Source organism: Aeoliella mucimassa, assembly GCF_007748035.1.
In the GTDB taxonomy this organism is placed as follows: domain Bacteria; phylum Planctomycetota; class Planctomycetia; order Pirellulales; family Lacipirellulaceae; genus Aeoliella; species Aeoliella mucimassa.
This window is the reverse complement of record NZ_CP036278.1, coordinates 922,745-1,384,117: the sequence shown is the minus strand read 5'-3', so window position 1 is coordinate 1,384,117 and position 461,373 is coordinate 922,745. Positions and strand designations below refer to the sequence as shown.

General features: G+C 58.5%; 373 protein-coding genes, 1 tRNA gene, 3 pseudogenes and 1 riboswitch (1 of these 378 running past the window's edge). Of the genes and pseudogenes, 196 read left to right on the top strand and 181 right to left on the bottom strand.

Going from position 1 to position 461,373, the window contains the following annotated elements:
- Positions 1 to 58 precede the first annotated feature (58 nt).
- The 5 genes from lpdA to Pan181_RS05625 all read left to right on the top strand — a co-directional run bounded on the left by lpdA (position 59) and on the right by Pan181_RS05625 (position 7,188).
- Positions 59 to 1,444 (top strand): dihydrolipoyl dehydrogenase, encoded by a 1,386-nt coding sequence (lpdA, locus tag Pan181_RS05645; protein ID WP_145245906.1) that lies wholly within the window; start codon positions 59 to 61, stop codon positions 1,442 to 1,444.
- Positions 1,445 to 1,743: 299 nt separating this feature from the next.
- Positions 1,744 to 2,955, top strand: a complete 1,212-nt coding sequence (locus tag Pan181_RS05640) for a multidrug effflux MFS transporter (protein ID WP_145245905.1) — start codon at positions 1,744 to 1,746, stop codon at positions 2,953 to 2,955.
- Between the two features lie 53 nt (positions 2,956 to 3,008).
- Positions 3,009 to 4,100: an NADH:flavin oxidoreductase/NADH oxidase gene (locus Pan181_RS05635; protein WP_145245904.1), complete on the top strand. Its 1,092-nt coding sequence runs from the start codon at positions 3,009 to 3,011 to the stop codon at positions 4,098 to 4,100.
- Positions 4,101 to 4,455: 355 nt separating this feature from the next.
- Positions 4,456 to 5,394, top strand: a complete 939-nt coding sequence (locus tag Pan181_RS05630; protein ID WP_197528941.1) for a DUF1559 domain-containing protein — start codon at positions 4,456 to 4,458, stop codon at positions 5,392 to 5,394.
- Positions 5,395 to 5,547: 153 nt separating this feature from the next.
- A complete protein-coding gene (locus tag Pan181_RS05625; RefSeq protein ID WP_145245902.1) occupies positions 5,548 to 7,188 on the top strand; it encodes a class I SAM-dependent methyltransferase in 1,641 nt (546 codons plus the stop codon).
- A gap of 35 nt (positions 7,189 to 7,223) precedes the next feature.
- Here Pan181_RS05625 and Pan181_RS05620 read toward each other — a convergent pair whose 3' ends face one another.
- The 5 genes from Pan181_RS05620 to Pan181_RS05600 form a co-directional block, all read right to left on the bottom strand.
- On the bottom strand, positions 7,224 to 10,046 hold the full coding sequence (locus tag Pan181_RS05620) for a hsp70 family protein (protein WP_145245901.1): 2,823 nt from the start codon (positions 10,044 to 10,046) through the stop codon (positions 7,224 to 7,226).
- 98 nt (positions 10,047 to 10,144) lie between these two features.
- Positions 10,145 to 11,497 carry a vitamin K epoxide reductase family protein gene (locus tag Pan181_RS05615; RefSeq protein ID WP_197528940.1) on the bottom strand — a complete coding sequence of 451 codons (1,353 nt, stop codon included), beginning with the start codon at positions 11,495 to 11,497 and terminating at the stop codon, positions 10,145 to 10,147.
- A gap of 79 nt (positions 11,498 to 11,576) precedes the next feature.
- On the bottom strand, positions 11,577 to 13,145 hold the full coding sequence (gene gltX / locus Pan181_RS05610) for a glutamate--tRNA ligase (RefSeq protein ID WP_145245899.1): 1,569 nt from the start codon (positions 13,143 to 13,145) through the stop codon (positions 11,577 to 11,579).
- A 150-nt stretch (positions 13,146 to 13,295) separates the two neighbouring features.
- Entirely contained in the window at positions 13,296 to 14,342 is a 1,047-nt protein-coding gene (locus Pan181_RS05605) for a bile acid:sodium symporter family protein (protein WP_231943758.1), read from the bottom strand.
- Between the two features lie 187 nt (positions 14,343 to 14,529).
- Positions 14,530 to 15,384: a DUF480 domain-containing protein gene (locus Pan181_RS05600; RefSeq protein ID WP_231943757.1), complete on the bottom strand. Its 855-nt coding sequence runs from the start codon at positions 15,382 to 15,384 to the stop codon at positions 14,530 to 14,532.
- 517 nt (positions 15,385 to 15,901) lie between these two features.
- On the opposite strand from Pan181_RS05600, the gene Pan181_RS05595 reads away from it, so the two are divergent.
- Together Pan181_RS05595 and Pan181_RS05590 are read left to right on the top strand one after the other, a co-directional pair.
- Positions 15,902 to 17,542: a PEP-CTERM sorting domain-containing protein gene (locus Pan181_RS05595; protein ID WP_145245896.1), complete on the top strand. Its 1,641-nt coding sequence runs from the start codon at positions 15,902 to 15,904 to the stop codon at positions 17,540 to 17,542.
- 173 nt (positions 17,543 to 17,715) lie between these two features.
- Positions 17,716 to 18,798, top strand: coding sequence for a DUF1559 domain-containing protein (locus tag Pan181_RS05590; protein ID WP_145245895.1), 1,083 nt, complete (start codon positions 17,716 to 17,718; stop codon positions 18,796 to 18,798).
- A gap of 132 nt (positions 18,799 to 18,930) precedes the next feature.
- Here the strand turns inward: Pan181_RS05590 and Pan181_RS05585 are convergent, their stop codons facing one another.
- From Pan181_RS05585 to Pan181_RS05545, 9 genes are all read right to left on the bottom strand, one after another.
- The gene (locus Pan181_RS05585; RefSeq protein ID WP_197528938.1) at positions 18,931 to 19,608 is read right to left on the bottom strand and encodes a helix-turn-helix domain-containing protein; all 678 of its coding nucleotides are present in this window, start codon (positions 19,606 to 19,608) and stop codon (positions 18,931 to 18,933) included.
- A gap of 426 nt (positions 19,609 to 20,034) precedes the next feature.
- Positions 20,035 to 21,252, bottom strand: a complete 1,218-nt coding sequence (locus tag Pan181_RS05580; RefSeq protein ID WP_391483990.1) for an outer membrane beta-barrel protein — start codon at positions 21,250 to 21,252, stop codon at positions 20,035 to 20,037.
- A gap of 548 nt (positions 21,253 to 21,800) precedes the next feature.
- Positions 21,801 to 22,535 carry a hypothetical protein gene (locus Pan181_RS05575; protein WP_145245892.1) on the bottom strand — a complete coding sequence of 245 codons (735 nt, stop codon included), beginning with the start codon at positions 22,533 to 22,535 and terminating at the stop codon, positions 21,801 to 21,803.
- 54 nt (positions 22,536 to 22,589) lie between these two features.
- Positions 22,590 to 23,189 (bottom strand): CvpA family protein, encoded by a 600-nt coding sequence (locus Pan181_RS05570; RefSeq protein WP_145245891.1) that lies wholly within the window; start codon positions 23,187 to 23,189, stop codon positions 22,590 to 22,592.
- A 76-nt stretch (positions 23,190 to 23,265) separates the two neighbouring features.
- Positions 23,266 to 25,062 (bottom strand): ATPase, T2SS/T4P/T4SS family, encoded by a 1,797-nt coding sequence (locus Pan181_RS05565; RefSeq protein WP_197528936.1) that lies wholly within the window; start codon positions 25,060 to 25,062, stop codon positions 23,266 to 23,268.
- A gap of 17 nt (positions 25,063 to 25,079) precedes the next feature.
- Positions 25,080 to 26,225, bottom strand: coding sequence for a type IV pilus twitching motility protein PilT (locus Pan181_RS05560; RefSeq protein WP_145245889.1), 1,146 nt, complete (start codon positions 26,223 to 26,225; stop codon positions 25,080 to 25,082).
- A gap of 252 nt (positions 26,226 to 26,477) precedes the next feature.
- Entirely contained in the window at positions 26,478 to 27,608 is a 1,131-nt protein-coding gene (locus Pan181_RS26745; RefSeq protein ID WP_145245888.1) for a PEP-CTERM sorting domain-containing protein, read from the bottom strand.
- 61 nt (positions 27,609 to 27,669) lie between these two features.
- Positions 27,670 to 28,611 carry an IS5 family transposase gene (locus tag Pan181_RS05550; RefSeq protein ID WP_145244898.1) on the bottom strand — a complete coding sequence of 314 codons (942 nt, stop codon included), beginning with the start codon at positions 28,609 to 28,611 and terminating at the stop codon, positions 27,670 to 27,672.
- A 71-nt stretch (positions 28,612 to 28,682) separates the two neighbouring features.
- Positions 28,683 to 30,989: a hypothetical protein gene (locus Pan181_RS05545; protein ID WP_197528935.1), complete on the bottom strand. Its 2,307-nt coding sequence runs from the start codon at positions 30,987 to 30,989 to the stop codon at positions 28,683 to 28,685.
- Between the two features lie 500 nt (positions 30,990 to 31,489).
- On the opposite strand from Pan181_RS05545, the gene Pan181_RS05540 reads away from it, so the two are divergent.
- Together Pan181_RS05540 and Pan181_RS05535 are read left to right on the top strand one after the other, a co-directional pair.
- Positions 31,490 to 33,223 carry a DUF7453 family protein gene (locus Pan181_RS05540; RefSeq protein ID WP_145245886.1) on the top strand — a complete coding sequence of 578 codons (1,734 nt, stop codon included), beginning with the start codon at positions 31,490 to 31,492 and terminating at the stop codon, positions 33,221 to 33,223.
- Between the two features lie 45 nt (positions 33,224 to 33,268).
- The gene (locus Pan181_RS05535) at positions 33,269 to 34,852 is read left to right on the top strand and encodes a glycoside hydrolase family 43 protein (RefSeq protein ID WP_231943754.1); all 1,584 of its coding nucleotides are present in this window, start codon (positions 33,269 to 33,271) and stop codon (positions 34,850 to 34,852) included.
- A 41-nt stretch (positions 34,853 to 34,893) separates the two neighbouring features.
- Here Pan181_RS05535 and hisF read toward each other — a convergent pair whose 3' ends face one another.
- From hisF to Pan181_RS05470, 13 genes are all read right to left on the bottom strand, one after another.
- A complete protein-coding gene (gene hisF, locus Pan181_RS05530; protein WP_145245885.1) occupies positions 34,894 to 35,670 on the bottom strand; it encodes an imidazole glycerol phosphate synthase subunit HisF in 777 nt (258 codons plus the stop codon).
- 48 nt (positions 35,671 to 35,718) lie between these two features.
- The gene (locus Pan181_RS05525) at positions 35,719 to 36,429 is read right to left on the bottom strand and encodes a DNA alkylation repair protein (protein WP_145245884.1); all 711 of its coding nucleotides are present in this window, start codon (positions 36,427 to 36,429) and stop codon (positions 35,719 to 35,721) included.
- A gap of 48 nt (positions 36,430 to 36,477) precedes the next feature.
- A complete protein-coding gene (locus tag Pan181_RS05520; protein ID WP_145245883.1) occupies positions 36,478 to 37,824 on the bottom strand; it encodes a hypothetical protein in 1,347 nt (448 codons plus the stop codon).
- A 207-nt stretch (positions 37,825 to 38,031) separates the two neighbouring features.
- Positions 38,032 to 40,023 carry an ATP-dependent DNA helicase gene (locus tag Pan181_RS05515; RefSeq protein ID WP_231943753.1) on the bottom strand — a complete coding sequence of 664 codons (1,992 nt, stop codon included), beginning with the start codon at positions 40,021 to 40,023 and terminating at the stop codon, positions 38,032 to 38,034.
- Positions 40,024 to 40,101: 78 nt separating this feature from the next.
- Positions 40,102 to 40,944, bottom strand: a complete 843-nt coding sequence (locus Pan181_RS05510; RefSeq protein WP_315861138.1) for a thiazole synthase — start codon at positions 40,942 to 40,944, stop codon at positions 40,102 to 40,104.
- Between the two features lie 42 nt (positions 40,945 to 40,986).
- Entirely contained in the window at positions 40,987 to 41,187 is a 201-nt protein-coding gene (gene thiS, locus Pan181_RS05505; protein WP_145245882.1) for a sulfur carrier protein ThiS, read from the bottom strand.
- Positions 41,188 to 41,205: 18 nt separating this feature from the next.
- Complete coding sequence (locus Pan181_RS05500) at positions 41,206 to 41,760, bottom strand: hypothetical protein (RefSeq protein ID WP_145245881.1); 555 nt, start codon at positions 41,758 to 41,760, stop codon at positions 41,206 to 41,208.
- A 146-nt stretch (positions 41,761 to 41,906) separates the two neighbouring features.
- Positions 41,907 to 42,620 (bottom strand): zinc metallopeptidase, encoded by a 714-nt coding sequence (locus Pan181_RS05495; RefSeq protein WP_145245880.1) that lies wholly within the window; start codon positions 42,618 to 42,620, stop codon positions 41,907 to 41,909.
- 69 nt (positions 42,621 to 42,689) lie between these two features.
- A complete protein-coding gene (locus tag Pan181_RS05490; protein WP_145245879.1) occupies positions 42,690 to 43,622 on the bottom strand; it encodes a hypothetical protein in 933 nt (310 codons plus the stop codon).
- 91 nt (positions 43,623 to 43,713) lie between these two features.
- Complete coding sequence (locus tag Pan181_RS05485; RefSeq protein WP_145245878.1) at positions 43,714 to 44,241, bottom strand: hypothetical protein; 528 nt, start codon at positions 44,239 to 44,241, stop codon at positions 43,714 to 43,716.
- Positions 44,242 to 44,366: 125 nt separating this feature from the next.
- A complete protein-coding gene (locus tag Pan181_RS05480) occupies positions 44,367 to 46,775 on the bottom strand; it encodes an ATP-binding protein (protein WP_145245877.1) in 2,409 nt (802 codons plus the stop codon).
- Positions 46,776 to 46,927: 152 nt separating this feature from the next.
- On the bottom strand, positions 46,928 to 47,959 hold the full coding sequence (gene waaF, locus Pan181_RS05475) for a lipopolysaccharide heptosyltransferase II (RefSeq protein ID WP_145245876.1): 1,032 nt from the start codon (positions 47,957 to 47,959) through the stop codon (positions 46,928 to 46,930).
- Positions 47,960 to 48,041: 82 nt separating this feature from the next.
- Positions 48,042 to 48,674 (bottom strand): HAD family hydrolase, encoded by a 633-nt coding sequence (locus Pan181_RS05470; protein WP_145245875.1) that lies wholly within the window; start codon positions 48,672 to 48,674, stop codon positions 48,042 to 48,044.
- A gap of 326 nt (positions 48,675 to 49,000) precedes the next feature.
- On the opposite strand from Pan181_RS05470, the gene rnc reads away from it, so the two are divergent.
- Positions 49,001 to 49,801: a ribonuclease III gene (gene rnc, locus Pan181_RS05465; protein ID WP_145245874.1), complete on the top strand. Its 801-nt coding sequence runs from the start codon at positions 49,001 to 49,003 to the stop codon at positions 49,799 to 49,801.
- On the top strand, positions 49,788 to 51,026 hold the full coding sequence (locus Pan181_RS05460) for a BaiN/RdsA family NAD(P)/FAD-dependent oxidoreductase (RefSeq protein ID WP_145245873.1): 1,239 nt from the start codon (positions 49,788 to 49,790) through the stop codon (positions 51,024 to 51,026). Before rnc ends, Pan181_RS05460 begins: the two co-directional genes overlap by 14 nt.
- Positions 51,027 to 51,029: 3 nt before the next feature.
- Here the strand turns inward: Pan181_RS05460 and Pan181_RS05455 are convergent, their stop codons facing one another.
- The 5 genes from Pan181_RS05455 to deoC all read right to left on the bottom strand — a co-directional run bounded on the left by Pan181_RS05455 (position 51,030) and on the right by deoC (position 57,259).
- Complete coding sequence (locus Pan181_RS05455) at positions 51,030 to 52,313, bottom strand: thymidine phosphorylase (RefSeq protein WP_145245872.1); 1,284 nt, start codon at positions 52,311 to 52,313, stop codon at positions 51,030 to 51,032.
- Positions 52,314 to 53,051: 738 nt separating this feature from the next.
- Positions 53,052 to 53,930: a restriction endonuclease gene (locus tag Pan181_RS05450; RefSeq protein WP_197528934.1), complete on the bottom strand. Its 879-nt coding sequence runs from the start codon at positions 53,928 to 53,930 to the stop codon at positions 53,052 to 53,054.
- Positions 53,931 to 54,335: 405 nt separating this feature from the next.
- On the bottom strand, positions 54,336 to 55,187 hold the full coding sequence (locus tag Pan181_RS05445) for a purine-nucleoside phosphorylase (RefSeq protein WP_231943752.1): 852 nt from the start codon (positions 55,185 to 55,187) through the stop codon (positions 54,336 to 54,338).
- Between the two features lie 209 nt (positions 55,188 to 55,396).
- A complete protein-coding gene (locus Pan181_RS05440) occupies positions 55,397 to 56,224 on the bottom strand; it encodes a purine-nucleoside phosphorylase (protein WP_145245869.1) in 828 nt (275 codons plus the stop codon).
- A gap of 330 nt (positions 56,225 to 56,554) precedes the next feature.
- Positions 56,555 to 57,259, bottom strand: coding sequence for a deoxyribose-phosphate aldolase (gene deoC, locus Pan181_RS05435; protein WP_197528933.1), 705 nt, complete (start codon positions 57,257 to 57,259; stop codon positions 56,555 to 56,557).
- 245 nt (positions 57,260 to 57,504) lie between these two features.
- Between deoC and Pan181_RS05430 the strand changes: the two genes are divergently transcribed.
- The 3 genes from Pan181_RS05430 to Pan181_RS05420 all read left to right on the top strand — a co-directional run bounded on the left by Pan181_RS05430 (position 57,505) and on the right by Pan181_RS05420 (position 59,999).
- Positions 57,505 to 57,951 (top strand): hypothetical protein, encoded by a 447-nt coding sequence (locus tag Pan181_RS05430; protein ID WP_145245868.1) that lies wholly within the window; start codon positions 57,505 to 57,507, stop codon positions 57,949 to 57,951.
- 105 nt (positions 57,952 to 58,056) lie between these two features.
- Positions 58,057 to 58,401, top strand: a complete 345-nt coding sequence (locus tag Pan181_RS05425) for a hypothetical protein (RefSeq protein ID WP_145245867.1) — start codon at positions 58,057 to 58,059, stop codon at positions 58,399 to 58,401.
- 371 nt (positions 58,402 to 58,772) lie between these two features.
- A complete protein-coding gene (locus tag Pan181_RS05420; protein ID WP_145245866.1) occupies positions 58,773 to 59,999 on the top strand; it encodes a hypothetical protein in 1,227 nt (408 codons plus the stop codon).
- A 149-nt stretch (positions 60,000 to 60,148) separates the two neighbouring features.
- Here Pan181_RS05420 and Pan181_RS05415 read toward each other — a convergent pair whose 3' ends face one another.
- Positions 60,149 to 60,556: an SMI1/KNR4 family protein gene (locus Pan181_RS05415; protein ID WP_145245865.1), complete on the bottom strand. Its 408-nt coding sequence runs from the start codon at positions 60,554 to 60,556 to the stop codon at positions 60,149 to 60,151.
- Positions 60,557 to 60,743: 187 nt separating this feature from the next.
- Between Pan181_RS05415 and tnpA (Pan181_RS05410) the strand changes: the two genes are divergently transcribed.
- From tnpA (Pan181_RS05410) to Pan181_RS05395, 4 genes are all read left to right on the top strand, one after another.
- A complete protein-coding gene (tnpA, locus tag Pan181_RS05410) occupies positions 60,744 to 61,196 on the top strand; it encodes an IS200/IS605 family transposase (protein ID WP_145245864.1) in 453 nt (150 codons plus the stop codon).
- A 587-nt stretch (positions 61,197 to 61,783) separates the two neighbouring features.
- On the top strand, positions 61,784 to 63,466 hold the full coding sequence (ilvD, locus tag Pan181_RS05405; protein WP_145245863.1) for a dihydroxy-acid dehydratase: 1,683 nt from the start codon (positions 61,784 to 61,786) through the stop codon (positions 63,464 to 63,466).
- An 86-nt stretch (positions 63,467 to 63,552) separates the two neighbouring features.
- On the top strand, positions 63,553 to 64,776 hold the full coding sequence (locus tag Pan181_RS05400; protein ID WP_145245862.1) for a hypothetical protein: 1,224 nt from the start codon (positions 63,553 to 63,555) through the stop codon (positions 64,774 to 64,776).
- Positions 64,777 to 64,827: 51 nt separating this feature from the next.
- Positions 64,828 to 65,751, top strand: coding sequence for a bile acid:sodium symporter family protein (locus tag Pan181_RS05395; RefSeq protein WP_145245861.1), 924 nt, complete (start codon positions 64,828 to 64,830; stop codon positions 65,749 to 65,751).
- A 78-nt stretch (positions 65,752 to 65,829) separates the two neighbouring features.
- On the opposite strand, the gene Pan181_RS05390 is transcribed toward Pan181_RS05395, so the two are convergent.
- Complete coding sequence (locus Pan181_RS05390; RefSeq protein ID WP_145245860.1) at positions 65,830 to 66,291, bottom strand: ferritin-like domain-containing protein; 462 nt, start codon at positions 66,289 to 66,291, stop codon at positions 65,830 to 65,832.
- Between the two features lie 310 nt (positions 66,292 to 66,601).
- Between Pan181_RS05390 and Pan181_RS26955 the strand changes: the two are divergent.
- From Pan181_RS26955 to Pan181_RS05380, 3 genes and pseudogenes are all read left to right on the top strand, one after another.
- Positions 66,602 to 67,090 (top strand): annotated as a pseudogene (locus tag Pan181_RS26955) (fasciclin domain-containing protein); the annotation flags it as partial.
- Positions 67,070 to 67,558, top strand: a complete 489-nt coding sequence (locus Pan181_RS26950) for a fasciclin domain-containing protein (protein WP_449188341.1) — start codon at positions 67,070 to 67,072, stop codon at positions 67,556 to 67,558. The pseudogene Pan181_RS26955 and the gene Pan181_RS26950, both read left to right, overlap by 21 nt.
- A 139-nt stretch (positions 67,559 to 67,697) precedes the next feature.
- Complete coding sequence (locus Pan181_RS05380) at positions 67,698 to 69,200, top strand: deoxyribodipyrimidine photolyase (protein ID WP_145245858.1); 1,503 nt, start codon at positions 67,698 to 67,700, stop codon at positions 69,198 to 69,200.
- Positions 69,201 to 69,257: 57 nt separating this feature from the next.
- On the opposite strand, the gene Pan181_RS05375 is transcribed toward Pan181_RS05380, so the two are convergent.
- Positions 69,258 to 70,187 (bottom strand): sigma-70 family RNA polymerase sigma factor, encoded by a 930-nt coding sequence (locus Pan181_RS05375; RefSeq protein WP_145245857.1) that lies wholly within the window; start codon positions 70,185 to 70,187, stop codon positions 69,258 to 69,260.
- Between the two features lie 278 nt (positions 70,188 to 70,465).
- Between Pan181_RS05375 and galK the strand changes: the two genes are divergently transcribed.
- Positions 70,466 to 71,650: a galactokinase gene (galK, locus tag Pan181_RS05370; protein ID WP_145245856.1), complete on the top strand. Its 1,185-nt coding sequence runs from the start codon at positions 70,466 to 70,468 to the stop codon at positions 71,648 to 71,650.
- 93 nt (positions 71,651 to 71,743) lie between these two features.
- Positions 71,744 to 73,687 carry a metallophosphoesterase gene (locus Pan181_RS05365; RefSeq protein WP_145245855.1) on the top strand — a complete coding sequence of 648 codons (1,944 nt, stop codon included), beginning with the start codon at positions 71,744 to 71,746 and terminating at the stop codon, positions 73,685 to 73,687.
- 6 nt (positions 73,688 to 73,693) lie between these two features.
- On the opposite strand, the gene Pan181_RS05360 is transcribed toward Pan181_RS05365, so the two are convergent.
- Positions 73,694 to 74,125 carry a GNAT family N-acetyltransferase gene (locus Pan181_RS05360; RefSeq protein WP_145245854.1) on the bottom strand — a complete coding sequence of 144 codons (432 nt, stop codon included), beginning with the start codon at positions 74,123 to 74,125 and terminating at the stop codon, positions 73,694 to 73,696.
- 87 nt (positions 74,126 to 74,212) lie between these two features.
- A complete protein-coding gene (pyrF, locus tag Pan181_RS05355; RefSeq protein ID WP_145245853.1) occupies positions 74,213 to 75,109 on the bottom strand; it encodes an orotidine-5'-phosphate decarboxylase in 897 nt (298 codons plus the stop codon).
- A 165-nt stretch (positions 75,110 to 75,274) separates the two neighbouring features.
- On the opposite strand from pyrF, the gene Pan181_RS05350 reads away from it, so the two are divergent.
- A complete protein-coding gene (locus Pan181_RS05350) occupies positions 75,275 to 76,378 on the top strand; it encodes a hypothetical protein (protein WP_145245852.1) in 1,104 nt (367 codons plus the stop codon).
- Positions 76,379 to 76,383: 5 nt separating this feature from the next.
- On the opposite strand, the gene Pan181_RS05345 is transcribed toward Pan181_RS05350, so the two are convergent.
- The 3 genes from Pan181_RS05345 to Pan181_RS05335 form a co-directional block, all read right to left on the bottom strand.
- Entirely contained in the window at positions 76,384 to 77,244 is an 861-nt protein-coding gene (locus tag Pan181_RS05345; RefSeq protein WP_145245851.1) for a prenyltransferase/squalene oxidase repeat-containing protein, read from the bottom strand.
- A gap of 58 nt (positions 77,245 to 77,302) precedes the next feature.
- Complete coding sequence (locus Pan181_RS05340; RefSeq protein ID WP_197528932.1) at positions 77,303 to 78,229, bottom strand: DUF1559 domain-containing protein; 927 nt, start codon at positions 78,227 to 78,229, stop codon at positions 77,303 to 77,305.
- 297 nt (positions 78,230 to 78,526) lie between these two features.
- Positions 78,527 to 84,757, bottom strand: coding sequence for an alpha-2-macroglobulin family protein (locus Pan181_RS05335; RefSeq protein WP_197528931.1), 6,231 nt, complete (start codon positions 84,755 to 84,757; stop codon positions 78,527 to 78,529).
- Between the two features lie 330 nt (positions 84,758 to 85,087).
- Between Pan181_RS05335 and Pan181_RS05330 the strand changes: the two genes are divergently transcribed.
- The 3 genes from Pan181_RS05330 (at position 85,088) to Pan181_RS05320 (ending at position 87,894) form a co-directional block, all read left to right on the top strand.
- Entirely contained in the window at positions 85,088 to 86,497 is a 1,410-nt protein-coding gene (locus Pan181_RS05330) for an undecaprenyl-phosphate glucose phosphotransferase (RefSeq protein ID WP_145245848.1), read from the top strand.
- Between the two features lie 143 nt (positions 86,498 to 86,640).
- Positions 86,641 to 87,135 carry a MarR family winged helix-turn-helix transcriptional regulator gene (locus tag Pan181_RS05325; protein WP_231943751.1) on the top strand — a complete coding sequence of 165 codons (495 nt, stop codon included), beginning with the start codon at positions 86,641 to 86,643 and terminating at the stop codon, positions 87,133 to 87,135.
- A 60-nt stretch (positions 87,136 to 87,195) separates the two neighbouring features.
- On the top strand, positions 87,196 to 87,894 hold the full coding sequence (locus Pan181_RS05320; RefSeq protein ID WP_145245847.1) for a pirin family protein: 699 nt from the start codon (positions 87,196 to 87,198) through the stop codon (positions 87,892 to 87,894).
- Between the two features lie 597 nt (positions 87,895 to 88,491).
- On the opposite strand, the gene Pan181_RS05315 is transcribed toward Pan181_RS05320, so the two are convergent.
- The 8 genes from Pan181_RS05315 to Pan181_RS25925 all read right to left on the bottom strand — a co-directional run bounded on the left by Pan181_RS05315 (position 88,492) and on the right by Pan181_RS25925 (position 100,049).
- Entirely contained in the window at positions 88,492 to 89,376 is an 885-nt protein-coding gene (locus Pan181_RS05315) for an IS3 family transposase (protein ID WP_145245846.1), read from the bottom strand.
- The gene (locus Pan181_RS05310; protein WP_145245198.1) at positions 89,373 to 89,678 is read right to left on the bottom strand and encodes a transposase; all 306 of its coding nucleotides are present in this window, start codon (positions 89,676 to 89,678) and stop codon (positions 89,373 to 89,375) included. The genes Pan181_RS05315 and Pan181_RS05310 overlap by 4 nt, the downstream gene beginning before the upstream one ends.
- 1,281 nt (positions 89,679 to 90,959) lie before the next feature.
- The gene (locus Pan181_RS05305; protein WP_145245845.1) at positions 90,960 to 92,291 is read right to left on the bottom strand and encodes a hypothetical protein; all 1,332 of its coding nucleotides are present in this window, start codon (positions 92,289 to 92,291) and stop codon (positions 90,960 to 90,962) included.
- A 72-nt stretch (positions 92,292 to 92,363) separates the two neighbouring features.
- Entirely contained in the window at positions 92,364 to 92,765 is a 402-nt protein-coding gene (locus Pan181_RS05300; protein WP_145245844.1) for a hypothetical protein, read from the bottom strand.
- 171 nt (positions 92,766 to 92,936) lie between these two features.
- Positions 92,937 to 94,976 carry an ATP-dependent helicase gene (locus tag Pan181_RS05295; RefSeq protein ID WP_145245843.1) on the bottom strand — a complete coding sequence of 680 codons (2,040 nt, stop codon included), beginning with the start codon at positions 94,974 to 94,976 and terminating at the stop codon, positions 92,937 to 92,939.
- 285 nt (positions 94,977 to 95,261) lie between these two features.
- Positions 95,262 to 95,876 (bottom strand): phosphoribosylglycinamide formyltransferase, encoded by a 615-nt coding sequence (purN, locus tag Pan181_RS05290; RefSeq protein ID WP_145245842.1) that lies wholly within the window; start codon positions 95,874 to 95,876, stop codon positions 95,262 to 95,264.
- Positions 95,877 to 95,939: 63 nt separating this feature from the next.
- Positions 95,940 to 99,620: a class I tRNA ligase family protein gene (locus tag Pan181_RS05285; protein WP_145245841.1), complete on the bottom strand. Its 3,681-nt coding sequence runs from the start codon at positions 99,618 to 99,620 to the stop codon at positions 95,940 to 95,942.
- Between the two features lie 117 nt (positions 99,621 to 99,737).
- Complete coding sequence (locus Pan181_RS25925; RefSeq protein ID WP_197528930.1) at positions 99,738 to 100,049, bottom strand: hypothetical protein; 312 nt, start codon at positions 100,047 to 100,049, stop codon at positions 99,738 to 99,740.
- A 264-nt stretch (positions 100,050 to 100,313) separates the two neighbouring features.
- On the opposite strand from Pan181_RS25925, the gene Pan181_RS05275 reads away from it, so the two are divergent.
- On the top strand, positions 100,314 to 101,048 hold the full coding sequence (locus Pan181_RS05275; protein ID WP_145245840.1) for a PIG-L family deacetylase: 735 nt from the start codon (positions 100,314 to 100,316) through the stop codon (positions 101,046 to 101,048).
- A 171-nt stretch (positions 101,049 to 101,219) separates the two neighbouring features.
- Here the strand turns inward: Pan181_RS05275 and mscL are convergent, their stop codons facing one another.
- The 6 genes from mscL to Pan181_RS05245 all read right to left on the bottom strand — a co-directional run bounded on the left by mscL (position 101,220) and on the right by Pan181_RS05245 (position 107,250).
- Positions 101,220 to 101,651 (bottom strand): large conductance mechanosensitive channel protein MscL, encoded by a 432-nt coding sequence (gene mscL / locus Pan181_RS05270; RefSeq protein ID WP_145245839.1) that lies wholly within the window; start codon positions 101,649 to 101,651, stop codon positions 101,220 to 101,222.
- A gap of 149 nt (positions 101,652 to 101,800) precedes the next feature.
- Positions 101,801 to 102,811: an RluA family pseudouridine synthase gene (locus Pan181_RS05265; protein ID WP_145245838.1), complete on the bottom strand. Its 1,011-nt coding sequence runs from the start codon at positions 102,809 to 102,811 to the stop codon at positions 101,801 to 101,803.
- A 27-nt stretch (positions 102,812 to 102,838) separates the two neighbouring features.
- The gene (locus Pan181_RS05260) at positions 102,839 to 103,702 is read right to left on the bottom strand and encodes a hypothetical protein (RefSeq protein ID WP_145245837.1); all 864 of its coding nucleotides are present in this window, start codon (positions 103,700 to 103,702) and stop codon (positions 102,839 to 102,841) included.
- Positions 103,703 to 103,866: 164 nt separating this feature from the next.
- The gene (locus Pan181_RS05255; RefSeq protein ID WP_145245836.1) at positions 103,867 to 104,820 is read right to left on the bottom strand and encodes a type II secretion system F family protein; all 954 of its coding nucleotides are present in this window, start codon (positions 104,818 to 104,820) and stop codon (positions 103,867 to 103,869) included.
- Between the two features lie 89 nt (positions 104,821 to 104,909).
- The gene (locus Pan181_RS05250) at positions 104,910 to 105,875 is read right to left on the bottom strand and encodes a type II secretion system F family protein (RefSeq protein WP_145245835.1); all 966 of its coding nucleotides are present in this window, start codon (positions 105,873 to 105,875) and stop codon (positions 104,910 to 104,912) included.
- Positions 105,876 to 105,924: 49 nt separating this feature from the next.
- Positions 105,925 to 107,250 carry a CpaF family protein gene (locus Pan181_RS05245; RefSeq protein WP_231943750.1) on the bottom strand — a complete coding sequence of 442 codons (1,326 nt, stop codon included), beginning with the start codon at positions 107,248 to 107,250 and terminating at the stop codon, positions 105,925 to 105,927.
- Between the two features lie 337 nt (positions 107,251 to 107,587).
- On the opposite strand from Pan181_RS05245, the gene Pan181_RS05240 reads away from it, so the two are divergent.
- The 4 genes from Pan181_RS05240 to Pan181_RS05225 all read left to right on the top strand — a co-directional run bounded on the left by Pan181_RS05240 (position 107,588) and on the right by Pan181_RS05225 (position 110,801).
- Positions 107,588 to 107,995: a hypothetical protein gene (locus Pan181_RS05240; RefSeq protein ID WP_145245834.1), complete on the top strand. Its 408-nt coding sequence runs from the start codon at positions 107,588 to 107,590 to the stop codon at positions 107,993 to 107,995.
- A 132-nt stretch (positions 107,996 to 108,127) separates the two neighbouring features.
- Positions 108,128 to 108,826 carry a type II secretion system protein gene (locus Pan181_RS26945; protein WP_145252015.1) on the top strand — a complete coding sequence of 233 codons (699 nt, stop codon included), beginning with the start codon at positions 108,128 to 108,130 and terminating at the stop codon, positions 108,824 to 108,826.
- 124 nt (positions 108,827 to 108,950) lie between these two features.
- Positions 108,951 to 109,667, top strand: coding sequence for a PEP-CTERM sorting domain-containing protein (locus Pan181_RS05230; protein WP_145245833.1), 717 nt, complete (start codon positions 108,951 to 108,953; stop codon positions 109,665 to 109,667).
- 87 nt (positions 109,668 to 109,754) lie between these two features.
- The gene (locus tag Pan181_RS05225) at positions 109,755 to 110,801 is read left to right on the top strand and encodes a hypothetical protein (protein ID WP_145245832.1); all 1,047 of its coding nucleotides are present in this window, start codon (positions 109,755 to 109,757) and stop codon (positions 110,799 to 110,801) included.
- On the opposite strand, the gene Pan181_RS05220 is transcribed toward Pan181_RS05225, so the two are convergent.
- From Pan181_RS05220 to Pan181_RS05200, 5 genes are all read right to left on the bottom strand, one after another.
- Positions 110,745 to 111,983 (bottom strand): nucleotide-binding protein, encoded by a 1,239-nt coding sequence (locus Pan181_RS05220; RefSeq protein ID WP_145245831.1) that lies wholly within the window; start codon positions 111,981 to 111,983, stop codon positions 110,745 to 110,747. The genes Pan181_RS05225 and Pan181_RS05220 overlap by 57 nt on opposite strands.
- Positions 111,984 to 112,171: 188 nt before the next feature.
- Entirely contained in the window at positions 112,172 to 114,049 is a 1,878-nt protein-coding gene (locus Pan181_RS05215) for a type II and III secretion system protein family protein (RefSeq protein WP_145245830.1), read from the bottom strand.
- 93 nt (positions 114,050 to 114,142) lie between these two features.
- The gene (gene cpaB, locus Pan181_RS05210; protein WP_145245829.1) at positions 114,143 to 115,219 is read right to left on the bottom strand and encodes a Flp pilus assembly protein CpaB; all 1,077 of its coding nucleotides are present in this window, start codon (positions 115,217 to 115,219) and stop codon (positions 114,143 to 114,145) included.
- 221 nt (positions 115,220 to 115,440) lie between these two features.
- The gene (locus Pan181_RS05205) at positions 115,441 to 116,016 is read right to left on the bottom strand and encodes an A24 family peptidase (RefSeq protein ID WP_145245828.1); all 576 of its coding nucleotides are present in this window, start codon (positions 116,014 to 116,016) and stop codon (positions 115,441 to 115,443) included.
- A 276-nt stretch (positions 116,017 to 116,292) separates the two neighbouring features.
- Positions 116,293 to 116,475, bottom strand: coding sequence for a Flp family type IVb pilin (locus Pan181_RS05200; RefSeq protein ID WP_145245827.1), 183 nt, complete (start codon positions 116,473 to 116,475; stop codon positions 116,293 to 116,295).
- A 220-nt stretch (positions 116,476 to 116,695) separates the two neighbouring features.
- Positions 116,696 to 116,780: riboswitch (cyclic di-GMP riboswitch) on the bottom strand.
- A 327-nt stretch (positions 116,781 to 117,107) separates the two neighbouring features.
- Here Pan181_RS05200 and Pan181_RS05195 point away from each other — a divergent pair.
- Together Pan181_RS05195 and Pan181_RS05190 are read left to right on the top strand one after the other, a co-directional pair.
- A complete protein-coding gene (locus Pan181_RS05195) occupies positions 117,108 to 117,983 on the top strand; it encodes a hypothetical protein (RefSeq protein ID WP_145245826.1) in 876 nt (291 codons plus the stop codon).
- Positions 117,984 to 118,012: 29 nt separating this feature from the next.
- Complete coding sequence (locus tag Pan181_RS05190; protein WP_145245825.1) at positions 118,013 to 119,044, top strand: DUF362 domain-containing protein; 1,032 nt, start codon at positions 118,013 to 118,015, stop codon at positions 119,042 to 119,044.
- 11 nt (positions 119,045 to 119,055) lie between these two features.
- Here Pan181_RS05190 and Pan181_RS05185 read toward each other — a convergent pair whose 3' ends face one another.
- From Pan181_RS05185 to Pan181_RS05175, 3 genes are all read right to left on the bottom strand, one after another.
- Positions 119,056 to 119,532: an STAS domain-containing protein gene (locus Pan181_RS05185; RefSeq protein ID WP_145245824.1), complete on the bottom strand. Its 477-nt coding sequence runs from the start codon at positions 119,530 to 119,532 to the stop codon at positions 119,056 to 119,058.
- A 281-nt stretch (positions 119,533 to 119,813) separates the two neighbouring features.
- A complete protein-coding gene (locus tag Pan181_RS05180; RefSeq protein ID WP_145245823.1) occupies positions 119,814 to 120,218 on the bottom strand; it encodes a hypothetical protein in 405 nt (134 codons plus the stop codon).
- 121 nt (positions 120,219 to 120,339) lie between these two features.
- Positions 120,340 to 121,815, bottom strand: coding sequence for a DUF4272 domain-containing protein (locus Pan181_RS05175; RefSeq protein ID WP_197528929.1), 1,476 nt, complete (start codon positions 121,813 to 121,815; stop codon positions 120,340 to 120,342).
- 596 nt (positions 121,816 to 122,411) lie between these two features.
- Between Pan181_RS05175 and Pan181_RS05170 the strand changes: the two genes are divergently transcribed.
- Positions 122,412 to 124,034, top strand: a complete 1,623-nt coding sequence (locus Pan181_RS05170; RefSeq protein WP_145245821.1) for a hypothetical protein — start codon at positions 122,412 to 122,414, stop codon at positions 124,032 to 124,034.
- A 6-nt stretch (positions 124,035 to 124,040) separates the two neighbouring features.
- On the opposite strand, the gene Pan181_RS05165 is transcribed toward Pan181_RS05170, so the two are convergent.
- Complete coding sequence (locus Pan181_RS05165; RefSeq protein WP_197528928.1) at positions 124,041 to 125,402, bottom strand: MFS transporter; 1,362 nt, start codon at positions 125,400 to 125,402, stop codon at positions 124,041 to 124,043.
- Positions 125,403 to 125,520: 118 nt separating this feature from the next.
- A tRNA-Ala gene (locus Pan181_RS05160) sits at positions 125,521 to 125,593 on the bottom strand.
- A 141-nt stretch (positions 125,594 to 125,734) separates the two neighbouring features.
- On the opposite strand from Pan181_RS05160, the gene Pan181_RS05155 reads away from it, so the two are divergent.
- Positions 125,735 to 126,790, top strand: a complete 1,056-nt coding sequence (locus tag Pan181_RS05155; protein WP_145245819.1) for a lysylphosphatidylglycerol synthase transmembrane domain-containing protein — start codon at positions 125,735 to 125,737, stop codon at positions 126,788 to 126,790.
- On the opposite strand, the gene Pan181_RS25920 is transcribed toward Pan181_RS05155, so the two are convergent.
- Together Pan181_RS25920 and Pan181_RS25915 are read right to left on the bottom strand one after the other, a co-directional pair.
- Positions 126,769 to 127,674 carry a right-handed parallel beta-helix repeat-containing protein gene (locus tag Pan181_RS25920; protein ID WP_197528927.1) on the bottom strand — a complete coding sequence of 302 codons (906 nt, stop codon included), beginning with the start codon at positions 127,672 to 127,674 and terminating at the stop codon, positions 126,769 to 126,771. The genes Pan181_RS05155 and Pan181_RS25920 overlap by 22 nt on opposite strands.
- Positions 127,675 to 127,701: 27 nt before the next feature.
- Entirely contained in the window at positions 127,702 to 128,886 is a 1,185-nt protein-coding gene (locus tag Pan181_RS25915; RefSeq protein WP_197528926.1) for a hypothetical protein, read from the bottom strand.
- Between the two features lie 498 nt (positions 128,887 to 129,384).
- Here Pan181_RS25915 and Pan181_RS25910 point away from each other — a divergent pair, with 498 nt between their 5' ends.
- From Pan181_RS25910 to Pan181_RS05130, 4 genes are all read left to right on the top strand, one after another.
- Entirely contained in the window at positions 129,385 to 131,541 is a 2,157-nt protein-coding gene (locus Pan181_RS25910; RefSeq protein ID WP_197528925.1) for a diguanylate cyclase, read from the top strand.
- A 32-nt stretch (positions 131,542 to 131,573) separates the two neighbouring features.
- Positions 131,574 to 131,837: a hypothetical protein gene (locus Pan181_RS05140; protein ID WP_145245816.1), complete on the top strand. Its 264-nt coding sequence runs from the start codon at positions 131,574 to 131,576 to the stop codon at positions 131,835 to 131,837.
- 224 nt (positions 131,838 to 132,061) lie between these two features.
- Positions 132,062 to 132,667: a superoxide dismutase gene (locus Pan181_RS05135; RefSeq protein ID WP_145245815.1), complete on the top strand. Its 606-nt coding sequence runs from the start codon at positions 132,062 to 132,064 to the stop codon at positions 132,665 to 132,667.
- 260 nt (positions 132,668 to 132,927) lie between these two features.
- A complete protein-coding gene (locus Pan181_RS05130) occupies positions 132,928 to 133,791 on the top strand; it encodes a hypothetical protein (RefSeq protein ID WP_145245814.1) in 864 nt (287 codons plus the stop codon).
- A gap of 232 nt (positions 133,792 to 134,023) precedes the next feature.
- Here Pan181_RS05130 and Pan181_RS05125 read toward each other — a convergent pair whose 3' ends face one another.
- From Pan181_RS05125 to Pan181_RS05110, 4 genes are all read right to left on the bottom strand, one after another.
- On the bottom strand, positions 134,024 to 134,347 hold the full coding sequence (locus Pan181_RS05125) for a DUF6793 family protein (protein ID WP_145245813.1): 324 nt from the start codon (positions 134,345 to 134,347) through the stop codon (positions 134,024 to 134,026).
- Positions 134,348 to 134,653: 306 nt separating this feature from the next.
- Positions 134,654 to 135,637, bottom strand: coding sequence for a PEP-CTERM sorting domain-containing protein (locus Pan181_RS05120; protein ID WP_145245812.1), 984 nt, complete (start codon positions 135,635 to 135,637; stop codon positions 134,654 to 134,656).
- A 242-nt stretch (positions 135,638 to 135,879) separates the two neighbouring features.
- Positions 135,880 to 136,698, bottom strand: a complete 819-nt coding sequence (locus Pan181_RS05115) for a PEP-CTERM sorting domain-containing protein (protein WP_197528924.1) — start codon at positions 136,696 to 136,698, stop codon at positions 135,880 to 135,882.
- Between the two features lie 411 nt (positions 136,699 to 137,109).
- The gene (locus tag Pan181_RS05110; RefSeq protein ID WP_145245810.1) at positions 137,110 to 138,141 is read right to left on the bottom strand and encodes a dockerin type I domain-containing protein; all 1,032 of its coding nucleotides are present in this window, start codon (positions 138,139 to 138,141) and stop codon (positions 137,110 to 137,112) included.
- A 568-nt stretch (positions 138,142 to 138,709) separates the two neighbouring features.
- On the opposite strand from Pan181_RS05110, the gene Pan181_RS05105 reads away from it, so the two are divergent.
- The 5 genes from Pan181_RS05105 (at position 138,710) to mdoH (ending at position 147,504) form a co-directional block, all read left to right on the top strand.
- Positions 138,710 to 141,463 (top strand): protein kinase domain-containing protein, encoded by a 2,754-nt coding sequence (locus tag Pan181_RS05105; RefSeq protein ID WP_145245809.1) that lies wholly within the window; start codon positions 138,710 to 138,712, stop codon positions 141,461 to 141,463.
- 134 nt (positions 141,464 to 141,597) lie between these two features.
- The gene (locus tag Pan181_RS05100; RefSeq protein ID WP_145245808.1) at positions 141,598 to 143,229 is read left to right on the top strand and encodes a FecR family protein; all 1,632 of its coding nucleotides are present in this window, start codon (positions 141,598 to 141,600) and stop codon (positions 143,227 to 143,229) included.
- A 354-nt stretch (positions 143,230 to 143,583) separates the two neighbouring features.
- Positions 143,584 to 144,828, top strand: coding sequence for a glucan biosynthesis protein (locus Pan181_RS05095; protein ID WP_145245807.1), 1,245 nt, complete (start codon positions 143,584 to 143,586; stop codon positions 144,826 to 144,828).
- A gap of 105 nt (positions 144,829 to 144,933) precedes the next feature.
- The gene (locus tag Pan181_RS05090; RefSeq protein ID WP_145245806.1) at positions 144,934 to 145,386 is read left to right on the top strand and encodes a hypothetical protein; all 453 of its coding nucleotides are present in this window, start codon (positions 144,934 to 144,936) and stop codon (positions 145,384 to 145,386) included.
- A gap of 111 nt (positions 145,387 to 145,497) precedes the next feature.
- Complete coding sequence (mdoH, locus tag Pan181_RS05085) at positions 145,498 to 147,504, top strand: glucans biosynthesis glucosyltransferase MdoH (RefSeq protein ID WP_145245805.1); 2,007 nt, start codon at positions 145,498 to 145,500, stop codon at positions 147,502 to 147,504.
- Positions 147,505 to 147,597: 93 nt separating this feature from the next.
- Here the strand turns inward: mdoH and Pan181_RS05080 are convergent, their stop codons facing one another.
- The 3 genes from Pan181_RS05080 to Pan181_RS05070 all read right to left on the bottom strand — a co-directional run bounded on the left by Pan181_RS05080 (position 147,598) and on the right by Pan181_RS05070 (position 150,310).
- Complete coding sequence (locus Pan181_RS05080; protein WP_145245804.1) at positions 147,598 to 148,089, bottom strand: DinB family protein; 492 nt, start codon at positions 148,087 to 148,089, stop codon at positions 147,598 to 147,600.
- Between the two features lie 162 nt (positions 148,090 to 148,251).
- The gene (locus tag Pan181_RS05075; RefSeq protein ID WP_145245803.1) at positions 148,252 to 149,703 is read right to left on the bottom strand and encodes an MATE family efflux transporter; all 1,452 of its coding nucleotides are present in this window, start codon (positions 149,701 to 149,703) and stop codon (positions 148,252 to 148,254) included.
- Between the two features lie 244 nt (positions 149,704 to 149,947).
- Positions 149,948 to 150,310 carry a hypothetical protein gene (locus Pan181_RS05070; protein ID WP_145245802.1) on the bottom strand — a complete coding sequence of 121 codons (363 nt, stop codon included), beginning with the start codon at positions 150,308 to 150,310 and terminating at the stop codon, positions 149,948 to 149,950.
- Between the two features lie 885 nt (positions 150,311 to 151,195).
- Here Pan181_RS05070 and pepF point away from each other — a divergent pair.
- A complete protein-coding gene (pepF, locus tag Pan181_RS05065; RefSeq protein WP_145245801.1) occupies positions 151,196 to 152,998 on the top strand; it encodes an oligoendopeptidase F in 1,803 nt (600 codons plus the stop codon).
- A 108-nt stretch (positions 152,999 to 153,106) separates the two neighbouring features.
- Here pepF and Pan181_RS05060 read toward each other — a convergent pair whose 3' ends face one another.
- The gene (locus Pan181_RS05060; RefSeq protein ID WP_145245800.1) at positions 153,107 to 153,778 is read right to left on the bottom strand and encodes an endonuclease III domain-containing protein; all 672 of its coding nucleotides are present in this window, start codon (positions 153,776 to 153,778) and stop codon (positions 153,107 to 153,109) included.
- A 204-nt stretch (positions 153,779 to 153,982) separates the two neighbouring features.
- Between Pan181_RS05060 and Pan181_RS05055 the strand changes: the two genes are divergently transcribed.
- The gene (locus Pan181_RS05055; protein ID WP_197528923.1) at positions 153,983 to 154,498 is read left to right on the top strand and encodes a DUF2617 family protein; all 516 of its coding nucleotides are present in this window, start codon (positions 153,983 to 153,985) and stop codon (positions 154,496 to 154,498) included.
- A 15-nt stretch (positions 154,499 to 154,513) separates the two neighbouring features.
- Here the strand turns inward: Pan181_RS05055 and Pan181_RS05050 are convergent, their stop codons facing one another.
- From Pan181_RS05050 to Pan181_RS05010, 9 genes are all read right to left on the bottom strand, one after another.
- Positions 154,514 to 155,299, bottom strand: coding sequence for an alpha/beta fold hydrolase (locus Pan181_RS05050; RefSeq protein ID WP_145245798.1), 786 nt, complete (start codon positions 155,297 to 155,299; stop codon positions 154,514 to 154,516).
- A gap of 69 nt (positions 155,300 to 155,368) precedes the next feature.
- Positions 155,369 to 157,297: a hypothetical protein gene (locus tag Pan181_RS05045; RefSeq protein WP_145245797.1), complete on the bottom strand. Its 1,929-nt coding sequence runs from the start codon at positions 157,295 to 157,297 to the stop codon at positions 155,369 to 155,371.
- Between the two features lie 12 nt (positions 157,298 to 157,309).
- Entirely contained in the window at positions 157,310 to 157,771 is a 462-nt protein-coding gene (locus tag Pan181_RS05040; protein ID WP_145245796.1) for a response regulator, read from the bottom strand.
- A gap of 50 nt (positions 157,772 to 157,821) precedes the next feature.
- On the bottom strand, positions 157,822 to 159,078 hold the full coding sequence (locus Pan181_RS05035) for a serine hydroxymethyltransferase (protein ID WP_145245795.1): 1,257 nt from the start codon (positions 159,076 to 159,078) through the stop codon (positions 157,822 to 157,824).
- A 174-nt stretch (positions 159,079 to 159,252) separates the two neighbouring features.
- Positions 159,253 to 160,593 (bottom strand): hypothetical protein, encoded by a 1,341-nt coding sequence (locus Pan181_RS05030; RefSeq protein WP_145245794.1) that lies wholly within the window; start codon positions 160,591 to 160,593, stop codon positions 159,253 to 159,255.
- Positions 160,594 to 160,621: 28 nt separating this feature from the next.
- Entirely contained in the window at positions 160,622 to 164,209 is a 3,588-nt protein-coding gene (locus Pan181_RS05025; protein WP_145245793.1) for a hypothetical protein, read from the bottom strand.
- 227 nt (positions 164,210 to 164,436) lie between these two features.
- Positions 164,437 to 166,707 carry a hemolysin D gene (locus tag Pan181_RS05020; protein WP_145245792.1) on the bottom strand — a complete coding sequence of 757 codons (2,271 nt, stop codon included), beginning with the start codon at positions 166,705 to 166,707 and terminating at the stop codon, positions 164,437 to 164,439.
- Positions 166,708 to 166,735: 28 nt separating this feature from the next.
- Positions 166,736 to 167,701: an efflux RND transporter periplasmic adaptor subunit gene (locus Pan181_RS05015; RefSeq protein ID WP_145245791.1), complete on the bottom strand. Its 966-nt coding sequence runs from the start codon at positions 167,699 to 167,701 to the stop codon at positions 166,736 to 166,738.
- 109 nt (positions 167,702 to 167,810) lie between these two features.
- Entirely contained in the window at positions 167,811 to 169,889 is a 2,079-nt protein-coding gene (locus Pan181_RS05010) for an efflux RND transporter periplasmic adaptor subunit (RefSeq protein ID WP_197528922.1), read from the bottom strand.
- 346 nt (positions 169,890 to 170,235) lie between these two features.
- Here Pan181_RS05010 and infA point away from each other — a divergent pair, with 346 nt between their 5' ends.
- The 3 genes from infA (at position 170,236) to lysA (ending at position 173,880) form a co-directional block, all read left to right on the top strand.
- On the top strand, positions 170,236 to 170,460 hold the full coding sequence (gene infA / locus Pan181_RS05005) for a translation initiation factor IF-1 (protein WP_145245789.1): 225 nt from the start codon (positions 170,236 to 170,238) through the stop codon (positions 170,458 to 170,460).
- Positions 170,461 to 170,752: 292 nt separating this feature from the next.
- A complete protein-coding gene (locus tag Pan181_RS05000; RefSeq protein ID WP_145245788.1) occupies positions 170,753 to 172,471 on the top strand; it encodes a hypothetical protein in 1,719 nt (572 codons plus the stop codon).
- Positions 172,472 to 172,629: 158 nt separating this feature from the next.
- Positions 172,630 to 173,880 carry a diaminopimelate decarboxylase gene (gene lysA / locus Pan181_RS04995; protein ID WP_145245787.1) on the top strand — a complete coding sequence of 417 codons (1,251 nt, stop codon included), beginning with the start codon at positions 172,630 to 172,632 and terminating at the stop codon, positions 173,878 to 173,880.
- Between the two features lie 31 nt (positions 173,881 to 173,911).
- Here the strand turns inward: lysA and Pan181_RS04990 are convergent, their stop codons facing one another.
- The gene (locus Pan181_RS04990) at positions 173,912 to 174,733 is read right to left on the bottom strand and encodes a sugar phosphate isomerase/epimerase family protein (RefSeq protein WP_145245786.1); all 822 of its coding nucleotides are present in this window, start codon (positions 174,731 to 174,733) and stop codon (positions 173,912 to 173,914) included.
- Between the two features lie 178 nt (positions 174,734 to 174,911).
- Between Pan181_RS04990 and Pan181_RS04985 the strand changes: the two genes are divergently transcribed.
- The 3 genes from Pan181_RS04985 to Pan181_RS04975 all read left to right on the top strand — a co-directional run bounded on the left by Pan181_RS04985 (position 174,912) and on the right by Pan181_RS04975 (position 179,738).
- Positions 174,912 to 176,720 carry a DNA methyltransferase gene (locus Pan181_RS04985; RefSeq protein WP_145245785.1) on the top strand — a complete coding sequence of 603 codons (1,809 nt, stop codon included), beginning with the start codon at positions 174,912 to 174,914 and terminating at the stop codon, positions 176,718 to 176,720.
- Between the two features lie 197 nt (positions 176,721 to 176,917).
- A complete protein-coding gene (locus Pan181_RS04980; RefSeq protein WP_145245784.1) occupies positions 176,918 to 177,802 on the top strand; it encodes a hypothetical protein in 885 nt (294 codons plus the stop codon).
- Between the two features lie 277 nt (positions 177,803 to 178,079).
- Positions 178,080 to 179,738 carry a DUF7453 family protein gene (locus Pan181_RS04975; RefSeq protein WP_145245783.1) on the top strand — a complete coding sequence of 553 codons (1,659 nt, stop codon included), beginning with the start codon at positions 178,080 to 178,082 and terminating at the stop codon, positions 179,736 to 179,738.
- Here the strand turns inward: Pan181_RS04975 and rlmN are convergent.
- A complete protein-coding gene (rlmN, locus tag Pan181_RS04970) occupies positions 179,722 to 180,792 on the bottom strand; it encodes a 23S rRNA (adenine(2503)-C(2))-methyltransferase RlmN (RefSeq protein WP_145245782.1) in 1,071 nt (356 codons plus the stop codon). The genes Pan181_RS04975 and rlmN overlap by 17 nt on opposite strands.
- Complete coding sequence (epmB, locus tag Pan181_RS04965; protein WP_145245780.1) at positions 180,789 to 181,805, bottom strand: EF-P beta-lysylation protein EpmB; 1,017 nt, start codon at positions 181,803 to 181,805, stop codon at positions 180,789 to 180,791. Before epmB ends, rlmN begins: the two co-directional genes overlap by 4 nt.
- A gap of 113 nt (positions 181,806 to 181,918) precedes the next feature.
- Here epmB and efp point away from each other — a divergent pair, with 113 nt between their 5' ends.
- From efp to epmA, 4 genes are all read left to right on the top strand, one after another.
- Entirely contained in the window at positions 181,919 to 182,497 is a 579-nt protein-coding gene (efp, locus tag Pan181_RS04960) for an elongation factor P (protein ID WP_145245778.1), read from the top strand.
- Between the two features lie 158 nt (positions 182,498 to 182,655).
- Positions 182,656 to 183,270: a LemA family protein gene (locus tag Pan181_RS04955; RefSeq protein ID WP_145245776.1), complete on the top strand. Its 615-nt coding sequence runs from the start codon at positions 182,656 to 182,658 to the stop codon at positions 183,268 to 183,270.
- A gap of 36 nt (positions 183,271 to 183,306) precedes the next feature.
- Complete coding sequence (locus tag Pan181_RS04950; protein ID WP_145245775.1) at positions 183,307 to 185,298, top strand: M48 family metallopeptidase; 1,992 nt, start codon at positions 183,307 to 183,309, stop codon at positions 185,296 to 185,298.
- Positions 185,295 to 186,191, top strand: coding sequence for an EF-P lysine aminoacylase EpmA (gene epmA, locus Pan181_RS04945; protein ID WP_197528921.1), 897 nt, complete (start codon positions 185,295 to 185,297; stop codon positions 186,189 to 186,191). The genes Pan181_RS04950 and epmA overlap by 4 nt, the downstream gene beginning before the upstream one ends.
- A gap of 55 nt (positions 186,192 to 186,246) precedes the next feature.
- Here the strand turns inward: epmA and Pan181_RS04940 are convergent, their stop codons facing one another.
- From Pan181_RS04940 to Pan181_RS04920, 5 genes are all read right to left on the bottom strand, one after another.
- Entirely contained in the window at positions 186,247 to 187,263 is a 1,017-nt protein-coding gene (locus Pan181_RS04940) for a BBP7 family outer membrane beta-barrel protein (protein WP_145245771.1), read from the bottom strand.
- A gap of 221 nt (positions 187,264 to 187,484) precedes the next feature.
- On the bottom strand, positions 187,485 to 188,138 hold the full coding sequence (locus Pan181_RS04935) for a trimeric intracellular cation channel family protein (RefSeq protein ID WP_145245770.1): 654 nt from the start codon (positions 188,136 to 188,138) through the stop codon (positions 187,485 to 187,487).
- A 195-nt stretch (positions 188,139 to 188,333) separates the two neighbouring features.
- Positions 188,334 to 189,809 (bottom strand): group II intron reverse transcriptase/maturase, encoded by a 1,476-nt coding sequence (gene ltrA / locus Pan181_RS04930; protein ID WP_197528920.1) that lies wholly within the window; start codon positions 189,807 to 189,809, stop codon positions 188,334 to 188,336.
- 361 nt (positions 189,810 to 190,170) lie between these two features.
- Positions 190,171 to 191,232, bottom strand: coding sequence for a linear amide C-N hydrolase (locus Pan181_RS04925; protein WP_145245769.1), 1,062 nt, complete (start codon positions 191,230 to 191,232; stop codon positions 190,171 to 190,173).
- A 511-nt stretch (positions 191,233 to 191,743) separates the two neighbouring features.
- Positions 191,744 to 192,760, bottom strand: a complete 1,017-nt coding sequence (locus tag Pan181_RS04920; protein WP_197528919.1) for an alkaline phosphatase — start codon at positions 192,758 to 192,760, stop codon at positions 191,744 to 191,746.
- A 264-nt stretch (positions 192,761 to 193,024) separates the two neighbouring features.
- Here Pan181_RS04920 and Pan181_RS04915 point away from each other — a divergent pair, with 264 nt between their 5' ends.
- The 4 genes from Pan181_RS04915 (at position 193,025) to Pan181_RS04900 (ending at position 195,365) form a co-directional block, all read left to right on the top strand.
- Positions 193,025 to 193,411 carry a VOC family protein gene (locus Pan181_RS04915; protein ID WP_145245767.1) on the top strand — a complete coding sequence of 129 codons (387 nt, stop codon included), beginning with the start codon at positions 193,025 to 193,027 and terminating at the stop codon, positions 193,409 to 193,411.
- A gap of 136 nt (positions 193,412 to 193,547) precedes the next feature.
- Positions 193,548 to 194,822 (top strand): polysaccharide pyruvyl transferase family protein, encoded by a 1,275-nt coding sequence (locus tag Pan181_RS04910; RefSeq protein ID WP_145245766.1) that lies wholly within the window; start codon positions 193,548 to 193,550, stop codon positions 194,820 to 194,822.
- 6 nt (positions 194,823 to 194,828) lie between these two features.
- Positions 194,829 to 195,026 carry a hypothetical protein gene (locus tag Pan181_RS04905; RefSeq protein ID WP_145245765.1) on the top strand — a complete coding sequence of 66 codons (198 nt, stop codon included), beginning with the start codon at positions 194,829 to 194,831 and terminating at the stop codon, positions 195,024 to 195,026.
- 33 nt (positions 195,027 to 195,059) lie between these two features.
- Positions 195,060 to 195,365: a hypothetical protein gene (locus Pan181_RS04900; RefSeq protein ID WP_145245764.1), complete on the top strand. Its 306-nt coding sequence runs from the start codon at positions 195,060 to 195,062 to the stop codon at positions 195,363 to 195,365.
- Between the two features lie 119 nt (positions 195,366 to 195,484).
- Here the strand turns inward: Pan181_RS04900 and Pan181_RS04895 are convergent, their stop codons facing one another.
- Positions 195,485 to 196,672 (bottom strand): dockerin type I repeat-containing protein, encoded by a 1,188-nt coding sequence (locus Pan181_RS04895; protein WP_145245763.1) that lies wholly within the window; start codon positions 196,670 to 196,672, stop codon positions 195,485 to 195,487.
- Positions 196,673 to 196,927: 255 nt separating this feature from the next.
- On the opposite strand from Pan181_RS04895, the gene Pan181_RS04890 reads away from it, so the two are divergent.
- The 3 genes from Pan181_RS04890 to Pan181_RS04880 all read left to right on the top strand — a co-directional run bounded on the left by Pan181_RS04890 (position 196,928) and on the right by Pan181_RS04880 (position 202,313).
- Positions 196,928 to 197,542 (top strand): RNA polymerase sigma factor, encoded by a 615-nt coding sequence (locus tag Pan181_RS04890; protein WP_197528918.1) that lies wholly within the window; start codon positions 196,928 to 196,930, stop codon positions 197,540 to 197,542.
- On the top strand, positions 197,543 to 200,641 hold the full coding sequence (locus Pan181_RS04885) for a serine/threonine-protein kinase (RefSeq protein ID WP_145245760.1): 3,099 nt from the start codon (positions 197,543 to 197,545) through the stop codon (positions 200,639 to 200,641).
- A 157-nt stretch (positions 200,642 to 200,798) separates the two neighbouring features.
- On the top strand, positions 200,799 to 202,313 hold the full coding sequence (locus tag Pan181_RS04880) for a zinc metalloprotease (RefSeq protein WP_145245758.1): 1,515 nt from the start codon (positions 200,799 to 200,801) through the stop codon (positions 202,311 to 202,313).
- A gap of 209 nt (positions 202,314 to 202,522) precedes the next feature.
- Here the strand turns inward: Pan181_RS04880 and Pan181_RS04875 are convergent, their stop codons facing one another.
- Positions 202,523 to 203,548, bottom strand: a complete 1,026-nt coding sequence (locus Pan181_RS04875; RefSeq protein ID WP_197528511.1) for an IS110 family RNA-guided transposase — start codon at positions 203,546 to 203,548, stop codon at positions 202,523 to 202,525.
- A gap of 97 nt (positions 203,549 to 203,645) precedes the next feature.
- Here Pan181_RS04875 and Pan181_RS04870 point away from each other — a divergent pair, with 97 nt between their 5' ends.
- Positions 203,646 to 204,923, top strand: coding sequence for an Ig-like domain-containing protein (locus Pan181_RS04870; protein ID WP_145245755.1), 1,278 nt, complete (start codon positions 203,646 to 203,648; stop codon positions 204,921 to 204,923).
- Here Pan181_RS04870 and Pan181_RS04865 read toward each other — a convergent pair.
- The 3 genes from Pan181_RS04865 to Pan181_RS04855 form a co-directional block, all read right to left on the bottom strand.
- Positions 204,911 to 205,558, bottom strand: coding sequence for an IS630 family transposase (locus Pan181_RS04865; RefSeq protein ID WP_145244957.1), 648 nt, complete (start codon positions 205,556 to 205,558; stop codon positions 204,911 to 204,913). The two genes, Pan181_RS04870 and Pan181_RS04865, sit on opposite strands and share 13 nt — an antisense overlap.
- The gene (locus Pan181_RS04860) at positions 205,546 to 206,010 is read right to left on the bottom strand and encodes a helix-turn-helix domain-containing protein (protein WP_145244956.1); all 465 of its coding nucleotides are present in this window, start codon (positions 206,008 to 206,010) and stop codon (positions 205,546 to 205,548) included. Before Pan181_RS04860 ends, Pan181_RS04865 begins: the two co-directional genes overlap by 13 nt.
- 361 nt (positions 206,011 to 206,371) lie before the next feature.
- Positions 206,372 to 208,396, bottom strand: coding sequence for a hypothetical protein (locus tag Pan181_RS04855; protein ID WP_145245754.1), 2,025 nt, complete (start codon positions 208,394 to 208,396; stop codon positions 206,372 to 206,374).
- An 861-nt stretch (positions 208,397 to 209,257) separates the two neighbouring features.
- On the opposite strand from Pan181_RS04855, the gene Pan181_RS04850 reads away from it, so the two are divergent.
- From Pan181_RS04850 to Pan181_RS04830, 5 genes are all read left to right on the top strand, one after another.
- Positions 209,258 to 209,875: a sigma-70 family RNA polymerase sigma factor gene (locus Pan181_RS04850; RefSeq protein ID WP_145245753.1), complete on the top strand. Its 618-nt coding sequence runs from the start codon at positions 209,258 to 209,260 to the stop codon at positions 209,873 to 209,875.
- Positions 209,865 to 211,364, top strand: coding sequence for a serine/threonine-protein kinase (locus Pan181_RS04845; protein ID WP_145245752.1), 1,500 nt, complete (start codon positions 209,865 to 209,867; stop codon positions 211,362 to 211,364). The genes Pan181_RS04850 and Pan181_RS04845 overlap by 11 nt, the downstream gene beginning before the upstream one ends.
- A gap of 148 nt (positions 211,365 to 211,512) precedes the next feature.
- Complete coding sequence (locus Pan181_RS04840) at positions 211,513 to 212,853, top strand: hypothetical protein (protein WP_145245750.1); 1,341 nt, start codon at positions 211,513 to 211,515, stop codon at positions 212,851 to 212,853.
- A 42-nt stretch (positions 212,854 to 212,895) separates the two neighbouring features.
- On the top strand, positions 212,896 to 213,936 hold the full coding sequence (locus tag Pan181_RS04835; RefSeq protein WP_145245749.1) for a PEP-CTERM sorting domain-containing protein: 1,041 nt from the start codon (positions 212,896 to 212,898) through the stop codon (positions 213,934 to 213,936).
- 380 nt (positions 213,937 to 214,316) lie between these two features.
- Entirely contained in the window at positions 214,317 to 215,072 is a 756-nt protein-coding gene (locus Pan181_RS04830; protein WP_197528917.1) for a PEP-CTERM sorting domain-containing protein, read from the top strand.
- 187 nt (positions 215,073 to 215,259) lie between these two features.
- On the opposite strand, the gene Pan181_RS04825 is transcribed toward Pan181_RS04830, so the two are convergent.
- From Pan181_RS04825 to Pan181_RS04800, 6 genes are all read right to left on the bottom strand, one after another.
- Positions 215,260 to 215,769 carry a hypothetical protein gene (locus Pan181_RS04825; RefSeq protein WP_145245748.1) on the bottom strand — a complete coding sequence of 170 codons (510 nt, stop codon included), beginning with the start codon at positions 215,767 to 215,769 and terminating at the stop codon, positions 215,260 to 215,262.
- A gap of 359 nt (positions 215,770 to 216,128) precedes the next feature.
- The gene (locus tag Pan181_RS04820; RefSeq protein ID WP_145245746.1) at positions 216,129 to 216,737 is read right to left on the bottom strand and encodes a hypothetical protein; all 609 of its coding nucleotides are present in this window, start codon (positions 216,735 to 216,737) and stop codon (positions 216,129 to 216,131) included.
- Between the two features lie 21 nt (positions 216,738 to 216,758).
- Positions 216,759 to 217,700 (bottom strand): IS5 family transposase, encoded by a 942-nt coding sequence (locus Pan181_RS04815; RefSeq protein WP_145244898.1) that lies wholly within the window; start codon positions 217,698 to 217,700, stop codon positions 216,759 to 216,761.
- A gap of 761 nt (positions 217,701 to 218,461) precedes the next feature.
- On the bottom strand, positions 218,462 to 219,751 hold the full coding sequence (locus Pan181_RS04810) for a phenylacetate--CoA ligase family protein (protein ID WP_145245745.1): 1,290 nt from the start codon (positions 219,749 to 219,751) through the stop codon (positions 218,462 to 218,464).
- A gap of 114 nt (positions 219,752 to 219,865) precedes the next feature.
- The gene (locus tag Pan181_RS04805) at positions 219,866 to 221,056 is read right to left on the bottom strand and encodes a PQQ-binding-like beta-propeller repeat protein (RefSeq protein WP_197528916.1); all 1,191 of its coding nucleotides are present in this window, start codon (positions 221,054 to 221,056) and stop codon (positions 219,866 to 219,868) included.
- 116 nt (positions 221,057 to 221,172) lie between these two features.
- Positions 221,173 to 223,014 carry a sigma 54-interacting transcriptional regulator gene (locus Pan181_RS04800; protein WP_145245743.1) on the bottom strand — a complete coding sequence of 614 codons (1,842 nt, stop codon included), beginning with the start codon at positions 223,012 to 223,014 and terminating at the stop codon, positions 221,173 to 221,175.
- Between the two features lie 246 nt (positions 223,015 to 223,260).
- Between Pan181_RS04800 and Pan181_RS04795 the strand changes: the two genes are divergently transcribed.
- A complete protein-coding gene (locus Pan181_RS04795; RefSeq protein ID WP_197528915.1) occupies positions 223,261 to 224,685 on the top strand; it encodes a BNR-4 repeat-containing protein in 1,425 nt (474 codons plus the stop codon).
- A gap of 163 nt (positions 224,686 to 224,848) precedes the next feature.
- A complete protein-coding gene (locus Pan181_RS04790; RefSeq protein WP_145245739.1) occupies positions 224,849 to 226,336 on the top strand; it encodes a S10 family peptidase in 1,488 nt (495 codons plus the stop codon).
- Positions 226,337 to 226,418: 82 nt separating this feature from the next.
- Here Pan181_RS04790 and Pan181_RS04785 read toward each other — a convergent pair whose 3' ends face one another.
- Positions 226,419 to 227,810 (bottom strand): phenylacetate--CoA ligase family protein, encoded by a 1,392-nt coding sequence (locus Pan181_RS04785; RefSeq protein ID WP_145245738.1) that lies wholly within the window; start codon positions 227,808 to 227,810, stop codon positions 226,419 to 226,421.
- Between the two features lie 149 nt (positions 227,811 to 227,959).
- Complete coding sequence (locus Pan181_RS04780) at positions 227,960 to 228,838, bottom strand: helix-turn-helix domain-containing protein (protein ID WP_145245737.1); 879 nt, start codon at positions 228,836 to 228,838, stop codon at positions 227,960 to 227,962.
- 180 nt (positions 228,839 to 229,018) lie between these two features.
- Between Pan181_RS04780 and Pan181_RS04775 the strand changes: the two genes are divergently transcribed.
- The 8 genes from Pan181_RS04775 (at position 229,019) to Pan181_RS04740 (ending at position 238,008) form a co-directional block, all read left to right on the top strand.
- Entirely contained in the window at positions 229,019 to 230,320 is a 1,302-nt protein-coding gene (locus Pan181_RS04775; RefSeq protein ID WP_145245736.1) for an L-rhamnose isomerase, read from the top strand.
- 81 nt (positions 230,321 to 230,401) lie between these two features.
- Positions 230,402 to 231,859: a purine-cytosine permease family protein gene (locus tag Pan181_RS04770; RefSeq protein WP_145245735.1), complete on the top strand. Its 1,458-nt coding sequence runs from the start codon at positions 230,402 to 230,404 to the stop codon at positions 231,857 to 231,859.
- A gap of 14 nt (positions 231,860 to 231,873) precedes the next feature.
- Entirely contained in the window at positions 231,874 to 232,071 is a 198-nt protein-coding gene (locus tag Pan181_RS04765) for a hypothetical protein (RefSeq protein ID WP_145245734.1), read from the top strand.
- Positions 232,072 to 232,121: 50 nt separating this feature from the next.
- Positions 232,122 to 233,597 carry a rhamnulokinase gene (locus Pan181_RS04760; protein ID WP_145245733.1) on the top strand — a complete coding sequence of 492 codons (1,476 nt, stop codon included), beginning with the start codon at positions 232,122 to 232,124 and terminating at the stop codon, positions 233,595 to 233,597.
- Positions 233,598 to 233,629: 32 nt separating this feature from the next.
- On the top strand, positions 233,630 to 234,412 hold the full coding sequence (locus Pan181_RS04755; protein WP_145245732.1) for a biotin--[acetyl-CoA-carboxylase] ligase: 783 nt from the start codon (positions 233,630 to 233,632) through the stop codon (positions 234,410 to 234,412).
- 136 nt (positions 234,413 to 234,548) lie between these two features.
- Entirely contained in the window at positions 234,549 to 234,875 is a 327-nt protein-coding gene (locus Pan181_RS04750; RefSeq protein WP_145245731.1) for an OadG family protein, read from the top strand.
- 49 nt (positions 234,876 to 234,924) lie between these two features.
- Positions 234,925 to 236,052 carry a sodium ion-translocating decarboxylase subunit beta gene (locus Pan181_RS04745; RefSeq protein WP_145245730.1) on the top strand — a complete coding sequence of 376 codons (1,128 nt, stop codon included), beginning with the start codon at positions 234,925 to 234,927 and terminating at the stop codon, positions 236,050 to 236,052.
- 126 nt (positions 236,053 to 236,178) lie between these two features.
- Complete coding sequence (locus Pan181_RS04740) at positions 236,179 to 238,008, top strand: biotin/lipoyl-containing protein (protein WP_197528914.1); 1,830 nt, start codon at positions 236,179 to 236,181, stop codon at positions 238,006 to 238,008.
- A gap of 28 nt (positions 238,009 to 238,036) precedes the next feature.
- Here the strand turns inward: Pan181_RS04740 and Pan181_RS04735 are convergent, their stop codons facing one another.
- Positions 238,037 to 238,540 carry a DinB family protein gene (locus Pan181_RS04735; protein ID WP_145245729.1) on the bottom strand — a complete coding sequence of 168 codons (504 nt, stop codon included), beginning with the start codon at positions 238,538 to 238,540 and terminating at the stop codon, positions 238,037 to 238,039.
- A gap of 140 nt (positions 238,541 to 238,680) precedes the next feature.
- Here Pan181_RS04735 and Pan181_RS26480 point away from each other — a divergent pair, with 140 nt between their 5' ends.
- Positions 238,681 to 239,025 (top strand): hypothetical protein, encoded by a 345-nt coding sequence (locus Pan181_RS26480; protein WP_231943748.1) that lies wholly within the window; start codon positions 238,681 to 238,683, stop codon positions 239,023 to 239,025.
- 15 nt (positions 239,026 to 239,040) lie between these two features.
- Here Pan181_RS26480 and Pan181_RS27115 read toward each other — a convergent pair whose 3' ends face one another.
- The 7 genes from Pan181_RS27115 to Pan181_RS04695 all read right to left on the bottom strand — a co-directional run bounded on the left by Pan181_RS27115 (position 239,041) and on the right by Pan181_RS04695 (position 244,916).
- Positions 239,041 to 239,295, bottom strand: a complete 255-nt coding sequence (locus Pan181_RS27115; protein ID WP_145245727.1) for a ParE family toxin-like protein — start codon at positions 239,293 to 239,295, stop codon at positions 239,041 to 239,043.
- Positions 239,295 to 239,495 (bottom strand): hypothetical protein, encoded by a 201-nt coding sequence (locus tag Pan181_RS04720; protein WP_145245726.1) that lies wholly within the window; start codon positions 239,493 to 239,495, stop codon positions 239,295 to 239,297. The genes Pan181_RS27115 and Pan181_RS04720 overlap by 1 nt, the downstream gene beginning before the upstream one ends.
- 68 nt (positions 239,496 to 239,563) lie before the next feature.
- Positions 239,564 to 240,664 carry a sugar kinase gene (locus Pan181_RS04715; RefSeq protein ID WP_145245725.1) on the bottom strand — a complete coding sequence of 367 codons (1,101 nt, stop codon included), beginning with the start codon at positions 240,662 to 240,664 and terminating at the stop codon, positions 239,564 to 239,566.
- Between the two features lie 6 nt (positions 240,665 to 240,670).
- Positions 240,671 to 241,306: a bifunctional 4-hydroxy-2-oxoglutarate aldolase/2-dehydro-3-deoxy-phosphogluconate aldolase gene (gene eda, locus Pan181_RS04710; protein ID WP_145245724.1), complete on the bottom strand. Its 636-nt coding sequence runs from the start codon at positions 241,304 to 241,306 to the stop codon at positions 240,671 to 240,673.
- Between the two features lie 45 nt (positions 241,307 to 241,351).
- Positions 241,352 to 242,716: a BNR-4 repeat-containing protein gene (locus tag Pan181_RS04705; RefSeq protein WP_145245723.1), complete on the bottom strand. Its 1,365-nt coding sequence runs from the start codon at positions 242,714 to 242,716 to the stop codon at positions 241,352 to 241,354.
- A 29-nt stretch (positions 242,717 to 242,745) separates the two neighbouring features.
- Positions 242,746 to 243,528, bottom strand: coding sequence for a 3-ketoacyl-ACP reductase (locus Pan181_RS04700; protein WP_145245722.1), 783 nt, complete (start codon positions 243,526 to 243,528; stop codon positions 242,746 to 242,748).
- Positions 243,525 to 244,916, bottom strand: a complete 1,392-nt coding sequence (locus tag Pan181_RS04695; RefSeq protein WP_145245721.1) for a glycoside hydrolase family 88 protein — start codon at positions 244,914 to 244,916, stop codon at positions 243,525 to 243,527. Before Pan181_RS04695 ends, Pan181_RS04700 begins: the two co-directional genes overlap by 4 nt.
- Positions 244,917 to 245,146: 230 nt before the next feature.
- Between Pan181_RS04695 and Pan181_RS04690 the strand changes: the two genes are divergently transcribed.
- Both Pan181_RS04690 and Pan181_RS04685 read left to right on the top strand, forming a co-directional pair.
- The gene (locus tag Pan181_RS04690) at positions 245,147 to 246,472 is read left to right on the top strand and encodes a glucuronate isomerase (RefSeq protein ID WP_145245720.1); all 1,326 of its coding nucleotides are present in this window, start codon (positions 245,147 to 245,149) and stop codon (positions 246,470 to 246,472) included.
- A gap of 93 nt (positions 246,473 to 246,565) precedes the next feature.
- Entirely contained in the window at positions 246,566 to 247,540 is a 975-nt protein-coding gene (locus tag Pan181_RS04685; protein ID WP_145245719.1) for a DUF6807 domain-containing protein, read from the top strand.
- Positions 247,541 to 247,570: 30 nt separating this feature from the next.
- Here Pan181_RS04685 and Pan181_RS04680 read toward each other — a convergent pair whose 3' ends face one another.
- Entirely contained in the window at positions 247,571 to 249,532 is a 1,962-nt protein-coding gene (locus Pan181_RS04680) for a RecQ family ATP-dependent DNA helicase (protein WP_197528912.1), read from the bottom strand.
- A gap of 307 nt (positions 249,533 to 249,839) precedes the next feature.
- Here Pan181_RS04680 and Pan181_RS04675 point away from each other — a divergent pair, with 307 nt between their 5' ends.
- Positions 249,840 to 250,094 (top strand): hypothetical protein, encoded by a 255-nt coding sequence (locus Pan181_RS04675; protein ID WP_145245717.1) that lies wholly within the window; start codon positions 249,840 to 249,842, stop codon positions 250,092 to 250,094.
- A 95-nt stretch (positions 250,095 to 250,189) separates the two neighbouring features.
- Positions 250,190 to 250,939 carry an SIR2 family NAD-dependent protein deacylase gene (locus tag Pan181_RS04670; protein WP_145245716.1) on the top strand — a complete coding sequence of 250 codons (750 nt, stop codon included), beginning with the start codon at positions 250,190 to 250,192 and terminating at the stop codon, positions 250,937 to 250,939.
- 24 nt (positions 250,940 to 250,963) lie between these two features.
- Here Pan181_RS04670 and Pan181_RS04665 read toward each other — a convergent pair whose 3' ends face one another.
- Positions 250,964 to 252,505: a sigma 54-interacting transcriptional regulator gene (locus Pan181_RS04665; RefSeq protein WP_145245715.1), complete on the bottom strand. Its 1,542-nt coding sequence runs from the start codon at positions 252,503 to 252,505 to the stop codon at positions 250,964 to 250,966.
- 222 nt (positions 252,506 to 252,727) lie between these two features.
- Here Pan181_RS04665 and Pan181_RS04660 point away from each other — a divergent pair, with 222 nt between their 5' ends.
- Positions 252,728 to 255,580, top strand: a complete 2,853-nt coding sequence (locus Pan181_RS04660; RefSeq protein WP_145245714.1) for a hypothetical protein — start codon at positions 252,728 to 252,730, stop codon at positions 255,578 to 255,580.
- A 420-nt stretch (positions 255,581 to 256,000) separates the two neighbouring features.
- Here the strand turns inward: Pan181_RS04660 and Pan181_RS04655 are convergent, their stop codons facing one another.
- The gene (locus Pan181_RS04655) at positions 256,001 to 256,324 is read right to left on the bottom strand and encodes a hypothetical protein (RefSeq protein ID WP_145245713.1); all 324 of its coding nucleotides are present in this window, start codon (positions 256,322 to 256,324) and stop codon (positions 256,001 to 256,003) included.
- A 485-nt stretch (positions 256,325 to 256,809) separates the two neighbouring features.
- On the opposite strand from Pan181_RS04655, the gene Pan181_RS04650 reads away from it, so the two are divergent.
- Positions 256,810 to 258,189, top strand: a complete 1,380-nt coding sequence (locus tag Pan181_RS04650; RefSeq protein WP_145245712.1) for an MFS transporter — start codon at positions 256,810 to 256,812, stop codon at positions 258,187 to 258,189.
- A gap of 126 nt (positions 258,190 to 258,315) precedes the next feature.
- On the opposite strand, the gene Pan181_RS04645 is transcribed toward Pan181_RS04650, so the two are convergent.
- On the bottom strand, positions 258,316 to 258,672 hold the full coding sequence (locus Pan181_RS04645) for a hypothetical protein (RefSeq protein ID WP_145245711.1): 357 nt from the start codon (positions 258,670 to 258,672) through the stop codon (positions 258,316 to 258,318).
- Positions 258,673 to 259,618: 946 nt separating this feature from the next.
- On the opposite strand from Pan181_RS04645, the gene Pan181_RS04640 reads away from it, so the two are divergent.
- Complete coding sequence (locus Pan181_RS04640; RefSeq protein WP_145245710.1) at positions 259,619 to 260,920, top strand: serine/threonine protein kinase; 1,302 nt, start codon at positions 259,619 to 259,621, stop codon at positions 260,918 to 260,920.
- Positions 260,887 to 261,744, top strand: coding sequence for a PP2C family protein-serine/threonine phosphatase (locus Pan181_RS04635; RefSeq protein WP_145245709.1), 858 nt, complete (start codon positions 260,887 to 260,889; stop codon positions 261,742 to 261,744). The genes Pan181_RS04640 and Pan181_RS04635 overlap by 34 nt, the downstream gene beginning before the upstream one ends.
- A 42-nt stretch (positions 261,745 to 261,786) precedes the next feature.
- Here Pan181_RS04635 and Pan181_RS04630 read toward each other — a convergent pair whose 3' ends face one another.
- Positions 261,787 to 263,403: an HD-GYP domain-containing protein gene (locus Pan181_RS04630; RefSeq protein WP_197528911.1), complete on the bottom strand. Its 1,617-nt coding sequence runs from the start codon at positions 263,401 to 263,403 to the stop codon at positions 261,787 to 261,789.
- A gap of 351 nt (positions 263,404 to 263,754) precedes the next feature.
- Here Pan181_RS04630 and Pan181_RS26855 point away from each other — a divergent pair, with 351 nt between their 5' ends.
- The 11 genes from Pan181_RS26855 (at position 263,755) to Pan181_RS04575 (ending at position 274,726) form a co-directional block, all read left to right on the top strand.
- Positions 263,755 to 264,168, top strand: a complete 414-nt coding sequence (locus tag Pan181_RS26855) for a type II secretion system protein (protein WP_145245707.1) — start codon at positions 263,755 to 263,757, stop codon at positions 264,166 to 264,168.
- 350 nt (positions 264,169 to 264,518) lie between these two features.
- Positions 264,519 to 264,911, top strand: coding sequence for a response regulator (locus Pan181_RS04620; RefSeq protein WP_145245706.1), 393 nt, complete (start codon positions 264,519 to 264,521; stop codon positions 264,909 to 264,911).
- A 64-nt stretch (positions 264,912 to 264,975) separates the two neighbouring features.
- The gene (locus tag Pan181_RS04615; RefSeq protein WP_197528910.1) at positions 264,976 to 266,814 is read left to right on the top strand and encodes an ATP-binding protein; all 1,839 of its coding nucleotides are present in this window, start codon (positions 264,976 to 264,978) and stop codon (positions 266,812 to 266,814) included.
- On the top strand, positions 266,811 to 267,146 hold the full coding sequence (locus Pan181_RS04610; protein WP_145245704.1) for an STAS domain-containing protein: 336 nt from the start codon (positions 266,811 to 266,813) through the stop codon (positions 267,144 to 267,146). The genes Pan181_RS04615 and Pan181_RS04610 overlap by 4 nt, the downstream gene beginning before the upstream one ends.
- Entirely contained in the window at positions 267,143 to 268,930 is a 1,788-nt protein-coding gene (locus Pan181_RS04605; protein ID WP_145245703.1) for a GspE/PulE family protein, read from the top strand. Before Pan181_RS04610 ends, Pan181_RS04605 begins: the two co-directional genes overlap by 4 nt.
- 38 nt (positions 268,931 to 268,968) lie before the next feature.
- Positions 268,969 to 270,096: a type II secretion system F family protein gene (locus Pan181_RS04600; RefSeq protein WP_145245702.1), complete on the top strand. Its 1,128-nt coding sequence runs from the start codon at positions 268,969 to 268,971 to the stop codon at positions 270,094 to 270,096.
- Between the two features lie 36 nt (positions 270,097 to 270,132).
- The gene (locus tag Pan181_RS04595; protein WP_145245701.1) at positions 270,133 to 271,209 is read left to right on the top strand and encodes a type IV pilus biogenesis protein PilM; all 1,077 of its coding nucleotides are present in this window, start codon (positions 270,133 to 270,135) and stop codon (positions 271,207 to 271,209) included.
- Entirely contained in the window at positions 271,206 to 271,766 is a 561-nt protein-coding gene (locus Pan181_RS04590; RefSeq protein ID WP_145245700.1) for a PilN domain-containing protein, read from the top strand. Before Pan181_RS04595 ends, Pan181_RS04590 begins: the two co-directional genes overlap by 4 nt.
- A gap of 28 nt (positions 271,767 to 271,794) precedes the next feature.
- Positions 271,795 to 272,382, top strand: coding sequence for a type 4a pilus biogenesis protein PilO (gene pilO / locus Pan181_RS04585; RefSeq protein WP_197528909.1), 588 nt, complete (start codon positions 271,795 to 271,797; stop codon positions 272,380 to 272,382).
- Positions 272,379 to 272,939, top strand: a complete 561-nt coding sequence (locus tag Pan181_RS04580; RefSeq protein ID WP_145245698.1) for a hypothetical protein — start codon at positions 272,379 to 272,381, stop codon at positions 272,937 to 272,939. The genes pilO and Pan181_RS04580 overlap by 4 nt, the downstream gene beginning before the upstream one ends.
- A 26-nt stretch (positions 272,940 to 272,965) precedes the next feature.
- Positions 272,966 to 274,726: a type II secretion system protein GspD gene (locus tag Pan181_RS04575; protein WP_145245697.1), complete on the top strand. Its 1,761-nt coding sequence runs from the start codon at positions 272,966 to 272,968 to the stop codon at positions 274,724 to 274,726.
- Positions 274,727 to 274,736: 10 nt separating this feature from the next.
- Here the strand turns inward: Pan181_RS04575 and Pan181_RS04570 are convergent, their stop codons facing one another.
- The 4 genes from Pan181_RS04570 to Pan181_RS25905 form a co-directional block, all read right to left on the bottom strand.
- On the bottom strand, positions 274,737 to 275,555 hold the full coding sequence (locus Pan181_RS04570) for a hypothetical protein (RefSeq protein WP_145245696.1): 819 nt from the start codon (positions 275,553 to 275,555) through the stop codon (positions 274,737 to 274,739).
- A gap of 234 nt (positions 275,556 to 275,789) precedes the next feature.
- On the bottom strand, positions 275,790 to 276,455 hold the full coding sequence (locus tag Pan181_RS04565) for a phosphoribosylanthranilate isomerase (RefSeq protein WP_145245695.1): 666 nt from the start codon (positions 276,453 to 276,455) through the stop codon (positions 275,790 to 275,792).
- 468 nt (positions 276,456 to 276,923) lie between these two features.
- A complete protein-coding gene (locus Pan181_RS04560) occupies positions 276,924 to 277,865 on the bottom strand; it encodes an IS5 family transposase (RefSeq protein ID WP_145244898.1) in 942 nt (313 codons plus the stop codon).
- 453 nt (positions 277,866 to 278,318) lie between these two features.
- Positions 278,319 to 278,465, bottom strand: coding sequence for a hypothetical protein (locus Pan181_RS25905; protein ID WP_197528908.1), 147 nt, complete (start codon positions 278,463 to 278,465; stop codon positions 278,319 to 278,321).
- Positions 278,466 to 278,677: 212 nt separating this feature from the next.
- On the opposite strand from Pan181_RS25905, the gene Pan181_RS04555 reads away from it, so the two are divergent.
- Together Pan181_RS04555 and Pan181_RS04550 are read left to right on the top strand one after the other, a co-directional pair.
- On the top strand, positions 278,678 to 282,031 hold the full coding sequence (locus Pan181_RS04555; RefSeq protein ID WP_197528907.1) for a LamG-like jellyroll fold domain-containing protein: 3,354 nt from the start codon (positions 278,678 to 278,680) through the stop codon (positions 282,029 to 282,031).
- A 111-nt stretch (positions 282,032 to 282,142) separates the two neighbouring features.
- Entirely contained in the window at positions 282,143 to 282,781 is a 639-nt protein-coding gene (locus Pan181_RS04550; protein ID WP_145245693.1) for a metal-dependent hydrolase, read from the top strand.
- 39 nt (positions 282,782 to 282,820) lie between these two features.
- Here the strand turns inward: Pan181_RS04550 and Pan181_RS04545 are convergent, their stop codons facing one another.
- A complete protein-coding gene (locus Pan181_RS04545) occupies positions 282,821 to 283,123 on the bottom strand; it encodes a hypothetical protein (protein WP_145245692.1) in 303 nt (100 codons plus the stop codon).
- 509 nt (positions 283,124 to 283,632) lie between these two features.
- A complete protein-coding gene (gene sthA, locus Pan181_RS04540) occupies positions 283,633 to 285,051 on the bottom strand; it encodes a Si-specific NAD(P)(+) transhydrogenase (RefSeq protein WP_145245691.1) in 1,419 nt (472 codons plus the stop codon).
- Positions 285,052 to 285,345: 294 nt separating this feature from the next.
- Here sthA and Pan181_RS04535 point away from each other — a divergent pair, with 294 nt between their 5' ends.
- Positions 285,346 to 285,972, top strand: a complete 627-nt coding sequence (locus tag Pan181_RS04535; RefSeq protein WP_145245690.1) for a hypothetical protein — start codon at positions 285,346 to 285,348, stop codon at positions 285,970 to 285,972.
- A 14-nt stretch (positions 285,973 to 285,986) separates the two neighbouring features.
- Here the strand turns inward: Pan181_RS04535 and Pan181_RS04530 are convergent, their stop codons facing one another.
- Together Pan181_RS04530 and Pan181_RS04525 are read right to left on the bottom strand one after the other, a co-directional pair.
- Positions 285,987 to 287,462, bottom strand: a complete 1,476-nt coding sequence (locus Pan181_RS04530; protein ID WP_145245689.1) for a DUF1501 domain-containing protein — start codon at positions 287,460 to 287,462, stop codon at positions 285,987 to 285,989.
- Between the two features lie 30 nt (positions 287,463 to 287,492).
- Positions 287,493 to 290,423, bottom strand: a complete 2,931-nt coding sequence (locus tag Pan181_RS04525) for a PSD1 and planctomycete cytochrome C domain-containing protein (protein WP_197528906.1) — start codon at positions 290,421 to 290,423, stop codon at positions 287,493 to 287,495.
- Positions 290,424 to 290,705: 282 nt separating this feature from the next.
- On the opposite strand from Pan181_RS04525, the gene Pan181_RS04520 reads away from it, so the two are divergent.
- The 6 genes from Pan181_RS04520 (at position 290,706) to Pan181_RS04495 (ending at position 299,206) form a co-directional block, all read left to right on the top strand.
- Positions 290,706 to 290,951, top strand: a complete 246-nt coding sequence (locus Pan181_RS04520) for a DUF3253 domain-containing protein (protein ID WP_145245687.1) — start codon at positions 290,706 to 290,708, stop codon at positions 290,949 to 290,951.
- A gap of 4 nt (positions 290,952 to 290,955) precedes the next feature.
- The gene (locus Pan181_RS04515; RefSeq protein ID WP_145245686.1) at positions 290,956 to 295,587 is read left to right on the top strand and encodes an Lhr family helicase; all 4,632 of its coding nucleotides are present in this window, start codon (positions 290,956 to 290,958) and stop codon (positions 295,585 to 295,587) included.
- Positions 295,588 to 295,620: 33 nt separating this feature from the next.
- Positions 295,621 to 296,469: an Fpg/Nei family DNA glycosylase gene (locus Pan181_RS04510; protein WP_145245685.1), complete on the top strand. Its 849-nt coding sequence runs from the start codon at positions 295,621 to 295,623 to the stop codon at positions 296,467 to 296,469.
- A gap of 340 nt (positions 296,470 to 296,809) precedes the next feature.
- Entirely contained in the window at positions 296,810 to 297,763 is a 954-nt protein-coding gene (locus Pan181_RS04505) for a DUF1559 domain-containing protein (RefSeq protein WP_145245684.1), read from the top strand.
- Positions 297,760 to 298,536 (top strand): polyphosphate polymerase domain-containing protein, encoded by a 777-nt coding sequence (locus Pan181_RS04500; RefSeq protein ID WP_145245683.1) that lies wholly within the window; start codon positions 297,760 to 297,762, stop codon positions 298,534 to 298,536. Before Pan181_RS04505 ends, Pan181_RS04500 begins: the two co-directional genes overlap by 4 nt.
- A 13-nt stretch (positions 298,537 to 298,549) precedes the next feature.
- Positions 298,550 to 299,206, top strand: a complete 657-nt coding sequence (locus tag Pan181_RS04495; RefSeq protein ID WP_145245682.1) for a DUF4956 domain-containing protein — start codon at positions 298,550 to 298,552, stop codon at positions 299,204 to 299,206.
- A gap of 148 nt (positions 299,207 to 299,354) precedes the next feature.
- Here the strand turns inward: Pan181_RS04495 and Pan181_RS04490 are convergent, their stop codons facing one another.
- The 10 genes from Pan181_RS04490 to Pan181_RS04445 form a co-directional block, all read right to left on the bottom strand.
- The gene (locus Pan181_RS04490; protein WP_145245681.1) at positions 299,355 to 300,062 is read right to left on the bottom strand and encodes a response regulator; all 708 of its coding nucleotides are present in this window, start codon (positions 300,060 to 300,062) and stop codon (positions 299,355 to 299,357) included.
- A gap of 6 nt (positions 300,063 to 300,068) precedes the next feature.
- Positions 300,069 to 300,752, bottom strand: coding sequence for a phosphate signaling complex protein PhoU (phoU, locus tag Pan181_RS04485; RefSeq protein WP_145245680.1), 684 nt, complete (start codon positions 300,750 to 300,752; stop codon positions 300,069 to 300,071).
- A 43-nt stretch (positions 300,753 to 300,795) separates the two neighbouring features.
- Entirely contained in the window at positions 300,796 to 301,560 is a 765-nt protein-coding gene (pstB, locus tag Pan181_RS04480; protein ID WP_145252008.1) for a phosphate ABC transporter ATP-binding protein PstB, read from the bottom strand.
- 171 nt (positions 301,561 to 301,731) lie between these two features.
- A complete protein-coding gene (gene pstA, locus Pan181_RS04475) occupies positions 301,732 to 302,622 on the bottom strand; it encodes a phosphate ABC transporter permease PstA (protein ID WP_197528905.1) in 891 nt (296 codons plus the stop codon).
- Positions 302,619 to 303,563 carry a phosphate ABC transporter permease subunit PstC gene (gene pstC / locus Pan181_RS04470; protein WP_231943747.1) on the bottom strand — a complete coding sequence of 315 codons (945 nt, stop codon included), beginning with the start codon at positions 303,561 to 303,563 and terminating at the stop codon, positions 302,619 to 302,621. The genes pstA and pstC overlap by 4 nt, the downstream gene beginning before the upstream one ends.
- Positions 303,551 to 304,558: a PstS family phosphate ABC transporter substrate-binding protein gene (locus Pan181_RS04465; RefSeq protein ID WP_145245679.1), complete on the bottom strand. Its 1,008-nt coding sequence runs from the start codon at positions 304,556 to 304,558 to the stop codon at positions 303,551 to 303,553. Before Pan181_RS04465 ends, pstC begins: the two co-directional genes overlap by 13 nt.
- 197 nt (positions 304,559 to 304,755) lie before the next feature.
- Positions 304,756 to 306,615 carry a patatin-like phospholipase family protein gene (locus Pan181_RS04460; RefSeq protein WP_145245678.1) on the bottom strand — a complete coding sequence of 620 codons (1,860 nt, stop codon included), beginning with the start codon at positions 306,613 to 306,615 and terminating at the stop codon, positions 304,756 to 304,758.
- Between the two features lie 482 nt (positions 306,616 to 307,097).
- Positions 307,098 to 307,526 (bottom strand): hypothetical protein, encoded by a 429-nt coding sequence (locus tag Pan181_RS04455; RefSeq protein ID WP_145245677.1) that lies wholly within the window; start codon positions 307,524 to 307,526, stop codon positions 307,098 to 307,100.
- Positions 307,527 to 307,675: 149 nt separating this feature from the next.
- Positions 307,676 to 308,143 (bottom strand): gamma-glutamylcyclotransferase family protein, encoded by a 468-nt coding sequence (locus Pan181_RS04450; protein WP_145245676.1) that lies wholly within the window; start codon positions 308,141 to 308,143, stop codon positions 307,676 to 307,678.
- An 83-nt stretch (positions 308,144 to 308,226) separates the two neighbouring features.
- Positions 308,227 to 310,050, bottom strand: coding sequence for an ABC transporter permease subunit (locus Pan181_RS04445; RefSeq protein ID WP_145252002.1), 1,824 nt, complete (start codon positions 310,048 to 310,050; stop codon positions 308,227 to 308,229).
- 400 nt (positions 310,051 to 310,450) lie between these two features.
- Here Pan181_RS04445 and Pan181_RS04440 point away from each other — a divergent pair, with 400 nt between their 5' ends.
- A complete protein-coding gene (locus tag Pan181_RS04440; protein ID WP_145245675.1) occupies positions 310,451 to 311,839 on the top strand; it encodes a tetratricopeptide repeat protein in 1,389 nt (462 codons plus the stop codon).
- 213 nt (positions 311,840 to 312,052) lie between these two features.
- Here the strand turns inward: Pan181_RS04440 and Pan181_RS04435 are convergent, their stop codons facing one another.
- The gene (locus tag Pan181_RS04435) at positions 312,053 to 312,523 is read right to left on the bottom strand and encodes a hypothetical protein (protein WP_145245674.1); all 471 of its coding nucleotides are present in this window, start codon (positions 312,521 to 312,523) and stop codon (positions 312,053 to 312,055) included.
- A gap of 321 nt (positions 312,524 to 312,844) precedes the next feature.
- Positions 312,845 to 314,104 (bottom strand): MFS transporter, encoded by a 1,260-nt coding sequence (locus Pan181_RS04430; protein WP_145245673.1) that lies wholly within the window; start codon positions 314,102 to 314,104, stop codon positions 312,845 to 312,847.
- Between the two features lie 340 nt (positions 314,105 to 314,444).
- On the opposite strand from Pan181_RS04430, the gene Pan181_RS04425 reads away from it, so the two are divergent.
- The 4 genes from Pan181_RS04425 to Pan181_RS04410 all read left to right on the top strand — a co-directional run bounded on the left by Pan181_RS04425 (position 314,445) and on the right by Pan181_RS04410 (position 319,429).
- On the top strand, positions 314,445 to 314,669 hold the full coding sequence (locus tag Pan181_RS04425; RefSeq protein WP_145245672.1) for an amphi-Trp domain-containing protein: 225 nt from the start codon (positions 314,445 to 314,447) through the stop codon (positions 314,667 to 314,669).
- A gap of 822 nt (positions 314,670 to 315,491) precedes the next feature.
- A complete protein-coding gene (locus Pan181_RS04420) occupies positions 315,492 to 316,745 on the top strand; it encodes a CNNM domain-containing protein (protein ID WP_145245671.1) in 1,254 nt (417 codons plus the stop codon).
- On the top strand, positions 316,742 to 317,701 hold the full coding sequence (locus Pan181_RS04415) for a CNNM domain-containing protein (RefSeq protein ID WP_145245670.1): 960 nt from the start codon (positions 316,742 to 316,744) through the stop codon (positions 317,699 to 317,701). Before Pan181_RS04420 ends, Pan181_RS04415 begins: the two co-directional genes overlap by 4 nt.
- An 87-nt stretch (positions 317,702 to 317,788) precedes the next feature.
- Positions 317,789 to 319,429 carry a cation:proton antiporter domain-containing protein gene (locus Pan181_RS04410; protein WP_145245669.1) on the top strand — a complete coding sequence of 547 codons (1,641 nt, stop codon included), beginning with the start codon at positions 317,789 to 317,791 and terminating at the stop codon, positions 319,427 to 319,429.
- Between the two features lie 23 nt (positions 319,430 to 319,452).
- On the opposite strand, the gene proB is transcribed toward Pan181_RS04410, so the two are convergent.
- The 4 genes from proB to Pan181_RS04390 all read right to left on the bottom strand — a co-directional run bounded on the left by proB (position 319,453) and on the right by Pan181_RS04390 (position 323,772).
- Positions 319,453 to 320,610: a glutamate 5-kinase gene (gene proB, locus Pan181_RS04405; RefSeq protein ID WP_145245668.1), complete on the bottom strand. Its 1,158-nt coding sequence runs from the start codon at positions 320,608 to 320,610 to the stop codon at positions 319,453 to 319,455.
- 89 nt (positions 320,611 to 320,699) lie between these two features.
- Positions 320,700 to 321,008 carry a putative quinol monooxygenase gene (locus Pan181_RS04400; protein ID WP_145245667.1) on the bottom strand — a complete coding sequence of 103 codons (309 nt, stop codon included), beginning with the start codon at positions 321,006 to 321,008 and terminating at the stop codon, positions 320,700 to 320,702.
- Positions 321,009 to 321,115: 107 nt separating this feature from the next.
- Positions 321,116 to 322,267: a trypsin-like peptidase domain-containing protein gene (locus Pan181_RS25900; RefSeq protein ID WP_197528904.1), complete on the bottom strand. Its 1,152-nt coding sequence runs from the start codon at positions 322,265 to 322,267 to the stop codon at positions 321,116 to 321,118.
- Between the two features lie 11 nt (positions 322,268 to 322,278).
- Complete coding sequence (locus tag Pan181_RS04390) at positions 322,279 to 323,772, bottom strand: trypsin-like peptidase domain-containing protein (protein ID WP_197528903.1); 1,494 nt, start codon at positions 323,770 to 323,772, stop codon at positions 322,279 to 322,281.
- A 441-nt stretch (positions 323,773 to 324,213) separates the two neighbouring features.
- On the opposite strand from Pan181_RS04390, the gene lexA reads away from it, so the two are divergent.
- On the top strand, positions 324,214 to 324,813 hold the full coding sequence (lexA, locus tag Pan181_RS04385; protein WP_197528902.1) for a transcriptional repressor LexA: 600 nt from the start codon (positions 324,214 to 324,216) through the stop codon (positions 324,811 to 324,813).
- 89 nt (positions 324,814 to 324,902) lie between these two features.
- Here lexA and Pan181_RS04380 read toward each other — a convergent pair whose 3' ends face one another.
- The 4 genes from Pan181_RS04380 to Pan181_RS04365 all read right to left on the bottom strand — a co-directional run bounded on the left by Pan181_RS04380 (position 324,903) and on the right by Pan181_RS04365 (position 330,685).
- A complete protein-coding gene (locus tag Pan181_RS04380) occupies positions 324,903 to 326,288 on the bottom strand; it encodes a sigma-54-dependent transcriptional regulator (protein ID WP_145245665.1) in 1,386 nt (461 codons plus the stop codon).
- A gap of 56 nt (positions 326,289 to 326,344) precedes the next feature.
- Complete coding sequence (locus Pan181_RS04375; RefSeq protein WP_197528901.1) at positions 326,345 to 327,967, bottom strand: sensor histidine kinase; 1,623 nt, start codon at positions 327,965 to 327,967, stop codon at positions 326,345 to 326,347.
- Between the two features lie 192 nt (positions 327,968 to 328,159).
- Positions 328,160 to 329,341 carry an LptF/LptG family permease gene (locus Pan181_RS04370; RefSeq protein ID WP_231943746.1) on the bottom strand — a complete coding sequence of 394 codons (1,182 nt, stop codon included), beginning with the start codon at positions 329,339 to 329,341 and terminating at the stop codon, positions 328,160 to 328,162.
- A 129-nt stretch (positions 329,342 to 329,470) separates the two neighbouring features.
- Positions 329,471 to 330,685: a PP2C family protein-serine/threonine phosphatase gene (locus tag Pan181_RS04365; protein ID WP_145245662.1), complete on the bottom strand. Its 1,215-nt coding sequence runs from the start codon at positions 330,683 to 330,685 to the stop codon at positions 329,471 to 329,473.
- Between the two features lie 250 nt (positions 330,686 to 330,935).
- Between Pan181_RS04365 and Pan181_RS04360 the strand changes: the two genes are divergently transcribed.
- Entirely contained in the window at positions 330,936 to 331,445 is a 510-nt protein-coding gene (locus Pan181_RS04360) for a PEGA domain-containing protein (RefSeq protein WP_197528900.1), read from the top strand.
- Positions 331,446 to 331,487: 42 nt separating this feature from the next.
- Here Pan181_RS04360 and Pan181_RS04355 read toward each other — a convergent pair whose 3' ends face one another.
- The 6 genes from Pan181_RS04355 to Pan181_RS04330 all read right to left on the bottom strand — a co-directional run bounded on the left by Pan181_RS04355 (position 331,488) and on the right by Pan181_RS04330 (position 338,540).
- The gene (locus Pan181_RS04355; protein WP_145245661.1) at positions 331,488 to 332,627 is read right to left on the bottom strand and encodes an MlaD family protein; all 1,140 of its coding nucleotides are present in this window, start codon (positions 332,625 to 332,627) and stop codon (positions 331,488 to 331,490) included.
- Positions 332,628 to 332,642: 15 nt separating this feature from the next.
- Positions 332,643 to 333,497, bottom strand: coding sequence for an ABC transporter ATP-binding protein (locus Pan181_RS04350; RefSeq protein WP_231943745.1), 855 nt, complete (start codon positions 333,495 to 333,497; stop codon positions 332,643 to 332,645).
- The gene (locus Pan181_RS04345) at positions 333,494 to 334,354 is read right to left on the bottom strand and encodes an MlaE family ABC transporter permease (RefSeq protein ID WP_145245660.1); all 861 of its coding nucleotides are present in this window, start codon (positions 334,352 to 334,354) and stop codon (positions 333,494 to 333,496) included. The genes Pan181_RS04350 and Pan181_RS04345 overlap by 4 nt, the downstream gene beginning before the upstream one ends.
- A 104-nt stretch (positions 334,355 to 334,458) precedes the next feature.
- The gene (locus Pan181_RS04340) at positions 334,459 to 335,034 is read right to left on the bottom strand and encodes a hypothetical protein (protein ID WP_145245659.1); all 576 of its coding nucleotides are present in this window, start codon (positions 335,032 to 335,034) and stop codon (positions 334,459 to 334,461) included.
- Between the two features lie 102 nt (positions 335,035 to 335,136).
- On the bottom strand, positions 335,137 to 337,722 hold the full coding sequence (locus Pan181_RS04335) for an ATP-dependent Clp protease ATP-binding subunit (RefSeq protein WP_145245658.1): 2,586 nt from the start codon (positions 337,720 to 337,722) through the stop codon (positions 335,137 to 335,139).
- A 182-nt stretch (positions 337,723 to 337,904) separates the two neighbouring features.
- Positions 337,905 to 338,540 carry a tetratricopeptide repeat protein gene (locus Pan181_RS04330; protein ID WP_197528899.1) on the bottom strand — a complete coding sequence of 212 codons (636 nt, stop codon included), beginning with the start codon at positions 338,538 to 338,540 and terminating at the stop codon, positions 337,905 to 337,907.
- Between the two features lie 320 nt (positions 338,541 to 338,860).
- On the opposite strand from Pan181_RS04330, the gene Pan181_RS04325 reads away from it, so the two are divergent.
- The 14 genes from Pan181_RS04325 (at position 338,861) to Pan181_RS04260 (ending at position 352,147) form a co-directional block, all read left to right on the top strand.
- The gene (locus Pan181_RS04325; protein WP_145245656.1) at positions 338,861 to 339,979 is read left to right on the top strand and encodes a thiamine phosphate synthase; all 1,119 of its coding nucleotides are present in this window, start codon (positions 338,861 to 338,863) and stop codon (positions 339,977 to 339,979) included.
- Positions 339,980 to 340,027: 48 nt separating this feature from the next.
- Positions 340,028 to 341,122 (top strand): mannose-1-phosphate guanylyltransferase, encoded by a 1,095-nt coding sequence (locus tag Pan181_RS04320; protein WP_145245655.1) that lies wholly within the window; start codon positions 340,028 to 340,030, stop codon positions 341,120 to 341,122.
- Positions 341,123 to 341,187: 65 nt separating this feature from the next.
- A complete protein-coding gene (locus Pan181_RS04315; RefSeq protein WP_145245654.1) occupies positions 341,188 to 342,198 on the top strand; it encodes an esterase/lipase family protein in 1,011 nt (336 codons plus the stop codon).
- A gap of 111 nt (positions 342,199 to 342,309) precedes the next feature.
- On the top strand, positions 342,310 to 342,756 hold the full coding sequence (ruvX, locus tag Pan181_RS04310) for a Holliday junction resolvase RuvX (protein WP_145245653.1): 447 nt from the start codon (positions 342,310 to 342,312) through the stop codon (positions 342,754 to 342,756).
- 23 nt (positions 342,757 to 342,779) lie between these two features.
- Positions 342,780 to 343,652: an SDR family oxidoreductase gene (locus tag Pan181_RS04305; RefSeq protein WP_145245652.1), complete on the top strand. Its 873-nt coding sequence runs from the start codon at positions 342,780 to 342,782 to the stop codon at positions 343,650 to 343,652.
- Positions 343,653 to 343,766: 114 nt separating this feature from the next.
- On the top strand, positions 343,767 to 344,552 hold the full coding sequence (locus Pan181_RS04300) for an MBL fold metallo-hydrolase (RefSeq protein WP_145245651.1): 786 nt from the start codon (positions 343,767 to 343,769) through the stop codon (positions 344,550 to 344,552).
- A 48-nt stretch (positions 344,553 to 344,600) separates the two neighbouring features.
- Entirely contained in the window at positions 344,601 to 345,374 is a 774-nt protein-coding gene (locus Pan181_RS04295) for a creatininase family protein (protein ID WP_145245650.1), read from the top strand.
- Between the two features lie 146 nt (positions 345,375 to 345,520).
- On the top strand, positions 345,521 to 346,561 hold the full coding sequence (locus Pan181_RS04290; RefSeq protein ID WP_145245649.1) for a TlpA disulfide reductase family protein: 1,041 nt from the start codon (positions 345,521 to 345,523) through the stop codon (positions 346,559 to 346,561).
- Between the two features lie 5 nt (positions 346,562 to 346,566).
- Positions 346,567 to 347,148 (top strand): HU family DNA-binding protein, encoded by a 582-nt coding sequence (locus Pan181_RS04285; protein WP_145245648.1) that lies wholly within the window; start codon positions 346,567 to 346,569, stop codon positions 347,146 to 347,148.
- Between the two features lie 193 nt (positions 347,149 to 347,341).
- Positions 347,342 to 348,409: a redoxin family protein gene (locus Pan181_RS04280; RefSeq protein ID WP_145245647.1), complete on the top strand. Its 1,068-nt coding sequence runs from the start codon at positions 347,342 to 347,344 to the stop codon at positions 348,407 to 348,409.
- A gap of 300 nt (positions 348,410 to 348,709) precedes the next feature.
- Positions 348,710 to 348,997: a calmodulin-binding protein gene (locus Pan181_RS04275; RefSeq protein ID WP_231943841.1), complete on the top strand. Its 288-nt coding sequence runs from the start codon at positions 348,710 to 348,712 to the stop codon at positions 348,995 to 348,997.
- Positions 348,998 to 349,243: 246 nt separating this feature from the next.
- Positions 349,244 to 350,326, top strand: a complete 1,083-nt coding sequence (locus Pan181_RS04270) for a helix-turn-helix domain-containing protein (RefSeq protein ID WP_145245645.1) — start codon at positions 349,244 to 349,246, stop codon at positions 350,324 to 350,326.
- A gap of 17 nt (positions 350,327 to 350,343) precedes the next feature.
- Positions 350,344 to 350,895: a hypothetical protein gene (locus Pan181_RS04265; RefSeq protein ID WP_145245644.1), complete on the top strand. Its 552-nt coding sequence runs from the start codon at positions 350,344 to 350,346 to the stop codon at positions 350,893 to 350,895.
- A 172-nt stretch (positions 350,896 to 351,067) separates the two neighbouring features.
- The gene (locus Pan181_RS04260) at positions 351,068 to 352,147 is read left to right on the top strand and encodes an Mrp/NBP35 family ATP-binding protein (protein WP_145245643.1); all 1,080 of its coding nucleotides are present in this window, start codon (positions 351,068 to 351,070) and stop codon (positions 352,145 to 352,147) included.
- Positions 352,148 to 352,362: 215 nt separating this feature from the next.
- Here the strand turns inward: Pan181_RS04260 and Pan181_RS04255 are convergent, their stop codons facing one another.
- From Pan181_RS04255 to Pan181_RS04245, 3 genes are all read right to left on the bottom strand, one after another.
- Positions 352,363 to 352,656 (bottom strand): hypothetical protein, encoded by a 294-nt coding sequence (locus tag Pan181_RS04255; protein WP_197529319.1) that lies wholly within the window; start codon positions 352,654 to 352,656, stop codon positions 352,363 to 352,365.
- 389 nt (positions 352,657 to 353,045) lie between these two features.
- Positions 353,046 to 353,378 (bottom strand): hypothetical protein, encoded by a 333-nt coding sequence (locus Pan181_RS04250; protein ID WP_145245641.1) that lies wholly within the window; start codon positions 353,376 to 353,378, stop codon positions 353,046 to 353,048.
- Positions 353,379 to 353,826: 448 nt separating this feature from the next.
- Positions 353,827 to 354,618, bottom strand: a complete 792-nt coding sequence (locus tag Pan181_RS04245; protein ID WP_145245640.1) for a site-2 protease family protein — start codon at positions 354,616 to 354,618, stop codon at positions 353,827 to 353,829.
- Between the two features lie 259 nt (positions 354,619 to 354,877).
- Here Pan181_RS04245 and Pan181_RS04240 point away from each other — a divergent pair, with 259 nt between their 5' ends.
- From Pan181_RS04240 to lpxB, 4 genes are all read left to right on the top strand, one after another.
- On the top strand, positions 354,878 to 356,290 hold the full coding sequence (locus tag Pan181_RS04240) for a UTP--glucose-1-phosphate uridylyltransferase (protein WP_145245639.1): 1,413 nt from the start codon (positions 354,878 to 354,880) through the stop codon (positions 356,288 to 356,290).
- Between the two features lie 52 nt (positions 356,291 to 356,342).
- Positions 356,343 to 356,888 carry a class IV adenylate cyclase gene (gene cyaB, locus Pan181_RS04235; RefSeq protein WP_145245638.1) on the top strand — a complete coding sequence of 182 codons (546 nt, stop codon included), beginning with the start codon at positions 356,343 to 356,345 and terminating at the stop codon, positions 356,886 to 356,888.
- 118 nt (positions 356,889 to 357,006) lie between these two features.
- Entirely contained in the window at positions 357,007 to 358,380 is a 1,374-nt protein-coding gene (locus Pan181_RS04230; protein WP_145245637.1) for an MFS transporter, read from the top strand.
- 138 nt (positions 358,381 to 358,518) lie between these two features.
- Positions 358,519 to 359,724 carry a lipid-A-disaccharide synthase gene (gene lpxB, locus Pan181_RS04225; protein ID WP_145245636.1) on the top strand — a complete coding sequence of 402 codons (1,206 nt, stop codon included), beginning with the start codon at positions 358,519 to 358,521 and terminating at the stop codon, positions 359,722 to 359,724.
- 18 nt (positions 359,725 to 359,742) lie between these two features.
- Here the strand turns inward: lpxB and Pan181_RS04220 are convergent, their stop codons facing one another.
- Positions 359,743 to 360,063: a hypothetical protein gene (locus Pan181_RS04220; protein WP_145245635.1), complete on the bottom strand. Its 321-nt coding sequence runs from the start codon at positions 360,061 to 360,063 to the stop codon at positions 359,743 to 359,745.
- A 173-nt stretch (positions 360,064 to 360,236) separates the two neighbouring features.
- Between Pan181_RS04220 and Pan181_RS04215 the strand changes: the two genes are divergently transcribed.
- The gene (locus Pan181_RS04215) at positions 360,237 to 360,518 is read left to right on the top strand and encodes an SHOCT domain-containing protein (RefSeq protein WP_145245634.1); all 282 of its coding nucleotides are present in this window, start codon (positions 360,237 to 360,239) and stop codon (positions 360,516 to 360,518) included.
- Positions 360,519 to 361,194: 676 nt separating this feature from the next.
- On the opposite strand, the gene Pan181_RS04210 is transcribed toward Pan181_RS04215, so the two are convergent.
- Entirely contained in the window at positions 361,195 to 362,187 is a 993-nt protein-coding gene (locus Pan181_RS04210; protein ID WP_145245633.1) for a hypothetical protein, read from the bottom strand.
- Between the two features lie 192 nt (positions 362,188 to 362,379).
- On the opposite strand from Pan181_RS04210, the gene Pan181_RS04205 reads away from it, so the two are divergent.
- The 14 genes from Pan181_RS04205 (at position 362,380) to Pan181_RS04140 (ending at position 376,228) form a co-directional block, all read left to right on the top strand.
- Positions 362,380 to 362,964: a hypothetical protein gene (locus Pan181_RS04205; RefSeq protein WP_145245632.1), complete on the top strand. Its 585-nt coding sequence runs from the start codon at positions 362,380 to 362,382 to the stop codon at positions 362,962 to 362,964.
- Positions 362,961 to 363,494: a hypothetical protein gene (locus tag Pan181_RS04200; protein ID WP_145245631.1), complete on the top strand. Its 534-nt coding sequence runs from the start codon at positions 362,961 to 362,963 to the stop codon at positions 363,492 to 363,494. Before Pan181_RS04205 ends, Pan181_RS04200 begins: the two co-directional genes overlap by 4 nt.
- A 179-nt stretch (positions 363,495 to 363,673) precedes the next feature.
- Positions 363,674 to 365,269 (top strand): tetratricopeptide repeat protein, encoded by a 1,596-nt coding sequence (locus Pan181_RS04195; protein WP_145245630.1) that lies wholly within the window; start codon positions 363,674 to 363,676, stop codon positions 365,267 to 365,269.
- Between the two features lie 863 nt (positions 365,270 to 366,132).
- Positions 366,133 to 367,332, top strand: a complete 1,200-nt coding sequence (metK, locus tag Pan181_RS04190; protein WP_145245629.1) for a methionine adenosyltransferase — start codon at positions 366,133 to 366,135, stop codon at positions 367,330 to 367,332.
- 256 nt (positions 367,333 to 367,588) lie between these two features.
- Positions 367,589 to 368,209 (top strand): hypothetical protein, encoded by a 621-nt coding sequence (locus tag Pan181_RS04185; RefSeq protein WP_197528897.1) that lies wholly within the window; start codon positions 367,589 to 367,591, stop codon positions 368,207 to 368,209.
- Positions 368,210 to 368,302: 93 nt separating this feature from the next.
- A complete protein-coding gene (gene ispF / locus Pan181_RS04180) occupies positions 368,303 to 368,794 on the top strand; it encodes a 2-C-methyl-D-erythritol 2,4-cyclodiphosphate synthase (protein WP_145245627.1) in 492 nt (163 codons plus the stop codon).
- Between the two features lie 124 nt (positions 368,795 to 368,918).
- Positions 368,919 to 370,670 (top strand): cysteine--tRNA ligase, encoded by a 1,752-nt coding sequence (gene cysS, locus Pan181_RS04175; protein WP_145245626.1) that lies wholly within the window; start codon positions 368,919 to 368,921, stop codon positions 370,668 to 370,670.
- Positions 370,670 to 371,191: a crossover junction endodeoxyribonuclease RuvC gene (gene ruvC, locus Pan181_RS04170; protein ID WP_145245625.1), complete on the top strand. Its 522-nt coding sequence runs from the start codon at positions 370,670 to 370,672 to the stop codon at positions 371,189 to 371,191. The genes cysS and ruvC overlap by 1 nt, the downstream gene beginning before the upstream one ends.
- A gap of 90 nt (positions 371,192 to 371,281) precedes the next feature.
- Positions 371,282 to 371,506, top strand: coding sequence for a DUF433 domain-containing protein (locus Pan181_RS04165; protein ID WP_145245624.1), 225 nt, complete (start codon positions 371,282 to 371,284; stop codon positions 371,504 to 371,506).
- 7 nt (positions 371,507 to 371,513) lie between these two features.
- Positions 371,514 to 371,900: a DUF5615 family PIN-like protein gene (locus tag Pan181_RS04160; RefSeq protein ID WP_145245623.1), complete on the top strand. Its 387-nt coding sequence runs from the start codon at positions 371,514 to 371,516 to the stop codon at positions 371,898 to 371,900.
- A gap of 41 nt (positions 371,901 to 371,941) precedes the next feature.
- Positions 371,942 to 372,565 (top strand): Holliday junction branch migration protein RuvA, encoded by a 624-nt coding sequence (ruvA, locus tag Pan181_RS04155; protein WP_145245622.1) that lies wholly within the window; start codon positions 371,942 to 371,944, stop codon positions 372,563 to 372,565.
- A 291-nt stretch (positions 372,566 to 372,856) separates the two neighbouring features.
- On the top strand, positions 372,857 to 374,284 hold the full coding sequence (locus Pan181_RS25895; protein ID WP_197528896.1) for a hypothetical protein: 1,428 nt from the start codon (positions 372,857 to 372,859) through the stop codon (positions 374,282 to 374,284).
- A gap of 22 nt (positions 374,285 to 374,306) precedes the next feature.
- Entirely contained in the window at positions 374,307 to 375,155 is an 849-nt protein-coding gene (locus Pan181_RS04145; RefSeq protein ID WP_145245621.1) for an alpha/beta hydrolase, read from the top strand.
- Between the two features lie 242 nt (positions 375,156 to 375,397).
- Complete coding sequence (locus Pan181_RS04140) at positions 375,398 to 376,228, top strand: alpha/beta hydrolase (protein ID WP_197528895.1); 831 nt, start codon at positions 375,398 to 375,400, stop codon at positions 376,226 to 376,228.
- 56 nt (positions 376,229 to 376,284) lie between these two features.
- Here Pan181_RS04140 and Pan181_RS04135 read toward each other — a convergent pair whose 3' ends face one another.
- Complete coding sequence (locus Pan181_RS04135) at positions 376,285 to 376,551, bottom strand: hypothetical protein (RefSeq protein WP_145245619.1); 267 nt, start codon at positions 376,549 to 376,551, stop codon at positions 376,285 to 376,287.
- An 84-nt stretch (positions 376,552 to 376,635) separates the two neighbouring features.
- On the opposite strand from Pan181_RS04135, the gene Pan181_RS04130 reads away from it, so the two are divergent.
- The gene (locus tag Pan181_RS04130) at positions 376,636 to 377,577 is read left to right on the top strand and encodes an IS5 family transposase (protein WP_145244898.1); all 942 of its coding nucleotides are present in this window, start codon (positions 376,636 to 376,638) and stop codon (positions 377,575 to 377,577) included.
- Here Pan181_RS04130 and Pan181_RS04125 read toward each other — a convergent pair whose 3' ends face one another.
- A complete protein-coding gene (locus tag Pan181_RS04125; protein ID WP_197528894.1) occupies positions 377,578 to 378,468 on the bottom strand; it encodes a PrsW family glutamic-type intramembrane protease in 891 nt (296 codons plus the stop codon).
- A gap of 190 nt (positions 378,469 to 378,658) precedes the next feature.
- Here Pan181_RS04125 and ruvB point away from each other — a divergent pair, with 190 nt between their 5' ends.
- The 3 genes from ruvB to Pan181_RS04110 all read left to right on the top strand — a co-directional run bounded on the left by ruvB (position 378,659) and on the right by Pan181_RS04110 (position 383,043).
- Positions 378,659 to 379,729: a Holliday junction branch migration DNA helicase RuvB gene (gene ruvB, locus Pan181_RS04120; RefSeq protein ID WP_145245617.1), complete on the top strand. Its 1,071-nt coding sequence runs from the start codon at positions 378,659 to 378,661 to the stop codon at positions 379,727 to 379,729.
- Between the two features lie 463 nt (positions 379,730 to 380,192).
- The gene (locus Pan181_RS04115) at positions 380,193 to 381,719 is read left to right on the top strand and encodes an alpha-L-fucosidase (protein WP_145245616.1); all 1,527 of its coding nucleotides are present in this window, start codon (positions 380,193 to 380,195) and stop codon (positions 381,717 to 381,719) included.
- A gap of 61 nt (positions 381,720 to 381,780) precedes the next feature.
- Positions 381,781 to 383,043 (top strand): DUF2314 domain-containing protein, encoded by a 1,263-nt coding sequence (locus Pan181_RS04110; protein ID WP_145245615.1) that lies wholly within the window; start codon positions 381,781 to 381,783, stop codon positions 383,041 to 383,043.
- A gap of 113 nt (positions 383,044 to 383,156) precedes the next feature.
- On the opposite strand, the gene Pan181_RS04105 is transcribed toward Pan181_RS04110, so the two are convergent.
- Together Pan181_RS04105 and Pan181_RS04100 are read right to left on the bottom strand one after the other, a co-directional pair.
- On the bottom strand, positions 383,157 to 383,657 hold the full coding sequence (locus tag Pan181_RS04105) for a hypothetical protein (RefSeq protein WP_145245614.1): 501 nt from the start codon (positions 383,655 to 383,657) through the stop codon (positions 383,157 to 383,159).
- A 124-nt stretch (positions 383,658 to 383,781) separates the two neighbouring features.
- Complete coding sequence (locus Pan181_RS04100) at positions 383,782 to 384,669, bottom strand: hypothetical protein (protein WP_145245613.1); 888 nt, start codon at positions 384,667 to 384,669, stop codon at positions 383,782 to 383,784.
- Between the two features lie 224 nt (positions 384,670 to 384,893).
- Between Pan181_RS04100 and Pan181_RS04095 the strand changes: the two genes are divergently transcribed.
- The 3 genes from Pan181_RS04095 (at position 384,894) to Pan181_RS04085 (ending at position 392,405) form a co-directional block, all read left to right on the top strand.
- Positions 384,894 to 385,274 carry a hypothetical protein gene (locus tag Pan181_RS04095; RefSeq protein WP_145245612.1) on the top strand — a complete coding sequence of 127 codons (381 nt, stop codon included), beginning with the start codon at positions 384,894 to 384,896 and terminating at the stop codon, positions 385,272 to 385,274.
- A 1,282-nt stretch (positions 385,275 to 386,556) separates the two neighbouring features.
- The gene (locus Pan181_RS04090) at positions 386,557 to 387,240 is read left to right on the top strand and encodes a spore germination YkwD domain-containing protein (RefSeq protein ID WP_145245611.1); all 684 of its coding nucleotides are present in this window, start codon (positions 386,557 to 386,559) and stop codon (positions 387,238 to 387,240) included.
- A gap of 344 nt (positions 387,241 to 387,584) precedes the next feature.
- Positions 387,585 to 392,405 carry a LamG-like jellyroll fold domain-containing protein gene (locus Pan181_RS04085; protein ID WP_145245610.1) on the top strand — a complete coding sequence of 1,607 codons (4,821 nt, stop codon included), beginning with the start codon at positions 387,585 to 387,587 and terminating at the stop codon, positions 392,403 to 392,405.
- Here the strand turns inward: Pan181_RS04085 and Pan181_RS04080 are convergent.
- Positions 392,350 to 392,838, bottom strand: a complete 489-nt coding sequence (locus tag Pan181_RS04080; RefSeq protein ID WP_145245609.1) for a GNAT family N-acetyltransferase — start codon at positions 392,836 to 392,838, stop codon at positions 392,350 to 392,352. The genes Pan181_RS04085 and Pan181_RS04080 overlap by 56 nt on opposite strands.
- 149 nt (positions 392,839 to 392,987) lie before the next feature.
- Between Pan181_RS04080 and rpmF the strand changes: the two genes are divergently transcribed.
- The 9 genes from rpmF to Pan181_RS04035 all read left to right on the top strand — a co-directional run bounded on the left by rpmF (position 392,988) and on the right by Pan181_RS04035 (position 402,572).
- Positions 392,988 to 393,173: a 50S ribosomal protein L32 gene (rpmF, locus tag Pan181_RS04075; protein ID WP_145245608.1), complete on the top strand. Its 186-nt coding sequence runs from the start codon at positions 392,988 to 392,990 to the stop codon at positions 393,171 to 393,173.
- 131 nt (positions 393,174 to 393,304) lie between these two features.
- Positions 393,305 to 394,216: an ACP S-malonyltransferase gene (gene fabD, locus Pan181_RS04070; protein WP_145245607.1), complete on the top strand. Its 912-nt coding sequence runs from the start codon at positions 393,305 to 393,307 to the stop codon at positions 394,214 to 394,216.
- Between the two features lie 66 nt (positions 394,217 to 394,282).
- Positions 394,283 to 395,044, top strand: a complete 762-nt coding sequence (gene fabG, locus Pan181_RS04065; RefSeq protein WP_145245606.1) for a 3-oxoacyl-[acyl-carrier-protein] reductase — start codon at positions 394,283 to 394,285, stop codon at positions 395,042 to 395,044.
- A 244-nt stretch (positions 395,045 to 395,288) separates the two neighbouring features.
- On the top strand, positions 395,289 to 395,528 hold the full coding sequence (locus Pan181_RS04060; protein ID WP_145245605.1) for an acyl carrier protein: 240 nt from the start codon (positions 395,289 to 395,291) through the stop codon (positions 395,526 to 395,528).
- 250 nt (positions 395,529 to 395,778) lie between these two features.
- Complete coding sequence (gene fabF / locus Pan181_RS04055; protein ID WP_145245604.1) at positions 395,779 to 397,017, top strand: beta-ketoacyl-ACP synthase II; 1,239 nt, start codon at positions 395,779 to 395,781, stop codon at positions 397,015 to 397,017.
- 155 nt (positions 397,018 to 397,172) lie between these two features.
- Positions 397,173 to 398,252 (top strand): PEP-CTERM sorting domain-containing protein, encoded by a 1,080-nt coding sequence (locus Pan181_RS04050; RefSeq protein ID WP_145245603.1) that lies wholly within the window; start codon positions 397,173 to 397,175, stop codon positions 398,250 to 398,252.
- 9 nt (positions 398,253 to 398,261) lie between these two features.
- On the top strand, positions 398,262 to 399,392 hold the full coding sequence (locus Pan181_RS04045) for an SGNH/GDSL hydrolase family protein (RefSeq protein WP_197528893.1): 1,131 nt from the start codon (positions 398,262 to 398,264) through the stop codon (positions 399,390 to 399,392).
- A 254-nt stretch (positions 399,393 to 399,646) separates the two neighbouring features.
- Entirely contained in the window at positions 399,647 to 400,498 is an 852-nt protein-coding gene (locus Pan181_RS04040) for a TIGR01457 family HAD-type hydrolase (protein WP_145245601.1), read from the top strand.
- 196 nt (positions 400,499 to 400,694) lie between these two features.
- Positions 400,695 to 402,572, top strand: coding sequence for an FAD-dependent oxidoreductase (locus Pan181_RS04035; protein ID WP_145245600.1), 1,878 nt, complete (start codon positions 400,695 to 400,697; stop codon positions 402,570 to 402,572).
- A gap of 55 nt (positions 402,573 to 402,627) precedes the next feature.
- On the opposite strand, the gene hypD is transcribed toward Pan181_RS04035, so the two are convergent.
- Positions 402,628 to 404,988, bottom strand: coding sequence for a trans-4-hydroxy-L-proline dehydratase (hypD, locus tag Pan181_RS04030; RefSeq protein ID WP_145245599.1), 2,361 nt, complete (start codon positions 404,986 to 404,988; stop codon positions 402,628 to 402,630).
- Between the two features lie 47 nt (positions 404,989 to 405,035).
- Complete coding sequence (locus Pan181_RS04025; RefSeq protein WP_145245598.1) at positions 405,036 to 405,947, bottom strand: glycyl-radical enzyme activating protein; 912 nt, start codon at positions 405,945 to 405,947, stop codon at positions 405,036 to 405,038.
- A 283-nt stretch (positions 405,948 to 406,230) separates the two neighbouring features.
- Between Pan181_RS04025 and Pan181_RS04020 the strand changes: the two genes are divergently transcribed.
- Complete coding sequence (locus tag Pan181_RS04020; protein WP_145245597.1) at positions 406,231 to 408,414, top strand: pentapeptide repeat-containing protein; 2,184 nt, start codon at positions 406,231 to 406,233, stop codon at positions 408,412 to 408,414.
- Here the strand turns inward: Pan181_RS04020 and Pan181_RS04015 are convergent.
- On the bottom strand, positions 408,390 to 409,274 hold the full coding sequence (locus Pan181_RS04015) for an IS3 family transposase (RefSeq protein WP_145245596.1): 885 nt from the start codon (positions 409,272 to 409,274) through the stop codon (positions 408,390 to 408,392). The genes Pan181_RS04020 and Pan181_RS04015 overlap by 25 nt on opposite strands.
- Entirely contained in the window at positions 409,271 to 409,576 is a 306-nt protein-coding gene (locus tag Pan181_RS04010) for a transposase (protein ID WP_145245198.1), read from the bottom strand. The genes Pan181_RS04015 and Pan181_RS04010 overlap by 4 nt, the downstream gene beginning before the upstream one ends.
- A 153-nt stretch (positions 409,577 to 409,729) precedes the next feature.
- On the opposite strand from Pan181_RS04010, the gene Pan181_RS04005 reads away from it, so the two are divergent.
- Both Pan181_RS04005 and Pan181_RS04000 read left to right on the top strand, forming a co-directional pair.
- Entirely contained in the window at positions 409,730 to 410,701 is a 972-nt protein-coding gene (locus tag Pan181_RS04005; RefSeq protein ID WP_197528892.1) for a pentapeptide repeat-containing protein, read from the top strand.
- Between the two features lie 82 nt (positions 410,702 to 410,783).
- Positions 410,784 to 412,739, top strand: coding sequence for a pentapeptide repeat-containing protein (locus tag Pan181_RS04000; RefSeq protein ID WP_145245594.1), 1,956 nt, complete (start codon positions 410,784 to 410,786; stop codon positions 412,737 to 412,739).
- Here Pan181_RS04000 and Pan181_RS03995 read toward each other — a convergent pair.
- The gene (locus tag Pan181_RS03995) at positions 412,705 to 413,499 is read right to left on the bottom strand and encodes an IS5 family transposase (RefSeq protein ID WP_145245101.1); all 795 of its coding nucleotides are present in this window, start codon (positions 413,497 to 413,499) and stop codon (positions 412,705 to 412,707) included. The genes Pan181_RS04000 and Pan181_RS03995 overlap by 35 nt on opposite strands.
- A 224-nt stretch (positions 413,500 to 413,723) precedes the next feature.
- Here Pan181_RS03995 and Pan181_RS03990 point away from each other — a divergent pair, with 224 nt between their 5' ends.
- Both Pan181_RS03990 and Pan181_RS03985 read left to right on the top strand, forming a co-directional pair.
- Complete coding sequence (locus Pan181_RS03990) at positions 413,724 to 414,083, top strand: PEP-CTERM sorting domain-containing protein (RefSeq protein ID WP_145245593.1); 360 nt, start codon at positions 413,724 to 413,726, stop codon at positions 414,081 to 414,083.
- 71 nt (positions 414,084 to 414,154) lie between these two features.
- Positions 414,155 to 415,192 carry a hypothetical protein gene (locus tag Pan181_RS03985; RefSeq protein ID WP_145245592.1) on the top strand — a complete coding sequence of 346 codons (1,038 nt, stop codon included), beginning with the start codon at positions 414,155 to 414,157 and terminating at the stop codon, positions 415,190 to 415,192.
- A 44-nt stretch (positions 415,193 to 415,236) separates the two neighbouring features.
- Here the strand turns inward: Pan181_RS03985 and Pan181_RS03980 are convergent, their stop codons facing one another.
- Both Pan181_RS03980 and Pan181_RS03975 read right to left on the bottom strand, forming a co-directional pair.
- Positions 415,237 to 415,950: a leucine-rich repeat domain-containing protein gene (locus Pan181_RS03980; protein ID WP_197528891.1), complete on the bottom strand. Its 714-nt coding sequence runs from the start codon at positions 415,948 to 415,950 to the stop codon at positions 415,237 to 415,239.
- Positions 415,951 to 416,210: 260 nt separating this feature from the next.
- Complete coding sequence (locus tag Pan181_RS03975; RefSeq protein ID WP_145244898.1) at positions 416,211 to 417,152, bottom strand: IS5 family transposase; 942 nt, start codon at positions 417,150 to 417,152, stop codon at positions 416,211 to 416,213.
- A gap of 646 nt (positions 417,153 to 417,798) precedes the next feature.
- On the opposite strand from Pan181_RS03975, the gene Pan181_RS03970 reads away from it, so the two are divergent.
- The 11 genes from Pan181_RS03970 to Pan181_RS03915 all read left to right on the top strand — a co-directional run bounded on the left by Pan181_RS03970 (position 417,799) and on the right by Pan181_RS03915 (position 432,411).
- On the top strand, positions 417,799 to 419,229 hold the full coding sequence (locus tag Pan181_RS03970; protein WP_145245590.1) for a hypothetical protein: 1,431 nt from the start codon (positions 417,799 to 417,801) through the stop codon (positions 419,227 to 419,229).
- Between the two features lie 125 nt (positions 419,230 to 419,354).
- Complete coding sequence (locus Pan181_RS03965; protein WP_145245589.1) at positions 419,355 to 420,677, top strand: beta-ketoacyl-[acyl-carrier-protein] synthase family protein; 1,323 nt, start codon at positions 419,355 to 419,357, stop codon at positions 420,675 to 420,677.
- Between the two features lie 94 nt (positions 420,678 to 420,771).
- Positions 420,772 to 421,671 (top strand): sialate O-acetylesterase, encoded by a 900-nt coding sequence (locus Pan181_RS03960; RefSeq protein ID WP_145245588.1) that lies wholly within the window; start codon positions 420,772 to 420,774, stop codon positions 421,669 to 421,671.
- Positions 421,672 to 421,956: 285 nt separating this feature from the next.
- Positions 421,957 to 423,357 carry a transcription termination factor NusA gene (gene nusA, locus Pan181_RS03955; protein WP_145245587.1) on the top strand — a complete coding sequence of 467 codons (1,401 nt, stop codon included), beginning with the start codon at positions 421,957 to 421,959 and terminating at the stop codon, positions 423,355 to 423,357.
- Between the two features lie 212 nt (positions 423,358 to 423,569).
- Positions 423,570 to 426,488, top strand: coding sequence for a translation initiation factor IF-2 (infB, locus tag Pan181_RS03950; protein ID WP_145245586.1), 2,919 nt, complete (start codon positions 423,570 to 423,572; stop codon positions 426,486 to 426,488).
- 71 nt (positions 426,489 to 426,559) lie between these two features.
- Positions 426,560 to 426,952 carry a 30S ribosome-binding factor RbfA gene (gene rbfA / locus Pan181_RS03945; protein ID WP_145245585.1) on the top strand — a complete coding sequence of 131 codons (393 nt, stop codon included), beginning with the start codon at positions 426,560 to 426,562 and terminating at the stop codon, positions 426,950 to 426,952.
- A gap of 121 nt (positions 426,953 to 427,073) precedes the next feature.
- Entirely contained in the window at positions 427,074 to 428,063 is a 990-nt protein-coding gene (locus Pan181_RS03940; protein ID WP_145245584.1) for a hypothetical protein, read from the top strand.
- Between the two features lie 80 nt (positions 428,064 to 428,143).
- Positions 428,144 to 428,899 carry a YebC/PmpR family DNA-binding transcriptional regulator gene (locus tag Pan181_RS03935; protein ID WP_145245583.1) on the top strand — a complete coding sequence of 252 codons (756 nt, stop codon included), beginning with the start codon at positions 428,144 to 428,146 and terminating at the stop codon, positions 428,897 to 428,899.
- A gap of 117 nt (positions 428,900 to 429,016) precedes the next feature.
- On the top strand, positions 429,017 to 429,712 hold the full coding sequence (locus tag Pan181_RS03930) for a 3-keto-disaccharide hydrolase (protein WP_145245582.1): 696 nt from the start codon (positions 429,017 to 429,019) through the stop codon (positions 429,710 to 429,712).
- A 36-nt stretch (positions 429,713 to 429,748) separates the two neighbouring features.
- Positions 429,749 to 431,194: a sulfatase family protein gene (locus tag Pan181_RS03925; RefSeq protein ID WP_145245581.1), complete on the top strand. Its 1,446-nt coding sequence runs from the start codon at positions 429,749 to 429,751 to the stop codon at positions 431,192 to 431,194.
- 509 nt (positions 431,195 to 431,703) lie between these two features.
- Positions 431,704 to 432,411: a hypothetical protein gene (locus tag Pan181_RS03915; RefSeq protein WP_145245580.1), complete on the top strand. Its 708-nt coding sequence runs from the start codon at positions 431,704 to 431,706 to the stop codon at positions 432,409 to 432,411.
- Here the strand turns inward: Pan181_RS03915 and tnpC are convergent.
- From tnpC to tnpA (Pan181_RS03900), 4 genes and pseudogenes are all read right to left on the bottom strand, one after another.
- Positions 432,307 to 434,001: an IS66 family transposase gene (tnpC, locus tag Pan181_RS03910; RefSeq protein ID WP_145245579.1), complete on the bottom strand. Its 1,695-nt coding sequence runs from the start codon at positions 433,999 to 434,001 to the stop codon at positions 432,307 to 432,309. The two genes, Pan181_RS03915 and tnpC, sit on opposite strands and share 105 nt — an antisense overlap.
- Before the next feature lie 54 nt (positions 434,002 to 434,055).
- Positions 434,056 to 434,217 (bottom strand): IS66 family insertion sequence element accessory protein TnpB, encoded by a 162-nt coding sequence (gene tnpB, locus Pan181_RS26940; protein WP_391483976.1) that lies wholly within the window; start codon positions 434,215 to 434,217, stop codon positions 434,056 to 434,058.
- A gap of 46 nt (positions 434,218 to 434,263) precedes the next feature.
- Positions 434,264 to 434,386 (bottom strand): annotated as a pseudogene (gene tnpB, locus Pan181_RS26935) (IS66 family insertion sequence element accessory protein TnpB); the annotation flags it as partial.
- Positions 434,383 to 434,718: an IS66 family insertion sequence element accessory protein TnpA gene (tnpA, locus tag Pan181_RS03900; RefSeq protein ID WP_145245578.1), complete on the bottom strand. Its 336-nt coding sequence runs from the start codon at positions 434,716 to 434,718 to the stop codon at positions 434,383 to 434,385. The gene tnpA (Pan181_RS03900) and the pseudogene tnpB (Pan181_RS26935), both read right to left, overlap by 4 nt.
- A 586-nt stretch (positions 434,719 to 435,304) precedes the next feature.
- Between tnpA (Pan181_RS03900) and Pan181_RS25890 the strand changes: the two genes are divergently transcribed.
- A complete protein-coding gene (locus Pan181_RS25890; protein ID WP_197528889.1) occupies positions 435,305 to 435,484 on the top strand; it encodes a hypothetical protein in 180 nt (59 codons plus the stop codon).
- A gap of 123 nt (positions 435,485 to 435,607) precedes the next feature.
- Here Pan181_RS25890 and Pan181_RS03890 read toward each other — a convergent pair whose 3' ends face one another.
- The 6 genes from Pan181_RS03890 to proS form a co-directional block, all read right to left on the bottom strand.
- Positions 435,608 to 437,278 carry a multiheme c-type cytochrome gene (locus tag Pan181_RS03890; RefSeq protein ID WP_145245576.1) on the bottom strand — a complete coding sequence of 557 codons (1,671 nt, stop codon included), beginning with the start codon at positions 437,276 to 437,278 and terminating at the stop codon, positions 435,608 to 435,610.
- 121 nt (positions 437,279 to 437,399) lie between these two features.
- On the bottom strand, positions 437,400 to 438,572 hold the full coding sequence (locus Pan181_RS03885) for a DUF1573 domain-containing protein (protein ID WP_145245575.1): 1,173 nt from the start codon (positions 438,570 to 438,572) through the stop codon (positions 437,400 to 437,402).
- Between the two features lie 94 nt (positions 438,573 to 438,666).
- A complete protein-coding gene (locus tag Pan181_RS03880) occupies positions 438,667 to 439,236 on the bottom strand; it encodes a DUF4416 family protein (RefSeq protein WP_145245574.1) in 570 nt (189 codons plus the stop codon).
- A 16-nt stretch (positions 439,237 to 439,252) separates the two neighbouring features.
- Positions 439,253 to 439,483, bottom strand: a complete 231-nt coding sequence (locus Pan181_RS03875) for a type II toxin-antitoxin system HicA family toxin (RefSeq protein ID WP_145245573.1) — start codon at positions 439,481 to 439,483, stop codon at positions 439,253 to 439,255.
- A gap of 132 nt (positions 439,484 to 439,615) precedes the next feature.
- Positions 439,616 to 439,843 carry a type II toxin-antitoxin system HicB family antitoxin gene (locus Pan181_RS03870; RefSeq protein ID WP_145245572.1) on the bottom strand — a complete coding sequence of 76 codons (228 nt, stop codon included), beginning with the start codon at positions 439,841 to 439,843 and terminating at the stop codon, positions 439,616 to 439,618.
- A 68-nt stretch (positions 439,844 to 439,911) separates the two neighbouring features.
- Positions 439,912 to 441,402 (bottom strand): proline--tRNA ligase, encoded by a 1,491-nt coding sequence (gene proS / locus Pan181_RS03865; protein WP_145245571.1) that lies wholly within the window; start codon positions 441,400 to 441,402, stop codon positions 439,912 to 439,914.
- 203 nt (positions 441,403 to 441,605) lie between these two features.
- On the opposite strand from proS, the gene Pan181_RS03860 reads away from it, so the two are divergent.
- From Pan181_RS03860 to gcvPB, 8 genes and pseudogenes are all read left to right on the top strand, one after another.
- Complete coding sequence (locus Pan181_RS03860) at positions 441,606 to 442,577, top strand: 3'-5' exoribonuclease YhaM family protein (RefSeq protein WP_145245570.1); 972 nt, start codon at positions 441,606 to 441,608, stop codon at positions 442,575 to 442,577.
- A gap of 91 nt (positions 442,578 to 442,668) precedes the next feature.
- A complete protein-coding gene (locus Pan181_RS03855) occupies positions 442,669 to 443,496 on the top strand; it encodes a TerC family protein (protein WP_231943744.1) in 828 nt (275 codons plus the stop codon).
- 174 nt (positions 443,497 to 443,670) lie between these two features.
- Positions 443,671 to 444,419 (top strand): annotated as a pseudogene (locus Pan181_RS03850) (IS5 family transposase).
- Positions 444,420 to 444,690: 271 nt separating this feature from the next.
- Positions 444,691 to 447,027, top strand: a complete 2,337-nt coding sequence (rnr, locus tag Pan181_RS03845; RefSeq protein WP_145245569.1) for a ribonuclease R — start codon at positions 444,691 to 444,693, stop codon at positions 447,025 to 447,027.
- A gap of 155 nt (positions 447,028 to 447,182) precedes the next feature.
- A complete protein-coding gene (gene gcvT, locus Pan181_RS03840) occupies positions 447,183 to 448,370 on the top strand; it encodes a glycine cleavage system aminomethyltransferase GcvT (RefSeq protein WP_231943743.1) in 1,188 nt (395 codons plus the stop codon).
- A gap of 234 nt (positions 448,371 to 448,604) precedes the next feature.
- Positions 448,605 to 449,003, top strand: coding sequence for a glycine cleavage system protein GcvH (gene gcvH, locus Pan181_RS03835; RefSeq protein WP_145245568.1), 399 nt, complete (start codon positions 448,605 to 448,607; stop codon positions 449,001 to 449,003).
- A 101-nt stretch (positions 449,004 to 449,104) separates the two neighbouring features.
- On the top strand, positions 449,105 to 450,490 hold the full coding sequence (gene gcvPA / locus Pan181_RS03830) for an aminomethyl-transferring glycine dehydrogenase subunit GcvPA (protein WP_145245567.1): 1,386 nt from the start codon (positions 449,105 to 449,107) through the stop codon (positions 450,488 to 450,490).
- A gap of 138 nt (positions 450,491 to 450,628) precedes the next feature.
- Positions 450,629 to 452,095 carry an aminomethyl-transferring glycine dehydrogenase subunit GcvPB gene (gcvPB, locus tag Pan181_RS03825; protein WP_145245566.1) on the top strand — a complete coding sequence of 489 codons (1,467 nt, stop codon included), beginning with the start codon at positions 450,629 to 450,631 and terminating at the stop codon, positions 452,093 to 452,095.
- Between the two features lie 163 nt (positions 452,096 to 452,258).
- On the opposite strand, the gene Pan181_RS03820 is transcribed toward gcvPB, so the two are convergent.
- A complete protein-coding gene (locus tag Pan181_RS03820; protein WP_145245565.1) occupies positions 452,259 to 452,441 on the bottom strand; it encodes a hypothetical protein in 183 nt (60 codons plus the stop codon).
- A gap of 163 nt (positions 452,442 to 452,604) precedes the next feature.
- Between Pan181_RS03820 and Pan181_RS03815 the strand changes: the two genes are divergently transcribed.
- The 4 genes from Pan181_RS03815 to Pan181_RS03800 all read left to right on the top strand — a co-directional run bounded on the left by Pan181_RS03815 (position 452,605) and on the right by Pan181_RS03800 (position 456,371).
- Positions 452,605 to 453,426: a lipoate--protein ligase family protein gene (locus tag Pan181_RS03815; protein ID WP_145245564.1), complete on the top strand. Its 822-nt coding sequence runs from the start codon at positions 452,605 to 452,607 to the stop codon at positions 453,424 to 453,426.
- A 359-nt stretch (positions 453,427 to 453,785) separates the two neighbouring features.
- A complete protein-coding gene (locus Pan181_RS03810; protein WP_145245563.1) occupies positions 453,786 to 454,493 on the top strand; it encodes an FHA domain-containing protein in 708 nt (235 codons plus the stop codon).
- 76 nt (positions 454,494 to 454,569) lie between these two features.
- A complete protein-coding gene (locus Pan181_RS03805; protein ID WP_145245562.1) occupies positions 454,570 to 454,830 on the top strand; it encodes a hypothetical protein in 261 nt (86 codons plus the stop codon).
- Positions 454,831 to 455,018: 188 nt separating this feature from the next.
- Positions 455,019 to 456,371 (top strand): hypothetical protein, encoded by a 1,353-nt coding sequence (locus Pan181_RS03800; RefSeq protein ID WP_145245561.1) that lies wholly within the window; start codon positions 455,019 to 455,021, stop codon positions 456,369 to 456,371.
- Here Pan181_RS03800 and Pan181_RS03795 read toward each other — a convergent pair.
- Positions 456,368 to 457,543 carry an alpha-L-fucosidase gene (locus Pan181_RS03795; RefSeq protein ID WP_145245560.1) on the bottom strand — a complete coding sequence of 392 codons (1,176 nt, stop codon included), beginning with the start codon at positions 457,541 to 457,543 and terminating at the stop codon, positions 456,368 to 456,370. The genes Pan181_RS03800 and Pan181_RS03795 overlap by 4 nt on opposite strands.
- 393 nt (positions 457,544 to 457,936) lie before the next feature.
- Between Pan181_RS03795 and Pan181_RS03790 the strand changes: the two genes are divergently transcribed.
- A complete protein-coding gene (locus tag Pan181_RS03790) occupies positions 457,937 to 459,310 on the top strand; it encodes a BBP7 family outer membrane beta-barrel protein (protein ID WP_197528888.1) in 1,374 nt (457 codons plus the stop codon).
- Positions 459,311 to 459,397: 87 nt separating this feature from the next.
- Here the strand turns inward: Pan181_RS03790 and Pan181_RS03785 are convergent, their stop codons facing one another.
- Positions 459,398 to 460,048, bottom strand: coding sequence for an SdrD B-like domain-containing protein (locus Pan181_RS03785; protein WP_197528887.1), 651 nt, complete (start codon positions 460,046 to 460,048; stop codon positions 459,398 to 459,400).
- Between the two features lie 627 nt (positions 460,049 to 460,675).
- Between Pan181_RS03785 and Pan181_RS03780 the strand changes: the two genes are divergently transcribed.
- Positions 460,676 to 461,373: the 5' portion of a DUF1559 family PulG-like putative transporter gene (locus Pan181_RS03780; RefSeq protein WP_145245557.1), read on the top strand. The gene runs 310 nt beyond the window's last position; the window shows 698 of its 1,008 coding nt (coding positions 1-698); it begins with the start codon at positions 460,676 to 460,678; its stop codon lies beyond the right edge, outside the window.

The following is a 461,373-nucleotide window of genomic DNA, read 5'->3' as shown; positions in this document are numbered from 1 at the left end:
AGTAGGTTCTGCACACTTGCTCACCAGATTCACTCACTTACCCACTCGCCAAAAACACATGAGCAATTTCGATTTACTAGTGATTGGGGCCGGCCCTGGTGGATACGTTGCGGCCCTTCGCGGTGCCCAACTCGGCTTGAACGTCGCGTGCGTTGAAAAAGAATCGGCCCTCGGCGGCACTTGCCTGCGGGTTGGTTGTATCCCCAGTAAAGCACTACTCGAATCGAGCGAACTGTACGAAGTCGCCCGCGAAGAGTTTGCCGCCCACGGTATCGATGCCGATGGGCTGTCGCTTGATCTCGAGAAAATGCTGTCGCGCAAAGACCGCGTGGTTACCACTCTCACCCGTGGCATTGCCGGCCTGTTCAAGAAGAACAAGATCACCCATTTTCAGGGACAAGCCCGCTTCAGTGGTCCTGGCAAGGTGGTCGTCGCTTCGGCCGATGGCGAGCAAACCGTCGAAGCCAAGCACATTATCATCGCCACAGGTAGCAAAGTAGCCAAACTGCCAGGCGTCGAGCCCGATGGCCAGCGCATCGGCACCAGCACCGAAGCGTTGAACTACGACAAAGTGCCCGAGCATCTGGTGGTGATCGGCGGCGGCGTCATCGGCCTGGAACTCGGCTCGGTCTGGCGGCGTCTCGGTGCCCGCGTCACGGTGCTTGAGTATCTCGATCGCATCCTGCCAGGCATCGATGCCGAAGTAGCCGATGCCGCGTTCAAAGTGTTCAAGAAGCAGGGTCTTGAGTTCAAACTCGGTTGCCGAGTAACCGGCGCCCAAAGCAAGAAGAAGCACGCCCGCGTCGAAATCGACGGACAAGATCCCATTGAGTGCAGCCAGGTGCTGCTTTGCACGGGTCGCGTGCCGATGACCGATGGCCTGGGCCTCGACACCATTGGCATTGCGGTCGACAAGCGTGGTCGCATTCCCGTAACGGCTGGTTTCCAAACTGCCGCCGAAGGGGTTTACGCCATTGGCGACGTGATCGAAGGCCCCATGCTCGCCCATAAGGCCGAGGAAGAAGGGGTTGCCTGCGTCGAGCGGATTGCTACCGGCTATGGACACGTCGACTATAACGCGATTCCCAGCGTCGCTTACACTCATCCCGAAATTGCCTCGGTCGGCAAGACCGAAGAGCAACTCAAGGACGAAGGCATCGAGTACAAGACCGGCAAGTTCGCCTTCATGGCCAACGGCCGCGCCAAGGCTCTTAACCAGACCGAAGGCTTTGCCAAGGTGCTGGCCGATGCCAAGACCGATCGCATTCTCGGCGTTCACATCTTCGGCGCCCGCGCGGGCGATCTGATCGCCGAAGCAGCCGCGGCCATGACGTTCCACGCGAGCAGCGAGGACCTGGCTCGCACGTGCCATGCCCATCCCACGCTGTCCGAAGTGCTGAAAGAAGCTGCGATGGCAGTGACCAGCGGGGCGATTCACTCGTAATCACCGCCGGCTTCTGCGTGATTCGGCACTACTGGTGCAAAAACCTGTTCGGCCACCGATAAGCTATCGCTCGCGTGCGAATACGGCGTACCGATGGCGTAGCGCTGTCGTCATCAGATAACCGTACGCGGAGGGGCACTGCCATCGGATTCCCGTCCGCCTACAATGGTGGTATAAGCGGCTAAGGTCGCTCCCGCCTCTCTTGGGCATGCTGGCTATGCTTGGCCATGCATTGCCCTCTCTGCTGGATCTGCCGATCGATCCCCGCACTGGAACCGGTTCTGTAAGTACGTAATTCGATGCCGCAAAGTTACTACAAGTTCTTTCTCGGATTCGTGGCCGCCGTGGCCCCGTTAGCCACCGACATGTACTTGCCTGCCATCCCTCAACTGGCAGAGATGTGGGGAGTCAATGTCTCGCTGGTGAATCTCTCGCTCGTGCTTTGGTTTGTCGCATACAGCTTTACCCTTTTGGTGTGGGGCAGCTTGTCCGATCGCTTTGGGCGACGCCCCATCCTGCTAATCGGGCTCGCGTTGTTTGCTGCGTCGTCGGTGTTTTGCGCGATGTCGCAGAACGTCTGGCAGTTGATTGCTACCCGCATCCTACAAGGTATCGCCGGCGCGGGTGGGGCCTCGATGGTGATGGCAATCGCCCGCGATCGCTTCGAGGGCAAAGACCGTCAGCAGGTGCTCGCCTGGATCGGAGTGATCCTGGGACTCGCCCCGATGATTGCCCCTTCGATCGGCGCGGCGATCATGCAGTATGGCAATTGGCGAATGATCTTCTACGCGCAGGGGCTGGCGGCTGCTTTGATGCTGGCTGTGTCGCTAATGCTTTATCAGGAAACGGCCATCACGCTCTACAAGGCGGGCGTGTTCGGTATGGCCGCTCGTTACGGACGGTTGATGGGCAACGCCAACTACGTACTGACAAACGCATCGACGAGCATCCTCTCGGCCCCGTTGTTAGGGTTTGTGGCTTTTTCGCCACTGGCATACATTCAGCACTTCGGCATGAGTCGCCAGCAGTTCGCATTGTTGTTTGCGGTCAACGCCTTGGCCCTGGTCGTCGGATCGGCTTCGTGCGCCCATCTGATCCATCGCTTCAGCGATCACTACCTGCTCACAGTAACGCTAGTCGGCTCTTTGGTCGGTGGAATCCTAGTGCTACTGATTGGCCACATCGCGTGGATCTGGTTCCTATTATCGGCCGCAATGTTCACCTATTTCTTCGGCATGAGTCGCCCGCTGGTGAACCATCTGGTCCTCGAACAAGTAAACGACGACATCGGAGCGGCCTCGTCGGCAGTGATCTGCAGCCAGTTCCTCTGCGGTGCAGCCGGCATGGCCATTGCCACCCAGCATTGGCAATCGCCGTTCCTGGTGTTCGGTGCCCTTGCCACACTTTGCCCGCTGGCTACCCTGCTGTTGTGGCCGTGGATCCTTCGCCGCATTCGCACCCCACATACTGCAGCCGATATACTGCAGCCCGAGCCTCCCCCGGTAGGCTAACCTACGCCACAATCCGATTCCTTCCGCTTCACCCATCGTTTTGGAACCGAACTATGTCCGCGCTATTTTCTCCTTATTCGCTCAAGGATGTAACACTGCGTAATCGCATCGCGGTGCCGCCGATGTGTCAGTACAGTGCGGAGGATGGACTCACCAACAACTGGCATCGCACCCACTACGATGGCATCGGCCGCGGCGGTGCGGGGTTGGTCGTTGTGGAAGCGACGGCCGTAGCACCCGAGGGACGCATCACGCCCAACTGCTTGGGCCTCTGGAACGATGAGCAAGCCGAAGGGCTGGCTTGGATTGCCAAGGAACTGAAGACCTACGGCGCGGTGCCGGGCATTCAGATTGCCCATGCGGGGCGTAAGGCCAGCGCGAATCGCCCGTGGTCGGGAGACAATCATCTGGCCGAAGACGATCCCGAAGCCTGGCAACCCATTGCCCCGTCGGCGGTTGCCTTTGGCAAGAACCTGCCGAGGGTTCCCCAAGAAATGACCTTGGAAGACATCGAGCGCGTAAAGGCCGACTTTGTAGCCTCGGCACGTCGCGCTCTTGATGCTGGATTCGAGTGGCTCGAACTCCACTTTGCCCACGGCTATCTAGCGCAGAGTTTCTTTTCGGTGCACTCGAATCATCGCACCGATGCCTACGGCGGCGACTTCGCCGGACGTTCGCGATTCTTGCTCGAAACGTTAGCCGCAGTTCGCGAAGTCTGGCCCGAACGGTTGCCGCTGACAATTCGTTTTGGAGTGATCGAGTTCGACGGCCGTGATGAAGAAACGCTCGCCGAGTCGATTGAACTCGTCCGCGCGTTCCGCAAGGGCGGCATGGATCTGCTGAGCATGAGCATTGGTTTCTCTACTCCTGAAGCCAACATTCCCTGGGCGCCCGCGTTCCTACTCCCCTACGCCGAACGCGTCGGCCGCGAAGCCGAGGTACCAATCACTACCGCGTGGGGCATGGACGATCCTCATACCGCCAACGCGGCGATTGCCGATGGCAAGCTCGACCTGGTAATGATCGGCCGCGCCCATCTAACGAATCCCCACTGGCCATTCCAAGCAGCGAAGATACTTGAAGACGAATCCCCCTCATGGGTGCTGCCCGCTCCTTACGCGCACTGGCTCGAGCGTTATCAATAGCATTGGTCTTCCACAGCTATTGGACGGCAACACTCACCATGCTCCTCGCATCGCGTTTCTTCTAGACATCTAGCGAACGTTGTCTGCAAGTCGAAGTTGGGGGTTTGCGAACCACTCGAATGTGGAGTGCCGAAACGATCCGGATCAATCGTCCCCCGCACAGACCACACGAGTACTCACTTCTTTAGAACCCAGGTAGCCTGCACTACCTGGGTTTTTCTGTTGCGCGAGATTCCTCGCAACTCGCAACTTCCAAAAGTTGCATCCCGATTTGCGGTTCCTTAAAATATCGCCATCCTTCCGCTGCAGGCTCCTTCCTGCGGCCCCCCTCCCTCCTGTTCGAATGAGGTTCGCTATGCGAAGCAAGTATGCTGCGCGGCGTGGATTCACGCTTGTTGAGTTGTTGGTGGTCATCGCGATCATTGGCATTCTAGTTGCCCTTCTTCTACCTGCGGTACAAGCCGCGCGCGAGTCGGCGCGTCGCTCGCAATGCACGAATCAGCTCAAGCAAATCGGATTGGCGTTGCAGATGCATCACGACCAAAAGAAGGTCTTCCCTTCCGCTCGCAACGACACCAGCCCCTACGGTCAGTCGTGGGCGTTTCAATTGTTGCCGATGCTCGAAGAGCAAGCGGTGCACGATTCGTTCGTCAAAGGCGAGCGCGTTGATAGTGTCGACAATGCGGCCGCTATGCGCACGCCAATCGAAGTGTTTGCATGCCCAAGTCGTCGTCGTCCGGCAGCCGATCGCGACTTTGACAACGACGACTCGCCGACGCAAACTCCAAACGCTGGCACACGTGGCGACTACGCCGCGAATGCTGGTCACGAACTTCGCATTGGCATGGAGAACAACACCGAAAGTTCGCAACATTACAATCGTCACACGGATCTAACCAAGGCGGGGCCGATCTTCACCTACTCGAAGATCAAGATGCGTCGTATCACCGACGGCAGTTCCAACACCTTGGCAATCGGCGAGCGTCACCTTCCAGAAATCACCGAGGATGTCTCTTCAGTCGGCGAGCACTACTGGCAAGGTGATACCGCGTTTCTTGCGGGCGACAATCCTCATACCGTCATGGGTGTGCCGACGCGTGGGTTGCGCGAAGATGGTACCGAAGTGGATAATGCTGGAGTCGATGCGGCTCGCGAATCGTTCGGTGGACCACATCCTGGCATCACCATGTTTGTGTACGTGGATGGTCATGTCGATGCGATCGACAACGAGACCGATATCACCACGCTAGGCAACCTCTCGGCGATTGCCGACGGGAACATTATTGATTTTTAGCGTGTTCAACACAGGTCATCGCGTTAGAGACACAAAAGTCTTCAATGTACTTTTCTTGCTCTAACGCGATGACCATCTCTTCCCAGAGCAAAGCAGCACTGCTCAAGCGGGCACCGAATTGCAGGTAAACTTACTCACCTGTATACTGCCCGCATGCCTAAAACAGAATCTGAACTATGGAACTGGGTTGTCGAGTACAACCGTAACGCAACTCACGATCGCGGGTTGATTTCGAACTATGGCTACAACGCTATCCTCGATGTGAATCTCGTATCGGTTTGCAAGGAACTGGCCGCGAATACCGATGGGCCGGTTCGTATTCTTGATGTAGGCTGTGGTAGTGGAAAAGCACTTGCTCAACTATCGCAAAGCTTAGACCAAGCGGGCGCCGATATCGATGACTTTGAGTTCTGGGGCATGGGACTCAATCGCTATGAGCAGATGTATATTCCCGAAGAGCGGATGCTGTACGGTGGCCTGAACAGCTACGACTTCGGCGACACCAAGTTCCATCTGATTCTCTCGGTTTATGCCTTTCACTACTTCTGGCATAAGCTCGAAGCAGTCGAGCGCATCCACAACGAACTGCTAGCAGTCGGCGGCCGTGCTTACCTGCACTTCCCTGGCTATCTACTCCGCTTCGAGGAGTCGCCGGAAGACATCAAGCAGACCGAATCGGCCGGCAATGCCAAGTTTGCGAAGTTCCTGGAGGAAAGCCAGCGAGCGGGTGACATTTGCCCGATGGATTTCCACGTGGTTCCCTACTACAGCGACGACGACGATCGAGCTTTACTTGGAGAGTTTGGCCATCTACGATTCACGAAGTCCAATAACGACCTCATTCGATTTGGGGTCGGCCTGGAAGCGTTCGCTATGTTCTCCAAGGGCTTCACGATCAAAAGCATGGACAATTCCGACCGCATCTATATCGCGTCGCACTACGGCAAGAACCCGCATTACGACATGCAGGGGAACAAGCTCGACTTCCAGTTTGGCTCGCCGTACGGGTCGTGCCACCTGGTAAAAGAGGAATCGAACGGCGCCCTGGTGCACCGCCCTGCCGAAGGTTCCGATTTCGCTCCCTACCGCATTACGAGCGTCGATATCGAAGTTGGTGGGCACGGCTACGAAATCGATATGGCCGTGCATGCGATTGCCGCCGACAACGTGATTGTCATCTGCCCCGGTGCTTGCGATTCGCTAGCAGGCGAGCTATTCCCCTATCGGGCACTTGCCAGTCGTATTGCCGATGAACGACTCGGTGCAGTGGTGCGGTACAACGATCCGTACGACAACAAATGTAAATACGCTGATTTCCTGATCGAAAAACTTCGCGCGGCGATCTTGCTCATCCGCCGGGAAGCGACTCACATCTGCGGCATCGAGAATCCCAAGATCCGCCTGCTAGCTTATTCGTCGAGCGCTGGTGCTGCTGCGGCAGTCACCTCGGAATTTCCTGAGATCGACTCGTTGCTCTTGGCCGCTCCGTCGCGCGATGTACCGCTCGACCGCTTTGCCGAACACTATCGCAAGTTTACCGGCAACGTGCATGTGCTCATTGGCGACTCCGACGAAACCGTGCTGCCACAGCAAGCATTCTGGTATTACCAGGAAGCACTTTCGGCAGGCATGCGGGAGTACGTGGAGTTCCCCGGCTGCGGGCATCGTTTTTGCGGCACGGCCAATCAGGACATGCTGCTCGAAGCGCCGAACTGGGCGTTCGGGTTCCGTTCGCGGCCCGAAGGCTTCCCGCCAGCGGTGACCGAGCCGAGCGAAGCCTGGTTGTGGATGTAGCCGTGCTAGCTTCGTTCGAGGAAGCACACGGAACCCTAACGCAGGCGAAGTCCACTCGGAAGGGCTTCCCCAAACACTTGGCTTTGCTCTTCGTGATCGAGCGTTCCGCCATGACGAACCAGCTCGACCAGATGCGCGGCCGCATTGCGTTGCTCTAGCCAGTTGGCTGCCTGCTCGCGTTTCGACTGCTCCAGGTCGCGATGGCGATCACCGGTCATGCGGGCGAGTTGCATCACGACTAGCGGAGTCATCGCGTCGTCGGCCGCCAGCTCGAGCACTGCATCGAGCCACTTGCCTGCTCGCGCGGCCGATACCAGCGTGTTGAGTGGCCCATGCACCGGCACTCGCTGGCCCAGTCGGCCCACAGTCCACAGCATCGCGTGCTTTACTTTTTCGAGCTTACGCTTGGGAAGCAGGTCGACCACGATGCTACCGATTTCGGTTTTGATCGGCACCGGCAGTAACTCGAGCGAGCCGACTAATCGCCACACTTCCGGTGATTGAGCCGGATCGAACGCCGCGGTCGTGTTGCCTGCCTTGCCACCGGAGAATCGCCGAGCGAGCGCCCGAATGCCAGCCAGCAACGGTTCGGCGATGGTGAGCTGCTGCCCCGCGGTGAGCCCGCCTGCGATCCGCCGCCAGAGGATGAGCGACTCCGCCTGCGAAGCGGGAAACGCCAAGCGATTGCGAACCGTACGCCAGGTTTCAGTCACCCGCCAGTCGTCGACCGCGTAGCCATAGCCAGGGCGAAGCGAGTATCCCACTAGGTTGAGCCAACGCGATTCGTGCTGCTGCGACTGCCGACGTCCTGGTTCGACTTCCATCAATAGCTCCCACATCCGTCGCAGCACCGAAGTCGGCCACTCATGGCGCGGAGCCTCGAGCACGTCGGAGAGCTTAGGCATCAGCTTCGAAGGCTTTAGCTCGGCGGGTTTGTCGAACACCGAGGCGATCGCCGCGCGGCACGACTCCACGAGTTGTTCATCGACAATGCCCTCTCCTTCGGCGGCCGACTCATGGGCGGCCATGTCGGTTTGGGTGGTCGACCGAACGTCAAACTGCAACCGCCAGCTGGCATTGCTATCGACCGCCCGGCACGAAAGCTCGAGCGCTCCGATTTCGGTCAGGTGGGCGTGCAGGTGCACGTCGACGGTTTGCGGATCGCGTTTCCGCCCTGCATCGAGCACCGTGCGAATCGGCGGCAACGGCTTCAGCTCTGCCTGGTCGACCGGAACAATGGTGCCAGGTGGATCGACGAGACGTGTGCTGGAAACGTACAACGGGAACTCCACCGGCTCGGCCAGCGTGAGTTGAAACGTACTGGGGAGTTCAAAATCCTGACCAGCCGAGGCACTGCCCGGAGCCAGGCACACCGCCTGTGGTTTTTCGCCCGCCAGCCCAATGTAGTAGCTTCGAGCCAGGTTGGCGGTGATACCGACCCCTTCCCCGCGTCGGACCATCCCATAATAGGCAGCCCCGCGGGCGACGGCCAAGTCGAGCCGATCGTGATCGAGCACCACCGGCTGCCACTGGCTACCATCATCAAACCAGCTGCTGACCACTTCGATCAACCGCTCGCGAAGCATCGGCGAGGCAAAGAAGCCGCCGTTGAACAACACCAAATCGGGTCGGGCGGGATCGTGCTCCGTTGTCGGCTCGTCGTCGCCAGTCGTGCGGTGGGCTTCGAGGAACGCAGCCAGGTAGCGAGTGATGCCAGCGTCGGCTGCGTAGGGAAGTCCAAAGTCCTGAAAACCAGATTGCCGCCGGGTGGGTCGTTCGCCAAGCTCGGTGCGCGGCAAGAATCCATCGACGAGCAACTGCTCCACCTCGCTCCGCGTAACCTCCACTTGCAACCCACCGCCGATGAGCTTCGAGCCGGCCGCTGGCAGGTTGATGGTAAGCGACTCAGGCGGGTTGTCGCCGAGCAAAGTCTCCTTGGCCCGGCGAGCCGTGCGGACCAATACTTCCCACTGCTCAGGCGGCAGCTTGCCATCGCCGGCGAGTCGCTGCTCGACATGACGGGCGAGAGCGAGATCGAGATTGTCGCCGCCGAGAATCAGGTGCTCGCCAACAGCGACGCGATGGAACTCCACGTCGCCGGAGTCTTCGCGGCCCCGTACACGGATTAGCGTGAAGTCGGAGGTTCCTCCACCAACGTCGCACACCAGGATCTTCTGTCCCGCGGTAACGAGTTGTTGCCACGACTCGGCATGGCGATCCACCCAGGCGTAAAACGCCGCCTGAGGTTCTTCGATCAACAACACCCGCGGCAACTCCGCCCGCTTCGCCGCGGCAACGGTTAGTTCGCGGGCGACTTCGTCGAACGAAGCCGGCAGCGTGACCACCACGTCTTGCTCGGCGAGTGGAAACTTGGGGAACGCTTGCTGCCATGCTTCACGCAGGTGAGCGAGGTACCGCGAGGTCACATCCACCGGCGACAATCGCTCGACGTCCGCGTCGCCTTGCCATGGCAACAGCTCGCTCGTGCGATCTACGCCGGCATGGCACAACCAGCTTTTGGCCGAGGCAATTAGCCGCCCCGGCTTGGCGGTCCCTTCATCGCGGGCGAGCACCCCGACCGCCCAGTTCGCGGAATCGGACTCCACCCACGGCACCTGCAGCCCGCCAGCTTCCACCTCGGCAGCGGTACCCTGATAGTGAAACGATGGAAGCGTATCGCGCGAAGCGACTTCGAACGGGGCGACCAACTGAGGCACTGCCAATGTGCGGACTTGCCAAGGCTGCTCGTGCGTATCGACGTACGCCATCGCAGAGTTCGTTGTGCCCAGGTCGATGCCCACCACGTAGCGGCTAGGGCGTTGCTGATCGTCCTGATCGTGGGAAGTCGGCTGATCCATAACTCTAAAAGGTCGCTTGCTAACGTTGAATGTTTGTCTTGTCGAGCCGATGCCCTGCAGCGATGGTGGCTCGGTTTGATCGAATAGGAAGCAACCGACTACGGAACGTCAGTCGCCTGCGGTGTTACGTCGAGTTTCTGCTCGAACAGCTTAAATACCTGCTCGTCGCTCTCGCCGACGCCGCGCACCGCTGAATCGGGAAACACCACGATGGGCAGGTGTGTTTCAATCTTGCTCCATTGGTCGCATTGCCAACTGATTTGCTTGAGCACCGATTGCTTCAGATCGTTGTCGAGCGACACGCGATCGCCAACCAAACGAAAAGCCTCTTTCCTGGCGTTGGCCATCGTGGGCGGGGCTACGCCCTCCATCAACCAGTTGTGATACTCCTCGAACTTCTCAGGGGCTAGGTGCCAGACACTGTACGACAGGCGGGCGTACTCGCATGAATCGCGATGCCCTTTAAACCCGGGTGCCAGGTGACTGTTACAAGCACTTTCCAGCGGAGTGAACCACAGCACGATCGCCAGATCGTCGCCATATCGCTCGCGGGCGGCGAGCAAGCGAGGATGCAGTCGTCGGCAATGCTTGCAGTTGTAATCGAGCATCTCGATCAGCACCTGCGGAGCCTCGGGATCTCCCAGCATCGGATACTCATAGAGATCGATCGGCCGCTCCAAGGCTGTAAACGCCTTGAGGCGACTTGGTTTGGCACTGTTAGTAACAGGAGTCTCTTCCTCGGGTTCACTGGGGCCGTTGTCCATGAAGTCGGGCGCTTCGGTCGTTGGTGTTTCCTCGTTGTCGGTTGTGCTTGCGGAGTTGCTTGTCAGTGCGATCTCTTCGAGCGGAGCGTTCAGCTCCGTTGCGGTCAGCCATTGCCCAACCGCCAACATGCCGACTCCCAGCAATCCTAAAGCAATGCTACCGAACCATGCCATTAGATTCGTCGAGCGACTATCCATCATGGCGGGAATGGCTGCTCCGCTATCGACTAGCGACTGCGGCAACCGCTGTGCTCGGCGGGCGACGACGATCAGCACTGCAGTGAGCAGTACCATCAATACTCCTCCGCTATGCACCATCAGGCAGTAGCGACACCAACTCTCAATCACAAACGTCTGCAAACTCACGAACCAGGCAGCCGCGCCGAACGCCAAGGTGACCAAGGCCACCAGCACCTGCATCGGCATGCCCAGCGGGTCGCGGGCGGCGAACCACACCACTACGGCAATGGTTAGGTAGAGCAGTGCGCCAGGTAGTGCGACGGGAATGCCAAGCCATCGCGACCAGGCGGTAGCCAGTACGCTATCGCAGTCGAAGGTCGCACTGCCATCGCATCCGGCGATCACTCCACCGGTTAGCGACTCGAAGGCCAAATACGCAGCCACACCGGCGGCAGCCAACGCTACCAGCGTCATGATCGCAGCAAGTATTTTTGTCGGCGTATTCACCGCGGATACCACTTTCGAAGCGAGGAAACCAGGTCCTCCATTGTAGCATGCCAGCAGGCGCCGCGGTTCCACCGTTCGACTAATCTGCCAGCCGCTGAAGCGTATGATCGATTCGGGCCAAAACTCGCTCGCGGCCGAGAATCGCCAGGGTTTCGAACATCCCGAAGCCAACCCCCTTGCCCGTGACCGCGACCCGCAAGGCGTGGATGATTTGGCCGATCTTGATGCCCTTGGCCTCGACAAACGCGTGCAGAGCCTTGTCGAGACTTTCTGCATCAAAAGGCTCTACAGCGGCCAGATCGGTGCGAAACGCCTGCAGCAACTCCGCTGCATCATCGGGTTTCACGAGCCGTTTTTCGTACGCCTTCTCGTCGTAGACCAGTTGATCGTCAGCGGTGAAGAAGTCGTCGAAATCCAGGATATCGCCAAACACCGTCAAACGATCGCTGGCTGCGTCGACGATCTGCCCCACGTAGTCGGCCATGTCGCACGGCGCCGGTTCGGCGACCAGCTTGGCTTGCTGCAGGAAATCGATGCACCGCGAAACCTTCTGCTTCTTCGGCAACGCGTTCATCGCCCGCTGCTGGAACGCCAGCAGCTTCTGGGCATCGAAGCTCGCTGGTGCGCGATTCACGCGTTCGAGCGAGAAGTGCTGAATCATCTCTTCGCGGGTGAACTCTTCGGTCGAATCGTCGAGCGACCAGCCGAGCAGCACCAGATAATTGAGAATCGCATCGGGCAGGAAGCCGACCTGCTCGTAGAAATCAACAATCACGGGATTGAAGGTCTCGGCGGCGGTCTCCAGTCCTAAGCGTTCGGCGATCTTCTGCCCGTGCGCGTTGAGCGCGGCGAAGTCGCGATTCTTCAGGTACTTGTCGAGCTTCCGCTTGCTCAGTTTGTTCTTACTACCAGGCTCGGCGACAAACGGCACGTGGGCGAACGCAGGAACCTCGTAGCCCAACTGCTGGGCGATGAACACCTGGCGCGGAGTGTTCGACAGGTGCTCTTCAGCGCGAATCACGTGCGAGATGTTGAAGTCATGCTCGTCGACCACGGTTGCCAGGTGGTACAAGCACGAACCATCCGCGCGCTGAATCACGTGGTCTTGCTCGCGGCCCCAATCGAAGCTCACTTTGCCACGGACCAGGTCGTTGATTTCCAAGGTACCCTCGGTCGGCATCTTCAACCGCACGACTCCCGCGCGACCTTCGGCGGCATACTTGGCCGCTTGCTCGTCGGTCTCGGCCATCCAGGTTCGACTGTATCGCACCGAGGTGCCAGCCTTCTCGGCGGCTTCGCGCTCGGCGGCCAACTCGTCCGGCGTGGCGAAGTCGCGATACGCTGCGCCGACCTCCAGCAGTTTCTCGACCGCCGCTTTGTAACGCTCCGCCCGCTGCGATTGGAAGTACGGCGCGTAAGGACCGTCGACTCCTGGTCCTTCATCCCAGTCGAGTCCCAACCAACGGAATCCATGCAGAATGGGCTCCAGCGCTTCCTCCACGTTGCGCATCTGATCGGTATCGTCGATTCGCAGCAGGTATTCTCCCTCCCGACCTTTGGCAAACAGCCAGTTAAACAAGGCGGTACGCACTCCACCGATGTGCAAGTAGCCGGTGGGACTAGGAGCAAAACGTGTTCGAACGGACATGGCAACTCTACGGATTCGACCAGGCTTCTGGGCCTGGCGCTATGTGGAATTCAATGAAACGGGCAAAGTACCGCATTCTACTCCATGCCAGTCGGCCGGCGTAGGCTGGGTAAACTCGCCAGTTGACGATGCCGAACGGGCGGCCAGTGGCTATTCCGACTCGGGCGGCTGGGCCAATTCCTTCTCGACCCGGGCCATCGACCGGCGATGTAACGCACCGGCAAACAGGTGCTGCACCAGCGTGGTGGTGAACACCGGCAGCAACAGGATCTCATGTCCTTCGAGCACCCGACTGGCCAAGGCAACCGCCAGGCCGGTGTTCTTCATGGTCAGAGCGTAGTTGAGCGCGGTGGTCGTTCCGCTCGGCACGCGGAAGGCTTCGCCGAGTAGCTGCGAAGCTCCCAGGCCAACCAGGCACTGCCCGCTCGCGAGAGCAACGCAGAACACCAGCCAGCCGATGCGGAAGTCGTCGGCCATCTTAGGCAAAGCACACGCAGCGTTGATGTAGTTGAGCACCAGCAGGGTAATCGCACTGGTGAGCAACACCTCGGGGCGATGCTTCGCCACGCGTTCGCGACCGACGATCCATCGAGTCACGATGCCTGCCGCGGTTGGTAGCAGCACCCAGACCACAAAGTGCAACCCCGTAAAGCTAGCAGTCAGCGCCTTGAGCGCGTCGGCTTCTCCCTCGGAGAAGGAGAGCCCCATCAGTTTTAACACCAGCGGAATCATCCAAGGGCAGGCGACGATCGATAGCACGACCATCGCGAGCGCCCAGGGCAACTCGCCTCGCGACTGCTGAGTCCAGGCAGCCGCCGAGTTGGCGACCGGCATCGCGGCCACCAGCACAAATCCCATCAGCAGCTTGGTTGCCATGCCGGCGTCGATCACCAGCGGCATGACCCACCACACGAGCATTACCACTAGCGCCGGCACCAGCCAGACTGCGGCCAGGATCAACACCACCAGTAGCGGGCGTCGACCCACGAGCGGTAACCGCCGAACCTCCACCCCCAACGCGGCGAGGAACAGCAGCACTGCTACCATCAGCTGCGAAACGTTCGGGCGGGCGAGTTCGGGCCACGAAGTCGGCAGCTTGAGATCATGAATCCACTGCCCTGGCGCGGGAACCAGTAGCGCAACCGCGTAGCAAACCACCAGCAACAGCGGCAGGCGGTGCCGAATGGCTTGACTCACTCGCTGAAGAATCCGCTCCACCATTCCAGAAGGCCAGTTCACTGCTGCAGACACAAAAGGTGCCGGCAGCTCAGGGTTGCTCCGGCCTACAACTAGCAGTTTAGCAGCCAGCTAGCTTTGCCCGCCACCTTGGTTTCGAACTATAAAACACGATACTTTTTGGCACCACCCTCCTTACTCCTATCCGTTAAACGCCAAGCTGACGCTGTAAGTCGGCCAATTGCTGCTGCAAATCGGCAATGCTCTGCTCGGCTTCGTCCTGGAACGCCGCCAGCGTGCTCCGCAGGTGAGCGACTTCTTCGCGGAGTCCGGCCAACTCGGCAGCCGCCGAAGGCCCGCCTGCCACTGCCGTGGGTGGCGAAGTCGCTACAACCGGTGGTTTATCCGCTGCGGGATTCGACGACGTCGTCGCTGGCGACGACAGACTCGCCGCATCCGATCCGGAACTCGCCGCCGGCGGCGTGACCGAAGGGGCCGAGTCGCTTGTGTCGCCAGGCATCGCTACGCCATGCTCGCGGCGCACCTTATCCATCTCGCGCGGCTGATACAGGTTGTGCGTGACCACTGCCCCTCGCCCGGGAGGTGTGAGATACACGACCAGCGACTTCGACAGCAAACTCTCCAGCAGCGGGCCCAACTCGGCCATGCCTTTGATCGGCTCCATGCGAGCCGCGCGACCACGGAGTTCGCCGATGGTTTGCGCGCCGCGGAGCAACAGTTCGCCCATGATAGCCAGCTCGACTTTGCTCACGCCGAGCCAGTCGTAGGCCAAGTGCCGGTACTTTTCGACTCGACCATCGCCTTGGATGATCGATACCGCTCCCTTGGTACGAAGCGAGTCGATCGCGTCCTCCACATGGTCTTCCTCCAAAGTCATTTGCGGAAACCGGTTCCTCTTTTGATTCGAACCGGTCACCAAGCCTTTGAGGGTGAGTGGGTACGCGTCGGGCGTGGTTTTGGCTTTCTCGATCAGTACGCCGAGTACGCGCCGTTCGTTGGCTTCGAGTTGAGTCCACTTGGGGGAAGAATCTTCTGCATCCATGGTTATAGGCATCCTGAAAAGTGGGAGTTAAGCAACTTGCGTGCCAGCTTTCAAGCGTAAGGGGATTATCGCAACGAGACAAGCGCCCCTGCACCCACGATCGGGGGGGAGTAGTCGCCGGTTTTCCTCTTGCATGAGGGGCTTTCGACGCTCCAAATAGCCCAAGGTTTCTCTTCTGTCGACAGTGGTGAGCGGCCATGATGATGCACTCCTTTTCGTCTTCGCCTGGGGAACTCACAGCTATTCAGCTTCCGGCTTGGCAAGCGACAACTCCATAAACTTTTTAAGACGAATCGCGAACGGTTGGGGGGTTGGCTAACAAGTCTCGGTGTGATCCTTACTTTTTTGAATGGTTGACTCTTCGTAGAAAAGATTCAAATTCTTCCCTCTAGGTCCAATTAATAGATTGCGACCCGGTTTAGTATTTTTGCATAATCTCTTCATTACCTCTTCATCATTGTAGGGTAACTTACCGTCCTTCAAGCTTGGTTCTATTTTCTAACTGGAGAACTTCATCATGAAGACTCACTGTTTGGTTGTTGTGTTGGCAACCTGCTGCTCGATGGTCACTCTTACCCCCCAGTTTGCTACTGCGCAAACCTCGTGGGTTGGGACCACTGGTGATTTTACTGTAAGTTCGAACTGGTCGAGCGGCGTCCCCGATTCGGGCACCGTTGCCTCGATCAGCAACGGCGGCACCGCTCAACTCACCGTTGATGACGTTGTGGATCTGAACAACCTCATCATTGCCGAAGGCTCCGGCAGTAGCGGTACGCTCATCATCGATGGATCTGACGTTCAACCTCGTCAGATCGAAATCGGTAAATTGGGCACCGGCACCATTACGATCGAAGATGGTTATCTCGACAACAACTTCTCGGGCCAGAGCATTTTCGTCGGTGGGCACGACAACTCCGGTGGAGCATCTGGTCTTGGCACCTATAACGTCAACGGTGGTGCAACTCGCTCCGGCGACGACTTTCAGCTCGGTCGCAACGGTACCGGTACGTTGAATTTCACTGGTGGTAACATGGAAGGCGTCTACACGGTCATCGGTAAGTTTGGCACCGGCATCTGGAATCAATCGGGGGGCGTCTACGACCAACGTGGCGGCGACTTCGAAATCGGCGACGGTGGCAAACCCAATAGCGATCGCGATATTTCCGGCGACCGGATGGGCATCATGAACTTCACCGGCGGCGTCGTGCAAGTCAGCAACGCTTTTGCCATGGGCAACCGTATTGGCGGCTCGCAAATCAACATCAGCGGCGGTGGCCTCGCCATCACCGGCGACGGCACCAACGAAACCGGCGACGCTCGCGGCAACAACCTGTATGTCGGCCGCGGCATGGACTGGGGCAGTGTTGCCGATGCCAGCTCGGTGTCCGGCAGCCATGAACTCCGCATCACCGGCGGCGATGCGGTAATTGCGGTTGGCTTGGATCTGCTGTTCGATCCCAATGACATTTTCCAATCGGCAACTCTGATCACCGAGATCACCGGTACCGAGCACACCCCGATCCTCGTGGGCCGCAATGCCGATATCGGCAACGGTCAACTGCAAGTCGAACTCAATGGCTACTCCCCAGTATCTGGCGATAGCTGGACCTTGATTCAAGCCGGTGCGGATCTGACCGACGCCGTGGCCGCCATCGACGAAATGGTAACCGCCGAAGGGGATCTCGACCTGACTTTCGATGGGGTGATCGATTCGAACGACGTGCTCGAACACAACATCAATGCCTCCTCGGGTTCGATTATCGGGCAGTTCGAAGCAACCGATTTTTCGCTCGCTCCGTTGACCGCTGGTTTGAGTTGGGAAATCGACTACGCGACGAACAACGCAGTGACGTTGTCGGTAGTGGGTGAAGCGATCGACTTGTCGGGCGACTACAACAACGATGGCTTCGTGGACCTGGCCGACTACACGGTATGGCGCGACAACCTGGGCGCGACGATCTCGCTGCCCAACGAAGGTTCTGGAGTTACTCCAGGTGAAGTCACCATGGACGACTACACGGTCTGGAAACAGAACTTCGGCACCTCGCTCGGCGGCGGATCGCTTTCGACCAGCACGGTGCCCGAACCGAGCACGATTGTATTGACACTTCTGGGATTGGTTGGTGCGGGTACGATCGCCCGTCGTTGCAACGGCTAACGTTCGCCTACTCATTACACCTTACCTTTTCCAACATGAACGCGGCTACCTTGGGCAGCAAGTAGCCGCGTTCTACTTTATTGCTCGCTCTAAACCCAAAGCACCTTCGACCAGACACCTACGAAACCTCTTCTCACGCTTCACCTTGCCGGATATGTAAAGGATGTTGTCCTATGTTACGGTTTCGATACGAAGTGTCCCCAACACGGGCCTTCACGCTGGTTGAATTGCTGGTAGTCATTGCCATTATCGGTATTCTGGTCGCCTTATTGCTGCCTGCGGTGCAAGCGGCTCGAGAGTCGGCGCGTCGCACACAGTGCGTCAACCAGCTCAAACAGATGGGATTGGCTCTCCATAATCACTTAGATAGTCGCAAAGTATTCCCCACTGGCGGAAACGTTCCTCATCCCGACATCGAAGACTACAGTAATAATGGCACGATCAACGGCCCTGATAAACAGGGACTAGGTTGGGCTTTTCAGCTTCTTCCCTATTTGGAACAGGGAGCGATTCACGAGCTTGGAAGTACCTCGCAGATTTCGCAAACTCCTGTGGGTCTCTTTAACTGTCCTACCCGCCGAGGGGTCACTCGCCACCCCTCTTCGCAGCGATACTTGAGCGACTATGCAGCGGCCACTCCCGGCGACTATCCACTAGTCGACGGAGCGGTCGGCAGCTTCTGCCATCAAGGAGAGTTTTGGGGGAGTCAGTCATGTGGCGACTATTCCTGCATCTGGGATGTCGAAAAAGGCTGGGAATTCCAGGGAGTCATTGTGCGTACGAGTTGGACAGTCCCCAGCGAGGGGGGGGCTCGCGGTGCTTCAGCGAGACCTTCCTACAATCCTGGCAACACCCGTCCCACTCGACCGGCGAAGATCACCGACGGCTTGAGTCACACGTTGGTCATTGCCGAAAAACGACTGCTCAGCGACGAATACCTGGGAGGTGCATGGCACGACGATCGCGGATGGTCCGATGGCTGGGACCCCGACAACATTCGCTCCACGATGTTCCCCGTAGGTCCTGATGTCTTGGCCAGTGCGGTAGAGAGTTTCCAAGTGACTGCTACTTTCCACGGCTACGAACGCAAACTCGACTCACGGGAGTACGGCTTTTGCTTTGGATCTGCCCATCCAGGTGGCTTTAACGCGCTATTCTCCGATGGCTCGGTGCATGGCCTGGCCTACGATGTCGACCAAGACCTGTTCAATCGTTTCGGGCATCGAACCGACGGCCAGATTACCGAGATTGATTAGTTGCACCGAGGCTCTCAACCTTCCGCGATCGGGGGGAGGAAGCGGGAACCCCCTCTTAGCGAATAGCGAACTCTCGGAGGTTCTAATGCCCCCAGAATCGGCAAATCGATTCGTGGGGGCTTTATTCTTGGTTTACCCCGGCCGCGATTCTCGCTGCGAACCTTGATTTACTGGCACTTTTTCAAGTTGCCGCGAATCGCCCGCCTGGCGTTTCGCCCCAGGCTGCTCGAGAGTGGGGGCAAAACGCTCCCGACTCTCGCGTTCGGCGAATCGCTGTTCGAGGAACGCGATCGATTGCTCGAGGTCCGGCTGGATTGGAGCCGACTCGCCAGGATTCTCCTCCACAAGCTGCCGAGGTTGCTGGAAATCGACTCGCCCGGTCTTCGCGCAATTGAATAACAGCGAGATCTGCTGCTTCACGATCGGTCCCTGGTACGGTCCGAGCATCGCCGAATCGACGATCCGCTGCACCTCGCGGGCCATGCCATCGAGGTCGTCGTCGCTCATTGCGCGCTTGTCGACCACGTGCTGCCGGGCCGCTTCGCGACGTTCCCGGCGTTCCAGCATCCAGGCGGCCGCCCGCCAGTGCGTGGCCGCTGCCCGCCGCATCAGTTCGAGCGGCGTCAAGTCGGCCGCCATCTCCGCCCGCCGCACCCGGCGATCAAACTCCGGGTCGGCCTGCCGCTCGCGATAGATGGTCTTGCGATCGCAACCGACGTAGCGGGCGACCTTCCGCAAGCTCATGCCGGCGGTGATGAGCGCGCAGATTTCCCGCTGTTTCACTTCGTCTAACACATGTTTTCTAGCCACACAAACACTCCTCTCTAACAGGCAACTAACTATACATTTGTATCTCTCCCGTTTATAGCAGATGAAGTGGCCATTTCCCAATGAAAACTGTGCGAAAAAACAACCCATTTCGCCATCGCTTGCAGAAAGCAGCTCGACACACCGAGCCGTCGAAAGCGGAAGAAGGTCAGCCATAGAGAGCCGGACAGAGCCTCCATTCCCCCACGAAGGCAAACGACACGGAGTGTCGTGCTACGATCCTCTGAACCGGCCCAATAGCCGGCAACGTAACAACGTCCTGCGACCAATCCTTGCGCGCACAAAAAAACCGAGACTCCCCTTTCGAGGAGCCCCGGCTTTGTGGGGTTCATGTTGTGATCGGTTGCCGGCTTTGATGCTAAGTCCTGTGGGCTGTATCTCCGTCAGGACAACCGATGACGATTAACCTTAGTAGGTCAGGATCGCGTCGATACCGAACACGGTTTGGTTGAAGTCAGGCAGAGTAGCATCGGCTGGCAACCAGTTGTGACGCACTTCGGGGCGAATCACTACGTTGGCGTGCGGCTTGTAGTTCAGGCCGTAGGTGATACCGTACTGGCTGGTGCTGTTGTCAGCGGCCACGATTCCGTCGCTCTTCCACCATTCAACACGAGCACCAGCAGCCAGGCAATCGCTCATGGTGTAGAACAGGTATTGGTTGATACCAACCTGGGCACCAAAAGCACCACCAGCGGCGGTGTCGTCGTAACCAACCAAGTCGCTCTGGAACACGTAGTTCAGCTTGTCGCTGAGCGTGCAGTCCAGCACGATGCTGTGGCTGTAACCACTTTCACCAGCGGTGCGAGCACCGAAGTTGCCAGCGGTGGCAATGTAGGTCAAAGCAACATCGTCGGTCAGGCTGGTCGAGAAACCACCCAAGAAGCTGCTACCACCGTTCGATTGATCGAAACCAGTGTCCCAACCAAGGGTCCAACCAGCGTACACGTCGACACCGTCGATGCCGCTGTAGGTAGCCAACGCACCGGTGTGGGTGAACGGCTCGCTGTTGAACATGGTGTAAGCGTGGCTGTAGAAGAAGTTGTCCGGAGCGGTAACTACTTCGTAACCAACCAGCGTGAAGAAGTGACCAGCGATGATATTCCAATCGCCGAAGGCAACTTCACCGTACAGCTGAGGCATGGCCCAACCGTACACACCGTGATCGAGCGAGGCATCCCAAGAGCCTTGATTGGCATTGGCAGCACCGGGGTTGCCGAAGGCTTGGGTCTTCTGAGCGTCGGTACCGTACATCAGGTCGAACCGGAAACCCCAGTCCATACCGCAGCAAGGAGCTTCAGCAAGCTTCTCGGCATAGAACCATTGTTGGTGCAGATTCACTGCATCAGGCACATCGTTGAAGGCAAAGAGGTCGCCATAAGCGGACGACATGCGAGTCGAATCGCTGTGGTAACCAAGTTGGGTCCAACCACCGAAAGTGACGGCGCTGCAACCGCATGGATCAATGCAATCCATCAGGGTCCAGGGATCACCCAAGCAACAAGGGCCACACAGGTTAAGCCCGCACGAATCGCCACATCCACATGCATCGCTGCAACCAAGATCATCGCATCCAGTGCCAGGGTCTGCACAGCCGCATGCGGGCTCGCCGCAGTTGTAGCTTGTCAGATCATAGTTGAATGCCGTTTGGACTGCCGACTGCCCCAGCGCTGGGCCAGCGCTGATGGCGATCAAGGCACAGCCCATCGTCCATCTTACAATGTTCACTTTTAAGACTCCTTCTTCGGGGACTGTCGCTGCACATACATGTGCCGCGGAACGGGGGGAGTATTTGACGACGAACTACGCCGCTGGCGGGTCGAAGTTCGCGCTAACGACAAAACCGCCTCGCTGAACATATCGACGTCTGCTACCACCTACATGCAAATCTGCCGGGGCAACTTAGGCAAGAATCTCAAACTTCCCCCCCCAGATTGGTAAGCTGTAACGCTTGGCGAAAAGCTCAGGCGCAGCGAGGGGCAAACATTACTGGACACACAGGTCCGAATAAGCCGGAAGCCTAAGAGTTCGCGCCTCGAACTCCCCCCAAGCGAAGGGGTCGCAATGCCTGAAACGGCTAAGAAAAATGTAGCAGCCAGCGACCACCGAGTTCGATTCGGCCCCTCCGCCTGGTCGATGGTATCCCTGCGATGGCAGGCAGCTTGCCGGTAGCAGCGTTACTCGCTGCTCATCGCCTGCTCGTTCACAAACCAGGCGCCGCCGCTCAGGTCGCTGATGGTCTGTCGACGAAGTTGCAGGCCGAACACCACTGGCGGTTCCCCGCCAGGACGCACGAGTTTGAACTCCTGGAGCACCAGATACCGCCCTGACGACTCCCGCAGCCCGGCCTTAAAATCGCCTGGCACCACTTTCGAGCCCTCCGGCGCGGTGCTTAAAAGCTCGACCACGTCGTTGGTTTTGAACTCCTCCAAGGCCTTCACGGCGTTCTCGTTTTCGGCGTAGAACTTGGCCAGCGAATCGTCGAACGGACGGCGGGCCGTCGGTGGGTTCTTGAGTTCCGCGGCCGTGATCAGCTCGCCATCCATCACTAACTGGCACCAGTCGAGGCCCCATTCGGCCGCTTCGCGAGCCAGGATGCTTCTGACGACCCAGCCGTTGACCAGCACGCCAGCGCCGACAGTGAGCGACATGGCCAAGCCGGTCAAAGCAGCGGTACGCCCGACGAGCTGCCCGTCGGAATGGGCGATTTTGTAGAGCGCGAAGAGCGAGAAAATCACCCCAATCAAGGGGAGCACCACCAAACTGGGAGTCGCAACCGCGGCCAGCGAAGCCACGCCGAGCACCGCCGCCAACACGGCGAGGCCAGATACCGATCGGTACTCGGCAACCGCCTGCACATCGTCCGACAGGTAATTCTCGGGAACCGGTGACTCCGTGGTGGTTTCGCTCATCGTTTCGCGGTGATCCTATTTCGCGTAATCGTTAGATACGAGCGTCAACGGCGACTAACGTTTCACCCGCAAGCTTTCTTGCTTCTCAAGGCCTGCACGTTGCTTGCTGAAGTCGTTCACGTAATCGCTCAGGGAAAACCCTTTTCCAGCACCCAGATTGTCCTTGTTTAGTGCGGTTTGAGCAATGCTCAACCAGGCAAGATCAGGGTTGGTGATCGCCGAATCGCCATTCTGGTGCACCAAAGCACCGCCGAAACACTCCCGTTCGAACGGGGCTGCGTGCAGCGTAGCGGCCACCAGGCACATCATCAACCAACCAGCAACCGCCGAAGTCAGCGGTCCGCCGACCGTGTCGATCGGATTCTTGAATCGCATCCGCGTTTTCGACAGCAACTGCGAAGCCACCCGGTGCATCAGGATGAACGCCAGCACGTAGATGGCCCAAATGAACAGGAAATCGAGCACAAACGTGTACTCGCCCATCCCCTTGTCGGCGGCTAGCTTGGCCAGCGGCTCGTAGGTGCCAAAGGCAATCAACCCGCTCAACAAGATGTTGATGATCGAAAGCGTGTTGCTCCACAGCCCTTTGTCGATGCACATCGCAAAAGTAGCGAAGAAGATCGTAGCGAGGATGGCGTAGTAAAGGTAAATCATGGGACGATTTCAGGAGTCGAGGATATGCGGTTAGCGACGACTGGCGTCGGTGTTGTTCTTCAGCAGAGGGTCGGAGCTAGGCTCCCTTGAGAATGCGTTGCGCCTCGGGAATGCTTGTGACCCCTTTGGCGACCAGCAAAATGGCTTCTTCCTGGAAGGTACGCATGCCCGCCATACGTGCGGCTTTTCGCAACAGGTCGAGCTTCGGCTGCTTGATCAGCACTTCGCGAACCTTATCGTTCACGATCAACAGTTCGAACAAGCCGGTCCGTCCCACGTAGCCGACGTTGCCGCAGACCTCGCAAGGCTTCTCCAGTTCCTCCGGCTTCGGCGGACGATAAAGATTTTGCACCTTTCCGGGAGGAATGCCGAGCTTCTTCAGCATGTCGGGCGTTGGTTCGTAGCCGACTTTGCAGCTTTCGCAGAGTTTGCGGATCAGCCGAGTGCACAACACGGCCGTCACGGTTTGGGCGAACTCCTTGTGCGGCACCTTCTTCTGCAGCACCCGCAGCAGAGCCTCTGGGGCTTCGAGCGCCTGAGCGGTGGTGATCAGCAGGTGGTTCTCTTCCACTTCGCCGAACAGGATCTTGGCCGACTCGGCATCCACCAAATCGCGAACGATGTACACGTTGGGATACGTGCGAATAAGTGGTGGAAGGATGCTGGCCGGCGTCTCTCCTTGCTTGGCGTCGTACGTGTGTACGGCCACGTTTTCCATGTCGCGGGCGGGATTATGCACCTCGTCGATGGTTACAAAGTCTCGCATCAGCCGGTCGGTTTCGAGGATCGAAACATCGGTGAGCGTCGTGAGCCCCCCTTCAGGCGGGGCGGCAATAACGAGCAGGCCTTCGTCCATGGCCATCAGCTCGGACCATTGCTCTTTGATCTTCTCTCGCATGCCGAGATCGTCGTAGGTAACCAACTTAACTTGGCTGCCACCGCGTAGTTCGAGCAGCACCCGTTCGCCAGTTTTGGTCCCCTGACTCACGATCGGGCAGATGTACTGAATGCCCTCAAACTTGGCGGCAAACTGGCCTTCTTGCTTCTTGCGACGCTCGGTGATGTCGAGATTCGCCAGCTGCTTCATCACGGCCAGCATCACGTCGCCGGAGTCGCGTTCGCGGGCTTCGCCACCGTGCCAGACACCGTCGATCAGGTACTTGACCGATACGCCGCCTTGGCCGTAGTCGAGCACCATGCGTTCGCTTCGGCGGGTCGCCAAGTCGGCCACCAATTCCTTCACCAGCAAATATCCAGGCGACTGGCGGGCGTAGATCAGGTTGCCTTTGTTAGTGCTCTCGTCGCCGCCAAAGGCCGACAGCTCGACCGGGGCACCCTTTTCGTAGTCGGGCACCTGTTCGCCGATGCGAAGCATATGGCGGAACCAGTCGCTCGTGAACACCTTCTGGTGCTGCTCAACCGACTTGTTATAGGTCACCGTGTAAGCAATAAACGGGCCGAAATAGGCCAGCGTCAGCAGCGAAATGCCCACCACGTAGAAGGGCACGATCACCATCACCAGCATGGCGATCGGGAACGGGAAGTAGAAGATCGGATTCCATTTACCGTAGCCCAGATCGTAGATCTGCGAGCTGCGGTTTACCCAGTCGCCGGTTAAGGTCCAGAGCATGACCAACAGGATCACGGGAATGATCTTGAGCCAATGGAGCGTACCGCTGCCGCGTTTGGCGTCGACCTCGACGCCGGTCCAAATGGTCGGTGCGGCTGGCTCCTCCGCAGCGTCGTCGATGGCCGAGCCACCCTCCTGCTCCTCGCCGGCGGGGGCTTCTTCCGCGCCCGCGTCGTCTTGGGCCCATACAACTTGCGAAGGTGCGCCCACTGCCAGGACCAAGGCCAGTGCACAAAGCGCCATATAAAACAATCGGTGCATCACAGAATTCCGCCTTGCGCTACGTCGATACCCTTGAGTGCCATCTTCAATGCTTCGCGGTTCGGGGCCACTTCCATGGCCACGGTGCGGTCAATCAATTGGTCGTCTACCAGTTTTTTGAGACTTTGCGTAAAGTCTTGCATGCCATCTTCCGCCCCGATGCGAATCGCGTCGGGCAGCTTGTCGTCGTCTTCGTCCAGCACCAACTTTTTCACGGTCGGCGAGAACGTCATGATTTCTACCGTGGGCACCCGGCCGACGCCGGGCTTGATGCTCTTGAGCAGTTTCTGAGCGATGATGCCCCGCATGTTAAAGGCAATCGCACTCCGCAACGCCGCGTGCATGTCCTGCGGGAACAAGTCGAGAATACGGCCGATCGTCGAAGCCGCACTCGAAGCGTGGATGGTTCCGAACACCAAGTGACCCGTTTCCGCCGCGTGAATCGCGGTCATGAACGTTTCTCTGTCACGCATTTCGCCCACTAGCATCACGTCGGGATCTTCCCGCACCGCGTGCTTCATGCCGACTTCGAAGTCGACCACGTCCAAACCAATTTCGCGTTGGTTGATCAGGCACTTCTCTTCGGAGAACACGAATTCGATCGGATCCTCCAGCGTGAGAATATGCTTGCGGTACCGGCGGTTAATCCAGTTCAGCATCGAGGCAATCGTGGTACTCTTGCCCGAACCGGTAACGCCCGCCAGCAGTACCATGCCTTGATCGAACGTGCACAGGCTCTCGATCGACGGCGGCAGGTTCAGCCCCTCGAAGTCGGGAATCCAGCTACTAACCCGCCGAGCGACCATGCCCATATGCCCGAGCTGTTGCAGCAGGTTCACACGGAATCGCCAGACGGTGCCATCGACTTCGCAAGTGTGGGCAAAGTCGGCCCCGCCGTCGCGTTCGAAGATCTTGCGATTCCGCTCGTTCATGAGCGGGTAACACAACTGCACCATCTGCTCATCGGTGATGGGGTCGCCCTTCATCGGGCGGAGCGAGCCGTCGACACGGACCATCGCCGGCTTGCCCACCTTAAGGTGCAAGTCGCTCGCTTCCAGTTTCACGCAAGCGCGGAACAGCTTGTCGACCTCCAAAGTAGGTCGCACATGCATGAGACTCGACTTGACGTCGTCATGCTCAGCCATAGAAAGATGTCCTGTCTCTGTTGGTCCCGGAAATGCAGCCCTGCCACGGTTCAGCTGGCACGGCAGTTGGCCAAACCTCTAGTTTACACAGAACAGAAGGCCGAGTGCACACCCCTGAGCCGAAGAAAATGGGGCCGTTTGGCCGGTTCCGGGGGATCGTACAGCCCGTCGGCCCACCGCAGTGGAAGCCGAATCGTGCCATCGTGGTACTTTTTGGCGTTTCCGCCCTGCTGGAGAGCGATTGCAGCCGATCTAGCAGCCCCCGCGCCGCCACGCTCGGGCCCCCAACAACAGGGCGACAGCCGCCAGCACCGCGGTGCTTGGCTCGGGAACCGCAGCCGGCGGAATCTCTCCCGCGTCGCCCGTGGCGAAGTTAGCTTTCCACACTTGGTAGTCCCCGACGTCGACCCCCGCGAGGCCATCCCCGGCAAACCCAATGGCCGTCTCGTCCTCCGCCCCCAAGTGATCCCGCCACACAGTGTAGTCGGCTAGGTCGACCAGGCCATCGCCATTAAAGTCGCCAGCCACGGGCATCGTGCCAACCGTGAGCACGGTGTAGCCAGCTAGGTCACCGGTGGTGAGATACTCGAGTGTGTAATCATCGCCAGCAACCGCGTCGGTGATCGGTGCCCAGTCGCCAAGTTCGAAGGACCAGTAGCGAATAGCGTCGGTGCCTTCGACCAGATCGAGGAAGTCGGCCATGGAATCGCCGGCCTCGCCAAAGAGGGCGAGTTGGCCGCCGGTGGAGAGGTTGAGAAATCCCCGGGGAGTTGCATACTCGAAAAAACTCAACTCTCCCTCGACTTGGACAAGTCCACCACGGGTAATCGCAAGGGCTCCATAGCGAATCTCAACATCGCGAGAACTAATCCACGTAGAGCCTTCCCCGTCGACAAGTACCTCTGATGTAGTATCCCATCGCATGCCAATAAGCCCATCGGTGTTCGTAACCACCGCTCCGTCAGTAACCCTAAGCAACCCATCACCCCTTCTACCGACATAAATTGGACCTACCGCCCAACTTGAGCCTTTACCAGAAACCACCACCTGCCCCGAAGAGCCAAGCTCGTATCCGATATAGCCGAATAAGGAAGTATTCACGGTGCTCCCTCTGGTAATGCTCAAGTGTCCGCTTCCGGTCCCCCCGATATACAGACATTCAGAAGTCGACCAATTGGAACCGCTGCCGTCAATTTCGACCTTGGAGACCGACAACGAGGATTTGCCAATGTAACCGTCTGCACTTAGTACCGATGCCCCATTCGTAACCAGAAGCGAACCTGAGCCAAATTCACCAATAAACAGATCTCCCTCGCAGGTCCAATTTGAATCGGGACCATCGACATAAACACTTCCAACTGCTCCGCCTTGTTTACCTATCATCCCATTCACATTTTCTACGATGGCTCCTGACGTAATCGACAAGTCTCCGTGGCCTTGTTGACTAACTCCACTCGAACTGTGGAAGCCCGAGTTGGGTGAATTGATTGATGATTTTACAGCGCAAGCGGGCTTCCGTTTGTTGGTTTTCGAATACTCGGTTTTTGAGATGGCTCCCAAAGCTTTGTTTCACTCGGTACATGGTCGTTTCCGCCAAGCTTCTACGATGATAGCCCACTTCCTCTTTCCAACTCCTACGCCCCTTGCGTCGAATCTGACGAATTGCCTCGTCCCGGGGCAAAGGCTCCTCCGCAGAGTTGCCATGTTGTTTGATCTTGGCGTTGTGCTGCGGCGGAATCACCGGCTCAATGCCTTCGGATTCCAGCCCTTCATAAACCTTCCACTTGTCGTAACTACCGTCGCCGTGAAACTTTTTTACGGGCTGCTCCACCTGCTCCAGCATTTCGGGAACCGCATCGGCATCGTGGCAACTGTTCTCGGTCAAAATCTCCGCCACAATCTCGCGGGTGTCAGGATTCACCGACAAATGCAGCTTCCGCCATGTCCGCCGCTTCGACTTGCCATGCGTCCGCATCTTCCATTCGCCCTCGCCAAACACTTTCATGCCGGTGCTATCCACCACGATATCGATGTCGCCCCTCTTGTTAGCGATATCGAGCGAAACATTCAGCTTGCTGGCTCGCTTGGCGAGCGAAGAATAATTGGGAATCGCTGCCTCGACGCCCAACATCGCCACCAGCGAGCGGCCGAATCCCTCAGTCTGCCGATAGGGAAGTTTCAGCAGTTCGCGAATCGTCAGCAAGCACTCGATCGCCGTATCGCTGAAGACAAAAGGGCGACCGACTTTTGTCTGGTCGTTAGGATGTTCCCAGTTCTCCAACGCCTCGTCGCTAAACCAAATAGTGATGTTTCCACGCTCGATGAGCGACTTGTTATACTCCTTCCAGTTCGTGACTTTGTAGGTTCGTTTTTCTTTCGTAGCCATGTTCGATCTCCGTAAAAAAGGTACGTGGTTCCATTCCACGTTAGTTTTTACGGAGGTTTGTGACTAATTGTTCAACAAGGCCAGTCTCCGTCACCATATTTCCCGATGTAAAGATCCTTCGAGATAGACCATGTCGACCCCACTCCATCGACGCAAGCTTCTCCAATTGCACCTTCGTGGTAGCCTAAATAACCGGTCGTTGATGAGATTTGAATGCCGTCTGAAATTGACAGCATGCCTGTTCCTGAATGCCCAGCCCCCAAGGCACCTGAACCATTGATATCAAGATTAATAGTAATACTATTTCCAGGTGAGTGATCCAGGGTGAGAGTTTGTACGATTCCATGCGTCGCATCGAACGCTAGATCAACATCACTTACCAAGCCGTGGGTCTCTATTGTTCCTACGCCAGTAAGTTTCTCGATCGAGGCAATTAATCCACCCGTCGAGAGCGTTCCTCCGTCGAAGTGAATTTCCCCTGAAGCACCTTCTTCGAAAGCAACAAATGTTTCATGATTGACGGTTACCAAAGCTCCATCTGAGATAGAGAGAAACCCAGTGCCCCAATGCCCCACGTATAGATTTCCAAGATTCGTCCAAGTCGAATCGTGGCCAGCAATGCTGACAGAATTCGCGGCATCAGTACTATAACCGATGTTACCCGAGAAATTACGAACATATCCACCATCGGCAATAGTTAAAGTGCCGTTTCCAAATCCACCAACATAAAGTGTACTGAGGTTGTCCCAAGTCGAACCTGCGCCTTCAACAACCACCTCCCCCGTAGACCCCGATTCGTAGCCGATACCCGATATTGAATTACTTTCAAGAGATCCGCCATCAGAAATTATTAGTGTCCCAGTGCCGCTGTTTCCGACGTACAGAAACCCCTCATTGAGCCAGGTTGATGCCGCGCCGACAATACTGACTCGGCCCACCGATCCAGTGCTATTGCCGATGTAGGTCGAGTCACTGCTAATTTTAGCGCCGTTGCCGACTGCGAGTTCGCCATGCCCGTCTAGGCCTACGAATAAGTCACTTCGGTCTATCCATGTCGATTCGGCTCCATCGACTCGCACTGTTCCCGTCGCCCCCGCACGGTAACCGATACGAGTGGTACCACTCACAATTTCTCCACCATTTGTGATAGACAAATCGCCGGAGCCAAACGTTCCGACGGTCAAATTACCTGTAGTCCAGGTCGAACCAACACCATCAACAGTGGCAATCCCCGTTGCCTTCTGGTGGTACCCGAGCGATCCAGAATTCGAGGCAACCTGCACTCCATCGGCAATGCTCATTGTCGCCATGCCTCGGTTTCCCACGCCCAAAATTGCCGAACCATCGACCTCAAGATCGATAGTTATGTCTTGCCCTGGAAGTGTTTGCAGAAGAAATGACTTCTTCATCCCGTGGGATGAATCGAATTGGAGATTGAAATCGCTGACCAGTCCGTTTGTGTAGATTGCGCCTTGACCGGTCAACTCTTCCGAAGAAGCTAACAAGCCGTGGGTGATGAGCGTACCATTCGCAAAGCGAATTTCCCCCTGCACATCGGACGAAGAAGCTACTGAAGTTAGTCCAGCCACATTTACAGTCGCATCGTTCAGAATTGAAAGCGTTGCATCACCAGCCACCCCCACGGACAGGGAACCACTGATCGTCATTGACGACGTTGCGCCATCAATGGTGGCTTGGCCACTGGAATTAGCATGCGATGCTAATCTCATCGAACCACTACTCAAGGTTCCTCCGCTGGTTACGAATAGGGATCCGCTACCACCATAAGTTCCAATATCCAGGCGACCGGAGGAAGCATTGGCGATTAGGGAAGCATCATCGGCAATCGTCAGAGTTCCCGCCCCACGATCTCCGACCGTCAGCCATCCACGATTCGACCAAAGGGTACCAGCCCCCTTGAGTTCGACTACCCCAGCTTCCTCTGGCCCCCCACTTATGTAACCGGATAAGCAGCTTATATATCCCGCGTTGGTAACGGAAAGTATGCCGTCGACATAGAGTGCGTTGTTGATCCAAGCTGAACCGGGGCCTTCTATGTTTGCTTGACCATGCTCAAGCAAGTAACCATTCATGCTCTGAACTTGCCCACCACTGTTGACCGATAAAACACTTTCGCCTTGAATACCTACCTCAAGAATAGTATTCGTAAGTGTTGAACCGGCCCCTGAAACAGTGACCTGCCCCGTCGAGCCTGCATAGACACCGAGCTCTACTCTCCCAAAACTCACGCTGCCACTATCCGTGATGGAAAGAGAACCGTCGCCGTATCTACCAATCTGAAAACGACCACTGCCGCTCCAGCTTGTGCCGACGCCATCCACCGTCGCTTGGCCAGAAGAGCCAGACTGGTATCCCATGTAGACATTCCAGGTTAAGAGATCACTATCTCCGTCTAGAGACAACGTGCCATCATCTCCGTCGCCGAGATAAGCGGTCGTGCTACTCGTCCAAGTCGTCGGATCGCTCGGGTCCACGTCCCCGCTCCACGTGATCTCTCCCCGGCCAACAGTCGGCAGACACAACAGGACAACCAGCGCAATCGTGGCGTGGCGTGGCATGAGAAGCACCCCCTGAGACGTTTCGATACGGCCGCGTGAATGGAATAGGAACCCGCTACGAGTATAACCGAAACCGGGGAGAGATCGAGCTTGACCAGGGTGACCAGGGAAGGCTGAAGTAATAAGGGAGCATAGACAAGTGATGGGGGCAAATCGTTGCGACGCCCTGTCACACCGGCATATGGACGGGGGATGCCGCCGATGGCCTCCCTTTCATTGGCTGGATTTGCGGATTGCCTGTATCATGTTTGGTACACTCGCGACGCTCGACAGGCTTCTAGAACACGGGGAGAACAGCGATGACAGCTTGCTGGCGGTGGTTGATTGGTGGTTTGCTGGCGATCGTTCCGCAGGTCTCGTGGGCCGAGTTCGAGGTGGCCGCGTTGGCGGGCGATGCCTCGCCGGATGGTAACGGGTCGCTCGCCCTGTTTGCCGCGCCGGCGTTGAACGATCTGGGGCAGGTGTCGTTTCTCAGTCAGCTTTCGGGCACCAACGCAGGCTCGTCCGACGACATCGGTTTCTTCCGCCGCGACAGCGGAGGGCTGGTGAACATCCTGCGCACTGGCGATACCTACCTGGGCGAAACGGTCATCGGCTTTCAGCCGACCATCGCGAGTCTCGACAACCATAGCTTTGTGTCGGGCGTAACCGGGGTGACGCAAGGGGCCGGATTCCTGCTGCATGGCTTTCGTGGCAACGGTTCGACGATTGCTCCGCACGTGCCGCTCTACAGCGCGAGCCCCACCGGCAATAACAGCCTCTTCCGACTGACCGCGACCGGCTACAACTACGATGGCGACCTCATCTACTCCGCGATATACGATGGCACCAACGCCGAGCAGGGACTCTACCGCCAGCTCCGCGGCCAGAACACGACGACGCTCGCTTTGCAAGGCGACACCGCTCCGCGTGGCGGCACCTTTGGCAGGCTTGGATTCGGCTCGACTCAAAACAGGGTCGGCGACGTCGCTACGTTTGCCACCGTGGAGCAAGGTAGCTCGACCGATATCGAATCGCTGCTCCGCGTCGTCGGTTCGAACCTCGAAGAGCTAGTGCGACAAGAGGACGTTGCCAACGACGGATCGACCACCATCGAGTCGCTGCTCGGCCCGGCCACGTTTATTGGCAATTCGCAGAACGTGGCCTTCGTGGCCGAGTACTCGCAGCCAGGCGTGCTCCGCGACGGGGTATTCCTGGCCGGCGACAACGGCATCGAACTCATCGCACCCGGGCTGCTGCCTGGTAGTCCCACGGCCGCTGATGAGATTCGGGTGTTCGGCATCAGCGACGACGATACGGTTGGATTCACTACCGAGTTTATCGGGGGGGGACTCGATGCGCTGTCGGGCGTCTACACCGCCGATGTCGATGAACTTACACTCGTCGCACTCGAAGACACGCTCGTACCGCGCGGGGGGAGATACTTCCGCCGATTCTTCGACAACTCGGCGACGATCAACGAATCGGGCGATTTAGTGTTCATGGCCGAACTCTCGAACACTCGCAATGGCTCGGTCAGTGGACGGGGGCTGTATCACTACTCCGAGAGCACCGGGCTGAGCACCATCGTCGAAACCGGCGACGACCTGGCCGGCGAAGAAGTCACCGGGCTCGAGTTCTCGGGCACGCCGCTGGTGAGCCCTACGCAGTTTCCCGACGCTACGCTTGCGGGACTCAACAACCTGGGGCAGGTCGCGTTTCTGTTCGTGTTGGACTCCGGTAGCGCGGAGGGCATCGCCATCTGGACGCCCGATGCCCTGCCTGGTGACTTCAATGGCGATGGACTCGTGAACTTGGCCGACTACACCGTGTGGCGCGACCACCTCGGCGCGGCCGACGAGTCGGCGATCAACAATGCTGGCGACGGACTGGCGGGGGTCGACTTCGGCGACTACGACCTGTGGAAAGCCAACTTTGGGGTCGGCACGTCGACCGGAATCGCCGCCGCCAGCGTGCCGGAGCCGTGCACGCTGCATCTGATGCTGCTGGTCGGCTTGTCGATTGTGTTCACGCGCTGGGCAGTGTACCGTTAATAGTAGTGGACGCGAATTTCCCTCCCCTTCTCTCTCGATCTTATTATGCTTGGCACCTCGAAGCTTCTCGCTGCGTCGTTTACTGTTCTCTTGCTTGCGAGCATGGCCGCTGGCCCGCGCGTCGACGCCCAGACAGCACGTAACCCGATCATCCACGCCGATGTGCCGGACATTTCGATCATGCGTGTCGACGACACGTACTACATGAGCAGCACTACGATGCACATGAGCCCGGGGCTGCCTATCATGAAGTCGAAAGACCTCGTCAACTGGAGCCTCGCAAGTTACGCGTACGATGTGCTCGACGATGTCGACGAGCTGAACCTGAACAACGGCAAGCATAGCTACGGGCGGGGTTCGTGGGCGAGCAGCTTGCGGTATCACGACGGAGTGTTCTACGCGTCGACGTTTTCGAACACCACCGGCAAGACCTACATTTATTCCACTCGCGACGTAGATCACGGGCCGTGGCAGAAGCGGAGCTTCCGCCCGATGTTGCACGACCACACGTTGTTCTTCGACGACGATGGCAAGGCTTACATGCTGTACGGTGCCGGCGAGATCAAAATCGTGGAACTCAAGGACGACCTGACCGGCCTCCAGCCCGACGGGGTGAATCAGGTGGTGATTCGCAACGCTAGCGCGCCGGCCGGCGACAACATCATGCTGCGGGCCGAAGGGAGCCAACTGTTCAAGGTGAACGACAAGTACTACTTGTTCCACATCACCTGGCCCCGCGGCGGCATGCGTACCGTGGTGGTACACCGCGCCGACAAGATCACTGGCCCGTACGAGGGACGACTCGCTTTGCAAGACAAGGGAGTCGCCCAAGGGGGACTGATCGACACCCCCGATGGCGACTGGTACGCCTACCTGTTTCAGGATCATGGCTCGGTCGGGCGCATTCCCTACCTGGTTCCGGTCACCTGGCAAGATGGTTGGCCAGTGATCGGAAACGATGGCAAAGTGCCGATGGAGCTACCGCTGCCAGCGAGCGAAGGGCTGATTCCTGGCATTGTCGACTCCGATGAGTTCACCGCGAGCGAATCAGCGAAGCTATCACCGGTGTGGCAATGGAACCACAATCCTGATGACTCCAACTGGTCGCTAACGGCTCGCCCAGGCTACCTGCGAACCACTACCAGCCGCGTGGACGAGAGCGTGCTCTCCGCCCGCAATACGTTGACCCAACGCACCATTGGCCCCGAGTGCACCGGCGAGATTGCCCTCGACGTATCGGGGCTGAAGCCGGGAGATATGGCGGGGCTGATCCTGCTTCAGAGCAACTACGGACTCGTGGGTGTCGAAGCCACCGACCACGGCAAGCAACTGGTGATGATCAACGCCGAAACGAGCAAGCCGGAAGTCGTAGAGCAAGTGCCGCTCGAGCAGTCGCGAGTTTACCTGCGAGCCGAGTGCGACTTCCGCCAGCAGGCCGACCTCGCCCGATTCTTCTACAGCCTCGACGGCGACACCTGGCACCCCATCGGCAACCAACTACACATGACCTACACGCTCACCCACTTCATGGGCTATCGGTTCGGGCTGTTTAATGTCGCAACCGAAGAGCCAGGCGGGCAGGCTGATTTCGATTACTTCCGAATCAGCAACTCCAGAAACTCCCCCTAAGCGATCAACGCGGGAAAGCCCTCGCGTGGAGCCATTTGCACTTACACCAGCATGCGAACCGGAATGCCTCGTTCGGCCATCACTTGCTTGGTTTCTTCGATGGTGTACTCGCCGAAGTGAAAGATGCTCGCAGCCAGTGCTGCGTCGGCTTTGCCTTCGAGAATGGCGTCGGCCAGGTGCTCGGGCTTGCCGGCACCTCCGCTGGCGACCACCGGAATGGTAACCGCTTCGCTCACCGCGCGGGTGATCTCGAGATCATAGCCATCTTTGGTGCCATCGCAGTCCATGCTGGTCAGCACGATCTCGCCGGCGCCGAGTTCCTCGACCCGCTGCGCCCACTCCACGGCTTCGAGACCAGTCGGCAAGCGACCGCCGTTGATGTGTACTTCCCACCGCTCACGGCCATCCTCGCCGACGATGCGTTTGGGGTCGATGTTCACCACAGTCGCACAGCTACCAAACCAGCGAGAGACCTCGCTAACCAGCTCCGGCGTTTTGACCGCAGCCGAGTTGATGCTCACCTTCTCGGCCCCGGCGGTAATCAACGCCTTGGCGTCGGCCAGCGTGCGGATGCCACCGCCGACCGTGAATGGCATGAACACCCGCTCCGCGGTACGACGCACCATGTCGAGAGTGATCGCCCGCGCTTCGTGGCTGGCAGTGATGTCGAGAAACACCAACTCGTCGGCCCCTTCGGCTTCGTACCGGGCGGCCACTTCCACCGGATCACCAGCGTCGCGAAGGTTCACGAAGTTCGTGCCTTTCACGACTCGGCCTTGGTTCACATCGAGACACGGTATCACACGGGCAGCAAGCATAGGAAAATCGAGACTCTGGATGTGGAAACGAAGGCGACAACAGGCAATCTAACAACGAGCCGACTTGCGTTTCTTGCCGACCCGGTCCATTGATTCTACCTTGGCAATCGCCTCGGTAGCCAGCGGTACCTTGCAGCTGGTGTCGCCCATGTCGACTTCGACCTTCCCCAGGCGTTTTGCCGCCGCTTTGGCCGATTTCAGCAGCGGTTTGACGTAGCACCCCACGCAAATCACGAAATTATTCATCGCGTATCGCACCCCGTTGGGAGCGGTATCGATTTGCTCGACAACCGTATCGACTCGCTCGGTCACCTCGCTGAGATCAAGCTGATCATCTGGCAACGTAGCCAGCAGCAGCGCGTAGGTGGTCCAACCGGTTGCTGCTATCAACGGCTGCTTCGACTTCATCCACTTCAACGCAAGCGACCGCCCGTGAGGGCTCTCGGCCGCCACCGGTGCTACAGCATATTCGCCGATCATGCCCCAACCAGCAGCCTTCACCCAGGAGTCTAGCTGCTTTTTGGTCATTTGCGGTGGTTCGACCACCATGCCAGCCAGGTACATGGCGTCGGAGTTACCCGTTTCGTACAACTCGATCGCCAGCGAATGATTGCCTTTGATCTGCTTGGCAATCTTCTTTAGCTGACCGATTTGCACTCCGAAGCAATCGATGTTGCAACCATGGCGGGCGTAGGTGCGACGCGTTTGCTCGGCACCAGCCGCTTGCAAGGCCGACATCACTTCGGTCGTGGTATTCATGGCTGCCAGAATGTTGGTGGGAAGGACAGTACGTCGCTCCCTCGCATTCTAGCGTCGCGATGCGGCGGGTTGCAGTCCTTCGAAATCGCCAAACGACTTGTAGATCTTCGCGAACGGAGGCTTGAGTCCCTTGGCCGCCTTGAGGATCGACTTGGCGTCGTCGCGAGCCAACGCCCGGTTGAGCTTCGTTATCGCAGCCCGCTCTTGAGCAATCTTCGTGTCGAGCGCTTCGATGGCCTCGGTGTCGAGCCCAAACAGCTCTGCATCGAAATCGGTTTGCTCGACAACCGCCCACGAGTCGGAGGCAGCAAGAGCCATCTGCTTTAGCTCCACTTTATAGTGGGCATCGACATCGGCTGCCTTCATTGACATAGCGGGCTTCACGATCTCTTCCATGATTTCGTGGTAGTGGTTGAGGGCATCGATCGCGTAGTCGACACCAAGCTGTTCCCGGCGCTGTGTCGTAAGGTCGCGAATCGGCTCGAGCGCTTCGTGCGCTTGCTTTGGCTCGCCGGAAGCAACGAGTTCGGCCGCCCGTTCAATGGCTTGTAGCACAGGGTCTTCACTCACGACGGGAGCATTGAGCGTCGTGCGAACCCGTCCGATCAGGTCGGGGTAAGCTTGCAACAAGCGTTCGATCGCTTTGGCCGCTGGTTTGGCTTTTTCCTCATTGGTGAGCGCAAGTGCGGGAATGTACAAGCGATCGAAATCAAGCGATGCCGACAGTAGTTCCTGTTTCTGCTCGGGAGTAAGCGTCGATGGCGTGGCCAATTCGATGGCGACCCCTTCGGCCGGTACGGAATGATTGAGTGGAGCCTCGGCAAAACCGCGGGAGACAAACAGGCTAACCACTGCTGCGTGGGCCTGAATGAGTTGGGCAACGCGGGCATCGTCGGAGGTTTCGACCACTCGCACTCCATGCTCTGTGTCTTCGTGCTCCATGCTGATTTTGGAGGTCACACCAAAGATGGCAGCAAACAGCGGGTCGCGCATGCGAATCGGGCGATTATCGGAAACACGCGAGTACATGGCAGCTACGTGCTCTTGGATCTTAGCGGCTACATCGGGATCGTCGGACTCGGTCAATGTTTCGACACCGTTGTCGAGCAAGGTTACCTTGCGACGAATCTTGTCGTGATGCTCGAGCAGGTAGTGAAACGTATCGCGATCGGTCACAAAGCTGGAATCGCCTGCGCCCTCACCTTGCCCCGCGCCCGGGCCGTGACCGGCCCCCATGCCGCGGCCCATTCCCATACCACCACCAGGGCCCATACCACCGCCAGGACCACCTGCCCCACGCCCTCCGCGAAAACCACGCCCAGGTTGGGCATCGGCTGCGGCGATCAAAACGAACAGCAAGGCGAAAGACAAAACGAACAGACGTGAAAAGCGCATGAGTGAACCCCTGAGAGAAGAGAATGGAATCGTTTGTCACTCGATCGCTGGCTGGCTAGCACGTCAGTATACGATGAAAGCGACGCACGATGCCATCTGCATCAACGCGGTGCATAGCAATTTGCGGTTTATTGACGCATTCTCTCAACGAATTGGCCAATCGATTGTGCGGCATCGCACACAAACTCGAAAACATCCACTTGCGAATTACGCCCGCTCGATTTTGCACTCGGGCAAACTCTCGATGAACTGTCGCCCGTACGGTTTAGTCGCGAGTCGAGGATCGAGACACACGACTTTGCCAGTGTCGTTCTTCGTGCGAATCAGTCGACCAAAACCTTGCTTGAACTTGATGATCGCTTCGGGCAACTGATAGTCGCGAAATGGGTTGCCGCCGGAGATGCGAATCGCTTCGAGCCGGGCTTCGAGCAGGGGACGATCGGGCACCGCAAACGGCAGTTTGGCAATCATCACCAACTGCAATGCATCGCCTGGCACGTCGACACCTTGCCAGAAACTATCGGTGCCGAGCAGCACACTCCGGGGATTCTGCTTAAACTGCTCGACCAAATGGCTCCGTGGAGTACCATCGGCCTGCGACAGCAGTCGCAAGTTCTGCGAAGCGAGCCACTTGGTGAGCCCCGCGGCCGCTTTTCGCATGGAGTCGTAGCTGGTGAACAGCACGAACGCGCGACCATCGTACTCGGCAATGTAACGCTTCATCGCTTCCAACGACTGACGATCGAAGTCGTCACGCTTCGCCACAGGGTCGGGCATGCTGGGCATCGTGACCAACGTCGCCTGCTTGGCGTAGTCGAACGGGCTGCCGAGCCGTAGCGACTCGCACTGTGTGAGTCCCACGCGCGACTGAAAGAACTCGAAGCCATCCTTCTGGCGCCCCGCGGCCAATGTCGCGCTGGTCAGCACCACGCTATCGACCTGATCGAACAATTGCTCGCGCAGCGCACTACCGACTTCGAGCGGAGCCGCTGTGAGCGTCACCCTCGCATTCCCGCGACGCGTTTGATAGGCGTCCATCCAATACACGGTGTCGGGCGCGGTTTGCAGACGCCAGGCTTCGAGCTCGCCAGCGAGTGACAAGAGCCGATCGTGGGCCGACGTGAAATCGTGCCGGTCCGATTCGTCCTCCATGCGACTGCCAGCGTTCTTTACCTGGCGAGCCAGGGTGAGTAGCTCTTCGGCCAACCGCCCAGAAGCCAGATTCGGCGTGGTCACGCGGCCGTTCTTTGGCCCCTCGCTCACGGACCAGTGCCAGAGATCGCTGAACAGGTCGTCGGACTCCAGATGGCATCGCTCCACCTGGCGAGCAATGTTGGTGAAGCCATGATGCAGCAGCAACCCTTTTTGGGTGCGATCGTTATACAGCTTGTTCAGCGTGTACTCGATTTGCGAATTCGAAACCCGCAGCCCCAGATGATCGCCGGCCACGGCCTCGGCGGTATGAGCCTCGTCGATAATCAGCGTGTTGTAGTCGGGTAGGATGCTCACTCCATGCTGGCGAAGGGCCAAGTCGCTAAACAACAACGCGTGGTTCACCACCAGCACCTGGGCATGCTGCACCCGGCGGCGAGCCTTGTAGTAAAAGCACTTCTTGTAAGTCGCGCACCGACGACCTAAACAGTTGCCGCTGTCGCTAGCAACCTCTTGCCAGACACTCGGCAGCGGCTTGGCCGAAAGATCGGCCAACGAGCCATCGTTAGTCTCCCCCGCCCAGTGGTCGATGTCGCGGAGCTGGCTGAATTCGTCGTCCTGATTGAAAAGGCTATTCGCCCGCTTGCGCGCGGCCGCCAGCCGCCGGAAGCTCAAGTAGTTGCTCCGACCTTTGACGAGCACTGAGGAGAAATCACGCGGAATCACGCTGTTAAGCAGCGGAAGATCCTTCGCGATCAACTGCTCCTGCAGACTGATCGTATGGGTCGACACTACGACGCGGGGCGAACTTTCTTCCTGCGAATCGCTCGCAGGACGCTCGGCCGTAGCAGCCAAAATCGCTGGCACCAGGTAAGCAAAGCTTTTGCCGACCCCGGTGCCGGCTTCGACCACCAAATGGTGTTTGCCAGCAATCGCCTTGGCCACGGCCTCGGCCATGGCAAGCTGCTGCGGGCGGTCTTCGTACTGCTGCAGTCGCTTGGCGATGCGACCTTCGGGACCCAGGATGTCTGCGGTGGTAAGCTCCATCCCACTAGGGTAGCGTGTGAGAGGGATTCCAGACTAGGAGGCCTTCTACTCGGGCAACGGCTACACCATGGTCGCCGACTACGACTTCTTCAGACTGATCACCCCTTCGGTGGGGCTCGAAGCGGTTGCGTACAAACGCTTGGGAATGCGGCCCGACAGGTAGCTTTGCCGCCCCGCGATGCAAGCATGGCGCATCGCGTCGGCCATGGTCACGGGATCCTGGGCGTGGGCAATCGCGGTGTTGAGCAGCACCCCGTCGACACCGAGTTCCATGGCTGCGGCCACGTCGCTGGCGGCTCCCACTCCGGCATCGACAATCACCGGATAGTCGGGATCGTTCTCTTTGAGATACTCCAGGCAAATCCGAATGTTGTTGGGATTCAGGATACCTTGCCCCGAGCCGATCGGGCTGCCGGCCGGCATCACACTCGCTGCCCCCGCGTTCTTCAGCCGGCGGGCGACCACCGGGTCGTCGCTGGTGTAGCAGAGCACTTCGAAGCCGTCGGCTACCAACTGCTCGGTTGCTTTCACGGTTTCCACGGGATCGGGCAGCAGGGTCCGCGTGTCGGAGAGCACCTCGAGCTTCACCCAGCTTGCGCCTGGGTTCTCCAGGCCGAGCAGGATCTCGCGTCCCAAGCGAGCCACTCGCACAGCATCCTCGGCGCTAAAACACCCGGCCGTGTTCGGCAGCAACGTGTAACGCGAGGTGTCGATGGCGTCGAGCAGGTTGCGTCCCTCGGCGTCGATCAGCCGCTCGCGTCGCACAGCCACGGTAATGCAATCGGTGCCAGAGCGTTCGAGGGCTTCGCCCATCAGCTCATAGGTCGAGTACTTGCCGGTGCCGACGATCAGGCGACTATTCAGGGAATGCGAACCAACTTTCAGCGGCTCGACAGAAGCGGTATCGATGGTAGCGTTCAAGGGAGGAAGGGTGGGTTAAAGGGGAAGAAAATCAAACCGAAATCAACCGCCGCCGACCAGGGTGACAATCTCCACCTGGTCGCCGTCGGTCAGTTCGTGGGCAGCGTGCTCGGTGCGCGGTACCAGCTCGCAATTGACTTCAACAGCCACGTGCTTGGCATTCACTTCGAGCTCGGCCAGTAGCTCCGCAATGGTCGGCAGCTTCGAAACAACGCGAGGCTCGCCGTTAACTTGTAGTTGCATGGAAAGGACTACCTAGGATCACTGGTCGCGAATCGCAGTGGTACGGAATTGCTGCACGTCGAGCACCTGGAACGCACCGGCCTGAGGCTTGCCGGCGGCTTGCATCGAGGAGTTCCAAGGCATGATGTACGCACCAACCTGGCCACTCGTGGCATCGGCAATGTACACGATGCTGCTGGCAGGTTGGAAACCAGCCCGTCCGCGTGGCATGTTCGCCAAGCCGGTTACCATCAGGTACTTGGCATTCCGACCAGCGGTGGGGAAGTCCTGCGAGATGTTGTAAGTGAAGCGAGCGTTAAACTTGCCGGTCTTGGGATTCACGACTGCACCGACCAGGTCGCCGGTCAGGTAGTCGAGAAAGTACAAGCCTTCGACTTCGTTGTCGACCAAACCGGTCGCGATCGAGAAGCTCTCGTACCCTTCGGTCGCAGTAGCGTGTAGCGGCACTTGCGGCCACAGGCCTTGGATGTTCAACCCAAGCACGGCGCCCAGCATGATGCCGAAGCCGAGTCCAGAAAGCAGGAAAGTGGTTCTACCGCGGTGAAATTGGGAGCTTTGGCGTGCCTCGGTCATCTGCGTACTCCTTTGGACAAGGTGTGATTACCGCCCCATGCGACGGTCCGACTATTAATCGTACCGCGGCTGGCGATTATTCGCCACTGGTGCGAGCCGTTGCCAAAAAACGGAGTTGAGGGCCCTCGGAACGTCAGCCCAACAGGCTATTCGTCGCGGCCACCACCAAAACGGATCAGCAGGTACACGAGCGTCAGCACCGCCTGGGCGGTGGCGGCCACGTAGGTGAGGGCGGCCGAATTGAGCACGCCGTTGATGTAGTGCATCTCCTCCCGGCTGACGATCTGGTGCTCGACCAACTGCCGTTTTGCCCGGGCGCTGGCATCGAATTCCACCGGCAGATTGATCAACTGAAACACCACCACCGCGGCGAACATCACCATACCGGCAATGCACAGCAGGCTGCCAAGGCCCCCGCCGGAGGTCGACAGCTGCGAGAGCACGAGCCCGGCCATCAAGGTAAGCATGCCGAAACTTCCGCCAAATTGTCCCGCTGGTACGGCCAGATTCCGGATTACCAACGGCGCGTAATGTCGGGCATCCTGGATGGCGTGCCCCGCTTCGTGGGCGGCAATGCCCACCGCGGCCATCGACGGCTGATCGTAAACCCCTTGGCTCAGTCGCAAAACTTTGTGCGAAGGATCGTAGTGATCGGTCATCTGACCGGCAATCGGTTCAATTGGCACGTCGTGCAGCCCGGCCGAGTCGAGGATGAGCCGCGCGGCCCCCTTGCCCGACAACCGCGCACGCACCCGCGACGCCTTTTGATAATTCGACTGCACACGAGCCTGGGCCCAGAACGCCAGCAACATGGCCGGCGCGAGCATCAATAGATAGAGTGGGTCGAAGGGAAGAAACATAGTGGGTAACCTTCTTGGTCAGCAAATGTGGTCCGCCGCAATCAGAGACGGCTACCTCACTATACGCAGCTACTCCGATTCGGGTTCCGGTTTGTTATTGGGCAGTTCGGCAGCCGGTTCCGCTTCGGCAGAAGGTTCCGATTCAGCGGGTTCTACCGAGATGGTTTCGGGCGCGTTCGCAGGTTCAGCTGCGGCCGGCGACTCCGTTGGTACCGGCTCCACTTCGTCCGGTGGCGACGCACCCTGCGGTTTGTCTTCGCCGCTGGGACTCGCATCTTGGCTGGCTGGAGAATTTTCTGCAGAAGGTTGGTTTTCCGCAGCTGGTTGAGCGGGCTTGGCTGCTTCGTCAGGTTTCGCTGCAGGCTTTGCCGCGGCCTTATTCTTCTCTTGCTCCTGGCGTTCCTTCTCGCGTTCCTTCTCCGAGTCCTTAATGGCCTGCATCGCTTCGCGAACATCCTCCTGGGCCTGGAACTGAGCGGTCAGCATGTTGAACATACGAATGAATGGCACCGTGTACTTGCCTTGGATCGGTAGCGCGTGCTTGCCATCAGTAAGGATGAAGTTCTTCGACACTACCACATCGGCCGCCATCATCGGCCCTACCACCTTGCCTGAGTCGATAGTCGACTTTTGGGGATCGGCCAGGTTATAGGTCCGCAGTCGGTGGGCGAGCAGTTCGTTGGTGCGAGTATCTTCCGTCACCACTTGCTTGGCTTGCACCGCGTTGGTCGCCCGCATGTTGGTGGTCTGCACGTTCTTCGTCTGTACGAGATTCGACTGCACTTTATCGACATGAATCATGTTGCCGACGCTGTTGGGCAGTTCGGGAAACTGCTCGGCACCGAGTACCAATAGAGGGCGATTGTTTTGCTCGTCGTAGACATACAACCCCTGGCACTCGATCCGTTGGCTCTTGGTGGTTTTGATCAGCTTGTCCCGCAGCGACGCACCGAGAGCCAGGAACAACAGCGGGTATACGATCCAACGTTCGCGTTCAGTCATCTGCGCAGCCGGGGTCAGAGGTTAAAGGCTTCGAATCCAAGGCACCGGCCATCGTCGCCATCGTGCCTGTTTGCTCCCGATGGCCGCGGACCTATTGCTTCTTCTCGAAATATAGGCGACCAAACTTGGGATCGGAGTTTTTTTCTACCAGCGTGAAACCAGGTTTCTCGCCATCTTGCTGAAAATCGACGATAAATCGCCGCTTCTCGCCCGCCTTTTTCGTCGCGGTTTGGTCGTCGGCTTCCGACGCTTCGCTGGCGTCGAGCGTGATTTCGATCTCCGCCCCGTCGGGCGGCAGCAGCGTGAGCACTCGCCAGTGCCCTTCGCGGGGCTCGCTGTTGTCGCCGAGCGACATATGCACGGTCTTGTCGCCTTTGAACTGCAGCCGGATTGTAACCTCATGACCTTCCAGGTCGGTCTGCTCCAGCTTGTTCGTCGCATCCTGCACCGGCATTCCATTGCCGGTGGCCTTTTCGGAGTCCTGCGACTCCTGACGCTTGGCCACGCGTTCAGCCGCCGCGGCGGCCGTATCGGGTTGCCCCACCCACTCGCCAACCAGACGATCCCGAATCGACTCCTGACACCCACTCATCGAGGCCAGCACAACCAGACAAAACAATAGGGAGATCCGACGATTCACAGCAGCACCAAACTTGCGGGGGAGGACTTTCAGCGGGCACGAGCCCCTATTCTAGTTACCCTCGCAGCGGGCGCACAGTGAACCGCAGCAACGGCTCGTTCGCCCTAGTACAGCGGCTGCGAAAGCCCCTTTTCGTCGACCGCGTAGGGGAGCCAGGCCAGCGTGACCCCGGCGACGTCGATGTCGCTCTTGCGGGGCGATACCGCTATCGGCTCGAGCACCAGCCGCTGCGGATCGAACTCTTCTCGAAGCTGCTCGATGGTCTCGTCCCGTTCCCGCTGGCACTCTTCGAGGGCTGCGACGGCCTGATCGAGCTTCAACTTCGCCCGCTGGGCCTGCCCTCGTTCGGTGGCTGCTCGCCGGGCGGCCGAGGCACTCGACGACCGCCGGCGGGTGGTCTTGCCCCCCGAAATGACCGCCAGCACCATGTCGATGATAGTCCACACGAAGCTTCCAACTCGAGCCCAAAACTGGGTGTTCTGCTCGTCGTAGTAGGCCTTCGCCCGCTCGACTCGATCGCTGGCGGTATCGATCTTCTTTTTGTAACGAGCTTCGACCTCGTCGATTTCGCGATCGCGGGCCTCGCGGGCTTTCACCACCAGTCGCTGGCGGAAGTCCCCCTCGCTCTCGCCGACTTCGGAGTAGAGGTCCAACTGCTTGGCTTCCCACTTCTCGAGCTTCTCGGTGCGATAGAGATGATCCTCCAGGTCGTCAGCCAGCTTCTTATACGACTTGGCTTGCAGCAATTCGGTTGGAAGTTCGTCGAACCCCGCTTCGGCTTCCGGTGCTTCCAGCAGTTGGTACGGCTGCTCCAGCACCTCCGCCTGTTGCCATGCGCCGGAAGCCAAAGGGCTGCTAACAGCCACCATCGCCTGACGATCGAGCCAGCGATCGACCTCGTGCGTCTTGCTTACGAAGTGCACTCGCGTGTCGGCGACCAACCCGGCGCGGTATTCCAATCGCTGGCCTTCAGGCAACACTCCCTTGGTAGCGACAAAGCGTTCGATTACGTCGCCTGGCACCACCGGGCGGGTGGGCTTGGGTGCGCCGGACTCGGCGGAGGGTGCCGACGTAGCTTGCGACTGTGATGTGAACTTCTCTCGCACCGGGTCCATCAACGTCTTGATCGCCCCGCGGGTCAACGGCCCGCCTAGGTAGCTCATCGCCCAGCGCGTATGAAACACCTTCGGCGCTTCTTCGTGCACGTTATTCATCAGGAACACGCGACTACCGAGCGCAGCCAGTGTGACTTCCATCGCCCGCTTGTTGAACTTCGCCCCCGCCTGGGCCGAAGCCCCTTCGAGCCCTTCGATCACGCGGGCTTTGTCGCGTTCGGTTTGCAGTCGGCCGAGAAACCAAGTGCCGCAGTTCGACAGGCCTTTGTAGTCGAGATCCACCGGGTTCTGCGTCGCCAGCACGCACCCCAAGCCAAACGCCCGGGCTTGCTTGAGCAGGGTGAGCATCGGCCGCTTACTGGGTGGCTCGCCGACCGGCGGAAAGTAGCCAAACACTTCGTCCATGTACAACAGTGCCCGTAAGCTGCTGGTGCCAGGCTGGGTGCGCATCCAGGCCAGGAGTTCGTTCAGCAGAATGGTCACGAAGAACATTCGCTCGCTGTCGTTCAGATGAGCGATCGATAGGATCGAAAGCCGCGGCTTGCCCTCGGCGCTATACAGCAAGTCTTTGATCGAGAGCGGTGCCCCCTGCATCCACCCCGCAAAGCTCGGCGACGCCAGCAGGTTGTTGAGCTTCATCGCCAAGTCGGTACGATCGGCCGCGGAGTAGAAGGTTTCGAGATCCATGATGCCCACCTTGTCGAACGGCGGCTTCTGGATGCTACGAATCAGTTCGGCGACACTCAGGTCGCGACCTTCCTGCCAGGCAGTGTTCAAGATATTGGATAAGAAGATGTGCTCGCGACTCTGCACCGGATCGGCCTGAATTCCCAAGAGGGCAAGCACCCCGCTGGCGGCCGATTGAATACGTTCGCGCATCTCGTCGACATCGTCGAGCAACTCCTTCGGCGGAGCCGCGAACGACTTGAGCACCGTGATCGGGATTCCTGCGGTCGAACCTGGCGTGTAGATCACTCGCTCGACTGAATCGCAATAGTTCTGAATCCGCTGCGGCCCCTCGCCCCACTGCTCGAGCCCGCTCTTCCATAGCTCGGCAGTTGCCTCGGCGTACTCGTCGGGAGTCTTGCCTTTGCGGGCTGCTTCGCTCTCGTCGATCCAAGGCCGAAAGTCGCTCGGCGCGAGTTTGGGAAACGCGAGCAGCAAGTTGCCCAGGTCGCCTTTGGGATCGATCGCAATGGCTGGCACTCCGTCGAGCGCGGCCTCTTCGAGCAGCGACAAACACAAACCGGTTTTACCGCTGCCGGTCATTCCGACGCAGACCGCGTGGGTGGTCAGGTCCTTGCTACGATACAGCAGCGGCGCGGCCGACGTTTCGCCGGTGGCCAAATCGTGTTCGCGGCCAAGATAGAAGGAACCCAGTTTCTCGAAGTCGGACATGGCGAAGCGGCAAGCAGCGAGGGCGGTGTTCGGAGTTCGGGCGACGTGCGCCTCAGAATAGCCGAAATCCGCCAAGATCGACAGTCACGCCGGAATCGAAACGCTGGCTGAAATCAAGCCACGTTGAGTCCAGTCGACGACCGATGGCTCGATCAGGCTGCCGAGGTTTGCGTGCGTCGCAGGGCTTCGTCGATGGTCGCGTAGACGTGGTCGACCGACAAATCCCGCATGCAGGCGTGATGCCCCAGCGGGCAAGTGCGAGCCATGCAGGGCTGGCAATCGAGATTCAGCGTCAGCGCGGTTTCGTTGGGATCGTGCGTCTCGGTATGCTCCGGCGACGTGGGGCCGAACAGTGAAATCACCGGCCGACCAAACGCCAGGCCGAAGAACCGCGGACCGCTATCGGTCGTCAACAACAACCGCGCCCGGCGGATGCAAGCCTTGGTCAGGCCGAGTGGCACATCGAAATCGGCCAGGCTCACCACCCGACGATCGCCCGCCAGTTTGACGATGGTGCGGGCGATGTCGCGTTCCTGCGGCCCGCAATTGACCAGCACATGCAGATTCTGTTCGTGGGCTAGTCGCTGAGCCACCGCGGCAAAGTGCTCAGCGGGCCAATGCTTGGCAGCCCCGTAAGCGCCACCCGAGTTCATCACGACCACGCGATTGTTCACCGGCAAATCGAGCACTCGCCATACCGAGTCGGCGGCGGCTTCGTCTTCGACGGTGGTCGCCAACTCAAGCTGCGGCATCTCGATACCACTTCCCGCAGCGTAGGCAACGCGCAGGTAGGAATCGATGGTCGGGCTGTGATCCTCAGCCACGCGTTTGTTAATTAGTAGTCGTCGCAGGTTGCGAGCGGTACCGATGCGAGTGCCGGCGCCGCTTCGCCAGGCCATCCACCCGGTGCGCAGCGAGTTGGTAAGCAGCACGGCCACGTCGGGCCGGGCGGCACGCAGGCGAGCAATGGCCGTCCGACCGGCATACTCGCCTTGCTTGACATCGGGCTTGTACAGGATCTGCTCATCGAGCCACGGGGTGCCAGCTAGCACCTCGGCCACGTATGGACGCATAACGCCGATCAGCTCCCCTTCGTCACCTAGCATCTTGCGCAAGGCACGAATAGCCGGCGTGGCCATTACCACATCACCAATCCAGTTGGGCAGAAATAATGCGATCCGCATGAGGCACCTCGATACCTAAGATTTCAGGGAGTGGCGGATCGTAGCTGGCCACCCCACTCAAAGCAACAGCAGACAAGGAGTGCTAGCATGGCACTTCGATTCCCCGCGCGGCCAAGTCGAACAATAGCTGCTCGTGCCCGATGTACTGCACCGCGTCGAGGCCAGCCGCCAGCGCTCCTTCGACATTCACGAGCTTGTCGTCCACGAAGAACACTTCGCTAGCAGGCACCCCCGCCTGCTCGATGGCCACGTCGTAGATGCGTCGATCGGGTTTCATGCTCTGGGCGTCGAAGCTGGTCACGTACTCAGCGAACTGATCGTTGAGCACGGCAAATCGACCATCCAAAAGAAACCGCCAGTGGATAGCGTTGGTATTCGACAGGATGCCCAACCGATGCCCAGCCGCTTTCAACTGGGGAATTAAAGCAAAGCTCTCGGCAATCGGTTCGAACATGTCGGAAGCGGCGACCTCGAACGCTGCCCGATCGGGCGCAATGCTGAACTCGCGACATACGATTTCGAAAAACTCGTCGTCCGAAAACTCGCCGGCCTCGAACCGCCATTGCAGACCATCCTGCTCGCGTTCGCCGGCCATCAGCGCGGCAAGCTGGTCGTGGTCGGCCCCCGTAAGGTCGGCGACCTGGCGAATCGCCCGCTCGTTGTTGAACTTCAGCAGTACGTTACCCAGATCGAAGTAGAGAAACGAAGTAGTCATAAAGTCCTTATCGTTTTAGCGGCCAAAATGCCGAGGTTGGCTGGTTTCGAAACCGAGGATCCAGTCTACCCGCTCCTCGGCAACTCCGCAGGCGGCATCGCCGCCCGGTTTGCGGTACTACGAATACGCCTTTCGGAGCTAGAAATCTCGGATACGCCTAGAGAGTTGACCCGGCCCCCCGCCCGGTTTATTCTGCTATCTATCAAAGATGTGCTCCTCAATTACTCTTTGTTCGGAGTGACAGTCACGTGGCTGAGTTCCTTTCCCCATGCTCGGGGACGGGGCGACAGCTACGCGACCGCCGCTCCGGCGGGTGAACAAACTGAATGTCTGAGCTTAACGCCTCGCACGAGGTGCAGGTTGACTTCGAAGCGTGCCAAGCGCGCATCGGGTATTATTTCAAGAATCTCTCCTTGCTGGAGTCGGCCCTCACGCATGCTTCGGGGGCCGAAAACCGCTTGGCTTCGAACGAGCGGATGGAGTTCCTTGGCGACGCGATTCTCGGCTCGGTTGTTTGCCAACGCTTGTTTTTAGACTTTCCCGAGCACCTCGAAGGCGAGCTCACCCGACTCAAGTCGATCGTGGTCAGTCGCAAAACGTGTGCGAAGGTCAGCACCGCCATGGCGCTCGACCAGTTCTTGATCCTCGGCAAAGGCATGACTACCCACCCCGAGGTGCCTTCCAGCGTGCTGGCTGCGGTGTTCGAAGCCTTGGTAGCTGCCATCTTTCTCGACGGCGGCGGCGAAGCAGCGAAGGAGTTTATCGAACGCTGTATGGTGCCCGAGATCGAACTCGCCGAGTCGGGCGAGATGGGACGCAACTACAAGTCGCAGCTGCAACAACTCGCCCAGCGCGAGCATGGCGTTACGCCGAACTACCGCCTGGTCGACGAAAAAGGCCCCGACCACAGCAAGTGCTTCCAGGTCGCTGCCGAGATCGGCGACCAGCGATTCTCCCCCGCATGGGGAAAGAGCAAAAAGGAATCGGAACAGCGAGCCGCGGCCAACGCCATCTACGGGCTCCGCGGCGAAGACGCCCCCTACGGCGACGAGTTCCTGGAAGACGAGTACCAAGACGGCGAACCTGTTCCGAACGACATGACTGCAGGCGCCGATGACACCCCGTAACGACTCGGCCGACGTCGTCATCGTCGGAGCCGGCGCTGCCGGACTCATGGCAGCCGCGCGGGCTGCCAACCGCGGACGACGAGTCGTGCTGCTCGAAAAGAACAACAAGCCGGGCGCCAAGATTCTGATGTCGGGCGGCACCCGCTGCAATCTCACGCACGCCACCGATCGTAGAACGCTGGCCGATGCGTTTCCGCGCGAGCAAGCCCGCTTCCTCCGCAGCCCGCTGGCCGCACTGGGTCCCGAGGAACTGGTGGAGTACTTCCACGCAGCCGGCTTGTCGACCAAAGTCGCGGAAACCGGCAAAGTGTTTCCCACCAGCGACCGGGCTCTCGACGTGCAACTCACCTTGCTCAAACTGCTCAAGGAAAGCGGAGCCCAGCTCGCTCTTGGCGAAGCGGTGTCGACCATCGAGCGAACCGACCAACACTTTACCGTGGCGACCTCGAAACGCACGCTGCAAACTCCTCAAGTCATACTCGCTACCGGTGGTCAGTCGTACCCCGGCTGCGGTACTACCGGCGATGGTTACGTGTGGGCCAAGCACCTGGGGCACTCGATCGTGCCCCCCCGCCCTGCCCTGGTACCGCTCAAAACCAGCGAAGACTGGTTGCACGAACTCTCGGGCCTGACGATGCCGGATGTCACGGTCTCGGCTTTTGAGACGAACCAGCCCAAACCGCTCGCTCGCGATCGTGGCTCGCTGCTGTTCACCCACTTCGGCCTCTCCGGCCCAGCCGCGATGAACGTCAGCCGGGCGATCACTGCGACACCGAAAAACCACCTTCCGCGGGTAGAACTCGACTTGCTGCCCGACGTGACCGAAGAGCAACTCGTGCAAGAACTCAAGCAACTCTCCGGCAAGCGAGTGGTCCGCGGCTACCTGGCCGAACGACTCCCCACGCGACTGGCCGACGCACTGCTGCAAGTCGCTCAAGTACCGCTCGATCGCCAGGCGGCCGAGTTTGGCAAGAAGGAGCGGGCAGCCATCGTGCGATCGATCAAGCACCTGTCGTTGGCTACGCATGGCACGCTCGGTTTTGTGAAAGCCGAAGTCACCGCTGGCGGCGTCGCCCTCGACGAGGTTGACTCGAGAGACATGCAAAGCAAATGTTGCGAGGGACTCTACCTGATCGGCGAAGTGCTCGACATCGATGGCCCTATCGGGGGGTACAACTTCCAGGCCGCGTTCAGCACCGGCTGGCTCGCCGGCGAGCGGGTTTAGCGCTCACTCCACCCGCTCCACGATTAGCGGGGGAACACTCGTCGGCGACTCCGAGACTTCTATCGCCGAGCGCAGCATCTGCTTCGCCAGGTCGGCCGCATCGGGCGCGGCCAGCACGTTGGCCAGCGGTTGATCCACTTGTACCTGATCGCCCAAACGCACGAGCATTTCAACGCCGACCGACAGGTCGAGCACATCCTCTTTGCGACGTCGACCGCCGCCGAGTTCGATAATCGCCCGGCCGATTTCCTGCGTATCGATTCGCGTCACGTAGCCTGCGGTGCCCGCCAGCAACGGTTGCGCGGGAGCCACTGGGCGAACCGCGTCGAGGTCGCCCCCTTGCGCCCGCACCATCTCGGCAAACTTCTCCATGGCCAACCCATCGTCGATGGTCGCTTGCAACGCCGTGGTGGCGGACGCCAGATCGTTCGCCTGCCCGGTCATCACCAGCAGCTCGGCCCCCAGGGCCAGCGTGACTTCCACTAAATCGTCAGGCCCGCGACCTTCGAGCAACGCCAGCGACTCGTCGACTTCTACCGCGTTGCCCGCGAGTCGGCCAAGCGGCTGGTTCATGTCGGTGATCACCGCGACCGTCGGCACTCCCATCCGCTTGCCGGTGTCGACCATCGAGCGGGCGAGCTTCTGAGCGTCGTCGAGTGTTTTCATGAACGCCCCGCTGCCATGCTTCACGTCAAGCACCAACGCGTCGAGTCCTTCGGCCAGTTTCTTGCTCATGATGCTAGCCGTGATCAGCGGAATCGACTCGATGGTCGCGGTCACGTCTCGCAGCGCGTACAGCATGCGATCGGCAGGCACCAACTCCTTGGTCGCCCCGTTGATGACGCAGCCGACCTGATCGACCACGCGTCGCATCTCGTCGAGCGGCAAATTGGTTTGGAACCCCGGAATCGATTCGAGCTTGTCGAGCGTTCCGCCGGTCGCCCCGAGGCCTCGCCCCGAGATCATCGGCACCCGCAACCCGCAGCAAGCGAGCATCGCCGCGAGCGGTAACGACACCTTGTCGCCGATGCCGCCGGTCGAGTGCTTATCGACCTCTGGCTTGTCGGAACCCGGCCACTCGAGCGTCACGCCGGAGTGCAACATGTGCTCGGTAATCGACGCGGTCTCGGCGATCGACATCCCGCGACAACAAACTGCCATGGTGAATGCCGACATCTGATAGTCGGCCACCTCGCCGGCCACGTACCCCCGCACCAGGTCGGCAATCTCGCCATCGGTAAGCTCACCGCCGTCACGCTTCTTGGCAATCAGAAAAGTAGGATTCATCGTTGTGAGGGGTCAGGGTTGAGGGTTGAGGGGCTGGGGGCTGGGGGCTGGGGAAAAGAAGATGTTTGTTTAGCCCGAAGCCGAAGGCGATGGTTAGCGGGTTTGGTGAGTAAGTGAGTGGTAGGATGGGTAAAGCGAGTCTCCATTTATCCCTCTCCCCCTTGCGGGGAGAGGTTAGGAGAGGGGGTATTAGAGAAAAACAGCGGAAGTCCTTCCCTCGTCCGTACTTTCCCAATATTCCCACCTGGGAAAAAACGGATGGCCATAAGCTACTACGAAACAACAACTTACACGATCCGATAGTTTCCCATTGGGAAAAAACGCATCGAGTGGGAATCTATTTTCGCTCCACAGCCATGCTGTAAATCGTTTCGTAACAACAGTTTATAATCAAGAGCCCCAGGCCTTTCTCAAAAATAGATTCCCACCGGTGGGAAAATTAAAACGGACTGCCAGCACCCCCGGCCGGCGACTCCCTCTCAGCGACTCGCCGCATGGCCTTCGGTGCGTACTTCTCATCCGCGCAGCAACGAACCTCCCGCTACGACCACAAAAAGTCGCAGCCGGCATGCTGCAATCGGTTTTCAAACTGCTTTCATACGCAACCCCATTAAATGAACTATTGAACACCACCTATTAGAGCATGTGGATGGCGGATTGCAAGCGTTATTTTTGGCCACCTGGTTGAGCACAAGAATAAGAAGTAGTGCGAAAATCGGACAATAGCGACTGCCAAAGTTAGCCATCATCTTCATTAAAGAAATCTTGAGAAATATCGGACAACTCGTATCGCTTGGACCGTGTTACACCTACTCCATGATCGATCATTAAGGCAGTAAGCTGATTTCCATCAACCAACACAACCGTTTTCCCTTCAATACGATCAATATACTCGATGGCTTCTTTGCTATAGCACCCCGTAGTGAGTACCACCCCTTTGCGAGAGCGGTGATAGTCCATACTGCCAACGAACGCCTGAATGACCTGTCGGCCTACCGTTCCTTCCCAGCGTTTGGCTTGAACGACAACCTTGTCGAGTCCTAACTTGTCCTCATAGATAATGCCATCGATGCCACCATCAGACGACCTCGGGGTTGTCAGACCTCTGCCAGTTGCACCACCATACCCCATCTCTCGCAGCAATGTGATAACGACCTTTTCAAAGAAGAATGGGTCCGTATTCTTAAGCGTATCCAATAACTCGCCCTGAATTTCATGGCGGTGCTTCTTGTAGGCTGCTTCGATGATCTCCTCAGGAGTGCCCAACTCCCCATCCTCCTGACTAATCGAATCATTTGGCTTAGCATGAGCAAATTCACGGAATGATTCGTATTGTTCCAGTAGCTTCTGATCAATGGATTCGGGGTTTGTAGCCAACAAGCGACTTCCTGCATCAGTAATTCTAATATGCCCCCGCTTAACTGACTCCAATAACCCAGCTTTCTTCAGGTAGGTGCGTGCCCAAGCAATTCGATTGACGACAACACGCTGCTGGCCACTTGGAAGAACCTCAGAGCGTTCTTCATCAGTTAAGTTGAACTGATCTGCCAAGCGATCGTAGAAATCCCGCAACTGATGAACTTCTCCATCTGCAAGTCCATGCAGCATCGGCAACATAAACTGATCGTATCTGGGAATTGACATTCTAGCCCCAGTGAACGGGGACTCTTTTCTGCTAAATAGCTGTCAGTGAAAAGACGATGCAAAGTTCACTCGACATATACTGGCAAGGAACAGACAGTGTAGTTAATACCACTCTGGTATTATTCACCGAATCAGGCAACTATTGCAACTATGCGTGGATAAGATAGAAATGACTCGTTGCGGTCTCGGCCGTGCGGCGGCGAGTGGCTAAGGTTCTTACTCGACCGCTATCGACTGGCAAACTCGAACCCAGGGCGGCACTTTGACTCGTGGAACTCGTCGGCGTTTGCCCTGGGCTAAGTTGTTTCGCCCCTGCGGGGCTGGGGATGGGCTAGGTCGCTAGAAGCTCCTTCAGCATGAAATGGTAAAGCGTTTACGCTACCCTTCACTTACCACGCTGCTCAGCACTCCTTCGACGATGGCCATTAGCTTATCACTCGCCGACGCGGCCGCGGCGACGACTTGCTCGCCGGTAGTTTCGCCGAGTTGGTCGGGGCTGCAGGCGTTGGTGACTGTCGAGAGCCCCAGCACTCGCATGCCGAGTTGCACGGCGACGATTACTTCGGGCACGGTGCTCATGCCGACCACGTCGCCCCCGAGGCGGCGGACCATGCGGTACTCGCCGCGGGTTTCGTAGGTCGGGCCGAGCATGCCGACGTACACTCCGCGATGGCAGAGGAAACCTTGCTCGCGTGCGACCTGCTGCGCCCGGTCGGCCAGCTGTTGGTCGTAAGGCTGGCACATGTCGGGCCAGCGGGGGCCTAACTGGGGATCGTTCGCGCCGACCAGCGGGTTGCGGAACATCAGATTCAGGTGGTCGTCGATCACCATCACGTCGCCCACCTGGTAGCTGGGATCGAGTCCGCCGGCCGCGTTCGACACCACCAGCAACTCGGCCCCGAGCGTTTGCATCACCCGCACCGGTAGCGCCACCAATTCGGGAGGGTGTCCTTCGTACATATGGAACCGCCCCTGCATGGCAATCACCGGCAAGCCAGCCAGAGTGCCGCACACCAGGCGGCCCGCGTGTCCGATCGCCGTGGACTTTGGCAAGTGCGGCAACTCGGTGTACTCAATCACCGTGGGCTCGGCGATACGATCCGCCAATCCGCCGAGCCCCGACCCCAAAATAACGCCCACCTTCGGTACCGCCGACCACCGCTGCTGAACAGCCTGGGCGACTTCGGTAACTTGAGCAGCGGTGATGGTCATATTTTCTTTCCCAGGCAACGTTTCGGCTCGTGAAGAACTCCCCCGCCCGCCGCATCAGGCATGTTTCTTACCCCCCTCTCCTAACCTCTCCCCGCAAGGGGGAGAGGGATGGAACGAGGAGGTTCCCTGATTCTTTGGACAAACAATCCTTACGGACAATCACGTCCCTACAGACAAACAATCCCAAAGGACAATCACATCCAAAGATTAAATCATTCAGCGCGCGGTTACTTCGACAGGTGAGCCAGCACCCCTTCGAACAGCGCCCGCAGTTTGGGTTCGGCCTTGCCAGCGGTGGCGATGATCTCTTCGACGTCGGCTGGTTCCAACGCGTCGGGCAGGCACATATCGGTCACCACGGCGACACCGAACACGCGGAGCCCGCAATGCACGGCCACGATCACTTCAGGCACGGTGCTCATGCCGACCACGTCGGCGCCGATCATCCGCAGGAACCGATACTCCGCACGGGTTTCCAGGCAGGGACCAGTCACCGCGACCGACACTCCCTTGTGGGCAACGAAGTTCTCGCGGCGGGCGACTTCCATGGCCACGTCCATAAGTTCCGCATCGTACGGCGCACTCATGTCGGGGAAGCGGGGACCAAGGCGGTCGTCGTTCACGCCGACCAGCGGGTTATCGCCCATCAGGTTGATGTGGTCGTCGAGCACCACCACGTCGGCCGGCTTGTAGTACGGGTTCATGCCGCCGACGGCCTGCGACACGCAAAGCGTATCGGCACCCAAAGCCTTGAACACGCGAACCGGCAACGTGATTTGCTTGAGCGGATAACCTTCGTACTGATGGAACCGACCTTCCATCGCGACGACCGGCAGCCCGTTGAGCTTGCCACACACCAAGCGGCCGCGATGGCTCGTCGCGGTGGAAACCGGGAAGTGAGGGATGTCGCCATACTCGATGGAAGCCTCGACCTCGATCTTGTCGGCCAAAGTCCCCAGCCCGGTACCAAGAATGATGCCCGCCTTGGGAGTCTCTTGCCATTGGCTACGAATGGTGGCCACGGCTTCTTCGATTTTGTCGTACAAGTCAAGCATGCGTCGTTCTCAATGGGTTGGTTAGAAGGTGTGTGGAGCGACTCAAGAAGAACTTTCTCCACTCATCCCTCTCCCCCTTGCGGGGAGAGGTTAGGAGAGGGGTCTATAAACAATGGGAAAGTTCTTTTTGAGTCGCTCTGTATTATGTGGGCACGAGGGCCCGTATCCGATTTGCCGCTGTAGCCGCCCTTGTGGCGACAGCACCGCTTCGAGGAGCGACTTGGAAAGAACTTTCTCTACTCATCCCTCTCCCCCTTGCGGGGAGAGGCTAGGAGAGGGGGTATTAAATAATGGCAGTTCTTTCCAAGTCGTTCCTCGTCTGTCGGTCGTTTAGTAATCGGAACTCGGGGGAGCCCCTTCGGCGAGGGCCAACGTGCTGCTGGTGCCGAGCCTCGTAGCGCCGAGCTCCACGAACCGCTGAGCGTCGGCAAACGAACGCACCCCGCCCGATGCTTTTACCTGCACCGCGTCGGACGTGTGTTTGCGCATCAGCACGATGTCGTGATCGGTCGCGCCGGTGCTCACCAACTGGCCCGCTTCGTTCTTCACGTAGCCAAAGCCAGTGGAGGTCTTCACGAAGGCCGCGCCGGCCGCTTCGCTGATCTCGCACAAGCGAATCTTCTGCTCGTCGCTGGCAAGCAGCCCGGTTTCGAAGATGACCTTGGTGATCGCCCCATTGTCGTTGGCCGCTTTCACGACCTCGCGAATGTCTTCGGCCACGTAGTCCCACCCGCCGCTGAACACCTTGCCGAGGTTCACCACCATGTCGACCTCGCGGGCGCCGAGCTTGCAGGCTTCCATGGTTTCGGTCGCCTTGGTGAGGGTGCTGGTTCCACCATGCGGGAAACCAATCACGGTGCTCACCAGCACCTTGGAATTCATCAGCGCCAAGCGTGCGACTGGCACCTGCGACGGCTTCACGCAAATGCTGGCCACGCCGACCCGGTCGCACAACGCACACGCTTCGCGGACGTCGTCGTCGGTCTGCTGCGGCTGCAACACGGCATGATCAATCATGGCGAGAATAGAATTCACGGCAACCTCGCAGGGCTCGAGAAACAGGACAAACCCGGATTATACCGCGAGTGCCGCGGAGGCTGTAGTGGTAGAGAATGTGCGGTCGCGGAGCGGGCGGAGACAGCGTCTGGTGCATCAGCCCTGAGACGACTTGCTCCCCGCTCCTCCAGCCCCCTATGCTGTACCCAGCCGCTTGTGCTTTCGACAACGACTAAGTGGGGCTACCGGTGAAGTTTAAGTTCAGCCTTCGGTTCTTATTGATCATGATGCTTGTCGTCTCGGCCTGCATTCCTGTTGCCGTCCATTACTATCGCTACTACGACTATCCTCAATACTTCATCACCCAACTGGGAGAGTACCAGTTCCTCGATGATTCTCGAGTACTGGAGCTTTACGAAGAGGATGGCTACATCAACTATCGCTTCAAAACAGGCGGGAAGAGTAGGGGCACATCAAAGGCAAGTATCCCCAAAGGTTCCCCGTGGTTTGCCTTCGTCGAAACTCGAAATAGGGTATGGATATATGATGGCGTCGATGATCTCGTCCTATTGTCCAACAGCGAGAAACAAAGGGGCACCTATTCAATCAAAGTTTGCGGCGACTGGTTAATTCAGCAGATCCCGCCCGAAGTAACATCTCGCCTACCCAATCTGCTGGACAATTCCAAGAGTTCTGAAACCAACAATGTGGACGCTGCATCTGGCGAGTAGCATGAATTCGGCTGGTGAATCCTCACGCAGAGACGGCAGAGGGTTTCTCTTGAGGTTTGGCCAACAGACCATCAACCGCACAGCGGCGGTAGTGCGTCGCCACGAATGTCAGTCCTGAATCTAAATCAAGACTTCGACCTGGAGTTCGAGTCGATCGACGAAGCCATCGAGGCTGTGGTCACCGAAGTCGACGCGGGCGCGATGCTCGCCATGCTTACTGCACTCGAAGCAGAACCAGACCATGTAGTCGAAGAAGTCATGGACGACGACGCGGTCGGCCTTGAGGATCCCTGGACGCATCGTGAGCTGCTGGCAAACTCAAGTCGCTGGCCATCGAGCGACTCTCGGCACACGATGACAAGGACGGATCCGACGTTGCACGACTCTCGGAATGAGAGGTCGCTTCCCCCAAAAACCATCTGCAACCAATTGCAGCATCTCGCCCCCTAAATCTCCGGGTGTCATTGCCAGCAGCCCTCTGCTGCCAAAAGGAACGATCTGTTTTGGCACGTTTTCTCGGTAAATCCTGCGTATCGCAATAGAGAGCCCTCCCCCCCGCTATGGCCGCTATAGGGGGGTCCGGGACATCTAGCTAAAAATACCCAAAAGGCTAGCTACAAACTGTGCTACCGAGTAGAATCCTCGAGGCTCGCATGGCGTTGCGATGAACATCTGGTCGGTCCAGACGATCTTGGGCTGCCGACTATTGGGGGTGTGCTGCGTTTGAAGACGTTCAGCACGCAGGGGGATGCGACCCCCTCGTCCTTTGGGGACGACACTCGACCTATGCGATTTTCTATTTCTTCAGGGAGACACTTTTGATGCTACGTAAATGCGTGTTTTCGCTGGGCTTGGTGCTAGCCCATTGCACCCTGCAGGGTGTTGCCTTGGCAACCATTCCGTTCGTGCCAGTGGTGCCCCCTTACGACGGCCAGATCGCTGGACCCAGCGTGTTGCTGCCTAGCCAAGTGGCAGGCAAAGAGTATTCGCACGACAGCGATTATTCGGCGTTTGGTGTCGGTGGCATTATCGATCCCGAGCAAGTGATCAAGTGGGACGGCTCCGGCGGAACCGAAGACGGCCGCGACTACAGCGGCTCGCGCCCGACCTACACGTCGGACGACCAGGTCGACGCCCTAGCGAATACCGGCGACGTCCTGTTGACCAGCATGACCTACGACTATGCCCATATGGTGTTTTCGGTCGATCGCGACATCAACGTGTACGACGGAGCGACCGGCGGCTACTCACCATGGCAGTTGCCATCGGCAGGCCCCATCGCCGTATCGATCGGCAACGTTGGTGGTGCTGGAGAACTGTGGATTGAGCGGGCGGGCTTTTACTCGGCTCCGGCTACCTTCGAACTCTGGGCTTCGCAGGAACAGATCAACGGCATGCCATTGCCTAACGACATCGATGGTGTCGAAACCGGCGGCGACGACAACAAGGACTACACCGGCGCGGTGGTCTACTCGCTATCGGCCGACTACCAGAGCGGCGACATCGGCACCGACGCGGTAAGCGTGTGGAACGAATCGGGAACCCCCTACCTGTACCAGGCTACGATTGCCGCTGCGGTACAGCAACTGCTGGGTCCGATTCCGACCTCGGCCATCCTGCCCAGCCAGAACGTCGGCGGCATCGATGCCATTAATGTCGACGCCATGATGACCCGCGATGCGAACGGCAACGATCTCTTCGACGCCGAGGCTGGCAAGTCGGATGTTTTCGTCTTCAGCATTCAACAGATCCTCGACCCGGCCGATGCCGATGGGTTCTACGCAACAGGCTCGGAACTGTTTCTGCTCGAAGCCAGTCCCAGCTCGATTAACGTGTCGTACCTGCCCCACGGCGGCCACGAATGGAGTCACGACTGGACACTCGATTCGCTGGTGATCAGCGAAAACGACACCGGTGGCGGGTACGGCGTGATCGACATCAACGCCCTCGAAGCCATCGGCTCCCAAGAGGTGCCCGAGCCCTCGACCTGGTGCCTCGGCGCGTTGGCCATGGCCGTCACCCTGGTAGCCGGCCACCGGCTACGCTAGGGCGATCACCACGAAGACTCGGCCTCGCCGACAAAGAGTATCTGTTACCACTCGCAGCCTAGCAACGTCTGGGCTGCGAGTTTTTTATTGGCACCGCCTCATGGCTTATGGGGAGGGTACACGCACACAATACTCAGCACGAGCTCCGCTCACTCTCCTCGTCGCAAATCGGCGAAGTCGTCGGCGATGAGTTGTGGTTCGTCTGATTCACCGTTCCAGAGGTAAACCGAGTGTTGCAACGTGTCGGGGTGGTCCGCCATCGGCATCAGCACCAGCAGGTCTCCGCCGCCGTTGTGGCCGATCACGACCGCGTTAGGAGGAAAGCCATACCGACTTTCTCGCGTCGACTTGGTTTCGCGATCGATACTACTGCAAGTGCGGCGGAGTCGTTTGCGATCGCTCGCGTCGAGAAACGAGTACAAGTAGAACACATCCCACTCGGTCTCCACGCTCCCCCCGTTTCGTTTTACCATCGCGGAAACAAACGACGCCGGAAAACGCACGCCGAGCCTCGCCTCGGTTTCGGTAACCCACTGAATGTCGACTGGAAACGCCATGATGGGTCAATTTTACGACAGGGAAGTCTGCTGAGCCAGAGAGCAAGGGGCCGTCGCCGCTCCGCGGCTTATGTCTGAAGCCGCGGAGCGGCGGCAGGGCGTAGCCTGGTGGCGCGAGCCCCAGGAACACCCCGCGTTCACCACCTGCTACAATAGGAGTCTCATTCGACTCTTCAGGAGTATCACCATGGCAAGCACCTTTACCTGCCTCGACTATCACGTCGTTTTCAGCACCAAGTATCGCAAGCCAACGATTCGTGAAGAGCTGAGGGAAAAGCTTTATCGATACGTGGGCGGGATCGTGCGGGCCGAGAATGGATGCCTTCGCGAAGTCGGTGGCATGCCCGACCACATTCATCTACTCCTGGCGCTCCCTCCAACGATCGCCGTTTCGGACGCCATTCGAATGGTCAAAACCAATTCATCGAAGTGGGTGAACGAGCGAGGGGACCAACCGACGAGGTTCCAGTGGCAAACCGGGTATGGTGCCTTTAGTGTCAGTGCTTCGCAACGCGAGGTTGTCCGGCATTACATCCGCAATCAGGAAGAACATCATCGAAAACGAGACTTCAACGAGGAGTTTCTCGAAATGCTCGAACGGCACCACATCGACTACGACCCCAAATATGTGTTCGAGTGACAACTCGTTGGGAGGATCTCTGTTTTTGGTTCTCTTGGTTTCTTGGGTCTTGCGACCCAAGCTACGCGCCGTCGCCGCTCCGCGGCTGCACAACCCTAGCCGCGGAGCGGCGGCAGCGCGTAGCCTGGTGGCGCGAACCCCAGGCCTCCCATCAACATCCCCTCAACGGCATCCCCCGTCGGCCCGCAACGCTCCTCCCCAAGACCCTCCGACCTCCTCAGTTTTTCCTAGTAATTGGCCACTTGGTTTGATCTAATACGTGATTCCCATCGGCGCGGGTGCGTCGGCTGGGGGTGGTACCTACCACCTGCTGAGGGGCGTTTTGCCCCCAGGGGTGGGGCGAAATCGAGTGAGAATTATGACGCTAACGAACAAAACACCCTTTGAAACACTGTACTTTTCGGCAAATCGCCGAACTGCGTTTTGCCCCCACGAATCGATTTCCCGGTATTGGGGGCATAACGCCCAATTCAGCCCAACGCGAACCAAAGGTAGAATGAGCGGTCGTGAATAACATCCGCGCTGTCGGCGGTCCGCTTTCGGCCATCAGCAACTTCCCACACCCAACTCCAAACTCCTCTCCTATCATGCTCAACAAATACTCCAGCAAAATTACGCAGCCCAAAAGCCAAGGTGCCAGCCAGGCCATGTTGTACGGCACCGGCATGACCGACGACGACATGCAGCGGGCCCAGGTCGGCATCGCCAGCATGTGGTACGACGGCAACACCTGCAACATGCACCTGCTGGACCTCGCGACCAAGGTAAAGGAAGGCGTGGCCAAGGCCGACATGGTCGGCATGCGATTCAACACCATCGGCGTCTCCGACGGCATCTCGATGGGCACCGACGGCATGAGCTACTCGCTGCAGTCGCGCGACCTGATTGCCGACAGCATCGAAACCGTGATGGCCGCCCAGTGGTACGACGGACTGATCGCGCTGCCAGGCTGCGACAAGAACATGCCAGGCTGCTTGATGGCGATGGGCCGGCTGAATCGCCCTTCGATCATGGTATACGGCGGCACCATCAAACCAGGCTTTACCAAGTTCGGCGGCGAGGAGCAGAAACGCGACATCGTCTCCGCGTTCCAATGCTACGGAGAGTTCATTGCCAGCTCGATTAGCGAAGACGAGCGGAAAGAGATCGTCCGCAAAAGCTGCCCCGGCGCCGGCGCGTGCGGCGGCATGTACACGGCCAACACCATGGCCAGCGCGATCGAGGCCCTCGGCATGAGCCTGCCTTACTCGTCGAGCATCCCAGCGGTGTCTTCCGACAAGCGGAAGGAGTGCATCGAAGCCGGCGCGGCGATGCGTCTGCTGCTCGAGAAGGACCTCAAGCCTCGCGACATCATGACCCGCGCGGCGTTCGACAACGCGATGAACCTGATTATCGCTGTCGGTGGATCGACCAACGCGGTGCTGCATCTGCTGGCGATGGCTCGGGCGGTCGACGTGAAGCTGACGATCGACGACTTCCAAGCCGCGAGCGATCGCGTGCCGCTGCTGGCCGACCTGAAACCGTCGGGCCGGTTCGTTCAGGAAGAGCTGCACGAAGTCGGCGGAACCCCGGCCGTGATGAAGCTGCTGCTGGAGCACGACCTGATCGACGGAAGCTGCATGACAGTCACCGGCAAAACCGTGGCCGAAAACCTGGCCGACCTGCCGGGCCTCAAGGAAGGTCAGCAAGTGATCGCCCCGTTCGACAAGCCGCTCAAGGCGACCGGTCACCTCCGCATCATGCGGGGCAACTTCTGCCCCGACGGCGCGGTGGCCAAGATCACCGGCAAAGAAGGGCTGCTGTTCTCCGGCACGGCCAACTGCTTCGACAGCGAAGAAGACATGCTGCACGCGTTGGAAGAGAAGAAGATCAACAAAGGCGACGTGGTGATCATTCGCTACGAAGGTCCGCAGGGTGGTCCCGGCATGCCCGAAATGCTGACGCCGACCAGTGCGATCATGGGTGCGGGACTCGGCAAGGACGTCGCGCTGATGACCGACGGCCGGTTTAGCGGCGGCTCGCACGGATTCATCGTCGGCCACGTAACGCCCGAAGCCCAGGTCGGCGGCCCGATCGCGCTGGTGCAGAACGGCGACACGATCACGATCGACGCCGAAGCGAACACGATCATGGTCGATGTCTCCGACGACGAGATGGCGAAGCGCAAAGCCGCCTGGAAGGCCCCCGAATACAAAGCCACCCGCGGCACGCTTTACAAGTACATCAAGAACGTGAAGAGCGCAAGCGAAGGTTGTGTGACGGATGAATAGGTAAACGATTTGCTTGAAACCGACCAAGGGATTGCCAGGGTAACTAGATGTAGCGAACTACTTTCTCACCCCATGGGAGAATCGCCATGCGCTGCTACGCTTCATTTCTGGCTGTATTGTTCACGGTTTCGTTCGCATCCATCATCTCGGCGGCCACCACCGCGGAGCAGGTAGAACCTTACCTCGTCGAGGGTCGCATCGCCGAGGGAGTAGAGCACTTTGCGAAGCTAGCGACACCCGATAATCCAGAAGCACAGTATGCTTTGGGCGTGCTGCAAACGCTCAGCGCGGTCGAAGGACTCACGCAGGACTTGTTCCGCTACGGCCTGAAGACCGATAGCCCCGACTTGCCGTTCGTGCGACTGCCGGTGCCGAAGAATGAGCACCCGGAGAAACTCACGTACGCGAAGTCGCGACAAGTACTGCAGGACTTTGTGAACGACCTGGAAACGGCCCAAACCACCCTCGAAGGCATCGAGGCCGACGAGGTGAAACTCAAGCTGCCGGTCGGTTTGATTCGGCTCGACATCAATGGCGACGGAATCGCCAGCGAAGAGGAGACCTTTTGGAAGGTGTTTGTCGCGGTCGGCGGCGGTGGTCGCCGGCAGCAACTCGAGGCCGACCAGCAGCGGTACGAGATTGGGTTCGATAAGGCCGACGTCCACTGGCTGATTGGCTACACCCACCTGCTACAAGCGATGAGTGAAGTCTGGTTGGCCTACGATACCGAGGAATTCTACACGGTCACCGCGTCGACGTTCTTCGCCGGTGCGGATGCTCCCCCGTTCGAACTTGGCACTGGCAACAACGGCGGCTTTAACGTCGATCGGATCGCCGACGCCATCCTCGCGATTCACTTGATGAAGTTCCAGGTCGTCGAGCCCGAGCGAACGCAAGCCGCCCTTAAGCACCTGCAACAGACCATTACCGAGAGCCGCAAGGTGTGGGATGCGATCGCCAAGGAAACCGACGACGATCGCGAGTGGATCCCCGGCCCCGAGCAAACCAGTATCACTCCTTTGCGCGTGAATCGAGAGCAAGTGGAGGGCTGGAAGATGTTTCTCGACGAAGCCGAGTCCGTGCTGGCAGGCGAGAAGCTACTGCCGCACTGGCGAGTCGCCAAGGGTCATGGCATCAACCTGAAGCGAGTGCTGAACGAACCTCGCGAGTTCGACGCGGTGATGTGGATGCACGGCGCAGCCGCCCTGCCCTACCTGGAGGAAGGAGACTGCGTGACTCAACGGACCGCCAGTACGTTGCAGCGGATGTTCAACGGCAACTTCTTCTCGTTCGCAGTGTGGTTCAACTAACGCGGAGACTACTGCACGTCGTCCCTTTCCTAACTCCCATGCCCATCGCCCATGCAGCTCTTTCTCGATTTCTATCGTGAGAACGCGCGGCTGTTTTACAACACGCAGCTGGTGCTGGCGATGTTTGGCATGGGAGCAACCAGCTCGGTAGCGCAGTTTCGCAGTGTGTTTCGCCGCCCGTGGGACATCGCGCTGGTACTGTTCCTGCAGTACTTGCTAATGCCGAGCGTCGCGGTCGCACTGGCTTGGATCACGCAGCTACCCCCGCCGATGACCGTGGGGCTGGTGCTGCTGGCTTCGCTACCGAGCGGCAGCCTGTCGAACATCCTCACGTTCCTCGGCCGCGGCAACGTTGCGCTGTCGATCACCACTACGTGTGCTTCGACAGCGATCTGTTTGCTGGCAACGCCGATCGTGCTCGACGCCTTTACGATCGGGCACCTGCCGGAAGGCTTCCACATGCCGTGGGATCAGATCTTACTAAGCATCGTACTACTACTCGTGCTGCCGCTGGTCGTAGGCATGGTAATTGGTTCGCTCAAACACTCCTGGCGGCGCCCCCTCAGCAAGCTGGCAGTGTGGGGGAGCATGATCGCGGTGGGGGGCGTGTGGGTCGGCGCCATCGGGGGTGGGCAGATTGAGATCCTGCATTACGGCTGGCAGGCTCCCGCGCTCATCGTGGTGTTCATCGTGCTCAGCATGCTAGTCACCAACGAGGGGATGCTCGCGATGGGCTACCAGAAAGACGAGTCGTTCACGCTCAGCATTGAGGTCTCGATGCGTAATGGAAATCTCGGTATCGCGCTGCTCACCCCTTTGTTTGGTGAGCTCACTCGCGAGAACGACTTCCATCAAGGCGGCTTGTACTCGTGCCTGTTCGGCGGCGGAGCAATGATGGTGTTTGGACTCATCGCGGTCGGCCGGCGGCATCTTCGCTTTGCCTTACAACGCCGAGCCAAGCAGGCAATTGAATGAGCGCATAACAAAAGCCGGACTGGCAGGCAGTCCGGCTTTTTGAAGCGGTGCGTGAGAGAGTGTGTGGACAACTCGACGTTACGCAGCCGCTTTGGTGTATTCTTTTAAGAATCCTTTAAACAGAATGAGGTGTTCTTCTTCGTCAGCAAGCAAACGAATGCAAAGATCCTGAGTCACATAGTCCTCGCCATCGGTCGCCTTGATCACCTTCTTGTAGTGATCGCAAGCCGACTGCTCCGCGTCGATCACCGCCTTGATCACTGCGACAACATCGGTCGCATCTTCGGGCGGTTGTATCTGGCTATCGACTTTCACGCTCTTCGAACCTGGCACGCTTCCACCAAGTTGCTTGATACGATTGCCCAGCAGCGTCGCGTGGCCAAGCTCTTCGGTAATGTCGGCGGCCAGCGCTTTCTTGATTTCTTCCGCACGAACCCCATCGAGATTAATGCTGTTCGCCAAGTAGTTCATCACCGTTTCAAGTTCCATGCTATAAGCCTTCGTGAGCAGGCTAATCACTTCGTCGTTGGTAGCGGCCATGGGGAGTCGTCCTTTCTTTTGTTTGCCACCTGTAGGTTCGATTGTTCTCTAACACACTGTAGGATTCCGCCCGCTTTTGACCATGCATTTGATGCTTGTTTCAAGGAGTCGAAAAGTAAAAAACAAACTGCCGAAATTTGTGTTGCCGCTCACCACGCCAGCGCGTATAGAACCTTCAGCCTTCGGCAATGAGCAACGCCGGACGCATCGCTTTGCTATCTGGCCAGATAAGCACAACGCATGCATTCGCATGTGTCGCAAGGACGTGTCTCGTATCTTGAAACACCGACCCCAGACAGGAGTCATTCCCATGTTGAGTAGAAAGTTTGTAGCGCCGCTGGCAGCTGCCCTGGCGCTAACGTTGAGTACCGCAACCACTTCGTCGGCAGCCGATATTGTCGATACCGCCGTGCAATCGGGTAAATTCAATACCCTCGTTGCAGCAGTGAAAGCAGCCGACTTGGTTGATACACTAAAGGGCGAGGGACCGTTCACGGTTTTCGCTCCCACCGACGAAGCATTTGCAGCCCTTCCCGAGGGCACCGTGGAAACCTTGCTGAAACCAGAAAACAAGGATCAGCTGCGAGCAATTCTCCTGTATCACGTTGCCGCTGGCAGTGTGGATAGTAAGCAGGTTACCAAAGTAACTGGTGTGACCACCGCCAACGGTCAACGTGCTGACATCGCGGTCAAAGATGACAAAGTAATGGTCGACAATGCAACCGTGGTAAAGGCCGACATCGGATGTGACAACGGTGTGATCCACGTGATCGACAAAGTGATTCTTCCCGAGAGTAAGACGCTTCCTGAAGTTGCCGAGAAAGCGGAAGCTTTCTCGACACTGCTCGCTGCCGCAAAGGCAGCCGGCCTGGTCGACACGCTCGCTGGCGACAAGGAACTGACCGTATTCGCTCCGACCGACGAAGCGTTCGAAGCCCTGCCTGAGGGTACCGTCGAAACGCTACTGAAACCAGAGAACAAGGAGAAACTGGTTCAGGTTCTCGCTTACCACGTGGTGGCGGGACGTGTCTACAGCACCGACGCGGTAGAGGCTGGCACGGCCAAAACGCTGCAAGGGTCGACGATTTCGATCAAGACCGAAGGCGACGAAGCGATGGTCAACAACGCCAAACTGTTGAAGACCGACATCGATGCCTCGAACGGCGTGATCCACGTGATCGATAAGGTGCTGCTGCCCCCCACCGAGGAAACCTCGTCGACCACTCCCGCTAGTGGTCACGTGAAGTCGGTGGTTTGCAACGGATAAGTAAATCACTTGCTTAAGAGCTAGTGCATCCGAAGGCCGGCCTGTTGCTTTTGCAACAGGTCGGCTTTGTTTTGTGCGTTCGACTACTTTTCGCTACAGTATGGTGCCTTGCTTCGAACCTTCCTCACCCCTGCTAATCATGCCAGCTGACTCCGAACCTACGAACTTCGAATCGTCCACTCCCAAGTTGCGGATCCGCGCGGCCAACGACAAACCGATCAACCACGATGGCGACTTCGTGTTGTACTGGATGATCGCCTATCGCCGGACCGAGTGGAATTTTGCCCTCGAGCGAGCAGCCGCCTGGGCGGCAGAGTTGGGCAAGCCGCTGGTGGTGCTCGAAGCCTTGCGGTGCGACTACAAATGGGCCAGCGACCGACTGCATGCATTCGTCATTCAAGGTATGGCCGATAACCAGCAGTCGCTCGCCAAGAAGTCGCGTGCTGCGAGTTACTACCCTTACCTCGAGCGCCAGCCAGGCAATGGCTCGGGTTTGCTCGAGGCCCTGAGCGACCAGGCCTGTCTGGTAGTGACCGACGACTTCCCTTGCTTCTTCTTGCCTCGTATGGTTCGCGTGGCCGCCCGCAAGGTATCGACCACCATGGAGGTGATCGATTCCAACGGTCTGCTCCCCATGCGTGCGGCCGACAAAGTCTACTTGCGGGCGTACGACCTGCGGCGATTCCTACAGAAGGCACTGCCCGACCACCTCTCGGAACTCCCGAGCCCCGACCCGCTGGCCGACTACAAGATCCCTACGCTTGAGAAGCTCCCTGCGAAAATCACCAAGCAGTGGCCGGTTGCGGAGGTCGAAGCGATTGCCGACGACCTGTCGAAGCTTGAAGCGTTTCCCATCGATCATCAAGTAGGCGTTGTCGAAAGCTTACCCGGCGGCGCGGTAGCGGCTCAGAAAAGGCTACGCGACTTCCTGAAGCACAAGCTCGATCGCTATGGCGAAGAACGCAACGAGCCGCAAAAAGAAGTGAGCAGCGGGTTCTCGCCGTACCTGCACTTTGGGCATTTGTCGGTGCATCAAGTGTTCGCCGAGTTGGTGGAGCAGTTGAAATGGACTCCCAACAAGCTTGCGAAGAAGGCCAATGGCAGCCGCTCGGGCTGGTGGGGCATGGAAGAGACTTACGAGTCGTTTCTCGACGAGCTCGTCACCTGGCGCGAACTGGGATTCAATATGTGTTCGCGACAGGAGGACTATACCCACTACGAGTCGCTGCCCGACTGGGCGAAGGAAACGCTCGGCGAGCATGCCTCGGACGACCGGGAGTTCACTTACACACTCGAAGAGTTTGAGCAGGCGAACACTCACGACGAGCTATGGAACGCTGCCCAGAATCAATTGGTCCGCGAGGGGTACATTCACAACTATCTCCGCATGCTTTGGGGAAAGAAGATCCTGGAGTGGACCGAGTCGCCGCAAGATGCGTTGGCCGTGATGATCGAGCTGAACAATAAGTACGCCCTCGATGGGCGCAACCCAAACAGTTATAGCGGTATCTTCTGGGTACTTGGGCGGTACGATCGGGCGTGGGGTCCCGAGCGGCCGATCTTCGGCAAGATTCGCTACATGAGTAGCGACAACACCGCTCGCAAAGTGAAAGTGAAACAGTACATCGAAAAGTACCAATAAAAAAAGACCCGATATAAAATCGGGTCTTGAAAGGTTATTTGTTATTTCATTTGGCGATTAGCAAAAGCCAGCCAACACATTTGCGTCGTCTTGTTCACGAAGTTTATCCAACGCCCGATTGGCGAGTTGTCGGGCACGTTCTTTCGAAATACCCATCCGCTTACCAAGGTGGCTAAATGAAATCTTGCTATCTTCGTCAAACCCAAAGCGAGCACGAATAATTTGCTTTTCACGATCGTCAAGCACTTCCATCATCTGCGAAAGCAACTCGCTGAGCGACTTCCAACGATCGACCGCTTTGCCAGGATGCTCAAAATCTTCCTCAACGACCGACTCAAGCACATCGCCCGGCGTGGGAGCGAAGCGTTGCGAGTCGCGGCGGCTATTCATTACCAAGCGGTTCAGATCACGTCGCACCGCGCAGGTAGCATAAGTACTAAAGCGATACCCACGATCGCAATCAAACTTCTCAACCGCACGAATCAGGGAGGCGATGCCGCGGCTCAACAGATCGTCGAACGGATTCCGCGGATCGGCGTACTTGCGAGCGATCGACATGACCAGTCGCGTGTTTGCTTGAATCAAATAGTTTCGCAAGCGATCCGCCCGCTCCAGGTACTCTTCGGCTTCTTCCACCTTACCGCGTGCTGGTCGCGAGGGATGAAGTGTGCCCAGAACAGCGGCTGCATGATACTTACAATAGTTCATGCGAAAGAAGACCTGCTGCTCCATTTCAGCCGTGAGTAGCGGTGTAGCGCACATCCGTCGCAGGTGCGGCGGAAGCCCTTCGCCCCCTTTGGCGTGAGTGGTTTCGTGGCCGAGCTCAATGGCCGCCAGTTGTTCGTCTTCCGGCGTTGCTTCGGCGTCGGCAAAACGTTCACTGGCAATGAAGCTGATATTCAGATCGGCCAGCGATTCGGCGCGTTGCCGCAGCTCGTTGTTTCGGCTCTTATTTGCGGTCGATTTTGTCCTGCCCTTAGTCGTCATTCTTTTCTCTCCGTGTCGTCGCACACACCTAAAAACGTTCAAATCGTCCACACACGAAATCCTATGCCTAGGAGGCAGGGGCTGCAAGTACAAAAACGTCCAAATCGTCCAAACATCCAGAATTCGCCCAAAACCGCACTTCGGCGCAATTTGGCCCTGCGGCTCCAGATTCGGCCGCTAGTGAATGAAGCAAATAAGGGTTAGATTCGAGGGTTTGGACCCCCTTTTTCGGCGTCAATTAAAGAGCCGTTGCTCCCTTTTTCCCGACGAGACTTATCATGTTGCCGGCCGTTCCCCTCGAACAGATGATTGCCACCGTCAAACAGCAATACAGCGACCGCTACCAGCAGCCCCCCACGTGGGTGGTCTCCGCTCCTGGCCGAGTGAACCTGATTGGTGAGCACACCGATTACAACGACGGCTTTGTGATGCCGATGGCCATCGAACGCTACGTGGTGATTGCTGCCGGCCCGGCCGAAGGCACTGGCAACACGCTGCGAGTTTCGAGCGACGCGATGGAAGGCGAGATCACGATCGACGTCGATCAGCCAGTGCCGGATGATCTGCCGCAGTGGGGCATCTACGTCCGCGGCGTGCTGGTCGAGATGCTCGAAGCAGGCTTTCCCTGTGGAGCACTCCAGGCGACGATTCACGCCAACGTTCCGCTGGGTGGTGGACTCTCCAGCAGCGCGGCACTCGAAGTCGCTACCGCCACCATGGTGGAAGCAGCGGTTGGCAAGTCGCTTGGCGGTCCCGAAGTGGCCAAGCTGTGCCAACGTGCTGAGAACATTCATGTCGGCATGCCTTGCGGCATCATGGACCAATTCAGCTCGGCCGTTTGCGAGGCCGATCACTTGATGCAACTCGATTGTCGGTCGCTGGCTACCAAGCAGGTGCCATTTACGAATCCTGACATCACGGTGCTGATCATCAACACCAACGTGAAACGCGAGTTGGCTTCGAGCGCTTATCCGATTCGCCGCGGTCAGTGTGAAACAGCCGCCAAGCAACTCGGCGTGAAGGCTCTGCGTGATGCAACGATGCCGATGCTCGACAAGATGGCTGCGCAGATCGAAGAAGTGGTTTACCGCCGGGCGCGACACGTGATCACTGAAAACCGCCGGGTGGAAGACATGGCCACCGCGTTGGAGACCAACAACTGGGCGCTGGCCGGCGAGTTGATGTACGCCAGCCACGACTCGCTGCGCGACGACTACGAGGTTAGCTGCGACGAGTTAAACCTGCTGGTCGACACCGCTCATCAAATTGGCACCAACGGCGGGGTAATTGGTTCGCGACTCACCGGCGCCGGCTTCGGTGGTTGCACCGTGACGCTCGTGGAGACTGAAGCGGTGGAAGACGTTGCCAAGCGTCTGAAGCAAACCTACCAGACCACGCTGAACATCGAACCAACGCTGTTCACCACCCGCCCGGGCAAAGGGGCCCACATCGCCGAGGGTTAACCGAGCGCGAGGTCTTAACAGAATCTTCCCATATGGTGGAGCCCGATCGGTTACAATCGGGCTCCTTCCTTAACCATACTTTGGAGATTCCTCATGCCCCGATCCCTCCTGCTTTCATCCCTCCTGGCACTTGGCTGTCTACTTGGCAGCACGACCGTGGTAATGGCTCACGAAGGTCATGACCACGAGCATGAAGCCGAAGCGAACGAAACCTCGACCAGCGCAGTTGCCCTGCCAACTGGCGTGGTGCTGCCCGAAATCGAAGGCCCCCGCCCTTGGTCGGACAAGCCTGTACTGAACGACCCGCAACGTTTTCAGATTGCTATCATGACCGACCGCACTGGCGGTCACCGCCCTGGCATCTGGATGGACGCAGTGCGGAAGCTCAACATGATGCGTCCCGAGTTTGTGCTTTCGGTGGGCGACCTGATTGAAGGCTATACCGAAGATCGCGACGAAGTCGAGAAGCAATGGACCGAATTCCTGGGCTTCATCGATCAGATGGATATGCGGTTCTTCTTTGTCGCTGGCAACCACGACGTAACGAACCCCACCATGCAAAAGATCTGGCGCGAGCATTTTGGCCGCTCGTGGTACTCGTTCGATTACAAGAACGTGCACTTTGTTTGCTTGTGCAGCGAAGATCCCGTGAATCGCATCGGCGACGAGCAACTAGAATGGTTGCAGAACGACCTGAACGAACATGCCGACGCCCGCTGGACCTTAGTGTTTTTGCACAAGCCTCTGTGGACCTACGCCGAGCGTCAACTGGCTGCTGACAACCAAGACAAAACAAACTGGAAGCGCGTGGAAGGCATGCTGGTCGACCGCCCGCATACCGTGTTCTCGGGACACATCCACCATTACGTCCAATATAAGCGGAACAACCAAGAGTACTTCGCCCTGGCGACCACCGGTGGTGGCTCGGCATTGCGTGGTAACGAGTACGGCGAGTTCGATCAGGTCACTTGGCTCACCATGGAACCCGATGGCCCGCACGTGGCCAACTTGCGTCTCGATGGCATCCTGCGTCCCGACGTGGTGACCGAAGAGAGCATCGCCCGGTTCAATGGTTTCCTGGCGAACACCGGTGTCGAGGTGGCTCCCATCTTGATCGAAGGCAACGAGAGCGATGCCTTCTCGACCGGCGAGATCGTGCTGCGGGTGCGGAACGATTTCGACGAGCCGATCGTGATGAAGGGCAAGATCGAAGGCCTGCCGCTTAAGGGTCTAACGGTCGATCCTTGGGAAATGGAAATCGAAGCAGCTGCAGGTGAGTCGGTCGAGCAGCACATTCATGTCGAGTTCACCAAGGCCATCGAGTTCGAAGCCCTGGCCCGTACCGTGCTGACCGCCACGCTCAAAAGCACTGGCGACGATCCTCTGTCGTCGGAACTCGTGGTGCCGGTCGTGATCGATCGCCGATTCACGCTGCCGGAGCTGGCCGAAATGCCAGAACTCGACGGCGTGATCGAAGAATGGCCGAGCGAACGGACCAACGAAATGGCTGATAAGCCACTGGTGCTCGGCAATCAGACCGGTTGGAAAGGCCCTGGCGACGCAACCGCCAAGTTCTTCGCCCGCCAGGTTGGCGACCGCGTATACGTGGCAGCCAAGGTGGTGGACGATCGACTGCAGCCCGGCGATGAGGTCGAGCTGCTCATCGATCCTCGCGGGGTGGATGTGCGCAGCAGTGATCCCCGCTATGCCCGCACTGGTCTGTCGATCACCGCGACCGCTCCTGTGGATGGCGAAGAGACCAAGGTCAAAGCGGTACGTCTACGGAATGGTCGCACTTACCCCGGCACGCAAGCGGCCGCGAAGGTGACCGACGACGGTTACGACGTCGAGTTCTCGATTCCTCTGCGGCTCGTCAAAGAGGTGCAAGGTAAGAACTGGCACAGCCTGCAAGGCACCTTGGTGCTGCACGATGTCGACGAGCCGAACGAGAAAGCCGCAGAGGTGGTTTGGCGCGGTACGCAGCGCGTCCGCCAGGTGAACACCGGCTTCGGTCACTTTGTTCCCGAGGCCAACTAGTTCGCCTTAACTCAGTTGCTTTTGCATCGTGATGTGGGCAATGCCTACTTCCACGAATTCGTCCCCACAGCGGTGGTAGCCGAGTTTTTCATAGAACTCGGCGACCACCGCGCGGGCGGCGAGCTCGATACTACTGATCCCCCGCCCGACGAGCTGTTGCTCGACCGTTGTCAGCAGCAACCGCCCGCAACCCGACTTTTGCTGCGATGCATCGATCGCCATCTGGCGCAGCTTGACGTGTGTTGGGCTCTTGGGAAGGGCAATCACGCAGCCGACCAACTGCTGGCCGTTGAACAGGCCGTAGTGCCATTGATCGTGCTCTTCGTCGAGCGGATCGTCGTACACGCACAGTCCGAGCGGAATCCGCAATACCTGGTTCCGCAGCTCTAACTCGGCCTGGTACTCGGGCGACTGGTAGGCGATTTCGCGAACTTCCATCGGTGGTCTTCCCCGTTTGCGCAGTCTGCCTGCAATTTGGTAAACGAATTGAATCCTCCGCCCTAACGTTCGCTGCTGACGATTTCGTTAGCGAATCGTAGCGACCGAAGACAAGTCGTCGATTGCTTTTCGCGTGGCCGCTTCGACCGCTTGCTGCCAGTCGAGGTTGGCGAACTCGTCGCGGGCGTGGGCGAAGATGATGGCTCGCGAGCTGTTGACGATGGCCCCCAGACCATTGGCATCGAACGCCGGAGCAACGTCGGCCGCGGTGCCGCCTTGGCTTCCATAGCCAGGCACCAAGAACCAGGTGTGCGGCATCAGGGCACGCAGCTCGCCCAGTTGCTCGGGATAGGTCGCACCGACCACCGCCCCGGTGACTCCATAGCCACACGCACCGGCCGAGTCGGCCGCCAGACGCTCGACGAGTCCCCCCACGTGCTGGTAGATGGTCGATCCGTCGGCGGTGAGGTCTTGCAGCATCTTGCCGCCGGGGTTGGAGGTTTTCACCAGCACGAACAACCCTGCCGCGCGGTCGCTGGCGACCTGCACAAACGGTTCGAGGCTGTCGTCGCCCAGGTAGGGACTCACGGTCAAAGCATCGCCGCGCCAGGCCGACGACTCGCCGAGCCAACCATCGGCATAGCCTTCGGCGGTGGAGCCAATGTCGTTGCGTTTGCCATCCATCACCAGCAGAACGCCGAGCTTGCGGGCGTGGTCGATCACTTCGGCCAGCGCCTGCATGCCTTGCCAGCCGAGCTGCTCAAAGAAAGCGACCTGAGGCTTCACGGCCGGCACCAGGGGAGCAACAACATCGAGAATGCCGATGCTAAAGTCGCGATAAGCGGCCGCCTTTTCGGCCAGCGAATCGCCCACTGACTTCAAAGTCTCAGGCAGCGAACTCCACCGCGGATCGAGCCCCACCACCAACGGCGTTTTCTTGGTACGAACTTGGTCGGTCAGGCGATCGAAAAACGGTTGCGTCATGGTTCCCAATACCTAATACGTTGGCGAGGTGTGGTGGATGTGTGTCGTGGACCTCGAGGTCCGGTTGGCTCACAGCGAGTTTGACCAGGCAAACAGCCAAGGGTTAGACTAACGGCTTCGGCCCTGTTTCTGAAGGGCTCCAACGCTAACCGCTCGCCTGCTTCGATGAACGCCCTCTCTCGCTTTGGTTTTGCTCTCGTTTTATCGCTGATTCTGGCCTCCTCCGTCCTGGCCCAAGAGACCACGACCACCTGGCGGGCGGAGGTGCTGCTCGCGGCCGACTTCGAAATGGGCAGCGTGAGCATCGGCGACCTCGATCCCGCACTGCCGGGCAACGAGGTGGTAGTCGCCACACAATCTGGCGAAGCATGGATGCTCGCCCTTCAGTTCGATCGCTGGGTTTCGCAGCGGATCGCCAAGAGCACGGGTGAGATACTGATGGGCGCGATCGGCGACGCCGATCCGACCCACCCTGGCAACGAGTTTGTCGGCGTCGGCATGGTCCACGGTCCTGAGTCGCTCGAAGGCCCAGGCCAGGCAACCATGGCCTGGAAGCAAGGCGACGACTGGCACAGCCGTGTAATCTACACCGACGATCGCATGCTGCACGGAGTCGGCATCGGCGACGTCGACAAAGCTCCCGGCACCGAAGTAATCGTCACCGGCTTTTCGCACCGAGTTCAGGTGCTAAAGCATCGCGAGACCGAGTTCGCGGGCGAAGTGGTTTACGTGGCCAACGATCGGATGAAAGTGGTGCTGCCTGCCGAAGTGCTGGCCGAACACTCAGGCCTCGAGCTACTCACGACCGGCTCCGACGGCTGTCCTCAGGTGCTCTGGCAAGGGGAGCTTGGCTGGTGCCATCAAACGATCATGGCCGACCCATGGGGGCAAAGCCGCATCACGTCGGGGCCGGCTGGCATCGTCATCGGCGGCGATGGCGGCAAAGTGACGCTTGCCACTCGCAAAAACGACGGCTGGCAAACCGAAGTGGTTGGCCGCGACACCGCCAAAATCCGCGGAGTCGTGCTCAGCGATCTCGATCCGGCCGTCGATGGTCCCGAAATTTACAGTTGCGGTTACTCGGGACGGGTGCTGCAGTTCACGCAGACCAGCGAAGGGTACTGGCAGTCGCGCGTCATCCACTCCGGCGATCAAACCTTGCATCACCTGCTCGTCGGCGAGTTCGATGCCCGCCACGAAGGCCCTGAGTTGGTGACTTGCGGGCATGGTGGCAAACTGATCGCCCTCTATCCCGAGCCGTCTCGCTAGGCGAGTTACTTTCCGCCATCGAGCCAGTAAGTGATAATCGCCGAGTAATAGGTGCCATGTAGCGACGAGACTTCGTCGGGCGTGCGGCCGTAGCCGCCGTCGTTGTTCTTGCAGCTCGCAATGAACGCCCGCAGCTTGTCGGCATCTCTTGGCTGGGCATCCAAGCGACGATAGAGCCGCACCACGCGGTAGCATGATTCGAGGTCCGAGGGGCCTGGCTCGTCGGAGCCCCAACCGCCATCGGTGCGGCGACCGGAGTCGAGAATCTCGAGGATTCGCTCCTTGTCCACTTCGCGTCCGAGTCGCATCTCGGCCACCCCGTACAGCGCGGTAGAGCGAGCCACACCGGGCCCTTCGCCAAACGAGCCATCGTCGTTGCGAGCCTTGTCGATTACCGCGAGCCACTTGTCGATGTTCGGCACCGTGTACTCCAGTTCGTCGAGCGACGAGGCGACCATGCGAATCTGCTCGAAACCTTCGGTATGCTCGTTCATGAAAGCCATGCCGCGTTCCACGTACTTGTCGTTCGGTAGCTTCAGTTCGCCTAGAATCATGAGCCCGACCGAAGTGCTAATGGGATCGGCCTCGGCTTCGGGATTCGCGGCAAATCCTCCGACGTCTTCGCGATAGCACGCATTGAGAAACTCGATCACCCCCTCGCGATCGGCTGGCTTGCCCCCTAGCAGGCGGAGGCCTCGCAATCCGGTGCGGGTGGTGCGTAGCGTTGGCTTGGGCTCTTCACCTTCAGGCGTTGGAAACGAGATGAACCCGCCGCACTCGGTTTGCTTTTGCTGCAGGAACTCGATGGCCGCTGGTTTGTCGGGCAGCGAGGCAATGATGGCAAGCAAAACGAAAACATACCGCATGGTTCGACTCCCTGGATCTAAGCGCGAGTGGTTCTATCTTTGAGTGATTCGGTTGGTGCTAGTGCAAATCGCTGTCGGCGATGATCTCGCTGCCTGCTTTCGTCACCAGCCCGGCAAATACATCGCGGTCGAGCGTATCGGTGACCATTTGCACCGAGCCATCGCACAGCAGGATGTGTGCCCCCCCGGGATGAAAGGCGTAGAGCCCCCAGTTGTTATTGCAGTTCACCGTGCAGGGCCCGCCGGGCGTTCGGCCGTCGGCCGAGAAGGTTTTGTAGATCGTAGAATTGTACGACGCCCAAGGCCCCCACCAGTTGGCCCACTTCAGCCCGTCGTTAGTCGGTTGCTGCTCGCCGAGAATCCAATGATCGGGCCGGCCGGCGAACTCGCCGACGAGCAGTGTGTGCGACAGCCCGTCGGTGATCTTACGCAGCGGCTGGATTTGATTGTCGCGGAGCGCTGCCGAGTGAGCGGTGTCGGCCGCGGCGGCCCGCTGGGCCTCGGGCCACCAGTAAGCGTCGACGCTGTTCGGCACAAAGTAGTCGCCTGCTGCGCCGCGGGCGCCGGTTTCGGTGCCATCTTGGTCGATGATGTCCACGTAGCGACTCGGCGGCGCGGTCGGGCACACAAACACAGGCAGCGGCACTTGGATGTAGGGCTGGTTGTCGGGAGCGTAGAAGTCCTGCTCGGTGTCGTATTGCTCGCCAAGCGGTTGCTGCTCCATGTACGCCAGTAAGTAGGGGCCCCACCCTTGGTGTGGGCTGGGGCGATGCCTTCGTGGAGGGAAGCCTCCATGGGCTCCCTCGTAGTTGTGGAAAGCGAGGCCCTGCTGCTTCAGGCTATTCATGCAGTGCGACCGCCGAGCACTCTCGCGGGCCGCCTGCACCGCGGGAAGCAACAGCGCGACGAGCACCCCGATGATTGCGATCACCACCAACAATTCTACCAGCGTAAATGCCGCTGGCCGATTCTCTCGGCGCACCACGACGCCCCCCTTCTGTATTCCTGCGATCACCAAGCCAATCACACATTGGCGAAGCCACTAGCGTAATTTTACGAGATGCACCACTACCAACTCAACCGGCAACGTGGCCCATCGCAGCCTTTCATACCCATCGGTGGATCCAGAAACGACTGCTGTCGAATCCTCCGACACTACTGACGAGCAAAGCAACACCAAGTCACGGAGAACCGAAACTAAAATCGCCCTACTGCAATCACTTGCAGCAGGGCGATGGATGAATTCACTTACTTTGATTACCACAAGCAAGGGACAAAGGGGCTACGGCTTGTCGTTCACCCTTACCTTGATCTCGTTCGAGTTGGCCTTTAGCTCCGGTGCGTACATGGCCGAGGCCTTGGTCGGCAGGGCTGAGAACACGCCGGGCGTTTCGGCCCGCATGCGATAGCTCACGCTGTGGGTGCCACGCATCAAGCGTTGCACGAACAGGCTGATACGATCATCGCGAAGCTCCATGTAGGCTCCCAGTTCGTTGCCGTTGTAGCCGCTACGGACTTCCATCGGTTCGAAACCGGCCGCTTTCAGGTCTTCGAGCAAGATGTACTCGTAGTCGTTCTTGCTTTCGACGGTCAGCTCGATCTCGACCAGATCGCCGCTAGTGACTTCGCCGAGATTCGGAATCTCGGTCCGCTCGTACTTCTCGACCTTCTGCGAGACCACTTGCCCTCGCCCGCCCGACACGTTGGCTTTCGCGTCGACCGGAGTCAGCTTGTAGTACTTGCGGTCGACCTTCAGCTCGAGCCCGGCCGCCTGGATGTCGTCTTCGAGCGAGAAGAGCGACAAGTAGGCGTTGTAGTACAAACGACCTTCGCCAGTTTTGCGAATCTCGAGTGTATGCCGACCCGCTTCGAGGTCGTTGCCTTCGATTACAAACTTGTTGTCGAACGTGAACAGCACCGCGGGGGTGATCTCCACGGTCTTTTGACGCTGACCATTGAGCCAAACCTCAACGGTCATCTCGCCCTGCCCTTCGCCGGTGGCCTTCAGGTAGTTGGCCATCGCTTCGACCACCAGTGAAGTATCGCGGGTGCTATTCCAATAGGTCGCGTGCTTGCGATTATTCAGCAGGTACTTCACCAACCGAGGAGCCACGTCGCTCTTCGGATCCGTAGCGACCAGCAGCTTCAAGTAGTAAGCTTGGGCTTCGTACTCGCTGCCATACCAGTGCCACCAGTACCCGCCAGGCAGGTCGAGCCAGGCGGTTTGATTTTCGTCGTCGTGCTTCACGTACTGCGTGAGGTTACGAATCACCATGTCGCGCAGTTTGCTGACGCCTGCGTGCTCCATGTCGACTTCGTACTGCAAAGCCAGTCCGAACATCGCCTGACTGTAAACGGCCAGCTTCGTGCGGTGTTCGTACAACTCCGAACGCATCTTGGTCATCTGCTCGGCCGATACCTGAGCCGCGTTCTTACGCTGTGCGTCGGTTAGCACGAAGTAAACCAGGGCATCGAGATTGTCGGGCTGGTGCTTGTAAGGCTTATCCTTATCTCGAGGGTTGCCTTCGTCGTCGCAGTTGGCGAGCTTCTCGAGCTCGTTCTGTTGATACTGCACCAACCAGGCCAGCCCGCGTTCGAGCACGCCAGGCACCAGGGCGACGTCGTTCTCTTGAGCGACGAGCAGCCCCCGCACGACAGTCGCGGAAGTGTGAGCCGAGCTGTGCTCGCCGTACCCGGAGAACCATCCCCAGCCACCGTCGGAGAGTTGCATCTCGGTCAGGCGGTTCACGCCGGCTTTCACCACTTTGTCGAGCTCTGCCTGATCAAACACCGGATTGGCTTCGTAGCGTTTCCAGCCCGCCGCTCGCTCGCTGGCATCCCCCAGCTCTTGCGGATTCAGGTTGGTTTGCTTGTCGCGAATCGCCTTGAGATCGACCCCCATCTCCCGCAACGTTTTCTGCGTGAGCACGGCGGGCAGGAAGCGGTTGAGTGTTTGCTCGGTGCAACCGTAGGGATAGTCGATCAGGTAAGGCAACGCGTCGACCATCGCGCCGGCCAACGTTGGCGAGAACTGCACCTCCAGGCGAGTGTCGGCCACTCGGCGATCGCTCGGCACCACGATTTCGAACTGCTGCACCGCTTCGTCGCTGGCCAGTACTCCGCTGTGAGGAATGAGCTTTTCGATGCCATGCACCTTGATCGGCACTTCCAACTGCATGGCGTCCGACTCCTCGTCGGTGAGGGCGATGGCCCGAATCACGGCCACCCCATCCTTCTTGGCTTTGAGTCGCCAGTCGACGCGTTGTTCGCCGCCGGCGGGCACCTCGATCAGCATCTCCAAGTTGCGAGGCATCTCGAAGTAGTCGCCATCGACCTCCAGACGCACGGTCGCCTGCTTGTCCGTCGCCAGGTAGTTGTGCACGTTGGCCGACAGAATCACTTCGTCGCGTTCCACCAGGAACCTGGGAGTTTGTAGTCGCACCAGCAGGTTCTTGCGAGTGACGGCCGTTGCGGCCCCGTCGCCGACGCGGGCCCCGTGGGCCAGGCTCCAGACGCCGAACTTCCAGTTCGTGAGATTCTCGGGCATCGGAAAGGTTACTTCCGCTAGCCCGGCCGAGTCGGTCTCGACCGACGCAGCCCAGTAAGCGGTATCAGCAAACTGCTTGCGGACGGTTGGTTCGACGATTGCCGCAGCGGAGGATTGCCGCTGCGCTACTTCGAGAGAACCTGAAGCTGGTTCGGCGGCTGCAGGGGCCTCCATCAGCATGTCCATTTCGGCCACCTCGCCACCTCGCGCCATCGGAGCGGCGGCACTCATTGGTACCCCCGCAACAGCGCTACGAGTTTTTAGGCCAAACGAATACGGTGCTACCTCATCGGCTACCAATGCTAAACTTTGATCGTCGATCAAATTGCCATACATCCCTAACGAGGCCATCCCCTTTTGACCGGGTGGCACCAGGTTGTACGAGTAACGATCGAGGTTGTGTTCGGTCTGCGGACGATGGTTCCGTTTCCATCCCCAGAACACCTTGCGAATGTCGCCGACGTTCGAGCCGCCCGAGATGTAGTCGAGCGCCTGATCGTAAACCGTGAGCACGGTGTCGCCGACCACGGGATTGCCCTCTTCGTCGGTCAAGCGAATCTTAACCTTAGCCTCTTGCCCTGGCTGGTAAGCGGAGGAGGAGGGAGCCACCTCGACGTTGACCACACGCTCCGCAGGAGGAACCACGACTTGCTTGACAACCGTGTGCACCTTGCCATTGGAAATGGTCACCGCTTCGACAAAGAAGTTTGGCATGTCGGCCACGGCGATATCGATCGGCACCGTGTTGCTCTTACCTTTGAGGCGAACAACTTGTGGGGCCGAGTACACTCCGTTTTCGGGACGCACGTAAAGCAACACCAGGCTGTTGATGCGATTCGTGTTGATCTGCAACTGCAGCTTCTCACCGGGGGCGTAGTGACGCTTGTCGGGTACCAACTCCAGATCGGCAAAGCGGAAGTCGCTGCCATCGAAGCCGTCGCCGACGATCGTAAACAGATAACCACCCTGCATGGTCTTCTCGCCGGTAGTCACCTCGTAACTCAGCCGATACTGACCAGCATCGGAAGCCTTAATCTGCAGCTCCGCAGTGCCTTGTCCATTAGTATCGACCTCCCAACTGCGAACCTCGGTCTCGGTCGGCTTGCCTTCGGCGTCGTACGCGATGGAGAGCAGCCGAAGCTTGCCTTTGCCCTCGACCGGCGTGCCATCGGGCTGGCGGGCTTGGAACCGTGCGGTCACGGTATCGCCGGTGTGGTAGTAGCCACGATCGGTCCAGGCAAACACCTCGAACGGCTTGCGGGCGACGAGCACCGAACCGCTGCCGGTGATGGTGCGACGCGACTGGTCGACCACTTCGGCTTCGATGCGATAGTCGTGATCCTGATCGGGGTGCAACTCCTTCGCCAGCGCCGAATCGATGGTGATCTTCAGCTTGCCCTCTTCGTCGAGCGGGGCCTCGCCCTCAGCAACCACTTCCGGCGGCTGGGGACGATTCCATCCCCACCAGGGCGCCGGCATTCGGCAGCCCCATTCGTTCCATCCGGGATACCACTCGTAGTCGTAGCCAAACCACCAGTAGCCGCGGCCATACAGCCAGTCCCACCGCCCCACGGGGAACCACTGTGTGTCGCGCGACGTGCGGGTGACTTTGTACTTTACGGTCCCTTCGCGAACAGGCTCGCCGAAGTAATACTTCGCCGCGATGGTCGCCTCGAACGTATCGCCGAGCGCGAGGGGTTCGCTGGGAGCGTCGACCGTTACTTCGAACTCCGGTTTCTTGTACTCTTCGACTCGGAAGGTGCCGCCGCCGTAGTTGACGAGTTGGAAACGGTATTGCCCGAGCGTCGCGCCGGTTTCCAGTTCGAACTCACCAGCGATGCCACCGAATGCGTTGGCCGTGACTTGCTTGTTAACCACGCGCTCGCCGCGGGGGTTGTGCATTTCCAACTGGAACGATTTGTGAGCGAACTCACTTTGCATAGGGGCTTCGTAGTTCGAGCGGCCGACCCAGATTTTGAACTTCACCGTCTGACCAGGGCGGTAGACCGGGCGATCGGTTACCGCGAACGCGTTCACGCGATCGTACTGCGATTGATTCCTCTGGTTCACCCAAATCCGATCAAAGCCCAAATACGCCATGCGACCGCTGGGAGTCGTGGCAATCACCAGCCATTGATAGCGACTCGCTTGCGGATCGCTGTCGATCGGCACCATCGCCAGGCCGTTGGCATCGGTGAACTCGGCCGATTGCTTGATATCAATCTGGGTCTCGTTCGGCTTCGGGCGGTTCAATCGGTAGCCAAACAGCTCGATGTTGGCTTTCTCGATCGGTTGCCCATTGTTCGCGTCGGCAACAAAGTACTGGGTCTCGGTTGCCAGCTTTTTACTGACAATCGCTGTATCGGCCACCCACATCACCATCTTCGAGATGTTTCCGTCGGCCACCTTCGCGGTAATCAGGTAAGCTCCTGCTTTGTTGAGCGGAGCAGTTACCGACTCGCGACTATCGAAGTGGTTCTCGCGGGCCTTGAGTTCCAGCTTCCATTGGGCGACTTGCTCGCCGAGGTACTTCTGCTGGTTCTCGTGCACTAACCGGTTGCCGATGTTATCGATCTGCACCTTCTGCCAGTCGAGTTCCCGCGGCTTGCTCTTCAAGTAGGCTTTCACATCGTCGAGCAACTCGCGAACCTTAATCGCATGGGCGGTGAATTCCACCTGCGTGGCGTTGCGATGGCGAAACTCGAACTTCGAGGCCGCTTCCGAAGCCTGCAACTGCGTTGGTTCAAACTGTCCCCAAGGCTTCTTGATCTGGTCGATCTGCTCCTGCACCCACTGACGGTTGTGGTCCTGCGGGGCCATTTCGAGTGCCAACTCCCAATTCACCGCTGCTTTGGGATACTGACGTCGATCAGCATACAAACCTGCGAGTCGGATAGCCGCTTCGTAAACGTGAGGCTTCGGATCTTGTTCTTTCGGCGACCCAATGAGTATTGCCTGCTGATAGAGCTTGATGAAGTTATGTTCGTCCGGCAGGGTGAATCGCTGCACGCCAGTAGCGAGTCGGGCGAGGGTTTCGGTGTCTTCGAGCGTGTGCAGCGAGTAGACGCTTTGCTCGCCACTGGCCTCGGCGCGGGCGATCAGCGGTTGCAACATACCGCCGAGCGTTTGCACGCCGAACTGGCTACGGAGAAAGTCGCCACGGATCGTTAGCTCGTCCCACTTCGTGTTCGCGTCGAACTTCACCATGCGATACAGGGCCCACCGCCAACGCTCGCCATCGCTGGTGGCCGCGTCCCAGCTTTCGGGCAGGTTGTGGAACACCGGGGTGTTGTCTTCGTTGACGGGTGCCCCCTGGTTGCCGCCGTAGTAGCCCCAACCTTCTTCGTAGTCGGGCAGCGTCTCCAGGTCGGTCAGCATCTGCAGTCGCCAGCCAGCGTTGCCACCGTTGCCTTGCAGCAGGGTCTCGGCCAACTGCCGGGCGGTGCGGGCTTTGTCTTCGCTGGTGGCCCGCTCGTCGGCCCCGACGAGTTCCAAGGCTTTGAGTTGCAGTTGCAATGCCCGCACCTGATCGCGAAGGGTCGCGTGCATCACCTTACCGCCGCCGCGATGGTGTCCGCGCTGGAACTCGCCCGAGATCAGGTAACCGTAGTGCTCCACGCTGCGGAACTGGTTCGCCGCCGACGCTAGCACTCGCCAGTCGTCGGGATGGGCGTCGAGGGTCGACTCGATCAACGCGTCGAACTCACTCATTTGATTCAGTCGCTGCAAGCACTGCACTGCAGTGGGCAGTTCGGTATTGAGCTGAGTGCCAGGCACGTCGGACGAGGCAAGTCGCTCGCGAAACGCCGCGAGGGCTTCCTTGAAGTTTCCGTCCTGAACCATTTTGTTCGCCTGTTGTTGGGTCGGCACGCCGGTGATGGCCTCGGCCGCCAGCACCACGGTAGTGGCCACCGTGAGCACCAGAAGCGAGGTAAACAGGGTTTTGCGGGAGCGTAGCGTAGTCATCTGCATATGGAGAGCTAGAGGGAAAGTAACGGAGGGTCCAAGCTGGCCGGCCAGCGACGAGTCCACGCTCCTCGGCTCTTCATGGAGAAGATCAGGAGGGGTGTCTGCTGCAACCGCCAACATACGCCACTTGGACGAGATTGCGAAAGTGGAAGTTCCCTACAAAACAAGGAAGAATTCCAATGTCGTCTTCTCGAAACAACGTGTTGCAAAATGTCCACAAGGGGGTCAACAAAACCAAAAGATTTCGCCAAAAAAAGGCTCGGCACGGCGATTGCTTTCTACTCTGGTGTCTTGCTCTGGAACTTCCCCTGTTAAAGCCAATTGCCCATGTCTCCAGTTTCTCGTGGTATTGCCGAATACGCCTCGCCGATGAACAGCTTGCATCGCCTGATCGATGGAATCCTGATCGCGATCTGCATGTTCTCGGCACTCGACTTTACCCCTGGAATGACGGTCAACGAGTGGCTGGCCCTGTCGGCTGCGGCCATTCTCGTCCATCAAACCGTCTCCGAGCTGAGCGGTTTATACCGTAGCTGGCGGGGAGCCAGCCTGCGACGCGAGTTGAGCTGCATTCTGCTCACTTGGGCCTACGCGGTGCCGGTGCTGTTGGGCCTCGGTATGCTCACCAACTTCAACGCCCACCTGCACTACCACACCAAGCTCTACTGGGTGCTGGCTACCCCGCTGGCCATGCTGGCCGGGCGGGTGCTGCTTCGTAAGCTGCAGCAATTCCTCCGCTCCCGCGGCTTCAACACCAAAACCGTGGCCATCGTCGGCATCAACGAGCTCGGCATCCAGCTCGCCCGCAACCTGCAATACTCGCCCGGGCTGGGCCTTCGCGTGGCCGGCTTCTTCGACGATCGCCCCCGCAGCCGCACCGCTGAGCTGCCAGAGGAGCTAGGCCCGCACGCGGGATCTCTCAGCGAGCTGGTAACCGCCGCCAAACGTGGCTCGGTCGACATCGTCTACATTACCTTCCCCATGCGAGCCGAAAAACGGATTCAGCAGGTGCTGGCCGCTCTGGGCGATACAACCGCCAGCGTGTACATCGTGCCCGACTTCTTCGTCTTCAACCTGCTGCACGCCCGCTGGACGAACATCAATGGCTTGCCGGCCGTGAGCGTGTTCGAAAACCCGCTGTATGGTGTCGATGGGCTGCTCAAACGGATGAGCGACCTGGTACTCGGCTCGGCCATCCTGGCAGTAGCGGCACTTCCGATGATGCTGATCGCCGCCGCGGTGAAGCTCACCAGCCGAGGCCCGGTGTTCTTCCGTCAGAAGCGTTACGGCATCAACGGTCAGGAGATTCGCGTCTGGAAGTTCCGCAGCATGACCTGCTGCGATAATGGCGACGCCGTGCGGCAGGCGACCAAGAACGACAAACGCGTGACCCGCGTCGGGGCGGTGCTTCGCCGCACGTCGCTCGATGAGTTGCCTCAGCTATTCAATGTGCTCGAAGGTACCATGTCGCTGGTCGGCCCGCGTCCTCATGCCTCGGCCCATAACGAGCAGTACCGCCCGCTGATCGATGGCTACATGCTCCGCCATAAAGTAAAGCCGGGCATCACCGGCCTGGCTCAGGTGATGGGCTTCCGGGGCGAAACCGAGACGCTCGACAAGATGGAGGGTCGCATTCGTTTCGATCATCAGTACATCCGCGATTGGTCGCTGTGGATGGACATGAAGATTCTGTTCCGCACGTTTGCGGTGGTGCTGAAACAGGATGGGGCTTATTGATCCCCAGGTGGTGACACAAAGTCACGACCATGGTTGTTTCTCATCATAATGGTAAACAACAGCCAGCCGACCGGGGGTGAACCGCTGCTCACACTTGACGCAGGAATAGTTCACACATAAAGTTTTTTGTTCAGCCATCGATTTTGGGGGTCAAACGCATGGCAAAATTGCAAAGCGAACTTAAGAAGAAAAGTGGATTTCAGTCGCCTGCGCAGGAAGCAACTTTAAACATCCTCCGCACCAGCGATCGGCTCCAGAACCGTTTTGGCAAGTTTGTCCGTGAATACGGTTTGACCTCGTCGCAGTACAACGTGCTGCGCATCCTGCGAGGCGAAGGCCAGCCATTACCGTCGCTGGAAATCGCCGACCGGATGATTCAGGTGGTTCCCGCCATTACCGGATTAATCGACCGACTCGAAAAACAGCAACTCGTTTCGCGCCAGCGAAGCAGCGAAGATCGGCGAATAATCCATGTGTCCATCACCCCCCGTGGACTGCAGTTACTCAAGAAGATGGACAAGCCACTACTGGAACTGCATCAAAAACTATTGGGACACCTTCCCAAATCGGAACTTACTCAGATTACCCGCCTGATGGAAAAAGTGCGTGCCAGCCAAGAGTTAACAGGCTCTGCTTGATGGTTCTCGCCAACTAGCCACTCTCCATCGATAGACAACGAAGCAGACGACGAGCCCAACATGCTCACCATTCGCAGAGCCCATGATCGTGGCCACGCCAATCATGGCTGGCTCGAGACCTACCACACGTTTTCGTTCGCCAATTACTTCGACCCCGACCACGTAGGCTTCCGATCGCTGCGAGTGATTAACGAAGACCGCGTTGCTCCCGGCGAAGGCTTTGGCACCCACGCTCACTACGATATCGAAATCGTTACCTACGTCCTCGGCGGTGCGTTGGAGCACAAAGACTCGATGGGCAACACCCAAGTGCTGCACGCCGGCGAGTTCCAACGCATCACCGCTGGCAGCGGCATCACCCACAGCGAGTACAACCCCAGCGGCGACCAGCCGGTGCACTTCTACCAAATCTGGTTGCACCCACGGGCGAAGAATCTCACGCCGGTTTACGAGCAAAAAGGCTTTGCCAGCGACGCCCGACAAAACCGCTTGCAGTTGGTCGCCTCGGCCGACGGTCGCGACAACAGCCTGCTGGTGAACCAGGACGCAAACATCTACCTGGTCGACCTGCAACCAGCCAAGTCGTGTCATCACACGCTGCCAACTGGCCGCTACGCCTGGCTCCAAGTGCTCGCAGGCCAAGTCACCCTGAATGGCGAAACACTCGGCACCAGCGACGGCGCGTCGGTCACCGACGAATCCGAACTGACGATCACCGCCAGCCAAGACGCGAAGCTGATGCTGTTCGACCTGGCGTGACTCGATTGCTTTCGAGCACAAACAAACGGCAGTGAGCCGAATGCAGATCACTTGTGGGATTTCTTGCTCCCCATGAAAATCTATTCGAGCGGGCCAAGCACCCCCGGCCCCACACTCTAGGAACCACTATTCCGGCTCCCGCCACTGTCCGAAAGTCTTGGGCTATCGCAACGTTCGATTCAACTTAGTCGATTGACTACAATGCTATGGCTAAGCGAGGGATAGCTTGTGAATACTGCGATAACCCAACACTTTTAGAGAGCAGCGGTGGCCACATTCTGTTACGCCGCTACTGCCGGGGCGTATTCGACTTCGAACTTCTCGGGGGGGCTTGTACCGAGTACGATCTATGGGTTTATGGATCACTCACTACAGGCCACGGAAAATCTAATCACTTCCACTTTATTGAGTTTTGATTAAACCACCTTCTAGGCTGTTAAAATTGCACCACCATTCACCAAATAAGTATAGGTTTTCACTGCGATACTTCGTTCTCGCATGTATGGTTTTAGGCTGCACGATTGGCCTCGTAGGCAAGTATGCTATGCGTAGTGCGATAGCCCAAGACTTTCGGACAGCGGCGGGAGCCATATTCTGTTACGCCGCTACGGTCGGGGCGTTATCGGTTTCGAATGCTTCAGGGGGGGTGTAACCCAGCGACGGGTGGAGTCGCTGGCGATTGTAGAACATGTCAATGTACTTGAATACGCTCAGGCGTGCTGACTCAAGGTCGGCGTACTCATAGTGCTTCGTCCACTCATGTTTCAGACTCCAGAAGAACCTCTCGGCAACCGCGTTGTCGTAGCAGTTGCCCCGGCGGCTCATCGAACACTCGATGCCAAGTGTCTGCAAGGTCCGTTGATAGCTCTCACTCGTGTACTGACAACCGCGATCACTGTGATGCAGCAGTTCGCCAGTACGTGGTTGTCGTGACTCGATGGCTTGACGTAACGCATCGCTCACCAGCGGGGTGGCCAGCGAATGACTCATCGACCAACCTACCACCTTGCGGCTAAACAGATCAACGACGACCGCCACGTACACCCAACCAGCCAGCGTCGGCAAGTACGTGATGTCGGTCACCCATTTCTGGTTCGGACGCTCCGCATCGAAGTCCCGATCCAAGACGTTCGGCGCTTGCTGTTTGGACGGATCCGCCTTGGTCGTCGTCGGCGTGAACCGCTTACGGACTCGGCTTTTCAGGCCCATTTCTTTCATCGCAGAAGCCACCGTGTTACGACAGGCCGTCTCCAACTCCTCGTGTTGCTGGAGTTCGTGAGCGATCTTCTGGGGACCATAGATCGTGTCGCTTGCCTCGAAGACCTGCCGTACGGACTCGTGAATCTTGGCCGTCCGCTCGGAGCGTTTACTTCGCGGACGGTCGACCGAGTCGTAGTAGCCCGATCGACTGACCTGAAGGAGCTGGCACATCAGGGCCACCGGAAAGGAGTCGCGGTGCTCGCTAATCCAGGCGTACTTCATGTCGACTCCTTCGCAAAGTACGCCGTGGCTTTTTTTAGGATTTCTCGTTCCAGTTCGGTCCGCTTGAGTTGTTTGCGGAGCCGAGCGATCTCGGCTCGCATCTCCTCGACCGTGGCGTCGTCACCGCACGGCTCCGGCGGGGGAGCCAATTTGGCGTGCCAGGCCCGCAGCGTGGCATCGCATACCCCCACCGCCTCGCAGGCTGCCTTGAACGAATAACCTTCCTCAACTACCAGTCGCACCGCGTCTCGCTTGAACTCATCGCTATACGTCGGCCGCTGCCGCTTCGCTTGCTCGTCCATATTTCGGACCTCCTATGGGAACCATTATTCCGGCTCCCGCCACTGTCCGAAAGTCTTGGGTTATCGCAACATTTCGCAATTGGCAGGTCTGAGGCATTTGGAAGAGATCAGCATCCAGGACAGTCTTGTGACTGATGAAGTGATGGAATGCTTTTCTGCGTTCCCCTCTATTCGGGTTATCGACCTCCGAGCGACTCATGTGTCCGTTGATAGCATCGAACAATTTCGGAAGAGTAATCCAAGCGTCATTGTCGCGAAATATGACTGATCGGCCAATTTTGTGGGCCAAGTGGCGCCGGAGTTGCAAAGCTGGGGCGTCCGCTTTTTGTGTGCCACTGCTGGCTTGCCGCCGACAGCCTTTCCGGATCGGTTGGCAGTAGCAACGGCTCGATGATGATCCGCCACGTTACCCAATCACCAGCAGTGTGTGGGATGTTTAATGTGGGACGTGTGAAACGGCTTCGTTCTAGCCACGGACGCACACCGATTCTCACGGATGGGCTAACCGCATGGCCTCTTGGGCTTCGCCCACCGACAACTGGGCGTGGTGCGTTTTTCGGAGTGGCCATGCGTGGTGCGCCCAGCTGTCGGTGCTAGCCAAAATCTCCGCGGGCTCGGCATCTCTCTGCGTGAGAATTCTTGTAGTGGCTCTAGGTTCACATCTCTAGCCATCGCCTTCGGCTACGGGCTAAACGATTTTTCTTATATCACCACTTTTCGCTAGGAATCGGCCACCCACAGTGTTCTAATGGACAGGTGACTGAGGCTGTCGGCTTTTAGCTATCGGCTGTTGGCTTTTTTAGTGAAAGGAGGTTTGCGAGATGTGATGCTTGTTTGAATGGCAGACTCATAGCGACGCGCAGGCGAATGGTTGCCGGCGTGGGCGTTCGCTGCTGCGCGTGGTGGTATAGTGGTTGGTGGGGCTGCGTCGCTGGAAGCTCCCTCAAGATGACATTCCGCAATCCGAAATCCGCAATCCAAACTCGCCTTCCAAAATAGTTTCCCATGGGTGGGAATCTATTTTGGGCTCATTCCGTCGAGGTGTTGATGCAACTTGTTATCTATCAACGACTTGCGATTGATCCCCACTGCGATAATAGATTCCCACTCGATGCGTTTTGGGAAATGGGAATCTATTCGAGTGCGAAAACCACTGGTTTTGCAGAGTGCGTGGAGATTCAATTTTCCCATTGATGGGTAAATTGGGAATCTATTCGCAAGCATCGATCGCTAGCAGCGGAGCGTGGAGAGTCGCTGGAGATTCAGCCGGCCCGCTCGCAGCTATTTGGCTTCGACGTAGCGGAACTTGAACTCCGGCAGTTCGATGCCACCGACCGTGGCTTTGCCGATTTTAAGCGACATGCCGCGGCCGTCTTCCAGCTGCTCGTACTCGTACTCCGAACCGTCGAACGGGCTGGTCAGCGGCTTGTTGCCCAGGCGTGCCTGGATCGCATCAGCACTGGCAGGAAAACCATCGTCGGTTTTCAGAGCGCTGGCAGCCAACACTTGTCGCAGCATGTCGAGCTCCGCCTGGTGCAAAGCGAACAGCGAGGCCACGCGGGCCGGGTTCAGAGCGCTGAGCCGTTCGGTCTCGGGCAGTTTGTCCGCGTACTTCGCGTACACTTCGGCTCCGCACTTGATGGAGTGCGGCGGATCGAGCGTCAGGCAAATGGCCGACTCGCGAGCTAGCTCCGCATAAGTGGTACGGAGATTATCCATGTAACTTTTGAAAGCGTCGACCGTGGCAAACGTACTTTCGGGCACACCCCGTTTCACTGCAGCAGCGATAGCGGCCTGGCGAAGTTCCTCGGAACCAGCGGCCGGCACTTCGGCGCCGAGGGCTTCGAGAATCATCTCGGCCCATGGCCCGTCGGGGTAAGCACTTTCCATGGCAGCGAGTCGAGCCTTGGAGATGCCGGCCTCGAAGCCCATGGTGCGAGCCGGATTCACCATGTCGTTGGCCATGGCATCGAGAATGTGCGAAACGTCGTCAACCAACGCCGTGTCGGGGCAGCGGACCGCCCACTGGCTGATCGCAAAGTACATGTTTTCGAGGATTTCGACACCGGCCATGGCTTCGGCCAGCGTGGTTTGGTGAGTCATTTGTCGTCCCATCCGCAGACCAGCCAGATAAGTTTCGGCGGCCAGTTTCCACTCGCCAGCGGATTGCTGCTGCAAGCCTTGCAGGGCAACCAGGCGGCCGATTTGCTTCATGCCTTCGGCGTGTGGCAACTGCGACGAGAGCACGTACTGACGCATGTCGAGACCGAAGTCGGCTTCGAGCTGCTCCGCACCGACCAATGCCGAACGAATCGCCTGGCGCGACGCAATCAGCAACTCGCTGAGCTTGGCCAGATCTTCGTCGGTCGACTTGGGATTGATGGTCTGCCAGATCGGCTGCTCGAGCAACGCCCGCTGTTCGGGATCGACCATACCGAGGTACAGCACCGCCCGTTGGTAGTGCAGCGCCGCGTTGGTCGCCGCCCGCGGGGTGGGGAGTTCGATCGACTGGGCGCGGCTCACGGTTCCAGCAGCCAGGAGCATCGCCAGGCAGGCGAAACCAAGCAGAGAGTATCGACCGCTACGAAGCTGAACGCGAGAAAGGAATGACATAACCTCAACCCTGCTGACCTGGTGATGAATGAATTGGCCGAAATGAAAACCCGACTTACGAGCACGCAACCATTAGTAACCGTACATCCCGTAACCGTCCCACAGGCCTTTGGCGACCTCGATCTGGGCCGCCTGACGCGACGTCACAAGTGGGCCCGGAACCTTGACGCTCGAGAACGGCTTCGGCTGTGGGCGACTCGCGACGGGGTTGCCGACGCCGGAGCCAAAGTAATTGTGCGTAGTTCCGATCGGCATGCCGGTCGGCGGCACGGTGCTGCGGGCGTAGGGGTTGCCGCTGAATCCGTTGAAGGTTTGAGCCGACCTCGGCAAGCTGGTCGGAGCCTTCGGCACCGTTGGCTTGGCGTAAGGATAAGCTCCACCGTAGTACTGAGCCGATGCGAGCCCCAGGCAAACCAGCGGACCCAACACCAAAAGCGACCACTTGAGAATCTGACTACGAGAGGTGCGAACCATGGAATTCCGCCAATAAGGGGTGACTGTTACCCGCGAGAAATCAGTACATCTTGGGTAAACCAACCTAGATCGCGGTCGGTAGACTGTCAAGTTTTTTGGCCGTCGCACGATCGTGCCGAGCCCGCATGGTGCAGGGATGCCCGCACGCCCGCAACGATCGGAAAAACAGGCCTAACCCCGGCGAGCTCGGGCGCCGCGACCGCTGCGTTTGGTCGGCCCCTTAGGCGACTCGGCGGCCTGCTTGCGCTTCACGAAGTTCTCGGCCTGCCCGGTCATTTCGAACAAGAATCGGCTCGGAATGGTCTCGCGGGGCTTGCCCCACTTGCGCCGGGTGAGGGCCATGGTCATGGTCAGCTCATCCTGGGCACGGGTCACGCCGACGTAGGCCAGGCGTCGCTCCTCGGCGATTTGTGTCTCGCCTCCTTCGAGCGATCGCTTGTGCGGCAAAATCCCTTCTTCCATACCAACCAAATACACGAAAGGAAACTCCAGGCCTTTTGCACTATGCAGTGTCATCAAGGCGATCGCGTTTTGCGAGAGCTGCTTCTCTTTGTCGCGACTCTCATCCTGATTGCCGACTAGCAGGTCGTCGAGGAACGTGAGGATGCGCTTGCGAGTGTCTTTCTTCCGCGACTTCTTCTTCGTGTCGTAGTTGGCCGCAGCGTTGGTGATTTCCTCAACAACCGCCCACCGCGAATCACGATCGTTGGGATCCTCGTACAAGCGGGCGATCTCGGCCTGGTAGTTGGTGTCGTCGACAATCCGCGTCAGCAAATCGGCAACACTCATGCGTTCGGCCATCTCATGCCAGCTTTCAACCATCCCGCGCAGCTTCAACACCCCTTCGAGGGCCGCTTTGCTCAACCCGGTGACGCCCGTCGGATTCTCGATCATCCCCCAAATTGGCAAGCCTCGGGCGGCTGCTTCGGACACGAGCGACTTGCGCGCGGCGTCGCCCAGCCCGCGCGGTGGAGTATTCAGCACGCGAAGCACAGCGGGGTCGTCGGTCGGATCGGCCACCAGCTTCAGGAACGCCAGGATGTCGCGAACTTCGCGACGGTCGAAGAAGCTCATGCCGCCGATCAGCACGTACGGCAGCTTGGCCGCCCGCAGTTCGGTTTCGAACGCCCGCGGTTGCTCATTGGTGCGAAACAAAATGGCAAAGTCCTTCGCCCCGCGGCCCATGCCCATCAGCCGGCGGATGTCCTGTACCACCTGCAAGGCTTCCTCTTGCTCGTCTTTGAACTGCAAAATGCGGGGCTTAGGGCCTTCGTGGCGGGCCGCGCGGAGCACCTTGTCGTGACGCTCCGAGTTAAACGCTATCAGCGTGTTCGCGAGGTCGATGATCGAACCACTCGAGCGGTAGTTGTCCTCGAGTCGCACCACCTTGGCTTCGGGCCAGTCTTTGGCGAATCGCAAAATGTGCGACACCTCGGCACCGCGCCAACCGTAAATCGATTGGTCATCGTCCCCCACCACGCACAGGTTGCGGTGCCCGGACGCCAGCCCGCGGACGATCTCGTACTGGCTATGGTTGGTATCCTGGTACTCGTCGATGAGCACGTGGTCGAACCGGTTTGCTTCCTGATGTCGCACCTCGGGGAACTTGGTAAACAGCTCCTCGGTCAGCAGCAGCAGATCGTCGAAGTCCATCACTCCGCGATCCTTGAGCGTTTTCTGATAGCGTCGATACGCGGCCGCGGCCAAGTGCTCGCGGTCGGTCTCGCCGAGCCCCATCGCCTGGCGGGGCGAGATCGAGCCCATCTTCCAGCGACCGATGTACCCGAGCAAGTCGCTGGGCTTCAAACTATCGGCCGGCGCGCGAATCTCGCGAAGCGCACTACGGGCGACACTCTCTTGCTCGCCGCGGTCGCAAATGGAGAAGAGTTCGGGATACCCCAATTGCGGAGCATGGCGTCGCAGGATCTTCACGCACAGCGCGTGGAACGTCGAAATCTCGGGCTGCGGGCTATCGGCTTTGCGACGGCTTTTCGGCAACAGCGAGGCGGCCCGCTCCTGCATTTCGCCGGCCGCTTTGCGGGTGAACGTGACCGCGAGAATCCGCTCGGGCTTGATGCGGTTGCGGATGAGATTCGCGATGCGGTAGGTCACCACCCGTGTCTTACCGGTTCCCGCCCCGGCGAGCACCAGCATCGGCCCGCTCAAAGTGTTTACCGCTTCGCGTTGTGGGGGATTCAGTCCGTCAGCCATCGCAATCTGTCGTCCGTGGGTAAGTCAAAGCGAACTGAGCATGATACCCGCGCGAAGGCAAAATCGAAAGCGGCGAGAATTCAGCGGATCGCGGCCGGTTGTGCGAATCTCGTTCCAAATCCCCCAGCGAGAATTGCAGTCACTCCCGCTCGGCGGCAACCAATAATCGCACTCCGCAAGCGATCGCAGAGCGACCGCGAAATCTGCTTTCACCGCATGCACAGAAACAAAAAGACGAGCCAAACGTCATCGACCCAACGCCTGCTGCATCGTCGTGCAAGCTTGCTATCGTTTACCAATCGATACAATCCGACCGTTGAGTTTCACGCGGCCCGCTTCCAGCAGGTTCAGCACGTGAGGGTAGGCTTCCTTCTCGGCTTCGAACACGCGGGCGGCGAGCGTATGGGGGTCGTCTCCCTCGATCACCGGCACCGGCAGTTGCCAGATGATCGGCCCGGCGTCGTACTCATTATCGACAAAGTGCACGGTCACACCGGTTACCTTGCAGCCGTACTTGAGTACGGCCTCGTGCACGCGGTCGCCATACATGCCTTGGCCGCAGAACGCAGGAATCAGCGACGGGTGAATGTTGACCACGCGATTCATAAAGTCGTCGGGCACGGGGGCCAGCTTCAGGAAGCCGGCCATCACCACCATGTCGACCCCCGCTTCGCGACAGAGCGAGAAGATGGCCTCGCCGTACGCGTCGTGCGATGGATAGTCTTTGCGCTCCAGCACTACCGAAGCGATGCCAGCCGCCTTCGCATGGTCGAGCCCGCCCGCGGTGGGACAGCTCGAAATCACCAACTCGGTCTCCACCGACAACGACCCTTCGGCCGCCAGATCAATAAAGTTTTTGAGCGTCCGCCCGGAACCAGAAATGAGTACAGCAATTTTCATAGATGTAAGGTGCAGGTGATGCACCAATTAATTGTTTTATGCGAAGGGCGAATCGGTGGCACGTTACTTCACGCGAACATACACTTTGACCACCGCGTTGCCGATGGTCAGCTCTACTGGCTCCACCCCCGCGATCGGGCCCAGCGCTGCCGAAACGGCCAACGTCTCGCCTGCGATGTAGTCGCCGAACTGCTCGACTGCGGCCACCACGGTCGGATCGTCCGACTCGATGCCAACTTCGATGCGGTCGGTAAACTCGCACCCGGTTTCCTTGCGGGTGTCTTGGATCACACGCACCAGATCGCGGGCGGTACCTTCGGCAATCAGCTCGGGCGTGAGTTCGGTGGCCAGCACTACCACGGCCCCTTTGTCGTTCGCGGCCGCGTAGCCTTCTTTGGCCGTGATGCGCACCTGCACCTCTTCGGGCAGCAACTCCAGTTGCTCTCCTTCCACGGTGATGTTCACCAGTCCGTTGTCACGGAAGTTCTCGAGCAGTTCGGTCGCGCTCTCCAGGTTCAGGGCTTCCTTTACCTTTGGCAACAGCTTGCCGAACTTCTTGCCGAGCAACCGGTAGTTCGGCAGCACTTCGTGCTCCACGTACTTATCGGGCTCGTCGGAGAACTCCACCGCTTTCACGTTGATCTCATCGGCAATCACGCTCGCGTTTTCTTCGAGCCAAGCCTGGTGAGTGTTCTTGGCCAGAATCACTTCCACTTTCGAAAGCGGCTGGCGGACCTTCAAGTTTTCGACTTCTCGCGCACGGCGGCCGAGCGACGAGATCAGCCGCACCAGGGCCATTCGCTCCGACAGTTGCTCGTCGACCAAGGCGGGATGGGCCTCGGGGTAGTCGCACAGGTGCACCGACTCGAGCGCGCCGTCAAACACGCCGGTCAGGTTGCGCCACATCGCATCGGCCAGGAACGGCACGAACGGGGCGATCATCTTGGTGGTCGACACCAGGCACTCGTACAACGTCCAATAAGCGTCGAGCTTGTCGACCGCTCGCTTGTCCTTGGCCCAGAAACGATCGCGGCTGCGACGCACGTACCAGTTCGACAGCGCGTCGACAAACTCGTTGATCGCTCCGCACGCCCCAAAGTTGTCGTACGCGTCCATCCGCTCAGTGACCAAGGCAATGGTGCGATGCAATTCGCTGATGATCCAGCGATCGATCTGATCGCGGTCGAACACCGGACGATAGCTCTTGGCCTGCGCGAAATGGGCTTCCAGTCCAATTGCTCCCTCCCCCTCGCGGGGAGGGTCAGGGAGGGGGGCGCCGACCTCTTGCCCGGGGTCCCACTCGTCGATGTTCGCGTAGATCACCATGAAGCTGTAGCAGTTCCACAGCCGCAGCAGGAACTCGGGGATGCTGTCTTTGATCGACTGCTCGCTGTAGCGGATCGAGGTCCATGGCGGCTGATTGGCAAACAGGTACCAACGCAGCGCGTCGGCTCCGTAGCGGTCGAAGATTTCGTTCGGCTCGCGGTAGTTCCGCTTGCTTTTGCTCATCTTGCCGACCGCGTGCTTGTAACCCTTATTGCCACAAGCGGCCTTGGCTTCTTCCTCATTGAGGAAGAGCTTCTTCGAATCCTTCTTGTCCTCGTACCACTCGCTGAGCATCAGGCCGAGCACGATGCAGTTCTTGAAGGGATGAGGAGGCGATTGCGGATTGGGAATTTCGGATTGCGGAATGTCGTTGTTGTCATTCTTTCCAAACAGCATTGTGCTGATGGCCAGCTGCGAGTAGAACCAGCCGCGCGTCTGGTCGAGGGCCTCGCTGATGAAGTCGGCAGGGAACTGCTCATGGAAACGAGCCGCGACCGCGTCCTTTGCTCCCTCCCCCTCGCGGGGAGGGCCGGGGAGGGGGGACTCAGCCCCTGGCTGCTCTCCTTTGTATCCCCACTGGGCAAATGGCATCGCGCCCGAGTCGTACCAGCAGTCGATCACCTCGGTCACCCGGCGCATCCGTGCCCCGTCGGCAAACGGCGAGTCGTACGTCACCTCGTCGATATAGGGTTTGTGCACCCGCAGGTCGTCGGGCAGCTCTGGGTTGGCCGCCTTGGCCTTGTCCCACACTTCGGTGCCCGCCACACCCGGCTTGGCGAGCAGCTCGTCGTAGCCGCCGATGGCTTGTTGCTGGCCAGTCTGCTCGCACTGCCAGATCGGCAATGGCGTGCCCCAGTAGCGTTCGCGCGACAAGGCCCAGTCGACGTTCGACTCAAGGAACTTGCCCATCCGGCCATCCTTGATGTGCTCGGGAAGCCAGTTGATTTGCTGGTTGTTCTCGAGCATCGCGTCTTTGAACTGCGTGGTCTTGATGAACCAGCTTTCGCGGGGGTACTGGATAAGCGGATCGTCCTCGGCCCGCCAGCAGAAGGGATAATCGTGCAAGTACTGCTCCTGATGAAACAGCAGCCCGCGTTCTTTAAGGTCGCGAATGATGTCCTTATCGCAGTCCTTCACCCAGCGACCACGTACAAACTCAGGCGCTTCGTCGGTGAACTTGCCGTCGGGGCCGACGCAGTTGATGAGGGGAACTGCATCTGGATCAGTAAACCACTGGCTCTCCCTTTGGCGCACACCGTAATCATCTTCACCAAAAGCAGGGGCGATATGGACAATTCCAGTACCGCTATCCGTTGTTACAAAGTCAGCATCAACGACATGCCATCCAATGTGACGTGTTGGATGATCTTCCAAATACTGTTTTACTTTCGTGTCTTTTTCTTCGTCACGTTTTTTGAGATCACCAAAGAAAGTAGAGAACAAATTGCGAACATGAGTTTCACAAACCTCAACTGTCTTCTCACCTCTTTGGGAGTAAAAGCAGTCAAAAGGTGGGACATACCGCAAGCCAACAAGACTGCTTCCCGAAAAGGCCTCACCAACTTGCTTTAAATCTGACTTTGACTTAGCAGCCAATTGTTCGACTAGATCTACAGCAACAATCAGTCTCTCAGAGGTTTCATCATTCTCTACAACACAATAAGCAGTATCGCGTCCCACGGCCGCGAAGTGGTTGCTCGGCAACGTCCAGGGCGTAGTGGTCCAGACAAGCAAAGACACGCCATCCGAAAGCCCAAGTTTCTTAGCCTTCTCGTCGATAACGATCGGCATCTTCACAAACACACTCGGGTCAGCCACCTCACGGTAGCCCTGGCCGACTTCGCCGCTCGAGAGCGCGGTGCCCCCTTGGGCCCACCACCACACGATCTTATGGCCTTGATACAACAGCCCACGATCGAACAGGTTCTTGAGGCTCCACCACACGCTTTCGACGTAGCTCTGGTGGTAAGTGACGTAGGCCTTTTCCAGATCGACCCAGAAGCCGAGCCGCTCGGTCATGCGTTCCCACTCTTGCATGTACCGCCAGACGCTCTTCTGGCAGAGCTGGATGAAAGGCTCGACACCGTATGCTTCGATCTCTTCCTTCGAGTGGATACCGAGTTGCTTGCAGACCTCGACCTCGACCGGCAAGCCATGCGTGTCCCATCCCGCCTTGCGCTCGCAGCGATAACCCCGCATGGTTTTGTAGCGGGGGAACAGGTCCTTGATCGCCCGGGTGAGGCAGTGCCCAGGGTGGGGCATGCCGTTGGCGGTCGGAGGACCTTCGAAGAACACAAACGGCTCGGCCCCCTCGCGCTTGGCGAGCGACTTATGGTAGATGCCCGCCGACTTCCAGAACGCACCGACTTGTTCTTCGAGCTTGGGAAAACTAACGGAACCTTCGACGGGGGTGAACATTTAAGATTTCGGATTGCGGATTGCGGATGGATTTTTCGCTTGCGCGAACATTTACAGCCAATCGTGATCGTGCGAACTCGCCCAGCGGCGTTGCGACTGGATATTCCGCACTCCCACTCAGTCGTCGAAGTCTTCGTCGTCGTTGAATTTGTCGCCATCTTCCTTGTCGTCGTCGCTATCTTCGTCGTCGTAGGTTTCTTCTTCGAACTCTTCTTCGTCTGGCTCGAACTCGTCGGCAAACTCATCTTCGATGGTCTCATCGTCCCACTCTTCTTCAAAGTCGTCGTCGAACTCATCGTCGAAGTCGTCGTCGTCAAAGTCGTCGAACGGGTCCGATGCTACCTCGTACGACGGCGCAGCAGGGGCAGCAGGTTCGCTGATCCAGGTTACGGGAACTTCAATCAGCTGTTCGGGGGAGTCGATTAGCATGGGCCTGGCTGTCGGGGGTTTGGATAGGTGTGTGGGTGGGTAGGTGAGTCAGTGAGCGGGCAAAAGCCCAGGTGTCCTCTCACTGACTCACCTAATCACCCAATCACGTGTAACTTGTGAAAACGTCGGCAATTCGGTAGGGTTTCGTTACGCAGAAACAGCGATTTTCGTTGTCGGTGCTGCGTTCTGTCAACCGCGGAACACCTTCGTACGCCCCCCTGACACACGGCCCCCCTCGCGGTCCGGCCTTGGAAAGCCAAATGCATGACAAATGACGCCGATCTTTCGATTGAACCGCTCGATGTGATCGCCGTGGGGGCCCACCCCGACGACGTCGAAATTGGCTGCGGAGGCACCGTTGCCAGGCTCGTGGAGCAGGGATACCGGGTGGGGATCGTCGATTTGACCGACGGCGAGCCGACGCCGGCCTCGCCCGGCCCTGAGGTTCGTGCAGCCGAGGCGGCCGAAGCAGCCCGTTTGCTGGGTGTGCATCACCGCACGACGCTCGATTTGACCAATCGCATGCTGTTCGACAACTGGGACTCACGTTTGGCACTGGCCAAGGAGTTTCGCCGCTGGCGGCCGCGGATGGTGCTGGCACTCGGCGACCGCACCCCGATGGCATCGCCCGACCACTGGCAGGCGGTGCAGATAACCGAAGCGGCCGTATTTTACTCGCGGCTGACAAAATGGGACGAGCGATTCGACCACCTGCCGCCGCACAAGATCGACTCGCTGGTGTTCTACTCGCTGAACTTTTACTCGCTCGAGCCCCCGCCGCAGGGGAACTCGTTTGTGATGGACATCAGCTCGACCTACGAGAAGAAAATCGCCTCGATCCGGGCGTACGCCACGCAGTTCCCGCCGGAGAAGCAGCACATCTTCGCCCGGCTCGACGCGATGGCCCACTATTTCGGCGAAGCCGCCGGCTTCGAACGAGGCGAACGCCTGGCCAGCCCCCGGGCGGTGGGGGTACGGGATTTGATGGGCTTGGTGTAGCCCAGCAAGCTCTTTCCCTCGCTCCGCTAACCTGGTTCCCACGCTCTGCGTGGGAACCCAAGTGCCCGCCGCTCCACGGCGACAGAGTAGCTTAAAACTTGATTTTGCTAAGGAGTGACCGCAGAGCGGTCGGGTAGGCATTCCCACGCGGAGCGTGGGAACGAGGAGAGGCTACTCCTTCTTCAGCGCGTCGCGGATTTCGCGGAGGAGCAGGATGTCTTCGGGCGGGGCTGGTTTTTCGGCTTCGGGCTTGTTGACGAACTCTTCCTGGATGCGATTCATCAGCTTGACCACCAGGAAGATCGAGATCGCAATGATCAAGAAATCGATAGTCGTTTGTACGAACGCACCCCACGCAATGTAGGGCCCACCTGCTTCGCGGGCGGCGGCCAGGCTGGCGGGCTTTTCGACTTCGGGGTCGAGCCATAGGAACTGGCTTCCCAGGCTCCCTTTGCCAGTAAACGAACCGACTACCGGCATGAGGATGTCGCCCACGAACGAGGCGACGATCTTCCCAAACGCCCCGCCCATGATGATGCCGACCGCCATATCGACCACGTTGCCGCGCATGGCAAACTTCTGAAACTCTTGAATCAAGCCCATCCGACACCTCCTTTGATGCATGACGCCTGAATAGTAAGCAGAGAGCCATCGTACCGTGAGCCGGCGATTGCACAAGCAGTTGCGGAGCAGTAATGCCCGCAGAGCAGTCGGGCTGGCGTTCCCACGCGGAGCGTAGGAACGAGGTTGGGCTAGACCGCCCGCAGGCAGTCCAGCACTTGCTGCAGGTCGGCGGGTAGCGGGGCTTCGAAGGTCAACCGCTCGCCGGTTTCTGGATGGTTGATCGTCAGCCGGTGAGCGTGGAGGGCTTGGCGTTCGAGGATCACAGTGTCCGACGGATATTTTCCCTCACGACGTTCATTGTACGCCGCCATCTTGGGAAGTAATTCACCACGGTTAGCGCGGAGCGACCCACCGTACAGTTTGTCACAAAGAATCGGCAGGCCGATGCTGGTCAGGTGGACGCGGATCTGATGAGTGCGGCCAGTTTTCGGGAGTACCTTAAGCAGACTGAAACGCTCAAATCGCTCGACCACCTGGAACGTGGTGAGGGCTGCTTTGGCGTCGGGATGGCCTTCGCGAATGGCCTTGGCTTCGCGAAGCTTGGGGTGCGGGCCGATGGGGCGGTCGATCACATCGGCATCGCGGTCAGGCACGCCGCGGACGATGGCAGCGTACTCTTTTTCGGTAGTACGATCCTTGAACTGGGCAGCGAGTCGCTCGTGCGCCCGATCGTTGCGGGCGACGACGATCACGCCCGACGTGTCGCGGTCCAAGCGGTGCACGATTCCCGGCCGCTGGGGTCCGCCGGTGGTGCTGAGCTGACCAAAGCGATGGGCCACCGCGGAAGCGAGCGTGCCATTCCAGTGACCTTTGGCCGGATGGACGATCATGCCGGCCGGTTTGTTGACGACGATCATCCAGTCGTCTTCGTAGAGAATGTCGAGCGGAATGTCTTCGGGCTCAGGACCGGGCCGCGCGGTTTCGATACCCTCGATGCGAATGGTCCAGCCCGCTTCCAAGCGGAGGGCGCGTTTGACCTCCTCGCCTGGGATGAGCACCTGACCGGCGTCGATCGCTCGCTGAATCGCTGAGCGACTGTAGTCGGGTAATTGCTTCGCCAGATAGGCATCGAGCCGCTGGCCGACGGCGTCGTCGGCCACGGAGATTTCCAATGGCCAATTCTCAGCGCATTCAGCCATAGGAGTGGTTGCCTGAAGAAACCCGAATTACTCTTCGGTCGGCGTTTCGGTGTCGGCGGCAGGCTCTGCGGCCGAATCGTCGGGGGCTTCATCGGTCGAAGCTTCGTCGGCCGACTCTTCCGTAGCTGCTTCGTCCTCGGTCTTGGGGGCTTCGAGGGCGAGCGACTGCGCGTCTTCCATGGCTTCGTCAAATTCACCAAAGCCACCGCTACCCATTCCGGGCAAGCCGAGGGCATCGGGAGCAAAGCCAGGGCGGCTAAAGCCACTGCCGGCGTTCGGACGGTTGCGGGCACCTTCGGCTTCGGCCAACCAGGCAGCATACTTGGCAGCACCTAGTTCGCCGAGATCTTTCGCCCGAGCGTCAGCCAGTTCGCTAAACGGTCCGGTTACTTTTTCGTACTCAGCAATTGCCTCGTCGATCTTGCACTGGCAATCGAGCGTACGAGCCTTGCCGAATTGAGCACGCTGCTTGAGCACGCTGTCTTTGGCACTTTCGGCCAAATCGGAATAAGTATCTAGGGCCGATTGGAGAGCGCTCTCAGCGTTCTTCTTGTCGCTCAGAAACAAGTGCGAGCCTTCGGCCAACTTGGCGTCGGCCCAGGCGATCTTGGCCAGGTCGCCAACCGGCTTGTCGGCGTAGGTCTCAGCGACCGATAGCACTTTTTCTTCGTCGACGCGTCCCGGCAAGGTCGCCCCGACATAGGAGTTCCAGGTATCTCGCTGCTTGGCGTGCATGCTGTTCGAGCTAAGCCGCACCAGCGCCCAGATGGCGACGATGGCTAGCACGCCATATATAATGTGCGACGCGTAAGGAGCCAGCTTATCGTTGATCTGTTCGAGAAGCTTGGCCAGCGAATTGGTTTCGAGTTCGTGACGTTCTTCGGATTTCATACGACGCCTGAGAGTCGAATAAGGGAATGCTCGTGCAACATCTACAGAAGCGTAAGTGTAGATGTTTCAACGGTTTAACGTCAACCCATGGTTGCCCCTGGCCAGACCGATCGAAAACCGGCTGGTTCCAGGCACTCGCGGCATTCGTGCGAGGCTGCTAGCGGCTATTGCGCGCCTTGCATGGCGGGGAACATCTCGTTGATCATGGTGATGGCCGCGGGGCCCACCAGCACGACGAAGATCGCGGGGAAAATGAAGATCACGAGCGGAAAAATGAGCTTCACCGCAGTTTTCGCTGCCTTTTCTTCCGCCATCTGCTGGCGGCGGGTCCGCATCGAGTCGCTCTGCACCCGCAGTGCCTGGGCGACGCTCGAGCCGAACTTGTCGGCCTGAATAAGAATGGCAGCCAGGGCCTTTAGGTCGTCGACCCCGGTCCGCTGTCCTAGTTCGTGCAACACGCTGTTTCGCGCGGCCCCCATCTGCAGTTGCAGATTTGCCAAGCGGAACTCTTCGCTCAGCACCGCGTAGCTCTTCTGCATCTCTTCGGAGACCTTCCGCATCGCCTGGTCGAGGCCGAGACCGGCTTCCACGCAGACCACCATCAAGTCGAGGGCGTCAGGCAGGCCATAGAAGATACAGTCCTGACGACTCTTCTTCCGCAGCCAAACGACCACGTCGGGCAGGAACATCATGATGCCCGAGATAGCCACGGTGTACATCATCGCGGTGAGCGTGAACCCTTTGAGGTACAGCATCGACCCACCGCTGGCAAAGAAACCAAGCACCAGGCAGAGGAATTTCATGCCTAGGAAGATCGACACCGCGTTCTCGCTGCGATAGCCCGCGTGCTGCAACCGCAACTTGAGCTTGCTGGCTTCCTCGGCGGTTTTCGGTTTGAGCGGAGCCGACAACTTGGGCGAGGCTGCTTCGATCAGGCGGGTCATCGAGTCGGATTTCGGCGCGTTCGTACGTCCCTTCGAGCGGGTATCGCTGAATTCGTCGAGTCGTTCCTCGGCGCGCGACTTTCCGCCGCCCCCCAGGAATTCCATCAAAGCCCATACCGCGGCGGCCACACATCCGAATATCGCGAGTTGAGTTAAGAGCGTGTTGCTAATCATGGCACAGGGCCTTGGGGCTAGGGACCAATGGCAGAAGCGTTCGTCGGCAGCAAGCAGTCAGGCAGACTTTGTCGGGAGCTTCTGAATCCTCACACTTTGATATTCACAATTTTTTGAATCACGATGGCACCTAACAACTGCATCACCAAACCACCTACCAGCATTTTTTTGCCAAGGTCGTCGGTGAACAGCAACATCAGGTAGTCGGGGTTCATGCGGTACACGGTGACAAACAGCGCTGGTGGAAGCGCGAGCAGCACGATACCGCTCAAGCGCCCTTCGCCCGTGAGTGCTTGCACCTGCCCCCAAATCTTGAATCGTTCGCGGATGAGATGGCCGATCTTGTCGAGAATCTCCGCCAGGTCACCACCCGTCTGTCGCTGCAGAATCACCGCGGTTGCAAAGAACTTAAGATCGAGGTTCGGAATGCGATCGGTAAGGCTGTTGAGGGCTTCTTCCAAAGGCATACCAAGGTTCTGCTCTTCGAACGTACGATTAAACTCCGTCGAGATCGGCGCCGACATTTCCTGGCCCACCAGGTTGAAACCAGCGGCCAGACTATGACCAGCCCGAAGGGCCCGCGAAATGAGTTCGAGTGCTTCAGGCAGTTGGGCGGCAAACTTATTGAGCCGCCGTTTGCGTTTCATGATGAGCCACAGGAAGGGCAAGGTGACCAGCATTACCGACACGATTGGGGCAAACTTCATCGGCATGCCCGCGAGCGTCGGCAGCACAAACCCCAGTACGCCGGCCCCGCCAACGATACTTAGGAATTTGCTGACGGTCATATTGACGTCGGCTTGTTCGAACAGCAGATTCAGGTTCATGTACCTGGAAACGATTCGTTCGAAGGCCCCTTCGGCCCCATCGCGTCCGGCGTTGAAGATTTCGCTAGAGAGCGAGACCTCCTTGGGATCGTCTTTCGCACCGATGGTGAGCGCGCTAAGCCGCTGGGCTACTTCGTCTTCGCGATCACCGGTTCGGACCGCGGCGACTCCCGCCACGAGAGCAGCCACGCCGGCGAACACACACAGATAGATAATCCAGGCAGCCATGTCAGTTTCGCTTATTCAAAGAAAAAAGTCGTACTCGGAGTCGTCTTATTTAGTCGGCCATCATGACCCGCTCGCGGAACGTACTGGCTGGCAACCGCACGCCGGCCGATTCGAGGCGGTCCATGAAGCTCGGGCGGATACCGGTCGACACGAAGTGGCCCACGCAGCGGCCATTCTCGTCGACACCATCCTGCACGAACTTGAAGATGTCCTGCATCACGATCGTGTCTTGTTCCATGCCGAGGATTTCGGTGATATGAGTCACCTTACGCGGGCCACCCTGCAAGCGGTTGGCCTGCACAATCAAGTCGACCGCGCTGGCAATCTGCTGACGCATGGCTTTGATCGGCATCTCGAAGCCGGCCATCATGATCATGGTTTCCAGACGAGCGATCGCGTCGCGCGGGGTATTCGCATGGCACGTGGTGAGCGACCCTTCGTGACCCGTGTTCATTGCCTGGAGCATGTCGAGCGTTTCGCCACCACGACATTCGCCGATGATGATTCGGTCGGGACGCATACGCAGGGAGTTTTTCACCAGGTCGGTCGCACTGATGCGGCCTTTGCCTTCGATGTTTGGCGGGCGGGTTTCGAGTCGCACGACGTGGTCTTGCTGCAGCTGAAGTTCCGCGGCGTCTTCGATCGTTACAATACGGTCGTCGTTCGAGATGAAGCTCGACAGCGTATTGAGCAACGTTGTTTTACCCGAACCAGTACCACCCGAGATGATGATGTTCAGCTTCGCCTTCATCGCTCCTTCGAGCAGCATCACCATTTCGGGCGTCATGCTCTTGTAGTTCAGTAGGTCTTCCAGCTTGAGCGGGTTCGAACCGAAGCGACGAATCGTCACGCTGGCACCATCGAGCGCGAGCGGTGGAATAATCGCATTCACACGCGAACCATCCGGCAAGCGGGCGTCGACCATCGGGCAGACCTCGTCCACCCGGCGACCGACGCGGGAAACGATACGGTCGATGATCTGCAGCAAGTGTTTGTTGTCGCGGAACACCACGTTGGTCTTCACCAACTTGCCGCTCTTTTCCACGTAAATGTTCTTAGGACCATTCACCATGATTTCGCTGATGGATGGGTCTTTGAGCAACAGTTCCATCGGCCCCAGACCAAAGGTCTCGTCGAGCACCTCTTCCACCAGACGATCGCGTTCGTTGCGATTGAGAAAGGTGTCTTCGGTATCGCACAAATGCTCGACAACCAGGCGAATTTCACGTCGAAGCACGTCGCCTTCCAACTCGCCGACACGCGACAAGTCGAGTTTGTCGACCAGCTTGGTATGGATACGCCGTTTGATGTTCTCGAACTCGGCCTCACGGTCTTGTTGCGACAACATGGACGATCCACCGGCGGCAGTACTCATGGCTCTATCAAATCTTGTATGCGGGGTTTATCTCAGGGACCAATAACCGCCCGTCCACACAGACATCGGGTGCCTGTGTGTGGAGGTTTCTGCCAAAGCGTAGCTTAAAAGCAGCACCCAGGAGTCTGGATTGTGGAGAAAAGCGAATGCGGCCTGATCGTGAGATTTACCGAAGCTTAAAGGCTCATAATCGGGCTTTTCGCAGCCAGCTGGCAGGGCTGCAGAGGTTAGCCGTAAAACTCCGGCCCCAACCTAGTCGACGTTGACACCCATCGCTTCGTTGGATAGTGTTGTAAGTTGCAGTACTGCTACATTCCGCACTCTCCGCACGGTCATCATGCCCCGGAATCGCCGCATCCTTAGCCTTGCTTTCGCACTGGCCTACAGCTTGATTGCTGTGGCTGGTTACGGGCTGCATGCGCTGGTGCCTTGCGACGATCCGACCTGCGGTCAGGCCGAAACCTCTTGCGACTGCTTCTTCTGTGGCCTGGCCCATGAGGAAGACACGGTAGACCTCGACCTGCCTGGCGGGCAGATCGGTACTCCCAAGCACGGGGCACATCAGCCCGGTCAGTGTGCGGTTTGTTGCACTCTGGCGAAAATCAAAGTCGGCCAAACAGGGCTCGACGCAGCTATTCTCACGTCGGCCGTCTCTTTCGGCCCTCAACCAGTAGCGATGGAAGCGGCTCCCACCGCCCAGTTGCTGGTGTACGCCCCGCGTGGGCCCCCTGCCCTGCAGGCCTAGGTTTGTCGAACGTTTGTGTGCGCAATCGCTGCGCGCATCCTCTGAACTTACGTCCTGCTTCACCCGCTTGCATTCCGCCTGCGGCTACCGCATGGTCAGGAATCGCGTCGGGCAATATTGGTGGTATCTATCATGCGTCGCAATGCGTTTACGCTCGTAGAGCTATTGGTGGTGATCGCCATCATCGGCGTGCTCGTGGCATTGCTCCTGCCGGCCATTCAGGCGGCGCGGGCTGCTGCACTTCGTTCGCAATGTGCGAACAACATGCGCCAGGTTGGTTTGGCGATGCACCAGTTTGCCAATGTCCACAAGGGCCGTTTTCCCGGCCTGTGGCATGAGTCGGACAAAAGCAAGTCGTGGATCTTCACCCTCGCTCCTTACATGGAAGACGTGGATGAAATCCGGCTTTGCCCAGAGGACATCAAACGCGTCGAGCGGAGCAGCGGTGCCGAAACCAGCTACGTGATGAATGGTTACCTGCGCCGCCCGACGAAAACCGAGAAACTCGTACACCCTGAAGAGGTCGAGTACTTCGTATCCGACTTATTCGATCTGCCGGAAACTCATAACACGATCGTGCTGTTCGAAGCGGCCGACACCTCGGCGGTGGAGATTCAGTTCGATCATGTGCATAGTCCGGAATGGTACGAGGAAGACAAACCGACAGGCCGAGACCGGCTCGCCGCCATTGAGCACGAAGTAGCCATCGGTCGTCACTCCGACACGGTGGCCAACTATCTCTATGCCGATGGCCATGTGCAAGCGATTGCCGCAGCGCAAATCGCCGAGTGGGCCGAGGAAAGCTTCCACTTCGCTCGCCCACCCAAGTAAAGCACTGCTCTCGCAGAACGTTTCGCTTCGCTAGTCAACGAGCATTCTCTCGTTGCCATAGGAGCATGCGTGTGCAGTTTCCAATATTTTCCATTTCAAGACCACATCTACTGAGTTCGAACTAATGAAACTTTCTACCTTACTGTTTGCCGTTGCTGTTTGCTTGCCCATGAGTTCGTTGCTGGCTCAGCACGACCACGGACACGAGCACCTGCACCTATATGCTGGCCGGCCTACATCTGATGGTCAGACCATCTTGGCTGGCTCCGATTTTGATAACGAAATACACTTGGAAGCTCACATTTTCGAGGGAGATCTCGAAGAGGTCACGCTTAGCAGCGGAAGCTACTATACCGCAACCGAGCCTGGCTACCTGACGCCAACCGCCACAAATGGAAACCCTTGGCCGCTGCTCGAAGGCGAAGGCATCACTATGAATAATGTCGCATACACGCTCGAGGGCGTTACCTCCGACCTGTTCTACTGGGATGGCACCGGCGAGGTAAGCTTCTCCGATAGCCCCGCCGTGTTAGCGATTACTCAAAACACCGGACTGGCCGACGCCGATGGCTACTTGCATGGTCATCCGATCTTCGATATCGACGATCCCGCTACCACCGAATTGCCAGCAGCGGGCATCTACATGGCTCCGTTCAACCTGGAGTTGGATGGTCTGGAAGCATCTGAAACCGGCCTACTGCTGTTCGTCACCGGTGAAGATTTTGAAGAGGGAGTAGAGTTGGCAGAGGAATACCTTCATAGCCAAATGGTTCCCGAGCCGGCTAGCCTCGCACTGGTTGGTCTGGCCCTCTGCGGCCTGGCCGTGGTCGCTCGTCGCTAGTTTGCGTTGCGCCGCGGTCGCCTGCGAGGGCGACCGCGGTGCTCCTTATTTCCACTTCCTCACAACTACTTGATAGAACCAAAAATCATGAGGCCTTCAACCTTCATTTTCACTCGGGCTTGGTTACTGCTGTGCTTGCTCACAGTCGCCAGTGCTTCGACCGCGGCGACACATCTCGACATGATGGTTCAGCAGGAGGATGGCAAACTCGTTACCGGTTTAGCAGAACTCTCAGAAGGTGCATACAGCATCGGCGCTCAGGTCTATTCAGGAAGCCTCCTGTCGAGCAATCGTGCGTCAGATCCAGGCTACTTTTCGCTAGCCGAGGGTAATCCCAACCTTCCGGCCGAGGCCTTACCTGCCGACAGCGATTTGTACTGGGACTTTTTGCCAATGTCGGTTGGAGCAACAGTCTCGAACCTGTTCTACTGGGATGGCCTCGACGACAATCTTGATGGCCTGTCGATCGACGACGTCGAGTTCGATCGCCCCGACAACGAACAGTTCTATATGGTCAGTAATGGCTTCTTTGCTGCTGACGCCAGCGACCAGATGGTGCCTGGAGGAGTGATCGACACCACGGCTTTCGACGGTTCGATTCACAAGCACCCCGCTTACATCCTCGATACCAGCGACGCATCGACTCCCGACACCGGCATCTACATGATTTCGATGCAGGTCCGTATGGATGGCCTTGAAACCAGCGAGCCCTACTTTCTGCTGATGCGCACCTCGACCCTCGGCGACGATACGCTCGAAGTGGCCACCGATTGGGTTGAGGGCAATCTCGAGATGCTCACCGGTGGGCCCACCCTCCCTGGCGACTACAACGGCGACGGGCTCGTCGACCTCGGCGACTACACCGTGTGGCGTGATTCGCTCGGTTCCACCACTGATCTGGCGGCCAATGGCGATAACACCGGCACGAGCCAGGGCATTATCGACGTCGCCGACTACGAGATCTGGAAAGTGAACTTTGGGACATCGCTGAATCCCATCGCAGCCGTAGAAACGGCCGTGGTGCCTGAGCCTGGCAGCGGAAGCCAACTGCTGATCGCAGTGCTTGTGGGTTCGGTACTATTCGGTAGCCGTGTCGCTGGTTTTCGACGATCGGCCGCTCGACCACAGTCCTAGCCAGCCCGATTTTTTGGTGGCCGATTCGGTTTCGCTCATGGCTGCTTCTTCGCCGCTCAACGCGGCGGCAAGCTGTCCGATCGACTGGGTGATCACCGCCTTGGGGGCCTGTTCGATCAACGGGACACCATTGTTGCGGACTTCGACCATCACTCGATAGTCGTTGGGCACTTGCCAGTAGATGTCGTGGCCAAGCGTTTCCTGAGCCTTGCGAATGCTGATCTGTCCAGCATCGTGCCCTACGCGATTCACCACCACTCGCAGCTTGTCCTTCAAGCCTTCGACCTCGCCAAAGGCCATCATCAACCGCACCACGTTTCGCAAACAAGGCAAATCGAGCTGCGTAACCATCAGCACGTCGGTTGCCATTTGCATGGCAAACAAATCGAGCTTGGTAAAGGCCTTCGACGTATCGATAATCAGATGCGTAAAGGTAGCCTTCAGCAAACCAAACATCCGCTGGAGGTCGTCGGTCGAAATATGCTGACCATCTTCCAGCGCAACCGGACGAGGCAATAAGTAGAGCCCTGAACTGTGCTTGGTAAGCGAACGCTTGAGCAGCGTAAAGTCGAGCCGCGATACGTTCTGAGCCACATCGCTCAGCGTGTATTCGGGAATCGTGTCGAGAAACACATCGGCGTCGCCGACCGCGAGGTCGAGATCGACCAGCACAACACTATTCTGAGGATTGCCCGCTAGCGCGCATCCCAGATTCACTGCGATGCTCGTCGCTCCAACCCCACCAGTGGCGCCGCACACCGCGATGACTTTACAGCCTCCGCGTGAGCCACCAGCCTGGGCACCAAACTTGTTCCGCGCCACGCGACTGACCGCAGCGGCCAGTTCCTCGGGCTTGATCGGCTGAGTGAGAAACTCCTTAGCCCCCGCCCGCATAGTTCGCAGAATCAGGCTGCCATCGGTGGAACTGCTGGAAACCAACAGGGCCAACTCGGGCTTTTGCTGAGTAAGATTCTCAACAAGCTGTACTGCGGCCTCGGGATTGTCGTCGAGGTTGATAATACCGACATCGGGGTCGGTTTGCTTGACGACATCGGGGAAGAACGCGTAACGCGAACACTCCGCTTCGAGCCACACGGTATCCAAGCCAAGTAGCGTCGACTTCACCGCATCGCGTGAAGCGTCGTCAGGGTCGACAATGGCAATGCGAAGTACGTGGCTCATAAGAGGCGAACTGTTGGTCGGGCTGCGTCGTAGTAGCGATCGATTATTCTAATACACCGGCTGGGATGTGCCTATTCTCCACACCCTTCGACAGAAAGGTAGCTTACGGAGTGCAATCAGGCAGCATCGGAATCGCGATGAAGTTGCCAAAATACGACATTCTTCCTCGCGATTCCCATCCTGAACCACTATTCAGTATCGTAACCGACCGGACCTATTAAACCGCCTTCAATGGAATAATCGGACCGCGAAGGACTCGGCACGCTCGGCGGAGCCGATTGTGTGGGAACCCGGCGGAAATTAGCCGTGCGTGGATTGGCGTACGCTCCGCTCGCGACCGCTTGCGACGACCGCGAAGCCGATTGGTTTGCCGCACCCAGGTCGGGCATGTGCAATTCGCCGTGTACCGGAGCACTGGTGGGAGCATTGTCATACTGGATCGCGGGGCTGCCGGCCGGAGTCGGAACCGGTTGTTCGTAAGGCATGCCCTGCTGCAGCGGTACCATCTGCTCGCCAGGTCCCATCATCGGGTACGAGCCTTGCGATGGGTAGCCACCCTGGCAGCCCTCTTGCCCGCAACCACCGCAGTCGAGACCGCAGGGACCGTAGGCATTCGGTACTTCAATCTGACCTTCGCAGTACAGCTGATGATTGCTAGGCGACATCGTCACTTCGCCAGGACCACAAGGGGGCACTTCGTGCGGATCCATCGCGTCGACAAACTCAGGAGTCACGAGAATCAGCAGTTCGATTTCGTTTACTTCATCCTTGGTTCCGCGGAACGGAACACCGATGCCAGGGATATCGGCCAGGATCGGAATACCGGTTTTGATCGATTCGGTTTGACGCTGAATCAAGCCAGCCAGGGCAAAGGTCTGCCCCGCCCGCATTTCGACCGCTGTATCGGCCTGTCGAACGCGGAAGCCGGGAATCTGGTTATCGTTCAGGGTCACGCTAATCGACGAGTCGGGCGAGCTGACACGTGGGCGAACTTCCAGGCGGATGTTGCCGTTGCCTAGCACGATCGGCAGGAAGTCGACCTGCGTACCAAACGGTTTGTATTCGATGCTGCTGGTCCCCAGGCTCTGAGGCACCAGAATCGGCACTTCACCACCTTCGAGAAACTGAGCAGGGCGACCGCTTACCGATACCAAGTTAGGCTCGGCAAGAATCTTTGCGACGTTGTGTTGCTGCAAGGCGTCGAGGAAGCCAAAGAAGCTGGTGCTGCCGCTGACGATGCCGAACTCGACGGTCGAACCACCACCAGTGGTACCCGCACGAATACCGGTTGCCGAGAGCAGACCGTTAGGACGCGAACCGACGAAGCCACCACCTTCGGTAGTGAGGGCCCAGTCGACACCGAGCTGACGCAGTTTGGTGCGAGAGATTTCGTACATCTTCACCTTGAGCACCACCTGCTGCACGCCGCCCACTTCGAGGCTGTTGATCACCTTGGGAGCGTAGTCTTCCGCCAGCCGCATCATGGGGCCAACGTGGTCGGGGCTATCGACAAAACCGGTGAGCATCAGGCTCTGGCTGTATTTGCGAACCGACACCGACGAGTTCGGGAACGTGACCTTCAAGGCATGTTCCAGCTCACGTACGTCGCCATAGATTACGACGTCGATGGTGTGCACCTTGTCGTTCTCGTCCCACAGGTTGATCTGCGTGACGCCCGGCTTCTTGGCCGAGATCGACAGTTGCTTGGCCGACAGTGGAGTGACCGCAACCAGCTCAGGATTATTGACCTGAGCCTTGGGGATGTTCAAATCCAGCGTAAGAATACGACTGGAGTTGGTGGTCATCTCGAGCCGCTCGCTTTCGCGGCTGATATGCCGAATGATGTTTGGCGTCGAGAACTCGGCCGCAGTACTTGCGCCCGTCTGCGCCATCGCGGGGTGCGTGGCCCAAGCCATCAGCGCGACGGCAAGCGCGGCACCAAACCATGTTCGTGTCGAACGACCGATAACCGGCTGATTCTGATCGTACATCCCTGTACTTCCTTTGTTATCCGCCGCCCGCAGGCGACGCGAGCCGTTGCTGCCGATCAAGACAGTCTGGCTCACCCCCCGTTCACACCCTCGCTACCGGCTACCGTTTCCCTGATAGTCGGCCACGAGCGTGGGTAATCACACTGATCACCTTCCACTAAGTCGCTATTAGAAGTCGATCGGAAAATCGGCCCCGAACTCTTCTTCTAATTCTCGCAAGGCCTCATTGTCATCCTGGATTTCCGATTTTTTCTGAGTCGTAGGATTCGGCATCACAGGAAACTGAGGTGATATATCGGCAGAACGACCAGTCGCACCCGAGTCGCGAATCGGTTTACCCGAAACAGGATCGAAAGCAACCACACGTACCTGCTCTGCTTCGAGGATGGTCATCTCAAACGGAGGACGTTCCTCGGCAGCTTTCTTGACTTGAGCAAACAGTCCGCCTAGGAAACCAGCAGCTTCCGTGGCTTGCGAAGGGCTTGGCCCTTGCTCCATCTCGCGGGTGTTGTGGCTATCGCTACGCTGCCCCAACAACTCGGCGACATCTTGCTCGATTTCTTCGGTAATGGCTTCGTCGTTCGGGCTACGCGGAATCAGATTGAGCTCGCCAATCTGCTCGGCCAAAGCGACTTTGTTCGCCTGGCTCGGTGTGAGCAACAGCGACACGGTTTTCGCAATATTGCGGCCTTCGCCATCGTCTTCAGATGCGCGAACCACGGTTTGGTCGACCGCGTAGATGCGAATGTTCTGCAGAATGATCCGCGTACGGGCAGTGGCAAAGCCTTGGCCCGGGTTACGATTGATGAACAACTGAATGTCGACTCGGTCGCCAGGGCTCAACAGACCAGCCGCGCTCTTCTGAGCATCGACCGAGATCGTTTTCAGACGCATTCCAGGAGGAATGCCGCTGATCGGATCGTTTACTTCGCCTTGGGCTAGCAGTTTGGCCTCGAGGATGGGCTCGCCTTGGATAATGTTCGCCTTGGGGCGACGATTTTCCAGTTCCTCGAGCGTGCGAATCGCACCTTGAGGCACCTTATCCTTGGGCCATTCCTGCAACGTGACCATCGACTCGTCGATGGGATCGTTCAGATTAATGTTGACCGTGGCTACGTAAATCGATTCGGTCTCGTAGCTGACCACGGGTTCATTACGGCTCTCCATCACTTGGCTAATGCCAATGGATGCAACGAGGCCACAGCCAAGCGCGAGCGCGAGCAGTACTAATGATTTTGGTCGCATAGGACCCCCCTAGGTCGTTTCGCGAAGCAGAGCTCGACGGGTTTCGACTCGTGCTTCACCAGGTTCAAAACTGGCAACAATGACCACCACTGGCGCGCGGGCGCTGCGTGGGAACCTTGTCGCTTTCTTCGGCAGGATCGAATCATCTGATCCAACAAAATGTCTCGGGTTACGTGCTAGCATGGATTCGCCGCAGGTTTTCGCACCGCTGTCGCGGATGCTTAAACCAACAAGCCAGCCCAGCTGAAGTAAATGATGGTGCCAATGGCGATTGGAATACCGTAAGGCAGGAGCTTCATCGATGGCTTCCGCTCAGCGGCGATTTCCGAAAGCTTCTCCGGATCGCGGATCATCATGATCTCGTTCCAGATGAACCAAAATTGTTTGTGATGCTTTTCCCAGCTACCCGACAGCAGCACCATGGCCACGGCCAGGATGCCACCCACAACCGCAGCAACGGCGAACGAGTACAGGGTTACTTCTACCCACATCCAGGCGCCGATGCCGGCCATCATCTTCACGTCGCCGGCGCCCATGCCACCGATGGCATAAGCTGGCAACAGAGTAAGCAGACCAACGACGGTGCCGAGCAGGCTGTAGGACAGGCCTTCCCAACCAGGGTAGGCGCTGAGTGTGTAGCTGTAGACCCAGCCGAGAATGATCATCGGGTAGGTCATGGCATTCGGCACGCGTAGCTGCAAGCCGTCGACTACGGCCATGGCAATAATCGTGACAGTTACCAGCCAAACGTGCCAGTTAGTTACAAGGGCGTCTTGCCAAACAGCTAGGTCGAACATGGTTGTATGTCCCGCGAGTATCGTGTGAATCTTCGGAAGGCGGCCCCACCTTCGGCCCGCACGAGGAAACATAGCTCACGATTTTGTCGCTGGTCAGCAAACAGGCGTCAGTTGGATGGAATTGCCAGAAAGCCCCCATCGGGGCCAATCACAATGTCCATCGGGTCGCGCTCGTCGGCTGACACAAAACAAAAAATCCCCCTCACCGAAACCTGCTCGATGAGGGGGATGCGCTATACAGATTACACTTTTAGGGTGTTCAGGTTGTAAGCTCGTTTAGCTGGCTGTGGTCAGCTGAGCCGACACCGAGTTAAAGGTGCTGGAAGCATTCGTGCCGATCGAGCGAATCGCTGTCAAGCAGACGATTACGATCAGAGCAAGCATCACCGCGTATTCAACAGCAGTGGGGCCATCTTCCGACTTGAGGAATTGTTGTACTTTCTGAGCGAACTTCTTCATAGCATCCTCCGGTTCTCGATGTCAGCAATGTGCTAACACCCTAAAAATGTCAGGAGCGGTTTAGCTCCCGGTTGACGGCCTCGGGTAACACCCACGACGCAACATGCGACGAGGTGAGCCTGAATGTGTTACTCACGGGCCAAATTACAAAACAATTGCGTACCATAAGTCGTCAATTGCTTCCTACTTTGCCGGCATCTTGCGATGACCAGCGTATTCCTTCGGCAGTCTGGCTACCACGCTTCCTAAGAAGTGGGTCCTGGACTTTGCGTCCCAGCCTTACGACTGGTTTGCCTTTGTCGAGAATGATGACGCAACAGGCTCTCGATAGCGTTAACCGATTCGCAGTACGAATCGAATGCACACGAAATAGTAGTAAGTAGATGAGTCCTTCACGATAAGTTCCGCTGTCCGGCGTGAGCGGCTTTGACTGCCTGCTCGCTCGCTGAACACTTGAAACCTATGTCACTTTCGCCAGGAGTCAAACAAACGGAGCAAAGTTTTTGAAAACTGTGTTATTTCCCGGGAAACGCTCAAGTTCTTTCCTCCGCCATTTCTGAGATCACGCAGTGAACCATAACGTACGTTTGCCTAGAACATCCCGAATTCCTTTGTGACTTCGCGTGGTAAACATGAATAGCATCGCTGCCAAACTCGAAAAGCTCGTCCCCGGGGGATATATGCCCGGCAGTGCTCCCATGACCGAGCCAACTGCTTGGGGAGCCTTGGCCTTACATACTGCGGGTCGGCAGCAAGCGGCGGCTCAGGCGGCGGCCTGGCTGTGCGACGCCCAGCACTACAACGGTATGGTGCCAGCCACGGCCGATGGCGATGCTCCCGGCTGGACCACCAGTCTGGCGACTCTCGCCTGGCGGGAGATCAACGCAGAACTCTACTCCGAACAGCTCGACCGTGGCATTCACTGGCTGCTCGAGTCAAAAGGCAAGCCGAATCCCCAAAGCGAACACGTGGGGCACGACACCACGCTCGTCGGCTGGAGTTGGGCGGCTAACACCCACTCGTGGCTCGAACCAACTGCGTTTGCCACCATGGCGCTCGTTGCGGCTGGCGAGAACCAGCACCCCCGCACTCGCGAAGCGGTGCGGCTGATGGTTGATCGCCTGCTTCCCGGCGGCGGGGCCAACTACGGCAACACACGCATTCTCGATCAAACGCTGCTCCCGCATCTGCAGCCGAGTAGCATCGTGATGTGGGCGCTGGCCGCGCAAGGCTCCGACGATCCGCGCGTCGAGCGCACCCTCGAGTACATCGAACACGAACTCCACCGCCCGACCGGCTGTGCGTCGATGGCGTATGCCATTATCGCCCTTACCGCTTGGAACCGTCGCCCAGCGGATGCCGACAAGCGGATACTCGATGCCTATAACCGGCTCGGCACGCAAGACAACTGCTACAAGCTATCGCTACTGCTGCTGGCATCCAACGAACAACCGTTGTTCGCCGCGCAGTCGCTGGCCGCTCGCGCAACGTCGGCTGGCATCGCCTGAACTTCACCTCGCGGGACTTACGATCGCTCATGAGTGAATCTTCCGAACACGCTTCGCCACACAAGTTCGACCGCCGTACGCTGCTTACCGCTGGTATTGCTGGGGCGGCCGCGCTCGCCGGCGGGCCTGCGCTCTATCACTGGGCGAATCCTCGCGGGCAGGTGTTTGTCGCCCGCAATCAGCGCTACGATGGCTCGCTGGTGCAGACCATTCAGGATGGCATCCTCGCAACCGGCATGCAGCCGAAAGCCTTATTCGGCAAACGGGTGCTGCTGAAGCCGAATCTGGTGGAACCACAACGCGACCGCCCGCAGATGACCACTCACCCAGCGATGATCGTCGCTGCGGCCGAAGTGTTTCGTCGCTGGGGAGCTAGCGTCTCGGTGGGCGAAGCTCCTGGGCACGTTCGCGATACCGAAGTCGCGCTCATCGAGTCGGGCGTCGGCGAGGCCTTGCTCGACGGCGGGGTCGATTTCGCCGATCTCAACTATCAGCAGTCGGCCTGGCGCCCGAATCGAGGCCGCCGGAGCAAGCTCCGCGGTTTCTGGCTGCCGGAGAGTGTCGCCGAAGCTGATCTCGTGGTGTCGATGCCGAAAATGAAAACCCATCACTGGGTTGGTGTCACCTGCAGCATGAAGAACTTTTACGGAGTGCTGCCAGGCATCAAATATGGCTGGCCGAAGAACGTGTTGCACCACAATGGCATTCCCGAAACGGTTGCCGACATCAATGCGTCGGTGCCGAAGTCGATGGCCATCGTCGATGGCATCGAATGCATGGAGGGCGACGGGCCGATTCTCGGTACCGCCAAGCAGATGGGCCTGGTGCTCATCGGCCCGCGACTCGCATCGGTCGACGCCACGGCCGCGCGCATCATGGGTCTCGACCCGCAGAAGATTACCTACCTGCAGCTAGCCACCCGCAACATGGGCCCGCTCGACGACAGCATGATCGACCAACGTGGCGAAAACTGGCAAGAGCTGGTCAGCCCGTTCCAGGTGCTCGATAAGCCTCACCTGCAACGGTTGCGGATCGATCGCGTCGGCCCCGAAGTCAGCTAGAGCGATTTGCCCTAGCCATCGAGTTCGATCGAAAGCCGCTGCACCACTTTTTCGAAGGCCTGGCTTTCGGCCCCGCCCTGCTCGGCCAGGCACTCATGGCACACCAGTACGTGCCGCCCGAGTGCTTTCACGTCGAGCTGATCGGGTTCGATCTCCATCCACTCGCCGATGGTCGAAGGGCACTCGTCGTCGAAGTCGAAATACTTGTTGAGCGCCGACAAGCTGAAGAGTTTGATCTGCTGCGAGCTGTCGGCCACGATCGAGAACCTTTGGGCGTGCTGTTCGGCGAGCTTGCGCACACCGACTAAACAACCGAGGAATGTGCTGTCGAGGTAATCGCACGACGCCATATCGCACACCAGCGGACCACGCTGCAAGGCAAGTTCGGCCGCCGCGCGAAACGCGGGACTCTCGTGCATGGTGCCCCGCCCGCTCACTCGAATCACGACTCCACCAGGCATATTGCCCAGGAACATTTGCGTTTGCATCTCGCTTTCCTCCCGCCAGTAAAGTTTGAGATAAGCTTCAGCTTCCGAGTGATTGTAGCGGGCGATCTACGCCAGGCCAAAAACCAACTGACGAAAAGCCGGAGGTTCGCTGCATGTCGCGACGATTGGCAGGATCGCAGCTGTTAGTTAACGAACCACGGCGAACAAACAGTCATCGGCTGCCTGTTTAGAGCGTTCGCAAAGCAACAAATCCGACTGCTGGTTTGTGAGCCGAGACGCGCTATCACCCACTGCGTAAGAATAGGGAGAGGCAACGAGCACTAGTTCGGTTGGTCGCCTTCTAACTCGGCCAACCGTCGGCGAAGTTCTTCGTTCTCACTTGCCAGCTCGGCTTCGCGATTGTTAGAGGTATCTAGTTCCTCGCGTTCGGCATAGCTCACGATGCGATCTTCGGTGAAGTAGACACCAGAGAACATCGAGGTCTTTACCACCGCATTGTGGATATTTCCATCCCGGTCGCGATATCGAACACGATAGATGCGATCGTTTTTCTCACCGAACCAACCGGTGCCAAATGGCTCCCAATTCGAACTAAGCAGCTTTCCCCCTTGGCGATGAATATAGCCCCTCACTCGATCGCCATCCATCGAGCCCGCAAACAAGCGAGCCCCCACAGCAATCGAAACAAAGAAGACAAACACCACTACGATTGCCACACCATCCATTGCAACTACCTCGTTACAGGAACGAAACTTCGTTCGATGCAAATCATTGATTACCGGCTAGCTATTCGTCGCTGCATCGCGAATCTTGCCCTTTGCTGCTCGATTCATTGCCCGCCGTGACTCAAGTGTCGGTCGGGGTTGAGTCCCAGTCGTTATCGGTGGAGTAACCACACAGCCAGTTCAATGCGAAGTGCCGCTCCATGGTAATCGAGCGGACCACGGCCCACTCTTCGGCATCGAGCGACTGGTACGACTTGCCCATGGCGGCAAAGTCGTCGTCGATCACTTGCTTCAGCTCGCCCGCTTCGTGCAGGCGATGGGCCGACATCCGCACCACGTCGGCATAGGAGTTCACGCCGATGCTGGTGAGCGCCTCGTTCGCGGGGAACGCTTCGCCCGACTCCTGCATCTGACGCGTGCGACTCCGCCAGTGCCAGCTCTCGGCAAGTTGCCGCATCCGTTCTAGCTCTTCCGGCGGGCGGAGCGTTGCGGTCGCGAGGAACTCGTCGGTCGCTTCCTGCGGGAACTCTTTGAGCAAGTCGTGCGAGGCCCTCGTATCAAACTCCGGCAACGTATCGAGCTTGCCTAGCGCCCACAACAACACGGCCGCCGACTCGACGCGCCAGGTCATGTCGATTTGCTGCCGCTCGGTGAGGCTCGCCATGGTGGTGGTGATGAGCTCTCGCTCGCGCAAGGAGAGCTTCGACCATACGCCCATTTCGCGGAGCACGTGCCACAGCTGATTGCGAAGCTCGACCCCTTTCGCGTTGAACTCGGCGATGTCGTAGGCCGACCACTCCTCCATCCAACTCTCCAGCATCTGTCGCGGGGGCGAAGTCACTGCGTGCACGATGCAGTACTTGAGCACCACGTAGCGCTCGGCCGCTTCCCGCGGTGTCGGCCATACCTGGGGAGTGTCGTCGTCCGCGGGTGGTTCGGGCTGGGGAGGAGCCGCGAGTTTGGTGCATTCGATTTCGGCTTGGGCATCGGCTCGGCGCTTGATGTAACAATTGCCCGAGACCAAGGCCAGCCAGTTTTCGCCTTCGAACACTTCGGTATCGATCACGCCAAAGCTGTCGGGGAACTCCATCTTGGTGCCATCGGTCGGATGCGGCACGCCAGGCACCTCTGCGATCTCTTTAGGAAAGGTTGTGCTCAGCGTGTCGACCATCGCTGCGTAGATGGCAAACTGCGAGAACCGATCGGCGCACGGATACTGACGCTTGCCGAGCACGAAGAACACCGGCGGATCGTCCGGCCCCAACTCGGCAACCGGAATCACCCACTTGGCCTCGACCATGCCGCCGAACATCGGTTCGCTTCGCAGCACCAGCTTGCCCTCTTCCACACGCAAGTTATCGATGGCCAGCGAGTAATCGGCCTCGCACCACAGGTGTTCGATCCGGCCAAACCGCTCGTGCCATTCTACGACCGCCGCTGGCAGGTTGAGTTCGAGCCGCGTTTCCACTTCGTCGACCAGCGAGCCGCACGACACCGGAGTGCCATCGTGCCCATGCCAAAACGCGGCGAACCGGGCGAGCCGCGCCCAGCACTCGTCGCGATTGGTCGGAATCTCGGTGAAGAGCGGGCGATACACGGCAGGTCCTTTGTGAAGATTTCGTGAACAGCGAAGCCCCCGCACAACTCGTCGAGCGGGTGGTTCCTCCTCCCCTATTTTGCCGCGATTCAGGAGCGCGGGTAACCCACGGTTTAAGGACTGGCACTTTTCTACTAGCCGGCTTAATTTCGCCCTGCAATTCATCCACTTTTTCGTATCAATTGGCCACCTAACGTGATAGGATGTACAGCGACAATAAAGCAAACGACATCCACCCTGCCCTGGCCATCCAGGCCTCCAGAATAAAGCCCCCAGGGGGCAAAACGAAAATGGACTTACGACGAACACGATTGACTCAAGTGCTTGAAGCACAACAGGTTACCACTCGTGGAATCGACGTAAGAAAAGCCCCCACCAATCGATTTTCGCACAATTGGGGGCACAATTCACCGCCGGCAGATCTCCCCAAGTCGACTGCTGAGGTGGGGGGCGAATCGCATGACGAGCGCACGGGATTTGGTGGGAATCGGACGATTCGCTTTACCAGCGATGCCAGAAATGGCAACCTGGAGGATATACTTAAGGATCAGGCGTTTTCGTGCACAATGAAGAAGTGCTGCATCAGGGGATTTTCTATGAGCGTGTATCGAGCTTTCTCACTACTCTCGCTGGCGACGCTATCGTTGCTGACCACCGGCACCTGCCTGGCGGAGGACTACTTTCTCACCATCGGCGGCGGCACCGGCGCGACGAACAATCAGCTGTCGATCGAGCGGAACGTGATTTTCCAGCAGAACGTGCTGAGCGAGAAACGCCCCGACAACCCGACGCAGATCGTGCTGTTCTCCGATGGCGATAATCCCGCGCCGGATGTGCAAGCCCGCGATCCCGATTTCGCCGAGACCTGCCCCCCCGCGCGGCGGTTGATGGCCGAGCTACTGAGCGACGAAGACCCCGACCTGATCTATCGCACCCACCAGGTGCCGAACGTCGAGGGACCTTCGGACAAAGGGACCCTCAAGCGTCGGCTCCGCCAGTTGAGCGGCAAGCTCAAGGCCGGCGACCGGTTGATCATCTACGCGACCGGCCACGGCGGCGGAGCCGAGTCGCCGTACGACTACTATTACTACGACGAAGAGGAAGAGGGCGAAAACGAGTACAACGAATACGATACCTCGTTCTACTTCTACGACAGCGAGAACGTGACCGCCAGCGAATTCACTAGCTGGCTCGATCGGGTGCCGGCCGACGTCGAGGTGATGATGGTGATGGTGCAGTGCTACGCAGGTGGCTTTGCCCATACGATCTTCCATCAGGCCGACCAGGAGCTTGGGGTCTCGTCGCACGCCCGGTGCGGGTTCTTCGCCCAGGTGCACGACCGCGGGGCCGCTGGCTGCACGCCGAATGCGAACGAATCGGAGTACCAGGAGTACAGCAGCTACTTCTGGGGAGCCCTCGCGGGTCGCACGCGAACCGGCGAAGAGTCGATTGCTGCCGACTACAACGAGGATGGCAAGGTGTCGTTCGCCGAAGCCCACGCCTACGCGATCATCGAAAGCGAAACGCTCGACATCCCTGTGCGCACGTCCGACGCGTTCCTGCGTCACTACAGCGCACTCGGCAAGAAAGCGAGCAGCGATGACTCGGAGGACGAAGGCTCCCTCGGCACCCTGTTCGGGTTCTTGGCCAACAAACCAGCGGTCGAAAAAGACACCGAACTGCGCAAGCTCGAAGGTTCGATCGCCGAAATCGCCAAGCTGGCCCGCGCCGACCAGCGGGCGATTCTCGAGCAACTGCCCGAGAAGCTCGAACTGCCTGGCAAACCGACGGTCGAAAGTGTGCGACTGGTGCTGGCCAAGGTCGAAGCCGAGCAGGGCCTGGCGAACGTCAAACGCGGTTCGGCCTACGAGCGCTACACCAACGCCCGCATGCGGGTGTCGGAGGAACTACTCGAGACGTGGCCCGAACTCAACGCGAGCTACTCACCGCTGTCGATGGCGTTGGTCGCGGAGCGGGCGGAGGAGTTCCAGGAGAAGGTGCAAGGCCTCGCGTCGTACGAAGCGTATAGCCGGGCGAAGGAGCGTCGGGAGCAGTACGACGAAGAAGCCGAAGCCTTGGTGCATCGCGAAGCCAAGCTGCAGCGTCTGCTGCACACCTGCGAGTCGGTCGTGCTCGAAGCCAACCTGCCGAAACTCATGCCGCAGGAGATGGTGGATCGCTACGAAAAGATGGTGCTGATGGAAAACGGCTCGCTCTAATCGAGCCTACACCGCTTCGTGCGGGTCGATGTCGTCGGGCATCACTTCGCGTTTGAATCCCATCAGCACGAAGAACAACACCAGCGCGACCACGCTTACGCCGGCCGCGACCATATAGAAGCTGCGCCAGTCGTAGGGGGGAACCTCCACCCCGGCCGGCGTTAGATAACGAGCCTGCATGAACCCCGACAGCAAGCTGCCGGAAAAATGCCCCAGCCCGCTGGTGGCCATCGCCAGCATGCCCTGCGCAGCGCTCTGCGTATGCGGCGTGGCAGCGTGGTCCACGTAGATATAACCGGTAATGTAGACAAACACGTAACACACACCATGCAGCATGATGGCCGTGTAAATAAGCGCCATGCCGAGGCCTTCGGTGCTGCCGTACGCCAGACAAAGGAATCGCACAATCCAGGCAACCACGCCGATCATGAACACGCGTTTGGGTCCCCAGCGCACCAGCAGCACCGGCAACAACAACATGCACACGATCTCAACCACCTGACCAAGCGACAGCTTTGTCGCCGCGTTTTCAACTCCCTTATTGTTGAGATAGAGATTCGCAAACGTGTTATAGAACTGGGCCGAGATCGTCGCGATGAACGACACAATCAAAAACCGTACCAGTCGCGGCCGCATCGCCAGCAACGCGCGGCATCCGTGCAGCAAGGTCCGCCACGATCCGCGGCCGGCTTGCGGCATCGTCTTCGGCAACGCGAACGACAGGATGATCATCACGCCATGCACCGTGGCGCCCATCTTCATCGGCCAGGTGCTAGCGTCGACAAGCTTCGAAGGCATCCCCCAGTACCAAGGCACCAATGAGCCGACAATGACCATCGCCAGAATCCAGCCCGCGGTACCGCTAGCACGCACAATCGAGAACAACTCGCGCGAACCAGCGAGGTGTCGCAAAGTCAAACTATGCGTTAAGGTTAACGCTGGAACCGAACACTGATAGTAGCCAATGATAGCCGCGAGGAACCACCACTGATTCGTCGAACTCCACATCAACACCAACATGGCGCCGCACGCCAGGTTGAGCAGCGTGATCATGCGATCGGTCCGGAACCAACTGTCGGCCAGTGCGCCAAACAGCAACGGGGCGACCAGCGCCCCCACGGCCGAAGCAATGCCTGCCAGCCCAACGAACGACGAGCTGAACATGGCGGTGCCGGCCGGGGCAGTGTTCTCGCCGATGTAGGTGCCGACAGTCACCGACCACAACCCCAACGCAGCGTACTGCACGAACATCAACGCTCCCAACCGAAGCATCAGCGACACGCTGACCGATCGGGTAGAACCGGCAGAACTGTCACCATCGTTCGTGGTGGGTTCGACGGGCGGAGGAGGAGAGAGTGGTTCGCTCACGGGGCGGTACGGCTAGTGGCGATCGCAAACTATAGTTGGTCGACGACCCGCATGGCGTCGGCCCATAAAAAAACCCGGTCGACGCAACCTGCAATCAGGTCGGGTCGACCGGGACGAGTGGAGGATAGCGGGCTCGAACCGCTGACCTTTTGGCTGCCAGCCAAACGCTCTCCCAACTGAGCTAATCCCCCGGATGGGTGTAATTCCGCGGCCGCGATGGCCGCTTAACAGTATGTTTACGTTCTAACCTGTGATTGTCAACGCCCGGGTACGGTTGCCCTCCAAATCTGGGTGTTTTTCCTTAAAACCCGCTGAAAACCACTGATTTCGCCATGCTGAGTTCGTCCACTTCCCGCCGTTTGCGGAGTCTCGCAAAGCTACTTCTCGGGCTGGCGATCGTGGCTTACTTGCTATATCAGGCCAGCAGCGGCGAAAACTTCGACCACATTCTGCATGAACCCAAACAGTGGCCCATGCTCGTAGCGGCTTTACTATGTGTGACAGTCGCGGTGGGCATGGGGTTCGTGCGGTGGTACCTATTGGTCAAAGCGGTGGAACTGCCGTTTACGCTGGCCGACGCCATGCGGCTCGGCTCGCTGGGCTTTGCCTTGAACTTCGTCGGCCCTGGCGGAGTCGGTGGCGACCTGTTTAAAGGTGTCGTGCTCGCCAGAGAGCACGCAAAGCGCAAGACCGAGGCCGTAGCGACCGTGATTGCTGACCGCGTGCTGGGGCTTACCGGTTTGCTGGCGGTCACCGCCGCGGCAACGCTATTTACCGGAGTATTGTGGAATACCGAGGCACCCACCGTCATGCGAACCGTCGGCGGCTTTGCGGTTGCCGCGTTTGCCTCGCTGGTGGTCGTCGGCAGCTTGCTGATGGTGCATGGCCCGATCGGCAAAACCACCGCCCGACTGCTCGGCAAGCTCCCCCTGGTGGGCGGCGTGGTCGGCAGTCTGTTTGTGTCGTGCCAGGTGATCTCGCGACGGCCGATCTACCTGGTGCCGGCCTTTTTGCTGAGCATCGCGTTGCACCTGCTATTGGTGCTCGCGTTCCACTGTGTTGCGCTCGGGCTCCCGCTCGAGCACCCCTCGCTGGCAACGCACATGTGCATCGTTCCGCTAGCCGAGTCGACCAGCGTGCTCCCGATTCCCGGCGGACTCGGCACCACCGAAGCCGCCTTGAATGCACTGTACTACGGCCTGGGACTCGATGGCGATGCCGGCACGCTCGTTGCTTTTGGGCAACGGCTCGCGATGTTCACCGTCGGCATCTTTGCGATCGGCTACTACCTGACACAACGCAAGGAAGTTGCCACGGCTCTGCACGAAGCAGAAGATCAACTCGACCACGCCGAAGAGCCGCTGGCTCAAGGCGCGGATATCGGCTGACCATCCACCAGCAACTTGCGGCCCTTGGTCCGGTACGCAGGAGCGGTGGAATCGTCCACTTCACTGGCAGCCAGCTCTAATTCACCGAGGCCCTCGGTGCGGACCTGCACGCGCCCGTTGTCGTAGAAGTTGCCTTGCGACACCGACACGCGTGAGACTCCCCCTACCGACAGACCTGCTCGGCCGTTGGCTCGCAGGTCGATGTCGACCAACTCGCAATCCTGAACCAACTCATGCGCATTCACTCCATCCTGCTGAAAACCTTGCACTACCAGATTCTCGATCCGTACATGGCGAACCATGTACAGCGTGATCCCGGTCTGCAGGCCTGCGTGACGGAGTTCGTAGTCGGCGGGAATCTTTTGCTCTTCGGTGCAGAAGTAGATCTTCCCGTCGAGCAAGCCCCAAGTCTTGGGTTGCAGGTTGGCAAGCTCGTCGGTCGAGAGCAGCTCGACTCGCTGCAGCGGCAACGCTCCATCGAACAGTTGCTGATAGGTAATCCGCCGCGGTTGCATAGCAAACACGTTGCCTTGCACGTGCTTCCAGGCGCCCAGTTCATGTCCCACGGTACCATCGAGCACCGCCCCGTTGCCTTCGATCACCAAAGGCTTGTTGCGATAGCCGCTGTGGTTCGGCTTGCTCAGGCTGATCGCTTCGTGGTAGGGGACGCCGGTGTTGGCGATCACGATTCGATCGGCCTTGTCGGCCAGAATCAAAGCGGCTTCGATGGTTTTCAGTGGGCCGTTATCTATCTGGGGTTCAGCGGTAAGGCCACTGGCCGTATCGCTTCCCATCTGATTGTTCACGTACAGGGTCTTGGCCGGGGCCACCGAAGTGGCCCCCACCAAAATCATCCAGCAGCAAGTGAGCAAGGCAATTCGCATGATCCGCGTTCTCCTTTCGTCTCCGCACTAAGCAGCGCGGCGAGCAGCTTTTTCTTGACGCAGTCGTTTACGCTCGGACTTGCTGAGCTTACGCGGGGAACCACCTTCGTCGTAGTCGTCGCTATAGCCATCGCTGCCGTCGGTCCAACGACTCTCGCTAACCGCCGTTTCAGCCTTCGCCTTGGCCTGTGGACGCTTCGTTTTGCTCGACGAGCGACGCGGGGCATCTTTCTCTTCTTCCTCCACCTGGGCGAGGACCGGAGTCTCCACCTTGCGGGCCGACTTGCTGCTCGACTTCGACTTCGCCGATTCGGTCTTCTCTGCCGAGTCTTTGGCGATCTTCAATTCGGGAGTCTTCGTCAGGTGAGGCTTGGTGACGATGCCAGCCACTACGTCGTGACGCAGGAATCGCATGTAGCTCACAATTGCCGTTGCGGTCAGCAGGTAGCAACCCACCTGGGCCAGCGTACCGACGACCGAAGCCGACGAACCACCCAGCCCGGCCAGCGGGCCAATCACCGCCAGCATTCCAGCTGCAGCAGCTACCCCCAATACGGCGGTCGCCAACTTGCTCTCTTTGATATCGGAGAACACCCGGAAGGCGACCCAACCGGTGGCTACGGTGCCAATGGCCAGCCACCAACCTTGGTTGCCCGACATCAGTTGCATCCCTGTCACGTGACCAGCGGCTTGCGCAAGTACGTGATGCAGGTTGGTCGCGGCATCGATGCTCAGCAGCAGCGCCAAACCGATCGCGCTGCGCCACAAACCATGGTGTCCGCGGTAATCGTCCACTCGATGCCGACGCACCGCCAGCACCATGGCCGTAAAACCTGCTGTGGCCAACATGGCAGTGGTAGCAATCCAGCTAGCCAGCGAGGTTGGCTGGGCCGCGTCGATCAGCGAACGAATCGAATCGCCGAGCAGCGAAGAGATCGGGTTCTGGTAGACGTGCATGGCAGCCAGAGCAGCCACAGTGACAACGCTGGCGACGATTCCCCCCACCGGAGCCATCAGGTGGGAAGGAAAATGATGTTTGGCCAGCGCCCCGGCTACACTCGCTTCGGGCAGCGCGTACCGGCGACCTTCGCCGCGGGTGGGTTCACTGGTCTCGGCATTCTCGTCGGAAGTAAGAGCCGAAAGCTCTCGCGAGGCACTAAGTACTTCTTCTTGCAGGATGCGACGTCGACGTCCTTGTCGGGCACCACTCATATCGTGAGGTTCCTGAGAGGGTTGCAGTTCAGAGGGAGATGCGCGGCGGGCGAAGGGGCCAAGGCCCCGGCAAGGCGTTCGAGCGGCAACTTCCCGTTCCGCCCTTGCGATGCGCACAAGGTGACTAACGCCCGCACCATAGCACTTCGACACAATCGCTACGACATAATCAGCCAGTCTCGATGCAGTTCTCTTTGTCGCGGTTGTGTGAGCTGGGCAAACTTTAACGACCAGCGGAAAGCCGGAAGCTTGATAAAGCCCACCTGCGGGCTGCACAAACCTCCACAAACCTGCCCCTCTATCCTTTGCCTGGCGTCCACCTGTGACCTACGGTTGCGGAGAAAAACGCTTCGTTATCGTCCTGAAGCACGCTTCGTATTCCGCCCAGAGCGGCCCCATCCAGCTCTCTGGCACCTAGCTACCGAACCAAACATGATCGAGCCCACCCCGCTAAAACCGATAGCGCCAGACGAGCGGCAGGCTCAGGAGGTACCAACTGTGCCCGTGAATCACCGGGTTTCGGAAGTACTTCAGCGATTGGGGCAAGCTGCGCAAGAAGATGGGCTGATGTCGAGCGGCGAAGCTAGCAGCGAACGCCGTTTTCAACGACAACTCGTGAAATCGCGACTCGGCTCCGCGGCCGGATTATTTACCGCCCTGCGATGCAAGCATGCCTCGACCGCGAGCCACAGCTTGCGGGTCGCCCTGGTCTGCAGCGGCTGGGCCGCCTCGACCGACATGACCAGCGAGCAGCGCGAAACGCTCGAAGTAGCCGCCTTGCTACACGACATCGGAAAGATCGGCGTCCCCGACTCGATCATCATGAAACCGGGTCGACTCGAACCGGAGGAAGCCGCAGCGATGGCGGGCTGCCGCCAACTGGCGGTGGAAATGCTGACCACCACCGGTGCTCCGCAGTTCGTACTCGACACCATCCTGACCGCGGCGGCCTGGTTCGATGGCTCGAACAAGGAGCTTCCGCTAGCAGGCGACCAGATTCCTCAGGCCGCCCGTATGCTGGCGATTGTCGACGCGTTTGACTCGATGACCACCGACCACGTGTATCGCCGCGCTCGTTCGCGCGAGCGAGCCGTTGCCGAGCTGTTCGACTTTGCTGGTCGGCAATTCGATCACAAGCTGGTCAAATCGTTTGCCGAGCTGATCTCGCGCGATCAACGCGTACTGAGCGATCAGGTGGCCAGTCAATGGCTAGCGGAACTGTCGCACCTGTCGACCTCGTGGGAAACGTATCCCACCACAGCGACCACTCGCCCTGGCGACCGCCGGCAGCGAGGCACGAACACGCTGTTCGAACAGAAGCTGGTCGAGAATATGCACGACGGTGTGGTGTTCGTGAACAATCAGCAACAGATCTTCATGTGGAACACCGGTGCCGAACGGCTCACTGGCATTGCCGGTGCCGCGGTTTGCGGACGGAACTTCCAGCCTAGCTTGCTACAGATGTCGGATCAAAAAGGGAGCCTGATCGACGACGACGATTGCCCCGTTTCCAAGAGTATTGCCAGCGGCATACAAGTGCTCGAACGCGTGGGAGTACTGGGACGTAGCGGTCGCCATGTGACGATCGACTTGCACGTGATTCCCGTGTACGACGACAACCGCAAAGCTTGCGGAGCGACCATTCTGCTGCACGACGCCTCGAGCGAGACCACGCTCGAAGAACGTTGCCAGGCATTGCACGCCCAAATGATTCGCGATCCGCTCACCCAAGTGGCGAACCGCGCCGAGTTCGATCGCATGCTATCGCTGTTCGTCGAAGCTCATCAGGATACCGAGCTGACCTGCAGCCTGATCATGGCCGACATCGATCACTTCAAATACATCAACGACACATTCGGCCATCAAGCCGGTGACGAAGCGATTGTGAATTTCGCCTCGCTGCTGAAGTCGATGTGCCGCTCGGGCGACCTGGTTGCCCGCTACGGCGGCGAAGAGTTCACCGTGCTGTGCGCCGACTGCGACAACGCCACTGCGGCCTCCCGCGCCGAAGCGATGCGGAAGAAGCTCAGCGAAACGACGCACGAGAAGCTGGCAAACCACACAGTCACTGCTAGCTTCGGAGTTACTGAACTGCAACCTGGCGATACCCCCGAGTCGATGCTGCGACGCTCCGACCGAGCGTTGCTGCAGGCCAAGGACCAAGGTCGCAATCAGGTGGTGCAACTCGGCGCCGGCATGCCCGAGGAACCACCCAAGAATCGCTGGTTCACCTTCAAGCCTTGGAAAGGCAACGCCCTGATCGATACGGCCCTGGTTACCAACGTGCCGGTGGATATCGCGATCGAGAAGCTGCGTGGATTCATCTCCGACCGCAAAGCACGCATTGTGCTGGTGACCGAAGACCAGGTGAAACTCGAAGTCACCGAAACCGCTCAAGGCAAACTCGGCCCACAACGCGTGCCCTATGTGGTCGAAGTGCAGTTCAGTCAACAACGCCAGGCGAAAACGAATTCGTCCAACCTGGCCGGCGGAGAATACGCCGCGACGTTGGCCAACGTGAAAATCCGTCCCAAACGCGAACGCGACCGCCGCCGCAGCTTAGTGGCCGAACGCGCCCGGCTGCTGCTCGGCAGCTTGCGGTCTTACCTGATGGCCAAGGAACAAAACACCGAGCTCGAGCCCCAAGAGCTGTAATCGCCTAACCACCCAACTCCCCTCGCCCAGCCATGTCTACCTCCACAGCTACCAACACGCTTGCTCCCATCAAGTCGACCGGCTCGAACCCGCCGTTGCTCGACGAGGCATTCGCCATTTGGACCGACTGCGAAATCCGAGTCGATCAAGGCGAAACCAGCAAAACCGCTAGCGAATCCAACGAGGAGACCAAGCAACTGTTCAAGAGGATTCAGGAACAGATGGTCGCCATCGATGAGCAGCGCCTGCGGTTAGCCCAACTGCTGACCGACCTGAATATTCCCGCCGATTTCTAAGGCACACAGCGCGCGTCGGTTGCGTGGCCAGCAGCGAAAGTCTTCGCGTGTTTACCGCGGGGAATGCACTTTCACTCATTGTCGTTTGGTACCAGCAGCGGTATGCTGTCAGATAGAGGACGCCCCAGCGGACAGCCGTACGGGCGTCTAACTATTTGTAGCCTACCACGGGTCCGCCGAATCGTACGGATCCGACATGTTGAACGAAACCACAGGAGGCCGTCATGGCATACACCCTACCCGAACTGCCGTACGCGTTCGATGCCCTGGAACCGCATATCGATGCCAAGACGATGGAAATCCATCATGGCAAGCATCACAATGCCTACGTATCGAAGGTAAACGCCGCATTGGAATCGGCTGACGTTGCCGACATGCCGATCGAAGAGCTTTGCGGCAAGCTCGACACCCTACCCGCCGACATCCAAGGCGCGGTACGAAACAACGGCGGCGGCCACGCCAATCACTCGTTGTTCTGGACCATCATGAGCCCCAACGGCGGTGGCACCCCCACCGGCGACCTGGCGGCCGCGATCGACTCGGAACTCGGTGGTTTCGAGAAGTTCAAGGAAGCATTCGCCAACGCGGCTGCGACTCGCTTCGGTAGCGGTTGGGCCTGGCTGAGTGTGGATGGCGGCAAGCTGAAGGTCGAAAGCACCCCCAACCAGGACAATCCCTGGATGGAAGGTCGTACCCCGATCTTGGGCCTCGACGTTTGGGAACACGCCTACTATCTGAACTACCAAAATCGCCGCCCCGACTATATCGACGCCTTCTGGAATGTCGTCGACTGGGAAGCCGTTGGTAAGCTGTACGCGGCTGCCAAGTAGTGGATGCTAGCACCGACAACAATCGGTGTTGACGTCGAGAGTCGGCTATCTATAATCGCCGCGCGCCACCTAGCTGGCGTGCGGCTTTTTTTATTGGATTGTGCCGAACAGGTTAAGTCGACTGAAGCCAACCTGCCCAGTTGACCGATTTCCCCCATTGAACCACTTTCACAAGTGGCGAGTCCTGAGTAGTAGCACGAGTACAGGATGACTCGCGCCAGGATCGCACAATCGTTGGACCTATCGAAGGCATGGACGCCATGAAGACAACGAAATATACCGTACTTGCGATGGCACTGTTTACGCTTACTGCGGCAACAGGTTGCCAATCTTCCGCTTCCCGCTTTGCCTGGATGAATCCGGCAAGAATGTGGAACGGCAGTGCCGACACGGCCGTAGCCGAAGCACCTCCAGCACCCGAACTGCCCTCGGCTCAGTTTGCTGCAACCACCGAGAGCACTGCTCCTGGTGCTAGTGCACCACCATCGCCCTCGATTGCTAGCACCGTTCCGTCGGCGCCGCCTGTCGATAGCTCGGTGTTCCCCGCAACACCGCCGATGTACACACCGCCGGCTAGCAGTGCCACAGCGGCCGCTGCCCCAACAAGCACACCTTCCGTTGCTCCGCAGACGAGCCCGTACTCAGTGGCTTCGGCCACTGCACCAGCGCCTGCAGCCACCAGCGACAGCGGCTCTGCTGCTAGCTCGTTCCCGATGCTCGCCAGCGGAAATGAACTCTACAAGCAGTACGCGGAGACTACCACCCAGATTGGCAAAGAAACCACTGCGGGATTGGAAGACGCAACCAATCAGCTGATGGGGCAGATTTCGGTGCCTCCGATGCCCGAAATACCTTCTATCGATAGTTTCGGCTCGCTTAGCTCGACACCAGGTGCTGCAAACGCTTCGCAGCCTGCAGGTAGTCCAGCTGCCTCACCCGCTGCTCAAAGCAGCACGGGTGCTTCGTCTGTAGCAACCGTCGAAGTACCGGCTTCGCCGGGCGGGTACCGCCCTGGTGGAACGAGCACCTATCCCTCGACTGGTGCTGTTAATATAGCGACACGTCCTACCGGTACCGGTACGACGAATGGCAGTAGTGCCTACGGGACACCCGCTCTACGCTAGTCGATCGGCAGATACCTGAGAATCCAACAGCAAGGCCACTCCCAACATCCGTTGAGAGTGGCCTTTGTCTTTCAATCATACATCGAAGCTGGACTCTTCAGCCCCCACGCCTCGCTAAGCAGCTTGGCGTGGGTCGTAAGCCTATTGGGCGACGTGCTCGCCTTTTGTGCGACGGGCCCAGTTGGTTGGGACTTGCCGTCTGTGGCTTACGATCAAACAGTCACTTGGCTGGCTACCAACCAAGAACCATGTTGGACTCGATTACCTTGCGAGCCTGCTCCAGGTCGACGCCAGTCTCGTGCATGTAGAGACGAATGGCGTGTACCTTGTCGCCAGCAGCCTTGTTCAGGCAATCGCGGGCGGTATGGCAAATGTCGAGTTGCTCGGTAATTCCAAGCGCGCCCTTGGAAATCACCCAGGTATCACGGGGACGCTTCGTCATGCGAATTACGTTCTCCGACGGGTAAGCATCGCTAACCACGCCTGTGGCCGAGTCGGCGTCTTCCGCCCAGGTGATGATGATATGGTTGTCTGTCTCGACTTCAAATAAGGGCATAGATCCGGTCCTTTCCGAAAGCAACAGCAGCGAGCCTGCGGCACGCCAATTATGTCAAGGCACAAACTTAATCACGCAATAGGTGGGTCTGTGTCGTATGGCTGAGAGGTGGGTACCACCTAGAGAAGCAATGGGATACCCAATATTCAGTAATGTAAATCACCCCCTTAGTTAGCTGCAAGTGGCTAAACGGTCCTCTTAGGGAATAATAGCACGCAGTCAACAAAAAAACCGGGGCCGAGTAAAACTCGGCCCCGGTCGTAGTTTTTAGGTTCTTCGCTTTAGCTGCGAAGAGCATCGCTCAGCTTACTTGCGGCGGGCGAAGCCAACCAAGCCGACGAGGGCCAAACCGGCCAGAGCCACAGTGCTGGGCTCAGGAACAGTGGCGGTCAGCGGGAAGCTGAAGTCACCACCGTTGGTCGAAACAACCAAGTCACCCGTAACAACAGTGGCTGGGGGAAGGCTGTAGGCCAAAGGCAGGTCGAGGCTCAGGTCGACAGCAAGACCATCTTCCGAAGCACCAAACATACCAGCAACCGATTCGTTCTCGATAGCAACACTCAGGATTTCCAGAGTACCGCCACCGTCGTTAGTGAAGGTCACGGCATCTTCGAGCAGACCGCTGTAGTCGGAGAAAGCACCTTGCAGGCTGATGGTGCTTCCATCGGTGAGGCTAGGAACAGCAACTGGATCGACAGTGCCGCCCCAAGCCATCGCAACAGTAGGCTCTTGGGTCGCACCACCAGTGTAACCATTGGGGAACAAACCGAAAGTTGCACTAAAGTTAGCCTGAGACAGCTCAGTGGTACCAGCAACAGTGAAGGTACCCAGCAGAGCGTTAGCAGCGGTGTTAACGTCAACACCAGGATTGGCAACGTCCGACAGATCGTAAAAGACATCGGTTTCGCCAATGTCAAAGATGGCTACAGCAGTAGCGTTACCACTAACGAGCGATTGAACACCACCAGCACCAAAACGATCGGAGGAAGCACTGGAACCACTAATGGTGGGGAAGCCAGCAGTAGCGAAGGCGGGAGAAAAACCACCTAACACTTCCGGGGTAAAAGTCACATCGCTACCACCGTCGATACCGAGAGCATCTAAACCGGTTAGCTGGAAGTTGAAAGCACCGATACCTTGAGTCGTATCTGCACCATCAGTTACCTGAGCGTACAAACCATAGGAATTATTTTCGCCGGGAACGATCGTAGCGGTCACGGTAGCGGCGTTGGCAGCAGTAGCCGAGATGGCCAAGCAAGCCAAAGCCATAAAGAAAGATGTGCGAGTCATATGAAGTTACCTTAGATTCATTGAATGTTGTTGATGGAACGATGTAATCACTTCAGCTAGCCATCTGAGAGCTGCGAATAGTTCGCTGCTAGAATTGGAACATGTCAGATGACATTATACCGATCTTATCGTTAGCTACCTCCCAGGTCTTTTTCCCACATTCAAATGAGAGCGTTTATATTTATGTAGTGATGCGGGGCTGCTGACGACGAGCCAGAGCCCCGCCTTAAATTACTTACTACCTACTTGCGACGGGCAACGAAACCAATTCCGGCAATCGAAAGACCAAGCATCAGCAGGCTGGTTGGCTCAGGAACGACAGTGGTTGAAACACCCGAAATCGCACTGGCACCCAGGTTGTTAGCAACCGACACGAAGTCGGCAGTTTCAACGAAGCCATTGTCATCGGCGTCACCAACCAGTGGCGAAGCACCCGAAACACCCAGATTGTTAGCAACCGACACAAAGTCAGCAGTTTCAACGAAGCTATTCTTATCAGCGTCGCCAATCAAAACCCCACCACCAACAGAAGCTTCGAAAGCATCAATCGTGTACTCAGAACCGGCTTGAGCAATCACACCACCAGCGTAGACCGTGCTACCCGAGGTGGTGAAGGTCAATGCATCGTAAGTACCAGCAGCGGTGAAGATGGTGCTTCCCAAGGGAACGAACAGGGCATCGACGTTGCCAGTGGTGTAGAGGCCGAGATCAAAAGCCACGTCGGTGTAGCTGGCGATGCCTGCGGTAGTACCGGCAGCGTAGGGATCCATACCAGGATTGGCGTCGAGGATCGGATTGGTACCACCGGTGAAGTCAGCGGTGGGAGTACCGACCGAAACGAACTCGCCGGTCGGAACTTCGATCTGGAAGGCGGTGGCGATCGATCCGCCAGTGCCGTCTACCGTGGTGCTGAACAGCGTATCGTCCGGAGTGAACGAAAGCGTCCAGTCATAATTACCACCATTAGCAACACCAGTCAGGCTTGCGGTGGGGTCAGCGGCTGCCGTGCTCGCGAGGAACACACTTACCAAAGTTACACTAAAAAGTTTTTTCCAGGACATCAGAATCTCTCCACCCTCGTTGATTGAAAGACGATTGCGAAATTGGATCAACAGTGACTGTCTCGTCATTGGTGCTTCGGGCCGCTTGGCCACTCCTCTTCTACGGGGAACTTTCAGGTCGTTCGTGTTCGGAACACAGTCTGGTTACTTGCGGTGTGCTTAAGTAGTACCAAACCCCCGAAACATTGCCCGTAGAAGATGAGTGGTGGTCAAGCAGACATACGGACCCTAACGGGCCGAATGCCTCTCCGAACCAATAACACAACTTTTGGCGACCACCAAACGGGCAGCGAGTTCAATGGTCAACACGGCTGCATTATGTTGCGGCGTTTTAGCACTGTCAAGCAGTTTCTAAGTTGTTAAGGAAAATTAACAAAAAACAATAGGAACGAATAAGCATTTGTTTTTCCGCTAGCTGCGGCAATACCCTAAACGGCCTACTGCACACGATAAAATCAGGGCTAAAATAGCACTGGACGGCTCTGGCACCGCGGTGCCAGAGAGGTTTGAATGAAGACTACCAGGACTGCTCCCGGCGCCAAAGTTCATTTTCCAAATGTCGTAGTCACCGGCATCTACGAAGCCGCTGCCATCGACGTCGAGGCCGGATCCGACGGGAGTGACGGCGAGGCCGAGGCTTTCGCGCCACACGGTGTAGTCCCCCAGATTCACGACACCGTCGCCGTTGAAGTCGCCAGGGGGAGCTACGTAGTTGCTTCGTACAACCGTGCTGGCTTCGATGAAACCGGAACGGTCGCCGAGTACCGCTGGATCGCCGGGAACCGTGATGAACACCTGCCCGGTCGCGGCAAAACTGCTACTGGAGTAGAAAGCGGGCGTTTCGCCTTCGGCAAACACTCCCTCGGCCAGAATGGCGGCCGAGTCCCAATCGGTATCGCCCATGGGATCTCCATTACCCCAAACGGCATTGGTAAGGTCGGTGAGCGTGGTTAGCTCAGGACCAACCGACGTGGCGTCGGGATAGTCGGTCGCTTGGTTTGTGTAGTTCGGTACGCCGCCGTCGGGATCGACAATCGACCCCACTCCGTAGAACACGGTTTGCTCGGGATTAGCTGCGCCTAGCGGCACTTGCGAGAGCACCAACTGGTAATGACCAAACGTAGAGAAATACGACACATTCAAGTCGAACCCGGCTTGATCGCCACCGTTTACCCTTCCACTAGGGCCTACCAACACGGTGTTAGCAGGGTCGGAATAGTCGATCCCAGAGAGTGGAACCACCAAGCCAGCGAGGCCAAATTCATCGGCTTTTGCAGCCAATTGCCAAGTGCCGCCAGAACTGGTGTCGTAGATGTCGTTGTAGTAAACGTTCAGGCTGAGATCGATTTGATCGGCGCTGCTATTGGCAGCTACCAGCCATGTTCCGACGAAGAGAACTAGCAGAATACCGAATTGGCGATCTACGCGCGAGATGCTGTACACGAATGAACCTCAATAGGTGCGACGCTCAAGGGCGCTCTCGACGCGGATTGCCCCGAAGCGAGTTTTGCGGAGGCTCGCCTCGTCCGTCGTCTTTATGTCTTATACCGCGGCCGTCCTGCCTGAATCAATTGTTGAGAGGGCCGATACCTGCTGGCGACGATTTCTTAACGTCAGCACGGGGCAGCGGTGCACTCTGTTCCTAGCCCCCAGTTTACTCGACTACGCGAAACGCTCAAGCGTTTTTCGTAGACTTTGCGGGCAGGTTCCCCCTTAAAGTCGCCGGAATAATCGGACCTTCAGGACAATATTCGACAGATTGCCATGGGAATTTGGCTCGTCACTCGATACACTCGTGGGGCTAGGAATTCCCCGGTTTTAAGGCCATTTTAGCGGTAGTTAGCACCGCAGCTGAACTCCCGGGAACCATGACTTCCGCATTTTCTTCGTCCCTCTCCCCTTTCTGCCCGTACAGGGGAAATAGGACCGAGGAACTAAGTCGCACCTTTTTCCCGCGATCCCAGGCTGTCGCTGGATTGGCCCCTTTCCCTGACTTTCGATCGCACCGCGCGTGGCCGAATTACGGACCTTTGTATTCACCGACCTGGTGGGGTCGGTTGACCTGAAAAGCGAAATGCCCGGCGGCAGCGATGCCGAACGGGACATGGCGTTTGTTACGCAAATTCTAACGCCACATCGCGATCGTATCGAAGGTTTTGCCGTGGATTTCGGTGGGCGAGTGGTCTCCACCGCCGGCGATGGGCACTTTCTGGTGTTTGCCGACGCGGCCTCGGCGGCGCGGTGGGCGATTGAGATCATTCGCAGCCACGAAACGCACCCGCTCTGCAGTCCCAGCGGCACTCAGGCGGCGGTGCGCATCAGCATGCACCTCGGTTCACCGCAGATCGACCCGCGAGATCCCCACAATTTCATCGGCAAAGCGGTCGATTACGCAGCGCGGCTCAACGATTTCTCGGCAAGCGGCCAAATCCTGATCTCCCGGGCAGCCAGGGCGATTCTGGAGGACGCAGGGCTCAACGGGGTGAACTTCTACGATCATGGCAAACGGTCGCTCAAAGGCATCGGCGAGGTCGAAGTGCACGAAATGCTCTTCGATGGCCGCCCGCACCAAGAGACCCGCAGGACGCCGAAGCCCGAGAGGGCTCGGGAGTGGACCACCAATATGGGTACCATTGGCTACTCCAAAGTAGCTGGGCTGCTGCCCGACGGTGCGTTGCCTGAAAGTACGACTACCAAACGACTTACGCGTTTAGGCAACTACGAACTCGGCGAACTGGTCGGCGCCGGCGGCATGGGCGACGTGTTCAAAGCCAAGCATTCGCAGTTCGGTCGGTTGCGGGCGGTAAAGGTGATTAAGCCCCATTTGGTGGCCGCTGGGCAGCAAGATATTGTCAAGCGTTTTTACCAGGAAATTAAAGCGATCGGCGGGCTCGAGCATCCCAACATCGTTGTTGCCATCGATTCGTCGATGCCAGAAGACGAAACCCACTTCCTTGTGATGGAGTATGTCGACGGTACCGGAGCCGGCGACCTGGTTGAGAGATTCGGCCCCATGTCGATTGCGAACGCCTGCGAAATCGCCCGCCAGACCGCCTTGGGCCTCGAGTACATTGCCACCCGCGGCATGGTGCATCGCGATATCAAGCCGTCGAACCTCATGGTCACCACCGTGGCGAGTCCTCACCTGCTGAGCACGGGAGAGACGCCGACTCACTCCAACGAGCAGCCACTGGTGAAAATACTCGACCTTGGTCTCGCGCTATTGGTCGGCGACGATCACGAGCGGCTCACGCGCCTCGATCATCGGGCGATGGGCACCGCCATGTACATGAGCCCCGAGCAATGGCGCACCACCAGTGTCGACATCCGCTCCGACATCTACAGCCTGGGCTGCACGCTCTATCATCTGTTGTGTGGCAAACCTCCGTTTTTCGATTCGGAACTGCGTCCCGACAAGGCGCACGAAAAGGGCAAGGTGCCACCGATTCGCGGCGGTAAGGAGATTCCTCGGCCGCTGTGGAATGTGATTCGCAAAGCACTGGCCAAGGATCCGCAGGACCGCTTTCAGTCGCCTGGCGAGTTGGCCGAGGAACTGGCAAAGTACTCGGTCGACAACACGCTGGTCGCCTTGGTCAGCGAGTCGCGTCACCAGCCGGCCAACGCCCCCACGTTGCAAGGCCACGCCAGCGACACGCTGGCGGCCGACGGTACTCACTCCGATACCTTGCTGGCTGGGCGGCGGCTGGGGTCGTCGATCACTGGCTCGCCGGCCGTGACTCGGCGGTGGTTGTGGGCAGCGATCGTCGCGTTGGTGATTGCCGTGGGAGCCGGTGTTTGGCTGGCAGATTGGGTCTCGCGCATTTCGCATCGTTTCGAAGCCTCGAAGCGCGACGCAGCGGTGTTTGCTGCGGCCACCTCGGCCGATAACGTTGGTCGCGAGATCAACATCCGCTTCGACAAGTTGATCGATCTAGTCGACTCCCGCAACAAAGACCTACCAGGCGACGACTCCGGGCGGTCGTTCCAGCAATACGTAAGCTATCTCAACCAGCAGTCGCAAGATGAGTCGCTACCGCTCGATCGCTTTCAGCCGATGTGGTCTCCCCTGCGCGACTGGCTAAAGACCGAAAAGAGTCGCTTCGACCAACGGCATCCTTCCGAAAGCTGGTTCGTCATCATTCGAAACGGCACCCAAGTGGCTCGGGCGCCACACTCACAAAGCGTCGGCAATAACTATGCCTATCGCGATTACTTCCACGGCGAAGCCGGCGACAAGCCCGAGGGCGTGACGGATGTCGAACCGATCAAGGCTCCCCATCGCTCGGCAGTTTACGAAAGCACCTCAACCCAGCGGTTGAAGGTGGCGTTTAGCGTGCCGGTGTACGACAGCCCCAATCCCATCAGTACCAGTAAGGTGGCCGGGGTGTTTGCCATGAGCTTCGACCTGGGCGACTTCACCGCGCTCGAAAAAGACTTGCTCAAGGGTAAGCAAGTGCTGCTGGTTGATCTACGGCAGGACGAAATCGAGAAGGAACCCAAGCGGGGCCTCATCCTGCATCACAGCGCGAAGGACCTGGCCAACCTCAATAAAGGTGGCAAGCCCGCCCGCATCTCGCCCGAGCTACTGGCTCGCGTAAACGAGGCTCTACAGAGCGGCGAGAAGGACAAGATCATCGAAGACTACACCGACCCGCTCGGCGGCCCCAGCCATTACTGGTGTGCGGTAACAGCCGTGAATGTTCGCCGAGGCAAGGAAGAAGTGATTCCCACCGACTGGGCGGTGCTGGTTCAGGAACGCAAATAGTAGCTGCACCCGCTCGGCGGCTGACACCCAGGCACACACCTCGCCTTTTTGCATGGGAATAACCAAGCGATTAAACTCGAAAGACGTATTATCGTCTTTTCGTTTAAATAGCTCTTGCTTGGGGAGTCCCGAAGATGCTCGCGCTTCGCCCGCTTCAATGTTTGGCCGTGTTACTAATCGGGATTCTGACGACGCCGATCCTCAGGGCCCAGGACGCCGTGCCTGCAGCGGCGGAAGCCACCCTCGAGAAACCTGCGCCGGAACTTCCTACGATTGCCGAGGAGCCAAAAACGATCGACCCCGCGAAGTTCCTGCCCGAACTGCTTCGTCGCAAAGCAACGGTCGACTTCAGCGACTCGTCGCTCCGCGAAGTGGTCGAATGGCTGCGTAGCGAGCAAGGGTTCGTCGTGCTGGTCGAACAAGAAGCCCTCTCGAACGTTGGCTACCTGCCGGGCGATCCTTACAGCGATCAGCTCAACGACGAGCCGATCTACTTGCTGCTCAATCGACTCCGCAAGCACGACATGGCTTGGTTCTACGAAGACGAAATACTGCATATCACCTCTGCAGAAGTCGCCAGCGAGCATGTCACAACTCAGCCTTACAACATTCGCGAGCATCTGGATGCCGGCTACGATACCGACCCGCTGATCGACACGGTGATCTCAACCGTTGCTTCGGATTCGTGGGTCGAGAACGGAGGTCCCGTTGGAGCGATCAATCTGATCGGCGACGTGCTGTTCGTGCGGCAATGTGACAAGGAGCACCTTCAGCTTCAAGCGTTACTCGAAGCACTGCTTCACAACGGCCGCCGGACGATCATCGCCGAACCGCTGCAGCACGAAACGCTTCGCGAGAAACTCAAGCAAGAAGTCTCGGTGAAGTTCCGCGATACTCCGCTGGAAGAAGCAGTCGCGGAACTGGCCACGGAGACCGAGGCCGACATCCGCCTGGAGGCCAGCGCACTGGAGGGTTTGCGCATTCGGCTCCGTCAGCCAGTGACGATTACCATCGACAAACGCCCGCTTGCGACTGTGCTGCAAGCGATGCTACTCGATCTGAAACTTACCTACGTGATTCAAGACGGGGTGATTTGGATCACCAGTCAGGAGGAAGCGGGTCGCGTGCTGAAGACAGCCGTGTTCGATGTACGCGATTTGTGTCGCGACAATAGCGAAGCCGATGCGTTGATCGAAGCCATCATTTCGCAAACCAGCGACGTGTGGGTCGAGAACGGTCGGCAAGACGCCGACCTACGCCCTGCCCTGCCAGGCACGTTGGTCGTGTATGCAACCGAGCCCATCTTGGACGAAGTGCTCCACCTGCTGGAGACTTATCGTACCGCGCTACGTTCGTCGAAGCCCCGCGCAGAAACGCAGCCGGTCGACATGAACGAAGTGATCACTGTGTACTATCGACTCGACGCCCCGATGGCCGAAAGTCTTAACATCCATCTTCCTTTTATGGTGGCTCCCGATAGCTGGAAGCGTCAAAGCGACGACGCTCCTGGCACGATCAGTTTGATCGTTTCCAAGGCAGAAAAGGTGGCCGTAAGTAGTGGTCAATCTCCCCCCTCGCAACAGTGGGTGCCGAAGTCGGTACTGGTGATCACACAAACACGTGCAGTACACGAAGAGATTAGTGAAGTGATTCGCCGCGTCGAGCTTGGCGATAACCAAGGTGGCTTCGGCAGCAAGAGTGGAGGCATGGGTGGCGGTGGATTCGGTGGCGGTTTCTTTGCCGTGCCCGAGAATCACGTTCCGTAACACACGCAACACGCGAGTCACAAACCTCTTGCTAGCGAAGGTCGGTTATCCGACTGACCGTTTGCAGACCACATGGTTGCTGTTGAACCAGATTGGTCGATTTACAGTAAGCCAATCGGCCACCAATTTGCACGCTAGCGATTCTTCCTAAAACAAACGCTGCAGCTCCGCTGCGGGTTTTGGCGGGCGATCCGTGGCCTTGTTGGTGGATCTCTAAATTGCATGTTTTTCTATCACGAAGTTATGGCATTGGAATTGCTTTAGGCTCCATGCCAATCGTTGCGAGTTGCCGACGTGCTGTCATGCACAAGTGCAATTCGCTTTGAGTTCGTGACAGAAAATCATGGAGTTCCGATGCTTGGTTCCTTGCCAACCTTAGTGATTGCGACTGCGGTCGTTACTGCCGTAGCGACCGCGCCGGCTAACTCCGCCGAGTTCGGCATGGCCGACGTCGAGCGCATGGCCGAGAAGATGGCCGCAACCAAACATGTTCCGCCGGCTCGCGTCGGTGATGCGTTTCTCGATTTGAATTACGACACGTTTCGTCTGATCGCCCAGCGCAACGAGAACGCGATGTGGCGCGACCAGTCGCTCGACACCTGGATGGAGTTCTTCCCTGCTGGATTTCTGTATGAGTATCCAGTGAAGATCCATGTGGTCGAAGACGACCAAGTGCAAGACGTCGCGTTTGGCGATCAATGGTTCCAATTCCGCGGCGAGTCGGCTCCGCTGGCCAAGGCCGATGGAGGTGGGTTTGCCGGACTCCGGTTGCTGACCCAGTTGCCTGGCAACGAGCACAAGACGGAGTACCTGTCGTTCCTCGGTGCCAGCTACTTCCGCGGCATCGGTAGCCAGCAATGGTATGGCTCGTCGGCCCGCGGCCTGGCCGTCGACATCGGACTCGGCACGCCCGAGGAGTTCCCTCGCTTCATTGAGTTTTGGATCGAGAAGCCAGCCGCCAAGCGGCAAGACAACAGCGTGCGCATGTGGGCCCTGCTCGATAGTCCGGGCGTGGTAGGTGCTTACGAGTTCACCATTCACCCGGGCGAAGAAACGCGTTTGCAGGTCACCGCCAAGGTGTGGCAACGTCACGGTTTGCAAAAGCTGGCCCTGGCGCCGATTACCAGCATGTTCATGTGGAACGAGCAATCGCACCCCACAGGCGACACTCGTCCCGAAGTGCATGATGCCGACACCTTGGTGGTGCACCGCAACCAAGGCGATTGGGTCACCCGTCCGCTCACTCGCCCTGAGAAACCTCACGTCGAGTCGTGGAAAGTCGATCAACTGCTCGGCTTTGGTTTGTTGCAGACCGAGCGCGACTTCGACAAGTACCGCGACGAAGAAGCCCACTATCATCTGCGCCCGAACGTGTGGGTCGAACCTGGCAAAGGCGACGTATGGCGCGACGGGCGAGTGGAGCTTCTGGAGTTGGATGCCAAGCACGAAGGAGTCGACAACATCGGCGCCTACTACGTGGTGGATCCCAAGAAGCACTCGCCCGAGCAACCGATCGAGTTTGAATACGAGTTGACCTTTGGCACCAAGCTGCCCGCTGGCTTCGCTCCCCGCGAAGCAAAAGTAGCCGCTCACAAGTGAGCTACGAAAAGTCCTTCTGAATTCTACCCCCGAGTAACAGGCGATCCCTTGCTACCGCCGGCATGTCTCGGAATGCATGACCGGCCTGAGGAAGAGAGAAGAGATATGACGACGAATCAACACAATCACATGTTCGCGGTCACTTCGCAGGGTGTTGTTCCTTTCGACCCCACGGAGGCCGCGCAGTTGCAACAAGAACGCGAAGACGCCCGAGCGCTGGTGGCCGACTACGCTCGCCATCAAGGCTTGCGAGAGCCCAACCGGCTGGCGCAGTTCGCCAACGACTGCGTCCGCTATGCGGAGCATCGACTTTACAAAGAACCACACGCAAAGGCGGCTGGACTCGAAGAGCTTTCGATTCGCGAAGCGGCCAAGCGTCTGGTTGAGGGCAACCAACAACCCGTGGAGCATTCGCCGAGTCCTGCTTCGTGGGTGCCAGCTGGCTGCGAACGCGAGATGCCGGCCCAACCGCTCGGCGATCTGGTAGAGGGAGTCACTCCCAACTTCTGGCGACAAGCATTCACCCAGGTGCTCGCCTACTTGATCATCGCTCGCTAAAGCCCAGTTCCGCCGGCCACGATTGAGTCGTGGTCGGCGCTGCTGGCCCCCTCCCCCGCACTCCCCCGCACTCCCCCGCACTCCCCCGCACTCCCCCTAATAGGTCTCCCTATGTCTCGCTGGAAAATCTTGTTCGCTCGGCTCGGTCTGATTACCGTCGCGCTGCTGCTTGCTGCGGCGGTTTCGAGCGTCGTCGTCCCAGGCATGACCATCGATGGAGTTACCCTGGCCGACGTGCTTGCCGGAACCTTGTTGTTTGTGCTCACTGGTTGGCTCGCGTTTTGGTGCGGGCTAGCCTGCTTGGGCTTTGCGCTGACCGTGGCCGACCGGCTGAAATGGCGTCGGCTCCACCAAACCGACGAGTCGACCGCCGACACGCCGAACTGCATGACCGCCATCCTGATGCCGGTTTACAACGAAGATCCCGAGTTCGTGTTCGCGGGGCTTTCGGCCATGCGTGAGTCGCTGGCCGAGGCCGGGCTGACCGATCACTTCCACTTTTACGTGCTGAGCGACTCGACCGATCCCGATAAATGGATCGCCGAAGAAGCTCACCTGCAGCAACTCGAACGCAGCAGCAACTTGCCGCGTGTGTTTTATCGCCACCGCCCGAAGAATGCCTGCCGCAAGGCGGGCAACATCGCCGACTTCTGCCAGCGCTGGGGCTCAGCGTATCGCTACATGGTAGTGCTCGACGCTGACAGCCTGATGGAAGCTCGCACGCTCGACGAAATGGTCCGCCGCATGGAAGCCGATCGTCGACTCGGCATCCTGCAAACTCCACCATTGCCGCTCGGTAGCGGTTCGCTGCTGTCTCGCAGCCAACAGTTTATCGCTCGCTTGTGCGGACCGATTCTTAGCGTCGGCCTGGCCTGGGTCTCTGGCGACGGGGGCAACTACTGGGGGCACAACGCGATCATTCGCATCGATGCGTTCACACGCTACTGCGGTTTGAGCGAACTGCCAGGCAAGAAACCACTCGGCGGCGAGATCCTGAGCCACGACTTCGTCGAAGCCGCGCTGATGCGTCGGGCGGGATACAAAGTGCAACTTGCCGCCGACCTGGCTGGCAGCTACGAACAATCCCCGACCACGCTCACCACTTACACACAGCGCGACCAACGTTGGTGCCAAGGCAACTTGCAGCACACGCGGTTGATCGTGAGTAAGAACATTCCGGTCGAGAACCGCTTTCACTTCCTCACTGGAGTGATGGCCTATGGCTCGTCGCCGCTGCTGGTGATGTTCCTACTGCTCAGCCCGCTCGCCTTCCTGCACGCAGGCAGCACGTCGCCAGTCTCGGGCTGGGTGTCGGCTTCGCTGTTTGGTCTGGTACTGCTGCTGTTGTTCCTGCCGCGAATGCTATCGTACACCCTCGCAGTAACCAACAAGCGACTCCGCACCGGCTTTGGTGGCCCGATCCTTCTAGCCCTCAGCACCGTAGCCGAACTCGCTCTCTCGGTACTCATGGCTCCAATTATGATGACCTTCCACTCGCTGTTCGTCTGGTCGACGTTGCGCGATCGCTCGGTCGAGTGGAACTCGCAAGATCGCTCGTCCGACGGCCTGTCGTGGGGCGCGGCTTGGAGCACCCACTGGTGGCAAACTGCGTTGGGACTCGCAACACTCAGCTTGTCGCTTTGGTTGTCGCCGATGCTCGCGCTCTGGCTACTACCGATTACGGTTGGCCTGACGCTAGCAGTACCGCTGTCGGTACTCGTGAGCAGTCAGAAGTTCGGCGAACGCGTGAAGCGATGGGGTCTGCTGACCGTGCCGGAAGAACGCCATCGCCCAGCCATCGTGCGACGCTTCCACCGCTACCAATGCCTGGCCGAGCTGCAGCCGGCCGGCCCGCTGGAGTTTACCGACTTCCTGCGGAACGCCCGTGCGGTGACCGAACACAGGCACTTGCTCGAATCGACCGCGGCCGAACAAATCGCCCCCGCGGAAGTGGAGCGCCGCGTACGACAATGGCTCAGCTCGCCATACGATTACGAGCTGAGCCGCGAAGAGAAGTGGGCGATCTTGAGCGATCCCGACTTGCTCGAAGTCTGTCACGTCGGCGCTTGGTCGCACACCGCCCCGCGGGCCAAGCCGCTCGCGGCGGCCAGCGTGTGACCTCAACCCCATACGGAAGTGCGGGACTGGCACGGAGGCCTTTTTCCCCGCACTTCACGAGCAATTGACTGGGATGGTGACAAAAGACGCGTCTTAAATGGTCACCGGCTTGCCGAGCCGACGACGCACCGGCACGATCTGCCCTGCGTGCATCATGCAGTGCGTGCTCAATAGCACCCACATGTGCCCCTTGGTGGGGAACCGCTCGGCCATCGGTCCGGTGAGCGGCTCGTCGAGATCGGCTTCGCTCAAACCTTCGAGCGCTGCCTTTGTCGCCGCGTGCACGTTTTCGAACAGCTCTTCGTACTGCTGCTTGGTGCAGAAGTTCGCAGGGTTGTCGTCGGTTCCCTTTTCTTTGGCATGATTCTCGGCGAAGCCCGCTGGCAGCTCGGGAGCGGCTCCCTCGACCAGCGAGTTAAGCAAGTAGCACTCCGACGAAATCAGGTGCCCCAACTGCCAGGCAATGTGGTTGCACCCTTCGCCGGGGCGTTCCATGAGTTCTTCGTCGGTAAGGTCACCGATATAAGCGCCGAGTACCATGCTGCTGGTATTGAGCGTCGCGGCAATCGCCTGTTTTGCGTTCATCTGTATGTCCCTGGGGTGGTGGAGCCATCAAGCAATTTTGCTTCCAGACCCTGAACATACCACAAGGCTACCCACCTGATAACTTAGCGCAGTGCGAACCACGGTGAACTGGCTTACGCTCGCAGGCAATTTGTGGCTTAAGCAAGTTGCACACGCAGGCACTTACGTGGTGGCTGGGGCGGCTTCGATCACTCGCATCGAACGCCATTTGCCCGCCAGGAAGCGGAGCAGGAACACCACGCCCATGCACCACACCCAACTCGCCAGCAGGGCCCAGCACCCGTAGACCCCCAGCTGCCATTGCTCGACCGCCAGGTAGCTGAGTGTCGCCAACGAGGTGGCCATCACTAGGCTCGTGTACAACACGAACTGGGTGTCGCCGGCCCCTTTGATCGCACTGCTGAACACCATCAGCGCGGCATCCAGCAAGTTGTAAGCGGCCACGAATCGCAAGAGGGTTACCGATAGGCCATGCACCATGTCGCGGGTTTCGCCGGTGCGATCGCCTGCAAAGAAGCTCGCCAGAAAAACATCGGGCGCGAAAACGTACAGCAGCGAGATCACCGCCATGTAACCCATGGCAAACTGCAGCGAGGTCCAAGTGGCCCTGGCAGCCAGGTCGTCGCGGTTCTCGCCAAGGTGCTGCCCGACAAGAATACTGGTCGCCATCGCGAATCCCCACACTGGCATAAAACCGAGCGTGCTGATCGAAAACGCCATGCTAGTGGCTTCGGCTTCGATGTTCCCCAGTCGTCCAACCAGCATGATGAAGAACGTGAATCCAGCGACGTCGAGCAGCAGTTGCAATCCGCTGGGACCCCCGTAATACATCAGCCGGCGGAACAAATCTCTATCGAACCGCATGCCGAGCAGGGTGCCATAGTCTCGCTGGTGCGACGGCTGCAGCACGAGCAACAGATAGATCAAGGCCTTTACCCATAGCGAAGCGACGGTGGCCCAAGCCGCGCCGGCGATGCCAAGGGCTGGAAAACCAAGGTGCCCAAAAATCAAACACCAGTCGAGCACCAAGTTCAGCACGGCCACCGACGAGTCGACGACCATCACCACTTTGGTTTTGCCACGACCGCTGTAGAAAGCAGCCAGCGCCTGGGCGATAAGCATCGCGGGACTGCCCCAGCAGAGTACCTGGAAGTAAATCACCTCGTATTCGCGCACGAGGGGGCCATGTCCCGCCATGTCAAACAGACTAGGGGCAAATCCAATCGCGAGCAACATGGCTGGCGACACCATGAGCGCGAGCCACACCCCTTGCCAGACCGACACGCCGATGCGGTCCCAACGTTGCGCCCCAAAATACTGCGACACGAACGTGCTGGTATACATGGTGATGCCGAGCGGCAAACAGAGCGACGAGAACCACAGCGTTCCGGCAGCAAACGCGGCCGCCATGGCGTCGCCCGACTCCCATTTGAGCAACACGCGATCGACGAAGGTCATCACGGTCCACGACAAGCTCGAGACCACCAGCGGCAACGCGACGTTCAGCACCTCGCGGCCGCCAGCCGGGCGGCCCCACCAGCTAGCAGAGCGCTCTACCTCTTCGGCAATTACCGCCGAAGCCACCGGTGGCTCTATGGCATTTTCAATCGACATCACCAAGGCCACTTACGGGGGGTGTTTCCAAGCGAGAACATTGCGTCGAGCCAACTGGCTCGACGAACCGACACAGGCCCTGCTCCGAAGGTTCGCGCGGCAATGATCGGTGCCTGGAGCGGAGGGCGAACCCACCATTCTAAGCGGCAATGCCCCCCACGCCAGGGCTAGCGAATCGCTTACCAGCAGGAACTTGATGAATTCCGCAGGAAGCCCGACCCCAGTCGCACTTTGGGCTTTGCCCCTAAGCCCCCTCGGCCCCTTTGTTCTCGGCAACAAACCGCCCTTTCACTAGTGGCGATATCACGAAACCTGTAGTGGCCAGTGCGTTTAGTACACACACCGCTGCAGCGGTCATTGCAAGCCGCGCGACCCACTTCTCCACATTACCGGCAGCGCGGATTCTTTCGTACATGTCGTACCCTTTGGCTCCGGGTGTGCCAGGGTCTACGATGCTTTCGAGTACCTTCTCGTCGACCGCTTCGACAAACACAAACTCGCGGTAGGTGCTATAGCTGTCGGTATCATGAATCTCCGTGACCAAGCCCCCAAATAGAACGAACCCGACGGCCGCTAACAGATTCATCACCACAACAACCGACTTCATGGTCGCACCAGGCTACTTTCGATAGGGGACAAGGCCGCCGCAGCGGATCCGTCGCGGCAAACAGGAGTCTGTTCAGCTTATGGTCCGACTCGCCAGCTAGCAACCGCGACCTAGAGTATTCTTGGGAACTTCGCATAACGGGCCTCGAACCACCGAGAACACAGAGTTGCGGGAGGCTGCTTCTCTACGTCCTCCGTGCCCTCCGATGGTGGGTCAAAAACGTCCCATATTTCGCTTGCAATTGGCGCCCCGTTTGGTCTAATGGGTAAGTGATCGCATGTTCACACCACACAGCGACAATTGAAAACTTGCTTTTGCCGACTTACTCCGCGGATGCGATCGGACGAGCCCGATGCGTTTACGTCGTCTGCTGCGCGGTTGAGAACGACCGCCCCGCTGGCTGTTGACTGTTGGCTGCTGGCTCTTGGACCTTTAGCAATCGCTCCTTCCGGACTTCTGAATCCGCATTCCTTCCCAAAATAGATTCCCACATGGGAAAATTGAATTCTCACTTACGTCGATCCGATCGTCTGCAAGTCGCTCGCAGCCAACGAGTTACGTTGGAAGGTGTCGGCGTATCAAATGCCCCCACCGATCGTTTATTGGGGAAATGGGAATCTATTCGCAGACGCCCCCCGCAGCAGGCATTCGGAAACGGGAATGGGGAATGTTGCATGCCGAAGTGGAAACAGCGAGCAAACGCTCCAGCCGCCCTCCGCTGCGCACTTCCCCCTTCCCGGTTCCACGCACTCCCCTTCGCCTTTTTCCGAATCGCTGGTATGTTGCGGTTTTCGATGCTGAATTCCGCGACATTCTCCACTTTGCCCGAGGATGCTGACAGCGGCTCCCTCTCTCCCTATCACTCCGAACCAACGACTCCCACTCATGGCCACGAAGAAGCTTCCGCCCCGCTCAAAAGTCAAAACCGCCGATACCTGGGACCTGTCGAGCCTGTTCACCTCGGACGAAGAGTGGGAAACCGCGTTCGCCAAGTGGCAAAAGCAGATCAAGAAGTACGATTCGTTTCGCGGCACCCTCGGCGACGGCCCCGCCCAATTGGCCAAATTGCTGAAGTTCGATAGCAAGTTCGACCAACTCGGCGAGCAGATCGGCAGCTACGCGTTCCTGAAGACCGCCGAAGACGCGGCGAACAGCGACTACCAGCGGATGGTCGGCCGCTACCAGAATGCCGCCAGCCAGGCAGGTCAGGCAGCCAGCTACATCCGCCCTGAGATCCTGTCGCTGTCGGCTGCGAAGCTCAAGAAGTACCTCGCAGCGAAGGAACTGGCCCACTTCAAATTGCAGCTCGAGCGACTGGTGCGTTACAAGCCGCACACGCTGAGTGACAACGAAGAGAAGCTGCTGGCGATGCAAGCGGAGATGTCGCAAGCCGCTACCAAGGCGTTCCGTCAGCTGACCGACGCGGACATGAAGTTCGGCGAACTCGAAAACGAAAAAGGCGACACCATCGAACTGGGCCACTCGTCGCTCTCGGCGTTCCTGAACTCGCCGAAGCGGGCGGTTCGCAAGAAGGCGTTCCACCAGTACTACTCCACGTTCGTCGACCACGAAAACACCCTGGCCGCTACGCTGTCGGGCTCCATCCAGCGCGACATCTACTACGCCCAGGCGCGTAACTTCCCCAGCGCCCGCGAGGCCTCGTTGTTTAACGACAACGTGCCGGTGAGCGTGTACGACAACCTGATCGACGCGGTGCACGAAAAGCTGCCAGCGGTGTACAAGTACTTGGACATTCGTCGGCAGAAGATGAAGCTCAAGGACATTCATCATTACGACACCTACGTGCCGATTCTGAGCGAGCTGAACGTAAGCCACACTTGGGATCAGGCGGTGAAGAAGGTGGTCGAGTCGCTCGAACCGCTGGGCGACGACTACTGCAAGGTGCTGGCCGAAGGGCTAACCTCCGCCCGCTGGTGCGATCGCTACCCCAACAAGGGGAAGCGAAGCGGAGCGTTCAGCGCCGGGTGCTTTGTCGGCGATCCGTATATCTTGATGAACTACCAGCCCGACGTGCTGAACCACGTGTTCACGCTCACGCACGAAGCGGGCCACTCGATGCACAGCTACTACTCGTCGAAGCATCAATCGTTTGAGTATTACAACTACACGATTTTTGTCGCTGAAGTTGCTAGCACGTTCAACGAGGAACTGCTAGGCAAGTACCTGTTCGACCGGGCGGAAAGCGACAAAGAGAAGGCCTACCTGGTGAATCGGGCGATCGACGACATCCGCGGCACGATCATTCGCCAGACGATGTTCGCCGAGTTCGAGAAGATCACCCATGCGTTGGCCGAAGCAGGCGAGCCACTGACGCTCGATTGCCTGAAGCAAGAGTATCACAAGCTGCTCGAGCTGTACTTTGGCCCCGACTTCGTGATCGATCCCGAACTCGACCTGGAGTGCTTGCGGATTCCGCATTTCTACTCCGCGTTCTACGTCTACAAGTACGCAACCGGCATGTCGGCCGCGATCGCGCTGTCGAAGCGGGTGCTCGAAGGTGGGCAGCAGGAACTCGACGACTACCTGAACTTCCTGAAGGGTGGTTGCTCGAAGTACCCGCTCGACCTGCTGCGTGACGCGGGCGTCGACATGGAACAGCCGACTCCAGTGCAGACCGCCTTGTCGCACTTCGAAACGCTGGTCGATCAGCTCGACGAACTCTTGTAGTCGTCAACCAACATATCCCGTCCCTCGGCTGGCGAGCCATCCGCTCGCTGGCCGAGAGGGGATGATCCACTACTCGGCAGCCCAACGCGTGGGTATCTCCCGAGCGCATCAAATCTCGCACGGCCCGCTGCGCGGCAAGTAGCTGCGAAGCGGACACGACTCGCACTTTGGCTTCGCCCGGCAGTATTCGTTGCCGACGCGAACAATCAGCGCGTGGTACTCGTTATAGAGATCCACATCGGGTGCGAGTCGCCGTTCGAAGAGTTGCTGCATCGCCTCGTAGGTGGCCGGCGGCTCGATCCAATTATGTCGCAGCAGAATGCGACGCGTGTACGCATCGACCACAAACCGTGGCAACGATCCCGCGTACAACAAAATAGAATCGGCCGTTTCGGGCCCAACCCCGTTTACAGAAAGGAGTTGCTGACGAGCATCGTCGATGGAGAGTTCGAACAACCGATCGAGCGACCCGCCATGCTGGTCGACAAGAAAACGAATGACGTTTTGCAGCCGTTTGGTTTTCACCCGAAAGTAACCAGCGGGCTGCAGAAGCGTTTCGAGTTGCTCGGTCGGCGCGCGATGCAAGCGTTCGACATCGAGCAGTTCGTGCGTTTTTAAATTGGCGATCGCCCGTTCGACATTTCGCCAAGCGGTGTTCTGCACCAACACGGCGCCGACCACTACTTCGAGCGGTGATTCGCCTGGCCACCAGTGCTGCGGACCACACGCAGCGAGCATGGTTTCGTACAACTCGTCAAGGGACGGCAAACGTCGCGGCATAGCGTTCTCGAAGACAACAAAAACAGAAGGAGTCAAGAGGAAAAGTATTGAATTTATGCTGGCATTGAAAGCGCCTTTGTGACCTCGCGCAACGCAATGTATAATTAGGTTGTGCGGTGCAACTTTCGCAACGCATTGTGAGCATCCACCTACTTCGGAGTAAAGTATCCCGTGTTATCCGCCCGCCCAAAAATCGCTGACCTCGTGCTGCAATTCTATGGGCGGTCGTTGCACCCGGAGTTGTTTGAAGTGCATCGTAACCGCGTGGTACAACGCAGCGCCTACACGGCGACGCTCAACATTACGACCACCGGTCATGTAGTTTGCTGGCAGCAGCCCGAAGGCATAACGCTGAATGAAGTCGCCACGTCGGCCTTGCACGACTTGCCGCTCAAGCGGCGGTTGATGTCGTACCGGGTACGCGGCACCTACGACGACCGCATTGAGTGTGCTGGTGGGCTGGTATACGAAACCAGCGTGGACATCGAGCAAGCCGACAACGATACCCTGCGAAGCTATCAGCAAGGCCTGCAGCTAGCAGGTGAGAAAAACAGCGTGCTGCTGGCGTTCGAGTCGGGCGGTCGCGTTGGGCTGGGTGCGTTCAGCTACATCCATTTTGAGTCCCGCGCCCGATCGCTCCGCATTCAAGCGTTGCACACGTTTCCCGATGACGGGGTGATTTTAAAGAGCCAATCGTCGTTCACGCTGCCAGCCGAATAGCGACCCCGCTCGGTGCTACCGGGCGAGGAAGCTCCGTAGGGCTTCGTTCACTGCGGTGGGGTTCTCCATAGGGCTCATGTGCCCAGCCGAGGGGATCTCGACATACGTGGCGCCGGGAGTCGCGTCTGCCATTGCCTGCATTTCGTCCGGCGGGCTGATCTGGTCGTCCCGCCCACAAAGGTAGAGCGTCGGCAGGTCGAGCGTTGGTAGCAGGTCGGTGGAGTCGTCGCGATGAGCCATCCCACGCTGAGCAGCAGCGATGGTCACCGGATTGGTCGACGAAATCATTTCGGTCACTTCGTCTACCAGCGGCTGATTGCTGGCCAGCGTCTGCGGACCGAACAGCTTGCTGGTCATCAGCATCGCAACATGCGACGAGCCCCAACCTTCGACCCCTTCGGCCATGCGATATCGGATTTCGCGTGCTTGCGGCGTGTCGGCCGCAGCTTTGGTGTCGCACAGCACCATGGCCGCTAGTCGCTGGCGATACTGCTTGAAAAACTGCCAGCCGATGTAGCCCCCCATCGAGAAGCCAACCAGAGTCACCGGCTCAGCGACTTCGAGTCGATCGAGCAGCAAGGCGAGGTCGTCGGCGAACTCCGACATTTCGACGCCGGTCTTGCTACTAATCGAAGCAATGTCCGATTTACCAAAACCACGAAGATCAGGAGCAATGACCCGGTAGTCGCTGGCCAAGGCGTCGAGCTGACACCGCCACATCTGGTGATTGAGTGGAAAACCGTGGACAAACAGAACTGGAGGACCTGAACCTTGATCGTAAGTGTGCAACGTTTCGGACATGCCTTCCTCCCTGTGGCTGGCGGGCGAATCGATGGTGTAGGATGAGAGTGCCGGCCGTAGTACTAGTGACTAGCCTTGCTGGCCTGATTTGGCTTGGCGAAACTCGTCGAGCTGCCGCTTCAGAGTCCGCATGTGAGGTCGATACTCCACCGCTTGCGACTGGTACTTGATCGCGTTGTCGATGTCGCCAGCTGCGTAATAGCAACGGCCTAAGGTATCGAGCAGTCCGGCGGTGCCGTCGATCGAGCGATCCGGATCTTGCTCAATCTCCTGAGTCTCCATCTCAATGGACTTATGCGAATAACGAACAGCCTTCTGGAAATCGCCCTCCGTGTTGCTGACGAGCCAGGCCCATTCGTTGTACCAATTGCTGGTAACCGAACTGGTGCCGGAGTAGTCGTTGATCATCTGATCGAGCATGCGGAGACGTTGCTGAATGATTTCCATCACCTCGGCGCGACGTTCTGTACCGTCAGGCGCCACGCGGTACATGGCAATAATGATATCAATGTTATCGTCGTCGGCCTTCAAGGCATTCTTCAAGGCTTCCCACTCAGCATCTACGTCTCCTTGTTCGTGCAAGGCACACGCAAGATAGAACTGCTGATACGACTCCAACTTCTTCGTCGGGGGAATCAGCATGCTGCTGCCCATGCGGCTGGCGCTCTTCGCGCGATTCTCGTACGCATTCCGCAGGTTGGTGTCGTTCTGAATCGGCTCGGTGAACGAAAGCAGCACGTCGGAAGCCTCTTGATTCTGTTGCCAATCGTGCAACGAGTCGGAAAGCAAGTAGGCGGCCTGGGCGTGGGTGACACTGGCAACCGGACCTTCTTCGATCGTTTTGCGAAGCTCCCGGCGGCCCCACTCAACGTAGCCTTCGCGAAGCAAAGCGGAACCGATGATCACGCGCATCTCGGGAGCACTTTCGGTGTTATTCTCCCCTCGCAGATTCAAAGCCTGATCGGCAAGCTGCTCGGCAAGCTCGCTGTTGTCTTGCTCAGCATAGGTCTTGGCCATCAGGTACAAGCCAACTTTCGATTGCGAAAGCACCTCGCGATGGCGATCCATCAGTTGGTTGACCAAAGACTTGTTGCCCGACTCTCCCGACCACTCGACAAAGTGCTCGATTGCGGCCACCTTGCTTTCGGTGGTGTACTCCAGGTACTGCTCGACGGCCGCCAGGAAGCTCTCGGTGTCGTTGCACTCAAGTGCCACTCGGGCGTAGTTGGTGAGCAATTCGCAGAGTTGGCCGAGGTACACCTCGTCGTCCATATCGGCTGCGGCGGTCGCAACCGCCCGCTCGATTTCGGCAGGCCATTCGTTGAGTGCCGCGCGAGGGTGCTCGATCTGGCCCGCGAGCAGCCGGACCCACGTGGCGGTGCGGCGTACGCTCGATCCGATCTCGGCTCGCATCTGGTCGGCGATTTCCGAGTTGTAGTCAAGCTCGAAATCGGAAGTCGCCATCAACGCAATCGCGGCTTGTCGCGACACAGCAGGCGAGGGATCGTAGCGACAAATTCGGCACAGCGGGCTGACGGCCCACGTCTTCTTTTGTTGGGCCAAGCGATAGACCACGGCAATTCGCTCGTCCTCGTCGAGGTTCGCATAGCCAGTGAGTTCGGCCTTTACCTGCGGCACATCGTCGCGACGCGTCCAGCGAACTGTCAGCTCGCTGACCAGGTAGCGGCAACTAGCAGCGATTTCGGGGTCGGCGTTGCTGGTGGAAGCGTCGATCTGATCGAACGCCTTCATCCCGAATTCGAGCAGCTTCTGTTCGGCCTCACGACGGGTTACGTAGCGAGAGCTTCCCAACGCCTGAATCAGCTTGCCGACTTCGTCGGAGCCCTCGAACTCAGGCGGGGCCAATTCAATCGTGGCCGGTTCTGCCCCTGGCGGCAGATCGATATCGGTATCGGCAACCACGGTGTTCGCCAATAGTAGCAGTGCTACCAGGCTGGCAGCGAGCGGTCGAGCAGCAATCGTTCGATCTACCAGCATCGTTTATCCCTCTCACTTAGTGTTGGCATTGCCTGCCAATTGGCGTTTTTCCATCTCTTCAATGTATTGCCGCAGCCGTTCCACTTCGTCACTTACGGAGTACAGCCGCAGCATGTTCTCCACCCGTTTCACAAGCTCCAGCTTGTTGACCGGCTTGGAGAGGAAGTCGTCGGTTCCTGCTTCCACGGCACGTTCGATGTCGCCCAGCTCGTTCAGGGCGGTCACCATCAATACCATAATACCACGAGTCGCCGGGTCGCTCTTGAGTTTCTGGCAGACTTCAAAACCACTCATTTTCGGCATCATCACGTCGAGCAGGATCAACTGCGGCTGAAAGCTAGCCACTTTGTCGAGCGTATCCTGCCCGTCGACGGCGATTTCGATCTCGGCATCGAGGTTCGCCAGATACGCCTCCAACAGCTCGACGTTGGGCTCGTTATCATCAGCAATCAGGATGCGGCTTTTCTCAGACATACAACAGCGTGTGGGGCTAGAGGCGTGATTTACCTAACTCAATTTTATTTTTAAGCGTTCGTTTCGACCGCAGCCGCTGGCACCGGGAAGTTGGTACACAGGTCGCGAACCTGGCCACGAATCCGCTCGTGCAACGCTTCGTCTTCCGACGAGCGAAGGGCTTCGAGCATCCAGTGACCGATGGTCCGCATCTCGTCGGTGCCCATTCCCCGAGAGGTGAGGGCAGGCGTGCCGACGCGGATACCGCTGGGATCCACTGGCTTACGCTCGTCGTAGGGAATCATGTTCTTGTTGACCGTGATGCCACAACGATCCAGCACTTCTTCGGCTGTCTTGCCGCCGATGCCTAGCGGAGTGACGTCGACCAGCACCAAGTGATTGTCGGTACCGCCGCTCACCAAGTTCAGCTTGCCTTCGAGCAGCACCTCGGCCAACGCCTGGGCGTTGTCGATCACTTGCTGGCCGTACTTCTTGAACTCCGGCTGCAGGGCTTCGTGGAAGCAAACCGCTTTGCCAGCGATCACGTGCATCAGCGGACCACCTTGGGTACCGGGGAACACGCGACTGTTCAGCACCTTCGCGTAGTCCTTCTTGGCCAGGATCAAACCAGCTCGCGGACCACGCAGGGTCTTGTGGGTAGTGGTGGTGACCACGTCGGCCACAGGAACCGGACTGTTATGCAGCCCCGCGGCGACCAACCCAGCGTAGTGGGCCATGTCGACCATTAACTTGGCGTCGACCGACTTGGCAATCTCGGCAAACTTGTCGTGGGGAATCTCGCGTGGGTAGGCGCTGGCACCGGCCACGATGAGCTTAGGCTTATGCTCCTTGGCCAGGCTGGCGATCTGGTCGAAATCGAGCCGGTGATCGTCCTGTCGGACGCCGTAGCTGACGAAGTTGTAGAGCATGCCCGAGATGTTCAGCTTCATGCCGTGCGTCAGATGGCCACCGTGGGCGAGGTCGAGCCCCAGCACGGTGTCGCCCGGTTCGAGCAATGCCAAGTAAACCGCGGCATTTGCCTGCGAACCGGAGTGGGGCTGCACGTTGGCAAACTCGGCGCCAAATAGCTCTTTCGCGCGATTGCGGGCGAGATCCTCGACGATGTCGACGTATTCGCAACCGCCGTAGTACCGCCGGCCGGGATAGCCTTCGGCATATTTATTGGTCAAAACGCTGCCAGCCGCCTGCATCACGGCGGGGCTCGTATAGTTCTCGCTGGCGATCATCTCGAGCCCGTCTTGCTGACGCTCGATTTCGCTGGCAATGGCGGACCACAACTGGGGATCTTGTTCTTGTAGGAAGTTCATCGGCAGTGGACTCGTGAGAGCCCTATCTTGAGGCGTGTTGATCGGTGAGCTGTTTATTGTCGAGGGCTAAGGGCGGAGTGTCAATTAGGTGGATTCCGTCCTCTCTGTGCATTCTGACGGCGATGCAAGCAGAGTCTGCCCCCTGGGTAAGTTTTACCGGCGGCAGCGGGACCACTAGCGGGGAAGCCTCCGGATGCTAACCGTGGCATCGCCGTGATTGTCGCCCAATTCGCCGGGCGAGTCGTTTAGCCGCAGGTAGAGTACCCCCGATTGGCTAGGGGCTAGCTGGCCGCTGAGCCCCACAGGCGTGGGGGTCACGAAGGCCGAGGTCGCACTGGCCGAACCGTCGCCAATGGGGCGAGGGTCGACCACCGCCAGTAATTTGCCCAGCGGTTGCCCCGCGTGGTACGAGAGCGTGATACCGCCCGGCTCGCAGGTCCAGGGGGTGCCATCGGGCTCGGCCCCGATCACAAACCGTCCCCCCGCTTTTAGCTCGTAGGTGCGACCGGCCTCGAGCACCAGATTGGTCGCTTGCCAGCCACGATCGGCGGCCACTTGTACCCGACTGGGGGTGTCGAGCGACTGAAGTTGGCTGCGGTTTTGGGGAAACTCAATGGCCTCGCGGGCGACGTCGTAGTTGTAGTCGAGCCCCGCGGTGAACACCCGCCATTCGGTCTCGAGATCCGACCAATCGGCCGCGTAGGTCTTGAAAAACCGCTGGTCGAACTCAGGGTCGAGCGTGTGGGATTGTAGCCGCCGAAACCGCTCGGAGTACCGAGGGTGGGCGTCGAGAAACTTGGCCAGCGACCATACCCAGGCGTACGACTCGACTCCCATTGGCTTGCTGTTATCGATTTTCAGCACCGAGACGATCGGCAACATGCGATGTTCGTCGATGGCGTCGCGCACCAACTTGGTGCGGCCCCACATCGGCACCGCGTTGCGATCGGTCGGCATCACTCCGATTTCGAGCTTGCCGGTTTGCGAGTCCCAGCGGTGGGTGCCCAAAAGCTCGGCCATGCCTTCCATATACCAGGCAGGTCCACACGCACCAAGCTGCGTGGCCATAAAGCTATGCACCACTTCGTGCACCAGAAGATGCCGACGATAGTAGTCGCTTGATTGATCGTTCACCCACAGCTCGTAACCAATCGACAGGCCATTGGGGAACTCTTCGTTGCCGCGGGGCATCAATCCGGCCGCGTCGAACTTCTCGCGATGGCCAATCAGCATCGCCAGCACGTGCCAATCCCGCACCCGACGATCGTCCACCTGAAACCGCTCGGCCAACAGCGGCACTGCCGCATCGACCACCGTGGGTAGCTCGTCTACCACCACCGACGAAGGCAAATCGGTTACCAAGGTAATGTGCTTGCCTTCCAGCACGCGAAAGCCCTGACGGACGAGCTGCGACTTATCGATCGGTCGCACCGCGGGCCATTGGTCGATCGCGGCCTGACGCCGAGGACCGATGTTCTGGGCCAGAGCTCCATGTGAAGAAAGCAGATACAACATACAAGCGCAGCACGCGACACGAAGCAAACTAGTTGCCGCGGTTAAACAGTTTGTCGAGTGCGTTGCCAATGTTCTGATCGTTCAAAAGTTGTTGTCCGAGATTCTGCAGCACGCCTCGCGTATCGAATTGCGGATTTCGCAAGGTGCCAGAAGCGGGAATCTCGAGTCGGGTGACGCCGAGCTCGCGGAGCTTGCTGCCGGTACCTTGTTGAGGCACTTGCAATTCGAGCACCAGCGAGATGGTCTCGTCCAGGCCCACCGACCCTCGCGAACGGACCAACCAACGGCCTACCTGAAACTCTAACCCCTGATGGTACACACGGCCATCGACCAGGCGAAAATCGATGGTTCGATCCGAAATGGAAATCAGCGTAACCGGTTCTTGCGGTGCCGGCGCAAGCAAATTGCCCGCACTAATGGAACTTTCGACTTGACGGATCAGATTCACGAGCCCTGCCGACTGCGGGCCAGGCACCATGCGAATCGACTGCACGACCAGTTGCCCGGCCACGTCGGCCGCATCGGGCGAGCCGAGCGGTACACTGGCCCCGGTAAGATTCAGCGAAAAAACGCCCTCGGTCTGCGTGGCACCAGCCAGCACGGGGAGTATGTACTTGATCATCTGCTCGCTAACATCCGGCGTGATGCGAATGTTGGTCAGCAGTGGTCCAGCGGGCAAATTCAGTCGTCCCGGCGACGGCTCCAACGCAATCACCGGCGAAGCGGTAAAGCGTCCTCCCCCCACGGCAAAGTCGAACGGCTCGATCCGCACCTGGCCCGACTGCATCTCGGCCGACACGCGGCCTTGGCCTATCGGTAGTCCGTAGAGCGAGGCACTTTGCCAAGGAGCGAGGAACCGCCCATACCACTGCGGAGAGGATGAGGTGCTAGTAGAAACTGGAGAAATTGCCACGGTCCGCGAGACACCTGGGACGTTGCCCATCGCATTCTGCGGAGTGTCGGCTAGTGTCTGAGCGCTGGCCAGTTGCACGAGAGGGCCCTTGAGTTCAAAGCGGGCCTGCTCGCGCCCGACGATTTTGAAGCCCTCGCCGATGTACTGCGCCATGATTGGGCTCAGGCTCTCGAGGTCGTAGTCGAGACTACCCGCCAGATTCAGGAGCTTCTGCGAACTGAGTGCGTCGACACTACCACTGGCAGCGATTGCTAGCGTTTGGCTTTGGGTTTGCAAACCATCAAAGCTCAAGCGATCCGCCTGCGGAGAGTATCCCACGGTGCCGACCACGCGGAGTCGCGGTTCTTGCCAGATGGTCTGGAGTACCGCGGGGGCTCCCGGCAATGCGGGCTGCGGTTTTTGCAGTCGGATGTTCTCGCCGGTCAGATCGACCACGGCCATCACCTGCTCGCCTTGCGCGGCCAGTTTGACCTTGCCACTCATCTCGCCCAACGGAGTCATACCAGGGGGCTCACCCGGCTCGGGTTGCTGTAGATCAGCCAGGCGTTCCAGGTTCACCCGCACCGCAGCCAAACCGCCGACGCTGCTTGTTTGCGCGGGGTCGGCAGTCCAGAACCAGTCACGGAAACTCGAAGCCACGGTACTAGAGACCAACCGGCCGTTGCGACTCACGAGCGTGCTTGTCTGACTATCCCAGGCGATGTCGCCAGTCCACTCGACGCGTGGTTCGTTCACTCGCCAGTCAGACGATACGGCCTGCAACTGCTGAATGCTCACCGACGAAGTCGCGACCGATGCGACAAAGGGAGAGATGCGCAGCCGTCCTTCAGCGATTAGTTCAATGGTGCCAGCGGTACTCCAGGCCGAGAGGTCGATCCAAGGACGCAACCGCCGCGACCAGCCAGTAAGCTGCCCCGACGTGGTGAGGTGCACCGGCCAGTCGGTGGCCGCCCACAGTTGTTCGATGACGGCTGGCTGAGTAAGTTCGAGCTGCAGGTCGTCGCCGGCGGCCGCCAGAGTGACCTTGGCCACGTCGAGTCGCTCGGGTCGCAAACTCTCTGGCCCTGATACTCCGACCGCATGCATTTCCCAGTTGAGCTGGGGCTCGGTCGCCAGTTGTTCGCCGAGGTAGGCGATTACAAAGTCGGTCAGCTTGCCATTACTATCGGCGACAAAACGCCCTGAGGCATTGCGTTGACAATTCACGTGCAGCTCGCCCTGTCCTGCGAGTTGCCAGTTGGTGAGGTCGACAAACTGATCGAGCCGACTGGTTAGCTCATCGAGGTCGACCTGCCCGTCGAGCTGCATCTGTCGAGCATTGCCTGAGCCAGCGAATTCGAGGAATTTCGACTCGCACGACAAGCGATCGAATTGCCATTGGTCGTTCGCGTAGAGCGCGTCGATGTTCACCATGAGGGGAGTATCCCACTCCACCGCCTGACCACGAGTGGTACCCACCAGCGGTGTCGTTGTGAGCGAAGCGGTCACGTGGTGCCCTGCTTGCTGCGGCATGCTGCGAGCAGCAAACTGCATTTGCCCCGAAGTGATCGAGGTACCTTCGCGAACTTGAAAGAACTGAGGGAGTCGCTGGGCCAAACGAGCCAAATCGACTCGCCCTTCGGCCTGCAAATCGCCGTGGGTCGCCAGCGACACGGGTTTCATCTCACCGGTGGCGACGCCTCGAACCGCGCGCTCGTCGATGGTGCCTTGCAAATCGAACATCGCCAGATCGCTGGCCAGCGAGAGATTCTCGACCGTCACGCGGCCGCCGGTTGCTGCACACTTCCAAGCCAGGTTGGTTTCGTCGATCGCCAGTTGCTCTCCCTGGAGTGCGGTGCCGGTGACCGCGAACTTTCGCAGCGCGACGCGGCCAGCGGTTTCGCCCGACAGCGAGTCGTACCGCTCGATGGGATAGCTCGCGTTGAGTTCGCCGGTGAGCAGCCCTGTGGAGCGGAACCCGGCATCCAATCGCTTGAGCCAGGGATCGATCGCAGCGACTGGCAAGTCTTGGCTCACCACGCGCAGGCGTTTGGTCTTGGTGGTGGAGTCCTCCGCCCATTTGAATTCAAACCGCCCAGCATTGGTGCTCCCCTGCCCTGCGGCCGCGGGCACTCCCCCGACTTCGGGAGGGGCGGGGCGAACAAGGCCGGTCGCTTCGATGCTCAACGCACCGACAGCCGGCTTCGTGACCGTCGCGTTCAGCGATTCGGCGCTCCAGGTCTCTCCGTTCGTCGCGTCGCGCGACAAGATCCGCCCGTTCACCACCTGCACGCTATAGCTCGGACCGCTCGAAGCGGTCGTAATTTGTCCACCGCTAGCGGTCGCTGGCTTCGCAGTGGCCGCCGCCAACGCTCGCTCGAGGTTGCTGCCGCTTGCGTCGACCAAGGCATACAGAGTGACATCTTCCAGACGGATCGTTCCGTAATCTTCCTGGCTGCTAAGCAGCCCGATCACGGTTCGGTCGATGGTCAGCTTGCCGATGTCGGCCAAGCGATTACCTTCGGTATCGAGTAGCGACACATCAGTCGCCGAGACCGGAGTAATCCACCCCGCGGTGAGAGTTCCCACGGTCACCCGGGCCGCATCGGGCGGAACCACCTTGGTAAGCACCTGCTCGCGGAGCGGCGTGTACAGAACAATCGAAGGGGCAAAAATCACCAGCGCAAGCACCACGATCAGCAGCACCAGAAGCTTTCGCTTCATGGCCCCTGTTCGAGCGCGCAGGTGACTCCGTTGGTTAGCGATTGCTAACGCCATTGTAATTGCCTCGCCAGAGATGTCCGGAAAATCGATATCGCGGCGGGCGAGTTTAGCGACCTACGGCCAAGCAGGCGATAGCGGTTGTTGCGGCAATTTAGCCAATCTCGATTGCTGCATTGCTAGCAAGCAAGCAGTCTGAAGCTTGAATCCGAATCGTGCGGGCAGTCGGCTTAGAGATCGAAGTTAAAGGTCCGCGCTACGTAGCGACTCAAACGTTGCCAGAGCGTACGGTCGGGTATCGCAATCTTCGCCTGACCGATTTGCCCAATCAGCACGTTGCCATCGTAGGTGATGGGAGCAAATGCATAGAAATGCGGCGTCAGCGGGCGCGGCACGCCGGCATCGTCCATTTCGGTTGCTAGCGGCCCACCGGTAAGGCTCGACAAGCGACTTGGCACCACTGGTATCTCATCTTTCTCGATGTCATTGATCTCCGACGTGTAGTGCAGCCAAGGCGATTGATCCAGCAACACGGTCACCTTCTGGCCGACTGCGACAAAATCGGAGTCCCCTTGCTCCAACAGAATACGAGCTTCGAGCTGCTTGGGATTGCCAACCACGCAGAACTTGGTACCGGTTTCTAGCGTTGCACCGAGGTTTCGCTTGTCGAAGGGGGTTCCCCACCAGGTGGGCAACTGCTCTTCCACGGCCTTCGGCTCGGGAACTAGCTCCGGCGGGATGACCACCCCGGAGCGCGGCGCGCGGATCACCAATCGCTCGAGGTTCTCTCGCTGATCTTCGAGTTGCTTTTCCAGTCCAATCAAGGATTGCTTGACCGTGGCAATTTGCCCCTTGGCCGAATTGCGCTGGTTGGTGTCGCCAAGCCGACTCGCGGTATCGAGGGCGATTAGCCGCTCCTCATACAGTTTCTTCTGTCCTTCTAACTCGAGCACCATCGCTTCGAGTTCTGGGTTCGTCAATCGGGCGAGTTGCTGCCCTTCGGTGACATAGACACCGGGCTTGATGCCCTCGGAGATCTCCTCGAGCACGCCGGTTTGCTGAACGATGACGCTCTCGCTATTGCTCGGCTGCACAACCAGATGCGAGTACACATGGCTTGGCAACGGAATGCTAGCGACGCCCACGAGGAAGGCCACTACGATTGCCGCCGATATTGCCAGTCGCCAGCCTTTCACTTTGCCTAACCTCCCGGGAACCTTGAAGTACTTATAAAGTTGCCACAACGGCATCACCACCAAGCCATACACCGACATCATGGCGATGGCCTGCCCTAGAATCTTCAGGCCATACGGTTCGAACACCTTGTTCAAGAAGTACAGAATCGAAAACAGCACCACCCACCGGTACACCGCTGCGGCCATACTGTAGAGCGCAAACAACGCCTGATTGCCCTGCGGCAAAAAGGGATCGTCCTGCGGTTCGATGCCCAGGCACCAGTGGCCCAGCTTGCGGGTGAGAATGGTGGTCGCCTTCTGACGCAGATTCGGAATCTCGATGATATCGCTCAGAATGTAGTAACCATCGTAACGCAACAGCGGGTTGGCGTTGAACAAAATGGTGCTCACCGAGCTGACGAACATGATGTTCAAGCACACGTTGTTCAGCGTGGTATCCGAATCGGAAAACCACCAGATAAACGTGCAAATCGACGCAAGCACGACCTCCACGTACATACCGGCAGCGCCGATAGCCGCTCGATGCCAACGGTTCGGTAGCATCCATGAGTCCGACACATTGCAGTACAAGCAGGGAGTGAGCACCAGAAACATCACCCCCATCTCATGGCACTCGCCGCCAAAGTATTTGCACGACAACCCGTGCCCAAACTCGTGGAAGATCTTGGTACCACCGATCACTAAACCTAGCAGCAACCAGTTTTCCCACGAATCAGCGCGAAAGAACTCGTGAAAGGTCGGCAGCTTCGACTGAAACACATCGAACTGCACCAGAATTAGCAAGGCGGCCATCGACACGATGATGCTGTTCACGACCAGCATCGGCTTGGTCCAGAACCACCATAGGTAGCCATGCAAAAAATTGAGGATCCGCTCGGGGTCGATCCCTTTGAAGCGTACCGCCAGAATATTACTAAACGTAGAGATCCGCTGCTTGTTGACCTTTTCGTCACGGAGCTTTTTAAGCTGCTCCCCTTGCCCGCCTGCGTTGGTGATCACCAACCCGCTGCGGTGCAGTGTACCGATAAAGTGCTGTAGCTCTTCGGTGCGAATCGTCTGCGGCGGGAACTGGGCTTCGAACTGCTCGGCGATCTGCTCCAGGCTGGCCCGTCCGTCGAGCATCTTCAGGATGGCGTACTCTTCTTCTTCGAAGCGAAAGTACTGCAGCCCAACTGGCTCCTTCACCACCCAATAGATCCGCCCTTGGTAACGCTGCTTGCGCGCGACTAAGTCGGGTCGCATCCGAATCGGCAGCGGCCGCGACGAACTCGAAACCAGGCTGTCGGCAAGCGTGGTGGTGGCCATGCGGAGGTTTTCAGCTCAGGTTTCAAGATCAGGGAGCGACGGGACGACTCAGGCCGCGCCCTTCGATTCGGCTAGCACTGCCAGCGGTGGCCGTGCCGAGATGGATAGTCATCGTCGCACGCAAACCAGGGTACAACGCCCAGCGGCCGCGATCCTCGCGATTCGGGATCTCGGCCAGCACTTTGTAGGTGTAGTCGCCATCGTAGAGCACCTGTTGCTCCACGTAGGTAATCCGCCCAGTGGCTTCCTCAATGCGTCCCAGGCCAACTTCAGCCTTGATGGTTACTTTGCAGCCCTGCACTTCGCGAGGGTCGTACTTGGCCAGATTCACGCTTCCTTCGCACTGCAGCACATCGTACTTGGCGAGTTGCAGAATGGGCTCCCCAGGCTCGACCCATTCGCCCTGCTTGCGGAAGAGATCGACTACCTGGCCCGACAGCGGAGAGGTGACAACGCGTCGTTGTACCTCGACCTCGGCGGCCTCTGCTTCAACCTTCGCCACTTGATAATCGTGGACTGCCAAGTCGCGATCCTTTTGAGCTTTCTCAATCTGCAACATGGCCCGCACCCACTCCAATTTCTTGGCCCGCAAGTCGGTAGTCGGTACCACGTTGTCGATACCGCCAGAATTGGCGGCAACCAAATCATCGTACGTGGCCTTGGCCGCATCCGCGGCAGCACGAGCGTACTTTTCTTCGATGGTATCGAGCGCGCGGGCCTTGGCCGATGCGAGCTTCTGCTCGGCGACACGCACCTGCATGCGAGCTTCGACGTCATCTAGTTGGGCGAACACTTGCTCTTCGTCGATGAGCGAGCCAACTCGCACCATCATTTGTTTGATCTTGCCCGCCTTGTCGGCAGACACTTCGATGTAGTTTTCTGGCAGCAGCGATAGCTGACAGTCGCCGAGTACCGGATTCGCCCGGCCAGAACCTTGAGCCCAGGCCATGGTACCTGCGAACGACATCATGATGGCGAGCAACAATGCTTTCATAATTTTCGTTTCCTTCGAGTCAGGCTTTCGATGCTGGGAAATGGTCGACAATCATCAAACACAGCAAGGCAAGCTAGCGTTTAGCCAAGCAATTCACTTCGACTTGCTGCTACCACATTGGGAACAATATTTTCGCGCGGATAAAGTCAATCAAATCGTGCAAATACACGTACCCAATCTCCTTCTTACCGCAATGTACCTTCACGATCGCTTCGGTGCCAACTTTTGGATCTTCGTTGTGGAGCACGTCTTGCCTGAGTCGAACCAGGTCTCCCTCGGCAAACTGCACCCGCATTAACACCGAGTTACCGTCTTCGCCACGGGCTTCGGAAGTGGTTTCGATCAACTCCACATGTCCATGGAACAACTCGGCTGGCTGCGTTGCCAGGTAGAACGTGACCTCAAGCTCTTCCCCCTTGTCAGTCGCATCGCGCATGGCGTCGTTGACGAACCGCATATGCTTTTCAGGCATCAGGACTTCGAGGTACCAGTCGCCCGACAGGTCGGCCACTTCCAGTAGCATCTGCCCGCGAGCAATGGTGCGGTTCGGCAACTGTTCAATCTGACTTTTGCCGGTAATGACCCGCCCTGTAATGGGGCTGTAGACTTCGAGCAACTCTTTTTGCTCCAAGCACTTCTCGATCATCGCCAGTTGATTGCGTTCTTTGGTTTTCAGCTCACCGAGTTGGAAAGAGATTTCGTTCTCTTCCGAGGCGGTCAAGCTTCCCGACCCACTCCGCATGCGTTGCGTCGAGCGGATATTTTCTTGAATCTGTTCGAGTTCGCCTTGCAGGCGGGTCATCTCCTGATTTAGCTCGAAGCTCTCCTGCTCGACGAGCAAATCTCCCTTATTCACGAGTTGGTTGTAGCCAAAGTGAATATCGCTGATCCTGCCATCCATCCGTGCGTAGATGCCACGTAAGGCGACCGGTTGCAGGCTTCCGGAACCCTCGAGATTAAAATCGGTTTTATAGGTGAGTGCCATGAAAGCCAGCGTACCGACCAGAGCGATCACCGCGATGGTCTTCCACTTGGTATTGCCGGTGAACAGCGTTGTTGCTTTGCCCAGCGTCTTCCACACCGGCATCAGGAACAAGCTATTGTGCTCAATGGCATTCGCAAGCGCGGTCGAGCTATGAGTGCGAACCACTTCGACCCGTTGGGTGTAGCCCTCGGAGGGACTGGAGTCGACCATCTGTTCGACGATCAACGCCCCGATCGGTTTGCGACGCTTTTGCTGGTTGGCCTCGCCTTCTTGCTCTTCGGGCTCGGGCTTGAACAGCGGTAGCACTGCCATGCTCTTGGTGTGCGACTCGTCGACGTAGGCGTTCACTGTCTTTTCGACTTGCGGCGCAAAGTTCGAGGTGTCGCCGGTGTACCAAACGTCGTCGCCGGTCTTGGTAACCGAGCGAGCGACCTTGTTAAGCAGCGAGACCACGTTCGCACGACTGTCGAAGGTATCTTGCCCGCTCACGGCCTCGACAATGCAGCGGCTGCCGCGCTGAATGGCAACGCTCACGCGATCGCAGCCGATAAGCCGCCGCCCTTCGTTGGCAATCGTGTAAGCGGCTTCGCGAGTGTCGAGCGATTGGTGAGCAGTGCGAGTAAACGACTCGAGCTGCTCCCACAAGGTTTGCTTTTCGGCCAGGTGACGCAACCGTCGCCCGCGGAGGAACTCGCCAGCCAAGTCGCAAGTTTGCTGCAGGAACCGCAGGTACCCCCGCTGAGTTGCCGGCCGAGCTCCAGGGCGCTGGAACACTTCGACCACCCCTTGGGGGCCTTGGTCGTTATGCACCGGCACAAGCACCAACAGGTACTCGGTGGGATTGGCCGCAACGTGCTCGTCGGCGGCGTCGGTATCGAGTGCTGCCCCCGAGTGGGGGGCCACGAGCAAGCCTTCTTCGCTAGCAAGTGTCCGCTGCAGTAGCCGCCCGTGCTGCTCCTGGCCAATTGGGTTATCAACGAGCCCGCTGTTTCGGAGATTGATTTGATAGGTGAGCTGCAGGCCGTTGCCCGACAGCGACCACACCGCCCCGCCGACCGCGGCTAGGGCAGCAACTACTTTATTGAGGAATTCGTCGTAGAACTGCTCGACCGAGACATCGGCTCGCGACATTTCGGCAATTTGCTGGACGATCGCTTGGATTTCGCGTTTTGCGCGTTGGACGTCCTCGGGATCGACCGACACGGTCGCCTCACTTGGTTTCGGCGTGTTGGAATATTCAGTGCTCACAGATTTTTAAATGTATCGTAATCCCCGCGACATGGGGACATATGGGCTGGAACTGGCACACTATTTTCTTATGAAGGTGATATATTTCCCCTAATCGTTCATTTCGGTGCAAAAGTCCCCCTAACTGCAGTCATAACTGACTGGACTTTGGCCCCCGGAGGGTGGTAGTATTGAGGGCTTACCTCGCTGCAGGAATTTCTGCTGTCAGGCGGACACTCAAGGCTCAGGCGGCGAAACTCTCCTGCCTACCCATTTTCTCTACGGAGGCCCTCGCACGAACTGGGGGGACAACTGAAACTTTATGGCGAATCAGAAAGAAGAGGCTCTCGAAGTCGAGGGCACAGTAACTCAAGCTTTGGCTAACACTCGATTTCGCGTAGAAATCGAAGGGGGACACTTGGTGACCGCCCATGTGGCTGGCCGGATGCGCAAGCACTTTATTCGTATTGTTCCGGGCGACCGGGTACGAGTTGAACTATCGCCCTACGATCTGACGAAGGGCCGCATCACTTACCGCGAGCGGTAAACCGATCTCTCTGCCCTCTCAGGCGAGATCCACGCTCCCTCTGCGCGCCGAGTTGGCATTATTGCCAGCATTCGCTGCGGCGTAGCGAAGCATTTTCTGCCAGGATCGCCGAAACCGGCCCCTTTTTTGTGAAACCGGGGCGGGGTTTTCGTAGTATCTTTCCTCGTAAGCGGGGTGGAAGAAAGTATTCACCGCGCGGCGGAAGTCCGCTGTGCCTACCTTCTTCGATTCCGCTTCACGGCTCGCATTCTGCGAAGCCTAGGCCCTTTCCATTTTGACCAGGAGTACCACTGTGCCTAATTGCACCTCGATCTCTCGCACCATGCGTCGCTGGCTGGCTTGTTCGGCCGCTGCGCTGCTCGTGCTGGCCGGTATGGCCGCCCCGGCCGCGGCCCAAAGCGACGAAATGAAACCCATCGCGGTTATTTCGGCTACCAACTACACCGAATTGCTCTCCGATGTCGACTTTCTTGGCCAATTCGGCGGCCAGGTAAAGGCTGGCCAACAGGCCGACAGCATGTTGATGCTGTTCACCCAGCAACAAGGTCTGCAAGGCCTCGATAAGTCGAAGCCTTGGGGCGCCGTGGTGCTGACCGATGGCTTCCAGTTCGTACCAGTCGTCTGCCTGCCAGTGACCGATTACGACAAGCTGCTCGCGCTGCCCACCATGTTCCAGATGGGTGTCAGCGATGTAGGCGACGGCATTTCGGAAATCGAAATCCCCAACCAAAGCATTTACGTCAAGAAGTCGGGTAACTGGGCCTTCCTGGCACAGGCTCCCGAAATGCTGGAATCGACTCCCGCCGATCCCGCCAAGCTGTTCAACAGCCTGGCCAAGGATTACGACCTCGGTGTCCGCGTGATGGTGCAGAACGTGCCTGAGATGTATCGTTCGATCGCCATCGAGCAGATCCGTGCTGGTGCCCAGCAAGGCCTGCAACAGATGCCCAACGAGACCGACGAAGCGTTCGAGGCTCGTAGCAAGATGACCGAAGCCAACATCGAGCAACTCGTCAAGCTGGTGAATGAGCTCGACGAACTGGAAATTGGCTTCAACACCGAACCGGAAGCTGGCAACGTAACGCTCGACTTCACCTGCAGCGGCATTGCCGGCTCGGACCTTGGCAATCAAATTGCCAGCTACACCCCCGTGGGCACCAAGTTCTCTGGGTGCATCAAAGAGGGTGCTGCGATCCAGTTTAACCTGACCAGCGAAACTCCGTCGGACGTCCTTGATTCGCAACGCGACGCCATGATGGGCCAACTCAGCTCGCTACGTCAGCAGATCATGAACGCGATTGATCAGGAAGTCGACCTTCCGAACGAGGAAGCTCGCGATACCGTGAAGGAAGCCATCGGCGATCTGATGGACTCGCTGGAAGCCACCGCGCTGACTGGCAAGTTGGACATGGCTGGTTACTTTGACGTTTCGGATGACTCGCTGTCGATGGTTGCTGGCGGTTACGCCAAGGAAACCAGCAAGATCGAATCGGCCCTCAAGAAGCTGGCCGCTTTGGTCGAAGGCGATCCGAACTTCCCCGGCATCAACTGGAATGCCGACTCGCACGCTGGCTGCACGATCCACAGCCTGTCGATTCCTGTTCCCGCTGACGAAGAAGACGCACGCGAAATGCTGGGCGAATCGCTCGACGTGGCCCTGGCCCTCGGCGACGACACCTTCTATCTGGCTGCTGGTGCAAACAGCATGAGCAACATGAAGGCCGCGATGGACGCTTCGGGCGGATCGTCGGACGTTGTGAAGCCGATGAAGATCTCGGTGGCCCTCACGCCGCTGGTTCGCCTGGGCCTGAAGGCCGAGCCCGATGCCACTGGCGAAGCCATGCTCGACGCTTTGACCACCAAGAGCGAAGGTGAAGACCAGATCCACGTGACCGTCGACATGGTCGATGGCAAGGCTCGTTATCGCCTTGAGCTGGAGAAGGGTGTGCTGCACGCCTTTGGTGCTGCTGCCATGGAAGCTCGCCGTCAGGGCGCTGCCGCTGGGTTCTAAAACCCTCTCGGCAAACTGAACCTCAACGCGGTGCCGTGCCTCTCTACGGGAAGCACGGCACCGTTTTTTATGCGCCACCCCTGGCCGGAAGTCGCAGGGTGGTTTACCGTGACCACTTGTTCTCGACATTCTGACCTCCGTTTCTCAGCCATAATCGAATGCCAAACCTTATTCATCAGATCGCCGGGCTACCGATTACCGAACTTGCCCAGCAATTCGGTACTCCGTTTTATGTATACGATGCCGCGGTGATCCGCGAACGAATCATGCAGTTGGCATCGTTCGACGTGGTTCGCTACGCCCAAAAAGCGTGTAGCAATCTGGCGATTCTCGACCTGATGCGTAAGCATGAAGTACTGGTCGACGCGGTCAGCGCCGGCGAAATTCACCGCGCCCTGGCGGCTGGCTACCAGGCCGGGTTTAACGATCCTCCCGAAATCATCTACACAGCCGACATCTTCGATCAGGAAGCGCTCGACAAGGTAGTAGAGCTTGAGATTCCCGTGAACTGCGGCTCGCCCGACATGATCTCGCAATACGGCCAGCGGGCCCCCGGCAAATCGATCACGCTTCGCATCAACCCAGGTTTCGGGCACGGGCATAGCCAAAAAACCAACACCGGCGGCGAGCAATCAAAGCACGGCATCTGGCACGAGCAACTCGAGGACTGCATCGAGCGGGCGGCCGAACACAATCTGTCGATCGCTGGCTTGCACATGCACATCGGCTCGGGCACCGACATGGAGCACCTGAGCCAGGTGAGCGCTGCGATGGAAAAGGCAGCGATGACCGTGGGCTCGAGCATCACCAGCATCAGTGCCGGCGGCGGCCTGCCCACCCCCTACCGCGACGGCGACGAAACGGTCGACATCGCTGCCTACTACGAGCAGTGGGACAAGACCCGCAGCCGATTGGCCAAGGAGTTTGGCCACCACGTGTCGCTCGAAATCGAACCCGGCCGATTCCTGACCGCCGAGAGCGGTTGGCTAGTTACCGAGGTGCGAGCTGTGAAGAAGATGGGCGGCAACAATTTCTACCTGGTCGACGCGGGCTTCAACAACCTAGCCCGTCCCATCATGTACGGATCGTATCATCCCATGCAGCTCTGCCCTGCCGATGGTGCGACCGAACGCGGCGAACAAGCGGTCGTCGTCGGCGGACCTCTTTGCGAGTCGGGCGACATCTTCACGCAGGAAGAAGGTGGTTTTGTGAGTCCTCGCTCACTGCCTGCCGCCGAGGTGGGCGACTACGTGGTGATCGGTTGTGCGGGAGCCTACGGCTACACGATGTCGAGCAACTACAACTCGAAGCCACTTTGTGCCGAGGTGCTGATCGATGGTGGAACCGCCCATCTAATTCGCGAGCGGCAAACGCTCGACGACCTGATCCGCCTGGAACGCATTCCTTGAGTCGCGCCGCAGGCTTCCAACCTGCTGTCGGCTATACAAACTGCTGCATGTACTCCATGCTCACGCGGGCGATTTCCTCGGGGCTTGGCTCGTACTTGAACACCTCGACCGACACCCATCCGGTGTAACCAACGTCGCTCAATGCGGCGAAGATCGGTGCGAACTCCACGTCGCCCATTCCAGGGCCTAGCAGGTTGGGATCGTTCGCGTGGAAGTGCACCATCCATTCGCTGTGCTCGCGGATGACCTGAGCAATCGGATCGCTCTCGCTCGACATCGCTTTCACGTCGAGGTGTAGCTGACAATTCGGCGAGTCGACGAGTTTCGCCAACTGCACTCCGGAGTCGGCGGTCATCATGAAGTCCCCTTCGGCGGGCCCCAGCGGCTCGAGGGCGATCGTCACGTTGTTGTCGGCACACACCGGCATCGCCGCGCGAAGCACTTCGGCCGCGTACTCTTCGGCTTGTTCGTAAGTAACGCCAGGCAGCAGATTTCGCTGCTGTGGTGAGCCGAGCACCATGATCGTGCCCCCCAGCTTTCCGCAGGCGGTGGCCAAAGCCTGCAGGTATTCGGCCGTATTGCGGCGAACCTCGGCATCGGGACTCGTCAGGTAGAATCCGGTGGTTTTCGCCAAAAGCCAATGCAAGCCGACCACCTGCAGCCCTGCGTCGGCCGCCTGTTTCTTGACTTCGGCCAGCTTGGCGTCGGAAACGTCGCGAATATCGACCGTTTCGCCCTCGGCCAGCGTGAAGGGAGCGATCTCAATGCCGGTGTAGCCCAAATTGCGCGTGGTGGCGAACGCCTGCTCGAACGGCATCGAACCGAACATCTCGTTGCAGAGTGCGAATTTCATGCAAACAAATCCAACTGGGAAGAGAATAGCGAATCGAAACGACAACAAACCCCAACATATCGCCAATGATTTCCGCTGATGACCCCCAAGCCGAGCTGAAATCCTTGAAATACTGGTTATTGGAGGATATTTTGGCAGATTCCGATTACTCCTTTTCTCTTGAAGGACCACGTGCGTCATGCCTGTCGTCGAAACCAGTATCCATCACGGTGATTGCATTGAGCACATGCGTTCGCTTCCCGGCGAATCAATTGACCTGGCCTTTGCCGACCCCCCGTTCAATATCGGGTACGACTATGACAAGTACGACGACTCCCAGGCCGACGACGATTACCTGGACTGGTCGCGGGCGTGGATGGAGGAGATACATCGCCTGCTCATCCCGACCGGCAGCTTCTGGCTGGCGATCGGCGACGAGTACGCGGCCGACCTCAAGGTGATTGCCGACCGGCAAATCGGCTTCACCACTCGCAGCTGGGTGGTCTGGTATTACACGTTCGGAGTGAACTGCAAACGCAAGTTCAGTCGCTCGCACGTGCACCTGTTTCACTTCGTGAAGGATCCCGACAAGTTTACCTTTAACGCCGACGACCCCGCGGTGCGGATCCCCTCGGCCCGGGCGCTGGTGTATGGCGACAAGCGGGCGAACCCGCTCGGCCGCCTGCCCGACGACACCTGGATCTTCCGACCGCAGGACTTTCAGTCCGATCGCTATGGCTTCAATGCGATGGACGACACCTGGTACTTCGCCCGCGTCGCCGGCACTTTTAAGGAACGCCAAGGTTTCCACGGCTGCCAGATGCCCGAGCAACTATTGGGACGCATTATTCGCGTCAGCTCCAACGAAGGCGAGAAGGTGTTCGACCCCTTCTCCGGCAGCGGTACCACGCTCGCCGTGGCAAAGAAACTTGGCCGCCAGTTCGCAGGTTGCGAACTATCGGAAGAGTACGTCCGCTACGCGACCGAACGTCTCGAATCGGTGAAGTCGGGCGATCCGCTTGATGGGCCGGCTGATGCGATTGCCAGCGCACCGAACACCGCCAACGGTCGGCGACTGAAGGATCAGAATCTGTTGCCGAACTTCACCGCGAGCGACTTCGTGGAGGAGAAGCCAGAGCCAGCAACAAACGAAGAGCCCGCGACGCAACCGCTCGCAGCAGAACCACTCGCAAACGAAAACGCTGCTATTGAGAAGCCCGCAGCGAAAAAACCGATCAAAGTGAATCTCCGCAAACTGCAACGCACCGCCATCGGCAAGGCGTTTCGCTCGGCTGCAGGTGGATTATCGGTTGATCGGCTGCTGGCCTGCCCTGACTTGCAAACCCAGTTTCACGAAGCGTGCGAAGCAGCCGGTCTGATGGGTAGCCCGGAGATTTGGAATCACGAACTTGTCCGACTGCGAAAATCAGGCAAGCTGCCAAAAGGTCCCAAGACGAAGGTCACTCCGGTCAAGACCGAAGAACTCGACAAGTATCAATTCGCGGCCGAAATTGCCTGGCAACAGACCACTGCGAAGTTCGGTGTCGAGTCGATCGACGAGTTGCTGATCTCGCCGAGCTTTGCCGAGTACTTCGACAAACAGGCCGCGCGGTTCGCGCCTGGCTTCACCCCGGCTGACTATCGCTGGGCGGCCCTCGATTTCCGCAAGAGCCGCCACACGCTCGCCCAAGAGGCCAAGGCCTACGACTACGTGTTTGCCACACGCGACTTTGCCGCCCCGCGGAAGCTGACGGTTCGCAATGCGGAGAAGCTCGCAGGCTCGGCCGGCGTATACCTGCTACTCGCCAAAGGCAAAGCCCCGCTGTTCGTCGGCGAAGCCCTCGACCTCGGCGCCCGGCTGGCTACGCACTCGACCGCCCCCGGCTCCAAGACCAAAGCGATTAGCTTCGCATTGGTGCTAGAGGAGGATCTCCCCAGCCCCGACTATCGCGCCCCGCTGAAAGTCGATTTGGCGAGACGATACATGCCGGAGTGGAACTTGGGATAAACGGTTCTCTACCAGCGGCATAACGCAGGTTTCCCGCGGTAACAGCCCAATTTCGCACGGTCTGCGTTGACTTTGCCGAGGCATAGCCAATTCCTGCCCGTTTGGTCCACTTTTGTTCGATACCCCTCTAGAGTCGGACTACCACTGCACGATGCTCTCAGTCCGTTTAAGGACGATACACCCACGGAGGGTTCACCATGAGATTTTATTCCCTAGTCACCGCTGCGTTTGTCGCTTTCCTGTCTAACGCTGCCACCCATGGAACGGAACTGGCGACCACTTTCACGCCCGCTGGCGAATCTGATACATCCATCGAGCTGTGTGGCTTCAGCAATCTTGGCGGCTGCTGCAACACCGGCCCTCAGATTACTTTCGATGTTGACTTTGTATTCTCCAAGTACCATCAATCGGGCGGGGTTCAGTCGATCGACGCCGGCAGCATCATCGGCAACGGCGACAATGTTGACTTTGGCTTCGATCTCTCGCCCCGCTTCACGCTCGGCGCAGAGAGCTGCAACGGGCTGGGCGCACGGGTCCGCTATTGGTTCTTCGATCAAACCGAAAGCACCGTCGACAACACCGGGTTTGTATCCATCGACGCGTACACGTTCGACATGGAGATTTACAAGCGGGTGCAGCTTGGTAAGTCGACCACTCTCGAAGGCTTTGGCGGCATTCGCTGGAGCGAGTTCAACCTGGATGACGACACCGGCCTCGACTGGCGCGTGGACGGCGCCGGCCTGACTACTGGTTTTGAGATCAGCCATCAGTTCCGCTGCAACCACCGCCTGTACGCTGGCACCCGCCTGGGCATGGTGATGGGCGATGCCATCCTGGCCGATAACGGAGACCTGGACGACGCGACCGGCATGGCCATCAACAACACCAGCCTGCAAGTGGAACTGTCGGCCGGATACGAAGGCAAGACCCAGCTCGGACGTCGGATGACCCTCGTCTACGGCGGTGGTGCCGAAGTGCAAAACTGGAGCGATGCAGCGGTGAAGGCCGACGCATCGGACGAGGCTTACTTAACCGACGCGGGATGGGTGGGACTAACCTTCCGCTTGGGAGCGGAGTACTAAACGGAGCCTGGCACGAACGATACTCTAAGCTTCCACTTCCTAGTTACGGCTAGCTTTCTCTGCTGGCCGGCTGCTTCGCCCCTTAGGCGAATAGCACGATGAGACTTGTCCGCTGTAATTCGCGGCAAACGCGGGGATAAGTTCGCAATTGGCGACTCCTTTCGGTAGACTTAACCACAGCACAACGGTAATACGTTGACGTGGCGAAGTATCCGAGGGAGTCGCCGATGGCGCCTCATCGACTCTCCCGTGTTCGTAACGCGCGAAGGCAAGCCTCATGATGTGGACCACCTACTGGCGGCTCTCGGTCGCCTTTTTGCTAGCCCTCTTTGTTAGCCATGCAGCCAATGCGAACTCTCCGCAGCAAGCAGATGCAATCGTGCTTCAGGGCGAGCAGGCTCCCGGCTTCGAACCGGGAGTGACCTTTAGCGAGGTACTGAATGCGATTCACCTCAACGCCAACGGGCAGGTTGCCTTCAACGGTTTGGCCACCTTAGGCGGTGAGATCAACTTCACCAACCGTCGAGGCATCTGGCAAGGCACGCCCGGCCATTTGCAACTGATCGCCAGGGGCGGGGAGCAGGCGGCCGGATTCGCTCCAGGCGTAGAATATGCCGATTTCGACTCCGGCATTACACTCTCGCTGAATGCAACCGGCCAGCTAGCTTTCTCGGGAGGGATTGCTGGTAGCGGGTTCGACGAAACTAACTCTCGAGTCGTGTGGTCGAACCCATCCGGCACGCTCACACCGGTGGCTCGCCAGGGTGACCAGGCTCCCGGCGTTGCCGACGGACTTCTCTTCGATGGCTTCACCCAACTTGAGTTCAACGACTTGGGGCAAACGGCCTTCCTCGCTAACCTTCGTGATACCGCTGCAGGTGGTAGCTTTCATTCCTATGGAATCTGGTCCGAAGCAGCCGGAGTGCTTTCGTTGGTAGCGCGAACCGGCGATCACGCCCCGGGAACTGCAGAAGGAGTCTACTTCCGCGACTTTGGTTCGTCGGACGACTTCGAAGCGTTTGTATTCAACAAACTGGGCCAGACAGCTTTCCTCGGTCACTTGGCTGGCGACGAGATCGACACCTCCAACGACAGTGGAATTTGGACCGAACGCGATGGGTCACTGTCGCTTTTGGTTCGCGAAGGAGATCCCGCGATTGGAACGGGAACTGGAGTTGAGTTCAATCGACTCGGCGAGCCGACCTTCAATTCGGCAGGCACTGTAACGTTCGCAGGGGCCATGACCGGTCCTAATATCGACGACCTAAACGATACTGGCATCTGGGTGACCAACGGCGATTCGCTTTCGCTTATCGTCCGCGAAGGAGACCAAGTTCCTGGTGCCCCCGCCGAAGTTCAATTCGGGCCATTCTCCAAAGGCAACCATCAGTTTCACAGCCCTACAATGAACTCGGCAGGCGACATCGCATTTACTGCCCCACTTATCGGCAACGGTAGCGACCCCCTCGATGGATCTGGCATCTGGACTGTAAGCGACGGAACGCTCTCCACCGTCGCTCGTACTGGCCAGCAAGCTCCTGGCACGCCGGAAGGAGTATTGTTTGCCCTTGGCTTCGATCCTCCTGTCATAAATTCGCTGGGTCAGGTAGCTTTTCGTGGCTTCCTTACCGGTGAAGGGGTCACTAGTTCCAACAACATTGGCATCTGGGCGCAAGACGACCAAGGCGGACTACAACTAATCGCTCGCTGGGGCGACAGCTTGGCATTGGACTCAGGCCAGGTGCTCACGCAGGGTCCACCAGGATCCCCCTGGATCAACGCTCGGGGAGAGATCGCGTTTCGCTCGGGCCCCAATGGAATCCTCTCCTACGCTGTGGCGGTGCCTGAACCAGCGACGAATGCAGTGATGCTGGCAGGGTTGGTAATGCTCACCGTGTGGAGCGGTCGGTTGAAGAACATTACTCTTGGGATGTGATGGCCCGTCGCTTGCGTTCCATCTTCTGCACCAGCTGGCCGCAGGCGGCTTCGATGTCGGCCCCCATCGAGTAGCGGATGGTTGTCGTGAGCCCAGCAGATTTTAGTTGGCCAGCAAACGAGTCGCGTACTGCGCGGCTTGAGCCGAGCAGTTGCGGGGCAGCTTCGATCGGGTTGTAGGGAATCAGGTTCACATGCACCCGAAGGTCGGCAAGCCAGTCAATGAGTTCCGCGGCATCCTCCGGCGAATCATTCACTCCGGCCAGCATTAGATACTCGATCATCACCGTCGATGGCTGTAGCGCATTCAACTCCACCAGCGTACGACGGAGTTCGTCAAGCGGAAACTTGCGGGCGAGGGGAATCAATTGTTCGCGAACCGTTTGCCGCACCGAGTGCAGACTGAGGGCCAGATTGACCTTCGGATAGCGACGGCCGCAACGAAGCATCGCGTCGGTGATGCCGACCGTGGAGATCAGCACACGATTCGCAGGGTGATTGAAGTACTTGCCGTCGATCAAGAGATCGAGCATCTCGTACACGTTCGACTCGTTGTGGAACGGCTCGCCCATACCCATCAGCACGATGTTGCGAACCGTGCGACCTTCGTCGGCAATCTGCTCGTTGGCCTGCACCACCTGGTCGAGCATCTCGGCCACCGACAGGTTGGCGAAGAAGCCCATTTTACCCGTAGCGCAGAAGTCGCAGTTCGCCGCGCAACCGACCTGGCTCGAGATACATAACGCTGTTCGTCCCGTGCCAGCTCGCAGCAGCACCGACTCAATCCGCTTACCCATGGCGGTGGCAAACACCAACTTGGTGGCTCCGTCGGTTTCGGAGTCGAGCCGCACGTCGAGTTGAAGCGGGTGAAAGCCCACCTGTTCAGTGAACGTATCGCGGGCTTCGACTGGCAGTTCTTCGATCGCTCGCTGTTGCCCAGCAAACTTCTTCATAAAGAGCGTACGCACTCGATGCACACGGTGCGGATCGATCGCCAGCCGGCTCCGCAAAGCGTCGATGCTGGGCGTATCGTAAATGGAAATCTGCTCACTCATGCCAGCACTCGCTTGTTCGGTTCGCCGGCGATCTCCTGCACGTACCTCGGCACCGCGTAACCAGGTAGCTCGGCCCGGAGTTGGCGAATGAGTTCGAGCCCGCGTTCCACTGGCACCTCGAAGTGGGCCGCGCCGGCCACGCGATCGAGTTGATGCAGGTAATACGGCATCACCTTCAGATCGAGCAGTCGCTCGCTGAGTGCCCGCAGGGCCGGCAGGTTGTCGTTCACTCCGCGGAGCAGCACCGCCTGATTCAGCAGCATGGCCCCTGCTGTACTCAACTGTCGAAGTGCCTCGGCGACCTGATGGTCGAGTTCGTTCGCGTGGTTCGCATGCACCACGACCACCGGCTGCAGCCGACTACGCCCGAGTAGCTCGGCAAGCTCGCTGGTCACTCGCTCGGGCAGCACGATCGGCAAGCGGGTGTGGATGCGTAACCGCCGGAGGTGAGGGATGTCCTCGAGCCGGCCCACTAGGTCGGCCAGCAGATCGTCCCCCAACATCAGGGGGTCACCGCCGGATAGCAGTACTTCGTCGACCGACTCGTCGGCGGCAACTTGGTCGAGCACTGGCTGCAACTGCCGCAGCGTGGCCGTGGCGGTCGCGTACGGATAATGGCGACGGAAGCAATAGCGACAATTCACCGCACAGGCACCGGTCAGCACGAGCAGCACCCGCCCATGGTATTTGTGCAGCAGCCCCGGCCCGCGGGTGGCGGCCAGGTCGCCGACGGGGTCGGCCACGAATCCATCGGCCGGCTGGTGCTCGGCGGCCACCGGTAGCACCTGGCGGAGCAGCGGATCCGCCGGATTGCCGGGTTGCATGCGGCGGACGTAGCTGCGGGGCACCAGCATGGCAAAATCGCCGGCATCCGCAGCAATTTCCAGCGGCAAACTCAACATTTCGCATAATTCGCGGGGGGTGCGAACCGCGTTGCGCAGCGATTCTCGCCACGCTTCTGGCTGTGGATCGGGCGGAGTGGGGACGACAAGTTGGCGATCGGTGGTTAGAATGTGGGGCTCGGATGCGGGGGTGAGAAATCTGTGTTGAGGCCGCCTGGGTGTAGCTAGTCGGCTAAATAGATAGACTACACAAAACTTGGCTTACTTGAAAACGGAACAAGACCGTGCCTAGCACCTACAACACCAGCGACTTTCGCAAAGGCCTCAAGATTCAGATCGACGGTATCCCCTACCTGATGGTCGAGATGAATTTCCGCAAGCCCGGCAAGGGAACTGCCTTGTACGAGTGCAAGCTCAAGAACTTGCTTCGTAACACCGTGGTCGACCGCACTTACCGTGCCGGCCAGACCCTCGAAGCGGCCGACGTCACCGAGTTTACCGCTCAGTATCTGTACCGCCAGGCGGATGGCTTTGTGTTCATGAACAACATGGACTATGAGCAATACGAGCTTACCGAAGAACAAGTAGGCGACTACGCGAAGTTCCTCAAGGAAGGCCTCGACTGCCAGTTGATGACCTTCAACGATCAGCCGATTGCCGTGACTCCCCCCAACCACGTGGTGCTGCAGGTGGAATACGCCGAACCGGCCGCCAAGGGCAACACGGCGACCAACGTGCAGAAGCCTGTGAAACTGGAGACCGGTGCCGAGATCCTGGCCCCTGCGTTCATCAACACCGGCGACTGGCTGCGTGTTGATACCCGCACTGCCGAGTACATCGAACGTACGAACGCCCCCGAGTAGCGTACTTTCAGGTGGACGGCAACTCACCAGCGGCCCCCTGGGTGCACCTGCTGAGTGGGTAGCGAAGAACAGCGAAAACCGCCGGCCAAGATTCGTCGTTGGCCAGCGAATACGACTTGTAACCTGCTTTAGCCTCTCCACTTCCGAAGGTGCGTTCCATGGAACTTTGGCTGATTGCCGTTGTCGGTATCGTCGCAGTTGTTGTCATCGCGGCCGTGATCTTCATGATCGGCGTCGGCGTCTACAACAAACTGGTATCATTAGAAAATCGCTACGAGAATGCGTTCTCGCAGATCGAAGTCCAGCTGCAACGCCGGTACGACCTGATTCCGAATCTGGTCGAGACCGTAAAAGGGTACATGTCGCACGAGCGGGAGACCCTCGAAGCGGTCATCGCCGCCCGTAACCAAGCGGTGGGCAGCCTGAAGGCTGCTGCGGCGCATCCCGGAGCCGCCGAGGCAATGCAGGGCCTGGCCACTGCCGAAAAAGGCTTGACCGGTGTGCTCGGACGATTGTTTGCCGTGGCCGAGGCCTACCCCGATCTCAAGGCGAACCAGAACATGATGCAGCTCACCGAGGAACTCACCTCCACCGAAAACAAAGTGAGCTTCGCCCGCCAGCACTACAACGATTCGGTCACCGCGTACAACACCTACCGCGAGTCGTTTCCCCCGATCGTGTTCGCCAACTTGCTGGGGCATACCGAGAACGCAATGCTGCTGCAGTTCGACTCGGCCGCGATTGCCGAAGCCCCCAAGGTCTCGTTCAACTAGTGCCAAGGCGCAATTCGCCTCTAGTGTTGGTGCCCCATGGCTACAGATTTTTTCGAGCGGCAAAGCAAGGCTCGCCAGAACACCGCATGGCTAGTCAGCATGTTTCTGCTGGCAACCTTCGCGATTGTTGCCTGCACGTTCATCGTCACGCTGCTGGCGGTTAGCTACCAAAGCGAGTATCGCTCGGCCATCTATAACCAGTCGCCGACCACTTCGTACATGCTTCCCACGTACACGTCGGTCGGGGCGCTCGCACTCGTGCTCGGTGGAACACTTTACAAAGTCACCGAACTTCGCGCCGGCGGTGGGGCCACGGTCGCCGAACACCTCGGTGGCAAGCTGCTGCGTCCCGATTCCACGGATCTTGGGGAACGACGTTTACTAAATGTGGTGGAAGAAATGGCGATCGCCTCGGGCGTGCCGGTGCCGCCGGTCTATCTGCTCGACGAAGCCGGCATCAACGCTTTTGCCGCTGGCTATGCGACGGGTGATGCCGTGCTGGGGGTCACCCGTGGAGCGGTCGATCAGCTCAACCGCGAGCAACTACAGGGCGTGATTGCTCACGAGTTCAGCCACATCCTCAACGGCGATATGCGGATGAGCATCCGCCTGATCGGCATCCTGCATGGCATCTTGTTACTCGGCTTGTTGGGTCAACTGGTGCTCCGCTCCATGGCTTATTCGAGCGGCGGGCGGAACCGCGATCGTGGACAAACCGCCCTGGTTCTGCTGGGCATCGGAGTCACACTGTTTGTGCTGGGCTACGTCGGCACCTTTCTCGGCGGGCTCATCAAAGCGGCCGTCTCGCGGCAACGCGAATACTTAGCCGACGCCTCGGCGGTACAATTCACTCGCAATCCAAGCGGCATTGCTGGCGCGCTCAAGCAAATCGGAGCCACGCTTTCCGGCTCGAAACTCAAAACGCCCGCCGCGGTCGAAGCCAGCCATATGTTCTTCGCCCAAGGCGTTTGGGAAGGCCTTACCGGGTTGATGGCCACACACCCACCGCTCAACAAGCGGATTCTGGCCATCGAGCCCAACTGGAATGGGAAGTTCCCCAAGCCTCAGTCGCAGACCGTCCACTCAGTCGACACTTCCGGTGCGGCCGGATTCATGGGCGCTGCGTCGACAGCGACCAGCGACGCCGGCTCGACACTTCGCGGGCTCGACCTGGCGTTACTCACCGAGGCGGTCAACCAAGTGGGCGATCCTCAGGAAGTGCATCGCGAGTACGCGGCCAAGCTTATCGAGTCGCTTCCCGAAGAAGTACGCGCAGCCGCCCGCGAAACATACGGTGCCCGAGCAGTCATCTACTGCTTGCTGCTCGACAGTCGCAAGGAGGTACGCCAAAAGCAAGTCGCTGCCCTGCGGGAGAAGGCCGATCATGGCGTGCTCCGCGAAGCGAGCAAACTGCAAAACCTGATTGCCAGGATCGATCCACGAGCGAGGTTGCCTCTGGTCGACTTGTCGATGCCCGCGCTACGGATGATGTCAGCGGGCCAGTTCCAGGACTTCTCCGCATGCCTGCACGCATTGATCGTGGCCGATGGCAATCTGGGATTGTTCGAGTGGACGCTGGGGCGAATTGTCGCACGTCATCTCGAGCCGCAATACACCAAGCAACGTAACGTGGTCACTTTGTATTACGGGCTGCAGCGGCTTGGCCCAGAGTGCTCAATGCTACTCTCTACCATGGCCCACGTGGGGCACAACCCAGCGAACGCCGAGCGGGCGTTTGCTGCCGCAGCTCCATTACTCCCAAAGCTCGAACTGCGTTGCCTTCCGCGGGAAGAGTGCAGCCTAGCTCAATTGCCAGAGACACTCGATAAACTCTCGCGATGCACGGCCAAACTTCGTGGGCAATTGCTCGATGCTTGTGCCGAAGTGGTTTGTGCCGACGGAGAGGTGAAGCTCGAAGAAGCCGAGTTGATTCGCGGCATTGCCGACTTGCTCGACTGCCCGGTACCGCCGCTCATTGCGGGGCAAGATGTCGAGGCGTCGGCCTTGTTTCGGGGACACCGCTCTTGAAACGCAATATCGTAAAAGCACGCAGCGAACTGCTCGCGACCATACGACTATTCTTCACGAACCGTGGCTTTTCCGAGGTCACGACTCCGAGAGTCGATCGCGAGATCATTCCCGAAGCGCATATCGACCCCTATCAGGTCGACGACCTGGGATACCTGCAAGCGTCGCCTGAAATGCATATGAAGCGACTTCTGTGCGCAGGGAGCGGACCGATTTTCGAGATCGCCACCTGCTTTCGCCGCGGCGAACGAGGCCGATTGCATCGCCCTGAGTTCACGATGATCGAGTGGTATCGCCCAGGGCATACTATGCAAGCAGGCATGTTCTTACTCGACGAGCTGATACAACACACCCTGCAAACATCGCCAGCCAAGAGCATAAGCTATCGCGACGCCTTTAGGTGCTCGGGAGTGAAAGTCGATCCTCACACGGTTAGCATCGATGAACTGAAGCTCTTCGCCCCCAACTTCGACTGCAACGATCGCGACGAACTGCTGAATTACGTGCTAGCCAAGTTCGTCGAACCTCGTATGGGAGAGAAGACTCCAGAATTGCTCTACCACTATCCGGCCAGCCAGTCGGCCTTGGCGTCGACCACGCTCGATGACCAGGGGCAGGAAGTCGCCGAGCGATTCGAACTCTACTATCGTGGCATCGAACTGGCCAACGGCTATCACGAACTGACCGCCCCTGTCGAACTGCGACGTCGACTCACCGAGGCCAACGCTGTGCGCGAAAGCGATGGCCGCCCGCGTTTACCGCTTCCCGAAAGACTCCTGAGCGACATGACCACCCCCGGTCTCCCCCCCTGCTCAGGCGTCGCCTTAGGGTTTGATCGCTTGCTGATGCTCGCAGTCGGTGCAGACTCGCTGGACGAAGTCTGTGTGAATTAGCTGCTTCGGACGCCGGAAGGATTGATAGAGTAGGTTTGGCTTTGAATTGCCGCCTCTAGAAGCGAAGCGTCGCCCGGGTCATCAGGCCGTGGTACAACACGTCGCCGCTGTCGAGGGAAGTCGTCGCGGTTAGGCTGGGTTGCATATCGGTGTTTTGAAGTTGGTCTCCGGCAAGTGCTACGCTGGTGATGTAAAGCAAATTGTACCCAGCATCGAAACTCAGCCGACGAGTGGCTTGTACCCGCATGAGCAAACCTAGCTCGCCGACAAACGCTCCCCCCTCCGACGAGTCGGTTGCGGATCCCAGTGTTGCAGCACCAGCGGCATTCGGAAACGTATCCAGGTTCATATCAGAGTAATACACGCCTGCTTTTGAATTGCAGGCAAGTGTGCAGCAACCGTCTTTGCTGGTCCACAGATCGGCATCCGCTCCCAGCTGCAGGCCGTACAAGTCGTTGCTCGTGTTCGTAAAAAGAACTCCACTGAAGCCGGGGAAACTTCCAGCAATCCCTTCGTCGAGCTGTAGATAGCGGAAGCCACCGCTAAATCGAATGCGGTCCGATGGCTTGCTGCTGAGTAGATTGATCTCAGCACTTTGCAGTTCGGTCTCATAAGAGTTCACAACATCGCTAAAGTAGTCATCCCCCAGGTAGGTTATCTGCGAAACACCACTAGCGGAGGTTCGGGCGCTGGCGTTGTTGGAGATCTGCATGTATCGAATTTCCAGGTTCGACCAACGACCACACACTTCGAACCCCGAATCAAAGTTGCCCTCCAGGTCGCTCATTCCCAGCACTGCGTCCCCGGTATTCACCGAGGTCACTAGCGTTGAATTGCGGTTGTGCTCCCGCGCCATGTAGAGGTATCCACCACTTAGTTCGAACTGATTACAACGACACCGCGAAACGCTAGCCCCGCAATCGACCTCTGCACCACAGTGCGGTGGTAGGATTGGGGCATTGTCCCAGCTCGTCGTCACGATCGGCTGCGAGAGATCACCAAACGTCTCGGCTCGAGCTTGGGCGTGCAGTAACACAAGCACCGATACAATCGCTAGGGTTTTGCTGATCATCTCATCCTCCGTGGATCTAATCCCCAGTCCTGAACTGGGATAATGCGCTAACTCCTCTCATCGACCGGTCTCGACGAAAACAGCAGTTTGCCGAAGACTGCCATGATGACGCGAAGAACCATTTGATTGGTTACAAGTTTCCTTACTTCACATTGGTCCTCGCGCGAAGCTTCTCACTGAAGGTAAGTGGTGAGAGTCGTAGTCTCAGAGAACTAGGATCCTCAAGGATCTCGTTGACCAATGCGGATGAACTCGCCGGGTGGGCCAGTACGGATGTCGTACAGAATCGCTAACGCTCGCAGAGCGAAGGCTGCCAAACAGGCGATTGCCTCAGCTGGAATCTCCGGAGTGGCCAGGTACCGTAGGGTGGCGTAGCTCAAAGAGCCGAGCAGCGCAGCCGTTGCATAGAGTTGGCCACAGAGAATGATGGGTTGAGTATTCGTAAGTACGTCGCGGATGACTCCACCACCGGTTGCGGTGACCATGCCCATGAATACCGCGATCACGAAAGGCGAGCCGAATTGCAATGCCACATGGCAGCCCACGACACCGAAGACCGAGAGCCCCAACGCGTCGGCCCAGATCATCCCCTTACGATGCGAGAGGTCGTGGCTGATGAAAAAGTAGGTCGCCAACGATGCTCCGGCACACAGCAGTAGTTCTGTGGGGTCTTGAGTCCACCAGACCGTGCGGCCCAGCAGCAGATCGCGGGTGGTCCCGCCACCAATGCCGGTCACGGTACCAACCATCAGGAAACCTAAGAAATCCATTCGGAAGCGAGCCGCCGTCAACGCACCACTCACGGCGAAGACGACGTCGCCGAAGTACATCATCACCAGGATGCTCGTGCTAAGCGGTTCGTTGGGCGCCATCATCGTCGGTTCAGCTTGGTCGGTTGAGGTTCATGGTCGATATCCTACCAAGCCAGCGAGCCAGATGCTTTCGTACCAGTGAAGTTTGTTCACACCGCTGCGGGTTTCCAAGTCGAGTAGGCCCAGGGGATTGCTCCCCCGGGCCTCTCACAGAACCGGACTGATGGACCTCACATCCGGCTCTTCAAGTTGCCTGCCTCATGAGTCAAACAATCGTTGTTGCTTGACCGAGACCCGTTCCACGGGATTCAGTGCGTGCCATCGGTCGGTGAGCACCATCAGTCGCGTGGCAAACCAGGCGTTGGGATACGCCTTGTGGATGCCAGCGCTGACGCTGCGTCGCCAGATGCCAGTACGCTGATAGGCGGTTTGAGCCGCCGCCCGTGGAGAGACGTCACACGCAATCAGGTGGCGATAGAGATGACGTGGCCGCTTCTTCTGACGAATAATGATCGCCCGAAGTCGACGCCGCAGGTGGGCATCGATCTTATGAAGCGGCGTCAGCCGATCTCTGGTGCACAGCCGAAAATACCCGATCCACCCCCGCAGGTAGCCATTGAGTCTGTCAAAGCACGCATCGAGCGACTGCCCCCAGGTCCGCGGCGTTAGCTCACGAATCTTCGAGTCAATTCGCTCCTTGGTGCGTCCAGAGATGGCCACCGCAACACCCCCCTCTGCGCTTGCGCTCAGATGGAAGCCAAGGAAGGTCAGGTCCATCGGTCCCGATACCGAACTCTTGTCCTCATTCACGACCAGCCGGAGCCGGTGCTCAATGAACTTGCGGACGGAGTCCATCACCCGATGTCCAGCCCGCTCGCTTTGGACGAACACGCTGAAGTCATCGGCATAACGCACGAACCGTAGTCCCCGACGTTCTAACTCCCAGTCCAGTTCGTCCAAGACGATATTGGACAAGAGCGGCGAGAGAGGACCGCCTTGCGGCGTCCCTTTGTCGGTGGCGGTTCGCGTGCCATCGGGAAGCACGACCTTCGCTTTCAGCAGGCGATGCACTAGTTTGAGGAGACGTCCGTCTGCAACTCTCTGGGCCATCCGATTCAGCAGTCGCTGATGATGGACCCGGTCGAAGAACTTGGACAGGTCGATATCGACCGTCCAGACGTGTCCCCTGGCAAGATGCTGCTTGGCCTCGGCGATGGCCGTCGGTGCCCCGCGACGCGGTCGGAAACCGTGGCTGCTCGGGTGGAAGGTCGGCTCAAACAACGGCTCCAAGACCTGGAGCAGTGCCTGCTGCACGATTCGATCCACCACGTTCGGGATACCTAGCCCTCGCTCGCCACCACCTGGCTTGGGAATCCAAACCCGGCGGATGTCGCCAGGGCGATAGGTACCCGCCAACAACTCACGGCTTAGCTTGGGCAGAATCTGTGGCGCATCGTCCACCACCTGCTCAACGCTATGCCCGTCCACGCCTGCAGCGCCCTTGTTACGCGCAACATTGAGCAAGGCCCGGGCCAGATTGAACACCGAGGCCGCTCGTTCCAGCAGACGACTTGCGTCGCCTGCCTGGGTGGCCGGATCGATCGCCTCCTTGACGCTTGCTTGGTGCAGCAGGAACGCTTTGCCCGCGGATACGTCCGCGGACTTGTCGCCCTTGCCCCCTTTCGGGCTGTCGGCAAACACAAACGTCAGTTGGCGGGATTCGGCACTTAACAACTTGTCGTCCCCTTCGCTCCGCCGGCATTACCCGACTTCCTCACTACTATGGGACGATCCGACTTCTCTCCCGGCATCGATCGGTTGTCGTTGCCTCCTTCCAATCTACCGCTAGGCGGACCGGGAGAGATCTCATGGGGTAAGATAAAGCAATGTCCCGCCGCCGCTGCCCTCATTACTTCCTGGCCACAATCGGATATTGGGCGTCGCGTTGGCAGGCACGCTTGCCCAGGTCCAGTAAGCCTGCTTAAGGGTTCACTTGCGTTCAGTGCTGCGGTTCGGCTCCGGCTTCCATCCCACACGCCCTCACGGGGAAGATTCCGATTGTCCATTGTCCAAGCTCCATCTCGTGCAGTTGCCTTCACCTCGCGGTTGCCTCCGATAGGCCCCGCAGGGGACTTTCACCCCCAATCACTTCACCATGCCCATCGCACCTAACGGCCGTACCGGCCGGCTGGAACACAATGGGATCGGCCGGTTCGAACTTGGCGGAGACCTCGCCTGCAGCGTCCAAATCGGCCGCCAAGTCGAACAGTTGTGTGTCCGCATCGGCATCGAGATTCAGTTGGTCTAAGTCGACCCACACTACATTCGGCATATCACAAAACTCAAAGTAGTACCGTTTGTTGGTGCAGTCGCCGAAGGTCCGCCAAATGGTCGCCGCGATGTTCGGCCGCTCGGGATCGTTCGCACCGAGCGGGGTAGCCATGTTTCGGATCACGCTCAGCACGCCAGCGACCGCAGCCTGGTACGAGCCCGGATCCTCCGGAAGCTTCGTCAGATAAAATGCTCCGCGGGCGAAGCGATCTTCCGCTTCCATCGTGCCTGGAATCGGTTTCTTGCCCCCCAGTCCCTCGTATTGCTTCAGCAACACAAGTTGCTCGTCGTAAATCGGGGAGTTTGTCATCACTGAGTATTGTGGTCCATGGTGAACAACCATGTTGCCGCTAAGAATCTCGACGACCGCCGAATCGCCTGATGCATCCGCCAAAGACAAGTGCAGCGGAGCGTCGACTTTCGTCCCTTGGTGAACCAATTCAAAGGATTGGACCTGGCACGCCTGGGAGGCTGCCACCGCCTCGGCGACCGTTGCGCAGGTGTCGAGCAAGTATTGCACCCAAAGCGAAATCGATACCCCAGGAAGATCTGTCACTCGCTGGCCAAAGTTGGACTCGGCCAAGTAGAGCAAATTTGCGCACAGCCCCGCTTCGTTAATGCCGTCGGAGGTCGCGCAATCCCAAACAATTGTAACTACGCTGCCATACTTTGATGTCCACTGCAATGGATTCACGTCGACTAGCCCTTCGCGTGCGACACCTTTGGGCATCGCGTAGAGCTTACTCCCCATTCTCGCGGTCCAGTCCATATTGCGACCGACAAGTACAGGCTGTCCCTCTGCAGTCCATTTAACTCGCGAGCACATGATCTTCTCCTTTTGGAGTTGGAGGCTCCAAGGCATCCACTAGCTTCACCTTGGCACTCTCGTAAATCTCGCAACGCGGATCATGGGCATGTTCTCCCTACGTTCCACGCTACATCGAGCTGTGAATAAGGCAACTTCTCCCGCAATGATAACAAGCTCCAGAAACATTTTTCATGTTTACTGGCATACCTTTGTTGTATGTTCGCTGGCGACTCGTCGCCAGTCCCATCGCGCTTGATCGTGCGGATTCCAATAGGGCGAAGCGTACGAGGAGAGGGTTTGACACGCATCCCCCCGGATCCGCACAGATCTGCACAACCAATCGGATGAGAAACGCGAATTCGCACGCATGATCAGCAGATGCCTGTCACCGCAGCATTATGCGTTGCCAACATCAGGTTTGCTCTGAATGTACCGAGGATAAGAGCGGTGTCTTCTAGCGATCAACGAAATGAGTAGTGGACAATGCCTAGCGTATGACACTTTACGTAGTCCACTGGAGATTTGCTTACTATTCCACCGCGACTGGCTCAGACGGAGCTGCGTCGTCTTCGCTTTGCTTCGACTGAGAAAGGGCTTCAGTAACCGGGCGGCCTACCCAACACGCTGGTGCCGGAACGTCGAGCAACCGCAGTACTGTTGCTGCGGTGTCGTAGGTATTCACGGGCTTCTTCAGCTCGACTCCGGTGCGGATGCCGGCTCCCCAGGCGATCCACGGAATCTCAATCTCGGCCATCGTCGAGCCGCCATGGCCCTTGTCGACGCCGCCGTGGTCGGAGGTCACGATCACTACGGTATCGCTCTTGTGACCAGTTTTCTCGACAACGGTGACCACCTGGTTGATCAAACGGTCTGCCAACTGCACCGCCTGGACGTAGTCGGGCGATCCCCACCCTTCGGCATGGCCAGCGTGGTCCACATGGTCTAAGTGGATGAACAACAGCGAGGGATTTCGCGAGTTCCAGAACTCCGTGCTGCGGTCGATCGCATCGACTGGGCCGTCAGCGTCGACTACCAAGTCGCACGACTCGCTCTCCACTAAACGGCCGAAACCACCCCAATCGTGGAACACTCCAATCGCACTCGTAGGCAACCCCTTTCGCACCGCACTGAACATGGTTGGATAGATACCTTCGGAGCCTTTCACGACCGGGGCGATCTCGAAACGATTCCGCTCCCACTCGTTCGAAGTAATTCCGTGCTGTTCAGGGCCAGCCCCCATGATCATCGATGCCCAGTTCGAGCTACTACTCGTAGGCATCACCGCGCGAGCGTGCATGGTCGACGCCCCCTGTTCGCACAAACGGTCGAGCGCCGGAGTGTTCGCCGAGCTGATGCCAAACGGAGCTAAACCGTCGACTCCAATCACGATCACATGCTTGGCAGCACCTTCGGGTTCTGCCGCACGAGCAACTTGCCCGCTGCTTGCAAGCAGCATCACCAAGACTACGCAGAATGTCGGCAACTGGTAGCAGCGTGGTTCGCTTCGCATGAGTAGGATCCAGAGTTCGAGGACAGAGTAATTCATTCGATTGGCTACCGAGCGATGTTCGCACACCCGCCAACTCGCCCACGCCGAAAGCATGGTATCACTGGTTTGTTAAGGGTATGTGAACGCGCGAGTGGCAGCCCCTCCCCCTGCATTGCCGCTTGTGGCATGTCATCCGTTCTCATGAAAACAGTTACGACACCTGCCGAGCGCTTCGCTAAACTGGAGTTCGCGACAATTACTACAGACGCATGAAAGAGCAGAGACCGTGCAGCACACTTTCGATATTTGGGAGACAAATGAATGAAGCGGTTGACAGGAATCGGTGGTGTGTTCTTCAAGGCAAAAGACCCGAAAGCACTAGCAGAGTGGTATCGCGTGCACCTTGGCATGGACATCGAGTCGTGGGGCGGTATGTCGTTCTCGTGGGTGACACCCGATAACCCCACCGGCACGGGGTCGACCGTTTGGAATGCCTTTCCCGCAGAGACGAAGTACTTTGCTCCCAGCGACGCAAACTTCATGGTGAACTACCGGGTCGCGGACCTACATAGCCTGCTAGCTGCGCTTCGCGACGAAGGCTGCCAGGTGGAAGACAAAATCGAGGAATCGGAATTCGGAAAGTTCGGCTGGGTGATCGATCCCGAGGGGAATAAGCTGGAACTCTGGGAACCACCGGCCGGTTCGTAGGCGTTTGCGTCGGCGGGTCCCTCTACCAAGCTTCATCCCCATTGCTCCACCAGTTACACTGAATCAGATGCCAACTGACAGATTCCTCCTTCCACCGACTTCAGACGGGCTGCTACAGCTCGTTTGAATAAGACTCATGAACCGTCGACATTTTCTTCGCTGCACTGGCTTGGCTGCGTTGGGGCTTGGTCTAAAGCCAACAATGGCTGCTTCGCCCACCCGTGCCCCACGCATTCTGTTGCGATCTTCGTGGCAGACCGAAAACATTGGCGACATCGCACACACGCCAGGCGTGCTGTCGATGCTGCAACAGTACTTGCCGGAAGCAGAAATTACTCTCTGGCCGTCGAGCGTCGATAACGGCGTACGCGAAATGCTGTTGAGCCACTTCCCGAAGTTGAAAATTGCTTCGCGAGATAGCGAGGAATTAAAGCATGTCTTTGACGAGTGCGACTTCCTTCTACATGGTTCGGGTCCTACGATCGTCGCCGAGCGAGATCTGCTGCGTTGGCGTGAGTCGACCGGCAAGCCTTATGGTATTTACGGAATCACTTTTTCGGCAAAGGAGTCGACTTCGACCTCGGCGAGATCCGATTCGGCCCTCGCCCGTTCCGTCGATGTGCTGAGTCAAGCAAAGTTTGTCTACTTCCGCGATAGCACCTCGCTGGCCTTAGCCAAGTCGCTCGGGGCCGAGTCGCCAGTCATGGAGTTTGGCCCCGATGGAGCTTTCGCCTGCGACCTGCGTGATCCGGAGCGAGCCGATACGTTTCTGGCAAACTACGGATTGGAGCCCAACAAGTTTCTCTGCTGCATTCCACGACTACGCTATACCCCCTACTGGCTGGTGAAAGAGAACGCCAAGTACAACCTCCAGAAGCACGCCCGCAACGAGGAGATGAAAGAGCACGATCACGCCCCACTACGGGAATCGATCGTCGAAGTCGTAAGGCAAACCGATCTCAAGGTACTCATCTGCCCCGAAGACAGCACCCAAATGGCGGTGGGCAAAGAGATGCTGTACGACAAGCTTCCTGCCGATGTTCGGAGTCGTGTTGTCTGGCGACCCGATTACTGGCTCACCGCCGAGGCCGTGAGCGTGTACGTTCAGAGCGCGGGCCTATTCGGCAACGAAATGCACTCGCCGATCCTGTGCATCGGTCATGGAGTGCCGGCCATTGTCTGTCGCTTCCCCGAGCAAACCAGCAAAGGCTTCATGTGGAACGACATCGGCTTAAGCGACTGGCTCTTCGACCACGACTCGCCGGAGGACCAACAGAACATCGTGCCGAGGGTGCTCGACATGGCCAAACACCCCGAAGCTGCCAAAGCCAAGGCGGCCAAAGCTAGAGCGTTTGTCATGCAACGGATGAAGTCGAGCATGGAGGTGCTTCGTCAGGAACTGCTGGGCTAAAGTGCCATGTACTCCGCACACGAACTAGAACGGCAGATTCTCGCCTACCCGCTGGACGATTCACTCCGAATTCAACTGGAAAAGCACCTTCGCGTGACGGAGCCGCAGGGAATCGATCTGGAACTACTCTCCCGCGAACGGCTAATGGCCGAATCCCTCGAGCAGGGCTCTTCGATTGACGAGCAACTTCACGAGTACCGCTAGTTCCGGATTGCCCACTCGAATTACTTCTGGGACATGCGTGGAAGCGTGGACCATCTGTTTCGCCACTTTTCGCTCTGGCTGGTCACGTGTGCTGCGGATCGACGATTTGCATTGAGTGTGGCCATCGAGAAGAAGTTGCATCGCACTATCGACTTGGCGTCGATGCCGGTGGAGATCGCCCGCGAACTGCGGGCCGACACGGTCTGCGACATGATGCATGGCATTCTCGATTTTGTTCGTCGTTACCGTGGGCCGTCTGGCAAAGAGCCCGAACTAGCCGAAGGTGAAGTCAAGCTTCGCATGCTGGCAACATATCACTCACCGCCTTGCGGAGAGTGACAATCTTAGGCGACCGTGGGCAAAGCGGATTCTAAAGCAATAAACCTGCCGAGCCGGCATCCCACTGTTGCTGCCTTTTTCAGTGGAATGCCGGCGGCAGGGTCTCGATTTCAACTGACTTACGATGGCAGGTACACAAGCGTTGGCGAATTGCTACGACGCTTGGTTCGATGACGAAGCGTTAGCAGTGCGGCACCTCCCAACAGCACCATGGCCAGAGCCGAGGGCTCGGGCACCGCGTTCACCGCGGCTGCATTGTCGGCAATCCCGCGACCATAGTTGGTACGCCATACGGAATAGTCGTCGCTATCGATCATGCCATCGTCGTTAGCATCGGCTTCGTACTCAAGCTCCGAACCTAGCGAGTCGCGCCACACGGTATAGTCAGCCAGGTCGACTTTTCCGTCGCCATTGAAGTCGCCGTGGGTGCGGGCGGGGGCTTCCAGGTTGGCGGCAACCATGTTGGCTGCGATGAACTGGCCCAGTTCGCCTTCGGGTGGTTCCGGCAGATCCTGGTCGAGGAAGATCGAAGTCGGTTCGTGTTCTTCATCGTACGGGCCGGTATATTCGTAGTACTCGTAACGGCGAATCACCGCGTGAACGCCATCGCCAAGTTCATCCTCGGCAGCGTCCATGACTCCACCTTCTAGCAACTCCCATTCCGTTTCGGTTTCACCGATGCTATCAGGCACGATGCCGTTGTCGGACATCAACTCGGCCAGATCGACCGCTCGTTCGATCTCGGTTTTGTAGACCTTCATCCAAATGGAATCAGGCTGCTGTTCGATCACCTCGACTTCGACTTCCGCCTGCAGCCGATTCGGAGCACCGTTTACTCCTGGCATGTAGTTCCAAGTAGGCATCGGAATCGGCGCGGGCTGATTGCCGATGCGATTCCCATCGGCATCGAGCCAGTAAAAACGAGCAGCTGTGGGTTGGTTGCCAACTACCGAGAAGCCAAAGTGCTCACACCCAGCGGTTGCGACACACGCATGGCCATTCGTCGACTGGCCGACCGTCGGGGCTAAGAAGCCACTATTATCAAAGTTGTAACCAGAGTAGACGATGCGGGTACCAAACAGGTTGCCATCGTTGTACTCGGTGATGACCTCGGAGTCGTAGTTGGAGGGGAACGTACGACTAAGGTCGCCAAGATGAATGTCTTCGAGTTCGATCTCAGCACCATAGGCTTCGAACTCAGTCTCGTTGTACGTATCGAAATTCGACATGGTTCCGTAGATCGACGCATGAAGCGGAGTTACCTCAACTACCATCGCGAACAACGCAGCATAGCACAGATTACGCATGAGGGGATTTCCTTGATTTCTAACTGGGAGCAGGTGAGTTCATCGCAAAAGCAAGGTGGGAACTAGTTCGCAAAGCGGCCGCACCAAGCATCAACAGGCTTACCCGGCATAGGGGATTGCGGACTGAAGAACCGCCATAAAATGGTGAGGAACGAGAGGTTTTGGTGAAATCACGTTTTTCCCCAAACTTCTTGGCGTTTAGAATGCAGGGATTCCGCTCCTCCTTATATGGCACCGCAGCCAATGCCCCTCGATATGCCTTCAGAAGATTCATCGCCGATGCCGCCGACGAGCACGACCACCGATAGTTCGTTGCTGCGGAGATTCCAGCGAGGCGAGCAGGACGCTGCAACCGAGATTTACACTCGCTACGCCCGACGGCTCCAGGCCCTGGCAGCGAAGCAAACAGGGGTCGACTTGAAGTCCCGTTTCGACCCCGAAGATGTCGTGCAATCGGTGTTTCGCACCTTCTTCCGCCGCGCGGCGGCCGGATACTACGATGTTCCGCCTGGCGAAGAATTGTGGCGGTTGCTGCTAGTTTTGTCGCTACACAAAGTACGAGACTTGGCCGTGCACCACCGCGCCCAAAAACGCGACGTCGGCAAAACATGGTCGGTAGAAGAATCGGACGCCGGCCACACCGCCCCCGCGCCCGACGATCACCTGGCCTACGAAAGCCTGCGTCAGGTGGTGGACGAGTTGATTCATGGCATGCCAGAGTCGAATCGGCAGATCGTGGAATTGCGAATCGAAGGTTTTGAGATTGGCGAGATTGCGACCAAGACAGGTCGGGCCAAGCGGACGATCGAGCGTACGCTGCAACAATTCCGTGAGCGACTGCGACGATTAATCGATGCGGAGTCTACCTAGATGACAACGACTTCCCCTACTTCCGCGGACGACGACTGGACTGCGGTCGATACGATCATCGATCGTTTCGAGCAGGCGCGCCGCGATTCGCAGGTCGTTCGCTTGGAAGACTTCCTCCCTGCAGCCGACGACCCGATCTACCCACAGGCCGCGGCCGAACTGATACGTGTCGACCTCGAGTACTGCTGGAATGAGGGAGCAGCCAAGCGACTTGCTGACTACCAAGAGATTGCCCCCCGCTTGTTCAGCGACACGCTAACGTTGTCGCAAGTTGCCTTTGAGGAGTTCCGCCTGCGTTTGCAAGCCGGCGAGCCGATAACTGCCGCCGCGTACGAAGAGGAGTATGGCGTCGACACCAGCGATTGGCCCATCATTGGTCACTCAGCTAGCACAGTTGGGCTCGAGTCATCGGAACCTGCAAGCGACTTCGACAGCGACTATCCCGCAGCCGGCGACGACTTCGCCGGCTTTCGACTTGTACGAGAGATCGGCCGTGGGGCTTTTGCCCGAGTGTTTCTGGCCGAACAAAACGATCTGGCTCGCAGGCCGGTGGTGCTGAAACTCTCGCGGCGGCGTTCGCTGGAACCGGAGCATCTCGCCCGCTTGCAGCATACGAACATCGTGCCGATCTATTCGGTTCACGAAGCGGATGGACTGGTTGCTGTTTGCATGCCGTTTCTCGGCGAGCGGACCTTGGCCCACATTACTAGCGATAGCTCGAACACAGCGACGCCTGACTCGATTGCATTGGCCCTGCAAAGCACGATTGCCCGCCACCACGAGGATACGATTGTGGGAGTAACGCCATCGATCGAACCGTTGGCTTCGTCCGATTCGCGAACAGAGTCCACCGCGACTCAGGCGAGCACGGTATCCACAGCGCCGGCGTTGCAAGTAGTGCGCGATGTCGCCATCGGATTGAGTCACGCCCACGTACGGGGGATCGTCCACCGCGACTTGAAACCAGCGAACATCCTGATAGCCGACGATGGGCGGCCGATGCTGCTCGATTTCAATCTGTCGGACGATGCCGCGGTGAACGGATTGGCCTCGCTCACGATTGGCGGAACGCTTCCTTACATGGCGCCCGAACACCTGCAAGCGGTGCGTCACGGCGGTGACGTGGATCACCAGGCCGACATTTATTCGCTCGGGGTCATACTCTACGAACTGCTGGCGGCCGCGCGGCCCTTTGCCGATCGAAAAGGGGATTTCGAGCAGGTGGTCGATGGCTGCATCGCCGACCGCAGGTCACCTCTTGCCAGCTTACGAAACATTCAGCCTGCGGTTACTCCCTCGGTCGACGCGATTGTCAGTAAGTGTCTCGCGCCGCGCTCAGAGGATCGTTATCAATCGGCCGATCACCTGGCCGAAGACCTTTCGCGACAACTGAGCGACCTTCCGCTACTGTACGCTAGCAATCCTTCGCTTGTGGAGCGGGCTGCTAAATGGCGGCGTCGGCACCCGAAACTGATGTCGGCCACCACCGCGGGCGTGTTGGGACTGCTTCTGGCCGCGGTGTTTGCGGGATTGTGGATCGCCCGGGCGAATCAATTGTCACAGCTGGAAGCCCGGCAGCATTTCGCCGAGTTCCGCGACTCGCTCCCGCCGGTTCGCATGGCGTTAAGCTTACCCGATAGCGATCGCGATTTGCTGATCGAAGGATTGCAAGTCGCCGAGCAGGCGACCGACATGGTTCTAGATTCCGCCGTTGAATCGTGGCAAACTTCCCGTGATTACAAGCTGCTCTCCAGCGACGTTCAACACCAGTTGGACGAGTATCTGGCGGAAGTGTTTTACCTGCAAGCAAGGGCGGAGCGAATCCTGTCCCAGGACGCGACGCGACCGGAGATGGCCAACCGCTGGCTCGAGAGGGCGATGCAGCATAACCGCTTGGCGGCTTCGATCGTAGGCGCCGACTCCTACGCGATCGCCTCCCAAAAGCATACGATTGCGGAACTGATGGGGCAGGAATCGTCGCTTCCCAGCGATCTCTCCATGGTTTCCGAGGGGCCTCTCGACGACTACTTAACCGCCCAACAACTGCTGGCCGAGCATCACTATAGCGAAGCGGCAGCGCGATTAAAGCAACTTCGCGAACTTCACCCGACCGATCCGGTGGTCTGGCTGCTGCTTGGCAACGCACTCGTAGGACTTGGCGAACTGGCCGACGTCGAGGCGGCATTCTCCACGGCCATGGCACTGGAACCGCGTTCGTATGTCGCGCAGTTCCACCGTGGTCTTTGCCGATTACAGCGCGGGCAACCACTGCAGGGGTTGGAGGATTTTGATGCGATCCTCGCCCGCCAGCCCAAGTTGGTCTCCGCCCTGCTCAATAGCGCGTTGTGCTACGAAGCAGCAGGCAATCTTTCAGCGTCTGTTGCTGATTTGACCGCAGCCATCGATACCAACGAGGCACCGCCACGTGCGCTACTTCTCCGCTCGCGAGTGAAGCAGCAGATGGGAGACACCGTGGGTGCCGAGGCCGATCGGTTGGCCGGTGTCGCTCTGGTTCCGGTCGACGAGACTGGCTGGATTGCTCGCGGGATCGCCCAACTCGATACCAATCCTCAGGCAGCTTTGGCCGACTTCCGCACCGCGCTGGCGCGGAATCCGAAATCGGTTGACGCCTGGAAGAATGTGGTGCATGTCACCGCGGATCGATTGAATCAACCGGAAGACGCCCTTGCCGCGCTCAACGAGTGGCTGGCCATTGAACCTGAGAATGCCAACGCGATGATCGGACGAGCAGTGCTATACGCCCGACTGAAACAGAACGAGAAAGCCCGCAATGATATCGAGGATGCCCTGAACTTGAGTCGCGAGCCGGTTATTCTCTTCCAAGCAGCCTGCGCCTACTCGCTTATGGCAGGTAGCGATCCCACGACCATCGACCAGGGAGTCGCATTATTGAGTCGTGCGTTCGATCTCGACCTGCACCTGCTGTATCGTGCTGGAACCGATGCAGATCTCGCGACTCTACGGAACACAAAGTCGTATCAACAGCTGATGTCGGCCTACCAGGCACTTGGCGAAGTGAAACGCGATCTCAACAAACCACCGCCCGACCAGAATACAGCCGCCGATACGGAACATTGATTCGATGGTGGAGCGAGCCGACAGAGAGATTATAGTATGGCTTGAATCTTGAAGTTTTCGTGGCGGGCGTCCGCCTTGCTTTTCGCTACTCCTTGCCTAGCACCCTGCCAGTACACTTAGCTGGTCACATCACCCTACTCTTGCGGTTCAATAGCCTGTGTGGTCTTACTCGAAAGCCTCCGACAACTCTCGCAGCACGGTTCGCCGCAAGCGATTGTCGTGCGAGCGACTGGAGCCGCGGGTCGTGTTGGATGCTAGCGGGGGACTCGTGGGGGTCGATCCCCACTTTACGCTCAGCTTCACACCCGATGGCACCCAGGTTGGCCGGGAGACGAGCACGCTCCAAGCCACTTTTGATTCCATCGCCCCGACGGCCGACTGGCAAGAAGCCATCCTGCGGGCCTTCCAAACCTGGGCGATTCACACGAACGCCGACATTGGGTTGGTCGATGACGGAGGGCAACCCTTCGGCGTGCCAGCTGCCAGTCAGCACGACAGCCGCTTTGGCGACATCCGCATCGGCACATCGGCCCTGTCGCCCGAGGTCGGTGCGGTTTCGGTGCCGATCAACAACCTCGGTTCGGGAAGTTGGCTGACCGACGTTATTTTCAACACTCAGTTCGACTATCAATCCATCGACGATGTGCTGGCAGTGGCCATGCACGAAGCGGGCAACGTGTTTGGGCTGGCCGACAGTGCCGAGCCGCTGTCGCCACTTCACAGCCATGTTACGCCGCAAGTGCTATCGCCCACCGCCACCGACATCGCAAATCTCCAGAACCTGCATGGCGTGCGCGTCGACGATGCTTATGAGAATCATAGCAGAGAAGGAGGTTCCTCCGCTGGCGATAACGATTCGTTTGCCAATGCCACGCATCTGAATCCGGCCGAGGCCTACGGCGCTGCCGAAGGCACCGGGCCGACCATCGTGTATGGCGACCTGACCACGCTGGCCGATCAAGATTATTTTGTGATCAAGGTGCCTGGCGACTACCAAGGCAGCATGTCCGTTCAGCTCAAGACACAAGGCATCAGCCTGCTGCAACCAGAGCTCACGGTTTACAACGCGAATGAGCATCAACTACTCCAGACGACTTCCAACTTGGTCGGCGGGGCCTTACTAAATGCCCAGCTCCCCTCGGTTTCGAGCGATCAGGAATACTACGTAAGAGTCGACGCGGCAACTCAAGACATCTTCGCCATTGGTGGATACTCGCTCTCGATCACGTTCGACGATAGGAACTTGGTAGATCAGTCGCTGATCGACGACCTAATGTCGGGAACGTATCGTTCCCTGTCGCAAGACGAGTTGACAACCTTCTTCGACTCGGACGACGACGATCACCTGAACGAAGACGATCACACCGACGACCATCTGGCCGAAGGCGTGGAGCTAGAGACCACGCTCGGCTTCGCAGAAGGGACCCGCTACGAGACGTTTGCCAGCATCTCGGACGCGAGCGATGCGGACGTTTACAGCATCAAGTCGCCGCCGTCGGATATCGGGCTGCTCAACGTGATGACCGTGTCGGTCCGGTCGTTGGATGCTGGTGGTCTTGTTCCGCAGGTGACCGTATTCACCGAGGATAGAGAATCTATGGGAATCTTTGTCAAGCGTGGTTTCTTAGGGGATCATCATTTTCTCCTATTGTCGGATGTTTTATTTCGTTGAACCAAGACCGCTGGGGTATGCGAGTCATCGGACCTGCCGTCCGTGCTCAAACATCTATGCGGTGATCACCCGCCACTCCGTTGGCAAGTGTCCCATAAAAACGTCGGCGAAGAATGTCCCATTCACTCGTGCGCCGATCGGAGTCGCTCTCCGCCGGCATTCTCTATATCGAGATCATCCTGGCTTACGGTCGGTTCGTTCGTGGATGGCTACTTGGCCGCGGCAAACTGGTAGGCTCGTCCGTCGCGGAGCATGGCGTGGACGACCAAGAGCAGTCGCCGGGCAATCGCACAGGTCGCCTTTTTCTTGCCGGTGCGTTGGCTTAATCGCTCGAAGGTCGTCCGCCAGCGGCTGCTCGATTGCTTGACCCGGTGGGCCAGTTGAATCATCGCCCACCGCAACAGCGGCGAGCCCGCTTTGGTGATGCCCAAGGCCTTGCGGTGGCCATCGCTTTCGCGGAACCCGGGCGACAGTCCCGCAAAGGCGACCACCGCATCGCCGCTAGTAAACCGTCGCCAGTCGCCCAACTCGGCCAGTAGCACGTTGATGGTCACCGGACCTGCGCCGGGAAGCGTGGCCAACACCTCGCGGGCTTCGCGTTCGGCCAGCGGTGCCCGCTCGGCGAACTCACGCAACCGGCAATCGACGTTCGCCAAGTGGTGCCGGGCCTGGTCGAGGTCTTCCAACAGGTCGTCAACGAGCCACCGTTCTTCGTCGAGAAATTGAAACTGTCTGAGGGCCTTCCGCCCGATGCGAGTGAACAGGTCGCGGCGGTCGGCGTTGTAACGGGTCAATAGCGCGCGAATCGTGGTCTTGATCGAGGTGATGCGATTCTGCACCTTCTGCCGTCGGCGGATCAGCGAGCGATGTTGCCGCACGCGGGGCGTGGCTCGCCACGCTTCGGGGATCATGTTGTGAGCCAGAAAGTCGGCCAGCGTCTGGGCATCGATCTTGTCGCTCTTGCGAGTGCTGTCGGCGATGACGCGGAGTTTATGGGGGTGGGCGATCACCACCCGCCGGGCCAGCGGTTCGGCCAGGGCCGCAAACCAGTCGTAGCCGATGGTCGCCTCGACGGTGATGCAAAACTCCCCGAGCGAGGCGAGGAACTCGCCGATCTGATCGGGCTCGTCGCAGCGTAGTCGCTTTCGCTGGACGACTCGCGTGGAGTGGTCGTGCCATTCGACCACGCACAGGCTAACGGTCTTCTTATGCAAATCGGCACCAACGTACTTCATGGGAATCTCCTTGCGTCGGGGTGAGACGGGCGAATAACCGTCCGTCGGTGTACCACGCCCCGGTGCACGCGACAACGCACGCAACGGGCTGATTCCCATGTTTTCACTCGTCCCCTCCGAAGTGATCGTCAATGGAGGAGGTACCCTACAAGTACAGATCACCGGTGTCGAACCCGATGCCGACTATGCGGTTCAAGTCGCCGCTGAATCAGCGGCCGGCCCCTTCTCGGTAGGTAACTACCAGCTGACAGTTTCGTTCTCGGCAACTTCCGCTAACTTGCAGTCGATGGCAAGCGGAACCGTTGGTGATTCCGTGGAGCAAACCGAGCAAACGCTCTATGTTGGTCGACCTCAGCTATTTCACTTTGTGTTGGAAACTGGCGAGTCGACCACGACCACTCCAACTGCCATTCTCGCAACCATCGAAGACGATCAAGGGCAGGCGGTGTTGAGCGTCGCTGCTTTAACCGGGCAAACACGTAGCGAGTCGGCCGTGCTGCTCGCCCCTGGCACTTATACAGCGAGGTTCCGTCCGATTTCGCTGGCAACCACTGATCTGCCCGCCATTTCTTACAACCTGCTCGGCACCGGGTTGTCGGATCCCTTTGTGGGCGACCCGAGCGATCCCACGGGCAATCCGTTTCAGTGCCCCGACAACCCCGATTTATTCTGCTATCCAGGAGTACCGGAGCCGAAATCCAATCTCTACATGTGGGATAGCGCGATTGAGTCGCTCACCAACGCCCCGCCGAATCTTTCGCTCAATGAGTTGGCAGACTTGCTGATGGGCAATTGGTGGAGCTGGTACTGGCCTCAAGCGAGTTGCAACGAACCGCCGCTAACCATGAACGACACGTTCCATGCGTTGCCGACCACATCCGCAGTCCCTCAGCATCTGGTGTCGACTCGGAGTGTACTCGAGAACGACGTTCCAGCGCCGGGCGAAGCGGTGGTAGCATTAGTCGACACCAATGTGCAGCATGGGACGTTGACCTTCAACCTGGATGGCACGTTTGATTACGCGCCTGAACAGGGATACGTCGGCACCGATCAGTTCACGTACACCGCTTACAACTTTCAATCGACCTCAGCCCCTGCGACGGTTACTCTCGTGGTGCAACTGCCAGGCGATTACGACAACAGCGGCCTCGTCGACGAGAACGACTACTCGCTCTGGAAATCGGAATTCGGTACCACCAATCTATTTGCCGACGGCAACGGCGATGGCATCGTCAACCTGGCCGACTACACCGTATGGCGCGACAACCTGGGTGCCAGCATGCCGACTCCACCAGCCCTAGAGGCCTTGAGTTTAGATGCCACGCCGGTGGCGCCCCCCGTACTAGTACGTCGTCCCGGAAGTCATTTCCTATAGAGTTCAGGGAAGACGCGTTTGGCGTCTTTTCGATGGAAGGTCCAATTGATTTTGATTTTCTTCCGATTGCGGTCGCGTGAACAGTGGGAGAGTTCGCTTTGAACCTTGTCGAGCGAAGCCAACCGACGTCCCAGGCATTGTCGCTGTATGGCCGAGATTTCGATCTCGGCCATGTTGAGCCAACTGGCATGCTTGGGGGTAAAATGCCACACAATCCGCTCCAGCATTGGCCGAGCCGCCTCCTCGCCAAAGGTTTCGATCAACGACTTCTCGTTGTGCGTGTTGAGGTTGTCCATCACCAGATGAACCCGCTCTGCGTCGGGATAGCGCTTCAAGAGGTCGCGGACGAACCGGGCGAAGTCGGCTCGCTTGCGGTGACGCTTGGCCTGAACGAATCGCTTGCCCGCCTTCGGCTCGACCGCCACGAACACGCTGCAGGTTCCGCAGCGGCGGTACTCGTAGTCCTGCTTCGCGATCTTGCCGGGTGCCGCGGGCTCGGGCGGCCGCGCGTCGTCGACCCTCTGATAGGGCTGCTCGTCGAGGCAGACGACCGGCTCGTTCGGGTCGAGCGGCTTCTCGTACTGCTCGAGGACGTCCTCCATCCGCTCACAGAACTCGTCGTTCAGCTTGGGCACGCACCAAGTTTTTTTCGCCACGGCTTCAGGTCGTGTTCCTTGAGCCACAGCGAGACCTCCGTCACGCTGAGCGAATCGACGAAGCCTTCCTTCACCGCGTGCTCGCACAACAATTCCAGCGTCCAGCGAGCCCGTCCCTCGGGCGGCTCGCTGCACGCCAGGGCGATTACCTGTTGCTGCTGCCGCTTGGTGAACTCTGGGGGGCGGCCCGAGCGAGGCGCATCGTACACCGCCCGCTGGACGCCCTCTTCGCAGAACCGCTTTCGGACGGCTCGGACGTTGCGCGTCGTGCAGCCCACATGCTCGGCGATCTCTTCGTCGGTGCATCCCGAGTCCGATTTCAATAATATCTGGCAGCGACGCACCACTTGCGCCGCGCGGGCGCCTGAGCGTGCTAGCTGCTCCAAACCTCCACGGGCCTGGTGGTCCAGGCAAACAATGTGCTTTTTCATTCCGCAGCATATAGCAGCGGAATGGATTTCAGGAAAGACGTACTAGCATCCTCCTCTGGTGTTTCGACATCGTCCCCAACCTCAGTACCCGACACGACATCTGGCAGCACGATACCGCTGGCCCCACTCTCCACCACGCTGCGTCAAACAGCAACATCGCAAGCGACCGCTTCGGAGCAAGGTGCGATTCTCACGCAAAGTGTAGCCCAATCGTCTGGCGACCTCCGGCCAGCTCCCCTGCTCCGCCGACAGGATCGGAACCAACACCAACGCCCTACACACTCCGCCTACGATGCAGCGTTTACCGACTGGGGTCAGCAGACAGAGCAGCAGTCTACCGGGCAGCGTCACGGCGTTCTCTCTATCGATTGGCAAGTAATTCGCCGTCGATAGCTCGCGTTTTTGAATTTCTTGAGAACTCTCTGGCATCAGTGGTCGAACCATCCTCCGTAACACTGATTCCCTTCCAGGTCACGACGCCGGCACCTGACAAGTCGATGTCGAGTGGAACAAACTCCGCTGCTTCCGCCGACCTGGGGTACGCTGCCAGACAGATGGCTCCGAGCAACAGGGCGAGGTGGCTCCCCCTCCCCACACCTCGCAGCCGCAGGGCCACCATCGTGAACAGGCCACCCGCGAGCATTAGCACTGCGCCAGGCTCGGGGACAGCGACTCCCAGATCGACGAGAAATGCAGCATTGTTACCGCTGGGGTCAATGGCCGAACCAACGATAAAGCGGCCATCATCGGTGATGTCGTAGGCGTGGGTCAATTTCCAGCCGGCTAGCTCGTCCGCCAGGTCGTATTGAGTCGCGAGCAGGTCTTGCAGAGGGATCATACCGGTCGCATTGGTCCAGTAACCGGCCAGGCGTTCTCTCAAATCGTCGCCGTCCGTGTAGATGACTCCAACAACGGTTCCACCGTCGGGCGTAACATCGATACCCGCTGCTCCCCAGGCGGGATCATTCGTGTCGAGCACGCGAGGCGAGGTGAGCCCATCCCACAGTAATCCGAGAGGTGGGTGCTCACTATTGCTGGGGAAGTAAATCACGCGCCCAACGGTCCAGTTACCATCACTCGACAATCCGACTGCCGAGGTACTCACCATCGGCGAAAGTTCCTCCTCTTCGTGCAGTGGGTACGCCTCAGGGCCGAAGGCTTCCGTCCACAGATACGGCCCACTATTACTTCCGACGATCTTGCTTCCGTCGGCAGAGGTCACCATCGCACCGTTCAACGGCAGCTTTGTGACTAGTCCATCGACCCAGCGAGTAGCGTGCCCCGATGAGCCCCCCAGGTAGCTCGTGCCGACAATTGTGGTTCCGTCTTGAGATATTCCTTTTGGAAATCCCCAAACGGCGTCTTCTGGCAGTGGGAGATCTGTCAAAACGTCATTGAATATGACAAACGGGGTGTCTCCGGTGCCGTCACCACCTCGCTGGTACCCGCCGGCGATCCTGGTGCCGTCTCCCGAAATCACAGCGCCGATCCTCACCTCGGTTGCCAAAACCTCGTAGCCCCCCTCAACAGTCCATCGAACCAGTTCCTTCGTATCCGTGGTCGAGGCGACGATCGTCGAACCATCCTCCGTAACACTGATTCCCTTCCAGGTCACGACGCCGGCGCCTGACAAGTCGATGTCGAGCGGAACAAACTCCGCTGCTTCCGCCGACCTGGAGTACGCTGTCAGACAGATGGCTCCGAACAGCAGAGCGAGGTGGCTCCCTTTACCCACACCTCGCAGCCGCAGGGCCACCATCGTGAACAGGCCACCCGCGAGCAATAGCACTGCGCCAGGCTCGGGGACAGCGACTCCCAGGTCGACGAGAAACGCAGCATTGCTACCGCTGGGGTCAATGGCCGAACCGACGATAAAGCGGCCGTCGTCGGTGATGTCGTGGGCAACGGTTAGCTTCCACCCGGCAAGCTCATCCGCCAAGTCGTATTGAGTTGCGAGCAGGTCTTGCAGCGGGATCATACCGGTCGCGGCGGTCCAGTACCCGGCCACACGATCCGACACGTCCGAGCTGTTTACGTAGATTTGTCCAACTACGGTCCCTTCGAGGGTCACGTCTAGCCCCGACGATCCCCATTCAGCGTTATGCGTGTCGAGCACTTGCGGCAAGGAGAGTCCGTCCCAAATCAGCCCGATCGGAAGACTACGGGCTTCAAGTGTGGTAAATCCCTGGCGACCGACAGCCCAGCGACCGTCACTCGAGAGCCCAAGGGCCGAAGGGAGGGTGGTCGGCGAAGGATCCAGCCCCGCAAGTGGCGGCAGTGTCTCGATTCCGTTAGCGACAGTCCAGCGTCTCGCTCCGTTTCCAACAATCGTACTGCCATCGGCCGAGACCGCGCTCGTTAGGCTCATCGGTAGTAGAGAAATCATCCCATCGACCCAAGCGGTTCCGGCGTTGCCGAGAGGGTCCGTCAGGTAGCTTGATCCAATGATGGTTTTCCCATCTTGAGAGATCCCTCTGACTCGGCTGTACCATGCTTCTTCGGGGATGGGGAGATTGGATAGCACGCCGTCGAAAATTTCGAACGGCGTGTATAGCTGAGATTCGCCATCCCTTCGAAAGTAACCGGCGATCTTGTTTCCGTCTCCCGAGACGACGGCGCCAATCCCGACTTCGGTCGCGAGCACTTCGAGGCCGCCTTCTCGCGTCCAGCGGACCAGGTCGCCTGGCAGGCTTGCAGTTGTCGGGCCGACCCCCACCGACGTAGCGACAACGACCGAACCATCCTCCGAGACACTAATGCCCTTGGTGATCAGTGTGGCACGATTGGCACCCGATAAGTCGATGTCGAGCGGAACAAATTCCGCCGCGTTCGCGGGGCATCTTGCGAAGCAAAGGGGGAGCAACCCGATGAAAAGGGCCAAACCCAACAGCGGCTGAGAAACTCTTGGAGTGAAGCGGAAAGGCATATATCTTCGGCTTGTCTGGGAGGGAGTCGTGGAGGGGGACGAAGGAGGCCTGGCAGAAGCACGTCGGCATTTAGCCTCCCCCCAATAGGCGATTCTCACTCCCCCCATGTGACGAAGAAACTTGAAGAAAATTGAGAGAGAGCAACCGCAGGAAGGGGAAAGTCTCTGCCGTTTGCTGACGGGTAAGATTCTCCAGAATTCGTTTCGCCAATTATTGCGACCCCGTTACTGGGTTATTACAATCCACTCGCAAGCGAGAGGCGGCTACGCAGCTTTTTTCAGGGTTTCCTGTCTCATCGTCGCACCGTTTCCGCCTTATCTATGAAGAGCCCTTCCACCGATCCCCCTGTTGATGAGTGGTCCGCGCTGCTGGCGCAGGCCCGCGAAGGAGATTCCAACGCCCTCGGGGAGATCTGCGAGCGGCTCCGCGACTACCTCTTGTTGATGGCCGCCGGCGACTTAGGCGCCGACCTGACGCCTAAACTAGGTGCCTCGGACATCGTGCAAGAGACCATGCTCGAGGCGTGCCGTGATTTCGATGCGTTTCGGGGAACGAGCGAGGCCGAGTACCGCAAGTGGATTCGACGACTGCTGGACCGCAACCTGATCGACGCCGCGCGGGGGTATCGCGATGCGCAACGACGGCAGACGTCCCGAGAGGTTCCCCTCGATCAGCAGGGGCTCCGAACAGGTATAGTAGCTAGCGACAAATCCGCCAGCAGTCTCTTCCGTCGTGGTGAGTCCGACGAAGAGTTGCTACGGGCTATTGGTCGCCTGCCGCCAAATCAGCGACAGGTAATCGAGCTGCGGCATCGGCAAGGGTTCTCCTACGCAGAGATCGCCGCCGAGCTAGGCACGACCGTCGTTGCGGCTCGGAAGGCGTGGTCGCGGGCTGTTGCCGCCCTGGCCAAGGAACTTACCAACGTCGATGAATTCTGAACAACTTACCAACGACGAAAGTGAGCCCGAGGACTCGCCAGCGTTCGCCCATCTGGTCGAGCGACTAGACAGTCTGTGGTTTGAAGAACGACGCGAGGCTGCCGCCGAGCTGCCGAACTTGGTTGGCCGCCGCTGTGGAGGTTACACCATCCGCAACGTCATCGGACGCGGGTCGTTTGGCGTCGTGTATCGGGCCAGCGATGATCAGCTGCAGCGGTACGTCGCCTTGAAGTCCCCGCGCCCCGAAGTACTGCTCGATCCAGAACGCTTTCAGCGATTCCATAGCGAAGCGGCAACGGCAGCCCGGCTCGACCACCCAGCGATCGTGCCGGGCTACGAAGCCAACCTGAGCGGTCCCACCCCCTACATCGTCTCGGCACTGTGCACCGGGCCGGATCTGTGTCGGTGGCTTGCAGACCGCGAGGTCCCGGCCACGGCGGAAGACGCGGCTCGGCTGGTCGCCGACTTGGCCGGGGCGGTTCACTACGCCCACGGCAAAGGAATCCTGCACCGCGACCTGAAGCCTAGTAATATATTGTTGGAGCCACTCGCTTCGTACAACGACGGAAAGCAACTCGCGGAGTTCCAGCCGAAACTAACAGACTTTGGGTTGGCGAAAATCGCCGAAGCGGGGCTGCAAGACACGCGGTCGAGCTTACTGGTGGGAACACCGCTTTACATGGCGCCCGAGCAACTCTCAAGCGACGCGAAGCGAGTCTCTGCTGCGACCGATGTTTATGCCCTCGGGGCGGTGTTGTACGAGCTGTTAACGCTCCGCCCCCCCTTTGAGGGATCGAGCTACGTCGAAGTGCTCGACAAACTCCACAGCGGTTCCCCCCGCCCCCTGCGTGCGGAGCGGCCCGAAGTCAGCGTTGACCTTGAGACGATCTGCGCTAAATGCCTGGAGAAAGACCCCGCCAACCGCTACGCTACGGCCGCAGAGCTAGCCGAAGACCTCAGTCGATTCCTCGCGGGCAAGCCGATCCACGCCCATCCCGTCAACTGGCGCGACCGGTTTTCACGCTGGGTTCGCCAGCCCGAACGGATTCGAAACGCTGGGGTCACCACGGTCTGGTTCCAGGCACTAAGCTCGGTCTGGATGTGGCTGATCGCCGGAGCGTCGATCGCCATCAGTTCCATCGAGATCGACGGGGTGAGGACGGCCATCGACTCGCTGATTGCGACACTGTCGTTCAATACGCCGCTGTTCGTATTGGGTTGGCTCGTTATGCGTGGAAATCGGTGGGCGTTCGTCCCGGCGGCGCTGCTGAGTTGCGCCGAACTGGTAGTTGCGGTTCACGCGGCGACGGACCAGGGCCTGCTCTTCGCCCACGCTTATCCCACGCTCACATCGAAACTGGCGTCGTACACCATGCTGATCATGGGAAGCGCTCTGCAGTTCATCATGTATGCCTTGGCGGTACCAGCCTGGCTACGCGAGCGGAGAGCGGGCGTCGTCACGGCGATTTCTCCCTCGATTGGCAAGTGATTCGCCGCCGATAACTCGCGTTATCGATTTTCTTGAGAAATCTCTGGCGGCCCTCTGCTGCCGAATCGGCTCCCCTTGTTGCAAGGTGTCTCCCTGTCGCCGGGGAGAGCTGGGTGCCCTCTTCTGACGCAACCAATGGCCGAGAATCATGAACCATCAAAAGCCGTTTAGCCTGCTTCCCACCCGTCAATCGTTGAAGGTGTTGCTGATTCTGGTTGTCGTAGCCGGCGGCCTCTACGGGCTGACCTCGGCGTTCGCCCAGGACCGGCGGCAAACCACGCGTCGCAAGCCGCAGCAACAGGAGGCCCAACTGCAACCCTCGGCATTAACTCAACAAGGCACGTCGCAACGCCGCAGCTTTCAATCGCCGCGCCGGCCACAACTCAGCAAGGTCGATAGCCATGTGATCCTGGCCTTCAACGACCTCGGCATGCACTGCATGAACGAAGACTTCGAGCAACTTTGCATCCTGCCCCCCTTCAACAACCTGCACGCCCAGGTCATCCGCCGCGGGCGCGAGCCGCGAATCGTTGATCGCAACATCCAGGTCAAATACCGAATCCCCAACAACACGACCTCGGTCAACAAGACGAACTTCTGGGACTTTGCTCCCGAGTTGTTCGGCGTTCACCTGCCTGCCGACGTGGGACTCACTGGCAATACGCTGGCTGGATCGATGCTTGCCACGGGAAACAACGACTGGTCGGCCACTGGCATTCCAGTAACTCCCATCGCCGACAACGGGGCGCTCAACGCCTACCCGTTGGCCGAAGTATGGGCCGAGTCGCAGGGTCAGGTCATGGCTTTGACCCATGCGGTGGTGCCGGTGTTGTGGGAAATTAGCTGCAATATTTGCCACGCCCCCGGCATGCCAGGCCCGGTGGTCGACGCCGACATTCTGATGAAGCACGACTTGAAACATAACACCCAACTGCTGGGTGGCGACTCGGTGCTGTGTGCGTCGTGCCATGCCGACCCAGCCTTAGGAACCGCGGGCCAGCCTGGTGTGTCGACGTTGTCGGCCGCCATGCACAGCTCCCACGCTTCGCGGATGCAGCCAGTGTTCGACATGGGCATGACCAACGAATGCTACGCCTGCCACCCAGGATTCAAGACCAACTGCCAGCGCGATGTCCACTACGCCAAGGGCATCTATTGCAACTCGTGCCATGGCGACATGCACGACGTCGGCAATCCCTTCCGCATTCCGTGGGTCGACGAACCGACCTGCGGCAGCTGCCACAAAGCGATGAACTCGGAGTTCCACTACGAAGAGCCCGGCAAGCTGTTCAAAGAGTCTCGCGGCCATGGTGGGGTGATGTGCGCTTCGTGCCACGGCAGCCCCCACGCGGTCGGGCCGGCGGTCACTCCGCAGGACAACGTGCAAGCCATCGAGTTGCAGGGCCACGCTGGGCCGATCTCCGATTGCACGGTCTGTCACATCAATCGTCCCGGATCGAAGTTCGAGCATCACAACTTCGACGATTAACAACCGCACCCGAATCGCTCAACTCCCAACAAGGCCATCGCCATGCGACGCTACGAGAGCCCTATCGCAAAAAAAGCCAAGTTGCTAGCTTCCGCCACGCGGCTGATTGCCGTCCCGGTGCTCTTCGTGCTGTTTCCAACCACCAGCATTGCCGGCGAGCTACTCAACACCAATGGATTCGAGAGCTACGACCTGGGCCAGTTGAAGAATCAACTCGAAGGCCCCACGCTTTGGCTCTCTGCCGGCAATGGTGGCGGCTCCGCCGAGGTGGCTAACTCCATCGGAGTCGACAGCACCAAAGCCGTGCGGATCGAGCGTCAGGCCGATTCGTACGACTGGTGGTCGGTCCCCTTCACCGGCAGCGGACTGCCGAATGCCCGATTCGTGATGATCGATTGGGACATGAAGGTGCTCCCGACCAACGCGAACCAAGGCGTGTATGGCCCATTCTTTGGTGTCGAGGTGTACGACGAGGGCATCTACCCCAACTTTCCTGGCCTACTCGCCACGTTTGGAGTCGACGCAACCACCCGGGACGTGGTGTACCAAGATGCCATTTCTTTCGTCGAAACCGGCTACACGGTCGACGATGCCTGGCACCACTTTCAGCTGCAACTCGATTACCAAACAAACACTTACGACATCTCCGTCAACCAACTCCGGCTGAACGAGTCGCCGATCGGCTTTATCGATGGGCCTTCCACCAGTTTTGGCGACGCAGACATCGCCGCCTACGAAGCTGCCACCGACCTGCCCTCCCTGGAACAACCCGGGACCGCTTACATCGACAACTTCAGGATTCGCGAATCGAATCTGCTGCCGGGCGATTTCAACGCCGATGGCTCGGTCGACCTGGCCGATTACACCGTATGGCGAGATCATCTTGGGGCTGCCGACGAGTTAGCCATCGCCAACGCTGGCGACGGACTTCTGGGAGTCGATACCAACGACTACCTGCTCTGGAAAAGCAACTTCGGCACTACACTCACCGCCGGTTCGCTCCATTCGGTCACCGTGCCCGAGCCGAGTGCCATTTGCTTGTTGGGACTCTCGATCGTTGGTTTTTGGCTCGTTCGTCGCTAGGGCAAGTCTACCCGGGCGCATCGATCTCACAGGCATCCAACGTCCCTACAATTCCTTTCCTTGCGACGCGTGGCACTCCTCTATGGCCCGCTACGAGTACCTAACTGCCGAGGCTGTCCCCTCAACGAACTACCCGCAGGTCTCTACTTCCTGTCGGATTGCAAAAAAGGGGCTTTCCCAATCCGTGAATTCGCCCACGACGCGGGTTATAATGACCTCGCCAATCGTGCGATGGGTCCGGTAGGCTCCACCAGCAGCGAGACTTGTCTTTACTGGGATTCCTCCGCCACGAATGAGGGCACCATTCCGCGGGCCTGAAGGGTCTGCTTTTGATTTTGCATCTCTGTTACTGAGTTAATCGCTTTTGGGAGATTCGACTAATGAACTACGGGAGATTTTCTGCTCTGCTGGCGGCCGTGGCTGCCATGGCCATCGCCAACCAGGCGTCGGCCGCGGTTATCGATGACTTTTCCAGCGACTCATCAGGCGACTACATCCAGTCGTTGGTCCTTGATCAGAACGCGACCGGCGATACGGTGCTCGACATCGCCGGTGGGGTGGCTCGTGTTACCAAGTCGGCTGGTACCGAGGCCGAACAAAACGTATTTCTTCGCAGCGATTACGGTATCGCCGTTGGAGAAACCCTGCGTGTCGACGTCAACGTGCCCGCGGTGGGTGGCAACCAGGATTTTGGCATCGCGATCGCCACGACCGATGATCCGGCCGATGCGGTCTGGACCTCCGGCACCGCCGACGCCCGCCAAGGCATCCTCTATTCCTATGTGAAGGCTGGTTCGGGGCAAGTTCGCACCGACGGGTACGACGCAGCCACCGGCGCGGGCCTTGGCAACTTCTCGGCTGATGTCGACGTGACCACCGTCACCGGGCTGTACATCACCCGCACCGGTCCACTGATGTTCGACGCAGGCTACACAACCGCCTCCGGCGACGCGCTCATCAACAGCTACCTGGTCGACTCGGCCGACTTCGGCTCCGCGGTTGGCTTCTATAGCGACATGCGTGCGGTAGCAACACTCGGCGAGTTCGACAACCTGCGGGTGGTGCCCGAGCCATCGACGTTGTTGCTCGCTGGTTTAGGCCTGGCTGGTCTGGCAGTGGCCCGCCGCCGCAAGTAAACGAGCCCTCAAGGTAATGCTGGACCCGCGTGGCCCGCCAACCTTGACCAATAAGTTCTTCTGCATCGGCGTCTGGAGCTGGACTCAACACCAGTTCCAGACGCCTTTTTGTTTTGGGGTATGTCAAAGACTAAGACTGCAACTTAAGTTGCAGTTTTTACATTACCAGCATCGAGACCCGCAGTCGCTAATGCGCTGCGGGATGCTTGACCATAAAGCGTCCGTGGAGAATTCGCCCCTTCTCATCTTTATGATAGCTATAGACAAAGCATCGATTTTCGGTGCAACGCACATCGAGCTGCCCGGGATTGTCCACTCCTGATACTTTGCCGGTGCAGAGCGGGCAGCGAAAGTTGGTGCGGTGGGTGCGTTTGAAGTCTTGCACCATTCGATCGATCCGCTCCTTCTCCTCTTGAGCGTTCCGCTTCCGCGCGGGGGTCCATAGGTAGAAGTAGTGCCCTCGGCGGGGAGTAAAGGTCCGCTGCTGTGGATGGTACTCCAAGTCGGATTCAAGGTCTGATTCTCCAGCGGCGCCAAAGAGCGACACTTGGAATGTAAAGAAGTTTCTCACTAGACTTGTCGGGCCGCAGAACCGCTCGTCGTTAAACGTGGCCACCAGCGTTCCCTCCGCGTCGACATCGGTTTCATCCATCTGAGGCACCAGCTCGCGATTGAGAAACTCGTCTAACGATGCCATGAACTCGGTCTCTACCAACCTTTGGTGATAGTCAGTAGCGAAAGGCCCTATCTGAAGGTGATCGATCCATTGCATCCCAGTCCCCTCTGGCTATAAGCAGTACCGATGTCTCTCAAAGCGAAAATCTCCAGCTTTCAAGGTGACAGCGGAGCCCCCCTGGGTCTAGCCCCTGCTAACGAGCTAGAGCGGCCGAAGAGTGAACCACGGAGGGCACGGAGGATCTGCAGTCTGTCCGCGAGCGGATATCTTAACGCGAGCTGGATCCAAGGGTCCCTAGGAGACATACCAATCTGAAGTCGAACAATTGAGATACTCTTGAGCCTTGGTGGACATCGTCAGAGAAAAACTGCGTCGCGTAACTACAACCCTGCAGTCCTAGATGGCTGCCCCTCTCTTGACCTCTCCATTAGGATACCAATTTCGTACTGAGTTGCGATGGAAGCATGCGCCCGATCATCCTCCACTTCGAATGTTGCAATTGTTATGCGTCCAGTTGAACCTTTAGCCAATTCCATGGTGCCTTTGCCAAGAGCCGTGTTCAGCCCATACTGATCAGAAGTGAACACATAACCATCGAGTATTCCCTTGTTCGCTTTCAAGTCTCGGATTGACAACTTGCCGTTTTGCATTCTCAGTGTCAGATCTGCCCGACTGTTATACCCCAATCCGATTGGATGAAATACATCGGAAGTAGCAGCGACTTTCGACACTTCCCGCGACAACGGACCATCATGCATTGCTTTGACACTGCTGTTCACGGGACCTAGGTACAACAAGCAATTCATGCGAGAACCACTATCAAACACGAAATGGTATTCATCCAAATCAACTGCTTTGCAGACATACTGTGATTTACCGGCTTTAAGAGGGATAAAATAAGGAGCCCAACGACCGGCATTTGCCACAATTGCCACACCTACAGCTAAAACCGTTGTAACGATGAGCGTTCGCTTGATAGTGAATTTCATAGTGATGGCAGGCCTTGTTGACTAACTCCACTCGAACTGTGGAAGCCCGAGTTGGGTGAATTGATTGATGATTTTACAGCGCAAGCGGGCTTCCGTTTGTTGGTTTTCGAATACTCGGTTTTTGAGATGGCTCCCAAAGCTTTGTTTCACTCGGTACATGGTCGTTTCCGCCAAGCTTCTACGATGATAGCCCACTTCCTCTTTCCAACTCCTACGCCCCTTGCGTCGAATCTGACGAATTGCCTCGTCCCGGGGCAAAGGCTCCTCCGCAGAGTTGCCATGTTGTTTGATCTTGGCGTTGTGCTGCGGCGGAATCACCGGCTCAATGCCTTCGGATTCCAGCCCTTCATAAACCTTCCACTTGTCGTAACTACCGTCGCCGTGAAACTTTTTTACGGGCTGCTCCACCTGCTCCAGCATTTCGGGAACCGCATCGGCATCGTGGCAACTGTTCTCGGTCAAAATCTCCGCCACAATCTCGCGGGTGTCAGGATTCACCGACAAATGCAGCTTCCGCCATGTCCGCCGCTTCGACTTGCCATGCGTCCGCATCTTCCATTCGCCCTCGCCAAACACTTTCATGCCGGTGCTATCCACCACGATATCGATGTCGCCCCTCTTGTTAGCGATATCGAGCGAAACATTCAGCTTGCTGGCTCGCTTGGCGAGCGAAGAATAATTGGGAATCGCTGCCTCGACGCCCAACATCGCCACCAGCGAGCGGCCGAATCCCTCAGTCTGCCGATAGGGAAGTTTCAGCAGTTCGCGAATCGTCAGCAAGCACTCGATCGCCGTATCGCTGAAGACAAAAGGGCGACCGACTTTTGTCTGGTCGTTAGGATGTTCCCAGTTCTCCAACGCCTCGTCGCTAAACCAAATAGTGATGTTTCCACGCTCGATGAGCGACTTGTTATACTCCTTCCAGTTCGTGACTTTGTAGGTTCGTTTTTCTTTCGTAGCCATGTTCGATCTCCGTAAAAAAGGTACGTGGTTCCATTCCACGTTAGTTTTTACGGAGGTTTGTGACTAATTGTTCAACAAGGCCGTGATGGCAACAAGAATCTGTGCAACAAGCCTCCCTCCTAACGTGGACTCGGCTAACCGTGAATCTAGGTCTGCGTTTCGGTGTTTACAAGCTATCATCCCACGCAAAACGGCCAAATATTTCGCTTTACTTCGCCGCCGGATCTGCTCTAATGGATACTTGAACACACGTCCACATACACACTTCTAAAACAAGCGATTTTCTCTTGGTGCTTTTCTGCACCCGTTTGGCTGCTGCTCTTTGACATCGCGGTGCTTGGATTGATCGACTGGTCGCTATTGCGGGCGGGGGGATCGCTGCTGCGCGGAGGGAAACGGGGCGTTCGGCTGCAGGCGATAAGCTGTAGGCCGCCGGATACTCGATAACCTCTCCCTCGCTCCACCCCCTCCCCAGAATAGATTCCCACCGGTGGGAATCTATTTTGGGCAACTTCCTCGCGGGGCGTTGCGTAACTGCTTCGCAGCGAACGACTTACGTCGTCGGTGCGGCGTGAAAATAGATTCCCATCCGATGCGTTTTGGAGATGGGAACCTATTCCGGAGCGAAAACCCCTGGTTTTGTAGGGTTGGTGCGGATTCAATTTTCCCATGAGTGGGTAAATTGGGAATCAACGGGAAAGCGGAGTTCGGTTCCGCAAATCGCGCACTCGGAGGCGATTGCTAGCGACTCGGTGGGTGAGCTACTCGGCTTGGCTCACTTGGCGCTCGTCGACAAATCGCCGGCCTTTGCCTTCGAACCTCGGCAGCGTCATCGGCGGGACGAGTCGCACGTCGATCGATAGCCCGAGTTGCTTCTGCAGCTCCGCGGCGATGCGGTCGGTTTCCTCCATCCGGTCTTCGACTTCGATGGTGACCATGTCGAGCTGCCCTCGCTTGCGGGCGGTCAGTCGGTACTCGACCACTTCGGGGAAGCTGCGGAGGATTTGCTCGATGCTGGTCGGGTAGATGTTGACGCCGCGGATGACGAGCATGTCGTCGTTGCGGCCGAGGACTCCGCCTTGGAGGAACACGAAGTTGTCGACGCCGTCGGGGTTCCAGACCGGGCGGACGATGTCGCCGGTTCGGTAGCGAATAAGCGGCGAGCCTGCCCGACCCAACGTGGTGAGCACCAAGTGCGACAGCTCGCCCGACTCGGCTGGCTCGCCAGTGTCGACGCTCAGGAACTCGGCAATGAACTCCGATTCGACGATTCGGAGCCCTCGACCTTCAAGATCGCCGTAGCCCCAGGCGCCGATCTCGCTGGCTCCAGCGTGGTCGACGAGTTTGGCGTCCCAGCTCGACTCGATGCGCTGGCGAATGGCCGGCATCGACCCGCCGGGCTCGCCGGCCACGACGATTTTGCGAACCGCCAAGCGGGCAAGCGAGATCTGGTTTTGCTCGGCAACCTCGGCCATGTGCAGTGCATAGGTCGGCGTGCAGCAGAGCACGGTGGTCTTGAGCCGCTCCATCAGGTCGATGCGAGCAAGAGTGCTCATGCCGCCGCCGGGTGCGGCGAGCGCTCCGCGACAACGCAGCGCACCGAACGCAGTCCAGAATCCAATGAAAGGACCGAAGGAAAAAGCGAGCATGGCACGATCGTCAGCAGTAACTTCGGCAACGTCGAGCACGTACTGCCAACACTCGAGCCACCACTGCCAGTCCTCCTCGGTGTCGACCACCGGCAACGGCCGCCCACGGGTGCCGCTGGTTTGGTGGAAGCGGATGTAGCGATCGAGCGACCAGGTAAGGTTGGCCGGCATCAAGGGTGGCTCGCCCTTGGGCAGCAGCTCGTCCTTGGTCGTGAAAGGCAACTCGGCCAGCTGATCCAGGCTGTCGAGCTGCGTCGGCGAGCTGGCCAGCTTGCAAGCGTAAAACTTATTGTGCGGCAGCACTGTATCGAGCAGTTGATTGAGACGGTTCAACTGATGGGCTTCGAGCGCCGGGCGGTCGAGCCGCTGCAGGGCTCGACGATGTTCGTTAGTGTTTGCCATTTAACCAGTTTGCTACTCTGCTGCGGATCGCTTTGCTGCGAGCTGCGGCAGGAGTCTTTATTGCCAGTGCAGATGAACTACCCACCTGAAGATGACAGACGATACGGATTGAATCTACTCGGCGACGCAAAACAGCTTGGAGCTGGTGCGAATGAACAATCGCCCATCGGCCACGGCCGGCGTGGCTTCGGTACCTTCGCCCAAGTCGGTTCGGCCGAGCACTTGGAACTCGCGGCCGGCCGAAAGCATGATCGCTTCGCCTTCCATCGAGACACACAGTATACGATCGCCGAGCAGAATCGGCGAACAATAATAACCGCCTCCCAATCGCTTGACCCACAAGGTCTCTTGCGTGGAGAGATCGATGCAACTCATGGTGCCACGATCGTGAATCAAAAACAGCAAATCCCCCATGGCCACGCCGGTCGGTACGTACGGAATATTCTTAGTAAGTGTGTAGAGCTGCTCGCAGCCGGTCGGGGTGATACGGCATGCGGTCATCAGCTTACCCCCGCCGCCGCTGCCGCATGCGGCGAGCACCACATCGCCTGCGACAACCGGCGAGCCGACCGTACGTTCGGGAAACCCCTGCGGCGGCTGCCACAGCTTGTCGCCGGTCGCGGGGTCGATCACGGTAATCCCTTCGACCTGCGACGAGTTGACGATTACCTGCTTGTCGTTAGCCAGTGTCATCGTCGCCGGAGTGGAGTAGGCCTCTTTGCCGGTGTCGCGAGTCGCTTGCCAGCGCTGCTTGCCAGTGCTGCAGTCGAAAGCCGCCAGGTAGCCTTGCTTGGGGTTGTCGCCCTGCAGGCAGACCAAGTCGTCGATCACAATCGGCGATGCCGAGAAGCCGTGCTGGCAGGTAAACTCGCCGAGGTCGATCTCCCACACCGGCTTGCCCGCGTGGGTGTAGGCGGCCAGTTGCACGTGCCCGGGCCGGTAGTAAGTGACGTACACCTGCTTGTCGTCCACGGCCGGCGTGCTCGAAGCCACTGCGTTGAGCTGATGCTTGCGGAACGGAGCCCCGCCGAGCGACTGCTGCCAGGTGCGTTTGCCGGAGTCAACAGCGTAGGCTTCGAGGTACACCTGCCCGCTCTCAGAGCCGCTGGTGACGAAAAGCTGGTCACCATGCACCACCGGCGAGCCATGCCCGGAGCCGGCCAGATCGACTTGCCAAGCGAAGTCGTCCGGAGTCCAACGATCGGGAATCGCCAGCGCGGGGGCGATGCCAGCCCCGTTGGGTCCCCGGAACCGCGGCCACTCGTCGGCCATCGCGGTCGAGACCACCATGAGCAAAGCCAGCATGCGTGCGCTCGTGCGACCAAAAAACTCCATGCATTTACCCCAACATCGGCTAGAGGATTAGGCGTTGTGCGAAAGCTCTGTTCCCACAACCAGCAAGGCCCAGTACGGCCGCAGAACTATCGCTCGATCTTGTATTGTTCGATCTTACGATACAGGGTTGCCCGGCCGATGCCAAGCAATTTTGCCGCTTCGGGCACATTATCGCTGGTACGCTGCAGCGCTTCGATGATGAGTTTGCGTTCCCACTGGTCGATCGCCAGGGTGTCGAGATTATCGCTGCCGGTGTCGCGAAGTGCTAAATCGGAGGGCTCAATCTGCTCGCCGTCGGCCATGACCACCGCACTATCGAGCACGTTGCGGAGTTGCCGTACATTGCCTGGCCAACGATATCCCAGCAATTTGTTGCGCGACGCTTCGCTCAGTGTCAAACCAGGTCGACCATGCAAACGACAGAAGTGGGCGAGGAAATGATTTACCAGCAACTCGATGTCGCCTTCGCGATCTCGCAACGGTGGCAAATACAACTCGAACACGCTCAGACGGTAGAACAGGTCTTCGCGGAACTTGCCTTCGCCGACGTAGGTTTGCAGATCGCGGTTCGTTGCTGCGATCACGCGAACGTCGACACTAATCTCCTTGGTCGCCCCGACCGGCAGGAACGGGTGGCCTTCGAGAATGCGGAGCAGCTTGGCCTGGCCCTCGAGCGTGAGCTCGCCAACTTCGTCGAGAAAGAGCGTGCCGAGGTCGGCCTGCTGGAAGAACCCCTCGTGGTCGCGGTCGGCGCCGGTAAACGCACCCGCCTTGTGACCGAAGAGCTGACTCTCCATCAGGTCGGCGGGAATCGCTGCGCAGTTGACGCTTACCATGGCTTGGCTCGAGCGACCACTCGCGCGGTGGATCGCGCGGGCGACCAGCTCTTTGCCAGCACCGCTTTCGCCGCGTACCAACACGCACCCCGAAGCTCGGCTGACTCGTTGGATCTTGCTTTTGAGTGCCAGCATCGGTTTGCTTTCGCCCAACAGATCGTCGGTGCCAGCAGTGCTCTCGCGGAGCCGCTGATAATCCTTCTGCAGGCTTGTAATTTCGCGTGCGCGCACCAGAGCAATGGCTACCAGATTGGCAACCGTAATAATGAAATCGAAGTCGGACTGCCGAAACCGGCCATCTTCGAGATATACGTGGATCGCGCCCAAAGTGTTCCGATCCTTGCCGAGCTTCTGCACCAGCGGCGCGCAGATCGCATCGGCAAAGTGGCCCAGGTTCGACCCTTCCTCGGCCTGATTCGCGACCCACACCGCATGGCCTCGCGCACTGACCAGTTCGGTAAGCGACGGGCTGAGCGTGACGCGTTCCGCTGCATCGGCCGGCAGCACAAACTTCGGCTTCAGCGTTCCGTCGTCGCTCATCCAGAGGAATCCCGCGATCGACGCACCGGTTCGTTTCTCCAGCAAGTCCAACGAGCACATCACCACTTCGTTCGGATCGCTACACCCCAAGAGTTTGATGCAGAGTTGATAGAGCAACATCAGCTCTTTCACTTGCTCGGCATCTGGCAGACCGATCAGCGAGTCGCCGTCGACACTGCCGCTGATCACCTCCTTGTCCTGCACGATAGTCTGCAGCAGTCCGGTGTTCTCGCCGGTGCCGGCGGTGGGGGGCTCTTCCGACGTTTGGAACTCGAGTTCGGTATCGCCGAGTCGAATGACATTGCCGCTGGCCAGAATCGCTTCGTCGATCTTCTGCTCGTTGACGAACGTTCCATTGCGGCTATGGGCGTCGCGGAGCAACCAACCGTCGTTGCAAACCGCCAAGCGGGCGTGCACCCGCGAGCAAAGTGCGTCGGTCAGCGGCACTTGGCAATTGCTTCCCCGGCCGAGCAGTGTCTCGCCTGCTGGGTCGAGGGGAAAGTTAGTACCAGCTTTTTCGCCGGAAAGTTGTGTGAGATAAGCGTACGACATAAGTTCTATCGGCTGCGCAAGTCCGTGCCCAAGCTCTGCATTATCGCCGAGATGGACGCAAATTGCCACTCCTTAGCCAAGGAATCTCCCTCGGTCCCCAGTACCCACGGTTTGTCTCCAGCGGTCGATACGATTATGCTCGACAGAATCACGATCGCCGTGCTGCGAGGTGGAAACTGTTTGGTCCCGCCCCGCGGCGTTCGGCTCGGTTATTCTCTTAAGTTGACTCCAGCCCCAGGCAGACACATGCGGACTTTCATCGCTTGGCAATCGACTCGCTTCATTGCACTTGGCTTAGTGGTTCTTGGATTTTGGGTCGCTGCGATGCCTTGGTGCCTGGCGGAGGAAACTCCGTCGGCTTCCCCTATCGTCGCTAATCCCAATGGCGGTTGGAGTTGGTTTGGCGACGAGCGGGCGGTGATCGACAACGACCGTCATCTGCTGTACGTCGGCTCGCTGGCAAATCATGCCGGAGCGGGCGGCAAGGCCAAAGACGGCGATGTGGAGGTAGCCCGCGTCGACCTGAAGACTGGCCAGGTAATCGGCATCGACGTGCTGCATCACGGGTTGCTTTCGTACGGCGGCGGCGACGACCACAATTGCCCGTCGCTGTTTGTGCTGCCAGATGGCCGATGCTTGGCTGCGTACGCGGGACACAACAATGGACCAACCACTTACTTCCGCCTGTACGACCCCGACACCAACCAGTGGAGCGACGAAACCACGTTCGACTGGAATGCGGCCATCGAAGGGGGCTGCGACTTTGGCTGCACCTACAACAACCTTTTCTACCTGCCAGCCACGCAACAAGTGGTCAATATTTCGCGCAATCATCATCGCTGCCCGAACGTGATTGTGTCGAGCGATTTTGGGCAACACTGGCAGTACGCGGGACAATTGGTAAAGCCATCGGCCGCAGAGGGAGCGCAAGGTTTCTACGTGAATGGGTACCTGAAGTATTCCTCGCAGAAAGACCGGATTCATCTGGTTGCCACCGAACGACATCCGCGACACTTCAACAACAGCCTTTACCACGGGTACCTCGAAGCGGGAGCACTGCATCGCACCGACGGCACGGTGGTCGACACCTCGCTCGACTCGCAAGCCGAAGCCGATGCGACGCAGTTGACACAAGTGTTTGCTGGTGGCACCACGTACGACGACGTCGCGATGACTCACACTTGGATGGCCGACTTCGAAGCCTACGCCGACGGGCAGCTTGCCATGTTGTTCAAAGCGCGAGCGGACGACTCGATCGAGGACCATCGCTTCCTGTACGCTCGCTGCAACGAAGGAACCTGGCAGGTGTCGCCGCTGGCAAAGGCTGGCGGCCGACTGTTTGGCAGCGAGCAAGACTATACCGGCCTGGGGGCTCTCGATCCGAACGATCCGAATACGCTCTATATCTCCACGCCGATCGATCCGCAGACGGGGAAGTCGACCAAGTTCCACGAAATCTACCGTGGCACCTCGGCCGACGAAGGCCTCACCTGGACTTGGCAGGCTATCACCCGCGATTCGGCCGCTGATAACTTGCGTCCGATCATTCCGCGATGGGCACCGGGACATACCGCATTGATCTGGAACCAAGGGACGATGATCAGGTCGCAAAACTACGATATGCGAGTGATGTTGCTGCTCGACCCTTTGCCCGCCCCTCCTAAGCAGTAAAAATCCCGTATTTCGCCCAGGCAACTGGCATTCTGGCGGTCTGGGCCATAAAATCGTGGGCTACCTACCTCACACGGCCTATCCTTACTGAGTTTAGTCCCGCATCCGGGAAACCGTACCGACGGCCTCCACCCCCTGCCCTTCCTCTTAGCCCCCGCATGCCATGAAACGTCTGCTTTTGATGCTCGCCCTGCTGGTTACTGCCTCGCCATTTGCCATGGCCGAGGAGAAAGACAAGAAACCAGAGTCTAAAACTCCCGAACCTTCGGTCACCCACCACGAGATCACGCTCGGTGGTGAGACCTTTAAGTACACGGCCACCACTGGCAAGCTTCAGATGAAGGACGACAGCGGCAAGGTAAAGGCCGAGATCTTCTCGGTGGCTTACACCCGCGACGACGCTGACGTTGGCACCCGTCCCATTACGTTCTGCTTCAACGGCGGCCCCGGCTCGGCCAGCGTTTGGCTGCACCTCGGCATGTTGGGTCCGCAACGCGTGCGCGTGCCCGACGACGCCACGACTCCGGCCCCTCCGTACACGACCGAGCACAATCCTCACTCGCTACTCGACGTGACCGACCTAGTGTTCATCGATCCGGTGAGCACCGGCTACAGCCGCCCGGCCGAGGGGGAAGATCCCAAGCAGTTCCACGGTTACGAAGAAGACCTGCGTAGCGTTGGCCAGTTCATCCACGACTACACCACGAAGAACGAACGCTGGAGTTCGCCGAAGTACGTGCTAGGCGAAAGCTACGGTGGTGTTCGCTCGGCTGGTCTGAGCGGCACCCTGCAAGATCGTTATCGCATGTACCTGAACGGCATCGTGATGATCTCGCCAGTGGTCGACTTCAGTACCATCCGTTTTGCTGACAACAACGACCTGCCTTACATCCTGTTCCTGCCGAGCTACACCTCGACTGCTTGGTACCACAAGCAATTGAGCGACGAGCTGCAAGGCATGTCGCTTGAGGAAGTAGTAGCCGAGGCCGAACACTTTGCCTACGGCACCTATGCTCGTGCACTGCTGCAAGGCACCTCGCTTCCCAAGGAGCAACTCGACAAGGCCATCGCCCGCTACGCGGAGTTGACCGGCCTGGAAGCCGATTACGTTCGCGACAACAACCTGCGCGTATCGATGAGCGAGTTTGGCCGCGAGCTGCTTCGCGAAGAAGGCAACACGATTGGTCGCTTCGACAGCCGGTTTAAAGGCGTCGATCGCGACAATGCCAGCAATCGCCCACAGTACGATCCCAGCAGCACTGCGATTACCGGTGCGTTCGGTGCCGGCATGAACGAGTACATGCGGGGCACACTGAAGTTTGAAGACGATCGCGTGTACGAACTCGGCGGTGCTGTTGGCCGCTGGAACTATGGACGTTTCGAAAACCGCTACGTCGACGCCAGCGAAACGCTACGGAACCAGATGAGCCAAAACCCTCATCTCAAGCTGTTCGTCGCTTGTGGTTACTACGACCTGGCAACCCCTCAGTTTGCCTTCAAGTACACCAAAGACCACCTGATGCTGGTACCTGAGTACGTGGACCGCGTCGAGGTCAAGAAGTACGAAGCGGGTCACATGATGTACATCCTCGATGCCGAAGCGAAGAAGCTTCGCGACGACCTGGTCGAGTGGTACAAAGAAGCCCAGTAAGGCGACCGGCTGCCATGGCTGCAGCCTCGATTGAAACGCACGACTCCTGGCGAGCCATCGTTCGGCTCGCCAGGAGTCTTTTTTATTGTGGGTCGACCTTGCAAATGATCCGTTGGAACTTGCTGCCATCCTCCTCGGGCTGCAGACGATCGACCGTTTCGATCGTGTACTCCAGGCCTCGGGTGCCATTGTCTTCGAGCTGCTCGGCCATCGCGGCTCGCACTTCGTCGAGGTCCACACTCGCTTCGAGCGGCTCGATGCGAATGTGTAGCTTGCCGGGCTCCTCTTGAACAATTTGGTACTCCCGAGCTACTCCTGAATGGCCCACCGCCTGCTCGACCACCGAGGGATGGAGCGGCTCCGGCTGGCCATCCTCCAGCGCATAAAGCATCTCGGAGCTACGACCATCGATCCTTGCGATCAGTGGCATGTTGCTCGCGCACTCACATGGCTCGCTGGCCATCACGACGATGTCGTTTACTTCGTAGCGTATGAATGGCTGGATGCGGTTCACCAGGTTGGTGATCAGCACCTTAGTGCCTGGCTGCCCATCGGGCACCGGTTGGTTGTCGTCGTCCACGACCTCCACGATCGCCCAATCGGCGTTCACGTGCATGCCACCAGTAGTCTGGCAGGCCGCAGTGAGGAACAAACACTCGCCCATGCCGTAGTCGTCGAAAATCGGAGCGTCGAACAGCTTCTTGTACCGCTCGCGGGGACCAGCGAGCAGCTTCTCGCTGATGTTCACCACCTGCTCCAGCTGGCCTCCGAGGTCAAGCTCGCCCGCTTCGATATCGCGGGCCAGTTCGTGAAGAATGCTGGCGTACGTCGTAAGGTGGGTCGGTTTGAACTCGGCCAGCTGGGCACCCAGGTTTTCGTCGTTCAGCGACAGCTGCAGCACTTCGATGAACTGCCGCACGCTTTCCGGCATATACTGGAACGCAGAGCCCGAAGGATAGAAGCCGGGCTTCAGCGTGACCGCCGCTAGTCGCACTGGCTCGGTAAAGCGTACTAGTAGCTCCTTGAGATCAAGCGACTCCGCATGCCCGCGCGCGGCCTGCAGGGCGAACAGCAACTCGAAGTCGAGTGGCGACTTCACCAGCAGAAGAGCCTGGCCTGAGCTACCGGACGTGTGCCCGAGCACGTACTTGTCCTTGAACAACTTGCCAAGATTCCCCTGATCTTCCAGGAACTCTTCGACTTCACTTTGAGTCACGTCGTCGACGGTCAGCCAGTCGTCGAAGTGTTCCATCACCTCCTGCTTGTTCGAGGTTGGCAAGTCGCTGAGCTGAAAGTCGTCGCAATCGATGCCTGCGTACTTCTCCGCCAGATAGGGAGAGTGCTCCTTCGCGTGCCGCAGCAGGTGCTCCAGCCGACGGTGCTGACGCGACTCGATCGCTTCGCGACTGGCGGTGCTCATCGATTTGATTGATAACGCCCGGGCGCCGAATCGCAGCGTGTCAAAAAGTCCCATGTTCTCTCGTTTGTGCTCTAGAGGGCCTCATCTTATTCGCCTTGCTGACTATCCACACATAATCAGCCGCCTAAGTATGGGCGGGTCCGTGGCTACAGAGAATAGGGTGACCAGCAGAAAAGTCAAACTTACTTCCGTCTCTGTTGGCATCATGCATTGTGGGCGAGCGACTCGCGCTGCCGATAGGTGCGTGGGGACATGCCAAAATGCTTGCGAAATTGCCGAGTGAAGTAGTTGCTGTCGTTGAAGCCGACGTCGTAGGCAATATCGGTCACACTCCGATCCGTCTGCCGCAGCAGTTTTGCCGCCTGCGTGGTACGTAGCTGGATCAGGTAGGCAATCGGCGTGCACCCCATTGCTGCTTCGAAGGTTCGCAGGAAGCTACGCTTCGACATCTTGGCCATGGCGACGAGTTCCTCCAAATGGATCGACTCGGAGTAGTGCGTTTCGAGATGTGTGATACTACTGGCGATGCGCAACAGCGCCCGAGAGTCGGCGTTGTTCGACTGGCTATAGCAACGCGACAAGTAGCCCACTAGCTGCATGAACATCGCGGTCGCCATGAATCGGAACCCAGGCCCGCGACGCTGCAGTTCGTCTTCCAGTTGATCGACGAAGCCGATGGCCGTGGCGACTTCGGTAGGTTTCAACCGCAGCCGACTGTTGAACTGGTGCCGCTTGCGATAAGCCGGTTCCAGGCGAAACAGCGCGTGGTATCCTGGCAACGAGCTGAGATCCAGCAGGTCGAGCGATAACTCGTTCTGGTCGAACAACACATTGATCAACCTCAAGCGATCCATGTTCAAATAGTCGTGCGGCATCGATCCGCCGATGGCAAACACATCGCCGGCGCTGAGTTGCCAGGAGTCGTCGCCGGTGACATGCAGCCCACGCCCGCCAGTGATGATGACCAGCTCGCTAAACTCGTGGGTGTGCACCCCAAACGGTTGCTGCGGGTCGCGACGCTCCACGGCCATGGGAAAACCATCGGCGTGAAACCAGTCGTGTTTTTTTAGGGTGATCGCCATGGCCGACCAAGCATCGACAAGAGGAACAGCGCAGGAAAGCGTCCCTACCAGGGGCCAAACATCCTGGCACTATTGTGCTAGTCGGCGGCACAATTGTCAAGGAAACCGCTACCGCCGCCCTGGTAGGCTGCAACCGTAGTCGACACACTCTACTCAACTTTTCTCACTTGGCGGTGATCTATGAGCGATTCTTGCGCGTCGGTAGAACAGGCGTATCAGTTGGCCCGTGAGCGATATGCTTCGCTCGGCGTCGATACCGAACAAGCCCTGGCCCGGTTGGCCACCATCCCGATCTCGCTGCATTGCTGGCAAGGGGACGACGTGGTTGGCTTCGAACAATCGGGCGACGAGCTCGGCGGTGGTCTGGCCGTCACTGGCAACTACCCCGGTAAAGCCAACACGCCAGACGAGTTACGCAGCGACCTTGAATTGGCCTACTCGTTGATCCCCGGCAAGCATCGCCTGAACCTGCATGCCATCTACGGCGAGTTTGGTTCCCACGTTCCCGATCGCAACGAAATCGATACCGATCACTTTACCGGTTGGATCGATTGGGCGAAGGATCAGCAAATTGGCCTCGACTTCAACCCCACGTACTTCGCCCACCCCAAGGCGAACGACGGGCTCACGCTGGCCCACCCCGACAAAGCGATTCGTGACTTCTGGATCGAACATGGCATCGCGTGCCGAAAGATCGGGGCCGCCATGGGGCAAGCGACCGGAACCGCGTGCGTAACCAACTCTTGGATCCCCGATGGATACAAAGACACGCCGGCCGATCGCAAGAGCCCCCGCCTGCGCCTGCTCGACTCGCTCGACAAGGTGTTTGCGGAGAAATTCGATCCCCAGATTCATCTCGACGCGGTCGAGAGCAAGCTGTTTGGCATTGGCTCCGAAAGCTACGTGGTCGGCTCTCACGAGTTTTACCTCGGCTACGCGATCACTCGGCAAACACTGCTGTGCCTCGACGCGGGACACTTCCACCCCACCGAAGGCATTGCCGACAAGTTCTCGTCGGTGCTGATGCACGTACCCGAGATGCTGCTGCACGTTAGCCGTGGAGTGCGTTGGGACAGCGACCACGTGGTCACCTACACCGACGACCTGCAGGCGATCGCCCTCGAACTGGTTCGCGGCGACTATCTCGCCCGCACCCATATTGGGCTCGACTACTTCGACGCCAGTATTAATCGCATCGCCGCCTGGGCCATCGGCACCCGCAACATGCTCAAAGCATTGCTCATGGCCTTACTCGAACCGACCGAACAGCTGATAGCCTACGAGCAGTCAGGCGACTTCACCGCTCGGTTGGCGTTGATGGAAGAAGCCAAGGTGCTACCTTTCGGCGCCGTCTGGGATTACCATTGTTTGAAATCCGAAGCACCAGTCGGCATGGCTTGGCTGAACAAGGTGAAGGACTACGAGCAATCGACCTTACTCTCCAGAGAGGCCGAGTGCTCCGCGGCAAGCGTCAACGCATAGCTCCAAGAACACCGATCGGCTTCGATCGAAGTTTGCTGGAAAACAACCTTTTCTACTCATTCGTTGTTTGGGCGGACCCTCATGGCAGATGACAATAGCACCTCAAAGGGTGAATACGAGCGCGAACCGGTACCCGATCATGCCTTGATGGGACCCGGAAAGTTTTGGGGCATGTACGCTGGCGAGCACGCCGCAGGCACCGAGTTTGCCATTGGGCCGTTGTTTCTCGCTGCGGGCGCCAGCTTGCAGGACCTGATCCTCGGTCTGCTGATTGGCAACATCCTGGCGGTGCTTACCTGGCGTTTCTTGGTAACTCCGATCGCCATGTCGAAACGCATGACGCTCTATTACCAACTCGAACGCATCGGCGGCGGTTCGATGGTCAAGCTCTACAACGTCGTGAATGGGGTTCTCTTCTGCTTTCTTGCAGGAGCCATGGTTACCGTTTCGGCAACCGCGGTTGGTGTTCCGTTAAAAATCGACTTTTCCGTCCCTAGTAATCTACTCGCCCTCGGCAAACCAGAGTTTACGCTACTCGTGATCGCCGTTGGTGCAGTGATGGCGGTGATTGCTGCTGCTGGCTATGAGATGGTCGCTCGCGTGGCGAACATTTCTGCACCGTGGATGATTGCGATCTTCGCCGCGTGCGGGATCGTCTCAATGGGACGCATGGAAGTCAGCAACTACGCATCGCTCTCCGAAGCCTGGACCAACGGCATTCAGTTCGTGCAATCGGTCGAAGGTGAGAAGTCATTCTCTTTTTGGCAAATCGTGGTCTTCGCCTGGCTGTGCAACGGTGCGATGCATTTCGGCATGGCCGACCTCACGATCTTCCGCTTTGCTCGCGACAAGTCGTCGGGCTGGGCTCCGTCGATCGGCATGTTCCTCGGTCACTACATGGCCTGGATCGCTGCGGCCTTCATGATGGGAGCCGCGATTAAGGTCGCTCAACAGAGCGGCACATCCAATGCACTGATCTCCAGCGATGGCAAGTCCGTGATCGCCGACCCGGGCATGCTGGCCTTCCAGGCCCTCGGTTGGACTGGCATTCTCTGCGTGATCATTGCGGGGTGGACCACAGCCAACCCGACGATCTACCGCGCGGGACTCGCCTTCCAAGGCATCTTCCCCAAAAGTTCGCGGGTGGCAATGACCCTGGTCGCCGGAGCAGTTGCGACCGCCGCGGCTGCGTTCCCGAATCTGTCGCAACAACTACTTGGGTTTGTCGGAACCTACGGTACCGTGCTTGGCACCATGGGAGCCGTGATTGTTGTCGACTACTATCTGATGCGAAAGTTCGGCCTTACCGACGAATACGCCATGCACAGCAAGAGTTCGTTCAACGCTGCAGTGCTGATTGCCTGGGTGCTGCCGGTAGCGGTAGGGTTGTATTTGATTTTCAATCCAGTCGAGGAGAAACGCATTTTTGCTGCTTACCTGGTAATTCCCTGCTGGCTGGTCTGCGGCGTGCTGTACTTGGTACTCTCCAAATTCATGCAACGGCCGGTTCCTAGCTACGATCAACTGGCCTCTAAATAACAGGGGGATTCGCGATGCAAACTTTGCTGAAACCCATCTCGTATCTGGCATTAATTGCCACGATTCTTCCGGCACTGCTTTACATGGGGGGCGTCATGCCTCTTAATGCAGTGCAGTTAACAGCACTCATCGGCACAGTAGCTTGGTTTGTTGCCACTCCGCTTTGGATGGGCCGCAATATAAAAGTCGACGCCGATCAGGTGAAAATCTAAACTTATCCTCGACCGAGGGCCGCTTGCTGCGCCCTCACGGCTTTTCGATCATGACTAAACATTACATAGCTTGCGATCTAGGTGCCGAAAGTGGGCGGGTGATGCTCGGCAGGCTGGCCGATGGAAAACTCACGCTCGAGGAAGTCCATCGCTTTCCCAACCATGCGATTCGGGTTGCCAACTCGATGCGCTGGAACGTGCTCGGCATCTTCGAACACCTGAAAGAGGGGTTGCGCATCCTCGCCCAGCGCGGTATCTCCGCCGCCGGCTTGAGTGTCGACTCGTGGGGAGTCGATTACGTATGGATGGGTGCCGGGCAGCCGATGCTAGGCGTTCCGCATCACTATCGCGACCCGCGAACCACGGCTCCCTATCAAAACGCACTTGAGAACATTGGCCGCGAGACGATCTTCGGCGAGACCGGCATCCAGTTCATGCAGCTCAATACCATGTACCAGATGCTGGCCGACGTGGAGCAATGCCCTGAGCTAATCAAGCTGGCCGATCGATTTCTTACGATTGCCGACTACCTGAACTACCTGTTCAGCGGTGTTGCCAAGTGCGAAGTCAGCTTGGCCAGCACCACGCAGTTGTATAACCCCGTTGCTGGCAACTGGTCGGACAAACTTATCGAAGCGTGTGGGCTGCCCCGCGATGCGTTTCCCGAGATCGTGGCGTCGGGCACCGTACTGGGTTCACTGACCGAAGAAGTGCAAGCGGAGACCAAGCTGGCTGCCGCGCAGGTGATCGCCACCTGCTCGCACGACACCGGTGCAGCAGTTGCGGCGGTACCGGGCGAAGGCGAAGAGTGGGCCTATTTGAGTTCGGGCACCTGGTCGCTGATTGGTGTCGAACTGCCCGAGCCACTCATCTCCGAGAAAGCTCGCACCGAGAACTTCACCAACGAAGCCGGCTTTGGCGGAACCACCCGCTTTCTGAAAAACATCATTGGACTGTGGTTGTTGCAGGAGTGCCGCCGATCGTGGGAACGCGATGGAGTGTGCCACGACTACGCGGAACTCAACCAGATGGCCGAAGCGAGCGAGCCATTTCGGTCGCTGGTGAATCCCAATGACAACCGGTTCCTGCAACCACCAGACATGCCTGCGGCCATCGTCGATTATTGCCACAGCACCTCGCAGCCGGTTCCCGAAACGCCGGGCCAGTTCACTCGCTGCATTCTCGAAAGCCTGTCGCTGCTCTACGGTAAGTCGCTCGGCATCCTCGAAGAACTGACTGGCCGCACGATTCGCCAACTGCACATCGTCGGCGGGGGAAGTCAAAGCACGCTGCTCAATCAGTTTGCCGCCAACGCGACTGGCCGCACGGTCGTTGCCGGGCCGGTGGAAGCCACGGCCATCGGCAATGTGCTGATCCAGGCCATCGCGCTCGGCGACATCCGCGATCTGGTAGAGCTTCGGCAGGTGGTTCGCAATTCGCTTCCGGTAGAGTACTATCATCCGCAGCCCTCGCCGGAACTGCAGTCCGCCATCGAACGATTCAGCGACCTGCGGGCTCGTCGGTAAATCTTCCGAGTATATTCACAATCCTGGTGCATATGCATTCCGCTCCCCTCGAACTCGCTCGTATCACCCAAGACACCTGGATCGACCGGGTTCACTTCTTCGACCAAATCGACTCGACCAACAACGCCGCCCTGGCCCATGCGGCGAAATCAACCAACCCATTGGCCGAGCTGTTTGTGACCGATCAACAATCGGCCGGGCGTGGACGTGGCTCGAATCGGTGGTGGTCGGGCGAGGGGTCACTCACCTGGTCGGTGCTAACGCCGCCGCTGGAATGCTCGCTGAGCGTGCTGCCTCAGGTCTCGTTGACGATGGGGCTCGCGATCATTTCGGCGGTCGAGCAGTTCATCGCGGGCGACGTCACACTGAAGTGGCCGAACGATGTTTTCCTGAACGAAGCCAAAGTTTCTGGCATTCTCATCGAACTGGCCGGCACTACCAAACGCCTGGTCGTGGGAGTTGGTCTGAACGTGAACAACACCACTCGCGACGCACCGGAGGAACTGCGTCGCACGGCCACCAGCATGATCGACGTGCAGAGCGACCCCGAAATGGCGTTTGACCGCACCGCAGTGCTGGTGGCCTGTCTACAACAAATAGACCAATATTTACAGCGTTTTCTGGCTCGTGACCCACAGCTTCCCGACGAATGGCGAGCCCACTCGCTGCTCACCGGGCGGCAGATCCAGATCACCACTCCTCGAGGCGATATTACCGGCACTTGCGATTCGATTGCCGACGACGGGGCACTCGTGGTTCAAACACCCGCTGGAACCGAGCATTGCTACGGGGGTGTGGTGGCCAATTTTGCGTAAATCACCTGCTTCCCCCCGATTCAAAATGTATATTGCCATAACTATGTTATGGTCTGCTCATAACTATGGTATGGTCTGTAGCTTGCCAATTACGTAAGTACTGCAGTTCCACTCGCAAATAGACAAGGCAAACTCCGTGATTTCCTTCTCGTTACTAGCAGCCGCCGAAGCCGAAGCTACCGCCGGTGGGTGGCAAGCCGTGGTTGAAGGCAACGGCATCGCCATTTCGCTTACCGGCATGGCCATCGTGTTTGCCGCCCTGGTAGTGATCTCGCTATTCATTGCGTTCGTTCCGCGTGTGCTGGACTGGCTCGATCCGATCCTTCCCAAAATGCACTCGCACCCCGCTCCTCCGGCGCGAGAGGAACAGTCGGCCACCGACCACGAACGCATCGTGGCCGCCATCGGCATGGTATTGCACACCGAGATGCAAAAACACAGTGCGTCAAACCAAGTAAAGTAAGACACCAACTCCCCACACACGATTCGCCACTCTTCGCAAGAACTTCTCGATGGATATCTTTCTGCAGTTTCTCGAAACGACCGGCTTCGCCAACATGACGTTGGAAAACGCCTGCATGCTGCTCGTCGGGCTTGTGTTCATCGCTCTGGCGATCATCAAAGACTACGAACCCTTGCTATTGGTGCCAATCGGATTTGGCATCCTGATCGGCAACATTCCGACCAGCGAGTCGATGTCGCTCAGTGTTTACGACAAGGGAAGCGTACTTAGTTACATTTATTATGGTGTGCAGGAAGGTATTTTCCCGCCACTCATTTTCCTTGGCATCGGGGCGATGACCGACTTCTCGACCATGCTCTCCAACCCCAAGTTAGTGCTCCTCGGAGCAGCTGCTCAAATGGGCATCTTCCTGACGCTAGTCGGCGCACTTTACCTCGGATTCCTCCCGCAGGAAGCTGCTGCGATCGGCATCATCGGCGGTGCAGACGGGCCGACGGCCATCTTCCTGTCGGCCAAACTCGCCCCGCACTTGCTGGGTGCCATTGCGATTGCTGCCTACTCGTACATGGCGCTGGTTCCGGTGATTCAGCCGCCGATTATGCGGTTGCTGACCACCAAAGAAGAACGCTTGATCCACATGACTCCTCCGCGGCACGTCTCACGTCGTGAGAAAATCATCTTCCCGGTCGCCGCATTCCTGATCTGTACCATGATTGCTCCCGGTGCGATCGTGCTGATCGGCATGCTGTTCCTCGGCAACCTGCTGAAGGAAAGCACCGTGACCGAACGACTCGCGAACAGTGCTCGCAACGCGATGATCGATATCGTCACTATTCTGCTCGGCTTCTCGGTTGGGGCCAGCACCGACGCTAGCCGGTTTATCACCAAGCAATCGCTGATGATCTTTGGACTCGGTGCCCTGTCGTTCGCTATTGCCACGGCTTGCGGGGTGCTGTTTGCTAAGTTCATGAACTTGTTCCTCAAAGAAAAAATCAACCCACTCGTGGGTGCAGCCGGCGTGTCGGCCGTGCCCGACTCTGCTCGCGTAGTGCAGATGGTGGGTCATAAAGAAGATCCTCACAACTTCCTCCTCATGCATGCTATGGCTCCCAACGTTGCGGGAGTGATTGGCTCGGCCGTTGCGGCCGGTGTGCTATGGAGCGTGTTGGGCAACTAGATTCGTGTAACAGCTCAAGAGATTTGAACCACAGAGCACCAAGATAAAGCCTGCGAGCTTTCGCCCGCAACGCTCCTCGTGTCCTCTGTGATCTCCGTGGTTTAAACAACAACCAAGAGATAGATCGTGTCGAAGAAAAAAGTTGACTTCATGTGCACCGCCTTCCGCGATGGATTCCAATCCGTCTACGGAGCGCGGGTGTTGACCAAGGACTTCCTGCCCGCCCTCGAGGCCGCCCGCGATGCCGGCATCGACTACTTCGAAGCAGGCGGCGGAGCCCGGTTCCAGTCGCTCTACTTTTACTGTCAGGAAGACGCGTTCGCCATGATGGACGCCTTCCGCGAAACCGCGGGTCCCGATGCCAACTTGCAGACCCTCGCCCGCGGGGTGAACGTGGTTGGCCTCGAATCGCAGTCGAGCGACGTGATCAAGATGCATGCCGAGTTGTTCAAGAAACACGGCATCACGACCGTCCGCAACTTCGACGCCCTGAACGACGTCAACAACCTGATCTACAGCGGTCAATGCATCGTCGATGCTGGCCTGTTGCATCAGGTGGTGGTCACCATGATGGAACTGCCACCCGGCTGCGAGGGCGCACACGATGCCGACTTCTACGCCGACACGCTGCAGCAGATTCTCGATGCCGACATCCCTTACGATGCGGTCTGCTTCAAAGACGCTTCGGGCACCGCGGTACCGTCGAAGGTGTACGAGACGATCAAGCGGGCGCGGAAGATGTTGCCGAAGGACGCCTACATCCACTTCCACACCCACGAGACTGCCGGCGTGAGTGTCTTGGCCAACAAGGCCGCGTTGGATGCGGGGGCCGACGCAATCGACCTGTCGATGGCTCCCTGCTCGGGCGGTACCTGCCAGCCCGACATCCTCGTGATGTGGCACGCCCTCCGAGGTAGCGAATACGAGCTGGATATCGACATCGATAAGGTCCGCGAAGCCGAAGAAGTCTTCAAGGAATGCATGAGCGACTACTTCCTGCCGCCCGAAGCGGTAGCGGTCGAGCCGCTCATTCCCTGGAGCCCAATGCCCGGCGGGGCGCTGACGGCCAACACCCAGATGCTTCGCGACAACGGCATCATGGAAAAGTACCCCGACATGATTCGCGCGATGCGCGACGTGGTCGAACGGGGCGGTTATGGCACTTCGGTCACGCCGGTCTCGCAGTTCTACTTCCAGCAGGCGTTTAACAACGTGATGTTCGGCCCTTGGCTAAAAATCGCCGAGCCTTACGGTCAGATGGTGCTCGGCTACTTCGGCAAGACTCCGGTGCCGCCGGATCCAGAGATCATGAAGCTGGCTTCCGAGCAGTTGGAACTCGAACCAACCACCGATCCCCCGCTAGAACGCAACGACGCCGATCCAACCAAGGGCCTGGAGGCTGCGCGCAAGAAGCTACAGGAACGCAACTTGCCTGAGACCGACGAGAATCTGTTTATCGTCGCAACCTGTAAAGACAAAGGCCTAGCTTTCCTAGAAGGAAACTCCGAACTGGGTGTTCGCAAGGTCGACAAGCAAGCTGAAGCCGCAGCGGCCGAGGCCCCCGCAGCCGATCCAAATAAATCAGCGGAATACACGGTCACCGTAGATGGCAAGGATTACTTCCTCGCGTTCAACGGCAACAACGTGGTAGTCGACGGCAATGTGTATCAAGTGTCGCTCGCCGAACGCTCCGGTAGCAGCGCGAGCGATGGCGGTAGCGCCCCCGCCGCGAGCACCACTGCAACGACGGTGGTGCACGCCAAGATGCCAGGAGTATTGCTTCGCTCGAATGTCAGCCGAGGCGACCGAGTGGCATCGGGCCAAGCCATGTTTGTACTGGAAGCCATGAAGATGGAAGTCCCCGTCGCGGCTCCCTGCGACGGAGTGGTGAAAGAAATCATGGTTCAACCCGGCCAGCAGATCGCCAACGGACAAGACCTGGCGCTGATCGGTTAGCTGCAGCGGTAACTAGGTCTCGCGAGGCTTAAACGCCTTCGTCGCCAGGGCCGTACATGCCGGGGATTTTAATGCCGTTCAGGCGCAGGTAGGTGAGTAAAATCGCTCGATGGTGAATGGTGTGGTTCAGCACGAAAGAGCGAATAACAGCTGCGCGAGGGATCGTAAACACGACTTCCCCTTGCTTTAGGAGCGACCAAGGCTGCATTACCTGTTCGTCGCTCGTGCGTTCGATGGCGGCACGGGCAGCGGCGAGATTCTCGTCGAACGACTCTAGAATCTCTTTATTCGATTTCAGCTGGGGCGTCACGTACATCTCGCCCCCCACGGGGTGGACATCGAACGAATCCGCATCGAAGGTGGCAACCGTCCAAGTTAGGAGATTGACGATATGGCTTGCGTTCCAACCAATTGAGTGCGACGACTCCGTCGCTTTCCAGTCGATTTTATCGTCGGGCACCAACTCCAGCACCTTTCGAGTGCTCGCCATTTCCTGATCGAATTCCGGAAGAATCATCTCGGCGTAAGACATCGGACGCTCCTTTGATATTTGCAGTAACCCCACCAGCAACTAAGATACACACGTATAGTAAAACGTCAAGATACGGGTTGGTATATTATCAGCATTCTATCTCCAGCAATTCTGACTTAACTCATTCGTTGTCAGCGAAGATGCAAGACTATTTCATCCTATTCGGGGAGGTCGACGGCTGGCCCAGCAAACAGGATATGGCGGAAATACTGCGGGATGCTGACCTGCGAATCTATGTTGGGCAGTATTCGATTCGCATCCTGGCTTGCGAGCATTTTGTCTTTCAAGAATATGGGAGAGACCTGGGAGATCCAAGCATCGACGCAGATGCTGAAAGCTTGAAGAGAATGTTGGCCGATGGAATGCTCGTCTCCGATGCTCTTGCCGATGCCGACATCAGGCACCGCTTCGAAATCTACTGCGCCAACCAAGAACAAGTTGGCTACTTGCACCACCGCTGGCCAGAGGGAGATTCGGCCTTATAAGTTACTTCGAGAATCTCACCGCCCGAGAATCTTATCGTAGTCGGCGTGACTACCGATCCAAACCCAAACAAACCCTTCCTGGCCTTCTACAGCCAAAGCTCGGTAATGTTGCCCTACGCGAGCAGACCAAAAGTCGCCCACTTTCTTGAATCTCAACGAAGGATGACTCGCGTCACTCTGCAATAACGCAAAATTGCTTCTTGCAAGTTGTTGAACACGAATAGGCAGACGCTCGAATCGTCTCCAGAATTCTGGGGTCGTTCGATGCATTACAATTCTCGGAGATCACCAGCTTGCTCGGCACGTCTTGCCTCTTCTTTCAAGAAGTCGAGCTTGCCGCTAGCGCTGTCACTCTCAATTTGCTGATCCCAAGCTTGCCAGTCACGCTGCTCAAACCATATTCGTAGCGCGGCAAACTCTTCGCTCGAAAGAGATTCGATAGCAGCCTGAATCGATTCAATTTGTGTCATGAAGGGTTCCTCCTAATTACAATTCTACGTGCCGAGCAATCTTAAGTGGAGAAAATTCAGCAATTCTTCTACCGATCAACGCGAGCCGAGCCTCCGCCGGCCAGCTTTTCCACTTCTTTCAGTGTTGCCATTGTGGTATCGCCTGGAGTGGTCATGGCCAGGGCACCGTGTGCGGCGCCGTAGTCCACGGCCTGTTGAGGGTCGCCGGTGGTGATCATGCCGTAGATGAACCCCGAGGCAAAACTATCGCCGCCGCCGACGCGGTCAAGGATCTCGAGCTTCGGGCGGTGGGTTGCTTCGTAGAACTTGCCATCGTGCCAGGCAAGAGCTCCCCAGTCGTTCACACTGGCGGAGTGCACCGTGCGGAGCGTGGTAGCGGTCGCCCGAAAGTTGGGGTATTCTTCCACCGCCCGCTCGATCATTCGCTTGTACCCCTCCAGCGGCAGCTCGCTGAGATGGTCGTCGACCCCCTCGACCTCAAGCCCCAAGCAGGCGGTAAAGTCTTCTTCGTTGCCAATCATCACGTCCACCAGCTTGGCGATGCGACGATTCACCTCTTGCGCCCGCTTTTGCCCGCCGATTGCCTTCCAAAGTGAAGGGCGGTAATTCAGATCGTACGAGGTGATCACCCCATACTGCTTGGCCTTAGTAAGGGCTTCCTCGACCACTGCAGGGGTGGTATCGGACAGCGCGGCGTAAATCCCTCCGGTGTGGAACCAGCGTACGCCGAGTTCGCCGAACAGATGATCCCAGTCGATGTCGCCGGTGGTGAGCTGCGAAGCGGCCGTGAGCCCCCGATCGCTGCACCCCACCGCACCTCGGACGCCGAACCCGCGTTCAGTGAAGTTCAGCCCGTTCCGCACCGTGCGGCCGATGCCATCGTACGGCACCCACTTGAGGAATGAGAGATCAACTCCTCCCTGAAGCATAAGGTCCTCGACCAGTCGCCCCACTTCATTATCAGCCAGAGCGGTGACAATGGCGGTTCGCATGCCAAAGCAGCGACGCAGCCCACGGGCGACGTTGTACTCGCCGCCCCCTTCCCAGGCAGTGAACTGCCGGGTGGTGCGGATGCGTCCCTCGCCTGGGTCGAGGCGAAGCATCACCTCGCCCAACGAGACTTGATCGAATCGACAAGCGTCGGCTGTTTGGATATCGAGAGAAGCCATAATCCTCTAACTCACCTTCTGAACGAGTGCGACTGCTTCGGCGACCACCTGCTCGACTTGGCCGAAACTACCGTCGGCATACAACTCGGGCTTCACCATCCAGCTACCGCCGCAAGCTACGACTCGCGAAAACGCCAGGTAGTCGCAAACATTGCCCGGCCCGATGCCGCCGGTGGGAATGAACCGCATTTGCTTGTAAGGAGCCGCAATGGCTTTGAGCGTTGCCAGACCACCGAAAGCTTCGGCCGGAAAGAACTTCACGACTTCGAGCCCTTGCTCGATGGCGGCTTCCACGTCGCTGGGGGTGCACACGCCCGGGCAGATGGGAATGCCTTGGTCGATCGCGTGGGCGACCACCTTGGGATTGAACCCCGGTGAGACGATGAACTGAGCCCCGGCGGCCTGAGCCTGGTCGACCTGCTCGGTCGTGAGTACGGTACCAGCACCTACGAGCAGATCGCCGCGATCGGCCATGATGCGAATCGACTCGGCCGCGGCCGCAGTGCGAAACGTGACTTCGGCCACCGGCAGCCCGCCTGCTACCAAAGCAGCCGCCAACGGATCGGCGTCGCTGGCTTGATCCAACGCAATCACCGGCACCAATCGATGCTGCCCAAGCTGTTTATAAATGTCGTGACTCACTCGTGAATCCTTCGCTATCCAGAGAAGCAATTGACCGTCTCGCGGTTACTCGTCGAGCACCAGCCCAACGACCTCGGTTGCGTATTCGGTATACGTACTGAAATCGCCTTGCAACCACAGCAGCACGGTTTGATCGCGATGGTACGCCGGCACGATCGGCCGTAAGTTGTCGACCGCGGAGTTCTCAGTAATCGCCGACCATTGCCAGGTTGCCCCGATGTCGGACGTTTTGCCGCGGTAGATTTCGTAATGTTCGGTTTCGTCGCCGGATCGAGGATCGACATCGGTCGACAGATAGACCACGCTCGTGTCGTCGGGATCGATGGCCGCCAGTCCGGTGTAATCGTCCTCGCGAAGATAGAGGTAGCCACCCGCTTCGGCCATGTGATGCACCTGCCATTGAGTGCCATCGAACTTTGCGTAAAAGAAGCGATGGTCTTCGTTGCTATCGTTTACGCGGGCGGTGAACACTCCTACTGGCAGGCCTTCGGCATCTAGTTCCAAACTGGTGGTCCACGCCCGATTCATCACCAGGCCATCGTACGTGCTGCCGTTGCGGAACACGCAGGTAACTTTCGCAGGTGCTTCCCCTTGGTCATCGAGGATAGAGGAATCGATCATGTCGCCGTGACTATCGAACAGCGTTCCGTCTGCGACGTAGCCATGAAAAATGCTGTTGGCGAAGTTTCGCGGATGGCGTTCGGTGGTCATCAGGTGGATGCGTTTGCCATCACCAGCGTAGCGGACGTAGGGACGGTCGCCGCCGCCTCCTTCGGTCATCAGTTTGCCAGCGTACTGCCAGGTGGTGCCTTGGTCGTAAGAAACCTGCACATTGGGGTCAAAGTTTCTCGCCCGCGTAAAGTTATATAGCCGCCCTTCGCCATTTCGATCGCCCGGCAAGTAGTAAACGTTGTTGTACGTGGTGCCTGCGCCGTTGTTGATGGTGTTGATCGGCCCCCACGCAGTGGGATCGTGCGGATTCTCGGAGACTCGCCAGTAGGTCTTTCGATCGCTGTTGTGACGCGCCCACAAAGCCAGGTAGCGTCCGTCGGGGCGTAGGTAGAGCGCGGCCACGTTGTGATCGTCTTGCTCCAATTGGTCGTCGAGCTCGAAAGTGCCTTGCTCACCCGTGCGAAGGTTCCGCCAGTGCAGATCGATGTCGCCGCGTTCGGCTGCTTCGCCTGCCGAAACACTGCTGACCAACAGCAATGGGTCGTCGGCCGCCGCTGTATCAACGATGGCGCGCTCGTCCTGGTACCAACACCACCCTCCGTTCGGCGAGGCCGGCGTGTTGGTGAGCACGAACGGAGTAGCGGCAGGCGCTAACTCTTCGGCACCAACCGGCGACACCACGGCAAGCAAAGCAACAATGCTCCAGCAGGCAAGCGAGTAACAGGCGGTAGGCTTCATGGCTGTCTTTCGTTCTTAAGGTCGATTGATCAGAGTCGCCGCAGGGTCAAGCCGCCATCGATCGGCAGCACCGCTCCCGTCGCATAAGTGAGAGTGCCGGAAGCCAACACCACTACCGCGCGGCCGATATCGTCGGGTTCGCCCCAGCGTGGCTCTACGGTCAGCCCTTCGGCGATCATCTTATTGTACTTGTCGCTCACACCGGCTGTCATGTCGGTGCGAATCACCCCGGGACGGACTTCGTACACAGGGATTCCGTACTCGCCGAGCCGGGCGGCCCACAGCTGTGTGGCCATGCCGACCCCAGCTTTCGAGATGCAGTAGTCACCCCGATTCACCGAAGCCACAGTCGCACTGATGCTCGAAACATTGACGATGGCCGCCTGAAAACTCGAGTCGGCCTGCCGCTGTTCGATCATCCATTTGGCTGCCGCCTGGGTGAGGAAGTAAGGTCCGCGAAGATTGATGCGGATCAAGCGGTCGAAGCTCTCCGGCGATGCATCAAGCAGATCGGCCCGCACGTCGGGTGCGACGCCGGCGTTGTTCACGAGCACATCGAGCCGGCCGAATCGCTCGCGAATCGTATCGAGCATTTTTGCATGATCGTCGAGCTGGCTGATGTCGGCCTGGCAATACAGCGTGTCGGCTCCCAGCAACTGCAAGCTCGCCAGCGACTCGGCCACGTCGTTCTCGGGACGACGGCCGTTGATCACCACGTTAAAGCCGGCGCGGGCCAGCGATTGTGCTACCCCTAGCCCGATACCTCGACTGCCGCCGGTAACGAGGGCGACGCGTTTCGCCTGAGTGGTCATACCTTGGTTGCTCCCGGGCCGAAGAAGGTGTAGTAGGTTTCGTTCTTGGCGAGTCGTCCGACGTACAGGGCTGCCTCGCGCAAGTGATAATCGCCCCACATGCACGACTCGCCAGCGGGAATCTTGCTCCCCTCGGGAATGTGATCCCAACCGTTGGGACGATGATAAATGGTGTGCAGCAGCAATCCCTCGTGTTGGTTGTCGGTCGAGAGATACGGCTCGCTGAGCAGCGACTGCAGCACCTTAAGACCGGCTTGCTGGTATCGTTCGGCCGACGCCAGCCCGCGCGACTCCATGACCTTCGACAATCGCAAGAGTCCCTGACAAGCGATCGCCGCGGCCGAGCTATCGACCGGCTCGTAATCGTTGAACGGTTCGGCCGGACGGTCGAGGTAGTCGCCCATCTGCGCGAGTCCAGGGGCACCGGTGTCCCAGTAAGGCACGCCGCAGGTGGGGGTATGCTCGATGTAGAAATCGCACGTGGCCGTGGCTGCCTTGAGCATCATGTCTTCAATCGCCTCGCGGCCGCCATGCGGTTCGAGTTCGGTATCGTCGCGAGTCGCAAGCCACTCTAGTTGCTCGGGATACCCCACCATCGCCCAGGCGAGCCCTCGGGTCCAGGTACTGAAGGGAGAGTACCCCTGCTGCGTGGAGGGAGCTCGATAGTCGCCGTTGTTCGGGTTGAATAGCGACTCGTGCGCGGTGCGCCCGCGAAGGTCGTACTCGTCGCGATCTTCGCCATACCAGATGTTGTAGGTCGCAGTTGCGGCCGCATGACTCACGAGTCGGCCGAGCAAGTCGATCCGCTCGTCGCGCTCGCCCATGAACGCGTGGCCGAGTTGGTGGGCCATCGACAGCGCCCGACACGAACGAATGGTATCGACAAACAGCGACTGCGGGCCATTGAACGAATAGATGTAGCCGCCACCGTCGCGGGTGGGGGACCACCGCGATGCTTGTACCGCCCCCGAGGCTTTTAGCGCGAGTTCATAAAACCGTCGTTGCCAGGCATCTTCGGCGATGCGTCCTTCGTTCATCAATCGAAGCAACGCCCCGTAGGTGCTCACATTATTAAAGCCGTGGTCGTGTACCCCGATGTGGGTCACATGCACCGCCATGGCATCGATGGTTTGCTGACGACCGATGTCGAGAAACTGCTCGTCGCCGGTCGCGTCGAATTGCAGCAAGCAACTGCCATACTGGAACCCCTGGGTCCATTCGGTCCACCCTTGGGCCTGGTATTTGCCATCGACCGTAAACACCGGCGACGGTGCCCCGGTCTCCCAGCGCGATTCGATGCGTTGCAAGCGGTCGGCCGAAGCTTGCCACATGCGCTCGATGGCTGGCAATAGATCGGATGGCGAGAGGGACTGTGCGGTATCGATCATCAAAATCGGCCCTTCACGTCTGTTTATCTGAATAGGTGAAAATAAGAGATCGGCTATTCCGAAATTGTAACCCAGAGTTAGCTTTTCGGTGAGGGTTGCCTACCGCCGGGTCGATTGGCTGGGAGCGATGGTTTAGAATCGAACTTGTCTCGCGGCGGGACCCTCATCACGGCATTCCAACTCGGATGGCATGCCGCCCTTCGCATAACTTGCTCCCTCTTTTGCAAACCATGTCTTCTGCCACTTTGCCTGCGACGGCCTGCGAGCTTCGCAACTCCGTTCAACGAATTGTTAACGAAACCCCGGTTTGGGATCTGCACACGCATCTCTATCCCCCAACGTTCGGCACTCCCCTGGCCGGCACCGGGCGGCAGGCGGCCGATCCGCGGGGCCTCATGCTCTGGGGTATCGACGAACTGCTGACCTACCACTACCTGGTGGCCGAAGTGTTTCGCGTGGTGCCATCGCGACGATTTGCCTACAAAGACTTTTGGAACCTTAGCAAACAAGAGCAGGCCGACCACATTTGGAAGCACTTGTTCCTCGAACGCTCGCCGGTGAGCGAAGCCTGCCGCGGGGTGCTCACGACGCTCAAGATGCTGGGACTCGATCCGGCCGAACGCGATCTCAACGTGCATCGGGCGTGGTTTGCCGAGCAGAATGCCGACGAGCACATCAATCGCGTGATGGAAGTCTCCGGCGTGTCGCGCATCACGATGACCAACGACGTGTTCGACGACAACGAACGCGAACGCTGGTTGTCGGACGGTAGCCTGGGCACCGATTCGCGTTTCGTGCCGGTGCTGCGGTTCGACAAGCTGCTGTGCGACTGGCAAGCCGCGGCCAAACAACTGGCCGGCTGGGGTTTCAGCGTGGGGCTTACCATCAATCAGAAGACCATCGCTGGTGTCCGTCGGTTCCTCGAAGAGTGGATCGATCGCACGGGAGCGGTCTATTGCGCGGTGAGTCTGCCGCCGACGTATTACTACAGCGGTTCCGACGATCCCGATCCAGGCAACATCATCTTCCGCCAGGCAGTGCTGCCGCTGTTGGCCGAACGCAATCTTCCGATGGCCATGATGATCGGCGTCACTCGGGCCACGAATCCTCGGTTGAAAGTCGCTGGCGACTCGGTCGGTCAGGCCGATGTCTCGTCGGTCGCCCAGCTTTGTGCCGATTTCCCCAACAACCGTTTCCTGGTCACCCTGCTCTCGCGGGAAAACCAGCACGAACTCGCCGTGACGGCTCGCAAGTTCGACAACTTGATGCCATTCGGTTGCTGGTGGTTCCTCAACAATCCTTCGCTGATCGAAGAGATCACCCGCATGCGGATGGAACTGCTGGGCACTTCGTTTGCTCCGCAGCATTCCGACGCCCGCGTGCTCGAGCAACTGGTCTACAAGTGGTCGCACAGCCGTACGATTATCGCCAACGTGCTGGCCGACAAGTACGCCGATCTCGCCACGGCTGGCTGGCCAGTGTCGGAAGACGAAGTGCGTCGCGATGCAAAACTTCTGTTGCACGATAACTTTGCCGATTTCGTTGCTGGTAAGTAAATTCTCAAGAAGAATCGCTACCACTCGACTAGATAAAGTGGGTATGATCGAGTGAGATCCGTGGCAGTCAACCACCAACCCGTCGAGAGTTCCATGATGCGCGTCCCCTGCAATCTCTATCGTCTTGCATTCATCACGCTTGCGATTGGCATCGCCAGCCCGATATTTGCAGCGGAGCTGGGTGTGAAGCTCGACGACGATGGGGCGGCGATCACCATCGACGGCGAACTGTTCACCAAATACCTCACCGACGGTGGTAACAAGCCGATCCTGTTTCCGGTGATCGGCCCGACTGGCGAGCCGGTCACGCGCAACTATCCGATCAAGCCGGCCGTGGAGCATGAAAAGAAGGACCACCCCCATCATCGCTCCATCTGGTTTGGATACGAAGGTATCAACGGGCTGAACTTCTGGCACGAACCGAAGGAACTCGACAAGCTGGCCGAACATGATGGCAAGCAAGTGCATAAGAAGTTCTCCAAGATTGAACTCGATGGTGAGACCGTGCTGATTGTTGCCGAAAACGACTACGTAGACCGCAACGATAAGGTAGTGGCGAAAGACGAACGCACTCTCCGCTTCGGCGTGGATGGCGACATGCGATGGATCGACTACACGATTAAGCTCTGGTCGCCCGAAGGGCCGCTCGTGATCGGCGACACCAAGGAGGGAGCCTTTGCGGTGCGAGTTGCCGGCACGATGAAAGTGACCGAGAAACTCGGCGGTACTATTCTCAATAGCCATGGCGATGTCGATACCGAAGCCTGGGGCAAGCCGGCCAGTTGGGTCGACTATTCTGGCCCCGTGAAAGACGATGTCGTCGGCATCGCGATTCTCGCCCACCCCAGCAGCTTGAAGGCCGAGCCTCGCTGGCATGTCCGCGATTACGGGCTGTTTGCTTCCAATCCGATTGGGGCTAGCAACTATTCGGGCGGTGCCGAGACCGGTGGGCTCGAACGTGCCGAAGGCGAACCGATTGTGCTTCGCCATCGCATCGTCTTGCACAAAGGCAACAGCGAGCAAGCCAAGATTGCCGAAGTGTATGAAGCGTACAGCAAGACCGAATAACCCTCTCTCGGTTAGTCGGCCAATCGACGCTCAATCGGCAAGCCCTAACTCTTCGCACACGGCCAATACGTCGCCGAATGGCAAGTGCGTGAGCTTGCCAAAGCTGGGATGACCGCGGAGTTTCGCCCGCGAAGCTGCTGGCGAGGTCACTCCGCACAGAAACCGGGTGGTCTGCCTGGCGGTCGCGAGCGCTTCGTGTCGCTCGGCGACGATCTGCTCGATCACCTTGCGATCGCTGGCAACAAGCTCCGGCGGGGCGGCTACCAGCGGGCGACCTTTGCCCCCCAGGCAACGATCGCAATGCCCACACGACGAGCGATGCTCGCCGAAATAGGCAAGCAACGTTTGCGTCAGGCACTCGTCGGCCTCGGCCAAAGTAACCACGTGTTGGATGCGTTCTAAATCGTCTTGCTCACGCGAGCTGAAACGTTCGACCAGCAGGTCGACCAAGCCCTGGCGATCGGCCACCTGCTTGGCGATGTGGTAGCCATGCCGAATGCCGGTGGACTCGAGCGTGAGGTCGCCACGCTGATCGAGATAGTCAAGCGCGGCAATAATGCGGTCACGAGGTTCTCCCAGAGTTTTGCTCGCCTGGGCGACGTCGATGGTCAGCCAAGTCCTGCCCCGCTTCGACTGCTTGAACACGTTGGCGATAAAGCTCGCCCGGGCGTCGTCGAAACGAGCGAGAATCTCTGCCGACGACCGCAAAGGCTTGAACCGATACTGGGTAAACAAGGCACCGGTCGGCCGCAATACGTTTTCCAGTTCCAAGTAAGTGAGCAAGGTCCGCACCACCAGATCGCGAACGTCGTGATGATGCGATAGCTCGTAGTGCGACACCTCTACGTAATCGGTGTGCGGTGCATCGGCCGGCCCCAGCACTTCGTCCACCAGGTTGGCCACTGCGGTGCGGGTGGGGGTGTCACCATAGCTGAAGTTCTCGAGCGTGATCACGTCGTCAGCGCAGCCAAATAGCTCGCAATGTGCCGAAAGCCCATCGCGCCCCGCCCGACCGATCTCCTGCATGTAGCTCTCGAGCCCCTTCGGCAGGTTGTAGTGATAGACCGCTCGAATGTTTGCTTTGTCGATACCCATGCCGAACGCGATGGTCGCGACGATCACCTGATCGCCGGCGGCCATGAATTCGTCCTGGATCGCCGCACGGCGTTCGGTGCCAAGCCCAGCGTGATACGCCTTGGCTTTGATGCCAGCGGCCATGAGTGTTTCGGCCACCTGCTCGGCGGTTCGCTGCAGAGTGACATACACAATCGCCGGTTCCACGGGGCGGCTTTTGATTCGTTCGACCAATCGCTGTCGGCGTTCGTGGTCGTCCTTGCAAGGTGTCGCGTGCAAGTGCAGATTCGGTCGATAAAATCCGGTTTGCACCACGTCGCCCTCGTCGATCGAAAACGCCTCGGCGATGTCGACCGACACTTCCGGCGTAGCCGTGGCGGTGAGCGCCAAGACGCGGGGGATCGACAGCTTGCTCGCCAGCGACGCAATTCGCAAATAGTCGGGCCGAAAATTGTGCCCCCACTGACTGATGCAGTGCGCCTCGTCGACCGCTAGCAAGGCGACATTGACTTGTTCGAGCAATTTCAGAAAACGTTCGTTGCCAAATCGCTCGGGCGAAACGTACAGTAGCTGTGTACGTCCGGCATGCAGATCGTCGAACACTTGCAGATTTTCGTCGCGAGTGAGCGACGAGTCGAGCCGGGCCGCGGCGATGCCTTTCGATTGCAGGAAGTCGATTTGTCCCTTCATCAGTGCAATCAGCGGCGAAACCACCACCGTTAAACCGTCGAGCACCAAAGCGGGTAGTTGATAGCACAGACTTTTGCCACTGCCAGTGGGGAACACCGCGAGCGACGATCGCCCTGCCAGCAGGCAGCGGATCACCTCCCCCTGCCCCGCCCGCAGCGAGGTGAAGCCAAACGTGCTCTTCAGCACCTCGGCCGCTTGATCGGGAATATTGAGTGTGGTGGAATCCAATGTTCTGTCTTCCGCAGTTGAGGACATAACGCTTCTCGTTGGCAACCGTATTGCTGCCGACAATTCTACCATCGATCGTGATCAGCTGCTCCCCGACACGATGTCAGCAGATGCGATTAATATTCATTAGTACACCACCCCATCATAGCGATTGCCGGCCGAATTGCAACGTTAAACCAGGAAAAACAGGCAATAGAAAACCAGCAGGAACACCCCAGAATCGCCCAGCCCCCTAGTGCATGACAGCCAAAATCGGTTTATCCTAGTACACAGTTCCATTTTTCGTTCCTGTTTGGGAGTTATTGTAATGCGTAAGTTTGCATTTATGTTTGCGGTAGCTGGTGCCCTGGTTTGTGGGCTCGGCTGCTCGTCGGATACCGTTGAGAAGACCGAAGAAGCTGGTGCCGCTGCGGGCGAAGCCATCGAAAGCGCCGCTGGCGACGCGGTGGAAGGTGCCAAGGAAGCTGCGGAAGCAGTGGAAGAAGGCGTGAGCGACATGGTCGACGGTGCTGAAGATGCTGCCGACGATGCCGAAGAAGCCGTAACCGGCGACAGCGAATAATTCTATTCGCCATCGAAGCAATGCAAGGGCGATGGCGACTCGGAGGGCCCCGAATCGCCATCGCCTATTGTTTTTTTGAGTGAGAGATACGTGTGATGGATAACGCAATTGCAACTCAGGTTGCCGAGTGGCTCGCCGAGGCGGAACATGCGGTGGTGTTTACCGGAGCCGGCATGAGCACCGAGAGCGGCATTCCCGACTTTCGTTCACCCGGTGGAATCTGGACTCGCTTTCGTACGGTTTACTACGACGAGTTCATGGCGAGCCCCGATGCCCGCCGCGAATACTGGCATCAAAAAGCGATGGGACATCGCGAGTTTGCCGACTCGCAGCCAAACGCTGGCCACCTGGTGATCGCCAAGTGGGAGTCGGCCGGCAACATCCGCGGGGTCATCACCCAGAATATCGACGGGCTGCATCAGATTGCTGGCAACCAGCAGGTGCTTGAGCTCCACGGCACCGCCCGCCAGATCGAATGCCAAGACTGCGGCGCCCGCTTCGACGCCGAACCGTTGGTCGCGCAGTATCTCGAGACCGACGAAGCTCCCAAGTGCACCGAGTGCCCGAAGGGTCGGCTGAAGCATGCAACCGTTTCGTTCGGGCAGTCGCTTCCGACCGCGGTGCTCAGCAAGGCGGCCAGTTGGTCGCAGGAAGCCGATCTGATGCTGGCGATCGGTTCGTCGCTAGTAGTAAATCCGGCAGCCGAACTCCCAGTGATCGCCAAACGCAGCGGCAGCCGACTGGTGATCATCAACCGCGATCCAACGCCGCTCGACACGATGGCCGACCTGGTAATCCCCGGCTCGATCGGCGAGGTGCTTACCGCTATCGACCAGGCAGGCTAGCATCGGGAAATTGCTTGCCCTGCCCTACGCTCTTTTGCTTGGCGAGCCTTGCAGCTTGGCGAGCATCGCCTGGTCGATTTTGCTCTTCACCGTGCGGCGGTCGATTTCCATTTGCTTGGCCACCGCTTCGTAAGTGCCATGCTTCGCGTACAACCAGGTTGCGTAGCTACGCAGCATTTGCTCGGCCGACAACTTGCCCGACTCGGCGTTTGCCAACCATTCGACTCGCGACACTTGCTGTGGTGTGTGGGGGCGGTACTCTCCTCGCACCAAGATGTTGCGGACACACTGCTCGAGTTCGCGAATATTCCCCGGCCAGGCGTAGTCGGCCGGCAGGTTCTTGGCGATCCACTGCAGGGCCTCGCTGGCGAGGGTGTTCGCCTCGCCGGGAGCAATTCGCTCGGCGAGCAGCAACACCAATCCCTCAAGCGCAGCAGGACGATCGGCCAACTGGGCCGCGAGGCTCGGGGTTTCGATCAGATCGGCGCACAATCGATAGAACAAATCGTGCCGGAATTGTCCGCTATGCATTTCGGCCGCCAGGTCGCGATTGGTCGCTGCGATGATCTTACCAGCGAACGTTCGCTCGTTCGACTCTCCGATGCGACAATAGGTACGCTGCTGCAACACACGCAACAGTTTCACCTGGATGGTCATGTCGAGCTCGCCGATCTCGTCGAGAAACACCGCTCCGTGCGGCCGACACGCTTCGAGCCAGCCCACGCGATCGGCATCGGCACCGGTAAACGCTCCGCGGCGATGACCAAACAATTCCGACTCGATCAACGTCGGCGATAACGCGGAGAGATTGAGCGGGGTGAATGCGCACGAGTGATCTTCGACAAACCGTTCTTGCTCAGGGTCGAAGCTCAGGTACTGCGACATGGCAATCGAGCGGGCGACAAGCTCCTTACCGGTGCCCGACGGTCCCGTAATCAGCGTTGGCAGTTCGCGAAGCGAGTGATACAGGCTCCGTCGATACCGCTGTAGGTCGTGCGTGAAAATCGATTGCCATACCTGTTCGCGGAGTCGAGCCACGGGAAGCGACTCGCCGAGGATACAATCGAAGATGTGCTTGAACGCTCGCCGCACTTGAAACAAGCAGGCGAACAAATGGGCGGCCGCCTGTCGGTCGTGCCCCACCCTCGCGGTGCCGGAAAAGAACAACTGGTACTCGCTCCAGAACTCTCGCCAGACGCGATGCCGCTTTGCTTGGGTCGCGGTGCCTGCGATCTCGTCGATCTTTCGCACCGCGACGTGACGGTAATACAGCACGTAGGTGGCGAGGGCGTCGTACTGCTCCTGCAACTGGCGGTCGAATGTCTCGCCAGCCTGCAGCTTTTCGCGCATGCGGACCGCCATCTCATCAGCCCGCTCGGTCAGCAGGGCGACGTTCGGCCGCTCTTTTAATCGGGTATGCGGAGTGCGACTCCACAGCTCGTCGTCGTCGGGTCGGTAGGCATCGCCGAGGGCCTGCCGCTCCAACTCCAACCGCTCGCGGCTAAAGGGATTGCTGTTGTTCAGCTTGGCCAGCGTCTCCAGAAACTGCGTATCAGCTGCATTCATGGGAATTTCTCTCGCGATCACTCACTGTACACACCACCTACATTCAATGTACTTCGGATTATAACACCGCGCCGTCATCCAAGGGGTCGAATATCCATAACTCTTTCTGATTAAATGACTTACGACATCTACAGAATCGTTGGCACACCCGTTGCTTTAGAGAGCTAGCAATGGGACCCCTTGCGTCCCCCCACGCACAACAAGGGAAAAAGGGAAACTGAAATGAACCACTCTTACAACGAACTCATGGAGGCCATCGACTCCCTGCAGCGACATGTCGCTACATGGCGCGAGTCGGGGCGGATCTCACCCCAGCAGGCCGACACGCTGTCGCAGACCTATCACCAATGGGCGTCGGAGCTCTCTCCGAATCTCGACTACTCGGGAGCCCTCCCCGCCCGCCAGCTCTGCCTCAACGATCAGCTACCGCTGGCGGCCGAGCTTCAACAGCTCAAGTTTGTGAGCCAGGAGGTTCGCCGCCAGGTGTCGCACAACCGCCTGACACAAGAGCAAGCCGAACAGTTCATCGGCGAGCTATCGACTCGCCAGCAAGAAGTTGAAGAACTACTGTCCAAGTCGGTACACGTTACCGGCCCTGGCCCCGCGGCGAAGAAGCAACTCGACTTCCGTACCCTCATCGAATACCTAGTCGACCCGCGCAGCCTACAAGCTCTCATGATGACCGGCGGCGGTCTGCTGGTGCTGGGGCTCGTGCTCTGGCTATGGACTTGCGGCGTATTTGCGAACCCCAAGGTGCTCGCCAGCTGTGTCGGTGGAGCCAACCTTGCGTTGCTCGCTGGTGGTGTCGCGATGGTTCGCCGTAGTCGCTACCAAACCGCCGGCAACGCCATGACGTTGCTTGCTTGCCTGGTGCTGCCATTGAACTTGTGGCTCTACTCGGCTCAAGGGCTGATCACCATCGAGGGAGGGGGTCACCTGTGGGTGCCGGCCGTGATCTGTTGCGCCATCTACGCGGGAGTCGCCAGGCTATTGAAAGATGCCAAGTTCGTGTACGCCCTGGTGGGTGGCATCACGATGACTGGCCTACTATTCCTGGCCGATAACAGCGTATCGCACTTCTGGGAGGTCATCGCTCCCTCGACGTTCCTCGTGGTGCTCGGTACCGCTTGTGTGCATGCCGAGCGTTTGTTTAACGAAAACGATGGCCCCTTTGGCAGGGCGAAGTTCGGCCGGGCGTTCTTTGTTGCCGGCCACTTTGTGATGGCAGCCGGGTTGCTCGTGCTGCTCGGCGGGCGGTTGGTCGGTTGGTTCTACGCTCCGCTGTTTGCCGACCTCGGTTGGTTTGCCGAACCGGTTGTCGCCGAACAAGCGTGGGCACAGCTCTGGGCGTTTGCCTTGGCTGGCCTCGGCACTTACACCTACCTCTACTCGCAAGTGGTCGTGAATCCTCAAGGCCGTCGCTACGCTCACTCGGCCGTGCTGACGCTGCTGTGGTGCGAGGTGATGCTGCTCGACTTGCTCAACCTTCCTCGCATCGAATCGGTTGCCATGCTGGTGCTTGGTTCGACCGGACTGGCCGCGCTGTTGCTCTCGACCGTTTCGCAACAGAAGGTAAAAGTACTCGACACGCTGAGCCACATGTTCAGTGGACTGGGGGCGGTGTGCACGCTCGGTGCTGCTGCCTGGGGTGGTTTGGCCTTACTGCGTGGGCTGCTGGTGGAAACTGGAGCCCCTGTCGATTTCACCTTCGATGCGTACTACGCCATCGCGATGGCGGTGGCCTCGCTGGCCTGCGTGTTGGCCATGTTCCTGCGACGCACTGCTACCGGCACCCTGCAAGTGGTTTACAGCTACGCCCTGGCGTTGCCGGTGCTTGGACTCGCAACCACCGCGCTGACTTCCGCGGGTGTGACTTCGCTGGCGATGCTGCTCCCTTGCCTGGCAGTGCTGGCGTTGGCCATGGAGTTTGCCACTCGGTTGTCGTCGTCCGCGAGCCCGGCTCGTCACTTGGGTTACTCACTGGTAACGACCACCGTCGTGCTGCTGGCACTGTCGGCCGCGAGCCTCGCCGGCCTGGCAGGTGAACTCGCCGATTACGATCAGCTGACACTCAGCTTGTTCTACGGCATGACCGCTGGCACGCTGGCCCTGGCGACACAACGCAAAGGCCAACCAGCCACGGCTGCCCTGTCGGTGCTCTGCGGCGGACTGGCTGCCTGGCAGATGTTGGCCTTCGCGGGACTCGGCGACTTTGCCCCGATCATAGCCGCCGGCGTTGCTGGCTTGGTTACCATGCTGTTGTCGCGGCTGTTTGCCAAAGACGAAGCGGCCGACGAAGATCGCTTGACCACCTCGATGGTACTGATGCACGTGGGATTGGTCCTGGTATCGCTCGGCAGTGCGGGTGGATTGTTCCTGACCATGGGACGAGTTGCAGTGAACGATGCGGCTACCAGCCTGGTAATGCTGATGGGCGTGCAGATAGGTACCGCCTTGCTGGCTTCGTGGCTCGCTCCTTCGGTGGAGTGGAAACGTGCCATGCGACTGCTCGCTGGCTTGCACCTGCTCGGCATGGTGGTTGTCATCAACATGCTGTCGGCACTCACCTTCTGGCAACGTGGCGAACTGCTCACCCTGGCAGCCGGCGTGCTGCTGCTCGGTGCTGGTCACCTGCGGTGGCGAACCGAAGGCGAGAGTCGCGACCCGATGGTCGATCTGCAACTGCTGGTCGGCAGCCTGCTGAGCACCGCTCCCTTGGTGCTGGGACTCATGGCCCAACGCTTTGGCGACTACCAACCGACCGTTGGTTTCCTGATGCTGCACGAACTGGGTGCCTTGGTCTTAGGTCTGCTGCTCTTGGGAGCCGGCGTGCTGTGCCGCATACGTGTTACCACGGTACTCGGCAGTGCTACCCTACTCACTTGGGTGGTTAGCCTGGTCGCCTTGGTGTTCCGTTTGCCAGAACTGCAGAACGCAGCCTTCTACATGATGGTAGGTGGCGGATCGTTCTTCGGAGTCGCCGTGCTGCTGAGTGTGTACCGCGACCGGTTGCTGTCGCTGCCCGATCGCATCCGCAAGCACGAAGGCATGTTCCGGGTGCTCGAATGGCGATAACCACACCGAGCGAAAAAAGCAGGAAGTACTCCAAGCTTTCCATCGCTCCGACGAAGTAATCGTAACGCGAGCCAGTATGCTCGCCTTGTAACAACCGAGTCCTCCTTCTCACCCAGGGAGGAACCGCAGGAGGGGGTGCTACGCGGGCCCATCGTACCGCCCGCAACGCCCCCCTCCACACCATTCCCTCTCCCCGCGTTATCAGGGGGTTACTGAACGCGGGGGGAATGTGCGTGGCAGTCCGTCGGTAGGGTTATTCCCTTACCCTTCCGACGGGCTGTTTTTTTATTGATAGAACGCACTGTGGCAAGTCGCCACCTGGCGACAACATCTCTTCAGCCAATTCTCACAGGCGCAGCCCGGCCGCACGCTTCTCCAGGCCGGCGAATCTCACCGCGCTAAGCTCTCTCCAGCTTCCATTCACGGCTTTTCAAATCGTGAAAGTTTTCGCTGGGAAATGGCCACCAGTGGTGTTCTAATGGACAGATATCGATTGGTTTGTTTTTGTACGCCTGTGATTGGAGACGGATATGGTTTAACGAAGTGTGAGGAGAACACCATCAGCAGGTTGACGTGCAAGCGGATGGAAGGAGCGATCCCTGGTCGCGAATTCGATTCAGGCTGGCGTTCACTGCTGCGCTGCTTGAAACCATACGAGTTGCGATCGAGATCTTTCGGTCGCCAGAAGATTTTGACCGTCGCCAACCAGTTCAAGACCTTGGAGTCAGAAAAAAAGGAACCCATGCCTCATCAACAATCCGTAGGCAGGAGTCATCATTGCCCCAGACCTCGCCGCCTGAAAATAGATTCCCACCGGTGGGAATCTATTTTGGGCAACTTCGCCAAAGGTGTTGACGTAACTTACTGCACACCAACTACTTGCACCGTGGCAGAACGGCCAAATCAATTTTCCCACTCGATCGTGTTTTGGGTAAATGGGAATCTATTTTCCCCGTTCGCCCCCCGCTCGGTGGTGGTTCGTCGGCAGTCGACTCCGCACCGCACTCGACAGGCGAGTGGCTTCTTGTTCTTTGGACCTCAATTCCAATTCTTCGTAAAAAAAGTCGGCTGCTGCAACGACTCTGCCCGCGGACCAGTGGTTTCGGGCGGGCTAGCAGCTAAACTAAGCAGATTAGTTGAGTTGAATTCGGAATATTCGACACCCGTCGGCGAGCGGCGACTCGCTACGACTTTTCCCACTTACGCATCTCAAATGCTTGGAGCCCTCGATGTCGTCTGACGCCTCGCTTCCCTGGTATCGCCAGCTTACCGCGTATCACTGGTTCGTGTTTGCCGTGGCTTCGGCCGCCTGGTTTTTCGATTGTCTCGACCAGCGACTCTTCTCGCTCGCTCGCGTCCCGGCGCTCGAGGAGCTGACCGCAACGGTCGAAGGGGCCGACGTTCAGGCGCTCGGCAAAGAGGTGACCGCGATCTTCCTGGTCGGCTGGGGCATCGGTGGTTTGATTTTCGGCGCACTCGGCGACCGATTCGGCCGGGCCAAAATGCTAACCCTTACCGTGTTTATCTATTCGATCTGCACCGGGGCCAACTTCTTTAGCCATGCGGTGTGGGACTTTGCCTTATTCCGCTTCCTGACCGGGGTCGGCGTCGGCGGCGTGTTCGGCCTGGCGGTCGCACTGATTGCCGAAACCGTACCAAATGGCGCCCGCGCCGGCGCGCTAGCGATGCTGCAGATTCTGTCGGTCGTTGGCAACATCACCGCGGTGGGGGTGAAGTCGATTATCGACAATCTGGAGAACTCCGGCACGATTACCGCTGGCGATGGCTGGCGATGGATGTTCCTGGTGGGTGCCATTCCCGCAGCATTGGTGGTACTGACCCAGTTCTTCCTCAAAGAACCTGAGCCATGGCTCCGGGCGAAAGAAGCCGGCACGCTACCGAAGGGGGCATTGCTCGCTCCCTATGCTGGGTTGCTTCGCGACACCCAGTGGCGACGCAATTTAATCGTGGGTGCGGTATTGGCGTCGACCGGCGTGATCGGTCTCTGGGCCATCGGCGAGTTCACGACCGACTTGCAGCGAGTGGTGTTTAGCCAGCATTACGAAGAGGTCAACGCCGCGAATCTGGAACAAGGCTTACCGGCCATCGATGTTGCTGCCGAGGTGAAAAGCGCCAGAAACACGGCCTTCCTCTTGCAGATGCTCGGGGCTGCGATCGGCATGTGGGTGTTCGCCAAGATTGCGGAGTTCATGGGCCGCCGCACCGCGTTCGCCCTGGCGTTTATCTCGGCCTTCTTCATCACCGCTGGCGGTTATTGGATTCTATCTTCTCCCATGCATGCTTACATCATCATGCCATTGATGTTCGGTACCCAGCTCGGCATGTTCTCGCTGTACGCGATTTACCTGCCGGAGTTGTTCCCGAGCCGACTGCGGAGCACCGGTACGTCGTTCTGCTACAACCTGGGACGGTTCGGCGCGGCCGCCGGCGGTTTGACCTCGGCCTGGATCAGCACTGCAATGTTTGGTGATCTTGCCTCGCCAACGAAAGAGCGCTATGCCGCGATTATCATGTGCTCGATCTACCTGATTGGCCTTTCGGCGTTGCCGTTTGCCCCGGAAACCAAGGACAAGCCGCTGCCTGAATAGCACCGCGTTTGCCCCCTGCGTTGCCATTTGCTGCATGCACGGGGAGAGTGATAACTACAAAGAAATCGCCCCTGCGATCGGTCGACCGCAGGGGCGATTTCGGGTTTTAACGACTAAGGAGCACCCTTAGATGGCATCGGTTTGGGCATCGGTCGCATGGCAGCAACCGCCGGAGCAACCAGTGCCTGACTCGCAGGTGGCCGGAGCCGAGATGGTTGCTGTAGCTTCGCCGCAGCAGCCAGGCTTCTCGCAACAACCTTCGGCGGTGCACTTCGCACAGTCGCAATCCTCGCACTCACAGAGTACGCAATCGCATTCGTCGCAGGTGGTGCCATCGCAGTCGCACGACTCGCAAGGGCAGTCCTCGCCGCAACAACAATCGGCCGGGGACGGAGCGGAGTCGCTCGTGCCGTTGGCGCGAACCGCATAGGTACCAATCGATCCAACCGCCAACAAGGCAACCAAAGTGAACAGAGTTTTCATGCTATATTTCTCTCTAGGAAATCAATGGAACACAGATAGATACAAATCGCTTGGAGTGAATCGCAGCGAGTGCATCATAAGATCCACCGACAGAGCCGTTCGCGTCGGGGAGTGAAGTGTTCGAGAGAGGCCAACTCGCAGTACCGGAGTTCCGGATTTGCGGGTGGTAGCTTGAAAATATCGCAAGGCACCGCCAGGAGATCGAGCAGGCTGACCGTCGAACCATGGTTCGACGAATCGTCGCTCGGCCCGGGAGCAAATGGCTCGCGCGGCTCCGGCGGCTGACAACAAGGACACTCGCACTCGTGCGAGCCACAGTCGTCGCAACACGCGGACGATTCCTGGCAACAGGTCGCCCCACAGCCTGCGTCGGCACAACAATGCGAGCAAGCCGGACCGGCCGACCGCACCGGACTAGTCGAATCAACCAACGCCGCCAGGTGCGCCTGACCGCCGCAAACACAGGGCAAACCACCGTCGAACAACGTCATCACCATCCCCAGGCAAGCCAGGCTCACCAAGGAAAGGACAACCGAATTCCGGCGGAAGCGTTGCACTGCAGTTCTCGACTAGAGGAAAAAGCGACGCTGGTGGTTGTAGCACCGCTGCCCACCAATCCCAAGTCCAAACGAAACGAATGCTATCGCAGCCAAGGGATCGGTCAGTTTTGATACTACGAAAGCAAGCAGCCATCGGTTCAGCGAAAATCGTCGCGAACTTCGCCCGCAATCCAGACACGTCTCCCTTTATTTGGGGGTTTTGGCGATACTATGTAAGATAAGCTACCCATCAGCGGCGGATTGGTGCTGTTGCTCGTAAACGACTGCCGACACTGAACTTACCCACTCGTTATTCCCCGGCCTCCACAACTTCGCCCCTCAATCGAACAGCTACCTGCGAGGTGGCAACTTGGTTGTTGTGTGCCGCTTCAGAGACCTAAATCACTATGTTTCGCGCCCGTCAGCGATTTGGAAAATACATCATTGAGCGGAAAATCGCCGAAGGGGGATTCGCCATAGTGTATCAAGCGCGGGACACCATTGAGGGCATTCGGGTTGCGATCAAGATGCCGTACGAGCATCTGATCAGCTCGAACATGCTCGACGAGTTCCGGCAGGAAGTTCGCCTGGTCGCCCGACTCGACCACCCGAACATCTTGCCGCTGAAGTACGCCGATTACATCGATGGCAAGTTTGTGATCATCACCGCGCTGGGCGATATGAGCCTCGACGACCGGTTGTCGCGACGGTTGTCGCCGAGCATTGCGCTCGACTACGCCGATCAGATGATTGCCGCGGTGGCCTACGCTCATAGCGAGCGAGTGGTGCACTGCGATATCAAGCCTGACAACTTCCTGATCTTCCCTGGGCACCAGATTCGGCTCACCGACTTCGGCATCGCTCGCGTTGCCCAGCATACGCTCAAAGGTTCGGGAGCGGGCACGCTAGGGTACGTAGCGCCGGAACAAGCGATGGGGCAGGTATCGCCGCGGTCCGACGTCTTCTCGCTCGGCATCACGATCTATCGCATGCTCACCGGGCGGCTACCAAGCTTCCCCTACGAGTGGCCGCTAGAAGGGTACGACCGCCTGCGGGCGAAGGTGCATCCCGACTTCATCTCGGTGCTGCAGCGAGCCATGGAATCGGACGCCCGGCGACGTTTCCGCGACGCAGTGCAGTTCGAGCACGCTTACGACTCGGTTCGCTCGCGAGCGCTGAAGGCCACCAGTGCGAAGACACCAACCGGCAAGACCTCGCGGGCCCTCGACTGGCGAGCGGTGCAGCGCAAAGAGTTCCTCAAACTCTACGGGGCCGAATTAGAGGCTAAATACGAATGCGACAAATGTAGCGGTCCTGTCTCCGAATCGATGCACGCCTGTCCTTGGTGCGGCAAAAAACGCAAAAAGCATAATGACGATACAAAGTATCCCCAATGCTGCCCCCGTTGCCATCGTGGCATGAAGCTCGACTGGGTTTATTGCCCTTGGTGCTACGGCCCTGGCTTCGAACCTTCGTCCGAGCGACAATATTCGGACAAGCGCTACACGGCAAAGTGTACGAATGCCAAATGCGAACGTAAACTACTGATGCCGTTCATGCGGTACTGCCCCTGGTGTCAGACGAAAGTACGACGCCGTTGGCAGCTACACGGATCGGGCCAGACTTGCCAGCGATGTGGCTGGGGCGTGGCGGGTGATCACTGGAGTTACTGTCCATGGTGCACGAAGGCACTGAAAACAATTCGGTAGCGGTAGCGGAGGCTGACGCCCGGGTGATGCCTCGCGCAAAGCTGCTGACGGCATCCAACATGGACGCGCCGGTTGAGATGCCATTGTCCGATCGCATGGTCGCCATGGTCTCGCAGCGCTCGCCGACCAAGGAAACCGCCAACGAAGACTCCGCAGCCCTGCTGCCCTGGGGCGACGACGCGGCCGTGCTGGTCGTGGCCGACGGCCTGGGAGGCTCCGCCCTCGGCGAGGAAGCCTCGGCCCTGGCGGTGCGCCGCATACGCCTGGCCATGAGCCAGGCTGATCCCGAGCATGTGATGCTGCGGTCGGCGATCCTCAACGGCATCGAAGCCGCTAATCGCGACGTGCTGGAACTCGGACGCGGGGCCGCGACGACGCTCGCCATTGCCGAAGTCACCAACTCGACCATCCGCACCTATCATGTCGGCGATTCAGGCATCTTGCTCTTCGGTGGGCGGGGGAAGCTGAAACTCGAAACAATGGCCCACTCCCCTGTCGGCTATGGGGTGGAAGCAGGCCTGCTCGACGCGAACGATGCGATGCATCACGAGGAACGGCATCTCGTCTCAAACGTCGTGGGAGATGCGAATCTGCGGATTGAGATTGGCTCGGAAACCCGCTTCGCTCAACGCGATACGTTGGTGCTCGCCAGCGACGGGCTGTTCGATAATCTTCACTCCAAGGAGATCATTAGCATCGCCCGCAAAGGCCCGGTCGCCAAGGCCTGCGAAGCACTGCGAGCCCTGGCTCGGGAGCGAATGATCGAACCGAAGGAAGGGATGCCGTCGAAGGCCGACGACCTGACGATTGTTGTGTGCCGGTAGCGTTCGGCTAGTCGATAGCTCTTCGACAGCAAGGGACGTGCGTCAGATGCCGCATCCCATTTTTCGGATGGGGCGTTCATGTAGTCGATAGGTGTTGCGAATCAATTCAATTCGGTCGATCACTTCGAGGAACGCCTGAACGAGTTGCGAATCCCACTGTGATCCAGCACCTTCTTCGAGAATGCTCAGTGCCTTTTGCGTCGGCATACCATTGCGGTAGGGACGATCGCTGGTCATCGCATCCCAGGCGTCGACGATGGCAAGAATCCGCCCATCTAGCGGTATTTTGTCTCCTGACAGCCCATCGGGATAGCCAGAGCCATCGACTTCTTCATGATGGTGCAACACACCTGGAAGCACGTACTTTAACTGTGCAAGGTCTTGAAGAATCGACCAGCCTTCATCCGGATGTCGCTTGATTTCGGCGAACTCCTCGTCGGTCAAACGGCCTGGCTTCTTCAACACCGCGTCGCTCACGCCGATTTTGCCAACGTCGTGAAGCAGTCCGGTCATATAAATACGTTCGCAGGCTTCTTCGTCGTAGCCCACCCGTTCGGCGAGCACCTTAGCGTACAAGGCAACACGTTCGCTATGGCCACAGGTGTATTGATCCTTGGCATCGAGCGCCGACACAAGCGACCGCACCACGTTTACCAGCATTTGCTCTTTCTCTTGGAACAAATCGCAGTTGCTCGCGTGCGTCGCAAGAATGGAGACCGTGGTACATAGTAGCGAGGCTTCGCTGGTGCCGAACTCGTAGTGACTCAGCTCCCAGTCGCTACTTGGATCGAATCCTTCCGGCAGCTGGCGATTCGCGGCCAGCATCCAGCCGTAGTGTGTACTACCTGATTTAATCGGAGTAAGAATAAAGTCGCGAACGCCATTTAGTTCGCTGGCTTCAGGCAAGCGATGAATGTGGTTCTTCACCACTGGCTGATCACAATAAGACTGGCCAAACAACTCGACGACACGACTTAGCAAATGACCATCCACTGGCTTAGGCCCCCACACGAGGGCAGGTACTGCTCGCAGTGGCCCCAAACCTTCGGGAGTCAGCAGCAACGCCAGACAATCGGCGTGCATGTTGTCGTTTAGCAGCGGAAAGGTCGATTCGGCCAGCGAAGTTAGATCGTGCGTATGATCCGACATATCGAGAAACGCGACCATCGACCGCAAGAACGTTAGCTCCTCGAGTCCTTCGCTCAAAATCTCGGTGAGCTGCTCGCATTCCTGAGCGTATTTGTCGACTTGATGCTGATACTGCCTCGACGAACACCAGAGCTTTGCCAGCCGACGGAGCATCTCAGGGTCTTGTCCCTCAATACTCGCTACGGCGACTTGCATACCACCGACGTCGTTCGGTAGTGGTATCGCGACGAGCCACCCGTCGCCGATAGTCGAGGGGGTAACAACCGGCTCTTGCGATTGCAGAATGCTCTCGCAAATGGCCGAGACTTCTGGTTCCACTTGCGCGTCATTGATGACCACCAACTCGTCGGTGGCCAAGTACCGCCAGTCGTCGAGATCGGTCGACGCGACTAGTCGAAAGTCGGTATCAAACGTGTCGAGCAGCGAAACCAACATCTGCTGGCGCACTACGCACACGGAGTCGTCTACTTGATTGCAGGGAGCAACGTACATATGGGTAACCAAGGCCAATCGAAAACAGCTCCCCCCCATCCAACCGAAAGCGATTAGTAAATCTGTCACCTTCACTGGATACCAAAAAATAGGCTAGTAATGGCGTAGGTCAATTGCAAAAGACCGCATTGTTGATCGATTGAACACCAAGCGACTTCGCTACCCTTCGGAATCCCGCAGAACCGTTACAACAGAATCTCATTTTTTTATTTCATAAAACTTCCTGAGACATTCCTGCAACCTAAGCTTGAAGAAATCAAGGACAAGCTGGCTGTTTTCAAATTGCTACGTGGGTGTATTTAGCCAGCTTGCATCAACGTGATAGATGCATGTTCCCTAGGTATAAGGCGTCGAGAGGAAGTTCATACCATGGACAAGAAGAAGGGCTTTACGCTCGTAGAACTGGTGGTCGTGATCATGATCCTGGGGATCCTGGCAGGTATTGCCGCCCCCAAGTTCCTGAATACATCGGCCGATGCCACCGAAAACAGTTTGAAACAAACACTGTCTGTAGTTCGCAACGCGATTGAAATGTACGCCGCCCAGAATGGCGGTGAGCTGCCCGACTCGTCGAGCACTGCGAATTTCCACTCCGATCTGGAACCCTACCTGCGCGGCGAATTCCCCAGCTGCCCGGTCGGAAACAAGAACAACGAGATCGCTACCGGTACCAGCGACGTACCTAACGGCACTCAAGGTTGGAGATTCAACACCAGCACTGGTGCCTTCTTCCCGAATACCTCGGCTACCGACTCGAGCTCCACAGCTTACAGCTCGTACTAACCATACTCGCTCCCACCTTGGACTCACCGAGGGGGCAGGCGAGCGGGTTTGCGCTGGCGCTCGAATTCTGATCGGGCAGCAATCTGCTAGCATGCAACTTCTTCGAGTAGCTCACCAGTCTACCTAAACTGACTCAGCGCATGCGGCAATATGCCAGCCAAGCACCGACTGGCAAGTCAGGCGATTCAAGCAGCATCCACAGATTACGCAAGAACTCCCGATTAACTAGCATCTGCCGGCTGGAACGGTTGTAGGGAAGTTACCAGTCGTAGGGGGCCGATGAGTTACACGGTAGGCGATGCGCCAAGTGTTGCGCAGCCTGACAGCTAGCTGTAACCCATATTAGAGCGATGGAAAATACTGCCTCAAAAGTGCTGATCGCCGAGGACAATGCCGCGTTGCTGCGAGTGCTCGAGTTTACCCTGGCACGCGCCGGCTACGCGGTGACACAAGCCAGCGACGGAGCCCAAGCTTGGCAACACGCCCAAGCGGAGGACTTCGACATTGTGCTTACCGATCAGCAAATGCCGTACATGACCGGCGTGGAACTCTGCACCAACCTGCGTAGCTTGGATCGGTATGAGCATACCCCGATTGTATTGCTTACCGCCAAAGGAATGGAGCTAGAGTTACCTCAGCTATGTGCGGAACTCGGTATTGCAGCAACGTTTTCGAAGCCGTTTAGCCCGTCGCAGGTACTGAAGAAAGTACAGGAACTACTAGCGGCAAAAGCAACCGTCTGAGTTTGATGCCTTTCGTGCCGCCACAAGCGACATATGTGAATTGTTTCGAGGGAAGAGTCCCACTTTGTTTCGCCGATCACTCCAACTTGGCTTTCCGCGACAGGTAGTCTCCTGCTACCTGTTGTTTTGCATGGTAGCCATTACCTGGCTATCACTAGGGGTGGTGTACGCGGTTTACTCGGTGCTGTCTCATCGCAACGAAAACCGCAGCTTGCTCGTTCTGGGGCAAACCGCGGCCGAAGCCGAAATCGTCTACTTGCGGCAAGGAGCCTCTGGATTGCCCGATCTGGTCGATCGCACTTCGAAGGCTCATCAGATTCAATGGTGCGCGATCACCGACGCCAAGAATCAAATTATCGCCCACACTGACCCTGGGAAGGTTGGACTGGAACAAGAGCCGCCTATTGGCGAGCAGCTACGCTGGGGCGCGGTAACGGCCACTAAGTCCCAGACCGCCGACGCTCAAACAGTGCTCAACATGCACGTGCCGCTAGAGGTGCAAGGCGAGACCTTCGGCACGCTCTGGATGGCTACCCCAGGCCCCGACTTCTGGTCGACCGCGAAAGCAGCCGCCGAGGTAGCTCCGCCAGCGATCCTCGTTCCGTTGGCCATGATTGCCGCCGGGGCTTTTGTGATTCGCCGCATGACAGGTCCCTTGGAACAAGTCGACCGGCAACTCCGCGAAGCTAGCGTGTCGAACACCGGCACCTTGCCACCTCTTACAAAGCTGCCTGCGAGTTGTTCGATTAGCGTTGGCTGGAACCGCATCGTCGACGCATTGCAACACCAGCAACCCGACCATCCCAAACAATCCATTGCGGAGCGAGTGGCTAACGCCATCCAGGGACGCAAGCAGCGTGACTCGCTGCAAGTGCTCGATCACATGGTCGAAGGCTTTGCTTACACCGATGCCGAAGGGAGCATTCAGTTCGCGAACCGCGCGCTCGATGCTTTGCTCGGCACGACGAGTTCGACCGATAGCCCGACTGGGTGTCCGATTCGCGACTATCTCGCAGGGCATATCGACAACGTCGATGAACTCGGCAAACTGCTCGACGTGAGCCCCGAACGCTCCGCGCGTGCCGAGTTCACTCGCACCAGCGGTCAGCGCCAGCGAGTGCTGCGGGTGGAACGACAACCGGTGAAAGAGGGTTCGGATGGCCATCTATGGTCGATTCGCGACGTCACCCAACAGAAGCTTGCCGAGGAAATGCGCGGTCAGTTCATCGATTCGGCGACGCATGAACTGCGTACGCCGCTGGCCAACATCAAAGCCTATTCCGAAACGCTGGCCTTGATGGAAGACGTTGACATCGAGCAGCAAAAAGAGTTCTGCAATACCATTAACAGCGAAGCAACGCGGTTGGCCCGTTTTGTAGACGACCTGCTGAGCGTAAGCAGCATGGAAGTTGGCTCGCTGTCGATCAATCGCCAAAACGTCCACCTCGAACGGTTGTTCGAAGAGGTAGTGGAAAAAGTGAGGCCACTCACCAGCTCGAAGTCGCAAGAACTGGGGGTCGACCTGCCCGAGAAACTCGGCGAAGCCCACTTAGACAAAGACAAAGTGGCCACGATGCTAGTGAATCTGCTGGGCAACGCTTCGAAATATACGCCCGAAGGGGGCCGTGTTGGGCTGATCGTAAACAAGGCCGACAACCATTTAACCGTAAGTGTCGAAGACACTGGGGTTGGCATTCCGACCAGCGAATTGCCGCACGTCTTCGAGAAGTTCTTCCGCAGCAAAGATCCTCGGGTCCAGAAAGAAACCGGTACCGGCTTAGGGCTGGCGTTGGCCAACGAGATTGTCCGCCTGCATGGTGGTGAAATCACGGTGAAGTCCGCAGTGGATGTCGGTAGCACGTTCACGGTCTCGCTTCCGCTCTACCAGGAGGCCCGACTATGATTCGCTGCGAAACACAAGGCGCGGTCGACGTGCTGTGCCTCGAGGGGACACTCAATGCCGAACAAGCGGCTGAGCTGGCGACCACGATCGAACCAGTCGCTGCTGCCGGTGCACCGATGGTGGTGCTCGACCTGACGAACGTACAACTGGTGGACAGCGCTGGGTTGGAATCGCTGCTCGACTGTTGCGATCTAATCAACCATGTTGGTGGTTCGATCAAACTTGCCAGCCCTTCGCCATTGGTGGCTGATGTACTGCGACTGACTGGGGTTGAGAAACGTTTTGAGATCTTTGACAACGCCAAGGCAGGCGTGGGGAGCTTTGCACGATGAGCACTGCTTACCCACGCGAAGCCGCGCCTAGCTCCATTTCGGAACTCACCGCTCCGATGGATGGCGAAGCCACGCCCGAAGCGATTGCCCACAGCAATGTACGCCGGCCGCTTGGTCAGCAGCTGATTGGGGCCAATCTGCTGAAGCCGGAAGAGCTGGAAAAGGCGCTGGCCGAACAGGCCAATAGCCAGCTTCCGCTCGGTGAGACCTTGCTCGAAATGGGTGCGGTCAGCGAAGAGCAACTGCTGCCCTACATCGAAGCCCAGCTGCGAGTGCCGGCCGCTCGGCTGCGTGAAGGCTTGCTGGATCCCGAAGCGGTGCGACTGATTCCTCGTGAACTGGCCGAACGACTGCTCGCCCTCGCTTTGTTCCGGGTGCGCGACACGTTGGTCGTCGCCATGCACGATCCGTTTGATCTCGATCAGATCGACATCATCGAACACGTGACCGACCTCCGGGTGAAGCCGGTGTTCGCGTTCCAGGCTTCGATCCAGCGGATGCTCAAGCGTGGCTACGAAGACGACTTCGCGGTCGACGCGGTGACGGCCGACATGGACAGCGATGCGGTTGAACTGCAGACCGACATCACCAGCGTCGATATCGCTTCGGTGCAAGACCTGGTGGAAGGTAGCCCTGTCATCAATCTGGTGAACTACCTGATTCTGCAATCGATTCGCAAGACCGCGAGCGACATTCATATCGAGCCAGGCCGCAGCTTCGGCGTGGTGCGGTTTCGCATCGATGGCCAGTTGGTCGAGATGCTCCGCCCTCGGCGCGACATTTACCCGGCGATTGTCTCCCGTGTGAAAGTGATGGCCAAGCTCGATATTGCCGAGCAACGCATGCCGCAGGATGGTCGCTGCCAGGTGGTGGTCGACGGCAAAGAAGTCGACCTGCGTATTTCGACGCTGCCGACCGTGCTCGGCGAGAAGGTCGTGATGCGTGTGCTCGACAAAGGTCGGCTGACATTCAACCTCGACAAGCTCGGCATGCCGACTGACATGCTCCCTACGCTTAAGTCGCTGCTCAACCGACCCTACGGGCTGTTCCTGGTCACCGGTCCTACTGGTAGCGGTAAGACGACGACGCTTTACTCGGCCTTGGAGCTGATTAAGAGCGTACACCGCAACATCGTCACCATCGAAGATCCGGTGGAATACCAGATGGAGATGATTAACCAGGTGCAGGTCGACTCGGCCCGTAATGTAACGTTTGCCTCGATCTTGCGTTCGATTTTGCGTCAGGACCCCGACGTGATCCTGGTCGGCGAAATCCGCGATGCCGAAACCGCCAAGGTAGCGGTGCAAGCGGCTCTGACGGGTCACCTGGTGCTGAGCACACTGCATACGAACGACGCTGCGGGGGCTATTACCCGTTTGATGGACATGGGCGTCGAGAACTACAAACTCTCGTCGGCCCTCGTTGCAGTGCTCGCCCAACGACTACTGCGAACGATCTGCCCGAAGTGCCGCACGTCGTACTACGCCAGCGAAGATTTCCTGAAATCATTGCACTACAAAGGCGACATGCGTCGCAGCTTTGCTCGCGGGCAGGGGTGCCGCGAGTGCTTCGACACCGGGTTCCAAGGCCGCCACGGCGTGTACGAACTGCTGCCGGCCACGCCGGAACTGCGTTCGATGATCTCCCGCGAAGCCAGCCAAGAAGAAATTCATGAATACACCCGCGAGCAGAAGTTCCCAACGCTGCTCGAAGGAGGCCTCGACCTGGCCAAACGTGAGCTCACGAGCCTCGAAGAAGTCGCCCGCATCACCTTGTTTGAATAATCGCCACTACGTTTCACCAGCACGTTTTCACCTGCAATATGCAAATCAATGCCGCCAAGTCGTTTGCCGAAGTTGCGCCTTCCGGTCGCATGTCGGCTCCTGCGCCGGTGAAAAAGGTGCGGGGACGCACTTCGGCGCTCGACGTGGTGAACCTGACTTCGCAGATGGCGATCATGCTTCGCTCGGGTGTCGACATTGCCTCGGCCCTCGATTCGGTGGCAACGCACTGCAAACGTCCCCAGTTGCGGGTCATCCTGGAAGAGATTCACGACGCGGTGATGGGAGGGCGTTCGTTCTCCGAAGCCCTTCGTAAGTACCCCAAGGTGTTCACGCCGGCCTACGTGGCGACGATCGCCGCCGGCGAGGCCTCGGGTCACATGGCCGACGTGCTCGATCAACTGGCCGAACTCGAACGCAGTCGCTTGCGACTAGTGCGGTCGATTCGCGGCATGCTGGTCTATCCTGTCCTGCTCGGGCTGGTGTCGCTCGGGGTGATTACCCTGCTGTTGATCTTTGTGCTACCACGGTTTTCGAAGTTGTTCGACGACTACGACATGTCGCTACCCTGGCTCACCCAGGCATTAATCGCGATTTCGGACGAACTCCGCGGGCACTGGTGGCTGTGGTGTCCCGTCATTGGGCTGGCGATCTTGGGTCTGATTTCGGTACCGACCACCACTACCGGACGTCGCTTGTGGGATCGCTTCCTGCTGTCGACGCCGATGCTCAACGAAGTCACCCGTTCGATTCTCGTAGGCCGTAGTTGCCGGTTAATGGCGATGCTCATGGAGAGCGGCGTTCCGCTGCTCGATAGCGTTCAGCTTGCACGTCAAAGCAGTCGCAACACGCTCTACCAGGAACTGTTTACCCGCGTGGAAGACGCGGTCGTCAACGGGCGGAGCTTCGCCAGCGAGTTGATTGGTAGCTTCATCGTTCCCGACTCGGCCGCCGAGATGTTATCGACCGCCGAGCAATCGGGCAAACTCACGGAAGTGACTCGCTTGGTTGGCATGTACTTTGAAGAAGAAGGCGAAAACCGCGCTCGCCAAGCGGTAACCTCCCTTGAGCCAATGATCACCGTGGTCATGGGATTGATTGTCGCAATCGTAGTATTGGCCGTGATGTTGCCGGTGTTCGACCTCTCGACCTTTGCAGGCAAAAGCTAGTTTCGTAACCACACACTTCACCTAAATCACACTCCTATGTTTGGGCGTTCGAATCACGGATGGATCGGGCTCGACCTCGGTGCCAACAGCATCAAGCTGGCACAGGTGGTACGACAAGGAGATCGTCTGCGCCTGACCGAAGCGGCCATCGTCCCCCGCTCGGCTCCCTGGCGCGAGCACGAACCGATCACTGCTTCGAACTCTTCGGCCGCGAACGAAATCGGCACCGCGCTGGTGATGTCGTCGAAGTTCCGAGGCCGCCAAACCGCCGCGGTGCTGCCGACCATGGCTTGCCAGTTTAACACCGCTCCCAGCACCAACGACGACAGCCCCGCCCAACTGCGGGCGATTGTCGACGAGCTATCGCCGCTTGGCATCGATCTGTCTGATCGGGTGTTCGACTATTGGCCGAGCTTGCCGAACAAGTCGGGACACCCGACCGTGAATGTACTCTCGACCGGCCGGGGCTGGTCGGAACTCACTGCGGGCGACATTCGCACGGTCGGTTTAAGCTGCGAAGCGATTGATGGCCTGCCGCACACGCTGGCGCGGTCGGTCGCCATGGTCGAAAGCATCACCAACGACACGATCGCCGCCATCGACTGGAGCTACACGGGGGCCACCTTTGTGCTGCTCCACCGCCTACAACCGGTATATATTCGGCAGCTCAAGAACACTTCGCTGGCCGATGCATTCACCCAAATTGCCGAGCAACTCGACCTCGACGAAGGGGAAGTCGTCGAACTGCTGCAATCCGTTTCGCTCGGTGGGCAAATGGCAACCGATGTCGACGAAGTAGTGGCCGAGTTACTCGAGCCTACCATCGCTTCGATGGTCGACGAACTGAAGCGAACGCTAAGCCATCTCGAGAATTTTGGCCGCAAAACTACTGGCAGTCAGAGTAGCACCGCTCCCAAGCGATACTACCTGTTCGGCGGCGGCGCGACCCTGCGAGGCATCGACAAGGTGCTGCAACGCCGTGCTGGGGGCGAATTCCGGGTGTGGAAGCTCGACGCCGAGAACGAAGCGTTTGCCGAGTCGAAGGGAACACCGCTCTGCCTGCTGGCATCGGCCATGGCCTTGTCGGCTCTCTGCTGGGAGGACCTGTCGTGAGAACTTCCATCAACCTGATGACCGACGAGGACAAGCGCAGGCAACTGTTGCACGACGTGCAAACGTTCTGGGTCAAGGTATTACTAACTACCATGATGGTGATTCTCGGTGTTGGTACTTACCACTGGTGGCAAAACCGCGTGGTGCTCGCCGAACTCAGCGAGCTTGAAGAACAGTACGCTCCGATGCAAATGCTAAAAGACGAATGCATCGACATGCGAACCAGCATCAACAACATGCGTGAAGCGCAGCAACTGATGCTCCGCCTGGTCGATACCCGCCCCGTGGTCACGCTGCTCGGTGCGGTGTCGCATGCGGCCGCTGAGACCTCAGGCGGTGTTTACATTCAGTCGATCGAACTGGAACCAACCGAACGCTCGGGCGACGCGAGACGCGCGGTGATGCATGGTATGGGGTATGGCAATTCGGCCATCGCTCAATTCACTTCGGCACTGCGTTCGAGCAACCTGTTTGCCGACGTAACCTTGAGCTCGAGTGCCAGCAGCACCAACGACGACGACGCAGCGACCGCCTTTCGCATCGAGTGCCAACTTTAAGCCCAGTAATACCTTCTAACAAATGGCCATGAACTTACCCGACGACCGCCGCATGCTTCGCCTGCTCACCACTTCGATTGGTGCTGCAGTGTGGGGAGTGTTGGTACTTGGGTACTATGGCCTGTATCACGTTCCGTTGCACAATCGCGAGTCGGAACACCGCGAGCGAATCGCGAATTTGAGTGTATTGCTGAATGATAATACGAACGTGCATGCGATGCACCGTCAGTTGCGGGAAACCAAAACACACTTGGAAGATCAGATTGCTGGCATCCGCCGTCGCATTCCAATCAGTCCGCTGGAAGCACAGTTTCTCTCCGAAACCACCAAACTAGCCTCCCAGCATCGGGTGATCATCGACAACTTCCGCCGGCAAGAAATCGCTTCGTTCAAGGACTATTCGGAAGTCGACGTAGTGATCAGCGGTCGCGGCAGTTACAGTAGCGTTTGCCAGTTCCTTCATGGCGTGAACCAGCTCGAGCGTTTGTCGACGGTTCGCAGCATGTCGCTCAAGCGTTCGGATGTCGAAGGGGTCTATCCGTTCGAAGTGGTCTATTCTCTGCAGTTTGGCATCCAAACCGACTTGGAGCCACCAGCCGAGGAGCAGCCACTATGACGACCCGTCAATCGCAAAACTGGATGGAGCAAGTCGGCGCAACGCCTGGCAAGCTCGCCTTGATCGGCGTGCTGGCCCTGGTGCTGGTGTTCGTACTGGTGCGCAATTTCCGTGGGACCTCCGCCCCGAAAGTGGAGTTGGCCACCCCTGCAGAAGTCGCTGCGAGCACACGCCCCAACGCTCGAGAACGCACCCCGAAGCTACGTGTTGCCATCACCCCAGCGATCGAAGCCTGGCCCCAGCCAGTGCTCGAAGAGGTACTGTCGCACGACCCGTTGGCCCTGCCAACTTGGGCGCGGACAAGCCCGGAGGTGAACTCGGGCCCGCGTTCGCTAACCGGCGGCGGACCGATCGCACCAACTGCTTCGCCACAGCAGCAAGCCCTCGCACAACTAAAAGAACAAGGAGCCACGGCCATCGTCGAGATCGATGGCACGCTCGTGGCCCTCGTAGGAGACAAAACCATTCGTGTGGGTGATCGTTTGGAAGGATACTACGTCAAACGCATCAGCCAGGCAGGCGTTGTCCTGTCGAGCGAAAGGCAGTCGCCCCAGTAGGCGATCAATCAACGAAGGATCGTTCGATGAAAATAAACCAACCCATTTCGTCTCTGGCCACGGGCCTGGTACTTCTGCTGGTCGCGACTAGCAGCATGCTCCACGCTCAGACCATCGGGGGCTCACAACCCACGACGCGTTTGGATAGTCAGCAGTACCCGCTATCGCTCGTCAATCCTGCTGCGCAAGGCATGCCGAGTGAAACGCTGCCGGAACCAGTGCCAGCGGATGAGGAAGAGGTGCTGATCCCGGTCCGCTCCGGAGTGCTCCCCGACACGATTGAAGTCGAGAACGAGGAAGGGATGATCCACCTGGTGGTGCGCGACGCACCGCTGCGACAAGTGCTTGCTCTGCTAGCCGAATCGCAGAAGCTGAATCTGGTGTTTGCCTCGGTGAGCGACACCACGGTCACGGTATCGCTCGACCAGGTGCCGCTGTCGACCGCGCTCGATGCGATTCTCTCGTCGTGCGGACACACCTGGACCCGACGGGGCAACATCATCCACGTGACTCAAGTGAGCGAAGGTTTGGCCGTAGGCCCCGCGGCTCAAGGGCGGATGCTGGAAGTCTTCACACTCGACTACGCCGCCGCGGCCGATGTCGACCTGGCGATCAAAGGCTTGCTGTCGCCGGTAGGGAAGTCGTGGGTCACCCAGAGTTCGTCCTCCGACAATCGCAAAACGCTTGAGTCGATCACCGTAGAAGACTTGCCGGAATACATCGATCGTATCGCTGCGTATATCACGCACATCGATCAGGCGCCTCAACAAGTGCTGGTCGAAGTACAGATCCTGGAAGTGGTACTGTCTGACGAACGCTCGCATGGCATTAACTTCCATCAACTTACCGACCTCAGCGGAACTGGCATCACCTTCGCCACGACTGGGTACGACCCCGGTTCCCCCACCACAGTGACCCCTGGCCCCGCGCAGACGTTCTTCTTCTCCGCTACCGGCGGCGACCTGAGCGGCCTGGTGGAACTACTGCAAGAGACGAACGACGCCAAAACACTCGCTTCGCCCAAACTGCTGGCGGTGAACGGGCAGGAGTCGCACATCCAGATCGGCGAAAAGCTCCCCTACCGCTTGACCACGACCACGCAAACGAGCACCCAAGAGTCGGTCCAGTTTCTTGATGTCGGTGTGGTGCTGCGACTGACCCCGTGGATTTCGCGCGACGGACGCGTGCTATTGCGAATCGCCCCCAAGGTGTCGCATGGCTCGGTAAATCCCAATACCGAACTGCCGGAAGAAGCAACAACCGAAGTCGAAACCGACGCCCTGCTACTCGATGGGCAAGGCGTCGTGATCGGTGGTTTGATTCGCGAGAACGACGACGTGGTGCAAAGCAAGATTCCCGTATTGGGCGACATCCCGTACGCTGGCGTGCTGTTTCAGAAACGCAAAGACGTTCGCAAACGCACCGAGATCATCATCGCATTAATGCCGCACTTGGTGCCTTACAACTGCGACAAGCAGTACCAGAACGACGCAGAAGTGCAACGCGCCCGCGACCCGTTGGTGGTGGGGCCACTTTGTCGCTACCCCCGTCCTTACGAAGCGAAGCTGCCAGACATCACCGACGAGGCGTTCAAGCGGTTCGACACGCGCTGCGGTGGCATGAAAGGAGCGACGAACACGCCGGTGTTGGATGGTGCTTCGTGTAGTGACACCTTGACCATTCGACGGATCCCAGGCCCGAACCAAATGGAGAGCCAGATCCAGCCTTGCGACGCCGAGATTCGCATCGCCCAGCCGACCGAACCAGCTCCGTTTCCGCGTCGTTAGCCTCCAGACGCTACTCGTGCGACCAACGTTCGCTCCGTTCCCCAGGAGCGCACCGGCTGCCGGTGCGTTGCTCGAATCGGTCACGCACGGGATTGAACACTCGGGTCGGCACCGCGGTGGAACTCGCCAGGCGAGTGTGGCCGAACGCCCCGACTTCGATCTCGAGAATCGCGCCCGGGGCAAGCTCCACTTGCTGCTCGGGGCGGATGCTCCGGAAGGGTAGTCGTAGCGTTACCACGTTGTCGGTGAACTGATCGAGCGATAGATTGTCGCTCCATCGTTCCAATTCTTCTGGCTCGCCAGGCACGATGTAGCTGCTGGTTCTCTCGCCGACCAAGCGAGCTTGCACGGTACCACGCACTGGCATTGCCTTGCCAAACTGGTCGAACACGGTGAGCTCCACCAGATAACCATCGGGCTCGACGTCGCCATCCCAGTTGCTGAGGCGGGCGACAAAACTGGCCGACGTTGCCCGGCGGCCCGCATCGGCCGATGGCTGCTTGATTCGCAGGCGGTCTTTTTCTTCCAGCAAGGGGTACTTGGGCCAGGGCTTCGAGATCTTCTGTAGCGACTCGAGCAGTTGCTGCGAAGTACGTGGCTGCCCATCGAGTTCCACCTGTTCCACTTCGCTCCACTTGTAGGAGGTCGCCATGAGCACGCGACCTTCGCCGCGGCGGATCCACAGATGATCGCGATCGGTCGCGTCGTCGATCTCACCAGTGACCACCCGCCCGTCGACCATGGTAACTCGCGCGGCAGGCACTTCGGCGGCCTTCAAGGTCGCCACCGACGACCAGCAGGCGAGCAGTAACAGCGAGAGACGGAACATGGGCGAAGCACCAATCAGACGGGGAGACAAGAACACCCCGGCCTAAAATTGCAATCGGCTCGCCAACTTCCACAAAAGTCGCCCCGCAGGCCTGAACACCCTGTATTTACAGCGGTTTCCAGGCAAAGAGCGAGTTGACTCCCCTGCCCTATCGTGTGGCGAAAACGCAACATCCATCGCGAAGTCGGTTGCCTTTTGGCAAATCTAATCCTCCGCAACCTTTTGCGACACCATCTAAATCGCCGCGAAGAGTTCTCGCAGCTTTTCCGCATCGAGTCGGCCATCGGTTCGCACCCCGCTACAGACATCGAGCCCAAAAGGCCCCACGCTACGGAACGCCTCGGCCACGTTGCCAGGTTTCAGTCCCCCGGCCAGAAACAATGGCACCTCGACCGCTTTACGAATCTGCTGGGAGACCTGCCAGTCGTGCGTCCGTCCCGTGCCGCCGAGTTGCTTGACCGCAAGCTGGGTGTTGCCCGAGTCGAGCAGCAAGGCATCCACCAGCGGAGCGACGCTGGTCGCCAGCTCGAGCGACTCGGAACCAGTCACGTGCACCACCTGCACGATGCCAATGCCGGGGAGCGATTGGCGCAGCACTTCGTAAACAGAAAGGTCGACGTAATCGCACAACTGCAGCGTGGTGGTACCGCAGCGACGATGCTGATCGACGATGTCGCTCGCTTCGGTCAGCGAAGTGAGCAAGAAGGTCGCGATCGGGGGAGGTACCTCAGCAGCGATCCGAGCGATGAGCGTTTCGTCGATCACCCCCGGGCCGCTCGGCATCGCCGACACCAACCCCAAGGCCGACGCCCCGTGCGCGATGGCGAGTTCCGCCTCGTCGAGGGAACTGATGCAGCAGATTTTCACGCGTGGGCGGTGGACCGAGTGTTTACCGAGCATGACTCTTCGAGCAGGGGTACGTACTGCAAACTCTAAACAAGACCTGTAGCTTAACAAGTTGAGATTCGACACTAAAGCGAATGGTTCGGCACCATGTGTTCGGCGTGAGCTTCAGCAATGGAGCACCTCGTGCGATCAGGCGGCTGTAGGTCGGTTGGATTCTTGCCAGTTTTCGCTGGAAATTGGCCACCTGCAGTGCTCTAATGAACAGGTACTTTAGGCTGTCGGCTTTCAGCTATCGGCTGCTGGCTTGTTTGATGATTGGAGGTGATGGAGATGTAACGTTTATTTTGAACACGAACGCTTAGCGACACGCAGGCGAATGTTTGCTTGCGTGGGGGTTCGCTGCTGCGCGTGTGGTAAAGCTGTAGGCTTTAAGCTGCGGGCTAGATCTTTCAGTAGCCGGAAGCTCCTTCAAGATGACATCCTCCGCAATCAGAAATCATCATTCAGAAATGGCCTTGTTGACTAACTCCACTCGAACTGTGGAAGCCCGAGTTGGGTGAATTGATTGATGATTTTACAGCGCAAGCGGGCTTCCGTTTGTTGGTTTTCGAATACTCGGTTTTTGAGATGGCTCCCAAAGCTTTGTTTCACTCGGTACATGGTCGTTTCCGCCAAGCTTCTACGATGATAGCCCACTTCCTCTTTCCAACTCCTACGCCCCTTGCGTCGAATCTGACGAATTGCCTCGTCCCGGGGCAAAGGCTCCTCCGCAGAGTTGCCATGTTGTTTGATCTTGGCGTTGTGCTGCGGCGGAATCACCGGCTCAATGCCTTCGGATTCCAGCCCTTCATAAACCTTCCACTTGTCGTAACTACCGTCGCCGTGAAACTTTTTTACGGGCTGCTCCACCTGCTCCAGCATTTCGGGAACCGCATCGGCATCGTGGCAACTGTTCTCGGTCAAAATCTCCGCCACAATCTCGCGGGTGTCAGGATTCACCGACAAATGCAGCTTCCGCCATGTCCGCCGCTTCGACTTGCCATGCGTCCGCATCTTCCATTCGCCCTCGCCAAACACTTTCATGCCGGTGCTATCCACCACGATATCGATGTCGCCCCTCTTGTTAGCGATATCGAGCGAAACATTCAGCTTGCTGGCTCGCTTGGCGAGCGAAGAATAATTGGGAATCGCTGCCTCGACGCCCAACATCGCCACCAGCGAGCGGCCGAATCCCTCAGTCTGCCGATAGGGAAGTTTCAGCAGTTCGCGAATCGTCAGCAAGCACTCGATCGCCGTATCGCTGAAGACAAAAGGGCGACCGACTTTTGTCTGGTCGTTAGGATGTTCCCAGTTCTCCAACGCCTCGTCGCTAAACCAAATAGTGATGTTTCCACGCTCGATGAGCGACTTGTTATACTCCTTCCAGTTCGTGACTTTGTAGGTTCGTTTTTCTTTCGTAGCCATGTTCGATCTCCGTAAAAAAGGTACGTGGTTCCATTCCACGTTAGTTTTTACGGAGGTTTGTGACTAATTGTTCAACAAGGCCTTCAGAAATCATAAATCCCAACTTCCCTGCCCCCTGAATCCCGTATCCCGAATCCTCCCCAAATAGTTTCCCATGGGTGGGAATCTATTTGGGGCAACTATCTCTGAGGTGTTGATGCAACTCATTGCTAATAAACGACTTGCGATTTATTCCCACTGTGAAAACAGATTCCCACTCGATGCGTTTTGGGAAATGGGAATCTATTCCGTTGCCAAAACCACTGGTTTTGTAGAGTGCGTGCAGATTCAATTTTCCCATCGGTGGGAAAATTGAGAATCTATTCGTGAGCGATGGGAATCTATCCCGCCCTGTTCGGGGAGACTCCCCCCATGCGGGGAGCTGCGGAGTGGCACGGAGCGGAGAGCACCAGGTTACGCGAGTTCCGAGAGGACGCCAAATGCCGACCTGCGGGCTGCATGCATTTTGTGCTCGCCGTGCCCCGCTTGCTCGAGCGTCCAGGCCTTGGTCTTCACGGCTGCCGAGTAGCGGCGTCGCTTACGGGTTTTCGCGTCCGCCAAGCTCGCAAAACATAAAATTAGATTACCAATCGAGTTGTGACTTCTGCGTCCTCTAGGTAAACTGGATGGTTGACCTACGGGCCACTTTTCGTGCATGGGCGGCGGTTCTTTTCGCGGCGTTTCGGAACAAACAGGCGAAGACAATGAGTGTGTCGAACTTTTCCAGTTGGCTACGCACGCGCAGGTCGAGTCGCGGCCAGCAGCGCACCCGCATGCTCGGCTTCGAACCGCTCGAAAACCGCAATCTGCTCAGCCTTACGAATCTCTACACGTTCAACGACGGCACCGCCAGCGACTCGGTCGGCGGAGCCGATGGCACCCTGCGGAACGGTGCCAGCGTGGTCGACGGTCAGCTCTACCTGCAGAACACCGGTGTCACGAGCGGGCAAAGCACTACGGTCGAGTACGTGCAGCTGCCGGCCGAACTGCTGACCACGGCCGACGCCACGATAGAAGTGTGGTACACCGCGTTCGACTCGTCCAACTGGTCGCGGGTGTTCGACTTCGGCAATCAATCTGGCAGCAACGGCGATAGCTACCTGTTCTTCACTCCGCAGAGTGGTTCAGGCGACTCCCGCGCGGTGTTCCACGCCAGCGGCGATTCCGAGCGGGTCGCGTCGACCGGTACCACCGACGATGGTACCCAGCACATGGCGGCGGTTGTGATGGATACCTCCAATGGAAGCAGCAGCTTTCTGCTATACATTGATGGACATCTGGTGAGCTCCAACTCGCTGGGCAGAGATGGAACCGCCAATTCCATCAACGACACGCTAAACTACCTCGGCCGCTCGCTGTTCAACTCCGATCCAGGTTACACCGGGCTGATCAACGAGGTGCGCATCTACGACCACGCGGTCTCCAGTACCGACATCGCCACGCATGCAGCCGAGGGACCTGCCGAACTGGTGCTGGCCGGCGACTACGACGACAACGGAGTGGTCGATCTCGATGACTACGAAGTGTGGAAGCAGGACTACGGATCCACCGAAAACCTGGCCGCCGACGGCAATCAAGATGGCGTGGTGAATCTGGCCGACTACACCATCTGGCGCGACAACCTGGGCCGCGTTGCCGAACAACCGGCCGACCAGGTGCTCGATGGCAGCTCGCTAAGCATCACCAGGCTGAGCAATACGATTATCGAACTCACCGGCGAGTCGGAGCTTATCATCACCGCCGATACCGATGCGATCGTCAACAGCGAAATCCGGCTCAACTCACCCGACGCCTGGCTGTTTTTCCCCAACCTCAAGCCGTCGGAGGTGAGTGCCCAATACCTGCGCTACGTCCGCGTGAACGGTCAGGCCGCGTTCCGCGGCCCCGTCGCGCGTGTGGTGCAGTACGAGCTAGGCAGCGTCGTCATTCCTCAGGGGCGCGACTTCGATCCAATCGAAGCCTACACCCTGCCCCAGTTTGCCGGCGAGGCGACCACGCTCGACCTCTACACCTATTACAACACGGCCGAACTGCTCGGCGACCTGCAGGGCGACCTGAGTTCGTTCCGACTCAAGCGTGGATACATGGTCACCATTGCCACCGAGTCCAACGGCAGCGGCATCAGCCAGGTTTACGTAGCCCAGGACCACGACCTCGACATCTCGCTGCTCCCCACTCAGCTCGATAATCAAGCGCAGTTCATCCGCGTGTTGCCCTGGCGGTGGGTGTCGAAGAAAGGCTCGTCGGACATCGCGCCCGAAACGCTTAACGCTTCCTGGCACTACAACTGGAACAACAGCCTCGAGTCGACGCTCGACTGGGAGTACGTGCCGATCCGTCAGCAACGGTGGTGGCCCGGTTACCCGACCAACAAGACCAACGTGACCAGCCTGCTGGGGTTCAACGAGCCGAACAATCCGGTGGAAGACGCTTACACGTCGCTCGGTAACGGGTCGGTCGATACGGCCATCGCGGTATGGCCCGAGCTTTTGGCTACCGGGCTCCGGGTTGGTTCGCCGGCCGTGACCGACGGCGGCAAAGCATGGCTTTACGAGTTCATGGACAAAGCGATCGCGGCCGATCTGCGGGTCGACTACATCGCCATCCATAACTACCAGTGCGGGCTGTCGGCCACGTCGCTCCACAACTGGTTGAAGGACGTCTACGATCGCTATCACTTGCCGATCTGGCTCACCGAGTTCAACAACGGTGCCAACTGGACCTCGTGTGCTGATCCCACGTACGAGCAGAACGCGACCGTGATCGGCAGCTTTATCGACATGCTCGATAACACCCCGTGGATCGAGCGGTACTCGATCTACAGCCGTGTCGAGGCGGTCCGCGAAATGACCTACAGCGATGGCAGCCTGACTCCGGCCGGGCAAGTGTATTACGACAACGAATCGCCGATCGGCTACTTGCAGCAGTACGTGGCCCCCGGCAACACCGCCGAGCGCAGCATCGCGCAGTATTCGTTCGATGGCGACACGCTCGATTCCTCTGGCTATGGCTACAACGGCTATGTCCATGGGGTGCCCAACTACGTGGTCGATGCCGAGCAGGGAGAAGTGATCGACCTCGATGGCACCAGCAACTACATCCAACTCTCCGACGACGTTGCCAACGGCGACGAGTTTAGCTTCGCGGGATGGGTCAACTGGCAAGGTGGCGGCAACTGGCAGCGGATCTTCGACTTCGGCAACGACACCTCGTCGTACTTGTTCCTGACGCCGTCGAATGGATCGTCGCTGCGGTTCGCCATCAAGAACGGCGGCGGCGAGCAAATCGTGCAGACCTCGGCCCTGCAGGTTGGCGAATGGACCCACGTGGCAGTGACCCTCGGCAACGGGTCGGCCAAGCTTTACGTCGATGGCGAGCTGGTGGCCACCAATAACTCGGTCACCATTTCTCCCTCCGATTTCGCCCCTACCAACAACTACATCGGCGACTCGCAGTACACTTCCGACCCCCTGTTCAACGGGCAGCTCAACGACCTGCTCTTCACCGACTACGTGCTCAGCCCCACGCAGATTGCGGGCTTGATGACGAACACCACGCCTGATGTGGCGTCGACCATCGTCGACTTAGGCACGGCCACGCGGGGTCTTCCGTACAACTGGTCGATCGCCGGGCAGGCGACCGACGACGACCTCGGCGACTCGGTGACCTACGCCAAGGCCAACGGTCCGGCCTGGCTCACCATTGCCGAAGATGGCGGGCTGTCCGGCGTGCCGACCACCGATAACGAGGGCCTGAACGAGTTCGTGGTATCGGTGACCGATTCGCGAGGAGCGATGTCGACCTTCGTGATGACGCTCAACGTACAGGCCGTCCCGCGGATCATTCTGGCCAGCTTCACAGCCAACGATTCCGCAACAAGCGACTCCAGTACTGCCGACACCACATCGGCGACCACATCGGCGACCGCATCGGTCGAAAGCCCCGCGGCGATGGTCGACGATCCTCTTGCTGCTTCCAGTTCTAGCAACACTAGCCGATCGACTTCGCATCGATCGGCCGAACTGGCATTCGACGAACTGGCGGCCGACGCTTCGAGCAGCGAGATTGCCGAATCGAACGACTGGTTCAGCAGCAGTTCGCTGGAGCGGGCGTTTGCGACGCGGTAGAGCGTGCTTACAATGGTGATTCCGGCCAGTGGTTTGTGAATCGCACGAAAATGGCCGTCTAGGAAGTTTCGAGTCTCGACTATTGTTTTCACTGACTGGCCGCGCCTGCTGATGACCACTCCCGAGCATACCTTGGTGGGCGTTCACACGGCGCTAGCGACCGGCCTCCATCGACGCTTCGGTTGGCAAGTAGTGGTGCTGGCCGCGGTGGCTTCGAACCTACCCGATTGGGATGGTCTGCCGATGCTGATCGACATGGCCCGGTTCGAGTCGGGCCATCGGGTGTGGGGTCATAACCTGCTGGCCATCACGTTGTCGTCGGTGCTAGTCGCAACGCTCCAGTGGCGTTTTCACCTGATCGATCGCCTGGCCCACAAACTGCGGCGCTGGAAGCCAGCCGATTTCTCCCTGGCCGAGACCAGCGACATGGTTCGCGGACCGGCCCCCTGGAGCGTGCTGCTAGTGGTGTGCCTGGTCGCCCAACTGCTGCACCTGCCCTGCGACATGGTTGTGTCTGGCGGCAAAGGTCTGAGCGACTGGCAAGTGCAACCGTTCTGGCCCTGGTCCGACACCGGCTACGCCCTGCCGCTAGTGCCGTGGGGCGACGTCGGCCCGACGGTCATTCTCATGCTGGGAGTGATTGCGGTTGCCAAACTCCCCCGACGAGCCACCATGGTGTCGGCCGCCACATTGGTTGTGCTGATCGCCTACCTGCTGCTCCGCGGCTGGTCACGCGGGGTTGTGGGGTAGGGACACTCCGGGGCATCAATTCGCTGGGCATCGGCCCGATTACCCATCCACCTTTTGGCCGAAGCTGGCCTGAGCCGACAAACTGCCCACGAGCAGCCCTGTGAAAATCAGCAGCGACAGTAACAACAGGTCTGCTTCGGGCAGCAGGTAGACCGTCGGCAATGCAACACCGATGGAAATGCCGAAGAACACTAGATCGTACTGTAGTAGTTGACGCTTATCGCGAAAATCGGGACGCGTCTTTCGATGCGTTAGCCGCTCGACACGAGCCGACGCCCAGAGGTAGAGCAGCGGATAGCCAATTACCAACACACCGAGACCAATGTACCAAGCGTATTGCATCCCACCCCTTCACAACTTCTATGGAGGTTGCTTGCTGGTAGCAGCAAGCATTTAGAGTCGATTGTTCTATTCCCTCATGGTATCGCCGGAGGGCAACTCGTGGGGTAGGTTTCGGACTTTATCGTGGAAATTGGCCACCTGTTGGCCTCTAATAGAGTGTGCACTACCGCGCGATCAGTGCGACGCTGTTTGACAATTTGGGCGAGCGGGGCCGGAACCGGCACCCCCAAACCTGGTGGAAAAAATAGATTCCCACCCATGGGAATCTATTTTTGAGATTTCCCCCGATGCGATTAATGTAAAGCCTTACATCGCAGGAAGTTACGCAGCGTGGATTGCGAGAAAATAGATTCCCACTCGATGCGATCTTGGGAATGGGAATCTATTCGTGGCCCAAAACCACTGGTTTTGTAGCGTGGGCGACGATTCAATTTTCCCACTCGTGGGAAAATTGGGAATCTACAAACCAGGCAGCTTACGCGGTTCTGGCAAGCGATTGTCGCTGCGGGTTACGCGTACACCAGATTCAACTTGTTCAGCCCGTTGTAGGCGGCCACTTTGTAGCACTCGGCCAGCGTGGGGAAGTTGAACACGTTGTTGATGAAGAACTCGGCATCGCCGTCGAGGGCCATGACCGCCTGACCGATGTGAATCAGCTCGGTCGCGCCGGCTCCGATGACATGCACGCCGAGAATCTTGTGCGTGTCCTGATGAATCAGCAGCTTGAGCATGCCGAGTTCGTCGCCGAGCAGTTGGGCGCGGGCGATTTCGCGATAATGGGCGATACCCGCCTCGTAGGGAATGCCCTCTTCGGTAAGCTGTTCTTCGGTCTTGCCGACCATCGAGATCTCAGGCACCGCGTACACACCGAACGGGAAGAGCTGCGTGTTGTAGTTGCCGACTTCGCAATCGCCAAACGCATGGCAAATCGCCCGGCGGCCTTGCTCCATGCTGGTGGATGCGAGCGCGGGGAAACCGATGACGTCGCCGGCTGCGTACACGTGCTCGATGTTGGTTTGATAGCTATCGTTCACGTGCAGGCGTTCGCGATCATCGAACTCGATGCCAACGTTATCGAGCCCGAGAGCCCCGCACACACCCTGGCGACCGACCGCGTAGAGCAGCGTTTCGGCACGCAGGGTTTTGCCGCTTTCGAGCTGGGCTTCGACGAACCGGCGTGCTTTGCCGTTGTAGGTTTCGACTTCGCTGATCGACTGCACTTTTTCACCCAGGCGGAGCGTGATGCCGCGTTGCCGCATGAAGTAGTGGAATGCGTCGCCGATTTCGCGGTCGAGGAACCCGAGCACCTGCCGACGACCTTCGACCAGGGTGACCTTCACGCCGAGCGTGGCCATGATGCAGGCGTACTCGGTGCCGATGACGCCACCGCCGACAACGACCATGCTGCGGGGAACACGATCGAGCTTCAGCAGTTCGTCACTCGTGAGAATAGTGGTATCGTTGAACGGAATGTTCTGCGGACGTGCAGGACGAGTGCCGACCGCGACCAGGAACTTATCGGCGGTGATTTTCTCGACCGACTCCGGTCCTTCGACATACAACTCGTTGGGTCCCGCAAAGCGAGCCGATCCCCACAGCAGTTCGATATGGTTACGTTCGAATTGGTTACGGATGAGGTCCCATTCGTGACGCATCACGGTTTGCGAAACCGACACAAGATCGGCGATGGTGATGTTCTTCTTGACTCGATAGCTCGAGCCGAACAACCCGCGCTGGGCTGCTCCAGTCAGGTGCAACACCGCTTCGCGAAGTGCTTTGGAGGGAATGGTGCCGGTGTTGATTTGGGCACCGCCGAGCACGCGGGTTTTTTCAACGATCGCAACCCGCTTGCCGAGCTTGGCAGCCTGGATTGCTCCCTTTTGACCAGCAGGACCAGTACCGATGACAACGCAATCGAAATGTTTCATGACGGGAGGGGCCGGGGGGTCAAAGGAATTGAATTCACGTGACAGTCGACGCCAGCCGCGCAACTGCCCCGCAGTGACTCTATACCGCCATGGATCGTCACATCGTATCGCAAAACTCGACAAAGAGCGAGTCTATCGACCAGAGAAAATAGCAATGTCAGGCAACGTGCAACGACGGTAGCGACTGTAACGATCGCCGAAAAAACCACCGTCTTTCGTGTATTTTACGTGCTACGTTAGCGTTGCCTTTGCCTGTTTCGCCAACCTTGCCAGCATCCCCCCACGGTCAGAACCATGATGAATCGTCGACAGTTTGCCTTCTGGGTTTCCGCTGGACTGTTCAGTCTGAGCGAACGCCTTGGCGCTGAAACGCTCGACACCCTGGCGGCGGTCGTGATGCAGTGCAGCGAGAAAAAAGTGGATGGCCAACCGGTGGTCGACGAAGAGCGTTGGAGCTATCACGAAGACCGCACCTGGCGATGGTTCGAACGCGAAACCAAGATCGACGAACGCTGGGAACTGACCGGGCGGACTCGTCCGGTGCACCGGATGTCGGGCGAGTTGGCGCCGGAGGTCGAAGGGTACCTGCCTGAGAGCCTGGTGCCCGACGAGCTGCGTTTCGGTCCCGGGCGAGACGGCAGCGACGAGCTGTTGGACGATGCCGACGAAGACGACTACGGCGAAGCTAGCGCCGTGCGACGCGCCCGCGATGGTCGTCCACCGAGTCGCTGGTTGCGAAGCTTGTATGCAGAGGAGCTGCGACTCTGGCTGCCGGAGGTCGAGGTACCGCCGGCCGGCGTGAGCGGCATGACCGTCTGGACTCACCTGACCCGCGATCATCGGTTCATCGCCGAGCGGATCCGCGGGCTGAACGATCAGGAACTCGCGAAACTGCACGCAGTTGCTCACTACGGCTATTAACACGCTACTGGGTGCTAAGCGATGATCTCGCGAACCACCCGGGCGGGCTTCACTCCGGTGAGCTTTTGGTCGAGTCCCTGATGCGGGAAGACCAGTTGCTTGTGGTCGAAGCCCATCAGGTGGAGCATGGTCGCGTGAAGATCGCGGAACTGCACGGGGTCCTTGGTGACCTCGTAGCCGATGGGGTCGGTCTCGCCGTACGCCATACCGCGCTGCACGCCGCCGCCGGCGAGCCAGATGCTAAACGCCGCTGGATGGTGATCGCGACCAACGAACTGCATGGTGCGACCACCACGGTTCTCACGCATCGGGGTACGACCGAACTCGCCGGCAAACACAACGAGCGTATCGTCGAGCAGCCCGCGCTGTTCGAGGTCGGTCAGCAACGCGGCGACCGGCTGGTCGACTTGATGGCATTTGTTTTTGAAGCCGGAGTTTAGGGCTTCGCTTTCCGAGGCACCATGTGCATCCCACCCCCAGTCGAACAGCTGCACGAAGCGAACGCCGCGTTCGACCAACCGGCGGGCGAGCACGCAGTTGTTTGCGAAGCTCTCGCGTCCGGGCTGGGTGCCGTAGAGTGCGTGGATATGGTCGGGCTCGTCGGCCAGATCCATCGCCTCGCTGGCGGTGAGCTGCATGTTGGCGGCCATTTCGTACTGGCTAATTCTCGTGAGCGTTTCGGGGTCGCCGAACTCCTCGTAGGTTTGCTGATTCACCTGGTTGATCGCTTGCAGCATGCGGTCGCGGAGCTTGCGGTCGATGCCGGGAGGATTCGACAGGAACAGCACGGGATCTCCCTCGCTGCGACACTGCACTCCCTGATACACCGACGGCAGGAACCCCGCCCCCCAGGCGCTCTTGCCAGCACTCGGCACCCGCCCGCCTGAGATGAGCACCACGAAGCCAGGCAGGTTTTGATTCTCGCTCCCGAGTCCATACCCAAGCCAGGAGCCCATCGACGCGTAGCCAAGGTTTTGGTTGCCGGTGTGCAGCAGCAGCTGTGCGGGAGCATGATTGAACTGGTCGGAAGTCATCGAGTGGATGAACGTCACTTTGTCGATCACCTGCTCGAAGTGCGGTAACCGGTCCGAAATCCACTGCCCCGACTCACCTGCTTGATGGAACGGGTAATAGGACCCCAACAGCTGAGGAACCCCACGAATGAACGCAAAACGCTTCCCCTCCAGGAACTCCTGCGGGCAGTCTTGTCCGTTCAGTCGCTCTAGCTCCGGCTTGTGCGAGAACAGCTCCAACTGGCTCGGCGCGCCGGCCATGTGCAGAAAGATCACCCGCTTGGCCTTGGCCTCGAAGGGAGGTTTCCGCGGTGCCAGCGGATGGGCGGGGTCGCGTGCGATGGGGCCGCCCGACGACGCGCCGGCCGACTGCATCCCGAGCCAGAGCGCACCCACCCCAGCAGCGGCATCACGAAGGAAATGCCGCCGAGTCTGCAACTGGAGCTGGGCTTGATGGTAATGCTGAAATAGATTCATACCTACTCTCACAAGTGGGAGGGGAGCTGGCTAACGAGTGATGACGTCGTCCAAGTTCAAAATAACGCTGGCAACAATCACCCGGGCGTAGGCTTCGGCCGTGGGGGCGAGGGCCTGATGGGCTTCGTCGTCGGCATGGTATTGCTCCAGGGAGTCTTCAAACAACTTCAGGAGCACCTCGACGACTGCGTCGGTGGCCGGCTCGCCGGTGGCTTGTTCTATCCCCCAGGCAATCTGCTGCGGCACCGACCCGGCGGCTTGCTGACTCATCCGCTCGGCGAATCCTTGAGCGCACTCGACAAACACGGGGTCGTTCATTGTCACCAGCGGCTGCAGCGGAGTGTTGGTCGGGATCCGCTGCACCGAGCAGACTTCGCGGCTCGGCGCGTCGAACATCATCATCGACGGGTACGGGCTCGTCCGCTTCCAGTAGGTGTAGACCGCCCGGCGGTAACGGTCGTCGCCTTCGGAGGTCACCCAGCGGGCACCGGAGTAAACCGAACGCCAGACGCCGTCGGGCTGCGGGGGCATGACCGACGGGCCGTACATTTTGTCGCTCATCCTGCCCGACAGCAGCAAGGCCTGGTCGCGAACCATTTCGGCCGTGAGTCGCAACCGCGGACCACGTGCCAAGAGGGCATTGTGGGGATCTTGCTGGGCGAGCGACTCCGACGCCTGCGACGCCTGACGATAGGTGGCCGACAGCACCATCTCGCGAAGCAACTGCTTAGTGCTCCACTGCATGTCGGTCTCGAATCGCACTGCCAGGTCGTCGAGCAACTCGGGATGCGTGGGGCGGAGTCCGCTGGTGCCGAAGTCGCCAACCGTCTCGACGATGCCGAGCCCGAAGAGCTGTTGCCAGAGACGATTCACCATCACCCGGGCGGTGAGTGGATGCTCAGTGGAGGCCAACCAGTGGGCAACGGCCAGGCGATCGACCGGCTGCTCGGAATCGAGCGGAGGAAACACCGCCGGCACGCCAGGCGACACGCGGTCGCCGCGGTCGAGCCAGTTTCCGCGGACAAACGTGTAGGTCGGCCGTTGCTCGGCAGGCAGTCGCTCTTCGATCACCGGCACCAACACACTAGCGATCTGCTGACGCTCCCGGCTCGCCTGAGCCAGATCACTGGCCTGCTGGTTGTACTCCGGCGAGGCGAGTTGCTGCTGCCAGGCGGGGTTGGTCGACACCGCAAAACGGCCACGGTTGGTGACCAACGCAATCAACCCGGTGAGGGAGCGGTTATGCTTGAGCACCACGCGGAGCACGCTTCCTTCGGGCACCACAAAAGGCTCCCTGGGAACAAACACCGCCCAGCGTGGCTTGTAGATGCGGGGCTCGACTCCCCAGCCGTTGTTGTTGTCGTTGAGACTCTCGGCTGGATCGAGCGCTGGCAACGGCTCATCGCAAATCGCCAACTGGAACGACACCGAAGAGCTCTCGCCGGTCGTGGGGTTCTCGATCGTCGCTCTGAAACGGGTAACAACAAAACCGGTCTCTGGGTCTTTGATGGCCTTGGCCACGTCGGACGGCAACGAGTCGACTCGCAGCGCGGTGATCGGCTGGTCGCTCACTGGCACCGCCAAGTCGAACGTCATCATCGATCCCGTGGTTACGGTCCCACGCGTCACAAACTCCGCGGGCTGGTCTTCGCTGGCCGCGATGACTTCCACTTTGGTCTCGCCGGTCGACTCGGCGTTTTGGAACTGCAGGTATTGCCAGTTTTCGGCGTCGGTCGCAAGAGAAGCGAATTGCTGGTGGATGGCCATGCGGCTACTGCGAATCTGGCGGTCCAGCTCGTTGGCTTTCGCCCACTGCTCACGGTCGGTCGGCACCGCCAAGCGTGGGGTTTCGTTGTCGAGATCCGCATCCCGAGTGTTGTTCATCACCGCGACGAACTCGTAGAACTCCTGGTTCTCGATCGGATCGTACGGATGCGAATGGCACTGAGCGCATCCAAAAGTCAGGCCGGCGAACACCTGCCAGGTGGTACTCACCCGGTCGAGCACCGCCATGGTGCGGAACTCCTCGTCGTCGGTGCCACCTTCGGTGTTGGTCTGCGTATTGCGATGCATGGCGGTGGCCAACCGGTCGCCCAGCGTGGCTTCCGGCAGCAGATCGCCCGCCAGTTGCTTTACGATAAATTGATCGTAGGGCAGGTCGTCGTTGAGAACGCGAATCAGCCAATCGCGATACGGCCAGATGTCGCGATGAGGGTCTTTTTCGTACCCCATCGTATCGGAGTATCGCACCAGATCGAGCCACATGGCTGCCCAGCGTTCGCCGTACCGGGGAGATGCCAGCAGTCGGTCGACCACCCGCTCATAGGCATCAGGCCGCGAGTCGCTGAGGAATGCCTTACGTTCTTCGGCGGTCGGGGGGAGTCCCGTAAGATCGAACGTCACGCGGCGAAGCCATTCGCTACGACTCGCCTCTTCTGCAGGGGCTAGCGACGTTTGCTCAAGATCGGCCAGCACAAAGGCATCCAGCGGCATCCGCACCCACTGCGGTTGTTCGACACTCGGCGACTGCTGCCGCTCGGGGGCTACGAAGGCCCAGTGCTCTTGCCATTGGGCACCTTCGCGAATCCACTGTTTGACCAGCTCGATCTCCTCCGCACTAAGTGCAGGGCCATGCTCGGCTGGCGGCATCCGGTAAACGGGGTCGGGATCGGCAATGCGGTCGACCAGGTAGCTCTCTTCCACGTTACCAGGCACGATCGATCGCATGCCCGACTCCCCCTCGGCGAGGGCTTTGTCGCGGTAGATGAACGAGACGCCGCTGGCTTGCTTCACCCCGCCATGGCAAGCGACGCAGTGTTCGGCCAGGATCGGGCGGATATGTTCGTTGAACGAAACAGGCTCTTCGGCTTGAACTTGAGCCAAGCCGAACAGCGAGACTGCCAGTGCCGCGGTCCGCAAGCAATGCGACTGCGACAGATTTTGGAGAGGACGTGGAACCATGATTTGCGCGAGGGGAAAAAGGACCACGAGTTCGCAGCCAGGGCCGCAGGGGAGTTGTTCTATTTTACTTGTTTTCCGACCAGAATGGTACCAGAACCTGAAGAGTGCCATCCCTCGGCAATGCGTAGAAACCCCGGCAAAACGGCTCAATCCGCACGACCCGAGTTGCCCTCGCAGGCCAGCACGCAATACTAATCGAGTACGGTGCGGCCGACAGTTACCGTGTTGCACCAGCTTGAAACTCGTCCTCGCCCCCCCTCCCTCAGCCCCAAGCACTGGCCGATGCATCCAAATCTGGAACACTGCTTGCGGCTGCTAATCAACAAGCGAGGGGCGTCGAAATCGGTCTGCCCATCGGAGGTCGCCCGGGCGATTGATCCGGTCGACTGGCGCGACCACATGGACGACATCCGGCAACTGGCCGCCGAGATGAGCGTCGCCGGCGAGTTGGTCGTCACCCAGCGCGGGCAGGTCGTCGACCCGCTATCGGCCAAGGGTCCCATCCGGTTGCGGTTACCAAGCGAATAAGCCCATGATGTCGGATACCAATAATTCGGCTCCCGGGCTTGCGAGCTTTCACTCGATCACTCAGCAGTGGTTTGCCCAATCGTTTGCCGCCCCGACGCGAGCGCAACAACTTGCCTGGCCGCCGATTGCGGAGGGTCGCAGCACGCTGCTGCTCGCTCCGACTGGCTCGGGCAAGACGCTGGCCGCGTTCCTGGCGGCGATCGACAAGATCATGTTCGCCGCGCGCGAGGCGAGCCTGCCAGCCAAAGGCAAACGCAAGCAGAAGTCGAAAGTTCGCGTGCTGTACATCTCGCCGCTCAAGGCGTTGGGGGTCGATGTCGATCGCAACCTGCGGTCGCCGATTGCCGGCCTGCGGGCGGTCGCCGAGCGGGAGCAGGTGGAGTACCACTTGCCGACAGTCGCGGTCCGCAGCGGCGACACTCCGTCGGCCGAGCGGGCGCGGATCAATCGCGAACCGCCAGAGATACTGATTACCACGCCCGAGTCGCTGTACCTGATGCTCACCTCGAAAGCGAGAGAGGTGCTCGCTGAAGTCGAAACGGTGATCATCGACGAGATCCACGTGATGGTCGCCGGCAAACGAGGGGCTCACCTGTTTGTGACGCTTGAGCGACTCGAACGATTGCGCCGCCAGGCGAACGCCGAAGCCGCTCCGCTGCAACGCATCGGGCTGAGCGCCACGCAGCGCCCGCTGGAAGAAATCGCCCGCTTGCTGGGGGGTGCAGAGGCAACCGCCGATCCGGATCGCCCCGCACGACCGCGGCCGGTCGAGATTGTCGACGCCAGCGAACCGAAGCAATTCGATTTGCGGGTCGAAGTGCCGGTGGAGGACATGGCCCGCCTCGGTTCCGAGAATAACACGCCCGCAATTCCCACGGGCGACGCGAGTCGCGTCAGCAACCCGCCAGCCATTCCGAGTGGCTCAGCCGCCGGGCCGGCGATACCTTCAATCTGGCCGGCGATCCATCCGCGGTTGGTGCGATTGATCCGCGAGCATCGCTCGACGATGATCTTCGTCAACAGCCGACGCCTGGCTGAGCGATTGGCTTCGGCGATCAACGAATTGGCCGAGGAAGAAATCGCTCTCGCGCATCATGGTTCGGTCGCAAAAGATAAACGAGCCGACATTGAAGATCGACTGAAGCGCGGCGCACTGCCAGCGATCGTCGCTACGAGTTCGCTGGAACTGGGCATCGACATGGGTGCGGTCGACCTGGTGATTCAGATCGAGGCTCCCCCTTCCATCGCCTCGGGCATGCAGCGCATCGGTCGCGCGGGGCATCAAACCGGGGCGACGAGCAAAGGCATTCTATTCCCCAAGTACCGAGGCGACCTGGTAGCCGCGGCGGGAGCCACCGGGCGAATGCTGGTGGGCCATGTGGAGGAGACCTATTACCCGCGTAATCCGCTGGACATCGTCGCCCAACAAATCGTCGCCATCGTGGCGATGGAATCGCTTGCGGTCGACGACTTGTATGCGATGCTCCGCGGCGCGGCCCCGCTAGCCGACTTGCCGCGATCGAGCTTCGAAGGGGTGCTCGACCTACTGGCTGGTCGGTATCCGTCGGACGAGTTCGCCGAACTTCGCCCACGAATCCACTGGGATCGCATCGCAGGGACGGTCGATAAACGCAAGAGTTCCCAACGCATCGCGGTACTGAACGCGGGCACGATTCCCGACCGTGGCTTGTACGGCGTGTTTCTCGCTTCCGATAACGAGAACACTGGCAGCCGAGTCGGCGAACTCGATGAAGAGATGGTGTTCGAAACCAACCCTGGCGACGTGTTCTTACTGGGGGCTTCGAGCTGGCGGGTGATCGAGATTACCCGCGACCGAGTGATCGTGGTCCCCGCGCCTGGCGAGCCTGGGCGGATGCCGTTTTGGCGGGGCGAAGGTCCTGGGCGGCCTCTCGAGTTTGGTCGGGCCATTGGCAAACTATCGCGGGAACTCACTCGCATGGACGAGGAGGAAGCCCTCGCGTTGCTGCAAGAGCATCACGCGCTCGATCGCCGCGCGGCGGTGAACCTGCTGCGTTACCTGGCTGACCAGATGGAGGTCACGGCCGAGGTGCCGAGCGATCGGATGATCGTGATCGAGTCGTTTCTCGACGAGATCGGCGACTGGCGGGTGGTGGTGCTCTCGCCGTTCGGGGCGCGGGTGCATGCTCCGTGGGCGATGGCCGTTGCGGCTCGATTGCGAGGCGAAGGCATCGAGGAAGTCGACTACATGTGGTCCGACGATGGCATCGTGTTCCGACTGCCTGAGTCGGATAGCCCCCCGCCGGCCGACTGGTTCGTACCGACGAGCGATCAAGTGGAAGACGAGGTCGCCCGCCAAGTCGGTTCGACCGCCCTGTTCGCCGCCCGGTTTCGCGAGAACGCTGCCCGGTCGCTGCTGCTGCCGCGGCGTCACCCGAAGCGTCGCATGCCGCTATGGCAACAACGCAGGCGGGCTGCTGATTTGCTGTCGGTCGCCGCCCAGTACCCAGCGTTTCCGTTGCTGCTCGAAACCTATCGCGAAGTACTTCGCGACGTGTTCGACCTGCCTGGGCTGGTCACCTTGCTGCGGCAAGTGGAGCGCCGCGAGATCACGGTGCACAGCGTCGTGAGTCATCAGGCCTCGCCGTTTGCTGGGTCGCTGCTGTTTACCTATACCGGCAACTTTGTTTACGAGGGAGACGTCCCGCTCGCCGAGCGGCGGGCGCAGGCCCTTACGCTCGACCACGCGCAACTTCGCGAGCTGCTCGGCACCGCCGACTTGCGAGAGCTGTTCGACGTGGAGGTGATTGCCGAGCTCGATCGCGAGCTGCAACAACTCACCAGACCGGTGATCCGTCATCCCGACGACGTGCACGACCTGCTGCTTCGGCTTGGTCCATTGCCGCTGGAAGAGCTGCAACTGCGCACCGATCCCGAGCAGGCAAGTTTGCTGAGTGAATGGATTACCGAGCTGAGCCAAGCTCGTCGGGTGATCGAGGTCCGCGTGGCAGGCACTCCGCAACTCGCGGCAGCCGAGGATGCGGGGCGGCTGCGGGATGCACTCGGGGTGAACCTGCCGGTCGGATTGCCGGCAGCTTTCCTCGAATCAGCGAGCGATCCGCTCGGCGATTTGGTCTCCCGACACGCCCGCACCCATGGACCTTTTACCGCAGCAGCAGTTGCTCAGCGGTTCGGCCTGGGCGAGGCTCCCATTCTCGGCGTGCTCAACAAGCTGGCCGACCGTGGTCGCTTGGTCGAGGGAGAGTTCCTGCCCGGCGGACGAGGCCGCGAATGGTGCGATGCCGAAGTACTGCGAACACTCAAACGCCGGAGCCTCGCTAAGCTTCGCAAGCAAGTCGAGGCGGTTCCCTCCGAGACGCTTGGCCGCTTCCTCCCCTCTTGGCATGGACTCGAAGCTCCTCGGCGCGGGCTGGATGGACTGCTCGACGCCATCGAGATCCTGCAAGGAGCACCGCTGCCAGCGAGCACGCTGGAGAGCGAGATTCTGCCCGCCCGGGTGCTCGACTACACTCCTGGCGACCTCGACGAGCTTTGCCTGGCGGGCGAAGTCGTGTGGCGAGGGTTCGATGCGCTCGGCTCCACCGATGGACGCATCGCGTTGTACCTGGCCGACCGCCTTCCGCTGCTCGCCCCTATGGTCACTGAAACCGAAGAACTATCTAACGATCCACTGGTGGCCCAGGTTCGCACTCTGCTTGCTGAGCGGGGAGCAATTTTCTTCGACGAATTATGCCGAGCCACCGCGGCGTTCCCGCCCGACCTGCTTTCCGCGTTGTGGCAACTGGTGTGGGCTGGCGAACTAACCAACGACACGCTGGCCCCTGTGCGGTCGCTGTCTCGCGGCCGCAGTGGCAACAGTCGCCAGAGTAGTTCGCGACGCCGGGGCCGGACGTTCCGCTCTCGGCGAGCCGCCCGACTGCCTGGCAGCGAAGGTCGCTGGTCGTTGTTACCACTTTCGACGGAGGGCTCCCCTTCGGCGACCGAACGCACCGTCGCGTTGGCCGAGCAGCTAGTCGCCCGCCATGGCGTGTTGACCAAGAACGCGGTCGCACGCGAATCGGTACCGGGCGGCTTTGCAGCGATCTATCCAGTGCTCAAGCAGATGGAAGAAGCCGGCAAAGTGCGACGAGGGTATTTTGTCGCAGGGCTCGGCGGGGCGCAGTTTGCCGCGCCGGGTGCGGACGACTCGGTGCGGCGGTGGGCCAAGACCGACCACGATACTCAAGACGATCGAGCGATTATGCTCGCGGCCACCGACCCAGCGAATCCCTACGGCGCTGCCCTACCCTGGCCGGCGCGCGACGAGGCAACCGGCCGTGCCAGTCGCACAGCAGGTGCTTCGGTGCTACTGTATCGCGGTCGGCTCGTGGGATTCATCAGCGCTGGCCGCTCGCAGCTCAACACCTACCTGCCCGACGACCCCGTCGACCGCGCGGCAACGCTCGATGCGATCGCCCAAGCACTGGTGGCAGCCGCTGCCGACAGCACGCCGATTTTGCTCAGCAAGATCGACGAACACCCGGTAGCCGCCAGCGAACTCGCTCCCGCCTTGAAATCGGCTGGGTTCGAATCGACTAGCCGCGGCATGCTGTATCGCGATACGCCGAAAACCAATTTGCCCCGCCGTTATCGCTAGCCCTGCTCCCTCTCGCTCAACTTCGCTACCACCATGCCCGAAGGCGACACGATCCACCGCACGGCCAATACGCTCCGCCCCTGGCTGGTGGGCGAGACAATCACGGCTGCCCGCGCTCGCGACGAGATCGTCGATGCCGATTCGCTGGTGAATCACCAGGTTCGTAGCATCGAAGCGCGTGGCAAGCACTTGCTGATTCACTTTGACCATGGACTTACCATCCATGGCCACTCGGGCATGACCGGCTCCTGGCATATTTATCCTCATGGCGAGGCCTGGCAGAAACCGGCTCGCCAAGCAGCATTGGTGCTGGAGACGCATCAGCTCTGCGTGGTGTTCTTCAACCCCAAGACACTCGAACTGCTCACTGCGACACAACTCCGCCGGCACCGCATGTTGTCGTCACTGGGACCAGACCTACTGGCCGAAGAAATTGACCTGCCATCGATCGCAGCGCGCTACCTTGCTAAAGGCTGGCTACCGATCGGCGAGGCGGTAATGAATCAAACCATCGCTTGCGGAATCGGCAACGTCTACAAGTCGGAATTGCTGTTCCTGCAAAACATCGACCCGTTCGCTCCCGCTGCCACGCAAACGGAGCAACAATGGATCGAATTGTTGTCGCAAGCGCGCGATCTCATGCAATTCAACTTGCAAGCGCAACCGCGTACGACGCGTCGCGAAGGGTCCGGCGGACGGCTGTGGGTGTATGGCCGGCGCGGCGAACCTTGCTATCTGTGTGGCACTCCCATCCACCTAAGCCGCCAAGGCGACCTAGGCCGCACCACTTATTGGTGCCCAGAATGCCAACCACCAGGTCCAGAATCAAAGCAACCCGCGCGGGACGACGCTCGCTTTCGCGGCCAACCGCCAACTGCTTAAACACCTATATTTCCAGCCTTTTTGCATCAATGAGTTTGCTAGCGGTCCCCACAAACACTTTTTAAAAAGTTTTTGCGATCCCTTGAGTCGGCACTGGGGTTCAATCTAAATGGTTCTCAACAGCGGGCGGTGTCTCAGCAAGAACCTCACCCTTATTCTTCCCAATACTAGCTTCGTGAATCCGAACTCCTCCTATTGAGGATTGTTAAGATTCAGTTAATAATGGAAGAGGAATGTACTCATTCCAAAAAAGGAACAAGAGAGGGCGTCTGATAGTTCCCCCCTACCGGAGCATCTGCACTGTCCTCATTAGACAATGCGTTTCGAAAGGGATGTGTAAATGCGATCGCCCCGTCCCCCCTGGAACTTCAAGGGTTTCACACTAGTTGAGCTGTTGGTGGTAATTGCCATTGTCGGAGTATTGGTTGCTCTCTTGCTGCCGGCGGTGCAAATGGCCCGCGAAGCCTCGCGTCGCACCACTTGCCTGAACAACAACCGCCAAATCGGCGTGGCCATCCTCAATTACGAAAGTGCCTACGGCAAGTTCCCCCCAGGCAAGAAGTGGTCGGGCCCGCGAAGCGATCCCAACACCTACGACTTCGCATGGGCTTGTATTATCCTCAACCATCTGGAAGAGGAAGCGATCTACGACAAAATCGATTTCGACTACCGGCTTGTTTCCGACCAGAATATTCAAGCGACCAGTCAAGTCATCCCCACGTTTATCTGCCCTAGTGCTGCGACTTTGGACGAGCACCGCTCTCCACAAGGAAAGATTCAGGCACTCAATGGTCAACCCGGCGAAGGCCTGGGCTGCATCGACTACCTCGGTATTTCGGGCCCTGACAAGAAGAAAGCCAACCCCACGACAGGGGAAGACTACGGTCCTCAACGCGGAATCCTGCTTGGCACCAAAGGCCTTGAAAAAGAGGATACGCTAATCGAGCCGCCGAAACTCACCACCTCGCGAGTTACCGATGGGCTATCGTCAACCCTCATGGTGATCGAGTGCTCTGGTCGGGGCGCCGATGTTAACAGCTCAGGCGAGGTGAAATCGTTGAACGGTGCCTGGGCTTTGGGGGGCAACATCACCCATATCAAGAAGGGCATCAACGACGAGGTTCCCCCTGAAGTTTGGGAAGACGAACGTGCCTTTTCCGATCATCCAGGTGGCGTAACCGCCCTGGCAGCCGATGGGTCGGTTCACTTCTTGACCGATGAAATGGAACCTAAAATCTTACGTTGCTATTGTTCCCGCGACGGAGGCGAAGTTGTAGAGGCATTCGATCAATGATAGACGAGCTTGAGCCTACCTCTCAATTAGACAACATCGATCAAGCACTCGCCAAGTTTACTCCCACCTCACTTAGCGAGATCGATTCCGTCAGCCTGATGAATCGCATCGACACCAAATACGTGTCGAACGAGGTTCTATTGGCCCAGTTGCTTGAGATGGTGCGTGCCGATTACAAGGTACTCGAGGTCGACGGATTCCGTCGATCCCCTTACGAGACATTGTACTTCGACACGTTGCATCGAGATTGTTATCTGGATCACCACAACGGTCGTGCAACCCGTCTAAAGTTTCGCCAGCGGCGATACATGAGTTCTGGCACAGCGTTCTTTGAGGTAAAGCAGAAAACGAATCGTGGGCGGACCATCAAACGACGGGTTCCCATCGCTTCGATTGAGCAAACCCTCGACGACGCATCGAAAGACTTGGTATTACAAACACGGTCTTCCGGCAAAACGCTGCTACCGCAGATCTGGACACTATTCTCCCGAATCACTTTGGTTGGCCTCAATATTGCCGAACGCGTGACGATCGACACCGAACTGTCGTTCAGCGATGAACAACAAGATCGCGCGCTAGAAGGCGTAACGATCATCGAGGTCAAACAAGAGCGCAACCTGCGCAACTCTCCGATCCGCCAGTGCCTTCGCCAATTGCGAGTGCCTCCAATGCGGATCAGCAAGTACTGCATCGGCAGTGCCTTGCTCAATCCCACACTTAAGCGGAATCGCTTCAAGCGAAAACTCCGAGTTGTTGGCTCGCATACTTCTTGAAAGACGCTACTCCATGGAACTGTTCGAAGTCCCTATCTACGATGATGATTTCATCAAGATGGTCGGTCGCTATGCGATCAATCTAATCGTTGTGTCCATTCTTGTGCGGTTTGTTTACTACAGGCGTTCGCGCAGCAAGGATTACCTGTTTACGTTTTACGTACTAAGCACGGTGGTGTTCTTTATCTGCTTTACGCTTAAAAAGCTGGATATCGACACTGGCATGGGCCTGGGCCTGTTTGCCATTTTTGGCGTCCTGCGTTACCGCACCGATACGATGCCAATTCGTGAAATGTCCTATCTCTTTACAGTGATTGGCATCGCGGTGATCAATTCCCTTTCCAATCTAAAGGTCAGCTGGGCGGAACTCGCCTGCGCTAACATGGCATTGGTCGCACTACCGTCGTGTCTCGAAATGATGCCGCTGTTGAGACAGGAAGCCCAAGAGGAAGTGCTTTACGAAAAGCTCGATCTGGTGCATCCCGATCGATACGGTGAGTTGCTTGCGGACCTCGAAGAACGCACGGGACTGGCGATCTCGCGGATCGAGATTGGCAAGATCGACCTGGTACGCGACTGCGCCACGATCACGTTGTTCTACCATCCGCACCAGCAAACCGTGCAAGAGACCGAAGGCATTAGCATCACTCGCCGGGGCCGTCGTCTGTAAGCGCCCCCTGCCGACAGTCAGCACACAATATTAAAAGCGAGCACTGCACTTCAACGTGCGGTGCTCGCTTTTTTGCATACGACTCACGGTCAGTTGATCTGGCATTCACCAGACCGGTACTCGCTTGCGATAAAGGCTGCCCTTCGCTTTACACCGTACTCATCGCCGACGCAGGATCGCGGAATCGATAACCAACCCCACGAACCGTCTCGATGAGATCCGCGTAGCCATTGAGCTTCTTACGGAGTGCCCGAATATGGACGTCGATCGTGCGTTCGAGCACCAAGGAGTCGCCTCCCAACGCGGAGTCGATTAACTCCGCCCGGCTGAATACCCGCCCTGGCTGGCGGATCAGCGACTCCAGCAAACTAAACTCGCTGGGAGTGAGGTCGAGTAGTTCTTCGCCAGCGGTCACGCGATGACGTTGACGATCGACCATGATGCCCTGACTCACCAGCGTGTCTCCCGCCACGGCGGCACCGTGACGTCGGCGGAGCAACGCCCGAATGCGTTCCAACAGCACTTTCACGCTAAAGGGCTTCGTCACGTAATCATCGGCCCCCACGCTGAACCCAGCCACCTGATCGGTTTCTTCCGACTTGGCGGTGAGCATGAGGATCAGCATTTCCTGAGTTGCCGGATCGGCTCGCAACCGTCGGCAAATCTCCAGCCCGTTCACCAGTGGCAACATCAAATCGAGCACCACCAGCTTGGGAGCTTTCAGACGGGCTTGGGTCAAGCCTTCCTGGCCATCGCGTGCGACGATGGTCTCGTATCCATCCTGACGCAGGTTATAGTCCAACACGTCAGCTAGCGACCGGTCGTCTTCCACAATTAGAATTACAGGTTTCGCCATGGCTCTTTACTTCGCAGGGTTATTTTGTGGTTGTGTCTCGTAGCGATGGCGAGCGATCTCGCCCTCGACGAGGTACATCACATCTTCAGCAATATTGGTAGCATGATCGGCAATCCGCTCGATGTGTCGCGTTGCCGAAAAGTAGTGCAATGCCGCTTCGACCAGGTCGCTGCGGGTACGCATGATCTCGTGAATCTCTTCAATCAAGAGCACGTTCAAGTCGTTGACTTCACCATCGCGGTTGCGGATGCGACTCGCCTGGCTGGCGTCGAACTCCACAAAGGCATCAATCGCTCCGCGGACCATCTCCACCGACATCGTGGCCATCTTCTGCAGATTCTCCGAGCCATAGAAATCGGGGTAGTTATCCAGCGCCCGCGCCCGCTCTCCCAGGTTTACCGCCAGATCGGCGATCCGCTCGAGGTCGCCATTGATCTTGAGCACCGCTGCCGTACGACGGAGGTCGATCGCCACGGGTTGGTGCAAAGCGAGAATCTTCAGGCACTCTTCCTCGATGGTCACTTCGCGAGCATTCACTAGCTGTTCGTTATCCATCACGTCCCACACGAGTTCGACCTGCCGTTCACACAAGGCGCGGCTGGCGGTTCGAATCATCGACTCCACGATGGAAGCTTGCGCAAGTAAGGCCTGCTCCAACGTCTGAAGATCGCGTTCTAGGTGCTTGCTCATGACTCAGTTATCATTCCAAGATAAGAGGCACGACCGCCAGGACTTAACCAAAGCGGCCGGTAATGTAGTCTTCTGTTTCGCGTTTCGTTGGATTGGTAAACACATCGGTGGTCATCCCTGCTTCGATCAATTGCCCTTCGTAGAAAAAGGCGGTTTGATCCGACACACGAGCTGCTTGTTGCATGTTGTGTGTGACGATCACGATGGTATAGGTATCTTTGAGTTCAAAAATAAGATCCTCAATGCGTGATGTGCTCGTGGGATCGAGCGCCGACGCAGGTTCGTCCATCAGCAGCACATCCGGATCGGTCGCCAGAGCGCGGGCGATACACAACCGTTGTTGCTGACCGCCGGAGAGCGCGAGCGCGGAGTCGTTCAGGCGATCTTTCACTTCATCCCACAAGGCCGACTGCTTCAGCGACTTTTCGACGATTTCCTCCAATCGATCACGCGAACGCAGCCCAGCGACGCGTGGCCCATACGCAACGTTCTCGAAAATCGACTTCGGGAATGGATTCGACTTCTGAAAGACCATGCCAACCCGTTTGCGCAGCTCAACGACATCTACCTTCGAACCACGGATGCTCTTGCCATCGAGAATGATCTCGCCATCGACGCGAGTGTTCTCGATCATATCGTTCATGCGATTCAAGCACCGCAAGTAGGTACTTTTGCCGCATCCCGAGGGACCGATCAACGCGGTCACGCAGTTTTCGGGAATCGCCAGCGTGATGCCGTGCAGTGTGTGATGCGAACCGTACCAGAAGTGAACATCCTTCGTTTCGAACTTGGCCGACCGCTTTGCCATTTCGCTGGCAGTGCGATGCGGGCGTTCGAACGACAGCTCTGGGCGTCGAATTGTTACAGAAGGATTATCCACGATTGGGCAACTCCAGCTTCGGCATGATGCAACCACGTTCCGTTAAGTTGAGTAAGCTCCCAACTTGGAACCACGATGGCCTATTCGATCCAAGAACGCTTACCATTGGACCCGCTTTCCAAAGTGGTGACGCACGTAAGCAGCAATCATGTTCAAGCTAATCAGCACGACTAACAAAACAATAATGGCCGCGGCCGATAATTCGTGAAACTCTCGTTTGGCTTCGCCTGCCCATTGAAAAATAGCCAGCGGCAAAGCAGTAAACGAATCGTTGACGCTCACCGGGGCATAGTTCATGTACTGAACAGCCCCCATGGCAACCAGCGGAGCCGCTTCGCCGAGTGCCCGCGAAATGGACAAGATGACGCCCGTCATGATGCCGGGAGTAGCAGCAGGCAGTACCTGTCGCCAGGTGGTTTGCCAACGCGTCGCCCCGAGTGCGTACGACGCCTGACGGATGGAGTTCGGCACCGCCCGCAATGCTTCCTGCGAGGCGAGAATCACAATTGGTAGGATCACCAGCGTGAGCGTTAGCGATCCGGCAAGGATGCTGCGTCCCAACTGAGCGGCCCAGACGAATAGCCCCAACCCCAGCAAGCCATAAACAATCGATGGCACACCAGCCAGGTTGGCGATGTTGAGCTGCACCAAGCGTTTCCAGCGGGTGTCGGCCGCGTATTCTTCCAGATAGAGGGCGGCTCCTACGCCGATTGGGATCGAAAAGAGCGTGGTCAATAAAATCAACCACAAGCTACTTATCAAGTAAACCCAAATGCCAGCCTTCTCGGGATCGCGTGAAATCAGCCCGGTCAGGAACGACCAATCGACGTGCTGCAATCCTCTCACCAGCACGCTGAAGAGAAGAAAGGCCAAAATGATCAAACAGCACCACATGGCCCCCATGCAGAGCACACGAAACATGCTTGAGACAAACCTCTGGCGCACGCGGAACGAGGCCATGTTTGCCAGCTCTTTTTCGGTGTACATCATTCGTATTTCTCCCGCATACGGCCCAGAATCCATTGGGCGACGAGATTGAGCAGCATGGTCGATACGAACAATGTGAGTCCCACGGCAAAGATCGTGCGATACTCGACGGTTCCGTAAGGATTCTCGCCTTGAGCCTTCTCCACGATGTAAGCGGTCATGGTCTGAATGCTTCGAAGCGGGTTAAGCGTGATCCGCGGCGTACCACCAGCGGCGAGGGTAACCGCCATGGTCTCGCCGATCGCCCGCGAGATGGCCAGCAAGAACGAAGCCATGATGCCTGACAGCGCCGCGGGGACGACCACTTTCACGGTGACATCGTACTTGGTGGCTCCCAACGCAAACGCCCCCTCGCGGAGACTTCGCGGGACCGCGCGAAGCACGTCTTCTGACAGCGAGATGACCGTCGGTAAGATCATGAACCCCACCACTATGGCAGCCGCTGCGGCATTGGCCGGGTCGGCATCAGGAAACAAGTCATGGATATAGGGAGCAATCACAACGATGGCCAGATAACCAAACACCACCGACGGAATACCGGCCAAGATTTCCAAGGCTGGCTTCACTGTTTCACGAACGATTGGCGATGCGTATTCGCTTAAATAGATCGCCGTGCCTAGTCCCAAGGGCATCGCCACGATGGCAGCTCCCACGGTCACCAGCATGGTGCCGCAAAATAATGGCAAAATACCAAATTGGTCGTTCTGCGGTGCCCAGACCGTGCCGGTGAGAAACTCAGTGATCGACACCCCATCGTAGAGAAAGAACTTTAGCGACTCGAAGAGCAACAGCACCACGATTCCAACGGTAGTGACCACCGAAATAATCGCGCACCCCATCAAGAGTGCGCGGATGATTCTCTCCATCCGTCTCCGGCGGTTGCGTTCGTAGCTCTCCTGGTCGATCCCAGAAGTGGAACTGGTTGCGGGGGTCAGGGTGTCCACGACTGATCCCCCCCTGCCATCATCAAGCCAGTCGCATCGGCTGACTGGTTAGCGGCATCCACCGAGTCGAAGCTCGCCTTCAAAGCCATGAGCTTCCGTTGATTCTCTTTAGCATCGACTTCGGTAATCGGAACATAGCGTTCCTCAACAGCAGCTTCGTCCGCATGATTGAGATAGAACTCGACAAATTCGGCCACTCTCGGATTCTTGAACGACTTAAGATTCACATAGATGTAAAGCGGACGCGACAATGGTGAGTAGCTTTTGTCACGAATCGATTCGATCGTGGGCACCACGTACTCGCCACTCTCCCCTTGCTTGATACCAAGCACTTTCAGATTGGTTGAGTTTTCAACGAAGTAACCAAACCCAAAGTAGCCTAAAGCATATTCGTCCTGCGATACCCCGTTGACCAGCACGTTGTCTTCTTCGCTTTTGGTATAGCCGATTCGCACCTTGGCCCCTTTGCCAAGCACATGCTCGTTGAATGTGTCATAGGTGCCCGAGTCGACTCCTGGACCAAACAGATTGATCTCTTTCTCAGGCCATTCAGGATTCAAGTCGCTCCAAGTTTGGATCTCGCTCTCGTAGCAAAACAACCGGTTTAATTGCTTGACCGTCAGTCCGTTGCACCAAGTGTTCTTGGGATTCACGCACACAGCGATACCATCGTAAGCCACGATGAAGTGCTCGAACTCCACGCCCGCTTCCTGGCATGCTTTCGCTTCGCCCGACTTCATGGCTCGCGAAGCGTCGCAGATGTCGATATCGCCTTTGCTGAACCGATCCATGCCGCCGCCGGTGCCGCTACGGGCGACGGTGACTCGGATGTAGATTCCCTCGTAACGCAGATTCTCAGCAACGCGGGCGGAGACCGGAAACACGGTGCTCGAACCATCCAGCTGTACGTCGGCCCCACCGCGGCCGCCGCAGCCGGCGACGATCGTCAGGGTGCATGTCAGGATGGCGGCCCAACGGCCGGCGGAAGTCTGCATAGGGAAGCGCGAAGCGAACACTCAAAAAAACAAAAGGCGCGAAAGAGGTGGCAAAGGTCCTCTATCGTCGCCTTGTACGCCTATCTCAACTCTCGATATTAGAGAGCAATTGTGAAGACAATATGAAGATAGTGTGAGGATGGCGGGAAACCAGGCCCAGAATTCGCCTGGATCTCGAAGAATAGGCCCACCAAGAGCTACGCCACCCGCCTGGGGGGATCGCTGTAAGTCGCGGCCGAATCGCTCCGGTCCCAGGCCAACGCTCGGTTCAAAGCGTCGCGCAAGCGGGGCAATTCCGCCTCGGCCGACTGCCGCCCTGCCTCGACCAGCCCAGCAGCCTGGGTGAAGTCGTCGAAGGGGAACTCGGCCGTATCGGGGGCGAGCAAGAAGTCGCACTGGGCGCCATGCAGCTGGGCCAGATTGGTGAGTTCGACGTCAGTCACCCGTAGCAAGGTACTGAAGTAGCCTGGCCGGCGCATCTTCTTCGTGGGAGTCTCCGGCGTATTGCCGGCAAACTCGTGGGCGAGTTGCTTACTGACATCCACGGCTACACTGAAGTCGACATGCTTCTGCCGCAGCGCGGTAACCGGCAGATTCATCAGCACCCCGCCGTCGACGAGGGCTTCGCCGTTGCAGAGAATCGGTGCACCGAACACGGGGTGATTGATGCTTTGCAGCACAGCGCTTACCACGTCGCCCGACTCGCGCAAACGATGCTCGGCAGTGATCAAATCGACGGTCACCGTTTGGGCGGGAAGCAATAATTGATCAAACGAGTATTTCCGCAGATAGCGGCGAAACTTCCGTTCGGCGAGTCCGAGCCAAAACACGCTCAGCATGTACCACTGGGGAGCCTTGGGAAGCCAGCGGATCGCCCGCGGGGGTGTCATTTCCTTTTCAAACACTTCCCGCACTTTTGGCAACTGAATACCAGCTGCGTAGGCGGCCGCGACGATGGCTCCAGCGCTGGTTCCAGCAATGCGGTCGAAGAAGATGCCTTCGCGCTCCAATACTTCGAGCACACCAATGTGAGCGATGCCGCGGGCCCCTCCACCACCGAGCGCCAGCCCGAGCTGGATACCTCGCATGGTGCGGATAAGACGCGACAGGTCGCGCGGCACCAGACAGGCACGTGATGATTCACTCTGTATGTACTCGACTCGGAGGATTGGCCCCGCAAGCGACGGTTGTTGAAGTTGTTCGGGTAGCTCCAAAGCCGGCGGCAGCTCTTCTTGCTGTTCCACCAGTTCGACGAGCTGAATCTTCTGTGCGAGTCCCTCGGGCGCTGAGCTTAGCACAGCACTCAAGTAACCAAGCGACTGCGGGCCATCAACGACCCACAGCACCAATTCGTGTTGTGCCAGCACCCGGGGGGTGGCCAGCGATTGATCGATATCGACCAAGGTGCGTTGATTCGTGGTAACTGCCGACGACAGGAAGGCGAGCAACTGTTGCTCAGCCTGTTCGCCAGGGACGATGGTCTGCCAGTTCGTCACTTCGTGCATTGGTTGCTGATCGCTCAGCACCGCGATTCGTCCCCCTTGCTCAGCAACGAGACCAGCCATCTGCGAGCCGATGTTGGGCATCTGCTTGGTGCCACGCACAACGGCTACATGCATCCGCTCGTGGCGACCGCCGCCGCTGATCTGCCCGCGGAGCCATTCGCCGAGCGAACGACAGAGGTTGGCCGCAAACCCTGGCACGCGGGCCAAACTACGTTCGAACACCGGACGGGTGAGTTCGAGCAGTTCGGTATCCATCACCGCAGTAACGTTGGCCGAACGCGAGCCGCCGACTAGTAGCGACATCTCGCCGAAATGGTCTCCCGGCTTCAGATGATTCAGCACTCGCAGTCCGCCACCGGGCTCTTCGAGGTTGATGCTGACCCGTCCGCTGGCGATCACAAACATGCTTTCGCCCACCTCGCCCTGGCGACAGGCATGCTGGCCGCTGCGCAGCGTGACGCTACGGCACGAAGCCAGGATCTCCTTGACTTCGTCGTCGGAAAGGGAGCCAAACAGGTTGCTTTGACGAATATGAACGGGAACAGTAGTCACGGGGGTTCCCCACAGCCTGAAAACTTGAATGGATAGCCGGCGGGCGGAGCTTAGCGATTTCGCCTATTCGGGCCAATGGTAATTTGCCCGGCTTCGCGGGGTCATCAGGTAGTCGCTAGCACGGAGTCATCCAAACCGAGAAGTACCAAAGCAAAGAACCCGGTTGGCCCTGCGAGTGTGCCAACCGGGTTCTCTCTGTGCCGCTGGTAGCAGTTTCCCGTGGCGGGCGATGGCCACCGCACTTTGGTGGCAAAAATCTGCGAGGAAGAGCGGCTAGTTTAGCGCGAACGAAAGATTGTTTCCCGTTGATGTTGAAAAGTGAATCGGAGACCGATTCGAGTCCCGTCTCTACCTAAAGCATGTTGCGTGCCAATTGCCACGACGGCTCTTCTTTCTCTATAAACCCGCGAGAAACAGGCGTTTTCTCAATCGTTGGCAAGAGTTACACGCTTGTAAGAACTACAAGAGAACCTGCCAAGCATTCAAAACTCGGTCATCAGGCTAGCAGTCATCGCTTCGAAAACCGGTTCGACCGCGGGAATCTCATGGTCTTCGGCCTGACACAGCACAAGATAAGTGCCTTCGGGTTGATTGAATGCACGGATCGTAGCGGTGCTGAGCAAATCGACGAACGAGAAGCTGAGATCGTACCCGAAGATCGATCCCCCTTGGTGCATGTTCTCGGCTGGGTCGACTTCGAGTTGAGGATACTCTTGTCGGAAAGCCTCAAGCACCGCTTCGGTAAGCTGCTCGGCATCATGATTGCCACGATAGAACATGACGGTCCAGAACGCCGTGTCGGGACTCGTTACCGTGGCCGATGCAGTGGCGGTACTGGTGTCGTCGTCCTCCACGGTCCAGTTCTCTGGATAGGCGAACCGCAGACCATCTTTTTCGTAAACGCTATGCACTTTTCACTACCTGAGCTTGTGAATGATTCGGCGTAGTATTCTAACCGTCCCACCGGACGAAGACCACGGTCGAACTCGCCTGTCCAGGCGAACCGTGGGGGATTCCTACGCGCATATTGCGAGGTCGCAGGTGGGGATTCGGCGATGGCTTACGGAGTCGAATCGCCATGTGGTGGCACCGATGCGGCGTCGCCCGACTCGTAGCGTCGCATCGTTGCCCGAGCGACTTCTAGGAACTCCTGCAGATTGCTTTGGCGGAAGTGCTGCACGTCCCAATCGAGGTGCAGCATCCGCGATTGCTCGCTGGGCTGAAGCAAGTAGGCTTCGGCTGAAACGACCTGGTTCGATTCCCCCAGCACTGGCTGCACGGTGGCTCGCAGGTACTCCGGTCCTTCGAAGTAGTCGAGCCGGGCCAATTCGGCGTCGGTTAAATCGCAGTACACGGCCCCAGTTACTTGATGGTAATCGCTTGGCACCATTCCAGGGTAGTAGCACCCGGTGAGTTGCGAACGTACATACTTCAGCAGCGTGGCCGGTTGCGATGCGACCAGGCGTCCAACGACCGCCTGCATCATTGTTGGCTCCAGCAAGGTTCCATACACAAACACGTGAGCCATCGACTGTTCCTTGGGAACGGACCGTATCGTTTAGTAGTTCGAACGCCTTCGCAACCGATGGACTACGATGTTTCGCCGAGGCATTACTCGCCAGTACGTTCGCCGGTCCGCCCGGTGGCGACATCGAACTCGGCTACCGCTGGAACGAGCATCGCTGCGGTCATGAATCCATAGGCCAGCACGGTTACCAGGAACACCGCGCCGTATTGCTGCTTGAGAAAGCTGGTGATGATGAAGAACGTTGCTGCCGGGGCCACTCCACAGGCAAGCTTGATAGCCGACGAATCGAGCCGCCAACCGAGGGCGACGTAGAGCCCGAGTCCACCACCGGCGATGAATCCGGCGAAGGTAGAGAGTTGGGCAGTAAACTGTCCCTCGACGGCTACCATCATTCGCATGCAAACCAGCACACCAATGAACAGGTAGAGAATGGTGCCGAGACTCACGCCGGCCGCCTGACGGGAGTTGCGATAGGTCATGCCGCAGTGGATGCCAAGCACTGCCGAGAACAGCTGCATCACCAGGTAGCCGACTACCAGAAAGCATAGGCTCTCGGTGCTCGCCATGCCGCGCCACCAGACGTACCCGCTGAGCAACAGCGGGAGCACCAGCAACTCCTTGGAATTGTAAATCACCCCGCCAAGTTTGCCGAAGATGATCTCTTTGGCCGATAGATCGGTCACCAGTAACAGGTCGAGTGCGCGGGTGTCGCGTTCGCTGGTGATGGAGGTCACCGCCAAGGCGTTTACTAACACGATCGAGAGCGCCATGAGCGGCGTCAGCGACTTGGCCGATTGCGGAATGCTGGCCCCCAACTGAGCGAGCGACTCTTGATCGTTGAGCAACGCGTAGAGAGCCAAAGCCGACAGGGCGCAGACGATGAGGTACACGCCGCGGATGAGCAGAATCTTTCGCCCGTAGGCCCAGGTTCGCACCTCGCGCCAAAGAATGGGGTTGTCCCACACTTCGCGGAGCTTTCCGGGAGCACGGTGAGCGGCTGCCCGGGCGGCCTCGCTCGCGGCCTCGTCGGTCTGCGGCTGGCTCCAGATGGCCCGCGATTCGTCTTCTCGTTGTTCTCGTCGGGCTTCGCGGGAGGGATTCCACACGCGAACCAAGGCAATCGCCAGCGCGTTGAGCAATACGATGCAGCTTGCCGACCAGACCAGAAACGCGTTCACCGGCGACAGGCCAGCGATCGTGGGATTTCCAGGGGCCGAAGCGTAGATGTCGCTCTCGGCGGCTGCGAGCACCGCCCGCCAGGGGCTCATGGCCGTGGCCAGGCGTTCGCAATCGACGCCGAACCACGTGGCACCTAACGCCCCGCTACCCACGGCTTCCCAGGCAAGCAGCCAGAGCACCAGGGCCAGCATGGTCATCGCGAGGGCCTGGAAGGTCTTCTCTCGCCAAAGTGCGATGGTCGACCCCAGACTTCCGGCGGCCAGCGCGCTCATGACCGTCACTGCGAGCACGCGGTAGACCTGTCCGTACGAAATACCGCCGAGCAGTACAATGATGAAAAAGAACGGAGCCGACGCGGCCACCACCATCAGTACCGAGAGCAAACTGGCCAACAGTCGCCCGAGCACTAGCTCGCTGTTGGTTAGCCTTGTGAGCAGCAACAGCACTAAGGTCTTGCGGTCTTTCTCCTGGGCCACTGCAGCAGCGGTGAGCAGCGCGGCGGTGAGCGTCGCGACCGCCATCTCGAGCGGTGCTAACAGCTGAAACACGTCGGAGCCAAACCGGGCGGAGCTACCTGCGGTATGCAGCGACTGATTGCCGGTGATAATTTGCCAGTAGGTCCACAATAAGCAAAGCAGCGTGCCGACCGCGACCGCCGGGATCGCGTAGAACCGCGCAGCACGGGGTGCGGTACTCGCCTCGCGGGTGAAAACCGGCCCAATAAACAACGGGTGCCTCGCTTGATGAATCTGGCGGTTACCTGCCGGCGTGGATTCCGGCAAGGAGGTTTCGCATCGGGCAGAACCAAAGCCATCGATGCCTGACCTGCCCCGACTGTAACAGATGTTCGGAAACCGTCGCAGCAGGGAATCTTCAAATATAGGCACCAAATCGGGCTCGGTCGAGCGGCAAAGCGAACCGATAACCCTCCCAACCCGTAGAACCTAGCGCCGATCCCTCGATTCGGGCTACGACCAGGGTCAGGCACGTGCGGAAATGTCGTCGGTGGCTTAGAATTGTGGTCAAACCGACGGTCCGCTCCTCGTTTTACGGTCCAAATCACGGACCAGGTCGGTGGGCCCAGCTTGAAAATCCTCCAGCTTCATTCCACACCAAAGGACGTATTCCATGGCATTCTCCTTAGGCCAGCCCCAATTGCGATTGCTTTGCGGTGCACTGTTCGCCTCGTTGCTGCTGATCGGCCAGCAAGCCTCCGCCCAGGTCACGCCTGAATCGCTGATTGGCGATGCGGTAAGCGACCCCGATGCTGCTCGGTACTCGGACATTGCCGAAGCCATTAAGCGATACGAAAACAACGACGTGCTAGGCGCGATGAACTTCCTCGAGTCGGCCAAGAGCGCCGAGGATCGTCTGCCGCCGGCCAACTTGATGATGGCCAAGATGTACTTTCTCACCCGCCAAACCGCGGCTGGCCTGCAAGCCCTCGAGCGTACCGCCAGCGAGTCGCCCAACGACCCAGAGCCTTACGTATTGTTGGCCGACCAGGCGATGACTCAGTCGCAAGCCGTGCAAGCCAGCGCGTTGTACGACAAGGCTGTTGAGTTGATCAAAACCTACGACAAGAACCCTCGCCGGAAGCGTAAGCTGGCCATCCGTGCTTACGCCGGTCGGGCAGCGGTACTGCAACGTTGGCAAGACTGGGCAGCGGCCGAAGCCGACCTGAATGCTTGGATTGCCGAAGACCCCGAAGCCGCCAGCGCTTACAACCGTCTCGGCTTGGTACTGTTCATGGAAGGTCGCGAGAAAGAAGGCTACGATGCCTTCACCAAGGCCAAGGAACTGAACGAGAAGCTACCGTCGCCATTCGTCTCGGCTGCCGCCATGTACCAACGCCTGGCGAACGTTCCCGAGAACTCCGAGAACAAAGCCAGCTACGAATCGAAGGCCAAGCAATCGTTCGAACGTGCCTACCAGGCCGACAAGAACGACGAAACCACGCTGGTTTCGTACAGCGAATGGCTCATCCGCAGCGGCGATCTGGCCCAAGCCGAAAAGGTACTGGCTGCTGCTCGCACCGCCCAGCCGACTTCGCACCAGATTCAGCTTCTCAGCGGTGTGCTGGCCGAAATGACAGGCAAGCCTGCCGAAGCCGAGAAGTTCTACAATCAAACGCTGGCTCTCTCGCCTGGCAACCGTGACGCCAGCAATCAACTGGCCCAGCTGTTGATCAAGAGCGACGACGAAGAAGTACAGGCTCGCGCCGAAGCGGTTGCCCGCCTGAACGCCCGCCTGAACGAGAATAACTCGGACGTGAACCTCACCCTGGCCTGGGTGCTTCGCAAGCGTAACAAGGGTGCTGAAGCCAATCAGGCGTTCACTCGCGGCATTCGCCTCGGACAGCCGAACGCCGACTCCACCCTGCTGATTGCGAAGCTGCTCGTCGAGCAGGAACGCAAGAAGGACGCCCGTGCAGTACTGGAGAATGCCCTGAAGAACGACCAAGGCATCTTCGTTCATCGTGCCGAAGCCGAAGCGTTGCTCGAATCGCTGAAGTAAGCGACTCTCGTACGCTTCGCCAAAAATAAAAGGTCATGGCAGGTCGATCCGTCGTCCTGCCATGACCTCTATCCTGAAGCAAAACACAGCTGTGTTTCGCCCTCCCGTCTCTTTCTATCCCAATTATCGGGCGCAGGGAGGATGACTCTTTAGCCGATTTGGCAGATTTTATCGGCTGTGCTATTCGGCACAGTTATGGGACTCGGCCGGGCTTTAGGGCCCGAATCCAGCAGGCGGGGCCACGGCTCCGGCGGAACCGCGTCCAGCTCCCCCCGGCATCATCATGTTGTTCGGCAGCTCGCCGAGTTGGGAGAAGCCAGCGGGCTCGATCCCGTCGAAACTGCTTTCCTGATCGCAGGGAGGGCACATCAGGTTGGCATTCCAGTTGTACGTATGCTGGGGAGGGGTCAAGTTGCCATGGGCGGCCGCCCAGACCCGAGAAGGCCGCAACGAGTCCACGCAGGGCACGTAGTACCGGCCGCCGCAATACCCAAGTCGATCGGGATTGCAGTTCCAGCTGACCGAAGGACCCCGTAGCGGCTCACTTGTAGCCATGGGGATTCCATTCGTGTGCCGCGTGCCTGGGTCGACCAGCACCTTGTAGCAATTGCCCGCACTGGCATGCGTGGCCACGCCAAACAACAGGCAAACCATCAGCGGTCGGCAAAGCTTGGCGATTGTCATGATCGTACTCGTTCCATTGATTGTGCGCAGCCAGAATGTTGTGCAAGTTGCACATCCATGTTCTAACGTGGCGGCCGTTTATCCAGCGGTTCACCAACGTTTCGCCGAAAGGGCAACTTTGAAAGCGCTCTGGTAACCACAACGCGCAGCGGCCACTACCATTCTGGCATCGGCCTTCGCTCGATGGTTTCCGCAAAGGGAAACGAAACTCGGCAGGTGATTCGTGCGCCACGAATCGGTACGAGCGCTATAGCCGACGAACTACCCCTGTTCGAAACAACCGAACGCGAAGTGCGCGAGCGTTATCCACTGGCCAATACTTTAACTGGCGGCCGAGTCGGCCAGCAGGTCGCCAGCGTCGGGGGCCGGAAGCACGTCGTGAGGATCGTGCGTGTGCCGTTCGTTCTTGGGAAGCAGATAAAACCCAACGAATACCACACCGGCTATGCCCAGGCTGGCGTACCACACCAGATTCGGTGTGATGCTATAGAGCCACGACCCAATGGCCGGCCCCAGGACAAAGGCCAAGGCAATGCTCATCGACCACCATCCGATGTACTGCCCCTCGGCTCCCACCGGCGAGCGATTGGCCGCGTAGCTTGCCGCCAGCGGCATGCACAGCATCTCGCCAAGGCTCACGATTGCCATGCCAAAAATGGCAAACCCAAAGGTGCTGCCAAACGGCAAGATGCCAAAGCCCAGGCACGACAGTGCACACCCCCAGCCTACCACGCGCACCGCCGGCCAGCGTTTTACCCAGTCGACTAGCGGCATCTCAAAGATGACCACGATCAACGTGTTCACGGCAAACAGGATTCCGATCTGACGCTCACTTAGCGAGTAAGGTCCATGCAGATAAAGCGTGTAATTGGAAAGCAACTGGAAGAACACCAACGTGCTCAACAGAAACAACCCCAAGAACACGATGAACACCGGGTCGGTAACCGGGCCTGGCACACGCACTTCGCTCGGCTTTGCTTCGCCAGGTAGTCGCTGCAGTCGGAAGTACCACAACAACACCAAACCTGCTACTAACGTGGTGCTTCCGTTTACCACGAATAACAAACGGTAATCGTAACTGGCAACAACACCCCCCATGAGACCGCCGAAGGCAAACCCCAGATTCGCAGCCAATCGCTGCAAGGCAAACGCCCGCGAACGATCCTCGCGACTCACCAACTTGGCGATCAACGTCGAGTTGGCCGGGCGCACCGCTTCGTTCACGCTGCTGAGTAGCAGGATATTGATCACGATGGCCCAGGTTTCGGTCCAGGCGGGGATGAACCAGTACAACGGCGCTGCTAGCAGCATACAGAGGGTTTGCACCCGTACCGCACCGACCGCTTCGACCAGGCGGGCGCCGATTAATGTGCCCAGAATCGATCCAACGCCAAACACGCTAATCATCCGCCCGGCTTCGCTCTCGGGCATGGCTACCTTGCTTTCGTGCAGGTAAATCGCCAGATAAGCGAGCACCATGGCTCCGCAACGATTGATCCACAGCGACAGCGCAACGATCCATAACTCCCTCGGCAAACCGGAGTAGGATTCGCGGTAGCTATTGGCGATTCGGCGGACCATGCAAGATTTCGCCCAAGGAAGGGTGTGAGGGTGCGAAGGACAACCACGTATTCACGGCACCCCATCGAACAGACAGACGAAGTCAGGGACCCTGAACCGATGGTTGGGGTTCGCCTGGTCTCGCTGCAGAGGGGGTAAGGTGAATTGCCCACCGAACAGGGAAACACCGCGGGGATGGGGAGCACGATTCTAGCATGGCCCCCTCCCCCCGCGCAGAGTGGCAAGGCTTATTCCCCCGTGCCCCCTCCCCCCGCGCAGAGTGGCAAGGCTTATTCCCCCGTGCTATCGTACCCCGATCGGTGGATTACCGCAGCCAACCCCAAACCTGAGAGACCACACCATGAGCGAAGAGCGAGACATCGAGAAAGCCTACAGTACCAGCGAGTTTGTCGCCAAACTCCGCCGACTGGCCGACGCCCTGGAGCAAGGCGAGAAGTTCGGAATTCAGATTGCCGGCGAGCGGATCTACGTGCCGGTGCGAGCGGAGTTCAATATCGAACACGAACGCGACGGCGACTCCGAGGAGATCGAATTCCAGATTCAATGGAAGCATGGCAACGAGTAGCGCCAGCAAGCGGCTGTCGTGTGCGCATTCTCAGTAGTTTTTGCTGGGAATTGGCCACCTAAGGTGATCTAATGGACAGGTGTGTTGGCTGTCGGCTTTCAGCTATCGGCTGTTGGCTTTTTAGTTAATGGAGGTGGTTGCGATGGAATGAATTTCAAACGTCAGAACTTCTAGCGATGCGCAGGCGAATGTTTGCTGGCGCGGGCGTTCGCTGCTGCGCGGTTGGGTAAAGCGATGGTGGGGCTGCGTCGCCGGAAGCTCCTTCCCCCTGTCCCCCGAATCCTGATTCCTGAATCCTCCCAGAATAGTTTCCCACCCATGGGAATCTATTTTGGGCACTTTCCGCGGAGGTGTTGATGCAAACCACTATCTACCAACGACTTGCGATAAGTGCGCCGCGTAAAAATAGATTCCCACTCGATGCGTTTTTGGGAATGGGAATCTATTCGCAGCCGAAAACCACTGGTTTTGCAGCGTGCGTGCAGATTCAATTTTCCCATCGGTGGGTAAATTGGGAATCTATTCGTGAGCGATGGGAATCTATTTCGCCGAGGGGGCGAAAGCTAGCAGAAATGGACGAACAGGAGGGCAGCAGGATGTGCCAGCAGTCGGCCCTCGGGAGCGGATCGAATTCCACGGTCGCGCAGAGCGTGTTGGGTCGCCTCTTCGGTTTTCGGCGTGCCGGACTCCGGCACGTGAAACCGGCTGTGACGCGCGCCTAGCAGATACTATACTTGTCTGTCCGTATTTTTCGCCTTCCACACCATATTTTGTACTCCCGCCGTGGCACCCTTCCTGCAGCACATCCCGCTCCTAGCTACGATGCTGGTTCTGCTGGTCGGTTCCGCCTTTTTTTCGGCCAGCGAAGCGGCCCTGTTCTACCTGACGCGGGACGACCGCGAACGGTTTGTGCATGGCAATCGGGCTCAAAAGCGGGTGGTCCAGCTCCTGGAGCGTCCCGAAACGCTGCTCACCAGTGTGCTGTTCTGGAATCTGGTGATCAACATTTCGTACTTCGCGATTGCCTCGAGCATCGGTCTGGCGCTCGAACGCAGCGGCCATCACGAAGCGGCGGCCATGTTTGCCATTGGGTCGCTGCTCGCAATTATTTTGCTCAGCGAAATGGTACCCAAGAATCTGGCGGTGCTTTGGCCGCGCGTGATTTCGACCGCGGTGAGCTTGCCGCTTATCGCCTCGGTGAGGGTGCTATCGCCGATCCTGCCCTCGCTGCGGTTCGTGAATCGCATCTCGCTGCGAACCATCATGCCGAACTTTGAGCAGGAAGCGTATCTCGAACTGCGAGACATCGAACGAGCGATTTCGCTAAGCACGCCCGACAAAACCCTCGCTCGCCAGGAGGAACTGGTACTCAATCAAATTGTGTCGCTCACCGAGATGGAAGCCGAAGAGCTGATGCGTCCGCGAAGCGGGCTGACCATCTACCAGGCTCCTGTGAGCCTGGAGGATCTTCGCAAGAAACCTCCGACCTGCGATCACCTGCTGGTCGCCGAGTCGGATAGCGACGAAATCGACCGCGCGATGCCGCTCGCGCAACTGGCGACGACCACGGCCAAGCACTTGGAACTCGAGTGCGACCGTGTGCCGTACGTGCCATGGTGTGCGTCGGGCGCGACGACGCTCGACGTGCTGAATCAAAGCCGTGGCGGACTAGCGGTCGTGATTAACGAGCTCGGCGAAACCATCGGCATCGTCACGTTCGACGACGTGATGCACGCCTTGTTTAGCAACCCTGCTATCCGCGACACCTCCCGCACGGCGGCACAGTCGATCGAACCACTTGGCGACGAGGTGTACCAGCTCAACGGGGCGCTCACCCTAAGGCGGTTAGCCAAGCTGCTGAAACTCCACCTGCCGGAAGCCAAGAGCGTGACCGTTGCTGGCTTGCTGCAAGAGTCGTTGCAGCGACTTCCCCAGCCCGACGACGAAGTGGTGTGGGGCAGCTGCCTGTTTCGGGTGATCGACTCGCCACGTCCTGGGCGGCTGACCGCGACGGTCGAAAGGCTGTCGCCCGATAGCGACTTGCTCAACCACCATAGCGACGGAGGTGCATCATGATGATCGCCCTGCTGTTGTTTGCTGTCGGCATGTGCCTGAGCGCGTTTTTCAGCGGATCCGAAACCGGATTCTACCGCATGAATCGTGCACGGCTGCTGATCAACGCCTTGGATGGCGACATGATCAGTCGCGGGCTGTTGTGGGCGTCGAACAATCCGAGCATCTTTGTGGCCACCGCTTTGGTCGGCAACAACGTAGCCAACTACGTCACGTCGGCGGCCATCGTGATGGGGGCAACGCAAGGCTTGCCTGGCTGGCCGTCGGCTGAACTGCTGGCCCCGATGCTGCTGGCTCCGTTCATCTTCATCTATGGCGAGCTACTGCCGAAAAACATTTTTCTGTCGTCGCCCAACAAGATGATTCGCCGCTGCGGTATTCCGTTCGGCATCGCAGCGGTGCTGTTTGCCCCGGTGAGCGCGCTATTGTGGTTGGTGAATAAGCTGCTGGAGACCATTGGTCGCAAGTCGCCAGAACCGTGGCAAATGGTGCTCGCCCGTCGCGAATTGGGTGAACTGCTCGACGAAGGCGAAGCAGTGGGCCTGCTGAAGCCGACGCAACAGTCGCTGGCTCAAGCAACTATTGCGTTAGGTGTGCAGTCGATCTCGGGCTTTGTGGAGCCCGCTTCGCGGTTTCCACGCGTCTCGACGCATTCGACCGCTGGCCAGGTGATCGCGATTGCCAAACGTACCGGGCAAACGCTGATGCCGGTCGAGGAGTTGGTGGAAGGCAAACGAAAGGTGACTCAATTCGTGAAGGTCGCCGACTGCTTGTTCGTGCAGGACGACAAACTGCCCGCTCGGCCGATGCTGACTGTTGATGAAAAACGTCCCTACCTGGCAACGCTCTCGCACATGCTGGCTACCGAATCGCCGATTGCGAGAGTCATCAATCGCAAGCAGCAAACCGTTGGCTACGTCACCCTAGCCCGCATGCAGATGGCCCTTTTGGTCGAGTAGCCGATCCGCAGCGAAGCGGTGAAAGCTATATTCAAACAGGCTTAGGCCAACCACACGCCGGTCCTTTTTATTCTCTATCCTGCCGTCATGAACAACTACCTGGTCAACGATTTGATGATCATCCTGACGTCTGGACTCATCGCGAGTCTGGTCTGTCGGTGGTTGCGCATATCGGTGCTGGTCGGTTACCTGGTGGTCGGTGCGGTGATTGGCGAGGGACTGCTTGGCTGGGTAAGCGACGACCGCCACGAGATTGAATACATCGCCGAGGCCGGCGTGTTCCTGCTGCTGTTCTCGATTGGCCTGGAGTTCTCGCTTGAAGAACTCGGCCGGCTCGGGCGCAACCTGGCGATTGGGGGAAGCGTGCAAATGCTGCTGGTCGGCGGACCGGTGGCTGGCTGCTTGCTGGTGATGGGTTTTGCCTGGCAGGCCGCGCTGCTGATTGCCGCGGCAGTGTCGTTTAGTTCCACGGTGCTGGTGTTCAAAGCCCTGGCCGAGTGGGGCCACGCTAGTTTGCCGCATGGCCGGCGGGCGATTGGTATTCTGTTGTTCCAGGACGCCGCGTTGATTCCACTGCTGCTGCTGGTGCCGCTGCTCACCCAGAGCGGCGAAAGCGTGGGTGCCGCGCGGTACTTGGTACTGGCGTTATCCTCGGTACTGTTTGTGGCTGGTGTCGTTGTGCTGCGAATCGTGCTGCGACGGTGGGTTGTCCCTCTGTTTGCCAGCTATCGCAGCCCCGACCTGATTGTGCTATTTACGCTCGTGCTGCTCGGCGGAGTCACGCTGGGTGCGCACCAGTTGGGGCTCCCCCCCGCCATCGGATCGTTCGCCGCTGGGCTCGTGCTGGGAGGGAGTCGCTGGGCTCGGCAGATCGACGCGCTGGTGCTGCCGTTCCGCGAGTCTTACTCCGCGGTGTTTTTCGTGGGACTCGGGTTGCTGTTCGATCCGCAAGTGTTGATGGATTCGCCACTGCTGTCGCTTGGTTGCTTCGTCGCCCTGCTGGTTATCAAAGCCCTGGCGGCTACCCTGGCGCTGCGACTCACCGGGCTGCGCTGGTCGGCCGCGTTCGGCATGGGCATCGGTTTGGCTCATGTCGGCGAGTTTGCTTTCGTGTTGATCCTACTCGGCTGGGAATCAGGGGTTCTTGTCGAGTCGGATTATCAGCGCATCGTGGCCGTGGCCATTGGTTCGCTGATTCTCACCCCTCCGCTGCTCAAGTTTGGTTTCCGGTGGACTCACGACCTGCCCGAAGAAGGCGAACAACCCACGCACGATCTACCGAAGCAGTCTGGCAATCAGGCGATTGTGATCGGCGCCGGACTCATCGGTCGACAAGTGACCTCACTGCTCGAGATCGCTGGCAAGGATGTGTGCCTGGTCGATTTCAGCCCGATCAATCTGCACCCCTTCGCACAGCAAGGCATTCGCACCGTGGCTGGCGATGCCACGCAGCCGAGCATCCTGCAACGGGCCGGCATCGCCGAGGCTTCGATCGCTGTGCTTTCGGTGCCCGACGACCAGGCCGCGATTTCCATCGTCCAGCAACTGCGCAAAACAAATCCGAATTGCTACGTGGTGGTTCGCTGCCGGTACCAGGCGAATGTCGCCCGCCTGTCGAAGGTAGGAGCGGACGAAATCGTGAGTGAAGAATCCGTAGCAAGTAACGAAATGCTGCAAATGCTTGCGAAGTTCGATGCGGCCTCCCACGATGCGAAGGCCGGCCTATAAAGTAGGATTCCCCTCGACGCCATTTAACCCAAGAGCGCCAGATTGTCGCGATGCACTACCTCGATGTAAGGTCGCTGCCCTAGCAAGTCCGCAATGCGATCGGCCCTCGCGCCGGCAATTTTAGCGACTTCGTCGGCCGAGTAGTTGCTCAAACCACGCGCGATTTCGATCCCTTGCCCATCGACGATAGCCACTGCGTCGCCTCGGCTGAACTGGCCAGTAACGCGGGTGATACCCACGGCCAGCAGGCTGCTACCCCGCTCGCAGAGCGCTCGGCTCGCTCCTTCATCCACGATCAAACGCCCTTCGCAGCGGGCAGCGCCGCCGATCCAACGCTTCCGCGAGTTGGTGGTCGATTCGGCGCCCATGATGAGCGTACCAACCTGTTTGCCGGCCAGGATGTCGACCAGCACGTTCGAACGGCGACCGCTCGCGATGATCACCCGTTCGCCAGCGGTAGCGACGAGCCGAGCTGCATCGAGCTTGCTGCCCATCCCTCCGACGCTGAGCTGAGGCCCGGCCCCGGCATTCGCCCGCGACTGTACGAGGCTATCCGAGGCGATCTGCGAGATATCGATCTGCGGAATCACGACCGGCGGTTCGTCGCCCGATGGCATCGACTCGTACACCCCTTCCACGTCGGAGAGCAGCACCAGCAACGGCGCGCGGAGCAAGTTGGTGACCATGGCCGCGAGTCGATCGTTGTCGCCGACGTTACGCTGCAGCTCGTCGACTCGCACCACGTCGTTCTCATTGACAATTGGCACCGCTCCCAACCGAAACAGTGCGAACAACGTGTTGCGAACGTTGAGGTACCGCGAACGATCGGTGAAATCGTCGGCCGTAAGCAACACCTGGGCAGCATGTCGGCCGTGGTTTTCGAGTGCCAGGTTGTAGGCTTCGATCAGGCAGCTCTGTCCAACGCTCGCAACCGCCTGCAGCTCCGCCAAGTCGGTGGGGCGATGCTCGAGCCCCAGTCGCCCGATGCCGGCGCCGACCGCTCCGCTACTGACCAGCAGCACGCGCCGCCCTTCGCTGGTGAGCAACGCCAGTTGATCGGCGAGCCCCGCCACCCGGCGAGTATCGAGCGCACCGTTGGGGTGGGTGAGCACGCGGGTGCCTACCTTCACGACGACAGTATCGGCCATCGCGGCCAGCGATTGACGAGTGGTATCGGACATAGAATCGAGCGCAGTACCGAAAGGCAACGCCTTGCGACTGCGAAAGTCCTCAAGGCACCATTAGTTAGAAATGAAAGATCGTGCCAAACTCAAACAGGCGACAGCACCTGCAGCGAGACACCGGTGATCACATCGCCCATTGCAGTGAAAAACTGCTCCATGTGGGAAGTCGCCAGATGGGCTTTGAGGGCGTCGATGCTTTCCCATTTTTCGACAACGGTCAGTACGTCGTCACGGAGATCGCTTTGGCCATCGAGCGGGGTTTGCACGTCAACGGCAGCGTTGTACTCGATGCATCCATCCTCGGCACGCACCGTGGGTGCTACCTGCTTAAATGCTTCGATCAATTCATCCCGTTTGCCAGGCGCGGTGGTAAGAGCAGCTATGACATGAATCAACGTAGGAACCTCCGATATAGGGACTTCGTGCTAACAGCGATGCCATTAGAACAGATGGCCCCGGGGGTTCAACAGGGAGCAGCGGTCGAGTGCGGCTACCACCGAGGTTACTCGGCAGAGGCTTCCTCGGGCTCTGGCTCCGATTCGGCATTCACGGGCTGCTCTTCGTCCGGCGCGTCGACTTTGTTTCGCACCTTCGGAGGCAAGTTGCCCGACATCAGGTCGTAGAATCTTGTGATCGCGACGTTCGCAGGAATCGCATAGCTCTCGGTACGCCCGCTTCGCGAAATGTTGAAACCAACCACGTGACCTTCGAGGTCGACCAGCGGACCACCACAATCAACCGGTTTGAGCACCGTGTCGTGCTGGAAGGCAGCGTCGAAACCGAATCGGCGATCGCTCAACTCACTGCCGAGATTGTTCTGGAACTGCCGACGATCGTTCGGCATGCCTTTAACCGGCGGCGTTAGCACGGCTTCGACACTGAGCGACTCGCTTCCCCGCTTGATCTTCATGGCCAGCAAGTCACCAGGACTGTACTTGCCGATGGTGCGGAACAACCTTTCGCGGTCGTTGGTTGCCTCGCCATTGATCTCGACGATTTCATCGTTTACCAACAGCCCCGCCTGCTCGGCGGCCGAGCCTTCGTAGACCAGGGCAATTCGCGGGCGATCCGTGCTGGTATCCATCTGAATGCCGAGCCAACCGCGCTGCGGACGAATGCGTCGGGTGTCGACGGCCACAATGCCGACGGCCACCGGGTCGCGGTCAGGGGCCACGGTGGCGACCCACTCACCGACGGTTGCGTCGTCGTCGCGTTTTAGCGAAAGCACCGGTAGGTTTTTCGCTTCGATCTTGAGCATGGCCATGTCGTATTTGTTGTCGATTCCCACCACGCGAGCATCGAACTCACGACCATCCTTCAGCTTGCAGGTTGGAGTCTCCCCCTTCAGCTGATCGGCCTTGGTAATCACCCAGCCATCACGACCCACGATGCCCCCCAGAGCGACCTGCTTGCCATTCAAGCGAACAGCAACGGTTGCTTCGGCTGCATCGGCGACAACTTCGCGAAACGCCGAACGAACCTGCGGGCCATCCGTGAGCTTCGAGCTGGGAATCATCACCCGCCGCATCGCGTTGCGCAAGGCTTCACCCGCTTGGTTCAGCGGATCGTTCTCTTGGGCGCGAGCGACCGAAACTGTCAGCAAGCTGACAACGGCCAGCATCACGTACCGATTCATCATCCAACGATGGTTCATGCTTTGTCCCTCTAACCCTTTTTCTCAGGCTTCTCGGCACTGCCAGGCAGTGGCTTCGATGCGAGCCCCAGCCGGAGTTCCATATTCAGCGTTTCTTCGCCGCGGGCGACTTCGATTTTCACCGTGTCGCCTGGCTTTTGCTCGAAGACCATGTTGATCAAATCGTCGAACGATTGAACCTGCTTACCATTGAACTTTCGCACGATGTCGCCAGACTTGAGCCCCGCCTGAGCGGCCGGCATGCCGGGATAGACGTCGGCGATTTTGCATTCGGGTTCATAGCGATTGCCAGTGACTCCGAGCAACGGACGGGCTTCGGCTTGTTCGGTTCCCCCAAGCGGACGCCCCCACTCTTCGCCTGAGGCCAGGCGGTCCCAGGTGGAGTGATACGTCGAAATTGGCACGTGGAAATTGTCGGTGATCCGCCGACCAATGCGGCTGTGGATACCAACGACCTCGCCCTTCATGTTGTAAAGCGGTCCGCCCGAGTCGCCACCGACCAAGGTGCAGTCGGTGCTAATCACATCGTCGTTGGAGAACAGCACACGTCCCAAACGAACGGGCGGCGTGCGCTCAGGGTCAAAGCCACCGGGGTGACCAATAGCGACCACCCACTGTCCGGTCTTGATGTCGCCAGCCTTGGCCAGCTTCACGTAGGGCCATGGGCCAGGATCGGTGATCTTCATCATGCCGCTGTCGATCTCGCGGAACATGCCTAACGTCTTTCCCTTGGCGGTCTTGCCATCGGAGAAGATAAAGGTCACATCCTGCCCAGGTTGGCCGACCACGTGGCCGGCGGTAAGTACCAACCCATCCGGGCTAACGATTACAGCGCTACCAAACGCTTGCCCTACTCGCACCGACACGGTCGCCGGGGTGGCCGTTTCGACCACGCGCTGCGTCTGCTTTTGGATTAGCAGCAGGTCTTCGACGTTCTGTGGATACGGCTTCTCCAGCACCTTTGAGGTGGCTTCATCCAGATCGAGTGTCCGCGGGGCGGGCTGCTCTGGCTCTTCGGGCTTCGATTCATTCGGCTTTGATTCATCGGGCTTCGACTCCGCCGGTTTTTCTTCCGGCGCGTCATCGCCCTTTGCATCATCGGCTGGCTTCTCCTCAGATTCCTCGGCTGGTTTCTCAGCCTCTTCCTTGGGAGCTTGGTCCTCGGGCTCCATCTCTGGTTCGGCCGATTCTTTCTTCTCGCCCTCAGCAGGTTTTGCTTCCTCGGCAGGCTGCTCTGGGGCTGGCTTTTCTTCAGCCGACTCGGCTTTCTCAGCAGGAGGAGTCTCGGCAGGCTTATCCGCTTCTGGTTTGGCCTCGGGTGCTGGCTGAGCCTCGGACTCAGGCTTGGCAGGTTCTTCGGCTGGCTGTTCTGGGGCGGCGGACTCGTCGGCTGGATTGGCTTCCGGCGACTCTTCCGAAGATTCTTCCGACGGGGCAGCCTGCTCCGCGGGAGGTTGAGGGCTATCGGGCTGCGGATCGTCAGCCCAGAGCGGGCGACAAATCACGAGACTCAACGCAGCGATAACCAATACGAATGGGCGAGCTCTCCACTGCATTTGATACGGCTCCAACAGATGTCAGAAGGCTAGGCGGGCGGCGACCGCTAGGCGGGATTGTTTGATTGTAAGCTGGCCCGGTGAACGGGACAAATGTTGTCGCCTGGTCGTTTTTTCGCGAAAAATTTCCGCAAGCTATTGACGATGTACGCCCGTATAGCATATTTTAAGTAGGGAAGGTTGTAGCACCTGTATTGACAGAGTGAATTGCTGCCTTAGCCAACATATTCAAAGCCAATACTCTGTATTCTACTTAATCTAACACCTTAAACCTACTACTGGACCGCAGAAATCTCGGCAACTAGCCCCCTCCGGTTGGGGTATTGCCACCTGCGATCTGGCTTAATTTCAGTTCGTTTTCCAGTTTTCAACCGCAAGGCGGCCTTTATCATGCTGTTAGACACGCTAACCAAGCGTCAAAAGCAAGTTTTCGACTTTATTCGCGATAAAATCGACAATCGTGGCTATGGCCCCACGGTGCGTGAAATCGGCGAGCACTTCGAGATCGCCTCGCCCAACGGGGTGATGTGCCATCTGAAGGCCTTGGAAAAGAAGGGCCTGATTGTCCGCGAACCGAACATGTCGCGGGCTATTCAGCTTAGCGAAGCCGTTTTGGCCGAAACCGGCATGCCGCTGGTAGGTGAAATCGCCGCCGGTAGCCTGACCGAAGCCATCGAACAAGCCGAGCGATTCGACTTCGACGACTGGTTCCCCGTGAAGAAGAACACTTTCGCCCTGAAAGTGAAGGGCGAGTCGATGATCGAAGCCGCCATTGCGGATGGCGATGTCGTGATTTGCCGCCGCGCCCGCACTGCCCACCGGGGCGATATCGTCGTCGCCATGACCGACGAAGGCGAAGCAACGCTGAAGTACTGGTTCCCCGAGGCCAACCGCATTCGGCTGCAACCGGCCAATAGCAGCATGAAGCCGATCTACTCGAAGAACGTGCAAGTGCTCGGCATCGTCACCGGTGTCGTCCGCCGACTCTGATCGCACGCGACGCACCGTTTCGGATCGACTGGCTGCCTTTTTTCCCAACGCTGGACATTTTGTGTCCCAAGCACCGCTGCACGCGCGTGCTAGGCACTCTTCTCTAGCGTGGTCGACTGGTTGAGCTTGTTGTAGAGCGTCTTGAGACTAATTCCGAGCTCCTCGGCCGCCTTCGGCTTGTTGCCCGAATGGCGATCGAGGGCTTGATGAATAGCTTCCATCTCAAGATCGCGCAGCGTCATCGGTCCCAATTGAGCTTTGGCCCCGCCAGTGAGTTGGCGGCGGTTAAAGTGCTGGGGTAGGTGCTCGCTGCTGATAGGACCCGAGTCGCACAAGATGGTCGCGTGTTCAATCACGTTGGCCAGCTCACGAACATTGCCTGGCCAGACGTGCGACTTGAGCGCCGAGAGCGCGTCGTCGGTCAGTTGGTGATCGAACCCCTTGCCCTGTGGTCGGAATCGGGCGAGCAGGTGGGCGGCCAGTTGAGGGATATCGTCGAGTCGCTCCCGCAGCGGCGGAAGGTGGATCTCGAACGTGTTGATCCGATACATCAGGTCTTCGCGGAACTCATCTTCGGCAACCATGTCTTCCAGGTTTCGGTGCGTCGCACACACCACCCGCACGTCGACCATCACGGTCTTGTTTTCGCCCACCCGACGAATCTCTCGGCTCTCGAGCACACGCAGCAGCTTCGCCTGCATGCTCTTGGGAAGCTCGCCGATTTCGTCGAGGAAGATCGTGCCACCGCTGGCGACCTCGAACAGACCGGTGCGATGATCGTCGGCACCGGTGAACGCCCCCTTCGCGTGACCGAACAGCTCGCTCTCGATCAAGTTCTCAGGCAACGCCCCGCAGTTGATCGCGACAAATGGCTTGCCAGCCCGGGTGCTATTCTCATGCACCGCGCGGGCAACCAGTTCCTTACCGGTACCGGTCTCGCCCAAAATGAGTACTGTCGAGTCAGTTGGGCCGACCCGACTAATCATCTTCTGCACCTGCCCCATGCCGGTAGACTCGCCAATGAGCCTGGGGGCTCCTTCGATCGATTCGAGCCGATGCACCAGCGCGTAGTACTTGTTTGTCAGTTCGCGTTTATCCTGCACGCGTTTCAGCAGGGCTTCGATTTCTACCAGCTTGCAGGGCTTGGTCAGGTAGTCGAAGGCTCCATGACGCAGCGCTGCGATAGCCGTATCGGTGGAACTTTTTCCCGTTAGCACGATCGCTTCGGTGCTAGGCGACATCTCCTTGGCCTTGGCAATGACCTGGATGCCGTTTAGACCAGGCATGTCGAGGTCGACCAGAATGCAGTCGAAATTGTCCTTCTCCAGTGCCGCTGCGGCGGTGAGCCCATCGGGACACACGGTCACCCGGTGCCCCATACGAGGTATTTCCAGCTTCATTAATTCCTGCAGCGATCTTTCGTCGTCGGCAAACAACATCGATAGTCCCTGCGGTGCATTAGGCTGAGTCGGCATTACTAAGTCCTCGTGGTCTCTACTCAAGAAAAACGCTGTATCGAATCTGGCGACGACTAGGCCGCCTTGCTGTTTCGTTGTGCCAAAGGAAGGGTGACGATGAACTGTGAACCTTGGCCCACCCCTTCGCTGGTGGGTGTGATCGACCCGCCATGTTCGTTGATGATCCGGCACGTGATCGAGAGCCCTAGTCCGGTACCCTGCCCGTCGCGTCGGCGCGTGAAAAATGGTTCGAACAGATTGCGAATCACCTCTTCAGTCATTCCACAGCCATTGTCGCGAACCACGATGCGAGCCTGACCTGCATGGCGTTCTACCTTCACACTTACGGTGCCGCCAGCTTCGAGGCTATCGAGCCCGTTAGTAATCAGGTTCAGCACCACCTGCTTGATCTCTTGCGGATTCACGTCGACGATCACCGGATCACCTGGCTCGAGTTCCAGATTCTTGCCGTTGTATCGGCCAAGGTGCTGGATCATCTCAATGACCCCGCCCACTAGATCGCGAAGCTCCGTTGCGTGACGCTGCGAGTCACCCATCCGGGAAAAGTCGAGCAGCTTCTCGGTAATCTGTTTGCAGCGGAAGGCCTCTTTTTGAATCATGTCCAGGTAGCTGATCACCACTTCTTTTTCAGGCGTCGACTGGGGATCGTCGCCGAGCAATTCTTTGATCCGGCTTTCGAGGGATTCGCTGCACAACGCAATCGAGGCAAGCGGGTTGTTGATTTCGTGGGCCACGCCGGCGGCCAGAAAACCGACGCTGGCAAGCTGTTCGCTCCGCACCACTTCCTTGGTTCGCTCTTGCACCTGATGGTCCAGATCGGTGTAGATTTCTTGGAACCGAGAGGTCATGTCGTTCATGGCCACCGCCAACTCGCCGATTTCGTCACGACTATCCAGCTGAATGCGGTGGTCGAACTCTCCCTTGGCGACTTCGCGGGATCCAGAGACCAGGATGCCAAGCGGTCGAGAGATCGTGCGATGAAACACCACGATGGCCAAGCCCATCACCAGCACCGAAGCCAGGAAGGTGGCCCAGGCCAACGGAATAGCCAGGCGATACTGCGAGCGAACGTCGCCGGCCAGCAACTGTAGTCGCTGATGCAAGTAGCTGGGGAGTTCGCCCGCCAGTTTCCTTAGCTGGTTAATTTCGCTTTCCAGTGAAGCGAGATCTTCTTCCACCCACTCTTGCAGCGGGTGTTGCGAATCGATGCGAGCTAGCACCGCATCGATCTGTTTGAGCGTCGCCCGTTCACGTTGGTCGTCGCCGATGCGTCCCCCAGTATGCGCCCGGCTTACATCCAACCGTTCTTTGTAGAGCGAGAGGGCGTTCTTGAAATCGTTGTACTTCAGTAAATACTCTTCCCGGAACTCAGCACGTTCCTTCTCCTGCAGTTCAGGAAAGCTCGAAGCCATGCTGAAACGCACTCCATTGAACTTGATCTCATCTTTGTTGGTAATCGCTTGTTTGGCCTGAGCGATGATCACCTTCAGGTCACCAACAGTGGTGCTGAGTTGATCGGCGAGCGGCAACTCTTGCGACCTGGCGCTCAAGCTCTTCACCAAATTGCGATAAGCGTAGAGACCGTAGAGGGCAGCCGCAAACAACAGCGCGATACTCACCGCCATCGAACCGAGTCCGACGCGGAGCTTCAAGCGAATTGGCCAATGCGAGATCATGGCGACCTCCTTGTCGCGGCGACCAACACGGCGGCGGTTCCGGTAACGCCGCCACGATGGACATAAAAGCGGCTCTTCCATGAGCCGATACCGGGCGATTCTAGCAAGCGGAACCAACCGCTCACAAGAACAGATTACGAGAGTGCTAGCAAACGCACAGAAGAGCCTTATTCAAAGGCAACCAACTGGCTGTTAGTGACGTACCTCGCGGCGCATCAAGTAGAGCCCGACGATGATCAGCACGATATTTCCGAGCCAAACCGACTGAGGGGGCAGGTTGCCTTTCTTCGCGGCCACCATCGTCCCCATGAACATGGGGTAGTAGACGATCAATATCGGCAGGAAGCAGGCAAAGAAGCTGGCCAGCATTTCGCCTTTGCGAAGCATTACCGCGACGGGAATCCCCACGCACGCGAACGCCAGGCAGCTAAAACCATTCGACCATCGTCGATACGGCTCGGTGTAGAACCGGTTCAAACGGTTCTCAGCGTTGCGGATCGTGCGTTCTTGATTCTTCCAGTTGCTCTCGCCCAACTCGTTGAAATCGCCGGTGAGCATGGCGAATGCAGCCTCGGTGCTCATATCCTGCCGAGCTTTATCGATGGTTTCGCGTTCCTGCTGCTTGCCTGGGCCGATTTCCGCCAAGGCGTAGTTTGACGGGCTGCGGCTCTTCTCGCGGCTTCCCAGCAGATCGTCCAGCGGCAACTCTTGCTCGGCGACTCCCGGCTGAATGAAGTCGAATTCGCCAGTGGCGTCGACGTCCTCCATCTTGAGAATCAGTTGGCCGCTATCAATGTCGGCCGCAAATTGGGCGGAACGAGCCTCGAGAATATCGGCTTGCTCCTGCCCTTTCTCTTTGATCACAATCTGCGGTCGGACGAGCGTACGCCCTTGCACGTCTTTCACGTAGACTTTGAGCGACCGGTACTCGAACATCCCTTTGTTTGTCAGTTGACTATAGGCAATCGCTTCGAGCGACTCGAGAATCACCCGTTCTTGTCCTCGCCGGCCCCAAGAAACAGCGATGTCGTTCAACCAGACCGCGGTGAAGCTTACCAGCACGCTCAGAATCAAGGTGGGCCAAACCATCACCATCGGCGAGATGCCCATCGACTTCACGGCGACCAGTTCGTTGCTGCTGGCCACTCTTCCGTAGACTCCGGAGACCGCCAGTAGCAAAGCGCCAGGCAACGTAAACTGCAACGCTTCGGGCAGTACGTAAGGCATCAGTCGCAGGAGTGCCCCGAGACCGAGCCCCTGCTCGACAGCCTGCTTGCCTAGGAGCCCAATGAACATCATGAGAGTCATGACGCTCAATGTAAGCACAAACAACTTGAGCAGTTCACCGACGACGTATTTGGTGAGGATACGCATACTAGCAGCGAAAGGCATTTAACGAAGGCGGGGGAAGAAACGCAGGCCCGCACTGTAGCAGGAGCAGTGCAAAGTGAGAATGACAATTCGCCCGCACTGCTAGCATCCGCTGGACGCAAAGCACCAGGCTTAGCGTATTGCGCTGTCGGAAGGGGAATCGCCCTGGCGAATCTGGCTCATCAGCTTGCGAATCGCCTTGGAATAAAGCTTGATCGATTCGGCCGCGTCGTGGGTATCGGCTGCCGAGTGGGCCTCGTCGCACACCTGATTAAAGGCCTGCCAGTCGACTTTTGGAGTGCGGGCCAAAGGCGACTCTTCATCGTGTTCCAAGGCCGAAAGCTCTCGACACAAGCCTCCCATGTCGCGCGCCGATACTTCGGGGTGCATGGGGTAGTGTCGGTAGGGGCCGTTACCGTAGGGGCCCCCGAGCTCGTGCCCAGCGCGGGGCGAGCTGCCGGTGCGCCAGAACCAACCAAAGAGTCGCGAGAGCCAGCCTTCCTCTTCCTGGCACCCAGGGCACTCGGGAAGCGAACTTCCGTTGTCTTCCTGGCTCGGTGAGCACTGGCAGGCGACTTCCACTACGACCACGGTGATATTGTCGGGGCCACCTCGCAGGTTGGCTACATCCACCAGCGTGGTAACAGCCTCGTCTGGCGGTAGCACGGCCAGCAGGCAGCCGAGTAGCTCGTTGTCGACGACGCCGGTTAGACCGTCGCTGCAGAGCAGGAACTTGTCGCCTGGCTCGATGGTATAGGGGCCTTCCAAGTCGACGTTCACCATTGCATGCGGCCCCAACGATCGCGTAATCACGTTCTTGGGAATGCAAGCTGGCACATGTTCGTCGGAGGTATCGCTCGCTGCGGCCATTTCCCACACCAAGCTGTGATCGAACGTAAGCTGCTGTAGTTCGCCATGCCGCAGGCGGTAGACTCGGCTATCGCCGACGTGAGCAATCAGGGCCGCTCCGGGCAGCAAGGCCAGGCAACTGCAGGTGGTGCCCATGCCGTTGAACTCGGCTGCCGACTGCCCTTTGTCGTTGATCAGCTTGTTGGCTTTGTGCACGCTTTGCCGCAAGGCTGCGGGGGGGGTGAGCGAGCTGAGCTTGTGATAGGTGTGCGGTACGTTGTCGACAGCCAACTGGCTGGCCAGTTCGCCGGCCGCGTGAGCTCCCATGCCGTCGGCGACCATGAAAAAATGCCCCCGCTTTTTCCAAGTTGCCTCGTCGGCCTCGACAACAGCCATCGCATCCTGGTTGTTCGAACGTCGCATCCCCAGATCGCTGCGAGCAGCGTGGATCACCTTAAAGGTGTTGGCTTCAAGAGACTTGGGGTCGTCTGCTGGCATCGAAAAGAGGTCGGACTAGCTGGAGTTAAGCAGAATGGGCAGAAGGCAACCGCGTACTTCATCTTAACCACTCGGCGCCCCGAGTGATAGCGTTTATGGCAATCAATCGCCCCAAGACAATCTCGACAATCCAGCCCTTCCGCCATGTATTTCGGGCATTTGTGCTATCACCGCGGGCAACTCGTCTGGAACCAGTACCCCGCGACTGCTATGCTCGCCCCGCATTTTCCGGTCCTGATCTGCGATATCCATGCCAACATCCATTCCTACAGCTACCCGAAATCGTTCGCCAAATCGCTATCAGGCGATTGCCATCGGCATGTTGGTATTGCTCTCGGCCACGGGATGCGTCCGTCGTCGACTCACTGTTCGCAGTAATCCCCCCGGTGCGTTGGTGTATGTCGACAATCAACAGGTTGGCACCACGCCCTGCTCCGTCGATTTCACGTACTACGGAACTCGCGAGTTGCGGCTGGTGAAGTCGGGCTACGAGACGCTCACGGTAAACCAACCGATACCGACCCCATGGTACCAGTATCCGCCGCTCGACTTCTTCAGCGACAACTTTGCGATGACCAAGATTCGCGACAATCGCACCACCGCAGTTTTCGAGCTGCAGCCTCAAACCATGTTGCCGGTGGAAGAGATCATCCGTCGTGGTGAGGAGCTTCGCGGTCGCGCCCAAAGCGGAGCGGTGATGCCGGCTGCCAACAACGTGGTGATTCCTCCCCCTCCTACTCCCACGACCACTTTCCCATAGCAAGTAGCAGCAACCGAGTCAGCTCACTGCTGTGTCGCTAGTCTACTTGGTGATGCTTGGCTTCACCGCCCCGCCGATCAATCGGCCAGGCTCGCGGGCTATCTTATCGCTGAAGACTTTCATGTTGTACAAAATCTTGTCGATCTCGGTACTGCGAACCCGCTCGTTGATGTTGTAGATCAACACGTTCGCATTGTTCAGCACACTCTGGGCGTTGTCGCCGAGTTTCTCGTCGTGCACGAGTCGGCCAATCAGCCCTTTGCTGTTGTTCAGGTCGGAGGTGAATCGCGAGAGATCCTTCATCACGATGTCGAGGTTGTCGATCGCCGAGATCAACAGATCCGAAATCTCCTCGCCTCGCTCGCCAAGCGGTTCAGTTAGGCCTTCGAGGTTCTTGAGATTCCGCTCCGCGCTGGCAACGACGTTATCGAAGTTATCAAGCGTCTGCCCCGCCCGTTGCATGGTGCCACGAGTTTCGGTCATCAACTCGGGAATCTCACGCAACGCTTGAGTGAGATCTTCCTGTAGCTGAGGATCTGAGATCAGTTGGTCGAAGTTATTGGTGGTTCGACGGAAGTCTTGCAAGGTAAGCGTGAGCTCGTCCATCGTCTTGTGCAAACGCTGTTGTCCAATGTCGTCGCCGAGAATGGTATTCACCTTGTCGGCCAGGATGGCGATCTTCTCGCCCGCCTCGCCAAGCTTTAGGATCGAGGGTTGCAGGCTTTCATTGAGCTTCGAAATCGTCATGATCGGGTTATCAATCACCCGGGCTTCCACGAGCGAACCAGCCAATAGGGGAGCTGGCTCTTTGTCTTTGTACTCTTTGAGCTTGTCGGTGTCGCGAACAAATGAGATGACCGCATCGCCGATGATACTTGATGGTTGAATCTGAGGTTCATCGTACTCGTAGATTTTCACGTCCTCGCGATCGATACGCACCTCCAGGAGCACTCCCTGCTGGCTCCAGGAAACGTCTTTCACGCGACCGATCAACACCCCGTCCTTACGAACCGGCGTGTTCACGGCAACTCCCTCAGCCCGATCGGCTTGAACGGTAATATCGTAGCCGCCGGTATGAAACGGCGACGAGGCCGGGTTGTTCGCCACTAATAGCACGCCGAGAAAGGTAATGGTGAATAGCACCACCATTCCCACCAGTCGTTGCATTCTGCGTTCGTCCATGAACTTGGCTCCCGTTTACATTGCGGCAATCATGCGCGATGATTCAAACTGATCGCGCATTTCCTGCAGGCGTTCCCCCGCCTCGCCTCGCAGGAATTGAGCCACTCGCTTGTCTTTGCACTTTTGGATTTCGGCGGTCGTTCCGTCGAAGATGATTTGCGGTTCGTCCTTCTCAAGTCGAGCCAACGGATACAGCATTACAATGCGGTCAGCCAGCTTCATCGCACTCGACATGTCGTGGGTAACGACGATGCTCGTAACGTTGGTATGGTCGCGTGTACGCAGAATCAACTCGGTGATCACGTCGCTCATGATCGGGTCGAGACCAGTTGTCGGTTCGTCGTACAGCAGAATCTCTGGCTGCATGATGATCGCCCGAGCCAAGCCCACCCGCTTCCGCATACCGCCCGAGAGTTCGGCAGGGCGTTTCACCATGACGCTCGACGGCAAACCAACCACCGACAGCGCTTCGCGGACCGCCTGGTACGCTTCTTCGAGTTTGATCTTGCGGTGTTCACGCAGCGGGAACGCAACGTTGTCGGCAATCGTCATGCTGTCGAACAAAGCTGCGTTCTGAAACACAAAGCCAAACCGTGTTCGCAGTTCGGTGAGTTGTTTGTCGTTCAGATTGTCGAGCACCTGGCCATCGTACACCACGTGACCACTAGTAGGCTGAACCAGCCCGATCAGCGACTTGAGCAGCACGGTTTTGCCGCAACCGCTTTCGCCAATGATGGCCAGCGTTTGTCCTTGGGGCACTTCAATCGTTACGTCGCGAAGCACGTGCTGACGGCCGAACTGCACATGCAGGGCCTGCGCAGCGATCTGCGTCTTGTCATTCGACGGTTGTTCGGGGCTAAGTTCGCTCACAGTGCCATCTCCGGCCACAGAGTGTAGTACAGCGAGTCAAACGCGATACTCAGCAACAAGTCGAGTACCAAAATCACCACGAACGACTGCACAAACGCAGCGGTCGACGCCCGACCGACTCCTTCGGCTCCTGGCTGGCAATTAAACCCGCGGTAGCAACTCAGGATAGCAATCGCGGCGCCGAAAAACACGCTCTTCATGATACCGTAGCACAAATCCCAATTTGCGTCGGAATAGCGGGCGTTGTTGACATAGTAGAACGTGTCGATATCGAGAATATAAGTGCAATAGAAACCACCGCCGACCACTCCCATGAACACTGCCATGATTGTCAGCGAGGGAATCATGAACAAGCAAGCCAGGAATCTCGGCACCACCAGATAGCGGATGGGATTGGCTCCCATCGCTGTGAGGGCATCGATCTGCTCGGTCACGCGCATGGTTCCGAGTTCGGCCGCAATGGAACTCCCCACCCGCCCCGCAAGCATCGTCGCTGCCAGCACAGGGCCGAGTTCGCGGAACATCGAGCGGTTGATCACCGCCCCGAGTTGCGTCTCTAGCCCAAAAGCGCGGAACTGGGAGTACGACTGTACTGCCAGCACCATGCCAATGAAGGTTCCGGTAAGAGCCACCACCGGCAAACTTCGGACGCCGATCTGGTAGAGCGCCAGCACCAGCGTGTCCCGTCTTGGCAAGCGAACAACCATCCACAGAAACGTTTGCCAGGCAAACAGTACGATGTCGCCCACCGACTCGACCCAGGCGATCGTGATTTCGCCGATGTCGGCAATGCCATCCAACACCCGACCAATAAAGCCGGGCGCGGAACGATCGATGCTAGCTGTACCAGTAGACATGGGAAGAGTAGTTTCGCGTGGGGGGAATCGCGAGTCGAGGTTGGAGCGCACCGGGACGCGCAACCTCGTTTATCTCTTCGACCAGTCGAAGGCTACCGCTTAAATCAAATTTTCTGATTAGGCAAGTTATCCGGCCGCTGATTCTCCGGTGGCTGGCTCTCTGGTAATTGGCATTCCGGCGATTTCCTTGACGGAGTGAAGACTCTGCTAGCAAAGTACATGATCACCCCGAAGAGAAAGACAATCGCGGTGACTTCCCACGGCGACACTCCCGCGACGCGCGGCAGCCAGACTCCCACGAGAATCCCCACGACCGCGACTCGCCAGCGAGGCCAGAGGTTCTCCACTTGGACACTCTCTACCCTCGGGTCTCGATGCTCGATGAGTTCTTGCCCCGACCGGGCCGCTTCGTGCGGCAAGCTGGCTGTCAGCTCAGCATGATCGACAAAGAATGTGAAATGCACGACCAGCCAGCAGAAGAAAATGAACACGGTGACTGCCATCGTCGCCGAAGCTGGCATGGCGACGATCTCGCGGAACCACACCAGTACAAACAACGCGACAGCCAGAATCACCAAGCTCCACTTGCGAGCAGGCAATGTTTTAGACTCCGCGTCCGAGTCCATTGCCTCAGGCGGATCTTCGCTGGGTTCGTCGAATGGCGATTGAATGATAGCCATGCGGACGATTGTACCCTTTCGACTGACGAAACCCCCACAAAAAACCCCGTGGCCCAATTCGGGCCACGGGGTGTGGTTTCACAGATTGCGAACGAGGCGGGGTTAGCTTTCGTCGCTGCTCGAATCGTCCGATTCGCTGGTCTCTTCGGCAGCTACTCCGGCAGTTACCGGTTCGGCCTCTTCGGCCGCCTTGAGGTTCTTGCCGGTGAAGAGCAACTGCTTCTTGTCGCCAACCTTCTTGACCTCGACTTCGACGGTATCCTTGCCGACGAACTCGCCCTTCAGCAGTTCTTCGGCCAGTGGATCCTCGACAAAGGTCTCGATGGCACGACGGAGCGGACGGGCACCGAAGTCGGTGTTCGACCCCTTCTTGATCAGGAATTGCTTGGCCTCGTCGTTCAACACCAACTCCAAGCCCTTCTCCACCAATCGCTTGGTGATCTTCGAAAGCTCGAGGTCGATGATCTCCTGGAGGTCCTTGTTCTGCAGATGGCGGAACACGATCACGTCGTTGCAGCGACCGATGAACTCGGGACGGAACACCTTTTCGATTTCGTCCATCACCCGAGCCTTCATACCGTCGTACGAGGCGTCGTCGTCCTGCTTCTGGAAGCCAAAGGCCGACTCGTTCTTAATCGCTTCGGCACCCGCGTTCGTGGTCATGATCAAGATCACGTTACGGAAGTCGATGTTGCGACCAAAGCTGTCGGTCAACCGGCCTTCTTCCATGATCTGCAGAAGCATGTTGAATACTTCGGGGTGGGCCTTCTCGATTTCGTCGAGCAACACCACCGCGTAAGGACGGCGGCGGATCTGCTCAGTGAGCTGACCACCTTCTTCGTAGCCGACGTAGCCGGGAGGGGCACCAATCAAACGACTGACGTTGTGCTTCTCCATGTACTCGCTCATGTCGATCTGGATGAGCGCGTCGTCGTCGCCGAACATGAACTCGGCCAGGGCCTTGGCCAGCAGAGTTTTACCAACACCCGTGGGGCCGGCAAACACAAACGCACCGGTCGGCCGCTTGGGATCTTGCAATCCACTACGGCTACGACGCACGGCCTTGCTGATCGCCTTGATGGCTTCGTCCTGGCTGATGACTCGTTTATGCAGCTCTTCTTCCATGTGCATGAGCCGCAGGCTGTCCTCGGTGCTCATGCGAGTGAGCGGAATGCCGGTCATCTTCGAAACGACTTCGGCAATCACGTCTTCGTCGACAACGCCGCCGTTTTCGCGTGATTTTTCCCGCCATTCCTTGTGGATCTGCTGCTTCTTTTTCTTCAGTTTGTCGGCCTGATCACGCAGCGACGCAGCCTTCTCAAAGTCCTGGCTGGCAACCGCTTCTTCTTTCTGATTGTTCAGGGCTTCGACTTCTTCGTCGATTTCTTTCAGATTTGGCGGCTTCGACATGCTCTTGAGCCGCACCCGAGCACCAGCTTCGTCGATCACGTCGATCGCCTTGTCGGGCAGGCAACGACCGGTGATGTACCGATCGCTGAACTCGACGGCCGACTGAATTGCGTCGTCGGTGATCTGCACGCGGTGATGCTCTTCGTAACGATCGCGAAGACCTTTGAGGATCTCCACGGTGTCAACTTTCGTGGTTGGTTCCACGATTACTTCCTGGAACCGGCGAGCCAGCGCCTGATCCTTTTCGATGTACTTGCGATACTCGTCGAGCGTAGTAGCACCAATGCACTGGATTTCGCCGCGAGCGAGAGCTGGCTTCAGTACGTTCGAAGCATCGATGGCACCTTCAGCACCACCAGCACCAACGAGCGTGTGCAATTCGTCGATGAACAGAATGGTGTTCTTCGCGCGACGAACTTCGTTCATCACCGCCTTAATGCGTTCTTCGAACTGACCGCGGTACTTGGTACCAGCGACCATCATCGCCAGGTCGAGCACGACAATGCGCTTGTCGAGCAGCAGCTCTGGCACTTCGCCATCGACCACGCGTTGAGCAAAGCCTTCGACGATGGCAGTTTTACCAACGCCTGCTTCACCAAGCAACACGGGGTTGTTCTTCGTCCGGCGGCAGAGCACCTGAATGGCACGTTCGATTTCTTTCGCCCGACCAATCACGGGATCGAGTTTCTTCTGGCGAGCCAGTTCGGTCAGGTCGCGACCAAAGCTGTCGAGAGCCGGCGTGCGGCTGCGGCTGCCTTTCTTGCCACCTTCGCGAGGTTCGCCTTCTTCTTCGCCTGGCGACTGACCACGTCCGCCGCGGTCGCCTTCGCCACCTTCGATGCCATGCCCAAGCAGGTTCAGCACTTCGTCGCGAACTTCTTCGAGCTTGAGACCAAGGTTCATCAGCACCTGAGCGGCGACACCTTCTTGCTCACGCAGTAGGCCGAGCAGGATGTGTTCGGTACCGACGTAATTGTGATTCAGGTTGCGAGCCTCCTCCATGGAGTACTCGATCACCTTTTTAGCGCGGGGAGTTTGGGGCAACCGGCCCATGGTGACCATGTCGGGGCCACTTTGTACCAGCTTCTCGACTTCCAGACGGATCTTCCGCAGGTCGACGTCCAAGTTCTTCAGCACGTTGGCGGCAACGCCACTGCCTTCTTTGATGAGTCCCAACAGCACATGTTCGGTGCCGATGTACTCGTGGTTGAACCGCTGAGCCTCCTGGTTAGCTAATTGCATCACCTTTCGGGCGCGGTCGGTGAAACGTTCGTACATTCCCAGTCTCCGGAGTTGCGTGCCTGCTTGATTGATTCGTATAAGACCAGCCGCTTACGGGCCGACTGACCTAATTCAGTGTCTTGGTAAATTGTGGAAAACGGGTGAGCTGACGAATTCTAGGCGCCAGGCCCTTAAGGTTCCAATTGGATTGTAGGCGAGTGCGAGGCAATGGACCGTGGTCAGGCCGCCTCGGTGGTGGCGGAACTTGCGTCTTCGCCGGGGTTGTTGTGGTCAGTTTCTAGGATTTGCAATTCGCGTTCGATTTCGAAGTGCCATTTGTCAGCTGCCTCGAGCCGCGCGATCTTCTGCAACCGTCGAACGGCTTGCCGCGATCGGCCCAGGTGCCGCCACAGGGTGGCCAGCAACAACTGTGCTTCAATGTCTTGTCGGTTGTTCCGTACCCAATCAATGAGCGTACGCTCGGCCTCTACCCAATCCCCTGCTAGATATTGCCGTTGGGCAATCATCAGCTGGCGATCGGCTTCGGCTTGCTGCTGCTCGAGCCGCTCGGTTTCGGGGTCGATCGTTCCTTCACGCTCGGCCCTTCGTCGTTCGGCTTGTCGTCGCAACTCGCCTCGGGTTTCCCACAGCGCGGCGAGCCACAGCAACAACAAAGCTGCCCCGCCTACCCATTTTGCCCGCGGCTCCATGAGCTCGGGCCATATAAATAGGTTCACGATGGCCAGGTTCACCAACGCAGTAAATCCTATCGCGAGTGCCAAACCGGCCCAAGACCCCTCAACCCACAAGTGAGGCAATCCAGGCCACAAGTAGGCAATCCAGGGAGCTCGTTTTTTACGGGATGGGCGTGCCAAGGCAGGCGTGCTTTCATTTACCAGTAACACACCGCGCACCTTGGTCTCGCGACCTGCAGGACAGGCAACCTGCAAAAGTGTAGGCGCGCGGCCAGCCGATTCAAGGCAACTCGATCGGTGGACACGACTTACGTCAACTGAGTTGTCGCCGATCCGGTCCTGGTCGTCACACTCAATACAACCGAGCGCTGACGATTCTGACGGTCGCGACGTATGATGAGGAACATACTGCTTATAACGGCCCTCGACGATAGCGATTGATGCTAGCAAGTAGCGTGGAGGGTCTCGATTCTGCTTCCGGCGATTACCCTGAAAGCCGTATGACTGACTCCCGACATCACGCTTCGACTACCACTGAACCTCCTGCGGGCGAAAAAAACGTCGCTACGGTCCGCATTCTTGATGCTGCGCTTAACCGCGCCGGCGAGGGGCTGCGTGTCGTGGAGGACTACCTGCGCATGGCCCTCGACGATGGACACCTCGCGAAGCGGGCCAAGCAACTCCGACACGACCTGGCCGAGGCCAGTAAGTCCCTCCCCGCCGAACAACGCACCGCCTCGCGCGACACTTTGGGCGATGTCGGCACGCGCAACTCGACTGCTAGCGAGCAGCAGCGACTCTCGCTGATAGAAGTCGCAACTGCCAGCTTTCGCCGGACCGCGGAAGCTCTGCGGACCATCGAAGAATATGGCAAGCTGCTGGACACTACGCTCGCAAAGCGGTGCGAACAGTTGCGATATCAGCTTTACACGCTCGAGAAAGCCACCACGCTCGCGACCGCTGCCAATCAGCGATTGGCTGATGCCAGACTGTATGTGCTGGTCGAGGGAGCCGAGTCGGCCGAGCAGTTTGCCCAGCAGGTGGAAACATTGGTAACCGCTGGCGTACACGTGATCCAGCTGCGCGACAAACGACTCGACGATCGCACACTGCTCGCAAGGTGCGAACAATTAGTAGCCCTCACCCGCCCTGCGGGGGTGATCTCGATCGTGAACGATCGCCCCGACCTGGCGGCGATCGCCAAAGCCGATGGAGTGCACCTGGGGCAAGACGACTTAACCGTAGCGGCCGCGCGACGCATCCTGGGCCCTGAACCTCTCGTGGGTGTTTCCACTCACCATCTCGCGCAAGCGCAGCAGGCAGTGCTCGACGGAGCGAACTACTTGGGAGCCGGTCCCACTTTCGCTTCCGGCACAAAGCAGTTCACCGAATACGCAGGGCTGGCTTACTTGCAGCAGGTTGCTGCTGAAGTGTCGCTACCTACCTACGCCATCGGTGGCATCACCGCCGAGAACCTGCCACAAGTGCTAGCAACCGGCATCACCCGCATCGCAGTCGCGGGCGCGGTGACCGGTGCGCCGAACCCCACCCACGCGGTCGAGCAGTTGCTCGCCCAACTTCCTCACTCGTCTGCAGAAATGCCGGCAAGTGAGGTATGATAAGAATCTTCCCCTTCGTTCCACGACTCTTGAAAGTCTCGCTTCGCTATGCTCCATCCCATTATTATGGCCGGCGGTTCCGGCACCCGTTTTTGGCCTGCTAGCCGTCGTCAGACACCCAAGCAAATGCTCTCGCTCGTTCCCGGGGGTACCATGATTGCCCAAACGGTCGAGCGACTAGGCGACCTGGCTCCGCCGGAGCGGTGTCTGGTGGTTACCAACGAGCGGCTGGTCGACGGAATCCGCGAACTATTGCCGCAGTTGCCAGCCTCGGCGGTGGTAGGCGAGCCAGCCAAACGCGACACGGCCCCCTGCATCGGCCTGGCAGCACTGCTGGTAACCAAAGTCGCTGGCGACGCCGATGCTATCATGGCGGTGATGCCGGCGGACCACGTGATTACGCCGGTCGATGCATTCCAAACCGCCATTCGCCAGGCGGTCGACCTGATCGAGTCAAATCCCCAGGCAATCGTCACCTACGGCATCAAACCGACCTATCCGGCTGAGATTTTTGGCTATATCCATCGCGATGTGCCGATGAGCCTGTCGACCAGCGAAGAGATTGCTCCCTCCTACCACGTGAAGGAGTTCCGCGAGAAACCGAATGCGGCTACCGCAGAAGACTACGTGGAGTCAGGCGAGTACTATTGGAATAGCGGCATTTTCGTATGGCGGGCGTCGACTATTCTCGAAGCCCTGGCCGAGCACCAACCGCAGATGCTCGCCCATCTCGAAAAAATCGCCGACGCCTGGGGCACCGACCAGCAGCAGGAGGTATTCGAGCGAGAATTCACCGCAATCGAAGGCATTTCAATCGACTATGCGGTGATGGAGCACGCGACCGACGTGGTAGTGATTGAGGCTCCGTTCGAGTGGGACGACCTAGGTGGCTGGCAATCGCTTAGCCGCCGACTCGGCACCGACGACGACGGAAACACTATTGTGGGCAAGCACTTAGGGCTCGACACCACGGGAACCATCGTCCGTTCGTCGGACGATCACTTGATCGTTACCCTTGGCCTGGAAGACTGTATTGTGGTACATACGCCCGATGCCACGCTGGTGGCCAACAAGCACCACGAAGAGTCGATCCGTAAAATCGTAAAAGAACTCGAATCCAAAGCGATGGACGAGCACCTATAGTGCAAGGATTCGAAACGCACAGGCGGAGACTCTTCGTTCGGCACATCCATCCCCGCGAGGACTGAATGAATCGCAGAGAATTCCAAACTGCCGTCGGCTGTTTCTTCGCCAGTAGCATCGTGGCTCCCTTTGCGCAAGCGGCCGGCAAACCTCGGCGGCCCAAAGGCCTGCCGAACGTGCAAACCACTACCAATGGCGGGCAGCAGTTCTGGGGCGACGTTCGCTACCATGCTGGCTATCGCATTCAAGAGCACGCCCTCACGGGGCACTTTCGTTTACTCGATCCGCAGTACGAGCGTGTCACCTGGGGAACGCTCGAAGCATGCGAGTCGCAGCTAAGCGAGATTCGCCAGCAAAACGCCCAACTGTCGAACGAGTCGACCGCGGTCATTTATCTGCATGGCTTGTTCCGTTCGCGGTGGAGCATGTCGCGGATGGCCAACCACATCAACCAACAAACCGGCTGGCAGTCGATCGTGCTTGGCTACGCTTCGACCCGCGGTTCGGTCGGCGATCATGCCAATAAGCTGGCTCAGGTCATCGAACATCTCGATGGGGTGAAGAACATCCACTTCGTTGCTCATAGCCTCGGCAATCTAGTGATTCGCTACTGGCTCGGCGATAAGCAGTTCCAACAACAACTTGCCCAGCAAGGTGCCCAGGTAGGTCGCATGGTGATGGTCGGCCCGCCGAACCATCGTCCCTCGCTCGCACAGGTGCTTACCCCGCTCGACACGCAGCAAATCATCGGCGGCGAATCGGCCAGCCAACTGGCCGAAGACTGGAAGGAACTCGCCCCGAAGCTGGCTACGCCGAGTTGCGACTTCGGCATCCTCGCCGGCGGCAAAGGCGACGAATCGGGCCACAACCCGCTGATCCCCGGCGACGACGACATGATCGTCGGCGTGAAGGAGACCATGCTCCCCGGCGCCAGCGATTTCCGCGTGCTCGACGTGATTCACGCTACCATGATGTACGAGCCAAACATCATGGGCATGGCTACCGAGTTCTTGCAGCATGGGTACTTCGAGTCGGCCGAAGCTCGCCATCCCTTAGGCAAAGTAACCATCCCCTGAGCCTTGGCAGGCATTCCATAACCAGCCGAGTGAAACATACGCGAGAAGCCGCTTCGCTCCCCCCTGCCCCACGCTCCCGTCCCTCCCTTCATCAACCTTTCGACCGAAACCTTGCCTGAGAGAATTGCTGGAATCGACTACGGAACCGTTCGGGTCGGCATTGCGATTGCCGATGCGATGGTCGGCATTGCCTCGCCGCACGAAACCTACCAGCGGCAAACCCCGGAAGTCGACGCCCGCTACTTTAAGCGTCTGGCGACCGACGAGGCGTTAGTGCGATTTGTCGTAGGTCTCCCAGTCCACCTGAGCGGTGAAGAGAGTCAGAAGTCGCACGAAGCTCGTAAGTTCGGCGCCTGGCTCACGGAGATCACCGGGCTGCCGGTCGACTTTTTCGACGAACGCTACAGCTCGGCCCAAGCGGAAGAAATGCTGCAGGCGGCCAATCTCACCAAGAAACGTCGCAAGGCTCGACTCGACGCCTTAGCGGCCCAAATCATGCTATCGGCGTATCTCGAATCGGGCGCACGTAGCGACGACAACCCGGGCTCGATTGGTTGAACTCACTCCTTCAAGAAACGTCAATGTCTCGCTCTGCTTTAGTGGTTGGTTGTGGCTACCTTGGTGCGCGCGTCGCTGAGCGATGGCACTCGCAAGGCTGGCAGGTGCACGCAGTGACTCGCTCGGAGAAGCACGCGGACGAGTTTCGCAGTCGCGGCTGGGTACCGACTGTCGCGGATGTCACCGATCCCGAAACGCTAGCGAGCCTGCCAGAAGTCGACACATTATTAGTCGCGGTCGGGTACGATCGATCGGGCGAGCAGTCGATCGACGAGGTCTACGCCATCGGTATGAAAAATCTGTTGGCCGCAGCGCCCAACGCAACCGGGCGGATCCTCTACATCAGCACCACCGGCGTTTACGGCGACGCGGCCGGCGATTGGATCGACGAGTCGACCCCTACCGCTCCCCAGCGGGCAGGCGGGCGGGCGTCGCTGGCGGCTGAGCAATTGCTTCGCGAGAGTCGCTTCGCCGAGCGGTCGGTCGTGCTGCGGTTGGCTGGCATTTATGGTCCCGAGCGACTCCCCTATCTCAAACAACTCGCGTCCGGCGAAGCCATCGAGGCTCCTCAGTCGGGCTACTTGAATCTAATCCACGTCGCCGATGCAGCATCCGTTGCCGAATGGTTCGGAGATCCGTCGCGGCCGCTATCGGGGCCCGAACTGTACTGCGTTTGCGACGGCCATCCGGTGGTACGACGCGACTATTATGGCGAAGCCGCACGCTTGCTGAACGCTCCCGAGCCAACGTTTATCGCCCCTGCGGCCGACAGTCCTCGGGCAGCACGGGCTTCGAGCAATCGCCGAGTTAGCAATAAAAAACTAGTCGATACCTTGCCCTTTGGGTTGAGCTATCCGAGTTATCGCGAAGGTTTGCAGGCGATCGTGCGTTCGTAGCCGATGTCGAGTGGTTTCCGTACGTTGCCCAATCGGGGTGGTCGCTCTATCATCTAAGCCCGGACCACCCTCAATCGACTTAGCCCCACCGGCCTCCACCGCCCTAAAGGACTTATGCTTCAGCGAACCCCCTTATTTCCGCATGTGATCGAGTTGAACCATCAAGCACGCCGACGCATTACATGCAGCGTGTACCTGGTATTCGACGATCAAAACAACTGGGCGTTGCTGGACATTGGGTACGAAGACGCGGTCGACGAAGTGATTGAGCTGATTCGCCAGCTCGATTTTCCCTTCAGCAAATGCATGGGGCTGATTGCCTCGCATGCCGATGTGGATCACATTCAGGGGTTGGCCAAGGCCAAACGCATCCTGAAAGCCCCCACGTATTGCCATGATCTGGCGGCAACGCATCTGGAGTCGGGAGACCGACTATGGACGTTCGCCTCGATCGAAGCCCAAGGCATCGACCTCGAAATGCCGAAGGTAACTATCGATCATCGCATTGATGAAGGCGATACCCTGACCATTGGCGACCAAGCCCTCGAAGTCTGGCACACCCCGGGCCATACCGACGGGCAGTTGTCGTTCCGCATGGGCAACCTGTTGCTCTCCGGCGACAACATCTTTCGCGATGGTTCGGTGGGAGCTATCGACGCCCATCATGGCAGCAGCATCCCGGCTCAGATTGCGTCGCTCCAGCGCATTCAGAAGAGCGATGTCGAGTGGCTATTGCCGAGCCATGGCCCCGCGTTCCGCAAAGACAACGCGATGATCCAGCGAACCATCGATCGCCTGGAAACCTACCTGCACATGGCCGACTTCGGCACATGTGCCCTCGACTGGCCGCTGATGGACGAATGGGAAGACGAGTTGCTCGATGGCAAGTCGCCAGAGTAAGCTGGGCGAACGGTTCTCACGTTCGAAGCACTCCTAGCGACTAGTCTCATGCCTTTGCGTCCTTACCTGCTTGCCGAAACTAATCTCCGCCGATTGCAAGCCGAGCCGCCTCGCGTGGCGGTACTCCCCTGGGGAGCCACCGAGGCTCACAACTACCACATGCCTTATGGCACCGATGTGTACGAAGCCCAGGCCATTGCGGGCGAAGCCGCGCGGCGGGCTGCCGAGCTTGGCACGCCGGCCATTGTGCTGCCGGTGATTCCGTTCGGCAACGACGGACAGCAACTCGACCAGGTAGCCACGATCAGCATCACCACCGCAACCTCGCTGGCAATTCTTGGCGATGTCGCCCACTCGCTGGTCACGCAAGGCATCGACCGACTGCTCATCGTCAACGGCCATGGTGGCAATCACTTCAAACCGACGATTCGCGATCTCGAGGCCAAGTTCCCGCTGTTAGTGGTGCTGGCCAATTTTTTTGATCTGGCGACCGACACCCATCAGCAACTCTTCGAACTGCCTGGCGATCACGCCGACGAGATGGAAACCAGCTTGATGCTGCACCTGCATCCCGAGTTGGTGGAGTTCGATCAGGCGGGCCCTGGCACTCGTGTCGCGACGCCACTCGACGATCTCAAGCAACTCGGGGCCTGGTCGCCCAGGCCTTGGTCGAAGTGCCATCCCGACACCGGCAGCGGCGATCCCTCCCGGGCCACGGCAGAAAAAGGGCAACGCTACTTCGAAGCCATCACCGAGTCCCTGGCTCAGATCATCGCCCGCATGGCTTCAAGCGATTGCGATTCGCTGGTGCCTGAGGTCTAGGCGTTTAAGCCGTTTTCTGCGCAGAAAGCCTGCCATCAATTCGCAGTTTTACTCAGGTCGCATCCTCGGCGTCGAGCGATTAGGATGAATACCTCGAGGGGGCACGCGCTGTGCTTCGCCATCCTAATCTCAAGGAACACAGGCCGATGATTGCTTACCGCTGCGCACGCTGTCTGACCGTCTTGCTCTCGCTCGCCATGCTGTCGATGTCCGCAATGGCCCAAGAGGAGCCCCAGGCCGACAAGCCAAGTGAGATTCAGCTCCCCATGTCGTCCGACCAGTGGCTTAACTTTCCACCGCTGTCGCTCGACCGCCTGAAAGACAAAGGGGTCGTGCTCTACTTCTTTGAGGAGGACTGCCCGAAGTGCGCCGGTAAGTGGCCCGATCATCTTGCCACCGCCCGCGAACACATGACCGAACCCGTCGTGGTGATCGGCGTAAACTCCGGCAATACGCCGGCCGAGGTCGCCCAGTACGTACAGCAGCACAATATCACCTGGCCAATCATTGTCGACACCGATCGTTCGCTCGAACGACAAATGCTGGCCAACCCGATCTCGTTGAAAAACATCGCCGCGCTCTACATCCGCACGCCCGATGGCAAATGGCAACAACGCAGCAGCAGCCGGTTGTCGCAAGCCATAACCGCGGCCGGCAAAGAAGCTCACTGGCGGGTGAAGCCCGAATCGGTACCAGCGGAACTCCGCCCCGCGTGGGGATTCGTCGAGCTGGGCAACTTCTCGGCCGCGCTGCCGCTAATCGTGCGGGCCGAACGCCGGGGCAACGAGCAGGTGAAAGCCACGGCTCAGCTATTACGCGACGCGGTGGCCACGGAACTCGACAACGAGCAACTTGCGGTGCGTGAGCTTTTGAAGGAGGGAAACGATTGGCAAGCCTACAAATCCATCCACTCCCTGGTTGAGACCTACGAAGGCTTCGACATCGACGCGGAACTTACCGACAAGCTAGCGGAACTCAAAGACTCCGAAACGGTTAAGCAGCAGGAGGAAGCCGCCAAGAAACTCGCAGCCGCGTTCCGAGTGGGTGCCCCGAATACGCCAGCCGCAGTGAAACGAGCCACCGCCATGCTGGAACGTCTGGTCGAGAACTACCCTAACACCGAAGCAGCCGAGCAAGCCAGCGACCTGTTGGAACAGCTAAATCCTACTCCTGGCTTTGGAAACTGAGCACGATGTCGCCGAAAGAGCTTACCGACCAACTGGCTAGTCGCACTGGAATAGATACCGCGAGCGTCGAGAAGGTACTCAATGCCCTGGCGGCTGCGGCCCGCGAAGGAGCAGCCGAAGGTTTCTTACTACCGGGATTGGGACGATTGCAGATCATTCCGGGTAAAGTTCGCAAAGGTATCAATCCGTTTACTGGTGAAGAGACCACCCTACACGCTCCTGCCGAGGTCGAGTTCACGCTTGATCCGCAAGCCAAGCAAGCAATGCTTGACGCCTGGGATCCTACGCAGGCCTCTGATGATTCTGTAACCGAACCATTGCCAAGAGTCCGCTTGAGGCCCGACCTGGAAGACTCCATCCTGGCAGATGCCGGCGTTGACGCCTCGCAGAACACCAACTGCCAACTTGGCGGCACGCCCGATTGGATTCAGCAGCCCGAGGTCCCCACTTGTTGCAGCCGCGAGATGGTGTTCTACGGTCAACTCGACTCGATCGGGGGACCATTCATGCTGCTCGATGTGGGCATGATCTATGTGTTCTACTGCGAACAGTGCTATTCCACACGTTCCGTGTTGCAGTTCCACTAGCGCGTGCGGGAAGATCCTAGCATTATCCCTAAGACTCTCTGAATTCTGCCAGAAAGCGAACCTTTCTATCAGGTTTATCAACGTCTGATTATTCGTTGAATCACCCCAATCACTAGTTGGCCGGTGAACATCACTCGGTTAGAATCGACCGTTCCGGCGTTCTACGATTCCTTTTTTAGCTTGGGACACAATCATGTCACGCTCTTCGTTCGGCAAGACCATCGCCTCGTTCGCGCTACTCTCGATGGCATTGACTCTCCCAGTAAACGCCGAGGACTCTCCTTCCGAAGAGCCGGCCAAAGAGGGCCCCACCTGGTACCGCACCGATGGCGAGTTCACCGAGCTACCCTCGTCGCCTGACCAATGGTTGAACAGCGCACCGCTGTCGCGAGAAGATCTGAAGGGCAAGGGAATCATTCTGTATTTCTTCGAAGAGCAATGCCCTAGCTGTCGAGGCAAGTGGCCAAGACTTCTTGAAATCAGCGAAGCAGCGGAGGAATTACCGGTCGTGTTCATCGCGGTGAACTCTGGTAACTCCGCAGCCGAGGTTAGCAGCTACCTCAAGCAAAATAAAATCGACTGGCCCACCATCGTCGACACCGATCGATCGTTCGAGAAGAAAACGATTGCCAGCGAGATTAGCTTGAACAATATCTTTCAAACCGGTGTGAGCCTATCCACAGGCGAGTGGAAACAGGCCTCGGTCGACGAAATGTCGCTAGCCGCCAAGGCCGCTGCGGAAGGTGGCAATTGGAAAGTCGATCCTTCCGAGGTTCCCGAATCGCTTCGCCGAGCCTGGCGGAATATCGAAATCGGCAACTACGCCCAGTCGTCCCGCGAGGTGATGCGGGAAGGTCGCGACGGCGACGGCGAATCGAAGGCTGCCGCAAAGAAGCTCTACATCATCGTTAAGCAATCGATGGATAGCGAACTCGCCGAAATCGGCAAGTTGATGAAAGCGGGCGAAAGTTGGAGTGCCTATCAGGCCTTGGACCTCTTCCGCGACAAGTACAACGGCTACCCAATGCACTCGGCTGTGGATGAAGAGTACAAGAAGCTGAGCCAGTTGGATGAGGTAAAAGAGCAGAACCGGGCGGCCAAGAAACTGGCCGCGGCTATCCGCCAAGGCTCGACCGGCGCGCCGCTGGCGGTCAAGAGAGCAATCGAATCTCTGGAAGATATCGTCGACGACTATCCCGAAACCGACGCCGCCGCAGAAGCCCAATCGCTGCTCGACAAGGTGAATGGTGGAACCAACTAACCAGCTATTTGGCCTGACGAAACGCATGGAATCGCCCCCAAACGCCGGCAAACTCGGCCTGCGTTTGGGGGACTTTGTCCCTGGTTGAACCAAGCGTTGATGGCTCTGGTTGGTAATCTCTGCGGATCGTGCCGGAAATTCTCTCAATTCCGGTCTTACCGGTTGCCGATGGTATAGGCACCGGGAACTGCCTGTTCGTGTTCCGCACGCAGCACTCGGATCAATTACCCGCACAGCCATCGAACACGAGGGGAGAATTCCATGCACCGTTGCCTTGCTGCCATCGCCTTTACCGGGGTGATGCTGCTTGCCGGTCTGTCGGCCGAAACGGCCGAAGCTCAGCAGGCCTATGGCCGGGCTTGGGGCCATACTTACACGACCCAAGACTGGAACCGGTTCTATCACTACCCGTACGTGTACTACCCTCAGAACTACTGGGGCAGTGAGTACTACCGCAGTGCCGATAGCCTGTACTACCGCTATCCGCCTGAAATGCGAATCCCGGTCTACAACAAGCGTTGGCACAACTACTATCCGTCGCCACGCAAGTACCACTCCGGACACCACTTCATTCTCGACGTCTTTTGATCGGTGAGTCTTCGGACAAACCACGGCAATGTGTCTATTCGGGGGGACTGACACGGAGCCAAGGTCAACAGAGGAAACGAATGAGGGACCGTGAAAACCGCGGCGCAGGTCATACGACCCGCGTCGCGGTTTCGCATTGATAGACCGCGAAAATCCCATCGCTCACCAGCGCAATCGGTGCAGCTTGTCGGAGGTGGCTATAATGGTGATTCCGACCCCCTTCCCCTCCACTTACCCACGATCCGCGTGACTCAGCCCTCGCCCAGCGACGCCTTAACTCAGTTCCGGCAGCAGCAAGCTGCCCGGTTTGCACCAGGGGCGTGCGATGCACTCGTGGGAGTCAGCCCGGCGATGGAGCGCGTGCGGGCTCAGGTGGCCGCAGCGGCCGCCAGCGGGGCCAACACCCTGATCACGGGACACGATTCCCGCGGCTTGCAGCAAATCGCCCAGTCGATTCACTATCGACGCTACAGCTCCGGCGAACAGGGCCTGCTCGAGCTCGACACCACTACCGCGCTCCCTAGTCAGCTCGGCCGACTGCTGCAGCAGATGCTCACCAGCGAAACGCAAGCCACGCTGTTGATTGAGTCGGTCGAGTCGCTCACCGCCGAGCAGCAGTTCGAGCTACTCACCGCCATGGCCCGCACCGAATGGCAAGGCCAAGTGTTGGCCACACAGCTCGTAGCGGTCGACAACAACATGGAACTCGAAACTCCCCGCCCAGCCTTGTCCGACGAACTGCAGGCGGTGCTTACCACGCTGGTGATCGAAGTCCCCCCGCTCGCAGCCCGTCCCGAAGACTTACCAGAGCTGGCTCGCTGGTACTTGGAAGATCTGGTGCAAGGCTCGCGCGATCCCGCGCCGACGCTCACCGAAGATGCCTTGGACCTACTGATGATTTACTCCTGGCCGGGGGAGCAAACCGAGCTAAGCGAGTTGCTCACCGCCGCGGCCGGGCGGGCACGCGAAGGCACCATCACCGCGCGACACCTGCCGAAGGTGCTGCATCACGCAGCCGACTACGAATCGCTGGCTAGCGACCGCCCTCAACCGATCGACTTGGACGACTACCTAAGTCGCGTCGAAGCCGCCTTAGTCACCCGGGCGTTGGAGTTGGCTGGCGGCAACAAAGCCGAGGCCGCTCGGCTGCTCGGCGTGTCGAGACCGCGACTCTACCGCAAGCTGGAACAAATGGGGCTGGTGGAACCGACCTCTACGAAGCCGGCCACCAAACCGACGGAAGAGAAACCACCGAAAGAGAAGCCTGTGGTCGAACCACCCTCCACAGCCGACGACGACATCGAGTTCCTTCCGCTCGACCCCGAATAAGTCCACAGCTCCCAATCATGCCGACACGCACCGTTCCAACTCGTCCCACCTTGGCCTTCCCCTGGCCTTCGCGCCATGAATCGGCCGGGCCGGCGGTTCGAACGGTGCTGCACGACGCGGTGTGGCTCGCCTTAGTGCGTCAAAAAGTGGTGCAATGGCGGAACTCTATCGGCCTGCACGTGCCGCTGGTCGGCTATCCAGCACTACGCGAGGTACCTTTCGGGGGATCTGCCATGCGGTCGCTATTCGTCCTCGAGGCGGGCCGCAACGATTTGGCGACGCTGGCCAGCTGGATTTCAGATGATCGCGAGCGAACCGTGCTGGCCGTGCTGGCGCGGGGCGACTTCACCGCGGAGCAAGACCGCCGGGCGGCTACTCAATTGTTGCAGGAAGCCGGCGCCCGGCTCGTCGCGGCCAATCCTGTGGATTTAGCCCGTCTTGGGGAACTTCTTGAGCATTGGCAGGCGACCTGGCGGTGCTCCACCACCGATCGACTCGGCGATTTACCCCTACGATGCTGGGGCCCCGCTTGGCAAGCCGAGCCCGGACGCCTAGGGTTGAGGGAATAGAGTGCCGAGGGGCCCTAACGAGCTTGGGCTCGAAACACGGCCCCCGACTCACCCCCTTCCCCCCGAATACGACGTTTCGCCCCACCAAAACGGGCCGAACGCCTGCTCGATCCCCACACACGCCCCCCAGCAGGGCATATTGCCCTCCCTCGAACACATTGGAGCTACACCTATGGCGGACGCGGCCGTCACTGTCGAACAAGTCCAGCAAGCCCTGAGCGACTTCAACGACCCCGAATCGGGGCGGAGCGTCGTGAAAATGGAGCAGGTGTCCAACGTTGCCGTCGACGACGGTGCGGTACAGGTCGAACTGGCACTCACCAGCTGGGCGGGGCCCATCCATCAAGCGGTGCGGGCCGACTGCAGCGAGCACCTTCGCCAGCGTCTGCCGGAGGCGAAGTCGATCGAGGTGACCATCGTCGAGCATACCCGTCCTGCAGAGCGAATTGGGCAACTCGGGTTGCCGGTGAAGAGCGTGGTGGCCGTGGGGTCCGGTAAAGGTGGTGTCGGTAAGAGCACCGTGGCCGCCTCGCTGTCGTACGCCCTAAAGGCGAGCGGAGCGAAAGTTGGCCTGCTGGATGCCGACGTGTACGGGCCAAGCATTCCGCATATGGTCGGTATCAAGCAAAAGCCAGCGATCGCCGACAACCGTATTCAGCCGGTCGAGAAGGATGGGCTGAAGCTCATGAGCATGGGCTTCATTGTCGAAGAGAGCGAAGCGGCCATCTGGCGCGGGCCGATGCTCGACCGAGCCATCAAGCAAATGCTCGGCGACACCAACTGGCAAGACCTCGATTACTTGATTATCGACATGCCGCCAGGCACCGGCGACGTGGCCATCACTCTGTCGCAGTCGTTGCCAATCAGCGGTGCGGTCGTGGTCTGCACCCCGCAGGACGTCGCATTGCTCGATGCGGTGAAGGCGGTATCGATGTTCCACAAGGTCAACATTCCGCTGCTCGGCATCGTCGAGAACATGAGCTTCTTCCTTTGCCCCGATAACGGCAAGCGTTACGACATCTTTGGTTCAGGCGGGGCTCGGGAGAAAGCGATCGAACTTCGCGTACCCTTCCTAGGCGAAGTACCGATTAACATCGCCATCCGCGAGCGCGGCGACGCTGGCCAGACATCGGCCAACCTGAGCGACGAAGAAACGAGTCGCTACTTCCAGACAATCGCCACGCAATTGGTACACAACCTGGTTCGCGAGCGGGCCACGCAACCAGCCGGCGGTGCATTGCCGGTACTGTAGAACCGCTTAAGCCCCAAAGCACACCGCTGCTCGAACTGGTGGCGGTGTGCTCCCCGGGAGCTTGAAGCGAGTAGTGTGCGTAAATCGTCTTCAGCAGTGCGCAAAAAAAGAGAGCCGAGAAGCCTGTGCGATTCAGCACAGGCTGTCGGCTCTTTCTCGTTACTACTTCAATGTGGGCGACAAGCAAGGGCTCGTCGCTCAGCCACATTTACTACTTAGGCCTTCTTCTTAGTGGCCTTTTTCTTGGTACCCTTCTTTTTGGCGGCCTTCTTCTTGGTGGCCTTTTTCTTGGTTGCCTTCTTCTTGGCGACCTTTTTCTTGGCGACCTTCTTCTTGGCGACCTTTTTCTTAGCGGCCTTCTTCTTTTTGGCTGCCTTCTTCTTGGTGGCCTTTTTCTTGGCTACCTTCTTCTTAGCAACCTTTTTCTTGGCTACCTTCTTCTTGGCGGCCTTTTTCTTGGTCGCCTTCTTGGCGGTCTTCTTTTTGACCACCTTCTTCTTCTTGGCCACGGTAAATCCTCCATTCATGGGATGTGATGCAATCCGCGGCGGCTTGTTGATTGCGGTTCGCAAACCGCATCGATCAACCGCACACAGCTGCACCCTCGAACTCGATGGTCGTCCTTCCGCGACGACCGATGGTAACGTTGCTTTGATCAAGCGAAGTGACTTTGGAGATCACAACAGCGGTCCTTGCAATGCAACCATCTCTTCCTATACGGGGTAGTTGTACGGAATCTTTGTTTTTGTGCAACATGTCCTAGCCATTTTTTGTATCGTTTCGACACTCAATCGCAACGCATAACAGGTCCAATCAATAACCTTATCCATCGCTAGGAAGCAACGTTATCGATGCGTGCAAAGACGAGTTGGTTGTCTTCAGAGAGAGCACGAAGCAATCAATAGAGATACACCTGCGATCCATCGCCAAGTGTGATGGCCGGTTGCGTTGTCGTCCGCTCGCGACCTAAGAACCACCACTTCGCAGGTGTTGCACGTTCGAATTGTGCGCGCGTTTTCCACGGAAAAACAAGCTTCTTTTCTTCCAGCTCACAATCAAGCAAAGCGTTGACGATTTGTCGACACCAAAGACGATAGTAACGTCGTCGATAGTGAATGGGATCGATGCCATACCAATGATCTTGCGTGGTTAACACTTGGCAATCGCATGGCTCGGCAAGTTGTCGTAACCGCTCGTTCGTCTCTTTGGCATAGACGCGCATCTTGGCCAAAGTGACGTTGCATTGCGGGAAAAAATTCTTCGAAAAAATTTGTAGCGAACGACTCCTAACGACTCAATTGATGCGTTTGGAAGCTCGGTAGTTACCATTCGCGCATCCATCGCCTGTAATCGCGCAACGCAGTTCGTTACCCATTCGATAACGCGATCGGGCTTACGACCATACACCAAGTCGTTGCCGACATCGGTGATCAATGCGAAAGTGGGCAAGCTATTGTCGCGTTGCACGGCTTCCCACAAACCGCACTCATCGATACCGGGTAACGAACGAAAAGGTATCGAACTACGAACGCCGTACGAACGTCCAAAGCCGTTCGCCATAAAGATTTCGACAGGTCCTGAGAAAGCCATACGCGTGGTAGCAATCAACGTGGCCGATATCAACCGCAGGTTGCTGGCCCCTAACAGGATGACGCGTGCAACTGGTGCCTGGCAGTCTACTACCATCCCATTCCATTCCCACGCCCAGTGTAGGCTTGCCAAAGTTGAAAGTTGTTATAGGCCAAGAAACCGAACATCACCGCAATAAAGAAGCTATGGAAGAACGCGAGGCCTACGACGGCCATGGCAATGGCAGCGCCGATCGAGATCTTCATCGACAGCTCCAAGCCGTATTGAGTGTTCCGTCCTAGCGTGAGTACTTCGCGAGCGATTTGCCCACCATCGAGCGGATAAATCGGCAACAAATTCACGAGTCCCCACACGATGTTGATCTGTAGCAATTGGAACACCGCGACCATCACGCCAGAGGAACCGAAAGGCCGAAACCAAAAATATCCAACGACGAGCCACGACGGATACATCGTCTCTCCAAACCCTGCGGGAGTCGCTTGCCATAATGGTACAAACGCAACCGCGGGACTCATCAGCAGAACGAAACCAATCACAACCGCGGCAAACAGAAATCCTGCGACAGGTCCTGCGAATGAAATCAGAATCTGACTCCTCGGCGAGCGATCGCAATCGCCACAGATGGCTAAGCCGCCGAAACCATGCAGTACGATGCGTGGCCAACCTCCGAACCGTCGCTGCATGAATGCATGCCCCAATTCGTGAATGAGAATCGAGACAAACAACACAACAATCCACGACACCGCGAAGAGAGGATCGCGGTTATTCCCTCCCAATCCCAAGAACAAACCGACGAGCCAGAAAAAGGGATGGATGCGTACCGGGATACCCGCAATCCGAAAATGCAAATCAGCCGGCGAGGGAGGTGGTTCGTTGAGCATAGCGGGAGCGATTCGTGTGGTTCGGTGCGAAGCGATAGGTATTCGAGTGGTTCGTTCCCAATTCTAGCTCATCGCCGTCCAATTCAACACGGCAAGTCCATTCGCCACCTACGAGTCGGCTTTCTTCCATTCGGCACTCGAAAACCACACACCGCATGCCGAATTGGCCCGCACTAGTCACATTGCGGGGGGGCGTGCGATAATGCCTCGCAGCACGATCAGGCTCACCACAAGTTTTACTTTAACGCAATACACCATCATGGCCCCCGAATCGCTACTCGCACGACTCGAACCATATCAACAACAACACGTACTCGCTTTCTGGGATTCGCTTGATGCGGACGCCCAGGCGAAGCTCGCCGCCGAAGTCGAATCGCTCGATCTGGAACTGATCGCTTCGCTATTCAAAGGCGAGGTTGACCAGCCCGACTTTGCCGAAGAAGCGCGCCGCGCGACAGAGCCTCCGGCCATGCGTTTGGCCGATCGCCGTGGAGAGGGAACCTCGAAGCTGGGACTCTCGCCCGACGAAGCCCGCGTGAAAGGTGCCGAGGCACTGGCCGCTGGCAAAATGGGCATCCTGCTCGTCGCGGGTGGTCAGGGAAGCCGACTCGGATTCGAGCACCCCAAGGGAATGTACAAGATTGGCCCGGTGTCGGACGCGACGCTGTTCGAGATTCATCTGAAGAAGGCGTTGGGGCTCGCCCAGAAGTATGGCAAGAGCGTGCCATTCTATCTGATGACCAGCCCGGTCACGCACGAAGAGACCATTGAGTTCCTGAAAGCGAACGACAACTTTGGCATGCCAGCCGACGAGGTGTTTGTGTTCTGCCAAGGCACGATGCCGGCGGTCGACGACAAAACCGGCAAGCTTCTGCTCTCCGAACCGGGCGAGCTGTTCAAGAGCCCCGATGGTCATGGCGGCTGCGTCGCCGCCCTCGAACGAAGCGGTGCGATCGCCCACATGCGCGAGCGTGGTGTCGAGCACCTATTCTACTTCCAGGTCGACAATCCCATTGTGCCGATGTGCGATCCTGAGCTCATCGGCTACCACCTGTTGGCCGAGAGCGAACTGACCTCGATTGCCGTGGCCAAGCAAACGCCGGAAGAAAAGTTGGGCAACTTCGTCATGCTCGGCGATCGGTTGCACGTGATTGAATACAGCGACTTCCCTTTGGATGTAGCGGAGCAAAAGAACGACGATGGCTCGCTACGCTTCTGGGCCGGCAGCATCGCTATTCATGTGTTCGGCGTCGCGTTCCTCGAACGCATGCTGAGCTTCAAGGACGCGCTGCCGTTCCACATCGCCCACAAGAAAGTGCCGCACCTCAATGCCGAAGGGAACCAGGTGGATCCGAGCGAGCCGAACGCACTGAAGTTCGAGCGGTTTATCTTCGACCTGTTGCCGCAGGCCGCCAAGCCGATCGTCGTGGAGTACACCGAAGAGGAATGCTTCGCCCCGCTCAAAAACGCTCCAGGCGCAGCGAAGGACACTCCCGAGTACGTCCAGCAGTTCATGGTGAACCAGCACAAGGAATGGCTGGAAGCAGCCGGCGCGAAAGTCGCCGATGGCGTGGCCGTCGAAATCGATCCCACCTGGGCGGTCGACGCCGACGACGTGGCCAAGAAGGTGGCCGCTGGCACCGAAATCACCGAGCCGACGCTGCTGAAGTAACAAGCACTCACGCGAGCCCCCTCCCCCGACCTCCTGCTAGCCAAGCACCGCCATGCAACTTGAGATCGAACAGAAGTTCGCCATCGCCGATCCCGTGGCCGTGGTCGAGCGGGTAGTGCAACTCGGGGGGCAGGAACTTTCGCCGGTCGAACAGCGCGATACCTACTACAATCACCCGTCGCGTGACTTTCGGACAACCGACGAAGCCTTGCGAATCCGTCGCACGAACGAAAACACGGTGGTCACGTACAAAGGTCCCAAGCTCGACACGCAGGTGAAAACCCGCCCTGAGATTGAGATTCCTTTGGCCCAAGCCGAGTCGTGGCCTCCGCTGCTGGAGATTCTCGGCTTCCGTGAAGTGGCCACGGTGAGTAAACGCCGGCGGCGGTTCGCCCTCGCCCGCGAAGGCTTCGACATCGAAGTCGCCGTGGACGAAGTGACCAATGTCGGCAACTACGCCGAGGTGGAGATCGTCGCCGACGAGACTCAGGTATCCGACGCGCGACAAGTGGTTCAAACGCTGGCCAGCGAACTCCAGCTGCAGGATGTCGAACCACGCAGCTACCTGTCGATGCTGCTCGCCAAGCAGGTCGACTAATAAGCTCGCCCACGCAAGGCTGCTCCGCGTTGCGCCGACGGGAGTCGCTCGGCTGCTTCGCACGAGTAGTCCGCGCTGAGTATCCCCACGCCCCCCTTCCCCCGCCCCCCACAGGAACATGTCGACCGACACCGACAATCGTTACTCCGACGAACTGCCGGTGGACGACGTGACTCCCTACGATTCGCCGCTATCGGCAGATCCGCGCGAGAAGCGAGACGAAGCGGTGAACTTTGCGTTGCTCACGATGCATCAGGTCTTTCTGCGGGTGGGATGGATCTTTAAGACCGAGAGCATCGTGATGCCGGTGTTCATGGACTTTATCGGGGGAGGTCCGGTGCTTCGCGGAGTGTTGATGGTACTGAGCCGCATTGGGCTGAGCGTGCCGCCGGTGCTGTTCTCGCGACAACTTAAAATCGCCCGCCAGAAGAAATGGTGGCTCAGTTTGTGCGGGCTGGCGATGAGCATCCCGTTCGGGCTGCTCGCCTGGATTTGCTGGCAAGGCACTTGGCGCGACACGCATGGCGACCCGCGCTGGTGGATGCCGGTGGTGTTTCTCATTCTGTATGGCATCTTCTTCATGCTCACCGGCATGAATCAACTGACCGCGCACGCGATCCAAGGCAAACTGATTCGCGTGAATCGTCGCGGGCGGTTGTTTACCGCCAGCGTCGCGATCGGCGCACCGCTGGCGATCCTCGGTGCCTGGAACTGGATGCCGATCTGGTTGGAAGAACCCGATACCGGATTCGCTTGGCTGTTTGGCTGCGCGGCCGTCGCGTTCTTTGGCACCGGGTTAGTGACCATGTTGCTCCGCGAAGAGCCCGACGACTTTCAGCAAGACCGTTCGCCGGTGCTGCATTACTTTCGCGACGCCTGGCGTGTGGTCGCCCGCGATCCGAACGCGCGGTCGCTGGCGTTGCTCACGGTGCTGATGAGTTTCATGTTCATGCTGTTCCCGCATTACGTCGCGGTGATCGACGACCGTCCGACGTTTGACCTGAAACGTATGACCTCTTGGGTCTGCCTGCAGAACGCAGGGACCGCGCTGTTGAGTTTAATCGTCGGTCCGCTGGCCGATCGGTTTGGCAATCGGGCCGCGCTGCATCTCACCACGCTTGGACTGGCAGTGGCCCCCGCGCTCGGTCTGGTGGGACTCTATCTGCCGAGCGAGGTGCGACTGCAGTACGCCTGGCTGATGTTCACTGCGGTCGGATTTACCCCGGTCACGCTGCGGCTGATGATTAACTACGCTCTCGAAATCGCCCCTCGCGACGACCACCCCAAGTACATCAGCACACTTGGATTGTGCGTGGCGATTCCCGTCGTGATCGGCGCCCCGCTGGTCGGGTGGATCGCCCGCGAGTGGGGATACCAACCGATCTTTCTGCTCGGCTTGGTCATGTTGCTAGCAGCCTTGGTGCAGACTTTCCGCATTGCCGAACCCCGCACCGGCGAGTCGAGCCTATTGCACAAGGCGCTGCGAAAATAGAGCCTGCGACCGACTGCGCAGTTCGCCAGCCCAACTCCCGTTGCGCAGCGGCAATTGCCATTTGCTAGCGGGCCGATTTCTGGAATACTCCCCGGCAGCAACTCCGCAGTCTTTCCTCATTATCTGTTGTGAAATCCCATGCGTATCTTCTTCTCCGTTGGCGAACCGAGCGGCGACCTTCACGGCGCCAACCTCATTCGCGCGCTGCAAGCGCGACACGGCGAGGTCGAGTGCGTTGGCTTCGGCGGACCTCGCATGGCAGCGGCTGGTTGCGAGTTGCATCAGGATCTCACCCAACTAGCGATCATGTGGTTCGGCCGCGCGTTGCTGCACCTACCTAAGTTCTTTGGCTACCTGCGCCAGGCCGAGGAGTACTTCGCCGAGCAGCGCCCCGACGCGGTCGTGCTGATCGACTACCCAGGCTTCAACTGGCACGTCGCTCGCAAAGCGCACGAGCAAGGTATCCCCGTCTTCTACTATGGCACTCCTCAACTGTGGGCCTGGGCTGGATGGCGGGTGAAGAAAATGCGGGCGACAGTCGACCACGCGCTGTGCAAGCTACCCTTCGAAGAAGACTGGCTCCGCGAGCGCGGCGTGAACGCGACCTACGTGGGGCATCCCTACTTCGATGAACTCCGCGCCCGTGAGCTCGATCAAACGTTTATCGCCAGCATGCAAGCGACCGACTCGCCGCTGGTGACGATACTTCCTGGCTCGCGGACGCAAGAAGTCAAAGGCAACCTTCGCGATCAACTGATCGCCGCGGCGAAGATTCGCGAGCAGGTGCCAAACGTGCGGTTTGCGATTGCCTCGTTTAAAGAATCGCAAGCCGAGTTCGCTCGCCAACTGGTGGCCGAAAGCGGGCTGCCGGTCGACGTGCACGTGGGCCGCACGCCGGAGTTGATCGAAGCCGCCACCTGCACGATGGCCGTGAGCGGGTCGGTATCGCTCGAACTGCTTTACCACGCGAAGCCGACGGTCATCACCTATCGCATCTCGCGATTTGCGTACGCGTTGCAACGCTACTTCCGCAAGGTTCGCTACATCACGCTGGTCAACTTGCTTACCGCAACCGATTTGTTCCCCGACCAACCCGCGGTGTACGATGCCGCGAGCCCCGAGGACGCCCACGTGCTGATGCCCGAGTACTTGAGCTGCGAAGATCGCACCGACGACTTGGCGCGACACGTGGTGGAATGGTTGACCAACGATGCAGAGCGCGAGTCGCTGGTCGCTCGCATGCGCGAGCTGGCGAGCCATGTCGCCCACGGCGGCGCCTCGGAACGCGCGGCCGACTACCTGATCGAACATCTCGGTAACTCGCGCAACGCCGAGGCGGCGTAGCGGCTCGGCGTTCGGGCGCTACTCGCTAGCCTTCGACTTGCCTTTCGGGTCGCGAATGAAGTAGTAGCCGCCGAGCCCGACGAGAGGGAATCCGGCCAGCACCAGCACCTGGCACCGCCGCACGATGGCTTGGACTAACTCCGCTGGATCGGCCACGGCATTGCTGGCCAGAGCGCTGAGCAAGTCCCCGGCCACTAGCCGCAGGCTCGGCATCGCCTGCAAATCGAGCGTTGGTTCAGGCATCGTAGCCAGCTTGCGCAAGTCGAAGTAAGCTAGCACGCCGACGACGATCATCAGGAAGCCGACCACCGCACAGACACCACACAACCATCGGATCATCGCTATTCTACCCCACTAGCCAGTTTTGCGTTTCGCCCCCCACTGTAGCACTCTCAGCTGCACGATGCCAGCAATGCGGTTACCTGCCGACATTGACTCACGCTCGTTGATTCTGTTACCGACAATAACTAACAGCGGTAATGGTGCCCCCTGCGCGAAGGAATCAACAGACCATGCGTACTAAGCTAGCAGCGGTTTTGCTTGTTGGACTCGTAACCCTGCCAGGTTGCTTGGCTTTCAGCGTCGGCGGCGGCACCAAACCTCAGCCAACCATGGCCGACGAGATCATCGCACTCCGCAAACTCCGCGACCGTGGTACCATCTCGGCCAGCGAGTTCGCGATGGGCAAGCAAACCTTGCTCCGCAACTACCAGCCGGAGTCGCCGACCATCATCAACCCCGCCGAAACGCAGCTAGCCACCTACCCCGAGCCAGTGGACGAAACCACCAAGTAGCTCGCGCCGGTTGGGTGCTGATTGCTCGGTCGCTTATTTGCCCTACGAATGCGCCCTCCGTTTATTTGCGGAACTTTCCTCGCGTTACGAGCGTCCAACCTTTTGGGGGACGAGAATCCCCTTGGGTCACTTGTTCGCCGTAGGTTTGTGATAGCAGGTTTGCAAATGGGCTTCCGTACTTGGTTCTTCATTGCCTGCGGTGCCGCCCTGCTCTGCCAGGCGATCGGTTGTAGTGCTCCACCAGCTCCTCGATCGGTTTCCCCGCTTGAGTCAGAGCTCGTCGCCCGCGGGCTTGTCGACAAACTGAGGACTTCGACCGATGGTCCAAGCATGGTGCTACTTGAGTTCTATCGAAGTTACGCGTCCGCAGAGGAGTTTGCCCAACGACGCGCCAACTGGATCGGGACCGACTTGCGAGACAATCCCTGGCACCTCGTCCTTGAACTTCGAGACGCTGCAAGCGATCCCCTCCCTCCCCCCTCGCCGACGGCTACCTGGGCGAACACCAAGAACGGGGGAAGCCTGCACGTGTCGACCCCTGGCTTCGCAGCAAGCTGCACCTTGAGTGAGGATGAAATGTTTCGCCTCGCGGGTTTTTTCTATGGCGAGTGAGGGTGGAGCTGTTGCTCATCAGCGTGTGCGATTGCTCACAATCCTGCCCTCGCATGCTACACCATCACACTCTCTTCCCGCGCTGGATGGTTGTCGCCAGTGCGATGGCAAACCCGATCGCTGCATTCACAACCACTCCAATCACCGCTCCCGTAAGGGTAAGCGATCCCTGGATAGAGCAGAAGGCGGCCGTCGCGGCAAAGAACTTCATGTAATTAGCGATAGTCTTGCTTCTCGACATGCCGGACTTCAGCGAAGTCTCCCGCGTGACCACCGACATTAGCAGCACCAGCGTACTATCAATGAGCGACAATGCTGGCCAGAATCCTGGGTGCCAGTGGGGAGGTCCCAAGAGTGGTATCAACACAGCAAGCACCAGTACTGCTGGTGGAAGCAGCAGTGCAATGACAAGCGACACGAGAGATCGCATTCTCAACAAACGGGTAGCCGACCTAATCGGCAACGCCTGAAGCACTTGCTCGACGCGATGACGGTGCGGCCTAGATAATGGCAACCATATCGTCTTGTCATCCGACTTAAATTCGACCCCGTAGAGCTCACTGCAGAGCAGAGAAAAGCGAGAGCTCCACCCGAGAGTAATCGCATACCGGCATTCTTCGAGCAACAGGCAGTGCTGTTCATTTCCTTCGACAAGGATCACATGCTTCGCCGTGCACATGGCGACCTTTGGCATGCGTTTGGCTTGCCTCCACTTCTCTGGCACTCCGTAGATCACTCCTCCCACCAGCCCGAAACACGCGAGGAACACCACCCCTACAAAAACAGCTGGAACGGCTGCCAATTTATCGGGTGCGTCAGCGATAAACACGGCGATCTCCAGCCACATCGGCATGCAAAGCACCAGCACAAACAGCACCATGAATAGCGCCGTTTTATTGGCAGCAGCTACTACCCCCAAAGACTTCTTCGTGATTGCCAGCACTAGCAGGGCGTCCTGTCGCTCGGCAGCGAGACGTGAATCCTCCTCTTCTTCGAACAGTGCGTCGCATACGGGACTCTCAATAGCACCATCGATAATGCAGATCTGTTCCGGCATCAGCCCCTTCACCTCTCTCCCCACCATTCACTGAAGCTGCCACATAAACCAGCAAGTCTCCTGAGTGCGTACTCGTACGATAGCAGTACTACTCAATGCCCCTCTCCCCAAGAATCGTAGCAGATTCGTCCTCGTCTTTCTCCACGATGTATTTACTTGGCGAATAAATGGCAATTCGCTAGGCTGTAATTCATGAAAGACGAAATCCGAGCATGGTTCACCACCCACGAACACGGCAACGGTGACTTCTTCCCGTATCCGAGTGGCTATCCCTACTCCGTAGTTCCGCCGAGGCCCGATGCACAGTTCGTCGTCTATTGCACGAAGACTACCTTCTTACAGAATCTGATGCATGACTTGGAGGGCAAGCAACCGTTCGGCGCAATCATGCGTGGAGGGTTACCAGCCGACGATGATATCGACTGGCTCTGTTCGCAAGTTGGCACGCGTCGCCTGCTGTTTCTCGGCGATGCCGACCCGGCCGACTTGTTAACCTTTGCCTGGCTCCGCGAATCGCTGCCGATGGAGTACGTCGGACTCTCCGAATGCCTACTACAGAAATGTGGTGTGGAAATTCAGGACCGCTTAAGTATCCCTCTCGTCGACAACGAAATCGCCGCCCTGCCACTGGTCACGAAGTGCCTTGGCGATTTGGACGACTATATTGGCCCTGGTTGCTCGCAACTGCTATCGTCGGGCTATAAGGTGGAACTAGAAGCCCTCTACAGTTTTGCGAAATGCACGCGGGAAGCATTAGCGGCCGCCCTGCTCCCATGAACCAGCCATCGACCAACCCTTACGCCTCGCCGCGCGACGAACAGTTGGACTCGCGCGCTGTGAGCACAAAAGCGATGATGCCGATGCGGTTGTGGCTGTTGGTCGCGGTCGTTGGATCGCTGCTCGGCTCGCCTGCCGATCCGCTTTCGATGCTGCTGGCCATGGCTAGCGGGCTGGCCCTGTTTTGCGGGGGAGTGATTGCCGGCTCCCGCTTGCCACTGGTGCTGCGTGGTGTCGCCATCGTGGCGAGCGTGCTATTGTGGGCTACCATGATTCCCTGGACCGGCGATTACGCTTTGATGTACGCGGGCATCAATACCGCGTACGCGATAGCGAGCCTCGCAATGGGCTGCTGGACCGCCCGCAGCGAGGGCTATCGCCCCGCGATCCTTATTGGGTTCAGCCTCGGCTTTCTACTCGGCTCGCTCTTCGGACCGCTCGGCATGGCCGGAGGAGCCGTACTCGGGGCCTACCTCGGCAGTCGCTCGTCCACCAAAACGGACAACGTCGCAGAAGACGCCAGCGAGTGATTCACGCAACGCGGCCCAAGCTCGCGCCGGTCGACTGTTGATGCTGTCCTGTTTCGCCCCTATCATTGCTCGCAGCCTCACGCAGAAACAGTGCAAAACCAGGACTGCTATTCCTTAGATCACACTCAACTCGTTATAAAAAAGGCATTGTTTCTTCAACATCCGCTCAGAAACATAGCATGCCAAGACCAACACTACTGATCAGGCTATTTACCACTTTCAGACTTCTCGCGATGTTCGTGGTCGCATTCGGTATTGCCAGCAGTTCGCAAGGGTCTGAGGAGCCAGAAGCACAAAAACCTGACGTGGATCTCTTTCTATTCCCTTCCGCAGCCATGCGAATAGAGGACTACCTTAAAAAGGATTTGATCGACGGAACACGCTCAGACGAAACTTGTCGACAGAGAGCAGAGCAGCTATTGGAAGCTGTCGTTTCTTACAAGTCCGGAGATCTCGAAGCGGTCGAGGCAGGCCTGGAGTCGTTTGAAGAACTGCGCAAAAACAATCCATCTCGCGGCTCTTGCGAAGCGATTGATCTATTCTTTTCCAATCTCTTGCAGGCGAATATCGAGTTCATTCGTGGCGACTTCGAGCAGGCCGATGCGGCACTAGATCGTGCCGCGGAAGTACCCCACGATTTGGGAAACTGGGCCGAAGCGATACTCGCCAGTCTCCAAGGCCATGTCCATTTTGCAAAGTACCAGTTTGCGAAAGGCATGGAGGATTTTGAGCTAGCCGCTTCCCACTGCAATTGGGAGAGTCCAACAGCTTACCACAGCCTTAGCCTTGATGTTCAATTGAACCTTGCTCGCGGCGAAGCGATCGTCGGCAAACTAAAGGCCGCCAACAAGCGACTATACAAAGCCCTCCCTAGACCACTAGAAGAGACGAATCCTCCCTCTTGGGAGTTTATGGTGATGGATCACGCCGTTACCACGAAGGGGATCATTTTATCAGAGAGTGCTTCATGGCATGAAGCATTGGAGATTTTTGAACGAAGCATTGCGATTCGAAAATACCTACGGAAGGAAACTGGTAACAAAGAACTCTCATTCGCTTCGGAGGACGTGCTTCTGCGCATCCTTGCGGCACGCTGCGCAATCGATGCCAAAAAATACGACAAAGCCTTAAACCATCTACAGAAGGCTAGTCAGCTCTGCAGCAATAGGGAGAAACCACGCACTCCGCAACTGGCTGAGAACATGGTGCTCACCGCGATCACTCTCTATGAGCTGGGGCATGTGGACGAAGTCGAAAAATTGTTGAAAGCGATCCCAACAACAACAGACTCGAACATTTCCTCCGCCGTGCCGATGTCGGTGACACTCATCGACATGGACGATATCCCAACGGATTGTCCCGTTGAAAAACGAACGTCGCATTATTTGCGCGCGGAAACTTCGCTACGCAATGAACTCCACTTGCGACATGTGGATGCCATAGCTGGTGCTGCGATGATGTTGACTTACACAGACGAACCAACATCGGCACAACATTACTTTCAGGAGTCGCTTAAGGAAGCACGTGCGTTGTGTGGCGCAGGCCATCCTCTTGCTTCTACCATTGCTCTTTGCCTCGCCGATTATCATGCGAAACAAGGACAATTGGAGCTGGCGATTGCAACCCTGGAGTATCAGCAACAGGAGGCTGCCCGAGACCCTTGCGATTTCTGCAACCTCAAAGTAGCAGAAGGCTTAAAGGGTGATATCACGAAGAAACTCGCAGACTTCAAGGCGAAACTCCATCCCGCAGAAAAGACAGCACTGCGGGATTGAGAAGCGATAGCAACGAAAGTGATGCATTCGACTACCCTACACCATCTGGGCGGGTAGGTGGGCCTCCCACGCAACACAACGACATTGACGCTCATCACGTAAATATTCAGTGGGTCTGCGAGTAACTTGAGCAGTACCCCACGAGTCATCCGTGTTCATCCGCGCCCGTCCGAGGCCAAACCAATTCGACCTCGCGTGCTCCGCCCCCCTGCATTCGCCTTCTCTCCGAACTCTCCGGCGCGGGCCCAAGTGTCCAAATATTTTGCTTGCATCTGGCCGCGAACTTGCTCTAATAGATACTGAACATTTGACACCCTTCCTGTCCGCCGTAACCTGACGGGCAAGAGCAACCTGACTGGCAAGAGGGGGTGCGGGTGGTCGCGGTGGATGAAGAGAGTTGGAGGTTTGTTGGTTGGAAGTTAGTGGTTAGTTGTTGGAAGTTGAATGATGGAGGTTGAATGATGAAAGCGGTACGCAGAAGAACGATGAGTGGAGGAGTGAACTATACGCAGGCGTTATATAACGTCGGGCGGCGCGAATGCCGCTGGTTGGCGTTATGCCCCCAGGGGGCATTTGGAAATGGGACTTACGTCGACGGTCGATGTCGCAAGTGGTTCGTTGGTGGTGAGTTACCGTGGACCGGGTCGTCGTAAGAATTGCCCCCACCAATCGATATTCCGGGAAAGTGGGGGCACAACGCCGCCGACCAGGGTGAGACCAACTCGACCCAGTCACCCCACTTCACCCAGCCGACCACCCCTCCCCCTTCTTTGCGGACCATTGCCAAGCCGTTGGCGGCTTCTTTATACTTTGGGGCTTACCAAGTGATTTAATTGTTGACTCTTACAAGCGGAGAATCAGTCGTGGCATCTGGCAAGTACCTATTTACTAGCGAGGCGGTTAGCATGGGGCATCCCGACAAGCTGGCCGACCAAATCTCCGATGGTGTGCTGGATGCCCTGTTCGCCCAGGATCCGAACAGCCGCGTCGCCTGCGAAACGATGGTGACCACCGGCGTGGTGGTGATCGCCGGCGAGATTTCGACCGAAGCAACGGTCGACATGCAGAAGATTGTCCGCGAAGTCATTAAAGACGTCGGCTACACCGATGCGGCCATGGGCATCAGTGCCGATCACTGTGCAGTGATGGTGGCCATCGACGAGCAGTCGCCCGACATCGCGATGGGTGTCGACAGCAACGCCGATGCGAACAAAGACGTCGGCGCCGGCGACCAAGGCCTGATGTTCGGCTACGCCTGCAACGATACCCCGGAACTGATGCCGCTGCCGATTGCGTTGTCGCACCGCATCATGAACCTGCTGACCGACGCCCGCAAGAATGGCAGCATTCCTTGGCTGCGTCCCGACAGCAAGAGCCAGGTCACGGTGGAATACGACGAGAACACCCCGCTTCGCGTCGACACCGTGGTGGTGAGCACGCAGCACGACGAGAGCGTGTTGACTGCCGACGGCAAGCTGATGAACGAAGAGTCGAAGAAAGAGATCATCGACAGCGTCATCAAGCCCGCCTTGGAAGACTGGGTGAACGACGACATTACCTACCACATCAACCCCACCGGCAAGTTCGTGGTCGGCGGCCCACACGGCGACTGCGGTCTGACTGGTCGTAAGATCATTGTCGACACCTACGGCGGCTGGGGCCGTCACGGCGGTGGTGCTTTCAGTGGAAAGGACCCCACCAAGGTCGACCGCTCGGCTGCCTACATGGCTCGCTACGTGGCCAAGAACATCGTGGCCTCGGGTCTGGCCGAGCGTTGCGAAGTGCAGCTGGCCTACGCGATTGGCGTTTCGGAGCCCGTGAGCGTGTACGTCGACACCGAAGAGACCGGCAAAATCGACGATGCGGCGATCTGCGAGCTGGTGAAAGAGCACTTCCCGCTGACCCCTGCGGGAATTATCGAACACCTCGACCTGCGTCGCCCGATTTTCCGTAAAACCGCTGCTGGTGGGCACTTCGGGCGCACCGAGCCGGAGTTTTACTGGGAAAAGACCGACAAAGCCGAAGTGCTGGCCGAAGCCGCCAAGGCGACAGTGGCCAGCTAAAGCGGGGGTGTTAGTCGATTTCATCAGAAATTGGTTGAAATTGGCCACTCCAGCTGCGACATTGGTGGGATGGATTGCCGGCGCTAACGATGCCCTTTCTCCATACTTTTCTGGACAAAAGGGTCGGCAATGCCCTTACCCAAGCAATGCTGCCCGCTTGATGAACGCTGCCACGCGACAACTTGCTGCGGAACCTTTTGCATGCCCATCGCTTCGATGGCAGTCGCATGCCGCGCTGATGTTGTTGGGTAGTGCGATGGCTTATTGCTTGACGCTCGGCGGTGCCCACGCACTGCTGATCCCGTCCACCCTTGCCACGATGGCGGCCCTGCTGATGCTGGCAATCGCTAGCCGCAGGGCCGCCTCGGGGCAAATTTACGCCTGGGTGGACCGCACGCCCGAGCTGCCGCGCGGCATCCTACGAACCGACCGCACGCCCGAGTTGCCAGCTGGTTCCATCTGGCACTCGACCGCTGACCGGGCGGAGCCGCAAACCGACATGGACGAGACGCTGGTCGACGTACCGGTGCTCAAGACCTCGACCGGCGACGACAACGAACCTCGCGACGACGAGGTGGTGCTGCAGCACATCGTTCGCATGCGCGACAAGGACGGCCGCGAGTACATCCACGCGACCCTGCGAGGCGAAATCGCCGCCGACCAGCGGCACGTGACACTCTACCTGGGCTTCTGCCCTCCGTTTCCGACGATCCCACAGGTGGAAGCCGAAGTGATCGAAGGCCCCGCAGCCACGACCAAAGTGGTTCAGATCCTGCACAACGGCGTGCAGATCGACGTGGAACTCGACGCGAACGTGTCGAAGTCGGTGACCGTGGTCGTCGAGGCCGTGGCCTACGAGGCCGATCCGACTTCGTGATTCGCGGTTTCTGCTCTATGATGGCAGCCACCGCAGTGACTACCCAGCACGCGCTGTGCTGAGCTATCCCAATTAGACCCCTGAGTTTTTGCCGTGTATCGCATTGGTTTAGGCGACGACACTCACCGCACCGCCCCCGGCGGCCCGCTGGTGCTCGGCGGCATCGAGGTGCCGCACGACCAACACCTGGTCGGGCACAGCGACGCCGACGTGCTGCTGCACGCGCTGACCGACGCGCTGCTCGGTGCGGCCGGCCTGCCCGATATCGGCCAGCTGTTTCCCAACACCGCCGACGAGAATCGCGGGCGGGACTCGGCCGAGTTTCTCACCGCGGCCTACGCCAAGGTGACCGAAGCCGGCTACCAGCTGGTGAACGCCGACTGCGTGATAGCAGCCCAACGCCCGAAAATCAGCCCTTTCAAAGACGCCATGCGGCATCGCATCGCGGGGCTGCTGCGGGTAAATCCCCTGGATATCGGCATTAAAGCCAAAACCGGCGAAGAAGTCGGCCCCGTTGGCCGCTGCGAGTCGATCGAGGCCCGGGCGGTCGTGCTGCTCGAAAAAATACCGAAAGCGACTTCGTAGCGTCCCCCGCCTACCCGGGTCGCCCCCATTCGCTCTTTCCTTACAATGCTGGAAGCCTTTAATCTACGAGCTGTGACCAGAGGAGCCAATTTCCCCCTGCACTGCTCGAACTCAACACGGACTGATGAGTACCGCCACCGAAACTATGACCGCCGCTAGCACCGCTGCCCACCCCACGCTGCAGATCTACAACACGCTCTCGAAGAAGAAGGAGCCGTTCGAGCCCGTCGTACCCGGCAAGGTAGGCATCTACCTGTGCGGTCCCACGGTCTACGCCGAGGCCCACATCGGCCACATGGTCGGCCCGGTAATCTTCGACTGCATCAAGCGGTACCTCACCTACTGCGGCTACGACGTCACGTGGGTGGTGAACATCACCGACGTCGACGACAAACTGATCAAGAAGGCCAACGAGCGCGGCATCAGCATGCTCGAAGTGGCCGAAGAGAACATTGCCGACTACAACCGCAACCTCGCTGCCCTCGGGGTCGATCAGATCGACGAGTTCCCGCGGGCGACCGACTGCATGGGCGACATCATCGGGCTGGTCGAGTCGCTCATCGAGCAAGGCTTCGCCTACGAGTCGCAAGGCGATGTGTACTTCGACGTCGCCAAGGATCGCGGGTACGGCAAGCTGTCGAACCGCACCGTCGAAGGCATGCAAGGCGACGGTGGCGGAGCGGCCGAGCGCAAGCGAAGCACTGCCGACTTTGCGCTTTGGAAATCGGCCAAGCCTGATGAACCAAGCTGGGACAGTCCCTGGGGCAAAGGCCGCCCGGGCTGGCACATCGAGTGCTCGGCGATGAGCAAGAAACTGCTGGGCGAAACGTTCGACATCCACGGCGGCGGCCTCGACCTGGTGTTCCCTCACCACGAGAACGAACTCGCCCAAAGCGAATGCTGCCACAGCAAGCCGATGGTCAAGTACTGGGCCCACAATGGTTTGTTGCGTAAGGATTCTGCGGCTGGCAAGATCGGTGGCAAGAACGATCGCGACGACGCCCCGCAGCCCGCAGGCGAAGCCGGTGGCAAGATGAGTCGTAGCGCGGGTGCCGGCGGTCTACAGGACCTGATCGGCCGCCAAGGTGGCGAGCGGATTCGCTTCTTCCTACTCCGCACTCACTATCGCAGCACCGTGCTCTTTAGCGAAGAAGCAATTGAAGAGGCGGCCATCGGGCTTGAGACGTTCTATCGTTTGATCAAGCGATACAAGCGGATCACCACCACCGACTTCTACGCATTGACCGCGCCGACGCATCGCGGGGCGACCTCCATTGCTGCAGGTCAGGCTCCGGTGCTCACCGAAGCCCAGAAGCACAAGGACAAGTTCCTGACTGCCATGGACGATGACTTCAACACCGGCGGTGCGATCGCCGAGTTGTTTGAACTCGCGAAGCTGATCAACAAGTTCTGCGACGAAGCCGACCTCGAAGGCAACGGGCGCGGCGACGCGGCCAACATTGCCGCGCTCGGCCTGTTGATGGAAACCATCAAAGAGCTAGCCAACACGCTGGGCCTGTTTTTGGCACCACCTAACGCGGCCGGCAGCTCCGACGAACTGCTTGGCCAGGTCATGCAACTGGTGATCGACCTGCGTGCCGAATCGCGGGCGGCCAAGAACTTTGCCACGGCCGATGCAATTCGCGACGGCCTGGCCCCCACCGGCATCGTGCTCGAAGATCGGGCTGGCGGCACCGAGTGGACCGGCGGCAACGATGGCTCGCTCGAAGGGGTCATGCAGATGCTCATCGAACTGCGACAGACTTCGCGAGCGAACAAGGACTTCACCACGTCCGACGCCATCCGCGACCGCCTGCAAGCGCTCGGCGTCGCCCTGGAAGACCGCGCCGGCGGCACCGAGTGGACCCGCACGTAATGAAAATCCTCGGCATCGATCCTGGGCTCAACATCACCGGCTACGGAGTGATTGAAGTCGCTGGCCGGCGAGTGCGGCTGGTCGAGGCCGGCGTGGTGCGGGGCGGGAGTTCGTCGAACAAGTCGCTCGCCGAGCGGGTGGCCGAGGTCTACCGCGGCGTGACCGAAGTAATCGAGTCGCACGCGCCTGCGGTGATGGCCATCGAGGAACTTTACTCGCACTACGACCGCCCCAAGACCGCCATCCTGATGGGCCACGCCCGCGGGGCGATCATCCTGGCCGCGCAACTCGGCGACGTGAATGTAAAACACTACGCGGCGACGCAGATCAAGAAAACGCTCACCGGCAACGGCCGCGCACCGAAGAGTCAAATGCAACAAGCCATCGCCCGCGAACTCGGACTGGCTGGCCCCCCAGAACCGGCCGACGTGGCCGACGCACTGGCAATTGCGATGACGCATTGGTTCTTAGAAGGTGGGCCGATGTCGCTAGTTAGTCAAGGAAAGAAGGGGAGCAGCTGACCCTATGGCTTCCTGAGAACGCGGACCGCGTGGCGGTCCGGCTAGGAGTAGGATCTTTCCGACGGATAACTTCATTATAGGACGATTTGCATGACAAATTTTGATCGCATTACCGTCGATCCCACCGTTATGTCGGGACAACCGTGTATCCGTGGAATGAGGCTTACGGTACGACGAGTGCTCGAAGCCCTGGCGACCTATTCCGATCGCAATGAGTTGGCACAAGAATACCCAGAGCTTGAGGACCAAGACATTAAGCAAGCATTGGAGTATGCCGCCGCAAGCCTTGACGATCGAGTTTTGGAATTGAACTGACAGTCCAATGAACTTTCTTCTCGATCAAGGTTTGCCAAGAAGTGCCATTAGCCATTTGCAGTTGGCTGGTCACGACGCTGTACACGTTGCTGATTTGGGTCAATCAAGAGCCACCGATGAAACCATTCTAAAACTGGCCATTGATTCAGAGCGGGTGGTAGTTACTTTAGATGCCGACTTTCATGCTCTGTTGGCTGCAGGAGCGTCTACATCACCATCTGTTATTCGCATCCGAATAGAAGGGCTCAAAGGTCCGGAGATTGCCAACATCATTCTTCAGGTGGTCGCCTTGACTGAGAAAGATATCCAACAAGGTGCTGCTGTTTCTGTTACTTCGAATGCTATCCGTGTCCGCAGTCTTCCATTAGGACAGCGTCCTAAACTGCCGAAATAGTTTACTCCCTCCTGAATCCCAACTCCTGAATCCTCCCCCTCATGATTACCAAAGTCACTGGACGACTGATATCGCTGGCCGGCGATGCTTTGACCTTGTCCGTTGGGCCGTATGAACACGAGATCTTCATCCCCGAATTCACTCGTCGGCACTTGCAGGACAAGATCGGCAAGGAGACTTCACTGTACACCATCGAGTACTTCGAGGGCGATCCGACTCGCGGGCGGCTGACGCCGCGGATGATTGGCTTCACCTCGAGCATCGAGCGGGAGTTCTTCGAGCTGTTCTGCCAGGTCGACGGGGTCGGCGTGAAGAAGGCTCTGCGGGCGATGGTCCGCCCGGTACAGGAAGTGGCCGCGCTGATCGAAGACCAGGACGCCAAGGGGCTTGCCGCCCTGCCTGGCATCGGTCCGGCGACCGCCGAGCGGGTGATCGCCAAGCTGCGCCGCAAAGTGCCGAAGTTCGCGCTGCTCATCGGCCGCGAAACGCCCGACCTCGCCCCCCTCGAGCGGGATCTCGCCAGCGAGGCCTTCGAAACCCTCCGGGCGCTGGGGCACAGCGAGGCCGATGCTCGTCGGAAGCTCGACGAGGTGATGGGCCGCAAGAAGAAGTTCAAAAACGTCGAGGAATTGCTACACGCAGTCTACGAGAATCGCGAGAACTAGCAGTTACACCCTAATCAGGGGACAGAGAAACTCCCAATAATTGCGCGGCCGCGGCGAAAACAGTGCAGCATCGGCTAACCGAGTCTGCTAAGATAATGGCTCGGGAGAGGAGTGTTCGCAGCTCACGATTGCCGATCGCAAGGATCGCACGTGCTTTTCGATAATGGAGTGAGACCAACAGGATTTCCCAGGAGATCCCTGGGGGCGAGATCTTACGCGCTCTGATGGGGAGGATGGTTTGCCATGCATGGCAACAGAGTTCTAGTAGCGGCACTCTTCTTAGTGCTAGAGTTGAATGCCTGCGCTGTAGCCGATGATTACCCCCTGCGAACGTGGACCAACGACGAAGGGCAAACCCTGGATGCCACGCTCAAACGCATCAGTGGTGGTACCGCGATTCTCGACGACAACGGCACTGAAATCCGGGCGCCGATTTCTCGCTTGAGCGAAGAAGACAAAGAGTGGATTAAAAAAGTTCGCGAGCTAATTCGCTGGCGCGAATGGACCATGGCCGACAACACGACTCAGCGGGCCAAGCTCGAGTCGTTCTCCGAAGATGTGCTCGTGATGAAGACGCGAGAGAGCGAAGTGGATGTCGAGTGGTCGCTCGACGAACTCGCCGACTCGGATCGAGCCTTGCTCGCCGAGGTCTTCAGCACCTCGAGCAACGAGGACGAGAACCGAGAGTGGGACCCCACGTTGGGGGGCGGCCGCGAAATGCTTGAGGATGGTATGTCGCCCTCGGGGATGAATCCAGCTGGCATGAATCCTGCCGAAGGGGCGCCCGCCGGTGTGAACCCCAGTGGGATGCGACCCGGTGAAATTCCAATCCGTAACATCGGTACCGTGCGAGACTGGACCGACAATAATTACAAAACCATCAGCGCCGAGTTCCGTGGCCTCGATGGCCCGAACGTTGTGCTGTTTTTTAAGAACCGCGAATGGCGGGTGCCGCTTACCGACTTCTCGTTCGAAGATCAGCAGTGGGTAATGGAGTCGTTGATGCCCGATCCCAATGCGGTTGATCCCAGGATGGTAGCCGAGAACAATCCCGGCGGCGGGCGGATGAGCCCCCCCCAGTTTGGTAACCAACCGATGACCGCTGGTGGCAGCCAATTCGATTCGGCCCACGATTCGATTACCGGTCGGATGAATCCTGGCCTTGGTTCTGGCGACGAAGAAGGCATGATGGCAAACAACTCGCCTGCCGAACAGGATGAAGTCGCCAGCCGCATCGCCGAAGCCCGCGCCAAGCAGATGGCGGGACTCGAACAGAAGAAGCAAGACGACTTAGAGCGGGCGGCTCGCTTGGAGGAATCGGCCAATGCAGAAGACTCTTACGACACCGATCCCACCCTCGCCTCCTCGCCGAGCATGGCAGACAACAGCTATCGCAGCAGCAATGCTTCGCGTAGCAACCAAGCCGCTTTGTCGTCGTCGACTTACGGGGCGAATGCATCCGCACGCGGCAGTGGTGGCCCCAATGCGTTCGGCGTGCTCCTCATGTATGCTGGACTTTTAATCTCTGCTGTCGGCGGTATCTGGACACTGGTTGTCGCCGCCCAGGAGAGTATCGTCTGGCTACTGGCATGCATGTTCGTGCCATTTGCTGGTCTTGTATTTATCATCACGCACTGGGAGGAAGCCAGCAAACCCTTCCTCATCAATCTTGGTGGCACTCTATTGATGTTCTTTGGTATCTTTGTGGCTGCTATGTAGCTCCCTCGCCTGAAACGAAATAATGTCGCTGAAATCGAAGCTTGCCACCATCGGATGGCGTATCGGTAGGCTGGTGTTGATTGCCTACTTGCTGGTGGTACTGCTGATGACCTTCCTCGAGACCTGGCTCGTATACCCCGCCCCATCGGCGGAAGAGGGAGATTGGACCGCCGCCCTCTATGAGCACGAAGACGTGTGGATCGAATCGGCTGGCGACGTCAAGTTGCATGGCTGGCTGTTCGAGCATCCCAACCCCAAACATTACCTGCTGTACTGTCACGGCAACGGTGAGTTGGTGTGCCACAACGCCGATTTGATGAACTTTCTCCGTGACGACCTCGAAGCCACGGTGCTGATCTTCGACTATCGCGGCTACGGCAAAAGCGAAGGGAGCCCCTACGAAGCTGGTGTTGTCGCCGACGGGCAAGCCGCGCATCGTTGGCTGGCCGATTATGCTGGCATCGAAACCAATCAGGTCGTCGTGATGGGATGCTCACTTGGCGGCGGCGTCGCGGTTGCCTCGGCGGCTGAGCTCGGTGCTAAAGCCCTGGTACTGCAGAGCACGTTTGGCCGCATGGTAGACACTGCTGCCAAGCTGCACCCCTGGCTGCCGGTGCGGCTAGTGATGAAGAACCGCTACGACTCGATCGGGCGCATCGCCAACTACAATGGCCCGCTGCTGCAGAGTCATGGCACCGAAGACGATCTGATTCCGATCGAACAAGGACGGCAATTGTTTGATGCCTCAAAAGCAACGCAGAAAGAGTGGTACGAGTACTCCGGCGGGCATACATCAGGGGTGCCGATCACCTATTATCCTGTTCTGAAACGGTTTCTCAACGGCTTAGCCGCTCCGGAGAGCGAGCCCTAAGTCGTTATTCACAAGGCACTTCCGCCGATACCCTTGGAGCGATTTACGGCTATCCGTCGCTGCCATCGACAAACTCCTCCCAGCTTCCCCGATCGACACTAAGGCCTCGGTAAGCTACGCTGGTGTTATGTGTTGATGGACACCGATAACGCTACGTAGCTGCTTGGTGCCAGCAACATCCTGCCTCGATTTCCCCCCACTGGTCCCCATTGCGGGCCTTATCTCGTATGTCCCCAATTGCGTTGAATCCGATTCGCGCCGTGGAACGCCTGCTGGTCTATCCGGCACCGTCACGCAGCAAAGGCGACTGGTCGCCGCGATGGATTGAGAATGAAGATGTTTGGTTCGATTCGGCCGATGGCACCAAGCTGCACGGATGGTACGTGCCGCATCCAGAGCCGAAGCACGTAATCCTCTACTCGCACGGCAACAACGAACATGTCGGCAATCAAGTAAATCAGCTACTTCGCCTGCAGTCGATGCTCGACGCAACCGTGCTGGTTTACGATTACCGTGGCTATGGCAAGAGCGCTGGTCGTCCAACGGAAAAGGGACTGATCGCCGACGGCTTGGCCGCCCACCAATGGCTGCTTGATCGCACTGGCCTCGCAGCCCACGACGTGGTGCTAATCGGTCGATCGCTCGGGGGTGGAGTGAGCGTGGCGATCGCTGCCGAGCGCGGCGCGAAGGCCCTGGTGCTCGACGCAACGTTTCCGCGCATGGTCGACGCGGCGAGCTACAACTATCCGTGGTTGCCGGTCAAGACACTGATGCTCGATCGGTACGATTCGCTGAGCCGCATCACTCAGTACCATGGCCCGGTGTTCCAGAGTCATCGCACCACCGACGAAGTGGTACCTGTGCACCTCGCCCGTCAACTCACCGAGCAGGCACCTGGCGACTTGAAGCACTTCTTCGAGATCCCGCACGGGCGTCACAACGAATCGTTGCCGCCCGACTACTACACGGCCCTCGATAAGTTCCTCGAGCGTGCTCACCGCGCGCAGAACTTCCGCGGTGTCCCTCTCGCGACTCTGCCGAGCACAGCCAGCAGCGTGTTGCAAACACAGTAGCACTGGCAGTCGCAACTGGAATACTGGCTATCGCCACTGGCAGGCTAACACTGCGCTCACACGTCGATAATCGACTCGGGTACTTCTCGCAAGAAGATGTACGCGAACATCGCAACCGACATCAGTCCTCCGAGCGACGACTGGGCAGCGTCTCGCAAACCGTACTGCGCCGAGAGATAGATCATGGTCGCCGAAACCACGAGGGCCAGGCACACAAGCAGTGTGGCCGTAAGGCTGATCGTCTCGCCCGGCGGTTGCCACCAGTGCCATAGCTCGTGGAAGAACTGGTAGGCGAGAAACAGGTACAACAGCGTGGTTGCCAAACGGCCTTGTTGAACAATTAGTCACAAACCTCCGTAAAAACTAACGTGGAATGGAACCACGTACCTTTTTTACGGAGATCGAACATGGCTACGAAAGAAAAACGAACCTACAAAGTCACGAACTGGAAGGAGTATAACAAGTCGCTCATCGAGCGTGGAAACATCACTATTTGGTTTAGCGACGAGGCGTTGGAGAACTGGGAACATCCTAACGACCAGACAAAAGTCGGTCGCCCTTTTGTCTTCAGCGATACGGCGATCGAGTGCTTGCTGACGATTCGCGAACTGCTGAAACTTCCCTATCGGCAGACTGAGGGATTCGGCCGCTCGCTGGTGGCGATGTTGGGCGTCGAGGCAGCGATTCCCAATTATTCTTCGCTCGCCAAGCGAGCCAGCAAGCTGAATGTTTCGCTCGATATCGCTAACAAGAGGGGCGACATCGATATCGTGGTGGATAGCACCGGCATGAAAGTGTTTGGCGAGGGCGAATGGAAGATGCGGACGCATGGCAAGTCGAAGCGGCGGACATGGCGGAAGCTGCATTTGTCGGTGAATCCTGACACCCGCGAGATTGTGGCGGAGATTTTGACCGAGAACAGTTGCCACGATGCCGATGCGGTTCCCGAAATGCTGGAGCAGGTGGAGCAGCCCGTAAAAAAGTTTCACGGCGACGGTAGTTACGACAAGTGGAAGGTTTATGAAGGGCTGGAATCCGAAGGCATTGAGCCGGTGATTCCGCCGCAGCACAACGCCAAGATCAAACAACATGGCAACTCTGCGGAGGAGCCTTTGCCCCGGGACGAGGCAATTCGTCAGATTCGACGCAAGGGGCGTAGGAGTTGGAAAGAGGAAGTGGGCTATCATCGTAGAAGCTTGGCGGAAACGACCATGTACCGAGTGAAACAAAGCTTTGGGAGCCATCTCAAAAACCGAGTATTCGAAAACCAACAAACGGAAGCCCGCTTGCGCTGTAAAATCATCAATCAATTCACCCAACTCGGGCTTCCACAGTTCGAGTGGAGTTAGTCAACAAGGCCTTGCCAAACCAAGAATCTGCAAGTCGGGCAGTACGATGAATGCGTCGTACAACCCGTGCACGAAGACCGCGACGAGAAACACCACGCCTGCCTCGGCTGCCCGCTCGCGAGGACACCAGATGCCTCGACAGAGCGCGAGCCCCGCAATCCCCGTAAGCGACATGTGGAAGAAGTTTGCGGTGAGGAACCTCCCCGTAGCGTCCCCCGTACCAAGTATGTAATTGATATTCTCCTCCATCGCAAAGCCGAGTCCAACGCACGCGGCAACGATCAAGGCTTCGCGTTCGTTACGGCGGCGAATAATCGGCGGCAATAGCGGCACGAACATCAGCAGCTTGCAGAGTTCCTCGCGAAGCCCCACCCCCGCGATGAAGAACTTGAGCCCCGCTTTGAGGTCATCCGCTTCGGAAATGCCCATCTCGATATCCTGCCAGTCGACGGCAAACAGAGTGGGCCAAATGCTCAGCACCCCCAGCGGCACCGCCAGCGCGGCCAACCACCACCGAATGCCATGCTCGCGATGCGGCTGGCCGGCTTGCACGATAAAGACAAACCAGCAGATGCCGGTCACCAAAGCAACTGCCGTCGCCCCGGGCACTGCCCCCAACCACATGATCTTTGGAATCGCCCACCAATAGCGCACCCATTGTCTCGACATCGAGAGCTGATCCAGATAGCCGACGTACTCGTTGTATTCCTTGTACTCGTCGTACTCCTCGAATGGCGGTGCTTCGGGGGCGTTGAGCACGTCTTCCATCGACCCACTCAGCTCGCTCGGCTGCACCATCCAGGCAATCAGCATTCCGACCACCAGCACACCGAATGCTAGCTTCCACACGAATTCGGGCTGGCGGGTTTTCGTCCGCAAATTCCAATACATCGGCTGTTGCTCGGTCGATCGAGGGGGGGGAGGCTTCGGGTGATGGTTCGGCGATGGCATGCGGAGGGCTGGAATACCGCACCGCCGCCAGGTGTGCCATTCCGCCGATTCTCTACTCTGCTGGCACGGGGCAATTTGTTATCATACGATACTAGCTTGCCAATTCCGATCCGATGACGGACCATCCACCATGCCCCGCGAAACTATTTTGTCGGCCGACGACTCGTGGCCCGACGACGACCAACCGCTGGACTCCACGCACCAGGCCGGCCTGCAGCCGACCAGCGAGGACGATATCGCCTTGCGCCCCAAGCACATGCGCGAAATGGTCGGGCAGCGGCAGGTCGCTGAGCGGCTCAAAATTGCCGTCGACGCGGCCGCCAAACGGGGCGAACCGCTAGGGCACATTCTGCTCGATGGGCCGCCCGGGCTGGGCAAAACGACGTTCGCCACCTGCATTCCCCGCGACCTGGGGGTCTCGCTGCAGATTGCCAGCGGAGCCGCCCTGGCCGCGCCGAAGGACCTGCTCCCCTATCTGACGAACGCCGAGGAAGGCTCGGTGCTGTTTATCGACGAAATCCATCGGCTCCCCAAGGCGGTCGAGGAGTTCATGTACCCCGCGATGGAAGACTTTCGCATCGACATCACGCTCGGCGAAGGCGTGAATGCCCGCACGGTGAATATGAACCTCCGCCCGTTCACCATGATCGGGGCGACCACACGTACCGGCTTGCTATCGGCCCCGCTGCGCGACCGGTTCCAGATTCGCGAGCACCTCGACTTCTACGCCCTCGACGAGTTGATGGAAATCGTGCGTCGTAACGCGGCCAAACTCAAGACGGTGCTCGACGACGACGCCGCTCATCAAATCGCCCGCGCCAGTCGCGGCACGCCGCGCATCGCCAACAATCGCTTGCGATGGGTTCGCGACTACGCAACCAGTCGGGCCGATGGCGATATGACCGGCGAGGTCGCCACCGCTGCACTCGACATGCTGGGAGTCGACCACCTGGGCCTCGACCCGCAGGATCGCAAGTACCTGGAGACGATCCTCCGCGTCTTCCACGGCGGGCCAGTCGGCGTCGAAGCGGTCGCCCACACGCTGAACACCGCCTGCGATACGCTCACGGACGAGGTGGAACCCTTCCTGCTCCGCACCGAACTAGTGGTCCGCACCCCCCGCGGCCGCAAGCTCACCAGCAAAGGCTACGAACACCTCGGCCAAACCCCACCGGACGAAGCGCCACGGGTGGCGGGATAGAGATTGGCTACACCGTTCCAAGAGCCAACGCATGCATCGTCAACCACAACCGCGAAGTGGAGAAGGATTCGCGACCTTCGAGATCTTTGTTATCTCTCCGATACTGCTTGTGGTTGGCGCAGTGACAACGTTTTTCATTCGCACCATGGCTTCAACGTCGCACTGGTCGACTTGGACGCCGCAGGTCGTACTAGGGATACCGTTCCTCGTCGCTTACGGTTGGATCACTCCGTTGGCGATCTTCCGCGGAGCGTCGAGTTACCTCCGAGAAAAACTGTCTCGCACCTCGTAAGTCGAACTTTCTGATTCCTCTTCTCTCGCACCCCAATAAATCCAGAACGCGGATCCAACTTCTTGGTGCCAAACTGTCTCGGTGCCCTCGCCTGGGTCGATCGAGTATACTGGATGGCACGGGGTTTCCCTTGGTCACTTAGCCCCCCCACTCACCAGGCGAGTAGTCATCATGTCGACACAGCGATACGCGCACCGCGTTTTTGGGCTTCTAGTTCTTCTGTTATTGGTCAGCGGCAACGCTTGGGCGCAGTCGCCGGCGAGCGATGCCAAGCAGACCGTCTGGCAACCGACTTGGGAGTCGCTTCGCGGGCACACTCCCGCGCCCGAGTGGTTTCGCGACGCGAAGTTCGGTATCTACTTCCATTGGGGTGTCTACTCGGTGCCCGCGTATGGCAACGAATGGTATCCTCGGCACATGCACGAAAAGCAGAACGGCGGTAGGAACAGTTTCTACAGGCATCATGTCGAAACGTATGGCGACCCTGCCGAGTATGGCTACGACACGTTCGTCGACCAGTTCACTGCCGAGAAATTTGACGCCGAGCAGTGGTGCGACCTGTTCCAGAAAGCCGGCGCGCGGTTCGTTGGCCCGGTGGCCGAGCATCACGACGGCTTCGCCATGTGGGACAGCGAACTCACTCCGTGGAACGCGATGGACCGTGGCCCGCACCGCGACATCCTCGGCGAGATCGCCAAGGCCGCCCGCGAGCGCGACATGAAAGTGGTCGCCACGTTCCACCACGCCCGCAACAATCTGTGGCAAAAGCCCGACGGCAACTGGACCGGTCACTACTCGTTTGCCAAAGAGTTCTTCCCAACGCTGCTCGACGACAAAGATCGCGCGATGCTGTATGGCTATATGCCCCGCGAGCAGTTCCTCGACCTGTGGCTCGGCAAACTCGAAGAGGTCATCGACCAGTACGACCCCGATTTGATATGGTTCGATAGCTGGCTCGACGAAATCCCCGACGAAACTCGCCGCGAGTTCCTGGCTTACTACTTCAACCATGCCGAACAAACCGGGCAGCAAGTGCTGGTGACCTACAAGCAGAAGGACATGCCGCAGGATGTCTGCGTGCTCGACCTCGAAAAAGGTGGCATGGCCGGGCTTACCGACTTCGCCTGGCTGACCGACGACACCATTAGCCTCGGCAGTTGGTGCTACACCGACACGCTCGATGTGAAGCCCACCAAGGTGGTGCTGCACAGCCTGGTCGACATCGTCAGCAAGAACGGGCAGCTGCTGCTCAACATCTCGCCGATGGCCGATGGCACGATCCCCGAGAACCAGCGACAGGTGCTGCTCGAGCTTGGTGCCTGGCTCGACTCCTACGGCGAGGCCATCTACAACACCCGCCCGTTCGTCGTGTATGGCCACGGCCCCACGCAGGCGGGCAAGGGACACTTCGGCGGCATCGCGACCGACAAAGGTTACTCGGCCGACGACATCCGCTACACCCGCCGGGGCAAAACGGTGTACGCCATCCAGCTCGGCTGGCCCGGCAGCGAGCAGCCCACCCTGCTAGCGGGCTTTGCAGCCACCGACGATGGGCCAGGCCTGCAGGTCACCCACGTCGAACTCCTCGGCAGCAGCGAACCGATCGCCTGGCAACAAACCAAGTCGGGCGTCACCGTCACCAGCCCGCACGACGCCCCGAACGAAATGGCGATGGTTTATAAGTTGTCGGTGGAGTGAATGGTTTCGCTGGGGCGAATTACGTGCGTTAGTTCATTGTAAGCATGAAGGATTTCATCTCGTGAGTCAGCTAATCATCGGTATTCCAGGATCATGGAAAGACCAATCGGATATCATCACCGCCGTAGCCGAAGCAAACACGGACAAGCAATCGCCCCGCTTCCTGGCTATCGGCGGCTTGATCATGGACATGCACACCAACCAGACCTTTGGTTTTGAAGTGTATGAACATGACTCGAGGCTAGCACAAATGTTCGCCTACGCGGGTCAGGGTCGGTTCACGGACGAAGAGCTGAACAAGATTAGCGAGCACAAACACACCGTATATCTGGTGTGCGGTGAGCCTTTTGCATCGCCCAATCGGGAAAACCTCGATGCGGCACGCTGCCTGCTCGAACTTGGGCGTTTCCTATTGGACGCGGGGGGTTTCGCAGTCAAGGTTGAAAACTCAGGCATCGCCCATCCGGCGGATCGTTGGCGACACTATGCCGACCAAAACACCACACTAGCGATCTACGATGCGTTTGTGACGATGGTTGGCGGAGATGACTTCAACTACACCTGCGGAATGCACGCTTTGGGGATGCCCGATGTCTCGTTGACCAAGGATGTTCCAATCGAGGAAGCACCAGCACTCTTAAACGGGTTTAACCAATACCAGCTACTCGAAGCTCCATCTCTTTCAGATGGAGATCTATTCGCGACATCGCTCAGTACACCGTTGCTGAAAATGACGCACTGCCCCTACGGCTACAAGGAAGACGACCTGCTTAACAATCCCTACGGGCGTTGGCATCTCGAGCTAAGCGAGACTACTCACGACAATCAGACCAAGTACCACGAGCGAGACGAACCTTTATTCATGGCAATGAGGAGTGACGATCTCGAATTGGAAGCCACGGTGGAGCAAGCTCGCTCATCGCTCCCATGGTTCCTGGCTCAATTCACAAGCCCCTACGAATACGGCTACTACCTGATCAAGACGCACATCCAAGACGGCGACGAATCGGCCTACGTATGGACAGGACTTGTCGACATCAAGGACGACTGCCTCATCGTCGCACTGTTTGAAATACCGTCGAAATTTGCCAACCTCAAATCTGGACAGAAACTTTCCATCACCATCGAGGAGGTGTACGACTGGAGCATTCACCGCAATGGAACCCTAATTGGAGGTTTCTCACAGCGACTACAACGAGAACACGTACCAGAAAACGAACGTCGGCAATACGACCTCTACAGCGGGACAATTGCGTTTACTCCGATCGACGAAGTACTCCGTTCATCCGAATCACGCCCCGAACGAAATGGCGATGGTTTATAAGCTGTCGGTGGAGTGAATGGTGAGAGAGTCGGATATTGAAAGTAAGTACTCGATGGTCTTAGCGAAGGCAACGCTAGAAATATCGGCATTGTCTAATGTGGCTCGTTGCAGGGTTACGAAAACCCTCGCATGGCCAACACTAACACAGAGGCCATGACCATGCCGAGCCCAAACAGGAAGGTCGGCCCCCGCCCGAATGGAAAACCTCGGATGCTGAATAGGGCGATGGAGCACACGCCAAAGAGCGGAATGAGCAGCACGAGGAACCACGCGGTTAGAGTCATCCCCAACAGGAAGAGCACCGGAAACGCAATCCAAATCGTGCAGAGAGCCAGATTGTAGGGACTCCACCCAGCCGGAATGCTGGCCAGCCAGCGATTCGCCAACGATGCGGGCCGCAACGCTTCGATTTCTGTGGGTGCGAATGGAAGTGAATACTCGACAATCCGACGCCCCACATACACACCAATGCATTGGCGATCGGCATTGATCACCAGAATGCCATCCCAGCGGCCGTGAAACTTCACATCGGCATACGAGTAGCCATCAAAATTGGCCGCCGGAATTGAATCAGCAACGGCTGGCGGAATCTCGAAGGGATAAACGGTTTTCATGGATGTGAGTAAATCGATGAGGAGCATACCAGGAGACTCTAGCCTCTTACAGCAATCAGCAGTAGCTTCCCCGTTGCGGTTTGCTCCTGGCGGAATTGGATTGACATGGTGGATGACTTGCTAACTATAGGGAGTCACTTGAAACGATCGCCATCTCCAGATTGAGACGAAAACCTAACATCCGCAGCGGCATCAACCAGATCACGATCAGCAATGGATAGCCAACGTAGATGGACAAGCCCGACTGCCATCGCCAGCTAGAGGCCCAGTAGCTTGCGTTGCCGATTGGCGAGTTGATCGCAAATAGCATTCCGCATGTGATCAGCAGCAACGCATATCGCAGCAAAGCAGGCTGCCTACCCAATGCGGCCCAAGCGGCGATGGCCGCAGCCACGGCAAACGTGAAACACTCAATGGCGAACTCTGATTTCTCGAGCAAAGCAATCACCACAGCAACCGATGGCAGCCGACGAGCAATTGCCAGCACGACACATACAACGCTAATCCACAACAACAAGCTCGCCAGATTAAAGCCACGAAAACGAGACTGGCCCAACTCGCTACGAGCCCGGACCAACAAGATCACCAAGCTCCGAATCAGCAGAAGCACGATTGCTGTCATCAGCAATTGCGACACCAATGCGTGCGACAACAGTGGTGCCGCCTGGGGTGTGAATCGCAAGCCAAACTCCGTTCCACACACCATGGCGGTAGCAGCCAGCAAACGCCAGGGCTTCATGGCCCCTCCGCAAGCAACCCACAAGGCCATCAATGCTGCCTCGCTGTGGGCTACCACGATAAAAACATTGCTCAAGTCCCAGAAGCGACTCAGAGCCACTGGCACCGATTCACACCAACGCTGTGTTAAAGCAATCACCCCTACGAGCAGCACACAATGCAACCCAACGTACAAGTAGAAAAGTTGCTGCTTGGAGCCCATCTTCACCGTGTCGACCGCAGACACTCCCCCTGTGCGATTGCCAATCTGACTATCCGCTGAAACCACGTTCACACTACCCAGCGGCAAGCCTACATTGATTCTAGGAAGCTCCCGTGGTGTTCTCAAGCAAAACCATTCCCGGCGAGGACTTTTGGTGGATCAATGCCGCTCGTCGCAAATGGCTCGGCGATTGTGCACCTGCTTGTCGCCATTGCGTTTGGTGTTTCCTGCTACAATGGCAATAACATCTATAAACACTACCGCCTTCGAGCGTCGTGCTGACATCCTAACGAACCATGGGATACGACCTGCACATTACTCGCAAAGAACACCACTTCGACAAAGACGGCCCTGCGATTCGTCTCGACGAGTGGCTGGCCTATGTCGCAAGTGATCCAGAGATGCGATTCGATGGATTTGCCGAAGCCCAACTCCCGAACGGAAATGTTCTTAGAGCGGAGGGGGAGGGACTCAGTGTCTGGACAGCTTACTCGGGTCACGAATTAGCCGGTAACATGGCATGGTTCGACTACTGGCGAGGTTCCATTATTGTCAAAAACCCTGATCCGGAAATCATTGGCAAGATGGTTCGCATCGCGCGGGCGCTCGGTGCAAAAGTGCAAGGCGATGAGTCCGAAATATACGCAGAGGATGGCAGCTCGAACTGGAAGACCTAAGGATCACGTTCCACGGTCCTGATATCGCTGCCAAGTCTTTATGAATGATCGCTCGTGTGCCACTGCTGGCCTGTCGCGGGCAGCCTTTCGAGATCGGATAGCGGCAACAACGGGTCGATCATGACTCGCCACGTTAACGAATCACCAGCAGTGAGTTGAATGCTTGGCATGGTGTGTCACCATTCCCCGAAGAATCGAGCATCCCCCAGGGTAATGGCGGAGCCTGGGACGTTTAAGTTGGTTTTGTTTTAGACACGGATGGACATGGACTATCACGGATGGATTGCCTCTCGACCGCTTGGGCTTCGCCCACCGACAACTGGGCGTGGTGCGTTCTGCGAAGTGGCCATGGGTAGTCCGCCCAGCTGTCGGTGCTACCCAGTTGCTCGGCGTCTCTCTGCCATACTGGCTTGATTGTCGCGAGTTTCTCTGGTGCTACCCTCCCCGGGCCTGATAGCCCGACCCGTGTCTCTTTATTGGCCGCAAGCGAGAGGGTGAAATTGGTGTTTTGTTCTTTCCAGTTTTCGCTAGGAATTGGCCACCTGTGGTGTTCCAATGGACAGGTAGTGTATTGTTCGTTGTTTGTCGTCCGTTGTTCGCTGTTGGAGGATGGAATGGGTTAGCCGATTGTGAGTTCTATCGAATGACAGCATCGACGCGCAGGCGAAGGGTTGTTTGCGCGGGCGTTCGCTGCTGCGCGCGTGGGTAACGCGGGTGATGGGTCTGCGTCGCTGGAAGCTCCTGGACCACATCCTACGGGGCGCTCGTTGGTGACACGTTCGAAGTGGCGGGCTGAGATCTTTCAGTCGCTGGAAGCTCCTTCAAGATGACATCCGCAAGTCAGAAATCATCATTCATAAATCATAAATCCCAAACTTCCCTGCCCCCCGAATCCTGTTTCCTGACTCCTCCCCAAAATAGTTTCCCATGGGTGGGAATCTATTTTGGGCCATTTTGCTGGAGGGATCGATGTAAACCACTACCCACTAACGACTTGCGATTGATTCCCACCGCGAAAATAGATTCCCACTCGATGCGTTATTGGGAATGGGAATCTATTCGCGAGCAAAAACCACTGGTTTTGTAGAGTGCGTGCCGATTCAATTTTCCCATCGGTGGGAAAATTGGGAATCTATTTCGGGTGCGGAAAACGCCGGATTGCCGTGCCCAGCCCCACCGACCGGTAGCGTCGCCCCAGATTCTCTGCTTTAACAGAATACCTGACGGGCGGGTCCGGTTTCCTGCCTGGCGATTTTGTTTGACGTTACAGAGGAGGCGTACGATGAATTTTGGGTATCGATGGACTGCCGCACTCGCCCTGGCGGGGTTGATGTTCGGCCAGGCGATGGCCGCCAACAACTTGAATGGCGTGGACCTGAGCGGAATCGAACTGAAACCAGGCGAGCGAATCGTGGCGATCGACGGAGTGCCCGTCGGCAAACTTTCGGCCAGCCAGCGAGCAGCCATCACACAGGCGAACAGCAAGGCGCCAGCCGCCCCGGCCACTGAAGCCACTCCGACGGAAGCCGCGGCACCAGCGGAGTCGGCACCTAAGAAGGTGACGGCTAACAAGGTGGTCACGCCTGAAACTGCGGTCGAGGGAGAATCGCAAGAGCCGGTCGCGACGAACATCGTCGGCAACCTGGTGCGTTCGAACAAGTCGTTCAGTCATAGCGACGGAGTGACCGCGCTCGACAAGGCGAACACCGAACGTCGCAAGCAAGGCTACGGAGCACTGCTGCCCGATCCCGCGTTGCAGGCACTCGCTCTGCGTAAGGCAACCATTGCTGCCCAGCGCGGCTACAAGAATCACATCGGTGGTTCGCTTGGCGGAGCCAAGTGCGAAGGGGTCGGCTGGACGAATGGCCGATTCCTGAGCTGCTGCCTGGACGAGCCCGGCACCTACGGCGGGGCCGCCATGGTGCAAGGCCGCGACGGTTGGTACTGCTGCCTGCTGGTTCGCTAGCTTAGCAGTAGACCTTGAGAAACCTGCGCGTGAGGGCCTCGCCGGACTGTCGGCGGGGCCCTTTTCGCCTGCCAGCGGACAGGGGTAAACCGATTCCCCCAACTCCCCTCACCCAAACGGAGGACAGCCCAATATTGAACCAACCCCCACAGCGGGGCGTTTTCTTGCAAGCTAGCGACCAGTAACCCACTTTTCTGGACACGGCCGGCCGTAGTGTTTATCATAAAAATTAATACTTTTCCAAGTCGGCTCTCAGATGCTGGCTTGGCTTTTGTATCTCGTCGATTCACACTCGTAACAGCTTGGTTTCACCCTTCCCTCGGAAGGGGGAAAGGTCGGATTGGATGCTTGGCGACAAGTCCGGAAACAGGTCGCGGCGGCTTCGCCTGCAGCGACTCGAAGATCGCTGCCTGCTCGACGCAGCCGGTCTGCGGATCACGGAGATCATGGCTTCGAACGACAACACGCTCGAAGACTACCAAGGCGACTCGGCGGACTGGCTCGAGCTGTACAATCCGACGACCTCGACGATCGATCTGCAGGGACTCTACCTGACCGACGACGCGAGCGAACCGACCAAATGGCAGTTCCCAGCAGGCTATGCGATTGAGCCCGGTGAGTTTCAGCTGGTGTTTGCGTCGGACAAAGACACCGTGGCCCCGAACGGCGAGCTGCATACTAACTTCAAGCTTTCGGCCGACGGAGAGTACCTAGGGTTAATTGACATCGACGGCGTGACCGTGATCGACGCGTTCGCGCCGGAGTTCCCGCCGCAGGTGGAGGACATTTCGTACGGGCTCGAGATGTCGAGCAACTCGCTGACGCTCATCGCCGAAGGCGATACCGCCCGGGCCTGGCAACCGACCTCCGCGGCGTACGACGCAAGCTGGACCGACCTGGCGTTCGACGACAGCACGTTCGACATCGCTGGCCCTAGTGGGTTTGGCTTCGAGTCGGGCACCGGAGCTCCCACCTTCGTGGGGCAGTACAGCACCGAGGTGCCCGCGGGTACTACGTCGTTGTACGTGCGGGTGCCGTTCACCGTGGAGTCGCTTGAAGGCATCACGCAGCTGACGATGAACTTGAAGTACGACGACGGCTTCGTCGCCTACCTGAACGGAGTCGAAGTCGCATCAGTCAACGCACCCGCTAGTCGGGCATGGAATTCCACGGCCACTTCGATTCACGACGACTACGACGCAATTGTGTTTGAGGAGTTCGACCTGACCTCCGCGCTCGGTGCGCTCGAGGAAGGCGACAACGTACTGGCGATCCACGCCCTGAACCGCTCGGCGACGAGCAGCGACTTTTTGATCGTGCCCGAGCTGATAACCGGCGGAGCGCAGATTGGCAACCTGACCGGCGTGGGGTACTTCGACACCCCGACTCCAGGGTACGGCAACGGAGCGACCTTCGCCGGATTCGCGACCGAGCCGACGTTTAGCGTACCGCATGGCTTTTACGATTCGACGCAGTGGGTAGAGATCACCTCCGAAACCACCGGGGCGACGATCGTCTACACCACGGATGGCTCGACCCCCACGGTCGACGACAACTTGCAAATCACTAACGGGCAGCTCTACACCGGAGCCGTTCGGGTGAACAGCACGACCACGCTGCGGGCCATCGCAGCGAAGCAGGACTTCAAAGCGTCGTTCGTACAGGCAGCGAGCTACCTGTTCCTCGACGACATCGTCGACCAGTCGCCCACCGGCCAGGCCCCTGCGGGTTGGACGCCGGGCGACATCAACGGGCAGCTACTCGACTACGGCATCGATCCTCAAATCATCGCCCAGTACGGCGAGCAAGCAGTCAAGGACTCACTGACCTCGATCCCCACCATCACCCTCACGACCGACCTCGCGAACCTGTTCGACAGCCAGACCGGTATCTACGTCAACGCACTGAATCGCGGCCGCGAGTGGGAACGAGCGACCTCGGTCGAGCTGGTGAATCCCGACGGCACCGAGGGCTTCTCGACCAACGCAGGCCTACGGATCCGTGGCGGCTACAACCGCAACGACTTCAATCCCAAGCATGGGCTGCGATTGTACTTCCGCAGCGAGTATGGCGACGGGCTGCTGAATTACCCGCTGTTCGGTGAGGAAGGAGTCGACAAGTACGACGTGATCGACTTGCGAACCGCGCAGAACTACTCGTGGGCTGCTTGGGGCGATAGCGTGAATGGGCTGCAGAACACCTACCTGCGCGAAGTGTTCGCCCGCGATACCCAGGCCGACATGGAACAACCCTACACCCGCAGTCGGTATTACCACCTATACCTGAATGGGCATTACTGGGGTCTCTATATGACTCAGGAGCGGGTTCAGGAGCACTACGCGGAGACCTACTTCGGCGGCGACGAAGAGGACTACGACGTGGTGAAAGCCGACTCGACCGAAGAGTACACCACCGAGATTGCCGACGGCAACGACGTCGCCTGGCGGCAACTGTTCGAGCAAGCGCAGGCCCTGGCCGACAGCCCAACGACTAACGCCGACAACTACTGGGCGATGCAGGGTCTCAATACCGACGGCACCCGCAACGAAGGACTCGAAGTGCTGCTCGATGTCGACAACTTGATCGACTACATGATGATCATCATCTACACCGGCGGGCACGACACGGGCATTTCGGCCTTCCTGGGGAACGATCGGGCGAATAACTGGTTTGGCGTGCGAGACCGCGAGACTGGCGACCAGGGCTTCCAATTCTTCCTGCACGACAACGAGCACTCACTCGGCTCGGGCGAACTCACCTGGAGCCTGCATGGCACTTACACGATCGACCGCACCGGCCCGTTCCTGACGCCGCTCGACGATAACTACGACTTCTTCAATCCGGTCTACTTGCATCAGGACTTGCTGGCTCACCCCGCGTATAAACAAGCCTTTATCGATCGGGTACAGACCTTGATGTTCGGCGACGGCGTGCTCACCCCCGAAGCGAACATCGCCCGCATGAACGAGCGGGTTGCACAGGTCGAGACAGCAATCATCGCCGAGTCGGCCCGCTGGGGCGACACGAAACGTAGCAATCCGTACGACGTGGGAGACTGGCGAAACGAGGTCAACTGGCTGCTCGATACCTACTTCCCGACACGGCACGCGATGGTGCTCGAGCAACTGGAGCAAGATGGGCTGTACCGAGAGGCCCTCACGTTCAGCCTGGCTGATGGGGAAGTCCCTTACGCGTCGGTCGTTACGCTGAATAGTGACTCGCCGCGGGGCACCATTTACTACACGACCGACGGGGTGACCGATCCGCGACAGTTCAATGGCGATCTCGACCCGTCGGCCAAATCGCTCGTTCGCGGTGGCTCGCTGGTGCTGACCGACGATACGACGTTCCTTGCTCGCATTCGGAATTACGACGGCGAGTGGTCGGGGCTCGTCGACGCTAGCTACGTGATCGACGCAATTGCAGGCGACTTCAACGGCGACCAGGTGGTCGATCCGCTCGACTACGAACTCTGGCGCACCACCTACGGCTCGACCACCGATTTGCGTGCAGATGGCAACCACAATCAGGTGGTCGATCTAGGCGACTACACCATCTGGCGCGACAACCTGGGCGACTACCTCACGATCACCACGCCTGCCGCAGCAACGCCCAGCACAGTCACTGGCACTAGCACTCAACTGATGGTCGACGCCAGTTCGTCGAGCAGCGAAGCCAATTTGATCTACACATGGAACGTCTCGGGGCCCGGTCAAGTGACGTTCGACACCAATGGCAACAACGCCGCGCAGCAAACGACCGCCACGTTCACCCAGGCGGGCGAGTACCTGTTTACGGTCATCATCGAGGACACCAGCAGCGACAGCCTGCGAACCAGCGAGGTGCAGGTGACGGTCGATCAGGTCGCCAGCGGGATTTCGATTGCGACCGACGTCGCGTTCGTGGCCGCGGGGACCACACAGCAATTGAGCGTGGTGGAGGTCGACCAGTTTGGCCAGGCGATCGCGGAGTCGACCGGCGCGGTCTGGTCGATCACCGCCGGCGATGGCCAGATCGACCAGTCGGGACTGCTTACCGCACCAGCCATTGCCGGCACGACCACCGTGCGCGTGGAAACCACCGCTGGCAGCGACGAGGCGACGCTCGACATCGTGGCTCCCACTGCCTGGTACGAAGCGAACAGTAACTCGGGCACCACGCTCATCGACTCGGCCCAAGGCAATCACGGCGAGATCGAAGGCCCCGCCGACTGGCAGACCGGCGTGTCGGGCAACGCGCTGGCGCTCACCGGCGGGCGTGCCGAACTACCGACCGGCATCGTCAGCGGACTGCACGACACGACGATCGCCACCTGGTTCTATCTCGACTCGATCGGCACTTGGTCACGGATTTTCGACTTCGGCTCCGGTACCGGGGTCAACATGTTCCTCACCCCCAGGGCGTCGAACAACAGTGGCCCGCTGCGATTCGCCATTAAGACCAACTCCAGCGGAACCGAGCAGCAGCTCGACGGGCCGTCGCTCTCCGCAGGGCAATGGTACCACGTGGCCATCACCCTTACCGGCAGCACCGGCACCATGTACCTCGATGGGGTTCCGGTCGCAGTGAATAACAACCTGACGCTCACGCCGGGCGACATGGGAGTTACTACCGAAAACTACCTGGGCGATTCGCAGTACGCGTCCGACCCCTCGCTACAAGGTCGCATCGACGACTTCCGCATCTATGCGTACGCGTTGCCGGCCGAGCAGATTCAAGGCATCGTGCAAGCGTCGGTCGCATCGCTGACCGCCCCGCCGGTAGTCGCTGCGTTGAGTGCATCCGTCGCCGACAACACATCGGTAGACGAATCGACCGACGACACCTCCACGGAGCCGCAGATCGAGTCGGCCTTCGCCTTGCTGGCGGAGGACAGCGACAGTTCCATTCGCCCAGCAGTAGCGGTCGCATCGCAAGCGGAGAGCCAATCGACCGACGACGCCTGGCTGTTGCTGCTGGCGGTCGATCGCAAAGCGAGCGCGAAGCAACTCGACTTGCAAACCACGCCCAGCAGGACGACTCGCGCAAGCGAACTGCAGGCCGTCGACTCCATGTTTGCCGACGCTTGGCGACAGGGGCTGAAGCCTCACCAGCTATCCGGCGAATTGATTAGCTCAGCGATTTCTTCCAGAACACCATCGACTCGGGGGGCGACCAATCGGTAGGGCCTTGGAAGCCACACTTCTGATACAGGTGCCGACCCCGCAGGTTGTCGCCGCGGACTTCGAGGGTGATCGAGCAGCAATCGGTGCGGCGGGCGTAGTCTTCCACCGCTTCGATGAGCTTTCGGCCGATGCCCTGGTTGCGGTGCCCATCGACGACCGAGATGTCGTGAATGTTGATCCGCGAACGGGCGCTGAAGGTCGAAAAACACCAGAAAGCCACGAGCCCGCCGACCGGTTGGTCGTCGAGCCAGGCGATCCAGGCGAGCGAAGCGGGGTGGGCGGCAAAACGCTCGCCGAGCACTTCGCGAACTTCGGTGGGTAGCGGTCGCCCGCCACCCATTTCGTGCTGGGCGTAAGCGTCGATCATGGCGACCAGGGCTTCCACCTCCTTGGGGTTGGCAAGGTCGACTTGGCGTATCGTGATTTCGGACATACTGGGGGGTCGGGATGAGGGCTCAGATGGGGGGCCAGACTGTCGGCTGGCCCATTGACAGTTCGGGTCTAACTGGAGTATCCTCGTCGGTTTCTCCAGAATTCACTAGCCCCCGCATATTCAACCCTTTCCATTCCTGAGGTCCCACGATGGCTGTCCCCAAGCGCAAGCACTCCAACTCGCGTACTGGTAAGCGTCGTTCGCACGATCAGCTCAAGCCCCGCCAATTGCATCCTTGCCCCAAGTGCGGCACGTTGGTTCCGAGCCATGTGATCTGCCCGAACGAGAACTGCGGGCACTACATGGGCCGCGTGGTGGTTGAGTCGCAAGGCTAGTTTCGAGAGTCGAAAGCGGAAGGGCGAGCAGGCAACGAGAGACTGGCAGCCGATACCTCTGGCGGCCAACAGCTATGCAAGGCCGATCGCGTTTCCACTTTCGAACTTTCCCTATTGCATGAGGCTCCGCGGTGGGTAAGACGGCTTTTCTGTTTCCGGGCCAGGGTGCCCAGACCGTAGGTATGGCGGCCGAGTTGTGCAACGAGTTTGCGCCGGCCCGCGAGCGATTCGACCAGGCCAAGGAGATTCTTGGCTACGACCTGCTCGACATCTGTACGAATGGACCGGCCGAACAACTCGACTCCACAGCTCACAGCCAGCCGGCGATTTACGTTGCCAGCCTGGCCGCCCTGGAGCGCCTGGATGCCGAGCAACCCAACGTGGTCGATGCCTGCGTGGTAACCGCTGGACTGAGCCTGGGCGAATACACCGCCCTGGCGTTCGCTGGTGCCCTGTCGTTTGCCGACGGACTGCGAGTGGTGGCCGAACGCGGTGCTGCCATGCAGGACGCCTCGGAAGCCACGCCGAGCGGCATGGTGAGCATCCTGGGCATGGAACTGGCCGACATCGAAGCCATCGTGGAAGAAGCCGCCCAGGGCGACGTGCTCGCAGTGGCCAACCACCTGTGCCCTAACAACATCGTAGTTTCGGGCACGATTGCTGCCTGCGAACGAGTCGCTGCGTTGGCCGACGAAAAAGGGGCCATGCGAGTGGTACCGCTGGCCGTGGCTGGTGCGTTCCATACCGAGCTGATGCGTTCGGCTGTTGCCCGCCTGGAAGCAGTGCTGGATACGGTCGACCTGCGTCCTCCACGCATTCCGGTGATTTCGAACGTCGATGGCCAACCGCACGACGATCCGGTGGAGATCCGCCGGCTACTGGGCGAACAGGTAGTCAATCCGGTACGCTGGGAGGACTCCATGAACCTGCTGCTCAACGACTATGGCGTCGAGACCTGCTACGAGATTGGCCCCGGCCGCGTGCTGAAGGGCCTGATGAAGCGAATCAATCGCAAGATGCCCTGCGAGAACGTCACGGCTTAGCTTCGCGTGGCAGGCGGCACTTAAGTCCCCAAACATCCTTACCTGCATTCAACGATTTAGCGCCCTATGTCTAGTTTCAGCGTCGATCTTTCCGGACAAACCGCCCTGGTCACAGGTGCCTCGCAAGGCATCGGCAAGGCGATTGCCCTGGCCTTGGGTGCCAGCGGTGCCAAGGTGGCCTGCCTGGCTCGCAACGCTGAGAAGCTCGAAGCCACCGCTAGCGAGATCCGCGCGGCCGGCAGCGAAGCCATGGTCATCGCCGCCGACGCAGTCGATAGCGACGCAGCCTCGGCAGCGGTCGACAAGATCGTGGAAGAGTGGGGCCAACTTGACATCCTAGTGAACAACGCCGGCATCACGCGCGACACCCTGCTGCCGCGGATGACGGACGACGACTGGGACGCGGTGATCGCAACCAACTTGCGAAGCGTGTTCCTGTACACCCGCGCCGGCGCGGGAGCAATGATGCGAGCCAAGAAAGGCCGTATCATCAACATTTCAAGCGTATCGGGGCTGATGGGCAATCCCGGACAGGCCAACTACTCGGCCTCGAAGGCAGGCATCATCGGCTTTACCCAAACCGTATCCCGGGAGCTAGCCAGCAAGCGTCGACAAATCACGGTCAACGCGATTTGCCCTGGTTTTATCGCCTCGGACATGACCGACGCCTTGGGCCCCGCCCTGGAAGAGATGGTCAAACAGCGGATTCCTCTCGGCCGACTTGGCCAACCTGTGGAAATCGCCCAGGCGGTGCTTTATCTGGCCAGCGAAGCAGGATCCTACATCACCGGGCAAGTAATAACTGTTGATGGAGGACTAACCGCTTAGTACGGCTAGACTTACGACACGGGGGAGAAGCCGCAAGCCGGCTAGACACCCACGAAGAAAGTCGGTATATCTTGACCACTCTTGTGCAGACGCTCTATCTTGAGGGGCTTACGCACGACGTTTCATTAGTAACCCATCCGAGGCGGCAACCTCCCGGACAAACGAGCACCGCGGCGAACCCGCGGGGCGGCCCACCTCGGCATTCGACATCATTTCGCGGATAGTTAATTTAGGAGGACCTGACGTGGCCTCAGTTTTGGATCGCGTTGCAGACATCGTCGCCGAACAGCTTGGCGTCGACAAAGACAAGATTTCCCCCGAGACCTCGTTCGTCAACGACCTTGGTGCCGACTCGCTCGACACTGTGGAGTTGGTGATGGAGCTTGAGGAAGAGTTCGACATCAACATCCCCGACGACGCGGCTGAGAAGATTCAGACCGTGGGGCAAGCTGTCGACTATATCGAGAAGAACGGCAACGGCTAAACCAGCCCTGCCGGCGACCGATATCGCGCCGAACACCAGTTGCGGTGCGCAAACCAATCCAGGCGCACGCTCCCCTCGACGTGCGCCTTTTTTTATGTTGCGGTGGGCAACAGCTAGGCGAACCATTTGAGCACTCCGGTAGGCAATACGGCCCTGCCCTACTGCTCGCTTGGGCTAACAACCTCTATCAGCTAGAGGCTCGCCTGCTTACCGACAACCTACTCACCACACCACCGAAAGCGACAGGACGATGAAACGGCGTGTAGTAGTCACAGGCATGGGAGCGGTTACCTCGCTCAGTCAGAAGGTCGACGACCTCTGGCAGCGTGTATTGGCCGGTGAAAGCGGCATCCACGAATTGAAAGCCTTCGACACTACGAAGCACAAAGTGAAATTCGGTGGCGATATCTACGATTGGAATCCGACCGATTACATCGAGCGTCGAGATCTGAAAAAGATCGATCGCTTCGCTCAATTCGCGATCGTGTGTGCAGTCGATGCAGTAAACGATTCGGGCCTCGACTTCTCGAAAGAAGATCTCTTTCGCTGCGGTGCGATCGTAGGCACCGGCATCGGCGGCCTAACCGAAATCGAAGAGCAGATGGGTCGCCTGATTCTCAAAGGCCCCGACAAAGTGTCGGCCTTCACTATTCCTAAGCTCATGGCCAATGCGGCCTCGGGTCACGTTTCGATTCGCTACGGTCTGCGTGGTCTGAACTACGCGGTAGTCACCGCGTGTGCCAGTGCAACCAACGCGATGGGCGAAGCGTTCCATGCGATTCGCTCAGGCGTGGTCGACGTGATGATCTCCGGTGGTACCGAAGCGGCTTGCACGCCGATGGGTCTGGCTGGCTTTGCCAACATGCGGGCCTTGAGCGAGCGGAACGACGACCCCACGGCTGCCAGCCGCCCGTTTGATGTCGACCGCGATGGCTTCGTAATGGCAGAAGGAGCCGGCCTGATCGTGCTCGAAGAATACGAACACGCGAAAGCCCGCGGAGCGGAAATCTACGCTGAGATTCTCGGCTACGGTGCTAGCGCGGATGGCGGGCACATCACCCAACCCGACCCCGAAGGGACCGGCGCCGGTCGAGCAATGCAGTCGGCTTTGGAGGATGCGGAACTCGCTCCCGAGAAGGTCGACTACATCAACGCCCACGGCACCAGCACCCCGCTTGGCGACAAAGCCGAGTCGACCGCCATCAAACGCGTGTACGGCGATCACGCCTACAAACTGAGCGTTTCGAGCACCAAGAGCCAACTCGGCCACCTGCTGGGAGCCAGCGGCGGGGTCGAAATGGTGCTGAGCTTGATGGCCCTCAAGCACAACGTGGTACCCCCCACGATCAACCTGCAAAACCCCGATCCCGAGTGCGATCTCGACTACACCCCCAACGAGCCGAAAGAAAAGCCGCTAAACGTCGTGGTCAGCAATAGTTTCGGATTTGGTGGTCATAACGCCTCGATGGTCGCGTGTCGTGTACAATAGTCCTACGAGTAAACTTTAGATTGTGCCTGCTTGAAGCTTGGGAGGAGGTACCAGTCCGACAGAGACGCTGGTTTCATTGGTCCGCCGTACCCCCGCTGGCTGCACTTCGGTGACACGCCTGGGAGCGGCAACGCAACCCACTTGAAAGGCTTACCATGTCGCGTACCTACCCTGCTCTGCTGCTTACGGCTATCGCCCTGCTTGTTGCCCCCTTTGCCTCGGCCGACGAACCGAACGAGTATTTCGACGAGGCCACGGTGCTTTCACCGGGGGTCAATTCGGTGTACGACTCGCTCGGCGATACGACGCTCGACCCTCCTATCGATACCATCCTGACTGCCGCTGGAACTTCGGGCTCCTACGAGTTTTTTGACGATGACGGTAGCTACTACGGAAACGGACGAGCCTCGGCTCTGTTCGAAGTGCCGATACTGAACAACTCGATCAACTTCACGGTTTCGGGCTATCCCGACGAGACTTTCGAGGGTCAACATAGTGAGTACGGCGATTACGAAGCCTACGTGTCGATCTACGATATCAACAACGAGCTGATCGACTCGGTCTACTACTCAGGTACTCTCGTACCTGGCGCCGTCGACACTTACGCCGAGACCAACGCCAACTGGGCCGGCGCAACCTACAACATCGAACTCGAAAACATCCTCGAGCCTCGCGACGTCGACTTCTGGACCTTCACCGGCTTGCCGACCGGCGCACAGTTCGTAGCCCGTACGTCTGCCTCGGGTGAAGTAGAGGGCGACACCATCATTGGTTGGTTCGATGAAACCGGCACCGAACTCGACTACAACGACGATGATCCGACTTTCGAAACCTACTACTCACGCCTTACCGGCGAAGTGCCTGCCAATGGCGAAGTCACCATCGTCGTCACTGGCTGGCCCGACTATTACTTCACTGGGTACCATGCCGACGATACCGAGTACGTACTCGACATCTGGCTATCTGGCGACTTCAATCTCGATGGCTCGGTCGACCTGGCTGACTACACGGTGTGGCGCGACCACCTGGGCGATGAAACCGACGACGCACTCGACAACCTTGGCGACGGGGAGCCTGGCGTCACCATCGACGACTACGCGATATGGAAGGCCAACTTCGGGGCCTCGATTGCTTTCCCGGAAGAGTTAAGCCAAGCGTCGGTGCCTGAACCCACGTCGCTCGCCTTGCTGCTACTCGCAGCGGTCGGCTTGGTCACGACTTGCCGACACCGATAGGGAATCCGCTTGGCGACCATCCTCCAACGTGTACGCACACTGGGGCTGACGTTGCTGCTACTCGTTGGCGGCTCGTCGGCCTGGGGATTCTCCAACCTATTCTTCTTCGGCGATAGTCTGTCCGACGTCGGAAACACCTCGGGGGCAACCTGGGGCGTCGTGCCTGGCAGCGACTACTACAACGGGCGGTTCAGCAACGGGCCGGTCTATTCCGAACTGCTCTATCAGCAATTCGGCTTCGGTACGCTTACGCCCAGCCGCGATGGTGGCGACAACTACGCGTACGGCGGCGCCCAGACCACTGGCACCGGTTTTCCCGACGGTCTGTTCCTGAACGATCTCGACGAGCAGGTCGACTACTTTCTGGATGACGACATCACCGATCCCACCGCGCTGCACGTGGTGCTGATCGGTGCCAACGACCTATTCCAGGGGCGTACGAGCATGTCGCAGTTGGTCACGACCGTAGGCAACCAGATTACTCGGCTCTACAACGATGGCGCCCGTGAGTTCCTGGTACTCAACCTGCCGAAGCTGGGACTGACTCCGCGGTACAACAACGACCCGGCGCTCGCCGCGAAGATGACCGCGGTGACGGTCGACTACAACACGCAGCTTTCGCTCGAACTCGACCGGTTGGAGCTTTCGCTCAGCGAGTTGAGCCTTCGTCGGTTCGACGTGGAGGGGCTGTTCGACCACGTGGTCAGCCACCCCACCGAGTACAGGCTGACGAACGTCACCCAGGCGGCCGGCCCGGATCCGGTGGTCGCGACCCCCGAGAGTTATCTGTTCTGGGACGACGTCCATCCCACCGCGACCGTGCATGCGGAGCTGGCAAGCCTCCTGGGCGATTTCATCGAGCGCGATAGCTTGCCGGGCGACTTTAATGGCGATTCGCTGGTCGATCTGGCCGACTACACCGTGTGGCGCGACAACCTGGGGGCCAGCGACGAGCAACTTATCAACAACGCCGGCAATGGATTCGCGGGAGTCGACTCCGGCGACTACGAAATCTGGCGTCGTCATTTTGGGCAATCTGGTAGCCTCTCCGCCGCGCAGGCTATCAGCGTTCCGGAGCCATCGAGCTATCTGTTACTTCTGCTAGCGAGTCTCGTGGCTCGAATGGTATGGGCTCGGTAGACGTTAAAGTGACCACCACACTGCCCACTTAATAGGCACACGTCGCACAGACGAACCGTCGTTGCTAGCGGGTTGCCGTCCCTATTTGACCGTAGTTCTGCGAATGTCGAGTACTAAGGCAAAGAAGCGGTGAAGATTCGGTCGCTTCGACAAGGTTGGCACGCGGGTTGCAATGATGTGAGTTCCTTCCGTTATCGCCCCTACAGCCTCGGCTGACCGAAGGGGTCCCGCCCCATCCCCCTGTGAGTTCATTGATGAAACGCGGTTTTTTGTTGGACATGGATGGAGTGATTTATCGCTCCAGCGAGCTGATTCCCGGCGCGAAGCAATTTATCGAAACGCTTCGCAGCTGCGACATTCCTTTCATGTTCCTTACCAATAACAGTCAACGGACCCGTCGCGACGTTGCTACCAAGCTCGAACGCATGGGCATTCCCGTGACTGAAAAGCACATCTTCACTTGTGCAATGGCAACCGCCCGGTACCTGGCCCGCCAGCACCCTGGTGGCACCGCCTACGTGATCGGCGAAGGTGGCCTGCAGACCGCTTTGCACAAGAACGGCTATGCGGTCGTCGATCGTTCGCCCGACTACGTGGTGGTCGGCGAAGGCCGTACGCTGTCGTTCGAGATGCTTGAAACCGCGGTGCAAATGGTGCTCGATGGTGCCAAGCTCGTGGCCACGAATCTCGATCCGAACTGCCCCACCAAGTCGGGCACCCGCCCTGGCTGTGGTGCGATCGTTAAGCTGATCGAAGAAGCCACTGGCATTCAAGCCTTCAGCGTTGGCAAGCCCAGCCCTGTGATGATGCGTCAAGCACGCAAGGAACTCGGCATGGCCACCAGCGAGACGATCATGGTCGGCGACACCATGGAGACCGACATCCTCGGCGGCGTACAAATGGGTTATCGCACCGTGTTGGTCCTCTCCGGCGGCACCAAGCGCGAAGACCTGAAGAACTATGCCTACCAACCCGATCTGGTGGTCGATTCGGTTGCCGACCTGTGCGACACCGACATGCTGATCCACCAGGTGCTCCCCACCAACAATCGTGAGGACGACACTCCGCTGGATATCGATGCCTGGTCGAAAGCCCACGCTTCGTAGGTCGCAGTCGATACGTTCGACGAGCAAACACCACTACTGACGAGTGCAACGATTCGCTCGCACCAGCAGTCAAGCCAACAAGCCCTCCCCCTCGAAAACTCGGGGGTTGAGGGCTTTTTTGTGCGCGGTGGTCGACCTGTGTTACACTAAGCGGCCGAGACGCACTCTTCTCATTCCTCTTGTAAGGACACTTGCTATGAGTCGTTGGTACTTGGCGGTCGCGATTCTTCTGTGCAGTAGTGGTTCGAGCCTTGCTGCTGACCCCACGCTGGTGTTGGTAGAGCCTGAGTCGTTTACCGAAACCGGCGGTTGGGTCATCGATCAGCAGTTCATGGATCTTATGGGCTCACCCTACCTGCTTGCCCACGGACTCGGCGAGCCAGTGCTCGACGCGCACGATACCATCGAATTGCCGAAGCCAGGTACCTATCGAGTGTGGGTGCGTACCCGCGACTGGGTGGCCGTGTGGGGAGCCGAGGGGGCTCCCGGTCGGTTCCAACTGCTGATGAACGACAAGCCGCTCGCAACGACGTTCGGCACCGAGGGAGCCAACTGGCATTGGCAAGATGGTGGTGTCGTTGAACTCGATAAGCAAGCGAAGCTCACCCTGCACGACCTTACCGGATTCGAAGGACGCTGCGACGCGATCCTGCTGAGCGACGACCTTGAGTTCATTCCGCCCGATGGTGGAACCTCGCTCGCGCAACTTCGCGCCGAACTCCTCGGTTGGGACAACCAGCCCATCGAAGCTGGCACTTATGACTTGGTGGTCGTCGGGGGAGGCATCGCGGGCACGAGTGCTGCCATCGCGGGCGCGCGACTGGGACTCGACGTAGCACTAATCCAAGACCGCCCGGTGCTCGGCGGCAACGGTAGTAGCGAGGTACGCGTGTGGCCCGAAGGCAAAACCAACCTCCAGCCCTATCCGCACGTTGGTGATCTGGTGTCGGAACTGGTTCGCGACAAAGGAACAGGCGATGGCAACGCCAAGAACGCCGAGGTGTACGACGACCAGCGGAAGCTCGACCTGGCCCGCGCCGAGACCAATCTCACGTTGATGCTGCTGCATCGCGTGAACGCAGCCACTACGGAAGAGGGCCAAGTGGTATCGGTCGTCGCTCAGGACGTTCACTCAGGGCAACGCAAGCTCGTCCGCGGGCGAATGTTTGTCGATGCCACTGGCGACGGAGTGCTCGGCAGCCTGGTCGGTGCCGACTACGACATGACCGAAGCGGGCCACTTGGGGTCAAGCAATCTGTGGAACGTGGGGGCCGTGGAGCAAAACGAATTTCAGCTCAAATGCTTGTGCGAAGATGACGATCCACTGTCGCTGAACTTCAAAGCCAGCGACGAGCCCGCCCCCTTCCCTCGCTGTCCTTGGGCGGTCGACCTTACCGAGCGCAAGTTCCCCGGGCGCGGTAGCGACACGTCGAAACCCAACCTCGGCCAACTCGGCGGCTGGTTCTGGGAGAGCGGCTTCGACAAGCATCCCATCACCGACATGGAACAAGTGCGCGATCAAAACTTGCGAGCCATGTACGGGGCGTGGGACACCTTGAAGAACGTCGATGGCCAGTACCCTAACCACCGCTTGAAGTGGGCCGCGTTCATCGCTGGCAAACGCGAGTCGCGACGACTACTCGGGGACCTGGTGCTCACCGGCGACGACTTCCGCAACTCCACGCCTTTCGAGGACGCTGCGTTCCCCTGCACCTGGTCGCTCGACTTGCACCTGGCCGATCCTAAGTTCGATGGCGACGACGATCCCTTCATCTCGCGGGCGAACTTCGGCAAGTACGAAGGCCCCTACTGGGCACCCTATCGCTGCTTGTACAGCCGGAACGTCAATAACCTATTCATGGCTGGTCGCGACATCAGCGTCAACCACGAAGCCCTCGGCGGCGTCCGCGTGATGCGCACCTGCGGCATGATGGGCGAAGTGGTTGGCATGGCCGCATCGATCTGCAAAGCGCACGACTGCCTGCCTCGCGACGTTTACACGACCCACCTCGACGAGCTGAAGCAGCTACTCGAAACCGGAGTCGGCAAGCAGAGCAGCCAGGTCGATCGCTAAGGCAAGTTGCACTTTCCTGCTCGCCATCCTATAGCGAGACAACGTTCCAAACGCTCTAGAAGCCCATGTGCTCGGTGCGTTGGATGATTTCTTCCTGCAGCTCTTCGGAGAGATCGCAGAAGTAATCGCTATAGCCAGCCACGCGGACAATGAGGTCGCGGTGCGATGATGGAGCGGCCTGTGCGCGACGCAATGTTTCGGCTTGCACCACGTTCAGCTGCACGTGATGGCCATCCATTTTGAAGTACCCGCGAACCAGGCTCGCCAGGGCGTCGATGCCGGTTTCGTCCTGCAGCAAACTCGGGGTGAACTTCATGTTGAGGAGGGTGCCGCCGGTCTTGATGTGGTCCATCTTCGCGGCCGAGCGAATCACCGCGGTCGGCCCATTGCGATCGGCCCCCTGCACCGGCGAGATCCCCTCCGACAATGGCATACCTGCCAGGCGTCCGTCGGGCGTCGCGCCGACGACTGAGCCAAAGTACACATGACAAGTGGTCGGTAACATCTCGATCTGGTAGCGGCCTCCCTTCGAGTTCGGGCGGCCATCCACGCGATCGAACACCGCCTGAAAGGCGCGCCGCATCAGGTCGTCGGCATAGTCGTCGTCGTTGCCATATTTCGGCAGACGGTGGAGCATGGTCTGCCGCAGCGGTTCGTTGTCGGCAAAGTCGCCCGCCAGCACACCAAGCAGATCGCTGAGCGAAAGCTTCGCTTTGTCGAACACAAGCTGCTTGATCGCTGCCAGGCTGTCGGTCAGGCTGCCGATGCCGACAAACTGAATGAACGTGTGATTGTAGCGAGCACCCCCAGAGTTGTAGTCTTTGCCAGTCGCGATGCAGTCGTCGGTAATCACCGACAGGAAGGGGGCGGGCATCCACCGGGCGTACATTTGCTCGATGATCTGGTTACCGCGGATCTTGATCTCGATGAAGTGATCGAGCTGCGCGCAGAACGCAGCGAACAGCGATTCGAAGTCGCCAAGCTGCTCCACAGTGCCAGTCTCGGGGCCGAGCTGTTTGCCGGTGCGCGGATCAAAACCATTGTGCAGGGTGAGCTCCAGCACCTTCACCATGTTGAAGTAACCAGTGAGAATGTACGCCTCTTTGCCGAACGCGCCGGTTTCGACGCAGCCGCTGCATCCCCCCGCGCGGGCGTCCTCGAGCGACTTGCCTTGCCGCACCTGCTCTTCCACCACCGCGTCGGCATTGAAGATCGAGGGAAAACCATACCCATGGCGAAGCACCCGCAGCGTGTGTTTCAGCACCGCGTCGGGAGTCTTACGCGACAGCTGCACGTTGTTACTCGGCTGCAGCAAGTGCATGTCGTCGATCACGTCGAGCAGCAGGTGGGTAAGTTCGTTGGAACCATCCGAACCATCCGGCAGCAGCCCTCCCAGGTTGATATTGGCAAAGTCGGTGTAAGTGCCGCTTTCGGCCGCGGTCACTCCCACCTTCGGCGGAGCGGTATGGTTGTTGAACTTCACAAAGAACGTTTCGAGCAACTCGCGGGCGTGCTCCTTAGTGAGCGAACCGTCGGCGATGCCTTGCTGGTAGAACGGCCACAGATGCTGGTCGAGATGCCCGGGACTGAAAGCGTCCCAGCCGTTCAGCTCGGTGATCACCGCTAGATGGCAGAACCAATACGCCTGCAACGCTTCGTGAAAATCACGCGGCGGGCCAGCCGGCACCTGCCGACAGACCTCCGTGATCTTCTGCAGTTCCGCGCGACGCGACGCGTCGCGTTCGGTGGTTGCCAGTTGCTCGGCTAGCTCAGCGTGTCGCTCGGCAAACACGATCACCGCTTCGCAAGCGATGTCCATCGCCCGCAACTGTTCGCGTTTCTCGTAGGCTGCGGGGTCGGTGGTGAACTCCAACTTGGCCAGCGATTGGGCGATGTCGCGTTGGAAGTCGCGCATCCCCTTGCGATAGATTTTATCGTCGAGCACCGTATGCCCTGGTGCTCGCTGCTCCATGAACTCGGTGAACACGCCCGCCTCGTAGGCTTCGTGCCAGTCGGGCGACAACGCTGCGAAGATCTTGTCGCGCATCGTCCGGTCGCGCCAATAAGGAATCACCTGCTCTTCGTACGTGGCCAGGCACTCGTCGGTCACCGAGTAGTTGGTCTTCGGGCGGGTGTTGAGCGTTCGCAGGTCTTCGGCCGAATGACACGTCAGCTCGGGATAGGTCGGCACCTGCTTCGGCGCGGGGCCCCGTTCGCCGACAATCAGTTCCTCGTCGCCCAGGTAAATGGACTTCTGCCGACAGAGATGCAGGAACGACTTAGCCCGCATTACCGGCACCGAGTGCTTGCCGTCTTCGTTGCGATAGAACTCGGTAATCAGCCGGGCCCGCTCGGCCGAGATCGAGGGAACCGCGTCGAGACTTTGTTGACGCAAACGAGCAGTGCGCTGGTTCATAGTAGGTTGTGTTTTGAGAAGCGTTCAGAGATCGGTGTCGCAAGCAATTAGCTTACGTGCACTTCGGTTAGCCCATGCGAGCGAAACAGCTCAGCGGCCGATTGCATGACCTCGGCGGTGGGTACCGCTTCGGGGCGTTCGGAACCTTGCTTGCCGATCCGCTCGTGCTTGTGACTGCCAAGCTGATGGTACGTAAGCAAGTCTACCCGGCGAATGCCATCCACTGTAGAGGCGAATCGCGCCAGGGCTTCCAGTTCGCTCGCATGGTCGTTCACCCCTGGAACTATCGGCACTCGAATCCAGATGTTCGAGTGCACTTTGCCCAAGGCGACAAGGTTATCCAATATGCGGGTATTGGAAACACCGGTATGCTCGCGATGCGTTTGCTCGTCCATCGCTTTCAGGTCGTACAAGAATAGATCGGCCAGCGGAGCCACCGACAACAGGTCGTCCTGCTGGCAGTAGCCGCAAGTGTCGATCGCCGTGCGTAGTTCCTGCTGGCGACAAGCGGCAAGCACCCCGCGAACAAATTCCGGCTGCACCATCGGCTCGCCGCCGGAGAGGGTGATGCCGCCGCCGGAGTCTTCGAAGAACAGCCGATCTTTCAGCACCGCGGCCATCACTTCGTCGACCGTCATCAGGCTGCCCATCATGGTTCGCCCGCCGGTGGGACAGACCTCGACGCACTCGCCACACTGGGTGCAGTGCGCCCAATCGGCCAACGGCCCCGTGCACTCGGCGACCGGCTCGTTGTGAGGGCACACCCCCCAGCAGCCACCGCACTCCACGCAGACCGCCGGGTTGATGGCCAGCTCGATCCCCTTCGACTGACTCTCGGGATTATGGCACCACCAGCACCGCAGCGGACACCCTTTCAGAAAGACCGTCGTACGAATCCCCGGGCCATCCTTCACGGAATAGCGTTGAATGTTGAACACGTTGCCCTGAAGCCGTGTCATACGGAGCCGCTGAAAAGTTTGGCCATGGTAAGGGAGAACTTCCCCCATTCTAGCAAGCATCCGCCAGTTCGCTCACTGCCCCCCACCAAACTGCTGCCATTGCCCACCGCGGGAAACCTCAAGAAGGCGTCGCTGTGCTGGCAGTAAACCACTAGAAAACAAGCTACGAGAGTCCTCAATTAAAAACACGATTCGTGCGTCATCCCGCACACAAGTGCAGGACTGGCAGATATAATCGATACCGATTCTCTCCCCCACCGGCCAACCGCGAACGATTAGAGACATGCACACGCAACGAAGAGTGCTTCAAGGGGCCCTGCTACTGGCAATGCTGGCCCAAGCGACAACCCACGCGGACATCTACCAGTGGGAATACATCGACCCATCCGATCCCTCGCAAGGCGTGCAGGCGTCGACGACGGTAGCGCCGGGGGGGGCGGGGCTGGTGCCTGCAAAGGGTCTTAACACCCTCAACAATGACCTCACGCAGGCGTATTTGCCAGGCTACGACCTCACGGGTTCCCACTTCTCGAAGTCCACTCTGGTGGATGCTGACTTCCATGAGTCCAACCTCACTAATGTTTTTTTTGACAATAGTGATCTTACGAATGCCAACCTTCGTGATGCCAACCTCAGGCAGGCGATATTCTACAACACATCACTTATTGGTGCTGACTTAACGGGCGCCAATATCCGAGGAGCCTATTTTACTCTATCGAACGATTTGACGAATGAGCAGGTCTACTCCACCGCAAGCCACCAAGCTGGAGATTTATCCAGCATCATCATCTATCAACTTTGGTTGACTGAAATCAATCTCGAGGGTCAAAACCTGACCAATGCCTACTTTGCAGGTGCCAGACTTACGGACGCCAACCTGGCAAAGGCCAACTTAACTGGTGCAAACTTCTATTACGCCAAGTTCATTGGGGCCGATCTGACAGGAGCGAACCTCACTAACTCAGAAACTACGAGTGCCACTTTTTCAAACGCAAAACTAGTAGAGGCCAATCTCACCAATGCAAACTTCTACGGCGTCAAGATGGAAGGGGCTGATCTTACGAACGCAGTATTAACCAATGCCAATTTCCGACAAGCCCGACTGACCGGCTCTAACTTTGCTGGAGCAGATATTCGTGGTGTCGACTTCTACAACTCGACTGGTCTTACTGCCGAGAACATTTACTCAACAGTCAATTACCAAGCAGGGGACCTTTCCAACATTAACCTTGGCTTCGCCGATATGCCGGGAGCCGACTTCTCGAACCTAGATCTCACAAACACAAACTTTGCGGCCGCTAAACTCACGAATGCTAATCTCAGCAACACCACTCTCGTCAATGCGGCCCTCCACGCCTACCTGACAGGTGCCGACCTCAGTGGCGCCAACATTCTTGGAGCGGACCTTTCAGCTGCAACAGGATTTACCTCTACGCAACTTCACTCGACGGCAAGCTATCAAGCTGGAAATCTCACAGGAGTAGGTCTTGGACTTTTGGATCTTACCAACTGGGATTTCGCTAGACTGAACCTGACTAATGCTTCCTTTGAGAGTGCCACACTGACAGGCACCAATTTCGCAAACGCGGTAGTTCGTGGAACCAACTTCTCTTCAACAACTTCATCAGGCTTTACGGCAGACCAGCTCTACTCTACTTACAGCTATCAAGCCGGAGACATTCCAGATATAAACCTGCGTGACAATGACCTCTCAGCATGGAACTTTGCAGGACAAGACCTACCCCGCGCAAACCTTAGCGAAGCGATACTTACAGGCACGAATTTAACGGGTACCAATCTTACCAATGCCGATTTAAGTTATGCTAACTTTACTGACACAATTCTTGAAGATGCAATTATCGAGGGAGCCAGCTTTAATTGGGCTACTTGGCGAGGATTCACTGCCGGACAACTCTACTCCACCGCAAGCTATCGATCGGGGAATCTTACTGGCATCAAGCTCGTTAAGAACGATCTTACTGGATGGAACTTTGCAGGGCAAAACCTGTCCAACGCTGACTTTGAAGACGCAACGTTAACGAATGCCGACCTGACGAATGCCGAGATCCGTGGCTCGAACTTTTATAATTCCATCGGTCTCACGGCGGCACAACTGCACTCCACGGCTAGTTACCAATCTCAAGATCTTTCAGACGTGAGATTCTCTCGCTTTGACCTATCAGGATCGAATCTGTCGGAGCAGAACCTCTCAAATGCGCAAATGTTTATATGCGACCTCAGCAACACCAATCTAACGGGTGCCGACCTCACGGATGCGTATTTTCGCTCAAACCTTGACGGGGCAAACTTAGCCGACGCAGTCATTACCAATGCCAGCTTTGGCGGCTCCACAAACTTCACCGCAGAACAGTTCTACTCTACCTACAATTACCAGACTGCGATAGCCCAAGACTTTCGGACAGCGGCGGGAGCCATATTCTGTTACGCCGCTACGGTCGGGGCGTAATCGGTTTCGAATGCTTCAGGGGGGGTGTAACCCAGCGACGGGTGGAGTCGCTGGCGATTGTAGAACATGTCAATGTACTTGAATACGCTCAGGCGTGCTGACTCAAGGTCGGCGTACTCATAGTGCTTCGTCCACTCATGTTTCAGACTCCAGAAGAACCTCTCGGCAACCGCGTTGTCGTAGCAGTTGCCCCGGCGGCTCATCGAACACTCGATGCCAAGTGTCTGCAAGGTCCGTTGATAGCTCTCACTCGTGTACTGACAACCGCGATCACTGTGATGCAGCAGTTCGCCAGTACGTGGTTGTCGTGACTCGATGGCTTGACGTAACGCATCGCTCACCAGCGGGGTGGCCAGCGAATGACTCATCGACCAACCTACCACCTTGCGGCTAAACAGATCAACGACGACCGCCACGTACACCCAACCAGCCAGCGTCGGCAAGTACGTGATGTCGGTCACCCATTTCTGGTTCGGACGCTCCGCATCGAAGTCCCGATCCAAGACGTTCGGCGCTTGCTGTTTGGACGGATCCGCCTTGGTCGTCGTCGGCGTGAACCGCTTACGGACTCGGCTTTTCAGGCCCATTTCTTTCATCGCAGAAGCCACCGTGTTACGACAGGCCGTCTCCAACTCCTCGTGTTGCTGGAGTTCGTGAGCGATCTTCTGGGGACCATAGATCGTGTCGCTTGCCTCGAAGACCTGCCGTACGGACTCGTGAATCTTGGCCGTCCGCTCGGAGCGTTTACTTCGCGGACGGTCGACCGAGTCGTAGTAGCCCGATCGACTGACCTGAAGGAGCTGGCACATCAGGGCCACCGGAAAGGAGTCGCGGTGCTCGCTAATCCAGGCGTACTTCATGTCGACTCCTTCGCAAAGTACGCCGTGGCTTTTTTTAGGATTTCTCGTTCCAGTTCGGTCCGCTTGAGTTGTTTGCGGAGCCGAGCGATCTCGGCTCGCATCTCCTCGACCGTGGCGTCGTCACCGCACGGCTCCGGCGGGGGAGCCAATTTGGCGTGCCAGGCCCGCAGCGTGGCATCGCATACCCCCACCGCCTCGCAGGCTGCCTTGAACGAATAACCTTCCTCAACTACCAGTCGCACCGCGTCTCGCTTGAACTCATCGCTATACGTCGGCCGCTGCCGCTTCGCTTGCTCGTCCATATTTCGGACCTCCTATGGGAACCATTATTCCGGCTCCCGCCACTGTCCGAAAGTCTTGGGTTATCGCAGACCGGGAACCTGACTGACTTGGGTCTGCACGAATTAGACTTGACGGGATGGGATTTTTCCGGCCTGAATCTAACAGGTACCTGGATGTTTGATTCAGTTCTCACGGGGGCCAACTTTAGCGGGGCCAATCTGACCAAAGCCCAACTCGACAGAACCACCCTTGAAGATGTCGATTTCACCAACGCTGAAATACGAGGGGCGAAATTATATGAGGCAACCGCTAAAGGGTTTACTGCGGCCCAACTATATTCCACGGCCAGTTATCGGGCGGGCAATCTGGCTAGCACAAGCCTTCGCGGCAATGATCTCGTGGGATGGGACCTCTCACACTTATGCCTAATTGGTGTTGATTTCACGAACTCCTACTTAGAAACCGCCAATCTGAGCGGCTCCGATACGCGAGGCACAAAAAGACTAGAAACGAGCACCGCCATCACCACCAACCTCATCCATCCCGATGGTTACGTTGCTGGATTGCACCTAGCGGCTGACGACACGATGCGGCTGTGGGATTACAACCAGACACCCTCGATCGACATCATGGTTGAAGATGGTATGTCGCTCAGTGCTACCAGCACGCTTCGCCTGGTGTTCGAAGACGACGCCTGGGGCTCGACGCTCAACTTTGTCGAGGGGATCGACGTCGCCCTGGCTGGCACGTTGGAACTACTGCTCGACGAAAGTGTCGATACGGTCTCGCTGGCCGGATCCACGTTCCAGCTGTTCGATTGGACCGGGGTCGAACCGACGGGCGAGTTCGACAGCATCGTGCTCGCTGCCGGAACGACTTGGGACCTAAGCCAGCTCTACGAAACCGGTGCAGTCACGCTGCTGATGCCCGGCGATTTCAATGCCGACGGACTGGTAAACCTGGCCGACTACACCGTGTGGAGAGACCAAGGGGGCTCCTTCGAAGACTACCAACTCTGGAAAAACCACTTTGGACAGGCGGTTCCCCCGAGCGACACTCCCGACTCGCAAACCGTGCCCGAGCCAAGCGCCTGGTTACTCGCGTTGCTAGCCATCGGGCTGCCGCTCGTGCGGCGCGGGCGGTGAGACATTCACTAGCTTGGCTGATCCGATTGAGACTTACACCCACAACTCAGCTACCACTTTATCCTTCGCTAATGACATTACGATGAATACCCTTCTTCACGCGACACTCGGCGGTTTACTTTTTACACTCTTCGCCTACACCTCGGCTTGCGCCGATGTTTTTCAGTGGGAGTACATCGACCCATCCGATCCCTCGCAAGGCGTGCAAGCGTCGACCACACTCTGCCCCGATGGTGCGGGATTAGTGCCTGGAGTGCGATTCAATGCCCGAGAAAAAGACCTCACACAAGCTTACTTGAGCGGATACCTCCTTCACTACAGTAACTTCTCTTACGCCACTCTAACGCGTGCAGATCTCAGTGGCTCCGATCTCACGGACTCTTACATTTCCAATGCGACCCTGACCGAAGCCAACCTGAGCGGGGCGAATCTCACTCGCTCATTTAATAGGAGTTCAGATTATTCCTATGCCAACATGAGTGGAGCCCAACTCTCCTACGCAAGTTTTCGGAGTGAATCTAACGTCATGATTGGCACCAATCTTTCAAGAGCCAATCTTTCTAACGCAGACTTAAGTTATACCGACCTGACCGAAGCGAATTTATCGGAGGCCAATCTTACCAATGCTATTCTAGATCACGCCAATTTAACCGATGCCAAGCTATCAGGAGCCACCTTTACCGACTCGAGCTTTGAGAACTCGGATCTCACTAACGTTGATCTCTCGAAGGCAGCGTTGAACAATGTCGATTTCATTTACGCGGTGCTAACAAATACCGACTTTACAGATAGCAACATCCAGGGCGCACGCTTCAGCAACAGTCTTACCGCAGCTCAGCTCTACAGCACCGCAAGCTATAAATCGGGTGATCTGACTGGACTCAAACTGACCCATCACGCCGGCCTGTCTGGCTGGGACTTTTCCAACCAGAATCTCACCGACGCTATTATTGGTGGCGGACCAGCTACCAACGCAGACTTCACTGGTGCTCTGATCAAGGGAATCGCGATTGGTGCCAATACTGAATTCACTTCGTCGCAGCTCTATTCGACGGCCAGCTATCAAGAGCACGACCTCAGGGAGATAGAGTTGTATGGAGATGCTACGAATTGGAGTTTTGTTGGCCAGAATCTAACCGATGCTCAATTTGTTCAGGCTACGCTGGATGGGGCTGATTTTACTGATGCCGTGATAAAAGGAGCTTACTTTTTTAATGCTCCTGGATTTACAGACTCAGCTTTCTATTCCACGGCAACCTATCAATCCGGGACAATCACAGGAATAGAGTTCTTTCGCATGGATCTTGACGGTTGGAACTTTGCCAACAAGAACCTAGAGCACACCACCTTTTCTGACAGCTCATTGGCAGGAGCTAACTTTGCCGGATCCGATGTTCGCAACACCAGGTTATTCAGCCTTTCGAATCTGACATTCTCACAAATCGAATCAACCGCCTCCTATCAGCAAGGCGATCTGAGTGGTACTGAATTCAATGGCAGTGACCTGACTGGGTTCGATTTTTCCCAAATCAACCTTACGAATGCCAGTTTCTATCACTGCAATCTTACCGATGCCGACTTTAGCGACGCCAACTTGAGTCATGCAGATCTCCGCACCGCATCCGCCACCAATGCAAGTTTTGCTCGAGCGAATCTTCGCGGCGCACTGATGCAAGCTGGGTTCACTAATGCCGATTTGACCGATGCCGACATCCGTGGTGCAGACTTTGGAACATCCGGCCTCGGTGCAGAACAACTCTATTCGACTAAGAGCTATAAGGATGGCGATCTCTCTGAGATAGGTTTATCCAACAAGAACTTGAGCGAGTGGAACTTTGCTGAGAAAGATCTTAACTTTGCCTCTTTTGCTGGATCGGAGCTTTACGACACCGATTTCCGCCACGCAAAAATAGTCTTTGCAAATTTCTCGAACAGTGTCTTGAGAGGAACCGATTTCAGCTATGCCGACGCCCGGGGAACTTACTTAGAACGTGTTTTAAAATTCACTTTTCCGCGCTGGCCAGTCTTTTCGACATGAGGCTGATCATGGCGACGTAGGTGATGGCTTCGCTGGAGGCGGTTGTTTTTTCGTAGTCCTTGCTGTTCCGTCGATGTCGGGCCAGCCAGGCGAAAGTTCGTTCCACGATCCATCGCTTCGGCAATACCACAAACCCTTTTAGGCCGACTGGCCTGAGCACCGTTTGTAGAATCCAACCAAACGTTTCCCAGGTCCAATCGGGCAACCCTGATCGACCGTACGCGAAGTCGCCAAACACAATCTTGATTCGCTTGAATTGCTCGCCCAGCTTGTCCATTACCCATTCGGCTCCGTCCTGGTCCTGCCAATCCGCGCTATGAACGACTATCGCGAGCAACAATCCGAGCGTATCGACCGCCACATGACGCTTGCGGCCCGTGATTTTCTTGGCCGAATCGTAGCCCCTTTCTTCACCTCCTTCGGCCGTGCGAACCGATTGGCTGTCGATGATCGCTACCGTGGGTGTCGACTTCTTGCCTGCCGCTTTGCGTGTTTTGGCTCGCAACGCATCATGAATCTTCTGCCACGTGCCATCATTTCTCCAACGCCAGAAGATGCCGTAAACCGTACTCCAATTCGGAAAGTCCTTAGGCAGCATCCGCCACTGGCAGCCCGTGCGGACGACGTACAAGATCGCGTTGATGATCCGCCGGCGGTCAATCGGACGACGTCCGAACTGCGAACGTGCTGGCAACAACTGACGAAGCAATTGCCATTGTCGATCGGTGACATCACTGCCATACTTCCTTTCCGTTTTCATGCTACGGCTCCTTCCTCAGGCTGCTAACCAAAAGAGGGAGCCGTAGCTGTTTTTCTTTAATCAGGCAATTTCAAAACACGTTCTTAGACCTGACCTATGCCACTGCAAACAATCTCATCCAATCGAGCGGAAGAATCGAAGGGCTCGCCATCTATCCCAACGAAACCATGCGTTTATGGGATTTCAATTACAGTTCCCCGATCCCGATCTCTGTTAGAAAATCGATGTCCATCGCTCCCTCCGGTTCACTTCGCCTGGTGTTCGAAGACGACGAGTGGGGTTCCACGCTGCACTTCGCCCCAGGCATCCAAGTGAGACTCAACGGCACCCTCGAGTTACTACTGGACGACGAGGCCGACGTCAGCTCGCTGGTCGGCACCAGCTTCCAGGTGTTCGACTGGACGGGGGTCACCCCGAATGGCGAGTTCGATTACCTCAAGCTTCACCCGAACACCACCTGGGACACCAGCCAGTTGTACAACACCGGCTACGTCACACTCACCTCCGCAGTGCCCGAACCAAGCGCCTGGTTACTCGCGTTGCTAGCCATCGGGCTGACGCTCGTGCGGCGGTCGGGTCGCTAGTTGGTTTATTGCGATGCTGGGCTGCTCGACGTGTTGCCTCGCAAACTCGCTTGCTAAACGGAGCCTTTGCCATGAGAGCATTCTCGTTCGTGCTGATGGTTGCACTCCATGTGTTTGGGGCTGCATCAGTTGCTAGCGCTGAGAAGCATGCGAGCGAGCCAGCGATGGCGGCGGAAGTGAAGTCGGCCTTGGAATGGCTTTCGGCCGACACGGAAACCTTTGTCGTCGCAAAAGGGCCGTTGGTGTTGTTCCCTACCACAGAGAACGAAGAATCAACGTCCGATTATCGCGACATGCCCAGCTTTCTGTTTACCGCGAGCAAAGAGGGCAAGCTGCAAGACATCCTTGGGCAAAGCCTCCGCGGCAAGCCAGCCCTTTTCGCGATCGAAGGGAGTCGAAACTTTCACCCCCTGCCGGAACCAGACAGCGACTTCCTGCAACTGGGCATGATTCATTTCGAAGGCTGCCAGTTTCTGTTTTTCGACAACAAACTGCAGGCGGAGGTCGCAGAGGCCTTTCAACATTGCCTTACCGAAGCGAAACAACAGAAGCAAATCGCTGGAAAGTCCGTTGCCATCTTCCATGGGAAGAAGAAAGGGGACGGACGGCAGCGGCTGCTGGCCCACCCGCAACCCAACCTGCTTGTGTGTGCGACCGACGAGGCCTACCTAGCCGAAGTACTGAAGCGGATGGCAGCCAAAACCCCAAACGCTCGACGAGCACTCCCGATGGAGCTGCCCGAATGGAAGTGGGTGGATACCGTAGCGGAAGTCTGGGGACTTCGCCACTACGCGCGTCCTCAACCGCCGAGCGATCCCACTTCCCCACTAGGCGGTACAAGTTCGACGGACCGTCTCCACGATCCCGCTGCGATCGGCCTTGTGTTGGCCTACAACGCCAAATCGGAGTTGGTCGTGCATTACCTCACCAAAGCGAACGATGCTGCTGTGATTGCGTCGGAAGCATGGCAGTTTCCAGGCGAGACTTCTATCAAGATCACCCCGGCCGTCGAGGGAGTGATGAAGATCCAATTCCCCCGCAACTGCCAGAACCCAGCCATCGTCTATTTACTCATGCTCAGCCGAATTGGGCACGCGATTTATCTCTAGTGACACATGGCACCGCGATCGCACCAGGGACGCCAGAACCGGAACTACAGCTCCACCTCCAGTGAGGGATTCGTCGAACGGAGCAACTGCACACCTTCTTGCGTAACCTTACTTCCGCCAGCTTGTAGCAGACGCAAGTTCCGACACCACTTCAAGTGGACAAGCCCTTGATCGGTCACGTTTGTCTTCTCTATCAAAAGTGTTTCGAGCGTTTCAATTTGGGCGATCACTTCCAAGCCCTTATCAGAAATGGGAGATCCGCAAAGATCCAATATTCTCAAGTTGGTTTGCTTTAAACCCGACAACTCAGTTCCCGTCGCAGGCGTTCCACTCAGCATGAGATACTCAAGGTGATGGAGGCTGCCAACTTGCTCAAAGAAGTAGGGATGCAACTCATCCGGTGTGATTCTCAGACCTCTCAGATCTTGGAAGCTCAGGACCGTACGCACATCCTTCTCGTTGAGTGCCTTCCCATATACGCCAAGCATGGAGATAGAAGAACCAGACGTTCCACTCTCGATAAAGTGCAATTTCCACTGGTCCATTTCCTCTCGCGCGACTCCCTCCGAATCGTAGTAGTAGCTCCACCCCCACGTGACATCCCCTCCCTGCAAGTTCATCGAATGCTGCAGTGCTTGCAAACGGGTCTCATCACGCTTTTCGCGGTATAGATTGACGAGCAGAGGGCATAGACAGAGTCCCACAATGACCAGCAGGAGTCGTCGGACGAGGTGGCGAGGATGAGTTTGACGTCGCATGACGCGATGCAGTTCCAGAGCTTGGCAGACGACAGCCGGCCGAACCTAACCTCAAATCGGCCATCTAGAGTGTAAGTTCTATCGGAAAACCTAACCAGATTATTGCCCACTCCCAAAGTTTTCGCTCGCAATTGGCCACCTATAGTGGTCTAATGAACACGCATTAATGACTGTCGGCCATAAGCTATCGGCTGTTGGCTTTTTAGTAATTGGAGGTGATTGAGATGTAACGTTTTTTATATGCCAAACGGCCTTGTTGACTAACTCCACTCGAACTGTGGAAGCCCGAGTTGGGTGAATTGATTGATGATTTTACAGCGCAAGCGGGCTTCCGTTTGTTGGTTTTCGAATACTCGGTTTTTGAGATGGCTCCCAAAGCTTTGTTTCACTCGGTACATGGTCGTTTCCGCCAAGCTTCTACGATGATAGCCCACTTCCTCTTTCCAACTCCTACGCCCCTTGCGTCGAATCTGACGAATTGCCTCGTCCCGGGGCAAAGGCTCCTCCGCAGAGTTGCCATGTTGTTTGATCTTGGCGTTGTGCTGCGGCGGAATCACCGGCTCAATGCCTTCGGATTCCAGCCCTTCATAAACCTTCCACTTGTCGTAACTACCGTCGCCGTGAAACTTTTTTACGGGCTGCTCCACCTGCTCCAGCATTTCGGGAACCGCATCGGCATCGTGGCAACTGTTCTCGGTCAAAATCTCCGCCACAATCTCGCGGGTGTCAGGATTCACCGACAAATGCAGCTTCCGCCATGTCCGCCGCTTCGACTTGCCATGCGTCCGCATCTTCCATTCGCCCTCGCCAAACACTTTCATGCCGGTGCTATCCACCACGATATCGATGTCGCCCCTCTTGTTAGCGATATCGAGCGAAACATTCAGCTTGCTGGCTCGCTTGGCGAGCGAAGAATAATTGGGAATCGCTGCCTCGACGCCCAACATCGCCACCAGCGAGCGGCCGAATCCCTCAGTCTGCCGATAGGGAAGTTTCAGCAGTTCGCGAATCGTCAGCAAGCACTCGATCGCCGTATCGCTGAAGACAAAAGGGCGACCGACTTTTGTCTGGTCGTTAGGATGTTCCCAGTTCTCCAACGCCTCGTCGCTAAACCAAATAGTGATGTTTCCACGCTCGATGAGCGACTTGTTATACTCCTTCCAGTTCGTGACTTTGTAGGTTCGTTTTTCTTTCGTAGCCATGTTCGATCTCCGTAAAAAAGGTACGTGGTTCCATTCCACGTTAGTTTTTACGGAGGTTTGTGACTAATTGTTCAACAAGGCCATGCCAAACTATTAGCGATGCGCTGGCGGATGGTTGCTGGCGTGCGGGTTCGCTGCTGCGCGTGTGGCAAAGCTGTAGGCTTTAGGCTGCAAGCGGTAGGCTAGATCTTTCAGTCGCTGGAAGCTCCCTCAAGATGACATATCTACTCCCAACTCCCAACTCCCAACTCAAAATAGTTACCCACCCATGGGAATCTATTTTGGGTAACTATCGCGGAGGTGTTGATGCAACTTGTTACCTATCAACGACTTGCGATTGATTCCCATCGCGAAAATAGATTCCCACTCGATGCGTTTTGGGAAATGGGAATCTATTCGAGCGCGAAAACCACTGGTTTTGTAGAGTCATCGCAGATTCAATTTTCCCATCGGTGGGTAAATTGGGAATCTATTCGCCGGAGGGGCGTTTAGTAGGTGGGGTAATGGGTGCTGCGCGAGTGATAGCATTCGCTGCAGTTAGGTCCCGTTCACCGACCTTGCCCGCGATGGTGCGGGTTCCTATACTCGCCGCCCGCGCAGGTTCTGTGCGTGATGCTCGCTTATCCCCCCTCCACGGACGGAGAACATGATGAAATCCCGACGTAGCCAAGCCTTGAACTTTGCTTGGACCTGCTTCGTTTGCCTGACCTCGAGCTTTGCGGTTGCCCAGCAGCCGGGTAGCTGGCAGTCGTCGGTCACGAGCCGGTACGCCGATCCATCGAGTGCTTCTGGTCCGGCAGCGGGTGGGGTGCCGAGCATTCCGCCGCTGGCGCCGCTCGATTCGAGTCTATCGAGCGACTTCGGTGCGATCCCATCGCAGCCGAACGCGGGATCGAACTTGCCGGCAGCGACTCCGAACTCCCCAGCACCGGCGACAACCGCTCCGGTTTCGGCCACTCCGGCTGCCATGCAACCGGCTCCAGGCACGCCACCGGCGAACAATATGCAACCAGCGAATGCAAACAACATGGTACCTGTGACTGGCAACCCACCGACGCGGGCGCGGGTCACCAAAGGTAGCGGCACCTTGCCGCGCGACCATGGTCAGGTTTGGCGCGAGTACGACATCAGCCCTTACACTTCGCGGGTGCAAAACAACCAGAAGCCAGAGCAGGCGGTGGTCGATTGGATTCTTCGCGAAACGGGATACGAAGCCTGGCACAGCGAACCGCTCGGCATTTTGAGTGCGAGTCGCGAAACCTTGAAGGTGTATCACACGCCGGAATTGCAAAGCATGGTCGCAGATATTGTCGATCGATTCGTCAACCAGCAGGCGCAGAGCGATGCGTTTTCGCTCCGCGTGGCCACGGTGAAGAGTCCCGACTGGCGAGCCAAGGCGTTGCCGCTGATGACTCCAATCAACGTGCAATCGCCAGGCGTGCAGGGCTGGATCATGGCTAAAGAGAATGCGGCCGCGCTGCTGGCCGACCTGACTCGTCGCAGCGACTACCGCGAATACAATTCGCCGACCCAACTGGTGGGCAACGGACAAGCGATCACTATCAGTACCATGCGGCCGCGCCCTTACATCAAGGGAGTGATTCCTACGCCGAACGTCTGGCCGGGATTCCAGCCGGAGCAGGGTCAACTCGAAGAAGGTTTCGCGTTGGACTTCAGTCCGCTGTTGTCGCTCGACAAAACCACCTGCGACACGGTAATCAAGCTTCGGCTGCATCAGGTAGAAAAGATGGTGCCGGTGACGCTCGACATTCCGACCCCAGTGGCACAGAACCAGCGGATGGAAGTGCAGGTACCGCAAGTGACCATGGCGAACCTGCACGAGCGGTTCCGCTGGCCGACCGGTCACGTGCTGCTGCTGTCGATGGGCGTGATTGGCACGCCGGGTCCGACCCGCGACAATTCGATTACCAGCGCGTTGCCGATGTTCAAAACGGCTCCGCGGGCCGACGCTTTGCTGTTCATCGAGGCCAAGGGTAGCGTGTTGCCACCCGCAGCGCCGAACGCCCCGGTGTCGACGGCCAACCGCAATCCAGCGACATTCCAAGGTCGATATTGATACAATCTTAGCGCCCAGCAGTCCCTTGCCGGATGGTGTTCGGTTTGAAAACCGAGGGAAGCTGGAGCAATGAGGCGGATAGTCCCCTCCGCGAAAGGGGGGCGATTTGATATGTTGCCGAGGTTATGAGCACTTCCCAAGAAAATAATCGGCGTGTGGTAATCACCGGAATCGGGTTGGTTTCGCCACTGGGTAGTTCACTGGACACGGTCGGCGAGGCCCTGGCTACCGGCAAAAGTGCCGTGGTGGCCTGCGATACCTTGCCTGAAGCCGAAAGCTTGCCGCTGCGTTACGCAGGCGAGTGTCGGCAGTTTACCGGCCACATCGACGACTTCGGCGAGTTGCCGAAAGAGAAGAAAAAGTCGATTCGCAAAGCCCTGAAGGTGATGTGCCGGGAAACGCAGATGGCCGTGGCCGCAGCCGAGCTAGCGGTTGCCAGCGCCGGTATCGAGAGCGACACGCTCGAGCCCGAGCGGTCGGGCATCGTGCTGGGTAGCGACTACATGCTGACGCTGCCGGAAGACTACGTGGATGGCATCAAGAAATGCACCGGCGAGTCGGGCGAGTTTGAATTCGGCGACTGGGGCACGACCGGGCTGGGGCAAATGACCCCGCTCTGGATGCTGAAGTACCTGCCGAACATGCCGGCCAGCCATGTGGCAATCCTCAACGACCTGCGTGGTCCGAACAATTCGCTCACGCTCCGCGAGGCCGCGTCGAACGCCGCCGTCGGCGAGGCGTTTACCACCATCGCCCGCGGGCACGCCGACTTCATGCTCGCCGGAGCGACCGGCACACGCATCTTGCCGATGCAAGCGATCCACGCGATGCAGACCGAAGAGCTGGCCACGGAGGATTGCGATCCGGCGACCGCGAGTCGCCCGTTTGCTGCCAATCGCATCGGCATGGTGGCCGGCGAGGGTTCCGGCGTGCTGGTGCTCGAAGAACGCTCGAAGGCCGAAGCCCGCGGAGCAACCATCTACGGCGAGATCGTTGGCATTGGCTCGAGCATGGTGGCCGACCGCCAGTTGCACGGCAACACCAAGCAAGCACTCATCAATGCGATCAAGGCCTGCTTGCGGGACTCGAAACTCGCCCCGGGCGACATTGGTCACATCAACGCGTATGGACTCGGCACCAAAGAATGCGACGCCGACGAGGCAGCCGCGATTCGCGAAGCACTCGGCGACGCAGGCTCGACGGTTCCGGTGACCGCGCTGAAGAGCTACTTCGGCAACCTCGGCGCCGGCAGCGGCGTGGTGGAACTCGCTTGCAGCCTGCTTGCAGCAAAGCAAGGCAAACTGCCGGCAGTGCTCAACTGTGCGGAGCCTGATGCGGAGTGCGGTTTGAAGATCGCCACGGCCAACGACTCGCCTGGCAGCAGCTTCCTGAAGCTGAGCGTTACGCCGCAAGGGCAAGCCAGCGCGCTAGCGATTCTGCTGACTTAGGTTTCGGGCGAATCCCAGCGAAAACGTTTGGGAAATGGCCGCCAAGCCGGTAGAGTAGGTGCAGTGTTCACCACCTGCTCACCCACCAGGCGCTATGATGATTCGCTCGCCGATTTGCCTACTGCTGCTGGTTAGCTGGAATCTACTAGCTTCGCTTGCTGTCGCCGAAACAGTGGATGTGTACCTGCTCGGCGGGCAGTCGAACATGCAGGGTATCGCGAAGGTGAAGAACCTGCCGGACGACGTGCCGCGGGAGATTCCTCACACGTACTACTTCAACGGCAAAGAGTTCGAGCCGCTGGTTTTGGGCAAGACGCTCAACTCCACCCGGCCTGGCGAGTTCGGCCCCGAGGTGGGCTTCGCCCTCGAAACTGCGACCGCGGAGCGGCCGATCTACCTGATTAAGTACCATGCGAGCGGCATGCCACTCCACCATGGCTGGCACGGCAACCAATGGCAAGGTGGCGAACCCACGCCGAACCGGCGGAACTTCTACGCCGGCCTGTCGGCTGACGACGAGAACCAAGGCACGCTCTACAAGCAGATGACCAAGCTGTTTCGCCAAGGCATCGACAAGCTGCAAGCCGATGGCCACACCCCGCAGGTGCGCGGCATGCTGTGGATGCAAGGCGAACAGGACAGCAAGCACGAACTCTCGGCAACCACCTACGCTGCGAACCTCGAGCGTTTGCGGGATCGGACTGCCGAGGACCTAAAGCTCACCGAGAAGCTGCCGCTGGTGTTCGGGCAGGTGCTTCCGCACGAGCCGGCGCTGCCGCGGTTTACGCATCGCACCGAGCTTCGTGCACAGATGCAGGCGGCCGACGCCGAATCCGCCGAGCCCGAAGCAATCGAGCGGGTGCGGATGGTCTCGACCGACGACTGCCCGCTGCTCGGCGACACCGTGCATTACGACGCCGAAGGGCAGCTTCGCTTAGGGCGGAAGTTTGCCGCAGCGATGGCCGGCGAACTCGCGGAGGAGCATTCTCCGTAGCCGGGCCTTGGCCAGCTTTCTCGCCCCCCCCTGCCCCGCCTGCAGCGAGCGTTGCGTTCGGTAAAAAGCGAGCGAAGCGCCTGGCAGTCACGGATTCCCCCGGTTGACTCACCCCCATTTGCGGGCTATCCTAACGGATTACCGCTGGATTTAAGTGCTGAACCTATATAGGGTTCCGTCAACATATCGACGCTCAGCCTTCCAGCGAGTGTACAACCTGCCACAACCCGACAACTCGAATTGCCTCGCGCGGTAGGCGAATAGGCCGCGGGAACGGAAATCACCATGAACGCTAACGAAGTGCTACGAATCGTCGACGCGATCCATCGCGATAAGAACATCGAAAAAGAAATCGTGTTCGAAGGTATCGAAGCCGCGTTGGTGTCAGCCGCCAAGAAACACTACGGCGAAGAGTCGGACATCACGGTCAACATCGACCGCAAAGATGGCACGATTCGCGCTAATATCAACGGCGAAGAGCTTGATTCCGAAGAAGCGGTCGGCCGAATCGGTGCCCAGACCGCCAAGCAGGTGATGATCCAAAAGATCCGCGAAGCGGAACGCGACGCCCTGTTCGACGAGTACGAGGAACTGCTGAACCACATGGTCAGCGGCATCATTCAGCGCTACGAAGGTGGAGCTGCCACGGTGGCCCTGACCAACGTCGAAGCCATCCTGCCCCGCAGCGAGCAGATTCCAGGCGAAACGCACCACGCTAACGAACGCGTGCGGGCTACCGTATACGAAGTTCGCAAAGCTGGCAGCCGGGTGAAAGTGATCCTCAGTCGCCGGTCGCCGAGCCTGGTGCAGCGATTGTTCGAGCAGGAGATTCCCGAAATCGCCGACGGCGTGATCGAAGTTCGTGGCATTTCCCGCGAGCCGGGCTATCGTTCGAAGGTGGCCGTCTCGAGCAGCGATGCCCGAGTCGACTGCGTCGGCGCTTGCGTCGGCGTTCGCGGTAACCGCATCAAGAATATCGTCGACGAACTGGCTGGCGAGCGAATCGACATTGTCCGCTGGGATGAAGACCTCGAAGTCCTGATTCCCAACGCCCTGTCGCCGGCGACAGTCGAGCAGGTGATCTTGTGCAAAATGCTCGGTCGGGCGATCGTGCTAGTGAGCGAAGATCAGCTATCATTGGCCATTGGTCGCCGTGGCCAAAACGTCCGCCTGGCGAGTAAACTGTCGGGCTGGGACATCGAAATCATGACTCAGGAAGAGCTGGCCGAATCGATCGACCGCGCGGTCGAAGGCTTCAGCCAACTCGAGGGCATGGCGATCGAACTGGCCGAAAAGCTCGTAGAAGAAGGCTTTTTGAGCTACGACGACCTGTCGATCATCGAGCCCGACGACCTGATGCAGATGGGCGGCCTGAGCGAAGAACAAGTAAACTCGATCGTCGAACAAGCAGAAGAACGGGCCGAAGCTGCCGAAGAAGCCGCTGCCGAGGCTCGCCGTCAAAAGCGGGAACAGGAACGACTCGAAGCCGAAGTAGCGGAAGCCGAAGCTGCCGCGGCTGAGGCTCGGGGAGACTCCTCCGAAGACGACACCCCCGAAGAGGGGGGTACTGCCGAGGAGGCCACGGAACCCACCGAAGGCGAAAGCACCGATGCCGAGACCGCCCCGGCTGAAGGTGAAGAAGCAGAGAAAACCGAGGCGGACGCTGGACAAGCCCCCCCTCAGTAGTCGATAACACAGGGCTTGGCGGCATGTGATTTTTGGGCACAGCCCGGGCCGGCGACGCCATCTCTCGTTCAATTCAACGAGGTGTGGCAACGCCGGCTGGTCTGGCCATGGTTAATAAATGTCCATCCGCAATCATCACACGGGAGACGTGGCAAATGATTCGGTAACGGTAGTGAAGCCCGCGGACATGCGGGCCGATTGGAGAAACCATTTTGGCGGTTCGCATTTACGCGCTCGCAAAAGAGCTAAAGCTCGACAGTAAAGAACTGGTGGATATCTGCACGCGTGCAGGCATCCCCGGCAAAGGTTCTGCGCTGGCCAGTTTGACCGAAGGGGAAGTCACCAAGGTCAAACAATATCTCAACGGTGGCAACGACAAGTCGCCCAAAGCCTCGTCGTCTACGAAGGCTCCTCCGGCGATGGAACGCCCCAAAGCACCTGGTTCCGCGAACGAGCGGATGAAGGTGATTGTAACCCCCAGGGCCACTAGCCCTCTCGAAGCGGTCAAAGCAGCCCGCTTGGCGGAAGAAACCGATCCAGAATCGGAATTCGTCGAAGAGACTGCGGTCGAGCAAGAGTCGCAGGATCAACCGACAGCCGAGGTCGAAGAGACCGCGTCGGAACCCACCGAAACGACTGCTCAAGAACAGCCGACCGAAGAAACTCCCACTGCCGAAGCCAAATCGCAGGAGTCGAGCACCAGCGGAGCTGCCGAACAGAAGCAGCCCGAAAGCTCGCCTGAAGATACCAAGAGCGAGCCCGGATCGGGACCGCTAGCCGGTATGTTGCGTCGCGAGGACTACATTGGTCCTGGTGGTGCTGCCGCTGGCAAGCCGCCGGTAGTCGGTCGCACGAACAAGCCAAAGCCGAAGCGTGAGGGTGGTTCTCAGAATCGCGCTCGCCCGGCCATCAAGCTGGCTCCCATTCCCGCTCCGACCGAAGCTAACAAGCCGAAGCCGAAGAAGAAGGAAGAAGCCAAGGCCCTGAAGCCCGACATGAAACTGCCCGCCGAAGTGCTGGGTGGTAAAGCGGGTAGCAAGCCGCTGGCAGCTCACCTTCGTAAGGCCGAACGCAGTCTCGAAGCCGAACGCGCCCGCAAGACGGGTGGCACCTTCATCGACGGCGGCGGCACCGACGACGACAGCAAAAACAAGGGCAAAGGCAAAGGGCCTAAGGGTAAAGGAGAATCCGACGGTCGCACCATGCTCGGCGGTCGCGAGCAACGGCAACTCAACCGCCGGCGTTCGAATCGCAAGGGCGACGAGGACGATTCATCGAATCGCGGTTCTCGGCGGACCATCCGTCGGACGAATCGTAAGAGCGGCACCAGCTCGGCAGCGCCCCGTAAGGGACGTGTCACCGTGCAGCTCCCCTGTACGGTTCGCGATCTCAGCGAAGCGGCCGGTATCCCCGCCATGCAGATTCAGCGAGTGCTCATGCAAGAAGGCGTGATGGCTCGTATCAACGACAGCATGGACGAGGATCTCACCGAATTCGTCGCGGCCGAACTCGGCCTGGAAGTCAACTTCGCTCAAGCGGTGACGCTGGAAGACGAACTGCTGGCCTCGATTCGCGATGCCGAGGATCCCGAAGATCAACTGCAACCGCGTCCGCCGGTGATTACCTTCCTGGGTCACGTCGACCATGGGAAAACCTCGCTGCTTGACCGCCTGATTGGGATCAACGTGGTAAGCGGCGAAAGTGGTGGTATTACCCAGCACATTCGTGCGTACCAAATCGAAAAGGATGGAGCCGGCATTTCGTTCGTCGATACGCCTGGTCACGAAGCCTTTACCGAGATGCGTGCCCGCGGTGCCAACGTGACCGACATCGCCGTGCTGGTGGTGGCGGCCGACGACGGCGTGATGCCTCAAACCGAGGAAGCGATCAGCCATGCCAAGGCGGCCGATGTGCCAATCGTGGTCGCGCTGAATAAGATCGACATTCCTGGTATCGACCCCATGAAAGCCATGGCCGACCTGTCGGCCAACGGCCTGCAACCGAGCGAATGGGGCGGCGACATCGAAGTGGTGAAGACCAGTGCCATCACCGGCGAAGGCATGGACGACCTGCTCGAAACCCTGCTCACGGTTGCCGATCTGAACGAGTACAGAGCCAACCCGAATCGCAATGCCTTGGGTACTTCGCTGGAATCCCAGCAAGAGTCCGGGCACGGCGTCGTGGCCAAGGTCATCGTGCAGAACGGTACCCTACGTGTCGGCGACGTCGTCGTGTGCGGCGACGCTTATGGTCGTGTGCGGGCAATGTTCGATACGCTCAACCCCGAACTGGCCATCGAAGAAGCGGGTCCAAGTACCCCAGTGAATCTGCTCGGCTTCAACACGGCCCCGGCCGCTGGTGAGCACTTCTACGTGCTCGACGATATTGCCAAGGCTCGTGAGCTGGCTGAGTCGCGCGAAGACCAAGCTCGCCGCGATTCGCTCGGCAGTACTGGTCCGGTGCATGTGACGCTCGAGAACTTGTTCGATCGCCTGGGTCATTCCGAGGAAGTGCAAACGCTGAACTTGATTCTGCGTGCGGATGTGCGTGGTTCGATCGAAGCGATCCAGAAGGAACTCACCAAGCTCGATCACCCCGAGGTCAAGCTCAAGTCGCTGCTCTCCACCGTGGGTGGTGTAACCGAAGGCGACGTGCAACTGGCTGCTGCCTCGGACGCGGTGATTCTGGCCTTCAACGTGGTACCCGACGAAAAGGCTCGCAGCCTGGCCGACAAGCTCGGCGTGCAGATTCGTCGCTACGACGTGATCTACAAGATTACCGACGACTTAAAGCTCGCCCTCGAAGGCATGCTGAAGCCCGAAGAGCACGAAGTGGAACTGGGCCGCGCCCTGGTGCAACAAGTGTTCAAGATCAGCCGCATCGGCACCGTTGCCGGTTGTCGCGTGCTCACTGGTACCGTCGAACGCAACGCCCGTGCTCGGGTGATTCGCGACAGCACCGTGATTGGCGACTACTCCCTCGATACGCTGCGTCGCGAAAAGGACGATGCGAAGGAAGTTCGCGAAGGCTTCGAGTGTGGTATCAAGCTCACCGGCTTCAACGATGTGAAGGAAGGCGACTTGTTCGAAGTGTACAAGGTGGAGGAGATCGGCCGCACGTTCGACAACTAGGCGAGCCGGTTGGTCGATCGCCGATCGCCCTGCCAGTCTCCCTCCGCGTTTAACCCCGTGCGCAAGTACCCATGTCGTCGCGTCGAGTCCTAAAAGCCGCCGAAGCCATCCGCGAAGTCGTGAGCATGGCGATCCTCACCGACCTGCACGACCCTCGTATCGAGGACGTCACGGTCACCTACGTGGAAGTTACGCCCGACATGCGAGGTGCCACGGTGCACGTCTCGGTGATGGGCAGCGAAGCCAAGCAACGGACCTGCTTGCGCGGACTACAAAGTTCGGCCGGTTATCTGCAGTCGAAGATTGCCCAACGGATTGACACCCGGTACACTCCGCGGCTGAAATTCGAGCTGGATCAAGGCGTGAAGAAGTCGATTGCGATCTCAAAAATGCTCAACGAAGTGCTGCCCGATGAGGCAGGCGAGATCGTCGACGACCCACCCGATTCGGCGAACGAAGAATAGCAAGCTATTCTTTTAGGCCAATTGCTCGCGGGGGCAAATTGGCACCCTGGCAATAACTGATAGAACGCACACCTCACGACTGCATAAACCCTACAACCTTACCGGTTGAGGCAAACCAAGCATGGCAACACAGAATCGCGGCACCCGCATCACCAAGCTGCTGGGGCAAATTAAAAAGCACTACAAGCCGGTGACTCCCCCTCCGAGTCGTACCCTGCTCGAGCATTTGCTGTTTGCCTGCCTGCTGGAGAACTCGCCGTACGAGGCTGCCGAAACAGCCTTTCAGAAACTGCAAACCGAGTACTTCGATTGGAACGAAGTGCGGGTGAGCACCAAGCGTGAGCTCGCCGAAACATTGAGCGAACTGCTGGATGGCGACAGCGCGGCAGAACGCCTGAAGCGGACACTGCACAGCGTGTTCGAGTCGGTGTACTTGTACGACTTGGAACACCTGAAAAAGCAGAATCTTGGCCAGGCAACCAAGACTATCGAAAAGTACGAAGGCACCACCCCCTTCACCGTGGCGTACGTTACGCAGCATGCTTTGGGGGGACACGCGATTCCGGCCAATCAAGGGCTGCTGACCGCCTTCCTGGTGTTCGACATCATCAGCGAAAAAGAAGCCAAAGACTGGCACATCCCTGGACTCGAACGAGCGGTGCCGAAGACCAAAGGCATCGAGATGGCCACGATCCTCCACCAACTGGGGGTTGAGATCGGCAAGAACCCCTACGGCACAACCGCCCGCAAGACACTGCTCGCGATCGATGGCGATTGCAAGTCGCGGTTGCCGAAGAAGCCCGCGCCGCCTGAACCTGAGCCAGAGCCCGAACCAGCTTCGCCGAAGAAGAAGGTGGCAAAGTCGGCCGCTGGCAAGACCGCCAAGAAGAAAGTGGCCTCCGCCGACGGCTCCGGCCTCAAGAAGAAGGTGAAGAAGGTCAAGAAGAAGGTCGTCGAGAAGTCGCCCTCCCCGGAGGTTGATGGCCCGAAAAAGAAGGTGAAGAAGGTTAAGAAGAAGGTCGCCAAGAAGACGACCAGTTCTGAGACCAAAGCGAAGCCGACCAAAAAAACCAAGACCAGCAAGAAGATCGCGAAGCGCAAGCCTCGATAAGCGCGGCCGTGTTTACACTGGCTCGCTAAGTCCCCTGTTACTCGATTCCTCCCCTCAGACCCCCGACGAAATCCTTTAACATGGCAGGACATTCGCACTGGGCCAATATCGCTCGTAAGAAATCAGCCGTCGACTCGAAGCGAGGCAAGCTCTGGAGCAAGCTCTCCAAGGCGATCATCGTCGCGGCCAAAATGGGTGGCGGCGATCCCGATGCCAACCTCAAATTGCGCTACGCGATTAACGACGCCAAAGCGGTGTCGATGCCGAAGGACAACATCGAGCGGGCCATCAAAAAGGGAACCGGCGAACTCGACGGCGGCAACCTCGAAGAAGTGCTCTACGAAGGCATCGGCCCTGCGGGGGTCGCGGTGTTGTGCGAGATCCTCACCGACAACCGCAATCGCACCGCTCCCGAGATCCGCAAGATCTTCGAAGTCTGCGGAGGCAAGCTCGGCGCAACTGGCTGTGCAGCGTGGACGTTCGATCGTAAAGGCGTGATCGTCATCTCCGATGACAAGACCGACGAAGAGTCGCTAATGGAAATCGCCATGGAAGCCGGCGGCGACGACGTACGGCACGACAACGGCGAGTTCGAAGTAGTCTGCGAAGTCGACACCTACTCGGCTGTCTGCGATGCGATTGAAGCGGCCGGCATCGAAACCGAAAGCCGCGCGATCACCTGGATGCCGAAGGACTCTATCGACCTGGGCATCGACGACGCTCGTAACGTGCTGAAACTGATGGAACGCCTGGACGATCACGACGACGTGCAGAGCGTGGCCGCCAATTTCGACATCTCCGACGACATCATGGAAGCGATCGAAGCCGAGGGTTAACCACCCCTTCCGCGGTGTGTTGTCGCCTGTTTCGGCGACTCGATTCGCAGCAGCATTCGTCCGGTGCTAGAATTGCACAAGTGGTATTCCCATTTTGTGCCTGTCAGGAGCTCCGAGATGAGTCGCTCAATTTCGTGTTTGGTATCCGCATTGTTATTCACCTGTGTCGCCACAACTGCTCAGGCGGAGGATGGATGGACATCGATGTTCAACGGTAAGACTCTTGCCGGTTGGACCCAAAAGAACGGTACCGCAACCTACCGCGTCGAGAACGGCGAGATCGTCGGCACCACCGCCAAAGGCAGCCCCAACTCGTTCCTCGGCACGGTCAGGAACTATCGCAACTTCGAGATGGAGTTCGAGACCAAGGTCGACAACCGCTTGAATTCCGGCGTGCAGATTCGTTCGCAAACCGACGACAAGCCCGGCAAGAACTCGGTGTACAATCCTGGACGCGTGAACGGTCCGCAGGTTGAGATCGAAGCGAGCGGCGCAGCCGGCGCGGAAGCTGGTTACATCTATGGCGAAGCGACCGGCCGCGGCTGGCTGATTCCGCAAGACAAGCTGATCCCCCTCAAGCACTTCAAAGATGGTGAGTGGAATCACTACCGCATCGTCGCTCAAGGCCCCCGCATCCAAACATTCATCAATGGTGAACCTGTCGCCGACCTTACCGACGAAGAGACCTACCAAAAGTACTCGTGGGGTTTCATCGCATTGCAGGTCCACGCGATTGGCCAGAACGAAGGCCCTTACGAAGTGCGTTGGCGGAACCTGAAGATCCGCGATCTCGAAACCGAAGAGCTTCACTAAGCCCTTCTCGCTTTTCCACGACTTAAGGAATGCACCATGCGGCGTTGCGCGCTGTTATTGTTGCTGGCGGTCGCGCTGTCGAACAGCGCGGCGGCCAAGCAGCCGAATATCTTGTTCTGCCTGGCCGACGACTGGGGATGGCCCCACGCAACCGGGTACGGCGACCAGGTAGCCCGCACGCCGGCTTTCGATCGCCTGGCTCGCGAAGGGGTGATGTTCCGCCGAGCGTTCATCTCGAGTCCCTCGTGCACGCCGAGTCGCAATGCAATCCTGACCGGGCAGCAGTTCTATCGGCTCGACCAGGGAGCCAATTTGCACAGCACGCTCGCCCCTGAGCATCCCAATTTCATGTTCCTGCTTCGCGAAGCGGGCTACGAGATCGGGCACTGGCGCAAAGCGTGGGGGCCGGGCGACTTCAAAGCGATGGGGTACAAGGAGCATCCCTGCGGACCGGGCATGGCGTTCGACAAGTTCGTTGCGAATCGCGACAGCGACAAGCCCTTCTGCTTTTGGTTCGGCACCAGCGATCCACATCGTCCGTATAAGAAGGGAACCGGCAAAGAGGCTGGTTTCGACCTGGAGAAGATTCGCGTTCCGGAGTTCTATCCCGACACGCCGGAGATTCGCTCCGACATCGCCGACTATTACTTCGAGGTCGAGCGTTGGAACAAGGATGTCGCGGCGGCGATGGACTTGCTAGAGCGCGAAGGGGAGCTTGAGAACACCATCATCGTCATGACCGGCGACCATGGCATGCCGTTTCCCAGATGCAAAGGCAACCTCTACGACTGGGGGGCGCGGGTGCCGTTGGTCGTGCGGTGGGGCGAGCGGGTGCCAGCCGGTAAAGAGGTCGACCACTTTGCCTCGTTCACCGACATTGCTCCCACATTTCTCGAAGCCGCTGGAGTCGAAGTGCCCGACTCGATGTCTGGCAAGTCGCTGCTGCCGGTGCTATCGACCGGGGCCGATCTACCCGCTTCCGAGAGCCCCGAATTCATCGTGTATGGCCGCGAGCGTCATACACCAGCACAGGCGATGCCCTCGCTCGACGGCTACCCCGCCCGGGCGATTCGCACCGATCGCTGGCTGCTCATCCTCAATCTGGTGCCCGATCGCTGGCCCGCCGGCGTAGCCGACGGAGCCACTCACCCGATGGATGAGTTCGCCGATTGCGACGAAGGGCCGACCAAGCGGTACTTGATGAAGCACCTAAGCGATCCGGAAGTGGCCAAGTTCTACCGCCTGTGCTTCGCCCGCCGACCGGCCGTGGAACTCTACGACTGCCAGGCGGACCCCGATCAGATTCACAACTTAGCGGCCGACGCCGAACACGCCGACGTAGTATTAGAACTCCGTCAGAAGTTGGTTGAGTATCTGAGAGAGACCAACGACCCTCGCTTTACTGGCGAGCACGTCGAGTTCGACCAGTACCCTTACCGCGCAGGCTACTTGCAGAAGTACATGCAAGAGCACGGGTATTGATCGGAGCGGCTTCGTGGTGTCCGCGCCGCGAACCGCAGGGACGGCTGCAAGATACGGCGGTGCCCAGCAAAGAGCTGCGTTGTTAAACCGGGTTCGAGAGTCAGGTTCACTCAGTGAAGCCAAGGGGGTAGTCTATGCGTTCCGCGAGATGAAACGACTGGGTTACTCGTTAGACGATGTGTCCCTCCACTATCGCGGAAACCAGGGCATGGACTTGATCTTCTCCAATGGTACTCGTCACGCGGTTGTTGAGGCAAAGCATGGCGCCTATCTCTCGTCGCTGAAGACCTATAGCGGGTTGCGCCAAGGGAGCCTTCGGTATAATGTCAGCCGGTTGAATAGGTACTTAGACTACGGTGATGGGACTCATAATGCGTTTGTCAATCAACTATTAAATGAGGCGGCGGCAGGCCAGTTGGAGAGTTTTGGAACTTTTTACCGGAGCGGTAGAATATTTGAACTACCTCCCGGATGGCCAACCGTCCCCGCTATTCAACGGTAGGAATGAAATGACGAAGAAAATCGATCAAATCCTGGCGAACCAAGCTGCCCATGCAGTCCGCAGCGAGATGGGCATGGCTGTTGCCAAAGAAAATGGCAACTATCAGCTTGCGGCATTCAATTGTGAGCAAGCGTTTGAATCAAGGCTGATGCAGGGATTGATTACCTGGCGATCCGGAGACAACCCGACTCAATACTTTGAGCAAGCTATCTCGCGTTTTGCCGAAGACTGGCAAACGCTGCAAGAAATCGACGGCAAATCGCCAAAGCTTTCGGACACTAGGTACGAGCAACTGTACTTTGTAGCCTACCTTGTCGATCAGCCATTGCCGTTCTCCGCTCAGTCGAATGCCGCAGAAGGAATGCAGTGTGATCGAAGGCTTGATGCGGTGCTGGGACAGTGGCTGTTCGATGGCTGGGACACGTCGCTGTGGAATTCAGGGATGGAGGAACTGAAGAGGAAGGGAAGCGAGCTTTCGGTAGAAACCTACGAGTTCTATAGGCAGCTAACTCAGGCCACCGAGCAGAACCTGCCACAACTCGCAGCCACAACCGACAAGCTGTTTCGGCGACGAAAGAAGGATGGTTTTTTCGCCGGAGGCGTCCGGACATCAGGGGGAGGCCCCGACAACGACATTACGGTCGATTATCGGTTTGCCGCTCTGGCGAAGCACGTCGGCAATGTTGGCGATAGCATCCATGCTTGGCGATGGTAACGCACCACCTACTGCTGGCTCCAAAATCTCCGTCGCGTCCTCAACCTTCCACACGTCGGGCAGGAACTGGTCAAGCTCGTCATGTGACGTCGTGCCGATTTTGGCCAGTACGCTGGTCAGATACCGCTGCGGATCAATGCCGTGGCGTTCGCAGCTGGCGATCAGCGACCATAACCGCGCATGGTTCTCGGCCGCTGCATCATTCCCGGCGAAGAGCCAATTTTTTCGACCCAGGGCGACACGTTTGAGAGCCCGTTCGCTGGCGTTGTTGTCGATGTTGAGGAAGCCTTGCGTCGTGTAGGTGTTGAGCGCGGTCCACTGGTTCTGGGCGTAGGTGATCGCCGTGGCCATTGGACTACGTGGGAGCACGACTTCCTCTTCGGCGTCGAGCCATAACTTGATGCGTTCGAGTACCGGCATGCTCCGCTCTTGGCGCAGCGCTAGACGCGCATCGTCATCGGATTCCTTCGCTTCACGCTCGACGGCATATAGCTTCGCAATGAGCGCCAGCATCTGCGTGGCCCGCTCTTCGTCGGAATCTTGCGCATCGTAGAACTTCCTGCGCGCATGCGCCCAGCAGGCGACTTCCGTCACGTTCTGAGAATGAAACATTCCGTCGTAACCGCCGTAGGCGTCCGCTTGCAGGTAGCCTTCGTATCCAGTGAGCCACTTGGCGGGACCATCACGTGATCGACTTGGCGTGTAGTCGTAAACCTTGTAAGGATTCTGTTCGTCTCCCAGGTAGCACCAGATGCGGCCCTTGCGGCATTGTTTCGCGCCGGGCGATTGGATCGGCACCGTGGTATCGTCCGTGTGGATCACTTGCGACTGTCGCACCCGCTCGGTCATCAACTCCACCAGCGGTGTCACCAGTTCTCCGGCACAACGCATCCAGGCACACATCGTACTGCGGGCAACGTGCACTTTCTGTCGCTCGAAGATGCGTTCCAGCCGATACAGGGGCAGATGATCGCCCAGCTTGCTGGTAATCACGTGGGCCAGCAGGCTTGGCCCCGGCAGCCCTTTTTCGATCGGCTGAGGAGGCTTGGCTGCCACGGCGATGTTTGGGTCGTAACCGTCGTGGTCGCATTTCGCACAAGCATACTTGTGCCGGATGTGCTTTAAGACCTTAAAACTGGCCGGGAAGTATTCGAGCTGCTCGCTGATCTCGGCCCCGATCCGGCAACGTTCGTTTCCGCAAGCGGGGCATGCCTTGCTATCGAGGTCATGCTCAATCTCGATCCGTTCCAAGTGTTCGGGCAGTTGCTGTCGGCCATGCTTGTCGCGATTCTTGATCCGGCGGGTGACAAGCTCTTCGCCCGACTCGTCTTCGATACTCGATTGGTTGAGCTTCGCGTCGTCGAGCTGTTGTCCACACAATAAGAGTTGTCGCGGATCGAACTTCTCACTACGAGGACCGTAGTAGCGACGAAGGATGGCAGCAACGGCTGCCTTCACAGCCTCTTCAATGGCCGCTTGCTTCTGGGCTTCAAAGCGTTCGGCTTCCGCCTCGCGTTCGCGACGTTCCTTAAGAATCAACTGCTTGAGAGCGGCAACGTCGTTCGGCAATTCATCCGTGATGACCGTCATGTGAACCGTTGTAATGCATGATGCGAAACACGCAAGACGAGTTTGCAAAAAAGTTCACGCACACTTGCGCTGCGAAACGCTCATGCCCGAAAGCAATCGCAACAACTGCTCGCAACTGATCTCAATGACGGGCTTGCCCGTGCGTGGGAACTGAAACTCGCCACGCTCCAGTCGCTTGTAGTAGATCGCCAATCCGTCGCGGTCCCACCAAAGCACTTTTACCAGGTGGCCGCCCTTTGTTGCGAAACACGAACAGGCTGCCAGAGAGCGGATCGTGCCCGAGAAAGCTGCGAACTACCTCCGCAAGCCCGTCGAACGACTTTCGCATATCGACCGGAGTGGTTGCGACCCACACCTGCACATTCTGCAAGTCAGCGGCAATCATGATTCTGGTTGCGACTGCAAGGCCCAAACAAGTTCGGCCAATCTCGTGGCGGCAATTGTCTGCGGGAGGCGTAGTTCCAGGCCACTTGCCAACAGCAGCACGAGCGGCGACTCCTGGTCTGCTTCGCCGTTGATAACAGCTGGCAAGAATGCTGGCTGAGAGTTGCCTGCGTCTTCCCGCTCACTGATCGTTCGCCGCCAGGCGTAGAAGGCGGATTCAGTCACGTTCTCACGCTTACAGAACTCGCGAACGCTCAGCCCGCTTGCCGCAAATCGAGTGAGGGTCTTCCGCCAAAATGCTTCCTTCGTGGGGTCTCGATGCTTGTTCGCCATCGCTCGTCTCCTGGGTTGGAAAGCCAGCAGCTTGACGAATCAGCGGCCAAGAAAGAAGATGTGGATCACTGAACGGACACGCTTCGTGGTTCGGCATCTATTCGGTTCGTAGTTCAACCGTTCCAGGTACATAGCTTGTACCAGTCGCATTGCATTTAGGACTAAGTGTATCACCTCATGCGTTTTGAAAAGAAAGCTCCGATACGCTGGCTGCTGCTGGTAGCAGCACTAGTACTGCTGCCAGTGGTAATGCAGAGCATTTCACTTAACTGGTACGAGCAGCAGATTCTCTCACGGCGATCCTGGAACGACCTGTACTACGATTTCGAATGTAATTCGGCCGGAGCACCTCTGTCGCCGCCAGAAATGAAAAGGATTCTAAAGGATTCTAATGGAGCGTCGTCCCCAAAGCCAACCATCAACGATACTTCTGACTCTCCAAAAGTCACTCTTCCCAGTGATCACGAACCTCCAGACAAATGGGCCTTTTGTAAATCCCATCAACGACGATGACATCCGACTAGTTGCAGAATATGGATATGTTCAACAGTTGGACCTCAGGGGGTCAGCAATTACATCTGCGTCGGTGGACCTGTTAGCGGATATGAAGGAACTCAACACGGTCGACCTGGACGATACACCACTCACCTACGATGACATCGAGCGTTTGAAAGAACGACGCCCTGACTTGGTGGTGCATTACACTTTCAAAGATCCTAAGATCGGAGAAATGATTGAGGAGCTTCTTAACAGGCATGGCAACTAAGGAACAAGTCATCCGTAACAGCGCATAGAAAAGCCCCACGAACCTTTTGCCTTCGATTCGTGGGGCGAGTTTGAATGCAGCGGTGCTCCACCAACACGTGGCGGAGGGCGCCTTCGGCAAGCGTTAGTACTTGCCTTCGTGCTTCACGGGATTCTCGTCGCGGTCCCAGTACTCCTGGAAGTCGAACGCGGGCGAGTTATCGAGATCGTGGCACTCCAGGCAGTTCTTCACCACGTCGCCAAGCACCTGGCCTTCCATGTTGCCTTCGTTCTCGACGACCTTCATGTGGAGTAGTGCGCGGTACTTCTCAAGCTCTTCGTCGGTCGCATCGACCTCGCCAAGCTCAGCTTCCACGTGGCTCTTGGCCGGGCCATGGCAGTTTTCGCAACCTTGCATCTTGAGATGCGGGGTCTTTTCCAGGCTCTCGTACCCGGTCACGTACGGAGCAAAGCCTTGTGGATTCCAACCGGTCACGTGACAACTCACGCACTCGGGATCGAAGTGCCGAGGGGGATCGAGCTTCACCAGCGTTTCGGTCGCGTGGGCGTGCGGGCTGGCCATGAACACATCGCAGGCGTCCACATGACAGTCGGCGCAGGTATCGCTGCCGACGTAGCCGCCTCCCTCTTCCGGTAACGGCTGGGGCTTGCCAGTGAGAGGTTCGAAACTGCCGGCCGCTTGAACCAGCGTTTTGAGCTGGTTCTGATACTGTTCCATCAACCGCTCCATCTCGGGAGCGTCTTCAAAGCGGTGATCCATCGGCACCTTTTGGTAGCGGTACTTCGGATCGCCTTGCTTGTAGATGCCGAGCACTACGACGTACATACCTTTGTGGCCGACCTCGATGAGCCGCGCCCCCGATTCAACAATCGGGGCTGGCTTGTTAGGGGGCTCGTCGCCACCCTTGCCGGCCACGACCCAGCGGAACTGCGGAAACTTCTTCGATAGTTCGCGAGATTCTTCGGCGTTGCCGTAGACCATCAGGATCAGCTCGTCGCACTGGGCGGCTTCGAGTTCTGGCAGCACTTGCTCGATGGCCTCTTCCGGCGGAAGCACCACGAGATCCGACACCGAGCTAACGTTCTTGGTTTCTTGTTCGCCCATCACGCTGGTGATGCCGATCTTCATACCCGCCCGCTCCACGACGCGAAACCGCTGGGTGAAGCCCGCCTCGAAATCTACTAAACCGACGTTGGCCGACAACAGCGGATTGGGATCGAGGTTCACCGCCTCGGAGAGCATGTCGAGTCGCAGGTCTTTGTCGCCGAACGAAATGGCCTCGTAGCCCATCTCAACCAGACCTTCCAAGCTCTTGCCAAGCTTGATCTGCGCTTGCGGACCGAATCGACGGACCAAGCCGCCGGCGTCCATCAGCACGAGCGGCCAGCCTTGCTCGCGGAGCCCTTTGACCATGGTCATCCGCCGCTTGAAGCCACCCTTCTGGTTCTCGAGCCCCGCACAGCCGCAGGGTTCGAAGAAGCCCATTTGCTCGCCGGTGAACACGAGGGCCAAATCGGGCTTGGCCCAGCCTTCGAAGATCCGCCCGTTAGCTTTGATGGGATCGACTTTCGATCCGCCGCCAGCAGCTACACGGGCCACCGGTTGGTCGACAACCGGTTTGGCGACAAAGTGGGCCTCGAACTTCTCGGGCACCTTTACGGTGGTCAGTTCCGCCGCTTGCGACTCGCTCTCGGGCTTAGTACCGAAGGCAAAGGCCGCCCACATGGGGGTTGCGAACAGTAGGAGTACAAACAGGTAGGGCCGCGAACGGCGAGTAGCATCGTGCTTAGTCATGGGTTGGTGCTGGTTGGGGAAAGGGAATCGCACATAGTATCGCACCGTATTCGAAATTCTCGGTGCTAGCGGCCAACATCTCCACCCCTGCCAGTGCTAGCTGGAATAACCGGCCATACCATTATTTTGTAATGCTCTGGCGCTTGATCACGAAACGGACCCCGAAGCTAATTTCGGGATTGATGGGGTGATTTGTCTTGAGGACCACATGCCCGGCTTCGCCGAGGTCGGAGCCATTGCGGATGACCGGCGGCAGCCCTTTGGGAATACGAACCGTGAGTGGCACCTTCACCAGTTCGTCCCGCAGGATCAATGGATCGCCGATTTCGATTTCGAGCGTCTCGGGATCGACCTCCGCAACTTCGAACGTGGTTTCTTTGGCATGCCCACCAGTGACAGTGAGGAACAGTTTGACTTCAGCGCCCTCTTCGCTTTGCACGTCGCCAAAATGGACCGCACTGGTCACGTCGTTCCAAAGCCCAGGGCCAGTGACTTCGATATCACCGCGCACGGTACCTTGGATCGGGATCTGGAACTCGCTGTTCTCTTTTTGATTCGTCTTTACGGTCACCCAATGATGCAGCGGGCCGAGCGGCAGGTTGCCAATCGTCTTTACATCGATGCGATAGCCCACCTTGGCGTTGTCGGCTGGTAACTCGTCGTTGTCGACTTTGGTGTAGCTGACCTCGAACCACTCATCGGTTCGAGCATCAGCGAGTTTGGCCGACTCGATCGTGAGATTCTCGTCCTCGTAGCCCATCAGATAGACCGACTCGACTTGCTCGTCGCCAGCATGTAGACCTGCGAAGAAGAACTCTTCGGGCTGCAGTCCGGTGACCGTGGTTACTTGGCCTTCGACAGTGAGTTCGATTCGGCGGGCGCGGGGATCATTGGTATCGAGCGTCGCGGTCTGGCGGAATGTGCCGGGATTGCTCTTGGCGATCCACTCCAGGGTCACATCGATGGTCTCGCCGGGATCGACGATGCCGTCGCCGACATCGCAACCGGTGCACTTACAGGTGGTGCTGGCGACATTCAGCTTTAGCGGGGCGTCGCCATTGTTGGTTACCCGATAAGCATGAGAACGGGTGGTACCGCGCTGCATGCTGCCGAAGTCATGATGTAAGGCATCCACCGAGATCTTCGGATAGCTGGCCTCGACCTCGTTGATGTCGCCACGGATGGCCGCGATGTCGCTCGCTGATTTCTGTGGGCCGATACTCCAGTAAGCGGAGACCGCTCCCAGGACACTTCCGAACAGAATGGAGAGAACAGCAATCGGTAATGCACGCATGGTTATTTGAAGCCGTGGAGACGGAAGGGACGCTGGTACGCCGCTCGTAAGCAAGCGGGAATTAATCGATTCTAGGTCGACCTACCGCCCGGCGTCAAACAATCGGGATTTCCTCGCCCGGCGGCCGCTCGCGGAGCAGTTTCCGCAGTAGCATCCGGCACTCGGTAAAAAACTGCTGAAAGTCGTCTCGCTGATAGTCGGGATAGGTCCACGGCAACGCCTTCCAGCCGGTCGATCGGCCGTAGCCTAGCGTGATTTCGGCGTAAATTCCCCGCGACAGATAGATACGGTGCGAGTGGTTCTTCGTCGACGCGAGCACTAGCTTCGCTTCGGCAATGTAGCCCGGATCGAGATTCAGGGGACGCCGCTCCGGGTGACCAGACGCCTGGGCGTACTCGGTTTCCCACAGGTTGGTGGTGCACTTTACCTCGGGCAGTGTCGCGGGGTCCATCAGCGGGGTGGTCACGACGAACTGCTTCTTGAGCTCGGTGCCCATTTCGTCGTCGTAGTAGTCGGTATCGTTAAACACGAACGCAGGGCTCACCAGGGCCAGCTCTCCCCACTGTTGCTGCACCCGCTCGCGAGCCCAGGCAAGGGCGTCGTCGTACCGACTCACCATCGGCACGAGCCGCAACACAGGTCGGGGGGGATTGAGAGAACCCATGGGTACCAGCATCCATTCAAAGCAAAGCGAGAAACTCTTCCACCGTCAGATCCGCCTGACGAATGATCGCGCGGAGCGTCCCCCGCTTAAGTTCCCTGTTATTCGGAATCGTAATCCCCTTGGGAGGATCATCGCGATACAGAAAGACGTGACTCCCTTTGCCTCGATTTGGAATCGTATAAAAGCCCGATTTCTCAAGAGCTTTGATTACTTCGCGAGACGATAGAACGGGAAGCTGTTTACTCATCTAGCAACTATTGATCATGTGTGTATTGGGAAATCTCGGATTACTTTAGGTGCCATAATCCAACCATACACGGTGCCCCAAACACATCACACAGCATGTCCCATTCGGGACACCCTGCATGGTGCGTTATTTTTACTGAACAACACAGACCTGCACATCGAGTCCATCTTCAGGAATTGCCATCCCCACTTGAGTCGCTCCGTCAATCCAAGTATCGATCGCGTCCCGGATGTTTAGCAGAGCTTCTTCACGAGTCTCCCCTTGCGATATGCAACCGGGAAGACTCGGAACCTCCGCCACCCAGCCACCATCTTCATGGTCAGGGTACAGAACCACTTGTCGAAGCGTCGAGGAATTCATATACAAACTCGCTAGTTACGAAATGCGATCCGCTTCCACTATTGTACTCTCTACGCAGCAACAAGCCATTAATAAGCTCGAGCGAAGATGCCGCGTTGTTGGCTTTCGCCGCCGGTGAAGATGCACTTGCCTTTCTCTGGCTTGCCTTCGAGCGGAATGCACCTGGCGGTCAGTTTCATCGCTTTGAGCTTGGCTTCCATTTCGGGGCCATCCACAAAGTGGCAATAAGCCAGCCCGCCGGGGGCGTCTTCGGCAAAGTACTTTTCGAACTCCTCCATCGTATCGATTTCGCAGGTGGCTTCGTCGCGGAGCTTGGCCGCGCGGTCGAACAGCCCTTGCTGCATTTCTTCCAATGCGCTGGCAATCGTTCCGACGAACTCGCCGCGTGGGGTTCCCTTCCCCTTGCCATCCACATCGCGGCGGCTCAGGAAGACCGCGTCGCCCTTTACGTCGCGGGGTCCGACTTCCGCACGGAACGGAACCCCTCGCTTGACCCATTGCCACTTCTTGTCGCCGCCACGAATATCGCGATCGTCCAGCTTCACCCGTACCGGCGCGCCGTCGAAGGTCTGGGCTTCGAGTTCGGCCTTGAGCGAATCGCAGTATTTCAGCACCTCGGCGCGTTCGTCGTCGTTGCGGTAAATCGGCAGAATCGCCACGTGGGCGGGGGCGAGCTTGGGAGGGATGACCATGCCGTCGTCGTCGGCGTGGGTCATGATCAATCCGCCGACCAAACGGGTCGAAACGCCCCAGCTGGTGGTCCAGCCGTAGGTCAGCTCGCCCGACTCAGCCTGGAACTTGATTTCCTGGGCCTTCGCGAAGTTCTGCCCCAGGAAGTGGCTCGTGCCAGCTTGCAGGGCTTTGCGGTCCTGCATCATTGCTTCGATGCTGAGGGTATCGACCGCTCCAGGAAACCGTTCGCCGGCGGTCTTGCGACCTTTGATCACCGGCATCGCCATCGTGTTCTCGGCGAAGTCGGCATACACTTCCAGCATCTGGCGGGTTTCCTCTTGGGCCTCCTCGCTGGTAGCGTGCACCGTGTGCCCCTCCTGCCAGAGGAACTCGGCCGTCCGCAGAAACATGCGGGTTCGCATCTCCCACCGCACCACGTTGGCCCACTGATTGATCAGAATCGGCAGGTCGCGATAGCTCTGCACCCAGCGGGCGAAGGTCGCTCCGATGATGGTTTCGCTCGTGGGGCGGACGATTAGCGGCTCTTCCAGCTTCGAGCCCGGCGCGGGACGCAAACCGCCTTCGGGATCGGGTTCCAGCCGGTGATGGGTAACCACCGCACATTCCTTGGCGAATCCCTCGACGTGCTCGGCCTCTTTTTCAAGGAAGCTCATTGGGATAAACAGCGGAAAATAGGCATTCTCGTGCCCGGTCGCCTTGAACATGGCGTCGAGCCGCCGCTGGATGTTCTCCCAGATGGCGTATCCCCATGGCTTGATCACCATGCAGCCCCGCACGTCGGACGTTTCGGCCAAATCAGCGGCCTTGATCACTTGCTGGTACCACTCGGGATAGTCTTCGGCACGGGTGGGGGTTATCGCGGACATAGCAGGGTGGGGGATCCAAGGGGGAACGGGATTCGGAAACACGGGAGGCCCTATTCTAGAGCAGTTGTGGTTTCACTTAAATCCGAGTCCGCCCTCTGGGTCCGCCCTGCCCTGCGACTCGATTCATTGGGTAGGCGAAATGGGTGAAAACGTGTTACCATTCGAGTCCCCGACCACCAAACTCTGACCCCGCCCCCTGCCCTATGTCTCGTCGCTACGCTACGCAGTTTGCCCATAACGAACACGTCCAGCAGGTATTTCTGGCCTCCGACAAGAACCTGCGGCCCAACCGCAACGGCAACTACTACCTGCAGTTGCAACTGGCCGACCGCAGCGGCTCGATCGACGCCCGGCTGTGGAATGCCAGCGAGCGCGACTACAAGGACTTCGACAACGGCGACTACGTCATGATCGACGGCAGCACCCAGCTGTTCCAAGGCAACATGCAGTTGATCATCAACAGCATTCGCCGCGCGCGGCCCGACGAGGTGGACGAGGGCGACTTCATGGTTCGTCAGCCAGCCGAGATCGACCAGTACGCCAAACGCCTAGCCGAGATCCTGCGGGGCATCAAGACTCCTGAGCTGCGCAACCTGGCCGAGTGCTTCCTGATGGACGAAGCGTTCATGGCCAAGCTAACCCGCGCCCCGGCCGGCATGAAGAACCACCACGCCTACCAAGGGGGGTTGCTGGAACACGTCGTGAGCGTGATGGAGTTGGTGCTGCTCGTCGCCCCCCGCTACCCGCAACTCGATAGCGACAAGCTACTGATCGGCGCGTTCCTGCACGATGCCTCGAAGGTGGACGAATTGTCGTACGAGCGCGAGATCTCTTACACCGACGAAGGTCAGCTGCTAGGTCACATGGTGATGGCAATGAGCCTGCTCGATGCGAAGATCATCGAAGCCGAGCGGCTGAGCGGCGAACCCTTCCCCAAGTCGCTCGCGGTCGAGATCAAGCACATGATCATCAGCCATCATGGCGAATACGAGTATGGCAGCGCGAAGTTGCCGATGACCCTCGAAGCGGTCGCCTTGCACCACCTCGATAACCTCGACGCCAAGATTAACAGCTTTAGCAGTCTGATTGCCGATTGCCCGAACAGCGACAGCAACTGGACCCAATATTTTGGCAACCTCGGACGAAAGCTCTACAAAGGTGCCGGCGAAGAGTAGAGGGAGTTCCGACGACGCGTTGCTCGTCGGCTGTGCGATTCAAGGCAAGAAATACGAACGACCCCGACCACGGACCAAATAAAGACCGCCCATGGAAATGTTCTCGATCCAGCCGATTCTCGATAACCCGATTCAGAGCTTCTTTACCTTGCTGATGCTCATCCTGCTGCAAGCAGTGCTCGGTTTCGACAACTTGCTTTACATATCGATCGAGTCGAAACGCGCGCCCGAGGACAAGCAGCAGTACGTGAGACGGATGGGTATCGGGTTGGCGATTGTGCTACGGATTGTTTTGCTGTTTATCGTGCTCGGCGCGGTCGAGGCGCTCGAAGAGTGGGACATCTTGAAGTTCGACTTTGCCGCCATTTACACGTCGGGACATTTCAACTTCCACAGCCTGGTATCGCTGGCCGGTGGAGTCTTCATCCTGTACACCGCGGTCAAGGAGATTCACCACATGATCTCCATCGATCACTTCGAGAAGGATGCCGAAGAAGGCAGCCGCAAGAGCGTCGGCTTTGTGATCTTCTGGATCGTCCTGATGAACCTGGTGTTCTCGTTCGACTCCATTCTGTCGGCCATGGCCCTCACGCACGACTTCTGGATCATGGCCACCGCCATCGTCATTAGCGGCGTGCTGATGATCGTACTGGCCGACACCGTGGCGAACTTCCTTAAAAAGAACCGTCTGTACGAGGTACTCGGCCTGTTCATCCTGTTTATCGTCGGCATCCTCCTGGTGTCCGAAGGGGGCGAACACGCCGAGTTGGTGCTATTTAGTTACCACGTGCACGCCATGCAGAAAAGCACGTTCTACTTTGTGATCGCCGTGTTGGTGATCATCGACATCGTCCAAGGCCGTTATCAGAAGAAACTGCAGGCGATGAAGCAAGCCGAAACGGCGCACGCGAAGGCTTAAGGCTCGACAAGCGGAGCGATCCCCATGCCCGTGGCGAAACGCAGGGCGAGGCGATTGTTCACCACAGAGGACTCAGAGGGGGAAGACTAGGTCGTGTTGACATTTATGTAGCGTAGATTTTGTCGAAATGGTATCACGGTGTCGTCCCCTACCTGCTCATGGAGGAGCGAATAGATGCGACGGCACGAACTGACAGACGAACAATGGTTGAAGATTCGAGGCCATTTGCCTGGCAAATCCGGCGATCCCGGTCGAACCGCGGCGAGCAATCGTCGGTTCGTGAACGCGGTGTTGTGGATCGCCCGCACAGGCGCGCCGTGGCGCGATCTTCCCACTCGCTTTGGCCCTTGGAATTCGGTATTTCAGCGTTTCAATCGATGGTGCAAGCGTGGCGTCTGGCGGCAAGTCTTGGAGACTCTGGGCGAAGAGCCCGACTTGGAGCACTTGCTACTCGACTCGACAACGGTCCGAGCCCATCAACACGCAGCGGGCGTAAAAGGGGGCTCGGTGGCGAAGCCATGGGCCGCTCGCGCGGAGGTTGGGGAACGAAAGTCCACGCCGCGGTAACGGGCGATGGCCGCCCGGTTCGTCTGACTTTGACGGGTGGCAACCGACACGACATGCACCAAGCAGAAACGCTGCTGGAAGGACTAACTCCCGAATACGTCGTCGCCGACAAAGGGTATGATTGCCATTGGTTTCGCGATCAGATTCGTCGCCAAGGCGCGAAGCCGGTGATTCCGACTCGCCGTGGGTTTCGACAGAAAAGGTACGATCGCACACGCTATAAACTCCGAAATGTCGTGGAGCGGTTCTTCAACCGGTTAAAACACTACCGTAGGGTCGCTACACGATACGATAAAACTGATCGAAACTACGATGGATTCCTCTGCCTGGCGTCACTCATGATCAGCTTGGCATGAATGTCAACACGACCTAATCTTCGCTAATAGGCGCTAATAAGATTAGTGAATATTAGCGTATGTTAGCGTTCCTCTTTTTTCCGCACTGGCAGTGTTCTACTCTGTGCCCTCGGAGGTTTGCCCCCTATTCCGAACCCCACGCACTAACCACTCGTCGGTAAACAGGGTAATATATAGGTATTCCGGCGAGGCGTAACTCGCCGGCTGGGGCTTTTGCTTTTTGCCTGCGCCCTTTCACGCCCGAATCCTGACCTTCGACCCCTCCCTGATTATGGAATCCGATGTACGTGCAGCAATTCTCGCCTACACCCGGCAACCGGCCTATCGTCCGGTGAAACCGGCCGTGGTGGCCGAGCGTCTCGGTCTGCTGGAGGAGGACCAGGTAAAAGTGGTGCGACGGGTGATCAAGAAGATGGTCAAGGCGGGCGAGTTGGAATACGGTCCGAGCCATCTGGTGATGCCTGCCGAGGAGGGCCACCCGGCCCGTGAGAACCTGGCACCGAAGAAGAAGCCAAAGAAGGAAGATACCTCGAATCAAGTGGTGGGAACGTTCCGCCGGGTGTCGACCGGCGAGGGATTCGTCCGCCCCACCGGCACCCCCGCGAGTGCTGGGCGCGACGCCGACATCCATATCGACAAGCGGGCCGCGCTCGACGCCCACACCGGCGACACGGTGCGAATCAAGATCGACCAAAAGTCGGGCTACAAAGGCAAGCCGGAAGGTCGGGTGGTCGCAGTGGTCGAGCGATCGACCAGTCGGTTCGTCGGCACCTACTTCGAGAAGGCCGACATGGGCCTTGTGGAAGTCGATGGCAAGGTATTCAACCGCGCGATCTACGTCGGCGACCCTGGTGCCAAAGGCGTGAAGCCTGACGACAAGGTGGTGATCGACATGGTTCGCTTCCCCTCGCACACCCGTGACGGCGAAGCGGTGATCGTGCAGGTGCTCGGCAGCAAAGGCGAGCCGGGAGTCGATACGATGAGCATCATCTACGAGTTCGGCCTGCCGGGCGATTTCTCGGAAGAGGTGATTGCTGACTCGCACGCCCAGGCGGATAAGTTCGACGAGTCGATCGGCGACGACCGCCGCGACCTCACCGGCGAGACGATCGTGACCATCGATCCGGCGACCGCCCGCGACTTCGACGATGCGATCTCGCTGCGTCGGATCGACAGCAAGTATGGCGACGGGCAGCACTGGCTGCTCGGCGTGCACATCGCCGACGTCAGCCACTTTGTGCCGGAAAAGACGACGCTCGACTCCGAAGCGTACGATCGGGCAACCAGCGTGTACCTGCCTGACACCGTGATTCCGATGCTGCCAGAGATTATCTCGAACAACCTGGCGAGCTTGCAGCCGAATAAAGTTCGCTACGCGATGACGTGCGAAATCGAACTATCGCCCGAAGGAGTGCCGATCGGGGCCGAGGTGTTTAAGAGCGCGATCAAAAGCTGCCGGCGTTTTACCTACGAGGAAATCGACGAATATTTGTCGGCCAATAAGCTGGTCGACCGCCCTGGTCCGGAGAAGGTCGATCACCTGCAACTCGCGCCAGAAGTCGACAAGCTGGTTGGCGACATGTTCGAGCTGGCCATGATTCTTCGCAAGCGACGTTTCGCTGCGGGGGCACTGGAACTGTCGATGCCCGAAGTGGAAATCGACCTCGACGACGAAGGCCGCATGAGCGGCGCCCACGTCGAGGTGAACACCGAGAGCCATCAGATGATCGAAGAGTTCATGCTGGCGGCCAACATCGCAGTGGCCACCAAGCTTCGCGACGCGGGGCTGATCTTCCTGCGTCGGGTGCATGGCGATCCCGACAGTCGCAAGCTCAAATCGCTCACCAACTTCGTCCGCGAGCTAGGCTTTAAGGTCGAGAGCCTGGAGAGCCGGTTCGAACTGCAGCGTCTGCTCGACGAAGTGGAACGCGATCCGCGACGCCATGCGGTGAACTACGCGGTACTGCGGTCGATGCAGCGAGCGACCTACAGTCCCGAGGACGAAGGCCATTACGCCCTGGCGGCCGACTGCTACTGCCATTTCACGTCGCCGATTCGGCGTTATCCCGATCTCACGATCCATCGACTGATCAACGCGCTGAACTCGGGCAAGAAGCCACCGCAGAGCATGGACGAGTACTTCATCTGGGGCGACCACTGCAGCGAACGCGAGCAGCGGGCGACCAATGCGGAGCGCGAGCTGACCAAAGTGAAGCTGCTGCACTTCCTGGAGAACAAGATCGGCCTCGAGATGGAGGGCATCATCACCGGGGTCGAGCGGTTTGGGCTGTTCGTGACCGGCCGAGAGATCCCCGCCGAAGGGTTTGTGCACATCTCGTCGCTGGGGGACGATTTCTATAAATTCGATCGCGATAGTCACTCGATCGCCGGTTTCCAGGCTGGCAATACGTACCGGTTGGGCGATATCGTCCGCGTGGCGGTCGCGAACGTCGACGTAGAGGCCCGCGAGCTCGACTTCCGGGTGCTGGGACACGTCGCCCGCAGCCAGGCTCCCCCCGGCCGCAGCTCCGAAAAGAAAAGCAAGAGCAGCAAGAAACCAAAGGACAAGCGCGAGTCGCGCGGCAAAGGCAAAAAACGCCGCCGCTAGCGAGGTGTCGACCAGCACGGGGCTGCTGTTACTAAAGCCCCCCGACAGCTTGGCCAGGACGAACCTGGAACTACCAGTGCGGGACGCCCCGCTGGCAAATCCTCGCCCGGTTCCAACCGGGGCGGGGGCTATCTTGCAGGCACTAACCGACTAGAATGCGGTATTACCTCCCCGCCCCGATTCTGGTGCCCGACCTCCGCCAAGGTAACTTAGCTATGTCGACCGGTTCTTCCCTGGCTCAGACGCCGCTCCACGATTGGCATGCCACGCATGGCGGCCGCATGGTCGACTTTGCTGGTTTCAGCATGCCGGTGCAGTATGCATCGATTGTCGACGAGCATAATGCAACCCGCACTCGAGCGGGGTTATTCGATATTTCACACATGGGCCGGCTGGCAATCCGTGGTCCCGAAGCGGCCAAGTTCCTCGATGCGATGGTGACCCGCCGGATCATCGACATGAAACCGGGCCAAATTCGCTACGGTCTGGTCTGCAACGCAGCCGGCGGTATTCTGGACGACGTGCTCGTGTATCGCTGGGATGGCGAACTGCAGTCGATGCCGCAACCGCCCGAGTTCCACATGGTGGTCAATGCGAGCAACCGCGAGAAGATTCTCGCTTGGCTCAAGGATCGCGAGACCGAGTTCGCCGCCCGGGTGGAAGACCTCACCACCTCGACCGCAATGATTGCGTTGCAGGGACCCGAAGCGATTGAGAAAGCCGACCCGCTGGTCTTCGCCGAGCTGACGTCGCTGCGTTACTATCGCGGCATCGCTAGCCAGGTGCTGGGACACGACTGCTACGTCAGCCGAACTGGCTACACCGGCGAAGATGGTTGCGAGATCATCTGCCCCGCGGAAGACGCATTGGAAGTTTGGCAGACGCTGTACGACGCGATTAGCGAAACCGGCGGCATGGCCGTTGGCCTCGGCGCCCGCGACACCTTGCGACTCGAAGCCGGCATGCCGCTTTACGGGCATGAGCTTTCAGAGAACATCACTCCCTGGCAAGCCGGGCTGGAGTTTGCGGTGAACCTGAAGGATCGCGAGTTCATCGGCAGCGAAGTGCTTGCTGGCTCGATGGATGGCTCCCGCCCCGTGCGTGTGGGCCTGCAGATGGATGGTCGCCGAGCCGCCCGCGAGGGATGCCCGGTAATGTACGAAGACGAACCGGTGGGCACGGTCACCAGTGGCACCTACTCGCCAACGTTCGAACGCCCGCTGGCCATGGCCTATGTAAAGCCGGTAGCCGCCGCGATCGGCACGCCGCTGGCGGTCGACATCCGCGGCACCCAAATCCCCGCGACCGTGGTACCACTGCCATTTTACGAACGTGGGAAGTAGAAGGATTGCTTAAGGAATCTCTCGCAGAGACGCGGAGACAGCAGAGAACACCCCAAGAACCTTGATCCTGATGAAGCCTGGCGACAGAAGGATCTCAATCATCGACAAAACGAATCGCAACTCAGTAGCTGACACTTGTTAGCCTTCGACACGGAGATTCCTCTGTTGCCGAAAACTCCCTCAGCACGACCTGGGCTTTGCGATATGGATCACCTAACAGGAGTAACCAAAACCATGAGTCCCGAAGAACTGCTTTACGCCAAGACACACGAATGGGTTTTGCTGACCGAAGAAGACGGAGCCAAGGTGGCTACCGTTGGCTTGTCGGCGTTTGCGGTCGAAGCACTTACCGACCTGGTGTTCATGGAACTCCCCAAGGTGGGCACCGCGGTTCAGCCGCAGCAATCGATTTGCGAAATCGAATCGGTCAAAGCGGTGAGCGACCTCTATAGTCCTGTCGAAGGCGAAGTGATCGCCGTGAACGAAACCCTGCCCGACCAGCTCGAGATCCTAAGCAGCGATCCGTTTGGCGCCGGCTGGGTGTGCAAGATCAAGCTCAGCGGCGAAGCCGGCCTGGGCGACCTGATGGACTACCCCGCTTACCAAAAAGCGTGCGAAGAAGAAGCCCACTAGAAGTGCACAGAGTCCTGGTGAGCTGCCGACAACCACCCTCGCGGCAGCTCGCCAGAAGTTGATTGTTTCGTTATCCGAACTCCGCTTTCCACGATCCATTCATGCCTTACCTTTATAACACGTCCGACGACCAGGCGGCCATGTTGGCGGCGATTGGTGCCCAATCGATCGAAGAGTTGTTTCAGTCGATTCCGAGCGAACTGCGTCTCGACCGCCCTTTGAATATCCCCCCGGCCATGGGCGAACTGGAGCTCGAGCAGCACATTCGCGGACTTGCAGCGAAGAACCTGAATGGTTCGAACGCGGTCACCTTCCTCGGCGGCGGCAGCTACGACCACTTCGTGCCAGCAGCCGTGGATGCCGTGGCCTCGCGAAGCGAGTTCTACACGAGCTACACGCCGTACCAGGCCGAAGTGTCGCAAGGCAACCTGCAGGCCATGTTCGAGTATCAGTCGCTCATCACCCGCCTCACCGGGCTCGATGTATCGAACTGCAGCCTGTACGACGGTGGCAGCTCGGCCGCGGAAGCGGTGCTGATGGCCGCCGACATTACTCGCCGCAAGGGTCGCGTAGTGGTCGCTGCGAGCGTGCATCCGGAGTACCGTCAGACCATTAGCACCTACGTAGCCAATCTTGGCATCGAGGTCGTCACGGTCGGCGCCGAGAACGGCACCGTCGACATCGCCGAACTCACTTCGGTGGTCAACGACGAAACCTCGTGTGTGGTCCTGCAGCATCCGAACTTCTTCGGTTGCCTGGAGGACGCCGAAACCGTCGCCCAGGTAGCCCACGACGCGGGTGCCCTGATGATCGGCGTGTTCGATCCCATTAGCCTTGGCCTGCTGAAGCGGCCTGGCGACTGGGGTGCCGACATCGCAGTGGCCGAGGGTCAATCGCTCGGCACGCCGATGAGCTATGGCGGCCCGGTGCTTGGCATCCTGGCCTGCAAAGAGAAGCTGATCCGTCGTTTACCGGGTCGCGTAGTCGGCACCACGACCGATCGTCGTGGCAACCCCTGCTACACGCTTACCATGCAAACCCGCGAACAGCACATTCGCCGTGAGAAGTCGACGAGCAACGTCTGCTCGAACCAAGCGTTGTTTGCGTTGCGAGCCACGGTGTACCTATCGCTCGTTGGTCCCGAAGGCTTGAAGAGCGTGGCCAACCTCTGCTTGCAGAAGAGCCGCTACCTGGCCGATAAGCTCGACTCGACCAGCCGCTTCGAGCTGGTATTCAACAGCCCGACGTTCAAAGAGTTTGTCGTTCGCGACAAGGAGAACGCGGTGGAAGACCTGGTAGCCGACGCTGCGAAGGAAGGCTATCTGGCGGGCATTCCGCTCGGCGGTTGGTATCCCAACCTGGCCGACTGCATGTTGGTGTGCGTGACCGAAAAGCGGACCCGCGCCCAACTGGATGCCCTGGTCGAAGTGCTCCAGACCGGTGCCGCCAAGGCGTCGGCCGACGAGCTCATTCAGGCCGGCATTTAATCGCCCCCCCGTAGCCCCGACTCCCTCCTGGCATCCATCACCGCAGAGAGATCGTTGCATCGCGCCGAACCAGATTTATCGTTTCGGCCACTCCGTTCTCTCTGCCGTTAGCCCTCCGCTATCCCACCCGACCTCCCCATGAAAAACACTCGTGACACTAAGTTGATCTTCGACCTCTCCCGCCCTGGTTGTCGTGGGGCGGTGTTGCCTGAGTGCGACGTTCCGGCCGCGGACGTCACGAGCCTGCTGCCAGCTTCGGCACTGGCCGAGTCGTCGCCCGAGTTGCCAGAAGTGACCGAGCCGCAGGTAATTCGGCACTTCATGAACCTGTCGCAATTGAACATGAGCGTCGATACGCACTTCTATCCGCTCGGCAGTTGCACCATGAAGTACAACCCCAAGCGTAACGAGCGGGCAGCGGCGATGCCGGGCTTTGCCGAAGTGCATCCCTACCAGCCCGACGAAACCAAGCAAGGCATGCTCGAGATGCTGTTTGGCATGCAGGAGATGCTCAAGGAGATCTCGGGCCTCGAAGCGTGCAGCTTGCAACCAGCCGCGGGGGCTCATGGCGAGCTGACCGCCCTGCTGGTAGCGGCCGCGTACTTCAACGACTTCGGCGAAAATCGCAAGAAGGTGCTAGTGCCCGACAACGCCCACGGCACCAATCCTGCAAGCGCTGCGATGGCAGGGTTCGAGAGCGTGACCGTGAAGACGAACATCGATGGCGGCGTCGATATGGAGGACTTCCACTCGAAGCTCGACGACGACATCGCGGTGTTCATGATCACCAACCCCAACACGGTTGGCATCTTCGAAAGCCACATGCGCGAGCTGGCCGACGCGGTGCACGCCCGTGGCGGTCTGATTTATCTCGACGGAGCGAACATGAACGCCATTCTCGGCGTGACTCGCCCCGGCGACTTTGGTGCCGACATGCAGCACTACAATCCCCACAAGACGTTCAGCGGCCCGCACGGTGGCGGTGGACCTGGCGCGGGCCCCATCTGCGTGGTCGAGAAACTAGCCACGTACCTGCCTGGCCCGGTGGTCGAGCAAGGCGAGTGCCCCGACAACGCTGGGCAGACCTACTACTCGCTCGAGACTCCAGCGAAGTCGATCGGCAAAATGCGGGCCTTCTTTGGCAACACAGGCGTCCTGCTACGAGCCTACTGCTATATTCGCACCCACGGCCCCGATGGTTTGCGGGCGGTGAGCGACAACGCGGTGCTCAATGCCAACTACCTGCTGTCGCTGGTCAAAGACTTCTTGCCGGTGCCACAGGGCGGTCGCTGCATGCACGAGTTCGTTGCTTCGGCCTCGAAACTCAAGGCCGAGCGTGGCATTTCGGCCATGGACATCGCCAAGCGACTGCTCGACTTTGGTTTCCATGCTCCCACGGTTTACTTCCCGCTGACCGTGAAGGAAGCCATTATGATCGAGCCCACCGAAACCGAAAGCAAGGAAACGCTTGACGCGTTTGCCGAAACGCTGCGGACCATCGTCGGCGAAGATGCGGACTTGCTGCACGAAGCCCCGCACTCCACCGATATCAGCCGGCCGAACGAAGTGGCCGCAGCCCGCAACCCGTGCCTGTCTTGCATGTAGTGGAGTGTCTCGCCAAGTCGCTGAGACAGTAGAGAACTCTCCGCGCCGAAGCAACCACAGCTTCGTTTCGGCGGCAGAAGTGCACCAAGCCTATAACGGGAGGTTGTAGTGGTCGTTGTCGATGGTGAAGCTGATCGCGGTATGCCTGAGAGCGATAGAACGGCTAGCTACGATACCAAACGATCACGATGCCTTTGATGCTTTCTTGAGAGTGCGAAATGGAAATCAGCCTCTCCTCGGGTATTCCAGAAGCAAAGTCCGCAGCCTCCTGACAGATGGTGGCCCATGGTTTCGAGACACTCTCGAAGAGCTTGAAGCGAACCTGCGTGTTTTGCTCGTTTTCCATTTCAAACAACCTCCTCGTTATCACGGATAGCTTTTGCTGTTATTCGTCGACCAATACGGATTATGGGAATTAGTATCGTTATTGTTCCTATTACCCCAGATAACACGCTGTCCCCATTCCATCCCCTTCCGCGTCCCCTGTGTCTCTGCGTGATATCCCTCTCATGACCAAGTGCCAACTCATCATCGATCCCCCCCAGGCTGGTGCTTGGAACATGGCGGTGGACGAATGGTTGCTGCAGCGAGCGTCCGACCAAGGGGTCGTAACGATACGATTCTACGAGTGGGAAGCGCCGACGCTGTCGCTCGGTTACTTTCAGTCGCACGTCGATCGCGAGCAGCACGCAACGAGCCAGCCACTGCCACTCGTACGTCGAGCCTCCGGCGGCGGGGCCTTGGTGCATCACCACGAACTCACTTACTCGCTGGCGGTGCCGGCCGGGCATCCGCTAGCACGCGATACGCAGGCGCTGTACGACGCGGCTCATCTCACCCTTATTGATGCGCTGTTCAGCAATCTCACTGCGCAAGGTGTCCAGCTTTCGCCGACTAGCTTCTTGCGTTGTCCCGAAAGCCTACCCCGCGCAGGGGGCGAACCGTTCCTTTGTTTTCTGCGTAGAGCAAAGGGAGATGTCCTCTTCTCCAAATCATCACAATCTTCGGTTATGCTTCCACCCGATACCCATAAGGTGTGTGGAAGCGCTCAGCGCAAGCATCGCGGTTCAGTACTGCAACATGGTGGAGTGCTGCTGTCGCAGTCGCCCCATGCGCCAGAGTTACCTGGGATTGCCCAGCTTTGCGAAAGTGTGGAAAACGGAGTTGCAATAACAGCCCCACTTCTGGTCGAATGGTGGTTGGACTTGCTCGTGCAGCGGCTCGATTTCGAAATCGAACCGGGCACCCCCTTTTCCTCCGACGAGCAACAAGCGATCGGCGAAATCGCGACGACGAAATTCGCCGATGAAAGCTGGACTCGTCGCCGATAGATTAACCGGGTTAGGCTACACCCGACTAAATAGCAGAAATTTTAGCGCGAAAAGCCTAGAATTTGGCTCGAAAAACCGTTTTATTGGTGAAAAACAACGAAAATCGACAGGAGTCTCTATTACTAGGCCTTACTAAAATTTAAAGTAAGGACTTAGCTTGGTGGACCATTATCAAATCCTATTCCTTTTATCCCCAAGCTAGGCTCATGCCGATGTTAGGTTCTGCGAAGCGCCGTGTGCGAAGCAGCCCTTTCGTCACCCCCGTTCGGAGGCTTGTTGCCAATCTGTACATGTACCTTGCCGGACTATTTTGTCAGACGTTTTATCCACAGGTACGGATGAGGCAGGAGCGATAGCAAATGAAGCTAATTGTATTGGCTGGTGCCAAACAAGGAACGGAAATCCCGCTGAAACGCGAGAAGTTCGTGATCGGCCGGGCTAGCGACTGTACGTTGCGAGCCGGGAGCGAAGCGATCAGCCGTCACCACTGCGCAATTACCCGGGTCGACGGTGGGCTAACGGTTCGCGATCTCGGTAGCCGCAACGGCACGTATGTGAATGGCGAGAAGATCGACGGAGAGACGTCGCTTAACCATGGCGACGAGATCCGAGTCGGTACGCTCGAGTTCCGCCTGGATGCCGCTCAAGATATTAACCGCACCAAGAAGCCGAAGGTAAAGGACGTGGCCGACGCGGTTTCCCGTGCAGCCACCACCCCGCCCGACGCCGAAAGTAGCGGTGTGTTCGAAGACGACATCAGTCGTTGGCTCTTGGGTCCCTCGCCCGACACCTCGGCGGCGACCCGCGAGACCCAATCGTTCCGCATGGACGAGACGCACACGGTCGCTGCGATCCCCCCACTTCCGGTCGATGGACAGTCGCCTGAAGCCGCTGAGGGATCCGAAGAAGCTGCCGAGGGCGATCTAGGCGAGGAATTGGATGAGGAGAAGGCCAAAGCCAAAGGTAAAAGAACCTTCGGCAAATTGCCCCCGATTCCCAAGAAGCAGTCGAAGGACAGCCGCGAGGCGGCCGCTGATATCCTACGCGAAATGGCGCGTCGGCGCTAGAATTGGGTAACTGGCACACCCTCCGCGATCCGATGCTGGATCGTGGTCCGTTTGCAATTACCTGTCTGGAGTTAGCATGTCCAACAAGAATCGACTACCGAAGTCTCCGCCTACGCAGGGGCCTGCGCTGCTCGGTCTGGCATTCGATGCCGACGATGGGCACAAACGCTTGACCCGCTCGAAGGACTTTCTGCTCGCTGGCGGCTCGGAAGAAACCCACGGCATGATGCGTGAAACCGTGATTCGCGTCACCGAGAAACTCGAGAACCGTGGCAAATCGCTCCGCGAAGTTTCGAGCGAAGAGCTGCGCGATACGATTCACGACGTGCTCGACTGACCTCACCTTGAGTCCACTCGCCAAAGCGAGTGGGCTCATGCGCTGAGAATCTGGCTGTTTCTAGGCAGCTTTTTACCGATAGTCGACCTATTGGTTGTATCACGCGATACGCTTTTTCGGTTACCGTGAAAGGACGCTACGACTCCGCGTGGTCTTCGCGTTCTTTTCCTCCTATCGAAAGCGCCATTATGTCGCCTTTCTCGATTGGTGTTCGGCTGGCAATCGCTTGGCTCTTGGCATCCACTGCATTGGGCCAGCCCCAGTACACGGTCACCGACATTACCAACTGGTCGCCCGCTGAATTGGCTACCCTACCGACATTCGATCACTATCCACTACTCACCCCGGTGGGAGCCTCCACGACATTCATGCCGACGGGGCAAAGTGGCGATCGCTGCATCGGGCAATACGAAGGGGCGTACGGCGACCACGCAGCTCGTGTGGAGCAAGGGGTACAACAATCGCTCCCTCCCCTAGACACCTATTACTGGTGGTACACCACTTGCGATCGCGACGACTGCCATTTCTATAACGGGAGTGTGGGATACAGCCATTTGAACGACGTGAACTCGGCCGGCATTGCGGTAGGCGACTCCACACTCGAAGGCACCGGCAGCAGTTCCTCCGACTATGTGACTCATGCAGTGCTGAGCACCCCCGACAGCAACACGCTTCTCGACTTCACCCCCCTGGCGACACGAGCTGCAGCGATGGGCATCAACGATGCTGGGCAGATTGTTGGCTGGCAACGGACCGATGGGCCTACGCAAGGCATCCGGTGGCAGCCAGACGGCAGTAGCATTGTGCTCGACAGCTTTGGAAGCAGCGTTTCGCCAACTGCGATCAACGACCTGGGCGTGGTTATCGGGAACGCGGTGGTGCCGGAAATCAGCTACTTCAACCCCGAACCGTTTGTCAGCGTTGCAGGCGCAGCGATCGAACAGCTTTCGCTACCCAGCCAGGGAGGAGTAGAGTACGCTTCGGCCAACGATCTCAACAACACGGGCCTGATTGTCGGCTACTCCTGGAAAGCGACCGCCACAACGGAACCGCTTGCGACGCTTTGGCAGCAGGAGCCGGACGATAGCTGGACACCGTATGACCTGAACGAAATCGCCGACGGTGGCGACTACATCTACGAACGCGCAGTCGCAGTAAACGACGAAGGCTACGTGCTCGCTCTTGGCAAACTCGATCAGGACATTAGCCCTGCCTTACTCTTGCTTCTCACGCCCGATACTCTGCTAAGCCCGGTGCAGCAAGCCACTGGCGACTATAACTTCGACGGGGTCATCGATCAGTCGGACTACCAACAATGGCGCCGCGACTTTGGGCGAACCATTAGTCCCGCAGGGACTGGCGCCGATGGCAACGGCAACGGTATCGTCGACCTCGGCGACTACACGCTGTGGCGCGACCATCTGCAATCCGCGGCCACGTCGCTCGCAACCGAGTCGATTCCCGAACCTTCGTCGCCAGGGCTATTACTTGGCCTGCTAGCCCTGACCGCTGGTTTTCGGCAACGACTCGCACTCCACTAACGAGTTGCGAGCAGCTTGCCAACTTTAGCAAACGCACGCACGTCGGCTTCGTGGATCGAACCATCCGGCAGCGGGCCGGTATTCATCAGCAGGTTGCAGCGGTTGCTGGCAGCCGAGTCGAGCCGCTCCACCACCTGCTCGGCGGTCAGATGCTGCTTGTCGTTCTTCTTGTTGTATCCCCACGCTTGCGGCTGCATGGTATCGCAGATTTCGTTGTGCTTATCCTTGTTCGATTCCCACGCCTTCGCGGCAATGTCGCCGGAGTAATCACCGCACCGCTGCCGCACGGTGTCGGCCAGTGAGTAACCTTTGCGTTCCGGCGCGGCGAAGTCTTCGTCGCCGTTGGCTCCTTGCTTGAAGCTAATGAGCGTCTGCGGTTGCAGGCTCCGCACCAGGCGATACGTTTCGTCGATCGGAAACAAATCGGGCTTGGCGTAGTAGCCCATGATCGGGTCGAACCACATGCCAGCGACCGGGCCGTAGTTGGTGAGCAGCTCGCGAATCTGCCCGTGCACGAAATCGATGTAGCGCTGAAAATCGTCGTCGTTCGCGAACTGATACCGCGGCTCCGGCTGCTTGTAAGCTGGGCGGGCGATCGGGTAGTACGACCGCGGGTAGAAGTAAGGATGCCGCCAGTCGAGGGCATAAGAATAGTAGAAGAACACCCCCAAGCCCTTTGCGTGACACTGCTCGGCCAATTCGCCGACCAGATCGCGTTTCGCAGGACTCTCGACCGACGAGTAGTCGGACAGCTTCGACTCGAACAAACAGAAGCTATCGTGGTGCCGAGTCGTGAGGTTCACGTACTTCATGCCCGCTTCGAGCGCCATGTCGGTGATGAAGTCGGCGTCGAACCGGTCGGCCACAAAGCGATCCTTCAGCGACTCGTACTCCGAGAGCGGTATCGCCTCGCGGTACTGCACCCACTCCCCCCGCCCGAGCAAGCTCGCGATCCCGTAGTGCATGAACAACCCAAAACCAGCGTCGGCGAACCACGCCTTGGCGGCCGCGCGGGGATCATTCGCGTACAGCTTGCTGTAGCCACTCAGGTACTTGGGCGTCGTCTCGTCGGGCAACCGGGCCTGGACCAAACGGGGCAGCAACGTCGCCGCAGCGGTGGTTGCTAGAAACTGTCGCCGGGTGGGCAACGGATGGTTCTTGGATGGGAGCATAGGGACCTCCGGCAAGAAACGGGGATGAGTGAGAACGCAGTATACTGCAACAGAGCAACCGCATGCGAATTCCGGCAGCGACGCGCACTGCTAGCAGCTGGAAATCCTCCGCTAATCGTTACCACGCGAATGCATACGAGACCTCGGGGTCAGAAAGATCGCTGTTTTCTTCAAGATTTACGTTTCATCCTGCGAGCCGATCGTGTCGATCTAGAGCCAGTGGCCTACTCGCAAGGCCATCCGTGCAAGCAACCATCCCGCGGGGGGCGTGTTGGTGGCGAAGCTCATTTCGCCGGGGGATCCAACCACATAGCGCTCTCCGCTAGCTGTTTGCACGCGGAGCATGCATCGACACGGGTCGTTGTGTGCATCTTAATTACACGGAGGGGGGAAATGACTCAGGCATGGATCGACGCTCGGCTTCGCCGAAGCGTCCAGGGAGTAATTGCGCTCGCACTACTGGCATTAACGGCCGGACTCGCTCAAGCGCAGGACGACGTTGTCTTCATCACCGACGAGGAAGCCAACGCCTATGTAACCGACCAATACGACACGAGCTACCTTGATGGCAGTGACTACGGTCCCATTAGATACGACACCGGCGCGTACTGCACCGACATCGGCTGTAGCGATGGCATTATGCCTGGCCAATGTGGTTCGGCCTTCAGTGGTACCGGACGGCTATGGTTCATGGCCGATTACCTGTCGTGGCAACTTAGCGGAACCGACCTACCACCGCTGGTAACCGCCAGCCCCGATGGGACCGATCCCACGCTCGCAGGCGTGCTCGGCGAGCCGACCACCAGCATCCTGGCCGGTAATCAAGAAGTAAGCGACGGCTGGCGAAGCGGCTACCGGCTGCAAGCTGGCATGTGGCTCAACGACTGCCAGACGATCGCCATCACCGGCGAGTTCTTCGACGTCGGTGGCGATGGCTACGATTTCAACCAGGGCCCCGACAGCTCGCTGATTATCGCCCGTCCGTTCTACAACACGGAGCTGGACGATAACGACGCCGAGTTTGTTTCGGTTCCGGACGAACTCGATGGAACCATTTCGATCCACGCGACCGATCAATTCCGCGGAGCTTCGCTGCTGCTGCAGAATTGCTTGCGACAGAGTTGCGATCCCTGTGGGCCGCAATGGAATCTCGATCTGGTGAGCGGTTACCGCCATTATCGCTACAAGTCGCAACTCGGCATCTACGAAGACCTCACCGTGCTGCCGGCGACGAGTACCCCATTGGTACCTGGCACGACGATTCAGTTACGCGACCAGTTCTATAGCGACAACGAATTCCACGGTGGCGAAATCGGCCTCAAAGGCCGCATGACCCGCTCGTGCTACTGGGTCGAAGGGACCGCGGCGATGGCCGTGGGTGCTCATCGGCGCAGCGTGACGATCGACGGTTCCACGGTCAGCACCGTGCCATCGGTTGGTAGCTCCACCGCCGCAGGTGGCTTGCTCACCTCGTCGGAAACCAACATTGGTTACTACAGCGACACCAAGGCCACGGTCATTCCGAACTTTCGGCTTGGCCTAGGTTGCCAGCTCACCAAGCACCTCAGCGGTCGCCTTGGCTACAACGTGGTCGTGTGGAACAACGTGGTGATGGCCGCCGATCACTTGCCAGCCAACCTGGAAGTCGATCCGCGCAACCTGCCACCCGTTCAAGCGGGCGGCGGCGCCGCGCCGGCGTTCCCAGGGCTGCAAGATTCCACCATGGTGGCTCACGGCCTGGATGTTGGGCTTGAGCTGTCGTACTAAGATCGATTTTGAAAACTACATCGGCCTCTGACTCCTCTCGTGGGAGTCGGAGGCTTTTTTCATGCGCAGTATCGTGTGCGCTGGCTTTTACTGTCGCCGCATCCAGAACCAACCACCCACGAGGCCTAGGCTCACGAGTAGCACCGAGCTTGGCTCGGGAACTTCCACGTCGCCAGGCGTGGTTGGCATCGGAATGGCCTTGGCCAGTAAGTATCGTTTCGACACGTAGCCAGGCAGCAATCCACGCTCGCCGAAGTTGTAGCACATGCCCTGCATGTTGTTGCCGATGACGATCTCTTGAAACACGTCGTCACCAACGATGCCAGGGCTGTAGTCTTCGGTCACCATTTGTCCGCTCGCCATATTCAGCGTGCCGAGCGTGTCGAGGCCATCTAAATAGGCTTCGGGCTGCACTTGTCGCAGCGAGTAGGTGCCTGCGGTCAGTCCACTAAAGCTGTACATACCGTTATCATCGGTTACGGCCGTCCCCAGCAGGACTCCAAAGCCGCCGGTTGTTCTGTAGAGATTGACTTCCGCGCCGACGATGACGAACTCCGGCAAGGGGTCGTCTTCGTAAGCCAGAATGCCATCGTTGTTGCGATCGATATAAACCCACCCCGACAGTTCTGAAGTGCCAGATGTGGAAATAACAGCGGCAGAGGCGTGCGCTGCGCAGCAGGCCAGAACAACGAGCCACGCGCAAGCACCACTCCACACGCCGAAGCGTTGGTGAATCATGGTGGAACCGGTAATCAGAGGGAAACTATAAATGGATGAACCCGTGCATCCAGACGAGCGCCCCATGGCGCTGTCAGTCGCGTGTTTTCAGGTTCATTAGTTCCTTCCGGTTCAACGAATTAGAGGGCAAACACAGGGTCGCCACCGCACAATGGGGCAATACCTACTTCTTAGCGTAATTGCCCGGCAAGCCATTTCCAGCAAAAAGCAGTTCGTTTTTCCTCGCCACGGGTCCCCACAAAAAGCTTGACAACAGGAGATTCAAAGCAGCAATACGCTAATCACCGGGATCTAGCCACGGCTGGCTTGGCTGTGTAATCCAGATGGTCGACAGCTAGGACGACACAAAATTTTTTCCGTTCCCCCTTCTCGCAACGCCTCTCATCCATCTGGCCCTATCTGCCCGGAGCCACTCCCCCGCGGAGGAGCCCGCTCCCCTCGCTCACTTGCCTATCCCCCCTGCCATCTCACCACACACGTCACTAGTACTAAACCACCACATTTACTGTTCGCGATAATTTCTCTTCTGCCATGGAATAAGCTCCGTGGACGATCGCGAACTTATCCGTGCGTGAGTTCCAACACAAAGGATCGACTCTCACTACTACTAACAGGAGCAGGGGAACAATGGCTCGGCCTACGGAGTCTCGTCGTGCGTTTACGCTGGTTGAACTTCTTGTCGTGATTGCGATCATCGGAGTGCTGGCCGCGCTGCTGTTGCCGGCGGTTTCGGCTGCTCGCGAGTCGGGACGCAAGGCGCAATGCCTGAACAACATGCGTCAGCTCGGCATCGCCACCCTTAGTTTCGACGAGCGGATGCGGCGCTGGCCTGGTGCGGTCGAACCGTTGCCGAAAGACCGCTTGAACAGCTTGGCTGGCGAGTTCTTCGTCACCTGGTCGGTTGTGCTGCTCGAAGACCTCGAGCAAACGCAACTGAGCGATGCCTACAACGGAGGGGAACGCCCCGACAAGTACGTCGCACTCTTCCTCTGCCCTAGCGAAGACACCAAGCAACGTTCCGAGGCTTCGACCAGCATCGTTTGCAACGCTGGCATGACCGGTTCGATCCTCGACCAGTCGCCGTCGAATGGACCATTCTTGAATCAGGCGATGAACTCAAAGCTTTCGATGCTCGAAGGGCACTGGTTCGACGGCCGCGACTCCACCTTGAGTCTGTCGGAGAATCTCGACGCCTCGCGGTTCGACTACGTCGGCTGGGGTGGGTTCAATGCGAACTATGATGTCGACAATCTCATCGATGGCGACTTCGTGGGGAAACGGAAAGATCGACTCTGGAACCCCGTGTTCCATTGGTACCCAGCCGA

Coding starts and splice junctions, on each gene's coding strand:
- lpdA (WP_145245906.1), top strand. CDS start 59: ATGAGCAATTTCGATTTACTAGTGATTGGGGCCGGCCCTGGTGGATAC.
- Pan181_RS05640 (WP_145245905.1), top strand. CDS start 1,744: ATGCCGCAAAGTTACTACAAGTTCTTTCTCGGATTCGTGGCCGCCGTG.
- Pan181_RS05635 (WP_145245904.1), top strand. CDS start 3,009: ATGTCCGCGCTATTTTCTCCTTATTCGCTCAAGGATGTAACACTGCGT.
- Pan181_RS05630 (WP_197528941.1), top strand. CDS start 4,456: ATGCGAAGCAAGTATGCTGCGCGGCGTGGATTCACGCTTGTTGAGTTG.
- Pan181_RS05625 (WP_145245902.1), top strand. CDS start 5,548: ATGCCTAAAACAGAATCTGAACTATGGAACTGGGTTGTCGAGTACAAC.
- Pan181_RS05620 (WP_145245901.1), bottom strand. CDS start 10,046: ATGGATCAGCCGACTTCCCACGATCAGGACGATCAGCAACGCCCTAGC.
- gltX (WP_145245899.1), bottom strand. CDS start 13,145: ATGTCCGTTCGAACACGTTTTGCTCCTAGTCCCACCGGCTACTTGCAC.
- Pan181_RS05600 (WP_231943757.1), bottom strand. CDS start 15,384: ATGGATGCAGAAGATTCTTCCCCCAAGTGGACTCAACTCGAAGCCAAC.
- Pan181_RS05595 (WP_145245896.1), top strand. CDS start 15,902: ATGAAGACTCACTGTTTGGTTGTTGTGTTGGCAACCTGCTGCTCGATG.
- Pan181_RS05590 (WP_145245895.1), top strand. CDS start 17,716: ATGTTACGGTTTCGATACGAAGTGTCCCCAACACGGGCCTTCACGCTG.
- Pan181_RS05575 (WP_145245892.1), bottom strand. CDS start 22,535: ATGAGCGAAACCACCACGGAGTCACCGGTTCCCGAGAATTACCTGTCG.
- Pan181_RS05570 (WP_145245891.1), bottom strand. CDS start 23,189: ATGATTTACCTTTACTACGCCATCCTCGCTACGATCTTCTTCGCTACT.
- Pan181_RS05565 (WP_197528936.1), bottom strand. CDS start 25,062: ATGGCGCTTTGTGCACTGGCCTTGGTCCTGGCAGTGGGCGCACCTTCG.
- Pan181_RS05560 (WP_145245889.1), bottom strand. CDS start 26,225: ATGGCTGAGCATGACGACGTCAAGTCGAGTCTCATGCATGTGCGACCT.
- Pan181_RS26745 (WP_145245888.1), bottom strand. CDS start 27,608: ATGATAGGTAAACAAGGCGGAGCAGTTGGAAGTGTTTATGTCGATGGT.
- Pan181_RS05550 (WP_145244898.1), bottom strand. CDS start 28,611: ATGGCTACGAAAGAAAAACGAACCTACAAAGTCACGAACTGGAAGGAG.
- Pan181_RS05545 (WP_197528935.1), bottom strand. CDS start 30,989: ATGGGATACCAGTCTGGCTCTTCTGGCCAAGCGACGGTGGATGGCGTC.
- Pan181_RS05540 (WP_145245886.1), top strand. CDS start 31,490: ATGACAGCTTGCTGGCGGTGGTTGATTGGTGGTTTGCTGGCGATCGTT.
- Pan181_RS05535 (WP_231943754.1), top strand. CDS start 33,269: ATGCTTGGCACCTCGAAGCTTCTCGCTGCGTCGTTTACTGTTCTCTTG.
- hisF (WP_145245885.1), bottom strand. CDS start 35,670: ATGCTTGCTGCCCGTGTGATACCGTGTCTCGATGTGAACCAAGGCCGA.
- Pan181_RS05525 (WP_145245884.1), bottom strand. CDS start 36,429: ATGAATACCACGACCGAAGTGATGTCGGCCTTGCAAGCGGCTGGTGCC.
- Pan181_RS05520 (WP_145245883.1), bottom strand. CDS start 37,824: ATGCGCTTTTCACGTCTGTTCGTTTTGTCTTTCGCCTTGCTGTTCGTT.
- Pan181_RS05515 (WP_231943753.1), bottom strand. CDS start 40,023: ATGGAGCTTACCACCGCAGACATCCTGGGTCCCGAAGGTCGCATCGCC.
- thiS (WP_145245882.1), bottom strand. CDS start 41,187: ATGCAACTACAAGTTAACGGCGAGCCTCGCGTTGTTTCGAAGCTGCCG.
- Pan181_RS05500 (WP_145245881.1), bottom strand. CDS start 41,760: ATGACCGAGGCACGCCAAAGCTCCCAATTTCACCGCGGTAGAACCACT.
- Pan181_RS05495 (WP_145245880.1), bottom strand. CDS start 42,620: ATGTTTCTTCCCTTCGACCCACTCTATCTATTGATGCTCGCGCCGGCC.
- Pan181_RS05490 (WP_145245879.1), bottom strand. CDS start 43,622: ATGACTGAACGCGAACGTTGGATCGTATACCCGCTGTTGTTCCTGGCT.
- Pan181_RS05480 (WP_145245877.1), bottom strand. CDS start 46,775: ATGTCCGACTTCGAGAAACTGGGTTCCTTCTATCTTGGCCGCGAACAC.
- waaF (WP_145245876.1), bottom strand. CDS start 47,959: ATGCGGATCGCATTATTTCTGCCCAACTGGATTGGTGATGTGGTAATG.
- Pan181_RS05470 (WP_145245875.1), bottom strand. CDS start 48,674: ATGACTACTTCGTTTCTCTACTTCGATCTGGGTAACGTACTGCTGAAG.
- rnc (WP_145245874.1), top strand. CDS start 49,001: ATGTCTGAGCTTAACGCCTCGCACGAGGTGCAGGTTGACTTCGAAGCG.
- Pan181_RS05460 (WP_145245873.1), top strand. CDS start 49,788: ATGACACCCCGTAACGACTCGGCCGACGTCGTCATCGTCGGAGCCGGC.
- Pan181_RS05455 (WP_145245872.1), bottom strand. CDS start 52,313: ATGAATCCTACTTTTCTGATTGCCAAGAAGCGTGACGGCGGTGAGCTT.
- Pan181_RS05450 (WP_197528934.1), bottom strand. CDS start 53,930: ATGTTGCCGATGCTGCATGGACTTGCAGATGGAGAAGTTCATCAGTTG.
- Pan181_RS05440 (WP_145245869.1), bottom strand. CDS start 56,224: ATGCTTGACTTGTACGACAAAATCGAAGAAGCCGTGGCCACCATTCGT.
- Pan181_RS05430 (WP_145245868.1), top strand. CDS start 57,505: ATGATGCTTGTCGTCTCGGCCTGCATTCCTGTTGCCGTCCATTACTAT.
- Pan181_RS05425 (WP_145245867.1), top strand. CDS start 58,057: ATGTCAGTCCTGAATCTAAATCAAGACTTCGACCTGGAGTTCGAGTCG.
- Pan181_RS05420 (WP_145245866.1), top strand. CDS start 58,773: ATGCTACGTAAATGCGTGTTTTCGCTGGGCTTGGTGCTAGCCCATTGC.
- Pan181_RS05415 (WP_145245865.1), bottom strand. CDS start 60,556: ATGGCGTTTCCAGTCGACATTCAGTGGGTTACCGAAACCGAGGCGAGG.
- tnpA (WP_145245864.1), top strand. CDS start 60,744: ATGGCAAGCACCTTTACCTGCCTCGACTATCACGTCGTTTTCAGCACC.
- ilvD (WP_145245863.1), top strand. CDS start 61,784: ATGCTCAACAAATACTCCAGCAAAATTACGCAGCCCAAAAGCCAAGGT.
- Pan181_RS05400 (WP_145245862.1), top strand. CDS start 63,553: ATGCGCTGCTACGCTTCATTTCTGGCTGTATTGTTCACGGTTTCGTTC.
- Pan181_RS05395 (WP_145245861.1), top strand. CDS start 64,828: ATGCAGCTCTTTCTCGATTTCTATCGTGAGAACGCGCGGCTGTTTTAC.
- Pan181_RS05390 (WP_145245860.1), bottom strand. CDS start 66,291: ATGGCCGCTACCAACGACGAAGTGATTAGCCTGCTCACGAAGGCTTAT.
- Pan181_RS05380 (WP_145245858.1), top strand. CDS start 67,698: ATGCCAGCTGACTCCGAACCTACGAACTTCGAATCGTCCACTCCCAAG.
- Pan181_RS05375 (WP_145245857.1), bottom strand. CDS start 70,187: ATGACGACTAAGGGCAGGACAAAATCGACCGCAAATAAGAGCCGAAAC.
- galK (WP_145245856.1), top strand. CDS start 70,466: ATGTTGCCGGCCGTTCCCCTCGAACAGATGATTGCCACCGTCAAACAG.
- Pan181_RS05365 (WP_145245855.1), top strand. CDS start 71,744: ATGCCCCGATCCCTCCTGCTTTCATCCCTCCTGGCACTTGGCTGTCTA.
- Pan181_RS05360 (WP_145245854.1), bottom strand. CDS start 74,125: ATGGAAGTTCGCGAAATCGCCTACCAGTCGCCCGAGTACCAGGCCGAG.
- pyrF (WP_145245853.1), bottom strand. CDS start 75,109: ATGACGCAACCGTTTTTCGATCGCCTGACCGACCAAGTTCGTACCAAG.
- Pan181_RS05350 (WP_145245852.1), top strand. CDS start 75,275: ATGAACGCCCTCTCTCGCTTTGGTTTTGCTCTCGTTTTATCGCTGATT.
- Pan181_RS05345 (WP_145245851.1), bottom strand. CDS start 77,244: ATGCGGTATGTTTTCGTTTTGCTTGCCATCATTGCCTCGCTGCCCGAC.
- Pan181_RS05335 (WP_197528931.1), bottom strand. CDS start 84,757: ATGACTACGCTACGCTCCCGCAAAACCCTGTTTACCTCGCTTCTGGTG.
- Pan181_RS05330 (WP_145245848.1), top strand. CDS start 85,088: ATGTCTCCAGTTTCTCGTGGTATTGCCGAATACGCCTCGCCGATGAAC.
- Pan181_RS05320 (WP_145245847.1), top strand. CDS start 87,196: ATGCTCACCATTCGCAGAGCCCATGATCGTGGCCACGCCAATCATGGC.
- Pan181_RS05315 (WP_145245846.1), bottom strand. CDS start 89,376: ATGAAGTACGCCTGGATTAGCGAGCACCGCGACTCCTTTCCGGTGGCC.
- Pan181_RS05310 (WP_145245198.1), bottom strand. CDS start 89,678: ATGGACGAGCAAGCGAAGCGGCAGCGGCCGACGTATAGCGATGAGTTC.
- Pan181_RS05305 (WP_145245845.1), bottom strand. CDS start 92,291: ATGTCATTCCTTTCTCGCGTTCAGCTTCGTAGCGGTCGATACTCTCTG.
- Pan181_RS05300 (WP_145245844.1), bottom strand. CDS start 92,765: ATGGTTCGCACCTCTCGTAGTCAGATTCTCAAGTGGTCGCTTTTGGTG.
- Pan181_RS05295 (WP_145245843.1), bottom strand. CDS start 94,976: ATGGCTGACGGACTGAATCCCCCACAACGCGAAGCGGTAAACACTTTG.
- purN (WP_145245842.1), bottom strand. CDS start 95,876: ATGAAAATTGCTGTACTCATTTCTGGTTCCGGGCGGACGCTCAAAAAC.
- Pan181_RS05285 (WP_145245841.1), bottom strand. CDS start 99,620: ATGTTCACCCCCGTCGAAGGTTCCGTTAGTTTTCCCAAGCTCGAAGAA.
- Pan181_RS25925 (WP_197528930.1), bottom strand. CDS start 100,049: ATGCTAATCGACTCCCCCGAACAGCTGATTGAAGTTCCCGTAACCTGG.
- Pan181_RS05275 (WP_145245840.1), top strand. CDS start 100,314: ATGACAAATGACGCCGATCTTTCGATTGAACCGCTCGATGTGATCGCC.
- mscL (WP_145245839.1), bottom strand. CDS start 101,651: ATGGGCTTGATTCAAGAGTTTCAGAAGTTTGCCATGCGCGGCAACGTG.
- Pan181_RS05265 (WP_145245838.1), bottom strand. CDS start 102,811: ATGGCTGAATGCGCTGAGAATTGGCCATTGGAAATCTCCGTGGCCGAC.
- Pan181_RS05260 (WP_145245837.1), bottom strand. CDS start 103,702: ATGAAATCCGAAGAACGTCACGAACTCGAAACCAATTCGCTGGCCAAG.
- Pan181_RS05255 (WP_145245836.1), bottom strand. CDS start 104,820: ATGATTAGCAACACGCTCTTAACTCAACTCGCGATATTCGGATGTGTG.
- Pan181_RS05250 (WP_145245835.1), bottom strand. CDS start 105,875: ATGGCTGCCTGGATTATCTATCTGTGTGTGTTCGCCGGCGTGGCTGCT.
- Pan181_RS05245 (WP_231943750.1), bottom strand. CDS start 107,250: ATGAGTACTGCCGCCGGTGGATCGTCCATGTTGTCGCAACAAGACCGT.
- Pan181_RS05240 (WP_145245834.1), top strand. CDS start 107,588: ATGCCCCGGAATCGCCGCATCCTTAGCCTTGCTTTCGCACTGGCCTAC.
- Pan181_RS26945 (WP_145252015.1), top strand. CDS start 108,128: ATGCGTCGCAATGCGTTTACGCTCGTAGAGCTATTGGTGGTGATCGCC.
- Pan181_RS05230 (WP_145245833.1), top strand. CDS start 108,951: ATGAAACTTTCTACCTTACTGTTTGCCGTTGCTGTTTGCTTGCCCATG.
- Pan181_RS05225 (WP_145245832.1), top strand. CDS start 109,755: ATGAGGCCTTCAACCTTCATTTTCACTCGGGCTTGGTTACTGCTGTGC.
- Pan181_RS05220 (WP_145245831.1), bottom strand. CDS start 111,983: ATGAGCCACGTACTTCGCATTGCCATTGTCGACCCTGACGACGCTTCA.
- cpaB (WP_145245829.1), bottom strand. CDS start 115,219: ATGCGACCAAAATCATTAGTACTGCTCGCGCTCGCGCTTGGCTGTGGC.
- Pan181_RS05205 (WP_145245828.1), bottom strand. CDS start 116,016: ATGTTCGACCTAGCTGTTTGGCAAGACGCCCTTGTAACTAACTGGCAC.
- Pan181_RS05200 (WP_145245827.1), bottom strand. CDS start 116,475: ATGAAGAAGTTCGCTCAGAAAGTACAACAATTCCTCAAGTCGGAAGAT.
- Pan181_RS05195 (WP_145245826.1), top strand. CDS start 117,108: ATGAATAGCATCGCTGCCAAACTCGAAAAGCTCGTCCCCGGGGGATAT.
- Pan181_RS05190 (WP_145245825.1), top strand. CDS start 118,013: ATGAGTGAATCTTCCGAACACGCTTCGCCACACAAGTTCGACCGCCGT.
- Pan181_RS05185 (WP_145245824.1), bottom strand. CDS start 119,532: ATGCAAACGCAAATGTTCCTGGGCAATATGCCTGGTGGAGTCGTGATT.
- Pan181_RS05180 (WP_145245823.1), bottom strand. CDS start 120,218: ATGGATGGTGTGGCAATCGTAGTGGTGTTTGTCTTCTTTGTTTCGATT.
- Pan181_RS05170 (WP_145245821.1), top strand. CDS start 122,412: ATGAGCGTGTATCGAGCTTTCTCACTACTCTCGCTGGCGACGCTATCG.
- Pan181_RS05155 (WP_145245819.1), top strand. CDS start 125,735: ATGCTGAGTTCGTCCACTTCCCGCCGTTTGCGGAGTCTCGCAAAGCTA.
- Pan181_RS25920 (WP_197528927.1), bottom strand. CDS start 127,674: ATGCGAATTGCCTTGCTCACTTGCTGCTGGATGATTTTGGTGGGGGCC.
- Pan181_RS25915 (WP_197528926.1), bottom strand. CDS start 128,886: ATGAGTGGTGCCCGACAAGGACGTCGACGTCGCATCCTGCAAGAAGAA.
- Pan181_RS05140 (WP_145245816.1), top strand. CDS start 131,574: ATGTCTACCTCCACAGCTACCAACACGCTTGCTCCCATCAAGTCGACC.
- Pan181_RS05135 (WP_145245815.1), top strand. CDS start 132,062: ATGGCATACACCCTACCCGAACTGCCGTACGCGTTCGATGCCCTGGAA.
- Pan181_RS05130 (WP_145245814.1), top strand. CDS start 132,928: ATGAAGACAACGAAATATACCGTACTTGCGATGGCACTGTTTACGCTT.
- Pan181_RS05125 (WP_145245813.1), bottom strand. CDS start 134,347: ATGCCCTTATTTGAAGTCGAGACAGACAACCATATCATCATCACCTGG.
- Pan181_RS05120 (WP_145245812.1), bottom strand. CDS start 135,637: ATGACTCGCACATCTTTCTTTATGGCTTTGGCTTGCTTGGCCATCTCG.
- Pan181_RS05115 (WP_197528924.1), bottom strand. CDS start 136,698: ATGTCCTGGAAAAAACTTTTTAGTGTAACTTTGGTAAGTGTGTTCCTC.
- Pan181_RS05100 (WP_145245808.1), top strand. CDS start 141,598: ATGCTCGCGCTTCGCCCGCTTCAATGTTTGGCCGTGTTACTAATCGGG.
- Pan181_RS05095 (WP_145245807.1), top strand. CDS start 143,584: ATGCTTGGTTCCTTGCCAACCTTAGTGATTGCGACTGCGGTCGTTACT.
- Pan181_RS05090 (WP_145245806.1), top strand. CDS start 144,934: ATGACGACGAATCAACACAATCACATGTTCGCGGTCACTTCGCAGGGT.
- mdoH (WP_145245805.1), top strand. CDS start 145,498: ATGTCTCGCTGGAAAATCTTGTTCGCTCGGCTCGGTCTGATTACCGTC.
- Pan181_RS05080 (WP_145245804.1), bottom strand. CDS start 148,089: ATGAACGCAAAACAGGCGATTGCCGCGACGCTCAATACCAGCAGCATG.
- Pan181_RS05075 (WP_145245803.1), bottom strand. CDS start 149,703: ATGTCGATTGAAAATGCCATAGAGCCACCGGTGGCTTCGGCGGTAATT.
- Pan181_RS05070 (WP_145245802.1), bottom strand. CDS start 150,310: ATGAAGTCGGTTGTTGTGGTGATGAATCTGTTAGCGGCCGTCGGGTTC.
- pepF (WP_145245801.1), top strand. CDS start 151,196: ATGGCCACGAAGAAGCTTCCGCCCCGCTCAAAAGTCAAAACCGCCGAT.
- Pan181_RS05060 (WP_145245800.1), bottom strand. CDS start 153,778: ATGCCGCGACGTTTGCCGTCCCTTGACGAGTTGTACGAAACCATGCTC.
- Pan181_RS05050 (WP_145245798.1), bottom strand. CDS start 155,299: ATGTCCGAAACGTTGCACACTTACGATCAAGGTTCAGGTCCTCCAGTT.
- Pan181_RS05045 (WP_145245797.1), bottom strand. CDS start 157,297: ATGCTGGTAGATCGAACGATTGCTGCTCGACCGCTCGCTGCCAGCCTG.
- Pan181_RS05040 (WP_145245796.1), bottom strand. CDS start 157,771: ATGTCTGAGAAAAGCCGCATCCTGATTGCTGATGATAACGAGCCCAAC.
- Pan181_RS05035 (WP_145245795.1), bottom strand. CDS start 159,078: ATGAACTTCCTACAAGAACAAGATCCCCAGTTGTGGTCCGCCATTGCC.
- Pan181_RS05030 (WP_145245794.1), bottom strand. CDS start 160,593: ATGTTGTATCTGCTTTCTTCACATGGAGCTCTGGCCCAGAACATCGGT.
- Pan181_RS05025 (WP_145245793.1), bottom strand. CDS start 164,209: ATGAAGCGAAAGCTTCTGGTGCTGCTGATCGTGGTGCTTGCGCTGGTG.
- Pan181_RS05020 (WP_145245792.1), bottom strand. CDS start 166,707: ATGGCCACCACCACGCTTGCCGACAGCCTGGTTTCGAGTTCGTCGCGG.
- Pan181_RS05015 (WP_145245791.1), bottom strand. CDS start 167,701: ATGAAAGCATTGTTGCTCGCCATCATGATGTCGTTCGCAGGTACCATG.
- infA (WP_145245789.1), top strand. CDS start 170,236: ATGGCGAATCAGAAAGAAGAGGCTCTCGAAGTCGAGGGCACAGTAACT.
- lysA (WP_145245787.1), top strand. CDS start 172,630: ATGCCAAACCTTATTCATCAGATCGCCGGGCTACCGATTACCGAACTT.
- Pan181_RS04990 (WP_145245786.1), bottom strand. CDS start 174,733: ATGAAATTCGCACTCTGCAACGAGATGTTCGGTTCGATGCCGTTCGAG.
- Pan181_RS04985 (WP_145245785.1), top strand. CDS start 174,912: ATGCCTGTCGTCGAAACCAGTATCCATCACGGTGATTGCATTGAGCAC.
- Pan181_RS04980 (WP_145245784.1), top strand. CDS start 176,918: ATGAGATTTTATTCCCTAGTCACCGCTGCGTTTGTCGCTTTCCTGTCT.
- Pan181_RS04975 (WP_145245783.1), top strand. CDS start 178,080: ATGATGTGGACCACCTACTGGCGGCTCTCGGTCGCCTTTTTGCTAGCC.
- rlmN (WP_145245782.1), bottom strand. CDS start 180,792: ATGAGTGAGCAGATTTCCATTTACGATACGCCCAGCATCGACGCTTTG.
- Pan181_RS04955 (WP_145245776.1), top strand. CDS start 182,656: ATGGAACTTTGGCTGATTGCCGTTGTCGGTATCGTCGCAGTTGTTGTC.
- Pan181_RS04950 (WP_145245775.1), top strand. CDS start 183,307: ATGGCTACAGATTTTTTCGAGCGGCAAAGCAAGGCTCGCCAGAACACC.
- Pan181_RS04940 (WP_145245771.1), bottom strand. CDS start 187,263: ATGATCAGCAAAACCCTAGCGATTGTATCGGTGCTTGTGTTACTGCAC.
- Pan181_RS04935 (WP_145245770.1), bottom strand. CDS start 188,138: ATGATGGCGCCCAACGAACCGCTTAGCACGAGCATCCTGGTGATGATG.
- Pan181_RS04925 (WP_145245769.1), bottom strand. CDS start 191,232: ATGTGCTCGCGAGTTAAATGGACTGCAGAGGGACAGCCTGTACTTGTC.
- Pan181_RS04920 (WP_197528919.1), bottom strand. CDS start 192,760: ATGAATTACTCTGTCCTCGAACTCTGGATCCTACTCATGCGAAGCGAA.
- Pan181_RS04915 (WP_145245767.1), top strand. CDS start 193,025: ATGAAGCGGTTGACAGGAATCGGTGGTGTGTTCTTCAAGGCAAAAGAC.
- Pan181_RS04910 (WP_145245766.1), top strand. CDS start 193,548: ATGAACCGTCGACATTTTCTTCGCTGCACTGGCTTGGCTGCGTTGGGG.
- Pan181_RS04905 (WP_145245765.1), top strand. CDS start 194,829: ATGTACTCCGCACACGAACTAGAACGGCAGATTCTCGCCTACCCGCTG.
- Pan181_RS04900 (WP_145245764.1), top strand. CDS start 195,060: ATGCGTGGAAGCGTGGACCATCTGTTTCGCCACTTTTCGCTCTGGCTG.
- Pan181_RS04895 (WP_145245763.1), bottom strand. CDS start 196,672: ATGCGTAATCTGTGCTATGCTGCGTTGTTCGCGATGGTAGTTGAGGTA.
- Pan181_RS04890 (WP_197528918.1), top strand. CDS start 196,928: ATGCCTTCAGAAGATTCATCGCCGATGCCGCCGACGAGCACGACCACC.
- Pan181_RS04885 (WP_145245760.1), top strand. CDS start 197,543: ATGACAACGACTTCCCCTACTTCCGCGGACGACGACTGGACTGCGGTC.
- Pan181_RS04875 (WP_197528511.1), bottom strand. CDS start 203,548: ATGAAGTACGTTGGTGCCGATTTGCATAAGAAGACCGTTAGCCTGTGC.
- Pan181_RS04870 (WP_145245755.1), top strand. CDS start 203,646: ATGTTTTCACTCGTCCCCTCCGAAGTGATCGTCAATGGAGGAGGTACC.
- Pan181_RS04860 (WP_145244956.1), bottom strand. CDS start 206,010: ATGAAAAAGCACATTGTTTGCCTGGACCACCAGGCCCGTGGAGGTTTG.
- Pan181_RS04855 (WP_145245754.1), bottom strand. CDS start 208,396: ATGATTTCTCTACTACCGATGAGCCTAACGAGCGCGGTCTCGGCCGAT.
- Pan181_RS04850 (WP_145245753.1), top strand. CDS start 209,258: ATGAAGAGCCCTTCCACCGATCCCCCTGTTGATGAGTGGTCCGCGCTG.
- Pan181_RS04845 (WP_145245752.1), top strand. CDS start 209,865: ATGAATTCTGAACAACTTACCAACGACGAAAGTGAGCCCGAGGACTCG.
- Pan181_RS04840 (WP_145245750.1), top strand. CDS start 211,513: ATGAACCATCAAAAGCCGTTTAGCCTGCTTCCCACCCGTCAATCGTTG.
- Pan181_RS04835 (WP_145245749.1), top strand. CDS start 212,896: ATGCGACGCTACGAGAGCCCTATCGCAAAAAAAGCCAAGTTGCTAGCT.
- Pan181_RS04830 (WP_197528917.1), top strand. CDS start 214,317: ATGAACTACGGGAGATTTTCTGCTCTGCTGGCGGCCGTGGCTGCCATG.
- Pan181_RS04825 (WP_145245748.1), bottom strand. CDS start 215,769: ATGGCATCGTTAGACGAGTTTCTCAATCGCGAGCTGGTGCCTCAGATG.
- Pan181_RS04820 (WP_145245746.1), bottom strand. CDS start 216,737: ATGAAATTCACTATCAAGCGAACGCTCATCGTTACAACGGTTTTAGCT.
- Pan181_RS04815 (WP_145244898.1), bottom strand. CDS start 217,700: ATGGCTACGAAAGAAAAACGAACCTACAAAGTCACGAACTGGAAGGAG.
- Pan181_RS04810 (WP_145245745.1), bottom strand. CDS start 219,751: ATGGCAAACACTAACGAACATCGTCGAGCCCTGCAGCGGCTCGACCGC.
- Pan181_RS04805 (WP_197528916.1), bottom strand. CDS start 221,056: ATGCTGGCTTTGCTCATGGTGGTCTCGACCGCGATGGCCGACGAGTGG.
- Pan181_RS04800 (WP_145245743.1), bottom strand. CDS start 223,014: ATGTCGTACGCTTATCTCACACAACTTTCCGGCGAAAAAGCTGGTACT.
- Pan181_RS04795 (WP_197528915.1), top strand. CDS start 223,261: ATGCGGACTTTCATCGCTTGGCAATCGACTCGCTTCATTGCACTTGGC.
- Pan181_RS04790 (WP_145245739.1), top strand. CDS start 224,849: ATGAAACGTCTGCTTTTGATGCTCGCCCTGCTGGTTACTGCCTCGCCA.
- Pan181_RS04785 (WP_145245738.1), bottom strand. CDS start 227,810: ATGGGACTTTTTGACACGCTGCGATTCGGCGCCCGGGCGTTATCAATC.
- Pan181_RS04780 (WP_145245737.1), bottom strand. CDS start 228,838: ATGGCGATCACCCTAAAAAAACACGACTGGTTTCACGCCGATGGTTTT.
- Pan181_RS04775 (WP_145245736.1), top strand. CDS start 229,019: ATGAGCGATTCTTGCGCGTCGGTAGAACAGGCGTATCAGTTGGCCCGT.
- Pan181_RS04770 (WP_145245735.1), top strand. CDS start 230,402: ATGGCAGATGACAATAGCACCTCAAAGGGTGAATACGAGCGCGAACCG.
- Pan181_RS04765 (WP_145245734.1), top strand. CDS start 231,874: ATGCAAACTTTGCTGAAACCCATCTCGTATCTGGCATTAATTGCCACG.
- Pan181_RS04760 (WP_145245733.1), top strand. CDS start 232,122: ATGACTAAACATTACATAGCTTGCGATCTAGGTGCCGAAAGTGGGCGG.
- Pan181_RS04755 (WP_145245732.1), top strand. CDS start 233,630: ATGCATTCCGCTCCCCTCGAACTCGCTCGTATCACCCAAGACACCTGG.
- Pan181_RS04745 (WP_145245730.1), top strand. CDS start 234,925: ATGGATATCTTTCTGCAGTTTCTCGAAACGACCGGCTTCGCCAACATG.
- Pan181_RS04735 (WP_145245729.1), bottom strand. CDS start 238,540: ATGTCTTACGCCGAGATGATTCTTCCGGAATTCGATCAGGAAATGGCG.
- Pan181_RS26480 (WP_231943748.1), top strand. CDS start 238,681: ATGCAAGACTATTTCATCCTATTCGGGGAGGTCGACGGCTGGCCCAGC.
- Pan181_RS27115 (WP_145245727.1), bottom strand. CDS start 239,295: ATGCATCGAACGACCCCAGAATTCTGGAGACGATTCGAGCGTCTGCCT.
- Pan181_RS04720 (WP_145245726.1), bottom strand. CDS start 239,495: ATGACACAAATTGAATCGATTCAGGCTGCTATCGAATCTCTTTCGAGC.
- Pan181_RS04715 (WP_145245725.1), bottom strand. CDS start 240,664: ATGGCTTCTCTCGATATCCAAACAGCCGACGCTTGTCGATTCGATCAA.
- Pan181_RS04705 (WP_145245723.1), bottom strand. CDS start 242,716: ATGAAGCCTACCGCCTGTTACTCGCTTGCCTGCTGGAGCATTGTTGCT.
- Pan181_RS04700 (WP_145245722.1), bottom strand. CDS start 243,528: ATGACCACTCAGGCGAAACGCGTCGCCCTCGTTACCGGCGGCAGTCGA.
- Pan181_RS04695 (WP_145245721.1), bottom strand. CDS start 244,916: ATGATCGATACCGCACAGTCCCTCTCGCCATCCGATCTATTGCCAGCC.
- Pan181_RS04690 (WP_145245720.1), top strand. CDS start 245,147: ATGTCTTCTGCCACTTTGCCTGCGACGGCCTGCGAGCTTCGCAACTCC.
- Pan181_RS04685 (WP_145245719.1), top strand. CDS start 246,566: ATGATGCGCGTCCCCTGCAATCTCTATCGTCTTGCATTCATCACGCTT.
- Pan181_RS04675 (WP_145245717.1), top strand. CDS start 249,840: ATGCGTAAGTTTGCATTTATGTTTGCGGTAGCTGGTGCCCTGGTTTGT.
- Pan181_RS04670 (WP_145245716.1), top strand. CDS start 250,190: ATGGATAACGCAATTGCAACTCAGGTTGCCGAGTGGCTCGCCGAGGCG.
- Pan181_RS04665 (WP_145245715.1), bottom strand. CDS start 252,505: ATGAATGCAGCTGATACGCAGTTTCTGGAGACGCTGGCCAAGCTGAAC.
- Pan181_RS04660 (WP_145245714.1), top strand. CDS start 252,728: ATGAACCACTCTTACAACGAACTCATGGAGGCCATCGACTCCCTGCAG.
- Pan181_RS04655 (WP_145245713.1), bottom strand. CDS start 256,324: ATGGGTTCCTTTTTTTCTGACTCCAAGGTCTTGAACTGGTTGGCGACG.
- Pan181_RS04650 (WP_145245712.1), top strand. CDS start 256,810: ATGTCGTCTGACGCCTCGCTTCCCTGGTATCGCCAGCTTACCGCGTAT.
- Pan181_RS04645 (WP_145245711.1), bottom strand. CDS start 258,672: ATGAAAACTCTGTTCACTTTGGTTGCCTTGTTGGCGGTTGGATCGATT.
- Pan181_RS04640 (WP_145245710.1), top strand. CDS start 259,619: ATGTTTCGCGCCCGTCAGCGATTTGGAAAATACATCATTGAGCGGAAA.
- Pan181_RS04635 (WP_145245709.1), top strand. CDS start 260,887: ATGGTGCACGAAGGCACTGAAAACAATTCGGTAGCGGTAGCGGAGGCT.
- Pan181_RS26855 (WP_145245707.1), top strand. CDS start 263,755: ATGGACAAGAAGAAGGGCTTTACGCTCGTAGAACTGGTGGTCGTGATC.
- Pan181_RS04620 (WP_145245706.1), top strand. CDS start 264,519: ATGGAAAATACTGCCTCAAAAGTGCTGATCGCCGAGGACAATGCCGCG.
- Pan181_RS04610 (WP_145245704.1), top strand. CDS start 266,811: ATGATTCGCTGCGAAACACAAGGCGCGGTCGACGTGCTGTGCCTCGAG.
- Pan181_RS04605 (WP_145245703.1), top strand. CDS start 267,143: ATGAGCACTGCTTACCCACGCGAAGCCGCGCCTAGCTCCATTTCGGAA.
- Pan181_RS04600 (WP_145245702.1), top strand. CDS start 268,969: ATGCAAATCAATGCCGCCAAGTCGTTTGCCGAAGTTGCGCCTTCCGGT.
- Pan181_RS04595 (WP_145245701.1), top strand. CDS start 270,133: ATGTTTGGGCGTTCGAATCACGGATGGATCGGGCTCGACCTCGGTGCC.
- pilO (WP_197528909.1), top strand. CDS start 271,795: ATGAACTTACCCGACGACCGCCGCATGCTTCGCCTGCTCACCACTTCG.
- Pan181_RS04580 (WP_145245698.1), top strand. CDS start 272,379: ATGACGACCCGTCAATCGCAAAACTGGATGGAGCAAGTCGGCGCAACG.
- Pan181_RS04575 (WP_145245697.1), top strand. CDS start 272,966: ATGAAAATAAACCAACCCATTTCGTCTCTGGCCACGGGCCTGGTACTT.
- Pan181_RS04570 (WP_145245696.1), bottom strand. CDS start 275,555: ATGTTCCGTCTCTCGCTGTTACTGCTCGCCTGCTGGTCGTCGGTGGCG.
- Pan181_RS04565 (WP_145245695.1), bottom strand. CDS start 276,455: ATGCTCGGTAAACACTCGGTCCACCGCCCACGCGTGAAAATCTGCTGC.
- Pan181_RS04560 (WP_145244898.1), bottom strand. CDS start 277,865: ATGGCTACGAAAGAAAAACGAACCTACAAAGTCACGAACTGGAAGGAG.
- Pan181_RS04555 (WP_197528907.1), top strand. CDS start 278,678: ATGCTCGGCTTCGAACCGCTCGAAAACCGCAATCTGCTCAGCCTTACG.
- Pan181_RS04550 (WP_145245693.1), top strand. CDS start 282,143: ATGACCACTCCCGAGCATACCTTGGTGGGCGTTCACACGGCGCTAGCG.
- Pan181_RS04545 (WP_145245692.1), bottom strand. CDS start 283,123: ATGCAATACGCTTGGTACATTGGTCTCGGTGTGTTGGTAATTGGCTAT.
- sthA (WP_145245691.1), bottom strand. CDS start 285,051: ATGAAACATTTCGATTGCGTTGTCATCGGTACTGGTCCTGCTGGTCAA.
- Pan181_RS04535 (WP_145245690.1), top strand. CDS start 285,346: ATGATGAATCGTCGACAGTTTGCCTTCTGGGTTTCCGCTGGACTGTTC.
- Pan181_RS04530 (WP_145245689.1), bottom strand. CDS start 287,462: ATGAATCTATTTCAGCATTACCATCAAGCCCAGCTCCAGTTGCAGACT.
- Pan181_RS04525 (WP_197528906.1), bottom strand. CDS start 290,423: ATGGTTCCACGTCCTCTCCAAAATCTGTCGCAGTCGCATTGCTTGCGG.
- Pan181_RS04520 (WP_145245687.1), top strand. CDS start 290,706: ATGCATCCAAATCTGGAACACTGCTTGCGGCTGCTAATCAACAAGCGA.
- Pan181_RS04515 (WP_145245686.1), top strand. CDS start 290,956: ATGATGTCGGATACCAATAATTCGGCTCCCGGGCTTGCGAGCTTTCAC.
- Pan181_RS04510 (WP_145245685.1), top strand. CDS start 295,621: ATGCCCGAAGGCGACACGATCCACCGCACGGCCAATACGCTCCGCCCC.
- Pan181_RS04505 (WP_145245684.1), top strand. CDS start 296,810: ATGCGATCGCCCCGTCCCCCCTGGAACTTCAAGGGTTTCACACTAGTT.
- Pan181_RS04500 (WP_145245683.1), top strand. CDS start 297,760: ATGATAGACGAGCTTGAGCCTACCTCTCAATTAGACAACATCGATCAA.
- Pan181_RS04495 (WP_145245682.1), top strand. CDS start 298,550: ATGGAACTGTTCGAAGTCCCTATCTACGATGATGATTTCATCAAGATG.
- Pan181_RS04490 (WP_145245681.1), bottom strand. CDS start 300,062: ATGGCGAAACCTGTAATTCTAATTGTGGAAGACGACCGGTCGCTAGCT.
- phoU (WP_145245680.1), bottom strand. CDS start 300,752: ATGAGCAAGCACCTAGAACGCGATCTTCAGACGTTGGAGCAGGCCTTA.
- pstB (WP_145252008.1), bottom strand. CDS start 301,560: ATGGCAAAGCGGTCGGCCAAGTTCGAAACGAAGGATGTTCACTTCTGG.
- pstA (WP_197528905.1), bottom strand. CDS start 302,622: ATGATGTACACCGAAAAAGAGCTGGCAAACATGGCCTCGTTCCGCGTG.
- Pan181_RS04465 (WP_145245679.1), bottom strand. CDS start 304,558: ATGCAGACTTCCGCCGGCCGTTGGGCCGCCATCCTGACATGCACCCTG.
- Pan181_RS04450 (WP_145245676.1), bottom strand. CDS start 308,143: ATGGCTCACGTGTTTGTGTATGGAACCTTGCTGGAGCCAACAATGATG.
- Pan181_RS04440 (WP_145245675.1), top strand. CDS start 310,451: ATGGCATTCTCCTTAGGCCAGCCCCAATTGCGATTGCTTTGCGGTGCA.
- Pan181_RS04435 (WP_145245674.1), bottom strand. CDS start 312,523: ATGACAATCGCCAAGCTTTGCCGACCGCTGATGGTTTGCCTGTTGTTT.
- Pan181_RS04430 (WP_145245673.1), bottom strand. CDS start 314,104: ATGGTCCGCCGAATCGCCAATAGCTACCGCGAATCCTACTCCGGTTTG.
- Pan181_RS04425 (WP_145245672.1), top strand. CDS start 314,445: ATGAGCGAAGAGCGAGACATCGAGAAAGCCTACAGTACCAGCGAGTTT.
- Pan181_RS04420 (WP_145245671.1), top strand. CDS start 315,492: ATGCTGGTTCTGCTGGTCGGTTCCGCCTTTTTTTCGGCCAGCGAAGCG.
- Pan181_RS04415 (WP_145245670.1), top strand. CDS start 316,742: ATGATGATCGCCCTGCTGTTGTTTGCTGTCGGCATGTGCCTGAGCGCG.
- Pan181_RS04410 (WP_145245669.1), top strand. CDS start 317,789: ATGAACAACTACCTGGTCAACGATTTGATGATCATCCTGACGTCTGGA.
- proB (WP_145245668.1), bottom strand. CDS start 320,610: ATGTCCGATACCACTCGTCAATCGCTGGCCGCGATGGCCGATACTGTC.
- Pan181_RS25900 (WP_197528904.1), bottom strand. CDS start 322,267: ATGAACCATCGTTGGATGATGAATCGGTACGTGATGCTGGCCGTTGTC.
- lexA (WP_197528902.1), top strand. CDS start 324,214: ATGCTGTTAGACACGCTAACCAAGCGTCAAAAGCAAGTTTTCGACTTT.
- Pan181_RS04380 (WP_145245665.1), bottom strand. CDS start 326,288: ATGCCGACTCAGCCTAATGCACCGCAGGGACTATCGATGTTGTTTGCC.
- Pan181_RS04375 (WP_197528901.1), bottom strand. CDS start 327,967: ATGATCTCGCATTGGCCAATTCGCTTGAAGCTCCGCGTCGGACTCGGT.
- Pan181_RS04370 (WP_231943746.1), bottom strand. CDS start 329,341: ATGCGTATCCTCACCAAATACGTCGTCGGTGAACTGCTCAAGTTGTTT.
- Pan181_RS04365 (WP_145245662.1), bottom strand. CDS start 330,685: ATGCCAGCAGACGACCCCAAGTCTCTTGAAGCCAACACCTTTAAGGTG.
- Pan181_RS04360 (WP_197528900.1), top strand. CDS start 330,936: ATGCCAACATCCATTCCTACAGCTACCCGAAATCGTTCGCCAAATCGC.
- Pan181_RS04355 (WP_145245661.1), bottom strand. CDS start 332,627: ATGGACGAACGCAGAATGCAACGACTGGTGGGAATGGTGGTGCTATTC.
- Pan181_RS04345 (WP_145245660.1), bottom strand. CDS start 334,354: ATGTCTACTGGTACAGCTAGCATCGATCGTTCCGCGCCCGGCTTTATT.
- Pan181_RS04340 (WP_145245659.1), bottom strand. CDS start 335,034: ATGGCTATCATTCAATCGCCATTCGACGAACCCAGCGAAGATCCGCCT.
- Pan181_RS04335 (WP_145245658.1), bottom strand. CDS start 337,722: ATGTACGAACGTTTCACCGACCGCGCCCGAAAGGTGATGCAATTAGCT.
- Pan181_RS04325 (WP_145245656.1), top strand. CDS start 338,861: ATGACTGACTCCCGACATCACGCTTCGACTACCACTGAACCTCCTGCG.
- Pan181_RS04320 (WP_145245655.1), top strand. CDS start 340,028: ATGCTCCATCCCATTATTATGGCCGGCGGTTCCGGCACCCGTTTTTGG.
- Pan181_RS04315 (WP_145245654.1), top strand. CDS start 341,188: ATGAATCGCAGAGAATTCCAAACTGCCGTCGGCTGTTTCTTCGCCAGT.
- Pan181_RS04305 (WP_145245652.1), top strand. CDS start 342,780: ATGTCTCGCTCTGCTTTAGTGGTTGGTTGTGGCTACCTTGGTGCGCGC.
- Pan181_RS04300 (WP_145245651.1), top strand. CDS start 343,767: ATGCTTCAGCGAACCCCCTTATTTCCGCATGTGATCGAGTTGAACCAT.
- Pan181_RS04295 (WP_145245650.1), top strand. CDS start 344,601: ATGCCTTTGCGTCCTTACCTGCTTGCCGAAACTAATCTCCGCCGATTG.
- Pan181_RS04290 (WP_145245649.1), top strand. CDS start 345,521: ATGATTGCTTACCGCTGCGCACGCTGTCTGACCGTCTTGCTCTCGCTC.
- Pan181_RS04285 (WP_145245648.1), top strand. CDS start 346,567: ATGTCGCCGAAAGAGCTTACCGACCAACTGGCTAGTCGCACTGGAATA.
- Pan181_RS04280 (WP_145245647.1), top strand. CDS start 347,342: ATGTCACGCTCTTCGTTCGGCAAGACCATCGCCTCGTTCGCGCTACTC.
- Pan181_RS04275 (WP_231943841.1), top strand. CDS start 348,710: ATGCTGCTTGCCGGTCTGTCGGCCGAAACGGCCGAAGCTCAGCAGGCC.
- Pan181_RS04265 (WP_145245644.1), top strand. CDS start 350,344: ATGCCGACACGCACCGTTCCAACTCGTCCCACCTTGGCCTTCCCCTGG.
- Pan181_RS04260 (WP_145245643.1), top strand. CDS start 351,068: ATGGCGGACGCGGCCGTCACTGTCGAACAAGTCCAGCAAGCCCTGAGC.
- Pan181_RS04245 (WP_145245640.1), bottom strand. CDS start 354,618: ATGCTCAACGAACCACCTCCCTCGCCGGCTGATTTGCATTTTCGGATT.
- Pan181_RS04240 (WP_145245639.1), top strand. CDS start 354,878: ATGGCCCCCGAATCGCTACTCGCACGACTCGAACCATATCAACAACAA.
- cyaB (WP_145245638.1), top strand. CDS start 356,343: ATGCAACTTGAGATCGAACAGAAGTTCGCCATCGCCGATCCCGTGGCC.
- Pan181_RS04230 (WP_145245637.1), top strand. CDS start 357,007: ATGTCGACCGACACCGACAATCGTTACTCCGACGAACTGCCGGTGGAC.
- lpxB (WP_145245636.1), top strand. CDS start 358,519: ATGCGTATCTTCTTCTCCGTTGGCGAACCGAGCGGCGACCTTCACGGC.
- Pan181_RS04220 (WP_145245635.1), bottom strand. CDS start 360,063: ATGATCCGATGGTTGTGTGGTGTCTGTGCGGTGGTCGGCTTCCTGATG.
- Pan181_RS04215 (WP_145245634.1), top strand. CDS start 360,237: ATGCGTACTAAGCTAGCAGCGGTTTTGCTTGTTGGACTCGTAACCCTG.
- Pan181_RS04210 (WP_145245633.1), bottom strand. CDS start 362,187: ATGCCGGAACAGATCTGCATTATCGATGGTGCTATTGAGAGTCCCGTA.
- Pan181_RS04205 (WP_145245632.1), top strand. CDS start 362,380: ATGAAAGACGAAATCCGAGCATGGTTCACCACCCACGAACACGGCAAC.
- Pan181_RS04200 (WP_145245631.1), top strand. CDS start 362,961: ATGAACCAGCCATCGACCAACCCTTACGCCTCGCCGCGCGACGAACAG.
- Pan181_RS04195 (WP_145245630.1), top strand. CDS start 363,674: ATGCCAAGACCAACACTACTGATCAGGCTATTTACCACTTTCAGACTT.
- Pan181_RS04185 (WP_197528897.1), top strand. CDS start 367,589: ATGGCTTATTGCTTGACGCTCGGCGGTGCCCACGCACTGCTGATCCCG.
- cysS (WP_145245626.1), top strand. CDS start 368,919: ATGAGTACCGCCACCGAAACTATGACCGCCGCTAGCACCGCTGCCCAC.
- ruvC (WP_145245625.1), top strand. CDS start 370,670: ATGAAAATCCTCGGCATCGATCCTGGGCTCAACATCACCGGCTACGGA.
- Pan181_RS04165 (WP_145245624.1), top strand. CDS start 371,282: ATGACAAATTTTGATCGCATTACCGTCGATCCCACCGTTATGTCGGGA.
- Pan181_RS04160 (WP_145245623.1), top strand. CDS start 371,514: ATGAACTTTCTTCTCGATCAAGGTTTGCCAAGAAGTGCCATTAGCCAT.
- ruvA (WP_145245622.1), top strand. CDS start 371,942: ATGATTACCAAAGTCACTGGACGACTGATATCGCTGGCCGGCGATGCT.
- Pan181_RS04145 (WP_145245621.1), top strand. CDS start 374,307: ATGTCGCTGAAATCGAAGCTTGCCACCATCGGATGGCGTATCGGTAGG.
- Pan181_RS04130 (WP_145244898.1), top strand. CDS start 376,636: ATGGCTACGAAAGAAAAACGAACCTACAAAGTCACGAACTGGAAGGAG.
- Pan181_RS04125 (WP_197528894.1), bottom strand. CDS start 378,468: ATGTATTGGAATTTGCGGACGAAAACCCGCCAGCCCGAATTCGTGTGG.
- ruvB (WP_145245617.1), top strand. CDS start 378,659: ATGCCCCGCGAAACTATTTTGTCGGCCGACGACTCGTGGCCCGACGAC.
- Pan181_RS04115 (WP_145245616.1), top strand. CDS start 380,193: ATGTCGACACAGCGATACGCGCACCGCGTTTTTGGGCTTCTAGTTCTT.
- Pan181_RS04105 (WP_145245614.1), bottom strand. CDS start 383,657: ATGAAAACCGTTTATCCCTTCGAGATTCCGCCAGCCGTTGCTGATTCA.
- Pan181_RS04095 (WP_145245612.1), top strand. CDS start 384,894: ATGGGATACGACCTGCACATTACTCGCAAAGAACACCACTTCGACAAA.
- Pan181_RS04090 (WP_145245611.1), top strand. CDS start 386,557: ATGAATTTTGGGTATCGATGGACTGCCGCACTCGCCCTGGCGGGGTTG.
- Pan181_RS04085 (WP_145245610.1), top strand. CDS start 387,585: ATGCTTGGCGACAAGTCCGGAAACAGGTCGCGGCGGCTTCGCCTGCAG.
- Pan181_RS04080 (WP_145245609.1), bottom strand. CDS start 392,838: ATGTCCGAAATCACGATACGCCAAGTCGACCTTGCCAACCCCAAGGAG.
- rpmF (WP_145245608.1), top strand. CDS start 392,988: ATGGCTGTCCCCAAGCGCAAGCACTCCAACTCGCGTACTGGTAAGCGT.
- fabG (WP_145245606.1), top strand. CDS start 394,283: ATGTCTAGTTTCAGCGTCGATCTTTCCGGACAAACCGCCCTGGTCACA.
- fabF (WP_145245604.1), top strand. CDS start 395,779: ATGAAACGGCGTGTAGTAGTCACAGGCATGGGAGCGGTTACCTCGCTC.
- Pan181_RS04050 (WP_145245603.1), top strand. CDS start 397,173: ATGTCGCGTACCTACCCTGCTCTGCTGCTTACGGCTATCGCCCTGCTT.
- Pan181_RS04040 (WP_145245601.1), top strand. CDS start 399,647: ATGAAACGCGGTTTTTTGTTGGACATGGATGGAGTGATTTATCGCTCC.
- Pan181_RS04035 (WP_145245600.1), top strand. CDS start 400,695: ATGAGTCGTTGGTACTTGGCGGTCGCGATTCTTCTGTGCAGTAGTGGT.
- hypD (WP_145245599.1), bottom strand. CDS start 404,988: ATGAACCAGCGCACTGCTCGTTTGCGTCAACAAAGTCTCGACGCGGTT.
- Pan181_RS04025 (WP_145245598.1), bottom strand. CDS start 405,947: ATGACACGGCTTCAGGGCAACGTGTTCAACATTCAACGCTATTCCGTG.
- Pan181_RS04020 (WP_145245597.1), top strand. CDS start 406,231: ATGCACACGCAACGAAGAGTGCTTCAAGGGGCCCTGCTACTGGCAATG.
- Pan181_RS04015 (WP_145245596.1), bottom strand. CDS start 409,274: ATGAAGTACGCCTGGATTAGCGAGCACCGCGACTCCTTTCCGGTGGCC.
- Pan181_RS04010 (WP_145245198.1), bottom strand. CDS start 409,576: ATGGACGAGCAAGCGAAGCGGCAGCGGCCGACGTATAGCGATGAGTTC.
- Pan181_RS04005 (WP_197528892.1), top strand. CDS start 409,730: ATGTTTGATTCAGTTCTCACGGGGGCCAACTTTAGCGGGGCCAATCTG.
- Pan181_RS04000 (WP_145245594.1), top strand. CDS start 410,784: ATGAATACCCTTCTTCACGCGACACTCGGCGGTTTACTTTTTACACTC.
- Pan181_RS03995 (WP_145245101.1), bottom strand. CDS start 413,499: ATGAAAACGGAAAGGAAGTATGGCAGTGATGTCACCGATCGACAATGG.
- Pan181_RS03990 (WP_145245593.1), top strand. CDS start 413,724: ATGTCCATCGCTCCCTCCGGTTCACTTCGCCTGGTGTTCGAAGACGAC.
- Pan181_RS03985 (WP_145245592.1), top strand. CDS start 414,155: ATGAGAGCATTCTCGTTCGTGCTGATGGTTGCACTCCATGTGTTTGGG.
- Pan181_RS03980 (WP_197528891.1), bottom strand. CDS start 415,950: ATGCGACGTCAAACTCATCCTCGCCACCTCGTCCGACGACTCCTGCTG.
- Pan181_RS03975 (WP_145244898.1), bottom strand. CDS start 417,152: ATGGCTACGAAAGAAAAACGAACCTACAAAGTCACGAACTGGAAGGAG.
- Pan181_RS03970 (WP_145245590.1), top strand. CDS start 417,799: ATGATGAAATCCCGACGTAGCCAAGCCTTGAACTTTGCTTGGACCTGC.
- Pan181_RS03965 (WP_145245589.1), top strand. CDS start 419,355: ATGAGCACTTCCCAAGAAAATAATCGGCGTGTGGTAATCACCGGAATC.
- Pan181_RS03960 (WP_145245588.1), top strand. CDS start 420,772: ATGATGATTCGCTCGCCGATTTGCCTACTGCTGCTGGTTAGCTGGAAT.
- nusA (WP_145245587.1), top strand. CDS start 421,957: ATGAACGCTAACGAAGTGCTACGAATCGTCGACGCGATCCATCGCGAT.
- rbfA (WP_145245585.1), top strand. CDS start 426,560: ATGTCGTCGCGTCGAGTCCTAAAAGCCGCCGAAGCCATCCGCGAAGTC.
- Pan181_RS03940 (WP_145245584.1), top strand. CDS start 427,074: ATGGCAACACAGAATCGCGGCACCCGCATCACCAAGCTGCTGGGGCAA.
- Pan181_RS03935 (WP_145245583.1), top strand. CDS start 428,144: ATGGCAGGACATTCGCACTGGGCCAATATCGCTCGTAAGAAATCAGCC.
- Pan181_RS03930 (WP_145245582.1), top strand. CDS start 429,017: ATGAGTCGCTCAATTTCGTGTTTGGTATCCGCATTGTTATTCACCTGT.
- Pan181_RS03925 (WP_145245581.1), top strand. CDS start 429,749: ATGCGGCGTTGCGCGCTGTTATTGTTGCTGGCGGTCGCGCTGTCGAAC.
- Pan181_RS03915 (WP_145245580.1), top strand. CDS start 431,704: ATGACGAAGAAAATCGATCAAATCCTGGCGAACCAAGCTGCCCATGCA.
- tnpC (WP_145245579.1), bottom strand. CDS start 434,001: ATGACGGTCATCACGGATGAATTGCCGAACGACGTTGCCGCTCTCAAG.
- tnpA (WP_145245578.1), bottom strand. CDS start 434,718: ATGGCGAACAAGCATCGAGACCCCACGAAGGAAGCATTTTGGCGGAAG.
- Pan181_RS03890 (WP_145245576.1), bottom strand. CDS start 437,278: ATGACTAAGCACGATGCTACTCGCCGTTCGCGGCCCTACCTGTTTGTA.
- Pan181_RS03885 (WP_145245575.1), bottom strand. CDS start 438,572: ATGCGTGCATTACCGATTGCTGTTCTCTCCATTCTGTTCGGAAGTGTC.
- Pan181_RS03880 (WP_145245574.1), bottom strand. CDS start 439,236: ATGGGTTCTCTCAATCCCCCCCGACCTGTGTTGCGGCTCGTGCCGATG.
- Pan181_RS03875 (WP_145245573.1), bottom strand. CDS start 439,483: ATGAGTAAACAGCTTCCCGTTCTATCGTCTCGCGAAGTAATCAAAGCT.
- Pan181_RS03870 (WP_145245572.1), bottom strand. CDS start 439,843: ATGAATTCCTCGACGCTTCGACAAGTGGTTCTGTACCCTGACCATGAA.
- proS (WP_145245571.1), bottom strand. CDS start 441,402: ATGTCCGCGATAACCCCCACCCGTGCCGAAGACTATCCCGAGTGGTAC.
- Pan181_RS03860 (WP_145245570.1), top strand. CDS start 441,606: ATGTCTCGTCGCTACGCTACGCAGTTTGCCCATAACGAACACGTCCAG.
- Pan181_RS03855 (WP_231943744.1), top strand. CDS start 442,669: ATGGAAATGTTCTCGATCCAGCCGATTCTCGATAACCCGATTCAGAGC.
- rnr (WP_145245569.1), top strand. CDS start 444,691: ATGGAATCCGATGTACGTGCAGCAATTCTCGCCTACACCCGGCAACCG.
- gcvT (WP_231943743.1), top strand. CDS start 447,183: ATGCGGTATTACCTCCCCGCCCCGATTCTGGTGCCCGACCTCCGCCAA.
- gcvH (WP_145245568.1), top strand. CDS start 448,605: ATGAGTCCCGAAGAACTGCTTTACGCCAAGACACACGAATGGGTTTTG.
- gcvPA (WP_145245567.1), top strand. CDS start 449,105: ATGCCTTACCTTTATAACACGTCCGACGACCAGGCGGCCATGTTGGCG.
- gcvPB (WP_145245566.1), top strand. CDS start 450,629: ATGAAAAACACTCGTGACACTAAGTTGATCTTCGACCTCTCCCGCCCT.
- Pan181_RS03820 (WP_145245565.1), bottom strand. CDS start 452,441: ATGGAAAACGAGCAAAACACGCAGGTTCGCTTCAAGCTCTTCGAGAGT.
- Pan181_RS03815 (WP_145245564.1), top strand. CDS start 452,605: ATGACCAAGTGCCAACTCATCATCGATCCCCCCCAGGCTGGTGCTTGG.
- Pan181_RS03810 (WP_145245563.1), top strand. CDS start 453,786: ATGAAGCTAATTGTATTGGCTGGTGCCAAACAAGGAACGGAAATCCCG.
- Pan181_RS03805 (WP_145245562.1), top strand. CDS start 454,570: ATGTCCAACAAGAATCGACTACCGAAGTCTCCGCCTACGCAGGGGCCT.
- Pan181_RS03800 (WP_145245561.1), top strand. CDS start 455,019: ATGTCGCCTTTCTCGATTGGTGTTCGGCTGGCAATCGCTTGGCTCTTG.
- Pan181_RS03795 (WP_145245560.1), bottom strand. CDS start 457,543: ATGCTCCCATCCAAGAACCATCCGTTGCCCACCCGGCGACAGTTTCTA.
- Pan181_RS03790 (WP_197528888.1), top strand. CDS start 457,937: ATGACTCAGGCATGGATCGACGCTCGGCTTCGCCGAAGCGTCCAGGGA.
- Pan181_RS03785 (WP_197528887.1), bottom strand. CDS start 460,048: ATGATTCACCAACGCTTCGGCGTGTGGAGTGGTGCTTGCGCGTGGCTC.